Source organism: Paraburkholderia sp. RAU6.4a (assembly GCF_050435625.1).
Taxonomy (GTDB): domain Bacteria; phylum Pseudomonadota; class Gammaproteobacteria; order Burkholderiales; family Burkholderiaceae; genus Paraburkholderia; species Paraburkholderia tuberum.
The window spans coordinates 2,065,334-2,523,643 of record NZ_JBNDKQ010000002.1 but is presented as its reverse complement, the minus strand read 5'-3'; the positions used below and the strand labels follow the sequence as shown (position 1 = coordinate 2,523,643).

409 protein-coding genes, 10 tRNA genes, 6 rRNA genes, 13 pseudogenes and 4 riboswitches (2 of these 442 only partly in view) are annotated in these 458,310 nt (G+C 64.0%); of the genes and pseudogenes, 294 read left to right on the top strand and 144 right to left on the bottom strand.

Features of this window, described 5'->3' with window-relative positions; all coding sequences use genetic code 11:
• The 4 genes from ada to OKW40_RS16475 form a co-directional block, all read left to right on the top strand.
• Positions 1-729, top strand: the 3' portion of a protein-coding gene (ada, locus tag OKW40_RS16490) for a bifunctional DNA-binding transcriptional regulator/O6-methylguanine-DNA methyltransferase Ada (RefSeq protein WP_429490532.1). It extends 462 nt beyond the left edge of the window; the window shows 729 of its 1,191 coding nt (coding positions 463-1,191); the start codon falls outside the window, past its left edge; its stop codon occupies positions 727-729.
• Positions 726-1,646 carry a DNA-3-methyladenine glycosylase family protein gene (locus OKW40_RS16485; RefSeq protein WP_429490530.1) on the top strand — a complete coding sequence of 307 codons (921 nt, stop codon included), beginning with the start codon at positions 726-728 and terminating at the stop codon, positions 1,644-1,646. The genes ada and OKW40_RS16485 overlap by 4 nt, the downstream gene beginning before the upstream one ends.
• 213 nt (positions 1,647-1,859) lie before the next feature.
• Positions 1,860-3,476 carry a glutamate--cysteine ligase gene (gene gshA, locus OKW40_RS16480; RefSeq protein WP_184060972.1) on the top strand — a complete coding sequence of 539 codons (1,617 nt, stop codon included), beginning with the start codon at positions 1,860-1,862 and terminating at the stop codon, positions 3,474-3,476.
• Between the two features lie 222 nt (positions 3,477-3,698).
• On the top strand, positions 3,699-4,214 hold the full coding sequence (locus tag OKW40_RS16475) for a hypothetical protein (RefSeq protein WP_184060973.1): 516 nt from the start codon (positions 3,699-3,701) through the stop codon (positions 4,212-4,214).
• 51 nt (positions 4,215-4,265) lie between these two features.
• On the opposite strand, the gene OKW40_RS16470 is transcribed toward OKW40_RS16475, so the two are convergent.
• Together OKW40_RS16470 and OKW40_RS16465 are read right to left on the bottom strand one after the other, a co-directional pair.
• Positions 4,266-5,828 carry a DHA2 family efflux MFS transporter permease subunit gene (locus OKW40_RS16470; RefSeq protein WP_184060974.1) on the bottom strand — a complete coding sequence of 521 codons (1,563 nt, stop codon included), beginning with the start codon at positions 5,826-5,828 and terminating at the stop codon, positions 4,266-4,268.
• A gap of 211 nt (positions 5,829-6,039) precedes the next feature.
• Entirely contained in the window at positions 6,040-6,546 is a 507-nt protein-coding gene (locus OKW40_RS16465) for a MarR family winged helix-turn-helix transcriptional regulator (protein WP_429407910.1), read from the bottom strand.
• Positions 6,547-6,804: 258 nt separating this feature from the next.
• On the opposite strand from OKW40_RS16465, the gene OKW40_RS16460 reads away from it, so the two are divergent.
• Both OKW40_RS16460 and OKW40_RS16455 read left to right on the top strand, forming a co-directional pair.
• Entirely contained in the window at positions 6,805-7,203 is a 399-nt protein-coding gene (locus OKW40_RS16460; RefSeq protein WP_429407912.1) for a hypothetical protein, read from the top strand.
• Positions 7,204-7,482: 279 nt separating this feature from the next.
• Positions 7,483-9,087 carry an efflux transporter outer membrane subunit gene (locus OKW40_RS16455; protein WP_429407914.1) on the top strand — a complete coding sequence of 535 codons (1,605 nt, stop codon included), beginning with the start codon at positions 7,483-7,485 and terminating at the stop codon, positions 9,085-9,087.
• 123 nt (positions 9,088-9,210) lie between these two features.
• On the opposite strand, the gene ltrA is transcribed toward OKW40_RS16455, so the two are convergent.
• The 9 genes from ltrA to gspG all read right to left on the bottom strand — a co-directional run bounded on the left by ltrA (position 9,211) and on the right by gspG (position 17,226).
• On the bottom strand, positions 9,211-10,581 hold the full coding sequence (ltrA, locus tag OKW40_RS16450; protein WP_429490198.1) for a group II intron reverse transcriptase/maturase: 1,371 nt from the start codon (positions 10,579-10,581) through the stop codon (positions 9,211-9,213).
• Positions 10,582-11,087: 506 nt separating this feature from the next.
• On the bottom strand, positions 11,088-11,867 hold the full coding sequence (locus OKW40_RS16445; protein ID WP_429490527.1) for a type II secretion system protein N: 780 nt from the start codon (positions 11,865-11,867) through the stop codon (positions 11,088-11,090).
• Between the two features lie 28 nt (positions 11,868-11,895).
• Entirely contained in the window at positions 11,896-12,399 is a 504-nt protein-coding gene (locus OKW40_RS16440) for a type II secretion system protein M (RefSeq protein ID WP_429356364.1), read from the bottom strand.
• Entirely contained in the window at positions 12,396-13,805 is a 1,410-nt protein-coding gene (gspL, locus tag OKW40_RS16435) for a type II secretion system protein GspL (protein WP_429490525.1), read from the bottom strand. The genes OKW40_RS16440 and gspL overlap by 4 nt, the downstream gene beginning before the upstream one ends.
• A gap of 28 nt (positions 13,806-13,833) precedes the next feature.
• Positions 13,834-14,946: a type II secretion system minor pseudopilin GspK gene (gene gspK / locus OKW40_RS16430; protein WP_184060979.1), complete on the bottom strand. Its 1,113-nt coding sequence runs from the start codon at positions 14,944-14,946 to the stop codon at positions 13,834-13,836.
• A 1-nt stretch (position 14,947) separates the two neighbouring features.
• Positions 14,948-15,622, bottom strand: coding sequence for a PulJ/GspJ family protein (locus OKW40_RS16425; RefSeq protein ID WP_090802328.1), 675 nt, complete (start codon positions 15,620-15,622; stop codon positions 14,948-14,950).
• Positions 15,600-15,995, bottom strand: coding sequence for a type II secretion system minor pseudopilin GspI (gspI, locus tag OKW40_RS16420; RefSeq protein ID WP_429490523.1), 396 nt, complete (start codon positions 15,993-15,995; stop codon positions 15,600-15,602). Before gspI ends, OKW40_RS16425 begins: the two co-directional genes overlap by 23 nt.
• Positions 15,996-16,044: 49 nt before the next feature.
• Positions 16,045-16,572 (bottom strand): GspH/FimT family pseudopilin, encoded by a 528-nt coding sequence (locus OKW40_RS16415; RefSeq protein ID WP_429491985.1) that lies wholly within the window; start codon positions 16,570-16,572, stop codon positions 16,045-16,047.
• 189 nt (positions 16,573-16,761) lie between these two features.
• A complete protein-coding gene (gene gspG, locus OKW40_RS16410; protein ID WP_184060982.1) occupies positions 16,762-17,226 on the bottom strand; it encodes a type II secretion system major pseudopilin GspG in 465 nt (154 codons plus the stop codon).
• Between the two features lie 135 nt (positions 17,227-17,361).
• Between gspG and OKW40_RS16405 the strand changes: the two genes are divergently transcribed.
• Positions 17,362-17,775, top strand: a complete 414-nt coding sequence (locus OKW40_RS16405) for a type II secretion system protein N (RefSeq protein WP_184060983.1) — start codon at positions 17,362-17,364, stop codon at positions 17,773-17,775.
• Between the two features lie 76 nt (positions 17,776-17,851).
• Here the strand turns inward: OKW40_RS16405 and gspF are convergent, their stop codons facing one another.
• The 3 genes from gspF to gspD are packed head-to-tail and all read right to left on the bottom strand — an operon-like array spanning position 17,852 to position 22,969.
• Entirely contained in the window at positions 17,852-19,069 is a 1,218-nt protein-coding gene (gene gspF, locus OKW40_RS16400) for a type II secretion system inner membrane protein GspF (protein WP_090802334.1), read from the bottom strand.
• A gap of 4 nt (positions 19,070-19,073) precedes the next feature.
• The gene (gene gspE / locus OKW40_RS16395) at positions 19,074-20,594 is read right to left on the bottom strand and encodes a type II secretion system ATPase GspE (protein WP_429490521.1); all 1,521 of its coding nucleotides are present in this window, start codon (positions 20,592-20,594) and stop codon (positions 19,074-19,076) included.
• Positions 20,591-22,969, bottom strand: a complete 2,379-nt coding sequence (gene gspD, locus OKW40_RS16390) for a type II secretion system secretin GspD (protein ID WP_429407919.1) — start codon at positions 22,967-22,969, stop codon at positions 20,591-20,593. The genes gspE and gspD overlap by 4 nt, the downstream gene beginning before the upstream one ends.
• Before the next feature lie 496 nt (positions 22,970-23,465).
• Between gspD and OKW40_RS16385 the strand changes: the two genes are divergently transcribed.
• The gene (locus OKW40_RS16385) at positions 23,466-23,909 is read left to right on the top strand and encodes a lytic transglycosylase domain-containing protein (RefSeq protein WP_184060985.1); all 444 of its coding nucleotides are present in this window, start codon (positions 23,466-23,468) and stop codon (positions 23,907-23,909) included.
• A 145-nt stretch (positions 23,910-24,054) separates the two neighbouring features.
• The gene (locus OKW40_RS16380) at positions 24,055-25,359 is read left to right on the top strand and encodes a GTP-binding protein (RefSeq protein ID WP_429490519.1); all 1,305 of its coding nucleotides are present in this window, start codon (positions 24,055-24,057) and stop codon (positions 25,357-25,359) included.
• A 148-nt stretch (positions 25,360-25,507) separates the two neighbouring features.
• Here OKW40_RS16380 and OKW40_RS16375 read toward each other — a convergent pair whose 3' ends face one another.
• Together OKW40_RS16375 and OKW40_RS16370 are read right to left on the bottom strand one after the other, a co-directional pair.
• Positions 25,508-25,786, bottom strand: coding sequence for an HU family DNA-binding protein (locus OKW40_RS16375; protein WP_018418891.1), 279 nt, complete (start codon positions 25,784-25,786; stop codon positions 25,508-25,510).
• A gap of 17 nt (positions 25,787-25,803) precedes the next feature.
• The gene (locus OKW40_RS16370; protein WP_090802341.1) at positions 25,804-26,001 is read right to left on the bottom strand and encodes a hypothetical protein; all 198 of its coding nucleotides are present in this window, start codon (positions 25,999-26,001) and stop codon (positions 25,804-25,806) included.
• 230 nt (positions 26,002-26,231) lie between these two features.
• Here OKW40_RS16370 and mnmC point away from each other — a divergent pair, with 230 nt between their 5' ends.
• From mnmC to OKW40_RS16335, 7 genes are all read left to right on the top strand, one after another.
• On the top strand, positions 26,232-28,199 hold the full coding sequence (gene mnmC / locus OKW40_RS16365) for a bifunctional tRNA (5-methylaminomethyl-2-thiouridine)(34)-methyltransferase MnmD/FAD-dependent 5-carboxymethylaminomethyl-2-thiouridine(34) oxidoreductase MnmC (protein ID WP_429490517.1): 1,968 nt from the start codon (positions 26,232-26,234) through the stop codon (positions 28,197-28,199).
• Between the two features lie 895 nt (positions 28,200-29,094).
• Entirely contained in the window at positions 29,095-30,300 is a 1,206-nt protein-coding gene (locus OKW40_RS16360; protein ID WP_429490515.1) for a cation:proton antiporter, read from the top strand.
• An 87-nt stretch (positions 30,301-30,387) separates the two neighbouring features.
• Entirely contained in the window at positions 30,388-31,503 is a 1,116-nt protein-coding gene (locus OKW40_RS16355; protein WP_429490514.1) for a YbdK family carboxylate-amine ligase, read from the top strand.
• A 570-nt stretch (positions 31,504-32,073) separates the two neighbouring features.
• Positions 32,074-32,712 carry a MarR family winged helix-turn-helix transcriptional regulator gene (locus tag OKW40_RS16350; RefSeq protein WP_184060989.1) on the top strand — a complete coding sequence of 213 codons (639 nt, stop codon included), beginning with the start codon at positions 32,074-32,076 and terminating at the stop codon, positions 32,710-32,712.
• 142 nt (positions 32,713-32,854) lie between these two features.
• Positions 32,855-33,568, top strand: a complete 714-nt coding sequence (locus tag OKW40_RS16345; protein ID WP_429490512.1) for a glutamine amidotransferase — start codon at positions 32,855-32,857, stop codon at positions 33,566-33,568.
• 109 nt (positions 33,569-33,677) lie between these two features.
• Positions 33,678-34,790: an NADH:flavin oxidoreductase/NADH oxidase gene (locus OKW40_RS16340; RefSeq protein ID WP_184060991.1), complete on the top strand. Its 1,113-nt coding sequence runs from the start codon at positions 33,678-33,680 to the stop codon at positions 34,788-34,790.
• 213 nt (positions 34,791-35,003) lie between these two features.
• Positions 35,004-35,537 (top strand): SET domain-containing protein, encoded by a 534-nt coding sequence (locus OKW40_RS16335; RefSeq protein ID WP_018418882.1) that lies wholly within the window; start codon positions 35,004-35,006, stop codon positions 35,535-35,537.
• 83 nt (positions 35,538-35,620) lie between these two features.
• Here the strand turns inward: OKW40_RS16335 and OKW40_RS16330 are convergent, their stop codons facing one another.
• Together OKW40_RS16330 and OKW40_RS16325 are read right to left on the bottom strand one after the other, a co-directional pair.
• Positions 35,621-37,135, bottom strand: coding sequence for a sensor histidine kinase (locus tag OKW40_RS16330; RefSeq protein ID WP_184060993.1), 1,515 nt, complete (start codon positions 37,133-37,135; stop codon positions 35,621-35,623).
• 167 nt (positions 37,136-37,302) lie between these two features.
• The gene (locus tag OKW40_RS16325) at positions 37,303-37,989 is read right to left on the bottom strand and encodes a response regulator (protein WP_013090980.1); all 687 of its coding nucleotides are present in this window, start codon (positions 37,987-37,989) and stop codon (positions 37,303-37,305) included.
• 149 nt (positions 37,990-38,138) lie between these two features.
• On the opposite strand from OKW40_RS16325, the gene OKW40_RS16320 reads away from it, so the two are divergent.
• Positions 38,139-38,363, top strand: coding sequence for a DUF3717 domain-containing protein (locus tag OKW40_RS16320; protein WP_090802357.1), 225 nt, complete (start codon positions 38,139-38,141; stop codon positions 38,361-38,363).
• A 104-nt stretch (positions 38,364-38,467) separates the two neighbouring features.
• Here the strand turns inward: OKW40_RS16320 and OKW40_RS16315 are convergent, their stop codons facing one another.
• Both OKW40_RS16315 and OKW40_RS16310 read right to left on the bottom strand, forming a co-directional pair.
• Positions 38,468-38,758, bottom strand: coding sequence for a 4a-hydroxytetrahydrobiopterin dehydratase (locus OKW40_RS16315; RefSeq protein ID WP_187612237.1), 291 nt, complete (start codon positions 38,756-38,758; stop codon positions 38,468-38,470).
• Between the two features lie 209 nt (positions 38,759-38,967).
• Positions 38,968-39,207 (bottom strand): annotated as a pseudogene (locus OKW40_RS16310) (phenylalanine 4-monooxygenase); the annotation flags it as partial.
• A 150-nt stretch (positions 39,208-39,357) separates the two neighbouring features.
• On the opposite strand from OKW40_RS16310, the gene OKW40_RS16305 reads away from it, so the two are divergent.
• Complete coding sequence (locus tag OKW40_RS16305) at positions 39,358-39,849, top strand: Lrp/AsnC family transcriptional regulator (RefSeq protein WP_184036864.1); 492 nt, start codon at positions 39,358-39,360, stop codon at positions 39,847-39,849.
• Positions 39,850-39,935: 86 nt separating this feature from the next.
• On the opposite strand, the gene OKW40_RS16300 is transcribed toward OKW40_RS16305, so the two are convergent.
• Together OKW40_RS16300 and OKW40_RS16295 are read right to left on the bottom strand one after the other, a co-directional pair.
• Entirely contained in the window at positions 39,936-40,472 is a 537-nt protein-coding gene (locus tag OKW40_RS16300) for a class IV adenylate cyclase (RefSeq protein WP_018418876.1), read from the bottom strand.
• Positions 40,473-40,708: 236 nt separating this feature from the next.
• On the bottom strand, positions 40,709-41,608 hold the full coding sequence (locus tag OKW40_RS16295) for a LysR family transcriptional regulator (protein ID WP_184051684.1): 900 nt from the start codon (positions 41,606-41,608) through the stop codon (positions 40,709-40,711).
• A 145-nt stretch (positions 41,609-41,753) separates the two neighbouring features.
• On the opposite strand from OKW40_RS16295, the gene OKW40_RS16290 reads away from it, so the two are divergent.
• The 26 genes from OKW40_RS16290 to OKW40_RS16165 all read left to right on the top strand — a co-directional run bounded on the left by OKW40_RS16290 (position 41,754) and on the right by OKW40_RS16165 (position 72,343).
• Positions 41,754-43,307: a CoA-acylating methylmalonate-semialdehyde dehydrogenase gene (locus OKW40_RS16290; RefSeq protein WP_429490509.1), complete on the top strand. Its 1,554-nt coding sequence runs from the start codon at positions 41,754-41,756 to the stop codon at positions 43,305-43,307.
• A 139-nt stretch (positions 43,308-43,446) separates the two neighbouring features.
• Entirely contained in the window at positions 43,447-45,162 is a 1,716-nt protein-coding gene (locus tag OKW40_RS16285; protein ID WP_429490508.1) for a GMC family oxidoreductase, read from the top strand.
• Between the two features lie 289 nt (positions 45,163-45,451).
• Positions 45,452-46,231 (top strand): ABC transporter ATP-binding protein, encoded by a 780-nt coding sequence (locus OKW40_RS16280; protein WP_018418872.1) that lies wholly within the window; start codon positions 45,452-45,454, stop codon positions 46,229-46,231.
• On the top strand, positions 46,228-46,986 hold the full coding sequence (locus tag OKW40_RS16275) for an ABC transporter ATP-binding protein (protein ID WP_184036876.1): 759 nt from the start codon (positions 46,228-46,230) through the stop codon (positions 46,984-46,986). Before OKW40_RS16280 ends, OKW40_RS16275 begins: the two co-directional genes overlap by 4 nt.
• A 62-nt stretch (positions 46,987-47,048) precedes the next feature.
• Positions 47,049-48,263 carry an ABC transporter substrate-binding protein gene (locus OKW40_RS16270; protein WP_184060997.1) on the top strand — a complete coding sequence of 405 codons (1,215 nt, stop codon included), beginning with the start codon at positions 47,049-47,051 and terminating at the stop codon, positions 48,261-48,263.
• Positions 48,264-48,453: 190 nt separating this feature from the next.
• On the top strand, positions 48,454-49,338 hold the full coding sequence (locus OKW40_RS16265) for a branched-chain amino acid ABC transporter permease (protein ID WP_184036882.1): 885 nt from the start codon (positions 48,454-48,456) through the stop codon (positions 49,336-49,338).
• A complete protein-coding gene (locus OKW40_RS16260; RefSeq protein WP_429408495.1) occupies positions 49,338-50,309 on the top strand; it encodes a branched-chain amino acid ABC transporter permease in 972 nt (323 codons plus the stop codon). The genes OKW40_RS16265 and OKW40_RS16260 overlap by 1 nt, the downstream gene beginning before the upstream one ends.
• A gap of 557 nt (positions 50,310-50,866) precedes the next feature.
• Positions 50,867-52,033, top strand: coding sequence for an ABC transporter substrate-binding protein (locus OKW40_RS16255; RefSeq protein ID WP_184060998.1), 1,167 nt, complete (start codon positions 50,867-50,869; stop codon positions 52,031-52,033).
• 419 nt (positions 52,034-52,452) lie between these two features.
• Positions 52,453-53,613, top strand: a complete 1,161-nt coding sequence (locus OKW40_RS16250) for an ABC transporter substrate-binding protein (RefSeq protein WP_184060999.1) — start codon at positions 52,453-52,455, stop codon at positions 53,611-53,613.
• 220 nt (positions 53,614-53,833) lie between these two features.
• Positions 53,834-54,889: a branched-chain amino acid ABC transporter permease gene (locus tag OKW40_RS16245; RefSeq protein WP_429490507.1), complete on the top strand. Its 1,056-nt coding sequence runs from the start codon at positions 53,834-53,836 to the stop codon at positions 54,887-54,889.
• 4 nt (positions 54,890-54,893) lie between these two features.
• Entirely contained in the window at positions 54,894-56,678 is a 1,785-nt protein-coding gene (locus tag OKW40_RS16240) for an ATP-binding cassette domain-containing protein (RefSeq protein ID WP_429490505.1), read from the top strand.
• A complete protein-coding gene (locus OKW40_RS16235) occupies positions 56,678-57,454 on the top strand; it encodes an ABC transporter ATP-binding protein (RefSeq protein WP_429490503.1) in 777 nt (258 codons plus the stop codon). Before OKW40_RS16240 ends, OKW40_RS16235 begins: the two co-directional genes overlap by 1 nt.
• A 174-nt stretch (positions 57,455-57,628) precedes the next feature.
• Positions 57,629-59,587 (top strand): tRNA uridine-5-carboxymethylaminomethyl(34) synthesis enzyme MnmG, encoded by a 1,959-nt coding sequence (gene mnmG / locus OKW40_RS16230; protein WP_429490501.1) that lies wholly within the window; start codon positions 57,629-57,631, stop codon positions 59,585-59,587.
• A complete protein-coding gene (gene rsmG, locus OKW40_RS16225; RefSeq protein WP_184061003.1) occupies positions 59,584-60,267 on the top strand; it encodes a 16S rRNA (guanine(527)-N(7))-methyltransferase RsmG in 684 nt (227 codons plus the stop codon). Before mnmG ends, rsmG begins: the two co-directional genes overlap by 4 nt.
• Before the next feature lie 71 nt (positions 60,268-60,338).
• Positions 60,339-61,130 (top strand): ParA family protein, encoded by a 792-nt coding sequence (locus tag OKW40_RS16220; protein ID WP_090802387.1) that lies wholly within the window; start codon positions 60,339-60,341, stop codon positions 61,128-61,130.
• 18 nt (positions 61,131-61,148) lie between these two features.
• A complete protein-coding gene (locus tag OKW40_RS16215) occupies positions 61,149-62,036 on the top strand; it encodes a ParB/RepB/Spo0J family partition protein (RefSeq protein ID WP_090802389.1) in 888 nt (295 codons plus the stop codon).
• Between the two features lie 575 nt (positions 62,037-62,611).
• Positions 62,612-63,157: an ATP synthase subunit I gene (locus tag OKW40_RS16210; RefSeq protein ID WP_429490499.1), complete on the top strand. Its 546-nt coding sequence runs from the start codon at positions 62,612-62,614 to the stop codon at positions 63,155-63,157.
• 165 nt (positions 63,158-63,322) lie between these two features.
• Positions 63,323-64,174, top strand: a complete 852-nt coding sequence (atpB, locus tag OKW40_RS16205; RefSeq protein WP_026225522.1) for a F0F1 ATP synthase subunit A — start codon at positions 63,323-63,325, stop codon at positions 64,172-64,174.
• Positions 64,175-64,256: 82 nt separating this feature from the next.
• Complete coding sequence (gene atpE, locus OKW40_RS16200; protein WP_007180033.1) at positions 64,257-64,526, top strand: F0F1 ATP synthase subunit C; 270 nt, start codon at positions 64,257-64,259, stop codon at positions 64,524-64,526.
• A gap of 136 nt (positions 64,527-64,662) precedes the next feature.
• Complete coding sequence (locus tag OKW40_RS16195) at positions 64,663-65,133, top strand: F0F1 ATP synthase subunit B (RefSeq protein WP_090802394.1); 471 nt, start codon at positions 64,663-64,665, stop codon at positions 65,131-65,133.
• A 2-nt stretch (positions 65,134-65,135) separates the two neighbouring features.
• Positions 65,136-65,675 (top strand): F0F1 ATP synthase subunit delta, encoded by a 540-nt coding sequence (locus OKW40_RS16190; protein ID WP_184051706.1) that lies wholly within the window; start codon positions 65,136-65,138, stop codon positions 65,673-65,675.
• A 56-nt stretch (positions 65,676-65,731) separates the two neighbouring features.
• On the top strand, positions 65,732-67,273 hold the full coding sequence (atpA, locus tag OKW40_RS16185) for a F0F1 ATP synthase subunit alpha (RefSeq protein ID WP_090802398.1): 1,542 nt from the start codon (positions 65,732-65,734) through the stop codon (positions 67,271-67,273).
• 140 nt (positions 67,274-67,413) lie between these two features.
• Positions 67,414-68,298: a F0F1 ATP synthase subunit gamma gene (gene atpG, locus OKW40_RS16180; RefSeq protein WP_429490497.1), complete on the top strand. Its 885-nt coding sequence runs from the start codon at positions 67,414-67,416 to the stop codon at positions 68,296-68,298.
• 101 nt (positions 68,299-68,399) lie between these two features.
• Positions 68,400-69,794 carry a F0F1 ATP synthase subunit beta gene (gene atpD, locus OKW40_RS16175; protein ID WP_090802401.1) on the top strand — a complete coding sequence of 465 codons (1,395 nt, stop codon included), beginning with the start codon at positions 68,400-68,402 and terminating at the stop codon, positions 69,792-69,794.
• Between the two features lie 158 nt (positions 69,795-69,952).
• Positions 69,953-70,378 (top strand): F0F1 ATP synthase subunit epsilon, encoded by a 426-nt coding sequence (locus OKW40_RS16170; protein WP_090802403.1) that lies wholly within the window; start codon positions 69,953-69,955, stop codon positions 70,376-70,378.
• A 234-nt stretch (positions 70,379-70,612) separates the two neighbouring features.
• Positions 70,613-72,343 (top strand): AMP-binding protein, encoded by a 1,731-nt coding sequence (locus OKW40_RS16165; protein WP_429490495.1) that lies wholly within the window; start codon positions 70,613-70,615, stop codon positions 72,341-72,343.
• A 789-nt stretch (positions 72,344-73,132) separates the two neighbouring features.
• Here the strand turns inward: OKW40_RS16165 and OKW40_RS16160 are convergent.
• Entirely contained in the window at positions 73,133-73,924 is a 792-nt protein-coding gene (locus OKW40_RS16160; protein WP_184051712.1) for a transporter substrate-binding domain-containing protein, read from the bottom strand.
• A 294-nt stretch (positions 73,925-74,218) separates the two neighbouring features.
• On the opposite strand from OKW40_RS16160, the gene hemE reads away from it, so the two are divergent.
• From hemE to OKW40_RS16130, 6 genes are all read left to right on the top strand, one after another.
• Positions 74,219-75,319, top strand: coding sequence for a uroporphyrinogen decarboxylase (gene hemE / locus OKW40_RS16155; RefSeq protein ID WP_429490493.1), 1,101 nt, complete (start codon positions 74,219-74,221; stop codon positions 75,317-75,319).
• 474 nt (positions 75,320-75,793) lie between these two features.
• Positions 75,794-78,031 (top strand): primosomal protein N', encoded by a 2,238-nt coding sequence (locus OKW40_RS16150; protein ID WP_429490491.1) that lies wholly within the window; start codon positions 75,794-75,796, stop codon positions 78,029-78,031.
• Positions 78,032-78,200: 169 nt separating this feature from the next.
• Positions 78,201-79,631, top strand: a complete 1,431-nt coding sequence (locus OKW40_RS16145; protein ID WP_429490490.1) for a YeiH family protein — start codon at positions 78,201-78,203, stop codon at positions 79,629-79,631.
• A 109-nt stretch (positions 79,632-79,740) separates the two neighbouring features.
• Positions 79,741-79,914, top strand: a complete 174-nt coding sequence (locus OKW40_RS16140; protein WP_260321177.1) for a hypothetical protein — start codon at positions 79,741-79,743, stop codon at positions 79,912-79,914.
• Between the two features lie 597 nt (positions 79,915-80,511).
• Complete coding sequence (putA, locus tag OKW40_RS16135; RefSeq protein WP_429490488.1) at positions 80,512-84,450, top strand: trifunctional transcriptional regulator/proline dehydrogenase/L-glutamate gamma-semialdehyde dehydrogenase; 3,939 nt, start codon at positions 80,512-80,514, stop codon at positions 84,448-84,450.
• A gap of 87 nt (positions 84,451-84,537) precedes the next feature.
• Positions 84,538-85,686: a branched-chain amino acid ABC transporter substrate-binding protein gene (locus OKW40_RS16130; RefSeq protein WP_429490486.1), complete on the top strand. Its 1,149-nt coding sequence runs from the start codon at positions 84,538-84,540 to the stop codon at positions 85,684-85,686.
• A 95-nt stretch (positions 85,687-85,781) separates the two neighbouring features.
• Here OKW40_RS16130 and OKW40_RS16125 read toward each other — a convergent pair whose 3' ends face one another.
• From OKW40_RS16125 to OKW40_RS16090, 8 genes and pseudogenes are all read right to left on the bottom strand, one after another.
• Complete coding sequence (locus tag OKW40_RS16125) at positions 85,782-87,515, bottom strand: thiamine pyrophosphate-binding protein (protein ID WP_429407971.1); 1,734 nt, start codon at positions 87,513-87,515, stop codon at positions 85,782-85,784.
• 238 nt (positions 87,516-87,753) lie between these two features.
• Complete coding sequence (locus OKW40_RS16120; RefSeq protein WP_090802417.1) at positions 87,754-89,142, bottom strand: L-serine ammonia-lyase; 1,389 nt, start codon at positions 89,140-89,142, stop codon at positions 87,754-87,756.
• A gap of 29 nt (positions 89,143-89,171) precedes the next feature.
• Positions 89,172-90,302, bottom strand: a complete 1,131-nt coding sequence (locus OKW40_RS16115) for an alginate lyase family protein (RefSeq protein ID WP_018418839.1) — start codon at positions 90,300-90,302, stop codon at positions 89,172-89,174.
• Between the two features lie 139 nt (positions 90,303-90,441).
• The gene (gcvP, locus tag OKW40_RS16110; protein WP_429490484.1) at positions 90,442-93,378 is read right to left on the bottom strand and encodes an aminomethyl-transferring glycine dehydrogenase; all 2,937 of its coding nucleotides are present in this window, start codon (positions 93,376-93,378) and stop codon (positions 90,442-90,444) included.
• 68 nt (positions 93,379-93,446) lie between these two features.
• Positions 93,447-93,827, bottom strand: a complete 381-nt coding sequence (gene gcvH, locus OKW40_RS16105; RefSeq protein ID WP_184003117.1) for a glycine cleavage system protein GcvH — start codon at positions 93,825-93,827, stop codon at positions 93,447-93,449.
• Positions 93,828-93,886: 59 nt separating this feature from the next.
• Positions 93,887-95,002 carry a glycine cleavage system aminomethyltransferase GcvT gene (gcvT, locus tag OKW40_RS16100; protein ID WP_429490482.1) on the bottom strand — a complete coding sequence of 372 codons (1,116 nt, stop codon included), beginning with the start codon at positions 95,000-95,002 and terminating at the stop codon, positions 93,887-93,889.
• Between the two features lie 80 nt (positions 95,003-95,082).
• Positions 95,083-95,244, bottom strand: a riboswitch (glycine riboswitch).
• A gap of 21 nt (positions 95,245-95,265) precedes the next feature.
• A riboswitch (glycine riboswitch) is annotated at positions 95,266-95,367 on the bottom strand.
• A 219-nt stretch (positions 95,368-95,586) separates the two neighbouring features.
• Complete coding sequence (locus tag OKW40_RS16095) at positions 95,587-95,937, bottom strand: hypothetical protein (protein WP_018418835.1); 351 nt, start codon at positions 95,935-95,937, stop codon at positions 95,587-95,589.
• Between the two features lie 218 nt (positions 95,938-96,155).
• Positions 96,156-97,206 (bottom strand): annotated as a pseudogene (locus tag OKW40_RS16090) (oxidoreductase).
• 296 nt (positions 97,207-97,502) lie between these two features.
• Here OKW40_RS16090 and OKW40_RS16085 point away from each other — a divergent pair.
• Positions 97,503-99,593 (top strand): UvrD-helicase domain-containing protein, encoded by a 2,091-nt coding sequence (locus tag OKW40_RS16085; RefSeq protein ID WP_429490480.1) that lies wholly within the window; start codon positions 97,503-97,505, stop codon positions 99,591-99,593.
• A gap of 120 nt (positions 99,594-99,713) precedes the next feature.
• On the opposite strand, the gene OKW40_RS16080 is transcribed toward OKW40_RS16085, so the two are convergent.
• On the bottom strand, positions 99,714-100,613 hold the full coding sequence (locus tag OKW40_RS16080; RefSeq protein ID WP_429490479.1) for a c-type cytochrome: 900 nt from the start codon (positions 100,611-100,613) through the stop codon (positions 99,714-99,716).
• Between the two features lie 308 nt (positions 100,614-100,921).
• Between OKW40_RS16080 and OKW40_RS16075 the strand changes: the two genes are divergently transcribed.
• Positions 100,922-100,997, top strand: a tRNA-Arg gene (locus OKW40_RS16075).
• A gap of 103 nt (positions 100,998-101,100) precedes the next feature.
• On the top strand, positions 101,101-101,400 hold the full coding sequence (locus OKW40_RS16070; protein ID WP_429490477.1) for a hypothetical protein: 300 nt from the start codon (positions 101,101-101,103) through the stop codon (positions 101,398-101,400).
• A gap of 30 nt (positions 101,401-101,430) precedes the next feature.
• Here OKW40_RS16070 and OKW40_RS16065 read toward each other — a convergent pair whose 3' ends face one another.
• On the bottom strand, positions 101,431-103,563 hold the full coding sequence (locus OKW40_RS16065; RefSeq protein ID WP_429490475.1) for a tetratricopeptide repeat protein: 2,133 nt from the start codon (positions 103,561-103,563) through the stop codon (positions 101,431-101,433).
• A 413-nt stretch (positions 103,564-103,976) separates the two neighbouring features.
• Here OKW40_RS16065 and OKW40_RS16060 point away from each other — a divergent pair, with 413 nt between their 5' ends.
• From OKW40_RS16060 to rpsU, 6 genes are all read left to right on the top strand, one after another.
• A complete protein-coding gene (locus OKW40_RS16060; protein WP_429491983.1) occupies positions 103,977-105,353 on the top strand; it encodes a flagellin in 1,377 nt (458 codons plus the stop codon).
• 148 nt (positions 105,354-105,501) lie between these two features.
• The gene (gene fliD / locus OKW40_RS16055; protein ID WP_429490473.1) at positions 105,502-107,130 is read left to right on the top strand and encodes a flagellar filament capping protein FliD; all 1,629 of its coding nucleotides are present in this window, start codon (positions 105,502-105,504) and stop codon (positions 107,128-107,130) included.
• 19 nt (positions 107,131-107,149) lie between these two features.
• On the top strand, positions 107,150-107,449 hold the full coding sequence (locus tag OKW40_RS16050; RefSeq protein WP_184051749.1) for a flagellar protein FliT: 300 nt from the start codon (positions 107,150-107,152) through the stop codon (positions 107,447-107,449).
• A gap of 211 nt (positions 107,450-107,660) precedes the next feature.
• Positions 107,661-111,095 carry a tetratricopeptide repeat protein gene (locus tag OKW40_RS16045; RefSeq protein ID WP_429490471.1) on the top strand — a complete coding sequence of 1,145 codons (3,435 nt, stop codon included), beginning with the start codon at positions 107,661-107,663 and terminating at the stop codon, positions 111,093-111,095.
• A gap of 442 nt (positions 111,096-111,537) precedes the next feature.
• Complete coding sequence (locus tag OKW40_RS16040) at positions 111,538-112,479, top strand: aldo/keto reductase (protein WP_429490470.1); 942 nt, start codon at positions 111,538-111,540, stop codon at positions 112,477-112,479.
• Positions 112,480-112,897: 418 nt separating this feature from the next.
• Positions 112,898-113,110: a 30S ribosomal protein S21 gene (gene rpsU, locus OKW40_RS16035; RefSeq protein ID WP_006050883.1), complete on the top strand. Its 213-nt coding sequence runs from the start codon at positions 112,898-112,900 to the stop codon at positions 113,108-113,110.
• On the opposite strand, the pseudogene OKW40_RS16030 reads toward rpsU, so the two are convergent.
• A pseudogene (locus OKW40_RS16030) lies at positions 113,107-113,561 on the bottom strand (hypothetical protein). The gene rpsU and the pseudogene OKW40_RS16030 sit on opposite strands and share 4 nt — an antisense overlap.
• A 162-nt stretch (positions 113,562-113,723) precedes the next feature.
• Entirely contained in the window at positions 113,724-114,320 is a 597-nt protein-coding gene (locus OKW40_RS16025; RefSeq protein WP_429407999.1) for a DNA-3-methyladenine glycosylase I, read from the bottom strand.
• 140 nt (positions 114,321-114,460) lie between these two features.
• Between OKW40_RS16025 and OKW40_RS16020 the strand changes: the two genes are divergently transcribed.
• Together OKW40_RS16020 and OKW40_RS16015 are read left to right on the top strand one after the other, a co-directional pair.
• Complete coding sequence (locus OKW40_RS16020) at positions 114,461-115,351, top strand: BadF/BadG/BcrA/BcrD ATPase family protein (protein WP_429408001.1); 891 nt, start codon at positions 114,461-114,463, stop codon at positions 115,349-115,351.
• Positions 115,352-115,398: 47 nt separating this feature from the next.
• A complete protein-coding gene (locus OKW40_RS16015) occupies positions 115,399-116,220 on the top strand; it encodes a Cof-type HAD-IIB family hydrolase (protein WP_429490468.1) in 822 nt (273 codons plus the stop codon).
• 101 nt (positions 116,221-116,321) lie between these two features.
• On the opposite strand, the gene OKW40_RS16010 is transcribed toward OKW40_RS16015, so the two are convergent.
• The 3 genes from OKW40_RS16010 to aqpZ form a co-directional block, all read right to left on the bottom strand.
• Entirely contained in the window at positions 116,322-116,615 is a 294-nt protein-coding gene (locus OKW40_RS16010) for a PXPV repeat protein (RefSeq protein ID WP_018418797.1), read from the bottom strand.
• 287 nt (positions 116,616-116,902) lie between these two features.
• Complete coding sequence (locus tag OKW40_RS16005; RefSeq protein WP_429490466.1) at positions 116,903-117,670, bottom strand: histidine phosphatase family protein; 768 nt, start codon at positions 117,668-117,670, stop codon at positions 116,903-116,905.
• A 173-nt stretch (positions 117,671-117,843) separates the two neighbouring features.
• On the bottom strand, positions 117,844-118,584 hold the full coding sequence (gene aqpZ, locus OKW40_RS16000) for an aquaporin Z (RefSeq protein WP_184065992.1): 741 nt from the start codon (positions 118,582-118,584) through the stop codon (positions 117,844-117,846).
• Between the two features lie 287 nt (positions 118,585-118,871).
• Between aqpZ and OKW40_RS15995 the strand changes: the two genes are divergently transcribed.
• A complete protein-coding gene (locus tag OKW40_RS15995; RefSeq protein WP_013090908.1) occupies positions 118,872-119,174 on the top strand; it encodes an H-NS family nucleoid-associated regulatory protein in 303 nt (100 codons plus the stop codon).
• A gap of 299 nt (positions 119,175-119,473) precedes the next feature.
• Here the strand turns inward: OKW40_RS15995 and OKW40_RS15990 are convergent, their stop codons facing one another.
• Complete coding sequence (locus OKW40_RS15990; protein WP_429490464.1) at positions 119,474-120,538, bottom strand: glycosyltransferase family 4 protein; 1,065 nt, start codon at positions 120,536-120,538, stop codon at positions 119,474-119,476.
• A gap of 797 nt (positions 120,539-121,335) precedes the next feature.
• On the opposite strand from OKW40_RS15990, the gene flhD reads away from it, so the two are divergent.
• From flhD to OKW40_RS15890, 20 genes are all read left to right on the top strand, one after another.
• Positions 121,336-121,656: a flagellar transcriptional regulator FlhD gene (flhD, locus tag OKW40_RS15985; protein ID WP_090802472.1), complete on the top strand. Its 321-nt coding sequence runs from the start codon at positions 121,336-121,338 to the stop codon at positions 121,654-121,656.
• Positions 121,656-122,306, top strand: a complete 651-nt coding sequence (flhC, locus tag OKW40_RS15980; protein ID WP_429490462.1) for a flagellar transcriptional regulator FlhC — start codon at positions 121,656-121,658, stop codon at positions 122,304-122,306. The genes flhD and flhC overlap by 1 nt, the downstream gene beginning before the upstream one ends.
• Before the next feature lie 136 nt (positions 122,307-122,442).
• Positions 122,443-123,303, top strand: coding sequence for a flagellar motor stator protein MotA (gene motA, locus OKW40_RS15975; protein WP_090802475.1), 861 nt, complete (start codon positions 122,443-122,445; stop codon positions 123,301-123,303).
• A 22-nt stretch (positions 123,304-123,325) separates the two neighbouring features.
• Positions 123,326-124,336, top strand: a complete 1,011-nt coding sequence (gene motB / locus OKW40_RS15970; protein ID WP_090802477.1) for a flagellar motor protein MotB — start codon at positions 123,326-123,328, stop codon at positions 124,334-124,336.
• Positions 124,337-124,419: 83 nt separating this feature from the next.
• A complete protein-coding gene (locus tag OKW40_RS15965) occupies positions 124,420-124,797 on the top strand; it encodes a response regulator (protein WP_018418789.1) in 378 nt (125 codons plus the stop codon).
• A gap of 96 nt (positions 124,798-124,893) precedes the next feature.
• The gene (gene cheA, locus OKW40_RS15960) at positions 124,894-127,254 is read left to right on the top strand and encodes a chemotaxis protein CheA (RefSeq protein ID WP_429490460.1); all 2,361 of its coding nucleotides are present in this window, start codon (positions 124,894-124,896) and stop codon (positions 127,252-127,254) included.
• Between the two features lie 78 nt (positions 127,255-127,332).
• Entirely contained in the window at positions 127,333-127,866 is a 534-nt protein-coding gene (locus tag OKW40_RS15955; RefSeq protein WP_090802480.1) for a chemotaxis protein CheW, read from the top strand.
• A 39-nt stretch (positions 127,867-127,905) separates the two neighbouring features.
• On the top strand, positions 127,906-129,762 hold the full coding sequence (locus OKW40_RS15950) for a methyl-accepting chemotaxis protein (RefSeq protein ID WP_429490458.1): 1,857 nt from the start codon (positions 127,906-127,908) through the stop codon (positions 129,760-129,762).
• A 204-nt stretch (positions 129,763-129,966) separates the two neighbouring features.
• Positions 129,967-130,929 (top strand): CheR family methyltransferase, encoded by a 963-nt coding sequence (locus OKW40_RS15945; protein ID WP_429490456.1) that lies wholly within the window; start codon positions 129,967-129,969, stop codon positions 130,927-130,929.
• Complete coding sequence (gene cheD, locus OKW40_RS15940; protein ID WP_018418784.1) at positions 130,926-131,645, top strand: chemoreceptor glutamine deamidase CheD; 720 nt, start codon at positions 130,926-130,928, stop codon at positions 131,643-131,645. Before OKW40_RS15945 ends, cheD begins: the two co-directional genes overlap by 4 nt.
• Positions 131,646-131,650: 5 nt before the next feature.
• On the top strand, positions 131,651-132,739 hold the full coding sequence (locus OKW40_RS15935) for a protein-glutamate methylesterase/protein-glutamine glutaminase (protein WP_184066053.1): 1,089 nt from the start codon (positions 131,651-131,653) through the stop codon (positions 132,737-132,739).
• Between the two features lie 61 nt (positions 132,740-132,800).
• The gene (gene cheY / locus OKW40_RS15930) at positions 132,801-133,196 is read left to right on the top strand and encodes a chemotaxis response regulator CheY (RefSeq protein WP_018418782.1); all 396 of its coding nucleotides are present in this window, start codon (positions 132,801-132,803) and stop codon (positions 133,194-133,196) included.
• Between the two features lies 1 nt (position 133,197).
• Complete coding sequence (cheZ, locus tag OKW40_RS15925) at positions 133,198-133,908, top strand: protein phosphatase CheZ (RefSeq protein ID WP_429490454.1); 711 nt, start codon at positions 133,198-133,200, stop codon at positions 133,906-133,908.
• A gap of 337 nt (positions 133,909-134,245) precedes the next feature.
• Complete coding sequence (locus OKW40_RS15920; RefSeq protein ID WP_429490452.1) at positions 134,246-134,791, top strand: DUF2844 domain-containing protein; 546 nt, start codon at positions 134,246-134,248, stop codon at positions 134,789-134,791.
• 14 nt (positions 134,792-134,805) lie between these two features.
• Complete coding sequence (locus tag OKW40_RS15915; RefSeq protein ID WP_429490450.1) at positions 134,806-136,128, top strand: DUF3443 domain-containing protein; 1,323 nt, start codon at positions 134,806-134,808, stop codon at positions 136,126-136,128.
• 175 nt (positions 136,129-136,303) lie between these two features.
• A complete protein-coding gene (gene flhB / locus OKW40_RS15910; protein ID WP_429490448.1) occupies positions 136,304-137,539 on the top strand; it encodes a flagellar biosynthesis protein FlhB in 1,236 nt (411 codons plus the stop codon).
• Positions 137,536-139,638 (top strand): flagellar biosynthesis protein FlhA, encoded by a 2,103-nt coding sequence (gene flhA / locus OKW40_RS15905; RefSeq protein WP_187615278.1) that lies wholly within the window; start codon positions 137,536-137,538, stop codon positions 139,636-139,638. Before flhB ends, flhA begins: the two co-directional genes overlap by 4 nt.
• A 247-nt stretch (positions 139,639-139,885) precedes the next feature.
• Positions 139,886-141,835 carry a flagellar biosynthesis protein FlhF gene (gene flhF, locus OKW40_RS15900; protein WP_429490446.1) on the top strand — a complete coding sequence of 650 codons (1,950 nt, stop codon included), beginning with the start codon at positions 139,886-139,888 and terminating at the stop codon, positions 141,833-141,835.
• Positions 141,828-142,697 carry a MinD/ParA family ATP-binding protein gene (locus tag OKW40_RS15895; RefSeq protein WP_187613876.1) on the top strand — a complete coding sequence of 290 codons (870 nt, stop codon included), beginning with the start codon at positions 141,828-141,830 and terminating at the stop codon, positions 142,695-142,697. The genes flhF and OKW40_RS15895 overlap by 8 nt, the downstream gene beginning before the upstream one ends.
• Before the next feature lie 30 nt (positions 142,698-142,727).
• Positions 142,728-143,462, top strand: a complete 735-nt coding sequence (locus OKW40_RS15890) for an RNA polymerase sigma factor FliA (RefSeq protein WP_429490444.1) — start codon at positions 142,728-142,730, stop codon at positions 143,460-143,462.
• A 93-nt stretch (positions 143,463-143,555) separates the two neighbouring features.
• On the opposite strand, the gene OKW40_RS15885 is transcribed toward OKW40_RS15890, so the two are convergent.
• The 5 genes from OKW40_RS15885 to flgA all read right to left on the bottom strand — a co-directional run bounded on the left by OKW40_RS15885 (position 143,556) and on the right by flgA (position 146,989).
• Entirely contained in the window at positions 143,556-143,966 is a 411-nt protein-coding gene (locus tag OKW40_RS15885; protein WP_429490442.1) for a type II toxin-antitoxin system HicB family antitoxin, read from the bottom strand.
• Positions 143,963-144,145 (bottom strand): type II toxin-antitoxin system HicA family toxin, encoded by a 183-nt coding sequence (locus tag OKW40_RS15880; protein WP_013090886.1) that lies wholly within the window; start codon positions 144,143-144,145, stop codon positions 143,963-143,965. Before OKW40_RS15880 ends, OKW40_RS15885 begins: the two co-directional genes overlap by 4 nt.
• Positions 144,146-144,435: 290 nt before the next feature.
• Entirely contained in the window at positions 144,436-144,882 is a 447-nt protein-coding gene (locus OKW40_RS15875) for a flagella synthesis protein FlgN (protein WP_429356308.1), read from the bottom strand.
• Positions 144,883-144,976: 94 nt separating this feature from the next.
• Positions 144,977-145,336 carry a flagellar biosynthesis anti-sigma factor FlgM gene (flgM, locus tag OKW40_RS15870; protein ID WP_090802502.1) on the bottom strand — a complete coding sequence of 120 codons (360 nt, stop codon included), beginning with the start codon at positions 145,334-145,336 and terminating at the stop codon, positions 144,977-144,979.
• Positions 145,337-145,513: 177 nt separating this feature from the next.
• Positions 145,514-146,989: a flagellar basal body P-ring formation chaperone FlgA gene (gene flgA, locus OKW40_RS15865; RefSeq protein WP_429490440.1), complete on the bottom strand. Its 1,476-nt coding sequence runs from the start codon at positions 146,987-146,989 to the stop codon at positions 145,514-145,516.
• 218 nt (positions 146,990-147,207) lie between these two features.
• Between flgA and flgB the strand changes: the two genes are divergently transcribed.
• The 12 genes from flgB (at position 147,208) to flgL (ending at position 159,742) form a co-directional block, all read left to right on the top strand.
• Positions 147,208-147,708, top strand: coding sequence for a flagellar basal body rod protein FlgB (gene flgB, locus OKW40_RS15860; protein WP_090802505.1), 501 nt, complete (start codon positions 147,208-147,210; stop codon positions 147,706-147,708).
• Positions 147,709-147,836: 128 nt separating this feature from the next.
• Positions 147,837-148,262, top strand: coding sequence for a flagellar basal body rod protein FlgC (gene flgC, locus OKW40_RS15855; protein ID WP_026225509.1), 426 nt, complete (start codon positions 147,837-147,839; stop codon positions 148,260-148,262).
• Positions 148,263-148,272: 10 nt separating this feature from the next.
• A complete protein-coding gene (locus OKW40_RS15850; RefSeq protein ID WP_429490438.1) occupies positions 148,273-149,007 on the top strand; it encodes a flagellar hook assembly protein FlgD in 735 nt (244 codons plus the stop codon).
• A 43-nt stretch (positions 149,008-149,050) separates the two neighbouring features.
• Entirely contained in the window at positions 149,051-150,580 is a 1,530-nt protein-coding gene (locus tag OKW40_RS15845; RefSeq protein ID WP_429490436.1) for a flagellar hook-basal body complex protein, read from the top strand.
• A gap of 17 nt (positions 150,581-150,597) precedes the next feature.
• Positions 150,598-151,356: a flagellar basal-body rod protein FlgF gene (gene flgF / locus OKW40_RS15840; protein ID WP_184065937.1), complete on the top strand. Its 759-nt coding sequence runs from the start codon at positions 150,598-150,600 to the stop codon at positions 151,354-151,356.
• A 104-nt stretch (positions 151,357-151,460) separates the two neighbouring features.
• Positions 151,461-152,249, top strand: coding sequence for a flagellar basal-body rod protein FlgG (gene flgG / locus OKW40_RS15835; RefSeq protein WP_187612742.1), 789 nt, complete (start codon positions 151,461-151,463; stop codon positions 152,247-152,249).
• A gap of 29 nt (positions 152,250-152,278) precedes the next feature.
• Positions 152,279-152,977 (top strand): flagellar basal body L-ring protein FlgH, encoded by a 699-nt coding sequence (gene flgH / locus OKW40_RS15830; RefSeq protein ID WP_184066049.1) that lies wholly within the window; start codon positions 152,279-152,281, stop codon positions 152,975-152,977.
• A gap of 2 nt (positions 152,978-152,979) precedes the next feature.
• Positions 152,980-154,149, top strand: coding sequence for a flagellar basal body P-ring protein FlgI (locus tag OKW40_RS15825; protein WP_311548380.1), 1,170 nt, complete (start codon positions 152,980-152,982; stop codon positions 154,147-154,149).
• 12 nt (positions 154,150-154,161) lie between these two features.
• Entirely contained in the window at positions 154,162-155,166 is a 1,005-nt protein-coding gene (gene flgJ / locus OKW40_RS15820) for a flagellar assembly peptidoglycan hydrolase FlgJ (RefSeq protein WP_184065931.1), read from the top strand.
• 354 nt (positions 155,167-155,520) lie between these two features.
• Positions 155,521-156,294: a flagellar brake protein gene (locus OKW40_RS15815; RefSeq protein ID WP_184065917.1), complete on the top strand. Its 774-nt coding sequence runs from the start codon at positions 155,521-155,523 to the stop codon at positions 156,292-156,294.
• A gap of 217 nt (positions 156,295-156,511) precedes the next feature.
• Entirely contained in the window at positions 156,512-158,506 is a 1,995-nt protein-coding gene (gene flgK / locus OKW40_RS15810) for a flagellar hook-associated protein FlgK (protein WP_429356302.1), read from the top strand.
• 9 nt (positions 158,507-158,515) lie between these two features.
• Positions 158,516-159,742 carry a flagellar hook-associated protein FlgL gene (flgL, locus tag OKW40_RS15805; RefSeq protein WP_184065899.1) on the top strand — a complete coding sequence of 409 codons (1,227 nt, stop codon included), beginning with the start codon at positions 158,516-158,518 and terminating at the stop codon, positions 159,740-159,742.
• 68 nt (positions 159,743-159,810) lie between these two features.
• Here flgL and fliR read toward each other — a convergent pair whose 3' ends face one another.
• The 7 genes from fliR to fliL are packed head-to-tail and all read right to left on the bottom strand — an operon-like array spanning position 159,811 to position 164,277.
• Positions 159,811-160,593, bottom strand: coding sequence for a flagellar biosynthetic protein FliR (gene fliR / locus OKW40_RS15800; protein WP_090802523.1), 783 nt, complete (start codon positions 160,591-160,593; stop codon positions 159,811-159,813).
• A 31-nt stretch (positions 160,594-160,624) separates the two neighbouring features.
• Positions 160,625-160,894 carry a flagellar biosynthesis protein FliQ gene (gene fliQ, locus OKW40_RS15795; RefSeq protein ID WP_090802525.1) on the bottom strand — a complete coding sequence of 90 codons (270 nt, stop codon included), beginning with the start codon at positions 160,892-160,894 and terminating at the stop codon, positions 160,625-160,627.
• 35 nt (positions 160,895-160,929) lie between these two features.
• On the bottom strand, positions 160,930-161,739 hold the full coding sequence (gene fliP, locus OKW40_RS15790) for a flagellar type III secretion system pore protein FliP (RefSeq protein ID WP_184069741.1): 810 nt from the start codon (positions 161,737-161,739) through the stop codon (positions 160,930-160,932).
• Entirely contained in the window at positions 161,739-162,266 is a 528-nt protein-coding gene (gene fliO, locus OKW40_RS15785; RefSeq protein WP_429490434.1) for a flagellar biosynthetic protein FliO, read from the bottom strand. The genes fliP and fliO overlap by 1 nt, the downstream gene beginning before the upstream one ends.
• Entirely contained in the window at positions 162,263-162,727 is a 465-nt protein-coding gene (gene fliN / locus OKW40_RS15780) for a flagellar motor switch protein FliN (RefSeq protein ID WP_090802529.1), read from the bottom strand. The genes fliO and fliN overlap by 4 nt, the downstream gene beginning before the upstream one ends.
• Positions 162,720-163,718: a flagellar motor switch protein FliM gene (gene fliM / locus OKW40_RS15775; protein WP_184065889.1), complete on the bottom strand. Its 999-nt coding sequence runs from the start codon at positions 163,716-163,718 to the stop codon at positions 162,720-162,722. The genes fliN and fliM overlap by 8 nt, the downstream gene beginning before the upstream one ends.
• 58 nt (positions 163,719-163,776) lie before the next feature.
• Positions 163,777-164,277 carry a flagellar basal body-associated protein FliL gene (gene fliL / locus OKW40_RS15770; protein ID WP_429490432.1) on the bottom strand — a complete coding sequence of 167 codons (501 nt, stop codon included), beginning with the start codon at positions 164,275-164,277 and terminating at the stop codon, positions 163,777-163,779.
• A 43-nt stretch (positions 164,278-164,320) separates the two neighbouring features.
• Here fliL and OKW40_RS15765 point away from each other — a divergent pair, with 43 nt between their 5' ends.
• Positions 164,321-164,620, top strand: a complete 300-nt coding sequence (locus tag OKW40_RS15765; protein ID WP_429490430.1) for a hypothetical protein — start codon at positions 164,321-164,323, stop codon at positions 164,618-164,620.
• Positions 164,621-165,032: 412 nt separating this feature from the next.
• On the opposite strand, the gene OKW40_RS15760 is transcribed toward OKW40_RS15765, so the two are convergent.
• The 6 genes from OKW40_RS15760 to fliF all read right to left on the bottom strand — a co-directional run bounded on the left by OKW40_RS15760 (position 165,033) and on the right by fliF (position 172,197).
• Positions 165,033-166,574, bottom strand: coding sequence for a flagellar hook-length control protein FliK (locus tag OKW40_RS15760; RefSeq protein WP_429490428.1), 1,542 nt, complete (start codon positions 166,572-166,574; stop codon positions 165,033-165,035).
• A gap of 61 nt (positions 166,575-166,635) precedes the next feature.
• The gene (gene fliJ / locus OKW40_RS15755) at positions 166,636-167,085 is read right to left on the bottom strand and encodes a flagellar export protein FliJ (protein ID WP_090802535.1); all 450 of its coding nucleotides are present in this window, start codon (positions 167,083-167,085) and stop codon (positions 166,636-166,638) included.
• A 17-nt stretch (positions 167,086-167,102) separates the two neighbouring features.
• Positions 167,103-168,746: a flagellar protein export ATPase FliI gene (gene fliI, locus OKW40_RS15750; protein WP_429490427.1), complete on the bottom strand. Its 1,644-nt coding sequence runs from the start codon at positions 168,744-168,746 to the stop codon at positions 167,103-167,105.
• The gene (gene fliH, locus OKW40_RS15745; protein ID WP_176078844.1) at positions 168,740-169,429 is read right to left on the bottom strand and encodes a flagellar assembly protein FliH; all 690 of its coding nucleotides are present in this window, start codon (positions 169,427-169,429) and stop codon (positions 168,740-168,742) included. The genes fliI and fliH overlap by 7 nt, the downstream gene beginning before the upstream one ends.
• Entirely contained in the window at positions 169,416-170,411 is a 996-nt protein-coding gene (gene fliG / locus OKW40_RS15740) for a flagellar motor switch protein FliG (protein WP_018418745.1), read from the bottom strand. The genes fliH and fliG overlap by 14 nt, the downstream gene beginning before the upstream one ends.
• Entirely contained in the window at positions 170,401-172,197 is a 1,797-nt protein-coding gene (gene fliF / locus OKW40_RS15735) for a flagellar basal-body MS-ring/collar protein FliF (RefSeq protein ID WP_184065876.1), read from the bottom strand. Before fliF ends, fliG begins: the two co-directional genes overlap by 11 nt.
• Before the next feature lie 236 nt (positions 172,198-172,433).
• Here fliF and fliE point away from each other — a divergent pair, with 236 nt between their 5' ends.
• The 5 genes from fliE (at position 172,434) to OKW40_RS15710 (ending at position 175,696) form a co-directional block, all read left to right on the top strand.
• Positions 172,434-172,769, top strand: a complete 336-nt coding sequence (gene fliE / locus OKW40_RS15730; protein WP_233851693.1) for a flagellar hook-basal body complex protein FliE — start codon at positions 172,434-172,436, stop codon at positions 172,767-172,769.
• Positions 172,770-173,054: 285 nt separating this feature from the next.
• Complete coding sequence (gene fliS / locus OKW40_RS15725; RefSeq protein WP_429490424.1) at positions 173,055-173,489, top strand: flagellar export chaperone FliS; 435 nt, start codon at positions 173,055-173,057, stop codon at positions 173,487-173,489.
• Positions 173,486-173,812, top strand: a complete 327-nt coding sequence (locus OKW40_RS15720) for a flagellar protein FliT (protein ID WP_429490422.1) — start codon at positions 173,486-173,488, stop codon at positions 173,810-173,812. The genes fliS and OKW40_RS15720 overlap by 4 nt, the downstream gene beginning before the upstream one ends.
• A 106-nt stretch (positions 173,813-173,918) precedes the next feature.
• Positions 173,919-175,337 carry a flagellar hook-length control protein FliK gene (locus tag OKW40_RS15715; protein ID WP_429490421.1) on the top strand — a complete coding sequence of 473 codons (1,419 nt, stop codon included), beginning with the start codon at positions 173,919-173,921 and terminating at the stop codon, positions 175,335-175,337.
• Complete coding sequence (locus tag OKW40_RS15710; RefSeq protein ID WP_429408045.1) at positions 175,337-175,696, top strand: EscU/YscU/HrcU family type III secretion system export apparatus switch protein; 360 nt, start codon at positions 175,337-175,339, stop codon at positions 175,694-175,696. The genes OKW40_RS15715 and OKW40_RS15710 overlap by 1 nt, the downstream gene beginning before the upstream one ends.
• A 674-nt stretch (positions 175,697-176,370) precedes the next feature.
• On the opposite strand, the gene OKW40_RS15705 is transcribed toward OKW40_RS15710, so the two are convergent.
• Both OKW40_RS15705 and OKW40_RS15700 read right to left on the bottom strand, forming a co-directional pair.
• Positions 176,371-177,789 carry a coniferyl aldehyde dehydrogenase gene (locus OKW40_RS15705; RefSeq protein ID WP_429490419.1) on the bottom strand — a complete coding sequence of 473 codons (1,419 nt, stop codon included), beginning with the start codon at positions 177,787-177,789 and terminating at the stop codon, positions 176,371-176,373.
• Positions 177,790-177,898: 109 nt separating this feature from the next.
• Positions 177,899-179,587 (bottom strand): isovaleryl-CoA dehydrogenase, encoded by a 1,689-nt coding sequence (locus OKW40_RS15700; RefSeq protein ID WP_429490418.1) that lies wholly within the window; start codon positions 179,585-179,587, stop codon positions 177,899-177,901.
• A 317-nt stretch (positions 179,588-179,904) separates the two neighbouring features.
• On the opposite strand from OKW40_RS15700, the gene OKW40_RS15695 reads away from it, so the two are divergent.
• Positions 179,905-181,566 carry a GMC family oxidoreductase gene (locus tag OKW40_RS15695; protein ID WP_429490416.1) on the top strand — a complete coding sequence of 554 codons (1,662 nt, stop codon included), beginning with the start codon at positions 179,905-179,907 and terminating at the stop codon, positions 181,564-181,566.
• A gap of 66 nt (positions 181,567-181,632) precedes the next feature.
• On the opposite strand, the gene OKW40_RS15690 is transcribed toward OKW40_RS15695, so the two are convergent.
• The gene (locus OKW40_RS15690; protein WP_429356289.1) at positions 181,633-182,601 is read right to left on the bottom strand and encodes a LysR substrate-binding domain-containing protein; all 969 of its coding nucleotides are present in this window, start codon (positions 182,599-182,601) and stop codon (positions 181,633-181,635) included.
• A gap of 112 nt (positions 182,602-182,713) precedes the next feature.
• Here OKW40_RS15690 and OKW40_RS15685 point away from each other — a divergent pair, with 112 nt between their 5' ends.
• The 12 genes from OKW40_RS15685 (at position 182,714) to OKW40_RS15630 (ending at position 195,944) form a co-directional block, all read left to right on the top strand.
• A complete protein-coding gene (locus OKW40_RS15685) occupies positions 182,714-183,205 on the top strand; it encodes a CidA/LrgA family protein (RefSeq protein ID WP_429490413.1) in 492 nt (163 codons plus the stop codon).
• Positions 183,202-183,927 carry an LrgB family protein gene (locus OKW40_RS15680; protein WP_429490412.1) on the top strand — a complete coding sequence of 242 codons (726 nt, stop codon included), beginning with the start codon at positions 183,202-183,204 and terminating at the stop codon, positions 183,925-183,927. Before OKW40_RS15685 ends, OKW40_RS15680 begins: the two co-directional genes overlap by 4 nt.
• Positions 183,928-183,992: 65 nt before the next feature.
• Positions 183,993-184,127, top strand: a riboswitch (S-adenosyl-L-homocysteine riboswitch).
• Positions 184,128-184,160: 33 nt separating this feature from the next.
• Positions 184,161-185,579, top strand: a complete 1,419-nt coding sequence (gene ahcY / locus OKW40_RS15675; protein ID WP_429490410.1) for an adenosylhomocysteinase — start codon at positions 184,161-184,163, stop codon at positions 185,577-185,579.
• Between the two features lie 173 nt (positions 185,580-185,752).
• A complete protein-coding gene (locus tag OKW40_RS15670; protein ID WP_090805530.1) occupies positions 185,753-186,106 on the top strand; it encodes a phage holin family protein in 354 nt (117 codons plus the stop codon).
• Between the two features lie 11 nt (positions 186,107-186,117).
• Positions 186,118-186,948 (top strand): methylenetetrahydrofolate reductase [NAD(P)H], encoded by an 831-nt coding sequence (gene metF / locus OKW40_RS15665; protein WP_184035098.1) that lies wholly within the window; start codon positions 186,118-186,120, stop codon positions 186,946-186,948.
• Between the two features lie 158 nt (positions 186,949-187,106).
• Positions 187,107-188,765: an ABC transporter substrate-binding protein gene (locus OKW40_RS15660; RefSeq protein ID WP_429490409.1), complete on the top strand. Its 1,659-nt coding sequence runs from the start codon at positions 187,107-187,109 to the stop codon at positions 188,763-188,765.
• A 191-nt stretch (positions 188,766-188,956) separates the two neighbouring features.
• On the top strand, positions 188,957-190,588 hold the full coding sequence (locus OKW40_RS15655; protein WP_429490407.1) for an ABC transporter substrate-binding protein: 1,632 nt from the start codon (positions 188,957-188,959) through the stop codon (positions 190,586-190,588).
• A gap of 155 nt (positions 190,589-190,743) precedes the next feature.
• A complete protein-coding gene (locus OKW40_RS15650) occupies positions 190,744-191,754 on the top strand; it encodes an ABC transporter permease subunit (protein WP_090802564.1) in 1,011 nt (336 codons plus the stop codon).
• Between the two features lie 6 nt (positions 191,755-191,760).
• Positions 191,761-192,678, top strand: coding sequence for an ABC transporter permease subunit (locus OKW40_RS15645; RefSeq protein ID WP_090802566.1), 918 nt, complete (start codon positions 191,761-191,763; stop codon positions 192,676-192,678).
• Positions 192,679-192,680: 2 nt separating this feature from the next.
• Complete coding sequence (locus OKW40_RS15640; RefSeq protein WP_184034804.1) at positions 192,681-193,685, top strand: ABC transporter ATP-binding protein; 1,005 nt, start codon at positions 192,681-192,683, stop codon at positions 193,683-193,685.
• Positions 193,682-194,701 (top strand): peptide ABC transporter ATP-binding protein, encoded by a 1,020-nt coding sequence (locus OKW40_RS15635; RefSeq protein WP_090802569.1) that lies wholly within the window; start codon positions 193,682-193,684, stop codon positions 194,699-194,701. Before OKW40_RS15640 ends, OKW40_RS15635 begins: the two co-directional genes overlap by 4 nt.
• Complete coding sequence (locus OKW40_RS15630) at positions 194,694-195,944, top strand: TraB/GumN family protein (RefSeq protein ID WP_429491981.1); 1,251 nt, start codon at positions 194,694-194,696, stop codon at positions 195,942-195,944. Before OKW40_RS15635 ends, OKW40_RS15630 begins: the two co-directional genes overlap by 8 nt.
• A 65-nt stretch (positions 195,945-196,009) precedes the next feature.
• Here the strand turns inward: OKW40_RS15630 and OKW40_RS15625 are convergent, their stop codons facing one another.
• The 5 genes from OKW40_RS15625 to pxpB all read right to left on the bottom strand — a co-directional run bounded on the left by OKW40_RS15625 (position 196,010) and on the right by pxpB (position 200,484).
• The gene (locus OKW40_RS15625) at positions 196,010-196,966 is read right to left on the bottom strand and encodes a DUF979 domain-containing protein (protein WP_429408054.1); all 957 of its coding nucleotides are present in this window, start codon (positions 196,964-196,966) and stop codon (positions 196,010-196,012) included.
• Positions 196,963-197,730 (bottom strand): DUF969 domain-containing protein, encoded by a 768-nt coding sequence (locus tag OKW40_RS15620; protein WP_184065840.1) that lies wholly within the window; start codon positions 197,728-197,730, stop codon positions 196,963-196,965. Before OKW40_RS15620 ends, OKW40_RS15625 begins: the two co-directional genes overlap by 4 nt.
• 278 nt (positions 197,731-198,008) lie before the next feature.
• Positions 198,009-198,761: a 5-oxoprolinase subunit PxpA gene (pxpA, locus tag OKW40_RS15615; protein WP_184065837.1), complete on the bottom strand. Its 753-nt coding sequence runs from the start codon at positions 198,759-198,761 to the stop codon at positions 198,009-198,011.
• Positions 198,762-198,781: 20 nt separating this feature from the next.
• Positions 198,782-199,834 (bottom strand): biotin-dependent carboxyltransferase family protein, encoded by a 1,053-nt coding sequence (locus OKW40_RS15610; RefSeq protein WP_090802578.1) that lies wholly within the window; start codon positions 199,832-199,834, stop codon positions 198,782-198,784.
• Complete coding sequence (gene pxpB / locus OKW40_RS15605; RefSeq protein ID WP_184065831.1) at positions 199,831-200,484, bottom strand: 5-oxoprolinase subunit PxpB; 654 nt, start codon at positions 200,482-200,484, stop codon at positions 199,831-199,833. Before pxpB ends, OKW40_RS15610 begins: the two co-directional genes overlap by 4 nt.
• Before the next feature lie 210 nt (positions 200,485-200,694).
• Here pxpB and OKW40_RS15600 point away from each other — a divergent pair, with 210 nt between their 5' ends.
• Entirely contained in the window at positions 200,695-201,207 is a 513-nt protein-coding gene (locus tag OKW40_RS15600; RefSeq protein ID WP_018418717.1) for a winged helix DNA-binding protein, read from the top strand.
• A 51-nt stretch (positions 201,208-201,258) separates the two neighbouring features.
• Here the strand turns inward: OKW40_RS15600 and OKW40_RS15595 are convergent, their stop codons facing one another.
• Complete coding sequence (locus tag OKW40_RS15595) at positions 201,259-201,858, bottom strand: 5-formyltetrahydrofolate cyclo-ligase (protein WP_429490405.1); 600 nt, start codon at positions 201,856-201,858, stop codon at positions 201,259-201,261.
• Between the two features lie 20 nt (positions 201,859-201,878).
• On the opposite strand from OKW40_RS15595, the gene OKW40_RS15590 reads away from it, so the two are divergent.
• The 4 genes and pseudogenes from OKW40_RS15590 (at position 201,879) to OKW40_RS15575 (ending at position 206,793) form a co-directional block, all read left to right on the top strand.
• Positions 201,879-203,846 carry a lytic transglycosylase domain-containing protein gene (locus tag OKW40_RS15590; protein ID WP_187612720.1) on the top strand — a complete coding sequence of 656 codons (1,968 nt, stop codon included), beginning with the start codon at positions 201,879-201,881 and terminating at the stop codon, positions 203,844-203,846.
• Positions 203,847-203,928: 82 nt separating this feature from the next.
• Positions 203,929-204,882, top strand: a complete 954-nt coding sequence (locus OKW40_RS15585) for a complex I NDUFA9 subunit family protein (RefSeq protein ID WP_090802583.1) — start codon at positions 203,929-203,931, stop codon at positions 204,880-204,882.
• Between the two features lie 27 nt (positions 204,883-204,909).
• On the top strand, positions 204,910-205,563 hold the full coding sequence (locus tag OKW40_RS15580) for a glutathione S-transferase family protein (RefSeq protein WP_429490403.1): 654 nt from the start codon (positions 204,910-204,912) through the stop codon (positions 205,561-205,563).
• Positions 205,560-206,793 (top strand): annotated as a pseudogene (locus OKW40_RS15575) (multifunctional CCA addition/repair protein). The gene OKW40_RS15580 and the pseudogene OKW40_RS15575 overlap by 4 nt, the downstream one beginning before the upstream one ends.
• Positions 206,794-206,827: 34 nt before the next feature.
• Here the strand turns inward: OKW40_RS15575 and OKW40_RS15570 are convergent.
• Together OKW40_RS15570 and OKW40_RS15565 are read right to left on the bottom strand one after the other, a co-directional pair.
• On the bottom strand, positions 206,828-207,022 hold the full coding sequence (locus tag OKW40_RS15570; RefSeq protein WP_018418711.1) for a DUF2905 domain-containing protein: 195 nt from the start codon (positions 207,020-207,022) through the stop codon (positions 206,828-206,830).
• A gap of 31 nt (positions 207,023-207,053) precedes the next feature.
• On the bottom strand, positions 207,054-208,256 hold the full coding sequence (locus OKW40_RS15565) for a class I SAM-dependent methyltransferase (protein WP_090805533.1): 1,203 nt from the start codon (positions 208,254-208,256) through the stop codon (positions 207,054-207,056).
• Between the two features lie 13 nt (positions 208,257-208,269).
• Between OKW40_RS15565 and OKW40_RS15560 the strand changes: the two genes are divergently transcribed.
• The 6 genes from OKW40_RS15560 to OKW40_RS15535 all read left to right on the top strand — a co-directional run bounded on the left by OKW40_RS15560 (position 208,270) and on the right by OKW40_RS15535 (position 214,733).
• A complete protein-coding gene (locus OKW40_RS15560) occupies positions 208,270-209,097 on the top strand; it encodes an SDR family oxidoreductase (RefSeq protein ID WP_429335437.1) in 828 nt (275 codons plus the stop codon).
• Between the two features lie 91 nt (positions 209,098-209,188).
• The gene (locus OKW40_RS15555) at positions 209,189-209,584 is read left to right on the top strand and encodes a dihydroneopterin aldolase (RefSeq protein ID WP_090802589.1); all 396 of its coding nucleotides are present in this window, start codon (positions 209,189-209,191) and stop codon (positions 209,582-209,584) included.
• 3 nt (positions 209,585-209,587) lie between these two features.
• Positions 209,588-210,589 carry a tRNA 2-thiocytidine(32) synthetase TtcA gene (ttcA, locus tag OKW40_RS15550; protein ID WP_090802590.1) on the top strand — a complete coding sequence of 334 codons (1,002 nt, stop codon included), beginning with the start codon at positions 209,588-209,590 and terminating at the stop codon, positions 210,587-210,589.
• 141 nt (positions 210,590-210,730) lie between these two features.
• Positions 210,731-212,092 carry a bifunctional UDP-N-acetylglucosamine diphosphorylase/glucosamine-1-phosphate N-acetyltransferase GlmU gene (glmU, locus tag OKW40_RS15545; protein ID WP_429294082.1) on the top strand — a complete coding sequence of 454 codons (1,362 nt, stop codon included), beginning with the start codon at positions 210,731-210,733 and terminating at the stop codon, positions 212,090-212,092.
• A 59-nt stretch (positions 212,093-212,151) separates the two neighbouring features.
• A complete protein-coding gene (gene glmS, locus OKW40_RS15540; RefSeq protein WP_429490401.1) occupies positions 212,152-213,969 on the top strand; it encodes a glutamine--fructose-6-phosphate transaminase (isomerizing) in 1,818 nt (605 codons plus the stop codon).
• A gap of 164 nt (positions 213,970-214,133) precedes the next feature.
• Positions 214,134-214,733, top strand: a complete 600-nt coding sequence (locus OKW40_RS15535) for a rhomboid family intramembrane serine protease (RefSeq protein WP_184065789.1) — start codon at positions 214,134-214,136, stop codon at positions 214,731-214,733.
• A gap of 51 nt (positions 214,734-214,784) precedes the next feature.
• Here OKW40_RS15535 and OKW40_RS15530 read toward each other — a convergent pair whose 3' ends face one another.
• Entirely contained in the window at positions 214,785-215,045 is a 261-nt protein-coding gene (locus tag OKW40_RS15530; protein ID WP_090805534.1) for a DUF6723 family protein, read from the bottom strand.
• Positions 215,046-215,318: 273 nt separating this feature from the next.
• Here OKW40_RS15530 and OKW40_RS15525 point away from each other — a divergent pair, with 273 nt between their 5' ends.
• From OKW40_RS15525 to OKW40_RS15505, 5 genes and pseudogenes are all read left to right on the top strand, one after another.
• Positions 215,319-216,521: an alkaline phosphatase family protein gene (locus OKW40_RS15525; RefSeq protein ID WP_429491979.1), complete on the top strand. Its 1,203-nt coding sequence runs from the start codon at positions 215,319-215,321 to the stop codon at positions 216,519-216,521.
• Positions 216,522-216,529: 8 nt separating this feature from the next.
• The gene (locus tag OKW40_RS15520) at positions 216,530-217,816 is read left to right on the top strand and encodes a cytochrome-c peroxidase (protein WP_429490399.1); all 1,287 of its coding nucleotides are present in this window, start codon (positions 216,530-216,532) and stop codon (positions 217,814-217,816) included.
• Between the two features lie 125 nt (positions 217,817-217,941).
• Positions 217,942-218,619: a lytic transglycosylase domain-containing protein gene (locus OKW40_RS15515; protein WP_429490397.1), complete on the top strand. Its 678-nt coding sequence runs from the start codon at positions 217,942-217,944 to the stop codon at positions 218,617-218,619.
• A gap of 194 nt (positions 218,620-218,813) precedes the next feature.
• Positions 218,814-219,468 (top strand): annotated as a pseudogene (locus OKW40_RS15510) (DUF2242 domain-containing protein); the annotation flags it as partial.
• Positions 219,469-220,513: 1,045 nt separating this feature from the next.
• Positions 220,514-220,765: a hypothetical protein gene (locus OKW40_RS15505; RefSeq protein ID WP_184034717.1), complete on the top strand. Its 252-nt coding sequence runs from the start codon at positions 220,514-220,516 to the stop codon at positions 220,763-220,765.
• A gap of 79 nt (positions 220,766-220,844) precedes the next feature.
• Here the strand turns inward: OKW40_RS15505 and OKW40_RS15500 are convergent, their stop codons facing one another.
• Entirely contained in the window at positions 220,845-221,774 is a 930-nt protein-coding gene (locus OKW40_RS15500) for a DMT family transporter (RefSeq protein WP_429490395.1), read from the bottom strand.
• A 237-nt stretch (positions 221,775-222,011) separates the two neighbouring features.
• Here OKW40_RS15500 and OKW40_RS15495 point away from each other — a divergent pair, with 237 nt between their 5' ends.
• The gene (locus tag OKW40_RS15495; protein WP_018418696.1) at positions 222,012-222,764 is read left to right on the top strand and encodes an IclR family transcriptional regulator domain-containing protein; all 753 of its coding nucleotides are present in this window, start codon (positions 222,012-222,014) and stop codon (positions 222,762-222,764) included.
• 265 nt (positions 222,765-223,029) lie between these two features.
• Entirely contained in the window at positions 223,030-223,239 is a 210-nt protein-coding gene (locus OKW40_RS15490) for a hypothetical protein (RefSeq protein WP_184056380.1), read from the top strand.
• A 151-nt stretch (positions 223,240-223,390) separates the two neighbouring features.
• On the opposite strand, the gene OKW40_RS15485 is transcribed toward OKW40_RS15490, so the two are convergent.
• Entirely contained in the window at positions 223,391-223,666 is a 276-nt protein-coding gene (locus OKW40_RS15485) for a hypothetical protein (RefSeq protein ID WP_018418694.1), read from the bottom strand.
• 53 nt (positions 223,667-223,719) lie between these two features.
• Positions 223,720-224,478, bottom strand: coding sequence for a Mut7-C RNAse domain-containing protein (locus OKW40_RS15480; RefSeq protein ID WP_429491977.1), 759 nt, complete (start codon positions 224,476-224,478; stop codon positions 223,720-223,722).
• A gap of 93 nt (positions 224,479-224,571) precedes the next feature.
• On the opposite strand from OKW40_RS15480, the gene OKW40_RS15475 reads away from it, so the two are divergent.
• Both OKW40_RS15475 and OKW40_RS15470 read left to right on the top strand, forming a co-directional pair.
• Entirely contained in the window at positions 224,572-225,441 is an 870-nt protein-coding gene (locus tag OKW40_RS15475; protein ID WP_429490393.1) for an NAD(P)-dependent oxidoreductase, read from the top strand.
• Between the two features lie 106 nt (positions 225,442-225,547).
• Positions 225,548-226,183 (top strand): LysE family translocator, encoded by a 636-nt coding sequence (locus tag OKW40_RS15470; RefSeq protein WP_184034702.1) that lies wholly within the window; start codon positions 225,548-225,550, stop codon positions 226,181-226,183.
• A 244-nt stretch (positions 226,184-226,427) separates the two neighbouring features.
• On the opposite strand, the pseudogene OKW40_RS15465 reads toward OKW40_RS15470, so the two are convergent.
• From OKW40_RS15465 to OKW40_RS15440, 6 genes and pseudogenes are all read right to left on the bottom strand, one after another.
• Positions 226,428-226,646, bottom strand: a pseudogene (locus tag OKW40_RS15465) (OmpW family outer membrane protein); the annotation flags it as partial.
• Positions 226,564-227,031, bottom strand: a pseudogene (locus OKW40_RS15460) (DUF2957 domain-containing protein); the annotation flags it as partial. The pseudogenes OKW40_RS15465 and OKW40_RS15460, both read right to left, overlap by 83 nt.
• Positions 226,961-228,095, bottom strand: a pseudogene (locus OKW40_RS15455) (DUF2957 domain-containing protein). The pseudogenes OKW40_RS15455 and OKW40_RS15460, both read right to left, overlap by 71 nt.
• A 77-nt stretch (positions 228,096-228,172) precedes the next feature.
• Positions 228,173-229,120 (bottom strand): N-acetyl-gamma-glutamyl-phosphate reductase, encoded by a 948-nt coding sequence (argC, locus tag OKW40_RS15450; protein ID WP_429490391.1) that lies wholly within the window; start codon positions 229,118-229,120, stop codon positions 228,173-228,175.
• Between the two features lie 222 nt (positions 229,121-229,342).
• Positions 229,343-229,915: a flavodoxin family protein gene (locus OKW40_RS15445; RefSeq protein ID WP_026225500.1), complete on the bottom strand. Its 573-nt coding sequence runs from the start codon at positions 229,913-229,915 to the stop codon at positions 229,343-229,345.
• A gap of 91 nt (positions 229,916-230,006) precedes the next feature.
• Positions 230,007-230,603 (bottom strand): YbhB/YbcL family Raf kinase inhibitor-like protein, encoded by a 597-nt coding sequence (locus OKW40_RS15440; protein WP_429490389.1) that lies wholly within the window; start codon positions 230,601-230,603, stop codon positions 230,007-230,009.
• 269 nt (positions 230,604-230,872) lie between these two features.
• Here OKW40_RS15440 and OKW40_RS15435 point away from each other — a divergent pair, with 269 nt between their 5' ends.
• Positions 230,873-231,562 carry a response regulator gene (locus tag OKW40_RS15435; RefSeq protein WP_184056372.1) on the top strand — a complete coding sequence of 230 codons (690 nt, stop codon included), beginning with the start codon at positions 230,873-230,875 and terminating at the stop codon, positions 231,560-231,562.
• 143 nt (positions 231,563-231,705) lie between these two features.
• Here the strand turns inward: OKW40_RS15435 and OKW40_RS15430 are convergent, their stop codons facing one another.
• The gene (locus tag OKW40_RS15430; protein WP_018418686.1) at positions 231,706-232,392 is read right to left on the bottom strand and encodes an orotate phosphoribosyltransferase; all 687 of its coding nucleotides are present in this window, start codon (positions 232,390-232,392) and stop codon (positions 231,706-231,708) included.
• Positions 232,393-232,704: 312 nt separating this feature from the next.
• On the opposite strand from OKW40_RS15430, the gene OKW40_RS15425 reads away from it, so the two are divergent.
• Positions 232,705-233,949 (top strand): MFS transporter, encoded by a 1,245-nt coding sequence (locus OKW40_RS15425; RefSeq protein ID WP_429490388.1) that lies wholly within the window; start codon positions 232,705-232,707, stop codon positions 233,947-233,949.
• 360 nt (positions 233,950-234,309) lie between these two features.
• Positions 234,310-236,592: an NADP-dependent malic enzyme gene (locus OKW40_RS15420; protein ID WP_184065748.1), complete on the top strand. Its 2,283-nt coding sequence runs from the start codon at positions 234,310-234,312 to the stop codon at positions 236,590-236,592.
• Between the two features lie 159 nt (positions 236,593-236,751).
• Here the strand turns inward: OKW40_RS15420 and OKW40_RS15415 are convergent, their stop codons facing one another.
• Positions 236,752-240,348 carry an indolepyruvate ferredoxin oxidoreductase family protein gene (locus OKW40_RS15415; protein ID WP_429490386.1) on the bottom strand — a complete coding sequence of 1,199 codons (3,597 nt, stop codon included), beginning with the start codon at positions 240,346-240,348 and terminating at the stop codon, positions 236,752-236,754.
• 386 nt (positions 240,349-240,734) lie between these two features.
• On the opposite strand from OKW40_RS15415, the gene OKW40_RS15410 reads away from it, so the two are divergent.
• On the top strand, positions 240,735-240,920 hold the full coding sequence (locus tag OKW40_RS15410) for a hypothetical protein (RefSeq protein WP_090802620.1): 186 nt from the start codon (positions 240,735-240,737) through the stop codon (positions 240,918-240,920).
• Positions 240,921-241,058: 138 nt separating this feature from the next.
• Here OKW40_RS15410 and hppD read toward each other — a convergent pair whose 3' ends face one another.
• Positions 241,059-242,156, bottom strand: a complete 1,098-nt coding sequence (hppD, locus tag OKW40_RS15405) for a 4-hydroxyphenylpyruvate dioxygenase (protein WP_429490384.1) — start codon at positions 242,154-242,156, stop codon at positions 241,059-241,061.
• A 189-nt stretch (positions 242,157-242,345) separates the two neighbouring features.
• Here hppD and OKW40_RS15400 point away from each other — a divergent pair, with 189 nt between their 5' ends.
• Entirely contained in the window at positions 242,346-242,843 is a 498-nt protein-coding gene (locus OKW40_RS15400) for an Lrp/AsnC family transcriptional regulator (protein ID WP_184034682.1), read from the top strand.
• A 99-nt stretch (positions 242,844-242,942) separates the two neighbouring features.
• On the opposite strand, the gene OKW40_RS15395 is transcribed toward OKW40_RS15400, so the two are convergent.
• The 8 genes from OKW40_RS15395 to paaA form a co-directional block, all read right to left on the bottom strand.
• Positions 242,943-243,611: a GNAT family N-acetyltransferase gene (locus tag OKW40_RS15395; protein ID WP_429490382.1), complete on the bottom strand. Its 669-nt coding sequence runs from the start codon at positions 243,609-243,611 to the stop codon at positions 242,943-242,945.
• 278 nt (positions 243,612-243,889) lie between these two features.
• Positions 243,890-244,501 carry a TetR/AcrR family transcriptional regulator gene (locus OKW40_RS15390; protein WP_429356267.1) on the bottom strand — a complete coding sequence of 204 codons (612 nt, stop codon included), beginning with the start codon at positions 244,499-244,501 and terminating at the stop codon, positions 243,890-243,892.
• Positions 244,502-244,518: 17 nt separating this feature from the next.
• Positions 244,519-245,334 carry a DUF1835 domain-containing protein gene (locus OKW40_RS15385; RefSeq protein ID WP_429490380.1) on the bottom strand — a complete coding sequence of 272 codons (816 nt, stop codon included), beginning with the start codon at positions 245,332-245,334 and terminating at the stop codon, positions 244,519-244,521.
• Positions 245,335-245,509: 175 nt separating this feature from the next.
• Entirely contained in the window at positions 245,510-246,598 is a 1,089-nt protein-coding gene (paaE, locus tag OKW40_RS15380; protein ID WP_184034674.1) for a 1,2-phenylacetyl-CoA epoxidase subunit PaaE, read from the bottom strand.
• A 1-nt stretch (position 246,599) separates the two neighbouring features.
• Positions 246,600-247,169, bottom strand: coding sequence for a 1,2-phenylacetyl-CoA epoxidase subunit PaaD (paaD, locus tag OKW40_RS15375; RefSeq protein WP_429408089.1), 570 nt, complete (start codon positions 247,167-247,169; stop codon positions 246,600-246,602).
• A gap of 7 nt (positions 247,170-247,176) precedes the next feature.
• Positions 247,177-247,998, bottom strand: a complete 822-nt coding sequence (paaC, locus tag OKW40_RS15370) for a 1,2-phenylacetyl-CoA epoxidase subunit PaaC (protein ID WP_429490379.1) — start codon at positions 247,996-247,998, stop codon at positions 247,177-247,179.
• Positions 247,999-248,006: 8 nt separating this feature from the next.
• Positions 248,007-248,291: a 1,2-phenylacetyl-CoA epoxidase subunit PaaB gene (gene paaB, locus OKW40_RS15365; protein ID WP_018418671.1), complete on the bottom strand. Its 285-nt coding sequence runs from the start codon at positions 248,289-248,291 to the stop codon at positions 248,007-248,009.
• Positions 248,292-248,327: 36 nt separating this feature from the next.
• Positions 248,328-249,329 (bottom strand): 1,2-phenylacetyl-CoA epoxidase subunit PaaA, encoded by a 1,002-nt coding sequence (paaA, locus tag OKW40_RS15360; RefSeq protein ID WP_184056337.1) that lies wholly within the window; start codon positions 249,327-249,329, stop codon positions 248,328-248,330.
• A gap of 247 nt (positions 249,330-249,576) precedes the next feature.
• Between paaA and OKW40_RS15355 the strand changes: the two genes are divergently transcribed.
• The 56 genes and pseudogenes from OKW40_RS15355 (at position 249,577) to dsbD (ending at position 296,399) form a co-directional block, all read left to right on the top strand.
• Positions 249,577-251,199, top strand: a complete 1,623-nt coding sequence (locus tag OKW40_RS15355) for an NAD(P)/FAD-dependent oxidoreductase (RefSeq protein ID WP_429490377.1) — start codon at positions 249,577-249,579, stop codon at positions 251,197-251,199.
• A 113-nt stretch (positions 251,200-251,312) separates the two neighbouring features.
• The gene (locus tag OKW40_RS15350) at positions 251,313-252,593 is read left to right on the top strand and encodes an SGNH/GDSL hydrolase family protein (protein WP_429490375.1); all 1,281 of its coding nucleotides are present in this window, start codon (positions 251,313-251,315) and stop codon (positions 252,591-252,593) included.
• 352 nt (positions 252,594-252,945) lie between these two features.
• Positions 252,946-254,478, top strand: a 16S ribosomal RNA gene (locus OKW40_RS15345).
• Between the two features lie 74 nt (positions 254,479-254,552).
• Positions 254,553-254,629, top strand: a tRNA-Ile gene (locus OKW40_RS15340).
• A 53-nt stretch (positions 254,630-254,682) separates the two neighbouring features.
• Positions 254,683-254,758, top strand: a tRNA-Ala gene (locus OKW40_RS15335).
• A gap of 346 nt (positions 254,759-255,104) precedes the next feature.
• Positions 255,105-257,986: ribosomal RNA gene (locus OKW40_RS15330) — 23S ribosomal RNA — on the top strand.
• A gap of 188 nt (positions 257,987-258,174) precedes the next feature.
• Positions 258,175-258,288: ribosomal RNA gene (rrf, locus tag OKW40_RS15325) — 5S ribosomal RNA — on the top strand.
• Together the 16S, 23S and 5S rRNA genes with 5 tRNA genes alongside form the textbook arrangement of a ribosomal RNA operon.
• A 156-nt stretch (positions 258,289-258,444) precedes the next feature.
• Positions 258,445-258,530, top strand: a tRNA-Tyr gene (locus tag OKW40_RS15320).
• 39 nt (positions 258,531-258,569) lie between these two features.
• Positions 258,570-258,643 (top strand) — tRNA-Gly (locus OKW40_RS15315).
• A gap of 16 nt (positions 258,644-258,659) precedes the next feature.
• Positions 258,660-258,734, top strand: a tRNA-Thr gene (locus OKW40_RS15310).
• A 62-nt stretch (positions 258,735-258,796) separates the two neighbouring features.
• The gene (gene tuf, locus OKW40_RS15305) at positions 258,797-259,987 is read left to right on the top strand and encodes an elongation factor Tu (RefSeq protein ID WP_129958904.1); all 1,191 of its coding nucleotides are present in this window, start codon (positions 258,797-258,799) and stop codon (positions 259,985-259,987) included.
• A 64-nt stretch (positions 259,988-260,051) separates the two neighbouring features.
• Positions 260,052-260,127: transfer RNA gene (locus OKW40_RS15300), tRNA-Trp, on the top strand.
• Positions 260,128-260,161: 34 nt separating this feature from the next.
• Entirely contained in the window at positions 260,162-260,542 is a 381-nt protein-coding gene (secE, locus tag OKW40_RS15295) for a preprotein translocase subunit SecE (protein ID WP_184040841.1), read from the top strand.
• A gap of 1 nt (position 260,543) precedes the next feature.
• Complete coding sequence (gene nusG, locus OKW40_RS15290; RefSeq protein ID WP_075303275.1) at positions 260,544-261,101, top strand: transcription termination/antitermination protein NusG; 558 nt, start codon at positions 260,544-260,546, stop codon at positions 261,099-261,101.
• Between the two features lie 161 nt (positions 261,102-261,262).
• Positions 261,263-261,694 carry a 50S ribosomal protein L11 gene (gene rplK / locus OKW40_RS15285; RefSeq protein ID WP_008922976.1) on the top strand — a complete coding sequence of 144 codons (432 nt, stop codon included), beginning with the start codon at positions 261,263-261,265 and terminating at the stop codon, positions 261,692-261,694.
• Positions 261,695-262,394: pseudogene (rplA, locus tag OKW40_RS15280) on the top strand (50S ribosomal protein L1). It begins immediately after the preceding gene.
• A gap of 304 nt (positions 262,395-262,698) precedes the next feature.
• The gene (gene rplJ / locus OKW40_RS15275; protein ID WP_062129470.1) at positions 262,699-263,202 is read left to right on the top strand and encodes a 50S ribosomal protein L10; all 504 of its coding nucleotides are present in this window, start codon (positions 262,699-262,701) and stop codon (positions 263,200-263,202) included.
• A gap of 63 nt (positions 263,203-263,265) precedes the next feature.
• Positions 263,266-263,643 (top strand): 50S ribosomal protein L7/L12, encoded by a 378-nt coding sequence (rplL, locus tag OKW40_RS15270; protein WP_018420143.1) that lies wholly within the window; start codon positions 263,266-263,268, stop codon positions 263,641-263,643.
• Positions 263,644-264,012: 369 nt separating this feature from the next.
• Positions 264,013-268,119, top strand: coding sequence for a DNA-directed RNA polymerase subunit beta (gene rpoB / locus OKW40_RS15265; RefSeq protein WP_090802173.1), 4,107 nt, complete (start codon positions 264,013-264,015; stop codon positions 268,117-268,119).
• 21 nt (positions 268,120-268,140) lie between these two features.
• A complete protein-coding gene (gene rpoC, locus OKW40_RS15260; RefSeq protein ID WP_184070693.1) occupies positions 268,141-272,379 on the top strand; it encodes a DNA-directed RNA polymerase subunit beta' in 4,239 nt (1,412 codons plus the stop codon).
• Between the two features lie 224 nt (positions 272,380-272,603).
• The gene (gene recQ, locus OKW40_RS15255; RefSeq protein WP_184065459.1) at positions 272,604-274,451 is read left to right on the top strand and encodes a DNA helicase RecQ; all 1,848 of its coding nucleotides are present in this window, start codon (positions 272,604-272,606) and stop codon (positions 274,449-274,451) included.
• A gap of 218 nt (positions 274,452-274,669) precedes the next feature.
• Positions 274,670-275,050, top strand: coding sequence for a 30S ribosomal protein S12 (gene rpsL, locus OKW40_RS15250; RefSeq protein WP_006053290.1), 381 nt, complete (start codon positions 274,670-274,672; stop codon positions 275,048-275,050).
• A 181-nt stretch (positions 275,051-275,231) separates the two neighbouring features.
• Positions 275,232-275,702: a 30S ribosomal protein S7 gene (gene rpsG / locus OKW40_RS15245; protein ID WP_006053291.1), complete on the top strand. Its 471-nt coding sequence runs from the start codon at positions 275,232-275,234 to the stop codon at positions 275,700-275,702.
• 131 nt (positions 275,703-275,833) lie between these two features.
• A complete protein-coding gene (fusA, locus tag OKW40_RS15240; protein WP_090802169.1) occupies positions 275,834-277,936 on the top strand; it encodes an elongation factor G in 2,103 nt (700 codons plus the stop codon).
• A gap of 48 nt (positions 277,937-277,984) precedes the next feature.
• The gene (gene tuf, locus OKW40_RS15235; RefSeq protein ID WP_129958904.1) at positions 277,985-279,175 is read left to right on the top strand and encodes an elongation factor Tu; all 1,191 of its coding nucleotides are present in this window, start codon (positions 277,985-277,987) and stop codon (positions 279,173-279,175) included.
• A 127-nt stretch (positions 279,176-279,302) separates the two neighbouring features.
• Positions 279,303-279,614, top strand: coding sequence for a 30S ribosomal protein S10 (gene rpsJ / locus OKW40_RS15230; protein WP_006998489.1), 312 nt, complete (start codon positions 279,303-279,305; stop codon positions 279,612-279,614).
• A gap of 201 nt (positions 279,615-279,815) precedes the next feature.
• Positions 279,816-280,475: a 50S ribosomal protein L3 gene (gene rplC, locus OKW40_RS15225; protein ID WP_090805499.1), complete on the top strand. Its 660-nt coding sequence runs from the start codon at positions 279,816-279,818 to the stop codon at positions 280,473-280,475.
• A complete protein-coding gene (gene rplD / locus OKW40_RS15220; protein WP_090802165.1) occupies positions 280,475-281,095 on the top strand; it encodes a 50S ribosomal protein L4 in 621 nt (206 codons plus the stop codon). Before rplC ends, rplD begins: the two co-directional genes overlap by 1 nt.
• Complete coding sequence (gene rplW / locus OKW40_RS15215) at positions 281,092-281,406, top strand: 50S ribosomal protein L23 (RefSeq protein ID WP_008923345.1); 315 nt, start codon at positions 281,092-281,094, stop codon at positions 281,404-281,406. The genes rplD and rplW overlap by 4 nt, the downstream gene beginning before the upstream one ends.
• 2 nt (positions 281,407-281,408) lie before the next feature.
• Positions 281,409-282,236, top strand: a complete 828-nt coding sequence (rplB, locus tag OKW40_RS15210) for a 50S ribosomal protein L2 (RefSeq protein ID WP_184065465.1) — start codon at positions 281,409-281,411, stop codon at positions 282,234-282,236.
• A gap of 10 nt (positions 282,237-282,246) precedes the next feature.
• Complete coding sequence (rpsS, locus tag OKW40_RS15205) at positions 282,247-282,522, top strand: 30S ribosomal protein S19 (RefSeq protein ID WP_006998484.1); 276 nt, start codon at positions 282,247-282,249, stop codon at positions 282,520-282,522.
• Positions 282,523-282,534: 12 nt separating this feature from the next.
• Positions 282,535-282,864 carry a 50S ribosomal protein L22 gene (gene rplV / locus OKW40_RS15200; RefSeq protein WP_004199272.1) on the top strand — a complete coding sequence of 110 codons (330 nt, stop codon included), beginning with the start codon at positions 282,535-282,537 and terminating at the stop codon, positions 282,862-282,864.
• Positions 282,865-282,875: 11 nt separating this feature from the next.
• A complete protein-coding gene (gene rpsC / locus OKW40_RS15195) occupies positions 282,876-283,682 on the top strand; it encodes a 30S ribosomal protein S3 (protein ID WP_012434570.1) in 807 nt (268 codons plus the stop codon).
• A gap of 2 nt (positions 283,683-283,684) precedes the next feature.
• On the top strand, positions 283,685-284,101 hold the full coding sequence (gene rplP / locus OKW40_RS15190; RefSeq protein WP_008923342.1) for a 50S ribosomal protein L16: 417 nt from the start codon (positions 283,685-283,687) through the stop codon (positions 284,099-284,101).
• Between the two features lie 10 nt (positions 284,102-284,111).
• Positions 284,112-284,306 (top strand): 50S ribosomal protein L29, encoded by a 195-nt coding sequence (rpmC, locus tag OKW40_RS15185; RefSeq protein ID WP_007180130.1) that lies wholly within the window; start codon positions 284,112-284,114, stop codon positions 284,304-284,306.
• The gene (gene rpsQ / locus OKW40_RS15180) at positions 284,303-284,575 is read left to right on the top strand and encodes a 30S ribosomal protein S17 (protein ID WP_007180129.1); all 273 of its coding nucleotides are present in this window, start codon (positions 284,303-284,305) and stop codon (positions 284,573-284,575) included. The genes rpmC and rpsQ overlap by 4 nt, the downstream gene beginning before the upstream one ends.
• A gap of 290 nt (positions 284,576-284,865) precedes the next feature.
• Positions 284,866-285,234, top strand: coding sequence for a 50S ribosomal protein L14 (rplN, locus tag OKW40_RS15175; protein ID WP_006998478.1), 369 nt, complete (start codon positions 284,866-284,868; stop codon positions 285,232-285,234).
• Between the two features lie 9 nt (positions 285,235-285,243).
• A complete protein-coding gene (gene rplX, locus OKW40_RS15170) occupies positions 285,244-285,552 on the top strand; it encodes a 50S ribosomal protein L24 (protein WP_429490373.1) in 309 nt (102 codons plus the stop codon).
• A gap of 16 nt (positions 285,553-285,568) precedes the next feature.
• Complete coding sequence (gene rplE, locus OKW40_RS15165) at positions 285,569-286,108, top strand: 50S ribosomal protein L5 (protein ID WP_090802163.1); 540 nt, start codon at positions 285,569-285,571, stop codon at positions 286,106-286,108.
• A 7-nt stretch (positions 286,109-286,115) separates the two neighbouring features.
• On the top strand, positions 286,116-286,421 hold the full coding sequence (gene rpsN, locus OKW40_RS15160; RefSeq protein ID WP_090802162.1) for a 30S ribosomal protein S14: 306 nt from the start codon (positions 286,116-286,118) through the stop codon (positions 286,419-286,421).
• A gap of 14 nt (positions 286,422-286,435) precedes the next feature.
• Complete coding sequence (gene rpsH, locus OKW40_RS15155) at positions 286,436-286,831, top strand: 30S ribosomal protein S8 (protein ID WP_006052216.1); 396 nt, start codon at positions 286,436-286,438, stop codon at positions 286,829-286,831.
• Positions 286,832-286,849: 18 nt separating this feature from the next.
• Positions 286,850-287,380: a 50S ribosomal protein L6 gene (gene rplF / locus OKW40_RS15150; protein ID WP_018420154.1), complete on the top strand. Its 531-nt coding sequence runs from the start codon at positions 286,850-286,852 to the stop codon at positions 287,378-287,380.
• A 12-nt stretch (positions 287,381-287,392) separates the two neighbouring features.
• On the top strand, positions 287,393-287,758 hold the full coding sequence (gene rplR, locus OKW40_RS15145) for a 50S ribosomal protein L18 (protein ID WP_134169729.1): 366 nt from the start codon (positions 287,393-287,395) through the stop codon (positions 287,756-287,758).
• Between the two features lie 14 nt (positions 287,759-287,772).
• Positions 287,773-288,291 (top strand): 30S ribosomal protein S5, encoded by a 519-nt coding sequence (rpsE, locus tag OKW40_RS15140; RefSeq protein ID WP_184065468.1) that lies wholly within the window; start codon positions 287,773-287,775, stop codon positions 288,289-288,291.
• An 11-nt stretch (positions 288,292-288,302) separates the two neighbouring features.
• Entirely contained in the window at positions 288,303-288,485 is a 183-nt protein-coding gene (rpmD, locus tag OKW40_RS15135) for a 50S ribosomal protein L30 (RefSeq protein ID WP_008923335.1), read from the top strand.
• A 29-nt stretch (positions 288,486-288,514) separates the two neighbouring features.
• Positions 288,515-288,949 carry a 50S ribosomal protein L15 gene (gene rplO / locus OKW40_RS15130; protein WP_075303261.1) on the top strand — a complete coding sequence of 145 codons (435 nt, stop codon included), beginning with the start codon at positions 288,515-288,517 and terminating at the stop codon, positions 288,947-288,949.
• A gap of 46 nt (positions 288,950-288,995) precedes the next feature.
• Entirely contained in the window at positions 288,996-290,342 is a 1,347-nt protein-coding gene (gene secY, locus OKW40_RS15125; RefSeq protein WP_090802158.1) for a preprotein translocase subunit SecY, read from the top strand.
• Between the two features lie 8 nt (positions 290,343-290,350).
• Complete coding sequence (gene infA, locus OKW40_RS15120) at positions 290,351-290,569, top strand: translation initiation factor IF-1 (protein WP_004521905.1); 219 nt, start codon at positions 290,351-290,353, stop codon at positions 290,567-290,569.
• A gap of 20 nt (positions 290,570-290,589) precedes the next feature.
• Positions 290,590-290,706 (top strand): 50S ribosomal protein L36, encoded by a 117-nt coding sequence (gene rpmJ / locus OKW40_RS15115; RefSeq protein ID WP_004199844.1) that lies wholly within the window; start codon positions 290,590-290,592, stop codon positions 290,704-290,706.
• Between the two features lie 41 nt (positions 290,707-290,747).
• A complete protein-coding gene (gene rpsM, locus OKW40_RS15110) occupies positions 290,748-291,113 on the top strand; it encodes a 30S ribosomal protein S13 (RefSeq protein ID WP_013589830.1) in 366 nt (121 codons plus the stop codon).
• Between the two features lie 28 nt (positions 291,114-291,141).
• Positions 291,142-291,546, top strand: coding sequence for a 30S ribosomal protein S11 (gene rpsK / locus OKW40_RS15105; RefSeq protein ID WP_006052224.1), 405 nt, complete (start codon positions 291,142-291,144; stop codon positions 291,544-291,546).
• A 147-nt stretch (positions 291,547-291,693) separates the two neighbouring features.
• Entirely contained in the window at positions 291,694-292,317 is a 624-nt protein-coding gene (rpsD, locus tag OKW40_RS15100; RefSeq protein ID WP_013090752.1) for a 30S ribosomal protein S4, read from the top strand.
• Between the two features lie 124 nt (positions 292,318-292,441).
• Positions 292,442-293,419, top strand: a complete 978-nt coding sequence (locus OKW40_RS15095) for a DNA-directed RNA polymerase subunit alpha (protein WP_007730697.1) — start codon at positions 292,442-292,444, stop codon at positions 293,417-293,419.
• Between the two features lie 192 nt (positions 293,420-293,611).
• On the top strand, positions 293,612-294,004 hold the full coding sequence (rplQ, locus tag OKW40_RS15090; protein ID WP_013090750.1) for a 50S ribosomal protein L17: 393 nt from the start codon (positions 293,612-293,614) through the stop codon (positions 294,002-294,004).
• Between the two features lie 189 nt (positions 294,005-294,193).
• Positions 294,194-294,526, top strand: a complete 333-nt coding sequence (cutA, locus tag OKW40_RS15085; RefSeq protein WP_090802155.1) for a divalent-cation tolerance protein CutA — start codon at positions 294,194-294,196, stop codon at positions 294,524-294,526.
• A complete protein-coding gene (gene dsbD / locus OKW40_RS15080; RefSeq protein ID WP_429490371.1) occupies positions 294,519-296,399 on the top strand; it encodes a protein-disulfide reductase DsbD in 1,881 nt (626 codons plus the stop codon). The genes cutA and dsbD overlap by 8 nt, the downstream gene beginning before the upstream one ends.
• Positions 296,400-296,522: 123 nt before the next feature.
• Here the strand turns inward: dsbD and hemB are convergent, their stop codons facing one another.
• Together hemB and yihA are read right to left on the bottom strand one after the other, a co-directional pair.
• Positions 296,523-297,521, bottom strand: coding sequence for a porphobilinogen synthase (gene hemB, locus OKW40_RS15075; protein ID WP_429356259.1), 999 nt, complete (start codon positions 297,519-297,521; stop codon positions 296,523-296,525).
• A gap of 278 nt (positions 297,522-297,799) precedes the next feature.
• Positions 297,800-298,462 carry a ribosome biogenesis GTP-binding protein YihA/YsxC gene (yihA, locus tag OKW40_RS15070; RefSeq protein WP_018420165.1) on the bottom strand — a complete coding sequence of 221 codons (663 nt, stop codon included), beginning with the start codon at positions 298,460-298,462 and terminating at the stop codon, positions 297,800-297,802.
• A 220-nt stretch (positions 298,463-298,682) separates the two neighbouring features.
• Here yihA and OKW40_RS15065 point away from each other — a divergent pair, with 220 nt between their 5' ends.
• The 5 genes from OKW40_RS15065 to msrQ all read left to right on the top strand — a co-directional run bounded on the left by OKW40_RS15065 (position 298,683) and on the right by msrQ (position 304,792).
• Entirely contained in the window at positions 298,683-299,336 is a 654-nt protein-coding gene (locus OKW40_RS15065; protein WP_184036008.1) for a c-type cytochrome, read from the top strand.
• A 118-nt stretch (positions 299,337-299,454) separates the two neighbouring features.
• Positions 299,455-301,665 (top strand): cytochrome c biogenesis protein ResB, encoded by a 2,211-nt coding sequence (locus OKW40_RS15060; RefSeq protein ID WP_429490369.1) that lies wholly within the window; start codon positions 299,455-299,457, stop codon positions 301,663-301,665.
• Positions 301,666-301,669: 4 nt separating this feature from the next.
• Entirely contained in the window at positions 301,670-302,884 is a 1,215-nt protein-coding gene (gene ccsB, locus OKW40_RS15055; protein WP_429490367.1) for a c-type cytochrome biogenesis protein CcsB, read from the top strand.
• 206 nt (positions 302,885-303,090) lie between these two features.
• Positions 303,091-304,086 (top strand): protein-methionine-sulfoxide reductase catalytic subunit MsrP, encoded by a 996-nt coding sequence (gene msrP, locus OKW40_RS15050; protein ID WP_184065483.1) that lies wholly within the window; start codon positions 303,091-303,093, stop codon positions 304,084-304,086.
• Between the two features lie 10 nt (positions 304,087-304,096).
• Positions 304,097-304,792 carry a protein-methionine-sulfoxide reductase heme-binding subunit MsrQ gene (gene msrQ / locus OKW40_RS15045; protein WP_429408110.1) on the top strand — a complete coding sequence of 232 codons (696 nt, stop codon included), beginning with the start codon at positions 304,097-304,099 and terminating at the stop codon, positions 304,790-304,792.
• 111 nt (positions 304,793-304,903) lie between these two features.
• Here msrQ and lysA read toward each other — a convergent pair whose 3' ends face one another.
• On the bottom strand, positions 304,904-306,166 hold the full coding sequence (lysA, locus tag OKW40_RS15040) for a diaminopimelate decarboxylase (protein ID WP_429490366.1): 1,263 nt from the start codon (positions 306,164-306,166) through the stop codon (positions 304,904-304,906).
• A 9-nt stretch (positions 306,167-306,175) separates the two neighbouring features.
• Entirely contained in the window at positions 306,176-306,520 is a 345-nt protein-coding gene (gene lptM / locus OKW40_RS15035; RefSeq protein WP_090802141.1) for an LPS translocon maturation chaperone LptM, read from the bottom strand.
• A gap of 35 nt (positions 306,521-306,555) precedes the next feature.
• On the opposite strand from lptM, the gene cyaY reads away from it, so the two are divergent.
• Positions 306,556-306,876 carry an iron donor protein CyaY gene (cyaY, locus tag OKW40_RS15030; protein WP_429490364.1) on the top strand — a complete coding sequence of 107 codons (321 nt, stop codon included), beginning with the start codon at positions 306,556-306,558 and terminating at the stop codon, positions 306,874-306,876.
• A gap of 95 nt (positions 306,877-306,971) precedes the next feature.
• On the opposite strand, the gene OKW40_RS15025 is transcribed toward cyaY, so the two are convergent.
• A complete protein-coding gene (locus tag OKW40_RS15025) occupies positions 306,972-309,368 on the bottom strand; it encodes a penicillin-binding protein 1A (protein ID WP_429490362.1) in 2,397 nt (798 codons plus the stop codon).
• A gap of 271 nt (positions 309,369-309,639) precedes the next feature.
• Between OKW40_RS15025 and pilM the strand changes: the two genes are divergently transcribed.
• From pilM to OKW40_RS14990, 7 genes and pseudogenes are all read left to right on the top strand, one after another.
• Entirely contained in the window at positions 309,640-310,629 is a 990-nt protein-coding gene (gene pilM / locus OKW40_RS15020) for a pilus assembly protein PilM (RefSeq protein WP_429490360.1), read from the top strand.
• Positions 310,626-311,312: a fimbrial assembly protein gene (locus tag OKW40_RS15015; RefSeq protein WP_429490358.1), complete on the top strand. Its 687-nt coding sequence runs from the start codon at positions 310,626-310,628 to the stop codon at positions 311,310-311,312. Before pilM ends, OKW40_RS15015 begins: the two co-directional genes overlap by 4 nt.
• The gene (locus tag OKW40_RS15010) at positions 311,309-312,241 is read left to right on the top strand and encodes a hypothetical protein (RefSeq protein ID WP_429490356.1); all 933 of its coding nucleotides are present in this window, start codon (positions 311,309-311,311) and stop codon (positions 312,239-312,241) included. The genes OKW40_RS15015 and OKW40_RS15010 overlap by 4 nt, the downstream gene beginning before the upstream one ends.
• Positions 312,238-313,957: pseudogene (pilQ, locus tag OKW40_RS15005) on the top strand (type IV pilus secretin PilQ). Before OKW40_RS15010 ends, pilQ begins: the two are co-directional and overlap by 4 nt.
• 114 nt (positions 313,958-314,071) lie before the next feature.
• A complete protein-coding gene (locus OKW40_RS15000; RefSeq protein ID WP_090802131.1) occupies positions 314,072-314,623 on the top strand; it encodes a shikimate kinase in 552 nt (183 codons plus the stop codon).
• Positions 314,624-314,631: 8 nt separating this feature from the next.
• Positions 314,632-315,708: a 3-dehydroquinate synthase gene (gene aroB / locus OKW40_RS14995; RefSeq protein WP_429490355.1), complete on the top strand. Its 1,077-nt coding sequence runs from the start codon at positions 314,632-314,634 to the stop codon at positions 315,706-315,708.
• Positions 315,709-315,852: 144 nt separating this feature from the next.
• Positions 315,853-317,055 carry a deoxyguanosinetriphosphate triphosphohydrolase gene (locus tag OKW40_RS14990; protein ID WP_429408501.1) on the top strand — a complete coding sequence of 401 codons (1,203 nt, stop codon included), beginning with the start codon at positions 315,853-315,855 and terminating at the stop codon, positions 317,053-317,055.
• Between the two features lie 103 nt (positions 317,056-317,158).
• Here OKW40_RS14990 and OKW40_RS14985 read toward each other — a convergent pair whose 3' ends face one another.
• Both OKW40_RS14985 and OKW40_RS14980 read right to left on the bottom strand, forming a co-directional pair.
• Positions 317,159-317,539 (bottom strand): DUF883 family protein, encoded by a 381-nt coding sequence (locus tag OKW40_RS14985; protein WP_090802126.1) that lies wholly within the window; start codon positions 317,537-317,539, stop codon positions 317,159-317,161.
• A gap of 367 nt (positions 317,540-317,906) precedes the next feature.
• Entirely contained in the window at positions 317,907-318,632 is a 726-nt protein-coding gene (locus OKW40_RS14980) for an OmpW/AlkL family protein (protein WP_429356249.1), read from the bottom strand.
• Between the two features lie 189 nt (positions 318,633-318,821).
• Between OKW40_RS14980 and OKW40_RS14975 the strand changes: the two genes are divergently transcribed.
• The 3 genes from OKW40_RS14975 (at position 318,822) to OKW40_RS14965 (ending at position 326,160) form a co-directional block, all read left to right on the top strand.
• On the top strand, positions 318,822-319,529 hold the full coding sequence (locus OKW40_RS14975) for a transposase (protein WP_013090727.1): 708 nt from the start codon (positions 318,822-318,824) through the stop codon (positions 319,527-319,529).
• Between the two features lie 352 nt (positions 319,530-319,881).
• Positions 319,882-324,585 carry a glutamate synthase-related protein gene (locus tag OKW40_RS14970; protein ID WP_429490353.1) on the top strand — a complete coding sequence of 1,568 codons (4,704 nt, stop codon included), beginning with the start codon at positions 319,882-319,884 and terminating at the stop codon, positions 324,583-324,585.
• A 105-nt stretch (positions 324,586-324,690) separates the two neighbouring features.
• Positions 324,691-326,160: a glutamate synthase subunit beta gene (locus OKW40_RS14965; protein ID WP_090802122.1), complete on the top strand. Its 1,470-nt coding sequence runs from the start codon at positions 324,691-324,693 to the stop codon at positions 326,158-326,160.
• Positions 326,161-326,357: 197 nt separating this feature from the next.
• Here the strand turns inward: OKW40_RS14965 and OKW40_RS14960 are convergent, their stop codons facing one another.
• Positions 326,358-327,623 carry a D-amino acid dehydrogenase gene (locus OKW40_RS14960; protein WP_429490351.1) on the bottom strand — a complete coding sequence of 422 codons (1,266 nt, stop codon included), beginning with the start codon at positions 327,621-327,623 and terminating at the stop codon, positions 326,358-326,360.
• A 27-nt stretch (positions 327,624-327,650) separates the two neighbouring features.
• Positions 327,651-328,910, bottom strand: a complete 1,260-nt coding sequence (locus OKW40_RS14955) for an MFS transporter (RefSeq protein WP_429356246.1) — start codon at positions 328,908-328,910, stop codon at positions 327,651-327,653.
• Positions 328,911-329,263: 353 nt separating this feature from the next.
• Between OKW40_RS14955 and OKW40_RS14950 the strand changes: the two genes are divergently transcribed.
• Positions 329,264-330,139, top strand: a complete 876-nt coding sequence (locus OKW40_RS14950) for a tyrosine-protein phosphatase (RefSeq protein WP_429490349.1) — start codon at positions 329,264-329,266, stop codon at positions 330,137-330,139.
• A 192-nt stretch (positions 330,140-330,331) separates the two neighbouring features.
• Here the strand turns inward: OKW40_RS14950 and OKW40_RS14945 are convergent, their stop codons facing one another.
• Positions 330,332-331,639, bottom strand: a complete 1,308-nt coding sequence (locus OKW40_RS14945; RefSeq protein WP_429490347.1) for an ATP-binding protein — start codon at positions 331,637-331,639, stop codon at positions 330,332-330,334.
• Positions 331,636-332,376 (bottom strand): response regulator, encoded by a 741-nt coding sequence (locus OKW40_RS14940; RefSeq protein WP_429490345.1) that lies wholly within the window; start codon positions 332,374-332,376, stop codon positions 331,636-331,638. The genes OKW40_RS14945 and OKW40_RS14940 overlap by 4 nt, the downstream gene beginning before the upstream one ends.
• Positions 332,377-332,768: 392 nt before the next feature.
• Here OKW40_RS14940 and OKW40_RS14935 point away from each other — a divergent pair, with 392 nt between their 5' ends.
• The 4 genes from OKW40_RS14935 to OKW40_RS14920 all read left to right on the top strand — a co-directional run bounded on the left by OKW40_RS14935 (position 332,769) and on the right by OKW40_RS14920 (position 334,693).
• Positions 332,769-332,960: a hypothetical protein gene (locus OKW40_RS14935; protein WP_260331864.1), complete on the top strand. Its 192-nt coding sequence runs from the start codon at positions 332,769-332,771 to the stop codon at positions 332,958-332,960.
• Between the two features lie 15 nt (positions 332,961-332,975).
• The gene (locus OKW40_RS14930; RefSeq protein WP_184070632.1) at positions 332,976-333,173 is read left to right on the top strand and encodes a DUF6726 family protein; all 198 of its coding nucleotides are present in this window, start codon (positions 332,976-332,978) and stop codon (positions 333,171-333,173) included.
• Positions 333,174-333,176: 3 nt separating this feature from the next.
• Positions 333,177-333,890, top strand: coding sequence for a hypothetical protein (locus tag OKW40_RS14925; RefSeq protein WP_187612926.1), 714 nt, complete (start codon positions 333,177-333,179; stop codon positions 333,888-333,890).
• 131 nt (positions 333,891-334,021) lie between these two features.
• Complete coding sequence (locus OKW40_RS14920) at positions 334,022-334,693, top strand: flagellar basal body L-ring protein FlgH (RefSeq protein WP_429490343.1); 672 nt, start codon at positions 334,022-334,024, stop codon at positions 334,691-334,693.
• A gap of 94 nt (positions 334,694-334,787) precedes the next feature.
• On the opposite strand, the gene OKW40_RS14915 is transcribed toward OKW40_RS14920, so the two are convergent.
• The 5 genes from OKW40_RS14915 to OKW40_RS14895 form a co-directional block, all read right to left on the bottom strand.
• On the bottom strand, positions 334,788-335,531 hold the full coding sequence (locus OKW40_RS14915; protein WP_429490341.1) for a response regulator: 744 nt from the start codon (positions 335,529-335,531) through the stop codon (positions 334,788-334,790).
• Between the two features lie 101 nt (positions 335,532-335,632).
• Positions 335,633-336,301, bottom strand: a complete 669-nt coding sequence (locus OKW40_RS14910) for a hypothetical protein (protein WP_184065548.1) — start codon at positions 336,299-336,301, stop codon at positions 335,633-335,635.
• 64 nt (positions 336,302-336,365) lie between these two features.
• Complete coding sequence (locus tag OKW40_RS14905; protein WP_429490339.1) at positions 336,366-336,839, bottom strand: hypothetical protein; 474 nt, start codon at positions 336,837-336,839, stop codon at positions 336,366-336,368.
• 205 nt (positions 336,840-337,044) lie between these two features.
• Positions 337,045-337,848 (bottom strand): SDR family NAD(P)-dependent oxidoreductase, encoded by an 804-nt coding sequence (locus OKW40_RS14900; protein ID WP_090802109.1) that lies wholly within the window; start codon positions 337,846-337,848, stop codon positions 337,045-337,047.
• Entirely contained in the window at positions 337,845-339,596 is a 1,752-nt protein-coding gene (locus tag OKW40_RS14895; protein WP_184065552.1) for an ABC transporter ATP-binding protein/permease, read from the bottom strand. The genes OKW40_RS14900 and OKW40_RS14895 overlap by 4 nt, the downstream gene beginning before the upstream one ends.
• 431 nt (positions 339,597-340,027) lie before the next feature.
• Positions 340,028-340,151: riboswitch (TPP riboswitch) on the top strand.
• A 221-nt stretch (positions 340,152-340,372) separates the two neighbouring features.
• On the opposite strand from OKW40_RS14895, the gene OKW40_RS14890 reads away from it, so the two are divergent.
• The 28 genes from OKW40_RS14890 to tatC all read left to right on the top strand — a co-directional run bounded on the left by OKW40_RS14890 (position 340,373) and on the right by tatC (position 362,204).
• Positions 340,373-341,509 (top strand): FAD-dependent oxidoreductase, encoded by a 1,137-nt coding sequence (locus OKW40_RS14890; protein WP_090802108.1) that lies wholly within the window; start codon positions 340,373-340,375, stop codon positions 341,507-341,509.
• 57 nt (positions 341,510-341,566) lie between these two features.
• A complete protein-coding gene (thiS, locus tag OKW40_RS14885; RefSeq protein ID WP_026225709.1) occupies positions 341,567-341,764 on the top strand; it encodes a sulfur carrier protein ThiS in 198 nt (65 codons plus the stop codon).
• A gap of 107 nt (positions 341,765-341,871) precedes the next feature.
• Positions 341,872-342,687, top strand: coding sequence for a thiazole synthase (locus tag OKW40_RS14880; protein ID WP_184052290.1), 816 nt, complete (start codon positions 341,872-341,874; stop codon positions 342,685-342,687).
• A complete protein-coding gene (thiE, locus tag OKW40_RS14875) occupies positions 342,684-343,787 on the top strand; it encodes a thiamine phosphate synthase (protein ID WP_429490337.1) in 1,104 nt (367 codons plus the stop codon). Before OKW40_RS14880 ends, thiE begins: the two co-directional genes overlap by 4 nt.
• A gap of 91 nt (positions 343,788-343,878) precedes the next feature.
• Entirely contained in the window at positions 343,879-344,703 is an 825-nt protein-coding gene (locus OKW40_RS14870) for an ABC transporter ATP-binding protein (RefSeq protein WP_429490335.1), read from the top strand.
• Positions 344,700-345,467 carry a lipid asymmetry maintenance ABC transporter permease subunit MlaE gene (gene mlaE, locus OKW40_RS14865; protein WP_018420057.1) on the top strand — a complete coding sequence of 256 codons (768 nt, stop codon included), beginning with the start codon at positions 344,700-344,702 and terminating at the stop codon, positions 345,465-345,467. Before OKW40_RS14870 ends, mlaE begins: the two co-directional genes overlap by 4 nt.
• A 90-nt stretch (positions 345,468-345,557) precedes the next feature.
• Positions 345,558-346,088, top strand: coding sequence for an outer membrane lipid asymmetry maintenance protein MlaD (mlaD, locus tag OKW40_RS14860; protein WP_187612918.1), 531 nt, complete (start codon positions 345,558-345,560; stop codon positions 346,086-346,088).
• 19 nt (positions 346,089-346,107) lie between these two features.
• The gene (locus OKW40_RS14855; protein ID WP_429490333.1) at positions 346,108-347,088 is read left to right on the top strand and encodes an MlaA family lipoprotein; all 981 of its coding nucleotides are present in this window, start codon (positions 346,108-346,110) and stop codon (positions 347,086-347,088) included.
• A gap of 114 nt (positions 347,089-347,202) precedes the next feature.
• Entirely contained in the window at positions 347,203-347,835 is a 633-nt protein-coding gene (locus OKW40_RS14850) for an MlaC/ttg2D family ABC transporter substrate-binding protein (protein WP_187612916.1), read from the top strand.
• A complete protein-coding gene (locus OKW40_RS14845) occupies positions 347,832-348,152 on the top strand; it encodes an STAS domain-containing protein (RefSeq protein ID WP_184065569.1) in 321 nt (106 codons plus the stop codon). Before OKW40_RS14850 ends, OKW40_RS14845 begins: the two co-directional genes overlap by 4 nt.
• A 191-nt stretch (positions 348,153-348,343) precedes the next feature.
• Complete coding sequence (locus OKW40_RS14840; protein WP_090802100.1) at positions 348,344-349,276, top strand: ABC transporter ATP-binding protein; 933 nt, start codon at positions 348,344-348,346, stop codon at positions 349,274-349,276.
• Positions 349,273-350,037 carry an ABC transporter permease gene (locus OKW40_RS14835; protein ID WP_184052306.1) on the top strand — a complete coding sequence of 255 codons (765 nt, stop codon included), beginning with the start codon at positions 349,273-349,275 and terminating at the stop codon, positions 350,035-350,037. The genes OKW40_RS14840 and OKW40_RS14835 overlap by 4 nt, the downstream gene beginning before the upstream one ends.
• A 15-nt stretch (positions 350,038-350,052) precedes the next feature.
• Positions 350,053-350,292: a BolA family protein gene (locus OKW40_RS14830; RefSeq protein WP_008918725.1), complete on the top strand. Its 240-nt coding sequence runs from the start codon at positions 350,053-350,055 to the stop codon at positions 350,290-350,292.
• A 111-nt stretch (positions 350,293-350,403) separates the two neighbouring features.
• Positions 350,404-351,666, top strand: coding sequence for a UDP-N-acetylglucosamine 1-carboxyvinyltransferase (gene murA, locus OKW40_RS14825; protein ID WP_090802097.1), 1,263 nt, complete (start codon positions 350,404-350,406; stop codon positions 351,664-351,666).
• Positions 351,663-352,364: an ATP phosphoribosyltransferase gene (gene hisG, locus OKW40_RS14820; protein WP_429490331.1), complete on the top strand. Its 702-nt coding sequence runs from the start codon at positions 351,663-351,665 to the stop codon at positions 352,362-352,364. Before murA ends, hisG begins: the two co-directional genes overlap by 4 nt.
• 58 nt (positions 352,365-352,422) lie before the next feature.
• Positions 352,423-353,757: a histidinol dehydrogenase gene (gene hisD, locus OKW40_RS14815; protein ID WP_429490330.1), complete on the top strand. Its 1,335-nt coding sequence runs from the start codon at positions 352,423-352,425 to the stop codon at positions 353,755-353,757.
• Positions 353,758-354,000: 243 nt separating this feature from the next.
• Complete coding sequence (hisC, locus tag OKW40_RS14810; RefSeq protein ID WP_187612910.1) at positions 354,001-355,071, top strand: histidinol-phosphate transaminase; 1,071 nt, start codon at positions 354,001-354,003, stop codon at positions 355,069-355,071.
• 115 nt (positions 355,072-355,186) lie between these two features.
• Entirely contained in the window at positions 355,187-355,774 is a 588-nt protein-coding gene (hisB, locus tag OKW40_RS14805) for an imidazoleglycerol-phosphate dehydratase HisB (RefSeq protein ID WP_013090696.1), read from the top strand.
• A gap of 161 nt (positions 355,775-355,935) precedes the next feature.
• A complete protein-coding gene (gene hisH / locus OKW40_RS14800; protein ID WP_429356236.1) occupies positions 355,936-356,577 on the top strand; it encodes an imidazole glycerol phosphate synthase subunit HisH in 642 nt (213 codons plus the stop codon).
• A gap of 181 nt (positions 356,578-356,758) precedes the next feature.
• Entirely contained in the window at positions 356,759-357,511 is a 753-nt protein-coding gene (hisA, locus tag OKW40_RS14795) for a 1-(5-phosphoribosyl)-5-[(5-phosphoribosylamino)methylideneamino]imidazole-4-carboxamide isomerase (RefSeq protein ID WP_090802089.1), read from the top strand.
• A gap of 245 nt (positions 357,512-357,756) precedes the next feature.
• Positions 357,757-358,530, top strand: a complete 774-nt coding sequence (gene hisF / locus OKW40_RS14790) for an imidazole glycerol phosphate synthase subunit HisF (RefSeq protein WP_184065581.1) — start codon at positions 357,757-357,759, stop codon at positions 358,528-358,530.
• Position 358,531: 1 nt separating this feature from the next.
• Positions 358,532-358,942, top strand: coding sequence for a phosphoribosyl-AMP cyclohydrolase (hisI, locus tag OKW40_RS14785; RefSeq protein WP_090802086.1), 411 nt, complete (start codon positions 358,532-358,534; stop codon positions 358,940-358,942).
• Positions 358,939-359,334 (top strand): phosphoribosyl-ATP diphosphatase, encoded by a 396-nt coding sequence (locus OKW40_RS14780; RefSeq protein WP_184009180.1) that lies wholly within the window; start codon positions 358,939-358,941, stop codon positions 359,332-359,334. Before hisI ends, OKW40_RS14780 begins: the two co-directional genes overlap by 4 nt.
• Before the next feature lie 90 nt (positions 359,335-359,424).
• A complete protein-coding gene (locus OKW40_RS14775) occupies positions 359,425-359,820 on the top strand; it encodes a DUF4870 family protein (protein ID WP_184052320.1) in 396 nt (131 codons plus the stop codon).
• A gap of 93 nt (positions 359,821-359,913) precedes the next feature.
• Positions 359,914-360,279: a histidine triad nucleotide-binding protein gene (locus OKW40_RS14770; protein WP_184035806.1), complete on the top strand. Its 366-nt coding sequence runs from the start codon at positions 359,914-359,916 to the stop codon at positions 360,277-360,279.
• Positions 360,280-360,547: 268 nt separating this feature from the next.
• Positions 360,548-360,793 (top strand): Sec-independent protein translocase subunit TatA, encoded by a 246-nt coding sequence (tatA, locus tag OKW40_RS14765; protein ID WP_090802080.1) that lies wholly within the window; start codon positions 360,548-360,550, stop codon positions 360,791-360,793.
• A gap of 48 nt (positions 360,794-360,841) precedes the next feature.
• Positions 360,842-361,384: a Sec-independent protein translocase protein TatB gene (gene tatB, locus OKW40_RS14760; protein ID WP_090802078.1), complete on the top strand. Its 543-nt coding sequence runs from the start codon at positions 360,842-360,844 to the stop codon at positions 361,382-361,384.
• Between the two features lie 34 nt (positions 361,385-361,418).
• Positions 361,419-362,204 carry a twin-arginine translocase subunit TatC gene (tatC, locus tag OKW40_RS14755; RefSeq protein WP_187612907.1) on the top strand — a complete coding sequence of 262 codons (786 nt, stop codon included), beginning with the start codon at positions 361,419-361,421 and terminating at the stop codon, positions 362,202-362,204.
• Positions 362,205-362,294: 90 nt separating this feature from the next.
• On the opposite strand, the gene OKW40_RS14750 is transcribed toward tatC, so the two are convergent.
• Positions 362,295-363,518, bottom strand: coding sequence for a Do family serine endopeptidase (locus tag OKW40_RS14750; RefSeq protein ID WP_429408161.1), 1,224 nt, complete (start codon positions 363,516-363,518; stop codon positions 362,295-362,297).
• Between the two features lie 19 nt (positions 363,519-363,537).
• Between OKW40_RS14750 and OKW40_RS14745 the strand changes: the two genes are divergently transcribed.
• The 7 genes from OKW40_RS14745 to OKW40_RS14715 all read left to right on the top strand — a co-directional run bounded on the left by OKW40_RS14745 (position 363,538) and on the right by OKW40_RS14715 (position 368,658).
• Entirely contained in the window at positions 363,538-364,284 is a 747-nt protein-coding gene (locus tag OKW40_RS14745; RefSeq protein WP_090802074.1) for a Nif3-like dinuclear metal center hexameric protein, read from the top strand.
• Between the two features lie 220 nt (positions 364,285-364,504).
• Complete coding sequence (petA, locus tag OKW40_RS14740) at positions 364,505-365,125, top strand: ubiquinol-cytochrome c reductase iron-sulfur subunit (RefSeq protein WP_184065716.1); 621 nt, start codon at positions 364,505-364,507, stop codon at positions 365,123-365,125.
• The gene (locus OKW40_RS14735) at positions 365,125-366,504 is read left to right on the top strand and encodes a cytochrome b (RefSeq protein WP_187612904.1); all 1,380 of its coding nucleotides are present in this window, start codon (positions 365,125-365,127) and stop codon (positions 366,502-366,504) included. The genes petA and OKW40_RS14735 overlap by 1 nt, the downstream gene beginning before the upstream one ends.
• Before the next feature lie 23 nt (positions 366,505-366,527).
• On the top strand, positions 366,528-367,283 hold the full coding sequence (locus OKW40_RS14730; protein ID WP_184065606.1) for a cytochrome c1: 756 nt from the start codon (positions 366,528-366,530) through the stop codon (positions 367,281-367,283).
• A 95-nt stretch (positions 367,284-367,378) separates the two neighbouring features.
• On the top strand, positions 367,379-367,990 hold the full coding sequence (locus OKW40_RS14725; RefSeq protein ID WP_006052302.1) for a glutathione S-transferase N-terminal domain-containing protein: 612 nt from the start codon (positions 367,379-367,381) through the stop codon (positions 367,988-367,990).
• A gap of 66 nt (positions 367,991-368,056) precedes the next feature.
• Positions 368,057-368,563 carry a ClpXP protease specificity-enhancing factor gene (locus OKW40_RS14720; RefSeq protein ID WP_184065609.1) on the top strand — a complete coding sequence of 169 codons (507 nt, stop codon included), beginning with the start codon at positions 368,057-368,059 and terminating at the stop codon, positions 368,561-368,563.
• A 19-nt stretch (positions 368,564-368,582) separates the two neighbouring features.
• A tRNA-Thr gene (locus tag OKW40_RS14715) sits at positions 368,583-368,658 on the top strand.
• 10 nt (positions 368,659-368,668) lie between these two features.
• Here OKW40_RS14715 and OKW40_RS14710 read toward each other — a convergent pair.
• Entirely contained in the window at positions 368,669-368,902 is a 234-nt protein-coding gene (locus OKW40_RS14710; RefSeq protein WP_429490326.1) for a hypothetical protein, read from the bottom strand.
• 186 nt (positions 368,903-369,088) lie between these two features.
• Between OKW40_RS14710 and OKW40_RS14705 the strand changes: the two genes are divergently transcribed.
• Entirely contained in the window at positions 369,089-370,213 is a 1,125-nt protein-coding gene (locus OKW40_RS14705; protein ID WP_429490324.1) for a methyltransferase, read from the top strand.
• Between the two features lie 15 nt (positions 370,214-370,228).
• On the opposite strand, the gene OKW40_RS14700 is transcribed toward OKW40_RS14705, so the two are convergent.
• The gene (locus OKW40_RS14700; protein WP_429490323.1) at positions 370,229-371,500 is read right to left on the bottom strand and encodes a TIGR03862 family flavoprotein; all 1,272 of its coding nucleotides are present in this window, start codon (positions 371,498-371,500) and stop codon (positions 370,229-370,231) included.
• Positions 371,501-371,941: 441 nt separating this feature from the next.
• Here OKW40_RS14700 and OKW40_RS14695 point away from each other — a divergent pair, with 441 nt between their 5' ends.
• Complete coding sequence (locus OKW40_RS14695; protein WP_429491975.1) at positions 371,942-372,151, top strand: DUF1059 domain-containing protein; 210 nt, start codon at positions 371,942-371,944, stop codon at positions 372,149-372,151.
• 135 nt (positions 372,152-372,286) lie between these two features.
• Here OKW40_RS14695 and OKW40_RS14690 read toward each other — a convergent pair whose 3' ends face one another.
• Entirely contained in the window at positions 372,287-372,607 is a 321-nt protein-coding gene (locus OKW40_RS14690; protein ID WP_090802066.1) for a DNA-binding protein, read from the bottom strand.
• A gap of 388 nt (positions 372,608-372,995) precedes the next feature.
• Between OKW40_RS14690 and OKW40_RS14685 the strand changes: the two genes are divergently transcribed.
• A complete protein-coding gene (locus tag OKW40_RS14685) occupies positions 372,996-373,838 on the top strand; it encodes a class I SAM-dependent methyltransferase (protein ID WP_429408170.1) in 843 nt (280 codons plus the stop codon).
• Positions 373,839-373,858: 20 nt separating this feature from the next.
• Here OKW40_RS14685 and OKW40_RS14680 read toward each other — a convergent pair whose 3' ends face one another.
• Positions 373,859-374,413 (bottom strand): DUF1415 domain-containing protein, encoded by a 555-nt coding sequence (locus OKW40_RS14680; RefSeq protein WP_429490321.1) that lies wholly within the window; start codon positions 374,411-374,413, stop codon positions 373,859-373,861.
• A gap of 58 nt (positions 374,414-374,471) precedes the next feature.
• Positions 374,472-375,119, bottom strand: a complete 648-nt coding sequence (locus tag OKW40_RS14675) for a TetR/AcrR family transcriptional regulator (RefSeq protein WP_184065627.1) — start codon at positions 375,117-375,119, stop codon at positions 374,472-374,474.
• Between the two features lie 153 nt (positions 375,120-375,272).
• Here OKW40_RS14675 and OKW40_RS14670 point away from each other — a divergent pair, with 153 nt between their 5' ends.
• On the top strand, positions 375,273-376,556 hold the full coding sequence (locus OKW40_RS14670) for an MFS transporter (protein ID WP_184065630.1): 1,284 nt from the start codon (positions 375,273-375,275) through the stop codon (positions 376,554-376,556).
• Positions 376,557-376,725: 169 nt separating this feature from the next.
• Positions 376,726-377,343, top strand: a complete 618-nt coding sequence (locus OKW40_RS14665; RefSeq protein WP_260321396.1) for a nitroreductase family protein — start codon at positions 376,726-376,728, stop codon at positions 377,341-377,343.
• Positions 377,344-377,446: 103 nt separating this feature from the next.
• Here the strand turns inward: OKW40_RS14665 and OKW40_RS14660 are convergent, their stop codons facing one another.
• Entirely contained in the window at positions 377,447-378,940 is a 1,494-nt protein-coding gene (locus OKW40_RS14660) for an MFS transporter (RefSeq protein WP_429490320.1), read from the bottom strand.
• A gap of 188 nt (positions 378,941-379,128) precedes the next feature.
• On the opposite strand from OKW40_RS14660, the gene OKW40_RS14655 reads away from it, so the two are divergent.
• Positions 379,129-380,379 carry an Hsp70 family protein gene (locus OKW40_RS14655; RefSeq protein ID WP_429490318.1) on the top strand — a complete coding sequence of 417 codons (1,251 nt, stop codon included), beginning with the start codon at positions 379,129-379,131 and terminating at the stop codon, positions 380,377-380,379.
• 134 nt (positions 380,380-380,513) lie between these two features.
• Here OKW40_RS14655 and OKW40_RS14650 read toward each other — a convergent pair whose 3' ends face one another.
• Entirely contained in the window at positions 380,514-380,717 is a 204-nt protein-coding gene (locus OKW40_RS14650; protein ID WP_007180251.1) for a cold-shock protein, read from the bottom strand.
• A gap of 430 nt (positions 380,718-381,147) precedes the next feature.
• On the opposite strand from OKW40_RS14650, the gene OKW40_RS14645 reads away from it, so the two are divergent.
• Positions 381,148-382,743: an APC family permease gene (locus OKW40_RS14645; protein WP_429490316.1), complete on the top strand. Its 1,596-nt coding sequence runs from the start codon at positions 381,148-381,150 to the stop codon at positions 382,741-382,743.
• A 117-nt stretch (positions 382,744-382,860) separates the two neighbouring features.
• Here OKW40_RS14645 and OKW40_RS14640 read toward each other — a convergent pair whose 3' ends face one another.
• The 7 genes and pseudogenes from OKW40_RS14640 to OKW40_RS14610 form a co-directional block, all read right to left on the bottom strand.
• Positions 382,861-383,646 carry a DODA-type extradiol aromatic ring-opening family dioxygenase gene (locus OKW40_RS14640; RefSeq protein ID WP_184065641.1) on the bottom strand — a complete coding sequence of 262 codons (786 nt, stop codon included), beginning with the start codon at positions 383,644-383,646 and terminating at the stop codon, positions 382,861-382,863.
• A 134-nt stretch (positions 383,647-383,780) separates the two neighbouring features.
• Complete coding sequence (locus OKW40_RS14635) at positions 383,781-384,383, bottom strand: UbiX family flavin prenyltransferase (RefSeq protein ID WP_429490314.1); 603 nt, start codon at positions 384,381-384,383, stop codon at positions 383,781-383,783.
• Between the two features lie 40 nt (positions 384,384-384,423).
• Positions 384,424-384,735 carry a Grx4 family monothiol glutaredoxin gene (gene grxD / locus OKW40_RS14630; protein ID WP_018420101.1) on the bottom strand — a complete coding sequence of 104 codons (312 nt, stop codon included), beginning with the start codon at positions 384,733-384,735 and terminating at the stop codon, positions 384,424-384,426.
• Between the two features lie 112 nt (positions 384,736-384,847).
• Entirely contained in the window at positions 384,848-385,735 is an 888-nt protein-coding gene (gene prmC, locus OKW40_RS14625; RefSeq protein ID WP_429408185.1) for a peptide chain release factor N(5)-glutamine methyltransferase, read from the bottom strand.
• A gap of 10 nt (positions 385,736-385,745) precedes the next feature.
• Positions 385,746-386,829: pseudogene (gene prfA, locus OKW40_RS14620) on the bottom strand (peptide chain release factor 1).
• A 121-nt stretch (positions 386,830-386,950) separates the two neighbouring features.
• Positions 386,951-388,237 carry a glutamyl-tRNA reductase gene (gene hemA, locus OKW40_RS14615; protein WP_090802047.1) on the bottom strand — a complete coding sequence of 429 codons (1,287 nt, stop codon included), beginning with the start codon at positions 388,235-388,237 and terminating at the stop codon, positions 386,951-386,953.
• Between the two features lie 79 nt (positions 388,238-388,316).
• Positions 388,317-389,027 carry a response regulator transcription factor gene (locus tag OKW40_RS14610; RefSeq protein ID WP_429490312.1) on the bottom strand — a complete coding sequence of 237 codons (711 nt, stop codon included), beginning with the start codon at positions 389,025-389,027 and terminating at the stop codon, positions 388,317-388,319.
• A 229-nt stretch (positions 389,028-389,256) separates the two neighbouring features.
• On the opposite strand from OKW40_RS14610, the gene OKW40_RS14605 reads away from it, so the two are divergent.
• From OKW40_RS14605 to OKW40_RS14595, 3 genes are read left to right on the top strand one after another with little or no spacing between them, the layout of a single operon-like run.
• On the top strand, positions 389,257-389,535 hold the full coding sequence (locus OKW40_RS14605; RefSeq protein ID WP_184009140.1) for a hypothetical protein: 279 nt from the start codon (positions 389,257-389,259) through the stop codon (positions 389,533-389,535).
• A gap of 18 nt (positions 389,536-389,553) precedes the next feature.
• A complete protein-coding gene (locus OKW40_RS14600; RefSeq protein WP_429490310.1) occupies positions 389,554-391,368 on the top strand; it encodes an aminopeptidase P family protein in 1,815 nt (604 codons plus the stop codon).
• A gap of 33 nt (positions 391,369-391,401) precedes the next feature.
• Positions 391,402-392,025: an HAD family hydrolase gene (locus OKW40_RS14595; RefSeq protein WP_429490308.1), complete on the top strand. Its 624-nt coding sequence runs from the start codon at positions 391,402-391,404 to the stop codon at positions 392,023-392,025.
• A gap of 14 nt (positions 392,026-392,039) precedes the next feature.
• Here OKW40_RS14595 and OKW40_RS14590 read toward each other — a convergent pair whose 3' ends face one another.
• From OKW40_RS14590 to ychF, 7 genes are all read right to left on the bottom strand, one after another.
• Positions 392,040-393,164 (bottom strand): DUF748 domain-containing protein, encoded by a 1,125-nt coding sequence (locus OKW40_RS14590; protein ID WP_429490306.1) that lies wholly within the window; start codon positions 393,162-393,164, stop codon positions 392,040-392,042.
• A 156-nt stretch (positions 393,165-393,320) separates the two neighbouring features.
• Complete coding sequence (gene ettA / locus OKW40_RS14585; protein WP_018420110.1) at positions 393,321-394,985, bottom strand: energy-dependent translational throttle protein EttA; 1,665 nt, start codon at positions 394,983-394,985, stop codon at positions 393,321-393,323.
• Positions 394,986-395,215: 230 nt separating this feature from the next.
• On the bottom strand, positions 395,216-396,304 hold the full coding sequence (locus OKW40_RS14580) for a sn-glycerol-3-phosphate import ATP-binding protein UgpC (protein WP_184065664.1): 1,089 nt from the start codon (positions 396,302-396,304) through the stop codon (positions 395,216-395,218).
• A 50-nt stretch (positions 396,305-396,354) separates the two neighbouring features.
• Positions 396,355-397,200 (bottom strand): sn-glycerol-3-phosphate ABC transporter permease UgpE, encoded by an 846-nt coding sequence (gene ugpE / locus OKW40_RS14575; protein ID WP_429490304.1) that lies wholly within the window; start codon positions 397,198-397,200, stop codon positions 396,355-396,357.
• Positions 397,197-398,081: a sn-glycerol-3-phosphate ABC transporter permease UgpA gene (gene ugpA, locus OKW40_RS14570; RefSeq protein ID WP_429356216.1), complete on the bottom strand. Its 885-nt coding sequence runs from the start codon at positions 398,079-398,081 to the stop codon at positions 397,197-397,199. Before ugpA ends, ugpE begins: the two co-directional genes overlap by 4 nt.
• A 72-nt stretch (positions 398,082-398,153) precedes the next feature.
• The gene (gene ugpB, locus OKW40_RS14565; RefSeq protein WP_429490302.1) at positions 398,154-399,479 is read right to left on the bottom strand and encodes a sn-glycerol-3-phosphate ABC transporter substrate-binding protein UgpB; all 1,326 of its coding nucleotides are present in this window, start codon (positions 399,477-399,479) and stop codon (positions 398,154-398,156) included.
• Between the two features lie 720 nt (positions 399,480-400,199).
• Positions 400,200-401,294, bottom strand: coding sequence for a redox-regulated ATPase YchF (gene ychF / locus OKW40_RS14560; protein ID WP_429490300.1), 1,095 nt, complete (start codon positions 401,292-401,294; stop codon positions 400,200-400,202).
• A gap of 269 nt (positions 401,295-401,563) precedes the next feature.
• On the opposite strand from ychF, the gene OKW40_RS14555 reads away from it, so the two are divergent.
• The 5 genes from OKW40_RS14555 (at position 401,564) to OKW40_RS14535 (ending at position 406,995) form a co-directional block, all read left to right on the top strand.
• Positions 401,564-401,932 (top strand): hypothetical protein, encoded by a 369-nt coding sequence (locus tag OKW40_RS14555; RefSeq protein WP_429293998.1) that lies wholly within the window; start codon positions 401,564-401,566, stop codon positions 401,930-401,932.
• A gap of 236 nt (positions 401,933-402,168) precedes the next feature.
• Positions 402,169-403,341 carry a UbiH/UbiF family hydroxylase gene (locus OKW40_RS14550; protein ID WP_429490297.1) on the top strand — a complete coding sequence of 391 codons (1,173 nt, stop codon included), beginning with the start codon at positions 402,169-402,171 and terminating at the stop codon, positions 403,339-403,341.
• A 204-nt stretch (positions 403,342-403,545) separates the two neighbouring features.
• Complete coding sequence (locus OKW40_RS14545) at positions 403,546-404,271, top strand: DsbC family protein (protein WP_090802025.1); 726 nt, start codon at positions 403,546-403,548, stop codon at positions 404,269-404,271.
• Positions 404,272-404,416: 145 nt separating this feature from the next.
• Entirely contained in the window at positions 404,417-406,207 is a 1,791-nt protein-coding gene (locus OKW40_RS14540) for a M61 family metallopeptidase (RefSeq protein ID WP_429490295.1), read from the top strand.
• Positions 406,208-406,398: 191 nt separating this feature from the next.
• Positions 406,399-406,995 (top strand): FMN-dependent NADH-azoreductase, encoded by a 597-nt coding sequence (locus OKW40_RS14535; RefSeq protein ID WP_184009117.1) that lies wholly within the window; start codon positions 406,399-406,401, stop codon positions 406,993-406,995.
• 126 nt (positions 406,996-407,121) lie between these two features.
• Here OKW40_RS14535 and OKW40_RS14530 read toward each other — a convergent pair whose 3' ends face one another.
• From OKW40_RS14530 to rpe, 8 genes are all read right to left on the bottom strand, one after another.
• Positions 407,122-407,937: a uracil-DNA glycosylase gene (locus tag OKW40_RS14530; protein WP_429356210.1), complete on the bottom strand. Its 816-nt coding sequence runs from the start codon at positions 407,935-407,937 to the stop codon at positions 407,122-407,124.
• Positions 407,938-408,022: 85 nt separating this feature from the next.
• Positions 408,023-408,649: a CYTH domain-containing protein gene (locus tag OKW40_RS14525; protein WP_429490293.1), complete on the bottom strand. Its 627-nt coding sequence runs from the start codon at positions 408,647-408,649 to the stop codon at positions 408,023-408,025.
• Positions 408,650-408,711: 62 nt separating this feature from the next.
• Positions 408,712-409,497: an indole-3-glycerol phosphate synthase TrpC gene (gene trpC / locus OKW40_RS14520; protein WP_090802017.1), complete on the bottom strand. Its 786-nt coding sequence runs from the start codon at positions 409,495-409,497 to the stop codon at positions 408,712-408,714.
• An 18-nt stretch (positions 409,498-409,515) separates the two neighbouring features.
• The gene (gene trpD, locus OKW40_RS14515; protein ID WP_090805481.1) at positions 409,516-410,547 is read right to left on the bottom strand and encodes an anthranilate phosphoribosyltransferase; all 1,032 of its coding nucleotides are present in this window, start codon (positions 410,545-410,547) and stop codon (positions 409,516-409,518) included.
• Positions 410,548-410,566: 19 nt separating this feature from the next.
• Positions 410,567-411,184, bottom strand: coding sequence for an aminodeoxychorismate/anthranilate synthase component II (locus tag OKW40_RS14510; protein WP_187616877.1), 618 nt, complete (start codon positions 411,182-411,184; stop codon positions 410,567-410,569).
• A 13-nt stretch (positions 411,185-411,197) separates the two neighbouring features.
• Complete coding sequence (trpE, locus tag OKW40_RS14505; protein WP_429490290.1) at positions 411,198-412,691, bottom strand: anthranilate synthase component I; 1,494 nt, start codon at positions 412,689-412,691, stop codon at positions 411,198-411,200.
• A 376-nt stretch (positions 412,692-413,067) separates the two neighbouring features.
• Positions 413,068-413,784, bottom strand: a complete 717-nt coding sequence (locus OKW40_RS14500) for a phosphoglycolate phosphatase (protein ID WP_184065695.1) — start codon at positions 413,782-413,784, stop codon at positions 413,068-413,070.
• A 13-nt stretch (positions 413,785-413,797) separates the two neighbouring features.
• Positions 413,798-414,481 carry a ribulose-phosphate 3-epimerase gene (gene rpe / locus OKW40_RS14495; protein WP_018420129.1) on the bottom strand — a complete coding sequence of 228 codons (684 nt, stop codon included), beginning with the start codon at positions 414,479-414,481 and terminating at the stop codon, positions 413,798-413,800.
• Between the two features lie 327 nt (positions 414,482-414,808).
• On the opposite strand from rpe, the gene apaG reads away from it, so the two are divergent.
• Positions 414,809-415,183 carry a Co2+/Mg2+ efflux protein ApaG gene (gene apaG / locus OKW40_RS14490; protein WP_184009102.1) on the top strand — a complete coding sequence of 125 codons (375 nt, stop codon included), beginning with the start codon at positions 414,809-414,811 and terminating at the stop codon, positions 415,181-415,183.
• A 145-nt stretch (positions 415,184-415,328) separates the two neighbouring features.
• Here apaG and OKW40_RS14485 read toward each other — a convergent pair whose 3' ends face one another.
• Positions 415,329-415,502 (bottom strand): hypothetical protein, encoded by a 174-nt coding sequence (locus tag OKW40_RS14485; RefSeq protein WP_167368587.1) that lies wholly within the window; start codon positions 415,500-415,502, stop codon positions 415,329-415,331.
• Positions 415,503-415,518: 16 nt separating this feature from the next.
• Between OKW40_RS14485 and mltA the strand changes: the two genes are divergently transcribed.
• A complete protein-coding gene (gene mltA / locus OKW40_RS14480) occupies positions 415,519-416,637 on the top strand; it encodes a murein transglycosylase A (protein ID WP_221307826.1) in 1,119 nt (372 codons plus the stop codon).
• A 188-nt stretch (positions 416,638-416,825) separates the two neighbouring features.
• Here mltA and paaK read toward each other — a convergent pair whose 3' ends face one another.
• The 4 genes from paaK to paaN all read right to left on the bottom strand — a co-directional run bounded on the left by paaK (position 416,826) and on the right by paaN (position 421,364).
• Entirely contained in the window at positions 416,826-418,130 is a 1,305-nt protein-coding gene (gene paaK / locus OKW40_RS14475) for a phenylacetate--CoA ligase PaaK (RefSeq protein ID WP_184052426.1), read from the bottom strand.
• Positions 418,131-418,242: 112 nt separating this feature from the next.
• The gene (paaI, locus tag OKW40_RS14470; protein ID WP_429490288.1) at positions 418,243-418,704 is read right to left on the bottom strand and encodes a hydroxyphenylacetyl-CoA thioesterase PaaI; all 462 of its coding nucleotides are present in this window, start codon (positions 418,702-418,704) and stop codon (positions 418,243-418,245) included.
• 1 nt (position 418,705) lies between these two features.
• Positions 418,706-419,497: a 2-(1,2-epoxy-1,2-dihydrophenyl)acetyl-CoA isomerase PaaG gene (paaG, locus tag OKW40_RS14465; RefSeq protein WP_429490286.1), complete on the bottom strand. Its 792-nt coding sequence runs from the start codon at positions 419,495-419,497 to the stop codon at positions 418,706-418,708.
• Between the two features lie 166 nt (positions 419,498-419,663).
• Entirely contained in the window at positions 419,664-421,364 is a 1,701-nt protein-coding gene (gene paaN, locus OKW40_RS14460) for a phenylacetic acid degradation protein PaaN (protein ID WP_429490284.1), read from the bottom strand.
• 135 nt (positions 421,365-421,499) lie between these two features.
• Between paaN and OKW40_RS14455 the strand changes: the two genes are divergently transcribed.
• The 6 genes from OKW40_RS14455 (at position 421,500) to rrf (OKW40_RS14430) (ending at position 428,127) form a co-directional block, all read left to right on the top strand.
• Positions 421,500-422,276, top strand: coding sequence for an enoyl-CoA hydratase (locus OKW40_RS14455; RefSeq protein WP_184036005.1), 777 nt, complete (start codon positions 421,500-421,502; stop codon positions 422,274-422,276).
• 469 nt (positions 422,277-422,745) lie between these two features.
• A 16S ribosomal RNA gene (locus OKW40_RS14450) occupies positions 422,746-424,278 on the top strand.
• A 74-nt stretch (positions 424,279-424,352) separates the two neighbouring features.
• Positions 424,353-424,429 (top strand) — tRNA-Ile (locus OKW40_RS14445).
• 53 nt (positions 424,430-424,482) lie between these two features.
• Positions 424,483-424,558, top strand: a tRNA-Ala gene (locus OKW40_RS14440).
• A gap of 346 nt (positions 424,559-424,904) precedes the next feature.
• A 23S ribosomal RNA gene (locus OKW40_RS14435) occupies positions 424,905-427,786 on the top strand.
• A 227-nt stretch (positions 427,787-428,013) separates the two neighbouring features.
• Positions 428,014-428,127 (top strand): 5S ribosomal RNA (gene rrf / locus OKW40_RS14430).
• 120 nt (positions 428,128-428,247) lie between these two features.
• Here the strand turns inward: rrf (OKW40_RS14430) and OKW40_RS14425 are convergent.
• Together OKW40_RS14425 and OKW40_RS14420 are read right to left on the bottom strand one after the other, a co-directional pair.
• Positions 428,248-428,722 (bottom strand): annotated as a pseudogene (locus OKW40_RS14425) (transposase); the annotation flags it as partial.
• A 102-nt stretch (positions 428,723-428,824) separates the two neighbouring features.
• Positions 428,825-430,022: pseudogene (locus OKW40_RS14420) on the bottom strand (M20 aminoacylase family protein).
• Between the two features lie 187 nt (positions 430,023-430,209).
• Here OKW40_RS14420 and OKW40_RS14415 point away from each other — a divergent pair.
• On the top strand, positions 430,210-432,288 hold the full coding sequence (locus OKW40_RS14415) for a molybdopterin-containing oxidoreductase family protein (protein WP_429490282.1): 2,079 nt from the start codon (positions 430,210-430,212) through the stop codon (positions 432,286-432,288).
• A gap of 147 nt (positions 432,289-432,435) precedes the next feature.
• Entirely contained in the window at positions 432,436-434,109 is a 1,674-nt protein-coding gene (locus tag OKW40_RS14410) for a long-chain fatty acid--CoA ligase (RefSeq protein ID WP_429490281.1), read from the top strand.
• A 128-nt stretch (positions 434,110-434,237) separates the two neighbouring features.
• On the opposite strand, the gene OKW40_RS14405 is transcribed toward OKW40_RS14410, so the two are convergent.
• Positions 434,238-435,434 carry a porin gene (locus tag OKW40_RS14405; RefSeq protein ID WP_184058591.1) on the bottom strand — a complete coding sequence of 399 codons (1,197 nt, stop codon included), beginning with the start codon at positions 435,432-435,434 and terminating at the stop codon, positions 434,238-434,240.
• 304 nt (positions 435,435-435,738) lie between these two features.
• Between OKW40_RS14405 and coq7 the strand changes: the two genes are divergently transcribed.
• From coq7 to lpxC, 18 genes are all read left to right on the top strand, one after another.
• Entirely contained in the window at positions 435,739-436,377 is a 639-nt protein-coding gene (coq7, locus tag OKW40_RS14400) for a 2-polyprenyl-3-methyl-6-methoxy-1,4-benzoquinone monooxygenase (protein WP_429490280.1), read from the top strand.
• Between the two features lie 457 nt (positions 436,378-436,834).
• Complete coding sequence (gene mraZ, locus OKW40_RS14395) at positions 436,835-437,263, top strand: division/cell wall cluster transcriptional repressor MraZ (protein WP_429490279.1); 429 nt, start codon at positions 436,835-436,837, stop codon at positions 437,261-437,263.
• Between the two features lie 15 nt (positions 437,264-437,278).
• Positions 437,279-438,232 carry a 16S rRNA (cytosine(1402)-N(4))-methyltransferase RsmH gene (gene rsmH, locus OKW40_RS14390; RefSeq protein ID WP_429490278.1) on the top strand — a complete coding sequence of 318 codons (954 nt, stop codon included), beginning with the start codon at positions 437,279-437,281 and terminating at the stop codon, positions 438,230-438,232.
• Positions 438,229-438,579, top strand: coding sequence for a cell division protein FtsL (ftsL, locus tag OKW40_RS14385; protein ID WP_090801975.1), 351 nt, complete (start codon positions 438,229-438,231; stop codon positions 438,577-438,579). Before rsmH ends, ftsL begins: the two co-directional genes overlap by 4 nt.
• Positions 438,576-440,441 (top strand): peptidoglycan D,D-transpeptidase FtsI family protein, encoded by a 1,866-nt coding sequence (locus OKW40_RS14380; RefSeq protein WP_429490277.1) that lies wholly within the window; start codon positions 438,576-438,578, stop codon positions 440,439-440,441. The genes ftsL and OKW40_RS14380 overlap by 4 nt, the downstream gene beginning before the upstream one ends.
• The gene (locus tag OKW40_RS14375) at positions 440,438-442,000 is read left to right on the top strand and encodes a UDP-N-acetylmuramoyl-L-alanyl-D-glutamate--2,6-diaminopimelate ligase (RefSeq protein WP_429490276.1); all 1,563 of its coding nucleotides are present in this window, start codon (positions 440,438-440,440) and stop codon (positions 441,998-442,000) included. Before OKW40_RS14380 ends, OKW40_RS14375 begins: the two co-directional genes overlap by 4 nt.
• On the top strand, positions 441,997-443,409 hold the full coding sequence (locus OKW40_RS14370) for a UDP-N-acetylmuramoyl-tripeptide--D-alanyl-D-alanine ligase (protein WP_429490275.1): 1,413 nt from the start codon (positions 441,997-441,999) through the stop codon (positions 443,407-443,409). Before OKW40_RS14375 ends, OKW40_RS14370 begins: the two co-directional genes overlap by 4 nt.
• A gap of 17 nt (positions 443,410-443,426) precedes the next feature.
• Entirely contained in the window at positions 443,427-444,596 is a 1,170-nt protein-coding gene (gene mraY, locus OKW40_RS14365; protein ID WP_184058581.1) for a phospho-N-acetylmuramoyl-pentapeptide-transferase, read from the top strand.
• 25 nt (positions 444,597-444,621) lie between these two features.
• The gene (murD, locus tag OKW40_RS14360) at positions 444,622-446,160 is read left to right on the top strand and encodes a UDP-N-acetylmuramoyl-L-alanine--D-glutamate ligase (protein WP_429490274.1); all 1,539 of its coding nucleotides are present in this window, start codon (positions 444,622-444,624) and stop codon (positions 446,158-446,160) included.
• A complete protein-coding gene (gene ftsW / locus OKW40_RS14355) occupies positions 446,157-447,422 on the top strand; it encodes a putative lipid II flippase FtsW (protein ID WP_429490272.1) in 1,266 nt (421 codons plus the stop codon). The genes murD and ftsW overlap by 4 nt, the downstream gene beginning before the upstream one ends.
• Positions 447,419-448,543 carry an undecaprenyldiphospho-muramoylpentapeptide beta-N-acetylglucosaminyltransferase gene (gene murG / locus OKW40_RS14350; protein ID WP_429490270.1) on the top strand — a complete coding sequence of 375 codons (1,125 nt, stop codon included), beginning with the start codon at positions 447,419-447,421 and terminating at the stop codon, positions 448,541-448,543. Before ftsW ends, murG begins: the two co-directional genes overlap by 4 nt.
• Positions 448,540-449,943 (top strand): UDP-N-acetylmuramate--L-alanine ligase, encoded by a 1,404-nt coding sequence (murC, locus tag OKW40_RS14345; protein WP_187631316.1) that lies wholly within the window; start codon positions 448,540-448,542, stop codon positions 449,941-449,943. Before murG ends, murC begins: the two co-directional genes overlap by 4 nt.
• A 1-nt stretch (position 449,944) precedes the next feature.
• Entirely contained in the window at positions 449,945-450,886 is a 942-nt protein-coding gene (locus OKW40_RS14340; RefSeq protein WP_429335350.1) for a D-alanine--D-alanine ligase, read from the top strand.
• 23 nt (positions 450,887-450,909) lie between these two features.
• A complete protein-coding gene (locus OKW40_RS14335) occupies positions 450,910-451,662 on the top strand; it encodes a cell division protein FtsQ/DivIB (protein ID WP_184051056.1) in 753 nt (250 codons plus the stop codon).
• A 27-nt stretch (positions 451,663-451,689) separates the two neighbouring features.
• Complete coding sequence (gene ftsA, locus OKW40_RS14330; protein ID WP_008921172.1) at positions 451,690-452,922, top strand: cell division protein FtsA; 1,233 nt, start codon at positions 451,690-451,692, stop codon at positions 452,920-452,922.
• A gap of 116 nt (positions 452,923-453,038) precedes the next feature.
• Positions 453,039-454,241: a cell division protein FtsZ gene (gene ftsZ / locus OKW40_RS14325; RefSeq protein WP_184058571.1), complete on the top strand. Its 1,203-nt coding sequence runs from the start codon at positions 453,039-453,041 to the stop codon at positions 454,239-454,241.
• A gap of 265 nt (positions 454,242-454,506) precedes the next feature.
• Positions 454,507-455,010 (top strand): peroxiredoxin, encoded by a 504-nt coding sequence (locus OKW40_RS14320; RefSeq protein WP_429408248.1) that lies wholly within the window; start codon positions 454,507-454,509, stop codon positions 455,008-455,010.
• A 286-nt stretch (positions 455,011-455,296) separates the two neighbouring features.
• On the top strand, positions 455,297-456,214 hold the full coding sequence (gene lpxC / locus OKW40_RS14315; protein ID WP_429490267.1) for a UDP-3-O-acyl-N-acetylglucosamine deacetylase: 918 nt from the start codon (positions 455,297-455,299) through the stop codon (positions 456,212-456,214).
• A 64-nt stretch (positions 456,215-456,278) separates the two neighbouring features.
• Here lpxC and OKW40_RS14310 read toward each other — a convergent pair whose 3' ends face one another.
• Positions 456,279-456,761 (bottom strand): DciA family protein, encoded by a 483-nt coding sequence (locus OKW40_RS14310; protein WP_090801953.1) that lies wholly within the window; start codon positions 456,759-456,761, stop codon positions 456,279-456,281.
• A gap of 285 nt (positions 456,762-457,046) precedes the next feature.
• Between OKW40_RS14310 and secA the strand changes: the two genes are divergently transcribed.
• On the top strand, positions 457,047-458,310 hold the 5' end (the start) of the coding sequence (gene secA / locus OKW40_RS14305; protein WP_184058566.1) for a preprotein translocase subunit SecA. The gene runs 1,553 nt beyond the window's last position; the window shows 1,264 of its 2,817 coding nt (coding positions 1-1,264); it begins with the start codon at positions 457,047-457,049; the stop codon falls past the right edge of the window.

Below are 458,310 nucleotides of genomic sequence, written 5' to 3'. Positions count from 1 at the left end.
TTGCGCGATGCGCTGCAGGGCGGCGCCGACGTTACGCGCGCGACGCTCGACGCCGGTTTCGGCTCGCCGTCGCGAATGTACGACAGCGCGCCGGCCGAGCTCGGCATGGCGCCGTCCGCGTATCGCCGCAAGGGCGCGGGCCTGACGGTGCGCTATGCGAGCGCGCCGACCTCGCTCGGCTTCGTGCTGGTCGCCGCGACTGACAAGGGCATCTGCAAGATCGGTTTCGGCGACGACACCGCGCTGCTGATCGACGAATTGCGCGGCGAGTTCGCGAATGCCGAGCTGCGCGAAGACGCCGGCCGGCTCGCGCCGTTCATCGCACAGATCGACGCGTATCTGCGCGGCACGCGCCAGGACTTCGAGTTGCCGCTCGATATCGCGTCGACCGCATTCAAGCAGCGCGTGTGGGATGCGCTGCGGCGGATCCCGTACGGCGAGACACGCAGCTATTCGCAGATCGCCGAGGCGGTCGGCTCGCCGCGGGCGGTGCGCGCCGTCGCGAGCGCATGCGCGACCAACCCGGTCGCGCTCGCGATTCCTTGCCATCGCGTCGTGCAGAAGGGCGGGGCGCTCGCCGGCTATCGCTGGGGGCTGCCGCGCAAGGCCGCGTTGCTCGACAATGAGGCGCAGCACGCAGGCGGCGTTGCAGCCAGCGACGCGCTCCGCCGCGACGCAAGCCGCACAGATGCCGACTCCCACAACTCCCAACTGGATCACGCCGCTTGAGCACGCTTCACGAGGTTGCAATTCTCGAATTGCCGTTCAAGGCACCGTTCGACTGGCCGCGGCTGCTGCGCTTTTTCAGCGGCCGCGCGACGCCTGGCGTCGAAGCCGTCGAGGACGGCGCGTATCGTCGCGCGATCGACTGGAACGGCGACGGCGGCACACTCAGCGTGCGGCTGCATCCGCGCAAGCGCTGCATCGTCGCGAGCATCGAAGGGCCGGCGAGCCGCCACGCCGATGCACTCGCCGCGCCAATCGCAAGAATGTTCGATCTGCGCGCCGATCCAAAGAAGATCGCCGCCGGACTCGCGGCGGACCCGTGGCTCGCGCCGCTCGTCGCCGCGGTGCCCGGCCTGCGCGTGCCGGGCGCGTGGTCCGGCTTCGAACTGGTGGTGCGCGCGATCGTCGGTCAGCAGGTCAGCGTGAAGGCCGCGACGACCATCATCGGACGGCTCGTGCAGCGAGCGGGCGAACGCATCGACGGGCATCCGCACGAAAACACCGCGTGGCGTTTTCCGACGCCGGCCGCGCTCGCCGAAGTCGATCTCGCGCAGATCGGCATGCCGGGCAAACGCGTCGCCGCGTTGCAGGGCTTCGCGCGTGCGGTCGCGAGCGGCGACGTGCCGCTCGACAGCAGCGACACCGTCGATGCCGCGAGCCTGCGTGCCGCATTGCTCGCGCTCGCGGGCATCGGCCCCTGGACCGTCGAATACGTCGCGATGCGTGCATGGCGCGATCCCGATGCATGGCCCGAGGCGGATCTCGTGCTGATGCAATCGATCTGCGCGCGCGATCCTTCGCTCGTACGGCCCGCGCAGCAGCGCGGCCGCACCGACGCGTGGCGGCCGTATCGCGCGTATGCCGCGATGCATCTGTGGAACGAGGTGGCGGATCGGGCGGGCGCTGCGCGCGGGGGATGAGCTGAGCGTCGTCGCAACGTGCCGATGCCGATGGCGTAGTTCAGCGCGACCTCGACGTGCTCGCTGAAACTCCGCCGAAGTGGCCGCAAGCAGCGGTTCTGGCGAGATGTTAAAGTGCCCGCTACTGAAAATTCCGCCGAACGTTGTCAGCCGCTATACCGTCTGTGAATCGTCTGGCGATACACGGCGACCGGCAACGCCCAACTTGCATCAATGCCAAACACCACACCTTCCTGCACGACCGACGCGCTTTCGCACCGCCTGTCCGTGCTCGACTCGAGCCCGCAGCGCGATGTGCTGATACGCGGCCTGCGCGGCATCGAAAGGGAAAGCCTGCGCGTGACGCGCAACGGCCAGCTCGCGATGACGCCGCATCCGCGCGGGCTCGGCTCGGCGCTCACGCACCCGTCGCTGACGACCGACTACTCCGAGGCGCTGCTCGAGCTGATCACGCCGGCTGAGCAGGACGCCGCCGAAACCCTCGCGCAACTCGACGTGCTGCATCGCTTCGTCTACGCGGAGCTCGGCGACGAGATCCTGTGGAACAACTCGATGCCGGGACTGTTGCCCGCCACCGACGATGGCATTCCGATCGCGCACTACGGCACCTCGAACATCGGCAAGCTGAAGTACGTGTACCGCGTCGGCCTCGCGCTGCGCTATGGCCGCACGATGCAGTGCATCGCGGGCATCCACTACAACTATTCGCTGAGCGAAGACGTGTGGCGCCTGCTGCACGCCGATCAGCAATCCACCGCGAACGCCGTCGACTTCCAGTCCGACCGCTACCTCGCGCTGATCCGCAATTTCCGCCGCACGAACTGGCTGCTGATGTATCTGTTCGGCGCGTCGCCGGCGCTCGATCGGCGCTTTCTCCGCGATCGCAAACACACGCTCGAGACGTTCGACGCCGACACGCTGTACCGCCCGTACGCGACCAGCCTGCGCATGAGCGATCTCGGCTATTCGAACACGGCCGCGCAAGCCGCGCTGCACGCCGACTACGACACGCTGCCCGGCTATCTCGACGCGCTCGCGAAAGCCGTGAGCCGCCCGTATCCCGCCTACGAGCAGATCGGCACGCAACGCGACGGCGAGTGGGTGCAGATCAACACCAACGTGCTGCAGATCGAAAACGAGTTCTATTCGACGATCCGTCCGAAGCGCGTCACGTATCCGGGTGAGCGGCCGTTGCATGCGCTCGCCGCGCGCGGCGTGCAATACGTCGAAGTGCGTTGCATGGACATCGATCCGTTCGAGCCGGCCGGCATTTCGCTCGAAACGTCGCGCTTTCTCGACGCGTACCTGCTCGTGTGCGCGCTCGACGACAGCGCGCCCCTGCCTCCGCCCGCGTACACCGAAGCGAACCAGAACTTCGGCCGCGTGACGATGGAAGGTCGCAAGCCAGGCCTCGAACTGGTTCGCGACGGCAAGCCGGTCGCGATGATCGACTGGGCCGACGAACTGCTCGTGAAAATCGACGCCGCGGCGGCCGTGCTCGACAGCCTGAAGGGCGGCGACGAACACGCGCGCGCGGTCGCCGCGCAACGCGCGAAGCTCGCGGACGTGTCGCTGACGCCATCGGCGCGCGTGCTGCAAACGATGCGCGACCAGCAGCAAAGCTTCCTCGCGTTCGGCCTCGCGCAAAGCGAAGCGCACGCCGCGTACTTCCGTGCGCGTCCGCTCGATGCCGCGCAGTCCAAGGCGTTTGCCGACCTCGCGGTGCGATCGCTCGACGAACAGGCGAAGCTCGAACGCGACGAGGTTGGTTCGTTCGATGCGTTCGTCGCTGCGTATCGGGCCTATACGCTCAATCGCTTCAGCGTCTGAGCGTTCGGACCACAGCATCCCGGAAGTGCTTCAAGCGGCCCACGTGGCCGCTTTTTCTTTGCCCCGAGTAACGCGCAGGTAACCTCTACGGATTGCGCTCTTCAGGCGTCCGCGGAATCGGCAAATACTCCGCGCGACGTCGCGATTCTCTGATCTGGGTGAAACACCGCTTCGATGGGGTAGTCCAAAATCTTATGACATGCTCCACAGGGAGGTATCGACGTGAAGAACAAAGCTCTGTTGGCCGCGCTGTGTCTCTTGGCGACGACGGCATGCTCGACCCAGGGTCAGGTCGATCCCGATGTCATGCAGATCGCGACCAGGCCGTTGACGTGTTCGAACAAGGCCGAATGCGACCTCTGGTGGCAACGGGCGCAAACGTGGGTCGCGAGTCATTCGAAGTACAAGATCGAGACCGCTAACGACTCGCTGATCCAGACCGCCGGCCCGGACGGCGGCAAGCGCGCGCTCGCGTTTGAGATCACGCGCGCCGCAGGTCCCGATGGCACTACCACGATCGGCTTTTCGGCGCATTGCGACAGCTCGCTCGGCTGCAAGCCGAATCCGTGGGAAGCCGGTGCGGATTTCAAGCAGTATGTGAGAGGCACCACGGGCACAGCCGCCAGCGCGCCGCAAGGCAGCGCGACGCCATCGCAGAACGCGCCCGATGCGACGCATCCGGAGACGACGCCCCGTAACACGACCAGGCTGCCGAATGGCGAGGCGATGTCGCAATAGATCGAGCGGTGGCCGCAGCGGCGATGCGTTCGCCGCTGCCGCGCGTTTGCTTCAGTGTCCTAATGAAGGCCCGGCGCCTTTGCGCGGCTTCGTGATCCACACGAGCACCGCCAGCACGATAAACGCCGCGCCCGAGATGCGGAAGAAGTCGTTGGTGGCCATCATGTACGCCTGACTCGTCACCACCTGGTTCAGCTGCGCGGTCAGGCTGTCGCCGGAGAGCCCGACGCCCGCCAGCGCATTCGTATAGGCGTTGGTGTTCGCCGAATACGTGCTGACCGTATCTGCAAGCATCGCGTGGTGATAGATCGTGTCGTTTTCCCAGAACGTCGTGCTGATCGCGGTGCCGATCGCGCCCGACAACGTGCGGAAAAAGTTCGACAAACCCGACGCGCTTGCAAGACGCTCGTCGGACACGCTCGACAGCGTGATCGTCGTCATCGGCACGAAGAAGCAGGCGACGCCGATCCCCTGCACGAGCCGCGGCAGGATCACGTGGCCGAACGGTACGTCGAGCGTGAACGTCGAGTTCCAGATCGATACGATCGCGAACACGATGAACGCGAAGCTCGCGACCATGCGCAGATTCAGCCGATGCATGTTCTTGCCGATCATCGGCGACAGAAACAGCGCGAGCAATCCGACCGGTGCCGTGGCGAGACCCGCGAGGCCGGCCGTATAGCCCATCACCGTTTGCAGCCATAGCGGGAAGATCACCACCGAGCCGAAGAACGCCATGAAGCCGAACGAGACGATCACGACGCCGAGCGCGAAGTTGCGATCCTTGAACAGCGACAGGTCGACGATCGGCTCCTTCTCGGTCAACTCCCACACGAGCAGGAACGCGATCGACACGAGCGCGATCACGGCGAGCGCCACGATGAACGTCGAGTTGAACCAGTCGCGGTCCTTGCCGAGGTCGAGCATCATCTGCAGACACGACACGCCGGTCACGAGCAGCACGAGGCCCACCGCGTCGATGCGCTGGCGCGTCGTCTGCGTCTCGCGGCCACGCAGCAGCAGATACGCGCAGAACGCCGAGAACAGGCCGATCGGCACGTTGATGTAGAAGATCCACGGCCACGTGAAGTTATCGGTGATGTAGCCGCCCATCACCGGGCCGAAGATCGGCGCGCAGATCACGGTCATCGCCCATAAGCCGAGCGCGAGTCCACGTTTGGCGGGCGGGTAGGAGCGCATCAGGATCGTCTGCGACAGCGGCACCATCGGCCCGGACACGAGCCCTTGCACGAGCCGGAATGCGATCAGCGATTCGAAGTTGTGCGCGAAACCGCAGGCCGCCGACGCGATCGTGAACAGCAGCACGGACAGCGTGAAGAGTCGTACCTCGCCGACGCGTCGCGCGAGCCAGCCGGTCAGCGGCACAGCGATCGCCGAGGCGACCGAGTACGACGAGATCACCCAGGTGCCCTGGCTTGCGGCGACGCCGAGGCTGCCGGAAATGGTCGGCACCGCGACGTTCGCGATCGAGGTGTCGAGCACCTCCATGAAGGTGCCGAGCGCAAGGCCGACGGTCAGCAGCGCGAGCGTGCCGCCCTGGAGCGGGGCGAGTTCTGCTGCGGGCAGCGTGGCGTTGGAAGCCGTGGCATCCATAGGTTTGTTCTCCTCAGGCGGCGAAAGCTTGTCGCGGCAGCCTTATCGGGTGTTTCAGATACCATGCTTGCATGCCGCATCACCCTCTGCCCAGACAGATATCTGATGACAATGACGCCTTGGAAAAGCGCCTCGTGATTGTCCTGCTAGTACTTCGTGATGACGCGCCGCCGCCATCCGACGACGACCGTTGTTTGACGCATGCTTCGGCTCATCCCGGCGGCTCGCCCGGCGGTGGCGCCGGTCCGCAACCCACGTCGGCGTCTGCCTCGGGACCGTTTGCGATGAAACGGGCGAGCAGGTGAATCAGCGTCGCGTGCTCCTCGGCGGTAAAGCCGCGCAACTGGTCGTTCAGCACAGTTGCGCCGAGGTTCGGCAACTGGCGCGCGGCCTCGTGGCCCTGCTGCGTCAGCTCAAGTTTCACCATGCGTCGGTCGTCGCTGCTGCGGGTGCGCACGACGAAGCCCTTCTTTTCCAGCCGGTCGAGCAGACGCGTCATCGAGCCGCTGTCGTACGACATCGCGCGCGACAGCTCGAATGGCGTGCTCGCGCGCCGCGACGACAGCATCAGAATCACGCCGATCTGCTGCGCGGTGAGCCCGAGCGGCTTGACCGCACGGTCCGTGCGCTCGACCAGCACGTTGCGCGCTTTCGTCAGGTAGTAGCCGAGACTGCTCGTGAGCTCGACCTCGTCCGCTTTGTAGGGGCCATCAGTCATGGGGTATCCGCAACATCCAGGCAAGACGAAGTTTAGCTGCCTAAGCAGACAAGTCAAATCGCATTTTGCGGTGCGCAACGAGGCCAACCGAAATACAACAGTCGAATCAATTGCGCCGCACAGTATCTTGAAATTTGATTGCATAGTCAATATTATGACAAGCAATGAGTTTCGCGCGTCCTGCGCCATTCGAGACCATGTTCTGACCGATCGACCGCACGCCGCCCGCCTCGCGACGCGCGCCAAAGGATTTCCCCGATGCTGTACCTCAAAAACACGCTTGGCGGCCTCAGCCGCTCACTGACCGATTCCGCACTCCATACCTTCCAGGGCCGACACCGCTGGTGGAAGCTCGCGCTGTTTGCGGGACTGTTCGTGCTGCCGGGTGGGTCGGTGGGTGTCGCGTTGCTCGCGTGGGCCGAGCATCGAAGGGGGACGAAGCGGGCGAGCAAAGGCAGCGTTGTGGGCGAGGAATCCAGCGAGATCGTGCTGCCGAAGGAAAGCTTCGTGATAAAGGCGGGAAACGTCGTCCCCGCGACGGCCAACAGCGGTAACGCTTGCCTCGCGCCTGGCGGTGCGTCGTGCCGGGCCTCCGCTGGCAAGCTCGCGTGTCAGCGTCAACGCCAGCAGACCCAATCCACGGAATCGCGGCTCTGAAGCTGCACCGGTTCGCAGCGCGCTTTTCGGCACACAGTTTCGCTTCGTCTCGCCGTCTGAACCACCGCGAACCCGCAGCCCCTCGCGCCGCCGGTAACAACGCGTAACCAGCGCGTCACCGCAAGTAACACACCTGCGCACCGCCTCGCATTAACCTTTCGGCTTTCAGTTTCCCGCGCTCGCGCGGGCTCATACGCTAACATTCCGGCAGACCACGATCTCGCCCGGCCGGTGGCGCCATTCCCGGCCGCATTGCGGCGTCCAGAAGGAATTCATTGCATGCAGTCTGATCGAATGTCGCGGGCGCTTGCTCCGCGCGTCCTGTCCCTTGCCGTGAGCGCGGCCTGCGCGACGCTCCTGGCCGCCTGCGCGGTCGGTCCGAACTATCAGCGGCCGGCCACCGAGATCCCCGCGTCGTTCAAGGAAGCCGCGCCCGGCTGGAAAGTCGCCGAACCCGCCGATCAACACGACCGCGGCGACTGGTGGGCGATCTACGAAGACCCGAAGCTCAACGAACTCGAAGCCAAGCTCAACACCGCGAACCAGACCATCGCGCAATTCGCCGCGAGCTACCGGCAGGCGCGCGCGCTCGTCGGCGAAGCGCGGGCAGCGTACTTCCCGACGATCGGTGCGTCGGCGGGCGCGACGCGCTCGGGCAACGGCACGCAAACCAGTGGCAATGCGACTACGGCGACCAGTCGCGAGGGCATCACCAACAGCTTCAACGTGCAGATGACGGCGAGCTGGGAGCCCGACCTGTGGGGCTCGGTCACGCGCTCGGTCAACGCGCAGAAAGCCGGCCAGCAGGGCGCGGCCGCCGACCTCGCGAACGCGCGCCTGTCCGCCCAGGCCACGCTCGCGCAGACCTACTTCCTGCTGCGCGCGCTCGACTCCACGCAGAAGCTGCTCGACGACACCGTGATCGCCTATCAACGCTCGCTGCAACTCACGCAGAATCAGTACGCGGCCGGCGTCGCCGCGCGCTCGGACGTGATCCAGGCGCAAACGCAGCTGCAATCGGCGCAGGCCGCCGCGATCGACAACGGCATCCAGCGCGCGCAGGACGAGCACGCGATCGCGGTGCTGGTCGGCGTGCCCGCGTCGATGTTCTCCCTGCCGCCGATGCCGCTCACCGCGACGCCGCCCGCCGTCCCTGCGCAGATGCCCTCCGCGCTGCTCGAACGCAGGCCGGATATCGCATCGGCGGAACGCAAGGCCGCGGCGGCGAACGAGCAGATCGGCGTGGCGATCGCCGCCTTCTTCCCGTCGCTGACGCTGTCGGCGACCGGCGGCTTCGAGAACTCGGTGTTCTCGCAATTGTTGACGTTGCCGTCGCGCTTCTGGACGCTCGGCCCGCAACTGGCCGGGACGATCTTCGACGCCGGCCTGCGCAAAGCGCAAACCGAGGCCGCGCGTGCCACCTATGACGCGGATGTCGCGACCTATCGGCAGACGGTGCTCGCCGCGTTCCAGGACGTCGAGGACAACCTCGCGTCGCTGCGCATCCTCGAACAGGAAATCGTCGTGCAGCGGCAGGCGGTCGACTCGGCTCGCCAGGCGCTCGCCATCGTGACGAACGAGTACAAGGCGGGTACGGTCGGCTTCGTCAATGTGCTGACCGCGCAGACCACGGCTTTCACGGCCGAACAGAAACTCGAGAATATCGCCGGGCAGCGGATGGTGTCGTCGGTGGGGCTCGTGAAGGCGCTCGGCGGCGGCTGGGACGCGTCGCAGATGAATCGCGAGACCGGCGATGTCGCGGCGCCCGCGCCGCTGCCGGCATCGGCGCCGAGGGCTGCGGCCACGTCAGTCGGCGCGCCGTCCATCGCACAGAGCACCGCGTCGGGCACAGACGCGCTGCAAGCGCGGGTGCAGAGCAAATAATGTCCGCTGTGCTCGCCGCGCAGCAACGCCACGATCGGGATAGGGGCGGTCAGTTAGCCTGACCGATCCCCTCCCACACCACCCGGCATGCGGGTCCGCACCGGGCGGTTCGAGCAGTTGAGGTCATGAGAGGCGGGGTACGCCAAGACGGTCGAAGTAAGCAACTGGCATGGCCCGGTTCAGCAACAGGTAGCTGTTGTGCCACCAGCGACGGCTGTTCGCCGCCACCAGCCTGGCCTCTGATTCCGAAGCACCCAGCGCTCGCAACTCCCGATACATTGTCTTGCCCCGGCGCCAGTGCTTGAGCTGCAGCGCACGCAGACGGTGCCTGATCCATTCGTCGAGTTCACGGAACACCCGCGGCGTCTGGGCCAGATTAAAGTACGCCTTCCAGCCCAGCATATACGCCCGCATTCGCTCCGCCACCTCCGGCAGGCTGCGCCCGCACGAACGGCGTGTCAGTTCCCGGATGCGTTGTTTGAAGTTCGCCAAGGCCTTGCCAGCTACCGCGCATTTCACCTGCCGGCCTTTCCCGTGCCACAGCGTGTAGCCCAGGAACTTGCGCCGGGATGCTGGCGCGACCGCTGTCTTGGCCTCGTTGACCTTCAGATGGAGTCGTGCATAGAGCCTGCACAGGCCCTCCAGCACCCGTTCGCCCGACCTCCGGCTGCGCACGTACACGTTGCAGTCGTCGGCGTAGCGCACGAAGCGGTGGCCACGCTTCTCTAACGCCCGATCCACCTCGTCCAGCAACACATTGGCCAGCAGCGGCGAGAGTGGCCCGCCTTGCGGCGTACCCTCGTATCGCTCGCGGAGCACGCCGCCATCCATGATTCCGGCCGCAAGGTAATGCCGGATCAGACGCAATACCGCCTTGTCGCCGATCCGCCTCGATAGGCGTTCCATCAGGATGTCGTGATTGACCCGGTCGAAGAACTTCTCCAGATCCACATCGACCACCACCCGATAGCCGTCCTGCACATGCCGCTGTGCCATCAGCACCGCGTCACGCGCCCGACGCCCCGGCCGGAAGCCATAACTGTGTTCGGAGAACGTAGGGTCAATGATGGGTTGCAGGACTTGCAGCAGGGCTTGCTGGATCAGCCGGTCCGTCACCGTCGGTATCCCCAGTTCTCGCATCCCGCCCCCGGGCTTCGGTATCTGCACGCGCCTCACCGGCTCGGGCCGGTAGCTGCCATCCAGTAACGCTTCCCGTATCCAGGGCCAGTGCGTCTTGAGATATGCCGCCGTCTCAGCGATCGACCTCCCATCCACCCCTGCACTGCCGCGATTGGCTTTGACGCGTTTCCACGCCATCACCAGATTCGCTCTCGCGAACGCCTGCGCAAGCAGGTCGTCTCGCCCCAGGCTTCCGGCTTCATCGTGCGCCGCCCGTGCTTCATCACGCGACGCTTCCGGCGCGGCTTCACCACGCCTCCTTTCGTCGCGCTCCGCCTTCGCGGAATTCGGATGCATTGCACGTCCGAGCACCACGGCCTTCGGCCCTCCTACTCGTTCGGCCCTTCGCTGGCGGCTTTAGCCTTCCCGGCCACGCCTTCCAGCTATTACGGCCTCTGCTGACTTCTCGCTCCGGTTCAGCACCGTCGCCCTTTCAGGCATGAGGCGAGATCTCCCCAGGTAAGAACGCACTCCTTCATCGCACAACCGCCGCATCTACGCCGCATCGCCTTGGTCACAAGAGCTTCGCGGCCGTTTGCCCGCTCGCCCTGCTCAGCAGCGCCTTCTATGCAGTTCTTGTTCATCGGCTCACGATTTACGCTCCGCGCTTCCTCCCCACACCCGGTCGCCCTCGTGCAGTTGCGCTTCACTTCATTCGCTGTGACCAGCTTATGGCGGGACTTGCACCCGCAGGAGTGCGCCCATGCTGGGCGCACAAACAGAAGAGGCATGGTCGCAACTCGCGGCCATGCCTCTTTTTTCATCGCGCCACGCGCGCGAAACACGCGCCTCGGCACACATCAGCGCACGTCAGCCCCAACTCAGTGCACGAACGTCAGCGCCACCGTATCCGGCCCGCTAGGCCGGCCAAGCAGATTCAGCAGGCCGGCGAGGTTATCGTGCTGTTCCGGCGCGGCGCTCGCCGTGCCATGAAACGACGTCGATGCGGCCGACACCGTGCCGCTGCCGGTCAGCGTCAACGGACCCTTGATCGTGCTCAGATCGAGCGCCGACGACGTGCCCTGCGCCTGAAACCTGACCCGGTACGACCCGAGCGGCTTCACGAGCGACACCCGGGAGCTGACGTCGTCGAGCGTCATCGTCAGCTGGCCGAACGCTTCGCCGTTGAAACTGCGCCACTCGGACCACGACAGCTGCACGTTGCCCTGCAGATCGAGCGTGTTGAATGGCGCGCCAAGCCCCGCGAGCAGCGACGCCGGCACCGCGAGCACGCCCGGCGTGACGGTTGCGCCGCGCGGCGTCGCTTCGACCGTGACCGGGTCGGGCATCGCCTCGCTATGGCGCATGACCATGCGCACGCGTCCGGTGAAAAGCGGCCAGAACGCCGTGCGCCATTCGATCCGACCAGGCAGCAGCGTCGCCGCGCTCATATCGGCGCCGGCGGCCAGCATCAGGGTCGCCGAGCCGTGCCACAGCGAGCCCTCGGCGTCGACGAGATTGACGTGCCCGTGCGTTTGCCGCGCGAACTGCGGCGTAATCCAGGCGGCCGGCAGTAACGCGAGCGTCACGGCCGCCACCGACAAAACGGCGACCACCAGCCACGGCAGCGCCGCACGCAGGCGCCACATCCAGTAATTCATGCGAGATCCTGTAGCGAGCGGCGCGTTGTTATTTCGCGGTCGACGGTTGCAGCGCGACCGTCAGATCGACCTGGCCGTCGTCTTTCAACGCGCTAATGTGCGCCTCGGAGACCTGCACCTTGAACTGCTTGCGCACGTCATCGACCCACGCGGTCCAGGCCGGAAACGCCACGTTTTTCATTTGCACCTGCACCGCGTTGCCGACGAACTGCACCTGCGTCGCGGCCAAACCATGTTCGCCGAGCGATGCGGAAAGCGCGTCCTTCAGCGCCGCGCCGGTCGGCGCGACACCTTGCGCGGCCGCCGACAGCGAGCGCGCCTCGTTCGACTGCGCGGTCATCTGCGCAAGCTGCCGCTGCAGGCTGGGCAGCGATTCACGCAGGTGCGCGCGGCCTTCCTGCGCGGGCGCCCACAGCACCGACCACGCAATCGCCACGGCGAGCGCGGCGCCGCCCCACGTCAGCAGCGCCTTTTCACGATCGGTGCGCTGGTCCCAGAAGCCAGCCCATGTTTGAGCGAGTTCAGCTTTCATTGTCCGTTCCTGATGGTCCACTTGCCGGTACTGCTGTCGATCGCGCCGGTAAGGCCGTTGCGCGCGAGGCGCTTGGCGAAGTCGGGGTCGACCTTGACCGCGGGTTTGAAGGTCACGTCGAGGCGGTGCTCGTGATAGTCGAGCGCGGCAATGCCGTTGACCGGCAGCGGCGACAGCGAGCGCGCGAGGCCGTCGGCGAGCGACAGGAAATCCTCCGGCGACAGCTCGCCCGCCGCCACGCGCAGCTGTTGCACCTGACGCGCCATCTGATCGGGCGCGTCGAGTACGACAGTCGTCTTCGGGAACGTATTGAGCAGCAGCTCCGTCATCTGCGTGTTGATCGCGTCACGCTGACGCGCAAGCATCAGCCACTGCACGTTCGCGCCGATGATCGCGACGACGAGCGCGGCGAGCGCGAGCACGATCGGCAGACGCAGACGCCGCAGCGTCGCGCGATCGAGGCGCCACGGCTGCGACGCGAATTCGAACTGGCACAGGTCGAAGCGGCATTCGAGCGCGCGTCGCGCGAGCTGCTCGAACGGCAGCGGACTCGCGCCGTGAATATGCGAGGCGAGCCGCGCGGGACTCGTCGTGGATTGGTTCGGCTCGTTGCCGGGCACCTCGGTCAGCATGTACAGCGACACCGGCGCCGCACCCGCTAGCGCGGACAGCGTCGCGTTCACCGCATCGGCCGGCGCCGCGAAACCCTCGCCCTGGACACCGCGTGCAATCGCCAGTTCGACGCGCGGCACGCCGCTGTCGAGCGCGCCCTCGACGAGCAGCGCGGGTGCGGTCTGCACGACCGCACCGAGCACCGCGGCCACCATCGGCACGATGGACGGCGCTTCGGGCGCGACCACCGGCGCGATGCCCGGTAGCGACGTCGCGACGCTCGCCGCGCCAGCCATCGCCGGCTCGCGCACTTCGGCTGTTTCATCGTCGTTCGCGGCAACTTCGGTCACCGGCGCCAGCGGCAGGCAACGCGTGACCGGCACCGCGCGCAGACTGCGATGACCGGCCGCCGTGAACGCCTCACAGATGAAACGGAACCAGCCGCGATCAATGATCGCGAGCAGGTGCCGACCTTCACCAAGCCCCTGCGGATCGACCGCGATATGGCAGGTCTGCGGGTCCTGGATCAGTTGATCCTCGACGATATTGGGCAGCGCCTGGCGCAGCTTCGGGCCACGCAGCGGCGGCAGCGTCGCGGGCATCAGCAGCAGGTCGCGCGCGGCGAGCATCAGCACCGTCGTGCCGGCGCGCGGCAGCAGCGCGAGCGCCGAGCGGCCGGCGCGCTGCGTGCGCCCCGTCTTGTCGAGCAGCACGAACGGCAGCTCGGGCAGTTGCCATTCCTGCGAGGGCACCGCCGGATCACGCGGTGGCAATAGGACGATCAGCGTGCTCAAAGGCCACTCTCTCTATGGATTGCGTTGTTCACAGTTGGTCTTGTACCCGCACGATACGCGTGGTGTGAGTCAGTGGATCGCGATAGACGAGCGTCGTGCGATCCACTTCGGCGCGCTCGTGCTGCACACTGCCGTGGACTAAAAAGTAGCTCGAGTTGACGTCGAACTGATTCGGATCGATCGACACCGATTGCACACCGGCGGCGGTCAGCGCGAGCTGCACGTCGCCGACGTTGCGGAAAAACACGGTCTGGCGCCGCGCGACGAGTGCTTGCGCTTGCGACACGGTCATGCCCGGCACCACTGCCGCGATCACTTCGGCCGACGCAGTGTTCATGTTGATCGCGGTGGTCGTAGGCAGCACGGTGACGAACGGCCGCAGCTTCGCGACGATCTCCGGCGTGTAGCCCGGAATGTCGAGCAGCGAATCGACGCCCGTCATCAGCAGCGGCGCGACCGCCACGTTGTCGTCGCCGTCCTCGATGCCGGGCTGGTTCGTGAAGTTGCCGCCCGTCATACCGCCGCCGCCCACCTGCGGCGTGCTGCTGATGGACGTGCCGGTCTGAAAGCGCGTCGCCGACTGCGACAGCCCCGCGCGCACGTGCAGCGCGGTCACTTTGGCGAGCTGCCCGCTCAGGCCGAGCGACACCAGCAGGCGCTGATACGCGGCCATCTGCTCGGCGCTGATTTGCGTCACGCCGGGCGCCGGACTTGCGACCAGATTGCGCAGATTGAATCGGGACTGCGCGTCCTCGATCGAGCCCGACAGGTAGGTGGCCGCGCCTTGCTCAGCGCGTACCTCGCCAATCTGGCCGAGAAAATCCGACAGCCGGGTTTTCGCGATCGGCACGCCCCACAAGCCGCCCAGATACGTGATGCCAGCCGACGTATCGCCTTCGGAGCGCAGAATCAGCCGGGTCCAGTCGAGCGCGCCGCGCGCGACCCATTGCGCCTGCGACAACAGCCGCTGATTCTCGATGCGCCGGATTTGCACCTGCTGGCGCCACAACATGCCGGACACGAGGATCGCCGACAGGGCGACGACGAGCAGCGCGCTGATGATGGCCACACCGCGCTCGCGCGCACCGGCCACGCGCGAACCGGATGCCGACTTTTTCGACGACGACGAGGAGAACGTCATGTCATTCTCCGACCAGAAAAACGCGCGTGACCGGCCGCGCGAGCGATGTTGCGCCGATGCTGACCTCGAGCCCCGTCACCGAGCGCGGCATCGGCGCGTTGCCGAGCTGCGGCACCTTCAGGTTGTTGACGGCCTCGGTCATCGCGGTCTGTACGTCGTTCATCCGTATGGTCCAGCCGAGCTTCGGCACGTACATGCGCGCCGAGATCGAGCCGACGCCACCCATCAGCGGCACCGCGCTCCAGCCTTCGTCGCTGCCGTGCAACGCGCGCCGCAATTCGCCGACGTTGCCGAGCGGCGGCGACGCGTAGCGCACCACGCGGCCGTTCGAGATCTGATAGCGCACCACCTGCAGACGCGGCGCGGTGGCCGGCAGCACCATGTGCCGCACGATCTGCAGCGCGTTGCCGGACACCGAGACCGCGGCCTGGCCGGATTCGTCGTCGCTGGCGGCCTGGCGTGCGTCGATGCGCATCTGGTCGAACAGCTGCGCGAACACCCGTTCGTCTTCCATCGCGTTCGTGATCGTCGTGCGGCCGCGGATGATCTGATCGAGCCCGCGCCATGACAGCACGGCGATCACCGCGAGGATCGCGATCGCGACCAGCAGTTCGATCAGCGTGAAGCCGCGCGCGCCATAACGGCGGCGGCGCTCACAGCGAGCGGTTGTTTTCATTCGCGACCACCGTGACCATCTGCGCGAGATTGCCGGACTGCCCAGGCATCGTCACCATCACTTCGACACGGCGAAACACCGGATTCGGCGTCGCCGTCACATGCTCGGTACAGCGCAGTTGCAGATTGCCTTGCGAGCAATCGAAGCTCGTTGAGCCGATATTGGGCCATGCATGCTTCAGATGAAGGTCCGCGAGCGCGTTGTCCGCGCTCCAGCCGGCGAGCAGACGCCGGTGGAGATCGGCTTCGCCGCTCGCGAGACTGCCGACCGCGCGCAGCGACGCGGCAAGCGCGACCGCGATGATGGCGAGCGCGACCAGCACCTCGATCATCGTGAAGCCACGCTCCTCGCGGCACCCGACATCGCGCGTCATGAAGAGGGAAGGGGCACGGACCGACCTGCCATAGCGAAGCATCCGCATCTCAGCGCACCTCGTAGCGGCCATTGCCGGTGCCGACGATCGTCGCCTGGCCGGCCGCCGAAAACAGCGTGACCTGCACCGGCACGTCGATCGCCTCGGTACCGAACACGATGCGATCGGCGTGCGAATCCGAGCCCGGGTAACTGATCGCGACACCGGTCACGCCGCCTTCCCACTGACGCGGTCCGAGCAGATCGTCGCGCAGCGGACGCCAGCCGTCCTGGGTGCGCTGATCGAAACGGAAGCCGCCCTCGAACGGCTGCCACGCGATCGGCCGCGCGCGCACCTGCGCTTCATCGCCAGCCGATTCGAACAGCAGCGCGAGACGCTGCGCTTCCTCGTTCAGATCGGTGCGCGGATTGCGGGTCATCGTGACCGCGGTCAGCGACACGAGCAGGCCCGCGATCACGAGCACGACCATCATTTCGAGCAGCGTGAAGCCTGCCGCGCGGCGGCGGCGCAGGCGGGAGCGCGGCCGCGAAGCCGTACACGGAGTGTCCACACGGGACTTGCAAGCGGACGTGCGCATAGTGCCGGGCATCGACGATCAACGGAAATTCATACAGCAATGCATCGGTGAAGCACGCACGCTTGCACGCGCCGCGAACATAACGGCGTGGCGGGCAGGGCGCCTCGCGAAACAAGCGGCCGAACCGGTGGCAAGGAGGGCGCGTGCATGAACATCATCGAGTCTGCCGGGATGCCAGGTTCAGCCTGTTCATTGCCAGGACCCGACGTCGGAGTCGTTGCCCTCGCCGCCCGGCTTGCCATCGGCGCCGTAGCTGAACACATCGACCTCGCCGTGCACGCCGGGATTCAGGTACTGGTACGCATTGCCCCACGGATCGTTCGGCAGACGCTCGAGATAGCCGCCTTCCTTCCAGTTGTTCGGCACCGGGTCGGTGGACGGCTTTTCGATCAGTGCGTGCAGGCCTTGCTCCTGGGTCGGATAGCGGCCGTTGTCGAGGCGATAGAGCTTCAACGCCTGCATCACGGTGCCGATGTCCTGCTTCGCGGCAACGCGCCGCGCTTCGTCCGGACGGCTCATGATCTTCGGCACGATCAGCGCGGCGAGAATGCCGAGAATGGCGATCACGACCATGATTTCGATCAGCGTGAAACCGCGTTGACGACGGCCGCGCGAACCCGCGTTGTCAGCGCGGCGAATGGTCGACAGTTGCATAGGTTGCTACCTCTTTTCAGGTGAAATTTTCGGCCCGGCCTATCAGATTGAACACGCCGGGCCGTCATTTTAATGTCATGCAGTTGAAGGGCTTCAACCCACCGCAATTTTCACAATAGTCCGTACAATGTGCGCATGAACGCCATCCAAATTCGCCTCCTGTCGCTCGCGCTGTTCGCCGCTTTCTGCGCGACGCTGACCTACTGGGTCATCACGCTCATCACGTTGTCCGGCGCGCCGTTGCCGGCTGCGGCGGCGCATGCGCAGGTCTCGACCGATCAGGCCGCGACGCTGTTCGGCGGACAGCTCACGCGCAACGTCAATCAGGACATCCATCTCTTCGGCATCCTCGCGTTGAGCAAAGGCGCCGCGGCGATCGTCAGCGTCGGTGGCGAGCCGCCGCGCGCGGTGTCGCTCGGCAGCACGCTGATGCAAGGCACCAGGCTCTCCGAAGTCCGCGCCCGCTCGATCATCATCGACCGCAATGGCGCCCACTCGGAAATCTTCCTCCCAGCCTACTCCAGCGGTCCCACCATTTACGTGCGCTGAAACCCGAAGCGGTTGCGCGGCTGATACCGCATGCCGCGCAAATCCTTTCTCTTCCTTCCTCGCGCTACGACGACTACTACTGCACGAGGTTGTTCAGTTCGATGATCGGCAGCATCACCGCGAGCACGATCACCAGCACCACGCCCCCCATCGCCAGGATCAGCAGCGGCTCCAGCAGGCTCGTCAGGAACATCGTGCGACGCTCCAGCTCGCCCGCTTCGCCATCGGCCGCGCGATCGAGCATCGTCGTCACGTCGCCGGTCGCTTCGCCCGAGCGGATCAGGTGCACGAGCACCGGCGGAAACGTCTTCGTGTTGCCGAGCGCGCGCGACAGCGACGTACCTTCGCGCACTCGCACGATCGCGTCGTCGATGTTCTCGCGCATCGCATTGTTGCTGAGCGTTTCGGCCGCGGCTTGCAGCGCGCGCAGAATCGGCACGCCCGCCGCGGTCAGAATGCCGAGCGTGCTGGCGAAGCGGACCGTGTTATAGCCGCGCACGAGCTTGCCGATCAGCGGCGCGGTCAGCAGCCAGCGGTCGAAGGCGAGCCGTGGGCCCGGTTGCCTGAGGGTCGCGCGCACCAGATAGACGACCACGATCGCGCCGATCAGCATCGCCCACCACCAGTGCCGCACGAAGCCGGACAGCGCCATCATCACGATCGTCAGAAACGGCAGTTGCTGCTTGGTGCTCGCGAACACGTTGACGACCTGCGGCACCACATAGCTGAGCAGGAACGTGACGATGCCGAACGCGATGATCGTGACGATCGTCGGATACGTGAACGCCAGCACGATCTTCTGCTTCAGTGCATTGCGCTGCTCGATGTAGTCGGCGAGCCGCGACAGCACCAGGCCGAGCTTGCCTGTGTGTTCGCCGGCCGCGACGAGCGCCCGGTAGATCTCGGGGAAGTCCTTCGGATGCTGCTGCAGCGCATTCGCGAGCGAATGACCGCCGAGCACTTCGGCGCGAATCGCCGCCATCAGCTCGCGGATGTAGTCGCGCTCCGACTGCTCGGTGAGCACCGCGAGCGCTTCGTCGAGCGGCAGACCCGCGATCAGCAGACTCGCGAGCTGCCGCGTCAGAATGGCCTGCTCGCGCTGCGACAGACGACGCCCGAGCGCAAGCCGCTGATTGCGCTCGCCGCGGGTGCGCGACGCCGCCGGTTCGACGACGAGCGGAGTGAGTCCCTGCGAGCGCAGGTTGGTGCGCGCGCCGCGTGCACTGTCGGCGTCGAGCACGCCTTTTTGTGCCTTGCCCGCCGCGTCGATAGCTTCGAAACGGAATGCCGGCATGCGCTTATGCTCCGCCCGTCACGCGAATCACTTCTTCGAGCGACGTCAGTCCCGATGCGAGCCAGCGCTCCGAATCCTCGCGCAGCGTGCGCATGCCGTGCGCGCGGCCCGCTTCGAGAATTTCGGCGTCCGCCGCGTTGCGGTGGATCAGCGCACGGATCGTCTCATCGATCAGCAGCAGCTCGTAGACGCCGCGCCGTCCCGCGTAACCGGATTGGCCACAACGGTCGCAGCCGACCGGATGCCAGCGCTTGCTGCCGTCCTCTTCGGTGCGCTCTTCGCGGCACACCGGGCACAGCCGCCGTACGAGCCGCTGCGCGAGCACGCCGAGCAGCGACGAAGCGAGCAGATACGGCTCGACGCCCATGTCGGTCAGACGCGTGACCGCGGATGCCGCGTCGTTCGTGTGCAGCGTCGCGAGCACCAGGTGGCCGGTCAGCGACGCCTGCACCGCGATCTGCGCGGTTTCGAGGTCGCGGATTTCACCGATCATGATGATGTCCGGATCCTGACGCAGAATCGAGCGCAGCGCGCGCGCAAAGCTCATGCCGATCCGCTCGTTGACCTGGGTCTGGCCGATGCCGGACAGGTCGTATTCGATCGGGTCTTCCACCGTCATGATGTTGGTGGTCGCCGTCTCCAGTCGCGACATCGACGCATACAGCGTCGTGGTCTTGCCGGAGCCGGTCGGGCCCGTCACGAGCACGATGCCGTGCGGCTTGCCGATCAGCTTGTCGAACTTGCCGAGGGTGTCGGATGCCATGCCCAGCGCTTCGAGATTCAGTCGCGCCGCGTCTTTTTCGAGCAGCCGCAGCACCGCGCGCTCGCCGTGGCCGGTGGGCAGCGTCGATACGCGCACGTCGACCGGACGACCGCCGACGCGCAGCGTAATGCGGCCGTCCTGCGGCAGACGTTTCTCCGCGATGTCGAGCTGCGCCATGATCTTGATCCGCGAGATCAGCGCGCCGTGCAGCGCTTTTTTCGGCCGCACCACGTCGCGCAGCGTGCCGTCGACACGAAAGCGCACCACGGACGCATTCTCGAACGGCTCGATATGAATATCCGATGCTTGTTCGCGCGCCGCTTGCGTGAGCAGCGCGTTGATCATGCGGATGATCGGCGCGTCGTCTTCCGATTCGAGCAGATCCTCGACCTCGGGAATGTCCTGCATCAGACGCGACAGATCGACTTCGCCTTCCACTTCACCGACCACCTGCGCGGCGCTGCCGTCCTGGCGCGCATAGGCCTGGTTGATCGCCTGCGCGAGATCGTCGGCGGGCACGCGCACCACCGATACCGTGCCGTAGTTGCGCGCGATTTCGGCAAGCGCGGCTTCGCTCGTGCGCTCGCTGATCCAGACTTCGAGGCTATCGGCATACTGATGCGCGACCAGGATCTGGCCGCTGCGCGCGAAACCGTACGGCACGAGCCGGGCGGCGAGCGGCGAGGGCGCCGCGCGCTCGCCGGCGGCGGCGCCGTTCAACAGACCTTGCGATGGCGCGGTTTGCGCGGACGTCTGCGTCACGGACGCGCTCCCGGCGATACCGTGCTCGGCACCACTCCGCTGGCCGGATCGACGACCGCCGGTTGCGGCACGGGTTGCGGCACGGGTTGCGTCGTGGGCTGCGCGTTGGCTTGCGGCACAGCCTGCGGCGGTACCTGTTGAGGCACCTGTTGCGGTGCCTGCTGCGGCATCATCTGCTGGCGGCGCATCTGGTTCAGATCGAACAGGTTCAGCGCCGGCACACCGCCCTGGCTCGGGCCGAGCGGCATCGGCGGCACGATCGGATCGTCGCGATCCCTCATGATGTTGTTGTCCGAACGGTACGCACCCTGCACGCCCTGGATGTAGTCGTAGCGGTTCGCCGTGACGGCCTGGGTGGTGTCGCGATCGGCGAGAATGACCGGGCGCAGGAATACCATCAGGTTAGTCTTGTCGCGCGTCTTTTGCTCGGAGCGGAACAGCTGGCCCAGCCACGGAATGTCGCCGAGCAGCGGCACCTTGCTGTTGCTGACCTGGTAGTTGTCCTGCATCAGGCCGCCGAGCACGATGATCTCGCCGTTATCGCACAGCACGGTCGACTGGATCGAACGCTTCGTGAATTCCGGGCCCGCCGGGTTCGTCGCCGCGTTGTTCGTACCGTTCACGATCGCCGAATCTTCCGTGTAGAGCTGCAGCTTCAGGATGCCGCCGTCGGTAATCTGCGGCTTCACGTGCAGCGTCAGACCGACGTCGACACGGTCGAACGTGTTGAACGCCGCGCTCGTCGTGCCGCTCGTCAGGTTCGAGTACGAACCGGTCTGGATCGGCACGTTGGTACCGACGATAATCTTCGCTTCTTCGTTATCGAGCGTGATCAGGTTCGGCGTGGACAGCACGTTCGCGTCGGCAGTCTGCGACAGCGCCTGCAGCAGCGCGCCGAGACCCTGCACGCCGAAAATGTTGTGGATCCAGCCGACGTTCAGGCCCTGTTGCAAGTTCTGGGCGCCCAGCGCCGTAGCGAGACCGCCGGTCGAGCCGGCAGCGGCCGCGGCTGCCGTCAGGTTGATGATGCTGTTGCCCGAGCCAGTCGACAGGTTGGTACCGGCAAACAGGTTACCGTTCGCGACCTGCCACTGAATCCCGAGGTTGCCGCTCGTATTCGAGTTCAGCTCGACGATCAGCGCCTCGATATACACCTGCGCGCGACGTGCATCGAGCTGGTCGATCACCGCGCGCAAGTTGCGGTACGTCGCTTCGGGCGCCGTGATGATCAGCGAGTTGGTTGCGGGATCGGCCGTGATCATGCCGCCGCCCTGGTCTTCGCTCTTCTCCTTTTCTCCGCCGAGAAAGCCGCCACTATTACTATTCGAGCCCGAGGCGCCGCCGCCCATCGGCGAGTTCATCGAGCTGCCGCCGAGTCCGCCTGACGGCAACGGTGGCGTGCCCGACGTGCCCGTCGAATTGCTGGCGTTCGACAGACCGCCGCCGCCACCACCACTGCTGTTCTGGTTGAACGAGTTCGCCTCGTTCGAGCCGCCCGACGAGCCTTCGCCGCCGCCCTTGCCGAGCATGCTGCGCAGCGTGCGCGCGAGCTTCGTCGCATCCGCGTTGCGCAGCGGCACGACGTGAATGTTGCCCGGCATCGTGGTCGGCACGTCGAGCTGTTTCGCGAGCTCCTTTGCCGCCGCGAGACGTGCGGTGTTCGACGCGCGCATCAGTAGCGAGTTGGTGCGCGGATCCGACGCGATCGACACCTTCAGCGTCGCGTCCGTACTGCCTATCGCGCCCGGATCGAGCATCTTGTTCATCTGCTGCGCGATGTCGATCGCATTCGCATTCTTCAGCGGCACGACCGCCACCGACTGGCCTGCCGCGTTATCGATGCCCGCGATGATCTGCGCGATGCGCCGCACGTTGTCGGCGTAGTCGGTGACGACGATCGTATTGTTGGCGGGGTAGGCCGCGACGGTGTTGTTCGGCGAAATCAGCGGACGCAGTACCGGCAGCAGGTTGTTGGCCGATTCGTTCCTCAGCGTGAAGACCTGCGTGACGACCTGGTCGCCGCGCGCCGTCGGCGCGTTGCCGACGTAGGTCGGCACGCCTTGCAGCTTGGCGTCGGCCTCGGGCACCACTTTCAGCACGCCGTGATCCTGCACGAGCGCGAAGCCCTGCATGCGCAGCGCGGACTGCAGGGTTTTGAGCGCCTGATCCTCGGGTACCGCGTTTTCGGACACGAGGTTCAGTTGCCCCTTCACCCGCGGATCGACGATGATCGTCTTGCCGGTCGCCGCGCCGATCGCCTTGGCGACCTGGTCGATGTCGGCGTTGACGAAGTTGAGTGTCACCTCTGCCTGTGCTGTCTGCGCGGTGATCAGTCCAGCCACCAGCAGCGCCGTTGCCACGCGACGCAAAGCCATACAATTTCTTCTCATGGAATGTGATATCGATGCCGGCAGCCTCTGCCACCGGCGGTCATGCGATGCGGACCTGGCAGCAAGCTACCGCCCGGTCGGTCTGTGAGCCGGCCCCAAAAGCGAGTGTCGCTTCGAGCTCCAGCGTCCCGACGTCCGAAAAAAACGAACAGTAACAGCTTTTCATGTCGGATTTGAAACAAAACAAGGGGCCTCATGCGAATCCTTAGGGATCGCAGGGTTGTTATTAAATTGAAAGCTGACCGGCACCGTAGACAGACGCCATTACCCGGCTTTGTACGGTCTTATGTCGGTTAGCCAACTTGACGAAGGTCGGACTGCCGGTATGATACGAGCCGTTCGACTCACTGCTATGTGTTTGCCGACGCGGGTTTTCCCCGATGCTCGACAAATGCCCGGCCAGCTTGCCGTTGCGGCCGAAATGCAGCCGGCAAACTGCCTTACCGATTCTTACCTCGGGTTTATCCAGTCCTGTTGACCGATGAAAAGTCCGCTCGTCACCGTCGCCGCCACGCTCGCGCTGCTCGTCGCAGCCGGCTCCGCGCGCGCCGACTGCTTCGACGAAGCGGCGAAGTATCAGAAGGTCAACCCATTGATTTTACGGGCTATCGCGTGGCAGGAGTCGCACAACCGGCCGGATGCGCAGCACAAGAACGCGAACGGCTCGACCGACTACGGTGTGATGCAGATCAATTCGGTGCATCTGCCGGTGCTCGCCCAGTACGGGATCTCGCAGGGCACGCTGATGGAGCCGTGCAAGAATGTTTATATCGCGGCGTGGCATCTGCGCCGCCAGATGAACAAGTACGGCAATACCTGGCAGGCGGTCGGAGCATACCACTCTGAGACGCCGACGTTGCGGGACAAATACGCGCAACAGATCGCCGCGATTCTGCGCAGCTGGAAGTTGATGCCCGCGCGGTAGGCTTGTCCAGCGCTGTCGCTCGCGCAGGCCACGCCCGTTTTAATGCACAATGCGGCTTCATGCTGCTGTCGCGCCGTCGCAGCGACGCCGACCATTTGGCCCCGCCCCCGGCACGCCTTTCAATCCTCCCGTATTCCGTACCGCGATGAACCAGCCGCTATTGCCCATCACCGTGCTCTCCGGTTTTCTGGGCGCCGGCAAGACCACGCTCCTGAATCACATCCTCGCGAATCGCGCCGGTTTGCGCGTCGCCGCGATCGTCGACGATCTCGCCGCGGTCAATATCGACCCGACGCTCGTGCGCCAGGCGGCCGACCTGTCGAGCGTCGACGAGCAGGTCGTGGAACTCAAGAACGGCTGTATCTGCTGCACGCTGCGCGACGAGCTGCAAAACGAAATCCGTCGCCTCGCCGGCGAAAATCGCTTCGACGCGCTCGTGATCGAATCGAGCGGCATCGCCGAGCCAATGTCGAGTGCCGAAACCATTACATTCGAGGGCCACGAAGGCGCGTCGCTCGGCGACGTCGCGCGGCTCGATACGATGGTCACGATCGTCGATGCGTTCAACTTCCTGCGCGATTACGCGTCGGCCGATGCGCTCGCCGAACGCGGCATCACGGTCGACGAAGACGACGACCGTACGATCGTCGAATTGCTGATCGAGCAGATCGAGTTTTGTGACGTGCTCGTCGTGAACAAGATCGATCTCGTCAGCGCCGACGAGCTCGCGCGTTTGCAGCGCATCCTCGCACGCCTGAACCCGCGCGCGGTGCAGCTCGTGAGCCGCTTCGCCGAAGTGCCGTTCGAGCAGATCGTGAACACCGGACGCTTCGATTTCGACGAAGCGTCGAATGCGCCGGGCTGGCTCGCGGCGCTCGAGCACGAGCACGGCGGTCAACACGGCCATATGCATCGCAGCGAAGCCGACGAATACGGCGTCGGCCATTTCGTCTATCGCGCACGCCGGCCGTTTCATCCGCAGCGGCTGTGGGAGCTGCTGCATCGGGAGTGGAAGGGCGTACTGCGTAGCAAGGGATTCTTCTGGCTCGCGACGCGCAACGATATCGGCGGTTCGCTATCGCAGGCCGGTGGCGCTTGCCGGCACGGTCCGGCGGGCATGTGGTGGGCCGCGCAGGATCGCAGCGAATGGCCGGCAGGCGACGACGAACTGGCCGCCGAAATCGCCGCCGACTGGTACGGCGCGCCGGACGATACCAGCATCGGCGATCGTCGTCAGGAGTTCGTGCTGATCGGCGTGGATATCGACCCCGCCATCTGGCGCGCGAAGTTCGACGCCTGTCTGCTCACCGACGACGAATACGCGCTCGGGCCGCAAGCCTGGCAGCAGTTCCCTGATCCGTTCCCGGCGTGGGAGTTCGACGACCACGATCACGATCACGATCATGATGATGATCGCGGCCGTCATCATCACGGGCACGGCGACGACTGAGAACATGGCGGACATGACCACGACGAGAACGCGCATCGTCATGACTGAACGAAGCACGTCCCGCGCTTGAACCATATGCATGGACGAAAAAAAAACCCGCCACTGGCGGGTTTTTCTCGCGGGTGTCAACTGCCCGGCAGGAATCTGCCTAGCGCTTGTTGACCGAGTCCTTGAACGCCTTGCCTGCCGTGAATTTGACGGTCTTGGCAGCCGGGATCTTGATAGTTTCGCCGGTCTTCGGATTACGACCCGTACGCGCTGCGCGCTTGCCCGAACCAAAGCTACCGAAGCCAATCAACTGGACCGCCTCACCCTTCGACACAGACTTCTTGATCACTTCAAGCAACGTGTCCAGCGTTTCACCGGTTTGAGCCTTGCTGGCGCCCGTCTGTCCTGCGACAGCGTCGATCAGTTCCTGTTTGTTCATTAAGGTTCCTTTCTGAGTTAGGTTGATACGAACAGCGCGACCGCGCCGATTATACGTGCGCGCACCGCGCCGTCGAGCAGCTGCGGCCCTGATCCTGACGATCTCCCGCGCCGGACAAAACCCTGTTCGGCGGCCGTGCTGCCGCTCCCTTCGCGGCGCTTGCTATGATAGCGCAGCGCAAACCCAATCAGGATAAGGGTTTCGAGGAATTGCACGGTTTTCGGGCCGTTCTTGCAAGGAAATCGAAATTTTGCCCCTCAGCACCCCCTAAACGAGGGCTGAAACCCAGTCCTGGCGGGGGTTAGCGTTGGTTTTTGCCAACGCAGCAAAGCGTCTAAATGCGTCCTGATGGGTCTTTTACGGCGACTCGCGCGCAGCGCGCGCCGGCTCGAACCATCGAACCCGCTCTTTCGAGCGACCTTTTGAGCGTGTTTTCCCGTCGCGCATGACCGATCCGCTGATCCCCGCCGTCCTCGCTTTCCGCGACAACGGCAGCCCCTTTTCACCACGCCACGACGACATCTATCACAGCGCCGTCGGCGCGCTCGAGCAGGCTCACTACGTCTTTCTGCGCGGCAACGAATTGCCCGAAAGATGGCAGAGCCGCCGTACGTTCACCGTGCTCGAAACCGGCTTCGGCATCGGCATCAACTTTCTCGTCACGTGGGCCGCATGGCGCGCCGATCCGGCTCGCTGCGAGCGGCTGCATTTCGTGTCGACCGAAAAGCATCCGTTTAGCGCCGCCGATCTGCGCCGCGTTCACGCAACGACGATCTCCGATCCGCTGATCGCCGGGCTCGCGGACACGCTCGCGAACGCTTGGCCGATGCTCGTGCCCGGCACGCACCGGGTCGAATTCGAAGGCGGCCGCGTCGTGCTGACGTTGATCTTCGCCGATGCGCTCGACAGCCTGCCCACATTGCGGCTGCGTGCCGATGCGTTCTATCTGGATGGCTTTGCGCCCGCGAAAAATCCAGAGCTGTGGAGCCCGGCGATCTTCAAGGCGCTCGCGCGCGTCGCCGGCGATGACGCGACCTTCTCCACCTATAGCAGCGCCGGCGACGTCAAACGCGCATTGACGCAATGCGGCTTCGAGTATCGCAAGGTCGACGGCTTCGGCTGGAAACGCGCGATGCTGGTCGGTCGCTTCGCGCCGCGCTGGCGTGTGCGCCGTTATGAGCCGCCCGCGCCGTTCTGGCACGACGAACGACACGCGGTCGTGATCGGTGCGGGACTGGCCGGCTGCGCGGTGATCGAGCGGCTTGCGGCGCGCGGCTGGCGCGTGACTTCGCTCGAGCGGCATGCGTCGGTTGCACAAGATGCGTCTGGCAATCCAGCCGGCGTATTCCACCCAATGATTTCGCGCGACGACAGCGTCGCGTCGCGCGTCACGCGGGCGGGCTTTCTGTACGCGCTCAATCGTTGGGCCGCGCTCGAAAGTGCAGGGCATCGGCTCGCGCGCGGCGATCGCGGTCTGCTGCAGATCGCCGCGGACGACGACGAGGCGCGCGCAATCGGCGAGGCCATCGGCGCGTTCCGCTATCCGTCCGACTATGTGACGCCGGTGTGCGCGTCCGATGCCGAGCGACTCGCCGGCGTGCCGCTCGCGCGTGGCGGCTGGTTCTTTCCGCGCGGCGGCTGGATCGATCCGGCTTCGCTGTGCACGGCGCAATCCGCATCGGCAGGCGGCTTGCTCGAACGACGCTTCGGTGTCGACGTCGCGCGGCTCGAACGTGCCGGCAATCAGTGGACCGTCTTCGATATCGCGGGAAAGGTAGTCGCGCGAGCGCCGGTCGTGATCGTCGCTGGTGCGCATGAAGCTGCGCGCATCGCTGGCTTGCGTCATGCGCCGACCCGCAGCATTCGTGGTCAGTTGAGCTTGCTGCCGGCGGGTACCGTCGCGCCGCTTGCGCTGCCGGTGATCGGCGAGGGCTACGCCGTGCCGCTCGCGAACGATGTCACGCTGACAGGCGCGACCTATGAACTCGACGACCCCGACACGTCGCTGCGCGCGGACGGTCATCGCGAGAATATCGAGCGCGTCGCGCAGATGTTGCCGTCGTTCGCAAGCGCACTCGATGCCGCGCCGCTGACCTCGCTCGCCGGACGCGTTGCGTTTCGCTGCGTGAGCTCGGATCGCATGCCGATGATCGGCCAGTTCGCCGACGAAGCCGCTGCCGCCCGCGATGCTGCCCGCCTGCGCGGCGCATGGCCGCTCGATCTGCCGCGCCTCGACGGTCTGTACGGCGCATTCGCTTATGGTTCTCGCGGGCTGGTGTGGGCCGCGCTCGGCGCTGAACTGATCGCCTCGCAGATCGAAGGCGAGCCGTGGCCGCTCGAACGCGATCTCGCGGAAGACATCGACCCTGGGCGTTTTCTGCTGCGCTCCTTGCGACAGGGAACGATCGGTTAACCGGCTTCGACCATTGCGAAGTTATCTCTGCGCCCGGCACGTTAACTCCGCCCGCCCTGTAAACCAGGTTCCGGCTTATCCACTGCCACCTGTGGATAACCGCGCGGTTAACCGGCGCAAGTCGTGTGGAACCGTTGTGGACGTAAACGGGGTAACTGGGATATCGCGAAAAAGTGCGAAAAGTTGCTCGCGTATACCGGCAGCCGCCGCACATGCTGTGCATCCGGTTATGCGGCCGGGAACTCGATGATTTGTTTCGGTAAACATAGGTTATCCACAGAAACCGAGGCAGCTTGTTAACTGTTACTACGTATACATACGGTAAACCAGTAAACAGCAAAGACGGGGGCTAACGCCCCGCCTATCGGGCTTGCGTTAACGACCAAACCCGCGCATCGAAATCACCGAAGCAGCGGCAACGCCCCGGAGCGGATTCGCCGTTTGCGACGTGGTCGAAACTGATGCGATACCTCGAAAAAAGGTCGCTTTTTCCGTTCACTGGGAAAATAACGTTCTTTTTTACCGTTTTGCCTGCGAGTTAACGTCTTTTCGGTTAACCCGGAAAAAGCTATGGCACAATCCCCGTTTTTCCGCGTCGTGCCACAGCAACTGACGGCACGCGCAGCAATGGAACGGTGCCGGTCAAACAGAATCTGATTCAAGGTCGACGGCGTTCCTTCAGCATCCCTGTTGCTACTGCCGCATCCCGTGTATGTGCCCGACTCCGTGCGGTTCTTCGCGGCCGTGGCGCATTCCGATCATCCGATCACTGAAACCTCGCAACGCTGATTTCGCGAAGCGCTTGCGACAACGTGCGCTCCCCGTGCGCTCGTGACGGCGTGCGTGTGCGCCGGTTCGTGTCGTCTGCCGTTGCTGCCAAGGAGAACCCATTACGATGAATTCGGCGTTTTCGTTTTTGCCGGCGTGGCCGCTTTCGCCCGACGCCATTTTCTGGGCGGGTCTTGCATTGCTTGCCGCCGGTCTGTGCGGCGAGCTTTGCTATCGCGCGTGGCGTTTGCCGCGCATTTCCGGCTATGCGGTGATCGGACTCGTGGCCGGCGCGGCAGGCTTTGGCGTGATCGATGCGGATTCCGCGAGCGCCGCGCGGCCGCTGCTCGACGTCGCGCTCGGCCTGTTGCTGTTCGAACTCGGCAGCCGGCTCGATCTGCGCTGGATCCGCCGTAATCCGTGGCTGATTCTGTCGAGCGTCGCCGAAGCCACGCTGACTTTCGTGCTGGTGCTGCCCGTGTTGCTGTTTCTGCACGTGCCGCTGATGGTCGCGACCGTACTCGCCGCGATCGCGATGGCGACATCGCCCGCGATGGTGATCCAGCTCAAAACCGAACTACGCGCGGAAGGCCAGGTCACGCAGCGTCTTCTGACCTTGACCGCGCTGAACAGCATGTACGCGGTCGTGATCGAAAAGCTCGTGTCGAGCTGGCTGCATCAGGAGGTTTACGGCAACGTGTTCGCGACCATCCTGCAGCCGTTGTACCTGCTGGTCGGCTCGCTCGTGCTCGCGTATCTGCTCGCGCGCACCTGCACGTTCTTCTATCGGCGCCTGAACATGCAGGACGAGCATTCGTTCGTGGCGCTGTTCGGTCTCGTGCTGCTCGCGATCGCGATCGCGCATCTGTTCAAGCTGTCGACGATTCTCGCGCTGCTCGCCGCGGGCATCATCGTGAAGAATCACGAAGCGCGTCCGCAGTTGTGGCCAGAGCATTTCGGCACCGCGGGCTGGCTGCTGACGGTGATCCTGTTCGTGCTGACGCTGACGTCGTTCGAATGGAAGCACATCGCGTTGGGCGGAGTCGCCGCGCTGGGTCTGATCGTTGCTCGCCTCGTCGCGAAGCTGGTCGGCGTGCTGGCGTTCGCGAAGCCGAGCGGCCTGAACTTGAAGCAGGGCATCGCGCTCGGCCTGTCCTTGTCACCGATGTCGGCGCTCGCGTATCTGCTCGTCGACGACACGTACAACCTGTATCCGAACTTCGATCCGCAGCTGCGCGCAATCGCTATGTGTTCGATTTTCGTGCTGCAGATTCTCGGGCCGTGGCTCGTCTATCGCAGCCTCGCGCTCGTCGCCGAGCGGCGCGAGGGGTAAGCGTGAAACGCGCATGGGCTGCCATGCGCGTTTCACGAACCCGTCTTTCAATTCCTTCGCCTCAAACGACCTGACTCAGGGGACGCCATGTCACTCGAACCCTTCATCGACTCGAAACCGTTCACGTTCGGTATCGAGCTCGAAATGCAGATCGTCAATACGCACGATTATGATCTGACCAAAGCCGGCACGGATCTGCTGCGCCTCATCAAGGACGAAAAAATCCCCGGCAATATCACGCCGGAAATCACCGAAAGCATGATCGAGCTGTCGACCGGCATCTGCACGTCGCACGAACAGGCGGTCACCGATCTGCGCAAGATTCGCGACACGCTGGTATCCGCGGCCGATCATCTGAACGTCGGTCTGTGCGGTGGCGGCACCCATGCTTTCCAGCAATGGAGCGAGCGGCAGATCGTCGATACGCCGCGCTTTCAGTATATTTCCGAGCTATACGGCTATCTCGCGAAGCAGTTCACCGTGTTCGGCCAGCACGTGCACATCGGTTGCCCGAATCCGAACAGCGCGCTGTATCTGCTGCATTCGATGTCGCGCTTCATCCCGCATTTCATTGCGTTGTCCGCGTCGTCGCCTTTCGTACAGGGCGTCGATACCGGATTTCATTCGGCACGTCTGAATTCCGTGTTCGCGTTTCCGCTGTCGGGCCGCGCGCCGTTCGTGCTGACGTGGGACAGCTTCGAGGAGTATTTCTCGAAGATGGTCCACACGGGCGTGGTCAACAGCATGAAGGATTTCTACTGGGATATCCGTCCGAAGCCGGGCTTCGGCACGATTGAGGTCCGCGTGATGGATACACCGTTTTCGGTGGATCGCGCCGCGGCGATCGCCTGCTATATCCAGACGCTTGCGCGTCATTTGTTGCTCGATAAGCCGATCCTGCCGCAGGAAGATGACTATCTGGTCTACACGTTCAACCGTTTCGAAGCCTGCCGCTTCGGACTCGGTGGCACCTGCATCAATCCGCAAACCGGTGAACGCAAGACGATTTCCGAAGATATTCTGGAAACGCTCGAACAGATCGGACCGCATGCGGAAGCGCTCGGCTCGGTGAATGCGCTGGCCGAAGTCGGCGCGATCGCGCGCGGTCAGGTCAACGACGCGACGTGGCTGCGCAGTGTGTTTGCGCAGGAAAAGTCCTTGCACGAAGCGGTACGCCAGCAGTGTCTGCAATGGCGCGCCTAGTCGCGAAGACTTCATGAAACCGTTTGCGTGCGCCAGCTACGCGACGTTCCGACGAAACCCGCCGCGTGCGGGTTTTTTTTCGTAAGAAAATTTTTATGGTTTTTCGCGCGCGCAACCCTTCAGGTTTTTCGAAAGTTTACGTATACCAGCGTAGTAGTCGTAAGCAGGCATTGCCAAAGGCTGTGGACAACTGAATAATTTCCTGCAAAGTCAATGCGCTGGGGAAATGATAACTGGGCTCGTAAAACGGGCTCCGGCCACGCCTGGCAAGCGCAACCGAGGAAACGTTCAACACGCTGCAAGTGCTTGTTGCAAAACGGTACACAGGCTGTCCAAACGTTTTCCCCTGCTTATCCACAGCTCGCGTTGGATAAGTTAGCTGTACGATTAGCCGCTGTCGCATAGAATGTCGTTTTTCGCCGCCTTCGGCTTCCAGGACGGTGTATTTTTGAGATAGTACAAACGGTTTCATCCGCGGTTGGACGAAGCTACCCCACACACGCAGCGGGTGTACTCCGGCAGGCAGCCGCCGGCATTGCACCAAAGCGGTAAATAAACGAATCGAAGATTATGAGCGAAGGCGTATACGGAGAACAGGCAGCCGGGCGAGTGACCCACAGCCTCTTGCGATTGAGCACGGCGATGCGAAGCCAGGCTTGGGAATGGGCGGAAGGCGCGGGCCTTACGCCGACCCAGGGCGAGATCCTCGTGCTGTTGATGCAACGTAAGGGGCCGATGCGTCTCGGCGAAATCGCGCGTGAAACGGCGCTGACTGCCGCGACCACCAGCGATGCGGTCAGCACGCTCGAGACCAAGGGCCTCGTCGAAAAGCGTCGCGCACTCGACGACGGTCGCGCGCTCGCGGTACGTCTGACCTCGCGTGGCCGCACCGCTGCCAAACGCGCCGCGCAATGGCCGGACTTCCTCTCGAAGGCGGTCGGTACGCTGCGCGACGACGAGCAGTCCGTGTTCTATCGCACGCTGCTCAAGACCATCTATCAGCTCGAAGCGCAAAACACGATTCCGCCGCATCGTATGTGCCTGAGCTGCACGCATTTCCAGCCGAGCAAGAATCCGAAGAAGACGCCGCATCACTGCGCGCTGCTCGACCTGAACATGTTGGACACCGATGTGCGTCTCGACTGCTCCGTGCATGAAACGGCGGACGTCGCTACCCAGAAGAAGACCTGGAAGATCTTCGCCCAATAACCGGCGTCTTCCTGGGCAATCCGCTAACATGGCCTGGCCGGCGACGGCGGGCGGTATGCGCCGCCTGCTTGCCGGCCGGTGCCGTGCAAGGATAAAGTCGTTGGCGGCAGCTCGTTAGTCAACCTGAAGATAGGGCAGGCCGATGAATCGGGAAGTACTCGCCATCCGCCATGTGCACTTCGAGGATCTGGGCAGTCTTGAGCTCGTGCTCGGCGAGCGCGGGCGTCCGGTCCGTTATCTCGATGTGGGCGTTGCCCGTATCGAGGCGCCCAATCCGGTTGCCGCGTCGCTGATGGTCGTGCTGGGCGGCCCCATCAGCGCTACCGACGACGCGCTGTACCCCACGCTCGCGCCGCTGCTGTCGTTGATCGAAAAACGCATCGCGGCCGGTCTGCCGACACTCGGTATCTGCCTTGGCGCACAACTGATCGCGCGGGCGCTCGGTGCGCGCGTCTACCCCGCGGCTCAGGCCGAACTCGGCTGGACGCCGCTCAAGCTGACCGATGCCGGCCGCGCCTCGCCGCTGCGTCATCTCGATGGCGCTCATACCTCGATGCTGCATTGGCACGGCGACACCTTCGATCTGCCGGCCAACGCGACCCGTCTGGCATCGACTCCGGCTTGCGAGAATCAGGCCTTCGCATGGGGCGATCACGTACTGGGCTTGCAGTGTCATCCCGAGATCCGCACCGATCGGTTCGAACCTTGGCTGATAGGGAATGCGAACGAACTCTCGGGCCACGGCATCGACGCGCGTCAGTTGCGCGCCGACACCGGCCGATACGGTCCCGTGCTCGAAGCCGCCGCGTGCCGCATGTTCGGCGAATGGCTCGATCACGTCGAGACGCAAGCCTGAATGGCCAGCCGAATGGCGACGTAAGCGTCCAGCCAGGTGCCACGTTCATGCAGTAAACCGCGTGCGGTGCTATCCTCGACCGCTCTCGGGCTTTCACTGGGCGTAATCCATGAGCGCGCTTTTCTCTCCGCTCACGCTGCGTAGCGTGACGCTTCCCAATCGGATCGTCGTCTCCCCAATGTGCCAGTACTCCGCCGAACGCGGCGAAGCGACCGCCTGGCACATGATTCACCTCGGCGGTCTCGCGCTGTCCGGCGCGGGCATGCTGTGCATCGAAGCAACCGCCGTCGAGCCGGACGGGCGCATCACCCCCGGCGATCTCGGCTTGTGGGACGACGCGACCGAAGAGGCGCTCGTGCCGGTGCTGGCCGCGATCCGCAAGCATTCGCACGTCAACGTGACGATGCAACTGGCGCACGCGGGCCGCAAGGCATCGAGCCACGTGCCGTGGGAAGGCGGCCAGCTGATTGCGGTGTCGCAAGGCGGGTGGCTGCCGCATGCGCCATCGGCGCTGCCGCACAAGCCGGGCGAGGAGCCGCCGCTCGCGCTCGATGTCGTCGGCCTGAACCGGATTCGCGAGGCGTTCGCCGCGTCCGCGCGGCGTGCCGCGCGTCTTGGCATCGATGCGCTCGAAGTGCATGCCGCCCATGGCTATCTGCTGCATCAGTTCCTGTCGCCGATCGCCAATCAGCGCACCGACGACTACGGCGGCTCGGTCGAAAACCGCATGCGTTTTCCGCTCGAAATCTTCGACATCGTGCGTGCCGCATTTCCTGCCGACAAACCGGTCGGCGTGCGCGTGTCGGCGACGGACTGGGTCGAAGGCGGCTGGACGCTCGAAGACACGATCGCGTTTGCACACGAGCTGGAAAAGCGCGGCTGCGACTGGATCGACGTGTCGTCGGGCGGTGTCTCGCCGCTGCAGCAAATTCCGCTCGAGCCGGGCTATCAGATTCCGTTCGCGAAGGCGGTCAAGCACGCAACCGGTCTGACGACGATCGGCGTCGGACTCATCACTGATCCGCTGCACGCCGAGCAGCTGATCGAAACGGGCGATGCCGATCTGATCGCGCTGGCTCGCGCGCTGCTCTATAACCCGCGCTGGCCGTGGCACGCCGCCGCTAACCTCGGTGCGACCGTCGAAGCGCCGCCGCAGTACTGGCGTTCACAACCGCGTGAGCAGAAAGCGCTGTTCGGCGACATTTCGTTTGGTCAACGGTGACGCCCGTCGCACGTTGAACAAACGCATCGGCTGACGGTTGAAGGAAGCCGTGGACAACGTGTAGGATGCCGGTTGTGGCGCGGTGCGCGTCGCAAGTCGACGCGGCGCTTTCAGGGCGCCGCGTTTGCTATTCGCGTCAGAAAAAAGCCGCGCGCACGACGTGCCTGACGATTGCCAGATTTGATTCCCCAGTTCTTCACAAGGATTCATTCAATGAATTCACGCAGGATCGCCGTGCGCCGTTCGGGTGTGCACGGCAAAGGCGTGTTTGCTCTCGAACCGATCGCGGCCGGCGAGCGACTGATCGAATACAAGGGCGAGCGGATTACCTGGAAAGAAGCGTTGCGCCGCCATCCGCATAATCCGGCTGAACCGAATCACACGTTTTATTTCGCGCTGGATAACGGCAAGGTCATCGACGGCAAGGTGAACGGCAATAGCGCGCGCTGGATCAATCATTCATGCGCGCCGAACTGCGAAGCCGAGGAAATCGACGGACACGTGTACGTGCATGCGCTGCGCGATATCGCGGAGGGCGAGGAAGTCTTTTACGACTACGGCCTAGTGATCGACGCGCGTCAGACGAAAAAGCTGAAAAAGGAATACGAATGCCGCTGCGGCGCGCGTAAGTGCCGCGGCACGATGCTGGCGCCGCCGCAGAAGGGCAAGGGCGGCGGCAAGTCGGGTAAAGGCGCCGACAAGGGGGAAAAGTCGAGCAAATCGGCGAAGAAATCGAAGAAGAAATGAGCCGCGGGTCGGTGCGCGGCGGTAGCTGTCTGCGCTGATCGAAGCGCTGAGGCGAACGCCGCCGCGGCAGCCGGGCAAACCTTCTACAAATCGACCGGCGCCGAGTGCGCCGGTTTTTTCGTGGCGCGCCGTGCGTTGGCATCGTTGGCGGTGGCAGCGCCTGCGGACGCACCGGGCGGCAGCAACGGAATCCTCACGATAAAGCGTGCGCCGCCCTCCGGTGCGTCCTCGTAATGCACGCTGCCATGATGCAGCACCATGATGTCGTGGACGATCGCGAGGCCCAGACCCGCGCCGCTGTCGACGCCCGCCTCGGTCTGCCCGTCGCCGCGGAAGAATCGCTTGAACAGATCCGACTGCTGCGAACGCGGCACGCCCGGCCCGTTGTCTTCGACGACGATCTCGGCCATGCGCAGATCGTCGATCAGCGTCTGCGAAACTGTGACCGTGATACGCCCGCCGTCGACCCGCGAAGGCGGCACATACTTCAGCGCGTTATCGAGCAGATTCGCGATCACTTCATGGAGCAGCACAGGGTTGCCGCGCGCCATCAGCGGGTCATCGTTGGACGGATCGTCGAGGCGCTGGAAGCCGAGGTCCACGTGTACCGGTAGCGCGCGCGGCACCCATTCGGCGCCGGTGTCGAACGCGAGCGCGGCCATGTCGACATTGACGAAGCGGGCCGCCTGTTCGCCCGGCTCGGCGCGCGCGAGCGACAGCAATTGATTCGACAGCCGCACGGCGCGATCGGCCGCGGCGCGCAGTTCGCGCACGGCAGCGAGCGTCTGCTGTGGATCGCGTGCGACGACCGCCTGCTCCGCATGCAGCTTCACGGCGGTGAGCGGCGTGCGCAGCTGATGCGCGGCATCGGCGATGAATTTACGTTGCGCATCGAGGGCGGCTTTCAGACGATCGAGCAACGCGTTCAGCGCGCCCGTCAGCGGACGGATCTCGACCGGCACATAGGTTTCGTCGACCGGCTCGAGCGACGTGTGCGTTTGCCGGTTCAGCGAATCGGCGAGCGCCGTCAGCGGATTGAGCTGCTGATTGACGACGCGCCACACGATCACCCAGCCGGCTAGCAGCAGCAGCAATAACGGCATCATGATCGCGATGAGGAACTCGGCGGCGATGCGGAAGCGGTGATGCACGGGCTGGCCGACTTCGACGACGATCGGATTACCGCTCGGCTGATCGACGCGCACCTGAGCGACCCGCACGGTCACGCCTTCGTGCTGCGTCTCGAACACGTACGCGTAATGCATGCGGCGCACGTTGGTGCCTTGCAGCGGCAGATTGTGATCGCCGGCGATTTCGGTGTCACCGGTGCTGATCCGGTAGACCAGATGCTCGACGGGGTCGGAGAACATCGCCTGCGCGAGCGGTGGCACCGTGATCGGCGCTTCCGGTCCGGCAATCTGGATCTGTTTGGAGATCGCGGTCGCGAGGTCCGCGAGCGAACGGTCGACCACGTGCTGCGTGTACTGCCATGCGAGCCAGTAAGCGATCAGGCCGCTCATCAGCGCGAGCAGCGACAGGGGAGCAGCGAGGCGCCGCAGCAGCGTGCGGCGCAGACTATTGGCGGCCGGCTGGTGCATGATCGAACGCGCGGGAAAGTTGTGACTGCGGTGGCAACTGCGGTAGTAATGGCGCGAGGCGCCTTGAGACGGCCCGGGGCCCGGCACAAGGCGCCCCGGGCACAGCCGATGCGCGGCGCCGCTCCGGCGCCGTCAGGCCGCGACGCAATGCGCGGCCTTCACGACGATCATGCGGCCTGGCGAATTTCCTGCAACAGGTAGCCAAAGCCACGCACGGTGACGATTTCGACACGGCAGTTCTCGAGCTTCTTGCGCACGCGGTGCACGTAGACTTCGATCGCGGTATCGCCGAGGTCGCCGCCGAAGTGTGTCAGATGATCCTGTAGTTGCGCCTTGCTGACGACGCGGCCGTGACGCAGCAGCAGCATTTCGAGCACCGCGAATTCGCGCGGCGACAGTTCGAGCGGTTTGTCGTCGTTGAAGATGCGGCGGTCGACGCCCGACAGCCGCACGCCGCCCAGCGACACTTCCGGACGCGGCATGTCACCGTGCGGACCGCTGCGGCGCATCACCGCGCGAATACGCGCTTCGAGCTCGGCCGGCTCGAACGGCTTCAGCATGTAGTCGTCCGCGCCCGAGTTCAGGCCTTGCACGCGGTCGTTCAGTTCGTCGCGCGCGGTCAGGATGATCACCGGCGTGTGACGGTTGCTCTGGCGGAAACGCGACAGCAGCGTCATGCCGTCGATGCCCGGCAGACCCAGATCGAGGATCACGAGTTCGTGGCGATTTTGCGTGAGGGCCTGCTCGGCAAAGATGCCGTCATGGACCATGTCGACGGTGAAGCCGGCTTGTTCGAGACTGCTTTGGATGCCGCGTGCGATGGGGCGGTCATCTTCGATCAGAAGGAGTCGCATGGATTTCGCTCAAGTACAATGGGTTTAGGCGTTTGGGCAAGCGGTTCGCCGGGGCGCCTGCTACACAGCCAGCGTGCGAAGCGGCGGCAGACGCGCCACGAAGCAGCTGTCGAGCCGAATCGAAGCACCGTGCCAGCCATCACGAAGTCATGTCCGAGATCAGCATTCACGAACTGGAAGCCGCGATCAACTTCTGGCGCACCCGCTCACCTTCAAGCGGCGACGAACACGTTCTGTGCAAGGAGGCAAGCGCGCTCTCCAAGCCGTATGCGCTGCTGATTGTACAGCGTCAGCAGTCGCTATCACTCGATCGTTTCGACCCGATTGCAAGGCAGGCCTGGGAAGCTTACGTTCAACTTAAGAATAGCCTGTAGAACTGAAGGTTTACCTAAGGAATTGCCTGCATTGTCCTTTCATGGTCACCTGATTACGCGGCGAGTTATGCATAAACACGCATAAAGGCCCGTAATTATTTGTATTACATAGTAATCCCGTCGATGAATGCGGCAAGCGCGATGTCGCGTTCGGTCACGCCGTTCGCTTCATGGGTGGACAGCGTGATGTCGACCTTGTTGTACACGTTGAACCACTCGGGATGGTGGTCCATCTCCTGCGCCTTGATCGCGACGCGCGTCATGAAGCCGAAGGCCTCGTTGAAGTCGGCGAACTCGAACGCGCGGCGAATCGCATCGCGCTCAGCCACGCTTTGCCAGCCATTCAGTTTCGCCAGTTGCTGGGTTCGCTCGTCGGAAGTCAGTTTCTGAATCATGGTGTTACCTCGCTCGTCGAACTCGCTCGCCGGCAGGCGGACGAATCCGTCATTTTTTCATGGTTGCGCAACGCTCGCCGCACGCTGGGCCGGATCGGTTTGCGATGGCTTTTCGTTCAAACGTCGCCGCCGGTGTTCCAACCCTCGCGGGTGCCACGCGTAATCACGCAGTCGCCGTCGAACAGGTCGCCCGCCGCGTAGGCAGGTGCGTTGACGTCTTCGAAGGACGGCACGCGCTCCGACGGCAGGCCGATGCGCTCGACGCCCGCGAAGAATTCATCGCAGACACGGCCTTCGAGCAAGGCTGTTTGGCGCGCGTACAGTTGTCGCCAGCCCGCATGGTCAACCGTGCCGTAGCACTCAAGCGGCTGATCGATCGTGAAGTCGGCGCGGGTCTCGAGACCGGCGTCGAACTGTTCCTTGAGTTTGGCGGTGCTGGCGGTGGACAAGGCGAGGCTGCTGTAACAAGACGGATTGCATGAGATCGGTGTATGCGAGTGTAGAGCGGAGCACGTGCGGAAAGGGCGCAGGTTTCGCGTATAAGCGGATAGTTATGCGATAATCACGTATTAAATGGCAGATTAATGCGGGATATCACCATGCTTGAACTCGACCACTTCGATCTCGCGCTGCTCGACGTGCTGCAGCGCTTCGGCCGCGCCACGCATCAGCAGTTGGCGGAGCAGGTGCCGCTGTCGCCGTCGCAGATCGGGCGACGCCTGCAACGGCTGGAACAGGTCGGCGTGGTGGATGGCTATCGCGTCGTGCTGCGGCCCGAAAAGCTTGGGCTTGGCGTCACCGCTTTCACGAGCCTGAAGCTGAAGCATCACGGCGATTCGATCATCGAGCAGTTTCAGCACCAGATCGACTTGCTGCCCGAAGTGCTCGAATGTCACGCGGTCGTCGGCGATGCCGACTATCTGCTGCGCATCGTCGCGCCGGATCTGAATTACCTGTCGACCTTCGTGATGAAGAAGCTGATGCGCGTGCCGGGTGTCGATAGCGTGCGCTCGAATATCGTGCTGACCACGTTCAAGCGCAATGGGCCGTTGCCGCTCGGGCATCTGGCGCCGGGGGCGGCGGCGGTTTGAGCGTTCGAAGCCGTTGCCGGCAGTGCCGACTGACAGGAAGAGGGAGCCGCGCATGCGTTGCCGCGGCCCCTGCGGTGACGGGATCTCTATGCCGCCCGCTTTGGCTCGTCGTCGGCATTCAGCAGATCGACATACGCGACCGGCACCAGATCCGCTTCCGATACGCCAAGGCTCTTGAACATCGCTTGTGCTTCCGCGTGGCCGCCTTCTTCGTCGTCGTCCTGCGCGAGCACCACTTCGAGTTCGACGAAATCGCCGAGACCGTCGACGCGATCCAGATGAATCCGCGTGCGCCCGCTCAGATATACGTGCCGCTCTTTCGAGACGATGCCGCGCGTGGTCAGCGCGGTCGCGAGCAGCGCATGCATCGCTTCGGGATTCGTCACCGGACTGCGCGTGTAGTACGACGCCTTCGGGCCGTCGCGGTCGTCGCGCTGATAGAAGATTAGCTCGGCCGGCGTGCCGTCGTCGAACTGGCGCAGCTTCAGGCGGCCGCGCGGCACGTCGTAGAAAAAGTCCTGCTGGCGGAAGATCAGCGGCGCGTCCGTCGCGAGCTGTGCGGCGCGCTCGCGCAGTTGGTCGAAATGCTGGGCGCGGGCTTTGATTTCGATGTTGCGTGCCATGTCAGGCTCCTGTGGATGGGGGAAGTGACCGGCGGCGCCGGAGTTGCTGGTGTTGCCGGGCGGAGGCCGCCGGGAAGGACGAAGCCAGGCGGAACGGAAAGCTGCGAGGGCGCTGCGCGAGCGCAAACCGCTAATCTAGCAAAAACTTCGTGACGGAGCGGTTTCAGCTCGGCGGACAAGTGGGAGAGGGCGGGCATTAGCGAGACTCATATCGCAACGCGTCAGACCGTCCCCGCTCAAATCGCCCACTGCTGTTCGATCAGCTTCAACGCCGCCGCGATCGCTGGCTCGTCCTTGCGCTCGTCGAGCGTGATGAAGCTCAGCTGCGTCGGCACCGTTATGCCATCGACGATCGTCAGCGCGTGCGCATGCGCCTCCGCGATCGCGGTTGCATCGCGCGCAAGCGTGAGACCGACGCCCGATTTGACCAGATCGAGCATCGACGGCTCCTGGTCCACCTCGGCCACCTTGACCGGCTTCACACCGGCTTCGCCGAAACAGCGCGACAGCAGCCGGTTGTGCGCGGACGCCGGCGGCGTCCAGATCCACGGCAGCGCCGCGAGCGAGCGCCAGTCTCGCGCACCCTTCACGCGATCTTTCCAGCCCGCCGGCGCGAGCACGCGATACTGGAAATGCGTGAGCGTGACCGCGTGAAACGTGGCGCCGTCGTGCGTCTCGTCGTCGGCGGGCAGGCCAATGTAATAGCCGACGTCGAGCTCGCCCGCGCGAATCTGTTCGCGCACCCAGCCCGACATGCCGTGGCGCAGCGCGGTTTCGATCTGCGGCCAGGTCTCGACGAGCTGCTTCAGGAAACCGCCGAGGCGCAAAAACTCCGGGTCGAGAATGGTGCCGATGCGCAGGCGCCCGCGTACTTCCTGGCGCAGCGTCTGCGCCGCCCGCTGCACGTCGGCTGCCGCGCCGAGCGCGCGTTCGGCATGCGGCAGCAGCGCCTGGCCGTCGCGTGTCAGCGCGAGCCCGTGCGAAGTCCGCGTGAACAGCGTCACGCCGAGCGTCTCCTGCAAGTGCTTGATTTGCAGGCTGACGGCAGGTTGGGTCAGATGCAGTTGCACCGCGGCACGCGTAAGGTTGCCCTCGCGTGCGACGGTGACGAAGGCCCTAAGGAGAGTCAGATCCATATGCTGATATTAGCCCGGCTTATAGCGCAGATGAGCATTACTTATTGGATTTGTCGCTCGTAAGGGCCGTACGCTTGGTGTTCAGCACGCTTGTGCGCGCGGCATCGCGCGCGAAGCAGAAGATTTCACAGGAAAGAGGAACGAGATGAGCGAGACATATTCCGACGCAACCGCGCAGGACGAAGCCGCACGCAGCGCGGCGAGTGCACGCGCGCTGAGCCATTTCATCAACGGCAAGACGGTCGAAGGCACGAGCGGGCGCTTCGGCGACGTCTTCAATCCGGCCCTCGGCAGCGTCAGCGCGCGCGTGCCGCTCGCGAGCGTCGCCGAGGTGGACGCCGCGGTCGCTGCCGCCAAAGCCGCGTTTCCCGCCTGGAGCGAAACCGCGCCGATCAAACGCGCGCGGGTGCTGTTCAAGTTCAAGGAACTGCTCGACCGTCATCACGATGAGCTCGCGGAGCTGATCACGCGCGAGCACGGCAAGGTGTTTTCCGACGCCAAGGGCGAGGTGATGCGCGGCATCGAGATCGTCGAATTCGCGTGCGGCATCCCGAATCTGCTGAAGACCGATTTCACCGATCAGATTGGCGGCGGCATCGACAACTGGAATCTGCGGCAGCCGCTCGGCGTGGTCGCGGGCATCACGCCGTTCAATTTCCCGATGATGGTGCCGTGCTGGATGTTCCCCGTCGCGCTCGCGTGCGGCAACACCTTCGTGCTGAAGCCGTCCGAACGCGATCCGTCCGCGTCGAACCGGCTCGCCGAACTGCTGAAGGAAGCCGGCCTGCCGGACGGCGTGTTCAACGTCGTGCACGGCGACAAGGTCGCGGTCGACGCGCTGCTCGTGCATCCGGAAGTCAGCGCGCTGTCGTTCGTCGGCTCCACGCCGATCGCCGAATACATCTACACCGAAGGCACGAAGCGCGGCAAGCGCGTGCAGGCGTTGGGCGGTGCCAAGAATCACCTCGTCGTAATGCCCGACGCCGATCTCGACCAGGCCGTCGACGCCCTGATCGGCGCCGCCTACGGCTCGGCCGGCGAGCGCTGCATGGCGATTTCGGTGGCGGTCGCGGTGGGGCATATCGCCGATGAGCTGATCGAGCGTCTGACGCCGCGCGTGAATAGCCTGAAGATCCTCAACGGCATGGAAGCGGCGGCCGAGATGGGGCCGCTCGTCACCGGCGCGCATCGCGACAAGGTGCTCGGCTATATCGACGCTGGCGTCGCCGCGGGCGCGAAGCTCGTCGTCGATGGGCGCGCTCATCAGGTCGCGGGGCACGAGAAGGGTTTCTTCCTCGGCGGCACGCTGTTCGACGACGTGTTACCCGACATGAAGATCTACCGCGAGGAGATTTTCGGACCGGTGCTATGCGTCGTGCGCGTGCCCGACTTCGCCTCCGCAGTCGAACTGATCAACGCGAATCAGTTTGCGAACGGCGTGTCGCTGTTCACGTCCGACGGCGGCATTGCACGCGCGTTTTCCCGACAGATCGAGATCGGCATGGTCGGCATCAACGTGCCGATTCCGGTGCCGATGGCCTGGCATTCGTTCGGCGGCTGGAAGAAGTCGCTGTTCGGCGATCATCATGCGTACGGCGAGGAAGGCGTGCGGTTTTACACGCGCTACAAGAGCATCATGCAGCGCTGGCCTGACAGCATCGCGAAGGGCGCCGAATTCACGATGCCGGTCGCCAAATAAGCTGGCGGCTTTGCGCGACATCAAGTCGGCAAGCGCGCCAGGAAAACAATAAAAGCGCAATAAAAGCGCTTCGCGGCGCACGCGTGGAAGCGATCGAGCAGCCACGCGTGCGCCGCAAAAATGCTTAGGAGGGGAAACGATGAGTCATACCGACAGTACGCCTCGCGCCGCACGGCGACTCGAAGGCGAGTTCGACTACGTCATCGTCGGCGCGGGTACCGCCGGCTGCGTGCTGGCGAACCGGCTCACCGAAGATCCCGACATCCACGTGCTGCTGCTCGAAGCCGGGGGGAAGGACGACTATCACTGGATTCACGTGCCGGTCGGCTACCTGTATTGCATCGGCAATCCGCGCACGGACTGGCTGTACAAGACCCAGGCCGAGCCGGGTCTGAACGGCCGCACGCTGTCGTATCCGCGCGGGCGTGTGCTCGGCGGCAGTTCGTCGATCAACGGCATGATCTACATGCGCGGTCAGCGGGAAGACTACGACGAGTGGGCGCGTGTGACGAACGACAGGACGTGGTCCTGGAACGCGGTGCTGCCGGTCTTCAGGCGCAGCGAGGATCACCACGGCGGCGCCAACGAAGCGCACGGCGCGGGCGGACCGTGGCGCGTCGAGAAGCAGCGCCTCAAATGGAAGATTCTCGAAGAGTTCGCGCAAGCCGCGCAGCAAACCGGCATCCCCGCCACCGACGATTTCAATCGCGGCGATAACACCGGTGTCGGCTACTTCGACGTCAACCAGAAGCGTGGCATTCGCTGGAATGCGTCGAAGGCATTTTTGCGGCCCGCGTTGAAGCGGGAGAACCTCACTGTCATCACCGGCGCCCACACGCAGCGTGTCGTGTTCGATGGCCGCCGCTGCACCGGAGTCGAATATCGTGGCGGCGAGGTCGACTATCTCGCCAAAGCGCGTTGCGAAGTGATCCTTTCCGCCGGCGCGGTCAACTCGCCGCAACTGCTCGAATTGTCCGGTGTCGGCAATGGCGCGCGTCTGCAGAATCTCGGCATCGAGGTCGTTCAGGATCTACGCGGTGTCGGTGAAAATCTGCAGGACCATCTGCAACTGCGCATGGCGTATCAGGTGCAGGGCGTGCGCACGCTGAATACGATGTCCGCGCACTGGTGGGGCAAGCTGATGATCGGCATGCAGTACGCGTTGTTTCAGAGTGGACCGATGTCGATGTCGCCGTCGCAACTCGGCGCGTTCGCGAAGTCCGACGCCGACGATCGCTCGCTGTCGCGACCCGATCTCGAGTATCACGTGCAGCCTTTGTCGCTTGATCGCTTCGGGGAACCGCTGCATCGCTTCAATGCATTCACGGCTTCGGTGTGTCAGCTGCGCCCCACGTCGCGCGGCAGCATTCATATTGCGTCGGCCGATGCTTGCGCGCCACCGTTGATCGCGCCGAACTATCTGTCGACCGACTACGACCGCCACGTCGCCGCGAACGCGCTACGTCTGACGCGTCGCATCGTCGCGGCGCCCGCGCTCGCGCGCTATCAGCCGCGGGAGATCCTGCCGGGCCTCCAGTATCAAAGTGAAGAAGAATTGCAGCAGGCCGCGGGCGCGGTCGGCACGACGATCTTCCATCCGGTCGGCACCTGCCGCATGGGCACGACCGACGATCCCGCCGCGGTCGTCGACACCCGGCTACGAGTTATCGGAGTCGAGGGCTTGCGTGTCGTCGATGCGTCGGTGATGCCCAACATCACGTCAGGTAACACCAATTCGCCGACGCTGATGATCGCCGAGCGCGCCAGCGACATGATCCGCGAGGATCGTCGCGCGCGCGTGAGCGGCAGCATGGCCGCGCATACCGGTGTTGCCGCGTCGATGTCAGCTGTGTGACATGACTCGGTGAGCGCACCAGTCAGGTTTTCCGCCGCGTACGTGAAGCGTGTGAACCGCGCGTCACATACGCACGGCGCGGGCCTCGTTCCCTAAGTGCAAATCCCAATGATTGCGCTGCATCATTGGCGCGACAATGGCAGCCATGCTGCGTGCCGCGCCATGGCTCACCGTCCGGATTGGTGCAGCACGCCAACGAGCGGCAAGGGGTGCCGCAAAAATAACAAGTCGCGCGGAGCTTCGCGCGGAAAGATCGTAGTGCTTCGCCTTACTCCGTATGGAAGGGAACATGATTCTCGGCGATACGATTCTCGAAACGCGCGGTCTCACCCGCGAGTTCAAAGGCTTTGTCGCCGTGAACGGCGTGAACCTGCGCGTGCGCCGCGGCTCGATCCATGCGCTGATCGGCCCCAATGGAGCGGGCAAGACCACCTGCTTCAATCTGCTCACCAAATTTCTCGAACCCACCGCGGGCCAGATCGTTTTCAACGGTGTCGATATCACCGGCGAACGGCCAGCTCAGATCGCGCGGCGCGGCATCATCCGTTCGTTCCAGATTTCCGCGGTATTTCCGCATCTGACGGCATTGCAGAACGTGCGCATCGGGTTGCAGCGCTCGCTCGGCACCGCGTTTCACTTCTGGAAGAGCGAGCGTACGTTGCGCCGTCTGAACGATCGCGCGATGGATCTGCTGACCCAGGTCGGCCTGACCGATTTCGCCGATGTGTTGACGGTCGAGCTCGCCTACGGCCGCAAGCGCGCGCTCGAAATCGCGACCACGCTCGCGATGGAGCCGGAACTGATGCTTCTCGACGAGCCCACGCAAGGCATGGGTCATGAGGACGTCGATCGCGTGACCGCGCTGATCAAGAAAGTGTCGGCCGGACGCACGATCCTGATGGTCGAACACAATATGAATGTGATCGCCGGTATCTCCGACACGATCACCGTGCTGCAACGGGGTGAAGTGCTCGCCGAGGGCAGCTACGCGGAAGTGTCGAAGAATCCGCTCGTGATGCAAGCCTACATGGGCAGCGCCGACGCGGCGCTCGCCGGAGCCCACGCATGAATACGACGGTCGAGCGCGAAGGCCTCGAAGCGAACGAAACGAAAAGCGGCGCACCCGCGCTGGAAATCGCGGGACTGCAAGCCTGGTACGGGGAATCCCACATTCTGCACGGCGTCGATCTGTCGGTCGGCCGCGGCGAGGTCGTGACGCTGCTCGGGCGCAATGGCGCGGGCCGCACCACGACGCTACGCGCGATCATGGGCCTCACGGGTCGCCGTACCGGCTCGATCCGTATCGACGGACGCGAAACGGTCGGCTTGCCCACGCATCGCATCGCGCATTGCGGCATCGGCTATTGCCCGGAAGAGCGCGGCATTTTTTCGAGCCTGTCGTGTGAGGAAAATCTGCTGCTGCCGCCGCCCGTCGGCGACAAGGCGCGCATGATGTCGCTCGAGGAAATCTACGCGATGTTCCCGAATCTGCACGAGCGGCGCATGAGTCAGGGCACGCGGCTCTCGGGCGGCGAACAACAGATGCTCGCGGTCGCGCGGATTCTGCGCACCGGCGCGAATCTGCTGCTGCTCGACGAAATCTCGGAAGGGCTCGCGCCCGTGATCGTGCAGGCGCTCGCGCGCATGATCGTTACGCTGAAGGCGCGCGGCTACACGATCGTGATGGTCGAGCAGAACTTCCGCTTCGCCGCGCCGCTCGCGGATCGTTTCTATGTGATGGAGCACGGCATGATCGTCGAGCATTTCGGGGCTAGCGAGCTCGAAGGCAAGATGCCGGTGCTGCACGATTTACTGGGCGTATAGACACGGACACACGCGCGCCCGACTGCCTCTGATAACCACAAGCGAAGAACCAGGAGACATGCATGAAAAAGAACCCACTCGCGCGAATTGCCTCACTCTGTTTCGCAGTCGCCGCCGGCACCGCACTGACGCTGGGCAGCGCGCAAGCGGCCGACGATGCTGTGAAGATCGGCTTCATCACGGACATGTCGGGGCTGTACGCGGATATCGACGGGCAGGGCGGTCTTGAAGCGATCCGGATGGCGGTCGCCGACTTCGGCGGCAAGGTCAACGGCAAGCCGATCACGGTGCTGTACGCGGATCACCAGAACAAGGCGGACATCGCGGCATCCCGCGCTCGTGAGTGGTTCGACCGCGACGGCGTGGACATGGTGATCGGCGGCACGAACTCGGCGACCGCGCTGTCGACTAACACCGTCGCGGGCGAGAAGCACAAGGTCTATATCAGCGTCGGCGCCGGCGCCGATACGTTGACCAACGAGCAATGCACGCCGTACACGATCCACTACGCATACGACACGACCGCGCTCGCGAACGGCACGGGCTCGGCCGTGACGAAGCAGGGCGGCAAGACCTGGTACTTCCTGACGGCAGACTACGCATTCGGCAAGGCGCTCGAAAAAGCGACCGCGGAGGTCGTGAAGGCGAACGGCGGCCAGGTGCTCGGCGAGGTGCGTCATCCGCTGTCGGCGTCGGACTTCTCATCGTTCCTGTTGCAGGCGCAGGCGTCGAAGGCACAGGTCCTCGGCCTCGCGAACGCGGGCGGCGACACGATCAACGCGATCAAGGCCGCGAAGGAATTCGGCATCACCAAGACGATGAAGCTCGCCGCGCTGCTGATGTTCATCAACGACGTGCACAGCCTCGGTCTCGAAACGACGCAAGGTCTGGTGCTGACCGACAGCTGGTACTGGAACAAGGACGCCGACACGCGCAAGTGGTCGCAGCGGTACTTCGACAAGATGAAGAAGATGCCGTCGAGCCTGCAGGCTGCCGACTACTCGGCGGCGATGAACTATCTGAAGGCGGTGCAGGCGGTGGGCTCGACCGATCCGGACAAGGTGATGGCGCAGTTGCACAAGACGAAGATCGACGACTTCTACGCGAAGGGCTACATCCGTCAGGACGGCAGCATGATCCACGACATGTACCTGATGCAGGTGAAGACGCCGGCCGAATCGAAGGAGCCGTGGGATTACTACAAGATCACTGCGACGATTCCGGGCGATCAGGTCTTCACGACCAAGGCGCAGACCCGCTGCGCGCTGTGGAAGTAAGCGCGGGCGCAGTAAGCGGTCGAGGACCGCGCAGACCTGAGAGAACCGCCGGCGCTGCAGGGGCACGCGCTGGCGGATGACCGTTTCAGATGCCGTACGCCGATGGGCGGCGTCGCCGCTCGTCGCGTGCCGGCCGGATCGTGCGTCACCGATCTCACCTTGACGATGGCTTGAAGGGCTAAGGGCTTCAATGGACATCTTTGGCGTTCCGCTACCGGCGATGCTGAGCCAGCTTCTGCTCGGGCTCGTGAACGGCTCGTTCTACGCGATTCTGAGCCTCGGGCTGGCGATTATTTTCGGCCTGCTCAACGTGATCAACTTCGCGCATGGCGCGCTGTTCATGCTCGGGGCGATGCTCGCGTGGATGGGGCTGTCGTATTTCAATCTGCCGTACTGGGTGATGCTCGTGCTCGCGCCGCTGATCGTCGGACTGGTCGGCGTCGCGATCGAGCGCTCGATGCTGCGCTGGCTTTACAAGCTCGATCATCTGTATGGCCTGTTGCTGACGTTTGGCCTCACACTCGTGATCGAGGGCGTATTCCATTCGATCTACGGCTCGTCGGGCCAGCCGTACGATGTGCCGTCGGCGCTGTCGGGCGCGACCAATCTCGGCTTCATGTATCTGCCGAACTATCGCGCATGGGTGGTGGTCGCGTCGCTGGTCGTGTGCTTTGCGACCTGGTTCGTGATCGAGAAGACGCGGCTTGGCGCGTATCTGCGCGCGGGCACCGAAAACCCGAAGCTCGTCGAGGCGTTCGGCGTCAACGTGCCGCTGATGATCACGCTGACCTACGGCTTCGGCGTCGCGCTCGCGGCGTTTGCCGGCGTGCTCGCCGCGCCGGTGATTCAGGTCTCGCCCCTGATGGGCCAGTCGATGATCATCACCGTGTTCGCGGTGGTCGTGATCGGCGGCATGGGCTCGATCATGGGCTCGATCCTGACCGGCCTGATGCTCGGCGTAGTCGAAGGACTCACGCGTGTGTTCTACCCCGAGGCGTCGGCGACCGTCGTCTTCGTGATCATGGCGCTCGTGTTGCTCGTGCGTCCGGCGGGTCTTTTCGGCAGGGAAAAATGATGCAGAGAAAGGTGCTCTACGGTCTGCTGCTGATCGTGCTGCTCGCGGTGCCGGTGCTCGGCATCTATCCGCTCTTCGTGATGAAGGTGCTGTGCTTCGCGCTGTTCGCGGCCGCCTTCAATCTGCTGATCGGCTATACGGGCTTGCTGTCCTTTGGTCATGCGATGTTTCTCGCGTCGGCCGGTTACGTCACCGGCTATGCGATGCAGACGCTTGGCTTTTCGCCGGAGCTCGGCGTGCTGAGCGGCACCGCGGCGGCGACGCTGCTTGGGCTCGTCGTCGGCTTCTTCGCGATTCGCCGTCAGGGTATCTACTTCGCGATGGTGACGCTCGCGCTCGCGCAGATGGTCTACTTCGTGTTCCTGCAGGCGCCGTTCACGCACGGGGAAGACGGTCTGCAAGGCGTGCCGCGCGGCAAGCTGTTCGGCGTGCTCGATCTCTCTTCGGACCTCGCGCTATATTTCGTCGTACTCGCGGTGATCGTCGCGGCTTTCCTGCTGATCGTGCGGATCGTGCATTCGCCGTTCGGGCAGGTGCTCGTCGCGATCAAGGAAAACGAGCCGCGCGCGGTGTCGCTCGGCTACGACACCGACCGTTTCAAGCTGCTCGCATTCATCCTGTCGGCCGGCATTGCGGGTCTCGCGGGTTCGCTGAAGGTGCTGGTGCAGGGCTTCGAAACGCTGAGCGATGCCTATTGGACGATGTCCGGCCTCGTGATCCTGATGACGCTGGTGGGCGGCATGGGCACGCTGTTCGGGCCGTTGCTCGGCGCCGCGTTGATCGTGTCGCTCGAAGACAGGCTCGGCGATATCGGCTCGGCACTCGCGTCGATGACCGGCATCGACTGGTTCCGCTCGCTCGGCGAATCGGTGACGATCGTCACCGGGCTGATTTTCATCGCGTGTGTGCTGGCGTTCCGGCGCGGCATCGTCGGTGAGATCGTCGCGCGAGTGCGACCGTTGCGGGCTTGAGATTGGCTGGTTGATCCCGCCCGCGTGGTCGCTCGCTTGATGCAGTGCGGTACGAAATTGCTTCGACGTCCGATCTAATTGCGGCTCGTGCTGAAGGTCCGCTGGATCAGGGACTCGGGCGAACCTGTGGCAAACCGTGCGACGAAAAGCGCCCTACGCGCCCCAATCCGGTGCCGCAGTGCACCACTAGGGTAATTGCTAGTTGTGACTGTTGGGGTGGTCGTTTAATCTTCATGCAGTTCTGATGCACCACGAATTTGCAGGTGGAGAACGAGGAGACAAGTGAGGCACTCAGTGCCCAGAAGAAAGCGCTGTTGGATTGATATCCAACAGCGCTTTTTTATTTGTGTTTATCGAATCTTTGACGCGATCGCCCGGCTATTTCACGCGCCATTTTTTACTCTCCGCTAACCGCTGCAGCTAAATATCACAAGCCTGCGAAACGCTTGCAGCACGGCGCTTGCGTCCGCTACACTCGCTATTCACCGACCATTGGGTTGGCAATTAAATCCGCGGATTTAATTGCAATTGAATAACGGGGTTAATAGAGGAGCAGGATGAAGTCGGCATTGCGTTGGATCAGCGCGGCATTGGTCGCCACAGGGGTGTCGGCTGCTTGGAGCGGCCATGCATTCGCTGACGTGAAAATCGGCGTCACCGTGTCGGCAACAGGACCGGCCGCATCGCTCGGCATTCCGGAAAAGAACACGATCGCGCTGCTGCCGAAAGAAGTGGCGGGCCAGAAGATCGACTACATTGTCCTCGACGACGCAACCGATTCCACCCAGGCGGTCAAGAACGCCCGCAAGCTCACTAGCGAAGACCACGTCGATGCACTGATCGGCTCGACCGTCGTGCCGAACTCGCTCGCCATGATCGACGTCGCCGCCGAAACCTCGACGCCGATGATCTCTCTGGCCGCGGCCGCGGGCATCGTCGAGCCGATGGACGCGAAGCGTGGATGGGTCTTCAAAACGCCGCAAAACGACATTCTGATGGCCACGGCGATTGCGCAGCACATGGCCAATCACGGTGTGAAGACGGTCGCGTTCATCGGCTTTTCCGACGCGTACGGCGAGAGCTGGTTCAAGGAATTCAGCAAAGCCGCTGACCTCGCGAAGATCAAGATCGTCGCGAACGAGCGCTTCGCGCGCAACGATGCATCGGTCACGGGCCAGGTGCTGAAGATGATGTCGCAGAACCCCGACGCGGTGCTGATCGCCGGTGCGGGCACGCCGGCCGCGCTGCCGCAGAAAACGCTGAAGGAGCGCGGCTACAAGGGCAAGTACTATCAGACGCACGGCGTCGCGAACAACGACTTCCTGCGCGTGTGCGGCAAGGATTGCGAAGGCACGTGGCTGCCCGCTGGCCCACTGCTGGTCGCCGAGCAACTGCCCGAGGCGAATCCGGTGAAGAAGAGCGCACTTGCGTACAAGCATGCGTATGAAACGGCATATGGCGCGGGGTCGGTGTCGACGTTCGGCGGTCACGCATGGGACGCGGGTCTGCTGCTGCAGCATGCGATTCCGCTCGCGTTGAAGAAGGGGCAGCCAGGCACGCCGGCATTCCGCGAGGCGCTGAGTGCCGCGCTCGAAGGCACGAAAGATCTGCCCGCGTCGCACGGCATCTTCAACATGAGCAGGAACGACCATGCCGGCCTCGATCAGCGGGCGCGCGTGATGGTGCAGATCGTCGACGGCAAGTGGAAGCTCGCCGGCGACTGAGCGAAGGCTCTGCGCCACGGGACCTCATCGAAAAAGACGCGTGCAGTTGACGCGTCTTTTTTATTACCCGGGCCAGGTGTCCGCATCGCGCAAAAGTGTGGTTTCACTGCTTCAGGACAAACCCGCATTTGGCGCACGCTCTCTTGACCGTCGATAATGCAGAACGCAAACTACTAACATATTAGTGGTTTATGAGATGCCTGGTTGGAATAAAGCCGCGGCACAGAAACGCGGCGTATGACGCGAATGCGCACTCGCGCGACGCGAGAGGAGCGGTACCCAACGCAGCTGGGGAAGGTATGCGCGCCGAGCAGGGAAAACCATGCTTGGCACACCTGAACCCGCTCACTAGATTCAAACACCCGGCCCAGCAAGCCGGCTTACAGATAGGCGCTTTTCAAAGCGTTTGGAGACTCGCAATGAAAAAGACAAGGCATTGGGTACGCACCGGCATCGCGATGGCGCTGATGTGCGGCGCGGGGGCTGCATTCGCGCAGGTGAAGATCGGCGTCACGTTGTCGACGACGGGGCCGGCCGCGTCGCTCGGGATTCCTGAAAAGAACACGATCGCGTTGCTGCCGAAGGAGATCGGCGGCAAGAGCGTGCAGTACATCATCCTCGACGACGGGTCGGACACCAGCAAGGCCGTGCAGAACACGCGCAAGCTGATCGACGAAGACCACGTCGACGCGATCATCGGCTCGACCGTCACGCCGAATTCGCTCGCGATGCTCGATCCGGCCGCTGAGGGCAAGACGCCGGTGATCTCGCTCGCGGCATCGGCCGCGATCATTCAGCCGATGGATGCGAAGCGCGCATGGGCATTCAAACCGCCTCAGAACGACAGCCTGATGGCCGAAGCGATCGCCGATTACATGCAGCATCACGGCGTGAAGACGGTCGGCTTCATCGGATTCTCGGACGCATACGGCGACAGCTGGAACACGACGTTCGACGCCGCCGCCAAAGCGCACAACCTGAAGATCGTGTCGAACGAGCGCTTCAACCGCACCGATGCATCGGTGACGGGCCAAGTGCTGAAGACGATGGGCGCGAATCCCGACGCGGTGCTGATCGCGGGCTCGGGCACGCCGTCGGCGCTGCCGGCCAGGACGCTGAAGGAGCGTGGCTACAAGGGCAAGATCTATCAGACTCACGGGGTCGCGAACAACGACTTCCTGCGTGTGTGCGGCAAGGATTGCGAAGGCGAACTGCTGCCGGCCGGTCCGATTCTTGTCGTCGATCAATTGCCGGATTCGAACCCGGTGAAGAAGTCGGCGGAAGCCTATAAGAACGCCTATGAGAAGGCTTATGGCGCGGGTTCGGTCGCGACCTTCGGCGGCCACGCATGGGATGCCGGCCAGATGTTGCAGGCTGCGATTCCGGTCGCGCTGAAGACCGCCCAGCCGGGCACGCCGGAGTTCCGCATGGCGCTGCGCAACGCGCTCGAAAACATCAAGGAGCTGCCAGTGTCGCACGGCATCATGAACACCACCGCGAACGACCACAACGGCCTCGACCAGCGCGCACGCGTGATCGTGCAGATCGTCGACGGCAAGTGGAAGTTGCAGAACAACTAAGACTATTTACAAAAACCAGTAGCGGTACGCGCCTCTCGCGCAATCATGCGGTGCATGACGCCGCATTGCCATTGTGTTCGACGACAATGGCATCGACCGCCGCGCCGCGTCCCGGCGCGGCGGTTGTCTTTTCTGACATGCAGATCGATGGCCGGCTTCGCACCGCGCCGTCGCGACTGTTTCGCGGTCTTTCGATTTCGACGCTTCAGGACGAGGAAGTATGGATCTATCAATTGCGGCGATCCTCGCGCAGGACGGCATCACGACCGGCGCGATCTACGCGCTGCTCGCGCTTGCGCTGGTGCTGGTGTTCTCCGTCACGCGGGTGATCTTCATCCCGCAAGGGGAGTTCGTTTCGTACGGTGCGTTGACGCTCGCCGCACTGCAAACGCAGAAGTTTCCGGCCACCTGCTGGCTGTTGATGGCGATGGGCGCGGCATGCTTCGTCGTCGAGACGGTTGCCGTGTTGCGGCATGCTGAGCGGCGTCGTCATGCGGCGCGCACGCTGCCCGTGCTGGCGGGGAAGTACCTGCTGTTTCCGATCGCGGTCTACGCGCTCACGCGCGGCATCTTCCTGCAGCCGCTGCCGACGATCGTGCAGATCGCGCTGACGCTGCTGATCGTGATTCCGATGGGTCCGTTCGTGTATCGCCTTGCCTACGAGCCGATCGCGGAGGCGACCACGCTGCTGCTGTTGATCGTCGCGGTGGCCGTGCATTTCGTGATGGTCGGTCTCGGCCTCGTGATGTTCGGCGCCGAAGGCTCGCGCACCAACGCGTTTTCCGATGCGACGTTCAACATCGGCACGTTGTCGATCTCCGGCCAGAGCCTGTGGGTGATCGGCACCGCGGCCGTGCTGATCGGCGCGCTGTATTTGTACTTCGATCGCTCGATTTCGGGCAAGGCGTTGCGCGCGACGTCGGTGAACCGGCTCGGCGCGCGGCTCGTCGGCATCGGCACCACGCAGGCGGGACGCCTCGCATTCACGCTTGCGGCGGGGCTCGGCGCACTGTGCGGCATCCTCGTCGCGCCGCTCACGACGATCTACTACGACTCGGGCTTCCTGATCGGTTTGAAGGGCTTCGTGGGCGCGATCATCGGCGGTCTGGTCAGCTATCCGCTGGCGGCGGCCGGCTCGATTCTCGTTGGTCTGCTGGAGTCGTATTCGTCGTTCTGGGCTAGTGCTTATAAGGAAGTGATCGTGTTCACGTTAATCATCCCGGTGCTGCTGTGGCGCAGTCTTGCGAGCCCGCACGCCGAAGAGGAAGCGGAGTGACACGATGAAACGAATCATGCAAAAGAAGTTCTTCTGGTTGTTCCTCGTGGTGCTGTTCGCTTTGCCGGTTCTGCCGCATCCGATCCATGTACCCGAGTACTGGGTCACGCTGCTGAACTACATCGGTCTCTATTCGATCGTCGCGATCGGCCTCGTGCTGTTGACCGGCATCGGCGGGATGACGAGCTTCGGGCAGGCCGCGTTCGTTGGTATCGGCGCGTATGCAACCGCGTATCTGACGACGAACTTCGGCGTGTCGCCGTGGCTCGCACTGATCGCGGGCGTGATCGTCACTGCCCTGGTTGCGCTGATGCTCGGTCTCGTGACGATGCGCCTATCCGGCCACTTTCTGCCGCTCGGCACGATTGCGTGGGGGCTCGCGCTGTTCTACCTGTTCGGCAATCTCGACGTGCTCGGCAAGTACGACGGCATCAACGGCATCCCGGTGTTGAATGTTTTCGGGATCAATCTTGAGTCCGGCCGCCATATCTATTACCTGATCTGGGTGGTCGTGCTCGGTGCGGTCGTCTCTGTTCAGAATCTGCTTAATAGCCGGCCGGGTCGCGCAATCCGCGCGTTGCGCGGCGGTGGTCTGATGGCCGAGGCAATGGGCGTCAACACCGGCTGGATGCGCGTCGTGATTTTCGTCTATGCGGCGGTGCTTGCGTCGGTCTCGGGTTTTCTGTACGCGCACTTGCAGCGCGCCGTGAATCCGACGCCGTTTGGACTGAATCACGGCATCGAGTTCCTGTTCATGGCGGTGGTGGGCGGCGTCTCGCACGTCTGGGGCGCGCTGCTCGGCGCGGCGATCCTGACCGTGCTGCAGGATTATTTGCAGACGCTGCTGCCAAAACTGCTCGGCGAGAACGGCAACTTCGAAGTGATCGTGTTCGGCATCATCATGGTGCTGCTTCTGCAGTACGCGCGGCAGGGCGTCTGGCCGTTCGTCGCGCGCTTTTTCCCGCGTGGCCCGCGGGCGCATCTCGCCGATCACGCGGATCCTCTGCCGCAGCGCAACAAGCCACAGACCGGCGAAGACCTGCTGACGGTGAACAAGGCGCGCAAGCAGTTCGGCGGTCTCGTCGCGGTGAACGACGTCAGCTTCGAGGTCAAAGCAGGGCAGATCATCGGGCTGATCGGACCGAACGGCGCAGGCAAGTCGACGACCTTCAATCTCGTGACCGGTGTGCTGCAGGCGACAAGCGGCGAGATCACGTTCCGCGGCGAGCGCATCGATGCGCTGAGTTCGCGTGAAATCGTCAAGCGGGGCATCGGCCGGACGTTCCAGCACGTGAAGCTGCTGCCGGGTATGACCGTGCTCGAGAACGTCGCGATCGGTGCGCATCTACGTGGCCATGCGGGCGTGTGGCGCAGTGTCGTGCGGCTGAACAGCTCCGAAGAGCAGCGGTTGATGGCCGAAGCCGCTCGACAGATTCGCCGCGTCGGCCTCGAACAGCACATGTATGACGAAGCGGGCAGCCTGGCGCTTGGTCAACAGCGGATTCTCGAAATTGCGCGCGCCCTGTGCTGCGACCCGACTCTGCTATTGCTCGATGAACCGGCCGCTGGTCTCCGGTATCAGGAAAAGCTTCAGCTCGCCGAACTGCTGCGCAGACTGAAGACAGAAGGGATGAGCGTGCTGCTCGTCGAGCACGACATGGATTTCGTGATGAATTTGACGGACCGGCTCGTGGTGATGGAGTTCGGCACGCGGATCGCTGAGGGCCTGCCGCAGGAAGTCCAGCAGGATCCGGCGGTGCTCGAAGCGTATCTGGGTGGGGTGGAATGATGGACGACATGACAACGACCGGCGTGGCGGCGGCGGGACCGATTCTCGAAGTGAGCCAATTGTCCGTCCGCTACGGCAAGGTTGAAGCGCTGCACAATGCGGCGATCAAGGTGCGGGCGGGGCAGATCGTCTCCGTAATCGGCCCGAACGGCGCGGGAAAGTCGACGCTGCTGAATGCGATCATGGGCGCGTTGCCGACGTCCGGTCATGCGAAAGGCGCGATTTCCTATCAGGGCGACGACGTCAGCGCGATGCCGGTCGAAAAACGCGTTGCGCTTGGAATGTGCCTGGTGCCGGAAAAGCGTGAGCTTTTCGCTTCGATGACCGTCGAGGACAATCTGCTGCTTGGCGCCTACCGGCGCAAGCGAGCAGGGGAGCGCAACTTTCTCGATCAGCTGGAACCGGTGTTCGAACTGTTTCCGCGGCTGAAGGAGCGGCGCAAGCAGGCGGCCGGCACGCTTTCCGGCGGCGAGCGGCAGATGCTCGCGGTCGGCCGCGCCCTGATGGGCAAGCCCGATCTGCTGATGCTGGACGAGCCGAGCCTCGGTCTCGCGCCGCTGATCGTGAAGGAAATCTTTCACATCATCAGCGCCTTGCGGCAGACGGGCGTCGCGACGCTGCTGATCGAGCAGAACGCGCGCGCTGCATTGCAGATCTCGGACTACGGTTACGTGCTGGAAACCGGCGAGTTGGCACTGGAAGGACCGGCAACCGACCTCGCGCAAAATCCCCGGGTGATCGAAACCTATCTCGGTCTTGCCAAAAAGGTCGCATAAGCCCGCACTTTTTCGCTGATCGCTGTCTCTGGAAGCGGTGTGTTTCACGTGAAACACACCGCTTTTTTATTGCTTCACCATTCGGACGAAATTCGGGCCGAAACCGAACCCGTTATAATTCGCCCATACATTTCTTTTGAAGGCTCACGCGACGATCTGGCGTGAGATCCCGCGATGCTTTTTCCCTCAGAATTTGACGTAATCGTCGTCGGTGGCGGTCATGCCGGCACCGAAGCTGCTTTGGCGTCGGCGCGCATGGGCAACAAAACGCTGCTTTTGACCCATAACATCGAAACCCTTGGTCAGATGAGCTGCAATCCGTCGATTGGCGGCATAGGCAAAGGCCATCTGGTCAAGGAGGTCGACGCGCTGGGTGGCGCCATGGCGGCCGCTACCGACGAAAGCGGCATCCAGTTTCGGATCCTGAATTCGTCGAAAGGACCGGCGGTCCGCGCGACGCGCGCTCAGGCTGACCGCGTGCTGTACAAAGCGGCGATCCGCCATCGTCTAGAGAATCAGCCGAACCTCTGGCTATTTCAGCAGGCCGTCGACGATCTGATGGTCGAGGGCGACCGCGTGGTCGGCGCCATCACGCAAGTGGGTATTCGTTTCCGGTCGCGCGCGGTGGTGCTAACCGCGGGCACGTTCCTCGACGGCAAGATTCACGTGGGGTTGAACAACTACACCGGCGGACGCGCGGGCGACCCGGCTGCGGTTTCGCTGTCGGCGCGGTTGAAAGAGCTGAAGCTACCGCAGGGCCGGCTTAAAACCGGTACGCCACCGCGAATCGACGGTCGCACGATCGACTATTCGCAGCTCGAAGAGCAGCCCGGGGATCTGGACCCGGTGCCGGTGTTCTCGTTCCTCGGGCGTGTCGAGCAGCACCCGCGCCAGGTGCCGTGCTGGGTCACGCATACGAATCAACGGACACACGACATCATTCGCGGCGGTCTCGATCGTTCGCCAATGTACACGGGCGTGATCGAGGGGGTGGGGCCACGCTATTGCCCGTCGATCGAGGACAAGATTCACCGGTTTGCGTCGAAGGAATCGCATCAGATCTACCTCGAGCCGGAAGGTCTGACGACCAACGAGTTCTATCCGAACGGGATCTCGACGAGCCTGCCCTTCGACGTGCAGCTCGAGCTGGTGCGTTCCATGCGCGGGCTCGAGCATGCGCATATCCTGCGCCCGGGCTACGCGATCGAGTACGACTATTTCGATCCGCGTGGCCTGAAGGCATCGCTAGAAACGAAGGTGATCAGTGGCCTGTTCTTCGCCGGACAGATCAACGGTACGACCGGCTACGAAGAGGCAGCTGCACAGGGCACTCTGGCCGGCATCAACGCCGGTCTGTTTGTGCAAGGCAAGGAAGCATGGTGTCCGCGTCGCGACCAGGCTTATCTCGGCGTGCTCGTGGACGATCTAGTCACGCGCGGGGTGTCCGAGCCGTACCGGATGTTCACGAGCCGCGCGGAGTACCGTCTGAGCTTGCGCGAAGACAACGCCGATACGCGGCTGACGGAGATCGGGCGCGAACTCGGCGTGGTCGATGACGCTCGCTGGGACGCCTTCAGTCGCAAGCGTGACGCTGTTTCACGTGAAACACAGCGCTTGCGTTCAACCTGGGTCAATCCTAAGACCTTATCGGCAGAAGAGGCGACCGCCTTGCTTGGCAAGCCAATCGACCACGAATACAGTCTCGCGGACCTGCTGCGTCGTCCGGGCGTCAGCTACGACGGCGTCTGCGGGCTGCGTGACGGCACCTGTGGCGCGCCCGAAGTACTTGCGGAAGACCCCGTGCTGCTCGCGCAAATCAAGGAACAGATCGAAATTGGCGTCAAATATCAGGGCTACATCGACCGACAGGCCGGTGAGATCGAACGCAACGAGGCGCAAGAGAACACGCGTCTGCCTGAAGGGCTGGACTACACCGAGGTCCGTGGGCTGTCGTTCGAAGCTCGCCAGAAGTTGATGCAGTTCCGGCCGGAAACGATCGGACAGGCGTCGCGTATCTCCGGTATCACGCCTGCCGCCATCTCGCTGCTGATGGTCCATCTGAAGCGTGGCCTCGGGCGTCGTCCGTCGAAGTCCGCCGAGCCCGGCGCCGACAGCACGCCGGTGGTTCAATGACGGCAGCGCAGAGGGGAATCGACCAGCAGGCCTTGGCGTCATTGCTGGCGGACGGTGTCCGCGAACTTGGTCTCGAACTCAGCGACGCGCAGCAGCGCAAGCTGCTCGATTACGTCGCGCTGCTCGCGAAGTGGAACAACGTCTACAACCTGACAGCGATCCGCGATCCGAGGCAGATGCTAATCCAGCACATTCTCGATTCGCTATCGATCGTGCCGCACCTGGCGCCGCGCGGGCCGTCGTCGGTGCTCGACGTCGGTTCGGGCGGGGGGCTGCCGGGCATCGTGCTCGCGATCGTGCTGCCCGATTGGACCATCACGACGAACGACATCGTCCATAAGAAGACTGCCTTTCAGTCGCAGGCGAAGGCGGAACTGGGCCTCGCGAACCTGTCGATTGTGACCGGTCGGGTGGAGACGCTGCGGCCTGGCGCCGAAGTACCGGCAAAGTTCGACGTAATTGTCTCGCGCGCGTTCGCAGAACTCTCGGATTTCGTTACACTGGCCCGTCATCTGGTTGCGGAGCAGGGCGCAATTTGGGCGATGAAGGGTATGCGGCCGAATGCCGAAATCGCGCGTCTGCCGGCGGGCGCTCACGTGGAACAGATCATCCGGCTGAACGTGCCGTCGCTCGATGCCGAGCGGCATCTGATCGAGGTGCGAGTGGACCCCGAAAGCTGACGGCCACTTCGGCCTGTCAGCACCCTCAACGATTTTCACTTCATCCAAGCAGCAAAAGGGACACACCAACGATGGCAAAAATCTTCTGCGTTGCGAACCAGAAGGGCGGCGTCGGCAAGACGACCACCACAGTCAATCTGGCCGCGAGCCTGGCAGCGCAGGGACAGCGAGTCCTTCTCATCGATCTTGACCCGCAAGGCAACGCCACGATGGGCAGCGGTATCGACAAGGCCGAATGTACGAACACGGTCTACGAGGTGCTCGTGGACAACGTGTCGGTGGCCGATGCCCGCGTACGGCCCGAGGCGGTCGGATACGACGTGCTTCCCGCGAACCGTGAGCTCGCGGGCGCCGAGGTCGAACTCGTCAGCATGCAGAATCGCGAGCGTCAACTGAAGGCGGCGCTCGCCGGGGTCGAGGGCGAGTACGATTTCGTGCTGATCGATTGCCCGCCGGCTTTGTCACTGCTGACGCTCAACGGACTATGCGCCGCGCACGGCGTCGTCATTCCGATGCAGTGCGAATACTTCGCGCTCGAAGGGCTGTCCGACCTCGTCAACACGATCAAGCAGGTCCATGCGAATCTGAATCGCGACCTCAAGGTGATCGGTCTGCTGCGCGTCATGTTCGATCCGCGCATTACGTTGCAACAGCAAGTCTCGGATCAATTGAAAGAGCACTTCGGCGACAAGGTCTTCGACGCGGTGATTCCACGCAACGTGCGATTGGCCGAGGCGCCCAGCTATGGGCTGCCCGGTGTGGTGTTCGACAGGGCGTCGCGAGGCGCGCAGGCGTACGTGCAGTTCGGCGTCGAAATGATTGAGCGGGTGCGCGCGCTGAATGACGCGCCCCAGGCATCCTAAGCGGATCGAGGAAGCACGATGAACGCAGTAGCAAGAAAGAAGGGACTGGGCCGCGGTTTGGAGGCATTGCTCGGCGGCACCGCCGATATCACCGAGGCAGCGGTGATCGACGGCGCGCCGAACGTATTGCCGCTCGGCAAGATGCAGGCGGGCAAATACCAGCCGCGCACGCGCATGGACGAAGGCGCGCTGCAGGAGCTTGCGGCGAGCATCCGCGCGCAAGGGCTGATGCAGCCGATTCTCGTGCGTCCGATCGCGGCGGACCGCTATGAGATCATCGCGGGGGAGCGGCGTTTTCGCGCGGCGCGGCTTGCGGGCCTCGACGAGGTGCCGGTGCTTGTGAAGGACGTGCCCGACCAGGCCGCCGCGGCGATGGCGCTGATCGAAAACATCCAGCGCGAGGATCTGAATCCCCTCGAAGAGGCCCAGGGTATCCAGCGCCTGCTCGACGAATTCAATTTCACACATGAGCAGGCGGCAGAGTCGGTGGGCCGCTCGCGCAGCGCGGTGTCGAACCTGCTGCGTCTGCTGAACCTTGCGACACCGGTACAGACGATGTTGCTCGCCGGCGATCTCGACATGGGCCACGCTCGCGCGCTGCTCGCCGTCGATGCCGCGACGCAGATCACGCTGGCCAACCAGGTCGTCAACAAGCGCCTGTCTGTGCGCGAGACGGAAAAGCTGGTTGCGATGACCACGAAGGTGACGCCGGCGGCCAAGGCCCGCGCGAATCCGGACGGCGGCCGTGACACGCGACGCCTGGAAGAGGAACTGTCGGACCTGCTGTCCGCTACGGTGAAAATCAAGCTCGGCCGACGCGGTCGCGGCCAGGTGCTGGTGGACTTCGGCGATCTCGACGCGCTGGAAGGCATTCTGGTTCGTTTGCGAGGGAACGCGAACGTCTGAGCACAGATTGGCGCTCAGCAGGCAAGAGTGGTGAACGGCTGGCGGCCTGTGCATGAGCACTGCCGCGAGTTGGTCTACCTCGGTGCGAGCGACTATGCGGATTCCAAAACAACCGATGCACGAATAATCAGGAATCCTAGCTTCAGACGCTCCACATTCAGGCGATAATCATCCTGACGAGCCGCTATCAAAAGCGACCCGATCATCATCGAAATTTGCGGTGAGGCTGATTCAGCTCATTAGAAGAGCTATCCCGTTCAGCCCTTAAAAAAGACGCATTTGTTGCATTTTCGAGACGTCTGCCGCTGCGTCGGAACGCACTGCCAACGAGCTTCGATCCACGCGACCACCCGCACGGGTTTTGCCGTCCCCCGCCCGCCTTACATTTGACGTGTTTCGCGTCGTTAGCGTACGTTTTTACCGCATCGTGAAGGGAAGTTTCACGCGGTTATAGGCTGGCCTAAAGTCTTGAATTGCCTGCAACTATCGCTTACAATCGCCCGGATTTAATTGCACGGCAACCCCGTAAGCGCTGCGTAAACTCGCGGGCTGAACGAGACTTTCGGAACATTGCGATGGCGGTCAAAACGTCGAATCTGTCGCCGGAGAATGGTGACGACAGACACCGCGCTGAACGCTCCGCACCCGAGATGTCCTCCAGTCGGCAGTTCGATCCGGCCGAAGCGTGGGATGACGCGCAGGAAGACAACAATATCGTTCCGCTCACGCGGGCCGAGGCGGAAAAGCTGTTTGGTCCCGGCGTGGGTCGTCCATCGCGCGTAACGCCGTTCAGGGTCGTCGCAGCGCAAATGGTTTTGTCCCTGGTAGCAACGCTGTTGTGGTGGCTGTTCTACAAGCCGCCGGGCGCTGCTGCGCTGTCCGCGTTCCTCGGGGGGGCGATCTGCTGGGTGCCGGGCGCGTTGTTCGCGGCACGACTGAAAAAGCAGGGCAGCGCCGAGACCGTGATGAGCTGGATGATCGGCGAAGCACTCAAGATGGGGACAACGATTGCGATGTTTGTCGCAATCGCCTTCTGGTATCACGACGTACGCTGGATTCCGCTGCTCGTGACCTACCTCATCGCGCTGAAGACTTACTGGATCGCCTTGGCGTGGCGCTAAGGTAGCAGCACAAAAAACAGCAGCAAAAAGAATTTAAGGCCGGCGCGCAGCGCCGGCACGGGTGTGCGGGTGAGACAGGGCCCGCACCCGGCGCGTTCCCGCAACACAGTGTTCCGGCGGGAGCGGCCTCGAACGATTTTCGACAATTTGGGTGGCTTTAACGATATGGCAGCTAGCGAAGGCACGCGCGCAATGGATCCGTCCGAGTACATCGCGCACCACTTGCAGAACTTTTCCACCGCACACCAGACGTCGATTTTCGACATCCATGTGTGGAATCTCGACACCCTTTTCTGGTCGATCGTGTGCGGCCTCGTCACGATCTTCGTGCTGCATCTGGCAGCCCGCAAGGCAACGGCCGGCGTGCCGGGTCGCTTCCAATGCGCGATCGAAATGCTTGTCGAAATGGTCGAGGATCAATCGAAGGCCATGATCCACGGCTCGCGCACCTTCATCGCGCCGCTCGCGCTGACCGTGTTCGTCTGGGTCGCGCTAATGAACTCACTCGACTTCATACCCGTCGACCTGCCGGGCCGTGTGATCGGCTGGCTGGGTCTGTCCGAAGCCATCCCGCACCACCGCATCGTGCCGACCGCCGACCTGAACGGCACGATCGGTATCGCGCTCGGCGTGTTCGTGCTGATGATTTACTACAACTTCAAGATCAAGGGCGCTGGCGGCTTCGTGCATGAACTGCTGTCCGCTCCGTTCGGCGCGCATCCGCTGCTGTGGATCCCGAACCTCGCACTGAACATCATCGAGTTCGTCGCGAAGACGGTCTCGCTCGGCATGCGGTTGTTCGGCAACATGTACGCGGGCGAACTGTTGTTCCTGCTGATTGCCCTGCTCGGCAGCCTCTGGAGCTTCGGCGCGGACACGACGGTGCTTGGCTTCATCGGCCACGTGGTCGCCGGCACAGTGTGGTCAATCTTCCACATCCTGATCGTTCTGCTGCAGGCGTTCATTTTCATGATGCTGACGCTGGTGTACATCGGCCAGGCACACGACACGCACTAACCTGCGCCGTCGGTAAAAGAATCGTAGTTTTTTAAATCCCAGTTCCAACCAGTTCTAAAAGACTTTTCACAAAGGAGTGATCATGCAAGCTTTCATCGCCAACATCCAGGGTCTGACCGCCATCGGTATCGGCATCATCATCGGCCTGGGTGCTATCGGCGCCTGTATCGGTATCGGTCTGATGGGCGGCAAGTACATCGAAGCATGCGCCCGTCAACCGGAACTGATGAACCCGCTGCAAACCAAGATGTTCCTGCTGGCTGGTCTGATCGATGCGGCGTTCCTGATTGGCGTTGGTGTGGCAATGCTGTTTGCGTTCGCGAACCCGCTGCTCTCGAAGCTGGCAGGCTGAGGTTCCTCGGAGGTTTGCGCCTGAGCTATAACAGGTAAAGGCGCAGGGCGGAACGGGTACTGGGGCGCTGATCGAGCAGAATCGATGAGCGCCTTGCCGTTTCACTTTCCGAACTAGCAACGTTTAAGGAAACACCGTGAATCTCAACGCAACCCTGTTTGCGCAAATGGTCGTGTTCCTGATCCTCGCGTGGTTCACGATGAAATTCGTGTGGCCGCCGCTGATCAACGCCATCGACGAGCGCGCGAGGAAGATCGCCGACGGTCTGTCCGCCGCGGAAAAGGGCAAGCAGGAACTCGAAGCCGCTCACAAGCGCGTCGACCAGGAACTGGCTCAGGCTCGCAACGACGGCCAGCAACGCATTGCCGACGCTGAAAAGCGCGCTGTCGCAGTCGCCGACGAAATCAAGGCTCAGGCGCAGGCGGAAGCCGCCCGCATCATCGCGCAGGCGAAGGCCGACGCGGATCAGCAAGTCGTGAAGGCGCGCGAAGCGCTGCGTGGCGAAGTTGCTGCACTCGCTGTGAAGGGCGCTGAACAGATCCTGCAGCGCGAAGTCGACCAGGCGGCTCATGCTGACCTGCTGAATCAACTGAAAGCCGAGCTCTGATCATGGCCGAACTTGCAACCATCGCCCGTCCGTACGCGGAAGCGCTGTTTGGCGTGGCCGAAGCTGGTGACATCGCCGCCTGGTCCACGCTCGTGCAGGAGCTGGCACAGGTTGCGCGTCTGCCCGAAGTGCTGTCGATCGCCTCGAGCCCGAAAGTGAGCCGTGCCCAGGTAAGCGATCTCCTGCTGGCCGCGGTCAAGTCGCCGCTCAAGGACGACGCGCAAGCGAAGAATCTGGTGCAGATGCTGGTGGACAACCATCGCCTGCAGCTGCTGCCGGAAATCGCCTCGCAGTTCGAAGAGTTGAAGAACGCCCGCGAAGGGGCAGCAGATGTGCTGATCGTCAGCGCATTCCCGCTCGAAGGTGCGCAGTTGAACGAACTCGTCGCAAGCCTCGAACGCAAGTTCAAGCGTAAGCTGAAGCCGACAGTCGAAGTCGATCACTCGCTGATCGGCGGCGTACGCGTGACGGTCGGCGACGAAGTGCTCGATACCTCGGTCCGCGCGCGGCTCGCCAGCATGCAAACGGCCCTGACGGCCTGAAGCGCTTCGCGTTTTAGCGGCTGGCACGCAACAGAATTGACTATCAGGAGCGAATAATGCAACTCAATCCCTCTGAGATCAGCGAGCTGATCAAGAGCCGGATCCAGGGCCTTGACGCGAGCGCAGACGTTCGCAACCAGGGCACCGTGATCTCCGTGACCGACGGTATCGTGCGTATCCACGGCCTGTCGGAAGTGATGCAGGGCGAAATGCTCGAATTTCCGGGCAACACCTTCGGTCTCGCGCTGAACCTCGAGCGCGACTCGGTCGGCGCCGTGATTCTGGGTGAATACGAACACATTTCGGAAGGCGACATCGTCAAGACGACGGGCCGCATTCTGGAAGTGCCGGTGGGTCCGGAACTGCTCGGCCGCGTGGTCGACACACTCGGCAACCCGATCGACGGCAAAGGCCCGATCAACGCGAAGAAGACCGATGCAATCGAAAAGATTGCTCCGGGCGTGATCTGGCGTAAGTCGGTTTCGGAACCGGTCCAGACCGGTCTGAAGTCGATCGACGCGATGGTGCCGATCGGCCGTGGCCAGCGTGAGCTGATCATCGGCGACCGCCAGTGCGGCAAGACCGCAGTCGCAGTCGACGCGATCATCAACCAGAAGGGCAAGAACCTCTTCTGTATCTACGTCGCGATCGGCCAGAAGGCTTCGTCGATCATGAACGTGGTGCGCAAGCTGGAAGAAACCGGCGCGCTGGAATACACGATCGTCGTGTCCGCTTCGGCTTCGGAATCGGCTGCGATGCAGTACCTCGCACCGTACGCCGGCTGCACGATGGGCGAATACTTCCGCGATCGCGGCCAGGACGCGCTGATCGTTTATGACGACTTGACCAAGCAGGCTTGGGCATACCGTCAGATCTCGCTGCTGCTGCGCCGCCCGCCGGGCCGTGAAGCTTATCCGGGTGACGTGTTCTATCTGCACTCGCGTCTGCTTGAGCGTGCTGCTCGCGTGTCGGAAGAGTACGTCGAGAAGTTCACCAACGGCGAAGTGAAGGGCAAGAGCGGTTCGCTGACGGCACTGCCGGTCATCGAAACGCAGGCAGGCGACGTGACCGCATTCGTTCCGACGAACGTGATCTCGATTACCGACGGCCAGATCTTTCTTGAAACCGACCTTTTCAACGCAGGTATCCGCCCGGCGATTAACGCTGGCGTGTCGGTGTCGCGTGTGGGTGGCGCGGCTCAGACGAAGGTCGTGAAGAAGCTGTCGGGCGGTATCCGTACCGACCTCGCGCAGTACCGCGAACTCGCCGCGTTCGCGCAGTTCGCATCGGACCTCGACGAAGCGACCCGCAAGCAGCTCGAGCGCGGCCGCCGCGTGACGGAACTGCTGAAGCAGCCGCAGTATCAGCCGCTGCAGGTGTGGGAACTGGCTGTGTCGCTGTTCGCGGCGAACAACGGCTATCTCGACGACCTCGAAGTTGCTCAAGTCCTGCCGTTCGAAAAGGGCTTGCGCGACCACCTGAAGTCGAGCCATGCTGACCTGGTCAAGCGTATCGAAGACACCAAGGAACTCTCGAAGGACGACGAAGGCCTGCTGCACACGGCCGTCAAAGACTTCAAGAAGTCCGGCGCTTACTGATCCGCGAGTGATCCGCAAGGCATAAACGGACCTTGAAGCGGCGCGGGCCGCATGCGAATGCTCCCGCGCTACTTCGGCCGCATTGCATGGGACCCGAGTAAGCGCTAAAGCGCTAACTCGGGCCGACAAAGGAGCAAGCAATGGCTGGAATGAAGGAAATTCGCGGCAAGATCAAGAGCGTGCAAAACACGCGCAAGATCACGAAAGCGATGGAGATGGTGGCCGCATCGAAGATGCGCCGCGCTCAGGAGCGCATGCGCGCTGCTCGCCCGTATGCCGACAAGGTCCGCGATATCGCCGCGCACATGAGCCGTGCGAACCCGGAGTATCGTCACCCGTTCATGGTGTCGAACGAAGGCGCGAAGGCGGCCGGCATCATCCTCGTCACGACTGATAAAGGTCTGTGCGGGGGGATGAACACCAACGTGCTGCGTGCGTCGGTGCAGAAGTTCAAGGAACTGGAAGGCCAAGGCAAGACGATCGAGGCAACCGCGATCGGCAGCAGGGGTCTGGGTTTCCTGAACCGACTGCAGGCGAAAGTCGTCTCGAACGTCGTGCAACTGGGCGATACGCCGCATCTGGAAAAACTGATCGGCGCTGTGAAGGTGCAGCTCGACCTGTACTCGGAAGGGAAGATTTCGGCGGTGTACCTCGCGTACACACGCTTCGTCAACACGATGAAGCAGGAGCCGGTGATCGAGCAACTGCTGCCATTGTCGGCGGACCAGTTCGAGCGCACGGAAGAAGACGGTACGACGCCGAGCACGCAGTGGGACTACATCTACGAGCCGGATGCGCAGGCAGTGGTGGACGAACTGCTGGTGCGTTATGTCGAAGCGCTGGTCTATCAGGCCGTCGCGGAAAACATGGCATCGGAGCAGTCGGCCCGCATGGTCGCGATGAAAGCCGCTTCGGACAACGCGAAGACGGTCATCAACGATCTGCAGCTCGTCTACAACAAGAGCCGTCAGGCCGCGATCACGAAAGAACTGTCGGAAATCGTCGGTGGAGCGGCGGCCGTCTGACCCCCGTCAGGCAGGTCGTTGCGTGTGCGCCCGAGCGGCGCGCCCATCGGAGAAACTGCGCCTTTGCGCGAGTGAAGAATTGAGTATCTAAAGGAAAAGCGATGAGTACTACTGCTTTGGTAGAAGGCAAGATCGTACAGTGCATCGGCGCGGTGATCGACGTGGAATTTCCGCGTGAAACCATGCCGAAGATCTACGACGCGCTCATTCTGGAAGGTTCGGAACTGACGCTCGAAGTCCAGCAGCAGCTGGGCGACGGCGTGGTCCGTACCATCTGTCTGGGTGCTTCGGATGGTCTGCGCCGCGGCACGATCGTGAAGAACACGGGCAACCCGATCAGCGTGCCGGTCGGCAAGCCGACCCTCGGCCGTATCATGGACGTGCTTGGCCGTCCAATCGACGAAGCCGGCCCGATCTCGAGCGAAACCACGCGTGCGATCCACCAGAAGGCTCCGGCGTTCGACCAACTGTCGCCGTCGACCGAGCTGCTCGAAACCGGCATCAAGGTTATCGACCTGATCTGCCCGTTCGCGAAGGGCGGTAAGGTGGGTCTGTTCGGTGGCGCCGGCGTGGGCAAGACCGTGAACATGATGGAACTGATCAACAACATCGCGAAGGAACACGGCGGTTACTCCGTGTTCGCCGGTGTGGGCGAGCGTACCCGCGAAGGGAACGACTTCTATCATGAAATGAAGGACTCGAACGTTCTCGACAAGGTCGCGCTGGTGTACGGCCAGATGAACGAGCCGCCGGGCAACCGTCTGCGCGTCGCGCTGACCGGCCTGACGATGGCCGAGCACTTCCGTGACGAAGGCCTCGACGTGCTGTTCTTCGTCGACAACATCTACCGTTTCACGCTGGCCGGTACCGAAGTGTCGGCACTGCTCGGCCGTATGCCGTCGGCAGTGGGCTATCAGCCGACGCTGGCTGAAGAAATGGGTAAGTTGCAAGAGCGTATTACGTCGACCAAGACTGGCTCGATCACGTCGGTGCAGGCCGTGTACGTCCCTGCAGACGACTTGACCGACCCGTCGCCGGCTACGACCTTCGGCCACCTCGACGCAACCGTCGTGCTGTCGCGTGACATCGCTTCGCTCGGTATCTACCCCGCGGTGGACCCGCTCGATTCGACCTCGCGTCAGATCGACCCGCACGTGATCGGCGAAGAGCACTATTCGATCACGCGCGGCGTGCAGCAAACGCTGCAGCGCTATAAGGAGCTGCGCGACATTATCGCGATTCTGGGCATGGACGAACTCGCGCCGGAAGACAAGCTCGCCGTCGCGCGCGCTCGTAAGATTCAGCGTTTCCTGTCGCAGCCGTTCCACGTCGCTGAAGTGTTCACGGGTTCGCCGGGCAAGTACGTGCCGCTGAAGGAAACGATCCGTGGCTTCAAGATGATCGTCGAAGGCGAGTGCGACCACCTGCCGGAGCAAGCGTTCTACATGGTCGGCACGATCGACGAAGCCTTCGAAAAAGCCAAGAAGATCCAGTAAAGGTCGGGTGTAACGAAGCGGGCGCCGACCTCGCGCATCACGGCTGCCAAAACGGTAGTGTTGCGCAAAGCCAGCGTCTCTGATTACGCTCAACCCGCCTTGCATGGGACGGGAGTCAGCACTCAAGCGCTAACTCTCGTCGACAGGAGTCGACACATATGGCAACCATTAAAGTAGACGTCGTCAGCGCGGAAGAGCAAATCTTTTCGGGCCAGGCGAAGTTCGTCGCGCTGCCAGGCGAAGCGGGTGAACTCGGCATTCTGCCGGGCCACACGCCGCTCATCACGCGGATCCGTCCGGGTGCGGTGCGCATCGAAGTTGAAAACGGCGAAGAAGAGTTTGTGTTCGTCGCCGGCGGCATCCTCGAGGTCCAACCGGGTGCAGTGACGGTTCTCGCCGACACCGCGATCCGCGGCAAGGATCTCGACGAAGCCAAGGCCGAAGACGCACGCAAGCGTGCGGAAGAGGCGCTGCAGAACACGGGCTCGAACCTCGAGTACGCGACCGCACAGGCGGAACTCGCGTACGCGACGGCGCAGCTCGCGGCAATCCAGCGTTTGCGCAAGCTGCGCGGCCAGCACTAAAGCAGCACGTAGTGGAAGAAAGCAGCCTGCGCGGCTGCTTTTTTTTGATAGCTAATTGACGTTTACGTAAAGGTCGGCAAAATCCACGAGGTTGGAGAAACGGACGGTCGCCGCTCGTCGCGGTCGATGCGACGCGGTGCGGGTAAGACTTGATGCCGGCCGGATACGCGCCGGTGCACAATCGATTTCAAATTCATTTCAATCGAGCGCGCTTGCGCTCACGGAGACAACACCATGGCAACGCATAGCTCGGGAGAAGGTGCGCTCATCGAACCCGCGGATGGACTGTCGTATGTGCGCGGGGCGACTGAAAATCCGTTGAGCGAAGCGACCGTCGGCGAGCTTCTGCGCGACACCGCGGCGCGCTTTCCCGACCGGCCGGCCGTGGTGTTTCGGGAGCAGCGCATCCGCTGGACGTGGAGCGAATTCGCGCAGGAAGTGGATGTGCTTGCGTCCGGGCTGCTTGCACTCGGCATCGCGAAGGGCGATCGCGTCGGCATCTGGTCGCCGAACCGCGTCGAGTGGCTGCTGACGCAGTTCGCGACCGCGCGTATCGGCGCGATCCTCGTCAACATCAATCCTGCCTACCGGCTCGCGGAGCTCGAATACGCGCTGAACAAGGCCGGTTGCAAGGCGATCGTCACCGCCGAGCGCTTCAAGACGTCGATGTACCTCGAGATGCTGCAGGAACTCGCGCCCGAATTGGCGACGCAGCCGCCGGGCGAACTGCATGCCGCGCGGCTGCCGGAACTGCGCTACGTGATCCGCATGTGCGACACGGAGACCCCAGGCATGCTGAGCTTTTCCGACGCGATCGAGCGTGGCCGTGCGTCGTTCGACGCCACTCGGCTCGATGCGATCGGCGCGACGCTGTCGTGCCGGGAGCCGATCAACATCCAGTTCACGAGCGGCACGACGGGCAATCCGAAGGGCGCGACGCTGACGCATCGCAACGTCGTGAACAACGCGCGCTATATCGCGATGGCGATGCGGCTCAGCGAGCAGGACGGCCTGTGCATTCCAGTGCCGCTGTACCACTGCTTCGGGATGGTGCTGGCGGTGCTCGCGTGCGTGTCGGTCGGGGCGAACATGGTGTTTCCGGGCGAGGGCTTCGATCCGGCCGCGACACTCACCGCGACGGCGGAGGAAAAATGCACCGCGCTGCACGGCGTCCCGACGATGTTCATCGCAGAACTCGACCATCCGAGCTTCGCCTCGTACGACTTCTCGCGGCTGCGCACCGGCATCATGGCGGGCTCGCCGTGCCCGATCGAGACGATGAAGAAGGTCGTCTCGAAGATGCACCTGAGCGAGATCACGATCGCCTACGGCATGACGGAAACCAGCCCAGTCTCGTTCCAGAGCTCGACGACCGATCCGCTCGACAAGCGAACGACGACAGTCGGGCGCATCCAGCCGCATCTCGAAGTGAAAATCGTCGATCCGCTCGGCAATATCGTGCCGGTCGGCGAAACGGGCGAGCTATGCACGCGCGGCTACTCGGTGATGCTCGGTTACTGGGGGGACGACGCGAAGACGCACGAGAGTATCGTCGACGGCTGGATGCACACGGGCGACCTGGCGACGCTCGACGCCGAAGGCTATTGCAACATCGTTGGCCGGCTGAAGGACATGCTGATTCGCGGCGGCGAAAACATCTATCCGCGCGAGATCGAGGAGTTTCTGTTCCGTCACCCGAAGATCCAGAGCGTGCAGGTGTTCGGCGTGCCCGATACCAGGTATGGCGAAGAAGTATGCGCGTGGATCGTGCTGCGGACCGGCGAACAGGCGACGGCAGAAGAAATCCAGCAGTTCTGCCAGGGACAGATTGCGCACTACAAGGTGCCGCGATATATCCGCTTCGTCGATGAACTGCCGATGACCGTGACCGGCAAGGTGCAAAAATTCGTGATGCGCGAACGGATGATCGGCGAGTTGAAACTCAGAGAGGATAAGACGGCATGACGCCGCCGCAGCACGCTGCGCAGCCAAATATGCCAAATAGGTACGGTAGAACAGGAGTTGCGCGGCGAGGATTCGTCGCGCGCAAACGTTTGAGCAGGCGAAAAAAAAGCGGGCCTGGAGCCCGCTAAAAACCACACGCTACGGGGTTAGCGCGAGGAGACCAAAGATGGGACGGTTATCACGACGCCCCTGCGTCGATGACGGCCCCAGCAGGGATGCCCCTTTACAGAGCTTCGGCAAGCGCCGACCGGCAAGTGCATCGTATCCGCTCACACCACGCACACAGCCACATCCGTGTTGAAACCGTTGAGGGCATTGTGGGCGAATTACCCTATGAACGCGGTAACAAAGTGTTTCAGGTTGTAACGCCCGCCAGATAAGGCGCTGCGGGATTTATTGCCAAAATGAAACCTTTAAAACGTAGTTATTACCGATGACTACGCCGCAATTTGATACGCATGATTGATGCCATTTATGACGCCTGGTGCAGCAGAAATTGGGCCACTCATCAGCGTGAAATGGTTGCGTCTGCAGCGTTCGAACGACGAATTTCCTGCGGAACCAGCGCTGTGACCCTGCCCCGAAATACATCGCAATTCGAGGAAAAACCTGTGATGCAATGCAGCAAAGCGAATCCGCTTGTGCAGCGTATTGGAAAGGGGCGCATCGCTGCACCTTGGACCTGACCCGGACAGTTATACGACCCGACGACGTCGCCCTTCGTTACATCATCGCCGGCCCCCAAATCTCCAGGCGCGCGCAGGCCGCCCTCCAACGGACACGGTCGGCTTACTTCAACCACTTGTCCGAGATAGCCTGATACTCGCCGGTCGCTCGAGCGAGATGCAGCCACTGATCGACGTATTGCTGGAACGCGACATCCCCGCGCGGTAGCAACCATGCCTTCTCGCCGTACTGGAACGGCTTGTCCGGATGCACCGAGCAGAGGCCGGGATTGAGTTTCTGCTGCAGCAGCGTTTCCGACGCATCCGTCACCATCACGTCCGCCTTGCCCGCGAGGATCTGCTTGAAGATCGTCACGTTGTCCGGATAAACGGTCACGTTTGCGTGCGTGAAGTATTGCTTCGCGAACTTCTCGTTGGTGCCCCCCGGATTGACGATCACTCGTGTGGACGGTTGATCGATCTGCGCAACCGTCTGGTATTTGTTGACGTCGTCGCAACGGACGATCGGCGTTTTGCCGTCGATCATGTAAGCCTGTGTGAAGAACGCATGCTTCTGGCGCTCGAGCGTCGGCGACACACCGCCAATGCCGATGTCGCACTTTGCGACGAAGTCGTTCATCAGGTTCGACCACGACGTCTTGACGAACTCGACCTTCACGCCGAGCGACTTTGCGAGCGATTCAGCCATGTCGATATCGATGCCCTCGAACTGGCCATCGCCCCTGTAGAACGAATACGGCTTGTAGTCGCCGGTAGTGCAAGCGCGCAGCGTGCCGCGGCTGATGATGTCGTCGAGCCTGGACGGCGCGGGCGCGGCGTTTTGCGCGCTGGCCACGCCGACGTGCATCAGGACGCCGGCGAGCGCGCCGAGCATTGCGAGTGCTGCCTTCTTCATCGAGTCTCCTGGCGGTGTGTAGTGTGCAGTTCATCGGTAAAGCTGTTGGATAGTAGCTTGGCAGCGCGGGCTTGAACATCGGCCGTTCAGCCAAGGCGACCCAGGCAGCGGAAGACATCGACCCTGACCCGTGCGGGCAGTGGCGGGCGGTCGCTGATCGAGGTGCGTCCGAGCTGCTTCCCGCCCGCTTCCCACGACGCGCCGTCGCCACATTCATTACCCCGCGACGCACGATGTCCGGAGCCGCCTCCGGTAAAATGCTCCTTTGCCCTCAGCTCTTCAGTCGCACGCAACGTGGCCCATCAACTCCTGAACGACACTTTTCTGCGCGCGCTGCTGCGCCAGCCCACCGACTACACGCCGATCTGGCTGATGCGGCAGGCAGGCCGCTATCTGCCGGAATACAACGCCACGCGCGGCCGCGCGGGCAGTTTCCTCGGTCTCGCGAAGAACCCGGCTTTCGCGACGGAAGTCACCTTGCAGCCCCTCGATCGCTATCCGCTCGACGCCGCGATCCTGTTCTCCGACATCCTGACCGTGCCCGACGCGATGGGCCTCGGTCTCGAGTTCGTCAACGGCGAAGGGCCGAGATTTGCCCGTCCGGTGCGCACCGAAGACGACGTCGCGCGCCTGGCGGTGCCCGACATCGACGCGACACTGCGCTACGTGACCGACGCCGTGCGTGAAATCCGCTCGGCGCTGAAGGACGCGCAAGGCCGCCAGCGCGTGCCTCTGATCGGCTTCTCAGGCAGCCCGTGGACGCTCGCGTGCTACATGGTGGAAGGCAGCGGCTCGGCGGACTTTCGCACCGTCAAATCGATGCTGTACGCGCGTCCCGATCTGCTGCAGCGGATTCTCGAGGTCAACGCGCGCTCGGTCGCGGCATATCTGAACGCGCAGATGGAAGCCGGCGCGCAAGCGGTGATGATTTTCGACACATGGGGCGGAGCGCTCGCCGATGGCATCTATCAGCGCTTTTCGCTGCGCTACATCGAGCAGGTGGTCAGCCAGCTGAAGCGCGAACACGACGGCGAAAAAGTGCCCGTAATCGCGTTCACGAAGGGGGGCGGCTTGTGGCTCGACGACATCGCCGCGAGCGGCGTCGACGCGGTGGGCCTCGACTGGACCGTGAACCTCGGCAAGGCGCGCGAACGTGTCGGTGGAAAAGTGGCGCTTCAGGGCAACATCGATCCGTCGGTGCTGTTTGCGCCGCCTGCCGCGATCCGCATGGAAGCGCGCGCGGTGCTCGACAGTTTCGGCAACCATCCCGGCCACGTTTTCAATCTGGGTCACGGCATTTCACAGTTCACGCCGCCAGAGCATGTTGCTGAACTGGTCGACGAAGTGCATCGTCACAGCCGCGCTATTCGTAGTGGCGCACATACGCCCGCGTGAGTGTGTAATCATTACCGTTTCTTGTTGCATCGCAGCGAATTGGGCTCTCGCCCTAAGGACCGCCGCTCCGCGAATACGCCGCCAGATGGTGGTCTTACGAAAGTCAAGAGCTGACTTATGCACACTTCGCACGCTGCGGCGCGGTAGAGACTTTAATCGTGCCCCGACCCTTGCACATACTCGGCGCATTTGATCTGAGCCTTGCCGGGCAAGGGTTTGCGGGGCGCGTGATGAAATGTGCGGAATCCCACACAAGGCCGTCGCGGCGCCGTTTGCGGCCCGTCGAAGCGAAGTTCTCAACAAAGTTATCCACAGGGCCGCGAGCCGAGCGCAATTGTTCAGTCGAATCCAAAACTTAGCGGTGAAATTAAGGTTTTACTTTAACTTCTACGGCTTCGCGTTCCGTGCGACCCACCCCGCGCCGCGAGTTCGCCTCTTGCCGGCTCATCCTCAGCGCCACGCCGAGTGAACGAAATGTTCGTCCGCGTCGCGCTCGACCATCCGCTGCCGACCCTGTTCGACTACCGCTGCGACATCTCCGGGGCGGCTGTCGTAGGCACGCTCGTCAGCGTTCCGTTTGGCAAGCGGCACGTGGTGGGGCTCGTTTGCGAAGTGACCGCTCACAGCGACGTGCCGGCCGAGCGCCTGCGTGATGTGGATCAGGTCTGCACGGCGTGTCCGCCGGTGTCGACACATTGGCTCGCGCTCGCCGCATTCGCCGCGGACTACTATCAGCGCGGTCTCGGCGAAGTGGCGCTGCCGGGGCTGCCGCAGGCGCTGCGCGACGCGTCGCGCTGGTCGCGGCTGTTCGCGCCGGAAGAGCGCTATCGGTTGACGGCCGAGGGCCGCACGGTATTGCCTGACGCCTTGCCGGCCCGCGCGACCGCGCTCCGAGCGCTCGCGCAAGCGCTCGCTCGAGCCGACTTCCTCCTCGCTGCCCACGCCCGCGCGCTGCATCCGAAGGCGCTGGCGACACTCGACACATGGCAGACGGCAGGCTGGGTCACGCTCGATGTGATCGACGCCGCCACGGTGCCCGCCGCCGCGTCGCTGCCGAACATGCCCGCGCCTGCCCTGCCAACCCTCACCGACGAACAGGCGAGTGCCGTCGAAGCGATCCGCGACGCCCACGGCTTCGCGCCGTTCCTGCTGCACGGGGTGACGGGCAGCGGCAAGACCGAGGTGTATCTGCGCGCGCTCGCCGCGATTCTGGCCGGCAAGCCCGATGCGCAAGCGCTCGTGCTGGTACCGGAAATCAACCTGACGCCGCAGTTCGAGGCGGCGTTCCGCGCCCGCTTCGCCGCGCTCGACGCCAGCGCGATCGTCACGCTGCATAGCGGCCTCGCCGAAGGCGAGCGCGCCCGCAACTGGTTCGCCGCGCACACCGGCCGCGCGCGCATCGTGCTCGGCACGCGGCTCGCGGTGCTCGCGTCGCTGCCGCGGCTGGCGATCATCGTCGTCGACGAGGAGCACGATCCGGCCTACAAGCAGCAGGAAGGCTTGCGCTATTCGGCGCGCGATCTCGCGATCTATCGGGCGAAGCAACTCGGCGTGCCGGTCGTGCTTGGCTCGGCGACGCCGTCGCTCGAGAGCTGGTGGCAGGCAGATCAGGGCCGCTACGAGCGGCTCACGCTGTCGCGCCGCGCCGTCGCCGAGGCCGCACTGCCGAGCGTGCGTCTCATCGATCTCGAAGACGAGCGCCGGCGCGGGCGGGCATCGATCGAAGGTTTGTCGGGCCCGTTGATCGCCGCGATAAAGGCGCGGCTCGAACGCGGCGAGCAGAGCCTCGTGTTCCTCAACCGCCGTGGCTACGCGCCGCAACTCGCCTGCGACGCGTGCGGCTGGGTGGCCGGTTGTCCGCGCTGCAGCGCCTACGTCGTGCTGCACAAGCCCGAGCGCGCGCTGCGCTGCCATCACTGCGGCTGGGAGTCTCGTATCCCGCGTTCGTGCCCGGAGTGCGGCAACGTCGATATCGCACCGCTCGGGCGCGGCACGCAGCGCGTCGAGGAAACGCTTGCGAGCGCGGTGCCGGGCGCCCGTGTGCTGCGTATCGACGCCGACAGCACGCGCCGCAAGGGCAGCGCGCAGGCGTTGTTCTCGGACGTGCACGCGGGTGAGGTCGATATTCTGGTCGGCACGCAGATGATCGCGAAGGGACACGATTTCCAGCGCGTGTCACTGGTTGGCGTGCTGAACGCCGATACCGCGCTGTTTTCGCATGATTTCCGCGCGAGCGAGCGCTTGTTCGCGCAGCTGATGCAGGTGAGCGGCCGCGCGGGCCGCGCCGGTCTGCCGGGCGAAGTGCTGGTGCAGACGCGCTATCCGCGTCACGCGCTGTATCACGCGCTGTGCCGTCATGACTACGTCGGCTTCGCCAATGCGACGCTCGCCGAGCGACGCGACGCGCACCTGCCGCCGTTCGTCTACCAGGCGCTGTTGCGCGCCGAAGGCCGCACGCTCGAAGCGGCGCTCGCGTTTCTGCAGCAGGCCGCCGCCGAACTTGCGCGGATTCCTGCCGCCGGGCGCGTCACCGTCTACGACGCAGTGCCGCTCACGATCGTCAAGGTGATGCACGTGCATCGCGCGCAGCTGCTGATCGAAAGCGCATCGCGCGCGGCGCTGCAGGCTACGCTGCGCGCGTGGCAGCCACTGTTGCGCGCGCTCAAGGGCGTGCTGCGCTGGAACCTCGAAGTCGATCCGCTCGACATCTGACGCCACGGGCCAGATGACGCCCGCCATACTTCTTTGAGTCATATCCATAGAGCGAATGATCGTTTCGCTTTGCGATCCCGCTCGCCTATAGTCGCCAAATCGGCGCATTTTGGGGCTAAACGACAATAACTTCGCGCCGATGCCAGTCAACTTTCGCGGGGCATCTGCAATGAGCGACACCCATCACACCGTGCCGGAGGGCGCCTCGCCGGGGCAGCGGCAAGGTACACAAGACGCGCAAACCGCACGAGGCAGCGGCTTTTCGCTGACCGAAGACTGGCTCGCCGCGGGTGTCGGCCTGCTCGTGATCGTGATCGCGTGGGCGCTGTTCGCGTCGGGCAGCAGCATCAAGTGGCTCGCGGTCGCGCCGGCCAAATGGTCGAGCGTCGCGCAGGCCGCGCAGGACATCGGCAAGCATCTACCCAACTACTTCGCGCTATTCGCGACATTCGCGGTGCTGTTCGGCGCGAGCGTCGCCCTGCTCCGGCAGCGCGTCGGCGCGTTTCTCGCCGCGTTCGTCGTGGTGTTCGTCGCTTCCGCGCTGATTCTGACGCTCGGCGCATGGGTCGACGCGTCCAGGTACAACCTCGAGCCGCCGCTCGTCGCGCTCGCGCTCGGGCTGCTCGTGTCGAACCTGTTCACGCTGCCGGAGTGGCTCGCGGCCGGGCTGCGCGTCGAGTTTTACATCAAGGTCGGTATCGTGCTGCTCGGCGCGACGCTGCCGTTCACGCTGCTCGTGTGGGCCGGTCCGGTCGCGGTCGTCCAGGCGAGCATCGTGTCATTGGTGACGTTCTTCGTGATCTTTCTCGTTGCGCGAGCATTCGGACTCGATCGACGCTTTGCCGCCGTGCTCGGTGTCGGCGGCGCGGTGTGCGGCGTGTCGGCAGCGATCGCGATTGCCGGCGCGGTACGGGCGAAACGCGAGCAGGCGTCGGTCGCGATCACGCTGGTCGTGCTGTGGGCGATCGTGATGATCTTCGTGCTGCCGTTCGCGTCGCGCTCGCTCGGACTGCCGACGGCCGTCGCCGGCGCCTGGATCGGCACCTCCGAATTCGCCGACGCCGCGGGCATCGCCGCTGCCCAGGCCTACGGCGATTTCGCGCGCCACGCAGGCGGCGCGATCGCCGGCGCGCCGGAAGCGTCGTTGCAGGCCTTCACGCTGATGAAGGTGGTAGGCCGCGACATCTGGATCGGCATCTGGGCGTTCGTGCTCGCAATCGTCGCGACGACGCGCTGGGAAGCGCAGGACAGCGGCGTCGCCGCGCGCGCGAATGCCGGTGAGATCTGGGCGCGTTTCCCCAAGTTCGTGATCGGCTTCGTGATCGCGTCGGCGTTGGTCACGTGGATCGCGAGCCATTATTCACTCGCCGATTACCGTAAGGTCGTCACGCCGGAGTTCGTCGCGCCGATCACGGTGCTGCGCACGTGGGCGTTCACCTTCTGCTTCCTGAGCATCGGTCTGACGACGCGCTTGCGCTCGCTTGCCGCGACCGGTCTGAAGCCGTTCCTCGCGTTCACGGCGGGTGTGGTGGTCAATATCGCGATCGGTTACGCGCTGTCCGCACACGTGTTCGCGTCGTACTGGAACAGCCTCGGATAACGCCATGAAGATTTCGATGGATCGTGGCGCCGGCGCTGCGCCATACGTAGGCGCCGTAGAGCGCAGCTGCGCGGCGGACGCGCCCTGCTGCGCCGCATGCCGGCATCGCGTGAGCGAACGGGATGCGCTCGAGCAGCGCATCCCAGGGCTTGCCGTGTTCAGTTCAGGGTTCGGCGCGAGCGTCGCCGATAGCCGACTGTGTGGTCTGCATGACCAGTTGGTATCGCCCGGCGATGTCTGTGCGCGGTTCGAGCCGGTTGCGCCGTCGCTCGGGCCGCGCTGATCCAACAGCGATCTTCAGGCGCAACTCCCCGTGTCAATCCAGTCGCGAATCCCCACATTCGCGCGCATCCGGCTTCATGAGCCGTTGCGCGCCTCTCCTGATCTCAGTCGTTCAGCGCGTTTCGCGTATCGCCCGCCGATCCACGCGAGGCCGCGCTCGCACGCTTGCGCTCCTCTTCGCGCCGATTCGAGCCCCTTGTCGCGCCTCGAATGAAAAACACCGCACAGGCCGCGCACAGCGCCCAGATGCTCAGTATTACCAGCCACTTTTCCATTACACCAACCCTCGAGAACCCCGCTTATCTTTTCTGCGTGCCCTGAAACCGACGTTTCGGGCCGTCCGTCTTCGTGCTTCTGTATATCGGCGCGCGAAGTCGTTTGATAAGGCTTATTTCAAAAAGAATCACGCCAGGGAAAGTACCGATCGAAAACACCCCGGTCCGACTGACTGTCACCGTCCGGAAACCCATGTTCCATAAGGCTTCCGACGGGGTGCAACCAACCTGCCGATTTGGTTGCACCTTTTTATTTGGAGGCGTACGATTCGCCCAACTTTTAGTCTTTCGCCAGGCTCGCGCCCGATATCAGAGAAGGAAACATGGCTAGCACCACCCTTGGCGTCAAGGTCGACGACCTCCTGCGTTCCCGGCTCAAAGATGCCGCCACCCGCCTCGAGCGCACCCCGCACTGGTTGATCAAGCAGGCGATTTTCGCCTACCTCGAAAAGATCGAGCACGGCCAGTTGCCGCCCGAACTGTCAGGCGCGACCGGCACGGCCGATCTCGGCGACGGCGCGGCGGTCGAGAACGAGGAAGACGGCGCATCCCATCCGTTTCTCGATTTCGCGCAGAACGTGCAACCGCAGTCGGTGCTGCGCGCGGCGATCACCGCCGCATATCGCCGCCCTGAACCTGAGTGCGTGCCGTTCCTGCTCGGCCAGGCGCGTCTGCCTGCCAACCTCGCCGGCGACGTGCAGGCGATGGCCGGCAAGCTCGTCGAAACGCTGCGCTCGAAGAGCAAGGGCGGCGGCGTCGAAGGGCTGATCCACGAGTTTTCGCTGTCGAGCCAGGAAGGCGTCGCACTGATGTGCCTCGCCGAGGCGCTGCTGCGCATTCCCGACCGCGCGACCCGCGACGCGCTGATCCGCGACAAGATCAGCAAGGGCGACTGGAAATCGCACGTCGGCCAGGCGCCGTCGCTGTTCGTCAACGCGGCGACCTGGGGCCTGATGATCACCGGCAAGCTGGTGACGACCAATAGCGAGACTAGCCTGTCGTCGGCGCTCACGCGCCTGATCGGCAAGGGCGGCGAGCCGCTGATCCGCAAGGGCGTCGACATGGCGATGCGCCTGATGGGCGAGCAGTTCGTGACGGGCGAGAACATTTCCGAAGCGCTCGCGAACAGCCGCAAGTACGAGGCGCGCGGTTTCCGCTATTCATACGACATGCTCGGCGAAGCGGCCACCACCGAGGCCGACGCGCAGCGCTACTACGCGTCGTACGAGCAGGCGATCCACGCGATCGGCAAGGCCGCGGGCGGCCGCGGCATCTACGAAGGTCCCGGCATCTCGATCAAGCTGTCGGCGCTGCACCCGCGCTACTCGCGCGCGCAGCAGGAACGCACGATGAGCGAGCTGCTGCCGCGCGTGCGTTCGCTCGCGATCCTTGCGCGCCGCTACGACATCGGCCTCAATATCGACGCCGAAGAAGCCGACCGCCTCGAACTCTCGCTCGACCTGCTCGAAGCGCTGTGCTTCGATCCTGAGCTGCAAGGCTGGAACGGCATCGGCTTCGTCGTGCAGGCGTATCAGAAGCGCTGCCCGTTCGTGATCGACTACCTGATCGATCTGGCGCGCCGCAGCCGTCACCGTGTCATGGTGCGGCTCGTGAAGGGCGCGTACTGGGATACGGAAATCAAGCGCGCGCAGGTCGACGGCCTCGAAGGCTATCCGGTCTACACGCGCAAGGTCTACACCGACGTGTCGTACCTCGCCTGCGCGAAGAAACTGCTCGGCGCGCCCGATGCCGTCTATCCGCAGTTCGCGACGCACAACGCGCACACGCTGTCGGTGATCTATCAGCTCGCAGGCAACAACTACTACCCCGGCCAGTACGAGTTCCAGTGCCTGCACGGCATGGGCGAGCAGCTCTACGAAGAAGTCACCGGCCGCGACAAGCTGAACCGCCCGTGCCGCGTGTACGCACCGGTCGGTACGCATGAGACGCTGCTCGCGTACCTCGTGCGCCGGCTGCTCGAGAACGGTGCGAACACGTCGTTCGTGAACCGCATCGCCGACGAATCCGTCGCGATCAAGGAGCTGGTCGCCGATCCGGTCGAGGAAGCGTCGAGAATCGTGCCGCTCGGCGCGCCGCACGCGCGCATTCCGCTGCCGCGCAATCTGTATGGCGCGGAACGACTCAATTCGATGGGCTTCGATCTGTCGAACGAGCATCGGCTCGCGTCGCTGTCGTCGGCGCTGCTCGCGAGCGCGCATCATCCGTGGCGCGCCGCGCCGATGCTCGAAGACAACCAGATCGCGGTCGGCGCCGGGCGCGACGTGCGCAACCCCGCCGACCATCGTGATCTCGTCGGCACGGTCGTCGAAGCGACGGCGGAGCACGTGAGCGCCGCGCTCGGCCATGCGGTGGCCGCCGCGCCGATCTGGCAGGCGACGCCGGTCGAGGCGCGCGCGGATTGCCTCGCGCGTGCCGCGGATCTGCTCGAAGCGCAGATGCACACGCTGATGGGCCTCGTGGTGCGCGAAGCGGGCAAATCGCTCGCCAACGCGGTCGCGGAAATCCGCGAAGCGATCGACTTCCTGCGCTACTACTCGACGCAGATCCGCGACGAGTTTTCGAACGACACGCATCGGCCGCTCGGTCCGGTGGTCTGTATCAGCCCGTGGAATTTCCCGCTGGCGATTTTCATGGGCCAGGTGGCCGCCGCGCTCGCGGCCGGCAACACGGTGCTCGCGAAACCGGCCGAGCAGACGCCGCTGATCGCAGCTCAAGCGGTGCGAATTCTGCGCGAAGCGGGCGTGCCGGCGGGCGCGGTGCAACTGCTGCCGGGCAATGGCGAGACGGTCGGAGCCGCGTTGGTCGCCGATCCGCGCACGCGTGCGGTGATGTTCACCGGCTCGACCGAAGTCGCGCGTCTGATCAACAAGACGCTGTCCGGCCGACTCGATCCGGATGGCAAGCCGATTCCGCTGATCGCCGAAACCGGCGGCCAGAACGCGATGATCGTCGACTCGTCGGCGCTCGCCGAGCAGGTCGTCGCCGACGTGCTGCAGTCGTCTTTCGACTCCGCCGGTCAACGGTGTTCGGCGTTGCGCGTTCTTTGTCTGCAGGACGATGTCGCGGACCGCACGCTCGAAATGCTGACGGGCGCGATGCGCGAACTCGCGCTCGGCAACCCGGATCGGCTGTCGACCGACGTCGGCCCGGTGATCGACCTGGACGCGAAGCGCGGCATCGACGCCCACATCGCGGCGATGCGCGACAAGGGCCGCAAGGTCGAGCAACTGCCGCTGCCGGAGGGCGCGACGCAGGGTACTTTCGTGCCGCCGACGCTGATCGAGCTCGACAGCATCGACGAGCTGAAGCGCGAAGTGTTCGGTCCGGTGCTGCACGTGGTGCGCTATCGCCGCAGCCAGCTCGACAAGCTGCTCGAACAGATTCGCGCGACGGGTTACGGTTTGACGCTCGGCATCCACACGCGCATCGACGAAACGATCGCGCACGTGATCAGCCGCGCACACGTAGGCAACATCTACGTGAACCGCAACGTGATCGGCGCGGTGGTCGGAGTGCAACCGTTCGGTGGCGAAGGACTGTCGGGTACGGGGCCGAAGGCCGGCGGTGCGTTATACCTGCAGCGTCTGCTCGCAACGCGTCCGGCTGGTTTGCCGAAGTCGCTCGCGCAGGCGCTGGTGGTCGAAGTACCGCAGGCGGCGCAGGCTGCAGAACAGGGCGACAATCCGGTGGCCGCGCTGAGCGCGTTGCGCGACTGGCTGATCGCCGAGCGCGAGCCGCAGCTTGCCGCGCGTTGCGACGGCTATTTGTCGCATGTGCCGGCGGGCGCGACCGCGGTACTGTCGGGGCCGACCGGCGAGCGCAATACGTACACGCTGGGCCCGCGCGGCACGGTGCTGTGTATCGCGTCGACGGCGAGCGGCGCGCGCGTGCAGTTCGCGGCGGCGCTGGCTACGGGAAATCGTGCGTTGTTCGAGGGCGCGGCCGGTGAACAATTGGTTTCGCAATTGCCGGCGTCGCTGAAGGCCCACGCGAGCGTGAAGAAGAGCGCCGACGCGCCGTTCGACGCCGTGCTGTTCGAAGGCGACAGCGATGAGCTGCTCGCGCTCGTGAAGGAGGTCGCGAAGCGCGCGGGGCCGATCGTGTCGGTGCAGGGCGTCGCGGCCCGTGCGCTCGCGAGCGGCGACGAGGACTATGCGCTCGAGCGTCTGCTTACCGAGCGCTCGGTCAGCGTGAATACCGCGGCGGCAGGCGGCAATGCGAATTTGATGACGATCGGTTGAGCGAACCTCGGCGATTTATTCGATAGAAAGGAAGCGGGACGGCGACCCCGACACCGCTTCATCCACACCTGGTACCAAGGAGAAGCTATGCAACACAAAATGAAACAGCTGGCAGGCGCAGCTCTGGTTGCCGCCATGTCGCTGGCGGGGACGGCCAACGCTCAATCGACGGAAGACGTGAAGATCGGTTTTGCCGGTCCGATGACGGGCGCACAGGCGCACTATGGCAAAGACTTCCAGAACGGCATCACGCTCGCGGTCGAAGAGTTCAACGCGACGAAGCCGGTGATCGGCGGCAAGCAGGTTCGCATCGTGCTCGACTCGGCCGACGACCAGGCCGACCCGCGCACCGGCACGACGGTCGCGCAAAAGCTCGTGGATGACGGCATCAAGGGCATGCTGGGCCACTTCAACTCGGGCACGACGATTCCGGCCTCGCGCATCTACGCGAACGCGGGCATTCCGCAGATCGCGATGGCGACGGCGCCGGAATACACGCAGCAGGGCTTCAAGACCACTTTCCGCATGATGACGTCCGACACGCAGCAAGGCTCGGTCGCTGGCACGTTCGCGGTGAAGAACCTCGGCATGAAGAAGATCGCGATCGTCGACGATCGCACCGCTTACGGCCAGGGTCTTGCGGATCAGTTCGAGAAGGCTGCGAAGGCGGCAGGCGCGACGATCGTCGATCGCGAATACACGAACGACAAGGCCGTCGACTTCAAGTCGATCCTGACCAAGCTGAAGTCGTCGAACCCGGATCTGATCTATTACGGCGGCGCGGATTCGCAAGCAGCACCGATGGTCAAGCAGATGAAGCAGCTCGGCGTGAAGGCGCCGCTGATGGGCGGCGAAATGGTCCACACGCCGACCTTCATCAAGCTCGCCGGCGATGCGGCGAACGGCACGGTGGCTTCGCTCGCCGGTCTGCCGCTCGAAGAAATGCCGGGCGGCAAGGCATACGTCGAGAAGTACAAGGCGCGCTTCAACGAAGACGTGCAAACGTACTCGCCGTACGCGTTCGATGGCGCGATGGCGATGTTCACCGCGATGAAGAACGCGAACTCGACCGATCCTGCCAAGTACCTGCCGGTGCTCGCCAAGACGTCGAAGCCGGCCGTGACGTCGGCCAACCTCGCGTACGACGCGCGCGGCGATCTGAAGAACGGTGGTATCACGCTGTACAAGGTCGTCGATGGCAAGTGGACGACGCTGCAAAGCGTGGGCGGCAAGTAAGTTTTTTGCTGACTACGGTTGATAGAAAACCCCGCTCTGGCGGGGTTTTTTTATAGGCGGCGCGTTCGACACGCTGTCAGGCCACGTGGCGATTTTCACTGCCCGCGCATCTTCCTCCCCTGCTCACGAATCATCTCGAGCGTCGCCGCGGGCGTGCTCGCTTCCTGCGGCATGCGAATTTCGATCACGGCCGGCAGCTGCGATTCGATCGCGCGTTGCAACGCCGGCAGAAAATCCCCGGTACGTTCAACGGTTTCGCCATGCGCGCCGAACGATCGCGCGAATGCCGCGAAGTCCGGATTCGTGAGGCCGGTGCCATGCACGCGATGCGGATAGTGTCGCTCCTGATGCATGCGGATCGTCCCGAATTGGCTGTTGTTGACGACGATGAACAGCACGCGCAGGTCGTACTGCATCGCTGTCGCGAGCTCCTGCGCGGCCATCATGAAGCAGCCGTCGCCGGCGAGCGCGACCACCGCGCGCTGTGGATACAGCGACTTTGCCGCGAGCGCCGCCGGCACGCCGTAGCCCATCGCGCCGCTCGTCGGCGCGAGCTGAGAACGGAAGTGCCGATACGAGAAATGCCGATGCAGCCACGTCGCGTAATTGCCCGCGCCATTCGTGAGGATCGCGTCGTCGGGCAAGTGGGCGCGTAACTGCTGGATCACTTCGCCCATCTGCACGTCGCCGGGAATTGGGCGCGGCTTGCGCCAATCCAGATACGCGCGATGCGCTTCCTCAGCGGCACCCGCCCAGGCGAGCCTGCCGGACGACGACGGTTGCAGTTCCGCAAGCATCGCCGCAAGCTCAGGCATGCCCGAGACGATCGGCAGATCGGCCGCATATACGCGGCCCAGTTCTTCCGCGCCCTGATGCACGTGCACGAGCGTCTGCTTCGTCTTCGGGATGTCGAGCAGCGTGTAGCCGTTGGTCGTCGCTTCGCCGAGGCGCGGACCGAGCGCGAGCAGCAAGTCCGCGTCGCGAATGCGCTGCGCGAGCGCCGGGTTGATGCCGAGACCGACGTCGCCCGCGTAGTTCGGATGCTCGTTGTCGAAGGTGTCCTGGAAGCGGAACGCGAGGCCAATCGGCAACTGCCAGTTTTCGATGAAACGCCGCAGGTCCGCGCATGCGGCCGCTGTCCAGCCGCTGCCGCCGGCGATCACCATCGGCCGTTGCGCGCCTTCGAGCAACTCGCGCAGCTTCGCGATCTGCGCGGCCGATGGCGACGCCGCCACGCGGTGATAAGCGGGTGCGCCAGGTACCGCGTCGCAGGCATCGCTCAGCACGTCTTCGGGCAGCGCCAGCACGACCGGCCCGGGCCTCCCCGAGGTGGCCGTATGAAACGCATGGCTCAGATATTCGGGGATGCGCTTCGGGTCGTCGATCTGCGCGACCCACTTCGCCATCTGACCGAACATGCGCCGGTAGTCGATCTCCTGAAAGGCCTCGCGATCGAGATGTTCGCGCGCGCACTGACCGATCAGCAGAATCATCGGCGTGGAGTCCTGAAACGCAGTATGAACGCCGATCGACGCATGCGTCGCGCCCGGCCCGCGCGTGACGAGTGCGACACCCGGGCGGCCGGTCAGCTTGCCGAGCGCTTCGGCCATGTTCGCGGCCGCGGCTTCGTGACGGCAGACGATCGTCTGGATGCGCCCGGTTTCGTCGTGCAGCGAATCGAGCACGGCGAGAAAGCTTTCGCCGGGGACGCAGAACACGCGCTCGACGCCGTGTGTGAGCAATGCCTCGACGACGAGGCGCGCGCCGGTCGTGCGTGCGGTATGGGAAGCGATAACGGAATTGGAAGCGGGAGCATTCGGCAGCGACATTGCGAAGAAGCCTCCTGGCAGTGCGTGGGTGCGTTGGGATGTAGCCGCATAGGCGGAACGTGCAACAACGGCCGATGGGCGCTTCGACAGCTTACGCCGAGCACGTGGGCGCTGTCATGGCGCAGCGCAACTGTTCGATCGGCGTGCGTGCAACACGATCGCGCAAATGAAAACGCGAGCCGCAGGGCCCGCGCTTTTCCGATGCGATCGCACGCAATTGAATGCCGCGCTCAGCGACTCAACACTCGACGATATTTACCGCGAGGCCGCCGCGCGACGTTTCCTTGTACTTGGTCTTCATGTCCGCGCCGGTTTCGCGCATCGTCTTGATCACCGAATCGAGCGACACGTAGTGGCTGCCGTCACCGCGCAACGCCATGCGTGCGGCATTGACCGCCTTCACCGATGCCATCGCATTGCGCTCGATGCACGGAATCTGCACCATGCCGCCGACCGGATCGCAGGTGAGCCCGAGGTTGTGCTCCATGCCGATTTCCGCGGCGTTCTCGACCTGCTTCGGCGTGCCGCCCATCACGGCGGCCAGCGCGCCCGCGGCCATCGAGCATGCGACGCCGACTTCACCCTGACAGCCCACCTCCGCACCGGAGATCGACGCATTCAGCTTGTACAGGATGCCGATCGCGGCGGCCGTCATCAGGAAGTCGATCACGCCCTGCTCGTTCGCGCCCGGCATGAAGCGCGTGTAGTAATGCAGCACCGCCGGAATGATGCCGGCCGCGCCATTGGTCGGCGCGGTGACGACGCGCCCGCCCGCCGCGTTCTCTTCGTTGACGGCGATCGCGTACAGGTTGATCCAGTCGACCATGGACAGCGGATCCTGCAACGCGCGCTCAGGGTTGCCCGTCAACGCGCGATACAGCTGCGGCGCGCGCCGCTTCACCTGGAAAGGTCCGGGCAAGTGACCATCGGCATCGGGATTGTTGATGCCGCATCCGCGCGCGACGCATGATTGCATCACGTCCCAGATCTTCAGCAGACCGGCGCGCGTCTCTTCCTCGCTGTGCCAGACGCGCTCGTTTTCCCACATCAGCTGCGCGATGCTCTTGCCGCTCGCCGCACACAGCGCGAGCAATTCGTTGCCGGTACGGAACGAATGCGGAAGCTGATCGACGGCGCTCAATACCTTCGTGTTCGGCGCGCCGGCCGTCACGACGAAGCCGCCGCCGACCGACAGATAGGTCGACTCGCGCAGCGTTGCCCCTTGCGCATCGAAGGCGAACAGCTTCAGGCCGTTCGGATGCTCGGGCAGCGCCTGACGATAAAACGCGATGTGCTCTTTCTGCACGAAGGGCACCTCGTGCGTGCCGAGCAGCGCGAGTTGGCGAGACGTGCGCACTGCTTCGAGCCGTTGCGCGATCGTCTCGGGATCGACGGTGTCGGGCGCGTCGCCCATCAGGCCCAGCATGACGCCGCGATCGGTGCCGTGGCCCTTGCCGGTCGCGCCGAGCGAGCCGTACAGCTCCGCCTTCACCGATGCGGTGGAAGCGAGCAGCCCGTCGCGCTCGAGTCCCTGGACGAACATCAGCGCCGCGCGCATCGGCCCGACCGTGTGCGAGCTCGACGGACCAATGCCGATTTTGAAGAGATCGAAGACGCTGACTGCCATGTCCTGCTCCCTGCCTATAGATAAAGAGTTTAGCGCGCCGGCAGCGGCAAGCACACGGCGAGCCACGCGGGCGGCGTCGGTGCGAGCTGCAGCGCGACTGGCGTAAAGCGTCCATCGAGACGGGCCGCCAGGTGAAACAGTTCCGTCGCGTTCTTCGGATCCCACTGACCCGAATAGCCGGGCAAGCCGGCCTCGCGACGTTTTGCATCGAACGCGACGTTCGAATGCACGAATTCCTCATGCGTCTGACCGCCGGTAGCAAACGGCACGAGCCAATTCAGCGCGGCGAGCAGCGTCGCGCCGTTCGCGCCCTTTTCTTGCAGCCAGTTGCGGTTGTGGCGGCGCGCGGCGAGCGCGGCCGTCACCAGCGGTTGCAGATCGTAGGTCACGTAGTGCAGCGCATCGCGCTCGCCGAAGTCGATCGTCGAGCCGTCCGGGGCGATGTTGTCGCCGATATGCTCGACGAACAGCCGCTGCGCGGCGTTGATCATCTTGCGGTTGTCGAGCGTGAATGCCGCCATCGCGATCAGCTTGATGCGGTGGCTTTGCCAATTGTTGCGGAACGTGCCCGTGAGCGGCCGCGGCTGCGCGTCGATCTGCGCGATGTAGCCGTTCGCGAGCTTCGTCAGAAAGGCCATCGCCGCGTTGCGCGTTTTGACGGGCAACGCGCTCGCGGTCATGTCGTACGCGAGGATCAGACCTTCGAAACGCGTTTCGTCGATCGGATTGAAGCTCGGCTGATAGGTCGTGACCCACGCGTACAGCAGACGGTCGACGAGTTTCAGGAAGCGGTCGTCGCTGGTCGCGCGCCACGCGAGCGCGGCGTCGCGCAGCAGGTCGAGATCCTTCTCCGCTTCGACGCTCTGATCGTAGATGCCCTCGTGCGGCAGCGTGCCCTCGGTGTGCAATTTGGCGAGCGCATGCGGCTGCTCGTTCAGATGTGCCTGCACGTTGGCGACGAGCGCCTTGACGCCGGGGTCGGCATTGGTGCGCTCGCTCGTTTGCAGCGCCGGCGCCGCGCAGAAATTCATCGCGGCCTGCGCCGCGCGCAGCGGCAGCAACGCGGCCGCTGCGGCCAACAGTACCGCGTAAGCGGGCCGCCACGGACGGACGCCTGCCGCCTCGGCCCGGCTTTGCATCAATCGCACCTTTCGCGCCATGCGAAACTCCTCGTTAGGCTGATTCGGTGTGTGATGTTAGCCGGTTGCGGCTTTCAACGACAGGACCGCGGCTGGACCGCTCGCGGATGCCGACGGACCTTCACAGCGCCGCGCATGACGTCTCGCCGACTCGCGCTGCTTACTCGTAATCGGCGATCGGCACGCACGAGCAGAACAGGTTGCGATCGCCGTACACGTTGTCCGCGCGACCGACCGGCGGCCAGTACTTGTTCGCGATCAGCGTCTTCAGCGGGTAGGCGGCGGTCTCGCGCGCATACGCGTGCTTCCAGTCGTCCGAGATCACGACCGCCGCCGTGTGCGGCGCGTGCTTCAGCGGATTGTCCTCGCGCTCCGCGCGGCCTTCCTCGACCGCGCGGATTTCCTCGCGGATCGCGATCATCGCCTCGATGAAGCGGTCGAGCTCTTCCTTCGACTCCGACTCGGTCGGTTCGACCATCAGCGTGCCCGGTACCGGGAAGCTCATCGTCGGCGCGTGGAAGCCATAGTCGGCGAGGCGCTTCGCGACGTCGTCGACGGTGATGCCGCTCGTGTCCTTGATCGGACGCAGATCGAGAATGCACTCGTGTGCGACGAGGCCGCCGGGGCCCGAGTACAACACCGGATAGTGCGGCGCGAGCTTGTTGGCGACGTAGTTCGCGTTGAGGATCGCGGTTTCGGTCGCGGCGGTCAGGTTCTTCGCGCCCATCATCGCGATGTACATCCACGAGATCGGCAGGATCGACGCCGAGCCGTACGGCGCGGCCGACACCGCGCCGATGCCATCCTCCGAGCGCTGGTAGCCCGATGAAGTCTGGTTCGGCAGGAACTGCGCGAGATGCGCGCCGACCGCGACCGGACCGACGCCCGGTCCGCCGCCGCCGTGCGGAATGCAGAAGGTCTTGTGCAGGTTCAGGTGCGAGACGTCGCCGCCGAACTGACCCGGCGCGCACAGGCCGACCATCGCGTTCATGTTCGCGCCGTCCACGTACACCTGGCCGCCGTGCGCATGCACGATCTCGCAGATTTCGCGGACGTTCTGCTCGAACACGCCGTGCGTCGACGGGTACGTGATCATGATCGCCGCGAGCTTATCGGCGTGCTGCGCGGCCTTCTTCTTCAGGTCTTCGATATCGACGTTGCCCTGCGCGTCGCATGCCACGACCACGACCTGCATGCCGGCCATTTGCGCCGACGCCGGGTTCGTGCCGTGCGCCGAAGCGGGAATCAGACAGACATCGCGATGCGCTTCGCCGCGCGACGCGTGATAGGCGTGGATGATCAAAAGACCCGCGTACTCGCCCTGCGAGCCCGCGTTCGGCTGCAGCGACACGGCCGCATAGCCGGTCGCGGCGACCAGCATTTCTTCGAGCTGATCGATCAGCTCGCGGTAGCCGACGGTTTGTTCGGTCGGTGCGAACGGATGGATCTGGCCGAACTCGGGCCACGTGACCGGCAGCATTTCCGACGTCGCATTCAGCTTCATCGTGCAGGAGCCGAGCGGGATCATCGAGCGATCGAGCGCGAGGTCCCTGTCCGACAGACTGCGCAGATAGCGCAGCATTTCCGTTTCCGAATGATGACGGTTGAACACGTGATGCGTCAGGTACGCGCTCGTGCGTTCGAGCGCGGCCGGCACCGACGCAGAGTTCGATGCGTTGAGCGCTGCGTCGAGCGCGTCGACTTGCGGCACGTCGCTCGTGAAGGCCGCTTGAGCGAACACCGCGAGCAGGTCGGCCAGATCGTGGCGCGTGGTGGTTTCGTCGATCGACAGGCCGACTTGCGTCGCGCTCACGTGGCGCAGGTTGATGCGCCTGGCCGTAGCCGCGTCGTGCAGCGCTTGCGTGCGTGCGCCGGTGTCGAACGTGAGCGTGTCGAAGAAAGTTTCGTTGACGAGCTGATAGCCAAGCTGCTTCGCGCCTTCGGCGAGCAGCGTGGCGATGCGATTGACGCGCAGTGCGATCGTCTTCAGGCCACGCGGGCCGTGATAGACCGCGTACATGCTCGCCATGATCGCGAGCAGCGCCTGCGCGGTGCACACGTTCGAGGTCGCCTTCTCGCGGCGGATGTGTTGCTCGCGCGTTTGCAGCGCGAGACGCAGCGCGGGGTTGCCTTGCGCGTCGACGGTTACGCCGACCAGACGTCCCGGCATTTGCCGCTTGAATTCGTCGCGCACCGCGAGGTACGCGGCATGCGGGCCGCCGAAGCCGACCGGCACGCCGAAACGCTGCGTATTGCCGACCGCGACGTCCGCGCCCCATTCGCCCGGCGGCGTAAGCAGCGTCAGCGCGAGCAGGTCGGCGGCGACGACGACATGGCCGCCCGCCGCGTGGATCGCTTCGGTCAGCGCGCGGTAGTCGCGCACGTCGCCGTTCACGCCCGGGTATTGCAGCAGCACGCCGAATGCGTTGGCGTCGGCGGCTTCAGCGGCCGGGCCGACTTTCACTTCGATGCCGACCGGCGTCGCGCGCGTCTTCACGACTTCGATGGTCTGCGGCAGCACGTCGTCGGCGACGAAGAACACGTTCGACTTCGGCTTGCCGACGCGTTGCAGCAGCGTCATCGCTTCGGCGGCGGCGGTCGCTTCGTCGAGCAGCGATGCGTTCGAGATCGCGAGGCCGGTCAGGTCGGTGACCATCTGCTGGAAGTTCAGGAGCGCTTCCAGACGGCCTTGGGAAATTTCAGGCTGGTACGGCGTGTACGCGGTGTACCACGCCGGATTTTCGAGCACGTTGCGCAGGATCACCGTCGGCGTATGGGCGTTGTAATAGCCCTGGCCGATGTAGGAGCGGAACACCTGGTTCTTGTCCGCGAGCTCGCGCAAGGCGGCGAGCGCTTCGGCTTCGCTCTTCGGTTGCGCGAAGGGGCCGAGCGGCAGCGTTTCGGTGCGGCGGATCGTCTTCGGGATGACGGCGTCGATCAATGCCGCGCGCGACGCGAAGCCGAGTGCTTCGAGCATCGCTTGCTGGTCGGCCGTATCCGGGCCGATATGCCGTTCGGCGAAGGCGTCGTGCACTTCGAGCGCGGCGAGCGAGAGAGGAGTGCGGTTCATCAGACGATCCGGGTGTTCGAGCTTCATGGGTGTTCCTGGCGGCGCGGCGCGCCGTTGTGGGAGCGCCGCGCCTGACGGTTAAAACAAAAGGCGACTCAGGCGCCGATCGACTTCGCGTACGCCTCGGCGTCGAGCAGACGGTCGAGCGACGCATCGGCGGCCGGCTTGATCTTGAACAGCCAGCTGTCGTACGGCGTGCTGTTGACGGTTTCGGGCGAGTCCGCGACGGTCGTGTTCGCCTCGATGACTTCGCCCGAGACCGGCGCGTAGATATCGGAGGCGGCCTTCACCGATTCGATCACGGCGACGGTGTCGCCCGCGGTCACGGACTTGCCGAGTTCCTGGACTTCGAAGAAGACGATGTCGCCGAGCGCTTCCTGCGCATGGTCGGTGATGCCGACCGTCAGCGTGCCGTCCGCTTCGGTGCGGACCCATTCGTGCGATTCGGTGTATTTCAGTTCGGCCGGGATGCTCATTGGATGCTCCTGAACGGTATGTTCGGTAGTGTTTGAATGTAGGGGCGTGCGCCGGCCGCTCAGACCGCCAGCACCTTGCCGTTGCGCACGAACGGCAGTTTTACCACGCTTGCGGGACAGGCTTTGTCGCGAATCTGGACGTGCACGGTGTCGCCCGGCAGCACGCCCTTCGGCACGCGCGCGAAGGCGATCGATTCCTGCATGGTCGGCGAGAACGTGCCGCTGGTGATTTCGCCGTCGCCGTGCGGCGTGACGACTTTCTGATGCGCGCGCAGCACGCCCGCGGCCTTGCCGTTTTCCTTCAGCAGGATCAGGCCGACGAACGCGGCGCGCGAGCCGTCGGCTTCGAGGCTGCTCTTGCCGACGAACTCGCGCGGCGAGGCCAGGTCGACGGTCCATGCGAGGCCGGCGTCGAGCGGCGAGACATTGTCGTCCATGTCCTGGCCGTACAGGTTCATGCCGGCTTCGAGGCGCAGCGTATCGCGCGCGCCGAGACCGGCCGGGCGCACGCCGTGGGCCGCGAGCGCCTTCCACAGCGCTTCGACGTGGGTAGCCGGCACGATGATCTCGAAGCCGTCTTCACCGGTATAGCCGGTGCGCGCGACGGTCAGCTCGCCGAACGGCGTGCCGTCGACGCGCGCGGCGTTGAACGGCTTCAGCGCTTCAGTCGCGGCGCGCGCGGCCGGCACGGTTTGCCAGGCCTTTTCGCGTGCGTTCGGGCCTTGCACGGCGACGATCGCCAGATCGCGGCGCGGCGTGATGGTGAGACCGAAGCCGCCCGCGTTGAGCTGGCCGAACCAGGCGATGTCTTTGTCGGCGGTGCCGGCGTTGACGACCACGCGGAAGTGGTCTTCGGCGAAGTAATAGACGATCAGATCGTCGATCACGCCGCCGTTCGGATTCAGCATGCAGGAGTAGAGCGCGCGGCCGGGTGTTTGCAGCTTCGCGACGTTGTTCGCGAGCGCGTATTCGAAGAACGCGCGGACGCGCTCGCCGGTGAAGTCGACCACGCACATGTGGGACACGTCGAACATGCCGGCGTCGGTGCGCACCGCGCGATGTTCCTCGATCTGCGAGCCGTAGTTGACGGGCATGTCCCAGCCGCCGAAGTCGACCATGCGAGCATTGAGCGCGCGGTGAGCGGCGTGGAGCGGGGTGTGTTTGAGTTCGGTCATGGGGCCTCGGGCATCTCGCGAAACAAAAAAGGCCATGCGGCGCACTGCCTCGCGGCCGTGTGCCTGCGAGCGTGGTTCTGCATGACCCCTCTGTCCTCGATACCTGAGAGATTGCGCCGCCGCGACTGGCTCAATGAGCTCGATCCGTCACGGGTGAAACGCGCGCCCCTTCGGTGGGCAGCCTGCCTGCGGTGCACGAGGTGCGACGCGGATGGCTACTGCCGCTCTCCAGAGTGCGAAAAAGCCGCCGGAAGACGGGTTTTTCGACGCGGTCGGTCCTTTTGCCTGAGAGTTTGCGGGTGTGCCCCTTCGGCGGCGCGGCCTGCGATTTTTCGCCTGCCAGCACGCTCTCCCGACGCGTGCGGCGAATTTACGCGACGGGCCGGGGCTTGTCAAATAAAGGCCCGGGAGCGGTGTGGGGCCGGCTGTGGCTGTTCGGGGGCGTCAAAAAGAAAAGCGCGGACCGTGGTGCCCGCGCTTTTCAGTTGCTTCTCCCGGTGCCATCCGTGACCGCACGATGAGCGGTAGTGGGGGCTCACCTGGTGGCTCGTTTGCCGATTCGGTTTGACCACTTGCTCGCTGGCTCACTCGCCGATCGCATGAGCCGCATTGTCCAGTTCCTGATTCAGCACGCGCTGTTCTTCCGCGGACAAACCGCCGCCATGCTGGGCGGCCATGTCATGCGCTTCCTGGCGGATCGTCTCGAGACGGTGATGCAGCGCGGCGCCTTGCGGCGGCGGGTAATAGCCCTGATTCACGCGGTTATCGATACGGTGCGCGAGATTGTCGATGCGGCCGTCGACCTGATGCAGACGCTGGTCCGCGATCTGCTGCGGAGTCGGGCCCGGATGCGGCGCGGGCGGTGGCGTTACCACGCAGGCGGCGACGGAGCCGAGCAGCGCGCATGCAACAAGGGCACGGATGATTCGAGACATGGATTCTCCCGGAGTCGTTGTCGTGTTGGGTTGCTACCTCACTAGCAACGGCTGACGAAGAACGCCCGCTGACTCTGCAGCGGGCGAATTTGTAACGTTATGTTCCTTTCCGGAACGTCAGGAAAGCCCGCGCCGACAGCCTTCGCGGCGCTAAAGGCGGTCCCGTTTTTGGTACACAGCTCGTGGTGTCGCGGTGTCGACGCGCAGCGCGGCGGGGCTCAGCGAATCCGCTCGAACGGCAGTCGCACGCCCTGCTCGGAACTGCGCGCGGCCAGGTCGATGATCGTCATCACGTCGACCGCGTCGCGCGTGCTGATCGGAAATGCGACGCGGTTCTGGATCGCGTCGGCCAACGCAATATAGAAGCCTGCGTACTCGCCGTTGCGGGTCGGCAATTCGCACTCGACTTCCTCGTCGCCTTCGAGCACGCGCAGCATGCCGGGGCTGTTGCCGGCGCCGAAGCCTGCGTCGCCGGGGCGCAGGCCCGCTTTCAGCTGATCTTCCTGGGTGTCGAGGCCGTACTTCACGTAGCTGCCGCGCGTGCCGTGGATAGCAAAGCGCCGTCCCGGCAACGCGGTCAACGCGCTTGCGTGCAGCACGACCTCGAACTCGTCGTAGCCGAGCTGGATGTGCACGTAGTCGGGTGCACTTGCGTCGTCGCGATGGGTGCGCACCGTCGCCGATACGGTCTTCGGCGCGCCGAAGAGGGCGAGCGCCTGGTCGATCAGATGCGGACCGAGATCGAACAGCAGACCGCCGCCGCGCGTCACGTCTTCGCGCCAGCGCTGACGCGTGCCTGGCCGGAAGCGGTCGAAATGCGATTCGTACTGCGTGACGCGACCCAGTTCCACGCGTGCGAGCAGATCGCGCACGGTCAGAAAATCGCCGTCCCAGCGGCGGTTGTGAAAGGGCGCGAACAGCTTGCCGCGCGCCAGCGCGATATTGGCAAGCGTGTGGGCGTCGGCGGCGCTCAGCGTGACGGGCTTGTCGACGACCACGTGCTTGCCGGCTTCGAGGGTGCGGCGCGCGAGGTCGAAGTGGGTGTCGTTGGGGGTCGCGATCACGACGCAGTCGATGTCGTCGAGCGCGAGCAGCGCGTCGAGATCGGCGACGATTTTCGCGTGCGGATAGTCGGCGTGCGCGCGCTCGGATTGCCCGGTCGCAATCGCGGCGATCCTCGCGCGTCCGCAGTGTTCGATCACCCGGTGCGTGAAACGTCGCGCCGGCGAAGCCGTAGCCCATCAATCCAATTTTCAGCGATGCGGACATGCGAGTCTTCCTGGAGGAGCGGCGCGCCGCCTTGCCACCGCGGCGGCGGCGCGCAATCTGCTCATTGTGGCATTTGTGGGCTGGACTGGGGGCTGAACATGACGGCCGGCCTTGCGCGCAGCCCGTCGGGGCGTCCGAACCATCGAGGCATCCAACGGGGGCGTCCATCGCAGTGGCCATGTTAACATCGCACCTCTCGCGCGCATTGCGCCGCGCAGCATGCCCCGGGCCTTCGGCCGGCGCCACCCGCCGGTCCGAGCTCAGCGGCCCTCAACCGTATTACCCATCCACAAACGATGTCCGCAGGCCTGAACCCCGCTCAAAGTGAAGCGGTCCGTTATCTCGACGGTCCCTGTCTCGTGCTCGCCGGCGCCGGCAGCGGCAAGACGCGCGTGATCACGCAGAAAATCGCGCACCTGATCGAAGCGAAGGGCTTCGAGCCACGCCACATCGCCGCCGTCACGTTCACGAACAAGGCCGCGGCGGAGATGCGCGAGCGCGTCGGCAAGCTGCTCGAAGGCAAGACGCTGACCGCACCCGGCAAGGAAGGCCGCAAGGTGCCCGTGAACCAGCTGACGGTGTGTACGTTCCACTCGCTCGGCGTGCAGATTTTGCGTCAGGAGGCGGAGCATGTCGGCCTGAAGCCGCAGTTCTCGATCATGGATTCCGACGACTGCTTCGGCATGATCCAGGAGCAGGTCGGCTCGACGGACAAGGGCTTCATTCGCAAGATCCAGTCGATCATCTCGCTGTGGAAGAATGGCCTGATCATGCCCGAGCAGGCGATCGCGACCGCCTCGACCGAGGACGAGCATCAGGCAGCGATCGTCTATCGCAACTACGTGGCGACGCTGCATGCGTACCAGGCGGTCGATTTCGACGATCTGATCCGCCTGCCCGCCGAACTGTTCGCGAGCAACGAGCAGGTGCGCGACCGCTGGCAGAACAAGCTGCGCTATCTGCTGATCGACGAGTATCAGGACACCAACGCGTGCCAGTACGAACTGGTGAAGCTCCTGGCCGGCAAGCGCGCGGCGTTCACGGCGGTCGGCGACGACGATCAGGCGATCTACGGCTGGCGCGGCGCGACCCTCGAAAACCTCGGCCAGCTCGGCAAGGATTTCCCGAACCTGCACCTGATCAAGCTCGAGCAGAATTACCGCTCGACGGTGCGCATCCTGAGCGCCGCGAACAACGTGATCGCGAACAATCCGAAGCTGTTCGAGAAGAAGCTGTGGTCCGAGCACGGCATGGGCGACACGATCACGGTGACGGGCTGCAACGACGAGGAGCACGAGGCGGAGTCCGTCGTGTTTCGGCTGTCCGCGCACAAGTTCGAGCGGCGCGCGAATTTCCGCGACTACGCGATCCTCTATCGCGGCAACTTCCAGGCGCGCATCTTCGAGCAGGTGCTGCGCCGCGAACGGATTCCGTACGTGCTGTCGGGCGGCCAGTCGTTCTTCGATAAGGCCGAGATCAAGGACATCTGCGCGTACCTGCGTCTGATCGCCAACGCGAACGACGATCCCGCGTTCATCCGCGCGATCACGACGCCGCGTCGCGGCGTCGGCAATACGACGCTGGAGGCGCTCGGCGCGTTCGCGGGTCAGGCGAAGGTGTCGCTGTTCGAGGCGGTCTATATGGGCGGCATCGAGGCGCGTCTGTCGCCGCGTCAGATCGAGCCGATGCGCGCGTTCTGCGACTTCATGCAGCGCCTGACGGACCGCGCGGAGAAGGACGCGGCGGGCACGCTACTCAATGAGCTGATGGAGGCGATCCACTACGAAGCGTATCTGTACGACGCGTTCGACGAACGCCAGGCGCAGGCGAAGTGGCAGAACGTGCTGGAGTTCATCGAGTGGCTCAAGCGCAAGGGCACGAAGGAAGAGCCGGAGCACGGCAGCGGCAGCGAAGCGACCGGCTACGACACCGCCGACGGCTTCGGCGACACCGGCAAGAACCTGCTCGGGCTGATCCAGACGGTCGCGCTGATGTCGATGCTCGAAGGCCGCGAGGAAGATCCGGATGCGGTGCGGCTGTCGACCGTGCATGCGTCGAAGGGGCTCGAGTATCCGCACGTGTTCCTGGTCGGCGTCGAGGAAGGCATCATGCCGCATCGGGGCAGCGCGGACGACGAGCCGATCGACGACGCGCGCATCGAGGAGGAACGCCGGCTGATGTACGTCGCGATCACGCGCGCGCAGCGCAGCCTGCATCTGAACTGGTGCAAGAAGCGCAAGCGGGCGCGGGAGACGGTCGTCTGCGAGGCGTCGCGCTTCATCAACGAAATGCTGCTCGACGATGCGCCGCCGCCGACACCGGAAGAAGCGCCGATGTCGCCGAAGGACCGGCTCGCGAGCCTGAAGGCGTTGTTGCAGAAGTCGTGAGCGGGCGGGACTGCAAGTGCCCGCCAGGTACGTTTGCTTGCGATTGCACATAAAAAATCCCTGCATCGCGTTAGCGCATGCAGGGATTTTTCATTTCAGCGACGACCGATGCCGTGTGCTTTACTTCACCGCGCTGACCATATAGTCGACCGCGGCCTTCACGTCCGCATCCGATGCGTTCGAGCCGCCCTTCGGCGGCATCGCGCCCTTGCCGTGCAGCGCGTAGTTGTAGACGGTGTCCATCGGGTCCTTCAGGCGCGGCGCCCATGCTTCCTTGTCGCCGAACTTCGGCGCGTTCAGCACGCCGGCCGCGTGACAGGCCTGGCATACCGACTGATACAGCGCCTTGCCGGCCTGCGAGGCGTCCGCGCTTTGCGCGCCACCTGCTGCCGGGGCGGGAGTCTGCGGCACGCTGGCCATTGCGGCCAGCGCCGCGGCGGCCTGGGCCGCGCCCGCATTCGATGCACCTGCTGCACCGGATGCCGCTGCCGCACCGGATGCCGCGGCCGCGCCCGCCGCCGGCTGCGCCGGCTCGGGGAAGCTCGCGCCCGAATTGTTCGCCATATAGACGACCGCGCGCGCGATCTCGAAGTCACTGTAGTCGTCGGGGCTCGTGCCGCCGCGCGGCGGCATGGCGCCCTTGCCGGACAGGGCGGTGTGCCACAGCGTGTCGAAGCCCTGCGCGATGCGCGGCGCCCAGTCGGCGGTGTTGGTGAATTTCGGCGCGCCTGCGGCACCCGACGCGTGACACGCCGAGCAGACCGCCTTGTAGACTTCCTCGCCGCTCTTGTAGACGCGCGGTGCGTTGGCGTCGCGGATCTCGACTTGGGCGATCGGATGGATGCGGGAGGTGACTTCGGCTTCGGAGAGAGAGTCGGTGCCGGCGCCGGTGCGCGTCGAATTATCGACGTAGACGGCGAGCAGAACGATGATGACGATCGGCACAGCAAACCCGGCGATGACCGCGGCGATGAGCTGTGCTGGGGTTTTGATCGGGGCTCCGTGTGGTGCTTCGCTCATGCTTGTCTCGTCTCCGTGGGTGTGTGAGCGGTACAGCGCGACGGCAACTTCTTGTTCTTTATCAGCCACGGACGATTATAGACGCAAGCTTTCGGCGGCGGCGAGGGGGCCAGGACGGTGTTCAGCAGGCGTTTACCCGGATCGGTATGGACGATGGCAGGGGTCGGGGAAGACGCTGGGATGGGCGTCGGAGGCCGTCCTGTGGACGGTTCGGCCGAAACCGGGTATCCTTGCGGTCTCTCGCGTTGGCGTCGCGTCCGTTCTGGTTGGCGCGCTTTCGCGTAGATTCCCCGCAGTTTTGTGGTGAAGCGCCCGTAGCTCAATGGATAGAGTACTGCCCTCCGAAGGCAGGGGTTGCTGGTTCGATCCCAGCCGGGCGCACCAGGATTAGACATGATGCCGGGTTCGCACAAAACCCGATAAAACAAGGCCCTTTGGCGAAAGCCTGGGGCCTTTAGTTTTTTGTCGTGGCGTCAGAATCAACGTCTTGCGCTCCAACATGGCGTGCTTCCAGCATCGGTTGCCGGTCTCATCACGCACCAGCAACGCCGACGACCGGAAAACTTTCTGCGCGAACCCGGAAGCCGCTTCAAGCCACCCTGAAATCCGAGGCCTGCAGAACCAGTTGACCGGCATGGTCGTGCAACGAACTGGCCGCCGCCGCGTTCCGCTGCGTCATCTGGCCCATCTGCGACACCGCCTGGTTCGCCTGCTCGATGCCTTGGTGCTGCTCGTGCTCTGCGCGCCTATGATCGCTGCCGTGGTGTTTCGCGGCATGTGTGACTAGCCTCACTTCAGCGCAAGCGCGGCGTTGATGTCACGCGCCGAACCACGCAGCGCAGGCCTGTCGCACGCGCTCCGCGACTGCGGGCCACGGTTCATCCAGCCCTCGCCTGAACAGGCGAACCGTATTGGGATACCACGGCGAGTCGTCACGGCCATGCATCCACCGCCAGTCCACGTCGCGTGCCGGCAAGAGCACCCAGCATGGTTTGCCGAGCGAGGCTGCCAGATGTGCCGTCGAAGTGTCCACACAGATCAGCAGATCGAGTTGCGAGATGACCGCAGCCGTGTCGGTGAAGTCTTCGAGATCTGCGCCGAGAGGCAGGATCGGGAGGCTCGCAGGGAATGACAGCGCTTCGTCTTCCCCCGCGCCCTTTTGCAGGCTCACGAACTTCACGCCCGGCAGGCTCCAGAGCGGCGCCAGTGTGTTGAGCAACGGTAGCGAACGGTGCACGTCGTTGTGGTGTTTCGGGTTGCCCTTCCAGACGAGACCCACCCGGTGTCCCGCGCCCAGCACAGCAAGGCGCGCGCGCCAATGCTCGACGCGCGACGGGGCCAGGGTGATGCGCAGGGGAGGCGGAATCGTGTCGAGCGTCGTGCCCAGATACAGCGGTGCGCTGAGCGCGCTGATCCAGCAATCGAAATCGCCGGCGCGCGCCGAGGCTTCGTCATGACTGAGCACCGCGTCGACTCCATCGACATCGGCGAACAGGCGTTGTAGCGGTGCCATACAGGCAAACGCGACGTGCGCGGCGCCCTGAGCCTTCAAGAGGCGCAGATAACGCCCGAACTGCAGCATGTCGCCGAGTCCATCCTCCTGCCAAACGAGGAGTGATTTGCCGGCGAGCGGCTCGCCTCGCCAGCGCGGACACCTCAGCATCGACTGCGTGGCGTGATGCGCGAACCCAGCCATCTCGTAGCGGCATTCGTAGAGGAGAAAGCCTTCTTCGAAGCGGCCCATGCCGATGAGCAGCGTGGCGAGACGGAACTTCGCGTCGCGGTAGTCGGGGCGCAGCGCGAGCGCGCGGCGGTAGGCGGCTTCGGCTTGCTCCGGGTCGCCGAGCTCTCTCACGATGCTGCCGATGTTGAAGTGTGTTTCGGCGATGTCGGCGCGCAACGTGAGCGCGTGGCGAAACGCCGCGAGAGCCTCGGGCAGGCGCGCTTGCGCAAGCAGCGTGCAACCCAGGTTATTGGCCGCTTCGACGCGGTTCGGCGCGAGCCGAAGCGCCTCGCGATACGCGCATTCGGCATCGACCAGTTGGTCCAGTGCGTGCAGGACGCAGCCGAGGTTGTAGTGCGCCTCGGCGAAGGCGGGGCGCAACGCGAGCGTCTGCCGGTACGCGCTCTCCGCCTCGGGCAGGCGCTTGAGTTCGGTGAGCACACAGCCGAGATTGTTGAGCGCGTCCGCGTAGGCGGGGCGGATCTGAAGCGCGAGGCGGCAAGCCAGCTCGGCTTCCCGGAGCCGGCCGAGCGCCCTGTAAAGCGCCCCCAGGTTGTTCAGTGCCTCGGGATATTGCGGGTGCGCGAGCAGCGCCTGCCGATACGCTTCTTCAGCCTCTTCGATCCGGCCGCGATCGCGCAACAGATTGCCGAGGTTGTTGTTCGCCTTGGCGAATTGCGGATTCACGGCGAGCGCTGTGCGATAGGCCGCCTCCGCTTCGTCGAGGCGGCGCTGTTCATGAAGCACGATGCCGAGGTTGTAGTTCGCGTCGACGTGGTCCGGGCGAAGTGCGAGCGCCACGCGGTACGCGGCCTGGGCCGCGTCATGCCGTCCGAGACGGTGCAGCACGATCCCGCGATTGCTGTGGACATCGGCGTCATCGGGGCGTATCGCGGCAAGCCGCCCGTAAACCGCTTCCGCTTCGGCAAGCTGATTGAGGGTCGCGAGCATCGCTCCGAGCCCCAGATACGCGTCGGCGAAATCCGGCTTCGCTTGAATGCAGCGCAACCATAGAGCTTGCGCCTGCGCGGGCTGGCCCACACCCGTGGCGCACATGGCCGCGAGGTTGAGCGCATCGGCGTGCTCCGCGTCCTCGGGCGTGGCCTTCGCGCCGACGAGCGGTGCAAGCAGCGCCAATGCGTCGGCGAACTGCCCGGTGGCGCTGAGGGCAGTGGCTTCGCTCAGAATGTGCTGGCGCGTGGGGGCAAGTGGGCTCGTAGCGGTCACGGTCGTGGTAGAGGGGCTGTGGATTCGCAGCTTAAGGCATGCGCACACGCGGTGGCGGCCCGAATTGAGCTGGCAGCCCGGTTCAATTCGACCGATGACGTGCTGCGCGGGCTTTGTCTTTCGAAGCCGTAAGGCTGGGTGCAGATCAAGGGCGATCGGATGCTCAATCAGCATTGCGACGCGAACTGGCTTCGACGCCTGCGAGCCTTAAGCCGCCGAAGGACGAAGCCTGGCGTCCCCATCTTGAAAAGCGCCTCCCCACTGCACGCGGGCGAGGGAAGGGCGTCAACCCAGAGGGTCGCATCAACAAGGCAGCTAAAGTTTTTCCAGGTGGGGTCGTAATCACAAACAAGGCGGCAGGCCAACGAACCCGCTGCCGTTACTGGGCCGATAGCCCCATCAGGAGAATCTCAATGCTCGGAATCAACACCAACACCAACTCGCTCGTCGCGCAACAAAACCTGACCGGCTCGGGTAGCGCACTGTCGCAAGCGATCACGCGTCTGTCGTCGGGCAAGCGCATCAACAGCGCAGCAGACGACGCAGCAGGTCTTGCGATCTCGAACATCATGCAGACCCAGATCAACGGTCTGAACCAGGGTGTGTCGAACTCGAACGATGGTACTTCGATGGTGCAAACGGCATCGTCGGGTCTGTCGTCGCTGACTTCGTCGCTCCAGCGTATCCGCCAGCTTGCTACGCAAGCAGCTAACGGTTCGATGACCGACAACGACCGTGCTGCGCTTCAACAAGAAGTGAACCAGCAAGTCTCGGAAATCAACCGTATCGCGTCGCAAACGACGTACAACGGCATGAATGTCCTCGACGGCACGTTGGGTAACGTGTCGTTCCAGGTCGGCGCAAACGTCGGTCAGTCGATCTCGATGAATCTCTCGCAGTCGATGTCCGCTGCTTCGATTGGCGGCGGCGTTCCGGCAGCGGGCAACACGCTCGGCTCGTTCTCGGTCTCGCTGGATAACACGGGCACGGCGGCGGCGGCTCCGGGCATCACGTCGATCACGGCTTCGTGGGATACCTCCAAGAACGCGGTCTCGTACACGGACCAAAACGGCAACGCTATCACCGACGCATCCACGATTTCCTACTACAAGGCAACTACGGGGGGCACGACCCCGACTGCACCGGGCAATCCTTCGGATACGGTCGCGGTCGCTGCCAACGCTACTATCACGCAGATCAACGTGATTGCCGACGGTAAGGGCAGCTTCACGCTTACGGACCAGAACGGTCAGGCCTTGAATGTCACTGCTGCTGCCAACATCTTCAAGACCACAGCTACTCCTCCTGCTACGGACGCCAACGGCAATACCACGCTGACTGGCGAAACCGGTGCGCAGATGGTGACCGACATCGAAGCGGTCACGGACCTTGGCGTCACGGCTGACGCGAATGTCGTGGCTGCGGACAAGGTTACAGCCGCAGTGGGCACGACCATCGACAAGCTGAGCCAGTCGAACACGGTTTCGCAGATCGACATCTCGACCAAGGACGGCGCTTCGGCAGCAATGCTGACCATCGACAACGCGCTGAACGCTGTCAACAACCTGCAAGCAACGCTCGGCGCGGCACAAAACCGCTTCAGCGCAATCGGCACGACGCAGCAAGCTCAGTCGACCGACCTGTCGACCGCACAATCGTCGATCCAGGACGCCGACTTCGCACAAGAAACGGCTAACCTGAGCAAGGCACAGGTTCTGCAACAAGCCGGTATCTCGGTGCTGGCACAAGCGAACTCGCAGCCGCAGCAGATCCTGAAGCTCCTCCAGTAAGGCGCTTCCCGCTGCAGGCAGCCGGCGCGCGGCTCGATGCGCGCCGGACGCAAACCCGTCGGGAGGCTTGCCTCCCGATTGTCTTTTCCCGCGTTACCCCGCTTGTTAAATCGCTTTAACCGGCATTGCCGACGCACGGAGCCTCCTCATGTCCACCGTAACCGGATCCACCTCCACCGTAACCGGATCGACCACCAGCGCGATCGCGAGTGCAGTCGCCACCACGACAGCCGACGCCAACGCCACGGTGCAGGCAGCCGCCCAGTCGATCATTAGCGGCTCGACCAATTCGTCGATGGACACAAGTTCGCTCGTCACCGCGCTCGTCAACTCGAAGACTGCCGGCCAGTCCGCGACCATCGCTGCCGAGCAGACTGCGGACAACACGCTGATCTCGGCCTACGGCACGCTCTCCGCGGCACTGTCCGCGTTGCAGGCCGCCGCCGAGCCGCTCAGCGACGGTGCGACGCTCAACTCGTTCTCGTCCACCTTGAGCGGCAGCGGCGTTACCGCCACGGCCAGCACGGGCGCGGTGGCAGGTTCGTACTCGCTCAATGTGGCGCAGGTCGCCACGTCGCAAGTGCTCACCTCGGCGGGCTACAGCTCGACCAAAAACCTGGCTTCCGGCGCGGCCACGATGGCCCTGACGGTCAACGGCAAGACCAGCACGATTTCCCTGAATAGCTCGAACAGCACGATTGCCGGCATTGCATCGGCGATCAATTCGGCCAACGACAATCCGGGCGTGGTCGCGACCGTGGTGACCGGCGCGGACGGCGCGCATCTCGTGCTGCAATCGACCTCGACCGGTGCGTCGAGCGGCATCAGCATCGCGATCAACGATTCGAGCTCGACCGACGCCCTGAACAAGCTCGCGGTGACGACCACCAACGGCAAGGCGATCTCCAGCGCGAGCGACCTCACCGCTCAAGTTTTGGATAGCAGTGGCAGCCCGGTTCTCGATAGCAACGGCAACCCGGAGACCTACAACCCCAGCCAGTCGACCATTACCGGCACAGGCTGGACCCAGACGCAGGCCGCCCAGGATGCGTACTTCACGCTCGGCGGCGTGGGCGTAACCAGCTCCTCGAACTCCGTGACGACGGCCGTGTCCGGCGTGACGCTGAACCTCACGGCAGCGGCGGTCGGCACCACGCAGACGCTCACGATCGCGCAGAACACCAGCGCGGAGTCCTCGGCGATCGACAATTTCGTCAGCCTCTACAACACGCTCGTCACGACGATGGGGGCGCTGACGGCGTACAACGCGAACTCGACGTCGCAGGGCGTGCTAATCGGCGATTCCACGTTGAGCACGATCCAGAACCAGCTCGCCAAGATCGTGAGCGGCGGCGTGGGCAGCGGCACCTCGCAGACGACGCTTGCCGCGATCGGCGTTACGCTCCAGGCGGACGGCACGCTGTCGGTGGACGACACGACGCTCAGCAATGCGTTGCAGAACAACCAGTCGGTTGTAGCCTCGCTGTTCAATTCGACCAACGGCATCGCCGCGCAACTGGACGACAGCATCACAAACTACACCTCGTCCGGCGGCATCATTCAAAACCGTACGGACGCGATCAACGCCGACCTGACTAGCCTCTCGAACCAGCAGACGACGCTTACAGCGTGGCAGGCTCAGCTCACCAGTATGTATACCGCGCAGTTCACAGCGCTCAACACACTGATGGCAACGATGAACAACAACTCGCAATACCTCACGCAACTGTTCGGTGGCACCAACAGCGCAGGCGCGCTCGCCACGAACAAGAGCTGAGCGCGACGAGGAGCGAGCCATGCAGAACGTCGCCCCGATCGAGCGCATCTGGCAGATAACGAAAGACCTCGAACTGGCGGTCGCTGTTGGCGAGTGGGAGCGGGCCGCGCAGCTCGCGGACGAGCGCTCGCCCCTCCTGACGGCGCTCGGCGCGCCCCAGCCGCAGGAGGTCATCGTGCGGCTCAAGGAGATCCACGAGATCGACAGCCGCATCGTCGAGGCCGCGCAGGCCGCGCAGCAGGTGCTGGGCGCCGAGTATCAGGCGAGCATGCAGGCGAGCCGCAACGCCGGGCAGTATTTGAGCATGGCGCGGTACTGAAGCAGGAGCAACGGTTCATTGCGTCCTTCGCGGCGCAATGGCGTACCCTGGCCCGCCTTGCGCGGGCTTTTTCTTTTCCGTTTCCTTGCCCTGAGAGTTCATCGAAGGCAAATTGGCGGCCGTTTTGGCGCTAGCTCGGACGATCGGCGTAATTGGCCGCCGCCCATAATTCGAACGTTCCGAGTTCTTGACGCGTACGCGCGCCTTCGTCATGACCGCCTTCCTCTGCACCGCCACACCTGCTGCCAAATTGCAGCAGAATCACGACATCGCGCCCACCATGCAGAGCGCGATCGAACATCATCGCCAGCAGGAATATGACGAGGCGGCCGCGCGCTATGCCTCCGTCCTGGAGGCCGCGAGCGATCACCCCGACGCGCACTACCACCTCGGCGTGCTGCTCGTGCAAACGGGGCGGCCCTCCGAAGCAGTGCCGCATTTCGAGGCGGCGCTTGGGCAGATGCCGAAAAATGGGCAGATCTGGGTCTACTACATCAACGCCCTCGTCGCCAGCCAGCAGACCGAGGCGGCGCGCGTCGTGCTCGACCTCGCGCGGCATCAAGGCCTGCCCGAGGCGGCCGTCCAGATGCTGCACGCGCGCATCAATGGGGAAGAAGCGCCGCTCCCGGCCACGCCGGAGCCCGAGGCTGCGACCGCTCCCGCTCCCCAGACTGATGCGAGCGGGAGCGACTCGCGCCCCCCTGCGGCATCCGATCCGGACGAGCGCGTGAAGCTCGATACGCGCCGCGCAAGCCTCAAGGAGATGCGCCAGCTCCAGCATCTCTTCAACAGCGGGAAACTCGAGGCGGCGCTGAAGGTCTCCCGCCGCCTGACGCATCAATACCCGTCGCACGGCGAATGCTGGTACGAACTTGGGCGTGTCCTGCAACGCACGGGCCGCTACAACGAGTCCGTCGAGGCAGCCGAGCACGCCGCCCGCCTGCTGCCCAACTTCATTGCCGCCCAGACGATGCTGGCTAACGGGCTGATTACCACCCGCCAGTATCAGCAAGCCGAAGCGCATTGCCGGCAGGCGCTCGAAAAATATCCCGAAAGCGCCGTGCTACATCGCAACCTGGGTACCGCCTTAGAGGAGATGGGCCGGTACGCCGAGGGGATCGTCCATCTCCGCCGTGCCGTGGAACTGGCGCCGAACGGCGCCATCGAGTGCGACGCGTTTGCCCTCTCGCTACTCAAGCATGGTCTGTACGACGAAGCCGAAACCGCTTTCCGCCGTGCGCTAAAACTGGCACCGATGCAGGCGATAACCCACAGCAACCTGCTGTTCAACCTGATGCACAAGCCGGACCTCGATGCGCTCAGCGCATTCGCGGAGTTCCGCGAGTTTGCAGCGCGCCACGAAGCGCCGCTGCGTGCGCGTCGGCCCCGGCACACCAATGACCGCGATCCGTCGCGGCGCCTGCGAGTCGGTTTTGTTTCCGGCGATCTGCTCGGTCACCCGGTTGCGTATTTCTTCCTGTCGGTGCTAGAGCATCTGGCGCTCGATTCGAGTCTGTCACTGCACATCTATTCGAACTACGCGGTGACCGACGGCTTCACCGAGCAGATTCGTGCGCATGCGCAGACGTGGAGCGAAATCTTCGGCATGAGCGACGACGCAGTCGTGCAGAAGATCCGCGACGACGGCATCGATATCCTCATCGACCTGTCCGGCCATACCGGCCGCAACCGGCTCGTGGCCTTCGCGCACAAGCCGGCGCCGGTCCAGGCGAGCTGGATCGGCAATCCGGCCACGACGGGGCTGGACGCCGTCGACTATTACCTGTCGGACCGTTTTGTCACGCCGCTCGAACAATTCAAGCGCCAGTTCTCGGAGAAGCTCGTGTTCCTGCCGGCGCTCGCGCCGTTCAAGCCGCACCCGCAAGCGCCGGACGTCAACGAGTTACCTGCCCTGAAAAACGGCTTCATCACGTTCGGCAGCTTCAGCCGCATCGTCAAGATCGGGCCCGAAGTCGTGGCGCTCTGGGCACGCGTGCTGCGCGAGGTACCGGATTCGCGCATGGTCATCGGCGCGATTACGGCACGGGAGCAGATGGACAAGCTGACCGGGCTGTTCGCGAGCGAGGGGATCGACTTGAGCCGTATCAGTTTTCTGCAGCGCGGGAATGTCCCGACTTACCTGCAGCAGCACAATCTGATCGACGTCTGTCTCGACACGTTGCCCTTCGGCAATTCGACCACGACCATGCAAGCGTTGTGGATGGGCGTGCCCACCATGACCCTGCCGGGCGTTTCGATGGCAAGCCGCGGCAGCACGGGGTGGCTCTCGCACCTCGGGCTCGACTCAGCCTTCGTTGCGCAGGACAAGGACGACTTCGTGCGCAAGTGCGCCGCGCTGGCCGCCGACCCCGAAGCGCTCGCGGTAGTGCGCGGCGAGCTGCGCGAGTACTGCAGACAGTCGGTCCTGACCGACGCCGGCGCGATCTCCAACGCCGCCTCGCGCGCGTTTCGCACCATGTGGCAGCGGTGGTGCGATGGACTTGAGCCTGAGCATTTCGAGGTTCTGGCCCATGTCAGCAATGCGCACACCGCCGGGGACAGCCCAGCAGGCCTGTCGCCCGAGCAGCGCGCCACGCTGGCCGGTGAATTCGTCGATACGCTCACGCTCCTGCTCGACAAGCAGCAGTTTGCCGAGGCCGAAGCTGTAGCCCGCCAGTTCACCACGCTCTTGCCAGAAATCGGCAAGGCATGGCACATGCTGGCGACGTCGCTGCGGCAGCAAGGGAAACCCTTTGAGGCACTGGAGCCTTTGCGCAAGGCCGATACCCTGCTGCCGAACGACAGGAATATCCGCCAGGAACTGAGCCGAGTCTCACAATACGTGAGCGATCTTGAGCGCATCGCGCCGGTCAACCGGGCTGAGCCAGCGAGCGAACTGGCAGCGCTCAGGGCGGATAGCCGGCAATACCGGCATCCAGTCGGCGCCCTGATCGCCAACGTGCCGGTTCTGATCCCGACCTTTAACAACGTCACATATCTGCGCCGGATGGTGTCGCAGCTCCAAGGCAGAGGATTGCGCAATCTCATCGTCGTGGACAACGCATCGAGCGCCCCCGGTATGCTCGACTACCTCGCCAGCATCCAGGATACGGTGAGCGTCGCACGGCTCGACCACAATGTCGGGCCGCGCGCGTTCACGCTTTCAGACGTCATCTATCACCGGCTGCCGGACATTTTCTGCATTACCGATCCCGATCTCGAACTGAATCCCGAGTTGCCCGATACTTTCCTGTTCGACCTGATAGACGCCACGGAAGCTTTGAAAATCGGCAAGGCCGGCTTTGCTCTCGACATCTCGCAACCCGCGCTGATGGACGAGAAAGCACTCTCCATCATGCAGTCGGACGGCGTGAAGAACTATGGGCTGATCGACTGGGAAGCACGCTTCTGGCAACAGCAGATCGCGGCGAGCGCCAACGGTGACCCGATCTTTCGCGCGCCGATCGATACGACCTTTGCGGTCTACAACAAGCGGTACTTCCGCCGCGAAACTCATCTGGCTGCGGTGCGTTTCGGTGGACGGTACACGTGCAGGCATCTGCCCTGGTACAAGGACAACGGACTGGATGCTGCGGAGGATCAGTACTACCGCGAACACCAGGCATGGTCGACGTTCCTGAAGTGACCATTGCGCCTGGTCGGTCAACTAAAGCTTTGTTGCGGGCACGTGGGGTAGAGCGATAGTTCAGGCGACAGACTATCGGCGGGCGTCACGCTGAACGCCTCGCCGTCCTTCGGGCGTACTCGAGATCGGGACGCTCAAGACGGAGCCGGCCACAATTACCGAGACGTCTGTGTACGTGCCGGTCGTTTGCGTCGTCGTATTGGCCGAGTTGTCCTGACCCTATAGATCATCGCGCCGGTGGTTGTTCTGAATAAACTTGAGACGCGCGCAAACTATTGCGCCATCTTTTGCGCCACGCATCGACCGCGTTCAAGCGCGAGGCGTGCGGCGTAGCCTTCGTGCCCGGGGCTGCAACGTAGTGCAAGGCGGCGTATGCTCAACGGTCCCGGGTTTGCCCGGCCATTTCCCGCATTGCGTTCGCCCACTCATACCTGGAGCCATCATGGAACTACGCAGGATCGGCACTTCCTCGTTGCAGGTCGCCCCGCTCATGTTCGGCGGCAACGTATTCGGCTGGACGGCCGATGAAGCCACCTCTTTCTCGATCCTCGACGCGTTCGTTGAAGCCGGACTCAATTTCATCGACACCGCCGATGTCTACTCGGCCTGGGTGCCCGGCAACCAGGGCGGCGAGTCGGAGACGATCCTCGGCAAGTGGTTCCATCAGAGCGGCAAGCGCGAGCGGATTGTGCTTGCGACCAAGGTGTCGAAGCATCCGCAGCGCAAGGGGCTATCGGCCGCAAATATCCAGGCGGCGGTCGAAGACTCGCTGCGCCGCCTGCAAACCGATTACATCGACGTCTATTTCTCCCACGACGACGACACCGCGACGCCGCTCGCCGAAACGCTCGGTGCGTATCAGAAGCTGATCGAGGCGGGCAAGGTGCGCGTGATCGGCGCGTCTAACTATACTGGCGCGCGCGTCGAGGAAGCGCTCGCGGTATCGCGCGAGCACGGGCTGCCCGGGTATCAGTTGCTGCAGCCCGAATACAACCTGTACGACCGCGCGCAATACGAGAGCGACAGCGAGCCGGTGGCGCTCGCGAATCATCTCGGCGTGGTCGTCTATTACAGCCTCGCGAGCGGGTTCCTGTCAGGCAAATACCGCAGCGAGGCCGACCTGGCCGGCAAGGCGCGCGGGAGCCGGGTCGAAAAATACCTGAACGGGCGCGGCTTGCGGATTCTCGGCGCGCTCGACCGCGTCGCGCAACGGCACGGCAGCACGCCGGCCGCGATCGCGCTTGCATGGCTGATCGCGCGCCCGAGCGTTACGGCCCCTATTGCGAGCGCAACCTCGGTCCAGCAGTTGAAGAGCCTGGTCGCGGCCGTCCGGCTGTCCCTCGCCGCCGACGATATTCGTGAGCTGGACGAAGCGAGCGCCTGATAAGGCGAACACCTCGGCCGCCAACGCGGGGGCGATCCGCGCCAGGGAATAGCCTAGCGCAATCGGTAAACCCCTGGTAGGATGGAGAGTTTCCTGATATGATCGGGAGTGAATTGAGATCTTTGCCTGTTTCGTCAGTGTTCTTCGTTGATGAAAGGTTGGCGAAACGGCAACAGACGCGGCTTTTGCATTACGTCTGTCCGCGTTCCGCGGTGAACTCCCCACCTCTCTTTTCCGGCCTCCGTGGCCGCTTTGCCTCTCGCTTCATTCGTGGTTTGGCCGGGGTTGTTTATCAGCCTCGCGTTTGCCTGTTACTGGCCATGAATCGGAGCGACCGGAGGGCCGGCGCGTGAGTGGTGACCTGAGCGGTTACCGCCATGCAATTAAACCCGTATCTAGTGATTGAGTTAGGAATTACATGACGACGATTCTTCTGAAGGAAAACGAGCCGTTCGAAGTGGCAATTCGCCGCTTTCGTCGCGCAATCGAAAAGAATGGCCTGATCGCTGAACTGCGTGAACGCCAGTCGTACGAAAAGCCGACCACGGCTCGCAAGCGCAAGAAGGCAGCAGCTGTTAAGCGCCTGCACAAGCGTCTGCGCAGCCAGATGCTGCCGAAAAAGCTGCACTAAGCACGCTTTTTACATACGCCGAACGGCGGTGTGAGCTTCGAAAGAAGCCACATCGCCGTTTTGCTTTTACAGCGTCGGATTTTGCCCCTGCGTGCAGCCGTTACGCCCGCGCTCCTCAGCCGTTCGGCCGACAGCCCGAACTCGCGCGCGATCGAGCCCAGCCGGTCGTGCCACTCCCATGTGCCGAACACGTCTTGCACGTTTTGCAGGCAACTGAGCAAAGCGATGGTCACCGGGTCGTATACGTTCATGCGGGCGCGAAGCAGCGCTTTTTTCAGCGCGGCCAAGCCGACATCCATGTAAGCGGGAGGTTGCCGACCGGGCAGCCGCCGCAATAGCCGCGGTAGGCGCCGCCGCCCCTCGGTAGCAACGCAGCGCGTTTCTGTTCGAACAGATGCGTGACGGACTGATCGTAAATGTCCTGGTGGGTCAGGAAGCTAAGTGTTTTCATGGTTGGTCTCCCGCGTCCGAGGCGGTAGTTATTTGTTGTTGAGCGCGCATCGCGTGAGCGCATGGCGACGAGTATCCGCCGTGCGTCGTCCGACGAAGGGCCGACTACGAGCATGAAAGGGCGCCAATTCACGCGTTTGCGCCTCCCGCGGACGCCGTGGCCTCACCTCGCCTTCCGACCACGCCCCTTCTTGCCGAGCGACACGCATCGCTCACGACACATGCAGGTCGTCTCATGATCGTTGACCATGCCGACCGCCTGCATGAATGCGTAGCAGATCGTCGAACCGACAAATTTGCAGCCGTAGCGCTTGAGCGCCTTACTTAGCGCGTCCGATACTTCTGTCGACGCAGGTGCATGCTTATACGAAGCCCATTCGTTCTGAATCGGCGTGTCGTCGACGAATGACCACACGAAGTTCGCGAGCGAGCCATGTTCGGCCTGAATCTGCTGCACAGCGCGCGCGTTCAGGATGGCCGCCTCGATTTTGCCGCGATGTCGCACGATGCTTTCATCGGCGACGAGCGCATCCACGTGCTTCAGCGTGAAGGCCGCGACCTTGTCGATGTCGAAGTCGGCGAATGCACGGCGGTAGCCGATGCGCTTGTTGAGGATCGTCGACCATGACAAACCGGCCTGCGCGCCTTCGAGCACGAGCATCTCGAACAGGTGCTGGTCGTCGCGCGAGGGCACACCCCATTCGGTGTCGTGGTACTGTGCGAGCGCTTCGCTCGATACCCAGTTGCATCGTTGTGTCACTGTCGTGCCCCCGCGTGGTCATGTCGTTCGCCAGCATAGCGGAAGCGGTGTACGCCGCAAGCTGGCCAATCGGCTAATTGCGCGATTCAAACTGACCTGCCACGCTAAGCGTTATTCACCCACGGAACTGATTCGATTCGATGAACCACGACTTCTTTCTGATCGGCGTCGACGGCGGCGGCACCGGCACGCGCGTCGTGCTCGGCGACGCGCAGGGCCGCGAACTGGCGCAAGCGGCAAGCGGCCCATCGGGCCTTGGGCTCGGCATCCCGCGCGCATGGCAGTCCATTCAGGCCGCCTGCGGCGAAGCGTTCCAGCGAGCCGGAGTCGCGCTGGACTGGTCGCGTTGCGTGCTCGGTTGCGGACTGGCGGGCGTCAACAATCGCGACTGGCTCGCCGAGTTTCACCAGCAGGCGCCGCGGCTCGCCGGACTGGCCGTCGAAACCGACGCCTACACGACCCTGCTCGGCGCGCACGACGGCGCGCCCGGCGTGATCGTCGCACTCGGCACCGGCAGCGTCGCGGCTTCGCTCGCGAGCGACGGCGAATTCCGCATGGCCAGCGGCTACGGCTTTCCATCGGGCGACGAAGCGAGCGGCGCGTGGCTCGGCCTCCGGCTGATCGTGCACGCGCAACAGGCGCTGGATGGCCGCGTTGCCGTCGACGATCTCACGCAAGCGCTGCTCGCGCATACCGGCGCGCGGGATCGCGACAGTCTCGTCGTGTGGCTGTGCACGGCCAATCAGACTGCCTACGCGCGGCTCGCGCCGATCGCGATCGAACACCGCGCACATCCGTTCGCGGCGCGGCTGCTCGGCGAGGCCGGCGTCGAAGTCGGCAAGATGATCGCCGCGCTGGACGCGACGGACGCGCTGCCGGTCGCGTTATGCGGAGGCCTTGGTATGCCGTTGCGCGAGTACGTGCCGCAGGCGTATCAGGCGCGCCTGCGCGAGCCGCGGGCGGATTCGGCGCATGGCGGCTTGCAACTGGCGCGGCGCGAGGCGCAGCGGCTGGCTCGAGGAGACCTGTAAAATACCCGCTTTGACGCTGCCTCGACGGTTCAGCCGCCGGACTCATCATGTATAAAGTCATCGCCACGGATCTCGACGGCACACTGCTCAACGCCGATCACCAGGTAGACCCGTTCACGGTCGCCACGGTGCGCAAGCTCGAAAGCGACGGGCTGCAGTTCGTGATCGCCACCGGGCGGCATTACTGCGACGTCGCGGGCATCCGCGATCTGCTCGGCATCAATCCGTATCTGATCACGTCGAACGGCGCGCGCATTCACGCGCCTGACAACACGGTGATCCACGCCGACGATTTGCCGCCGGCGATCGTCCAGCGTCTCGTGCAGCCCGAAATTGTCGGCGCGCATGGTCGAGTGATCGTCAGTCTGTTTGCAGACGAGGCGTGGCTCATCGACCGCGACGCGCCCCATCTGCTGGAATTTCACCAGGATTCCGGCTTCACGTACGAAGTGACCGACCTGCCGAAGCACGATGGCGCCGACATTGCCAAGGCGCTGTATATCGGCGACCCCGCCGATCTCGCGCAGGTGGCCGCCAATCTGGAACGCGACTTCGGCGAGCGACTGTACGTGACGTATTCATTGCCGGATTGTCTCGAAGTGATGACCGCGAATGTGTCGAAGGGGCGCGCCCTGCAGATCGTGCTCGAGCGTCTCGGTGTCGACGCGTCGCACTGCGTCGCGTTCGGCGACAACATGAACGATATCGATCTGCTCGAGACGGCCGGCCATCCATTCATGATGAACAACGCCAATCCCGATCTGATCACCCGTCTGCCGCATGTGCCGCGCATCGGCAACAATTTCGAGGCGGGCGTTGCGCATCATCTGCGCAAACTGTTTGCGCTCAACGACGAACTGGCATCTTGAACCGTAGTCACTGCGATTGAAAGCGGCCCGCATCCACTCGCGTGGATGCGGGCCGCAACAGTTGCTCGCGAAGCGCGCAGCGTGCGCTCCGCTAGCGCTCCTCAATCCCGCCAGCCGCGGTGCTCGCCTCGATTGTCATGACCCCAGCGACGGTTGTCGTGACCCCAGCCCCGGTCATCGCGGTGATAGTCGCGGTAGTAGTCGCCGCGCGGGTAGCGATGATCCCAGCCGCCGTAGTACACCGGCTCCGGCGCCGCGTAGACGCGCGCGGGCGCGGCATAAACCGGGGCACCGAGCGATAGGCCGACGCTCAGATCCGTATGCGCCTGCGCGACACCGCATGCGCCCGCCGCGAGTCCGGCAGCAACCAGCAAGTGAGTGACGATGCGTTTCATGTTGGTCTCTCCTGTGAGGCGACGTAGGTTTGTCGCACAGGGCCAATGTACGCACTCGAGGTGGGCTGGACTGCGACCAGATGTTACGGACTGCAAGCATCGTCGAAGTCATCGAAGCTAGAAAAAACGCTCGCGCGGACGTTGCGCGCAAATACCTTACTTCGCTTGCAGCCGCGCCGCACGGGGCTTTGCGGCGGATCAATTCAAGCCGGCAGGCGGCTGGTCGCGCACGCTCGCCGCTTGCCGCGCCAGCGCACGTAAACACGGCTTACATCTGTATTGCTCAATTAATCCGCCGCGGGCGCCGAAGCGGCCGAAGTTGCGGAAGAGGCCGCCCCTGCCGAAGATGTCGACACTCCCGGCAAGGCCGCGCAAGGGCAATCGGTTGCCCGCCCGTCGAGCCCTTCGCGATCGTGTTTGAAGCTCGCGCGCGGCGTGCCGTTCTGCCAGTCGAGTCGGACGATGTAAATGCTGTCGAAGTCGTCGCTTTGCCATTTCGGCACGTCGGCCGCGCGACCGCCATGCGCGCTCAACATCTGCCGCAACAGCTTCTCGATCAGCTTGTGCTCCCAGGCAACGACGATCAGCTTGCCGCGATTGGCCGGGTCGACGAGCGCGTTGCCGAGCTGGTCGATCTGCGCAAAACCGTACGGTGTTTGGACCGGCATCTGGAATTGAATCGCGGTCGGTTCGATCGTCGCGAGCGGGCGCACGTAATAGTACGGATGACCGCCGTCGTCTTTTTGCTGGCCGGGGTCGGGCGCGTAGATCGCATCGGGTTTGCCGAATTTGGCCGCGATCACGGCCGGCAACGCGAGCGCACGGTTGAGCCCCTGGCAGTCTAGCTGGCCGTACCCCTGCGCGGGTTTCTCGCCGTGTCGAACGAATATGAGGGTTTCGATATTGCCGCCCGCCGCGGCAACAACGGGGACCGCGGTCGCAACGACGGTCGTCATGTTCGTCGCCGCGGACGCGGCCGGCAACGCCATCGTGCTGACGCACACGCCGCCGAGCGACAGTGCGACGCCATGCAGGAATCCGCGGAAACGGTTCATCGAAAGCACCTGTGCGAGGTTGGGAAGTCGCCCGATTCTAGCAGCGGTGCCCACCGGCACGCGGCCGGCGCGGCATTCATATCGCATTGGCGAGCGCAATGAATAATGGGCGCCGAGGCGCCCATTCATGCCGACTACGCGACGATCGCGAGACCGGGGCGTCGAACTGGCCGTCAGTCGAGCGCCAGCTTGCGCGCATCGCTGCTGCGATCCTCAGCGATCAGCGGATAGACGACACCCGCGATCACCGCACCGATGATCGGCGCAACCCAGAACAGCCACAGCTGATCGATCGCCACGCCGCCGACGAATAGCGCCGGGCCCGTCGAGCGCGCCGGATTGACCGACGTGTTGGTGACAGGAATCGAGACCAGATGGATCAGCGTCAGGCACAGGCCGATCGCGATGGGCGCGAAGCCGGCCGGCGCGCGGCGGTCGGTCGCGCCGAGAATCACGAACAGGAAGAAGCCAGTCATTACCACTTCGCAAATGAAGGCAGCGGCGAGCGAGTAGTGACCCGGCGATTGCTCGCCGTAACCGTTCGTCGCGAAGCCGCTCGCGACCAGGTCGAAGCCAGGCTTGCCCGACGCGATCAGCGACAGCACGAATGCGCCGAGCACCGCGCCGACCACCTGCGCGACGACATAGGGCAGAAGATCGCGCACCGGAAATCGGCCGGCGACGGCCAGTCCGACGCTCACCGCCGGATTCAGGTGGCAGCCCGAAATGTGGCCGATCGCAAAAGCCATCGTCAGCACGGTCAGGCCGAAGGCCAGCGACACGCCGACGAAGCCGATGCCCAATCCGTGAACCGGCCCGGCGAAGTTGGCGGCGAGGACCGCGCTGCCGCAGCCTCCGAGCACGAGCCAGAAGGTGCCGAGCAATTCGGCAACGAGGCGCTTTGACAACTGCATGTTTGGTGATCCTAAAAAGAATGGGTACTTCAGAAGCACGCATCGAAAAGGGCGAGTACGTACCTTGAGCGCGCAATTCTAGGCAGACAGCGCCAAATCGAGTGTCAAAGATTGTCAATCCGCACAGAATTTATAAACTATTACGAGATAAAGCGCAGGTTTTACAATTCACACTCTTTAATAATTATCAGAGGAAAATTCGCTAAACCGGTATTAGTCGCCATTGCGAATTTTTATAATTGCAGCTAGTCTGCGGTCGAATGAGTTCTAGAAAAGGGGAGAACCGAATGTCTCAATATGCAGACCTCAAGGCGCAGATTGCCAAATTGCAGGCACAGGCAGAAGAAGCGCGACGCACGGAAATCGACAATGTCGTCGCCGACATCCGCCAAAAGATCGCCGAATACGGTCTGACCGCGCAGGATCTCGGTTTCGCGGTCGCCGCCAAGCGCGGCCGCCCGCCCAAGAAGACGCCGCTGCCGGCGAAATATCAGGACCCGAAGTCAGGCAATACATGGAGCGGGCGCGGCAAGCCGCCCAAATGGATCGTCGGCAAGAATCGCGAGCGATTTCTGATTGGCTCGGCGTGACGCCCGCCCGACCTGATGTGAGACGGGGTGAAGGCGGTCTGAAGGTTTCTTTGCTGTTTGGCTTATTCGCCGCGCGCAAATCCACCGTGGAAGCGCAACCATCCCTGTATTAAAAAAGCCGCCCATACAGGGCGGCTTTTTCGCGTCCGGCAGCCAAAAGACTTCGTTTTTCGCTCGCGCAAACGATTCCGATGCCGGACTCGCCGCTATTGCGGCGTTATAAGCGAAGGTTCACAGCGCCGCTTCAATGCGGGCCGAAAACGGCCAGCCGCAAAAGCGCCGGCCGTTTTCAGGCGCGCCTAGCCGACCGCGACCTGGCGCAATATCGGGCGCCGCGACGTTTCAATCAAGGCGGAATAGCCGTCGATATAGTTCTGCGCCATCGTTTTCGAACTGAAGCGGCGTTCGAACTGGGCGCGGATTTCGATGCGCGACAGCTCGTCGAGACGCTGCAGAGCCGCTACCGCGCCTTGCACGTCCTCGACGATATAGCCGGTCACGCCGTGGTCGATCACCTCAGGCACGGAGCCGCGGTTGAACGCGATAACCGGCGTGCCGCAGGCCATCGACTCGATCATCACGAGGCCGAACGGCTCGGACCAGTCGATCGGGAACAGCAGCGCCTTCGCGCCCGACAGAAACTCGGGTTTCTGCGCCTCGTTGATCTCGCCGACGAACTCGACATGCGCCATCGACAGCAGCGGCTCGATCTCGCGCTTGAAGTACTCCATGTCGACCTTGTCCACCTTGGCGGCGATCTTCAGCGGCAGACCGCTTTGCGCGGCGATCCTGATAGCTGTATCGACGCGTTTTTCCGGGCAGATGCGGCCGAGGAACGCGAGATATTCGGGCTTCTTGTGCGGCTGCGGCGTCAGCAACTGGTCCGGCAGACCGTGATAGATCGTGTTGAGCCAGTTGGCCTGCTGCAGCGGCAGACGCTGCGAATCCGAAATCGACACGACCGGCACATGCGAGAACGCGTCGAACACCGGCTGTAATTCCGGCAAGTCGAGACGACCGTGCAGCGTGGTCACGAACGGCGTGTCCATCGTCGTGAACAGGGGGAACGGCAGGTAGTCGAGATGGAAGTGCAGCACGTCGAACTCGTGCGCGATCTTGCGGACCTTTTCCATCATCAGCACGTGCGGCGCCAATGCATCGCGAATCGTCGGATCGAGGCGCAGCGCGCGCGGCCAGCACGCCTCGAGATTGGCGGACGTGACCGAGTCGCCGCTCGCGAACAGCGTGACGTCATGGCCGAGCTCGACCAGCGCTTCGGTCAGATACGACACGACACGTTCGGTGCCGCCATAGAGTTTCGGTGGGACAGCTTCGTAGAGCGGCGCGACTTGTGCGATTCGCATGCGTTTTCTCCTGTGTCGATCAGAGTTAGCGCTGTGGCGCCGACCCGGATCCCATGCGGATTTTTGATACTTACCGGGGCTTCGCACCACGGCTGAATGGCGCGTGGTACGTCTGCCTAACCGGACGGTTGGGCGCGGTTTGCCCCGCCCGAGGGGGCTCCGAAATAGCTATCGGGTAATCCCTTAGCCTTCATTATCGGGATCGACCGCGGTAATTCGAGTTATTTTTCAAACGCTTAATGTTGTTACAGCGCGAAACATCGACCGTTACAGCTGCCGCGCAAGGTCGAGCCGCCAACAGTCCCCATCATCGGGAAGCGTAATTCCACCGACTCAATCAAGCTCGACAGGCGAAATGCACCGTAGCAAGCGGCGGACCCGAGGGTCGGATGAGCCGGGAAAGATCTCTAACCGAGCCAGATTGCAGCCGGCTGAAAACGTCTTATAATTCTTTTCCACCGATTTACGGTGCGGCGGTGAAGTTCTGAAAACTCACCATCCGGTACACGCCGCAGCCGTATAAATTCCCAGCACGCATCGTCAGTCCCGCCCCGCGCATCAATTCGGCCCAATTCGTGCCTCGCCGCAACCCGGGTTGTAGGAATAATTCCTACACAAATGACGGATTAATCCGTCACCCAGCTGGGGTGTCTCTCCGATTTTCGGCTGTGCCCCCTTTCGAGACAATGCTTGCAAGACCAGAGACGAGCGGATTCGCGCGGATTCAGCGCGCGCGTTCGAGCAAACGTTTCCGCAAAAATCGGCCTGACCAGCCGGGCATACGAACGGGGGAAATCATGAGCACGACTAGCCATATGCTCAGTGAGATCAGGGAAGTCAATCTTTCCTATCTGCTGCTCGCCCAGCGTCTGCTGCGCGAAGACAAGCCGATGGGCATGTTCCGCATGGGTATTTCGGACCAGCTGGCCGACGTGCTCGCCAATCTGTCGTTGGCGCAGACCGTCAAGCTCGCGGCGTCCAACCAGATGCTGTGCCGCTTCCGCTTCGACGATCACGCGGTGCTGTCCGCCCTTGCGGACAAGGACAAGTCCAGCGCGATGGCGCAGGCTCATTCGGCGATCCTGATGGCGAGCCAGCCGGTCGAGCAGATCGGCTAATGGCCAGTAAGAGCGTCTTACTCGAAGTCCGGGAAATCACCCTCGCGATCGAGCTGATCGAACTGGGCGCGCGTCTGCAATTGCTGGAGGCGGAAACCAGCCTGTCGCGCGACCGGCTCGTCAAGCTGTACAAGGAATTGAAAGGGGTGTCGCCGCCCAAGGGCATGCTGCCGTTTTCGACCGACTGGTTCATGACCTGGCAGCCGAACTTTCATTCGTCGCTGTTCTACAACATCTACCGTTTCATGGCCGGTCACGGCGGCTGCCGCGCGATCGAATCGATCGTGAAGAGCTACCGGCTGTATCTCGAGCACGTGCAGTTGCACGACGACGAGCCGGTGCTCAGTCTCACGCGCGCCTGGACGCTGGTGCGCTTCTTCGACTCGGGCATGCTGCAGATGAGCGCCTGCCGCCGCTGCGGCGGCCACTTCGTCGCGCACGCGCACGATCCGCAGCACGGGTTCGTTTGCGGGCTGTGTCAGCCGCCGTCGCGCGCGGGCAAGACGAAGAAGGCGGCGCAAACGCGGGCCGAGCGGCAAATCGCCGTCGCCGGAGTCCCGGCCGAGGTGCCGCAAGTGACCGACGCGCGAGCTCACGAGGCCCGCTGCCCCGCCCCCACGCTCGATACCGTCGTCACCGCCGAAGTCTGAGCAGCACGCGTTGAGGCAGCGCAAGCCTCTGGTTTACACCGGACTCGAGCGCCGTCTTTTTCCCCAAAGTTTTCCGCCCCGGTGCCGTAAACCTGACTAACGACGGTAACCGTCGCTTTTTTGTGAGGGCTCGGCAGTGCTGATTTTCGTGGGAACACTCGTGACGCTGTTGTCCGTTTTCGGCGGTTACGCGCTCGAAGGCGGCCATCTCGGCGCGCTGCTGCAACCCGTCGAGGTGCTGATGATCGTCGGCGCCGGAGTCGGCGCATTCATTCTCGGTAACGGGATGAAGACGATCCGGGCGACCCTGCGCGTCATTCCGACCCTGTTCAAGGGCGCGAAGTACAACAAGGACGTCTACATGGAGCTGATGGGGCTCCTGTACGTGCTGCTCGCGAAAGCGCGCAAGGAAGGCACGCTGACGCTCGAAGCCGACATCGACGATCCGTCGAAGAGCCCGATCTTCACGCAGTACCCGAAGATCCTCGCCGACAAGCACATCATCGAGTTCCTGACCGACTACCTGCGGCTGATGGTCGGCGGCAACATGAATGCATTCGAGATCGAAAGCCTGATGGACGAGGAGATCGAGACGCACCACCAGGAAGGCGAGGCGCCCGCGCACGCGCTGACCAAGGTCGGCGACGCGATGCCGGCGTTCGGTATCGTCGCCGCGGTGATGGGCGTCGTGCACACGATGGCCTCGGCCGACAAGCCGCCCGCGGTGCTCGGTGAAATGATCGCGCAGGCGCTCGTCGGCACGTTCCTCGGCATTCTGCTTTCGTACGGGCTGATCGGGCCGCTCGCCAGCGTCGCCGAGCAGCGCGTGACCGAGTCGACCAAGATGTTCCAGTGCATCAAGGTGACGATCCTCGCGAGCCTGAACGGCTACGCGCCGGCGATCGCGGTCGAGTTCGGCCGCAAGGTGCTGTTCTCGACCGAGCGCCCGTCGTTCGCCGAGCTCGAAGAGCACGTGCGCCGCGTCAAGGCGAAATAAGCAGGCGACGGGAACCGAACCGATGAGCAGCAAGGACAAAGACCGCGCAATCGTCGTCAAGCGCAGCGCGCCGAAAAAGTCCGGTCATCACGGCGGCGCGTGGAAGCTCGCGTACGCGGACTTCATGACCGCGATGATGGCGTTCTTCCTGCTGATGTGGCTGCTGAGTTCGGCCTCCACCGTGCAGCTGAAAGGTATCGCCGACTACTTCAACCAGCCGTTGAAGATCACGCTGTGGGGCGGCGATCGCAGCGCCGAAGACTCGAGCATCCTGAAGGGCGGCGGTCGCGACATCTCGACCGACGCGCAGGGCGTGACCCGCTCGACCGACGGCAGCAGCAGCCGCGCCGAGCGCACCGCGTCGCACAACGACGACGACTCCGTGAAGCAGCTGACGGGCGCGCTCGAACGCCAGGAACAGGTGCGCCTGCACGACCTGCAGGTCAAGCTGATGGCCGCGATCGAGGCGAACCCGGTGCTGCGCCAGTTCAAGCAGCAGATCCGCATCGACTCGACGCTGACCGGCCTGCGCATCGAGATCGTCGACTCGCAGAAGCGGCCGATGTTCGCGACCGCACGCGACGTCGTCGAGCCGTACATGCGCGACATCCTGCGCGAGATCGGCCATACGCTGAACGACGTGCCGAACCGCATCATCGTGCAGGGCCATACCGACGCCGTGCCGTACGCGGGCGGTGAGAAGGGCTATAGCAACTGGGAGCTGTCGGCCGACCGCGCCAACGCGTCGCGGCGCGAGCTGGTCGCGGGCGGCATGGACGAAGCGAAGGTGATGCGCGTGCTCGGTCTCGCGTCGACGCAGAACCTGAACAAGGCGGACCCGCTCGATCCGGAAAACCGTCGCATCAGCATCATCGTGTTGAACAGGAAGTCCGAGGAGGCGCTCGATCACGACGACTCCACGACGACGACCCTGTCGGACGACGCAGCCGGCTCGAAGCCGCTGCTGCAAAGACTTGCGCAGCCGGTGACGGCTGCACCGAAGTTGCCGGCGGCGGCGCCACCGGCCCAGTAACAGACCGCGGCCGCCGGGCCGCGGCCCGCGCCCGACCGGCGCGCACCGCCCGGCGGCCCAGTGTTAAGCGCAGCGAGGTTTTCATGATCAGGCACATCCTGGCAATCGACGATTCGGCATCGATGCGGCAGATCCTCGCCGCGACGCTGACGGGCGCCGGCTATGAAGTCACGCTCGCGGCGGACGGCAACGAAGGGCTCGAAAACGCGCTCGCGATGGCGTTCGATCTCGTGTTGACCGACCAGCACATGCCCGGCAAGACCGGTCTCGATCTGATCACCGCGCTGCGCGGAAATCCAGCCTATCAGGCGACGCCCATCCTCGTCCTCACGACGGAATCGGGCGAACCCTTCAAAGAGGCGGCGCGCGCGGCGGGCGCGACCGGCTGGATCGAAAAGCCGCTCGACCCGGACATGCTGACCGAGCTGGTGGCGGCGCTGGCCGAACCGGACCCGGCTTGATCCGCGTCATCAACACCTTTAGACACAGTACAGATAGCTCTCGACGCGCCTCTACGGCGACTCAAGCCAGACAGGCACTCTCGCGGTGAACCAGGCATGACACTCGACATCACACAGTTCTATCAGACGTTCTTCGACGAAGCGGACGAACTGCTCGCGCAGATGGAGCAATTGCTGCTCAATCTCGACGTGGCCCACCCGGACCCCGAAGACCTCGCGGCGATCTTTCGCGCCGCGCATTCGATCAAGGGCGGCGCGGCAACGTTCGGTTTCACCGCGCTCACCGAGACCACGCACATTCTCGAGTCGCTGCTCGATCGCGCGCGCAACAACGAGCTGGTGCTGCGCAAGGACATGATCGACACGTTCCTCGAAACCAAGGACGTGCTGTCCGGCCAGCTCGCCGACTATCGCGCGAGCGCCGAGCCCGATGCGGCGGTGGCGCGCGCGATCTGCGCGAAGCTGGAGCAGCTGCACGCGGAAAGCCGCATGGGCGGCGCGCCGGCAGCGGCGGCGAGCGCCGAAACCGCGCCGGCCGTGAGCGCCCCCGCGCCTGCAGCAGCGCAGGCGACGGCAACCCAAACAACAACACAAGCAACCGCGGTACAGCAGCAAGGCGGCACCCCGCCCGAGCACGTCGTCGAACAGGCGGTGCAGGCGGCGGGCGAATGGATCGACGGCGAACCGGCACAGACCGGACAAGCCGCGGGCACGGCCGACAGCGCCGGCCCACATCTGAAAATTACGCTACGGGGCGTGGGAGAGAAAGACCAGGAGCTGCTCACCGAAGAGCTGGGCAACCTGGGCAACATCGTCGGGCAGGTCAAGAGCGGCAGCGATCTGACGCTGTGGCTCTTGAGCGACGTATCCTCCGACGACATCATCGCCGTGTGCTGCTTCGTGATCGACGAAAGTCAGATCACGATCGGCCGTGGCACCGCGCCGGCGGACGACGCGCAGCAGGGCGAACCTGGAACGCCCGACGCTGCCGCTCCGACACCGGCGCAATCCGCGCAGGTCGCGCCCGCCGCTCCCGCGGCGCAAGCGCAGGCGCAGCCGGTCCTTCACACCGAGCCCGCAGCATCGTCGACCCCGGCGGCCCTCACCGCTGCGCCCGCAAGCGCACCCGGTCAGGCGGACAGCATCGAGCCGCCGCCTGCGGCACCCGCGGCGGCTCAGGCGGCGGCCAAACCGGCTTCGGCCGCGTCCGCCGATCAGGACCGCAAGGCGCCCCGTCCGGCCGCCGCGGCGGCCGGCGCCGAAGGCAGCTCGATTCGCGTCGGCGTCGAGAAGGTCGATCAGCTGATCAATCTGGTCGGCGAGCTGGTGATCACGCAGGCGATGCTCGCGGAGACCACCAGCACGTTCGATCCGGCGCTGCACGACCGGCTCTTCAACGGCATGGCGCAACTCGAGCGCAACGCGCGCGATCTGCAGGAAGCGGTGATGTCGATCCGCATGATGCCGATGGATTACGTGTTCAGCCGCTTCCCGCGTCTGGTGCGCGATCTCGCGGCGAAACTCGGCAAGGAGGTCGAACTCGTCACCTTCGGTCAGGCGACCGAACTCGACAAGAGCCTTATCGAACGGATCATCGACCCGTTGACGCACCTCGTGCGCAACAGTCTCGACCACGGCATCGAGACCGTCGAGGCGCGGCGCGCGGCGGGCAAGGATTCGACCGGTCAGCTGGTGCTGTCGGCGGCGCACCACGGCGGCAACATCGTCATCGAGGTCAGCGACGACGGCGCGGGCCTGCGCCGCGACAAGATCCTCGCGAAGGCGGCCAAGCAGGGCATGCAGGTCAGCGACACGATGAGCGACGAGGAAGTCTGGAACCTGATCTTCCTGCCGGGCTTCTCGACCGCCGAGCAGGTCACCGACGTGTCCGGCCGCGGCGTCGGCATGGACGTGGTGAAGCGCAACATCCAGTCGATGGGCGGTCACGTCGAGATCACGTCGCACGCGGGCAAGGGCAGCACCACGCGGATCGTGCTGCCGCTCACGCTCGCGATCCTCGACGGCATGTCGGTGAAGGTCGGCAACGAGATCTTCATCCTGCCGCTGAACTTCGTGATGGAGTCGCTGCAACCGCGAGCCGAAGACATTTACACGGTCGCCAACGGCGAGCGCGTGGTGCGCGTGCGCGGCGAATACCTGCCGCTCGTCGCGCTGCACGAGGTGTTCAACGTGTCGGATGCGAAGCAGGAGCCGACCCAGGGCATCGTCACGATCATGCAGACCGAGGGACGGCGCTTCGCGATGCTGATCGATGAACTCGTCGGCCAGCAGCAGGTGGTCGTGAAGAATCTGGAAACGAACTACCGCAAGGTGCACGGCATTTCCGCGGCGACCATTCTGGGCGACGGCAGCGTCGCGCTGATCGTGGACGTCGCGGCGCTGAACCGCGAATCGCGTCATGCGCATGGGCATGCGCAGGCGATGAGCCTCGCCTAACGCACGCAGCAAACGCGGCACTGACAGACATCGCAACACAACTTCAACTCAATTCATCCCAACCGTTTGGGGGCTAACGTGGCAGAAGTCCAATCCATCAATTCGAGCGTCGCAAACGCGAGCGGTACGAATGGCCGCCGCGACGCGCAGGCGGACGCCGGCGGTCAGGAATTCCTCGTCTTCACGCTCGGCGCGGAAGAGTACGGCATCGACATCCTGAAGGTGCAGGAAATCCGCGGCTACGACAACGTGACGCGCATCGCCAATGCGCCCGAGTTCATCAAGGGCGTGATCAACCTGCGCGGCATCATCGTGCCGATCGTCGACATGCGGATCAAGTTCCATCTCGGCCGCGTCGAGTACGACCATCAGACCGTCGTGATCATCCTGAACGTCGCGCATCGCGTGGTCGGCATGGTCGTGGACGGCGTGTCGGACGTGCTGACGCTCGCGGTCGATCAGATCATGCCGGCACCGGAATTCGGCGCGACGCTGACGACCGAATACCTGACCGGTCTCGGCACGGTCGACGGCCGCATGCTGATCCTGATGGACATCGAGAAGCTGATGACCAGCTCCGAGATGTCGCTGACCGAAACGCTCGGCGTCTGAGCGCAGGCAGTAACGGAACCCGGCACAAGGAGCATCAAAATGCTGAGCAGGTGGTCGATCCGCACGTCGCTGACGATGGTGGGGATTCTTCTGGCGGCGCTGACCGTAGTAGTCGGCGCGCTCGGGCTGACCGCGCTGAATCGCGCGAGCGGCTCGCTCGATCGCATCGCACGCGGCGAACTCGTCGCGATTCATGCGCTCGACGATGCGTCGGCGTATCTGTTGCGTTCGCGCATCGCGATCGAGCGCTTCAACACGCTGACGGCCGCCGGTAACGCGGACGAGGCGAAGAAGGCGCTCGATCGCGCGCAGGAGCTGCTCGGCAAGAGCAAGCAGAGCTGGCAGGCGTATCTCGACGCGCCGAAGCACCGCGTCGAGCAGGCCTTGCTCGACGATGTGCTCGCGAAGCGTACGACGGTGATGCACGACGGCGTCGACGTCGAATTCGCCGCGTTGAACGCGAACGATCTCGACGCGTATCACGCGGTCGCGGACACGAAGATCAGCCCGATGTTCATCGCCTACGACGCGGCCGCCGCCGCGGTGATCCAGGCGTTGCGGCAGAGCGTGGCCGATCAGGAAACGAGCGCGCAGTCGAGCGCGTCGCTGATGATCATGCTGATTTGCGTGACCACGGCGTTCGCGCTGCTGGTGGTGGTCGGCATCCGTTTCGCGCTGCGCGGGCTCATCGTGCAGCCGCTGAACGACGCGACCGCCTGTTTCGAGCGGATCGCTGGGGGCGACCTGTCCACCCCCGTCGAGGTGTTCAGCAACAATGAAATCGGCCGTCTGTTCGCGGGCATCAAGCGGATGCAGGAAAGCCTCGCGACGATGGTGCGCGCGGTCCGCAGCGGCACCGAATCGATCGACACCGGCGCGCGCGAAATCGCGATGGGCAACACCGATCTGTCGCAGCGCACCGAGCAGCAAGCGGCGTCGCTGCAGGAAACCGCATCGAGCATGGATCAGCTGACCGGCACCGTGCGGCAGAACACCGAGAACGCGCGCCAGGCGAGCCAGCTCGCCGTCAACGCGTCGGACATCGCGACGCGCGGCGGCGACGTGGTGAGCCAGGTCGTCACGACGATGCAGCAAATCGCGACCAGTTCGAACAAGGTCGTCGACATCATCGGCGTGATCGAGGGCATCGCGTTCCAGACCAACATCCTCGCGCTGAACGCGGCGGTCGAAGCCGCACGCGCCGGCGAACAGGGCCGCGGTTTCGCGGTCGTCGCGGGCGAAGTGCGCAGCCTCGCGCAGCGCAGCGCGAGCGCCGCGAAGGAGATCAAGGAGCTGATCGGCGATTCGGCCGACAAGGTCAAGAGCGGCTCCGAGCTGGTCGGCCGCGCGGGCACGACGATGGACGAAATCGTGCAGGCGGTGCGTCGCGTGACCGACATCATGGGCGAGATCAGCGCGGCGTCGGAGGAGCAGTCGGGCGGCATCGAGCAGGTCAACCGCGCGGTCGTGCAGATGGATTCGGTCACGCAGCAGAACGCGGCGCTGGTCGAACAGGCGGCGGCCGCGGCGGCGTCGCTCGAAGATCAGACGCGGCAGTTGCAGGCGGTGCTGGGCGGCTGGAAGGTAACCGGCACACCGGCGCGTCAGAGCGCCCCGGCGACGCGTGCGCAGACGCCCGCGCGGCCCGCCAGGGCTGCACCGCAAGCGGCGAGCGCGGCGACTCCGGTGAACCCGCTGGGCGCGAGCAAGGAATCGAAGGCAATCGCGGCGAGCGCGGCGACCCCGACGCAGCACGACGCGGCCGCACGCGTCGAACCGACATTGAAGCCCCGGCCGGCCGCAGCCGCGGCTCGCGTCGCGACCGACACGCCCACGCGCGCCGCTCCGCCGGGCACGGCGAAGGCGAGCTCGGACGCGGACTGGGAAACATTTTAGGCAACGGCAGAGTGACATGTGGTCAACCGGCATCGCGCCCGCGGATGGGCGAAGCATCGAAGCACGCGCAGCACGCGTGTCGCGAGCCGGCCATATGTCGATGCTACTCGCGGGAGGGCGCGACCCCGCGACGACAATTCCTACCTCTCAGGCAGTCCGGCTGGGCGGCGAGCGTGATGGCTCATATCGCAGACAGGAATTTTCATGATGGCAACGCGCGCAACACAACGCCCCGCGCGGGCAGCACCTGACGGCACAGAGCCGGCCAGGTCCGTCGAGACGGGCCGCGATTTCGAATTTACGGCGGCCGATTTCGCCCGCATCCGCGAGCTGATTCATCGCGGGGCGGGCATCTCGCTGTCGGACCACAAGCGCGACATGGCGTATAGCCGCCTCGCGCGCCGCTTGCGGGCGCGCGGCATCGATACGTTCCGGCAGTATCTCGATCTGCTCGAAGCGGAAAACGATCCGGCCGAGTGGGAAGCGTTCACCAATGCCCTGACCACCAACCTCACGGCGTTTTTCCGCGAAGCCCATCACTTTCCGATCCTCGCCGAGTTCGTGCCGCGCCGTGCGCAACCGGTGTCCGTGTGGTGCTCGGCGGCATCGACGGGCGAGGAGCCGTACTCGATCGCGATGACGCTGATCGAAGCGCTCGGTGACAGCGGCGCGCGCCAGGCGTCGGTGCTCGCGACCGACATCGACACCCAGGTGCTCGCGAAGGCCGAGGCCGGCGTCTACCAGTTCGACCAGGTCAAGCACCTGTCGCCCGAGCGGTTGAAGCGCTTCTTCCTGAAGGGCACGGGCGCGCATGCGGGGATGGTCAAGGTGCGTCCCGAAGTGCGCGCGCTCGTGCGCTTCGAGCAACTGAACCTGACCAATCGCGATTACCAGTTGCGCACGCAGTTCGACGCGATCTTCTGCCGCAACGTGATGATCTATTTCGACAAGCCGACGCAGGCGCAGGTGCTGTCGCGCTTCGAGCCGCTGATGAAGCCGGGCGGCCTGTTGTTCGCCGGCCATTCGGAAAACTTCACGTACGTGACGCAAGCGTTCCGGCTGCGCGGCCAGACCGTCTACGAACTGACGCGTGACGCGGGCGGCGCGCGCGCGCCGTCGCGCGCCAACGCGCATGACGCGCATCAATCGAGCGGGGTGGCCGCATGAGCAGCACGCTGCCGATCGCTTCGAACCTGTACTACGACAACCACTTCCAGCGCCCCGGCGTGAAGCTGTTGCCCAACGAGTTCTATACGACGAGCGAAGACATGGTGCTCGTGACCGTGCTCGGCTCGTGCGTCGCGGCCTGCATCCAGGACCGCACCGCGGGCATCGGCGGCATGAATCACTTCATGCTGCCCGACGACGGCGCCGACGTCGCGCAGGCCGCGTCGGACTCGATGCGCTACGGCGCGTACGCGATGGAAGTGCTGATCAACGAACTGATCAAGGCGGGCGGGCGGCGCGAGCGCTTCGAGGCCAAGGTGTTCGGCGGCGGCGCGGTGCTCGCGGGCATGACGACGATGAACATCGGCGATCGCAACTCCGAGTTCGTGCGCCGCTATCTGGCCACCGAAAAGATCCGCATCGTCGCCGAGGACCTGCAGGGCTCGCACCCGCGCAAGGTCGCGTTCATGCCGCGCACCGGTCAGGTGATGGTGAAGAAATTGCGCTTGCAACAGGAAGCGGGCGTCGCCGAGCGCGAACAGGCGCTCGTGCGGCAAAGCGCCGAAGCGCGCGCCGAGCGGCTCGCCGCCGCGCGCAAGCGGGTCGAGCTGTTCGCGAAGCCGGCCGCCGCCGCCGCGCGGCCGAGAATCGAACTGTTCGGCGCGAGCCCGCGCCCGACTCATTCCAACAACGCCAGAACCACAGAGGAGGCGTGAGCGCTGTGCAAAAGATCAAGGTATTGTGCGTCGACGATTCGGCGCTGATCCGCAGCCTGATGACCGAAATCATCAATAGCCAGCCGGACATGACGGTGGTGGCGACGGCACCCGATCCGCTCGTCGCGCGCGAGCTCATCAAGCAGCACAACCCGGACGTGTTGACGCTCGACGTCGAAATGCCGCGCATGGACGGCCTCGACTTTCTCGAGAAGCTGATGCGTCTGCGGCCGATGCCGGTCGTGATGGTGTCGTCGCTGACCGAGCGCGGCAACGAAATCACGCTGCGCGCGCTCGAACTCGGCGCGGTCGATTTCGTGACCAAGCCGAAGGTCGGCATTCGCGACGGCATGCTCGACTACGCGGAAAAGCTCGCCGACAAGGTTCGCGCGGCAGCCCGCGCGCGCGTACGCCAGGCCGCGCCAGCGCAGCATGCGGCCACCCAGACCGCGCAGGCGCCGGCCGGCGCCGCGCCGCTCTTCAACAACCCGCTGCTGAGTACCGAGAAGCTGGTTATCGTCGGCGCCTCGACGGGCGGCACCGAAGCGATCCGCGAAGTGCTGGTGCCGCTGCCGCCCGACGCGCCCGCGGTGCTGATCGCGCAGCACATGCCGCCGGGCTTTACGAAATCTTTCGCGCAACGCCTCAATGGTTTGTGCCGGATTACCGTTAAAGAAGCGGAGCACGGCGAGCGTGTGCTGCCGGGGCACGCGTACATCGCGCCCGGCCATGCGCATCTGTTGCTCGCGAGGAGCGGTGCGAACTATATTGCGCATCTGTCCGACGACCCGCCGGTGAACCGGCATCGTCCGTCGGTCGATGTGCTGTTCCGTTCGGCCGCGCAGCATGCGGGCAAGAACGCCGTTGGCGTGATCCTGACCGGCATGGGGCGCGACGGCGCGGCCGGGCTGCTGGAGATGAAAAAGGCCGGTGCCTACACGCTGGCGCAGGACGAGGCGAGTTGCATCGTGTTCGGCATGCCGCGCGAGGCGATCGCGCTCGGCGCGGCCGACGAAATCGCCGCGCTGCCGGACATGAGCCGGCGCGTGATGGCGCGTTTGTCGTCGATGGGTGACCGCGTTCAGCGGGTATGATGCGTGCCGGATGGAATGACGCGGCCGAGCGCCGCAACATGGATCAAGCAAAGGGAAAGAAATGGACAAGGGAATGAAGATTCTGGTGGTTGACGATTTTCCGACGATGCGCCGGATCGTCCGCAACCTGCTGAAGGAACTGGGCTACTCGAACGTCGACGAGGCGGAAGACGGCGCGGCCGGTCTCGCGCGTCTGCGCAGCGGCAGCTACGAGTTCGTGATCTCCGACTGGAACATGCCGAACCTCGACGGTCTCGCGATGCTGAAGGAAATCCGCGCCGACGCGAGCCTCGCGCATCTGCCGGTGTTGATGGTGACGGCCGAGTCGAAGAAGGAAAACATCATCGCGGCGGCGCAGGCCGGCGCGAGCGGTTACGTCGTCAAGCCGTTCACGGCCGCGACGCTCGACGAGAAGCTCAACAAGATCCTCGAGAAAATGGCGAAAGCCGGGAGCTGACGTGACGCCGCCGACCCAAACGCCTGGCGCCGAAGCTGGGAACGACAGCGGCGACTTCGCGTCGGACCGCATCCTCGCGCGCATCGGACAACTGACGCGCACGCTGCGCGATTCGATGCGCGAACTCGGACTCGACAAGCACGTCGAGCGCGCGGCCGAAGCCGTGCCCGACGCGCGCGATCGCCTGAAGTACATCGCCAATATGACCGAGCAGGCCGCCGAGCGCGTGCTGTCGGCGATCGACGTCGCGAAGCCGATCCAGGAGCAGTTGCAGCAGGACGCCGGCGCGCTCGACGCGCGCTGGGAGCAGTGGTACGCCGCGCCGATCGAGCGCGAGGAAGTGCGCGCGCTGATGAACGACACGCGCAGCTTTCTGCGCGGCGTGCCCGAGGCGACCGGCGCGACCAACTCGCAGCTGATGGAGATCATGCTCGCGCAGGACTTCCAGGACCTGACCGGCCAGGTGATCAAGAAGATCACCGACGTCGTCTATCTGATCGAGCAGCAATTGCTCGGCGTGCTGGTCGAGAACATCGCACTCGAGCGGCGCGAGCAGTTCGCGGCGAACGCCGCGGCTCTCAAGGCGGAGGTGTCGTCGACGGGCAGCCCGGAGCATCTGCTCAACGGTCCGCAGATCAATCCGGAAGGCAAGACGGATGTGGTGCAGGATCAATCGCAGGTCGACGACCTGCTCGCGAGCCTCGGTTTCTGAGCAAGTGACTCGGCCCGGCAAGCGCGCCGGGCTGGTGGTTTCTCCGCGATTTGCGCCAAACACGCATTCAATGAGTACCGGCTACCCATCTTCCGTACGTTTTGCTGCTAGTAATAGTCGGTAAGTCGCGCGCGTGGGCGCGCCTTGCGCCGGCTGAAAGAATCCGCAGGCATACTACGAGGTCAAAGCGGTACGGCACCCGGCCCGCGCAACGCCGGGCAGTCGCCCGGTGAGGCCATCCCTCAGCGTTGCGGCCGCGGCGGTGCCGTATCATCTGCCTATAAGCGGCCGCTTCGCGCAGTCGGCGAAGCGTGCCGCGGCTCGGGAGGAGCTTCTCATGTGGAGTCGTATTGGTCGCGCCGGAGTCACGGCGCTCGTATTGCCATGTTCGTTACTGGCCCTGACGGCCGCGCAATCCGCCCATGCGGCGTTGGGCAGCGCGCCGCTCACCGCCCCGTCCGACGCGTCGGTGTCCTCCCGCGTGGTGCAGCCCGCCAGCGGCACATCGCAAAGTGTCATGCGTTCTGAATCGAGCGCGGCGTCTTCCACATCTTCCACACCCGCTTCCTACACGGTACGCGAGACCACGTTCGGCAACGGCACCGTGGTGCGCGAATACCTGAGCACGAGTGGCGCGGTATTCGGCATTTCGTGGCATGGTCCGCAAATGCCCGATCTCAGTGACCTGCTCGGCAGTTATTTCCCGCAGTACGTGGCCGGAGTGAAGGCCGTGCGGGCCGCGCGCGGCAATGCGCGGGGGCCGGTCGCCGTCGACGAGAGCGGGCTGGTGGTGCGTTCGGGCGGCCACATGGGCGCGTTCAGCGGCGTCGCGTGGCTGCCCTCCGCGCTGCCGGCCGGCGTCAGCGGTTCCGACATCCAGTAACGGCGAGGACCACGATGCGAACCATGCTCACGACCGCGAACATCAAAGGCTGGATGCAGGCCGCGCTTGCCGTGCTGCTCACGGCGACGCTCGTCGCCTGCGGCGGAGGCGGAGGCGGCGGTAGCGACAACAACTCCAGTTCCGACAATGGCGGCAGCACCTCGAACGGACTGAACGGCGGTTCGCTGCCGGCCAGCCCGACCCAGCAGCCGATCTCCGCGAATGCGTCGAACACGGTGCCGATCACGGTCGGCCGGGGCGTGGCCGGTGTCATCAACATCCCGACCGTCAGCGTGAGGATCTGCGCGCCAGGCTCGACCAGCAACTGTCAGACCATCGACAATATCCAGGTCGACACCGGCTCGTTTGGCCTGCGCGTGGTCAGTTCAGTGCTCAATTCGACGCTGCTCGGCGCGCTGCCAGTCAGCACGATTGGCAGCAACGGCGCGCAGCTCGCCGAGTGCGCGACGTTCGCGGACGGTTACACGTGGGGCTCGGTGCGTACCGCGATCGTGACGCTCGGCGGTGAAACGACGACCGGCAGCATCCCGCTGCAGATCATCGGCGACAAGGCCGCGAGCACGGTACCAAGCGGCTGCGGCAGCGGCCCGGCCGAAAACACGGCCGCCGATCTGGGCGCGAACGGCATCCTCGGCATCGGCACCGCGCCGACCGATTGCGGCGCAACCTGCGCGAACACGACGACCGCGGCGACCTACAGCAACTACTTCGCCTGTCCGAACGGCACGTCGTGCACGCGCACCGCGGTGCCGATTCCGCAACAGATCGCCAATCCGGTCGCGAACTTCCCGCTCGACAACAACGGCGTGATCGTACAGATGGCACCGGTGTCGAACACCGGGCAGGCGTCGGCGACCGGCACGCTGGTGTTCGGCATCGGCACGCAGGGGAACAACCCGCTTGCCGCTGCGCAGGTGTTCACGACCGACCCATACGGCGACCTCAACAACAGCACCTTCAACGGCACGACCGTCCAGGCGTTCCTCGATTCCGGCTCGAACGCCTATTTCTTCGGCGATAGCACGCTCACGCTGTGCGGCAGCCAGTTCGCGGGCTTCTATTGCCCGTCGTCGGCGCAGACCCGCACGGTCACGCTGGTCGGGAAGAACAACGTGTCGGCGGCCGCGAGCATCGGCATCCTGAACGCGCAGACACTGTTCGCCAACGGCAGCAACTACGCGTTCAACACGCTCGCCGGCCAGATCGGCGGCAACGCCAGCTTCGACCTCGGTCTGCCGTTCTTCTTCGGCCGCTACGTGTACTACCACCTCGATCAGACCGCGAACGGCGGTCCCTCCCCCTTCGTCGGCTACTGAAGCCGCACGTCGATTCAATGCCGGACGGCGCGCGTGACAGACGCGCGAGCCGTCCGCTCATCCTTCGAAATACCCCCGTTTCTCCGCCCTTATCCGCCGATCGGCGCTTGCGTCGAGCAGGAATAATCGCTGTCACTGGAAAGAGGCGCCGTGCCTCGGCCGACTGGAGAGCTTTGTGGCAGAGGACAGCGACCTCGAAAAAACCGAATCCGCCACCCCTCGGCGCCTGCAGAAGGCGCGCGAGGAGGGGCAGATCGTGCGTTCGCGGGAGCTGTCGACCTTCGCGCTGCTCGCGGCCGGGTTCTACGGCGTATGGGGCATGTCGGGCAGCATCGGCGAGCATTTGCAGAACATGCTGCGTGCGTCGCTCACCTTCAACCACGCGAGCGCGTTCGACACCAGCCGCATGCTGATCGGCGCGGGCTCAGCGGGTCGCGAAGGACTCTACGCGCTCGTGCCGATACTCGGCGTCACCGGACTTGCCGCGCTGCTCGCACCGATGGCGCTGGGCGGCTGGCAACTGTCCGCGAAAGGGCTCGAGCCCAAGTTCAACCGGCTGAACCCGATCGAGGGCCTCGGCCGCATATTTTCGATCAACGGACCGATCCAGCTCGGCATGTCGCTCGCGAAGACGCTGGTGGTGGGGTTGATCGGCGGCACGGCGATCTGGAATCGCCACGAGCAATTCCTCGCGCTCGCGACGCAGCCGCTCAATCTCGCGCTCTCCAACTCCGTGCATCTGATCGCGGTGTGCTGCGGCATGACGGTGGCCGGCATGTTCGCGGTGGCCGCGCTCGACGTGCCGTACCAGCTGTGGTCGTTCCACAAGAAGCTGCGCATGACGAAGGAAGAAGTGAAGCGTGAGCATCGCGAGAGCGAAGGCGATCCGCACATCAAGGGCAAGATTCGCCAGCAGCAGCGCGCGATCGCGCGGCGCCGCATGATGGCGCAAGTGCCGAAGGCCGACGTGGTCGTGACCAACCCGACCCACTTCGCGGTCGCGCTGCAATATACGGACGGCGAGATGCGCGCGCCGAAGGTGGTCGCGAAGGGCGTGAACCTCGTGGCGGCGCGGATTCGCGAGATCGCCACCGAAAACAACGTGCCGCTGCTCGAAGCGCCGCCGCTCGCGCGTGCGCTCTATCACAACGTCGATCTGAATCGTGAGATTCCGGGGCCGCTCTATGGCGCGGTCGCGGAAGTGCTCGCGTGGGTCTATCAGTTGCGCCGCTTCAAGGCCGAAGGCGGCGACGTGCCGGTCGCGCCGACCGAACTCGACGTGCCGCCCGAACTCGACAAGGGCGGCGTAGCGGACGAGGACGCCGCCGAGGAAGCCGCCAACACGCTGAACCCGGCCGACGACAATGCCAACGACGCCACTAGCGACGACCACAACGGAGCCTCCGCATGAACGCTCGCGCCGGTTTCCTCGCCCGACGCTCGGATGCGCTGAGCAGCACCAACCTGCGCGCCCTCGCCGGGCCGGTGCTGATCTGCATGATCCTCGGCATGATGATTCTGCCGTTGCCGCCGTTCCTGCTGGATCTGCTGTTCACGTTCAACATCGCGCTGTCGGTGATGGTGCTGCTCGTCAGCATGTACACGATGAAGCCGCTCGACTTCGCCGCGTTCCCGAGCGTGCTGCTGTTCTCGACGCTGCTGCGGCTGTCGCTGAACGTCGCCTCGACGCGGGTCGTGCTGCTCGAAGGCCATACCGGTCCCGATGCGGCCGGTCAGGTGATCGAGTCGTTCGGCCACTTCCTCGTGGGCGGCAACTTCGCGGTTGGTATCGTCGTGTTCGTGATCCTGATGGTGATCAACTTCATGGTGATCACGAAGGGCGCGGGGCGGATCGCCGAAGTGTCCGCGCGCTTCACGCTCGACGCGATGCCCGGCAAGCAGATGGCGATCGACGCCGATCTGAACGCCGGCCTCATCAACGAAGAGCAGGCTCGCACGCGGCGCAAGGAGATCTCGCAGGAAGCCGAGTTCTACGGCTCGATGGACGGCGCGAGCAAGTTCGTGCGAGGCGATGCGGTCGCCGGCCTCCTGATCATGGTGATCAACATCATCGGCGGGCTGATCGTCGGGATGGTCCAGCACGACATGAGTTTTGCCGCGGCGGGCAAGAACTACACGCTGCTGACGATCGGCGACGGCCTCGTGGCGCAGATTCCGTCGCTGGTGATTTCGACGGCGGCCGGCGTGATCGTTTCGCGCGTCGCGACCAACGAGGACATCGGCACGCAGCTGACCGGCCAGCTGTTCACGAACCCGCGCGTGCTGATGATCACCGGCTGCATTCTCGTGCTGATGGGCCTGATCCCGGGCATGCCGCACTTCGCGTTCCTGATTCTCGGCGGCGGCCTGATCCAGCTCGGCCGCACGATGAAGAAGCGTACCGAGGAGCGCAAGAACGCACCGGCGCTCGTCGACGTCGCGCCGGCCGCGCTGGCGCCGGTCGAAAACGCCGAGGCGAGCTGGGACGACGTGACGATGATCGACACGCTCGGCCTCGAAGTCGGCTACCGGCTGATTCCGCTCGTCGACAAGAACTCGGACGGCGAACTGCTCAAGCGGATCAAGAGCATCCGCAAGAAGTTCGCGCAGGAAATCGGCTTTTTGCCGCCGGTCATTCATATCCGCGACAACCTCGAATTGCGGCCGAACGGCTATCGGATCGCGTTGAAGGGCGTCGAGGTCGGCTCGGGCGAGGCGTATCCGGGCCAATGGCTCGCGATCAACCCGGGCCAGGTATCGGCCGCGCTGCCGGGCACGCCGACCCAGGACCCGGCGTTCGGCCTGCCCGCCATCTGGATCGACACGAATCTGCGCGAACAGGCGCAGGTATACGGCTACACGGTCGTCGATTCGAGCACGGTGGTCGCGACGCACCTGAATCACCTCGTCGTCACGCACGCGTCGGAGCTGCTCGGCCGCCGCGAGGTGCAGTCGCTTGTCGAGCGGATGCAGAAGGACACGGCGTCGCTCGTCGACGATCTGGTGCCGAAGATGCTGCCGCTCACCACGCTGCAAAAGGTGCTGCAGAACCTGCTCGAAGAAGGCGTGCCGATTCGCGACATGCGCACGATCCTCGAAGCGCTCGCCGAACACGCGACCAAGCTCACCGACCCGCACGACCTCACCGCCGCGGTGCGGCTCGCGCTGGGCCGCGCGATCACGCAGCAGTGGTTCCCCGGGACCGCCGACATGCAGGTGATGGGCCTCGACGCGAACCTCGAACGGGTGCTATCGCAGGCGCTATCGACCGGCCCGAACCCGGGCCTCGAACCGGGTCTCGCGAACACGCTGCTCACCGAAACGCAGAAAGCGATGACGCGTCAGCAGAACCTTGGCCTCGCTCCGGTGCTGCTGGTGCAGCACGCACTGCGGCCGATGCTCGCGCGCTTCCTGCGCCGCAGCCTGCCGCAGCTGAAGGTGCTCTCGTATGCGGAAGTGCCCGATACGCGCAACGTCAAGGTGGTCAATCTGATCGGCGCGCACGGCTGACGAAGGTCGCTCGCTCGCGGCTGTCGATACAACGCAACCGGCGCTCCAATGGGGCGCCGGTTTGCGTTTGCACGGCTCTCCCAGGCTCGTCGAACGATGCTTCTGCCGTGTGTCCATCGCGCGAATTACCCACCTTTAACGGTCTTTATCCATCGATCGTCGCCCGACGCCTTTCGCAATAATTGATCGCAATGGGAAGCGGTGTATTGCCGGTCCGTCAGTCCGTATACCTCATCGGGGGTCCAGCTTGAACATTCGTAAATTTGTCGGTGCTACCAGTCGCGATGCGTTGCGTCTCGTTCGCGAAGCACTTGGCCCCGATGCGGTCGTGCTGTCGAATCGCACGATGGACGACGGCAGCGTCGAAATCGTCGCGCTCGCCGATAGCGATCTCGCCGCGATCACGCCGAAAGCGCGCGAAGGCGCGCAGGCCGCGGCGCTCGGCACGGGCTCAGGTGCGGCATCGACGCTGGCCCCGCGCGGCTTGTTCGCGGCGCCGACGAATCCATACGCGAGCGCAATGCCGGACGTGTTTTCGTCGGTGTTCGGCGCGAGCCCGGAAGCGGGTGGTGAAGCGACGCCGGCGATCGAGCCGGCGAATGCGGCTGCGGATTTCATGGCCGGCTCGGTGAACAGGACGGCGCTCAATTCGGCGCTCAGCAAGGCGCTCAGCATGTCCGCGAATCAAGCAGCGCCCGCCGCAAGCCAGTCGGCGTCCAGCGCGGCCACATCGTTCAACGCACCGGCCACGCCCGCCGCTGCCGCCGCGCCTTCCGGCGCGAGCGCCCGCGCCGCGGCCGCGCGCCTGTCGAAAGACATCCGCGCGGATTTGCTGAAAGCTGCCGGCGTGCCGGTACCGCCGGCAATCCCATCGAGCGAAGCCGCCGCGCCGCGCACGATGGCCGAGTCGAATCCGTGGCTCATCGATCACGCGCGCCGCCTCGCGGCCGAGCAGCAGCAACAGAGCGGCCAATACAGCGCGCGTCCCGCCGCGATGACGCCCGCCGTCGCGACCGCCAAAGGCCTCGGCAGCGCGGTCGACGCGCGGCCGGCCGCCGTGCCGCCGGTGATCGACACGCCCGACTGGGCGCGCGAAGCCGCCGAAGCCGCTGCGCGCCGCGCCGCTCAGAAGATCGCGCCCGTGCCGTCCGCTACTGACGAAAGCCGCACGCCGTCCGCCGTCGCCGAAGCGATCAAGGGGCGCATGGAGCAGGTCGTCAAGGACACCGTGATGAACGAGCTGTCGTCGATGCGCGACATGATGGAAGAGCACTTCGCGGGTCTGCTGTGGGGCGATCGACAGCGCCGCAGTCCCGCACGCGCCGCGCTCACCAAGCACCTGTTCGCCGCCGGCTTTTCCGCGCAGCTCGTGCAGATGCTGGTCGACAACCTGCCCGAAGATGTCGACACGATGGATGGCGGCATGGACTGGGTGCGCTCGGTGCTCGAGTCGAACCTGCCGGTGATGGAGGACGAAGACGCGCTGATGGAGCGCGGCGGCGTGTTCGCGCTGATGGGGCCGACCGGCGTCGGCAAGACGACGACCACCGCGAAGCTCGCAGCGCGCTGCGTGATGCGCTTCGGCGCGAGCAAGGTGGCGCTGCTGACGACCGACAGCTACCGCATCGGCGGTCATGAACAGCTGCGCATCTTCGGCAAGATTCTCGGCGTTTCGGTGCATGCGGTGAAGGACAGCGCCGATCTGCAGCTCGCGCTCTCGGAGTTGCGCAACAAACACATCGTGCTGATCGATACGATCGGTATGAGCCAGCGCGACCGGCTCGTGTCCGACCAGATCGCGATGCTAAGCCGCGCCGGCCAGCCGGTGCAGCGTCTGTTGCTGCTCAACGCAACGAGCCACGGCGACACGTTGAACGAAGTCGTGCAGGCGTATCAGCGCGCGCCGGACCAGCAGCCGCTCGCCGGCTGCATTCTGACCAAGCTCGACGAAGCGACCAACCTCGGCGGCGTGCTCGATACGGTGATCCGCTACAAGCTGCCGGTGCATTACGTATCGACCGGACAGAAGGTGCCGGAGAACCTTTACGTCGCGACCAAGAAATTCCTGATCAAGAGCACCTTCTGCATTCCGCGCGACAGCTCGCCGTTCGTGCCGCACGACGACGACATCCCCGCTTTGCTGTCCTCGCTGTCCGCACGTTCGACGGCCGAGCTGCACGAGGTTCGCTTTGGATAAGTTCGTTTCGGATCAAGCCGAAGGGTTGCGGCGGCTGCTCGGGCGCGGCGGCGCGCGCGTGATCGCGTTGGCGGGTGCGTCGTCGGGCGTCGGTAATACGACCGTGGCGGTCAACCTCGCCGCGGCGCTCGCACAGCAGGGCAAGGACGTGCTGGTGATCGACGAATGCGTCGGTGAGAAGTCGGTGAGCGCGATGCTTGGCGGCTTGCGCGGCGCGGGCAACTTCGCGGCGGTGATGCGCGGCGAGAGCCCGGTCGATTTCGCCGCCGCGCGTCACGCGCTCGGTTTTTCGGTGCTGTCCGCCTCGCGCAACAACCGCGAGGGGCATACGGAGGCCGAACTCGGTGTGCTGCTCGGCGGCTCGGCCGATATCGTGCTGATCGACGCGCAACTCGACGACGAAGGGCATCTGTCGCCGCTCGCCAAGCAGGCGCATGACGTGATGATCGTCGCGCGCATGTCGGGCGAGGCGATCACCGAGGCCTATGCGTGCATCAAGCGTTTGCATTACGCGCACGCGATCGCGCAGTTGCGCGTGCTCGCGAATCACGTGCAAAGCGCCGACGACGCGCAAGCCGCGTTCGCGAATCTCGCCGGCGTGGCCGGCCGTTACCTGACCGTCGCGTTGGAAAACGCCGGCTGCATTGCGGCCGACGTGCGCATCGCCCGGGCACTCGAGCTGTCGCGCTGCGTGGTCGACGCGTTTCCGTCGACACCGGCCGCGCGCGACTTCCGCCATCTCGCCGCCGAATTGCAGTACTGGCCGATGCGGCCAGCGATGTCGTCGCAAACGCCCTGGCGGGCGCCTGCGACAGTTACAGCGGCGCACCACGCCGACCAACCGTCCGCGCATCACGCTTGAAAGGCGTGCACGAAGGACAAGGGGAGCACGATGTACAACGCTCAGGGAAAGATTTCTCAGGCCGAAGTTTTGACGAAGTACGCACCGCTCGTGCGTCGACTCGGCTTGCAGCTTGTCGCGAAAATGCCGGCGAGCGTCGATCTCGACGACCTGATCCAGGCCGGCATGATCGGTTTGCTGGATGCCGCCGGCCGCTACAAGGAAGACCAGGGCGCGCAGTTCGAGACCTATGCCAGCCAGCGGATTCGCGGCGCGATGCTCGACGAGTTGCGCAGCAACGACTGGCTGCCGCGCAGCCTGCGCCGCACGTCGCGCGAAGTGGAATCCGCGGTGCACAAGGTGGAGCAGAACCTCGGCCGCTCGGCGAGCGAGGCGGAGGTCGCCGAGCACATGCAAATGCCGCTCGACGAATATCAGTCGATGCTGCAGGACCTGCATGGCAGCCAGCTGATCTACTACGAAGACTTCGACCGCTCCGCCGACGACGAACCTTTTCTGGACCGCTACTGCGTCGATCATTCCGATCCGCTCTCGGCGCTGCTCGACGACAGCCTGCGCTCGGCGCTCATCGAAGCGATCGACCGCTTGCCGGAGCGCGAGAAGCTGCTGATGTCGCTGTACTACGAGCGCGGCATGAATCTGCGCGAGATCGGCGCGGTGATGGAAGTCAGCGAATCGCGCGTGTGCCAGTTGCATAGCCAGGCCGTGGCACGCCTGCGCGCCCGACTGCGCGAAATGGCCTGGGCGAACGCCGAAGCGAACTGACGCCACCGCGGCGCCGCACGCCGTTTTTCAAACGCCGCCTGCAGATGCGGCGGTGCGCCGATGCCGATGCGCGCCTGTGCCGCCTGCCGTTGCTCAGGCGTTCGCCATCTCATGCTCGGCGGCGAGCGCGAGAAACGCCGAGCGCGACATACCGCGCGCCTGCGCATACGCGTCGATCTCCTGCACCAGCACCTCGGGCAGCGAGATGTTGATGCGAACGGCCTTCTTCAACGCCGGAATATTGCGCGTCGTCACGAATCCCCATGTGAACCCCGCGAACTCGGGATTGCGCCAATGCTCGCCTAGCGTGAGAGGCTCGGGCAGCGGCAGCCCTTCGTCGAGCAAGGTTTCGAGATGCGATTCGATTGCCTCTTTCGCGTTCACATACGCTTGTTCGAGCGTGTCGCCCGCGGAGTAGCAGCCTGGAATATCGGGCACCACGACGCCGAACGCGTGCGTGTTGTCTCCGGGTTCGATGGCGATCGGAAAGATCAGATGCTTCATTTGAGCCCCGCCTGTTTCAGAATGCTGTTCAGGGTGCCGGCCGGCAAATCTTTTTTCGGATGCGGGACGGTCACGAGCCCCCGTTTTCCCGCGTGCCTGAAATGATGGTGACTGCCCGCTATGCGGACGAGCTGCCAGCCATTCGCTTGAATCAATTTGACGACCTCGGCACTGTTCATACATCATACCCTCCATTATACACACGCCTACACAAACTAACGAGCAAACAAGCTTCCGCCCGTCGAATTGCGGCCGCGTCGAAGCCGCGGCGTTGGCGAAAGCTCGAACGGAGTCACCATTTCAACGTGACGAGGTGGACTAGCGCCAGCTAGCCGAACGGCTAACGCAGCGCGGAACGGACAGGGAAGTGGGTGGAAAAGCGGCGGCGGAAAACGAAAAAGCCCGTCAATGACGGGCTTTTTCATTCATTTCGTGTATTGCTCGATTGCAGGCCGGACAGGCGGGCCGATCAAAGTCCCGAATAAACCGGAACTCGTCCATCCGGCCCGTACAGATTCGTCTTGCGCGGCACGTTGACTTGCAGCGCCTTTAGCGCGCGCTCGTTGTAGTCCATCCGCACGCGGATCAGCTCGCCGTTGTTGGTGTTGACGCGCCGCGCGCGATCCGCGGCTTTCTGCAGCAGCTTCCATTGCGTCGCGACGCGCGCGTCGGTGCTGGCCGCGAGCTCCATGCCGGACCAGCCGGTCGGAAAGCCGAGTTCGGCCAGATGCGAGTCGCGCGCGGCTTCGAGCCTCGCGAGCACGCCGATCAGCTCGGTTTTTTTCTCGACGATCGCCGGCAACTGCTCCAGCGGCGAGACCGCCGTCAGCGCTTTGGTTTCGAGAGTGAGGATCGAGGCGAATGCCTCGACGGTCGAATATTCTTCGATCAGGGTAGCAACGAGGGCTTCTTTCATATCAACAACTCGCTACGCACACTGGCTCGCGAACGGCGCGCGAACCGGGTTGGTCGGACGCCGCCCGGCAGATGACCGCGCGGCGAAATGCCGATCAGTTGCCGGTCGACGAGGTTTTGTTCTGCAACAGGTCGCGCGCCGTCTGCAGCACGCCGTCGGCGATCTTGCCGGAGTCGATCTGCAGCTTGCCGTCCTTGATCGCCTGTTTGATCGACTCGACGTGCGCGGTGTCGATGTCGGCCGAGCCGGAGGCCGCGAGGCTGCGCAGATGCTGCGACAGACCCGACAGGCTCACGCTCGTTTCGCCCGACGCGCTGCTCGCGGCCGGCGCGGCCGTGCTCGTCGCGCCCTGGGTGGTGCTGGCTGCCGGCGTGGCTTCGTCGCTCTGCTGCGAACGGGACAAAGCGTCTTTCAACGACGGCAGATTTGAAGAGGTGGTGGGATCGACTTTCACGATTGGCTTCCCTAACGATTTGATCCTGATAACGGCAACCGCTGATCAAAACTTTAGCGCAATCGCTCGACACCCGGCTCGCCGCCAGGTGGCCATCTACCCCTTTCAATCCCCGTCCGTCTGCCCTGGCCACCGGGGCGCCGACCGTTTCGACGGTGCTCGTTGCCGCCAGCCCGCTCACATCTGGATCTCCACCGTGCCGCCGTCCCTGACGATGCCGGAGATGATCTGGCCGTTGGCGGTCTTCACGCGCACCTGCTGGCCCGGCGACGCGTTGTTCATCGCGCTGCCCTCGGACGAGATCGAGAAACCGTCGCCGGCCGCGATGACCCGCACGGTCTGGCCGAACACCACCGCCGACGCGCTCTTGAGCATGTCGCGGCGCAGCGGCATGCCGCCCGCGATCCGCACGAGCGAGACCGAGCCGACCGCCTGCGACGGGTCGGTGACGATCGCCTGCGGCAGGCCGGTCAGGTCGCCTTCGCGCGCGACGAGGTCGGCGGCCGTGAGCACTTCGCCCGGCGCCATCGCGCGGGCGGCGAGGTAGTAGGTCGCATGCAGCGAGATGCGCGCCTGCAGATAGATGGTCCACGGCCGCTCGCCCGCGCAGCGCACGCCGACCGTCAGCCGGCCCCACAGGCGCGCGCCGGTCGGCATGAACGGTTCGAGCGACGTGCACGCGGCGAGGCCGCGCGGAAACGCGGACGCGACAGTGATGTCGGCCTTGCCGGGCAGGCCGACGGCCTGCTGTTGCAGGAACGCGAGCGCGCTTGCGTGAATCGCTTCCGGGTCCTGCTGGCCAGGCAGCGGCGCGGCTTGCGCAGCCGTCGCGGCGGTAGCGGTCTGCGGCGTTCTCTGTGCAATGACGGCCGCCGCTTGGCGCGAGCCAGGCGACGTCGCGGGTGTTCTCGCGATCCCGGGATGCGCCGGCTGCGCCGCAGCGGCCGCGATCGGCTTGCCATTCGCGCCGAACTCGGGCGGCTCGCCGCGCGCGGCGAGACTGTCGAAACCGTCGCCTTGCGGCGCACTGGCCGCGACCACGCGCTGATTCGCGACGCTGGCGGCCGGGCCCGCTTCGACATTGACGCGCGCGACGCCCGACGCCCCAGTGCTGGCCGCCGGCGGAATCGTCACGACGCCGTTGGCGTCCGGTTTGAAGTTGGTGCGGATGATGGCCGGCGCGGCGGCAGCGGGCTCGCCCGCGCCCGGAATGACGATCGCGCCGCTTGCGCTCGCGGCACGCCCGAACGTATCGGTGTCGCGCGACCCGCTCGCGCGGCCGAGCGACTGTGCGGTCGCCGCCGCGAGCGGCGCCGCCGACGCGCTGCGCTGCGCCGGCGTCTGAATCCGTTGCGCGAGATCGTTCAGCGCGGCGGGATTTTTCTCGGCGGGCCCGGCAATCACGATCGGGCCGCCCGCATCCTGCGCCTGGGTCGTGGCCGGCAGCAACACGATGCCGCCCGCAACCCATACCGCGACGTTGACGGCCGCCCGCGTCAGGCAATGCGCAAGGCAACGCGAGAAAGAGCGCGGCACCGGCTGGGCGAGCGCGCCCTCCGAACCATCGCCCCGTTCATCGACCCGGCCACCCCCCACGCGACGCATCGTCGTGCCGCTCGCCGGCTGCGGCAAGGTGTTGGTGGGCTGGTCCATCGCGGGTCTCCATCGAATGCATCGGTACGCCTTGCATTCTAGTGAGCGCCGCTTTCGCGCAAACGTTGAATAGAAGCCCCCTTTCCCGGTTATTCGTCCGATTGCCGCTTGCGCGCGGCCCATAAGATGCATCACATGCAAAAAGGCCTTCGCGCCCGCCGCGTGTCTCTCACGATGCGCACACGGGACGGCCTTGGAAACGTTCTCGGGAGATTCCGATGCTGGACAAGCTCGATGCCGAATTCGCATTCGGCCGGCAGGCGATGGATGTGCGCGCATACCGGCAGGAACTGCTGTCGTCGAATATCGCGAACGCCGACACGCCCGGCTACAAGGCGCGCGATATCGACTTCGCGTCGTCGCTCGCCGGCGCGCTGAAGAAGACGGGCGGCAGCACCGCCGGCCAAGGCGCATCGAACAGCTCGACGCTCGCGATGACGCAACCCGCGGGCGTGACGAGCGGCATGTCGATGAACACGACCGAGGCCGGCCACATGAGCGGTAAGGCAACGCTGACGGCGACGGGCGGCAGCCCCGACGATTACGGCAACCTGCAATACCGGATTCCGCTGCAGCCGGCGCTCGACGGCAACACGGTCGACGTCGACACCGAGCGCGTGCAGTTCGCCGACAACACGGTGCACTTCGAGTCGGGTATGACGGTCGTGTCGAACCAGATCAAGACGATGCTGTCGGCGATCACGTCGGGCTCGTCGTAAGCCGGGCACGAGCACGACACCCAGGCAGGGCGCATAGCTGCTGAACACAGGCAGCATGCGCGCACGAACAGAAACGCTACGGGACTTAACGTAAAGCCGGTGCGAACCGGCAGGAGAGGTCAGGAAACATGCCATCCCTGATGAACATTTTTGGTGTCGCGGGTTCCGCGATGTCGGCGCAGTCGGAGCGGCTCAACGTGACGGCGTCGAACCTGGCCAACGCGGACAGCACGACGGGCCCCGACGGTCAGCCGTACAAGGCCAAGCAGGTCGTGTTCGCGGTGAGCCCGCTCGGCGGCGCGCGCACACGCTCCGGCCAGCAGGTCGGCGGCGTGCAGGTGACGGGCGTGGTCGACGATCCGTCGCCGATGAAGACCGCGTACGAGCCCGGCAATCCGGCCGCCGACGCGAACGGCTACGTGACGCTGCCCAACGTCGACCCGGTGCAGGAGATGGTCAACATGATCTCGGCCTCGCGCTCGTACCAGGCCAACGTCGAAACACTGAACACCGCCAAAACCCTGATGCTGAAAACGCTCACGATCGGAACCTGAGGAGAGAGCCTTGACCACCAACACCACGATCGGCGGCAGCGGCACGACCGTTTCGCAGACGCTGCTCGACACGATGAACGGCACGAGCAGCAGCTCGAGCGCGACCAGCTCGACGAGCAGCACGTCGAGCAGCACGTCGGGCACGTCGGCGGCGGACCTGCAGAACACCTTTCTGCAGCTGCTCGTCGCGCAAATGCAGAACCAGGACCCGACCAATCCGATGGACAGCTCGCAGATGACCTCGCAGCTCGCCGAGATCAGCACGGTGCAGGGCATCAGCCAGCTCAATACGTCGCTCTCCTCGCTGTCGACGCAGCTGTCGGCGGGCCAGCAATCGCAGGCCGCGTTGCTGATCGGTTCGACCGTGCTCGCACCGGGCAACTCGATCACCGTGGCGAGCGGCCAGACGAACGAGTTCGGCGTCACGCTCGCGAACTCCGTCAGCGACCTGCAGATCGTCGTGAAGAACTCGGCCGGCACGATCGTCAACACGCTCGATCTCGGCAAGCAGTCGGCCGGCACGATTCCGGTTGGCTGGACGCCGACCGATTCGGCGGGCAACACGCTCGCCGACGGCACCTACACGATCACCGCGACAGGCACGATCAACGGCCAGCAGGCGACGGCTACCACGCTCACCGGCGCGACGGTGGAAAGCGTCGTCCAGCAGAGCAGCGGCACGCCGGGCCTCGTGCTGTCGAACGGCTCGACGGTCGACCTGACCGGCGTCGCAGCGATCCTCTGATTCAGATCAATTCAGTTACGACTTTCCAGACACGGAGCACGTCATGGGTTACCAACAAGGTTTGAGCGGTCTGTCGGCGTCGTCGAGCGATCTCGACGTGATCGGCAACAACATCGCCAACGCCAACACGGTCGGCTTCAAGAGCGGCACCGCCGAATTCGCCGATATGTACGCGAACTCGATCGCCACCGCGACGAGCCAGCAGATCGGGATCGGCACGCAACTGTCCGAAGTGCAGCAGCAGTTCTCGCAAGGCACGCTCACCACGACGAACCAGGCACTGAACGTCGCGATCAACGGCAACGGCTTCTTCCAGATGTCGAACAACGGCACGCTGACCTATTCGCGCAACGGCGTGTTTCAGCTCGACAAGAACGGCTTCATCACGAACGCGCAGGGCCTCGATCTGATGGGCTACGCGGCCAATAGCTCGGGCATCATCAACACCGCGCAGACCGTGCCGCTGCAGGTGCCGACCGCGAACATCGCGCCGCAGGCGACCACCTCGATCACCGCGGGCCTGAACCTGAACGCGCAGGACAACATCATGCTGAGCGCGCCGACGGTGACTAACACCGGCGGCACGGCGCTGACAACGACCGGCGCGACGATCACCGACGCGACCGCGAACACTAACAACGACACCTACTCGATCACCTTCGACGGCGCCGGTGGTTACACGGTTACCGACACGACGGCTAACACCGCGCCGGTTTCCGGCACCTACACGGCCGGCACGGCGATCACGCTCGGCAATGGCCAGAGCGTGACGTTCACCGGCACACCGTCGGCTACCACCGCCTACACCGTTGCGCCAACGCCGACTGCGTTCAACCAGAACGACTCGACGACCTACAACTACTCGACCAGCACGACGGCCTACGATTCGCTCGGCGGCTCGCAGACGGTCAACATGTATTTCGCCAAGACCGGTGCCGGCACGTGGAACGTCTATGCGGGCACCTCGACCGGCACGGCGTCGCTGGTCGGCCAGGCGACCTTCAATTCGTCGGGCAAGCTGGTCAGCACGACCCAGCCTGCCGTTCCGGCCACCACGCCCGCGACGTACGTTGCCACCGCTACGCTCGGCGGCTTCACTTTCTCGATCCCGACCGCCGATGGTTCGTCGACGCCGCAGAACCTCACGCTGAACATCGGCACGACGACGCAGTACGGCGGCAAGGACGGCGTGAACAGCCTGCAGACCGACGGCTTCGCGGCCGGCCAGCTCACCGGCTTCACGGTCGGCTCCGACGGCACGCTGACCGGCAACTACTCGAACGGCCAGACCGCGGCGCTCGGCCAGATCGTGCTCGCGAACTTCTCGAACCAGAACGGCCTCGTCGACCTCGGCAACAACGAGTACGGCCAGACGGCTGCCTCGGGCGTCGCGCAGATCTCGACGCCGGGATCGACCAATCACGGCGTGCTGCAAGGCGGCGCGGTCGAGAACTCGAACGTCGATCTGACGAACGAGCTGGTCAACCTGATCACCGCGCAACGCAACTATCAGGCGAACGCGCAGACGATCAAGACTCAGCAGGCCGTCGACCAGACCCTGATCAACCTGTAAGCGAACAGGAGTTCTTCATGGATCGGCTGATCTACACCGCGATGTCGGGGAGCGCGCAGGCGCTCGAACAGCAGGCGATCGTCGCGAACAACCTCGCGAACGCGTCGACCACGGGCTTTCGCGCGCAGCTCGAAACCTACCGCGCCGTGCCGATGTCGTTCGGCGACGGCAGCGCGATCAACGACGACACGACCCGTACCTTCGTGCTGTCGTCGACACCGGGCGCCGACTACACGCCGGGGCCGATCCAGCAGACGGGCAATCCGCTCGACGTCGCGATTCAGGGGCCGGGCTGGCTGTCGGTGCAGACCGCCGACGGCAACGAGGCCTACACGCGCGCGGGCAATCTGCACATCGACGAAAACGGCCAGCTCGTGAACGCGACCAATCAGGTCGTGCTCGGCAACGGCGGGCCGGTATCGGTGCCGCCGGGCGCGCAGATCACGATCGGCAAGGACGGCACGGTGTCGGCATTGACGCCGGGCGATCCGCCCACCGCTGTGGTCACCGTCGATCAGCTGAAGCTGGTCAATCCCGATCCGCAGTCGCTCACGCGCGGCGATGACGGTCTGTTTCGCACCGCCGACGGCAATCCCGCCGACGCCGATCCGACCGTGACGGTCGCGCCGGCGTCGCTCGAAGGCAGCAACGTGAATCCGGTCAGCGCGATGGTCTCGATGATCACCAACGCGCGCCAGTTCCAGATGCAGACGCAGTTGCTGGAAAACGCCGACAAGAACGATCAGTCCGCCAACCAGCTGCTCAGCTTCAGCTAACGGATTGCCGCGGGGCGCCCTACGAGGCGCGCTCCGAGACCGCTTTGCATGGGCCCGGAGTAAGCGCTAAAGCGCCAACTCCGCCCGACATTGGAGAACCATAAGTGAACCGCTCACTGTATATCGCCGCCACCGGCATGAATGCGCAACAGGCGCAGATGGACGTGATCTCGAACAACCTCGCGAACGTCAGCACCAACGGCTTCAAGGGCTCGCGCGCGGTGTTCGAGGATCTGCTGTACCAGACCATCCGCCAGCCGGGCGCGAACTCGACGCAGCAAACCGAACTGCCGTCCGGCATCCAGCTCGGCACCGGCGTGCAACAGGTCGCGACCGAGCGTCTGTACACGCAGGGCAACCTGCAGCAGACCGGCAACTCGAAGGACGTCGCGATCAACGGCGGAGGCTTCTTTCAGGTGCAGATGCCCGACGGCACGACCGCCTACACGCGCGACGGCTCGTTCCAGACCAACGCGCAGGGTCAGCTCGTCACGTCGAGCGGCTACCAGGTGATTCCGGCGATCACGATCCCGACCAATGCCACCTCGCTGACGATCGGCAGCGACGGCGCGGTGTCGATCACCGTGGCCAACTCGAGCAATACGCAGCAGCTCGGCACGATGCAGCTCGCGACCTTCATCAACCCGGCCGGCCTCGACGCCAAGGGCGAGAACCTGTTCTCGGAGACGGCGTCGTCGGGTGCGCCGAACGTGTCGCAGCCGGGTCTGAACGGCGCGGGCACGCTCAACCAGGGTTACGTGGAAGCGTCGAACGTGAACGTCGTGCAGGAACTGGTGAACATGATCCAGACGCAGCGCGCGTACGAAATCAACAGCAAGGCCGTGACGACCTCCGACCAAATGCTGCAGACCTTGAGCCAGATGCAGGTTTGAGGACTGGAAATTTAAGGCGGTAAACGATGATGTCGCATTCCACTCGCACTCCGGTTCATTCGCGCACGGCCGAAGCGCTCGTGCAGCTCACGCTGCTCGCCGCGCTCGGCGGCTGCGCCCAACTGCCGAGGGAACCGATCACCCAGCAGCCGATGAACGCGGTGCCGCCGCTGCCGCCGCAGGCGCAGGCGCCGGGCTCGATCTACAACCCGGGCTACGCGGGTCGGCCGCTGTTCGAAGACCAGCGGCCACGCAACGTAGGCGACATCATCACGATCGTGATCGCCGAGAACATCAACGCGACGAAGAACTCGGGCGCGAATGCGAGCCGCAACGGCAGCACGAACTTCAGCGTGCCGACCGCGGGCTTTCTCGGCGGCCTGTTCGCCAAGACCAACCTGAACGCGACCGGCGCCAACGGCTTTGCCGGCACCGGCGGCGCGAACGCGTCGAATACGTTCAACGGCACGATCACCGTGACCGTGACCGGCGTGCAGGCGAACGGCAACCTGATCGTGAGCGGTGAGAAACAGATGCTGATCAATCAGGGCAATGAATTCGTGCGCTTTTCCGGTGTCGTGAATCCCAACACGATTTCGAGTCTGAACGCCGTGTACTCAACCCAGGTCGCCGACGCGAAAATCGAATACTCCGCGAAGGGTTACATCAACGAAGCGGAGACCATGGGCTGGCTGCAGCGGTTCTTCCTCAACGTGGCGCCGTGGTGATCATGGGTACCGTCTTCAACACGCTGTCGCGCGCGGGCCGCGCACTGATGTTCGTCGCGCTCGCCTGCGCGGCGCTGCCGGCCGTGACGCCGGCGCACGCGGAGCGCCTGAAGGACCTCGTGCAGATCCAGGGCGTGCGCGACAACCCGCTGATCGGCTACGGCCTCGTGGTCGGCCTCGACGGCACCGGCGACCAGACCACGCAGACACCGTTCACGACGCAGACGCTCGCGAACATGCTCGCGAACCTCGGCATCTCGATCAACAACCAGGCGGCGGGCTCCAGCAACTCGCAGTCGTCGCTGTCGAACATCCAGTTGAAGAACGTCGCCGCGGTGATGGTGACCGCGGTGCTGCCGCCGTTCGCGCGGCCGGGCGAAGCGATCGACATCACGGTGTCGTCGCTCGGCAATGCGAAAAGCCTGCGCGGCGGCACGCTGCTGCTCACGCCGCTGAAGGGCGCCGACGGCCAGGTGTATGCGCTCGGCCAGGGCAACGTCGCCGTGGGCGGCGCGGGCGCGAGCGCGAACGGCAGCAGGGTGCAGGTCAACCAGCTCGCCGCGGGACGCATCACCAGCGGCGCGATCGTCGAGCGCTCGGTGCCGACGGCGGTGTCGCAGGCGGGCACCATGCAGCTCGACCTGAACGACATGGACTACGACACCACGCAGCGCGTCGTCGCGGCGATCGACAACGCGTTCGGCAGCGGCACTGCGACCGCGCTCGACGGCCGCACGATCCAGCTGCGCGCGCCGGCCGATCCGCAGCAGCAGGTCTCGTTCATGGCGCAATTGCAGAACCTCGAAGTGCGGCCCGGGCAGGCCGCCGCGAAGGTCATCCTGAACGCCCGCACCGGCTCGATCGTGATGAACCAGATGGTCACGCTGCAGAACTGCGCGGTCGCGCACGGCAATCTGTCGGTCGTGATCAATACGCAGCCGGTGGTGAGTCAGCCGGGCGCGTTCTCGAACGGCCGCACGGTGGTCGCGCAGCAGTCGCAGATCCAGATGAAGCAGGACAACGGCTCGCTGAAACTCGTGAACGCCGGTGCGAACCTCGCCGAAGTGGTGAAGGCGCTCAACGCGCTCGGCGCGACGCCCGCGGATCTGATGTCGATTCTGCAGGCCATGAAAGCAGCCGGCGCATTGCGCGCCGACCTTGAAATCATCTAAGGAGCACGCGAGATGAATTCCGATACGACCAATAGCGTCAACTCCGCCAACGATCTGACCAGCCGGTTCGCGCTCGACGTGCAGGGCTTCGGCGCACTCAGCGCGCAGGCGAAGGCCTCGCCGCAAGCCGGCATGAAGATGGCCGCGCAGCAGTTCGACGCCGTGTTCACGCAGATGATGTTGAAGAGCATGCGCGATGCAACGCCGCAGGACGGTCCGTTCGATTCGCACGACACGGCGACGTTCACGTCGATGATGGATCAGCAGATGGCGCAGCAGCTGTCGAAGAAGGGCATCGGCGTCGCCGACGCGATGCTCAAGCAACTGATGCGCAACCAGGGCATGCAGGTGGGTGGCGCGAACGGCGCGGGCGCGGCGGGTGGTCTCGCCGGCATGGCCAACGCGCTCGGCGGCGGTAGCGGCGGCGATGAAGGCCAGAGCGCGGCGCTCAACGCGCTCGCGCGTGCCTACGGCAACGCCCAGGCCAACGGTCAGCTCGGGCTCGGCCGCGCCTACTCGGCCAATAGCGCGCTGACGCCACCGGTGCGCGGCGACGGCAGCTCGTCGAAGGTCGACGCCTTCGTCGACAAGCTCGCCACGCCGGCGCAGGCCGCGAGCGCGGCGACCGGCATTCCGGCGCGCTTCATCATCGGTCAGGCCGCGCTCGAATCGGGCTGGGGCAAGAGCGAGATCAAGAAGGCCGACGGCTCGACGAGCCACAACGTGTTCGGCATCAAGGCGGGCAACGACTGGACCGGCAAGACCGTGTCGACGGTCACGACCGAGTACGTGAACGGCAAGCCGCAGCGCACGGTCGAGAAATTCCGCGCGTACGACTCATACCAGGAAGCGATGACCGATTATGCGAGCATGTTGAAGAGCAATCCGCGTTACGCGCAGGTGATCAATTCGTCGCGCGACGTGAACGGTTTTGCGAACGGCATGCAGCGCGCCGGTTATGCAACCGATCCGCATTACGCGAAAAAGCTGCTGTCGATCATGCAGAAAATGGGCTGATTAAAAATAACGCACGCGACGGGCATTAAAGCGGTTTTAAAGGTGTCGGTAAAAGCGGCGATAAAAGCAGCAGAAAAACCGGCATCGGTAAAAAGCTCCGCAGGGTCCGGGGCGAGCAAGGTCGCGGAAAATAGGGCAGATACGCTTTTAACGTTTGCGCGAAATTTTCCGGCGAATATTTAAATTGAGCCCCTAAATTTTGGCTCGATGCTGCCGCTAACGAGTTAGACCCGATACCGGAATAGCGCTGTAAGGTCCGGTCGAACGCGTGTGTTGCGGCTTTGCATGAAGACCCTCAGAGTCCATGGCTAGGCCCTGGCACGTGCCCGCAAGAACATGCTTACCGGCAAGCCCATGGATATGAACCAGTCGAACGGCCTGACTGACACGAACGGTCAGCCGCACGTCCCGCAAAACGAGAGCGCTTCCGATTTCGGCCGCCGCAATCCGCTGGAAATCGGCGTGCAGCTGCGCAATATCGTCAATCGCGGCGATTTCCTCACCGTCGAATATGCGGGCGGGCAGATCGTCACGCGCCTGCTCGACGTCGACGTGCGCGAGCGCACCTTCACCTTCGATTGGGGCGCGCTTGCCGATCAGAACAAGGGGCTGCTCAACGCGCCGCGCTGCCAGTTCCACGCGTCGCCCGACGGCGTGCGCGTCGAGTTCACGACCCCGACGCCACGCGAGACGCGCTTCGAGGGAATGCCGGCGTTCGAGGCCGACTTCCCCGAGGTGCTGTTCTACGTGCAGCGCCGCGAGTACTTCCGCGTCGCCGCGCCGATTCTCGACCCGTTCATGTGTACGGGCCGCCTGCCCGAGGGCGACACGTTCCGCTTCGAGGTGCACGACCTGTCGCTCGGCGGCGTCGGGATGCGCACGACCGACCTGCGCGTCGCCGCGCTGCCGATGGGCGCGCGCCTGATGGACTGCGAGCTCACGCTCGGCGCGCTCGGCCGTCTGTCGCTCGATCTGCAGCTCGTGTCGCATCGCTCGCTCGCGCTGCCGAACGGCACGCAGCGCTATCAGCTCGGCTTCCGTTTCCTGTCGCTGCCGGGCAGCGCGGAAAACACGCTGCAGCGGCTGATCACGCAGCTCGAAATGAAGCGCCGCTCGCTGGCGCGCTGAGCGGCGAGCCAACGCGCGGTGCCGTGCGCGCGACGCCCGGCACCGCGCGAACGCTTTGGCCGACGAAGCAAACGTTGCACTCGCGTCGGAGGCAACAGCGCGGCAACGTCGCGCAAACGAAATGGCATGGCCCTCAATTTTTCGCACAGTGGGCCGTTAAAGAGGATGTTCCACTAACGCGGTGGCATGTCTGCGATGCCGCCCTTCAGGATGACGCATGTCCAGCAATCTGTTGAATATCGGCCTTAGCGGACTCAACGCGGCCCAGTGGGGTTTGACGACGACTGGTGAGAACATCAGCAACGCGTCGACACCCGGCTATACGATGGAAACCCCGGTGTATTCGGAGACGGGCGGCACGTATACCGGCTCCGGCTACCTGCCGATGGGCGTCTCCACCGACACCGTGACGCGCGCGTACAGCCAGTACCTGACGACCCAGCTGAACAACGCGCAGTCGTCGAGCAGCGCGCTCACCGCGTACAACACGATGATCACCCAGCTCAACAACCTCGTCGGCAGTCCGACCGCCGGGATTGCGAGCGCGATCAGCGGTTACTTCACCGGGCTGCAGAACGTCGCCAACAACGCGTCGAGCGTGTCGACGCGGCAGACCGCGGTCAGCGACGCGCAGACGCTCGCGAACCAGATCAACGCGGCGGGCCAGCAGTACGACCAGTTGCGCTCGAGCGTCAACACGCAGCTGAGCAACTCTGTTACGCAGATCAACACCTACACCGCGCAGATCGCGTCGCTGAATACGCAGATCACGCAGGCGAGCAACCAGGGCCAGCCGCCGAACCAGTTGCTCGACGAACGCGACCAGGCGGTGTCGAACCTGTCCCAGCTGATCGGCGTGTCGGTCGTGCAGGACAACGGCAGCTATAGCCTGTTCATGTCGAGCGGACAGCCGCTCGTGCTGGCCGGCAACAGCTTCAATCTCGGCACGGCGACTTCGTCGGGTGATCCGAGCGAGCTGTCGGTCCAGTATCTCGGCCAGGCCGGGGCAAAGCCGACACCGACGCCGCAGACGCTGTCCGACACGAGCGTGTCCGGCGGCACGCTGGGCGGACTGCTGCAATTCCGCTCGCAAACGCTCGATCCGGCCGAGGCGCAACTCGGCGCGATCGCGACCAGCTTCGCCGCGCAGGTCAATGCGCAGAACGAACTCGGCCTGACGCTGAACGGCACCGCGGGCGGCGCGCTGTTCACGGTCGGCTCGCCGACCGTGTACGCGAACTCGCAGAACACCGGCAACGCTACGCTCGGTGTCTCGTTCGCCGACGCGACCCAGCCGACCACGGGCGACTACACGCTGTCGTACGACGGCAGCACCTACACGCTGACCGACAACCAGACCGGCAGCATCGTCGGTTCGGCGGCGAACCTGACCAACCCGATCGGCGGCCTGCAGTTCTCGGTCGCGAGCGGCACGATGAAGGCCGGCGACTCGTTCTCGGTCGAACCGACCCGCGGCGCGCTCGACGGCTTCGCGCTGACCACCACGTCGGCGTCGGCAATCGCGGCCGCGGCGCCGGTGCTCGCGTCGGCGTCGACGTCGAACACCGGCACCGGGACGATTACGCAAGGCACGGTATCTGCCGGCTACAGCGCGCCGACCAGCACCTCGACGATCACTTACACCGCGGGCACCGGCCTGACCGGCTTCCCGGTCGGCACGGTGGTGACAGTCGCCGGCTCGCCGTCCACGCAGTACACGATCAGCTCGGCGACGACCGCGGTGCCATACTCGCCGAGCTCGGGCGCGACGCTGACGATCACCAACCCGAGCAATTCGGCGAGCGCGGGCGTGATGAACAACGTGACGGTCACGATCAGCGGCACGCCCGCCAACGGCGACTCGTTCACGATCGGACCGAACACCGGCGCGACCAACGACGGCCGCAACGCGCAACTGCTGTCGAACCTGACTTCGGCGCAGGCGCTCGACGGCGGCACCTCGACGCTGACGGGCGCGTACGCGAGCTACGTCAACAACATCGGCAACCAGACCACGCAGATCCAGACCTCGGCGACCGCGCAAAGCACGCTCGTCACGCAGATCACGTCGGCGCAGCAGTCGGTGTCGGGCGTCAATATCAATGAGGAAGCGGCCAACCTGCTTCAGTACCAGCAGCTCTATCAGGCCAACAGCAAGGTCATCCAGACGGCGCAGACGCTGTTCCAGACTTTGCTTGGCATCTTCTCGTAAGGCGGAACCATGCGAATTTCGACCCAGCAGTACTTCAGCATGAACGTCGCGAACATGAGCAATCAGCAGGCTCAGTTGTCGCAGATCTATCAGGAAATCTCGAGCGGCGAGAGCCTGACCACGCCCGCCGACAATCCGCTCGGCGCCGCGCAGGCCGTGCAGCTCAGCTCGACGGCGTCCGCGCTGTCGCAGTACACGACGAACCAGAACGCGGCGCTCACGTCGTTGCAGGCCGAGGACTCGACGCTCTCCAGCGTCATCACGACGTTGCAAAGCGCGAACACGTTAGGCCTGCGCGCCGGCGACGGCAGTTTGAACGACGCCGACCGCACGGCGATCGCCGCGCAGCTGACCGCCCTGCGCGACCAGCTCGTCACCTCCGCGAATGCGAGCGACAGCTCGGGCAATGCGCTGTTCGCCGGTTTCCAGAATTCGACCCAGGCCTTCACGACCGATGCGGCCGGCAACGTCACCTATACGGGCGACACGGGCACGCGCACCGTGCAGGTCACCGATAGCAACGCGGTCTCGACCGGTGACAATGGGCTGTCGGTGTTCATGAGCGTCGGCGCGACCAACGCGCAGCCGATCGCCTCGGGCGACCCGGCCAATACCGGCAGCGGCGTGATCGGCGCGGTGTCGGTCAAGGATCCGACCAACGCGGGGAACGCGGACTCGTACCAGATCCAGTTCAGCGGCAGCGGCAGCTCGCTCACCTACACGGTCACTGACACGACGACCAACGTCGCGGGTACGGTGCAGCCGTACACGGCGGGCTCGGACATCACGATCGCGGGCCAGACCGTCGAAATCACAGGCACGCCGGCGGCCAACGACAAATTCACGGTGCAGCCGGCCAACCAGGCGGGCACCAACGTGTTCGCGAACCTGAACGCGATGATCGCCGCGCTCCAGCAGCCGGTGAGCGGCAACCCCGCGGCCTCGGCGAACCTGCAGAACGCGTTGAATACGGGCCTGTCGCAGCTTGGCAACACGCTGAACAACGTCACCGCGGTGCAGGCATCGGTCGGCGGCCGCGAGCAGGAAGTCAAGGCGCTGCAAACGGTGACGGAGACCAACTCACTGCAAACGCAAAGCGATCTCGCGGACCTGACCCAGACCGACATGGTCTCGACGATCAGCAAGTATTCGATGGAGCAGGCGGCCTTGCAGGCTTCGCAGCAAGCGTTCGTGCAGATCCAGAACATGTCGCTGTTCCAGTACATCAACAGCTGATGCCGCTCCCGGCGGCGCAATAAAGAAACCGGCGCGAGCCGGTTTTTTTATGTCCGCGATTTTCGGCGTTATCCCAGCGCCGCCGCGACCCGTCCCATCTCATCGATGCCGTTATCGAACAAGCGCACGAAGAACGGGATCATGTTCGGCAGCATCAGCTGCACGAGCAGCAGGCCGACCAGCATCGTCAGCGGAAAGCCGATCTGGAACACGCCGATCTGCGGCGCCGCGCGATTGAGAATGCCGAGCGCGAGGTTCGCGATCAGCAGTGCGACGACGACCGGCAACGCGAGCAGCAGCCCCGCCGAGAAGATCGAGCCGCCCCAGTTCGCGAGCGTTTGCCAACCGTGCGGGGCGAGCAGGTTAGCCGACACCGGCACCGACTGGAACGTCGTCACGAGCGCGGCGATCATCTGCAGATGACCGTCGACGGCGAGAAACACCAGCGTCGCGATCGTCGTCATGTAGCGTGAGATCACGACGCCCGAGCCGGTCGCCTGCTGGTCGAAGAAGGTCGCGAAGCCAAGGCCCATGCCGAGGCCGATGAAGTAGCCGGTCGCGTCGATCGCCTGGAACACGACCTGCATCGTCACGCCGAGCGCGATGCCGATCAGGAACTGGTTGACGAGAATCCACACGCCGGCCGCGGAAAACACGGTGACCTGCGGCAGCGCGCCGATCGTCGGGGCGACGATGATCGTCGCGAACGCGGCGAGACCGATTTTCACGCGCGAGGGCAGCGACATGTTGCCGAGCACCGGCGCGGTCGCGATCAGCGCGGCGATGCGCGCGAACGGCCACAGGAACGCGGTCAGCCAGACGTTCAGTTGCGCGTAGGTGACCGTGAACATGGAGTGGGGAGGGCAGGCGTGCCAGCGGCGCTCAGTTGACGAGCGTCGGAATGCTGGTGATCGTGTGGCGCAGATAGTCGAGCATCGTGGTCAGCATCCATGGTCCGGCGATCACCAGCGTGAGCGCGATCGCGAGCAGCTTCGGGATGAACGACAGCGTGCTTTCGTTGATCTGCGTGGCCGCCTGGAACAGGCTCACGACCAGACCGACGACGAGCGCGACGAGCAGCAGCGGGGCGGCCAGCACGAGGCCGACGTACATGGCCTGGTGGGCCAGCGTCATGACTGCTTCGGGTGTCATCGTGAGTGCCTGAGGAACAAGGAGTCGAAAAAATATCAGACGAAGCTCTGCGCGAGCGAGCCGAGCAGCAACTGCCAGCCGTCGACGAGCACGAACAGCATCAGCTTGAACGGCAGCGAAATCGTCGCCGGCGACACCATCATCATGCCCATCGACATCAGCACGCTCGCGACCACCATGTCGATGATCAGGAACGGAATGAAGATCGTGAAGCCGATCGTGAAGCCGGTCTTCAACTCGCTCGTCACGAACGACGGCACCAGCAGCGACAGCGGCACGTCTTCGGGCCCCTGCATCGGCGCCGCGTGCGAGATGCGCGCGAACAGCGCAAGGTCGCTTTCGCGGGTCTGACGCAGCATGAAGGTCTTGAACGGCGCGACGCCGCGCGCCACCGCCTGATCCATCGACATCGTGCCTTCGGAGAACGGCTTGTAACCTTCGTTATAGGCTTTATCGAGCACCGGCGACATCACGAACAGCGTCAGAAACAGCGCGAGACCGACGACCACCTGGTTCGGCGGCGTCGTGGTCGTGCCGAGCGCCTGGCGCAGCAGCGACAACACGATCACGATGCGCGTGAAGCTCGTCATCATCAGCACCATCGCGGGCAGGAACGACAGCATCGTGAGCAGCAGCATCGTCTGCACGCTCAGCGAGTAGGTCGTGCCGCCGTTGGGGCCGGGGCTCGTCGTGAACGCCGGCAGGCCGGCGGTTTGCGCGAAAGACAGCGTCGGCAGCGCGAACAGCAGTGCCGGCAGCGCGAGTTGAAGCGCTGCGGGGAGCGCCCGCCCCGCACGGCGCGTAAGCGTGAAGAACCAGGCTGACTGCCTGAAACTGACCTGCATTACCGATCCCCGCCGCGGTGCGCGTTGAAACGTTTGCCCACTTCGCCTTTCAGGGCGTCGCGAAAGCGTTGACCAAAAGTGCCGGAAAGCGGTGCTGGCGAAGCGGCAACCGTATCGGCCGCGACGGAACCCGCCGGCATCGTATGCAGCAGCCGCACGTTGCCGGGCGCGGCGCCGAGCACGAGCCACGTATCGCCGACCTCGACGACCGCGACGCGTTCCTTGCCACCGAGCGAAGCGCCGCCGACCGTCTTCACAAGACCGCCGCGCTGGCCCGGTTGCAGGCCGAAGCGTCGGGCGAGCCACGCGCAGCCGAACACGAGGCCGATCACGACCGCGAGCCCGACGAAGGTTTGCAGGACCGCGCCGACGCCGAGCGCCGGCACCGCGCTACCCGCGCCGACACCGGAGGCGATCTTCGCGGCGTTGTTGACCGCGTTCATGTCGGCGGCGTGCGCGACGGTGGACGCGACGGTGGACGCGAAAAGCGACGCGAGCAGCACGCCGCGACCTGCCAAACGTTTCATCGATTGAGTTTCCGGATGCGTTCGGACGGCGTGATGATGTCGGTCAGCCGGATACCGAACTTGTCGTTGACGACCACCACCTCGCCCTGCGCGATCAGGCAGCCGTTGACGAGCACGTCCATCGGCTCGCCGGCCATGCCGTCGAGTTCGACGACCGAGCCCTGCGCGAGCTGCAGCAGATTACGGATCGCGATCTTGGTGCGGCCGAGTTCGACCGTCATCTGGACGGGAATGTCCAGGATCATGTCGATGTCGTTGTGCGTCGAGGTCGGCGCGGCCTTCGACAGCGGCTGGAACACGGCGCCCGCGGCCGGGTTGATTTCGTCGTTGCCGTTCTGCTCGGCGAGCGCGCTTGCCCAGTCGGCCATCGCCGCGTCGTCTTCCACGGCGGACAGCTCGCCGGCGGCGAGTTGCTCGGCTGCCGCGAGATCGGTCTCGGGCTTTGCGTTCAGGTCACTCATATCCACCTTCCTTCATCGTGTCGGCTGCGCTGATCATCTTCTGGACCCGCAACGCGTACTGACCATTGAAAATTCCGTAGCCGCATTCCATCACCGGCACGCCGTCCACTTTCGCGGTGATGTGCTCGGGGATGTTGATCGGCAGAACATCGCCTTTGCGCATGTTCAGGATCTGTTCGAACGTGACCGGCACCTGCGCGAGATCGGCGCTCAGCTGCACTTCGGCGGCCTGCACCTGCTGCGACAGCACGCGCACCCAGCGTCGGTCGACGTCCATCGCCTCGCCCTGGATCGGCGACGAGAGAATGTCGCGGATCGGCTCGATCATCGAGTAGGGCATGCAGATGTGCAGCGTGCCGCCCGTCGAGCCGAACTCGATCGAGAACTGCGTGACGATGACGATTTCGTTCGGCGTCGCGACGTTGGCGAACTGCGTGTGCATTTCCGAGCGCACGTATTCGAACTGCAGCGGACGCACGCTCTTCCACGACGCCGCGTAGTGCTCGAACGTCAGATTGAGCAGCTTCGTGATGATGCGCTGCTCGGTCTGCGTGAAATCGCGTCCTTCGACGCGCGTATGGAAACGGCCGTCGCCGCCGAACAGGTTGTCGACCACGAAGAACACGAGGTTCGGATCGAACACGAACAGCGACGTGCCGCGCAGCGGCTTCACGTGGACCAGGTTCAGGTTGGTCGGGATCGGCAGGTTGCGCGTGAACTCGCTGTACTTCTGCACCTTCACCGGGCCGACGGAAATTTCCGCCGAGCGCCGCATGAAGTTGAAAATGCCGACGCGCAACAGGCGCGCGAAGCGGTCGTTGATGATTTCGAGGCCCGGCATCCGGCCACGGACGATACGTTCCTGCGTGGCGATGTTGTACGGCCGCACGCCCGTGCGGTCGTTTTGCTCGGATTCCGTGTCGGATTCGCCGGTGACGCCCTTCAGAAGGGCATCGACCTCCTCCTGGGACATGAACTCTTCGTGGCCCATTGCTTATTCCTCGTGCGTCCCTTGGCGATTGATGATGGCAGCGCTTGACAACGTCACGTCACTGCACGACGAATTCGGTGAACAGCACGTCCTGCACGCGGATCGGTGCGGCGCCCTTGTCAATCGGCTCGGTGATCAGCGTCTTCAGCTCTTCGGCGAGCGCGCGCTTGCCTTCGAGCGGCGCGAGTTCTTCGGGGTGCTTGTTCGACAGCGCGAGCAGGATGCGGCTGCGCACTTCCGGCATGTGATCGGTGAGCGCCTGCTGGGTGGCGGCATCGCCGAGCTTGAGCGTGAGGCCGATGCGCAGGAAGTGTTGCTGGCCGTCGTCCGATTGCAGGTTGACGGTCATCGATTCGAGCGGGAAGAACAGCGGCACGGCGGATTGCGCCGGCGCGGCTTCGGCCGATACGGCGGCGGGTGCGCGTTTCGACATGAAGAACCACACGCCGGCACCGGCAGCGCCCGCGGCGATCAGCGCAATGAGGACGATCAGGATGATGCGCTTCATGGGGCCCGGCGAGGCGGGCGCGGCTTGTTGCGGGGCGGTCGTGGTTGCCATTTGGGTTGCCAGCTTGTTGCTGGCCTAGTAAGGGTTAGGGTGATTGTTGTTGATTTGCCTGCGGCGCTATGGGTCGAAAAGAAGGGCTATTTCTGGCTATTTCTGGCTGTTTCTGGTTTTTGGGGTTTTTTTTGTCGTTGTTCTGGCTTTTTTGGCCTTTCCTTGCTTTGTTATCGGTCTATTAGCGTTGCCCCTGTGCGGGGCGGCACCTACTTTCTTTGCTGCTGCAAAGAAAGTAGGCAAAGAAGACAGCTCAAACCGCGAACTCTTAAGCGGGTCCCTCGGTCTGCATGAGGTAGTGGTGCATCTGGAATCCGTGCTCCCGCACATTCCGCTCCAGTGACAAGGCAGTCATTCTTCCGGCGGCGCTACGCGCGCCGAAACCCCGTTCAAAACCCACTGGTGGTTTCGGCGCATCGCCGAGGCGCAGCCGACGGCCCCCGCTGCGCGGGCAAAACCATTGGTTTCCCTGGCAGACCCGTCCGCGACGCACGTAGTGCGGAGTGGGAGGGATGACGGCTTTGTCACGAACGGGGAATGTGCGGCGGCCCGGATTCCAGATGCACCACTACCCCTTCCAAGCCAGGGGACCCGCTTATGAGCTTGCGGTTTGAGCTGTCTTCTTTGCCTACTTTCTTTGCAGCAGCAAAGAAAGTAGGTGCCGCCCCGCACAGGGGCAACGCTAATAGACCGATAACAAAGCAAGGAAAGGCCAACAAAGCCAGAACAACGACAAAAAAGCGCCCCGCCTCGCTTCAGGCAAACGTATCGACCAATCCAACCTGCTGCCGCACGGCAACATTCCCGATGGCATCGCTGGAACTGTCCCCTGCAAGGGCGCCCCCTCCACCACTGCCCCTCTTCCCATTTCCCCCACCCGCGCCAGCGCTCTGCTGCTGTTGCCCGCTCTGCCGCGCAAACCCATCACTCACACTCGCGCTGCCAAGCCCAATCCCATTCGACTCCATCGCCTCGCGAAGCTTCGGCAACGCCGCCTCGACCGCTTCCCGCACCGACTGGTGCTGCGAAACGAACAGCGCATGCGCATGGTTATCCGCCACCTGCAACACGACCTGCAACGGCCCCAGATCCTTCGGATTGAGCGTCAGCTCAGCACTCTGCGAATGCGCATTCGACAAAAACAACACCTTCTGGCTCAGCGCGTCTTCCCAGTCGCTCGTGCCGACCTGCGGCGTCAACGCATTCGCGGCGGCCGCCGCGCTCGCATTGCCCGTACTCTGCGCTGCCGCCGTCGTGCTCGCGGCGTTCGCTGCCGCCTGCGTCGCGGCCAGCGCGGCGTTCGCCGCCTCGGACGCGCTGCGCACCGATGCGAGGTTGTCCGCCTGGCCGCTCGTCGCGGCCGCGGCGCTCAACGCGTCGGCGGCCGACTTCGCTGCCGACGGATCGGCCAGCGCGGTCGCGGCAGCCGTCGCCGTTGACGTGGTGTGGGTCGTCGAGGCCCCCTTGCCGTTGCCGAACAGGCCGCTCGCAAGCGTCTTGTCGTCCGACGTGCCGTTCAGGCCGTTTTTCGTGTTGCCCAAGCCGCCCGCCGCGCTCGACACGCTCGTGGCTTTTGCGGCCGCGCCGGCAGCAAGCGCGGCCGCGGGCACCGCGCCCTGGCCGCTCGACAGCGCGGACAGCGCACGCTGCAACGCATCCTGCAGCGACTTCGGATCGACCGCGCCTTTCCTGCTTGCCGCGGTCGCCGCGAGCGCGCTCGTGGCCGTGCCGGCCAGCGCGCTCACCGCATCGGCGGCGGAGCTCGCGGCATCGGTCGTGGTGGTGGTGTTCGAGTCGGCGTTGTTGGCGACGACCTGTGCCTGCGCTTGCGCCTGAGCCTGGGCGGCAGCCGCAGCGGCGGCGAGCGCGCCAGCGTCGGTTTGCGCCTTGGTGTCTTTCTGCCTGGCTTGCGTCGCGGTCGTCTGGCTGTTCGATGCCTGCTGCGTCGGTGTCGTCGACGGCGTGGACGACGGCGATGACGCGCTGCTGCTCGCCGCGTTGCTCGCTGTGCCGTTGCCGTTCTGGCTGCCGCTCGCGCTCTGCTGCGAGGAAGCGGGAGCGGACGTGGAAGCGGAAGCGGGCGGCGGCGCACTGGGCGCGCTCGGCGCCGAGGCTTGCGACGCCGTCGCTGAACTGGTCTGCTGTTGATTCGCGCTGTTCTGCTGGTCGATGCTTTGCTGCAAGGTCTGCGCGAACGGGCTCGAGACCGCGGCGTTCGCGGACGCGCTGCTCGACCCATTGCCGCTCGTGTCGAGCAGCGTGCTTAGTTGGGAGCCGATCTGTGAAAGAAGCGACATAAAGAATCCTGTGAATCGGTCGAACGGGTGTGCCGTCAGGCTTTGGCCGCGAGGCAAGGCCTCATGCGCCGTCGGCTCGCATGCGCAGACTCCGCGCCGCAAATTCGTCGGCGTCGCGCTGTTCGCGCCGCGCCGCAACCTTTGCCTCGGCCGCCTCGCCGCGCGCCTGCAGCACTTCGTACGAGCCGAGCTTCTGCTTGTGGCGCTGCCAGTCGGGCTTCGCCGCCTCGAGGCGCGCGCTCGCCGCCGCGAGCAGGCTGCGCTGCTGCTCGATCGCGGCATCGAGCGTATCGATGAACGCCTGGAAGTTGCGCATGTTGCCGGCCGGCATGCCCGACTGCGCGCTCTCCATGAAGCGTGCGTAGTATTCGTCGCGGTACTGCACGAGCGCATCGAGTTGCGCCTGAACGTCGTTGCGCTCGCGCTGCGCGCGGCCGAGCCGCTGCGCGGCGGCATCCACGTCGTCCTGCGCGAGACCGATCAGCGTCTTGATCGGGAAATGTTTCGACATCGTCAGCCTCCTCGGCCCTAAGCAAACAGCGCGCTGAGCATGTCGATGCTCGGCTGGAAGTTCGCGCACTCGCGAAAGCCTTGCTGCAGGAACGCTTCCATCCGCGGATACAGCGCGATCGCGCGATCGAGCACCGCGTCGCGCCCGCTCGAATACGCGCCGACGTTGATCAGATCGCGGTTGCGCTGATAGCGCGACAGCATCTGCTTGAACATACGCGTTTTATTCAGATGGTTATCGTCGATCAGCGCGGTCATTGCCCGGCTAATCGACGCTTCGATATCGATCGCAGGGTAGTGGCCGGCTTCGGCGAGCGAGCGCGACAGCACGATGTGGCCGTCGAGAATCGCGCGCGCCGAGTCGGCGATCGGGTCCTGCTGGTCGTCGCCTTCGGTGAGCACCGTGTAGAACGCGGTGATCGAGCCGCCGCCCGCCGGTCCGTTGCCAGTGCGCTCGACGAGCGCCGGCAGCTTCGCGAACACCGACGGCGGATACCCCTTGGTCGCGGGCGGCTCGCCGATCGCGAGCGCGATCTCGCGCTGCGCCATCGCGTAACGGGTCAGCGAATCCATTAGCAGCAGCACGTGCTTGCCCTGGTCGCGGAAGTATTCGGCGAGCGAGGTCGAGTACGCGGCGGCCTGCATCCGTAACAGCGGCGACACGTCGGCCGGCGCGGCGACCACGACCGAGCGCGCCAAGCCTTCCTCGCCGAGAATCTGTTCGATGAACTCCTTCACTTCGCGGCCACGTTCGCCGATCAGGCCGATCACGATCACCTCGGCGCTGGTGTAGCGCGCCATCGTGCCGAGCAGCACCGATTTACCGACGCCCGAACCCGCGAACAGCCCCATCCGTTGACCACGACCGATGGTCAACAGCGAGTTGATCGCGCGCACGCCGACGTCGAGCACCTTGTGAATCGGCTCGCGATTGAGCGGATTGATGACCGGCGCGGACAGCGGCGCGTCCCTTTGCGTGCCGAGCGGGCCGAGCCCGTCGAGCGGACGGCCGGATGCGTCGAGCACGCGGCCGAGCAATTCCCAGCCGACCGGTAGACGCTTCGCGCCCGCGAGCGGGTCGGCGATCGGCGCGCTTTCGAGCGGAAAGACCCGCGCGCCGGGCAACAGGCCGATCACTTCGGTGGTCGGCATCAGGAACAGCTTGTCGCCGGAGAAGCCGACCACTTCGGCTTCGGCCATCGGCAGCGAACTGCCGGGCGGCAACTCGATCATCACTTCGGCGCCGACCGACAGACGCAGGCCGACCGCTTCGAGCACGAGACCGGCCGCGCGTGTGAGACGCCCGCACGCGCGCAGCGGCTTCGCGATCGCGTTGCGCGCGCGCAGCGCGTCGAGCTGGCCGCGCCATGCCTGCATGTGGGGATTGACGTCGAGCGCGGGATCGTAGGACGGCGCGTGCGGAGCGTGAGCGGCGCAAGCACTGCGCGCGGCGTGGTCCGTCGCGGCGGACTCGCGGCTCGCCGCCGCGCCTGTCGCTGGATGTGCGCTCGCAGGAGCGTGCCATGCCGCATCCGGGGGCTGCGGAATACCGGCCGACTCGACATCGGCCAGCGCCTCGGCGCCGAACGACGCCAACGCGAGCTCGCGTTCGAGCGGCGTCAGATCGCTCGCGCGGATCTCGTCGAGCGTCGGCTTCACCACGTGCTCACCTTGCCGAGCGCGGCGGCGACGCGCTGCCAGCGCGTGTCGATGCCCGCGTCGACCTCACCGGTGCCGGCCTGCGCGCGGCAACCGCCACGCTCCACCGATGCGTCGGTGCGCACGGTCCAGCCGCGCGTTTGCAATTCATCGAGCAGATACGCCTCGACGACCGGCAGATCGGCGGGACTCACGATCAGCGCCGGCGCGCCGGCAAGCGCGGGCTCGGCCGCGAGTACCTCGCGCGCGGCCGCGATCAGTGCGGTCGGGTCGTGCTGCACGTGCTGGCGCACGACCTGCTGCGCGATGTCGAGCGCGAGTGCGATCAGCGTTTCGGAGATCGCGTGCTGCGCGCCATCGAGCGCGCTCTTGAAGGTTTCGGCGAGCGCGGCGAGCCGCATCGCTTCCTCGCGCGCCTCGGTCTGGCCTTGCGCGAAACCCTGCGCGTGCCCCTGGTCATAGCCCGCCTGATAGCCGAGCGCCTGGCCGGCCACATGACCGGACGCGACGCCCTGTGCATGCGCGGCTTCGCGGCGGTGCTCGAGTTCGGCTTCGAACGCGCGCTCGTCGAACTCGGGTTCGGCCGGCGGCGGCGCCGGCGGAGCCGGGTCGAACGACGCCATCTCCCAGCGCTGGTAGGCCGAGAGGCTTTCCTTTGCCGGGGCGTTCGGATCAGACATAGGCATCTTCCGCCTTGCCGCCTAGAACGATCTGTCCGCTCTCGGCCAGGTTGCGCACGATCTGCAGGATGCGGCGCTGCTGCGTCTCGACTTCGGACACGCGTACCGGGCCGCGCGCGTCGAGGTCTTCGGCGAGCAACTCGGCCGCGCGCTGCGACATGTTCGACAGGAACTTCTGACGCAGCGCGGGCGCCGCGCCCTTCAGCGAGATGATCAGCGCTTCGGATTCGACTTCCTTCAGCAGCAGCTGGATCGCGCGGTCTTCGAGGTCGAGCAGGTTCTCGAACACGAACATCTGGTCGATGATCTTCTGCGCGAGCTCGGCGTCGTACTGGCGCACGTTTTCGATGACGCCTTCCTCGTGGTTGCTCGACATGAAGTTCAGAATCTCGGCGGCCGTGCGGATACCGCCCATCGGGCTGCGCTTCAGGTTGTCGCTGCCGGACAAGAGGCCGGTCAGCACGTCGTCGAGCTCGCGCAGCGCGGCCGGCTGGATGCCGTCGAGCGTCGCGATCCGCAGCAGCACGTCGTTGCGCAGCCGGTCCGTGAAACAGCCGACGATCTCCGAAGCCTGATCGCGGTCCAGATGCACGAGGATCGTCGCGATGATCTGCGGATGCTCGTTCTTGATCAGTTCCGCGACCGCCGCCGAGTCCATCCACTTCAGGCCTTCGATGCCGCTCGTGTCGCTGCCCTGCAGGATCCGGTCGATGATCGCGCCGGCCTTGTCGTCGCCGAGCGCCTTGGTCAGCACTGAGCGGATGTAATCGCTCGAATCGAGCGACATGCCGGTGTGCTGCTCGGCCTCGCGCACGAACTCCTGCAGCACCTCGTCGACCTGTTCGCGGGTGACGTTCTTCAGCGCGGCCATCGCGACGCCGATTTTCTGAACCTCACGGGGGCCCAGAAACTTGAACACCTGCGCCGCCTCTTCCTCGCCGATCGACATCAGCAGCAGCGCGCTCTTCACTACGCCTTCAGCGCTCATCGGACACCCAGTTCTTGACGACGGTTGCTACGACCTTCGGATCCTGACGCGCGATGCTGCGCGCGAACTCCAGGTTCCGCTCGTATTTGTGCTTCGCGTTTTCGAGCGCGAGATGCTCGCTATCCGCTTCGATTTCCACCACCGCGCCATCGCGCTCCTCGGCCGGGATGCCGTCGAGCAGCACCGGTTCGTCGGGCGCCATCAGCGCGGCAACCGGCTCGGGCGGCGGCGGGAAGGCGCGGCGCAGCGCCGGCTTCACCATCACGAAGTAGAGGAACAGGGCCACCGCGCCGATGCCGAGGTACGTCGCGATCTGCTTGTACAGCGCGAGCATGTCGGGCGTGCGCCACCACGGCAGGTCGGCGTTCGGGTCGAGCTCGGTGGTAAACGCGCTGTTGACCACGTTGACCGAGTCGCCGCGCGACGCGTCGAAGCCCATCGCGTCCTTCACGAGCTGGGTGATCTGTGCGAGCTTGTCGGCGCTGACCGGCTGCATCGTCACGTGACCCTTCGGATCGACGACCCGCAGATAATTGACCACCACCGCGACCGACAGCCGGCGGATGCCGCCCATCGGCTGGTCGACGTGGCGCACGGTCTTGTCGAGTTCGTAGTTGGTGGTCGAATCCTTGCGGTCGCTGACCGGCGTCGTGGTGACCGAGCTCGCGCCGTTGCCCGCCACGATCGGCGCGGAGGCCGGCTGCGGCGGCTGGTTCGACAGCGCGCCCGGCACCCCCGAGGCGCCGCCTTGCGACATTTCGGTGGCGCTGCTCGACTGCTGGCTGCGGATCGCGGCCTGCTGCGGATTGCCGTTCGGGCCGTAGTTCTCGGAGGTCTGCTCGCTGTGCGAGAAGTCGATGTCGGCGCTGACCTGCGAGCGCGCGTTGCCGGCGCCGAACAGCGGCGCGAGGATCGTGTCGATGCGCTGCTGGGTGTTGCGCTCGATCTGCTGGCGGAACTTCAGCTGGGTCGCATCGAGTCCGCTGCCATTGGTGGGCTGCGTGAGCAGGTTGCCGTCCTGGTCGAGGATCGTCACGCCGCGCACCGGCATTTCCGGCACCGCCGAGGCCACCATGTGCGTAATCGCGACGACCTGCCCTTCGTCGAGCACGCGGCCCGGGTACAGGTTCACGAGCACCGCCGCCGACGGCGCTTCCTTGTCGCGCACGAACACGCTCGGCTTCGGAATCGCGAGATGCACGCGCGCCGATTTGACGCTCGAGATCGCTTCGATCGTGCGTTCGAGTTCGCCTTCGAGCGCGCGCTGATAGTTGATCTGCTCGTCGAACTGGCTGATGCCGAATTTCTGGTTGTCCATCAGCTCGAAGCCGACCGAGCCACTCTTCGGCAGCCCCTGCGATGCGAGGCGCAGGCGCATCTCGTGGACCTGCTCGGCCGGCACGAGGATCGCGCTGCCGCTTTCGGACAGCTTGTACGGAATATTGGCCTGCTGCAGCGCGGTGATGATCGAGCCGCCGTCGCGGTCGGACAGATTGCTGTAGAGCACCTTGTAGCTGGGCGCGCGCGACCACAGGAACAGGCCGGCGACGACCGCCACCAGCAGCGCGACCGCGAACACGAGCGGCGCGCGCGGGTTGCCGCGCATCTGCGCGAGTCCGGACAGACGCTGGCCGAAATTGCCGCCGATACCTCCCAGGCCGCCGAGGCCACCGAGGTCGGCCATGCCGCCGGCCTGGCCGCTACCGGCCTGACCGGCAGCGGGCTGCGCGCCGGCGAGCCCCATACGGGCGTCGGGGTTGATCAACGAGTTGGCAGACGAATCCATGCGTCGGGTTTCTCCGGGGAATGCCTTGGCGTTCTGTCGTGATGCCGCGCCGGGGCTGGGCGGACGGACAGAGACTTTCACCTTTGAAATTATCCGCAGCGCCGCTGAACCCGATTGCTTGAATAGAGCGGGGTTTTCCCTCTAGTTTCGGGACTTTCCGCGAGGAGCCGCTGCTATGCTTTCGTCCAGATCGGTACACCGTCCGGCGGTCCGATCGCACATCCAACGGAGAAAACATGACCATGCCCGTGAACGCGCTATCGTCGGCGCTGCAACAGATGCAGGCGATGGCGGCGCAGGCGGCCGGCGACGCGACCCCGGCGGCGGAGCAATCCGGCGCGGCGACGCCCACCAACTTCGCGGCGGCGCTGAAGGCTTCGCTCGACAAGATCAGCGGCGACCAGCAGAAGGCGGTCGGCGAGTCGCAGGCGTTCGAGCTCGGCGCGTCGAACGTCTCGCTGAACGACGTGATGGTCGACATGCAGAAGGCCAACGTCGGCTTCCAGTTCGGCCTGCAGGTGCGCAACAAGCTGGTCGCCGCGTACAACGACATCGCGCAGATGTCGATCTGAGCGGGATCGCGCGTGTCCGCCTGAAGGGGGCTGCCTGAAGGACCGCCTGAAGGTCCACACGAGTCCCGTCCGACGATCCGGCACGCCGCTGCCGGCGCTTGCGCCGGCGGCTTCGTGCCGTGTTTCCGGTGCCCGCCCAGCGGCGCTTTCGATCCTCCTTACACCGGACTAAAGCTTTGTCGTCGCGCATCCGATAACCAAATTACAGGTCAGCGAGCGGCGCGTCGACGCGCCGCGCGGCCACGCCACGACTTAACCGCAGCCAGTATAAGAGGAGGAGCGCCGATGTTTTCCCAAGGGCACGCTGGAGCCAACGCGTATGCGCGTGTCGGTATCGAGACATCCGTGATGGGCGCAAGTCCGCATCGTCTGATCGTGTTGCTGTACCAGGGCGCACGCCAGGCGATCGCGCAAAGCCGCATGCATTTGCAGCAGGGCAACGTGGCCGAGCGTGGCATGGCGATCAGCAAGGCGATCCGGATCATCGAAAGCGGGCTGCAGCAGTCGCTCAACCTCGAGGTGGGCGGCGAAATCGCCGAACGGCTCAACGCTTTGTACGACTATATGGCGCGTCGACTGTTCCAAGCCAATATCAATCAGAGCGAGGCGATGCTCGTGGAAGTGGACCGTCTGCTCGCGACGCTCGAAGAGGCATGGATCGGGATAGCCCCGGAGATCGCGCGGATGGCAGCACAGCCAGCCGCGGAAAGCCTGAGATGACATCGAACGCAGAATATTTTGACCGCTACGAGGCGATCGCGGCGCTGTCCTGCCGCATGCTGATGGCGGCCCGTCGTGCACTGTGGAACGACCTGGTGCACTTGCAGGAAGAGTATCGGCAGCTGGTCGAAGCGCTGCGCGAAGCCGACGTGGGCGTCAAGCTCGACGAGGCCGAACGCCTGCGCAAGTACGCGCTGATCCGCCAGATCCTCGCCGACGACGCCGCGATCCGCGACCTCGCGAATCCGCGCATGGCGCATCTGTCGGCGCTGTTCGCCGGCCGGTCGACGCGCGTGCTGAAGGAGTTGTACGGGGCGCGCTGAGCGCGAGCGGGCGCGCGCGTGAGCGGGCGCCACGCCGCACGCGTCTGAAGGATCGGAGCAATCAGAGCATCGCGCGCGTTGCCGCCGATGCGACCAAGGAACCGGCATGAACGGAATCGATTCGGCCCTCGCTTCGGTGCTGTCGAGCCGGATCGACAGCCTGCTCAGCATCGCGCCGGGAACCGCGACCACCTCGCAGACCGGCGCGGCCGGCGTCGATACCGCGGTTCCCGCGGCGCCTGCGAACGTGACGCCCGCGCCCCAGCCGTCCGCGCAAACCGCGCTGTCGGCCGTCGCGCTGACGCTGAATGCGATTGCGCACTCAGGCGGCGAGGCCACACCGGCGGTGCTCGGCCGCGCGCCGATCTGGGCGGCCGCGCCGGCGCTCGACGTCGCCATCGAAAGCTTGCCGCTGACCGATGCGGCGGGCGCCGCGACAGTCAATTTCGCTGCCGGCGATTCCGCTGCTGCCAACACCAATACCAATACCAATCCCAACGCTGCCGCCAGCGCAACCGCGGCCGCCACCGCGAGCGTGGCGGCGACCGAAGTGCCGGTCGCGGCGCTCGCGGCCGCGCTGCAACAGACGGTCGCCGACAGCGGCCTGTTCTACGAGGCGCATCTCGCGGCGTGGCTGGTCGGCCAGCGTTCGCCGGCCCAACTGGCGAACGAGGCGCAGAACCAGCTCGTCGCAGATTCTCAATTGCCTCCCGACTGGAGCGCCGACGCTGGCGACGCGAGCGCGCGGTCCGCTGCGGCGAACGGAGCCCCCGAGGCAACGCCACGCGGCACGGCGAACGTTGCCGAGAACAACCCTGCCATGCACGCGACGCCGTCGATCCTGACCGCGCAGGCCGCGCGACTCGTCGCGGGCGAGCTGCTGGCCAGCTCGGTGTCCGACCTGAATGGCCAGTCCACACACGCGGGGCTGCACAGCGCGGTGTCCCAGGCGGCCGATGCCGGCTCGTCGCAGAGCGCGCAGGCGATGGCGGCGGCGGTGCATCCGGCGACGGTGCCGCTCGTGCGCCAGCAGCTCGATCTGCTTGCGACCGGACAGTTCCGCTGGACCGGCGAGGCGTGGCCCGGCGCGCGTCTGGACTGGACGATCGAGCAGGATGGGGACGAATGGGACCGCAGCGGCGGCGGCCTCGCGAGCGAGGACGGCCAGCCGTGGCGCACGCGCCTGACGCTGTCGCTGCCGACGCTCGGCACCGTCGATGCCGAACTGACGCTGACCGGCACGCGGCTGGCCGCGCGCGTGCAGGCGAGCCCGCGGGGCGCCGCGCGGCTCGCGATGCAGGGGGACGATTTCCGTCAGCGGCTCGCGGCGGCGGGGCTCGAGTTGCAGGGATTGACGATTCGCGAGATCGGCGGCGGTGTGCCTGGTACTACCGCGGCGGGCACCTCGGCGGCGGGTGCGCAGGCCGCGGGCGCGTATGCACGGTCGGCGTCGGCGGCTGTGGCCACGTCGACGGCGTCGGCGTCGGGCGCCGCATCGCGCGACGACCTCGATTGGGATATCTGATGAGCCGCACCCAACGTCGCAGCGCGGCCGCGCTTGTTTATGACGCTCATGGCGGCGAGCCCGCCCCGCGTCTGGTCGCCAAGGGGTATGGGCTGCTCGCTGAGATGATCGTGCAGCGCGCGAAGGAGGCAGGGCTCTATGTGCATGAGGCGCCCGAGATGGTGTCGCTGCTGATGCAAGTCGATCTGGATGCGCGGATTCCACCGCAGCTTTATCAGGCTGTCGCCGAGTTGCTGGCCTGGTTGCATCGGCTCGAGAGTGGGGCCGATGCTGAGACGGGCAATGGCGCTGGCGCGCCGGATGTGGTTGATGTTGTTGCTACTGATGTGCCTGGCGGTGCTAGTACTGTGGATCACTGAAGGTGTGTGTTTGCCCTTTGGCAGGGCGGGGCGCTTTTTTGTCGTTGTTCTGGCTTTGTTGGCCTTTCCTTGCTTTGTTATCGGTCTATTAGCGTTGCCCCTGTGCGGGGCGGCACCTACTTTCTTTGCTGCTGCAAAGAAAGTAGGCAAAGAAGACAGCTCAAACCGCAAGCTTATAAGCGGGTCCCCTGGCTTGGAAGGGGTAGTGGTGCATCTGGAATCCGGGCCCCCGCACATTCCCCGTTCGTGACAAAGCCGTCATCCCTCCCACTCCGCACTACGTGCGTCGCGGACGGGTCTGCCAGGGAAACCAATGGTTTGGCCCGCGCAGCGGGGGCCGTCGGCTGCGCCTCGGCGATGCGCCGAAACAACCGATGGGTTTTGAACGGGGTTTCGGCGCGCGTAGCGCCGCCGGAAGAATGACTGCCTTGTCACTAGCGCGGAATGTGCGGGAGCACGGATTCCAGATGCACCACTACCTCACGCGGACCGAGGGACCCGCTTAAGAGTTGGCGGTTTTAGCTGTCTTCTTTGCCTACTTTCTTTGCAGCAGCAAAGAAAGTAGGTGCCGCCCCGCACAGGGGCAACGCTAATAGACCGATAAGACAACAAGGAAAGGCCAACACCGCAAAGAACAAAGACAAAAAAAGGCCTCACCCCGCCCAGGGGCTAAATCAGAATCTCATCATCAACTTCAACACCGCGTTCACGCGTCTCCCGTACGGTGGCGAAATCAACCCGCGCGCATTCAAGCGCGCCTGCACGAGCACGGGCTTCATCTTGGAAAAAGTAACGAACCCCTCGTACCCGTGGTACGCCCCCATCCCACTCGCCCCGACCCCGCCGAACGGCAAACTCTCACATGCCAGATGCATCAGCGTCTCGTTAACCGCCATGCCGCCGGCGATCGTTTCATGCGTGACACGCTCAACCGTCCGCGCATCGTCGGCATAGAGATAAAGCGCCAGCGGCCGCGGCCGCGCATTGATCCACGCGATCGCGTCGTCGAGCGTGTCGTACGGCACGAGCGGCAACAGCGGCCCAAAAATCTCCTCCTGCATCAGCGCGCATTCGTCCGGCGCGCCAGTCACGGCGATCAGCGGAAAGCGCCGGCTCCCGGCATCGGGCGTCGCGTTGGTCAGCGCATGCAATTGCGCGCCCGCAGCCCGCGCTTCGTCGGCGAGACGTTCGAGCCGCTCGAAGTGCCGCGAAGAAATGATCGACGTGTAATCCGGGTTCTGCCCGAAGTCCGGATACATCCTCGCCATCCGCACGCGCGCCCGTTCGATGAACGCCTGCTCCTTGCCGCGCGGCACCAGCACGTAGTCGGGCGCCACACAGGTCTGCCCCGCGTTCAGCGTCTTGCCGGCGATCAGATTGTCGACCGCGTTGTCGAAACGCGCATGCGCGCCGATCAGCGCCGGCGACTTGCCGCCGAGTTCGAGCGTGACCGGCGTCAGATGCTCGGCCGCCGCGCGCATTACTTCGTGACCGACCTTCGTCGAGCCGGTGAACAGCAGATGATCGAACGGCAGCGCGCTGAACGCGGCCGCGAGCGCCGCATCGCCGTTGACGACCGCGACGTGAGTGCGCGCGAACGTCTGACCGATCAGCAGCTCGAATAGCGCCGAGGTGCGCGGCGTCAGTTCGGACATCTTGATGATCGCGCGATTGCCGGCCGTCAGCGCGCTGATCAACGGGCCGACCGCGAGCAGCACCGGATAATTCCACGGCACGATGATGCCGACCACGCCGAGCGGCTGCGGCACCACCTTCGCGCGCGCCGGCAGCAGCCACTTGTTGGTGCGGCGGCGCTGCGCTTTCATCCAGCGCTTGCCGTGACGCAGCGCGGCGTCGATCTCTTCCTTCACGAGCAGGAATTCGGCGAGCAGCACTTCTTCCTTCGCACGATTGCCGAAGTCCGCGTGCATCGCGTCGGCGAGCGCGTCGCGATTGTCGAGCATCAGCTTGCGCAGCGCGCGCAGATGCGTCGCGCGCGTGTCCCACGACGGATAGGGCGCGCGCAGATACGCATGACGTTGATCGCGCAACAGTGCTTCGAGCGCGGCGACCTCCGGCACATCGTTCTTCATGTGAGTCCACTCCCAGATGGATGACCGTGCGCGTCGAGCGCGCTTATCTTGGTTTGAGGTTGAGTCGGAGTTGCGAGCGGTGCGCTCGGGGTTTGCGCGCCCGCCGCGTTTACCCGGGAAAGGCGCGCTTGACGATCGCCGCGTGATCGAACGTGGCCGGCAGCGTGCCGTACACGCGGCCGCTTTCGCCGCAGCCGTCGGCGAGGCGCGTCGCGATGAACGCGTCGGCGACCCCGGCGGGCGCGTGCTGCGCGAGCAGCGTCGCCTGCGCGATCAGCACGATCTGCTGCGCGATACGTCGCGCCGACGCCTCGCGCTGTTCGGCCGGTCCGTTCAGCGTCGCGGCGAGGCGCGCGAGTGCCGCGCCCAACGCCGGATGCGCGCGCGCGACGTCCTGCCAGGCGGCGAACAGCGCTTGCGCGGCCCGCGGCTCGCGCTCCATCGCGCGCAGCACGTCGAGGCACATCACGTTGCCCGAGCCTTCCCAGATCGAGTTGACCGGCGCCTCGCGATAGAAGCGCGCCATCGGCCCGGTTTCGACGTAGCCGTTGCCGCCCCAGACTTCCATCGCCTCGCCGGTGAATTCGAGCGCGCGCTTGCAGACCCAGTACTTCGCGGCAGGCGTAACGATGCGCCGCCAGGCGCGTTCGGCCGATGAAGCCGACGACGCGTCGGCGGATTCCTCGAACGCGCGCGCGAGACGCATGAACAGCACCGTAGCCGCTTCGGATTCGAGCGCGAGATCGGCGAGCACGTTGCGCATCAGCGGCTGCTCGGCAAGGTGCCGGCCGAACGCGCTGCGATGCCGCGCATGATGGACCGCCTGCACGAGCGCGGCACGCATCAGCGCGGCGCTGCCGATCACGCAGTCGAGCCGCGTGTAGCTCGCCATTTCGATGATGGTCGGCACGCCGCGTCCTTCGTCGCCGATCATCACGCCGTACGCGTCGAGAAATTCGACTTCGCTGCTCGCGTTGGAGCGATTGCCGAGCTTGTCCTTCAGACGCTGGATCTGCACCGCGTTCTTGCTGCCGTCCGGCGCGAAGCGCGGCACGAAAAAGCACGACAGTCCCTCGTGCGTGTCGGTGCGCGCGAGCACCAGATGGGCGTCGCACTGCGGCGCCGAGAAGAACCATTTATGACCGACGAGCCGGTAAGCGCCGCCGCGTCCGCCGGCACCGTCGAACGCATGGGCGCGCGTCCGGTTGCTGCGCACGTCGGAGCCGCCCTGTTTCTCGGTCATGCCCATGCCGATCATCGCCGAGCGCTTTTGCGTGAGCGGCACGTCGCGCGGATCGTGCTCGCGTGTGTACAACTGGTCGCGCAGCGTATCGAACAACGTGGATTCGCGCTGCAACACCGGAATGCTCGCGAATGTCATCGTCAGTGGGCACAGCGAGCCGGATTCGATCTGCGCATGCATGAAGTAGCCGGCGCAGCGCGCGGCCATCGCGCCGCTTCGCGGCTCGGCGAACGGCAGCGCGTGTAGCCCTTCGCGGCGCAGCAGCGCGAGCAGTTCATGCCACGCGGGATGGAACTCGAGCGCGTCGATGCGCTCGCCGCGCGGACTATGCGTGACGAGCTCCGGCGTATGGCGGTTGGCGAGCTCCGCGAGCGCGAGCGTGTCGGGCGTCGTCAGCGTCGCGCCGTGTCGCAGCAGCGCCTCGTGATGCCAGCTCGCGCCGTCGCGATCGACGGCCGCGCTCAAAGCGGCGTCGCTCGCGAACAGGTTGTAGTCCGCGAGCGGCGGTGCCTGATTCGTCACCTCGTGAGTCTGGCCGAAGCCGTGCCGTTCCATCTGCTGTCTCCGTGCTTTCGCTTATTGTGCGCCGCTTTGCCGACGGCATCCGCGATGCGCTTTGTCGCATCTGTTCGAGCGCCGCGCGTGATGCCGCATGCCGGAAGGAGGACGCGCGTCGCGCCATGTTTGGAAGCCGCGCGCGGGCCGTACGCGCCTTTCATCATAGGGGCGCGTTGCCGCCGGCGTTTAGAGGAATCGTTCTGTCAGGGAGCCGCCGCAGCCCCAATACGCTCCCTACAATGCGCAGAAAACACACGTAGACAAGTGTGCACGAGACAGGGTCCGCGAGCAACGCGGCCCATCAGGAGGAGCGCATGCAATACGACTACATCATCGTCGGTGCGGGCTCGGGCGGCTGCGCGCTCGCGAGCCGTCTCGCGGATAGCTGTCCCGACGCGACCATCGCGCTGATCGAGGCCGGTCCGCATACCGGGCGCAATCTGTTGGTGAACATGCCGGTCGGCGTCGCGGCCGTGGTGCCGAATAGACTGAAGACCAACTACGGCTACCTGACCCCGCCGCAGCCGGGGCTCGCCGGTCGCCAGGGCTATCAGCCGCGCGGACGCGGTTTCGGCGGATCGAGCGCGATCAACGCGATGATTTACACGCGCGGCCATCCGCTCGATTACGACGAGTGGGCGCGGCTCGGCTGCGACGGCTGGTCGTGGGCCGAGGTGCTGCCGTATTTTCGCCGCGCCGAAGACAACGAGCGCGGCGCCGATGCGTGGCATGGCGAGGCCGGTCCGCTGACCGTGTCCGATCTGCGCTTCAGGAATCCGTTTTCCAGGCGCTTCGTGCAGGCCGCGCTCGAAGCGGGCTACAAAGCGAACGACGACTTCAACGGCGCGGATCAGGAAGGCATCGGCTTCTATCAGGTCACGCAACGTGACGGGCGCCGTTGCAGCGTCGCGCGCGCGTACATCTACGACCGGCCGCGCGCGAATCTGCACACGATGGCCGACGCGACCGTGCTGCGCGTCGTGTTCGACCGCAAGCGCGCGAGCGGCGTCGAAATCGTGCGCGCCGGCCGCACCGAAACGCTCGCGGCGCGCGCCGAGGTCGTGCTCGCCGCTGGCGCGTTCAACTCGCCGCAACTGTTGATGTGCTCGGGCATCGGGCCGGCCGCGCATCTGCGCTCGCTCGGCATCGACGTGCTTCACGATGCGCCCGAGGTCGGCCAGAACCTGATCGATCACATCGATTTCACGATCAACAAGCGCGTGAGGTCGATCGAGCCCACCGGTTTCTCGGTGCGCGGCATCGCGCGGATGCTGCCGCAATTCGTGACCTTCATGTGCCACGGGCGCGGCATGCTGTCGAGCAACGTCGCCGAGGCGGGCGGTTTTCTGAAGAGCCGGCCGACGCTCGCGCGGCCCGATCTGCAACTGCATTTCTGCGCGGCGATCGTCGACGATCACAACCGCCATATGCACTGGGGCCACGGCTATTCGCTGCATGTATGCGTGCTGCGTCCGCATAGCCGCGGCACCGTGACGCTCGCAAGCGCCGATGCGCGTGTCGCGCCGCTGATCGATCCGCGCTTTCTGAGCGATGCGCGCGATCTCGATCTGCTCGTCGAGGGCGCGAAGATGGCGCGGCGCATTCTCGGCGCGCCGTCGCTCGCGCTGCACGGCGGCGAGGAGTTGTACACGCGGCCAGGGCAATCGGATGCGGAACTGCGGCAGACGATCGCCGAGCGCGCGGACACGATCTATCACCCGGTCGCGACCTGCCGGATGGGCGGCGACGCGCGCTCGGTCGTCGATCCGCAATTGCGCGTGCGCGGCGTGACGGGGTTGAGGATCGTCGATGCGTCGGTCATGCCGACCCTGATCGGCGGCAACACCAATTCGCCGACGGTGATGATCGGCGAACGGGCGGCGGAGTTGATCGCGACGAGCCGGCGAGACGGAGCGGGGAGGTCGGAGACGGTGACGCCCCCGAACCCAGGTGACACGCCCGCGCAGGCGGTTTGATCGCCGTTTGCAAGGAGGTCGGCAAACGCGAGCGGCGTAACGCGGCCGGCGGCCGGCCGCCGCCCGTCACTCGCCTGAGGGTGGCAGAGCTCCTTGCGGCGCTGTGATTCCGTTAAAGCCGATCCCCGGTCCGAGTATGAAATCGTCGCTGGCGTGTGTCGGCAGCGTTTCGCGCGCGACGTCGAGCCACGCGCGCGCCGCGTGCGACAGATAGCCGTTGCGGCGCCAGCCGATCGCCATCTCCCAAGGGATCTCCGGTTCGACGACCGGGCGGCAGGTGAACTGCGCGGGATCGAGCCGCCGGCAATAGGGCGCGGGCAGCAGCGCGATGCCGACGCCAGCCAGCACCAGCGCCGCCATGAAGTCCCAATGCGCGCTGCGTCCGACGATCGCGGGCGCAAATCCCGCCGCGCGACATGCGTTCAACACGACGTCGTTCAGCGCGAGGCTTTCGCCGTAAAACACGAACGGCTCATCGGCGAGTTGGGCGAGCGGCACCTCGTTCAACGCATCCCAGCGCGAGCCGGCGCGCGCGACGAGCCACAACAGCTCGCGCGACATCGGCAGCACGTCGATGTTGTCGGGGTCGACCGGCTGCAGCACACCGCCCAGTTCCAGTTCACCGTTGATCAGCGCGGCTTCGATCGCGCGCGAGCCCTGCTCGAACAGCTTCAGCTCGATCTTCGGATAGCGCTGGCGGAACGCGGCGATTGCGGGGGTGAAGAGCGCACCGCCCATCGGCGGAATGCCGATTGCCAGTTCACCGCGCCCGAGCGTGTCGAGATCGTTCAGCTCGGCCTGCAGTTGTGCGTGCGCGGCGAGCACGTCCTGGCCGCGCTGATAGACGATCCGGCCCACGTCGGTGAGAACCATCTGGCGGCCGTCGCGCAGCAGCAGCGGCGAGCCGATTTCGTCTTCCAGCGACTTGACCATCTTGCTGATGGTCGGCTGCGTGACGAACATCTGCTCAGCGGCGACGGTGAAGCTTTGCCGACGGACCACTTCGACGAAATAGCGCAGCGCGCGGAGTTCCATGAGCGTGGTCTCCAGAATTCCAGTTCGGAATGGTTTCGATGATTGTAAGTCATTTTATTTATGGCGCGGCGGGCCCCATACTAAATGCCTTCCACGCCAGCCAGGGGATGTCATGTCCGCGCCAGTTTTCACCCGTTCCGCCCGTCCCGCCGGTGGCGGCTCAAGTGGGGACGCGGGTGGCTTCGGCCGTGTCGCACGCATCGCCGTGCAAAGCGCCGCGATCGCGGCGCTCTGGATTGGCGCCGATTTCATCGTGCGGCGGCTGCATCTGCCGGTGCCGGGCGGCGTGGTCGGCCTCGTCGTGCTGCTCGCGCTGCTGTTCTGTGGCGGTATCGCGCCGCGCTGGGTCAAGGCCGGCGCGGACTGGCTGCTGTCCGACATGCTGCTGTTCTTCATTCCGGCGGCGGTCGCCGCCGTGCAATACGGCGGCCTGTTCCGCGCGGACGGCTGGCGCCTCGCGCTAGTGGTGATCGCCGGCACCCTGATGGTGATGGTCGCGGTGGCGTTCGCTGTCGATCAGGCCGCGCGCGTCGAACGGCGTTTCGCGCTGCGCCGCGTGCGGGTTGCGCGTAAGGCAGGCAGTCTGTCGCACGAGCGCCGATGAACCTGCTCCCGTTCGCTTCGCTGTTGGCCGACGACGCCTCGCGCCTGATCGCGGCCGGCTGCCTCGTGCTGACGATCGCGCTGTACTTCGCGTCGAAGGCGCTGTATGCGCGCGTGCGCTCGCCGTGGCTCACGCCGATGCTGACGGTGCCGGCCGCGCTCGTCGCGATCGTCGTACTCGCGCACATTCCGTATTCGCTTTACTTCGAGGACACACGCTGGCTGATGTGGCTGCTCGGCCCCGCGACGGTCGCGTTCGCCGTGCCGATCTACGAGTACCGCGCACTGTTGAAGCGCCACTGGATCTCGCTGTCCGTCGGCGTGACGGTGGGCATTCTGGTCGGCGTCGGCGGCTCGCTGATGCTCGCGAAGCTGCTGCACCTGTCGCCGGACTTGCAGCGCAGCCTGATGACGCGTTCGGTGTCGACGCCATTCGCGCTCGCCGTGTCCGACAGGATTCACGCGCCGAAGGACCTGACCGCGCTGTTCGTGATCGCGACCGGCGTCTGCGGCATGCTGTTCGGCGAAATCGTGCTCGCGTTCGTGCCGCTGCGCACGCGGCTCGCGCGCGGCGCGCTGTTCGGTGCGGCCGCGCACGGCGTCGGCACCGCGAAGGCACGCGAGCTCGGCAGCGAGGAGGGCGTGGTGTCCAGCCTGACGATGATGATCGCCGGCGTCGCCATGGTGCTGCTCGCGCCGATGCTGGGGCTGCTGCCGATCTGAACCAGCGCGCTGCCGCACCATCCGGCACGCGCCGAAGTCATCTCGATTTGCTACAATCGCCGTTCGTCTTCGAGGAGCGTTGCGACGGGTACCGCGAATCCGCATTCGCCGGCCGCCCGCCAGGCTCGAAGGCTTCAATTGGCAGCATGGAATGCGCATCGCGCGAATCCGAACGCTGCCTCAAACCGCGCTCACGTCACATTTCTAGTCAATTTCTTAGAAAGGAGGGCGTGATGAACGCCGCAGTCATCGATTCCCAGAAGCTGGATTACGTTGTCGCCGACATGTCGCTCGCCGCTTGGGGCCGCAAGGAACTCACGATCGCCGAGACCGAAATGCCCGGCCTCATGCAGACCCGTGATGAGTACAAGGCGCAGCAGCCGCTGAAGGGCGCGCGCGTCGCCGGCTCGCTGCACATGACGATCCAGACCGGCGTGCTGATCGAGACGCTGACCGCGCTCGGCGCGGACGTACGCTGGGCCTCGTGCAACATCTTCTCGACTCAGGACCATGCCGCCGCCGCGATCGCGCAGGCCGGCACGCCGGTGTTCGCGTTCAAGGGCGAATCGCTCGATGAATACTGGGAGTTCTCGCACCGCATTTTCGAATGGCCGAACGGCGAGTTCGCCAACATGATCCTCGACGACGGCGGCGACGCGACGCTGCTGCTGATCCTTGGTTCGAAGGCCGAGAAAGACCGCTCGGTGATCGCCAGGCCGACCAACGAAGAAGAAGTCGCGCTGTACAAGTCGATCGCCGCGCACCTCGAGATCGACCCGACGTGGTACTCGAAGCGCCTCGCGGCAATCAAGGGCGTCACCGAAGAAACCACCACCGGCGTGCACCGTCTGTACCAGATGGAGAAGGAAGGCCGCCTGCCGTTCCCGGCCATCAACGTCAACGACTCGGTCACGAAGTCGAAGTTCGACAACCTGTATGGCTGCCGCGAGTCGCTCGTCGACGGCATCAAGCGCGCGACCGACGTGATGATCGCGGGCAAGATCGCGGTCGTGGCCGGTTACGGCGACGTGGGCAAGGGCTGCGCGCAATCGCTGCGCGGTCTGGGCGCGACCGTGTGGGTCACCGAAATCGATCCGATCTGCGCGCTGCAAGCGGCGATGGAAGGCTACCGCGTCGTGACGATGGAACACGCGGCCGACAAGGCCGACATCTTCGTGACCGCGACCGGCAACTACCACGTGATCAACCACGATCACATGAAGGCGATGCGTCATAACGCGATCGTCTGCAACATCGGCCACTTCGACTCGGAAATCGACGTCGCGTCGACCCGTCAGTACCAGTGGGAAAACATCAAGCCGCAAGTCGACCACATCATTTTCCCGGACGGCAAGCGCGTGATCCTGCTGGCCGAAGGCCGCCTCGTGAACCTCGGCTGCGCGACGGGCCACCCGTCGTTCGTGATGTCGAACTCGTTCACGAACCAGACGCTCGCGCAGATCGAACTGTTCACGCAGGGCGCGAAGTACGAAAACAAGGTGTACGTGCTGCCGAAGCATCTCGACGAGAAGGTCGCGCGTCTGCATCTGGCGCGCATCGGCGCGAACCTGACCGTGCTGTCCGACGCGCAGGCCGGCTACATCGGCGTCGACAAGAACGGTCCGTTCAAGCCGAACCACTACCGCTATTAAGCACACGGCCGTCCGCGGCTCGATGCGCGCGTTCGCGCGCCCGGCCACGCGGGCGGCGGTAAAAGCTTGACGGTCCGATCCCGGGGCGGCGCGCAATGCGCCGCTTTGTTCGCCAGCGCGGCTTTTCGTTTGCTGGACATCTTCTCCGCACAGGTGCTTACAAGGAGTTCTACATGACCGTGCTGCTGACCTGGCTCATCAACGCGCTCGCGCTGCTGATCATCACCTACATCGTTCCGTCGATCCATATCCGCAGTTTTGGTACCGCGCTGATCGTCGCGATCGTGCTCGGCCTCATCAATACGCTGCTGCGGCCGCTGCTGATCCTGCTGACGCTGCCCGTCACGATCCTCACGCTCGGACTCTTCATTCTGGTCGTCAATGCGCTGTGCTTCTGGCTGTGCGCGTCGCTGCTGAAGGGCTTCGAGGTGTCGGGCTTCTGGTCGGCGTTCTTCGGCTCGATCCTGTACAGCATCGTGTCGTGGCTACTGTCCGCGCTCATCTTCGGCAACCGCAGTCTCGGTTGACCTTTTTGACTATGAATCCGATCGAACTCTCATTCGAATTCTTCCCGCCGAAAACGCAGGAAGGCATCGACAAACTGCGCGCGACGCGCGCGGAACTCGTGTCGCTCAAACCGAAGTTCGTGTCCGTCACGTTCGGCGCCGGCGGCTCGACCCAGCAAGGCACGCTCGATACCGTCGTCGACATGGCGAAGGAAGGGCTCGAGGCGGCGCCGCATCTGTCGTGCATCGGCTCGTCGAAGGACAGCCTGCGCGCGATCCTCAACGAGTACCGCGCGTACGGCATCCGCCATATCGTCGCGCTGCGCGGCGATCTGCCCTCGGGCATGGGCGCGGTCGGCGAGCTGCGCTATGCGTCGGAGCTCGTCAGCTTCATCCGTGCCGAGTTCGGCGACTGGTTCTGGATCGAGGTGGCGGGCTATCCGGAATACCATCCGCAGTCGCGCTCGCCGCGTCACGATCTCGAAAACTTCGCGCGCAAGGTGAAAGCCGGCGCGAACTCGGCGATCACGCAGTACTTCTTCAACGCGGACGCGTACTTCCGTTTCGTCGACGATGCGCGCCAGCTCGGCGTCGACGTGCCGATCGTGCCCGGCATCATGCCGATCACGAACTTCTCGCAGCTGATGCGCTTCTCCGAAATGTGCGGCGCCGAAGTGCCGCGCTGGATCGCGCGCCGGCTGGAGAGCTTCGGCGACGACCGCGAGTCGATCCGCGCGTTCGGGCTCGACGTGGTGACGGCTCTGTGTCAACGGCTCCTCGACGCGAAAGTGCCGGGTCTGCACTTCTATACGCTGAACGCGGCCGCGTCGACCAAGGCGATCTGCGAACGGCTCGCCGTGTAATTGCGATGCCCGCGCGGCTGCAACGGCCGCGCGGTCCCCGCCAGTCTGGCATGGGTCGCAAATTTGTCCCAAATAGCGTGGTAAGTCCCTGTTGAAGCTCATTTTTGGGCTGTCTATCATCGAAACGCAGCTAACCCGGCTGCTGTGCGGAGGACGATATGACAGTGACAAGAAAGACTGCGACACACCGGCTGTTCGCGCTTCACCAGTTCTGCCTGCCGGCGCTCGCCGCGCTCGCGGTCGCCACGAGCGGCCTCGCGCCCGCCGCGTCGCAGGCGGCCACGCTGCCCGACAAGACGCTGGTGTTCTGCTCCGAAGGCAGCCCGGCGGGTTTCGATACCGCGCAATACACGACCAGCGTCGAATTCAGCGCCGGCTCGTACACGGTGTATAACCGGCTCGTCGAATTTGCGCACGGCAGCACGGACATCGAGCCAGGACTCGCCGAAAAGTGGGACGTGTCGCCCGACGGCCTCACCTATACGTTCCATCTGCGCCACGGCGTCAAATTCCAGACCACGTCGTACTTCAAGCCGACCCGCGAATTCAACGCGGACGACGTCGTGTTCACCTACGAACGCATGCTCGATCCCGAGAACCCGTTCCGCAAGGCGTATCCGGTCAATTTCCCGTATTTCAACGACCTCGGTCTCGCGAAGAACATCGCCAAAATCGAGAAGGTCGATCCGTACACGGTGCGCTTCACGCTGAAGGAAGTCGACGCGCCGTTCCTGCAGCAGATCGCGATGCCGTTCGCGTCGATCCTGTCGGCTGAATACACCGATCAGCTGCTGAAGGCGGGCAAGGCGTCCGACATCAACCAGTACCCGGTCGGCACCGGTCCGTTCATCTTCCGCAGCTATACGAAGGACGACACGATTCGCTTCGACGGCAATCCCGACTACTGGAAGCCGGGCGTCGCGAAGCTCGGCAAGCTGATCTTCGCGATCACGGTCGATCCGGCCGTGCGCCTGCAAAAGTTGAAGCGCGGCGAATGCCAGGTGATGTCCTATCCGCGCCCCGCCGACATCCCCACCGTGAAGGCCGATGCGTCGCTCGCGATGCCAAGCGAAGTGGGCTTCAACCTCGGCTATATCGCGTACAACACGACCAAAAAGCCGCTCGACAACGTGCTCGTGCGCCGCGCGCTCGACATGTCGGTCAACAAGAAGGCGATCATCGAGGCGGTCTACCAGGGCGCGGGCCAGGCAGCGACCAATCCGATGCCGCCGACGCAATGGGGCTACGACAAGAATCTGAAGGACGCGCCCTACGACGTCGACAAAGCGAAAGCGCTGCTGAAGCAGGCGGGCTACCCCGACGGCTTCGAGCTGACGCTGTGGGCGATGCCGGTACAGCGCCCGTATAACCCGAACGCGCGCCTGATGGCCGAAATGCTGCAGGCGGACTGGGCGAAGATCGGCGTCAAGGTGAATATCGTCACGTACGAATGGGGCGAGTACATTCGCCGCGCGCACGCCGGCGAGCATCAGGCGATGCTGATCGGCTGGACGGGTGACTACGGCGACCCTGACAACTGGCTCGGCGTGTTGCTCGGCTGCGACGCGGTCAACGGCAGCAACTTCTCGAAGTGGTGCTACAAGCCTTACGACGATCTGATCAAGCAGGGCCGCAGCACCACCAACATGGCCGATCGCACCAAGGCTTATACGCAGGCGCAGGAGATCTTCAAGGACCAGGTGCCGTTCACGCCGATCGCGCATTCGACCGTCTATCAGCCGATCAGCAAGAACGTGACGGGCTTCAAGATCGATCCGTTCGGGCCGACGCAATTCCTGGAGGTCGGACTGAAATAAGCGGACGCAGCGCGATTTTTGCGCCGCTTTGGTCGCCGGGCGGCCCGAACGGGCGGCCCGGCCCGTGGCAAAACGTTTGCGCAAGTGTTTCCTGTCGTCAACAGAGGGATTTTGCTCCGCTTGGTCGCCGGCCCAAGCTCAAGTAATATCCCGCTACGCCGGCGCAAGCCGGCCCTGAACCTGGAGGAAACATGAAGCAAAACAATCTGTTGCGCGTCGCGCGTAGGTCCACGCTCGTCGCTGCCGCAGCGGCATCCCTGCTTGGCGTCACGAGCGCGCAGGCCGCTGGGATCCCGAACAAAACCCTCGTTTACTGCTCGGAAGGCAGTCCCGCGGGTTTCGATCCGGCCCAATACACGACGGGCGTCGACTTCACGGCCAACACGTTCACCGTCTATAACCGCCTCGTCGAGTTCGAACGCGGCGGCACCAAGGTCGAGCCCGGCCTCGCGGAGAAGTGGGACGTGTCGCCCGATGGCAAGACCTACACGTTTCATCTGCGTCATGGCGTGAAGTTCCAGACCACCTCGTTCTTCAAGCCGACGCGCGAATTCAACGCGGACGACGTGGTCTTCTCGTTCCAGCGCATGCTCGACCCGAACCAGCCGTTCCGCAAGGCGTATCCGGTGCAGTTCCCGTACTTCACCGACATGGGCCTCGACAAGCTGATCACGAGCGTCGAGAAAGTCGACCCGTACACGGTCAAGTTCACGCTGAAGGAAGTCAACGCGCCGTTCATCCAGAATCTGGCGATGGAATACGCGTCGATCCTGTCGGCTGAATATGCGGATCAGCTGCTCAAGGGAGGCAAGGCCGCCGACATCAATCAGTACCCGGTCGGCACCGGTCCGTTCATCTTCCGCAGCTACACGAAGGACGCGACGATCCGCTTCGACGGCAATCCCGACTACTGGAAGCCGGGCGCGGTGAAGATCTCGAAGCTGATCTTCTCGATCACGCCGGATGCCGGCGTGCGCGTGCAGAAGATCAAGCGCGACGAATGCCAGGTAATGAGCTATCCGCGCCCGGCCGACATCGCGCCGCTGAAGGCCGAGCCGAACATCGACATGCCGTCGCAACCGGGCTTCAACCTCGGCTATCTCGCGTACAACGTGACGCACAAGCCGGTCGACAAGCTCGAAGTGCGTCAGGCGCTCGACATGGCGATCAACAAGAAGGCGATCATCGAGTCGGTCTACCAGGGCGCGGGCCAGTTGGCCACGAACCCGATGCCGCCGACGCAATGGTCGTTCGTCAAGAACTTGCCGGCCGCCTCGTACGATCCGGCCAAGGCGAAGGATCTGCTCGCGAAGGCCGGCTACCCGAACGGCTTCGACATCACGCTGTGGGCGATGCCGGTGCAGCGCGCGTACAACCCGAACGCGCGTCTGATGGCGGAAATGATCCAGGCGGACTGGGCGAAGATCGGCGTGAAGGCGAAGATCGTCACGTACGAATGGGGTGAGTACATCAAGCGCGCGCACGCGGGCGAAGACGACACGATGCTGATCGGCTGGACCGGCGACAACGGCGATCCGGACAACTGGCTCGGCACGCTGCTCGGCTGCGAGGCGATCAACGGCAACAACTTCTCGAAGTGGTGCTACAAGCCGTTCGACGATCTGATCCAGAAGGGCCGCACGACTTCGGACGTGGCGACGCGCACGAAGATCTACGGCGAAGCGCAATATATTTTCGCGCAGCAACTGCCGTTCTCGCCGATCGCGCACTCGACCGTCTATCAGCCGGTCAGCAAGAAGGTGGTCGACATGCGCATCGAACCGCTCGGCTACGCGCGCTTCGACGGCGTCAGCGTCAAGTAATCGTAAAGTTCGCGCAGTAGGCCGCAATACAGTACGCCGCAACACAGTACACTTTTCGCACGGTTAGAAAACTGGTCGAAATGGTCCGGCGACCGGGGTCACGAGCCCTCGTCGCCGGTTGCGTTTTTTCATCACCAGTACCATGGGAGCGAACCATGTTCCGCTTCGTTTTGCGCCGCATCGGCATGGTGATACCGACGTTCATCGGCATCACGATCCTCGCGTTCGCGCTGATTCACCTGATCCCGGGCGACCCCATCGAAGTGATGATGGGCGAGCGCGGCGTCGATCCGGCCATGCATGCGGCCGCGATGCACCGCCTCGGGCTCGACGAGCCCTTGCCAATGCAGTACTTCCACTACATCGTGCGCGCCGTGCACGGCGACCTCGGCACTTCGATCATCACCAACACGAGCGTGATGGGCGAATTTCTCGCGCGCTTTCCCGCCACCGTCGAACTGTCGTTCTGTGCGATGCTGTTCGCGCTGATCGTCGGCCTGCCGGCGGGCGTGTTCGCGGCGCTGAGGCGCGGCACGGTGGTCGATCACGGCGTGATGGGCACCGCCCTGACCGGCTACTCGATGCCGATCTTCTGGTGGGGCTTGATCCTCATCATGGTGTTCTCGGTCAAGCTCGGCTTGACGCCGGTGTCGGGCCGCATCGCGGTCGAATACGACATTCCGCACGTGACCGGCTTCATGCTGATCGACTCGCTGATGTCCACCGACGAAGGCGCGTTCAAATCCGCGCTCAGCCACCTGATCCTGCCCGCGATCGTGCTCGGCACGATTCCGCTCGCGGTCGTCGCGCGCATGACGCGCTCGTCGATGCTCGAAGTGCTGCGCGAGGACTACATCCGCACCGCGCGCGCGAAGGGGCTGTCGCCGGGACGCGTGATCGTCGTGCATGCGCTGCGCAATGCGCTGATTCCGGTCGTCACCGTGATCGGCCTGCAGGTCGGCACACTGCTTGCGGGCGCGGTGCTGACCGAAACGCTGTTTTCATGGCCGGGCATCGGCAAGTGGCTGATCGACGCGATCGGCCGGCGCGATTATCCGGTCGTGCAGGGCGGTATCCTGTTGATCGCCACGCTGGTGATCGTCGTGAACCTCGTCGTCGATCTGCTGTACGGCGTGCTCAACCCGCGCATTCGCCATACGAGGTAAATCACGATGGCTGACATTCAAAACACCGTCCCCCAAGCGGTTACCCCGCCGAGCGGCCGCGGCATCGCGGCACGCGAATTCTGGGCGAACTTCTCGCGCAACCGCGGTGCGGTCGGCGCGGGCATCATCGTGCTGGTGCTGGTCTTCATCGCGATCTTCGCGCCGCTGATCGCGCCGCACAGCCCGATCGAGCAATACCGCGACTCCGTGAAGATCCCGCCGGCGTGGCTCGACGGCGGCAACTGGAAGTTCATTCTCGGCACCGACGAAGCGGGCCGCGACATCCTTTCGCGTCTGATGTACGGCGCGCGGCTGTCGTTCTGGATCGGCTTCGTCTCGGTGGTCCTCGCGCTGATTCCGGGCGTCGTGCTCGGCCTCGTCGCCGCGTTCTTCGAGAAATGGGCCGACACGCCGATCATGCGCATCATGGACGTGCTGCTCGCGCTGCCGTCGCTGCTGCTCGCGGTCGCGGTGGTCGCGATCATCGGTCCGGGTCTCGTCAACACGATGCTCGCGATCGCGATCGTCGCGCTGCCGGGCTATGTGCGTCTGACGCGCGCGTCCGCCCAGGGCGAGTTGCAGAAGGAGTATGTGACCGCTTCACGCGTCGCGGGTGCGAGCACGTTGCGGCTGATGTTCTCGCAGGTGCTGCCGAACTGCACCGCGCCGCTGATCGTGCAGGCAACCCTTGGCTTTTCGTCGGCGATTCTCGATGCCGCCGCGCTCGGCTTCCTCGGCCTCGGCGTGCAGCCGCCGTCGGCGGAGTGGGGCGCGATGCTCGCGTCGGCGCGCGATTACATCGACAGCGCATGGTGGATCGTCACGATGCCCGGCCTGTCCATCCTGATCTCGGTGCTTGCGATCAACCTGCTCGGCGACGGGCTGCGTGACGCTCTCGACCCCAAACTGAAACGGATGGCCTGACCATGAGCAACTTACTGACCATCCGCAATCTCGCGGTCAACTTCGGTGGCCTGCCGGCGGTCGACCGCATCAATCTCGACGTCGCGCCGGGCGAAGTGGTCGGCGTGGTCGGCGAATCGGGCTCGGGCAAGAGCGTGACGATGATGGCGCTGATGGGCCTGATCGACGCGCCCGGCAAGGTCTCCGCCGACGAAATCACGTTCGACGGCAAGAACCTGCTGAAGGCTTCCGCGAGGGAACGCCGCAAGATCATCGGCAAGGACATCGCGATGGTGTTCCAGGACGCGCTGACGAGCCTGAACCCGAGCTACACGGTCGGCTATCAGATCAAGGAAGTGCTGAAGCTGCACGAGGGCCTGCGCGGCAGCGCGCTAGACAAACGCGCGCTCGAACTGCTCGATCAGGTCGGCATTCCGGACGCGAAGAACCGTATCGGCTCGTTTCCGCATCAGATGTCGGGCGGCATGAACCAGCGCGTGATGATCGCGATGGCGATCGCCTGCAACCCGAAGCTGCTGATCGCCGATGAGCCGACCACCGCGCTCGACGTGACGATCCAGGCGCAGATCATGGAATTGCTGATGCGCCTGCAGAAGGAACGCGGCATGGCGCTCGTGCTGATTTCGCACGATCTGGCCGTGGTGTCCGAGGTCGCGCAGCGCGTCGCCGTGATGTATGCGGGCGAGGTGATCGAGACGAACAAGGTGCCGGACATCTTCGCCGCGCCTCATCATCCGTACACGGAAGCGCTGTTGGCCGCGATTCCCGAGCACAACGTGGGCGCGGTGCGGCTCGCGGCGCTGCCGGGCATGGTGCCGGGCCGCGACGACCGGCCCAAGGGGTGCCTGTTCGCGCCGCGCTGCAAGTACGTGGTCGACGACTGCATGAAGGCCCGCCCCGCGCTCGCGCCGCTGCCCGCGCACGCCGAGCTCACGCGCGTGCGCTGCATCAAGCCGCTGAACCTCGAGAAGGACGCCAACGTTCACACGCAAGGAGGCGCCCGATGAGCGCAGTACCCGAAACCCGTCGCCAGTCGGATCGTACTGGCGATCACGTGCTCGTCGCCGACCAGCTCGCGCGCTACTACACGGTCAAGCGCGGCATGTTCGCGCACGGCACGGTGAAGGCGCTGAACGGCGTGTCGTTCGCGCTCGACCGCGGCAAGACGCTGGCGGTAGTCGGCGAGTCCGGCTGCGGCAAGTCGACGCTCGCGCGTCAGCTGACGATGATCGAAACGCCGAGCGCGGGCCGCCTGCTGATCGACGGCGAGGACGTGGCCGGCGCGAATCACGAGAAGATCGCGGCGCTCAGGCGCCGCGTGCAGATGGTGTTCCAGAACCCGTTTGCGTCGCTCAATCCGCGCAAGACCGTCGAGCAGACGCTCGGCGAACCGCTCGCGATCAACACGCAGATGAGCGCGACCGAGCGCGCCGAGCGCATCGCGCAGATGATGCGCACGGTCGGCCTGCGGCCCGAGCACGCGAAGCGCTATCCGCACATGTTCTCCGGCGGCCAGCGTCAACGTGTGGCGATCGCGCGCGCGATGATCCTCGATCCGCAGATCGTGGTCGCCGACGAACCGGTCTCGGCGCTCGACGTCTCGATCCAGGCGCAGATCCTGAACCTGTTCATGGACCTGCAGGACGAGTTCAAGACGAGCTACGTGTTCATCTCGCACAACCTGTCGGTGGTCGAGCATATCGCCGACGACGTGATGGTCATGTACTTCGGCGGCGTCGCTGAACTCGGCGACAAGCAGCGCATCTTCTCGAAGCCGCGTCATCCGTACACGCGCGCGCTGATGTCGGCGACCCCGTCGATCTTCGAGGCCGACCGCACGATCAAGATCAAGCTGCAAGGCGAAATGCCGTCGCCGCTGAATCCGCCGTCGGGCTGCACGTTCCATCAGCGCTGCCCGTACGTGATCGACCGCTGCCGCAGCGAGGAGCCGAAGCTGCGAGAAGTGGATGGCCGCCTGGTCTCCTGTCACCGCGCTGAAGAGGTGGGGGACGTGGATGCCTGATGTGGTGGCGGCGCGTCGTCTTGCGCGCCGCTTGTGTGAGGGCGGCTGGATAGCCGCCTTCGCGCGGCGCCGCGGGGCGCGTGCGCTGGGAGGCGCCGCGCCCTGCGGCGCATTTGCTGGAAGGTTCGCCGGCCAGTTTTTTCGCCCGTTTCTCTGCGCGTTTGTTCATGCGCTCGCGCGCGCCTTTTTCTCCGTATTTCTTCCCGCGTCGCTGTCCGCTTTATTTCGCGTAGGCTGCGCGCTGTCGGTCGGCGCGGCCGTACCCTGCATCGCTCACGCGGCCGGCGCGGCGGCCAAGGCGCCAGCCCAGGCGGCCCGTCCTGCCGTCACGGCGCCAAGCCCGCCACCGCCGTCAATTGCGCCGCCCCCGGTTCCCGGCACCACGGCGAGCGGCCCGGTGCGCCAGCAACCGGCGCGCATGCCGTTCTATGTCGCGACGCGCGGCAGTACGACGATCTACGTGCTCGGCACGCTGCACGTCGGCGATCCCGCCGACTATCCGGCGGGGCAGCCGTTCCGCGCGCCGATCCTCGCGGCGCTCGCCGCGTCGCCGACGCTCGCGCTCGAACTGTCGCCCGACGAGCTGCTGGTGTCGCAGGACGACGTGTCGAAGTACGGCGTGTGCAAGCACGACTGCCTGCCGGGTCTGCTGCCCGAGCCGCTGTGGCACAAGCTCGCGTTGCGGCTGCGCGGCAACCCGGCCGCGCTCGATGCGATCAAAAAGATGCGGCCGTGGCTCGCGTCGCTGGTGGTCGAGACCTACGACTCGCTGTCTGCGGGTCTGCAAACGGAATACGGCACCGAAGCGCAGTTGCAGAACGTCTATCTGAAGACGCGCGGCAAGATCGTCGGACTCGAAACGCTCGCGCAACAGATGCGCGCGTTCACCGGACTGTCGGCCGCGCAGCAGCGGGAGATGCTCGCGCAGGATCTGGTGCAGACGCCCGCGCAGAACGTCGAGGACGTGCGCACGCTGCACCGGCTGTGGCGGGTCGGCGATGCCGATGCGATCGCCGCGTGGCAGGCTGCCAAATCGGAGAAGCTCGCGCGCGACCCGCGCGTCTCCAATTCGATCGACAACCGGATCGTCTACGAGCGCAATCGCCGCTTCGTCGCGAGAATGTTGCAGCTCGCCGCGCCGAACAAGCCGCTGTTCGTCGCGATCGGCGCATTGCATCTGGGCGGATCGAAGGGCGTGCTGCAGCTATTGCGGCAGCACGGCTTCGTGGTCGAGGCGAGTTGATCGGCGCAAGACCGTTTGCGTCTGCTCACATCCCGGTTGTCAAAACGACGCGCTTATCAGCAGCCCTACAAAAACATCAAGAAATTCAACAGAAAGATATTGATCACCAGCAGCATCAACGCCGTCGGAATCTGCACCTTGATCACCGCATTCTTGTCGGGTAATTCGAGCAGCGCAGCCGGCACCATGTTGAAGTTCGCGGCCATCGGCGTCATCAGTGTGCCGCAGTAGCCGGAGAACATGCCGATCGCGGCCATCACGGCCGGGTTGCCGTGGAACACGCCGACGAGGATCGGCACGCCGACGCCGCCCGTCATCACCGGAAACGCGGCGAAGCCGTTGCCCATCACCATCGTGAACAGCGCCATGCCGATGCAGTACACGGCCACCGCGACGAAGCGGTACTCGAGGCTGATATACGACGTGGTCACGTGCGCGACCGCCTTGCCGACGCCCGCGTCCGAGAACACCAGACCGAGCATGCCGAGCATCTGCGGCAGCACCGCGGCCCACGAGAGCGCATCGACGAGGCGGCGCGCTTCCTTCATCGACTGGCCGACCGTGTCGCGCGTGATCACACAGGCGATCGCGAGCGCGATCACGCAGCCCAGACCGAAGCCGATCAGCGTGACGTTGGCCTTCTCGATCAACGGCACACCGCCGAACACGAGATGGCTTGCCGCGAGCGTGATGATCACGGTGACGACCGGAATCGTCAGCGCGGGCACGAACAGTTTGTTGCGCAGTCGCGCGGCGCTCGCCTGACGTGCTTCGAGCGACAGCGTCTTCGGCTTGCCCGCGGTGACGCCGCCGAAGCCCGCGATCAGCGCCATCGCGATCACCGCGACGCCGACCACGGCCGGCGGCAGCCGGTCGCCGATCAGGAAGATCAGCGCGTAAAGAATCCAGAAGCCGCCCGCGGTGAGGCGGCGCGGATGCTCGCGGTCCGTGACGATCATGCCGCCGACGATCAGCAGCACGATGCCGAGCAACCAGAACAGATAGGTGATCGTGAAGGTCATGCTTCGTCTCCGGTAGCACGCGTGGCCGACGGCGGCGTCGATGCGGCGGTCGCGCTCGAACTGCCGCCCGGCGCCTTGCCGCGCAATTCACGCTCGAGCCGGCGGTCGAGCAGCCAGAGCCGGAAGCCATGCACGATGAACGCGCTGATCGCGGTCGGAATGCCCCACACGGCGACGTGAATCGGCTCGACGACGATGCCCGCTTCCTTCAGGAAAGTCGTCATCAGCACGATCGCGCCGAACGCGACGAAGATGTCCTCGCCGAAAAAGAGGCCGACGTTGTCGGTTGCGGCCGAGAATGCGCGCAGCCGGAAGCGCACCGCGTCGCCGATCTTGCCGAAGCGGTTCTCGGTCGCGCCCTCGGCCATCGGCGCGATCAGCGGACGCACCATCTGCGGATGGCCGCCGAGCCCGGTCAGGCCGACCGCGGCGGTCAGCTCGCGCACGAGCAGATAGACGATCAACAGACGTCCGGCGGTCGCCGCCTTGATGCTGCTGATCCACGCCTGCGCGCGCTCGCGCAGGCCGTGTCGTTCGAGCAGGCCGATCACCGCGAGCGGCAGCAGGATGATCAGCGGGATGTTGCGCGTCTTGATGAAGCCGGTGCCGATCAGCGCGAGGATTTTTTCCGGCGGGAAGTGCGCCGCGAAACCGGTGACGATCGCGGCGACGGCCACGATCAGCATCGGATTGAAGCGCAACAGAAAGCCAACGATGATGACGGCCACACCGATGAGCGGCCATAGACTGACAGTTGTCTGCATCAGGATCTCCAAGGAGGCTATTCAATTTCGCCGCGGGTGGCGGCTGACGTGAACCGGTGCATGCGGCCTCATGCGCCGGCGTGCCGCCGCGGCTCTGCGGCCGCGTCGAACTCTCTTTACCTGCCCCGTGAATGCGCGTCGGCATCCGTGGGTTTGCAGCGGGCATCGCGATTGATGCCGCGGCTGGCAATCGCCCCGCATGGGTGCGGGGCGCTGGATCGGTCACGCGCGCCGGATCGGAGCGAGGCGCGCAGTGGCTAGGACGGTGATGCGAACGCTCAGACGCGCGCGGCGGCCGCCGCATGCACTTCGATGCCGGCGTCGGCGAGCGCGCCGCGAATGCGTCGCGCGAACGCCAGCGCATGCGGGCCGTCGCCGTGCAGGCAGATGGTCTGCGCGTTCAACGGCACCCACTGTCCGTCGACGGCCTTCACGCGTTGCTCGCGGATCATCACGAGCGTGCGCGCGAGCACTTCGTCCTCGTCGTCGAGCAGCGCGCCCGGCTCCTTGCGCGGCACGAGCGAGCCGTCGGCGCGATAGCCGCGGTCGGCGAACACTTCCTCGATCGCGGTCAGGCCCGCGTTGCGCGCGGCGCTCACGAGCCCGCTGTTGGCGAGCGCGAACACCGCCACGGACGGATCGAAATCGTGCACCGCGGAGACGATCGCGTCAGCGATCTTCGCGTCGCGCGCGGCCTGGTTGTACAGTGCGCCGTGCGGCTTTACGTGCGCGATGCGCCCGCCCTCGGCCTGCGCGATCGCCGACAGCGCGCCGAGCTGATACAGCACGCCCGCGTAGATCTCGCCCGCCGGCAGATCCATTTCCTTGCGGCCGAAATTCTCGGGATCGTTGAAGCTCGGATGCGCGCCGATCGACACGCCTTTCTGCACGGCCCAGCGCACGCAGTCGCGCATCGCGTTGGGGCTGCCCGCATGCCAGCCGCATGCGATGTTGGCCGAGCTCACGAGGTCGAGCAGCGCCTCGTCGGAGCCGCAGCCTTCGCCGAGATCGGCGTTCAGATCGATTTCCATGGGGATTCCTTTACTTAGTGTCACAGCGCCGCGAGCGCCACGCGGCGCGCGCAACGCTCTTCATGCATCGCGATCGCGGCGTCGATCTGCCGCAGATACGTGCGTTCTTCCAGCAAAGCCTGGCGCGCTTCGTAGGGCGTCGTCGGGATGAAACGGACAGCACCGTTCAGGCGCACCTGCGCGAGCTTCCACAGATCGGCCTGTATTACCGCGCCGATCTTCGGATAGCCGCCGGTGGTCTGCGCGTCGCTCATCAGCACGATCGGCTGACCGTTCGGGGGCACCTGGATCGTGCCGGGCAGTACCGCGTGCGACAGCAGGTCAGTCTTGTGCGTGCGCTTCAGCTCGGTGCCGGCAAGGCGATAGCCCATGCGGTTGCTGTTCGGCGTCACGAGCCACTCGTCGGACCAGAACGACTGCTGTGCATCCGCGGTGAAGCTGTCGTATTCGGGGCCGCGCAGCACGCGGATCGGTATGGCCCACGGCACGCCCGACGGATGACGACCGCGCCGCAGCGGCTCGTTGACCAGCACGAACTTGCACCAGGCGGGCGCCTTCACGCCGAACTCGGGCGCCTCGGGCGTGAAGCCGAGGTGGCCGCGCTGCTGCGGCGCGCCGACCGGCAGACGGTCGCCGTCGTTGAGCGCGCGGCCGCCGAGTCCGCCGAAATGGCCGGCAAGGTCGGTGCTGCGCGAGCCGAGCATCGGCAGCACGTCGATGCCGCCCGCCACGCAGACATAGCCGCGCATGCCGCGCTTCGCCGCGTGCAGCACGAGCTCCTGGCCGGCCTGCACGGGCAGACTCCAAAACGAATAGACGGGTTTGCCGTCGAGCGTCGCGCCGAACTCGGTGCCGGTGATCGCGACGCGCGTCGCGCGCAAAAAGCGCAGCGCGGTCGGGCCGAAGGTGATTTCGAGGCCGGCCGCGTCGGGGCGGTTGCCGACCAGCCGGTTGCCGACTTCGAGCGACAGCCGGTCGAGCGCCCCCCCCATCGCGACGCCGAGATGCCGATAGCCGTGGCGGCCGAGGTCCTGGATCGTGGTCTGGAGACCCGCGCGGATCACGTCGATCATGCGTGCATCCCCGCGATCGTGAAGCGCACCCGGTCGCCGGGCTGCAGCAGCGTGGGCGGACGGCGCGCCGGATCGAACAGCGGCACCTCGGTGCGGCCGATCAGCTGCCAGCCGCCCGGCGACACCGCCGGATAGATGCCAGTCTGCTCGCCGCCGATGCCGACCGAGCCCGCCGGCACCTCGAGCCGCGGCGACGCGCGGCGCGGCGTGTGCAGCGCGGTGTCGAGCCCACCCATATAGGCGAAGCCGGGCTGGAAGCCGAGAAAGAACACCACGTAGACGCCGCCCGCATGACGTTCGACGACCTCGCGCGCGCTCAAGCCCGTATGTTCGGCGACCGCCTGCAGATCGGGGCCGAATGCGCCGCCGTACTGCACTGCAATCTCGACGTCGCGCCCGGGCGCCACGGCTTTGGCCGCTGCGTTCCAGGCCGTCAGCAACTGCTCGCCGAGCGCGTCGGCGTCGGTCGAGAGCGGGTCGAACACGAGCGTCAGATTGTTCATGCCGGGCACGACTTCGAGCACCTGCGGCCAGTCGCGCGCGGCTTCGGCCGCAGCCCACACGCGCTGCTGGCACTCCAGCGTGGCGGGCGGCGGCGCTTCGCAGACGAGCGCGGCATCGCCGAGGGGAAAAATTCGTGGTTGGCTCATGACTGGGCGGCCCGGATCGAGTCGGAGGATGAGGCGGACAGCGCGGTGCGTTGGCGCATGCCCGGCACGGAGTCGGCGACGTTTGGAGCGTACATTATCAATAAAATATTGACGATTTACCAATAAGCGTTTTTGCCAGGCTCGTCGGTGGCGAGCATCGTCGTACACTTGCGACACTTTTCCAGCCCATTTTCGTCACGGGAACCTCGTATGACGCGTCATCCCACCAAGATCGTTTCGTCGGAACATCTCGTCTCCGAGAGCAGCGCGGAACTCTCGGAACTCGAATACGCGCTGATCATGGCAGGCAATGCGTTCAACCGCTGGATGGTGCGCTGCATGTCGGCGGCCGGCGACAAGGACATGACCGCGATCGAAGTGTCGCTGCTGCACCACGTGAGCCATCGCGAACGCCGCAAGAAGCTCGCGGACATCTGCTTCGTGCTGAACATCGAGGACACGCACGTCGCGACGTACGCGTTGAAAAAGCTCGTAGCTAGAGGGTACGTAAAAAGCGAAAAGACCGGCAAGGAAGTGTTCTTTTCCGCAACCGACGCGGGCCGCGAACTATGCCTGAAGTATCGCGAGGTGCGCGAAAACTGCCTGATCTCGACGCTCAAGGAAAGCGGCCTGACCAACCAGCAGATCGGCGAGGCCGCGCAGTTGATGCGCAATGCGTCGGGCCTGTACGACACGGCGGCGCGCGCGGCGGCTTCACTGTAACGACGAAACACCGCGCAAGCGCCGGCGCGTCACACGCCGCGCATCGCGCGTTCAGCCCGGCAGCGCCGGATGAAACCCCGCCTCTGTGACGATCAGATCGAGCGCAATGTCATGCGCCTCGCGTTCCAGCGTGTCGGTGCGGCACGCTTCGTAGGCGATGCCGACCGTGATCGGCTTGTGCGCCGCCGGCCAGCCGGCCAGCGTGCGGTCGTAATAGCCGCCGCCGTAGCCGAGGCGGTAGCCGTCCGAGTCGAAACCCACGCAGGGCACGAACAGCAGCTCGGGCAGCACCACGCGCCCCGAGGTGGGCTCGGCAATCTTGTGATGGCCGACTTTCATCGGCGTCGCGGGCGTCCAGGCATGGAATTCGAGCGCCATGCCACGTTCTTTAATGATTGGCAGACTGGCTTCGTGGTGCGAGTCCGCGGCAAGCCAGAGCGCAATCGCGCCGCGCGCGTCGAACTCGCCGGCAAGCGGCCAGTAGAATCCCGCGCTGCGTACCGCGTAGTGCTTCAGCGCGTCGAGCATCCGACGCCCGAGCGCGGCATTCTTCGCCGGCTCGGAAGCCGCTTGCAGACGGCTTTCCAGCAACCTCCGGCGCAGCGCCTTTTTCGTTGCCGGGACAGGGTTGCATGCTATGCTTGGGTCCAATTCGCGCTCCAGAAACAACGATGTCAAAACGCCTTTTTCGAGTATATCGCGCGGCCAGTATCGCGCTTGCCGCAGCGGCACTCGTGGCCTGCAGCACTGCCTCGGCCGTCAAGCCCCTTCCGATCTCGCAACTCACGAACGACGACCAGATTTTCGTCCAGCTTCGCGAAGCCTCGCGTACTAACGACGCGGCGCGCGCAGCCCAGCTCGCGAGCATGATCCCGAATTATCCGGCGCCCTCGTATCTGGAGTACTTCCAGATCAAGCCGCAGCTGTTCGATTCGACCGGCCATGCGCGCATCGACGCGCCGGACGCGCCCGTGCTCGCGTTCCTGCAGAAGTACGACGGCCAGGCGATCGCCGATCGCATGCGCAACGACTACCTGACGGTGCTCGGCACGCGTCACGACTGGCGCAACTTCGACCAGCAGTACGCGAAGTTCGTGCTCGACGACGACACTCAGGTCAAGTGCTACGCGCTCGAATCGCGCGCGTCGCGCGGCGAGAACGTCGCGGACGCGGCGCGCGCGCTGCTCGTCGAGCCGAAGTGGTACGGCGACGGCTGCGTCGATCTGATCACGGTGCTCGGCGTGAACCACCAGTTCAGCGCCGACGACATCTGGGCGCAAATTCGTCTCGCGTACGAGCAGAACTACACGAGCACCGGCAGCAAGCTCGTCGACGCGCTCGGCGACCAGCCGCCCGACCCGGTGCTGTTCAGCCAGGCGACCAATGCGCCGCCGCTATTGCTCGCGCGCGGCGTCGGACCGGATGCGCAATCGCATCAACTGGCGCTGCTCGCCATCACGCGCATGGCGCGCAACGATCCGGCCATGGCCGCGGCCACGTTCGCGTCGGTCGCGCCGTCGCTGAATTCGCCGGAGCGCGCGATCGGCTGGGGCACGATCGGCTATCAGGGCGCGCTCAAGCAGATGCCTGGCGCGGTCGACTGGTTCCGGCTGTCGGCCAACGCGCCGCTGTCGAATCCCGCGTATGAATGGCGCACACGCAGCGCGCTACTCGCAGGCGACTGGAACATGGTGCGCTGGTCGATCGAGCAGATGCCCGAGTCGCTGCGCAAGCAACCGTCGTGGGTGTACTGGCACGCGCGCGCGCTGAAGCAGGCCGGCGACACGGCTACGGCCAGTCAGGAATTCCAGTCGATCGCGTCGAACTTCAACTTCTACGGCCAGCTCGCGCTCGAAGAGCTCGGCCAGAAGATCACCGTGCCGCCGAAAACCACCGTGACCGACGCCGAAGTGCAGCAAGCCGGCACCACGCCGGGCTTCGGTCTCGCGCAGCGCTTCTATGGGCTGAACCTGCGGCTCGAAGGCAATCGCGAGTGGAACTGGCCGTTGCGCAACATGTCCGACCGGCAACTGCTCGCCGCCGCCGAGTACGCGCGCCGCATCGAGCTGTACGACCGCACCGTCAACACCGCGGACCGCACGAAGAGCGAGCACGATTTTTCGCTGCGCTATCTATCGCCGTTTCGCAACATCGTCGAGCAGGACGCGCAGTCGAGCGGGCTCGACGTCGAGTGGGCGTACGGGCTGATTCGCCAGGAGTCGCGCTTCATCATCAACGCGCGCTCTGAGGTCGGCGCGGGCGGACTGATGCAGCTGATGCCCGCCACCGCGCAACTGGTCGCGAAGAAGATCGGTCTGGGACCGGTGTCGCGCGAGCAGATGAACGACATCAACACCAACATCCTGCTCGGCACGAACTACCTGGCGATGATCTACAATCAGTTCGACGGGTCCGCCGTGCTGGCCACCGCTGGCTACAACGCAGGTCCGGGCCGTCCGCGCAACTGGCGGCAGTCGCTGCAGCGCCCGGTCGAAGGCGCGGTCTTCGCCGAGACGATTCCGTTTCAGGAAACTCGTGACTACGTGAAAAATGTGTTGTCCAACACGGTCTACTACGCGGCATTGTTCGAAGGCCGTCCGCAATCGCTGAAGGCGCGCCTGGGTTACATCGCACCGTAAGCGCCTTGGCGCCGCAATCTCGCTTCGAGGTTGCGGCGCGCTTCGCCAGCCGTTGCCGCGGCTTCCATCAGGGAGTCGAAAAATGCGACATCAAGCCATCGCGGTCATCGGCGGTTCAGGGTTTATCGGCAGCTACCTCGTCAACGCGCTCGTCGAGACGGGCAAGGACGTGCGCGTCGCCACACGGCGACGCTACAACGCGCGCCATCTGACCATGCTGCCGATCGACGTGCTCGAAACCGACGTGTTCGATCCGGTGCAACTCGCGCGCTTCGTCGAGGGCGCCGATTGCGTAATCAATCTCGTCGGTATCCTGAACGGCAAACGCGGCAAGCCCTATGGGCGGGAGTTCGCGCATGCGCACGTCGAGCTGCCGACGCGCATCGTCGCCGCCTGCGAAGGCAAGGGCGTGCATCGGCTGATTCATCTGAGCGCGCTAGGCGCCAATCCGAACGGCCCGAGCATGTATTCGCGCTCGAAGGCCGACGGCGAGAAAGCCGTGCATGCGGCCAACGTCGCGTGGACGATCTTCCGGCCGTCGGTCGTGTTCGGACCCGAGGACGCGTTTCTGAACAAGTTCGCGTTCCTGCAGCGCGTGTTTCCGGCCATTCCGCTCGCGATGCCGGACGCGCAGTTCCAACCGGTCTATGTCGGCGACGTCGCGAAGGCGATCGTCAACGTGCTCGATCTCGATGGCGCGAGCGGCCGCACCTACGAGCTCGGCGGTCCGACCGTCTACACGCTCGAAGACCTGGTTTCGTACTGCGGCGACGTGATCGGCAAGCATGCGCGCATCATCCGTCTGCCCGAGCCGCTCGCGCGCCTGCAGGCGTTGAGCTTCGAAATGGCGCCGGGCGAACCGGTGATTTCGCGCGACAATCTCGATTCGATGAAGGTTGCCAACATTCTGAGCGGGCCGCTCGCGCCCGAGCTCGGACTCGAACCGGTCAGCATCGAAGCGATCGTGCCGACGTACCTGACCGGTGCTGCCTCGGGTTCGCGACTCGACACATTCCGCGCCAACGCCGGGCGCTGAAGCCTTTCCCTCTACCTGATAACAAATATGAAACTGCTGATTGGTGACAAGAACTATTCGTCGTGGTCGATGCGTCCGTGGCTGCTGCTCACGCACTTCGGCATTCCGTTCGACGAGGAACTGATCCTGCTGTACGAAGCGGACACGAATGCGAAGATCCGCGCTCAGGCGCCGCGCGGACCGGGCAAGGTGCCGTGCCTGATCGACGACGCCGGGCAGGCCGTGTGGGATTCGCTGGCGATCGCCGAAACGCTCGCCGAGCGCTTCCCGCAACACGCGCTGTGGCCGCGAGACGCGGCGGCGCGCGCGCATGCGCGCAGCGTCAGCGCCGAGATGCATGCGGGGTTCGGCGAGTTGCGCTCGAAGATGTGGATGAACATCCGAGCGTCGTTCCCGGGCAAGAACGCGACGCCGGGCGCGCTCGCCGATATCGCGCGGATCGAGACGATCTGGTGCGACTGCCTCGAGACCTACGGCGGTCCGTTCCTGTTCGGCGAATTCGGCATTGCCGACGCGATGTTCGCGCCGGTCGCGATGCGCTTCAACACGTGGAAGCCGGCGTTGTCGGAGACCGCAGCCGCCTATGTCGAGCGGCTCACCGAGCTGCCCGCGGTCAATGCATGGATCGACGCCTCGCGCCGCGAAACGCACGCGATCGCCTATCAAGACGAATGCCCATGAATATCTATGCAGTAGGTGGCGCGGTCCGCGACGAGCTGCTCGGCGTGCCGGTGCAGGACCGCGACTACGTGGTGGTGGGAGCAACACCCGAGCAGATGGTCGCGCAGGGCTATCGGCCGGTGGGCAAGGACTTTCCGGTATTCCTGCATCCGCAGACGCAGGAGGAGTACGCGCTCGCGCGCACCGAGCGCAAGACGGCGGCCGGCTATCACGGCTTCCAGTTTTTCTATGCGCCCGACGTGACGCTCGAAGAAGACCTCGCGCGCCGCGATCTGACGATCAACGCGATGGCGCGCGAGGTGCGCCCGGACGGCGAGCTGACCGGCCCCGTCATCGATCCGTTCAACGGCCAGGCTGACTTGCAGGCGCGGCTTTTTCGCCATGTCAGCGCCGCGTTCCTCGAAGATCCGGTGCGGATTCTGCGCATCGCGCGTTTCGCGGCGCGTTTCGTCGATTTCACGGTCGCGCCGGAAACGCTGGCGCTGATGCGCGAGATGGTCGCCGACGGCGAAGCCGATGCGCTGGTGGCCGAGCGCGTGTGGCAGGAGGTGTCGCGCGGGTTGATGGAGAAGAAAGCCGTCGCGGATGTTCGGCGTGCTGCGCGACTGCGGCGCGCTCGCGCGGATTCTGCCGGAGATCGACGCGCTGTTCGGCGTGCCGCAGCGCGCCGACTATCACCCCGAGGTCGATACCGGTGTCCACGTGATGATGGTGCTGGACCATGCCGCGCAGCAGGGCTACGCGCTGCCGGTGCGCTTCGCGGCGCTGACGCACGACCTCGGCAAGGCGACCACGCCGGAGGACCTGCTGCCGCGGCACATCGGCCACGAGGGCCGCAGCGTCGATCTGCTGAAGCCGCTGTGCGAGCGGCTGCGCGTGCCGAACGAGTGCCGCGATCTGGCGGTGCTGGTCGCGCGCGAGCACGGCAATATTCATCGCGTGATGGAGATGGGGGCGGCGGCTCTGGTGCGCCTGCTCGAGCGCAGCGACGCGATCAGGAAGCCGGCGCGCTTCGCCGAGGCGCTGCAGGCCTGCGAGTCGGATGCACGCGGGCGGCTCGGCCTCGAGATGAGCGAGTACCCGCAGGCCGAGCGGCTGAGGCTTGCACTGGTGGCCGCGCGAGGCGTGGATGCAGGGGCAGTGGCGCAGCGGCTCGCCGATGCGCCGGCCGGCATCAAGGACGCCGTGCATGAGGAGCGCGTGCGTGCGGTAGAGGCTGCGCTGGCTTGAAGTCGCGCGGGCGTAAAGTAGCGCGCGACGGCGCCTACAACACCCGCGCCAACAGCGACAACAGCATCGACAGCACCAGCGTCGACATGAACGGAAACGGATACTCGCGGCCGAACAGCCGCAAGGTCACATCGCCGGGCATCCGGCCGATGCCGAGCTTCCTCAGCCACGGCCAGCACGACGACAGCACCGCGACGGCAACGAAGGTAGTCAAAAGCCAGCGAATCATCGCGAGTCCTCGAGCCAGAGCGGATTCACGATCACAGCGTATGCGAACGATCGCCGCTCGAAAAGGCGCGCAGCGTATCGTCGAGTCCGCGCGAAAACGCGATCACCTTGAAGAGCTCGCCCATCTCCGCCTCGGACAGCAGCTTCTGTACCGCGTTGGCGGCGGGAAGAAAGCGCGCGGCGTCGGCGGGATCGATTTCGCCGAGCACCTCGGTGACGCCCGCGTTCAGCAGGAAGCGCGCTTGCGATGTGAAGCCGAGCAGGTCCGCGCCGGTCTCGACGCCCGCCTCGGCGATGCCGGTGAATTCGACGTGCGCAGTGATGTCCTGCAGACCGGGGTACAGGAACGGGTCGCCGTGCGCGCGGTGCCGGTAGTGGCACATCAGCGTGCCCTGCGCGCGCTGGTCGTGGTAGTACTCGTGGCGCGGAAAACCGTAGTCGATCAGCAAGATCGCGCCGCGCGCTAGCATCGTGCAGATGGTGCGCGTGAAGGCGCGCGCGGCTTCGTGCGTTTCTGTCACGTAGTCGTCGCCGGCCGGTTCGCGGGTCGCATCGATTTCGGTCAGCAGCGCGAGGTCCGCGGCGGCCGCGACGGGGCGGTCGTCGAACGCGAAGGCGCCGTCGCGCCACACCACGCCGCGCTCGCGCCAGACACCGCCGTTTTGCGCGAAGAGCCGCACCGGCATCGCATCGAGCACCTCGTTGCCGATCACCACGCCTTCGAAGCGCTGCGGCAACGCGTCGAGCCAGCGCACTTTCGCGAGCAGCGCGGGCGCGGCCGCCGCGATCGTTTCGCGCTGCCGCTCGCGCAGCTCACCCGATAGATCGATGATCGAATAGCTGTCGAACCCGGCGCCGAGCGTGTCGAGCGCATTGAGCAAGCCCGCGGCGAGCTTGCCGGTGCCGGCGCCGAACTCCATCACATCGCGCGTGCCACTCGCCTCCAACGCTTCGGCGAGCGGGCGCGCGAGCGTCGCCGCGAACAGCGGCGACAATTCCGGCGCGGTGACGAAGTCGCTGCCGTCGTCGGCGCGCAGGCCGAATTTACGCGCACCGCCGCTGTAGTAGCCGAGACCCGGCGCGTACAACGCGCGCTCCATGTAGCGGTCGAACGGCAGCCAGCCGCCGGCCGCGTCGAGCTGCGCGCGGATCTCGGCGACGAGCGCGTCGGACTGCGCGAGCGCGCTCGGGCCGGGAGCAGGTAAACTATCGGGTTGGTGAGCTTTGGGATTCATCCCCGCATTGTAAATGACCGTTTCTCCGGACATCGCTGCCCGCGCGGCTGAACTGCCGCCCGAAACGCCCCGCGTCGTGCTGATTACGGGCGCCGCGCGCCGCATCGGGCGCGCGCTCGCCCTCGGCTTCGCCGCGCGCGGCTGGGACGTGGCCGTGCACTACGGTGCCTCGCGTGAGGACGCCGACGACGTGGTCGCGCAGATCGTCGCGCTGGGCCGCCGCGCGGTCGCGCTGCACGCCGAGCTCGGCGACGAGGCGCAGGTCGCCCGGCTGCTGCCGGACTGTGCCGCTGCGCTCGGGCGGCCGTCGTGCATCGTCAATAACGCGTCGCGCTTCGAGGAAGACACGGCGCGCGACGTCGGCTACGAGCTGCTGCTGAAGCTGACCGCGATGAACGTCGGCGCGCCGCTCGTGCTCGCGCGCATGCTTTACGACGCGACGCCCGATGCGGCGTTGCGCGACGAAAGCCAGCGCGGCGTCGTCATCAATGTGCTGGATCAGAAGCTGTACAACATGAACCCGGACTATCTGTCGTACACGCTGTCGAAGGCGGCGCTGCAGACCGCGACGGTCGCGCTCGCTCAGGCGCTCGCGCCGAAGCTCCGGGTGGTCGGGCTCGCGCCCGGGCTGACCATGCAATCGGGCGACCAGACCCAGCACGGGTTCGAGGCCGCTCACCGTATGACGCCTCTTGGCCGTGCGTCGCGGCCCGAGGATATCGTCGCCGCCGCGCTGTATCTCGCGGATGCAGCCGGCGTTACCGGAACGACGCTGGTGGTCGACGGCGGGCAGCATCTCGTGCCGCTGCCGCGCGACGTGATGTTTTTGACGGGCGCCTGACACGCGCGCGTGGCCGGCCTTCGAGGCGGTCATCGCGCGTGGCGAAGCGCCCCTTTGCGTGCCCCGCACGCTTTTTTGGACTGGAACGAACATGTTTGCCGCTCTTTCGCACCCCCGGCTCGCCGATTGCCGCCGGCTTTTTCTGCGCAATTACGAAGTGCACATCAATATCGGCGTGCACGACTTCGAAAAGCGCGGCGAGCAGCGCGTCGTGATCAACGTCGAACTGTTCGTGCCGCTCGCGATGTCCACGCCGGTGCACGACAAGCTCACCGAAGTCGTCGACTACGACTTCATGCGCTCGACGATCGCGAGGCGCGTCTCGCAAGGCCATATTCATCTGCAGGAAACGCTGTGCGACGACCTCGTGCGCGCGATGCTCGAACATCCGCAGGTGCGCGGCGCGCGCGTGTCGACCGAAAAGCCGGACGTGTATCCGGACTGCGATGCGGTCGGCGTCGAAGTCTTCCGCATCAAGGAGGACTGAGCGATGAACGCACCGGAAATCCTGACCGCAGACAACGAAGCCGCTGACGCCACCGCGGCACCGAGCGCCGCCCGCGCCCCGAAATCGCCGCTCACGCGCCGCGAGCAGAAGGAAGCGTACGAGAACAACAAGCTCTTCAAGCGTCTCGCGCGCCAGGTCGGCCAGGCGATCGGCGACTACAACATGATCGAGGACGGCGACAAGGTGATGGTGTGCCTGTCGGGCGGCAAGGACAGTTACGCGATGCTCGAGATCCTGATGCGGCTGCGCGAGCGCGCGCCGATCAATTTCGACATCGTCGCGGTAAACCTCGACCAGAAGCAGCCGGGCTTCCCCGAGCACGTGCTGCCCGAGTATCTGACCCAGCTCGACATCCCGTTTCACATCGAGAATCAGGACACCTACAGCATCGTCAAGCGGCTCGTGCCGGAGGGCAAGACCACCTGTTCGCTGTGCTCGCGGCTGCGGCGCGGCATCCTGTATCGCGTCGCCGGCGAGCTCGGCGCGACCAAGATCGCGCTCGGCCATCATCGCGACGACATCCTGCAAACGCTGCTGCTGAACCTGTTCTACGGCGGCAAGTTGAAGGGCATGCCGCCCAAGCTGCAATCGGACGACGGCAAGAACATCGTGATCCGGCCGCTCGCCTACGTGAAGGAAACCGATCTGGAGAAGTACGCCGAGCTGCGTGAATTCCCGATCATTCCGTGCAATCTGTGCGGTAGCCAACCAAACCTTAAGCGCGCGGAAATGAAGGCGCTGGTCCGCGACTGGGAAAAGCGTTTCCCGGGCCGCATCGAGAACATGTTCAATGCGTTGTCGAACGTGGTGCCGTCGCATCTGATGGATCACCAGCTGTTTGCGTTCGCGGGGCTGCGCGCGAGCGGCGAAGCCGACCCGCAAGGTGACATCGCGTTCGACGAAGAACCATGCTCGAGCGGCGACGAAGGCGCGCCGCTCACCAGTGCGAAGACCATTTCGCTGGTCCAGTTCGACGACCTGTAACGAGCGAAAAGTGCCTGTTCCGGCGGCATTCCGGCGCTTTTCCGCTGGCTTGCAGGCCCTGCCGAGGCCGCGTCTGCGGCCTTTTTTGCAGGTGCAGCATGATAGAATCGTCCGCTCCAAACTCGTCTATTTGCCGACGCCATGAACATCGTCATTTTGGCGGCAGGTACCGGCAAGCGCATGCGGTCCGCGCTTCCCAAGGTGCTCCATCCTCTGGCCGGCCGGCCGCTCCTCGCTCATGTCATCGACACCGCCCGCGCGCTGAAGCCCGCCCGCCTGATCGTCGTGATCGGCCACGGCGCCGAAGCCGTGCGCGAAGCCGTCGCGGCGCCCGATATCCAGTTCGCGGTGCAGGAGCAACAGCTCGGCACCGGCCACGCGGTGCAGCAGGCGCTGCCGCTGCTCGATCCATCGTTGCCCACGCTGGTGCTTTATGGCGACGTGCCGCTCACGCGTGCGCAAACGCTGCGCGCACTGACCGGGCGTGCCGGCCAGGACGGTTACGGCGTGCTCACCGTCACGCTCGACGACCCGACCGGTTACGGCCGCATCGTGCGCGATCAGCACGGCAACGTGCAACGCATCGTCGAGCAGAAGGACGCGAGTCCCGAGCAGCTGAAGATCGCCGAAATCAACACCGGCATCATCGTCGCGCCGACCGCGCGCCTTGCCGGCTGGCTCGCGGCGCTCAAAAACGACAACGCGCAAGGCGAGTTCTATCTGACCGACGCGGTCGAAATGGCGATCGAAGCCGGCCTCGAAGTCGTCACCACGCAGCCCGACGACGAGTGGGAAACGCTCGGCGTCAACAGCAAGCAGCAGCTCGCCGAGCTCGAGCGGATTCATCAGCGCAATGTCGCCGACGCACTACTCGTCGCGGGCGTGACGCTCGCCGACCCGGCGCGCGTCGACGTGCGCGGCACGCTCGAATGCGGCCGCGACGTGTCGATCGACGTCAACTGCGTGTTCGAAGGCCGTGTGACGCTGGCCGACAACGTCAGCATCGGGCCGAACTGCGTGATTCGCAACGCGAGTATCGGCGCCGGTACGCGCGTCGATGCGTTCACGCACATCGAAGGCGCGGAAGTCGGCGCGAAGGCCGTTGTCGGTCCATATGCGCGCTTGCGCACAGGCGCGGCGCTGCAGGACGAGTCTCATGTAGGGAACTTCGTCGAGATCAAGAACGCGGTGCTCGGTCATGGCTCGAAGGCCAACCACCTCACCTACATCGGCGATGCGGATGTCGGCGCGCGCGTGAATATCGGCGCGGGCACGATCACCTGCAACTACGACGGCGCCAACAAATTCCGCACCGTGATCGAGGACGACGTGTTCGTCGGCTCGGACACGCAACTGGTCGCACCGGTGCGCGTGCAGCGCGGCGCGACGATCGCGGCCGGCACCACGGTGTGGAAGGACGTCGCCGCCGACGCGCTGGTGTTGAACGATAAAACCCAGACGAGCAAGACGGGCTACGTGCGCCCTGTCAAAAAGAAAAGCTGATCGATACGGCGTGCCCACGAGGCGCGCTCACTGAATCCGGCACTGAAAAGGAATACACCATGTGCGGCATTGTCGGCGCGGTTGCGCAACGTAATATCGTTCCCGTCCTGATCGAAGGACTGCGACGCCTCGAATATCGCGGCTACGATTCGTGCGGCGTCGCCGTGCTCGGCGCTCGCGGGCCGAGCCGCGCGCGCAGCGTCGCGCGCGTGGCCGACCTCGAAGGCCAGGTGCGCGACGGTCGCCTCGAAGGCGTGACGGGCATCGCGCATACACGCTGGGCCACGCATGGCGCACCGGTCACCGACAACGCGCACCCGATCTTCTCGCGGGATGCGCTGGCGTTGGTACACAACGGCATCATCGAAAACTACGAGACCTTGCGCGAAATGCTGCGCGGCAAGGGTTACGAGTTCGTCTCGCAGACCGACACCGAGGTTATCGCGCACCTGGTCCATAGCCTGTATCGCGGCGACCTGTTCGCCGCGGTGCGCGAGGCGATCGCGCAACTGCACGGCGCGTATGCGATCGCGGTGCTGCACGAGGATCAGCCGCATACGGTGGTCGGCGCGCGCCAGGGCTCGCCGCTCGTGGTCGGACTCGGGGACGGCGAAAACTTCCTCGCATCGGACGCGCTCGCGCTCGCAGGCAGCACCGAGCGCTTCATCTTCCTCGAGGAAGGCGACGTCTGCGAACTGTCGCTCGATGGCGTGCGCATCGCCGATCGCCAGGGCGAGGCCGCGCAACGCGAGGTGCGCCAGGTGGCCGCCTATGGCGGCGCGGTCGAACTCGGCCCGTATCGCCACTTCATGCAGAAGGAAATCTTCGAGCAGCCGCGCGCGATCACCGACACGATTCCGCAGCCCGACGCGTTCGATGCGTCGATCTTCGGCGAGGGCGCGCGCCAGGTGTTCGCGGACATCGACAGCCTGCTGATTCTCGCGTGCGGCACCAGCTACTACTCGGGGCTCACCGCCAAGTACTGGCTCGAATCGCTCGCGAAGATTCCGACTCAGGTCGAGATCGCGAGCGAGTATCGCTATCGCGAGTCGGTGCCGAATCCGAAGTCGCTGGTGGTGGTGATTTCGCAGTCGGGCGAAACCGCCGACACGCTCGCGGCACTCAAGCACGCGCAGGAGCTCGGCCACAAGCACACGCTCGCGATCTGCAACGTCGGCACGAGCGCGATGGTGCGGCAGACCGAGTTGTCGTTCCTCACGCACGCGGGCCGCGAGATCGGCGTCGCGTCGACCAAGGCATTCACGACGCAGCTGGTTGCGCTGTTCACGCTGGCGGCAACGCTCGCGAAGCTGCGCGGACGTTTGAACGACGAGCAGGAAGCGAGTTATCTGAAGCAGTTGCGCCACCTGCCGGCGGCGCTCAACAGCGTGCTCGCGCTGGAGCCGCAGATCATCGCGTGGTCGGAGGAGTTTTCGCGCAAGGAACATGCGTTGTTCCTCGGACGCGGCATGCACTATCCGATCGCGCTCGAAGGCGCGCTGAAGCTCAAGGAGATTTCGTATATCCACGCCGAGGCGTATCCGGCTGGCGAGCTGAAGCACGGGCCGCTGGCGCTCGTGACCGAAGCGATGCCGGTGGTGACGGTCGCGCCGAACGACGCGCTGCTCGAAAAGCTGAAGTCGAACATCCAGGAAGTGCGCGCGCGCGGCGGCGAGCTCTATGTGTTCGCCGATGCCGATACGAAGATCGTCAACGGCGAAGGGCTGCATGTGATCCGGATGCCAGAGCACTATGGCTTGCTGTCGCCGATCCTGCACGTCGTGCCGCTGCAGTTGCTCGCGTATCACACCGCTTGTGCGCGTGGCACGGATGTGGATAAGCCGCGGAACCTGGCGAAGTCGGTGACGGTGGAGTGACGAAGACGTAGCGGCAAACCGCGCGCCGCAAGCTCATGCAATCAGCCGCGCCGCCATGCGGTCCGGCGGACGAAACACCATCGGCATCTGTCTTGCCACGATGCCTCGACGTGACGACGCCACATCGACTACCCTCTGTCGACATCCCATGTGGCCTCGTCATCATGAAGACCTCACCTCCCAACACGCTAACCGAAAAGCTGAAGTCACGCGTCGTGCTAATCGCGCTGTTCGTCGGTTCGATGTGGGCGGTGTTCTTTCTGTCGGTTGCGTTGCCGTTCCTGCATCTGAACGAACACGGCGTCGTGCCGCGTTCGCTCGACGGCTTGCAGGGCATCCTGTTCGCGCCGTGGCTGCATGCGAGCGTCGGACACATCGCCGCCAACACCAGCGGGCTCGTCGTACTCGGCTGGCTGTGTACGTGGCCGAACATCGCCGGCTTCTGGCGCGCGACCATCGGCGCGATGCTCGGCGCCGGTCTTTGCGCGTGGCTATTCGGCGCGCCGTATTCGGTGCATATCGGCGCGAGCGGGCTGGTGTTCGGCTATGCGGGTCACCTGGTTGCGCGTGGTTACTACACGCGCAATCTCGTGTCGATCCTCGTGGCCCTGGTCGTCGTCAGCAGCTACGGTCTGAGCCTGCTGTTCGGCGTACTGCCGATCTATCCGGATGTGTCGTGGCAGAGCCATGTCGGCGGCGTGCTCGGAGGTGTGCTCGCCGCGCGTGCGGGGGCCGGCGCGGCAAACCGGGTACGCGTGCGCTGACCCACCCGCATTTTTTCGCCTATCGGCTTATCGCCGGGTGATCGACGAATCCTACAACTCCGGCCGCGCCAGATCGCTCGCGACGATGTGTTCGCCATACACCTGCGCGGCCGCGAGCGCTTCGAGTCGGCTCGCGTGTGGGCCCAGTTCGGGCGCGCCATCGAATGGAAACAGCACGCGGCCGTCGGTCGTGCGCACCACCTTCAATACGCCGAAGAAGCGCCGGTAGCCGGCCATTTTCGCGCTCGCCGAAATCTCGAAGTCGTCCTCCGAGGTGCCCGGGACGCTGGGAATAAACGCGGTCTTGCTCATAGCTGAAAACATCGGTTGTTCGTTGAGGCGGCGCGCAACGATGCGCGCGGCCGACGCGCATTGTCTCAAATCGTCGCGAAGCGTGAATCGAGTCGGCAACCCGCTGGTTCGCCAATGGTTTTATCGGTGAATTAACGTCAATTTTCACGGCAATGTCATAGGCGCTCCATAAAGTCTGCCCGCAAATAAAACCGCATTCCCGACAGGGCAACAAAGAGACAGCAACAGAGGGCAACGAACATGTCACACCGCATTGGGCTACGCGCACTCATCATGGCCGCTTGCGTGGCTTTAATCGCTTTGATCGTGGCCGCCTGCGGCTCGTCTTCTTCGTCCGGCGGGCTGCAACTGACCGGACAGCAGCAGATTCGCCACGTCTTCGTGATCACGCTCGAAAACGAAAACTACGCGACCACATTCGGCGCCAACACCAAAGCGCCGTATCTCGCGCAAACACTGGCATCGCAAGGCGCGCTCGTGCAGCAGTACTACGGCACGGGCCACGTGAGTCTCGACAACTACATCTCGATGATCAGCGGCCAGTCGCCGACCAACGAGACCGACAACGACTGCATGACCTATCAGGACTTCAAGCTGACCGGCATGACGTCCGATGGCCAGGCGATCGGCTCGGGCTGCGTGTATCCGGCGAGCGTGAAGACGTTGCCGGACCAGCTGAAGGCGGCGGGCTATACGTGGAAGGGCTATGAAGGCGACATGGGCAACGATCCGTCGCGCGAAGCCGCCACCTGCGGCCATCCGACGCTGAACACGACGGACCTCACGCAGTCGGCCGAAGCGCCGAGCGCGGCCGTGCCGCTCGGCGACCAGTATGCGACGCGCCACAATCCGTTCATGTACTTCCACTCGATCATCGATTCGCCGGACTGCGGACAGCACGTCGTCAATCTGAATAACCTGCAGAACGATCTGCAATCGGTCTCGACCACGGCGAACTTCAACCTGATCACGCCGAACCTGTGCGACGACGGCCACGACGCACCTTGCGTGAACGGCCAGCCGGGCGGCCTGACGAGCGCGAACACGTTCCTGCAGAAGTGGGTGCCGATCATTACCGCATCGCCGGCGTTCCAGAAGGATGGCCTGCTGATCATCAACTTCGACGAAAGCAGCTACGCGACGGTCACGCAGTCCGCGTCGGGCGAGGATCTGGTATTTGCGGGCACGACCTGCTGTAGCCAGCAACCCGGCCCGAACCTGCCGCCGTTCCCGGAGACTTCGTCGCTCGCCTATAACGGCATCACGATCAACCTGACCAAGTCGAGCTACGGCGGCGACCAGACCGGCGCTGTGATGATCTCGAAGTTCATCAAGCCGGGTACGGTGTCCACGGTGCCGTACAACCACTATTCGATGCTGAAGAGCATCGAGGACATCTTCCAGCTCGACCACCTTGGTTATGCGGGACAGGCCGGTCTGGTGGGGTTCGGCAGCGACATCTTCACGAACCTGTAAAAGACTCGATGCTGTCTTCTGTCATGCGATTCACGGCGCGCGCGAGCGCGCGTCGGATAGCGCTCGCCGCCCTGATGGGCGGCGCGTTATTGGGGGGCGCCGGTGCGGCGCCCGCTGTTGCGTCGAATGCGACACCGACATCCGCCGATGCGAAGCCCGTCTATAGCGACGCCGCCGCGCTCGGCAAACTGATCTTCTTCGATCCGGCGCTGTCGGCCTCGGGCAGGATGTCGTGCGCGAGCTGTCACAGTCCCGAGCACGCGTACGGGCCGCCCAACGGTCTCGCCGCGCAACTGGGCGGCGCGGACTTGCATCAGCAGGGCACGCGCGCGGTGCCGAGCCTGCGCTACGTGCTGAACCGTACGCCGATCTGGACGCATGCGCAGGCGGCGAGCCTGTCCGAGCGGCTCAGCGAAACGGACAACGCGCCGGTCGGCGGCTTCGGCTGGGACGGGCGCTTCAACTATCTGCACGATCAGGCGAACTTCCCGCTGTTCAATCCGAACGAGATGGCCAACAAGGATCCGGCCGCATTGCTCGCGAAGATGCAGCGCGCGCCCTACGCTGCGCGCTTCAAGGAAGTATTCGGCCAGAACATTTTTGCCGATCCGACCAAGGCGTTCACCCAGGCGATGTACGCGATCGAGCGCTTCGAGCTCGAAGACCCGAGTTTTCATCCGTACACGAGCAAGTTCGACTACTACCTGGACGGGAAAGTGCGACTAACTGCACAAGAGTTGCGCGGCAAAAAACTGTTCGACGACCCCGCCGGCGGCAATTGCGCATCCTGTCATATCGACCAGTCGGGCGTGAACGGCGCTCATCCGCTTTTCACCGACTTCAACTTTCAGGCGCTTGGCGTGCCGCGCAACGCTGAACTGAAGGTCAACGCCGATCCGAAGTATTTCGACATGGGCCTGTGCGGACCGTTGCGTACGGATCAGAGCGACAAGCTGAACTGCGGACTGTTCAAGTCGGTATCGCTGCGCAATACCGCGACGCGTCAAGTGTTTTTTCACAACGGTCGCTTCCACACGCTGAAAGAGGCGTTGCGTTTCTACGTGCAACGCGATACGAACCCGGACAAGTGGTATCCAATGGATGCGCACGGCAAAGTCGACAAATTCAACGATCTGCCGGTCGCACTGCGCGTGAACGTCGATACGACCGACGAGCCGCTGACGCGCAAAACGGGCGAGCGTCCGGTCTGGTCCGAGCGTGATATCGACGACGTCGCCGCGTTCCTCGCGACGCTGAGCGACGGCTATGACTTGAAGTCAAAAGCGCTCAAATGAACGCATCGGAAAGCGGGACGAGTTCCGCTCACCCTTGATTTAAAAGACAAAAATTGCCGAGGAAAGGCGTCGCCCGACGCCGCGGCGCTATAATGCGCGGATCTTTGCTTCCTCCGACGTCCACTATGAGCCGGTTACTTTGCCTGATCGTGCTTTCGCTCGGCCTCGCGCAAACCGCGGCGGCCGACGAAAACACCGACCGAATATCGGCGTACCTGACGCAGAAGTTCGGTGTGGGCAAAGAAAAGGCTCAAAAGATCTCCGACGCGGTGCAATCCGCCGCCAACAAATACTCCCTTCCTCCGGCGCTGCTGCTCGCCATCATCTCGATCGAATCCCGCTTCAAGGAAAAAGCCCGCGGCGCCAATGGCGCGACGGGGCTGATGCAGGTCGTGCCGCAGGCGCACCGCGGCCTGCTGCGCAACGTGAAGGATCTGACCGAGCCGGGTGCGAACATCGAAGCGGGCTCGGCGATTCTGTACGGCTACATGCGCTCGGCGAACGGCGATCTGAATACCGCGCTCAAGAGCTATGGCGGCTCGAAGGCCTATGCGCAGAAGGTGAATCTGCGCGTGGAGGATTTCGCGGCGGTTGCGACACCCGCTGACGGCGCTTCCGGGGCCGCTGGGCGGGCCGCGTCGTGCGAGGCGGATCGTTGCGGCAGCGCGAACCCGTGGGCCGACGCGTTCAGCGTGCCGGCGGCGCTCATTGCATCCGCGGCACCCGCCGCGAGCGGGGCAGCCGGGGCAGCCGGGGCATCGTCGGCCGCGACGGTGGGCTCGACGCGCACGACGTCGAACTAGGCACGTACGCGCGATTTCTTTCGCATTTTCGCCCGCATGCACTGCGAGGGCGCGGCAGCGTGCTTCAAGTTGACGTGGTGTTACCCGCTGCAATAGGGTCCGGGCTGTACCTTGCACGCTTTTTACGCACGTGACGCTGCCCGCTCTACAATGCATTTCCATTCGCGCTCACGAAGCGCTTCTCGCAACTGATCATGCAGAACCCCTTTTCCCGCACCACCGCCGCGGCCCTGTTCGGGCTGGTCGCGCTCACGGCATGCAGCAGCACGCCGCAACCCAAATTCACTCAGGAACTATTCGAAACCGGCGCAAGCCCGTACGCGCGCAATTTCAATTCGAGTACGGGCGATAGCTGCGAAGCCGCGCGCCGCGCATTGCTGAGCCAAGGCTATCTGACGACGATGTCGCGTCCCGATACCGTCGACGGCACGAAGAATTTTCAGCCGACCGGCGATTCGCACGTGGTCGTCGAATTTCACGTCGTGTGCACGCCCGGCGAAGAGGCGGCCGATACCAGACATCGTGTACGTGAACGCGGTGCAGAACGGCTTCGCGTTGAAGAAGAGCGATACGTCGGCGAGCGTCGGGCTCAGCGTGCTCGGTTCGCTGTCGCTGCCGATTCGCTCCAATAGCGACGCGATGGTGAAGATCTCGAGCGAGACGATTCCGTCGGGCAAGTTCTATGACCGCTTTTTCGGTCTCGTCGATCATTACTTGCAGACGGTCGTGCGCACGCAGCCGGTGACGAGCAGCCCGATCGAGACGCGGACGCTGCCGATGCCGGTAGCAGCGCCGCTTCAACTGACGATCCCTGAGCCTGTGCCCGAGCCGGTGGCGGCGACCACCTCCGCTGCAGTTCGAGCGACGCCGACCGTGCCGGTTCAGACGACGTCACCAGCGCTCGCCCAACCGACGACCGACAAGCCTGTCGCGGTGACGCCACCAGCTGCGGCTCAGGCGGTCGAGTCAGCGCCCGCGCCAGTGCAGTTAACCGCACCCGCACCGGTTCCGTTGACGACACCGTCGACATCCTCGCCGGTCCAGCCCGCCGACCCGATTGGCCAGGCTGCAGCGATCGAACCCGCGAGCGGCACGGCGCCTCTGGTGCCGTGACAGCGGCGCAGCGGCTTTCGCATCGAGGCTGATCAAGGTCCGATCAGCCTCTGATTCAGGCGCGCAGCGATATTCACCTTATGGTGTTTACTTGATACGTATACATACGTAGTAGTAGTTAACAAGGGTTAACCGATTCTGTGGATAAGTCGCAAATGTCGCGCCGCTTCAACATCATGCGAAACCTATAACCCTGCGGAACACGTCGGTAGAAAAACTACATAACTGGGATAAGTTCGAACACCGTTAGCCGACCCTGATCTTTATCAAGATTTCGCGCACAGGCTGTTCGTCGCGCTATCCCGAAGTTATTCAGAGGTCGCTGTGGATAACCACGCCTCCGACCGACACTTCCCGTTGCTCCCGCATCGACGCTTCGCGCGACGCGAAGGGCTCGCCAACGCACAGATTTCCGCCCACCGAACGCGCACATTGATAACTCGGTACGAAGATTGCACGCCTTCTTATTGTAAACGCAACTGTTGCTATTTAGTCAAAACCATTTGCCCAGCGAACAATCCGGCATAGAGTTAAAGTGCTTTGTGAGGTTTCTGGTGCAGTGCGGGGGATGTATGAAGCGCAGATCAGCACGACAGCTAGTCCGTCTTCTGTCGGACCTTCGACATGCGGCCCATTGCAGCTCGTTGCGCGCGGTCGCGACCAGTCGGATGATGGCGCTGGCAGCCGCCGAGGCCGCCGAGGACGGCGACGCCGCTCGCGACGACGACAGTCCCGAGTCCACGCGCGATGAGCAGCGCGACAAGCTGTTCCGGAGCAGATCATGAGAGCCGCGAGCGAACAGTCGTTGCGGTTTCTGGTCGAGAAGTGGCTTTCGCCATCGCCGGCCGAGCCGGTTCACGTGACGGAGTTCAGCCGCACACGCGCGGGCGGGCGGCGCTATGTGCGGGTGGAGACGTCGCCGGAACAGGGCGGGCGGGGTTTGTTCTTCTTTCGCCACGACGACGGCTGCTGGTGCGTGTTTCCGCCAACCGCCGATACGCCGAGCCCATTCGCTCATCCGCGCGCGGCATAGTTGGGCGAAGGGGCAAGACGCCTGTCGGCGCGCATCGCGCACCGAGCGTTGGCGTCGAATCGTTTTATAACGCTGTAAATCACATCACCTGCGGCGCACGCTGCCGGGCGCGTTTCCAGCCCGGCAGTATCTGACACACGATCAATCCCGCGAGCATCAGCGCAGAGCCGAACAACGCGCGAGTCGTCAGCGTTTCGCCGAGGACGAGCCAGCCCGCAAACGCCGCGAACACGCCTTCCATGCTGAAAATCACCGCCGCATGCGAGGGCGCCGCGTAGCGCTGCGCGACCACCTGGATCGTATACGCGACGCCCACCGATAACGCACCGCCGTACGCGATCGTCGGCGCGGCTCGCGCAATTACCGCGGCGCTAACGGGTTCAATGGCAAGGCCGATCGACAGGCACACGAGCCCACAGGTCACGAACTGCGCGAGTGCGAGCATCAGCGTGTCGTGGCGCGCCGCGAAGCGGCCGACCAGCATCATCTGCGCGGAAATCACCAGCGCCCCGGCGAGCTGATACCAGTCGCCGTACAGCATCGAAAAGTGCTCGTCGACGCTCAGGAAGTACATGCCAACGGCCGCCAGTAGCGCGCCAAGCCACGTACGGAGGCCAGTCCGGTGGCGAAACAGCACGCCGAGCAGCGGCACGATCGCCACATACAGCGAACTGATGAAGCCCGCGTTCGCGATCTTCGTGTACTGCAGGCCGATCTGCTGCAGCGAGATCGACACGGCCAGCACGACGCCGAGCAGCCCGCCCGCGCCAAGCAGTTCGCGGGCTCCGCCGGGCGCGCGCTTCGTCAGCTCGGCGAGCGCCGCGCGGCGCACGCAGACGATCATCGTCAGCACGACGAGCGCGCCGAGCAGAAAGCGCAAGCCGGTAAACAGGAACGGGCCGATCGTATCGAGGCTCAGTCGCTGTGCGACGAACGCGGAGCCCCAGATCATCGCGGCGATCAGCATCAGCACGTTCGCGCGCAGGTGTTGGCGGGTATCGGGATGCAAGATTTCTTATGGTTTGTCTTGGGATCGCGCTGGGAAGCCGCGCAGGCGCGCCACGCGGTGCTCAGCCGGTAAGGAATCGCTCACATGATACGCGGGCGTCGCGCGCCGGGCAGGCAAACCCCGCGAGTCGCGCGATAATCGCGCAACGGCCGCGCGGTCGCCGGCCTGCGGATCGCCGTGAATCAAGCGACTTGCGGATCGGACCGCGATCCCCCGCTCCTTCCACGAGCAAACGACATGGACGACAAGGACTGGATCGCGGGCGCCGCGAAGGCGCTCGCGATCATCGAAGCATTCGACGAAGAGCACGCGCGCATGACGCCAACGATGGTCGCCGCGCGCGCCGGCCTGTCGCGCACGGCTGCGCGCCGCTATTTGCTGACGCTGCGCGAGCTCGGCTACGTCGACACAGACGGCAAGCTGTTCTGGCTCGCGCCGCGCGTGCTGCGGCTCGGCCAGTCTTACCTCGATTCGGCGCGGCTGCCGCGCACGGTGCAACCGTTCCTGCAGCGGATCACCGCGACCGTGCAGGAAACCGCGCTGGTCGCGATCCTCGACGAACACGACGTCGTCTACGTCGCGCGCAACGGCGTGAATCGGGCGATGGCGGTCGGCTTCGTGACCGGCTCGCGCGCGCCGGCGCCGTTATCGTCGGCGGGGCTCGTGCTGCTCGCGTTCCAGCCGCCCGACAGCATCGACCCGTGGCTCGCGTCGTATCCGATCAAGGTTTTCACGCCGTACACCTATTCGACCGTCGAACGGCTCAGAGAAGTGCTTGGCGAAATCCGCCGCAACGGCTACGTGGTCACCGACCAGCAGCTCGAGATTGGTGTGCGCGGCGTCGCGGTCCCGCTGCGTGACCGGCACGGTACGGTGGTCGCGGCGATCAGCGTCAGCATGCCGATCGGCGAGGAGTCGGCGAACGCCGCGCTGCACCGCGTTTTGCCGGCGCTGCAGGAGACCGCGAGCCTGCTGCGGAACCTGGTTTGAGCGCCGCGAAGCGGTCGGCGAGGCGCGCGGGCGGCGGCTTCACGGGGACCTGGTAGGGTCCTTGGTGCGCCTTGCAGGTAGATGAAAGCAGGCTGAAAGCAGGCTGTCTCCCGGAAAATACATATCGAGTTTTGCGCATGACAAACCGCCTACGCCTGGGTAATACTCTCCCGCGGGGAGCACAAGGCACCTCGAAGTCCAGCCGCTCTACCGTGCAGCTGTATTCATTCACATTGACTCAGTCGTCTGGTTTGGGGATCAACACATGAAAAAAGTTATCGTCTCGCTCGCAGCCGCTTCGATCGCACTCGTTTCCGTTCAGGCTTTCGCGCAGGCATCGGATGCCGCTGCTATGGAAGCAGCAAGCGCACCGAAGAAGCACCACGTCAAGCAGTTGAAGACCCACGGCAAGAAGGCACACGTTTCCGCCGCAGCTTCGGCAGCAGGCACGAACGACAAGGGCGTGCAGAACTAAGCCAACGCGCGCTCGTCGGGCGCGACATAGCGCTGCGCCGCACCGTTTGCCGGTCGGTGCAGCCGGTGGCGGCAGATGCGTTGCCAGCAAAAAGGCCAGAGCTCGCGCTCTGGCCTTTTTGCTGTTGCGGCGGATTTTGCGCGCGGGAAGATCAGCCCGCGAGTCCGCGCCGGATCACTTCATCCAGCAGCCCGTTCAGGCCGTCCGGATGACTGGCGGCGCGCGTTTTCAGCTCCTCCACCAGCTCGCCGTTGAGCTTGCACGCAAACGGGACGAGGCCTTGCGCCTGATCGAGCTTGCGCTGCTCGCGCCGGTCGATCTTCGGCTCGGTCGCCGCGTTCTTGCCGCCGCGGTTAGCGGTTGCCTGTTTCATCGCGTTGCCCAGTTTCAGCGCCTTGTTCTTTTCAAGGTCGGTTTTTTTCATCATCGGAAAGGCCTCTGCCAAATAGATCAACCCGCATTGTACGCAAGCGCGGGGCGTCAGCCGACACGGTCCGGTGCGCCGGCGGAGACGCTGTCCATCAACGCGCGCATCCTCTGCCAATGCGTGCCTTCCCAGAATACGCGTCCGCATACATCGCAGGTCACGAAGCGGCTGTGCCGCTGCAGCACGCCGCGCGGCACGCGCAGGCCGGCTTCCTCGCGTGCGATGCGTCGCAGCGGCGCGTTGCATACGAGGCATAGCCGAAACGGTTGCGCGCTGCGCGCGAGGTCGAGCCGCTCGAACACTTCGCGCAACTGCTCGCGCGGCCGCAGCGCGCGCACGTAGCAGCCATGCGTGATGTTGCGGCGTTTGAGCAGCTCGCGGTCGCGCGTCAGCACGATGCGCTGCTGCGCGGCGGCGAGCGCCTCGATATCGGCGTCGGGAAAGTGGTTGTCGTACAGCGTATCGAAGCCCGCAAGCCGCAGAAGCGGCGCGAGGCCGCCGAGATGCGCATCGGCGATGAAGCGCATCACGCGCAACGGCCGCTCGCGCACGCGCAGCAGCGGCTGGATGTCGAGCGCCTCGAATTTCGGATAGACCGCGACGCGGTCGCCGTCGGCGAGCGGATGATCGAAACCAACCGAGTCGCCGTTCACCAGTATCAGCTCGACCTCGGTATGCGGCACACCGAGCACTTCGATCATGTGCTTGGTCGTTGCGCCGCGCGCGCAGACGCAGGTGAACGCGCGCCGGCGCAGCGGCCGGGCGATGAAGTCGTTCAGCTCCTCGTAGAAGCGGAATGTCGCGGTGACCATGCCTGCAGTATCGCACCGCTCGGGTTGCGCGTTGTCCTGCGCTTGTCGCATGAGTGTGCTCTACTTCGGGTTCTTTAGAAGACGGAGCGATAGATGGACATCGGTTTTATCGGTCTCGGCGAGATGGGCGCCGCGATGGTTGCAAACATTCTGAAAGCCGGGCACCAGGTGCGCGTGTGGAACCGCTCACCGGAAAAGGCCCAGCCGCTGGCCGGGCTGGGCGCGCAAGTCGTCGCGACGCCGGCTGAAGCGTTTGCGGGCGACGCCGTGTTCTCGATGCTCGCCGACGATGCCGCGCTGCGCGAAGTCATCACCGCGTCGTTGCTCGAACATGCGCCGCGCGGGCTGATCCACGCGAATATGGCGACGATTTCCGTGGCGCTCGCCGAGGAACTGGCGACCGCGCACGCGTCGCGCGGCGTGCATTACGTCGCCGCACCGGTGCTCGGGCGGCCCGACGTCGCGGCCGCGGGCAAGCTGACGATCGTCGCGGGCGGCCCGGCCGAATCGATCGACCGGATCCAGCCGATTTTCGACGCACTCGGCCAGAAGACCTGGCGCATCGGCTCGCTGCCGCAGCAGGCGAACGTGATGAAGCTGGCCGCGAACTTCATGCTCGGCGCGGCGATCGAGACGCTCGGCGAAGCGGCCGCGCTCGTGACGGGCCACGGCCTCGCGATGCAGGACTTCCTCGACGTGATCACGAGCGGCCTGTTTCCGGGACCGGTGTACTCGGGCTACGGCAAGCTGATCGCCGAGCAGCGCTTCGAGCCGGCGCTGTTCAAGGCGCGTCTGGGACTGAAGGACGTGCGCCTCGCGCTCTCCGCCGCCGATGCGGTGACAACGCCGATGCCGGTCGCGAGCGTGGTTCGCGACAGCCTGATCGAGGCGATCGCGCACGGCGACGGCGAGAAGGATTTCGCGGTGCTGGGTCAGGTCGCGACGCGCCGGGCCGGCCGCTGACGGCGCTGTCGATCACCGGACGCGAGCGATCGACGCAGCGTGGCCGCATGAGTCGCGCTGGGCGGCAAGGCATAATAGCCGCCCGATCCCCCTACACCCGATTTCGATGACTCTGCATACCTGGTGGCTGTTCGCCGCCACTGTTTTCGTGGTTTCCGCGATTCCCGGTCCCAACATGCTGCTCGTGATGACGCACGGCGCCCAGCACGGCCTGCGTCGCGCGAGCGCGACGATGGCCGGTTGTCTGTCGGCGCTGGTGCTGATGCTGGCGGTATCGGCGGCGGGGCTCGGCGTGTTTCTGGCGGCATGGCCGACCATGTTCAACGCACTGCGCATGATCGGCGCGGCCTACCTCGTATATCTGGGCATCAAGGCATGGCGCGCGCCGGCCGACGAAACCGCCGCGCACAACGTCGACGACCTGACAGCCCGGCCCGCGCGCTCGCGCTTCGCGCTATTTCGCAACGGCTTTCTGGTCGCGAGCAGCAATCCGAAGGCGATCCTGTTCGCGGCCGCGCTGCTGCCGCAATTCATCGATGCAACCCAGCCGAAGTTGCCGCAGTTCGGCGTGCTGCTCGCGACGTTCGCGTCGATCGAGGTCAGCTGGTATCTGGTGTATGCGGGTTTTGGCACGCGCATCGGCGCCAGGTTGAAGAGCCGCAGCGTCGCGCGGATGTTCAACCGGCTGACGGGCGGTGTGTTCGTCGGTTTCGGCGCGATGATGGCGCTGGTGAGGCACTAAGCACCGCGCGTGTCGGCAGACAAGGGAAAACTGAGCCGTACCCATGTGACCGTTGTATGTTTGCAACATTGAGGGTCAACCCTAATTTGCATGTTGCAACGCACCAAGCGGTCTGCTATAGTTCGTCTTGTCTCCTCCATGTCTCCTCTGATATGGATTCAGCCCGCCAACTTAGGTGGGCTTTTTTTTTTGCCCGGAATTCGCCGCGCGCCCAAAGCGGCGCCGCGACCGCGGAAAATCAAATTCAGAACTTATACGACACGGCCAGGAAGGAAATGATCGGGTTTGCGCCCAGATCCGCCTTCGACACGCCAAGCTCCGTCCCATCGGCCGCCTTGATGATGACCGACGACGTCGTCTTCAGCGGGATATACGTGACCGACGCAACGAGCCCCCAGTGCTCGGTGATGTTGTACGCAAGGCCCGCGTTGAACACCGGCGCCCACGACGACGACGCCTTCGCCCACGAAAATCCGCGCCGGCCGGCTCGCATCGAGGCTCGCGCCGTTCAGACGGAACGCGCACTGGTTCAGCTTGTTGGTCGGTAGCCGCTTTTCCGGGGGCAGGGAGCCGCCCGCGACCTGGCCCGCGCGCGTCGGGGCGACGGTGCCGGTGGTGGCGGGAATCGGCGACTGGATGTAGCTGATCTGCCACGTCATCTTCGTCGTATCGAGCTGCAGTTTGACGAGTTCACCGTCTCCGCCGCCACCGGTGAAGACCGTGCCGTAGTCGAGCGACGCAGGGCACGGCCGCGTTTCGGTCATCGGTCCGTCGCCGTTACTGCTGCCGCCGCACGCGCCCAGCAACGGTGCGCACAGAGCGAGCACCGAAATGATTTTCGAATTCATACCGCCCTATGGCCCACAGCACATTCACGCGTCGTCTGGCCAGAGCAATGATGATCTGATGATGTCGCTTCCCCTCTTTGCGTTTGCGCGCGTAGAACGCGGCGCTCTCGGGACAGCGCATCGATGCGAATGCGGACTGATAGAAGATCCGCTTGAGACGCTTGTCGCCCTTTTGAGGTCGTTTGAGCCAGCTGGATTTGCCCGATTGCTTCAGGACCGGAGCCAGGCCAGCGGCCGAAGCCAATGCATCAGGCGATCTGAAGCGGACCGTTGGGCCTGCCACGGCGATGAATTCTGCCGTCAACATCGCGTCGAAGGTTTTGACGGCGTTCGTGGCGACGGTTTCGTAGTTCGCGGTCGGCGACAGGTGGTACAGCAGCGTTGTAGGTGCCGGCAAGCTTCGTGATGTCGGTCGTCGTGCTCGCGAAGCCGAGGAACGGATAGAAGTCGAAGTGCCGCTTGTGGACCGCGCCGATGGCGGGAACGCCGGGCAGCAGCGTGATGCCTGCATACTGGATCGCCGCGCCCGGAATCCCGCCGCCCGCGACGCCCTTGCCGATCAGGATCATCGGCGGGTTCGGGTTGTCGACGAAGTCGGGCGTCGCGTAGGTCGTGCCGTCCGACGCGGTGCCGGTGCCCGCGCCGAGGATGAACGCGCAGCGTGTCTGCTCGGCGGTCGGCAGCATGCCGGTGGGCGGGTGAATCACCGCGCCCGTGATCTGCGTGCCCCTGCGTGTGACGGAGACGCTCGCGCTGGTGAGCGGAATCGGCGACTCGAGCCACTTCAGCGTGTAGGTCATCGCGGTCGCGTCGATATTCAACTGAACGATTTCGCCGCTGCCGGCGCCGCCGAGGTAAGTGCTTTTGACGAGGTCCGCGGTGTCGGGGCACAGCGTCGCGGTGCTAGCGCTGGGCGTCGGCGCGCCTTGCGTACCGCGACTCGCGCCCGCGCATTGCGCCGGTGTGACGGGGCCCGGATTGTCGGCTTTGCCGCCGCCGCAAGCGATAAGAAAAGGTGCTGTGGCAATAGCCATTGCCAGGCCGCGAGTTATGCCGTGCGACATGCTGCTGGCGGAAAACAATGCAGTGCAATGCAATGAGCGGGCTTTTTTCGTGGCACCGCGGATGCGGGTCGACTCGCCTAGCGTTTCAAACCGGTGCCTTCTGCCGCGCCGATCGCGAGATTCATGCACTGGATCGCCGCACCCGACGCGCCCTTACCGAGATTGTCCAGCCGCGCGACGGTCACGAAGCGCTCTTCGTTGCCGAACACGAACAGGTCGACGCGGTTGGTGTCGTTGTTCGCCTGCACGTCGAAGAAGCCGTTGTCGAGACTCGCGTCGGCGTTGAACGGCGCGACGTGCACGAACGCTTCGCCCGCGTAGTATTCGGCGAACTGAGCCTGCACGTCCTGCGGCGTCGTCTTCTTCGCGAGCTGGCCCGGCGAGAAGTACGTGGTGACCGCGAGGCCCTTGTAGAAGTCGCCGACGATCGGCGTGAAGATCGGCGCCGACTTCAGGCCCGTATGCGTGGCCATTTCCGGCAGGTGCTTGTGCGTGAGGCCGAGCGCGTACGGGCGCGGGCTCTTGAGTCTGTCGTTGCCGCCGGCTTCGTAGTCGGCGATCATCTTCTTGCCGCCGCCGCTGTAGCCAGTGATCGAATAGGCGTGCGCGGCGAACTCGGGCGCGACGACGCCGCCTTCGACGAGCGGGCGCATCGCGAGCACGAACGCCGAGGCGTGGCAGCCCGGCACGGCGATGCGTTTGGCGGTGCGCAGGCGTTCGCGCTGCGAGCGAGCCAGCTCGGGCAGACCATAGGCCCAGTCGGGCGAGGTGCGGAACGCGGTGCTCGCGTCGATCAGCACCGTGCGGTCGTTCTCGACGAGCGAGGCCGACTCGCGCGAGGCGATATCGGGCAGACACAGGAACGTGACGTCCGACGCGTTGATGAGACGACGGCGCTCGTCCAGGTCCTTGCGCTTCGCTTCTTCGATACGCAGGATTTCGACGTCGGCGCGCTGCGACAGGTATTCAAAAATTTTCAGGCCGGTCGTGCCTTCCTGTCCGTCGACAAAAACTTTCGTGCTCATCTCGATCTCACTCGCTGGAAACGGGGCGCGACGCCGCGCCGGAACGTTATTTTAAGACGTCATCGCCGCGACCGTGCGGTGCAGCGCGAAAAAACGACGATGCGCGCACAACGTGACGTCGGCGTGACCCGTTGCGCGGCGAATGCGGGCTGATGACCGAAGATGAACCGCCGATGAGCCGCGACGTCGTTTCGGCGCCGTTCAACCATTAGCCGCGCGCCGCTACCCGCGCGGCGCGATCCAGCGCGCGGTGACGCCCGCAATGCGCGCGCCGAACAGGCGCGCGGTTTCGAGATCGCCCGGCGGCGGCGCTTCGTCGGGCGACGCATCGGCCGCCGATTGCGTAAGCAGTCCGGTAAAGCCGCCGACGAAGTTCAGATCGTTGCGCGTCGCGGCCTTCGTGTTCGACGGCATCATGCCGGTGCCGGCCCAGATCATGCTGTGCTGCATCGCCAGCGTGACGAAGTACTGAATGGTCGAGAACTTGTCGCCGTTCATCGTCGCCGAGTTCGTGAAGCCGGCTGCGATCTTGTCTTTCCACGCCTGCGCGAACCACGGTTTCGAACTGGCGTCGGCGAACTTCTTGAAATCGGCCGACGGGCCGCCCATGTAGGTCGGCGCGCCGAAGATCAGTGCGTCGGCGGCGGCGAGTTCGTCCCACGAGGCGTCGTCGAGGTCGCCGACCGGCATCATCTTCGCCTGCGCACCGGCTTCCAGCGCGCCCGCGAGCACGGCTTCGGCGACCTTCTTCGTGTGGCCGTAGCCGCTGTGATAAACGATGACGATCTTCGACATGAAGTGCTCCAGCAAAGCGATCGGGAAGGCGAACGGCGCAAGCCAGACGATGCGGCGCGGCGGCGCCCCATCACGACCGCGACGGCCGCCACTAGCGCCCGTAATTGACCTCGAGCCGCGCGCTGCCGATCGCGGCCGTGCCGATCTCGTGATCGAACATCAACGCGGGACGTCCTTGCGCGAGACGCAGATCGGCCGAGTTCAGCGCGTACACGGTGATGATATAGCGATGCGGTTTGCCGGGCGGCGGGCACGGGCCGCCATAGCCGTCGGTATCGAAGTCGTTGCGCGCTTCGACCGCGCCGAGCTTGCGCAGGAAACCGGACGAGCTCGCATTCTCGGGCAGGCTGTCGACCGTGGCGGGGATGCCCGCGACCGCCCAGTGCCACCAGCCGCGCCCCGGCGCGTCCTCGTCGAACATCGTGATCGCGAAGCCGCGCGTACCGGCCGGCGCGTCGCGCCATGAGAGCTGCGGTGAACGGTTGCCGCCCTTGCAGTCGTTCCGGTCGAACACCTGCGCATTCTGCACGGTGCCGCCCGTGCGCACGCTCGCGCTCGTCAGCGTGAACGGCTCGTCGGCCCGCGCACCGGCACTATGCGCTGCGAATAGCGCAAGCATCGCGCCGACGGCGAGCGATCGATGCCGCCAAGATGAAGCCAGCGAAACAACCAGGCAACGCATGCGCATATGCCGGTTCTCCTGTAAGGGCGCGAGGCGCGGGTCCTCGCGACTGTCGTTGTGCTGAATTGTGCCCCAAGGTCGAATCAAGTCTAACATCAGCGCTGATTAGCTCTGCGACGCAATATGTTCGCGTGCCGCGGAATTCGCAGACAGGAAATCAGCTATAGTAAGGGGGTTGTCGCGCGACCCTTACTGCATTTGACTCGTTTAAATAGCGAGCGTCAAAAGCAGTGTTAGAAGTTGTGGAGACCGGTTTATCCGTCCAGAGGAGGACGATGCAAGTTTCACTCAGGGTCGTGGTGGCAGACGATCATCCGGTTATTCTGTTTGGCGCTGAAAATGCGCTGCTCAAATTTCCCGGTATGCAAGTCGTTGGGCGCGCAAGGCAGTCGACTGAACTTATCAAAATGTTGCAATCCACCGAATGCGACGTGCTCGTCACCGACCTGGCCATGCCGGGCGGTCAGTACGGCGACGGCTTGCAACTCATCGACTATTTGCGCCGCAATTTCCCGAATCTGCCGATCGTCGTGCTCACCATGCTCGAGAACGCCGCATTGCTCAAACGGCTCAAGGAACTTGGCGTGACGTCGGTCGTGAACAAATCGGACGATCTCAGCCATATTGCGCTTGCGGTACAACACGTGGGCCGTCGTATGACCTATATGAGTCCGTCGGTGAAGGCGGTGCTCGATGGGTTGCGGGTCAATTCAGCCGGCAAGCGCGACGACTCGAAGCTGTCGCGGCGCGAACTCGAAGTCGTGCGCCTGTTCGTATCGGGTATGACGATCAAGGAAATATCGGAGCGTTTGAATCGCAGCATCAAGACGATCAGCACACAAAAAAACGCGGCCATGCGCAAGCTCGGAATCGATCGCGACTCCCAACTATTCCAGTATGCGCAGAGCAATGGTTTGCTGAATCTTTCGTCGAACTCGAGTAAGGACATCGCGAACCAGTCCTGATATCGGGCCTCGTTTCGTCCGCCGGGTAATCAGCGATAAACAATCGGCGATAAAAAAGCCGCCTGCTGCGAAACAGGCGGCTTTTTCATTCAATCCGCATAAAGCGGCTACGTTTTTATTGTCACTGCCTTAGCGCGATGGCTTTATTGCGGCGTAGACGTCGCACCGCCATGTGCAGCGGACCACTCGGCCGGCGCGTGCAGGAATTTTTCCACTTCGTCGATCGTCTTCGTGTCGAAGTAGTTGTTCTGCTTCGCGACGCGCAGCACGTCCCACCATGTGGCGAGCGCGTGCAGATCGACGTCGATGTCTTTCAGCACCGACACGCTTTCCTTGAAGATGTTGTAGTGGAACAGCACGAAGCAGTGGTTCACCGTCGCGCCGGCGGTGCGCAGCGCGTTGATGAAGTTGATCTTGCTGCGGCTGTCGGTCGTCAGGTCTTCGACGAGCAACACGCGCTGGCCTTCGGTCAGCAGACCTTCGATCTGCGCGTTGCGGCCGAAACCCTTCGGCTTCTTGCGCACGTACTGCATCGGCACCATCAGGCGGTCGGACAGCCATGCCGCGAACGGGATGCCCGCGGTTTCGCCGCCGGCGACCGCGTCGATCTGCTCATAGCCGACGTCGCGCAGGATCGTCGCTTCGGCCATTTCCATCAGGCCGCGGCGCACACGCGGATACGAGATCAGCTTGCGGCAGTCGATATACACCGGGCTCGCCCAGCCGGACGTGAAAATATACGGTTTCTCCGCGTTGAAATGCACTGCTTGTACTTCGAGCAGCATTTTGGCGGTGGTGTCGGAGATCGTCTGGCGATCGAAGCCTGTCATGGGCGGATCCTTCGGAGTGAGCGGGGGAGAAGCGGGCGCTGGGCCCGGTGGCGCAGCAAGCGGGGTATGCCGCGCCATGCTGGGCGGGATACGCGGCCGGGGGAAGAGCACAGACCGGCTTTTGCTGCGCGCGTGGGCCGCTATTTTACCTGAAATGGGTCGCACCGAGGAGGCCGTCGTGCGCGGCGGCGCAGCCGGCGGGCGCTTTGGCGCGCGCATCGTCTTGTGACCGGGTGAGGCCGCCTTTACACTCACGCGACTTTCCCGGGACGCTTCCCACGCAGCCGCCTTCAGACCTACGGAATGCTTTCAATGAACGCCGCTCCACCCGCCTCCGCCTCCACCACCGAAACCCGCTCCGCCGTCCAACCGGGCTATGCGGGCCGCGCGCTGCTTGCGTCGGTGCTGGGCTATGCGATGGACGGCTTCGATCTGCTGATTCTCGGCTTCATGCTGCCGGTGATCGCCGCCGACCTGCATCTGAGTTCCTCGCAGGCCGGTGCGCTGGTCACATGGACGCTCATCGGTGCGGTGGCGGGCGGCGTGCTCTTCGGCGTGCTCAGCGATTATTTCGGCCGCGTGCGCATGCTGACGTGGACGATCCTGATCTTCGCGGTGTTCACCGGCCTGTGCGCGCTCGCGCAAGGCTACACGGACCTGCTGATCTATCGGACCGTCGCCGGGATCGGGCTGGGCGGCGAATTCGGCATCGGTATGACGCTGGTCGCCGAAGCATGGCCGGCGTCGCAGCGGGCGCGGGTGTCGTCGTATGTCGGGCTCGGCTGGCAGCTTGGCGTGCTGGCGGCCGCGTTGCTGACGCCGCTGCTGCTGCCGGTGATCGGCTGGCGCGGCATGTTCGCGCTCGGGCTGCTGCCGGCGGTCGTGTCGTTCTTCGTGCGCCGCCGCGTCGAGGAGCCGGCGCTTTTCGACCAACGCGTCGCGCGCGGCATGCGCAAGCTGCCGCTGAAACTGCTGTTCGTCGATGGACGCACGACGCGCGCGAGCCTCGGCGTCACGATCCTGTGCTCGGTGCAGAACTTCGGCTATTACGGGCTGATGATCTGGCTACCTAGCTATCTGTCGAAGACCTTCGGCTATTCGCTGACCAAATCGGGGCTGTGGACCGCCGCGACGATTCTCGGCATGGCGGCCGGCATCTGGCTATTCGGCATCGCCGCCGACCGCTTCGGCCGCAAGCCGACGTTCCTGTTCTACCAGGCGGGCGCCGTCGTCATGGTGTTCGTCTATGCGCAACTGACGACGCCGATGGCGTTGCTGATCGGCGGCGCGGCGATGGGGGTGTTCGTCAACGGCATGATCGGCGGCTACGGCGCGCTGATTTCGGAACTCTATCCAACCGATGCGCGCGCCACCGCGCAAAACGTGCTGTTCAACGCGGGTCGCGCGGTGGGCGGCTTTGGGCCGGTCGTCGTGGGCGCGCTGGCGGCGCGCTACTCGTTCGGCGCGGCGCTCGCGCTACTGGCGTCGATTTACCTGCTGGACATCCTCGCGACCCTGTTTCTGATTCCTGAGCGACGCGGCGCCGAACTCGACTGACCGCGGCGACGAAGCGCGTCCTTCAATCGCTTCGAATACTGCGAATGCGTGGACCATGCGGCCCGCATGGCGCCCCGCCGCGTGGCGGAAAAGCACGGTTGGGCCATGGCGACGCAGCGTCCTGAGCGCCTGTTTCGCTAATGGCGAGTCCTGTTAACCACGCAGTGCATCGACACGTCCGGGGTGTACACTAATCGACCCGCGAAGCACTCCACATCGTCCCGTCTTCGTCGAGGTAAGCCGTCGCGCCTGACCGGGCGCGTGCGAAAACCGCCTCGGTCGGCTATCGGTCCGACAGATGAAAGCGCTGCAACGATGTGTGTCGCCGGGCCCAATCACTTACGTCTCGCAGGCCTAGAAATGGACGAACAACTCAAGCAAAGCGCTCTCGCATATCACCAGAATCCGAAACCTGGCAAGATTTCGGTGACGCCTACCAAGGCGCTGTCGAACCAGCTGGATTTGTCGCTCGCGTATTCGCCGGGTGTGGCGGCAGCCTGTATGGCAATTTACGAGGAACCGCTCGACGCGCAGAAGTACACGTCGCGCGGCAACCTCGTCGGCGTGATCACGAACGGCACCGCGGTGCTCGGCCTCGGCAACATCGGCCCGCTTGCCGCGAAGCCGGTGATGGAAGGCAAGGGGTGTCTGTTCAAGAAGTTCGCGGACATCGACGTGTTCGACATCGAGCTGAGCGAATCCGATCCGGACAAGCTCGTCGAGGCGATCGCGATGCTCGAGCCCACGCTGGGCGGCATCAACCTCGAGGACATCAAGGCACCCGAGTGCTTCTACATCGAGAAGAAGCTGCGCGAACGTATGAAGATTCCGGTCTTCCACGACGATCAGCACGGCACCGCGATCATCGCATCGGCGGCGATCCTGAACGGCCTCAAGGTGGTCGGCAAGAGGCTCGACGAAGTGAAGCTGGTCTGTTCGGGCGCGGGCGCGGCGGCCATTGCGTGTCTGGATCTGCTCGTCAATCTCGGTCTGTCGAAGCAGAACATTCTCGTCGCCGACTCGAAGGGCGTGATCTACGAAGGGCGCGGCAACCTCGATCCGTCGAAGGAGCGCTATGCGGCGCACACCGAAGCGCGCTCGCTCGCCGATGCAATCCGCGGCGCGGACGTGTTCCTCGGCTGCTCGAGCGCCGGCGTGCTGAAGCCGGAGATGGTCGCCGAAATGGGCTCGCGGCCGCTGATTCTCGCGCTCGCGAACCCCGAGCCGGAAATCCGTCCGGAAGAAGCGCGCAAGGTGCGCCCGGACTGCATCATCGCGACCGGCCGGTCGGACTATCCGAACCAGGTCAACAACGTGCTGTGTTTCCCGTTCATCTTCCGCGGCGCGCTCGACGTCGGCGCGACGACGATCACCGAAGAAATGAAGCTCGCGTGCGTGCGCGCGATTGCCGAACTGGCCGAGGAAACGGACCAGGGCGATGAAGTCGCGAAGGCCTACGAAGGCCACTCGCTCGAATTCGGTCCCGAATACCTGATTCCGAAGCCGTTCGATCCGCGCCTGATCATCAAGATCGCGCCGGCCGTCGCGCAGGCCGCAATGGATTCGGGCGTCGCGACCCGCCCGATCCAGGACATGGATGCGTACCGCGAACAGCTCGGCGCGACCGTCTATCGCTCGGGCATGGTGATGCGGCCGGTGTTCGCGGCGGCGAAGTCGGCACCGGCGCGCATCGTGTTCGCGGAAGGCGAAGACGAGCGCGTGCTGCGCGCCGCGCAGTTCGTGCTGCTCGAAAAGATCGCCAAGCCGATCCTGGTCGGCCGTCCGTCGGTGATCGAGATGCGTCTGAAGAAGATGGGCTCGAAGCTCAAGTGCGGCGAAGACGTCGAGATCGTCGATCCGGAAGACGATCCGCGCTATCACAAGTGCTGGCAGGCGTATCACGAACTCGGCGCGCGCGAAGGCGTGACGCCGGACGTCGCGAAGGCCGCGATGCGCAAGTTCAACACGCTGATCGGCGCGATCCTCGTGCGCCTTGGCGAAGCGGACGGCATGATCTGCGGCATGATCGGCCAGTTCCACACGCATCTGAACTTCATCGAGCAGGTGCTCGGCAAGGCCGACGACGTCGAGAACTTCGCCGCGATGAATCTGCTGATGCTGCCGGGCCGCAACATGTTCATCTGCGACACGTACGTGAACGAAGTGCCGACCGCCGAGCAGCTTGCCGACATGACGATGCTCGCCACGCGCGAAATCGAGAAGTTCGGCATCACGCCGAAGGTCGCGCTGCTGTCGAACTCGAACTTCGGCAGCGCGCCGTCGTCGTCGTCGCAGCGCATGGCCGCGGCGCGCAAGCTGATCACGCAACGCGCGCCGTCGCTCGAAATCGACGGTGAAATGCACGGCGACGCGGCGCTGTCGGAGACGGTCCGCAAGGCCGCGTTCCCGGGCACGACGCTCGCCGGCGAAGCGAATCTGCTGATCATGCCGAACGTCGAAGCGGCGAACATCGCGTACAACCTGCTGAAGGTCGTGGGCGGCGAGGGTGTGACGGTCGGGCCGTTCCTGCTGGGTGCGGAAAAGCCGGTGCATATCCTGACGCCGGCCGCGACCGTGCGCCGTATCATCAACATGACGGCGGTCGCTTCGGCGAACGCGCGCAAGTCGGTGAACGCGAAGTAACGTGCATCACGTGAGGTTGGCGCGGGCGCGGCATTAACGCGCGCGCGGCGGCCTGGGCAGAAGCGCTACGGAATCTCGGTTCCGTAGCGTTTTTTTGCGCCTGAAAAAAAGCGGCGGCCCGTGCAGACCGCCGCTTTTCGGTTCAGTTGGGAGAGTCGATCAAGCCGCGTGCTGCGTCTTGCCCGCATCCGGCGAACGCCAACGCGCGAGCAGCTCGTTCCACTTGATGCGCACGCCTTTCAGGTTGTTTTCCTTCACGTGCCCATAGCCGCGGATGCCGTCGGGCAGATTCGCGAGCTCGACCGCGAGATCGCGTTTCTGAGAAGTCAGCCCGCCGATCAGCTCACGCACCAATGCCTCGTATTCGCCGATCAGCGCGCGCTCGGTGCGACGCTCCCCGGTGTTGCCGAACACGTCGAACGCGGTGCCGCGCAGGAACTTGAGCTTCGCGAGCACGTGCATCGCGCGGAACATCCACGGGCCGTACTTCTTCTTCACCAGATGGCCGTGCGCGTCCTTCTTCGATAGCGTCGGCGGCGCGAGATGCAGGTGCAGCTTCCAGTCGCCTTCGAACGTCGCGTTCAGTTTTTCGATGAACGCCGGGTCACTGTACAGACGCGCGACTTCGTATTCGTCCTTGTACGCCATCAGCTTGTGCAGGTTCTTCGCGACCGCCTCGGTCAGCGGCATTTGGCCGTCGGCGGAATCGAGCGCTTCTTCCGCGGCCCGCACCTGCGACACCAGCGCGCGATAGCGCTCCGCGTACGCACGGTTCTGCCAGGCGGTCAGATAGTCGGCGCGCTTGTCGATCAGCGTGTCGAGCGCCTTCGGCGTATGCAGCGCGATGATCTTGCCGCCCGCGCTGTCGGCCGGTTCGCCGCGTCCCTGCGTTTGCGCGAGCTTGCGTACCGCAGCCAGATCGTGCGCGGCACGCCGGCCCCATTCGAACGCCGCGCGGTTCTTGTCCACCTGCACGTTGTTCAGCTCGATCGCGCGAATCAGCGACTCGTGCGTGAGCGGCACCCAGCCGCGCTGCCACGCATAGCCGAGCACGAACGGGTTCGTGTAGATCGCGTCGCCGAGCAGCGCGACGGCGAAGTGATTCGCGTCGACGGTCGAGACGTTGTCATCGCCGGCCGCGGCGCGCACGTCGGCTTCGGTGCTGCTGCCGGGGAAGCGCCAGTTCGGGTTCTTGATCAGCTCGGCCGTCGGCGTGTGCGCGCTGTTCAGTACGACGCGCGTGCGATCCGCGTGCATCCGCGACACGCATTCGTCGCTGGCGGTGACGATCGCGTCGCAGCCGATCACGAGGCTCGCTTCGCCCATTGCGATGCGGGTCGCGTGGATGTCGGCGGGCTGCTTCGCGATCTGCACGTGGCTCATCACGGCGCCGCCTTTCTGCGCGAGGCCGGTGACGTCGAGCACCGTGACGCCCTTGTTCTCGAGATGCGCGGCCATGCCGAGCAGCGCGCCGATCGTGACGACGCCCGTGCCGCCGACGCCCGTCACCAGAACGCCGTACGGACGGTCGATGGACGGCAACTCGGGATCCGGCACCGGCGGCATTTCGGCGCCGGCGCCCGACGCCGCCTTCGGCTTGCGCAACTGGCCGCCTTCAACGGAGACGAAGCTCGGGCAGAAGCCGTTCACGCACGAGAAGTCCTTGTTGCAGGTTGACTGGTTGATCTGGCGCTTCGTGCCGTACTCAGTATCGAGCGGTTCGACCGACAGGCAGTTCGACTTCACCGAGCAGTCGCCGCAGCCCTCGCACACCGCTTCGTTGATCACGACGCGCCGTGCCGGATCGGGATACGCGCCGCGTTTCCTGCGACGGCGCTTTTCGGTCGCGCAGGTCTGGTCGTAGATCAGGATCGTGGTGCCCGGAACCTCGCGCAGCTGACGCTGCACGTCGTCGAGCTGGTCGCGGTGGTGAATGTCGACGCCGGGCGCGAGGCCGACGCTTGCCGCGTACTTCTCCGGCTCATCGGTGACGATGACGATCTTCGCCGCGCCTTCGGCGGCGAGCTGATGCGTGATCTGCGGCACGCTCAGCACGCCGTCGACCGGCTGGCCGCCCGTCATCGCGACCGCGTCGTTGTACAGCAGCTTGTAGGTGATGTTCGCCTTCGACGCGATCGCCGCGCGAATCGCGAGCAGCCCCGAGTGGAAGTAGGTGCCGTCGCCGAGATTGGCGAACACGTGCTTGTCGTTCGTGAACGGCGCCTGGCCGATCCACGCGACACCTTCGCCGCCCATCTGGCTGAACGTGCTGGTGCTGCGATCCATCCAGACCGTCATGTAATGACAGCCGATGCCGGCCATCGCGCGCGAGCCTTCCGGCACGTTGGTCGACGTGTTGTGCGGGCAGCCCGAGCAGAACCACGGCTTGCGCTCGACTTCGACGCGCGGCCGCGCGAGCGCCTTTTCCTTCGCCTCGATCACCGCGATGCGCGCGGCGATGCGGGCGCGCACATCCGATGGCAGATCGAACTTGTCGAGCCGCGTGGCGATCGCCTTCGCGATGATCGCGGGCGACAGCTCGTAGTGCGCCGGCAGCAGCCAGTTGCCCATCGGCACCGACCATTCGCCGCCCGCGCCGTCCTTCTCGTCGAACTTGCCGAATACGCGCGGGCGCTGCGCGTCGGGCCAGTTGTACAGCTCTTCCTTGATCGCGTATTCGAGGATCTGGCGCTTTTCCTCGACCACCAGAATTTCGTCGAGACCGCGTGCGAAGGCCTGCGCACCTTGCGCTTCGAGCGGCCACACGCAGCCGACCTTGTACAGCCGGATGCCGATGCGCGAGCAGGTTTCGTCGTCGAGACCGAGGTCGGTCAGCGCCTGGCGCACGTCTAGATAAGCTTTGCCGCCGGTCATGATGCCGAAGCGCGCATGCGGCGAATCGATTTCGACGCGGTCGAGTTTGTTCGCTCGCACGTAGGCGAGACCCGCGTACCACTTGTAGTCGAGCAGACGCGCTTCCTGCACGAGCGGCGGATCGGGCCAGCGGATGTTCAGCCCACCGTCGGGCATCACGAAGTCTTCCGGCAGGATGATGTTGGTGCGGTGCGGATCGATATCGACCGATGCGGACGATTCGACCACGTCGGTCACGCACTTCATCGCGACCCAGAGGCCCGAGTAGCGGCTCATCGCCCAGCCGTGCAGGCCGAAGTCCAGATATTCCTGCACGTTCGACGGAAACAGCACCGGCAGCCCGCATGCCTTGAAGATGTGTTCGGACTGGTGCGCGAGTGTCGAGGATTTGGCCGCGTGATCGTCGCCGGCGAGCACGAGAACGCCGCCGTGCCGCGACGAGCCGGCCGAGTTGCCGTGCTTGAAGACGTCACCGGACCGGTCGACGCCGGGGCCCTTGCCGTACCACATCGAAAACACGCCGTCGTATTTGGCGCTCGGGTACAGATTGACCTGCTGCGAACCCCACACGGCGGTGGCCGCGAGGTCTTCGTTGACGCCGGGCTGGAACACCACCTGATGCGCGGCCAGATGCTTTTTCGCTTTCCACAGCGACTGGTCGAGCCCGCCGAGCGGCGATCCGCGGTAGCCGGAGATGAAGCCGGCCGTGCTGAGGCCGGCGGCGCGGTCGCGTTCCTGCTGCAGCATCGGCAGACGCACCAGCGCCTGGATGCCGCTCATGTACGCGCGGCCGCGATCGAGGGTGTATTTGTCGTCGAGCGTGACGGAAGACAACGCGGCTTCGAGCGAGGCTCGTTGACCTGCGTCTAGCGGGGCATTCATTATGTGTACTCCTCCACTTCAGCTTGGGATCACCAAAACTTTTCTGGCCCCGGCATCTCGTGAATGCTGGGGCCGGGGTCGTCATATTGACGGGTTTTAAGCGATGGTAGCACTGGTGGAAACCCGCCGCAGCGGATCAAAAATCGCCCGCGCACGATCTGATTTCGGCCGGTTTCGCGACGAGTTGCCGACGTGTTGTCAGCAGTTGTCGCGGATTTCCGCCGGAATGGAGTTGTATTGCGCCTGCGCGTGTAACAAGCTGTAAAACCTACAAATTTGCGGAACCGCAGTGAAAACGACTGTCTAACCCCGACCTGCGAGCGATGCCGAACGCCGCGCATTCTGTGCAGCTTCTGGACAGCAGGGCAGTTAGAAAAGGAGTACGCATGAACACAAGAAACATCCAGACCTTCCTGATGGTTTCCGCCGCTTTCTTCGCGATGAGCGCGCCGGTGCGCTCGAATCCGGGCAGCACGGGGGCACTGTCGAACGCGATCATCCGCACGGCGCAGGTGGCGCCGGCGCGGGTCGACGGTGCGATCGGCAGCGATCGGTACAGGCAGAATTCATGACGCACCGCATCGCGCGCGTCTAATGACGACCGGCCGCCGTTCCGAAGAGAGCGGCGGCGTTGCAACGTAAAAGGGCGAGGATCCTGCGATCCTCGCCCTTTTTTCTTCTGCGCGCCGATCAGGCGCGAGTCTGCGTGGTCAGGTCTTGTCCTGCACGACGCCGCGGCGAATCTGATCGAGCTCGATCGATTCGAACAGCGCCTTGAAGTTGCCTTCGCCAAAGCCCTGATTGCCCTTGCGTTGAATGATCTCGAAGAAGATCGGGCCGATCTGGTTTTCGGTGAAGATCTGCAGCAGCAGATCGTCCGGTGCGCCGTCGATCAGGATCTTGCGCTTGCGCAGTTCCTCGAGCGGCTCGCCATGATTCGGCACGCGTCGGTCGACGAGTTCGTAGTACGTGTCGATCGTGTCGAGCAGTGAAATGTCCGATGCGCGCAGGCCGTCGACGGTGCGGTAGATGTCGCTGGTGCCGAGCGCGATGTGCTGGATGCCTTCGCCGTGGTACGCGTCCAGGTATTCCTGGATCTGACCGGCGGTGTCCGAGCCTTCCTCGTTGATCGGAATGCGAATCTTGCCGCACGGCGAGGTCATCGCTTTCGACTTGACGCCCGTCACCTTGCCCTCGATGTCGAAGTAGCGCACCTCGCGGAAGTTGAACAGGCGCTCGTAGAACTCCGCCCATTCCTGCATGCGGCCACGATGCACGTTGTGCGTCAGGTGATCGATATAGGTCAGGCCGTGACCGACCGGGTTCGGGTTCGCGCCCGGAATCGGCTCGAAGTCGACGTCGTAAATGTCGATGTCACCGATGCTGTTCGGCGTCGCGCCGTTCTTGCCGCGCCAGCGGTCGACGAAATAGATCAGCGAATCGCCAATGCCCTTGATCGCCGGGATGTTCAGCTCCATCGGGCCGGTCTTGTTGTCGAAACCCCATGCGCCTTTTTCGAGCGCTTGGGCGTAGGCCTTCGCGGCGTCCTGTGCGCGAAACGCAATCGCGCAGATCGACGGGCCATGCAAGCGCGCGAAGCGCTGCGCAAACGAATGCTTCTCCGCGTTGACGATGAAGTTGATGTCGCCCTGACGATACAGCATCACGTCCTTATGACGATGCCGCGCGACGGCCGTGAAGCCCATCTGTTCGAACAGCTTGCCGAGCGCTTTCGGGTCCGGCGCCGTGTATTCGATGAATTCGAAGCCGTCAGTGCCGACAGGATTTTCCCAAGTTGAAACCTGCATCGTCAGTCTCCAATCCCATGCAAGAGGGTTGCCGAGGCGCGCAGGCGGTGAGCGCGCGGGACGGTCGGCTGAGCGCGACCGGATGGGGCAAGTGTAGAACCGCGATGAAGACAAAAACTTGCGAACTTAATCACGCGTCGCTACGCTTGAGCCAGTTTATGGCTCTATTCGAACGACACGTGGCAGAACATGGCTATTGGCGAGATAGACGCGATCGATCGACGCATTCTGGCGATCCTTCAGGAGAATGGCCGGCTATCGAATCAGGAGATAGCGGAACGGATCAATCTGTCGCCGAGTCCGTGCCTGCGGCGGATTCGCCGGCTCGAGGAAAGCGGCGTGATTCGCGGCTATGTCGCGCTGCTCGACGCGCAACGTCTCGGGCTTGACCTGCTCGCGTATGTCAGCGTGCGGCTGGAGAAGGGTGGCGGTCGCGCGTTCAGTCCGCATGGCGAGGCCACGCATGCCGATCTGTTCGGCGCGGCCGTGCAGACGTGGCCCGAAGTTGTCGCATGTCACGCGATGACGGGTGAGATGGATTACCTGCTGCGCGTCCAGGTGGAGGACATGGCGCACTTTTCGCGCTTCGTGCAGGATCAATTGCTGCGGCATCCATCGGTGATCGATGTGAAATCGAGCTTTTCGCTAGAAAAGATCAAGGAAACGACAGCGCTGCCCATTTTGTAGGCTTCACGCGCACGGTCCTACGCGTGGCGTTGATTGGGTACAGATAGAAAAGAGGGCGACCTTGCGGCCGCCCCAATCTCATTTCCCCGTAGCGATTATTCAGGCAGCGACAGCCACCGGCATGAACGACTCGAACAGTCGCGATGCCTGGCGTGCGTGGCGCTTGAGCGCGTAATCGAACACGGCGGCCTGCTCCTGCAGCATTTCCGCGAGGATGCTCGACTGATCGGCCGGCGACAGCGTCAGATAGGCGTCGGCCTCGCCGTACGCGTACTCGATCTTCATGCCGGCCTTCCTGGCGATGTGCATCATGGTCGAATTGCGCGCCAGGCAGTGGATGTACAGCGTCGTCACATGCGTGTTGCGGCTGCGGATCGCGGCACGCTTGAATAGCCTCGAGCCGATACCGATGCCGCGTGCGCTTTCGAGCACGGAGACGCCGAATTCGGCGGTGCGCTTATTGCCTTCGGCCGGCAGGTAGGCCAGATGGCCGACGCCGCTCAGTTCCAGCTTGCTGTTGAACACGCCGAACACGGTGTCGCGCGTGAAGTCGATCGCGCGCACGTAGTTTTCGATCACATGGTTCGGCACGACCTGGCCGAAGCGCAGCAGACGGTCTTCTTCGTCGAGCGCGAGGAAGTGAGCAAGCAGGCGTTCGCGATCGGCGGCGGTGAGTTCACGGACCAGAACGTGCGCGCGTTCAGCAGGCAGCGACGCGCGATCGTTCGGCGCGATCGGCTCGGTGTTGCGATGGGTCAGCATGTTCATGGTCGGGTTCTCCTTTTAATCAGGCGGCGTTGTGCACCGCAAAACCGATTTTAACGGAAACCTAAGCCATTCACTAGGGAAAACCCGTATCAAAAGTCGAGGTGAATACCTGGAGCGCTGGAACCCTAAATTTAATTATTTGATTTTAAACAGAAGTTAAAAGTGATCGCACGTTCGTGACACGATGCCGCATGGATTCCCTGCGCTGATTTATTTGGTCTGCATGTTGTTGCTTTGCAACATCCAGTGCGCGGGTTGCGATCTGTTCAGACCATCGTCTACCTGGCCGGCGCGCTGGCGAGACCATGCTCGACCATGCCGACCACCTGCTCGGCGAACTCGCGATAGCCCATCCGGCCGTCCGGCTTGAGCCACGTGAAGGTCCAGTTGATCATGCCGAACACCATCATCGTCAGCGCGGTCTGGTTGTCGCGTGTCGCGCGTTCGGGATAGGCGCGCACGAGCTGCCGCGCGAAGGCGGCGACTACGTCGCGCTGACGGTTCAGGATGATCTCGCGCTGCGAATCGACCAGATACTTGACATCGTTCAGCAGCGCGACGTGCCGGCTGTGCGACGTCTCATACTCGGACAGGAACGCGCGGATCAGCTCCGCGAAGGTTTCTCGCTCGCTCAGTTCGCGCCGCTGGCTCGATCCTTCCACCTCGGCGATGATCAGCATCAGGCGCTTCGTGTAGCGATCGAGCAGATCGAACAGGATTGCTTCCTTGCTCTCGTAATAGTGATAGAGGCGCGCTTTCGAGGTGCCGCTCGCCGCGGCAAGATCGGCCATCGACGTGCTTGGATAGCTGGTCTGCGCGAACTTCGCGGCGGCCAGTTCGAGAATCTGCTCGCGTTGGGTCTCGTGGTCGGGGGCTCGGGTGCGGGCCATATTCGTCTGTTCTTATCTTATTGGGGTGAGCAGGGGGCGGATGCCGCGCGCAGTTCGAGCGAGCGCCATTCGTTCGCGTCGCCGCGCAGGCGGATGCGCCGCAGCGCCGCGAGTTCGCGCATGCGCCACCGCACGATGCTGTCGCTGACGAGGAACCCCAACCCGGCGGTCATCACGTAGGCGGCGACGCGCGCGGCGGGCTGCCAGTCGTCGGGTGCGCGGTCGAGGATCAGCGCGTCGATCTCGGCAACGCTGCCGCTCGTGAAGGTGTTGTCACGCCAGCGCCGCGTCTCGCCGTTCGCCTGTTTGACCTCCTGCCATTCGAGCGCGAGCCGGCTGATGCGCAGCACGGAAATCGGCGCGGCGTCCGGCAGGTGTGTCTGCAATACGTCCGGCGCAAACATGCCGACCGATGTCGCGCAATCCTTGCGGGTATGCGCCCACGCTTGCGGATCGGCGAGGTCGGCGATCGACAGACGCACTTCGTTCAAACGCTGCGGGCTGTTGCGCACCAGGTAGCAGACGCGGCGCAGCATCAGTTGATCGGACGCGCTTTCGGCGTGCCACACCACGAGATTCGCGGTGCTGCTGGCGAGGCCGTCGAGCACCGCGGCCTGTTCGCGGAACTCGCGCACGAAGTCGCGTTGCGTGTCGGCGCTGACGCGTTCCCAGAAGTCGGCGCGCACGTGCGGAGCGTCGTCGACGCCGCGTAACGGGCCGACCGCCAGATCGTCCCGCAGCGGCTGCACGCGATCGTCGCGGCCCGCCTGGTCCAGCGCGGTACGCAGCGACTCGGCGGCGACATCGCCGTTGGTGAGGTGAATCGTGCTCATGGGCAAGGGCTTGCAGTAACGCCAGCAGCTGTAACAAAAAGAGGCCGCTCGCCGACTGGAACCCGATGTCCCGATCGATGAGCGGCCTCTAGTTTAAGCGGATCGCGAAACGGCCGAAAGCGGTGGCGGACGTCACGGGCGGGCAGTCCGTACATAGGCCATGAAAGCACTCGACTCAACGTTCGTCGTAACTGACGACGACCTTGTCGCTAACCGGATGACACTGACACGTCAGCACGAACCCGTCGCGGACCTCGTGTTCTTCGAGCGTGTAGTTCTTTTCCATCTTCACTTCGCCCTCGAGCACCTTCGCGCGACAGGTGCAGCACACGCCGCCCTTGCACGCATACGGCAGCGCGAGACCGGCGCGCAGCCCGACGTCGAGCACGCTCGTGCCCTGATACGGCAGGCGCAGCTTGCGGCGCTTGCCGTCGAGCACGATTTCGAGCTCGGCCGCGGGGGTGTCCGCGGTGATCTCGACGGGCGGCACGCCCGCCTGCGGCAGCGGCGTGCCGAAGCGCTCGACGTGCACCTTCGCGGGCGGCACGCCGGCTGCCTTGAGCGCGGCCTCGGCCGCATCCATCATCGGCGCGGGGCCGCAGATGAACGCTTCGTCGATCGCGTCGGCCGGCAGCAGCTGCTCGATGAACGCCGCGCATTTTTCCTGGTCGAGCACGCCGTTAAACAGCTCGACGTCCTGCAGGTCGTCCGACAGCACGTGATACAGCACGAAGCGGTTCATGAAGCGGTTCTTCAGATCCTCGAGCTCCTCGGCGAACATGATCTGGTCGACGCTGCGGTTGCCGTAGACGAGCGTGAAGGTGCTGCGCGGCTCGACTTCGAGCGTCGTCTTGATGATCGCGAGCACCGGCGTGATGCCCGAGCCGCCCGAGAACGCGAGGTACTGCTGCCCCTGTTCCGCGTTCAGGTGCGTGAAGAAACGGCCGTCCGGCGTCATCACGTCGATCGTGTGGCCCGGCTGCAGCGTGTCGAACGCGAAGTTCGAGAAACGCCCGCCGCGCACGCGCTTGATGCCGATGCGCAACTCGCCGTCGCGATCGTAGTCGGTGACGCCCACGCAGATCGAATACGAACGGCGCGTTTCCTCACCGTCGATATGCGTCTTCAGCGTGACGAACTGCCCCTGCGTGAAGCGATAGTGGTCGCGCAGTTCGGGCGGGACTTCGAAGGCGACCGAGACCGCATCGGCGGTTTCGGGGCGCACTTCGCGGATACGCAGCGGATGGAATTGCGGGGTGGCCATATCAGTACGGTTTGAAGTAGTCGAAGGGTTCGCGGCAGTCGAGGCAGCGATACAGGGCCTTGCAGGCGGTCGAGCCGAATTGCGCGAGCCGCTCGGTGTGCGCCGAGCCGCAGCGTGGGCAGCCTGGGGCCGGCAGCGCGCGCGGCACGAAGCGCAGCACTTTCTCCTGCGGCGCTGACGTCGCGGCTGAACCGCAGTTGCCCGTCGGCGGCGCGATGCCGTAGACGCGCAGTTTTTCGCGGGCTTCAGCCGTGATCCAGTCGGTGGTCCACGCCGGCGCGAGCACGGTGGCGACGCGGTATGGCGTGAGCTGCGCGGCCTCGAGCGCACGGCCGACGTCTTCGGCAATCTGCGACATCGCCGGGCAGCCCGAGTAGGTCGGCGTGATCACGACTTCGAGCGCGCCGTCCGCGGCGCGTCGCACGTCGCGCAGGATGCCGAGCTCGCGGATCGACACCACCGGGATCTCCGGGTCGGGTACCGCTTCGAGCACGGTCCATGCGCGGGTGAGCGCGGCGTCGGTCGTGGCAGCGGCGGCGTTCGCGGGCTGCGGGGCGGTCGAGGTCGTCATCGCGTACTCACCAGCTGGCGCCCGGATGCTGGCGCGCGAGGCTCTGCATTTGCGCGAGCACGAAACCCATGTGCTCCGAATGCTCGCCGTGCTTGCCCGTGCTCACGTGCCGCGGCGCCGCGGGCAGCGTCAGCGTGGCCTGGTCGAGCGTGGCGCGCACGTCGTCGAGCCACGCGGCTTCCAGCGTCGAGGTGCGCGGGCCGATGCCGGCCGCGGCGACCGGGTCTTCCACCGCGTCCGCGCTGAAGAACTCGTACGTGTACGGCATCAGATAGTCGAGCGCGGCCTGCGCGCGACGGTGCGATTCGTCGGTGCCGTCGCCGAAACGGATCAGCCACTCGCTCGCGTGATGTACGTGGTACTGCGTTTCCTTGATCGACTTCGCGGCGATCGCGGCGAGCTGCCCGTCGGTGGAGCCCGTCAGCGCACCCCACAGATGCATCATCAGCGTCGCGTACAGGAAGTTGCGCACGATCGTGACCGCGTAATCCTTCCCGGCCTGCGCGGTGCCGGCGAGCGGCCCGTAATGCGGCAGCTCGGCGAGCGTGTAGTTCGCGAATTCGCGCTCGGCGCGGAAGTACGCGTAGTCGTCTTCGCTGCGCTGACGGCCGGTGAGCGGCGCTTCGAGCGCGGCCGCGTGCGTGTACAGCAGGCGCGCCTGGCCGATCAGGTCGAGGCTCATGTTCGACAGCGCGATGTCCTCTTCGAGGATCGGGCCGTGGCCGCACCACTCGGTGTTGCGCTGACCGAGGATCAGCGCGGTATCCGCGAGGCGCAGCACGTACTGGAGATGTTCGGGCGTAATGGGCGTAGTGGACGTAGTGGTCATGGCCGCGCTTACATGTGGTTGACTTCGTCGGGGAGCGTGTAGAACGTCGGGTGGCGATAGATCTTGTCGCCCGCCGGTTCGAACAGCTCGGCCTTCTCGTGCGGCGCCGAGGCCGTGATCGCCGAGGACGGCACCACCCAGATGCTCACGCCTTCCTGGCGGCGCGTGTAGACGTCGCGCGCCATGCGCAGCGCCATCGGCGCGTCGGCGGCATGCAGACTGCCGCAGTGTTTATGGTCGAGTCCCTGCTTGCTGCGCACGAACACTTCCCAAATCGGCCATTCCTTGTTCATTGCTGATCTCCTGATTCCTTTGATGTGCGGTGCCACTCAGGCGGCGTGCTGTTGCGCGCGCTGGCGCTGCTTTTCCGCGTGGGCGAGCGCGGCTTCGCGTACCCAGGCGCCGTCTTCATGGGCCTTCACGCGGGTCGCGAGGCGCTCGCGGTTGCACGGGCCGTCGCCATTGACGACGCGCCAGAACTCTTCCCAGTCGATGTCGCCGTAGTCGTAGTGGCCGCGCGCCTCGTTCCATTTGAGGTCCGCGTCGGGCAGCGTGACGCCGAGCACCTTCGCCTGTTCGACGGTCGCATCGACGAATTTCTGGCGCAGGTCGTCGTTGGTGATGCGCTTGATGCCCCATCTGGCCGACTGGTTGCTGTGGACCGAATCCTTGTCGCTCGGGCCGAACATCATCAGCACCGGCCACCACCAGCGGTTCACCGCCTGCTGGACCAGCTCGCGCTGCGCCTCGGTGCCCGCCATCATCGCGAGCAGCGCGTCGAAGCCCTGGCGCTGATGGAACGACTCTTCCTTGCAGATGCGGATCATCGCGCGGGCGTACGGGCCGTAGGTGCAGCGGCACAGCGGGATCTGGTTCATGATCGCCGCGCCGTCGACGAGCCAGCCGATCACGCCGACGTCGGCCCAGGTGGGTGTCGGGTAGTTGAAGATGCTCGAATACTTGGCCTTGCCCGCGTGCAGCGCGTCGATCAGCTGCTCGCGCGAGACACCGAGCGTTTCGGCGGCGCTATACAGATAGAGGCCGTGGCCGGCTTCGTCCTGCACCTTGGCGATCAGGATCGCCTTGCGCTTGAGGCTCGGCGCGCGCGTGATCCAGTTGCCCTCGGGCAGCATGCCGACGATCTCCGAGTGCGCATGCTGCGAGATCTGCCGCACCAGCGTTTTGCGGTACGCGTCGGGCATCCAGTCCTGCGGCTCGATCTTGCCGTCGGCGCTCATGACCGCGTCGAAGCGAGCCTGTTGTTCGGGCGAATTCGCGTCCGCGTCCAGCGGGGCAACGTTGCCGGGGATATCGAGGGATTGGGTGTACATGAGGGACGCTCTCTCTGGAGGAGTGGTCTGTGTCGGCGTAGTATAAACCAACCGACCGGTCGGTTAATAAATTTTTTGTGCAGAGACGTTGGGGCTGATAGCTCGTCGAGGGCGTCGAAGCATGCGTGCTGGTTTGCCCGGTTTCGACGGGCCGGCGCTTCATGACCAGCCGTCACCCCGCGCCGACACTTACCGGTAAAATTGCGAATTGGCCGCGATTTGCGGCCCACTTGCATCTCCGGTACTCATGTTACGTCTAAGCGAAATCAAACTCCCGCTCGATCATCCCGAAAGCGCCCTCGAAGCCGCCATCCGTGCGCGCCTCACGGAACTCGGCGTGGCGCGGGACGGGCTCATCCGATACACCGTGTTTCGCCGCGCGCACGACGCGCGCAAGCGCGCCGACATCAAGCTCACCTACATCGTCGATGTCGAGGTCAAGGATGAAGGGGCCGCGCTGAAACGGCTCGCCGACGTGCCGCATTGCGCCGTGACGCCCGACATGAGTTACAAGTTCGTCGCCGAAGCGCCCGCCCAACTGAGCACGCCGCGTCCGGTCGTCATCGGCATGGGGCCGTGCGGACTGTTCGCGGGCCTGATCCTCGCGCAGATGGGCTTCCGGCCGATCATCCTCGAGCGCGGCAAGGCCGTACGTGAGCGCACCAAGGACACGTTTGGCCTGTGGCGCAAATCGGTGCTGAATCCCGAGTCGAACGTGCAGTTCGGCGAAGGTGGCGCGGGCACCTTTTCGGACGGCAAGCTCTACAGCCAGATCAAGGACCCGAAACACTACGGCCGCAAGGTGCTCGACGAATTCGTGCGGGCCGGTGCGCCGGAGGACATCCTGTACCTGAGCCGGCCGCATATCGGCACGTTTCGTCTCGTCAGCATGGTCGAGAAGATGCGCGCGAGCATCCACGAGTTGGGCGGCGAAGTGCGCTTCGAAACGCGTGTCGAGGACATCGACATCGACAACGGCCAGGTGCGCGGGCTGAAGCTGTCGACCGGCGAGACGCTGCGCTGCGACCACGTTGTGCTGGCGGTCGGCCATAGCGCACGCGATACCTTCCAGATGCTGTACGACCGCGGCGTTCACGTCGAGGCGAAGCCGTTTTCGCTCGGTTTTCGGATCGAGCATCCGCAAGGGATCATCGATCGGAGCCGTTTCGGGAAATTTGCCGGTCACAAACAGCTCGGCGTAGCCGACTACAAGGTGGTGCACCACTGCAGCAACGGGCGAGCGGTTTATAGCTTCTGCATGTGTCCCGGCGGCACCGTGGTGGCGGCCACGTCCGAGCTGGGGCGCGTCGTCACGAACGGCATGAGCCAGTACTCGCGCGCGGAGCGCAACGCGAACGCGGGCATCGTGGTCGGCATTACGCCAGATGATTACCCGGGCGGGCCGCTCGCCGGCATCGCGTTCCAGCGTAAGTGGGAGGAGCGGGCGTTCGAGCTCGGTGGCGGTAACTATATGGCTCCAGGGCAGTTGGTCGGCGACTTCATCGCGGGGCGGCCGTCCACTTCACTCGGCTCGGTCGTTCCGTCGTACAAGCCGGGCGTGCGGCCAACCGATCTCAGCACCGCGCTGCCCGACTACGCGATCGAAGCGATTCGCGAAGCGCTGCCACAGATGGAGAAGAAAATCGCAGGCTTCGCGATGCATGATGCGGTGCTGACCGGCGTTGAAACGCGAACTTCGTCGCCGGTACGCGTGCGTCGCGGCGACGACTACCAGAGTGTCAACGTCAACGGGCTGTATCCGGCGGGCGAGGGTGCGGGGTATGCGGGCGGGATCTACTCGGCGGCAATCGACGGAATCGAGGTCGCCGAAGCGGTCGCGCTGAAGATCATGAGTCAGCAAACGGCGTGAGACCGAGCCGGCACAGCCGCCGGGCGCCGGGGTAAGCGGACCTGCCTGCGATTGCCGGCGCTTGCCGCGTCGTTCGGGCACAATGCGCGTTTCGCCTCGAACCGATCTTCCGAATGACCATTCGCACCCTGGCTGCCGCATGCGGCGCGGCGCTGCTTGCCCAATTTGCCCCGTTTGTCGTTTCCTCGAGTGCGTTCGCTGCCGAAGCGTCCGAGCATTGGGTCGCCGTTTGGGCGACCGCGCTGCAACCGATTCCACAGCGGGCCGAGTTGCCACCGCTGTATCGCGCGCCGGAAGTCGCCGGGCGCACCGTTCGGCAAATCATGTATCCGACGTTGTCGGGGAGGGTGGCGCGAATTCATCTGAGCAATGCGTACGGCAAGACGCCTCTCGTCATCGACGAACTGCGCATCGCGCGCTCCGCCGGTGGCGCGGCAGCCGTCGAGGGCGCCGGCAGTCGGGTGACGTTTGGCGGTAAGGGCGCGGTCAGCGTTCCGCCTGGCGGCGAGGTGGACAGCGATCCGGTCGCGATCGATGTCGTCGAGGGCGCGCCATATGCGATCAGTGCGTTCGTGGGACCGGAGCAGCGGATCGTCGCATGGCACCGAGTGTCGAATCAGGTAAATTATGTGTCCGGGCCCGGCAATCACACCACCGACGCGTCCGCCACGGCGTTTCCCGGCCGCTTCACGCAATATGTGTGGGTCACAGGTTTGTCGGTGGAGGCGGCGGCACCGTCGCTTGCCGTGGCCGCGATCGGCGACTCGATCACCGACGGCATGCGCTCCACCCTCAACCAGAACCGTCGCTGGCCGGATGCGCTGGCTCGGCGGCTGGCGGCGAGCGGCGCGCAGTCGACCGCGATCGTGAATCTCGGCATCAGCGGCAACCGGCTCCTGAGCGACTCGCCTTGTTATGGCGACGCGCTTGCGAGCCGCTTCGAGCGCGACGTTTTGCGACGTCCAGGCGTCAAAGCGGCGATCCTGCTGATTGGCATCAACGACATCAACTTTGCGGCAATGCCGCCTCATGGCGGGCTCGACTGCGATTTTCCTCATACGTCGGTCACGGCTGCCGATCTGATCGCCGGTTACCAGCGAGTGATCGCGGCCGCGCGGCGCAACGGTGTCAAGATGTTCGGCGCGACGCTGACGCCGGCGTCGCTGCCACCGGAGCGGGAAAAGATCCGACTCGCGGTTAATCAGTGGATCCGAACTAGTCGTGCTTTCGATGGCGTCGTCGACTTCGACGCGGCGTTGCGCGATCGGACGCAGCCGGAGCGTCTGCAGCGCGCTTTCGATAGCGGCGACCACATCCATCCAAGCGACGCGGGCTACGCGGCTATGGCCGCTGCAGTTCCTGTCGAGGTCGTGGTGGATGCGACCCGGAAGTGAGCGGCAACTTTTTTAAGCGAAAGCAAAAACGGGTATTGACGAGACGCGAAAGAGTCTCCATAATCTCGCTTCTCTGCTGCAGACGCAGCGACGCAAACGAAGCGGTGCCGGGTAGTGGTGGTTCAGGCGCGGCGGGTTTGGCGGACCGATCTTTAAAAACTAACAGTCGATAAGTGTGGGCGCTTGATGCGGAATGCGGCGGCGGATTCTCCGGAGTCTGCTGTCAGGCAGAAGTATCAGAAGCCTCACACAGTATTGGAGGAAGGTTTGTCTGTCGAAAGACGGATCAATCATCGTCAGTACGTTGAGTGAGCGACCGGGTTCGAGAGAGCCCGAACACAGTAACAGGTTTGAACTGAAGAGTTTGATCCTGGCTCAGATTGAACGCTGGCGGCATGCCTTACACATGCAAGTCGAACGGCAGCACGGACTCCGGTCTGGTGGCGAGTGGCGAACGGGTGAGTAATACATCGGAACGTGTCCTGGAGTGGGGGATAGCCCGGCGAAAGCCGGATTAATACCGCATACGCTCGGGAGAGGAAAGCGGGGGATCTTTCGGGACCTCGCGCTCAAGGGGCGGCCGATGGCAGATTAGGTAGTTGGTGGGGTAAAGGCCTACCAAGCCGACGATCTGTAGCTGGTCTGAGAGGACGACCAGCCACACTGGGACTGAGACACGGCCCAGACTCCTACGGGAGGCAGCAGTGGGGAATTTTGGACAATGGGCGCAAGCCTGATCCAGCAATGCCGCGTGTGTGAAGAAGGCCTTCGGGTTGTAAAGCACTTTTGTCCGGAAAGAAAACCTCGTGGCTAATATCCGTGAGGGATGACGGTACCGGAAGAATAAGCACCGGCTAACTACGTGCCAGCAGCCGCGGTAATACGTAGGGTGCGAGCGTTAATCGGAATTACTGGGCGTAAAGCGTGCGCAGGCGGTGCTGTAAGACCGATGTGAAATCCCCGGGCTTAACCTGGGAACTGCATTGGTGACTGCAGCGCTGGAGTATGGCAGAGGGGGGTGGAATTCCACGTGTAGCAGTGAAATGCGTAGAGATGTGGAGGAACACCGATGGCGAAGGCAGCCCCCTGGGCCAATACTGACGCTCATGCACGAAAGCGTGGGGAGCAAACAGGATTAGATACCCTGGTAGTCCACGCCCTAAACGATGTCAACTGGTTGTCGGGCCTTCATTGGCTTGGTAACGTAGCTAACGCGTGAAGTTGACCGCCTGGGGAGTACGGTCGCAAGATTAAAACTCAAAGGAATTGACGGGGACCCGCACAAGCGGTGGATGATGTGGATTAATTCGATGCAACGCGAAAAACCTTACCTACCCTTGACATGTATGGAATCCTGCCGAGAGGCGGGAGTGCCCGAAAGGGAGCCATAACACAGGTGCTGCATGGCTGTCGTCAGCTCGTGTCGTGAGATGTTGGGTTAAGTCCCGCAACGAGCGCAACCCTTGTCCCTAGTTGCTACGCAAGAGCACTCCAGGGAGACTGCCGGTGACAAACCGGAGGAAGGTGGGGATGACGTCAAGTCCTCATGGCCCTTATGGGTAGGGCTTCACACGTCATACAATGGTCGGAACAGAGGGTTGCCAAGCCGCGAGGTGGAGCCAATCCCAGAAAACCGATCGTAGTCCGGATCGCACTCTGCAACTCGGGTGCGTGAAGCTGGAATCGCTAGTAATCGCGGATCAGCATGCCGCGGTGAATACGTTCCCGGGTCTTGTACACACCGCCCGTCACACCATGGGAGTGGGTTTTACCAGAAGTGGCTAGTCTAACCGCAAGGAGGACGGTCACCACGGTAGGATTCATGACTGGGGTGAAGTCGTAACAAGGTAGCCGTATCGGAAGGTGCGGCTGGATCACCTCCTTTCCAGAGCTGTGCATTCATTGCACTCAAGTGCTCACGCTTATCGGCTGTGGTTAGAAGCAACGCAGACAGGCTCAGGGTCTGTAGCTCAGCCGGTTAGAGCACCGTCTTGATAAGGCGGGGGTCGATGGTTCGAATCCATCCAGACCCACCAGTGTCTTGTCTGGTGAGCTGAAGGGCTGGGGCCGCTGGACTATCTGTGGGACTGGGGGATTAGCTCAGCTGGGAGAGCACCTGCTTTGCAAGCAGGGGGTCGTCGGTTCGATCCCGTCATCCTCCACCAATCCTCAATGCGCAGGGTTCTGCATGAAGGCAGAGCGTTGCGCATTGGCGATTGAGCCAGTCAGAGCGGTATGAGGCACAGGCTTCATACCGGCTGCCGTTCTTTAACAATCAGGAAGAAGTAGTAAAGAGATTCACGAAAGCGTACCTGGAGATGGGTGTGTGAGTAGGTGAATCAGGGTTGTGATTGTATCGATGTATTTTAAAGGTGATCGAGAGATCGCTTTGGAATACGGCGCAACACGAATACTCAACCTGTAGCGAGTGCGTCTATCCCCTCCGGGGATGGGACCCACGTAAGCGCTAAAGCGCTAACGTGGGTCGACACAGAGACACACCCGTTATAGGGTCAAGCGAACAAGTGCATGTGGTGGATGCCTTGGCGATCACAGGCGATGAAGGACGCGGTAGCCTGCGAAAAGCTCCGGGGAGCTGGCAAACGAGCATTGATCCGGAGATGTCCGAATGGGGAAACCCACTCCTAATGGAGTATCCGTAGCTGAATCCATAGGCTGCGTGAGGCGAACGCGGTGAACTGAAACATCTAAGTAACCGCAGGAAAAGAAATCAACCGAGATTCCCAGAGTAGTGGCGAGCGAAATGGGATCAGCCGGTACACGTTATCCGTATTGTTAGTCGAACGCTCTGGAAAGTGCGGCCATAGCAGGTGATAGCCCTGTAGACGAAAACAGCATGGAAGAACTGGGTGTACGAGAAGTAGGGCGGGACACGTGAAATCCTGTCTGAAGATGGGGGGACCATCCTCCAAGGCTAAATACTCGTGATCGACCGATAGTGAACCAGTACCGTGAGGGAAAGGCGAAAAGAACCCCGGGAGGGGAGTGAAACAGATCCTGAAACCGCATGCATACAAACAGTCGGAGCCTCTGCGAAGGGGTGACGGCGTACCTTTTGTATAATGGGTCAGCGACTTACATTCAGTGGCGAGCTTAACCGATTAGGGCAGGCGTAGCGAAAGCGAGTCCGAACAGGGCGTCCAGTCGCTGGGTGTAGACCCGAAACCAGGTGATCTATCCATGGCCAGGTTGAAGGCACGGTAACACGTGCTGGAGGACCGAACCCACTAACGTTGAAAAGTTAGGGGATGAGCTGTGGATAGGGGTGAAAGGCTAAACAAACCTGGAAATAGCTGGTTCTCTCCGAAAACTATTTAGGTAGTGCCTCGTGTCTCACCTTCGGGGGTAGAGCACTGTCATGGTTGTGGGGTCCATTGCGGATTACTACGCCATAGCAAACTCCGAATACCGAAGAGTGCAATCACGGGAGACAGACATCGGGTGCTAACGTCCGGTGTCAAGAGGGAAACAACCCAGACCGCCAGCTAAGGTCCCCAAATATGGCTAAGTGGGAAACGAAGTGGGAAGGCTAAAACAGTCAGGAGGTTGGCTTAGAAGCAGCCACCCTTTAAAGAAAGCGTAATAGCTCACTGATCGAGTCGTCCTGCGCGGAAGATGTAACGGGGCTAAGCCATATACCGAAGCTGCGGATGCACAGTAATGTGCATGGTAGGAGAGCGTTCCGTAAGCCTGCGAAGGTGCACTGGAAAGTGTGCTGGAGGTATCGGAAGTGCGAATGCTGACATGAGTAGCGATAAAGGGGGTGAAAGGCCCCCTCGCCGTAAGCCCAAGGTTTCCTACGCAACGTTCATCGGCGTAGGGTGAGTCGGCCCCTAAGGCGAGGCAGAAATGCGTAGCTGATGGGAAGCAGATTAATATTTCTGCACCATTGTGAAATGCGATGGGGGGACGGATCGCGGAAGGTTGTCCGGGTGTTGGAAGTCCCGGTCCTTGCATTGGAGAAGGCGCTTTGGCAAATCCGGGCGCGGGATTCAAGGGTGCGAGGCGAGCCACTTCGGTGGCGAAGCAACTGGAAGGGGTTCCAGGAAAAGCCTCTAAGCTTCAGTTTCACAGTGACCGTACCGCAAACCGACACAGGTGGGCGAGATGAGTATTCTAAGGCGCTTGAGAGAACTCGGGAGAAGGAACTCGGCAAATTGGTACCGTAACTTCGGGATAAGGTACGCCCTCATAGCCTGACTGGCCTGCGCCAGAAGGGTGAAAGGGTTGCAATAAACTGGTGGCTGCGACTGTTTAATAAAAACACAGCACTCTGCAAACACGAAAGTGGACGTATAGGGTGTGACGCCTGCCCGGTGCCGGAAGATTAAATGATGGGGTGCAAGCTCCTGATTGAAGTCCCGGTAAACGGCGGCCGTAACTATAACGGTCCTAAGGTAGCGAAATTCCTTGTCGGGTAAGTTCCGACCTGCACGAATGGCGTAACGATGGCCACACTGTCTCCTCCCGAGACTCAGCGAAGTTGAAGTGTTTGTGATGATGCAATCTCCCCGCGGCTAGACGGAAAGACCCCATGAACCTTTACTGCAGCTTTGCATTGGACTTTGAACCGGTCTGTGTAGGATAGGTGGGAGGCTATGAAGTTGGGACGCCAGTCTCAATGGAGCCGTCCTTGAAATACCACCCTGATCTGTTTGAGGTTCTAACCTTGGCCCGTGATCCGGGTCGGGGACAGTGCATGGTAGGCAGTTTGACTGGGGCGGTCTCCTCCCAAAGTGTAACGGAGGAGTACGAAGGTACGCTAGGTACGGTCGGAAATCGTGCTGATAGTGCAATGGCATAAGCGTGCTTGACTGTGAGACTGACAAGTCGAACAGGTGCGAAAGCAGGTCATAGTGATCCGGTGGTTCTGTATGGAAGGGCCATCGCTCAACGGATAAAAGGTACTCTGGGGATAACAGGCTGATACCGCCCAAGAGTTCATATCGACGGCGGTGTTTGGCACCTCGATGTCGGCTCATCTCATCCTGGGGCTGTAGCCGGTCCCAAGGGTATGGCTGTTCGCCATTTAAAGAGGTACGTGAGCTGGGTTTAAAACGTCGTGAGACAGTTTGGTCCCTATCTGCCGTGGGCGCTGGATATTTGAAGGGGGCTGCTCCTAGTACGAGAGGACCGGAGTGGACGAACCTCTGGTGTACCGGTTGTCACGCCAGTGGCATCGCCGGGTAGCTATGTTCGGAAGAGATAACCGCTGAAAGCATCTAAGCGGGAAACTCGCCTTAAGATGAGATATCCCCGGGGCTTCGAGCCCCTTGAAGGGTCGTTCAAGACCAGGACGTTGATAGGTCAGGTGTGCACGTACAGTAATGTACTGAGCTAACTGATACTAATTGCCCGTAAGGCTTGATCCTATAACAGGTGTGTCTCCCCGAAGGGGATTGGTGTGAACTCCCGCGGGAGCTCACAGAAACGCACGGTTGGGATTCAGTGTTGTGCCAGAAACAACACAACCCCCCACACTCGAATCCTTTACGCTTCTTCCCGATTGGCTGTGGCGCAACCGGTTGACTCCAGCCCTGCGACGCAGCAACCCGTCATGCCTGATGACCATAGCGAGTCGGCCCCACCCCTTCCCATCCCGAACAGGACCGTGAAACGACTCCACGCCGATGATAGTGCGGATTGCCCGTGTGAAAGTAGGTAATCGTCAGGCTCCCCCCCAGTCAGAAACCCCACCCGCCGCGGTGGGGTTTTTGCGTTTACGGACGGCTAACAGTCAATCACTATATAAATGAGAGCGTTGGGATCGGAACGGTGAAGCAGCCCTTGACAAAGAGACATTGTTCCCCCATAATCGTCAGTTCTCTGCGGAGGGGTGCCCGAGTGGCTAAAGGGGGCAGACTGTAAATCTGTTGGCTTACGCCTACGTTGGTTCGAATCCAACCTCCTCCACCAGAATGCAAGATGTAGCAGTTGTTGGGAATCCATGATCCTGCGGGTGTAGCTCAATGGTAGAGCAGAAGCCTTCCAAGCTTACGACGAGGGTTCGATTCCCTTCACCCGCTCCAGCAACACAGAGGTAGCGCCCATGTGGCTCAGTGGTAGAGCACTCCCTTGGTAAGGGAGAGGTCGGCAGTTCGATCCTGCCCATGGGCACCAGAAGTAATCGGTGATTGTTTGCGCCCGGCGCAACGTACGGAAAATCCTCTTAGGAGTCGAAAATGGCCAAGGGTAAGTTTGAGCGGACCAAGCCGCACGTGAACGTGGGCACGATCGGTCACGTTGACCACGGCAAGACCACGCTGACGGCAGCGATCACGACGGTCCTGACGCAGAAGTTTGGCGGCGAAGCGAAGGCGTACGACCAGATCGACGCGGCGCCGGAAGAAAAGGCGCGTGGCATTACCATCAACACCGCGCACGTCGAGTACGAAACGGCTAACCGCCACTACGCACACGTCGACTGCCCGGGCCACGCAGACTACGTGAAGAACATGATCACGGGCGCGGCGCAGATGGACGGCGCAATCCTGGTGTGCTCGGCTGCCGACGGCCCGATGCCGCAAACGCGTGAGCACATCCTGCTGGCGCGTCAGGTTGGCGTTCCGTACATCATCGTGTTCCTGAACAAGTGCGACATGGTGGACGACGCCGAGCTGCTGGAACTCGTCGAGATGGAAGTTCGCGAACTTCTGTCGAAATACGACTTCCCGGGCGATGACACGCCGATCATCAAGGGTTCGGCCAAGCTGGCGCTGGAAGGCGACAAGGGCGAGCTGGGCGAGGTAGCGATCATGAACCTGGCCGATGCGCTGGACACGTACATCCCGACGCCGGAGCGCGCGGTTGACGGTGCGTTCCTGATGCCGGTGGAAGACGTGTTCTCGATCTCGGGTCGCGGCACGGTGGTGACGGGTCGCGTCGAGCGCGGCGTGATCAAGGTTGGCGAGGAAATCGAGATCGTTGGTATCCGCGCAACGGCCAAGACGACCTGCACGGGCGTGGAAATGTTCCGCAAGCTGCTCGACCAGGGTCAGGCAGGCGACAACGTTGGTATCCTGCTGCGCGGCACGAAGCGTGAAGACGTGGAGCGTGGCCAGGTTCTGGCCAAGCCGGGTTCGATCAACCCGCACACGCACTTCACGGCTGAAGTGTACGTGCTGAGCAAGGACGAAGGCGGCCGTCACACGCCGTTCTTCAACAACTACCGTCCGCAGTTCTACTTCCGTACGACGGACGTGACGGGCTCGATCGAGCTGCCGAAGGACAAGGAAATGGTGATGCCGGGCGACAACGTGTCGATCACGGTGAAACTGATCAACCCGATCGCGATGGAAGAAGGTCTGCGCTTCGCAATTCGCGAAGGTGGCCGTACGGTCGGCGCTGGTGTCGTCGCCAAGATCATCGAGTAACGCCAGAGAGTTCTCGATAATCGGTTGTATCGGGGTTGGCGGTGTCGTCAACCCCAAATGGTTTAGGGGTATAGCTCAACTGGCAGAGCGTCGGTCTCCAAAACCGAAGGTTGGGGGTTCGATTCCCTCTGCCCCTGCCAACTATCGCGCCGTAGTGGCGCTTGTTAAGGTGTTATGGCGAATCCTTCCGTCGAAACTGTAAATACATCCGGCGACAAGTTGATGTTGATCGCAGGTGTGTTGCTGGTCTTGGCCGGGTTCGTGGGGTTCTTCTGGCTTAATGGCCAGGAATGGTACATCCGCGGAGCCGCCTTGGCTGTTGGTGCGATCGCGGGTGTCGCAGTCGGTCTTCTCTCGGCGCCTGGCAAGGGTTTCATCGCTTTCGCCAATGACTCATACAAAGAGGTCCGCAAGGTAGTTTGGCCGAGTCGCAAAGAGGCGACCCAAACAACACTCGTGGTCTTCGGCTTCGTAGTCGTGATGGCTATCTTCCTCTGGGTTTGTGATAAATCCATTGAGTGGGCGATTTTCTCGGCGATTCTGGGTTGGAAATGATATGAGTGATACTCCTGCATCCCCGAGCGGCAAACGTTGGTACGTAGTGCACGCATATTCCGGTATGGAGAAGAGCGTGCAACGAGCGCTTCAGGAGCGCATCGAGCGGGCTGGTATGCAGGATCAGTTCGGCCAGATCCTCGTTCCAACGGAAGAGGTTGTTGAGGTAAAGGGCGGTCACAAATCAGTAACCGAACGTCGTTTCTTCCCGGGCTATGTTTTAGTCGAAATGGAAATGACAGACGAAACGTGGCATCTCGTGAAAAATACGGCGAAGGTGACCGGCTTCGTCGGCGGGGCGCGTAATCGGCCGAGCCCGATCTCCCCTAGGGAAGTTGAAAAGATCATGTCGCAGATGCAGGAGGGCGTGGAGAAGCCGCGTCCGAAGACCCTGTTTGAGGTAGGCGAGATGGTGCGCGTGAAAGAAGGCCCGTTCACAGATTTCAACGGCAGCGTCGAAGAAGTGAACTACGAAAAGTCGCGAGTCCGTGTTTCCGTTACAATCTTCGGCCGCGCAACGCCGGTCGAGTTGGAATTCGGCCAAGTCGAAAAGTTGTAGTCTAGATTTTACGGAACGCACCGCTAGGTGCGTTCCGTATTTCGCGCTTACGGTCCGCGTAATGGCCGTTGAGGAGCGTAACTAGCCAGTTTGTCGGCGAACACGCGCTACTACTCACTGAGCGTCCGCCCGTAAGGCGGCGTTCCACAGAGGTTCTCGAAATGGCAAAGAAAATTATCGGCTTTATCAAGCTGCAGATTCCTGCAGGTAAAGCCAATCCGTCGCCGCCGGTTGGTCCGGCGCTGGGTCAGCGCGGCCTGAACATCATGGAGTTCTGCAAGGCGTTCAACGCGCAGACTCAAGCGATGGAACCGGGTCTGCCGATTCCTGTCGTGATCACGGCATTCGCGGACAAGAGCTTCACGTTCGTTCTGAAGACGCCGCCGGCTACGGTTCTGATCAAGAAGGCAGCGAAGCTCGACAAGGGTTCGAGCAAGCCGCATACCGACAAGGTCGGCAAGATCACCCGCGCTCAAGCTGAAGATATCGCCAAGACCAAGATGCCCGATCTGACGGCTGCTGATCTGGACGCAGCGGTTCGTACGATCGCTGGTAGCGCCCGCTCGATGGGCATCACCGTGGAGGGCGTGTAAATGGCTAAGCTTTCGAAGCGTCTGCAAGCATTTGCAGCCAAAGTGGATCGTCAGAAGCTGTACCCGATCGAAGACGCTCTGTCGCTCGTGAAGGAATGCGCAAGCGCGAAGTTCGACGAGTCGATCGACGTCGCCGTGCAACTCGGCATTGACGCAAAGAAGTCGGATCAAGTGGTTCGCGGCTCGGTCGTGCTGCCCGCTGGTACCGGTAAGTCGGTCCGCGTCGCTGTGTTCGCGCAGGGCGAAAAGGCTGAGCAGGCTCGTGCCGCTGGTGCTGACGTCGTCGGTATGGAAGACCTGGCCGAACAGGTCAAGGCCGGGAACCTGAACTTCGACATCGTGATCGCTTCGCCGGACACGATGCGTATCGTCGGTACGCTCGGGCAGATTCTCGGCCCGCGTGGCCTGATGCCGAACCCGAAGGTTGGCACGGTCACGCCCGGACGTCGCGACCGCGGTCAAGAACGCCAAGGCTGGTCAGGTGCAATTCCGTGTCGACAAGGCCGGCATTATCCACGCAACGATCGGCCGCGCTTCGTTTGAACCGGTAGCACTGCGCAACAACCTGAATGCGCTGATCGAAGCGCTGCAGAAGGCGAAGCCGGCAACGAGCAAGGGCGTGTATCTGCGCAAGGTCGCCCTGTCGAGCACGATGGGTGTTGGTGTTCGTGTCGACCAGACGTCGATCGCTGCCCAGTAATGAATTTTCGCCGCTCCGGCGCGAGTTGGGGCGGCTTTTAAGGGCTTTGGGCGGTTGCGAGGTGGCAGTCTGCATCGCGCGACCGGTTGTCAAAGACCGTTGGTGGGCACGCAGCAAGTAGGCGGGCCCTTAATGTCAAGCCAACGCAGATGGCGAACCCGAAAAGGTTTTGTAGTGATGAAGCCGTTGGATGTCTGTAGCGATACGGATTTTTGACGGTCGAAATACTCCTGACTGGTCGGACGCCGTTATTGAATGCGGTACACAAGGCGCACGCTGCGTGTATCGAATCTGGAGGTTAACCGTGCCACTAAACAAAGAAAGCAAGCAGGCCGTCGTCGCTGAGGTTGCCGCGCAAGTCGCGAAAGCTCAGACCGTGGTTCTGGCTGAGTATCGTGGAATCGCGGTTGGCGATCTGACCAAGCTGCGCGCGAAAGCGCGTGAGCAACAGGTTTACCTTCGCGTGTTGAAGAACACGCTGGCGCGTCGCGCCGTCGAGGGTACCCCGTTTGCTCCGCTGGCAGAGCAGATGACTGGCCCCCTGATCTACGGCATCTCGGAAGATGCGATTGCTGCTGCTAAGGTCGTCAATGACTTCAGCAAGAGCAATGACAAGTTGGTCATCAAGGCTGGTTCCTACGAAGGCAAGGTGATGGACAAGGCTGGCGTGCAAGCGCTGGCAAGCATCCCGAGCCGCGAAGAACTGCTCTCCAAGCTGTTGTACGTTATGCAGGCACCTGTTTCTGGCTTCGCGCGCGCTCTGGCCGCGCTGGCAGAAAAGAAGCAAGGCGAAGAAGCCGCTGCGTAATGCACTTCAGTCGAGCGTGATTGATCGCTGGCTGTATCCGAATTCAATTTAGGAGTATTTCAAATGGCAATCGCAAAAGAAGACATCCTCGAAGCCGTAGGCTCGATGTCGGTTCTGGAACTGAACGAGCTGGTCAAGGCATTCGAAGAAAAGTTTGGCGTCTCGGCAGCTGCTGTTGCAGTGGCTGGCCCGGCAGGTGCAGCCGGCGGCGCTGCTGCTGCTGAAGAGCAGACCGAATTCACGGTCATCTTGGCTGAAACCGGTGCAAACAAGGTTTCGGTCATTAAGGCTGTTCGCGAACTGACGGGTCTCGGCCTGAAGGAAGCGAAGGATCTGGTCGACGGTGCACCGAAGCCCGTTAAGGAAGCGGTGCCCAAGGCTGCTGCTGAAGAAGCCAAGAAGAAGTTGGAAGAAGCCGGCGCGAAGGTTGAAATCAAGTAAGCTTCAACGCGCTGTGCGAAGGCTGGCGGTTTTTCACCGCCGGCCTTTTTGTGCTTTGTGGAGGACGCGTTTTTGCGGGCGTATGCCGGCAGGAATGTGATTCCCAGAAGCCAAAGAAAAACGCCCACGGTAATTTTGACCGGCATTTCTCTTTGTCTTCTGAAGCGACTGCAGAAGGCAAGTTTGGTCGGGTAGCGGGCAACACAGGCATCCGCTGCCGTCAGCCAGCGGTTGGTAGCGGCCAACCACCAAGCTTCTAGGCTCGTTCAAGCCATCGGACGGCCATCGGGTCTCAGTCGGTGAACACTCGGGTTGTCTCATCAAGGTATCCTGCCTCGACAACTATGCCCGCCGTGATTCGGAGATCGTATGCAATATTCCTTCACCGAGAAGAAGCGTATTCGCAAGAGTTTTGCGAAGCGCCCCATCGTTCACCAAGTACCTTTCCTGCTGGCAACCCAGCTTGAATCATTCAGCACGTTTCTGCAAGCAGATACGTCATCTACGCAACGCAAGCCGGAAGGCTTGCAGGCCGCGTTTACTTCCGTTTTTCCGATCGTTTCGCACAACGGCTTCGCGCGCCTTGAGTTCGTCAGCTACATGCTGTCGCCGCCGGCATTCAACATCAAGGAATGCCAGCAGCGCGGTCTGACGTACTGCTCGGCGCTGCGCGCCAAGGTGCGTCTGGTGCTGCTCGACAAAGAATCACCGAGCAAGCCGGTCGTCAAAGAAGTGAAGGAACAGGAAGTGTACATGGGCGAAATCCCGCTCATGACGCCGACCGGTTCGTTCGTCATCAACGGCACGGAACGTGTGATCGTTTCGCAGCTGCACCGTTCGCCGGGTGTTTTCTTCGAACACGACAAGGGCAAGACGCACAGCTCGGGCAAGCTGCTGTTTTCGGCACGTATCATTCCCTACCGTGGCTCGTGGCTCGACTTCGAGTTCGACCCGAAGGACGTGCTGTACTTCCGCGTCGACCGTCGTCGTAAGATGCCGGTTACGATCCTGCTAAAGGCAATCGGCCTGACGCCGGAACAGATCCTCGCAAACTTCTTCGTGTTCGACAATTTCACGCTGATGCCGGAAGGCGCGCAGATGGAATTCGTGCCGGAGCGTTTGCGCGGTGAAGTCGCGCGCTTCGATATCACGGACCGCGACGGCAACGTGATCGTCCAGAAGGACAAGCGGATCAACGCCAAGCACATTCGCGACCTCGATAACGCGAAGACCAAGTTCATCTCGGTGCCGGAAGATTATCTGCTCGGCCGCGTGCTCGCGAAGAACGTGATCGACGGCGATACGGGTGAAGTCATCGCGAACGCCAACGACGAAATTACCGAATCCGTGCTCGAGAAGCTGCGCGAAGCGAAGATCAAGGACATCCAGACGCTCTACACGAACGATCTGGACCAGGGTCCGTACATCTCGTCGACGCTGCGTATCGACGAAACGGCCGACAAGATGGCCGCACGTATCGCGATCTACCGCATGATGCGTCCGGGCGAGCCGCCAACCGAAGAAGCGGTCGAGGCACTGTTCAACCGTCTGTTCTACAGCGAAGAAGCGTACGACCTGTCGAAGGTGGGTCGTATGAAGTTCAACCGGCGCGTCGGCCGTGATGAAATCGTCGGTCCGATGACGCTGCAGGACGACGACATTCTCGCGACGATCAAGATCCTCGTCGAGCTGCGCAACGGCAAGGGCGAAGTGGACGACATCGACCACCTCGGCAACCGTCGTGTGCGCTGTGTCGGCGAACTCGCTGAGAACCAGTTCCGCGCGGGCCTCGTGCGTGTCGAACGTGCTGTGAAGGAACGCCTCGGCCAGGCCGAAAGCGAAAACTTGATGCCGCACGACCTGATCAACTCGAAGCCGATCTCGTCGGCGATTCGCGAGTTCTTCGGGTCGTCGCAGCTGTCGCAGTTCATGGACCAGACCAATCCGCTGTCGGAAATCACGCACAAGCGTCGTGTTTCTGCACTAGGCCCGGGCGGTCTGACTCGTGAGCGCGCAGGCTTCGAAGTCCGCGACGTGCACCCAACTCACTACGGCCGTGTGTGTCCGATTGAAACGCCGGAAGGTCCGAACATCGGTCTGATCAACTCGCTCGCTCTGTACGCGCACCTGAACGAATACGGCTTCCTCGAAACGCCGTATCGCAAGGTGGCGGACGGCAAGGTGACCGACCAGATTGACTATCTGTCGGCGATCGAAGAAGGCCGTTACGTGATCGCTCAGGCGAACGCGGCGGTGGCCGACGACCGCACGCTGACCGACGAACTCGTGTCGTCGCGTGAAGCGGGCGAAACGCTGATGGTCACGCCGGACCGCATTCAGTACATGGACGTGGCGCCGTCGCAGATCGTGTCGGTCGCAGCTTCGCTGATTCCGTTCCTCGAGCACGACGACGCGAACCGCGCATTGATGGGCTCGAACATGCAGCGTCAGGCCGTCCCGTGTCTGCGTCCGGAAAAGCCGGTCGTCGGTACGGGTATCGAACGCACCGTGGCGGTCGACTCGGGCACGACGGTTCAGGCACTGCGTGGCGGTGTGGTCGATTACGTCGACGCGGGCCGTATCGTGATTCGCGTGAACGACGACGAAGCGGTCGCGGGTGAAGTCGGCGTCGACATCTACAATCTGATCAAGTACACGCGTTCGAACCAGAACACGAACATCAACCAGCGTCCGATCGTGAAGATGGGCGACAAGGTTGCGCGCGGCGACGTGCTGGCTGACGGCGCATCGACCGATCTGGGCGAGCTCGCGCTCGGCCAGAACATGCTGATCGCGTTCATGCCATGGAACGGCTACAACTTCGAAGACTCCATCCTGATTTCGGAGAAGGTCGTTGCGGACGACCGTTACACGTCGATTCACATCGAAGAACTGAACGTCGTTGCACGCGACACGAAGCTCGGACCGGAAGAAATCACGCGCGACATCTCGAATCTCGCCGAAGTGCAGCTTGGCCGTCTCGACGAGTCGGGCATCGTGTACATCGGCGCGGAAGTCGAGGCGGGCGACGTGCTGGTCGGCAAGGTCACGCCGAAGGGCGAAACCCAGCTGACGCCGGAAGAAAAGCTGCTGCGCGCGATCTTCGGTGAGAAGGCGTCGGACGTGAAGGACACGTCGCTGCGCGTGCCGTCGGGCATGAGCGGCACTGTGATCGACGTGCAGGTATTCACGCGTGAAGGCATCCAGCGCGACAAGCGCGCGCAACAGATCATCGACGATGAACTGAAGCGCTATCGTCTCGACCTGAACGACCAGTTGCGTATCGTGGAAGGCGATGCGTTCCAGCGTCTCGCACGCATGCTCGAAGGCAAGGTGGTGAACGGCGGTCCGAAGAAGCTCGCGAAGGGCACGAAGATCGACCGCGCTTACCTCGAAGATCTGGACCACTATCACTGGTTCGACATCCGCCTCGCGGATGAAGAAGCAGCGGCCCAGCTCGAAGCGATCAAGAACTCGATCGAAGAGAAGCGTCACCAGTTCGACCTCGCGTTCGAAGAGAAGCGCAAGAAGCTCACGCAAGGCGACGAACTGCCGCCGGGCGTGCTGAAGATGGTCAAGGTGTATCTGGCGGTGAAGCGCCGTCTGCAGCCTGGCGACAAGATGGCAGGCCGTCACGGTAACAAGGGTGTCGTGTCGAAGATCGTGCCGATCGAAGACATGCCGTACATGGCCGACGGCCGTCCGGCTGACGTCGTTCTGAACCCGCTCGGCGTGCCGTCGCGGATGAACGTGGGTCAGGTTCTCGAAGTGCATCTGGGTTGGGCCGCGAAGGGTCTCGGCTGGCGTATCGGCGAAATGCTGCAGCGTCAGGCGAAGATCGCTGAACTGCGCGAATTCCTGATCAAGATCTACAACGAATCGGGCCGCGCCGAAGAGCTGGACAGCTTCAGCGACGACGAAATCCTCGAACTGGCGAAGAACCTGCGCGAAGGCGTGCCGTTCGCAACGCCGGTGTTCGACGGTGCGACGGAAGAAGAAATGTCCCGCGCGCTGGATCTGGCGTTCCCGGACGACATCGCTGAAAACCTCGGCATGACGCCGTCGAAGAACCAGGTGCGTCTGTTCGACGGTCGCACGGGCGAGATGTTCGAACGTACGGTGACGGTCGGCTACATGCACTACCTGAAGCTGCACCACCTGGTCGACGACAAGATGCACGCGCGTTCCACGGGCCCGTACTCGCTCGTCACGCAGCAGCCGTTGGGCGGTAAGGCGCAGTTCGGTGGCCAGCGTTTCGGTGAAATGGAAGTGTGGGCGCTCGAAGCGTACGGCGCATCGTACGTGCTGCAGGAAATGCTGACGGTGAAGTCGGACGACGTGACGGGCCGGACCAAGGTTTACGAGAACCTGGTCAAGGGCGATCACGTGATCGATGCCGGCATGCCTGAGTCGTTCAACGTGTTGGTGAAGGAAATCCGGTCGCTGGGTATCGACATCGACCTGGACCGGAACTAATCGGACTACTGGAGAGAAGCGATGAAAGCTTTGCTCGATCTATTCAAGCAAGTCCAACAACCTGAAGTTTTCGACGCGATCAAGATCGGTCTGGCCTCGCCGGACAAGATCCGTTCGTGGTCGTTCGGTGAAGTCAAGAAGCCGGAAACCATCAACTACCGCACGTTCAAGCCGGAGCGCGATGGTCTGTTCTGCGCGAAGATTTTCGGTCCGATCAAGGACTACGAATGCCTTTGCGGCAAGTACAAGCGCCTGAAGCACCGCGGCGTGATCTGCGAGAAGTGCGGCGTCGAAGTGACGCTCGCGAAGGTGCGTCGTGAGCGAATGGGCCACATTGAGCTGGCCTCGCCGGTCGCGCACATCTGGTTCCTGAAGTCGCTGCCGTCGCGTCTGGGCATGGTGCTCGACATGACGCTGCGCGACATCGAGCGCGTGCTGTACTTCGAAGCATACGTGGTGATCGATCCGGGCATGACGCCGCTCAAAGCGCGGCAGATCATGACCGAAGAGGATTACTACAACAAGGTCGAGGAATACGGCGACGAATTCCGTGCCGAAATGGGCGCGGAAGGTATTCGCGAACTGCTGCGCGCGATCAACATCGACGAGCAGGTCGAGCTGCTGCGCACGGAGCTCAAGAACACCGGCTCGGAAGCGAAGATCAAGAAGTACGCGAAGCGCCTGAAAGTGCTCGAGGCGTTCCAGCGTTCGGGCATCAAGCCGGACTGGATGGTCCTCGAAGTGCTGCCGGTGCTGCCGCCGGAACTGCGTCCGCTCGTCCCGCTCGACGGCGGCCGTTTCGCGACGTCGGATCTGAACGACCTGTATCGCCGCGTGATCAACCGTAACAACCGGTTGAAGCGTTTGCTCGAGCTGAAGGCGCCTGAAATCATCGTCCGCAACGAAAAGCGGATGCTGCAGGAAGCCGTCGACTCGCTGCTCGACAACGGCCGTCGCGGCAAGGCGATGACCGGTGCGAACAAGCGTCCGCTGAAGTCGCTCGCGGACATGATCAAGGGTAAGGGCGGTCGCTTCCGTCAGAACCTGCTCGGTAAGCGTGTCGACTACTCGGGCCGTTCGGTGATCGTGGTCGGCCCGACGCTGAAGCTGCATCAGTGCGGTCTGCCGAAGCTGATGGCGCTCGAACTGTTCAAGCCGTTCATCTTCAACAAGCTCGAAGTGATGGGTGTTGCTACCACCATCAAGGCTGCGAAGAAGGAGGTCGAGAACCAGACACCGGTGGTGTGGGACATCCTCGAAGAGGTGATCCGCGAACATCCGGTTATGCTGAACCGTGCGCCGACGCTGCACCGTCTCGGCATCCAGGCTTTCGAGCCGGTGCTGATCGAAGGTAAGGCAATCCAGCTGCACCCGCTCGTTTGCGCGGCGTTCAACGCCGACTTCGACGGTGACCAGATGGCCGTTCACGTGCCGCTGTCGCTCGAAGCGCAGATGGAAGCGCGCACGCTGATGCTCGCGTCGAACAACGTACTGTTCCCGGCTAACGGCGATCCGTCGATCGTGCCGTCGCAGGATATCGTGCTCGGCCTGTACTACGCGACGCGTGAAGCGGTGAACGGCAAGGGCGAAGGCCTGACGTTCACGGGCGTGTCGGAAGTGCTGCGCGCGTACGAGAACAAGGAAGTCGAACTGGCCTCGCGCGTCAACGTGCGGATCACCGAAATGGTCCACAACGAAGACAAGTCGGAAGGCGGGCCGGCGTTCGTGCCGAAGATCACGCTGTATGCGACCACGGTTGGCCGCTCGATCCTGTCGGAAATCCTGCCGCCGGGTCTGCCGTTCTCGGTGCTGAACAAGCCGCTAAAGAAGAAGGAAATCTCGCGTCTGATCAACACCGCGTTCCGCAAGTGCGGTCTGCGTGAGACGGTGATTTTCGCCGACCAACTGATGCAGTCGGGCTTCCGTCTGGCAACGCGCGCTGGTATTTCGATTTGCGTCGACGACATGCTCGTACCGCCGCAGAAGGAAACCATCGTTGGCGACGCCGCGAAGAAGGTGAAGGAATACGACCGTCAGTACATGTCGGGTCTCGTCACTGCGCAGGAGCGCTACAACAACGTGGTCGACATCTGGTCGGCGACGTCGGAAGCGGTCGGCAAGGCAATGATGGAGCAGCTGTCGACGGAACCGGTCACGGACCGCGACGGCAACCAGACGCGTCAGGAGTCGTTCAACTCCATCTACATGATGGCGGACTCAGGCGCTCGTGGTTCCGCGGTTCAGATCCGTCAGTTGGCCGGTATGCGCGGTCTGATGGCGAAGCCGGACGGCTCGATCATCGAGACGCCGATTACGGCGAACTTCCGCGAAGGTCTGAACGTGTTGCAGTACTTCATCTCGACCCACGGTGCACGTAAGGGTCTGGCTGATACGGCACTGAAGACCGCGAACTCGGGTTACCTGACGCGTCGTCTCGTCGACGTGACGCAGGATCTGGTCGTCGTCGAGGAAGATTGCGGTACGTCGAACGGCGTGGCGATGAAGGCGCTCGTGGAAGGCGGTGAAGTGGTCGAAGCGCTGCGTGACCGTATCCTGGGTCGCGTGGCCGTGGCTGACATCGTCAACCCGGAATCGCAGGAAACGCTGTTCGAAGCGGGCACACTGCTCGACGAAGACGCGGTCGAAGACATCGAACGCCTCGGCATCGACGAAGTGCGCGTGCGCACGCCGCTGACCTGCGAAACGCGCTACGGTCTGTGCGCGGCCTGCTACGGTCGCGACCTCGGCCGCGGCTCGCTGGTGAACGTCGGCGAAGCGGTCGGCGTGATCGCGGCGCAGTCAATCGGTGAACCGGGCACGCAGCTCACGATGCGTACGTTCCACATCGGTGGCGCGGCGTCGCGTGCGGCGGTGGCATCGTCGGTCGAAGCGAAGTCGAACGGTACGGTGCGTTTCACGTCGACGATGCGTTACGTCACGAATGCGAAGGGCGAGCAGATCGTCATCTCGCGTTCGGGTGAAGCGATGATCACCGACGATCACGGCCGCGAGCGCGAGCGTCACAAGGTGCCGTACGGCGCCACGCTGCTGCAGCTCGACGGTGCGCAGATCAAGGCTGGCACGCAACTGGCCACGTGGGATCCGATGACGCGTCCGATCATCACCGAGTACGGTGGTACGGTGAAGTTCGAGAACGTCGAGGAAGGCGTGACGGTCGCGAAACAGATCGACGACGTGACGGGTCTGTCCACGCTTGTCGTGATCGACGTGAAGCGTCGTGGTTCGCAGGCGTCGAAGACGGTGCGTCCGCAGGTCAAGCTGCTCGATGCGAACGGCGAGGAAGTGAAGATCCCGAACACCGAGCACTCGGTGCAGATCGGCTTCCAGGTCGGCGCTCTGATCACCGTGAAGGACGGTCAGCAGGTGCAGGTAGGCGAAGTGCTCGCACGTATCCCGACCGAATCGCAGAAGACGCGTGACATTACCGGTGGTCTGCCGCGTGTGGCGGAACTGTTCGAAGCACGTTCGCCGAAGGACGCGGGTATCCTGGCGGAAGTCACGGGTACGACGTCGTTCGGTAAGGACACGAAGGGCAAGCAGCGTCTCGTTATCACGGACCTCGAGGGCAACCAGCACGAGTTCCTGATCGCGAAGGAAAAGCAGGTTCTGGTGCACGATGGTCAGGTCGTCAACAAGGGCGAAATGATCGTCGACGGACCGGCGGATCCGCACGACATCCTGCGTCTGCAGGGCGTCGAGGCGCTGTCGCGCTACATCGTGGACGAAGTGCAGGACGTGTACCGTCTGCAAGGCGTGAAGATCAACGACAAGCACATCGAAGTGATCGTGCGTCAGATGCTGCGCCGCGTGCAGATTTCGGACAACGGCGATACGCGTTTCATCCCGGGCGAACAGGTCGAGCGGTCGGACATGCTCGACGAGAACGACCGTATGATCGCGGAAGACAAGCGTCCGGCAACGTACGAAAACGTGCTGCTCGGTATCACGAAGGCGTCGCTGTCGACCGATTCGTTCATCTCCGCGGCGTCGTTCCAGGAAACGACCCGCGTGCTGACCGAAGCGGCGATCATGGGCAAGCGCGACGACCTGCGTGGCCTGAAGGAAAACGTGATCGTCGGCCGCCTGATTCCGGCCGGTACGGGTCTCGCGTTCCACAAGGCGCGCAAGAGCAAGGAACTGGCCGACCGCGAGCGTTTCGATCAGATCGCAGCGGAAGAGTCGTTCGAATTCGGTACGCCGGAAACGCCGGCTGCCGAACAGCAACACTCGGGCGAGTAAGTGCTGGCGGCGCAAGCCGCCTTGCCTCACGAGCCACGAAGGCCGCTCAGTTTCGACTGAGCGGTTTTTTTTTGCTCTTTTTGCGCGTGCATGGGTGCGACGTGCCGGAGCCGTCCTAGGCCCGATGGCTAACGTTGTCGCAAAGCGCGGGCGCGGCACGAATGGGTTGGTAAAATCCGTCTCACCGCCTGCGTGCCGTTCCTTTCGCCGTCTCTCTCAAATACATGTCCCGACCGCTCGAAATCCTCAATGAAGTCTTTGGTTATCCCGCGTTCAGAGGGCAGCAGGGCGAAATTGTCGAGCACGTCGCCGACGGTGGCGATTGCCTTGTGCTGATGCCGACGGGCGGCGGCAAATCGCTGTGCTATCAGATCCCGTCGCTGGTGCGGCGCGAATGCGGCTTTGGCGCCGGCATCGTGGTGTCGCCACTGATCGCGCTGATGCAGGATCAGGTGGCCGCGCTGACCGAAGTCGGCGTGCGGGCCGCGTACCTGAACTCAACGTTGTCGAGCGCGGAGGCGGTGGCCACCGAGCGGGCGCTCCGCGACGGCGACATCGATCTGCTCTACGTCGCACCGGAGCGGCTGATGACGCCGCGCTTCCAGGAACTGCTCGAACGCACGCGCATCGGTCTTTTCGCGATCGACGAAGCGCACTGCGTGTCGCAATGGGGACACGATTTCCGGCCCGAATATATTCAGTTGTCGGTGCTGCACGAGCGCTTTCCGAATGTCCCGCGCATCGCGCTGACGGCGACCGCCGACGCGATCACACGCGACGAAATCATCCACCGTCTCGCGCTCGAAGACGCGCGCGTGTTCGTGTCGAGTTTCGATCGGCCGAACATCCGCTATCGCATCGCCGAAAAAGACAACGCGCGCACGCAACTGCTCGACTTCATCCGCGCCGAGCATACGAAAGCCGACGGTACGACCGACGCGGGCGTCGTTTATTGCCTGTCGCGCCGCAAGGTCGAGGAAACCGCGGAGTGGCTGAAGGAAAAGGGCATGCGCGCGCTGCCGTACCACGCCGGCATGGAGTTCGAGGTGCGCCAGAAACATCAGGAGATGTTCCAGCGCGAGGAAGGCATCGTGATGTGCGCGACGATTGCGTTCGGCATGGGCATCGACAAACCCGACGTGCGGTTCGTCGCGCATCTGGATTTGCCCAAGAGCGTGGAAGGGTACTACCAGGAGACCGGCCGCGCGGGCCGCGACGGACTGCCGTCGAACGCGTGGATGGCCTACGGGCTCGGCGACGTCGTGCAGCAGCGCAAGATGATCGACGAATCCGAAGCAGACGACGCGCACAAGCGCGTCCAGACAGGCAAGCTCGACGCGCTGCTCGGTTTGTGCGAAACGGCGACTTGCCGGCGGGTGCGCCTGCTCGCGTACTTCGGCGAAACGAGCCAGCCGTGCGGCAACTGCGACAACTGCCTCGAGCCGCCGCCGACCTGGGATGCAACGCGCGAGGCTCAGATGGCGCTGTCGTGCGTGTTTCGCGCGCAGCGTGCGAGCGGCTTTCATTTCGGAGCCGGACACCTGATAGATATTTTGCGTGGCAACCGCAGCGAAAAAATCCTGCAGCGCGGCCACGAGAAGCTGACCACGTTCGGTATCGGCGCGGCGCTCGGTGAGCCGGAGTGGCGTGCGATCTTTCGCCAACTCGTCGCGTTCGGTTACTTGACGGTCGACCACGAGGGCTTCGGTTCGCTCGTGCTGACGGAGGCGAGCAAGCCGGTGCTCAAGGGCGAGCAGAAGGTGACGATGCGTCGCTACGTCAAGCCGACACGCACGCGTCAATCGTCGGGTCGTACGAGCGAGCGCGCCGATCCGACCATTGGCATGGGCCCTCGCGAGCGGGCCCGCTGGGAGCGTCTACGCATGTGGCGCACAGAAACCGCGAAGAGCGACGGAGTGCCGGCTTATGTGATTTTCCATGACGCGACGCTCGCGGAAATCGCCCGTCTCGGCCCCAATTCAATCGACGATCTGCGCGGGATTCCGGGCATGGGGGCGCGTAAACTGGACCGTTTCGGCTACGAATTGCTGCACGTCGTAGCGGCAGACTGACGTCGTCTGGCTGTTTAGCCGGATTGACAGGGGCGAAACACCGCAACCTGTTGACTCCCTTAGTATTTTCGGAATATTATGCTAGGTTCCGGTTCTTGGAATGCCTACGCGCAACTTCAGTTCGTGCGTGAGCGGGCCAGCCGGAAGTTCGATGCGCGGGCGTTTCTGCTTTGCCCGGAAACCGATGCGTCGATTTTGTTCAATTTCAGGAATAATCAATGCCAACCATCAATCAACTGGTTCGCAAAGGCCGCACGTCGGAAACGACGAAGAGCAAGAGCCCGGCTTTGCAGGACTGCCCCCAGCGTCGCGGCGTGTGCACCCGTGTGTACACCACGACACCGAAGAAGCCGAACTCGGCACTCCGTAAGGTCGCCAAGGTTCGTCTGACGAACGGCTTCGAAGTCATTTCGTACATTGGTGGCGAAGGCCACAACCTGCAGGAACACTCGGTCGTGCTGATTCGCGGCGGCCGTGTGAAGGACTTGCCGGGTGTGCGTTACCACATGGTTCGCGGCTCGCTGGATACCCAGGGCGTCAAGGATCGTAAGCAGGCTCGCTCGAAGTACGGTGCGAAGCGTGCCAAGGCTGGCAAGTAATTTAGCCGGTCGATCGTAGTTTCAGGTCGCCTGCAAAGGCGGTAATAGCGATGGTGCCGGAATCGCCGGTGCTATCGAGTAAGTGGTCACCCGGCCAGGCTGGTTAGTCTTACGGATGAATCGGGTTAGTTGGTGGCCGCGGGGCTGTAAACAGCTCCAACTGAAAAGTAAAGGAAGAAACATGCCGCGTCGTCGCGAAGTCCCCAAGCGGGAAGTGTTGCCGGATCCGAAGTTTGGCAACGTTGATGTAGCAAAATTCATGAACGTGCTGATGCTCTCCGGCAAGAAGTCGGTTGCCGAGCGTATCGTGTACGGCGCTTTCGAACAGATCCAGACCAAGGGTGGCAAGGACCCGCTGGAAGTGTTCACGGTGGCGCTCAACAACGTCAAGCCGGTGGTCGAAGTGAAGAGCCGCCGCGTTGGTGGTGCGAACTATCAGGTTCCGGTCGAAGTGCGCCCGTCGCGTCGTATGGCATTGGCGATGCGTTGGCTGCGTGAAGCCGCGAAGAAGCGCAGCGAGAAGTCGATGGCCCTGCGTCTGGCAGGTGAGCTCTCCGAAGCGGCCGAAGGCCGTGGCGGCGCGATGAAGAAGCGCGACGAAGTTCACCGGATGGCAGAAGCCAACAAGGCGTTCTCGCACTTCCGTTTCTAAGCTTCCCCACCCCGGGTTTAGCGGAAAACGGAAAGAAATTCCGGGCGGGTGCGCTTCAAAGGCGCCTCGCCCGTTTGTGTTACAGCGCGATGGGCATCTCTCGCATCGCGTCATCCCAATAGAGGATCAAAGTGGCTCGCAAGACTCCTATCGAGCGCTACCGTAACATCGGTATTAGCGCTCACATCGACGCCGGCAAAACGACGACGACCGAGCGCATTCTGTTCTACACGGGCGTGAACCACAAGATTGGTGAAGTTCACGACGGCGCTGCCACCATGGACTGGATGGAGCAGGAACAGGAGCGCGGCATCACGATTACTTCCGCTGCTACCACGGCATTCTGGAAGGGCATGGCGGGCGACCGCGCCGAACACCGCATCAACATCATCGACACCCCGGGTCACGTCGACTTCACGATTGAAGTCGAGCGCTCGATGCGCGTGCTCGACGGCGCGTGCATGGTGTACTGCGCTGTGGGCGGCGTGCAGCCCCAGTCGGAAACCGTGTGGCGTCAGGCTAACAAGTACAAGGTTCCCCGTCTCGCGTTCATCAACAAGATGGACCGTACCGGCGCGAACTTCTTCAAGGTCTACGACCAGCTCAAGCTGCGTCTGAAGGCGAACCCGGTTCCGGTCGTCGTGCCTATCGGCGCGGAAGAGAACTTCACGGGCGTCGTCGATCTGATGAAGATGAAGGCGATCATTTGGGACGACGCGTCCCAAGGCACCAAGTTCTCGTACGAAGACATCCCGGCAGAGCTCGTCGACACATGCAACGAATGGCGTGAAAAGATGGTCGAAGCCGCGGCGGAAGCGAACGAAGACATGATGAACAAGTACCTCGAGTCGGGTGAGCTGACCGAAGAGGAAATCATCAAGGGTCTGCGCGACCGTACGATCGCTTGCGAAATCCAGCCGATGCTGTGCGGCACCGCGTTCAAGAACAAGGGTGTGCAGCGCATGCTGGACGCCGTGCTCGACTTCCTGCCGTCGCCGATCGACATCCCGCCGGTTACCGGCGAGCTGGAAAACGGTGAAAAGGGTGAGCGCCGCGCTGCTGACGACGAAAAGTTCTCGGCACTGGCATTCAAGATCATGACCGACCCGTTCGTCGGCCAACTGATCTTCTTCCGTGTCTACTCTGGCGTTGTGAATTCGGGCGACACCCTGCTGAACGCGACCAAGGACAAGAAGGAACGTCTGGGCCGTATTCTGCAGATGCACGCGAACCAGCGCGAAGAAATCAAGGAAGTGCGCGCAGGCGACATCGCCGCTGCGGTCGGCCTGAAGGACGCGACCACGGGCGACACGTTGTGCGATCCGACGAGCCCGATCGTGCTCGAGCGCATGGTTTTCCCGGAACCCGTGATTTCGCAGGCTGTTGAGCCGAAGACGAAGCCGGACCAGGAAAAGATGGGTCTGGCCCTGAACCGTCTGGCGCAGGAAGATCCGTCGTTCCGCGTTCAAACGGACGAAGAATCGGGTCAAACCATTATTTCGGGCATGGGCGAGCTCCACTTGGAAATTCTGGTCGACCGGATGAAGCGTGAGTTCGGCGTCGAAGCAACGGTTGGCAAGCCGCAGGTGGCTTACCGCGAAACGATTCGCGGCAAGGCGGAAGACGTTGACGGCAAGTTCGTCAAGCAGTCGGGTGGTCGCGGCCAGTACGGTCACGCGGTCATCACGCTCGAGCCGAACGAGCAAGGCAAGGGCTACGAGTTCCTGGACGAGATCAAGGGCGGAGTGATTCCGCGCGAATACATCCCGGCAGTCGACAAGGGTATCCAGGAAACGCTGAAGGCCGGCGTGCTGGCGGGCTTCCCGGTCGTGGACGTGAAGGTTCACCTGACGTTCGGTTCCTACCACGATGTCGACTCGAACGAAAACGCGTTCCGCATGGCCGGTTCGATGGCGTTCAAGGAAGCGATGCGCAAGGCACAGCCGGTCATCCTCGAACCGATGATGGCTGTCGAAGTCGAAACGCCGGAAGACTACATGGGCAACGTGATGGGCGACCTCTCTGGCCGTCGCGGTATTGTTCAGGGCATGGATGACATGGTTGGCGGCGGCAAGATCGTTCGCGCCGAAGTGCCGCTGTCGGAAATGTTCGGCTACTCGACGTCTCTGCGTTCGCTGACGCAAGGCCGTGCAACGTACACGATGGAGTTCAAGCACTACGCTGAAGCTCCGCGTAACGTGTCGGAAGCGATCATCAACGCGAAGTCGAAGTAATCGCGCGGCAAAGTCATTCAACGATTAACTTTCTGAAAGAAGAGAAACATGGCTAAAGGTAAATTCGAGCGGACCAAGCCGCACGTGAACGTGGGCACGATCGGTCACGTTGACCACGGCAAGACCACGCTGACGGCAGCGATCACGACGGTCCTGACGCAGAAGTTTGGCGGCGAAGCGAAGGCGTACGACCAGATCGACGCGGCGCCGGAAGAAAAGGCGCGTGGCATTACCATCAACACCGCGCACGTCGAGTACGAAACGGCTAACCGCCACTACGCACACGTCGACTGCCCGGGCCACGCAGACTACGTGAAGAACATGATCACGGGCGCGGCGCAGATGGACGGCGCAATCCTGGTGTGCTCGGCTGCCGACGGCCCGATGCCGCAAACGCGTGAGCACATCCTGCTGGCGCGTCAGGTTGGCGTTCCGTACATCATCGTGTTCCTGAACAAGTGCGACATGGTGGACGACGCCGAGCTGCTGGAACTCGTCGAGATGGAAGTTCGCGAACTTCTGTCGAAGTACGACTTCCCGGGCGACGACACGCCGATCATCAAGGGTTCGGCCAAGCTGGCGCTGGAAGGCGACAAGGGCGAGCTGGGCGAGGTAGCGATCATGAACCTGGCCGATGCGCTGGACACGTACATCCCGACGCCGGAGCGCGCGGTTGACGGTGCGTTCCTGATGCCGGTGGAAGACGTGTTCTCGATCTCGGGTCGCGGCACGGTGGTGACGGGTCGCGTCGAGCGCGGCGTGATCAAGGTTGGCGAGGAAATCGAGATCGTCGGTATCCGCGCAACGGCCAAGACGACCTGCACGGGCGTGGAAATGTTCCGCAAGCTGCTCGACCAGGGTCAGGCAGGCGACAACGTTGGTATCCTGCTGCGCGGCACGAAGCGTGAAGACGTGGAGCGTGGCCAGGTTCTGGCCAAGCCGGGTTCGATCAACCCGCACACGCACTTCACGGCTGAAGTGTACGTGCTGAGCAAGGACGAAGGCGGCCGTCACACGCCGTTCTTCAACAACTACCGTCCGCAGTTCTACTTCCGTACGACGGACGTGACGGGCTCGATCGAGCTGCCGAAGGACAAGGAAATGGTGATGCCGGGCGACAACGTGTCGATCACGGTGAAACTGATCAACCCGATCGCGATGGAAGAAGGTCTGCGCTTCGCAATTCGCGAAGGTGGCCGTACGGTCGGCGCCGGTGTCGTCGCCAAGATCATCGAGTAAAATCGACGATTGCTGTAGCAGTCTGTAGCGCCCGGGCTCGGGCACTCGCTCTGCGCGAGCGTCCGAGCCTACGTTCTTTTTCTAATCGGCGGTGCAATATCGCCTCGCTCTTTTCAAGGAATTTGTCATGCAGAACCAGAAAATCCGCATTCGCCTGAAGGCTTTCGACTATCGCCTGATCGACCAATCGGCAGCTGAAATCGTCGATACGGCAAAGCGGACTGGCGCGATTGTTCGTGGTCCCGTACCCCTGCCGACCCGCATTCAACGCTTCGACATCCTGCGTTCGCCGCACGTCAACAAGACCTCGCGTGACCAGCTCGAAATCCGCACTCACCAGCGTCTGATGGACATCGTTGACCCGACGGACAAGACCGTCGACGCGCTCATGAAGCTGGATCTCCCGGCTGGCGTGGACGTTGAAATCAAGCTGCAGTAAGGCTTCCAGCCCTTGCCCGGCCACCCGGGCAACGCTAAGTCATTGATTGCTTGCGGAAAACGAAAAGGCTCGCTATACTGTTGAGCTTTTCGCGCATTTGCGTAAAAAAGTCGGCGCCCTGCAGCATGGTTTCATGCCCGAAGCGGTGCCGGCATTTTGTAAATTAGCCCCGACCAATCGCAGTCGGGAATGGAGAAAACGATGAGCCTTGGACTCGTAGGTCGCAAGGTTGGTATGACCCGTATCTTCACGGCTGAAGGGGATTCAATTCCCGTCACCGTGCTGGACGTGTCCGACAACCGCGTGACGCAGATCAAGACTGTTGAAACCGACGGCTACACGGCCGTGCAGGTTGCCTTCGGTACGCGCCGTGCATCCCGCGTGACGAAGCCGTTGGCAGGTCATCTCGCCAAAGCCGGTGTTCAAGCCGGTGAAATCCTCAAAGAATTCCAGATCGATGCCGCTAAGGCTGCCGAACTGTCGAGCGGCGCCGTGGTTGGTCCCGAGCTGTTCGAAGTGGGCCAGAAGGTCGACGTGCAAGGCGTGTCGATCGGTAAAGGCTACGCCGGTACCATCAAGCGTTATAACTTCTCGTCTGGCCGTGCATCACACGGTAACTCGCGCTCGCACAATGTGCCGGGCTCGATCGGTATGGCGCAGGATCCGGGTCGTGTTTTCCCGGGTAAGCGCATGACCGGTCACATGGGTGATGAGAAGGTAACGGTGCAAAACCTCGAAATCGCTCGTATCGATGCTGACCGCAAGTTGCTGCTGGTCAAGGGCGCCGTTCCGGGTGCGAAGGGTGGCAAGGTATTCGTTACGCCGGCCGTGAAGACGCGTGCCGTGAAAGGAGCGAAATAATGGAACTTAAGCTCCTGAATGCCAATGGTCAGGAAAGTGCAGGCGTTAGCGCGTCGGACGTCGTGTTCGGCCGCGACTACAACGAAGCCCTGATTCACCAGGTGGTGGTTGCGTACCAGGCGAATGCCCGTAGCGGCAACCGCGCGCAGAAGGATCGTGAGCAGGTCAAACACACGACCAAGAAGCCGTGGCGCCAGAAGGGTACGGGCCGCGCCCGTGCCGGTATGTCGTCGAGCCCGCTGTGGCGCGGCGGTGGCCGTATTTTCCCGAATTCGCCGGAAGAAAACTTTTCGCACAAGGTCAACAAGAAGATGCATCGTGCAGGTCTCTGCTCGATCTTCTCGCAGCTGGCCCGCGAAGGCCGCATCTCGGTGGTCGATGAGTTGACGCTCGAAGCGCCGAAGACGAAGCTGCTGGCCGAAAAATTCAAGGCGATGGGTCTCGATTCCGTGCTGGTGATTACCGACACGGTTGACGAAAACCTGTACCTCGCGTCGCGCAACCTCGCCCACGTGGCGGTTGTGGAGCCGCGTTACGCCGACCCGCTGTCGCTGATCTACTTCAAGAAGATCCTGATCACGAAGGCTGCGGTCGCCCAGATCGAGGAGTTGCTGTCATGAGCGAGATTCGCAAGAACGATCATCGTTTGATGCAGGTCCTGCTCGCGCCGGTGGTCTCCGAAAAGGCGACGCTGGTGGCCGACAAGAACGAACAGGTTGTGTTCGAAGTCGCGCCGGATGCCACGAAGCAGGAAGTGAAAGCTGCAGTCGAGCTGCTGTTCAAGGTGGAAGTCGATTCCGTCAACGTGCTGGTCGCGAAGGGCAAAGCCAAGCGCTTTGGTCGCTTCATGGGCAAGCGCAAGGACGTGAAGAAGGCGTACGTCTGCCTGAAGCCCGGCCAGGAAATCAACTTTGAAGCGGAGGCCAAGTAATCATGGCAATCGTGAAAGTTAAGCCGACTTCGCCGGGTCGCCGCGCGATGGTCAAGGTGGTCAACAAGGAACTGCACAAGGGCAAGCCGTTCGCAGCGCTGCTCGACACGCAGTCGTCGACCGCCGGCCGTAACAACAACGGTCACATCACCACGCGTCACAAGGGTGGTGGTCACAAGCATCACTATCGTGTCGTCGACTTCCGTCGCACGAAGGATGGTATTCCCGCAAAGGTCGAGCGTCTCGAGTACGACCCGAACCGTAGCGCGAACATCGCGCTGGTTCTGTACGCAGACGGCGAGCGCCGCTACATCATCGCTCCGAAGGGTATTGCCGTCGGTCAACAGCTGATGTCGGGTTCGGAGGCGCCGATCCGCGCAGGTAACACGCTGCCGATCCGCAACATCCCGGTCGGTACGACGATTCACTGCATCGAAATGCTGCCGGGCAAGGGCGCGCAAATGGCGCGTTCGGCGGGTACGTCGGCGATGCTGCTGGCTCGCGAAGGCATCTACGCGCAGGTTCGTCTGCGTTCGGGCGAAATCCGCCGCGTTCACGTTGAATGCCGCGCAACGATCGGTGAAGTAGGCAACGAAGAGCATAGCCTCCGTCAAATCGGTAAGGCTGGTGCGAACCGCTGGCGCGGTATCCGCCCGACGGTGCGTGGCGTTGCAATGAACCCGGTCGACCACCCGCACGGTGGTGGCGAGGGCAAGACTGCGGCAGGCCGCGATCCGGTGAGCCCGTGGGGCACGCCGACGAAGGGCTATCGCACCCGCAGCAACAAGCGCACGACGAGCATGATCGTCCAGCGCCGTCACAAGCGTTAAGGAGTAGGCAATGGCACGTTCTATTAAGAAAGGTCCGTTCTGCGACGCCCATTTGCTGAAGAAGGTTGAGGCGGCTGCAGCATCGCGTGACAAGAAACCGATCAAGACCTGGTCGCGTCGCTCGACGATCCTGCCGGACTTCATCGGCCTGACGATCGCCGTTCACAACGGCCGTCAACACGTTCCGGTGTATGTCACGGAAAACATGGTCGGCCACAAGCTTGGCGAGTTCGCACTGACCCGTACGTTCAAGGGACACGCGGCCGACAAGAAGGCCAAGAAATAAGGGGCAATCAAGATGGAAGTGAAAGCAATTCATCGCGGTGCCCGCATCTCGGCGCAGAAAACGCGCCTTGTGGCTGACCAGATCCGCGGTTTGCCGGTCGACAAGGCGCTGAACGTTCTGACGTTCTCGCCGAAGAAGGCTGCGGGGATCGTGAAAAAGGTCGTGCTGTCGGCGATCGCGAATGCGGAGCACAATGAAGGCGCCGATATCGACGAGCTCAAGATCAAGAGCATCTACGTCGACAAGGCAGCATCGCTGAAGCGTTTCACCGCGCGCGCTAAAGGCCGCGGTAACCGCATCGAGAAGCAATCCTGTCACATCACTGTGACGGTCGGGAATTAAGGGGTCATACGATGGGACAGAAGATTCATCCGACTGGCTTCCGTTTGGCCGTCAGCCGCAATTGGGCTTCGCGTTGGTACGCGAACAACAACAATTTCGCGGCGATGTTGCAGGAAGACATCGGTGTTCGTGAATACCTGAAGAAGAAGCTGAAGAACGCGTCCGTCGGCCGCGTTGTGATCGAGCGTCCTGCAAAGAACGCGCGTATCACGATTTTCAGCTCGCGTCCGGGTGTCGTGATCGGCAAGAAGGGTGAAGACATCGAACTGCTGAAGTCCGAGCTGCAAAAGCGCATGGGCGTTCCGGTTCACGTCAACATCGAAGAAATCCGCAAGCCCGAAACGGACGCGCAACTGATCGCTGATTCGATCACGCAACAGCTCGAGCGCCGGATCATGTTCCGCCGCGCGATGAAGCGTGCGATGCAGAACGCGATGCGTCTGGGTGCTCAAGGCATCAAGATCATGAGCGCTGGCCGTCTGAACGGTATCGAAATCGCCCGTACGGAATGGTATCGCGAAGGTCGCGTGCCGCTTCATACGCTGCGTGCGGATATCGACTACGCAACGTCGGAAGCAAAGACGACGTACGGCATCATCGGCGTGAAGGTGTGGGTCTACAAGGGCGACACGCTCGGCCGCAACGACGCACCGGTGGTCGAAGAAGTCGCCGAAGAAAAGCGTCCGCGCCGCAATGCACGTCCGGGTGGCGATCGCCGTCCGCGTCGTGATGGCGAAGGTGGTGGCCCGGCAGGTGCACGCCGTGGCGCTCCCCGACGTGCTGGCGGTGCCGGCGGCGACGGGAAGACTGGAGAATAACGATGCTGCAACCGAAACGCAGAAAGTATCGCAAAGAGCAGAAAGGTCGTAACACCGGCGTTGCTACCCGCGGCAACGCGGTGTCGTTCGGTGAGTTCGGCCTGAAGGCTGTCGGTCGTGGCCGTCTGACCGCGCGCCAGATTGAAGCGGCGCGTCGTGCAATGACGCGTCACATCAAGCGCGGTGGCCGCATCTGGATCCGGATCTTCCCGGACAAGCCGATCTCGACCAAGCCGGCGGAAGTGCGTATGGGTAACGGTAAGGGTAACCCGGAGTACTACGTCGCTGAGATTCAACCGGGCAAGATGCTGTACGAAATGGACGGCGTAACCGAAGAACTGGCGCGCGAAGCGTTCCGTCTGGCTGCAGCGAAGCTGCCGCTGAAGACGACGTTTATCGTGCGTCAGCTCGGCGCCTAAGGAGCAAATGATGAAGGCTTCCGAACTTCACCAGAAAGATCAGGCCGCGCTCAACAAGGAGCTGTCGGACCTGTTGAAGGCGCAATTCGGCCTGCGCATGCAACTCGCGACTCAGCAGCTCACGAACACGAGCCAGCTGAAGAAGGTCCGTCGCGACATCGCGCGTGTGCGGACCGTCCTGACTGAGAAGGCGAACCAGAAATGAACGATAGCGTAAAAACCTCGCTCAAGCGGACGCTGGTCGGCAAGGTCGTCAGCAACAAGATGGACAAGACGGTTACCGTGCTGGTCGAGCACCGCGTGAAGCACCCGATCTACGGCAAGTACGTCGTGCGGTCGAAGAAGTACCACGCGCATGACGACGCGAACACCTACAACGAGGGTGACCTCGTTGAAATCCAGGAAACTCGTCCGATTTCGAAGACGAAGGCTTGGGTTGTGGCTCGCCTGGTCGAGGCTGCTCGCGTCATCTAATGTCGCAAAGCTGTAGAAGTAGTTGAAATCGCAGTAAGTTTCGCTTGCAAGACCGAGATTATTTGATATAATTTCGGTCTTCCCTCTTTGTGGGAGCCCCGTCGCGGGCGAAGTTGGTGGGGGAAGCGGTTCGGGCGCCAGCCCAGACCGAAGGATTCACCGGATTGCGATGGCGGGTTTCGTTTGCCGTCGCTGCTGTTCTAACCCAAGCAGCCGATCGGCTGACGGGACCAAGACTGACCGGGAAGCGCCATGGTGGCGTGACCGGATTAAGTTGGGAAAGATAAACCATGATCCAGACCGAAACTCGGCTTGAAGTGGCCGACAACACGGGTGCACGTGAAGTCATGTGCATCAAGGTGCTCGGCGGCTCGAAGCGTCGTTATGCCAGCATTGGCGACATCATCAAGGTGACTGTCAAAGAGGCAACGCCGCGCGGGCGCGTGAAGAAAGGCGAAATCTACAACGCCGTGGTGGTTCGCACCGCCAAGGGCGTGCGTCGTCAGGACGGCTCGCTGATCAAGTTCGACGGCAACGCGGCTGTGTTGCTCAACACCAAGCTCGAACCGATCGGTACCCGTATTTTTGGGCCTGTCACGCGCGAGTTGCGTAGCGAACGATTCATGAAGATCGTTTCGCTGGCGCCTGAAGTGCTGTAAGGAGTCGCGATGAACAAGATTCGCAAGAGTGACGAAGTTATCGTCATCACCGGCAAAGATAAGGGCAAGCGTGGCGTGGTGCTGGCCGTTCACGGCGAGACCGTGACTGTCGAGGGCATCAACCTCGTCAAGAAGCACGTCAAGCCGAACCCGATGAAGGGTGCGACGGGCGGCGTGGAAGCCAAGACGATGCCGCTGCAAATTTCGAACGTCGCATTGGTGGACGCGAATGGCAAGCCATCGCGTGTAGGCATCAAGGTCGAAGGGGGCAAGAAGGTCCGTTTCCTGAAGACGACCGGTGCCGTACTGAGCGCCTGACGCTGCGGAGTAAAAAATGGCTCGTTTGCAAGAGTTTTACAAAGAGAAGGTTGTACCCGGCCTCATCGAGAAGTTCGGTTACAAGTCCGTGATGGAAGTGCCGCGCATCACCAAGATCACCCTGAACATGGGCCTTGGCGAAGCCGTTGCTGACAAGAAGATCATCGAAAACGCCGTTGGCGATCTGACGAAGATCGCGGGCCAGAAGCCGGTGATCACGAAGGCACGCAAGGCAATCGCTGGCTTCAAGATCCGTCAGGGCTATCCGATCGGTGCAATGGTCACGCTGCGTGGCCAGGCAATGTACGAATTCCTGGACCGTTTCGTGACGGTTGCGCTCCCCCGTGTGCGCGACTTCCGTGGCGTGTCGGGCAAGGCGTTCGATGGTCGCGGCAACTACAACGTCGGTGTGAAAGAGCAGATCATTTTCCCCGAAATCGACTACGACAAGATCGACGCACTGCGTGGGCTGAACATCAGCATCACGACGACTGCGAAGACTGACGACGAAGCAAAGGCTCTGCTCGCCAGCTTCAAGTTCCCGTTCAGAAACTGAGGTTACCGTGGCTAAACTGGCACTGATCGAACGTGAAAAGAAGCGTGCTCGCCTCGCCGCCAAGTACGCTCCCAAGCGTGCAGCATTGAAGGCAATCATTGGCGATACGAGCAAGTCGGAAGAAGAGCATTACGCAGCACGCCTGGAACTGCAGCAACTGCCGCGAAACTCTAACCCGACCCGTAAGCGCAACCGTTGCGCAATTACCGGTCGTCCGCGCGGCACGTTCCGTAAATTCGGGCTGGCGCGTAACAAGATTCGCGAAATCGCGTTCCGCGGCGAGATCCCTGGCCTGACCAAGGCGAGCTGGTAATAGGAGAAACATAAATGAGCATGAGTGATCCTATCGCCGATATGCTGACTCGCATCCGCAATGCGCAGATGGTCGAGAAGGTTTCGGTGACTATGCCCTCGTCGAAAGTCAAGGTTGCGATTGCGCAGGTCCTGAAGGACGAAGGTTATATCGACGATTTCGCAGTGAAGTCCGAAGGTGCGAAGTCGGAATTGAACATCGTGTTGAAGTATTACGCTGGCCGTCCGGTCATCGAGCGCATTGAACGCGTCTCGAAGCCTGGTCTGCGTGTGTACCGCGGCCGTAACGACATCCCCGTGGTCATGAATGGCTTGGGCGTGGCAATCGTGTCGACGCCGAAGGGCGTGATGACGGACCGCAAGGCACGTGCAACGGGCGTTGGCGGCGAAGTCATCTGCTATGTCGCTTAAGGCCGAAAGGAGAGAAACATGTCTCGAGTAGGTAAGAGCCCAATCGCGCTGCAAGGCGCGGAAGTGGCCCTGAGCGCCGACAGCATTACTGTCAAGGGTCCGCTGGGTACGATTTCGCAGGCTGCCAACAGCCTCGTGAAGGTAGTGAACGACAGCGGCACGCTGAAGTTCGAGCCGGTCGATGAAAGTCGCGAGGCGAATGCGATGTCGGGCACGATGCGCGCGCTGGTTGCGAACATGGTGCACGGCGTGACGAAGGGTTTCGAGCGCAAGCTGACGCTGGTCGGCGTCGGTTACCGCGCACAAGCGCAAGGCGACAAGCTGAACCTGTCGCTGGGTTTCTCGCACCCGGTGGTGCACCAGATGCCGGCTGGCGTCAAGGCAGAAACCCCGTCGCAAACCGAAATCGTGATCAAGGGGATCAACAAGCAACAAGTCGGTCAAGTCGCTGCAGAAGTGCGCGGCTACCGCCCGCCGGAGCCCTACAAGGGCAAGGGCGTGCGTTACGCCGATGAGGTTGTGATCCTCAAAGAAACGAAGAAGAAGTAAGGGTGCGCAATCATGGATAAGACTCAATCTCGCCTGCGCCGCGCTCGTCAGACGCGTATCAAGATCGCTGAGCTGCAGGTCGCGCGTCTCGCCGTGCATCGCACGAACACGCACATCTATGCGCAAGTGTTCTCGCCGTGCGGCACCAAGGTGCTCGCTAGCGCGTCGACGCTCGAAGCCGAAGTGCGTGCGCAACTGGCCGATCAATCGGGAAAGGGCGGCAACGTTGCTGCTGCAACCCTGATCGGCAAGCGCATTGCAGAAAAGGCTAAGGCTGTCGGCATCGAATCCGTCGCCTTCGACCGTTCGGGTTTCCGTTACCACGGCCGCGTGAAAGCGCTGGCTGACGCGGCGCGCGAAGCCGGACTCAAGTTCTAAGGGAAGAATTCGTCATGGCAAAGATGCAAGCTAAAGTTCAGGCTGACGAACGCGACGACGGCCTTCGTGAAAAAATGATCGCGGTTAACCGCGTGACCAAAGTCGTGAAGGGTGGCCGTATTCTCGGCTTCGCTGCACTGACCGTGGTTGGCGACGGTGATGGCCGCGTCGGTATGGGCAAGGGCAAGGCGAAGGAAGTGCCGGTCGCTGTCCAGAAGGCGATGGAACAGGCTCGCCGCAACATGTTCAAGGTGCCGTTGAAGAACGGTACCTTGCAACACGAAGTGCACGGTAAGCACGGCGCATCGATGGTCCTCCTCGCTCCGGCGAAGGACGGTACCGGCGTGATCGCAGGCGGCCCGATGCGCGCCGTGTTCGACGTGATGGGCGTGCAGAACGTTGTGGCCAAGAGCCACGGCTCGACGAACCCCTACAACCTCGTTCGTGCGACGCTCGATGGTCTGCGCAAGCAGTCCACGCCGGCCGACATCGCTGCGAAGCGTGGCAAGTCCGTCGAAGAAATTCTGGGCTAAAGGTGGACACCATGTCTGATAAAACTGTCAAGGTCCAGCTCGTCAAGAGCCTGATCGGCACCCGTGAATCGCACCGTGCAACGGTGCGTGGCCTGGGCCTGCGCCGACTCAACTCGGTTAGCGAGTTGCAGGATACGCCGGCTGTGCGCGGCATGATCAACAAGGTTTCGTACCTCGTTAAGGTCATCAGCTAAGCGGCTGACCAGGACTCAAGGAGTTGATAATGGAATTGAATAACCTGAAGCCGGCCGAAGGCGCGAAGCACGCAAAGCGCCGCGTTGGTCGCGGCATCGGCTCCGGCCTCGGCAAGACCGCTGGCCGTGGTCACAAGGGTCAGAAGTCGCGTTCGGGCGGCTTTCACAAGGTTGGCTTTGAAGGCGGTCAAATGCCGCTGCAACGTCGCCTGCCGAAGCGTGGCTTCACCTCGCTGACGAAGGAATTCGTCGGTGAAGTACGTCTCTCGGATCTGGAGAAGCTGCCGGTCGACGAAATCGATCTGCTGGCTCTCAAGCAAGCCGGCCTCGTCGGCGAGCTGATCCGTAGCGCCAAGATCATTGCAACGGGCGAGCTCAAGCGCAAGGTCGTTGTGAAAGGTCTGGGTGCGACGAAGGGCGCACGTGCTGCTATCGAGGCAGCCGGTGGCTCTTTTGCCGAGTAACGCGCGAGTTAATTGCCGTCACTAGCACTTGCATCGGAGAAGGTACTTGGCTAACAGCCCGAGTCTCGCAAAACCCGGTCGCAGCGCGGCGAAGTTTGGCGATTTGCGCCGGCGAGCAGTGTTCCTGCTGCTGGCGCTAGTCGTCTACCGTATCGGCGCGCATATTCCGGTGCCGGGTATCGACCCGGACCAACTGGCGAAACTGTTCCAAAGCCAGTCGGGCGGCATCCTTGGCATGTTTAACATGTTCTCGGGTGGCGCACTTTCGCGGTTCACGATTTTCGCGCTGGGGATCATGCCGTACATTTCGGCGTCGATCATCATGCAGTTGCTGGCGATTGTTTCGCCGCAGCTCGAAGCGCTGAAAAAGGAAGGGCAGGCAGGTCAGCGAAAGATTACGCAGTACACGCGGATCTTCACGGTTGTGCTGGCGACGTTCCAGGCGTTCGGTATTGCCGTCGCTCTGGAAAATCAGCCGGGCCTCGTGATCGATCCGGGGATGGTATTCCGCTTGACGACGGTCGTGACGCTGGTGACCGGCACGATGTTCCTGATGTGGCTGGGTGAGCAGATCACGGAGCGCGGGCTTGGCAACGGTATCTCGATCATCATATTCGGCGGTATTGCGGCGGGTTTCCCGAACGCAATCGGTGGTCTCTTTGAACTGGTGCGAACCGGCTCGATGAGCATCATCTCGGCGATTATCGTCGTCGCGCTGATTGCTGCTGTGACCTATGTGGTGGTGTTCATCGAACGCGGCCAGCGCAAGATACTTGTGAATTATGCGAAGCGGCAGGTGGGCAACAAGATTTACGGCGGCCAGTCTTCGCATTTGCCGCTGAAGCTGAATATGTCGGGCGTGATTCCACCGATCTTCGCATCGTCGATCATTCTCTTCCCGGCAACTATCCTGAACTGGTTCAGTTCGGGTTCGCGTACCAGCTGGTTCGCAGACACGTTGCACAACGTTGCCGAAGCCCTGAAGCCCGGTCAACCGGTGTACGTGTTGCTGTACGCGTTGGCGATCGTCTTCTTCTGCTTCTTTTACACTGCACTGGTGTTTAACAGCAGGGAAACGGCCGACAACCTGAAAAAGAGCGGCGCTTTCGTCCCAGGTATCCGCCCGGGCGATCAGACGGCGCGATATATCGACCGCATCCTCACGCGTTTGACGCTTGCCGGTGCGATCTACATCGTGTTCGTTTGCCTGCTGCCTGAATTTCTGGTGCTACGCTGGAACGTGCCGTTTTATTTTGGTGGAACGTCGCTGCTGATCATTGTCGTCGTCACAATGGATTTCATGGCGCAGGTGCAGTCGTACGTTATGTCGCAACAGTATGAATCGCTGCTGAAGAAAGCTAATTTCAAAGGCGGCGGCGTCCCGATGCGTTGAAAGGACTTATGGCCAAAGACGATGTTATCCAGATGCAGGGCGAAGTAATCGAGAACCTGCCTAATGCTACCTTCAGGGTGAAGCTGGAAAACGGCCATGTCGTGTTGGGACACATATCCGGCAAAATGCGGATGCACTACATCCGGATCTTGCCGGGCGACAAGGTGACGGTTGAATTGACGCCTTACGATCTGTCGCGTGCGCGGATCGTGTTCCGGGCGAAGTGATTTGAAAAAAGGGTAATATCATGAAAGTGATGGCATCGGTTAAGCGCATTTGCCGCAATTGCAAGATTATCAAGCGCAAAGGCGTTGTGCGCGTGATTTGCAGTTCTGATCCGCGCCACAAACAGCGTCAAGGCTGAACGCCGCGCTTTTGCTTGCGCTTTTTGTTTGAGGAAAAACAATGGCTCGTATCGCAGGGGTTAACATCCCGAATCACCAGCATACTGAAATCGGCCTGACGGCTATTTACGGTGTCGGTCGCACGCGCTCGCGCGACATTTGCGTCGCTGCTGGTGTGGCATTTTCGAAGAAGGTCAAAGACCTGACTGACGCAGACCTCGAAAAGCTGCGTGAAGAAGTCGGCAAGTTCATCGTTGAGGGCGATCTGCGCCGTGAAACGACGATGAACATCAAGCGCCTGATGGATCTCGGCTGCTATCGTGGCGTGCGGCATCGTAAGGGTCTGCCCCTGCGCGGCCAGCGTACGCGTACGAATGCCCGTACGCGCAAGGGTCCGCGTCGTGCAGCGCAATCGCTGAAGAAGTAAGCGGAACTGACAGTTACAGGAAAACGTAATGGCTAAGGCTTCGAACAACTCCGCGGCGCAACGCGTTCGCAAGAAGGTCAAGAAGAACGTCGCCGAGGGCGTGGTTCACGTTCACGCGTCGTTCAACAACACCATCATCACGATCACCGACCGTCAAGGCAACGCGCTTGCCTGGGCAACGTCGGGCGGTCAGGGCTTCAAGGGTTCGCGTAAGTCGACTCCGTTTGCAGCTCAGGTCGCAGCTGAATCAGCTGGCCGCGTGGCGATGGAATACGGCGTGAAGAACCTCGAAGTGCGGATCAAGGGCCCCGGTCCTGGCCGGGAATCGGCGGTGCGCGCGCTGCATGGTCTTGGCATCAAGATCACCGCGATCTCCGACGTGACGCCGGTCCCGCATAACGGCTGCCGTCCGCCGAAGCGTCGTCGTATCTAAGACGCTGGTATTTCGAGCGCCTGTTCCCGCCTTGCGCGGTGGCGGGCTGCGCGTGTTATTGAATTGACTAAGCCCACCGTTCGACTCAAAGGGTTCGGACTAGCGCGAGTGGAAGCATTCGCGTGATAAATCACAGAAGGAATCAACGTGGCACGTTATATCGGCCCCAAGGCCAAGCTGTCCCGCCGGGAAGGCACTGACCTCTTCCTGAAGAGCGCGCGCCGTTCGCTCGCTGACAAGTGCAAGCTTGACAGCAAGCCCGGCCAGCACGGCCGTACCTCGGGCGCACGTACGTCCGACTATGGCACTCAGCTGCGGGAGAAGCAAAAAGTAAAGCGTATCTACGGTGTCCTCGAGCGCCAGTTCCGTCGCTACTTCGCTGAAGCAGACCGCCTGAAGGGCAACACGGGTGAGAACCTGCTGCAACTGCTCGAATCGCGTCTGGACAACGTCGTGTATCGCATGGGCTTTGGCTCGACGCGCGCTGAAGCACGTCAGCTCGTTGGCCACAAGGCAATCACGGTGAACGGCGTCGTAACGAACATCCCGTCGATGCAGGTGAAGGCTGGGGACGTCGTCGCCGTGCGCGAACAGAAGCGCAAGCAGGCTCGCATCATTGAGGCGCTGTCGCTCGCTGAGCAAGGCGGCATGCCGAGCTGGGTCGCGGTCGACGCGAAGAAGTTCGAAGGTACCTTCAAGCAGAAGCCGGAACGCAGCGACATCGCTGGCGACATCAACGAAAGCCTGATCGTCGAATTGTATTCGCGGTAATCGGATTGACGGCCGGGGCGCCCTGATTGCGTTGCGCAAGGGGGCGTCTCGGCTGTTTATTTTCAGGTTGTTACCGGTCAGCCTTATCGGTGTAACGAGCCGAGGGTATTGAAAAGGAAAACCTATGCAAACCAGTTTGTTGAAGCCCAAGATTATTGCAGTTGAATCGCTTGGCGAAAGCCACGCGAAAGTGGTCATGGAGCCGTTTGAACGCGGTTATGGCCACACCTTGGGCAACGCGCTTCGGCGCGTGCTGTTGTCGTCGATGGTGGGCTATGCCCCGACCGAGGTGACGATTGCAGGCGTCGTGCACGAGTATTCGACGCTCGACGGTGTGCAAGAGGATGTGGTCAACCTGTTGTTGAACCTGAAGGGCGTCGTCTTCAAGCTGCATAATCGTGACGAAGTGACGGTTACGCTGCGGAAGGAAGGCGAAGGCGTGGTCACGGCCGGCGATATCGAACTCGCACACGATTGCGAAGTCATCAATCCCGATCACGTGATTGCGCATCTGTCGAAGGGCGGCAAGCTCGACGTGCAGATCAAGGTCGAAAAGGGCCGCGGCTATGTGCCGGGCAATGTGCGTCGTTACGGTGAAGAGTCGGCCAAGATCATCGGCCGGATCGTGCTGGACGCCTCGTTTTCGCCGGTTCGTCGCGTGAGCTACGCGGTCGAAAGCGCTCGCGTCGAGCAGCGCACCGACCTCGACAAGCTCGTGATGAACATCGAGACCAACGGTGTGATTTCGCCGGAAGAAGCGATCCGACAATCGGCGCGCATTCTGGTCGATCAGTTGTCGGTGTTCGCGGCGCTGGAAGGTACCGAAGCAGCGGCGGAAGCGCCGTCGCGCGCACCGCAGATCGATCCGATCCTGCTGCGTCCGGTCGACGATCTCGAACTGACGGTTCGTTCCGCGAACTGCCTGAAGGCCGAGAACATCTACTACATCGGCGACCTGATCCAGCGTACCGAGAACGAACTGCTCAAGACTCCGAATCTGGGTCGCAAGTCGCTGAACGAGATCAAGGAAGTTCTGGCATCGCGTGGGCTGACGCTCGGCATGAAGCTCGAAAACTGGCCGCCGGCTGGTCTCGACAAGTAAGCGGACAACTCGGTCGGGTGTGGACCCGCGAATTGCACCGCTGTACTGTACTGGCAAAGGCGCGGATTTTCCTTTAAAATCCGCGTCTTGTCTTTTGTCACTACCGGCCCGTGCGCTCACTGTTTGTAGTCGATGCTGCAGAACGAGTGCGATAGAAGAGCTGGACCAAAACTTTGAACTGAAGGAATTAACATGCGTCACCGTCATGGTCTGCGGAAACTGAACCGCACGAGCAGCCACCGTTTGGCAATGCTCCGTAACATGTCCAACTCGCTGATCGAGCACGAAGTCATCAAGACCACGCTGCCGAAGGCCAAGGAACTTCGTAAAGTCGTCGAGCCGCTGATCACGCTCGGCAAGAAGCCGTCGCTCGCAAACCGTCGTCTGGCGTTCAACCGCCTGCGCGATCGTGACTCGGTCACGAAGCTGTTCGACGTGCTCGGCCCGCGCTACGCAAACCGTCCGGGCGGCTACCTGCGCGTGCTGAAGTTCGGCTTCCGCGTCGGTGACAATGCGCCGATGGCACTGGTCGAACTGCTCGACCGACCGGAAGTCGAAGAAACGGAAGTGCAAGAAGCTGAGTAAGCTTTCTGCTTCGACAAAAAGCCAGGCGCATCGCCTGGCTTTTTTGTTTTCTGCGGCGGATTTTTCATTGATAGCGAAAGCCGCTTCGCAGTGACCAAATGTCGCGGCCGCACCGCGTGGCGCCCTGCAGGGCGACAGGGCCAGGTGATACGATATCGGGATCGAAATCCTGCGCCGCCGGAGCTTGGTGTGAGTGTGAATGTGACCTTGGTGCTGACAACGGTGCCGGATGCGGCCGGCGCTCAAAAGCTCGCAGCCGACGCGCTCGCCGCTCGCCTTTGCGCGTGCGTCACCCAGCTAGGCAGCGTGCAGTCGAGCTATCACTGGCAGGGCGCGATCGAAACCGCGCAGGAAATCCAGCTGCTGTTCAAGACCAGCGCCGCCCGCGCGCTCGAACTGGAGCAATACATTCAGGCTCACCATCCCTACGGCACGCCGGAAATCCTCTCATGGCAAGCGACGGCCTCCGCCGCCTACGGCCAGTGGATCACTGCTGAAACCCAACGCCCTGTTCATGTTTAACGGTCTCGACCGGCGCGCGCGCGCTGCGCTGCGCACCGCATTCTTTCTGCTCGGCTGCGCGTTGCTCGCGCAAGTCGCCACGCTCGCGCGCGCCGCGGACGACTTCCTCGACCCGTCCGTCGCGTTCCGGTTCAGCGCGACCGAGGCCCCCGGCCAAGTCGTCGTCACCTACAAGATTGCGGACGGCTACTACATGTACCGCGAGCGCTTCGCGTTCGCGACCCGCAACGGCACGGCGACGCTTGGCGAGCCTGAACTGCCAGGCGGTCATGTGAAGTTCGATCAGACATTCAACAAGAATGTCGAGACGTATCGCAACGAGCTGACGATTCGCATTCCGGTCAAGCAGGCTGCCGGACCGTTCGATCTTGCGGTGACGTCGCAGGGCTGCGCCGACGCGGGCATCTGCTACCCCCCGATGGAGCGCGTGTACCACGTGAGCAGCGAGGCGCTGCAGCTGGCTGGCAGCGGGGCGGCGACCCCAACCGCGCAACAATCCGCCGCCACTGACGACGAACCTTGGTACGAACGCGCCACCAGCGCCGATTACGCGCAGTCGCTGCTGCAGCGTGGCGGTTTTTTTGCGATCGTCGGGCTTTATTTCGTTGCCGGCGCCATTCTGAGCTTGCTGCCGTGCTCGTATCCGATGATTCCGATTCTGTCGGCGATCATCATCGGTGAGGGAGCGCGCGTTACGCGCAGGCGTGGCTTCGCGCTGTCGCTCGCGTATGTAGTCGGGATGGCGCTCGTGTACACGGTGCTGGGTGTCGTGGCGGCACTCGTCGGGCAGAGTCTCGGCGCATGGCTGCAGAACCCGTGGGTGCTCGGCGCGTTCGCCGGCCTTCTGACGATTTTCGCGCTGCTGCTGATCGCCGGTGTGGATCTCGAACTGCCGCCGCGCTGGCGCGATCGCATGTCGAGCGCGTCAGCGGGACGCTCGGGTGGCAAATTTACCGCGGTCGCCGTGATGGGCGCGCTGTCGGCGCTGGTGGTCGGCGCCTGCATGACCGCGCCGCTTTTTGCGGTGCTCGCGTTCATTGCGCATACCGGCAACGCCGTGCTCGGTGGCGCGGCGCTGTTCTCGATGGGCATCGGGCTCGGGCTGCCGCTGCTGATCATTGGCCTCGGCGCGGGTACACTGCTGCCGCGCGCGGGCAAGTGGATGGACAGCGTAAAAGTGTTCTTTGGCGTCGTTCTGCTGGCCGCGGCGCTGTGGATTGTTTGGCCGGTGCTCGGCGGGGCGGCGTCGATGCTGTTGAGCGCCCTCTGGCTGCTGATCGCCGCGGTTGCGCTCGGCCTGTTTTCCAAGCCGGTTGCAGGCGCCTCGATATGGCACCGGCTTGGGCGGGCGGTCGGCGTCGTGATGGCGGTTTGGGCAGCCGCGCTTCTAGTTGGCCTCGCGGCGGGATCGTTGGATCCGCTGCGACCGCTGGCGGTGCTCGCGGCTCGCGTCGGCAATCAGGCGAGCATCGCGAAGGATGGCTCCAGCGCGGCCGCAACGGCGCCGCAAAGCGAATTGACGTTCGCGCCGGTACGTTCATCGGATCAGCTCGACCAGGCCGTCAAAACGGCGGCGCAGCCAGCCATGCTCGATTTTTACGCGGACTGGTGCGTGAGCTGCAAGGAGATGGAGAAATTCACCTTCAGCGACCCGCGCGTTCAGGCGAAGCTGAAGCAGATGAATCTGCTGCGCGCCGACGTCACTGCGAACAATACCGACGACCAGGCGCTGCTCAAGCGCTTCAATCTGTTCGGGCCGCCGGGGATTATTTTTTTCGATCAGGGTGGCAAGGAAGTGCTGCGGGAGGTCGGCTACGAATCGGCGGATAAATTCCTGCGCACACTGGATCGGGCGAGTGCATCGGGGGTGTAATCGAAGGCCGCGGGGCGTTGCAAGACCGCCGCTTCGCAAACGGCAGCACAAAAAAACGGAGGCGAAACCCTAAGGTTCGCCTCCGTTTTTTTCTCGACGGCCGCGCGCTAAACCGCGCCTGGCTTACTTCTGCGAACGCAGGATCTTCGCGGCATCCAGCGCGAAATACGTCAGCACGCCGTCCGCGCCTGCACGCTTGAACGCGAGCAGCGATTCCATCATCACCTTGTCGTGATCGAGCCAGCCATTCTGCGCGGCGGCCTTCAGCATGGCGTATTCGCCGCTTACCTGGTACACGTAGGTGGGGAACTGGAACTCGTCCTTCACGCGACGCACGATGTCCAGATACGGCATGCCCGGCTTGACCATCACCATGTCCGCGCCTTCGTTGATGTCGGCCTGCACTTCGCGCAGCGCCTCGTTGGAATTTGCCGGGTCCATCTGGTAGGTCATCTTGTTGCTCTTGCCGAGGTTCGTCGCGGAACCGACGGCATCGCGGAACGGGCCGTAGAACGCCGAAGCGTACTTCGCCGCGTACGCCATGATGCGCGTGTGGATGTGGTCCTCGCTCTCGAGCATTTCGCGGATCGCACCAATGCGTCCGTCCATCATGTCCGACGGCGCGACGATGTCGACGCCGGCTTCCGCCTGCGCACGAGCCTGCTCGACGAGGATCTCGACGGTTTCGTCGTTGATCACGTAGCCGGCTTCGTCGAGCACGCCGTCCTGACCATGGCTCGTATACGGATCGAGCGCCACGTCGGTGAGCACGCCGAGCCCCGGAAAATTCTTCTTCAACTCACGCACCGCGCGCGGGATCAGGCCCGCCGGGTTGGCCGCTTCACGGCCTTCGGGCGTCTTCAGCGAGGGCTCGATCGCGGGAAACAGAGACAACACCGGCACGCCCAGTTCGACGCACTGCCCGGCGACGCCCATCAGCAGATCGACCGACACGCGCTCGACGCCCGGCATCGACGGCACGGCTTGCCGCACGTTGGTTCCCTCGACGATGAACACGGGGTAAATCAGATCGTTGGTCGTGAGGAGGTTTTCGCGCATCATGCGACGCGAGAAGTCGTCACGGCGCATGCGGCGCGGACGGTAGTGCGGGTAGAAGCTCATATCGAATCGAAGATCGTGGATAGGTGGAGTGGACAAATAGCACCTGGCTCCGCTCCCGGAAACTTTTCGAGACAATGGTATATCATACCGATCGAGCAAGGCGCCTAGCGCTGACCTCCCCGCTTCTCCTCCCTGAGCGGGTGCCTGTCGTTTTTCGATTAGGCTGTTTGACCCGCCGTTCAAGCGGCGGGTTTTTTTATGCGCGGCCGCAAACGCGCTCTGACGTGGGTTTTACAGGCATATCACGCGTGCCGCGGGATTCCTGCACTGATATGCGTTCAGCCCGCGGCCGGCGTTTCGCCTGTTTCGCCCGCTGCCTCCGGGATCAGCCAGCTCTCGATCAGCTCATGCGCTTCATCGAGCCCCGTTCGCTTGAGCGCCGAAAACAGTTGCGCGGTGAGTTCGCCGCGATAGCCCGCAGCCCGATATTCGGCCAGTCCCTTCTGCGCGGTGCGCAACGCGTTCGTGCTTTCCTGACGCGTCAATTTGTCGCATTTGGTGAGCAGCGTGTGGATCGGCTTGCCGGTCGGCGCGAACCACTCGATCATGCGCCGATCGAGATCCGTCAGAGGGCGGCGCGAATCCATCATGAGGATCATGCCGCGCAGTTGCGAGCGCGATTGCAGATACGTGGACAGCAGCGCTTCCCAGTGCGCCTTCGCCGCACCCGGCACTTCCGCATAACCGTAGCCCGGCAGGTCGACCAGATAGGCGGTCGGCTCATCCGCCTTGCCAACCGAAAAATAATTGATGTGCTGCGTGCGGCCAGGCGTCTTACTTGCGAATGCAAGTCGCTTCTGATTGCAGAGCACGTTGATCGCGGTCGATTTGCCCGCGTTCGAGCGTCCCGCGAAAGCGATCTCGGGCTGCGCGGTGGCCGGCAGGTCGCGCAGATGATTGACGGTGGTATAGAAGCGGGATTCGTGGAGCAGGAAGGGCATGGTGGAAGCCAGATTGGAGAAGCTGCGGAGCCCGCAGCGGGGACGGGGTCAAGCCCGACTGGCGTCTAAGCGATTAGCGAGTTATTGTACAATACGATGGTTTACTGAAAACCTTAGGAGGCCGCCCCACGTGCCTTGGCGGCTCCTGGCGGTCACTCGGTCGCCGTCGTCGTACTTTGCAGAACATCTAAAATCCCACAAGACGAGACAGGGTGTGCGAATGAATCGACTGTGCAAGACTCTGATGGTGCTTCATGTAACGGCAGGTCTTTCAGGTTTGGCAATTCAGGCACGAGCAGCAGATCCGGCAAAGCCGGACATCAATCGGGGGCAGGCAATCGCGGTACAGGTATGCGCGTCGTGTCACGGCGCAGACGGCAACAGTGCCGGCGGCGCATACCCGAAACTGGCGGGCCAGCATCCTGAGTACCTCGTCAAGCAGCTCAGAGATTTCAAGGCGCAGCCGGGCGCCAAACAGGCCGCGCGCAACAATGCGATCATGGCGGGCATGGCCGCCGCGCTTTCCGATCAGGACATGATCAACGTCGCGGCTTACTTCTCGACGCAGACGCCAAAGCCAGGCTATGCGCACAACAAGAAGACCGTCGCGGTGGGGCAGCAGATCTATCGCGGTGGGATTGCCGACCGCGGGGTGCCGGCCTGCGCGGCCTGTCACGGGCCCACGGGGCAGGGCATTCCGATCCAGTATCCACGCCTGTCGGGGCAGTGGGCCGAGTACTCGGTGACGCAATTGACCGCGTTCACGCAAGGTCCGGGCGCTCGTAATAACAACGACGCGATGCATGCGATAGCATCGCGTCTGTCGGACAACGAAATCAAAGCGGTTGCCGACTACATCGCGGGCCTGCATTAAGCGCTTCGTCCGCGCAAATCCAACCGGCCCGGCGAGGCCGGTGAAAAACAAGAAAAGGGTGAGGGTGTCGTCGCTACGACAGCCCTTCACCCTTTTTTGCTGTTCAGTCGGAGATTGAATGAGCGTCACCACGTCGGGTCTGCAGTCGAAGTCGGGCAATCGCGTCATGCGCAGCGCCATCGAGCTCCTGAGCTCGATGCGTTTCGCCATTGCGCTGCTCGTCATTCTGTCGATCGCCAGCATCATCGGTACCGTCCTCACGCAGGACGATCCGTATCCCAACTACGTCAACCAGTTCGGTCCGTTCTGGGCGGACATCTTCCGCGCGCTGAGCCTCTACACGGTGTACAGCTCGTGGTGGTTCATGCTGATTCTCGGCTTCCTGATGGTGTCTGTGTCGCTCTGCGTGATCCGAAATGCGCCGAAGATGGTCGCCGACGCGAAGAGCTGGAAGGACAAGGTTCGAGAAGGCAGCCTGCGCGCGTTCCATCACAAGGGTGAGTTCGCGGTGCACGGCACGCGCGCGCAGTCGGCGGCGGTGCTCGCAAGGTTGTCGACGAAGCTCGGCTACAAGTTCGTCACGCGCGAGTCGGACGGCGCGACGTTGATCGCCGCGAAGCGTGGCGCGCTGACGAAGTTCGGCTACATCTCCGCGCACCTCGCGATCGTCGTGATCTGCCTCGGCGGCTTGCTCGACAGCAATCTGCCGATCAAGCTGCAAATGTGGCTGTTCGACAAGTCGCCGATCAACTCGAACACGGTGATCAACGAGATTTCGCCCGAGCATCGGCTGTCGCAATCGAACCCGACGTTCCGCGGCTACGCGTGGGTACCCGAAGGGCAGCACGTGTCGACCGCGATCCTGAATCAGCCCAATGGTTCGCTGATCCAGGACCTGCCGTTTTCGATCGAGCTCAACAAGTTCATCGTCGATTACTACTCGACCGGCATGCCGAAGCTGTTCGCGAGCGACATCGTCGTGATCGATCACAAGACCGGCGCGCGCGTGCCGGCGCGCGTCGAGGTCAACAAGCCGTTCGAATACGACGGCGTGTCGATTTATCAATCGAGCTTCCAGGACGGCGGCTCGCAGATGCAGATGACTGCCTTCCCGATGTCCGGCCCGAGTGCAAAGCCCGCGCCGTTTGGCGGCACGATCGGCGGCAGCGCGCCGTTGAGCTCGGCCACGCCGCTGGCCGATGGCCAGACCGTCGAATTCACCGACTTCCGCGCGATCAACGTCGAAAACATCTCGAACGGCAACGGGCAGAACGATGCGCGCGGGGTTGTCGCGCAGCACTCGCTGAAGGAGGCGTTCGACGAGCGCCTCGGCTCCGGCGCGAAAACGTCGAAGCCGCTCGATCTGCACAACGTCGGCCCGTCGGTGCAGTACAAGATTCGCGGCAAGGATGGCCAGGCGCGCGAGTACAACAACTACATGCTGCCCGTCGACGTGAACGGCGAGAAAATGTTCCTCGCCGGCATGCGCTTGAATCCCGACGACCCGTTCCGCTACCTGCGCATTCCCGCCGACAGCGGCGGCACGCTCAAGGAATGGATGAATCTGCGCGCCACGCTGGAAGACCCGAACCAACGGGCCATCGCCGCTCATCAATTCGCGCAGCGTTCGGTGCCGGGTTCAAATGCGGAGTTGCAGCAACATCTGGAGGAAAGCGCCTTGCGCGTGCTGACCCTTTTTGCGGGCGCCGACAGCAGCATGAAGATGCCGAATGGCGAAACGCTCGGCGGCTTCCAGGCGGTCGCTGGGTTTATCGACCGCTCGGTACCGAAGGGCGAGCAGGAAAAGGCGGCGGGCCTGCTGCTTCGCATGCTCGAAGGCGTGACGTGGGACTTGTGGCAACTGTCGCGCCAGCGGCTCGGCGAGCCCGCCGCGCCGGCCGATGCGGACACGAGCCGCTTCATCCAGAGTTCGCTTAATGCGATTTCCGACAGCTTTCTGTATGGATCGCCGGTCTATTTGCAGCTTGACTCATTCAAGCAGGTGCAAGCTTCGGTATTTCAGTTGACGCGCGCGCCGGGCAAAAAAGTCGTGTATCTTGGCAGCCTGCTTCTCGTATTGGGCATCTTCTCGATGTTCTACGTTCGCGAACGGCGTCTGTGGTTCTGGCTCAAGGACACGGACCACGGCACGAGCGTCGTAATGGCGATGTCGAGCGCGCGTAAGACGCTAGACTTCGAGAAAGAGTTCGTCCAGACGCGGGCCGCCGTGAGCGCCGCATTGGGCGCGAAACTCATCGAAGCAGCCGATGCCAGCCCGGCCGGTCAGGCCGCCGCTGCGTCGGCAAGCTCACAGGATTCGACCCGGTAAGATCATGGACTTGACTCAGGTTTCCTCCTCTTCCTCTTCTTCTGCTTCACGCGCCGACAAGGCGTTTGCGAGCAGCACGCCCGAACTCCCGAACTTCGACGAACGGCCGTTCCTGAAACGCCTGGGTATCGTCGACTGGCTGTTCGCGCTCGTGCTTGTCGGGGGCGCCGGGTTCGCGCTGTCGCGCTATTACCCGTTCATGAACTACTACGACAAACTGGTGCTGATGTGCTCGGTGCCGGTTTTCGTCGTGCTCGGCTGGCGCTGGAAGCCGGTGCGTCCGCTGATGGTGGGAATCGCCGCGCTGTCGCTGCTCGCAATCCAGATCTACCACGGCGATCTGAGCCGCGCCGACAACGCTTTCTTCCTCAAGTATTTCCTGTCGAGCCAGTCCGCGATCCTGTGGATGAGCGCGCTCTTCGTATTCGCGACCGGGTTCTACTGGATCGCGCTGCTGTCGCGCTCGCCGACCGGCGCCGCGATCGGCTCGACGATGACGTGGGCGGCGGTGCTGATGGGCTTCGTCGGCATGATGGTGCGCTGGTACGAGTCGTATCTGATCGGCGCGGACGTCGGCCATATTCCGATTTCGAACCTCTATGAAGTGTTCGTGCTGTTCAGCCTGATCACCGCGCTGTTCTATCTGTACTACGAGCAGCACTACAACACGCGCGCGCTCGGCGCGTTCGTGTTGCTCGTGATCAGCGCAGCCGTCGGCTTCCTGATGTGGTACTCGGTCGCGCGCGACGCGCAGCAGATCCAGCCGCTCGTGCCGGCGCTGCAAAGCTGGTGGATGAAGATTCACGTGCCGGCGAACTTCATCGGCTATGGCAGCTTCGCGCTGTCGGCGATGGTCGGCGTCGCATATCTGGCGAAGGAACGCGGCGTGCTCGCGGATCGTCTGCCGGCGCTCGACGTGCTCGACGACGTGATGTACAAGTCGATCGCGGTCGGCTTCGCGTTCTTCACGATCGCGACGATTCTCGGCGCGCTGTGGGCCGCCCAAGCCTGGGGCGGCTACTGGAGCTGGGACCCGAAGGAGACGTGGGCGCTGATCGTGTGGCTGAACTACGCGGCCTGGCTGCACATGCGTATGATGAAGGGCCTGCGCGGCGCGCTCGCCGCGTGGTGGGCGCTGACCGGGCTGCTGGTCACGAGCTTCGCGTTCCTCGGCGTGAACATGTTCCTGTCGGGCTTGCATAGCTACGGCAAGCTGTAAGATCCGCCGCGCTGAACCGACTAAGAACCGCCGCGTGCTTTCGCACCGGCGGTTTTTTTATGGCCGATGGAATATTCGTTGCTCCCCGGTGTTCGCCAGTCGAGCACCAGAGCAACTACCCATGGATGACAGACGCCCCCAAAGGGGCGATCATCAATAAGGCTCCGCAACGCGCGCGACGCGGCGGGCCGGCAAGGAGTAGCACGATGTGGATCAAGCGAAGCGACAGAATTCAACTGACCGGCGATGACATCGCGCGCAGCGAAATCGCGCCGCGGCACGTGTTCGAGAACCGGCGACGCATCCTGCAGGCGGCGGGCGCGATGGCGCTCGGCGGCCTGATCGGCGTGAGCGGCGAGGCGCTCGCGACCTACTCGTCGCCCGATCCGAAGGCGCAGAAGCTCGCGGCGAAAACCAACACCAGGTTCGTCGCGCTCGACAAGATCACGCCGTACAAGGACATCACCACCTACAACAATTTCTACGAGTTCGGCACCGATAAATCCGACCCCTCGCAGCGCGCGGGCACGTTGCGGCCGCATCCGTGGAAGGTGAGCGTCGAGGGCGAGATCAAGAATCCGAAGGTGTACGACATCGACGATCTGCTGAAGCTCGCGCCGCTCGAGGAGCGTGTGTACCGGCATCGCTGCGTCGAAGGTTGGTCGATCGTGGTGCCGTGGATCGGCGTCTCGCTGTCGGAGCTGATCAAACGCGTCGAACCGACCGGCAATGCAAAGTACGTGCAGTTCATCACGCTCGCCGATCCGTCGCAGATGCCAGGGTTGTCGGCACCCATACTCGATTGGCCGTACTCCGAAGGCCTGCGGATGGACGAGGCGATGCATCCGCTGACGCTACTGACGATGGGCCTCTACGGCCAGGTGCTGCCGAATCAGAACGGCGCGCCGGTGCGCGTCGTGGTGCCGTGGAAGTACGGCTTCAAGAGCGCGAAGTCGCTTGTGAAAATCCGCTTCGTCGAGAAGCAGCCGCCGACGAGCTGGAACACGTACGCGTCGAACGAATATGGGTTTTATTCGAACGTGAATCCGAATGTCGATCATCCGCGCTGGAGTCAAGCCACTGAACGGCGCATCGGCGAAGACGGCTTTTTCACGCCGAAACGCAAGACGCTGATGTTCAACGGTTACGGCGATCAGGTCGCGTCGCTCTATCAGGGCATGGACCTGAAGAAGAACTTCTAGGGCGAGCGCGATGGTTTCCGATACGCAAACTGTCACCCGCACCGAGCCTGCGACGCGGCGGACGTCGTCGGCGGCGAAGCCGCGTTCCACCGGCGGCGCGCGCTGGGTCGTGCCCACCAAAGTCGCAGTCTTTATCGCGGCGCTCTATCCTCTCGCGCGCCTCGTGCTGTTCGGCCTGACCGACCGGCTCGGCGCGAATCCGATTGAATTCATCACGCGCTCGACCGGCCTGTGGACGCTCGTGTTCCTGTGCATCACGCTCGCGGTGACGCCGCTACGCCGTCTGACCGGCGTCGCCGCGTTCGTGCGTTTGCGCCGCATGCTCGGGCTCTACACGTTCTTCTACGCGACGCTGCATTTCACCACGTACCTGTGGTTCGACAAGTGGTTCGATGTTGCGGAGATTCTGAAGGACATCGGCAAGCGGCCGTTCATCACGGTGGGCTTCGCGGCGTTCGTGCTGCTGATCGCGCTCGCGGTCACGTCGCCGCGCGCGATGGTGCGCAAGCTCGGACGTCGCTGGCAAACGCTGCATCGCGCGATCTATGCGATCGGCGTGCTCGCGATCCTGCATTTCTGGTGGATGAAGGCGGGCAAGCACGACCTGCTGCTGCCGAAGATCTACGGCGCGGTGATGATCGCGTTGCTGGGATGGCGGCTGGTGGTGTGGATACGTGAGCGGAGGATGGGAACGCGCCGACGATGATGGCGAGTTTATTGGCGTCACGCTGTTTCAAATAAAAATGGCGATGCCACCGTGGCATCGCCGTTTTCGTTGCTGCGCTCGACCTTCGCGCTCTGCCGCAGGGACTGACGTTTACGCCGGCAGTATTGTTTCATCCGCAAACAGCTGCTTGAGCTCTTCGCGCGCGCGAACCACATGCGCCTGTGTACCATCCACCATCACCTCGGCGGCGCGCGCACGGGTGTTGTAGTTCGAGCTCATCACGAAGCCGTACGCGCCGGCCGAGCGGATCGCGAGCAGATCGCCGGGTTCGACCGCGAGCAGCCGCTCGCGGCCGAGCCAGTCGCCGCTTTCGCAGACCGGGCCGACCACGTCGTACACATGCGCGGGGACGTCGCGCTTCACGACCGGCTCGATGGCGTGATAGGCGTCGTACATCGCGGGGCGCGCGAGATCGGTCATCGCCGCGTCGACGATCGCGAAGTTCTTGTCCTCGCCCGGCTTCAGAAACTCGAGACGTGTGAGCAGCATGCCCGCATTGCCGACCAGCGAGCGGCCCGGCTCGAAATAGACTTCGCGGTGACCGTGGCCGCGCGCTTCGATGCGATCGAGCACCGTGCGCACGAACTCACCGATTTCCGGCGGCGTTTCGTCGTCGTAGGTGATGCCCAGACCGCCGCCGACGTCGATATGGCGAATCGACACGCCGTCCTGCTCGATCTGCTCGACGAGTTCCAGCACCTTATCGATCGCGTCGAGATAGGGCGCGACTTCGGTGATCTGCGAGCCAATATGGCAGTCGATGCCGATCACCTCGAGATTCGACATCGCCGCGGCCGCCTGGTAGGTGGCACGCGCATCTTCGAACGCGACGCCGAACTTGTTGGTCTTGAGTCCGGTGGAAATGTACGGATGCGTTTTCGCATCGACATCGGGATTCACGCGCAGCGACACCGGCGCTTTCTTGCCCATCTCGCCCGCCACCGTGTTGAGGCGGTCGAGTTCGGGAATCGATTCGACGTTGAAGCATTTGACGCCCGCCGCGAGCGCGTCGCGCATTTCGCTTGCCTGCTTGCCAACGCCCGAAAACACGGTGTTTTCCGCTTTGCCGCCAGCCGCGAGCACGCGCGCGAGCTCGCCGCCCGACACGATGTCGAAGCCCGCGCCGAGGCGCGCGAACACGTTCAGCACCGCGAGATTGCTGTTGGCCTTGACGGCCACGTGCACGCTCGCGCGACGCCCCGCGCAGGCGCCCGCATAGGCGTTCCACGCAGCGGTGAGCGCGGCGCGTGAATAGACGTAGAGCGGCGTGCCGAACTGCTCGGCGAGGGAAACGGCGGACACGCCTTCGGCGTGCAATACGCCGTCGACGTAGTCAAATGCGGATCGAGTCATGCGAAAGTCTTATTGAACGGAAGGGACGGCAGAGGCGGGCAGCGGCACTGCGGGAGCCGATGCCGCCGAAGCGGGCGGCGCCGCGAGCTGGTCTTCGGGGGCGAGCGTGAGCGGCGTGCCCGAGGTGTCCGGGATCGAACCCGTGTCGGCCGCGCTGCCGCTAGCCGGTTGCGTTCGATCGGTCGATGGCGTTTGCGTGCGGTGAGCCGGCGGGGCAGGCATCGGCGGTACGGTCGGCAGATAGAGTGAGCCGCGTTGGCCGCAGCCGGTAAGCGCACAACCTGCGAGAATGACTAAAACCGCTACAATCGCGCGGCCGGGCGCTGCCGCGCGCATCCGAGTTACGACTCGCATGACTGTCCCTGAATGAATAATCGATGGAGTTTAGCATGTCCGATAGTGATTACCTGACCCGTGCGGAAGCCGTGCTGGCCGCCATCGAGAGCGCGCTCGACGACATCGACGCCGACATCGAGCTCGAGCGCAGCGGCAACGTTTTGACGCTCGAATTCGAGAACTGCACGAAGATCATCGTCAACCTTCAGCCGCCGCTGAGCGAGATCTGGATCGCGGCGAAGGCCGGCGGTTTCCACTTCCGTTTCGTCGACGGTGAATGGCGCGACACGCGCAGCGGCGCGGAGTTTTTCGCGGCGCTGTCGCAGTATGCGACGCAGCAGGCTGGCGAGCCGGTGCGGATCGCCGCGCTATGAGCGCGGTGTAATCAGCGCGAGACGCTCTCAAAACAAAACCGCCGCGTAACGAACGCGGCGGTTTTTTTCTTTTCTAGCGGGACATCGACGCAGCCTCAGTGCCCGCGGAACAGATTCATGATGTCCTGCTTTTCCTGTTCGCCGACCTGTTCCGGCGCGGCGGCTGCCGCGCTCGCCTCCGCATCGAGCGTCGCCTGACTGACGCCGACCGTCGCGATGAAGCCGTGGCCCGGTGTGAACTCGTCGAAATAAAGCTCCGAGCCGATTTCGCTGACGTCGTCGGGGCGTGGCATCTTGTACTCGGGCACCCCCTTCAGCGCGCGTCCCATGTACTCGATCCACACCGGCAGCGCCAGGCCGCCGCCGGTTTCCTTGTCGCCGAGGCTGCGCGGGTTGTCGTAGCCGATCCACGCGATCGCGGTGAGCGTGTGCTGATAGCCGGCGAACCACGCGTCGCGGGAATCGTTGGTCGTGCCGGTCTTGCCGGCAAGATCGGTGCGCTTGAGCACGTTGCTCTTCGCCCCGGTGCCGTGCTGCGCGACGCTTTGCAGCAGGCTGTTCATCACGTAGGCGTTGCGCGGTTGGATCGCGAACGGCGCGCTTTGCCCGGCCACGAGCGGCTGCGCGTGCGCGACGACGATGCCGCGCTGATCGGTGACCTCCGCGATCAGATACGGATTGATCCGGTAGCCGCCGTTGGCGAACACCGAGAACGCACCGGCCATTTGCAGCGGCGTCACGAGACCCGCGCCGAGCGCCATCGGCAGATAGGCGGGATGGCGGTCCGCGTCGAAGCCGAACCGCGTGATGTATTGCTGCGCGTACTTTGGCCCGATCTGGTTCAGGATGCGGATCGACACGAGGTTCTTCGATTTCTGCAGCGCGGTGCGCATCGTCATCGGACCGTCGAAGCCGCCCCCGTAGTTTTTTGGCTCCCACGCCTGGCCGCCGGTTTCGGCGGCGCTGAAGAAGAGCGGCGCGTCGTTGATGATCGTGGCGGGCCCGAGGCCCTTTTCGAGCGACGCCGAATAGATGAACGGCTTGAAGCTGGAGCCCGGCTGACGCCACGCCTGCGTCACGTGATTGAACTTGTTCTTGTTGAAGTCGAAGCCGCCGACCAGCGAGCGGATCGCACCGTCCTGCGGCACCACCGAGATGAACGCGCCTTCCACCTGGGGCAATTGCGTGATCGACCAGTCGCCCTCGTCGTTCTTCACGAGCCGCACGATCGCGCCGGGCCGGATGCGCTGATTCGGCTGCGCGCGAGGGCCGAGCGCGAACTGCGCATAGCGCAGGCCGTCGCCCTGAATGGTCGCGACATTGCCGTCGATGAACGCCGCCTGGACCTGCTTCGGGCTCGCCGCCGTGACGACGGCCGCGATGATTTCGCCATTGTCGGGATGTTCGAGCAGCGCGTCGTCGATGGCCTGCTCGCGCTCGTCGGCGTCGGCCGGCAGATCGATGAACGCCTCCGGGCCGCGATAGCCGTGACGGCGCTCGTAGTCCATCAGGCCTTTGCGCACCGCGTGGTAGGCGACGTCCTGATCGGCCGAGTCGATCGTGGTCACGACGTTCAGGCCGCGCGTGTAGGCTTCCTCGCGATACTGCGCGTACATCATCTGCCGCACCATTTCCGCGACGTATTCCGCGTGCACGCTGTACTCCTTGCCCATGCCCTTCACGACGAGCCGCTGCCGGCTCGCCTCGTCGTACTGTTCCTGAGTGATGTAGTGCAATTCGTACATGCGCTGCAGGATGTACTCCTGGCGCACCTTCGCACGCTTCGGATTGACGACCGGGTTATACGCGGAGGGCGCCTTCGGCAGACCGGCGAGCATCGCCGATTCGGCGAGCGTCAGGTCCTTAAGATCCTTGCCGAAGTACACGCGCGCGGCACTCGCGAAACCGTACGCGCGCTGACCGAGATAGATCTGATTCATGTACACCTCGAGAATCTGATCCTTGCTCAGCTTCGACTCGATCTTGTACGCGAGCAGCATCTCGTAGATCTTGCGCGTGTACGTCTTCTCGCTGGACAGAAAGAAATTGCGCGCGACCTGCATCGTGATCGTGCTCGCGCCTTGCGTCGCATGTCCGTTGGTCAGCGCGACGAAGCCGGCTCGCGCGATGCCGGTGAGGTCGACGCCACCGTGCTCATAGAAGCGCGCGTCCTCGATCGCGAGGATCGCTTTCTTCAGGCTGTCGGGCACATCCTGGATGTGCACGATGTCGCGCCGCTCCGCGCCGAATTCGCCGATCAGCACGTGGTCGGCCGTATAGATTCGCAGCGGCACTTTGGGCTGATAGTCGGTCAATGCATCGAGTGACGGCAGGTTCGGCGTCGCGACGACGAGCGCATAGCCGAGCACCAGCGCCACGCATACGATGCCCGCCACGATCAACCCGACAAAGCCGAGGATCAGCTTCAGCCATAACGGACGTTTGCGCTGTTTCGGCGCGGGCGGCGGGGACGCAGGAGACGTGGCTTGCATAGGAGTACCGGAAAAACAGTCCCGCGATTATAGCCGCCAGGGTTTTTCTGCTTTCGACAAGCTTACGAATAACGCGCAATCGGCACACGCCAGGCGGCGCGGGAATGACTTCGCTGTAGTCCCAACTGTAGTCGCTTTGATGTCGCGCGGGGCGGCTTCGCATCCGCGTTAGCCATTCGGCTGAATGTCGTTAGGACGTGCGTCTGCCGACAATGATCCCTCGTTACTCGCGTTCGAATGGTTCGTCGCGTGAGTCAGAGGGAGGGGCGGTATGGCCTATAAAAATTCGTGGCTTCAGGCGGTGCGGGAGGGCCGGCAGCGTTTCGCCGCCGGCATCGATGTCGGTTCGCAAAACGTGCGTCTCGTCGTGGTGAGTCAACGCGCCCGGGGCGCGCTGCATCTCGAACATATGAGCACGGTGCCGCTCGCGGCCGGCACCATGGCGGGCGCCGAGATCGTCGATCGGCAGGCCGTCGCGCGGGCGTTGCGCGATGCGTTCGCCGGTTTGCCGCGCGTATGCGCGACGCACGCGCTGCGCTGCGCGATGGCCGTGCCTTCGTCGGCCACGCTGACGACGACAGTGCCGCTCGCGCGGCTCGCCGCTCAGAGCGACTGCGAGGGGGAGGACGGCGGCGTTGCGCTCGCCGGACTTGCGCCCGCGGTGATGGGAGAGGCGGAGCGCATCGCCGGCCTCGAGCGTCATGCGCTCGCGGTCGACTGGTACGTCGACGAGACGCCGTCGCCGGTGCGCTCGGTCAAGATCGCCGCGACCGCGCGTCAGCATCTCGAAGCGCGGATCGAATGCGCCGCGACCGCAGGGATTTCGCTGTCCGCGATCGATGGCGAACCGCACGCGGCATTGCGCGCGCTGCGCCACGCGGCCAGTCGCGAGCTCGACCCGAACGAGCCGTACGCGGCGGTGTGGGTCGGTACGGACGGCGTGTACGGCTGGAGCGTCGTCGATGGCGCGAGCGTCGGCGAGATGCGCTACCCGGCGCCGGAGCATGCCGATCTCGCCGACGCGTTGCGCGATCTCATGCGCGGGCCGGAGTTCGACTGCGCGCTGATTGGCGGCGAAATCGATCTGCTCGACGGCGTCGGCTTTTCACTCGCCGATATTGGCGACGTGCTCGGCTGCTCGGCGCTGCCGTTCGAATGCGCGCTGCTCGGCAGCCACGCGCGGCCGCTCGACGACGCCTTGCTGCACGAGCCGGCTGGCGCGGTCGCGTTTGGGCTCGCGTTGCGCGGGGTGCTGGAATGAAGGCCGTTCTGTCGTTTTCGTCTGGCGTCGCCGCGAGTGCCGATCAGCGCGCCGCTGTACCGTGGCTGGGCGGCTTCAATCTGCTGCCGTATCGCCAACGCAACGCGCGACTCGCGCGGCGCCGCTGTATGCGCGACTGGGCTGTGGCTGCTTGTGTCGGTGCCGCGGGTGTGTCGCTCGTCGCCGGTTGGCAGAGCTTCGCCGCAGCGCGGCTCGATGCGCGGCGCGCGGCGGCCGGGCAGGCGCTGACTCCGCTCGCCGTGCCGCTCGCGGAGCACGCGAAGCTGTCGCGGGCCGAACAGGATGAGCGCGAAGCCGCGGCGCGCGCCGCGAGTCTCGCGAGGCCGCTCGCACATCTGCGCGATCTGCTCGACGCGCTGAGCTTCGAACCCGGCGATCGCGTCGTGTTGCGGCAGCTGCGCCAGCGCGAGTACGAGACTGAATTGCTGGCGACTTCGAGTGACCATATCGCGTCGGCTGAGTGGCTCAAGCGGCTCGGCGCGATCCACGGCGTGCAGGGCGCGGAGATGCGTGATCTGCATCGGCCGACGGGGAAGGGCGGCGCGTCGACGGAACAGGCGATAGGCGGACCCGTGGAGTTCGATGCGCGCCTGCGCTGGGGCGATCCGCCGCACAAAGCGACGCGCGCCCTGAAGGCCGCACGAACGGGAGGTGCGCGATGAGCACGACCTTTTTCGAGGCGGGTGGTGCGGCGCATGGGTCCGCGGGTTTTTCGCGCTGGGTCAAGCAGGCGCGTACGCCGCTCGAGGCGTGGAGCCGGCGCCGTCGCTGGCTCGTCGCGGCGACGCTTGCCGCGCTCGTGTTCGGCGTCGGCGCGTACGGCTGGAACGCGGCTGATCTCGCCGGACTGGAAGCGAGCCGCGCAGCGCTCGCGGTCAGCACGCAGCGTCTCGCACACGCGCGGCACACGCTCGCACAGCTGCCGTCGCTGCGCCGTGCAGCCGCGGCGATGCCGGCCACGGCGTCGAGCGCCGTGTCGTGGAACTCCGCCGACGACGTGCGCATCGTCTCCGAGCTGGCCACGCAAAGCGGCGTCGCGCTGCTTGCGGTGGAACCGGGCGCGGCGAGCGGCGAGGGCGTCGAGCGGATGCGCGTGCTGCAGCTCACCGCGCGCACCGACTTCGTTCACCTGATGGCGTTTTTCCACGGGCTCGCGCAACTGCCGGTGCTGATCGTTCCCGTCGACGTGACCGTCAAGCAGGACGGCAAAGGGCTCGCGGTGGCCGCGACGCTGCAGGTGTACGCCGCGCTGCGACCGGTGCCCGACACCCCGGCTGCGAGCGCCGAGGCGAGCCCTGACGCCGACGAGGCTGCCGACGATGACGACGAAGGCCTCGTGTTCTTCGATCCGTTTGCGAAGTCGCAGATCTCCGCGAGCGGCGAGCTGGGCGATGCTTCTGAGTTGCGCCTTGTCGGTTTGCTGCGCGATCGTACCCGCGGGCTCGCGCTGCTCGACACGCCAGACGGCACGACGACGGTCGCGGCCGGGCAACGACTGGGCGTCGAGCGGGTCACACAGCTCGACGCGCTTGGCATTACGCTCGCGAACGGCGGCGCGACGCGCACGCTGACGCTGACGGAGGCGTCATGATGCGCCCGCTCAAGCGATGGAGCGTCGCGACGCTGGGTGTCGGACGCGAGGTCCGCGTCGTCTCCGGGCGGTGTTTCGGGCTCTACGTCGCCGCGACGCTGGGTGCCGGCGTCGCACAGGCAGCGACGCCACTGCTGCTGCCGCCGTTGCCGACTTACGCGGCGCTCGACGACCCGGCCGTATCGGCCAACACCGCCTACGAGACGGCGCCGTTGCCGAGCGGCGGCATCGGCCAGGCGGCCAATCCGTTCGGCGACGTTTCCACGCCAGGCGCGGCCCAGGAGCCGGACACGCTCCAGCCGGCCGCGCGTTCCGCGATAGCGCCCGACGCTTCCCCGGACGACGTCGCCAACGGCCCAATGCCGCCGCCTTCGCCAAGACAACCCGCCACCCCCGGCTCGCGACGACAGTGCCGGCACGCCTGGTCTCGAAGGCCCGCCGGTCCCGCTGCCGCCGCGGCCGCGCCTCGCCGACGCATCGGCGAGTGCGGACTCGGGCCTTCCCGCGGGCAACGAGCCGATCTCGCTGAACTTTCAGCGTGCGCAACTTGGCGCGGTCCTGAAAGCGTTCGCCGAGTTCACCGGCCTGAACATCGTCGCCAGCGACAAAGTGCGCGGCGCCGTGTCGATACGTCTCGACAAGGTGCCGTGGCGCACCGCGTTCGACACCTTGCTCGACGTCAACAATCTGGCGATGGAGCGCCACGGCAACGTAATCTGGGTCGCGCCTGCCGCCGAGCTCGCCGCGCGCGAACGTCAGCGCTTCGAAGCCCACGCGCGCGCCGCGGACCTCGAGCCGCTCGCGAGCCGCACGTTCGAGCTGCACTACGCGCACGCCGAGGACGTGCGTCGCCTGCTGACCGGTTCCGGCACCCAGCGCGTGCTGTCCAAACGTGGCGCCGTCACCGCTGATCCGCGCACCAACCTGCTGTTCGTCACCGATCTCGCGGGGCGGCTCGAGCAGATCGCGGCGCTGATCGCTTCCGTCGACCGGCCGACTCGCCAGGTGCTGATCGAGGCTCAGATCGTCGAAGGCGACCAGGGCTTTTCGCGCAATCTCGGGGTGCGGCTGTCGCTCGCCGGCACCAGCGCGGACGGTACGTCGAGAGGGCTGACGGGTGGGACGGACGGCTCCGTGTACGATCTGTCGGCCCGACCGATCTCCGGATTCGATGCCGCGACCGCCGGCCTCACGCTGTTCGCGGCTCACGCGACCCGGCTGCTGAATATCGAACTCTCGGCGCTCGAGTCCGAAGGGCATGGGAAAATCGTGTCGAGCCCACGGGTCGTCACCGCGGACCGGATGAAGGCGATCGTCGAGCAGGGCACCGAGCTGCCGTATCAGGCGAAGGTCGGCCAGGGCGTATCGGGCGTGCAGTTTCGTCGGGCGACGCTCAAACTGGAGGTCGAGCCGCAGATCATGCCGGATGGCCGCGTGGTGCTCGATCTCGACGTCGCGAAGGACAGCGTCGGCGAGCAGACCGACGCCGGGCCCGCGATCAACACCAAGCACGTGCAAACGCGCGTCGAGGTCGAGGACGGTGGTACGGTGTCGATCGGCGGAATTTACGAGACCGACGACCGTGACGACGTCGAGCGGGTGCCCCTCCTCGGCAAAATACCGGTTCTGGGCGCATTGTTCCGCCATCGGACTCATCGCGACACGCGTAGCGAACTGGCGGTTTTCATCACACCGCGCGTGGTGCGGGAAAATTAGGGCATATAGGGCACGCATGCACCGCCGTCCGCCGGCGGCGCGCAGGCTCGACAAGGCAGCCGCTTTGCCAGTAAGCTGCGGCACGAACTACACCGGATTAGCCAGAGGACACCGTTGCAAGCGCGGGACGCACACGCCAATGTTTTTTTCGTAGGGCTCATGGGGGCAGGAAAAACCACTGTGGGTCGGGCGGTTGCGCGCCGTCTCGAGCGCCCGTTCTTCGATTCCGACCACGAAATCGAGGCGCGCACGGGCGCGCGCATTCCCGTGATCTTCGAGCTCGAGGGCGAAGCGGGCTTTCGCGATCGCGAAGCGAGCGTGATCTCCGAGCTGACCGGGCGCGACAATATCGTGCTCGCGACCGGCGGCGGTGCAGTCCTGCGGCCGGAAAACCGCGAAGCGTTGAAAAGCCGTGGCCTCGTGATCTATCTGCGCGCCAATCCGCATGACCTGTGGCTGCGCACGCGGCGCGACAAGAATCGCCCGCTGCTGCAAACGGAAGACCCCAAGGCGCGCCTCGAAGCGCTCTATGAAGTGCGCGACCCGCTGTACCGCGAATGCGCGCACTTCGTGATCGAAACCGGCCGGCCCTCGGTCAACGGACTCGTCAACATGGTTCTGATGCAGCTCGAGATGGCCGGCGTCGCCAAACATCCTGCTTCATAATGGACCGTATGATTACCGTCAACGTCGAACTGGGCGAGCGCGCCTACCCCATCCATATCGGTGCCGGCCTGATCGGCCAGACCGCGCTGTTCGCGCCGCATATCGCCGGCAACTCGGTCACGATCGTCACCAATAGCACCGTCGATCCGCTCTACGGCGACAAGCTGCGCGCAGCGCTTGCGCCGCTGAACAAGCAGGTGTCCACGGTGGTTTTGCCGGACGGCGAAGCACACAAGAATCTGCAGACGCTGAACCTGATCTTCGACGCGCTGCTCGGCTCGCGCGCCGACCGCAAGACCACGCTGATCGCGCTCGGTGGCGGTGTGATCGGCGACATGACCGGGTTTGCCGCCGCCTGCTACATGCGCGGCGTGCCGTTCATCCAGGTGCCGACCACGTTGCTGTCGCAGGTGGATTCGTCGGTCGGTGGCAAGACCGGCATCAATCATCCGCTGGGCAAGAATATGATCGGCGCGTTCTACCAGCCTCGGGCGGTGATCGCTGACATCGGCGCATTGCGTACGTTGCCCGAACGCGAACTCGCGGCGGGCATCGCCGAGGTCATCAAGACCGGCGCAATCGCCGACGCCGGATTCTTCACCTGGATCGAGGCCAATATCGAGGCTTTGAACCGCTGCGAACCGGAGGCGTTGACCGAGGCAGTCAAACGCTCGTGTGAGATCAAGGCGTCGGTGGTGGCGCAGGACGAGCGCGAAGGTGGTCTGCGCGCGATCCTCAACTTCGGTCACACGTTCGGCCACGCGATCGAAGCCGGACTCGGCTATGGCGAGTGGCTGCACGGCGAGGCGGTCGGTTGCGGAATGGTGATGGCGGCGGATCTGTCCGTGAGGCTCGGCCATCTCGATGAAGCGTCGCGCAAGCGGCTCGTCGACGTCGTGCTTGCCGCGCATCTGCCCACTCATGCTCCCGCGCTCGGCGCGGATCGTTACATCGAGCTGATGCAGATCGACAAGAAGGCGGAAGCCGGCGCGATCAAGTTCATTCTGCTGAAGCGTTTCGGTGAGACACTGATCACCCGCGCGCCCGACGCCGACGTGCATGCGACGCTGGCCGTCGCCGTCTAGATTCAACACGGCCCTGCAGCCACGCTTCACGCACCCGCGTCACGAGGCGCCGCCCATGTTTCGGAGGACCCGGTGACTGACAGGCGCAGCGACGATATCCAGCATGACACGACGAGCGCGCGCGCAGGCGCCGGGAACGGCGTCATCGCCGCCACGGTCAGCGCCGCGGATGCCGCTGCCGCGGTTGCCACACCCGCCGTCCCCGCGCCGACCCAGCAGGCGCTCGAAGCGCATCTTGCGCCGTACGCGGCGCATTCGAGCCAGTCGCGTGGGCGTCGCTATGCGGAAACCGCGCCGAGCGCGCGTACCGAGTTTCAGCGCGACCGCGACCGCATCGTCCACTCGACCGCATTCCGGCGGCTCGAATACAAGACTCAGGTATTCGTCAACCACGAGGGCGACCTGTTTCGCACGCGCCTCACCCATAGCCTCGAAGTTGCGCAGATCGCGCGCTCGGTTGCGCGCAATCTGCGCGTCAATGAAGATCTCGTCGAAGCGATTTCGCTGGCGCACGATCTCGGCCATACGCCGTTCGGCCATGCCGGCCAGGATGCGTTGAACGAATGCATGCGCGAGCATGGCGGCTTCGAGCACAACCTGCAGAGCCTCACGGTCGTCGACGAACTTGAAGAGCACTACGGAGCGTTCAATGGGTTGAACCTGTGCTTCGAGACGCGCGAGGGCATTCTCAAGCATTGCTCACGCGACAACGCGCGCCGGCTCGGGACATTGGGCGAGCGCTTTCTCGAAGGGCGGCAACCGTCGCTCGAAGCGCAGATCGCCAACGTCGCCGACGAAATCGCGTACAACAATCACGACGTCGACGACGGTCTGCGCTCCGGTCTGCTGTCGCTCGAGCAGCTCGCCGAAGTGGAACTCTGGCAGACGCACTGCGAGGCGGCGCGCGGCGACTATCCGCAGATCGAGGGGCGTCGGCTGATTCACGAGACGGTGCGGCGCGTGATCAATACGCTGATCGTCGATCTGATCGAAACGACGCGGGCCAATCTCGCGCGCTACGCGCCGGCGTCACTCGACGACGTGCGCGCGGCGCCCCCGCTCGTCGCGCACAGTGATGCGATCGCCGCGCAGGCCGCGGCGCTCAAGCGCTTCCTGTTCAGAAACATGTACCGTCACTATCGCGTGATGCGCATGGCCAACAAGGCACGCCGCGTCGTGGTCGGCCTGTTCGACGCGTTCACCGACGACCCGCGGCTGCTGCCGCCGGACTATCAGTCGGCCGATGCGACGCGTCAGCCGCGTTTGATCGCGCATTACATCGCGGGGATGACCGATCGTTACGCGCTGAAGGAGTATCGGCGGCTGTTCGTGATCGACGATAACTAGCCGCTGGCGGCTGGGCGCGGCAAGGGGTGTAACGTTCAGCGTTGCCGCATCGAAGCGGCCGTCGCGCCCCCTTGCCAGCACCGTCAAACCGGGCAAGCCAGTGTCATCGCGAACGGGACGCGAACAGCGCCCCCAGCACCAGCGCAAGCCCGCCGACGATCGCAATCGTCTGCCACGGATTTTCATGCACGTAGTGATCGGCGTCCGAGATCGCGACGCCCGCACGATCGCGCATCGCGTCGCGCGTGTCGTTCAGCCGCTCGCGCGCGGCGTCCAACTGTTTGCGCAGCCTGCCGCGCAGGGCCACGGCGTCGGCCTGCGTGCCGTCGGCCAAGGTCGATTCGAGTTCCGACAGCAGGGTGCGCAACTCGACCGCGATATCTTCGGCCGCGTGGCGGCTGTGGCGAGCGATGCGCCGCGCGCGGCGACTCGCGCTGGTCCAGGATTCGCCGAGGGCGTCTCGCGTATTTGGAAGTGCTGTCATGGTCGCTCCGTCGATGAGTTGAAAGGCCCCGCGCATCGTCGCGCGGACACGCTATGCGTAGACGCAGTATCACGTCGTCGCATAGGAAACGCCATCTAAACGCAACTTCGATGCCAAGCGCTGCATTGCCGGCACCGCTGCACGCGTGCGGCTCGCGACAGGATGGGGCGTGCCCGTATCGTCGCCGGATTTTGCACATGGACGCGCCGAATTCGCGTCAAATTTACAAACGCTGATGCCGGATGACGCTGCCATCCCGATGCAACAGAGACGCCAAATGCAAACGCCGTGATCGGTTCGATGACGGCGTTCCCCAGGTCGCGAAAATTCGACTACCCTAATTCAAGCTACCTGCTCTAGCGAAGCGTTAGAAACGGTAACCGACGTTGACGTAAGTGACGATCGGGTTCAGCTTGATCTTGGTTTGCGATTGCACGGTCAGCGTGCCGACCGGCGTGGCCGATGCCGAACTGAGCTTTGCGGTCGTGCTGAGCGGCAGGTACGAGATCGACACGCCGGCGAACCAATGCTGATTGAAGGCGTACGTGAAGCCCGCATTAAACACGGGTTCCCACGAACTATCCGTCGACACACTGGTCGGACCATGCAGAACGTTGGCTTCGAATGCGCTGTTGGAAATGTGTTCGTCGGTGAACCAGATGCGGCTCACACCGAGACCGAGATACGGGCGGAACGAAGCGGTCGGCGCGTTGAAGTAGTACTTGAACAGCAGCGTCGGGCTCCACTGTTTGGCCTGCCCGAGCTTGCCGAACTGCGCGAAGCTGCCCGTGCCGTACAGATCGAAAGTAGGGGGGACGCCAATGACGAATTCGGTTGCGATATGGTCGGTGACGAAGTAGCCGGCGGTGAAACCGATGGTATCGGCCGAACTCAGCGAGGCGCCGGTGTTGGCTTCGGTGATGTTGGTTGGGCTACCGCCAATGCTGGTCACGGTCAGTGGGTCGCTGCTCGATTGGGGCGCCAGATGGAACCAGCCCGTCGAGAAGTAAATGGTGCCGGCCGATTGTGCGTGCGCTGCCGTGCTCATGCAGGCTAGCACTGCCATCCCCGTTACGGCCTGTTTTAATTTCATATGTGTGCTCCTCCAAAAAAGGCCCGCTCATTATGACTACAACGTTTGAAACAAACCATACGCGGCGGTTAGAGTTTTCTCCCTAAGCACCGCGTGGTTTCTGGCTTGGCCGCATGGCGCCGAACCTCGCGCCCATGCGGCTCTTCGGACCTTCGGGTATATACCAACGCGACTATTGGACACTCCAGCATGGCACGGCTTGCACGTCTTTATGTCCCCGACCAGCCGCAGCACGTCATCCTCCGCGGGCTCGACCAGCAGCCCGCCTTCGTCGACGACCAGGACTACGAGCTTTTCATCGACTGTCTGAAGGCGGCCTCCCGGGACCATCACCTTTCCATCCACGCCTACGCCTTGATGCCGGGCGCCGTGCAACTGCTTGTCACGCCCACCGAGGAGTCGAGCCTGCCCAAGGCGATGCAGGCCGTCGGGCGGCGCTATGTCGCGCACTTCAACCGGCGCTATGCGCGTCGCGGCACCTTGTGGGAAGGCCGTTACCGGGCCACCGTGATCGAGGGTGAGCGCTACTTCCTGCTTGCGAGCCGGGTCGTGGAAATGTGTCCGGTGCGCTTGCAGCTGGTCAACGCGGCCGAGGATTATCGCTGGTCGAGCTACCGTCATCACATCGGCCTCACCCTTGACAGTCTGATCACGGATCACCCCCTTTACTGGTCGCTCGGCAATACGCCGTTCGAGCGACAGCGTGCTTATCGCGAACTGTGCGAGCAGCCGCTCGACGAGCGCGAGGCAAGTCAGCTTCAGCAAGCCACGTTGAAGGGCTGGGTGCTCGGCAGCGACACGTACCGCGAATGGGCGGCGCGCGCCGCCAACCGACGTGTGTCACCCCTACCGCGTGGCCGGCCACGCAAGGTGCGCGAGACGCCGCATACGCAGTGAGGCGGCGGCAGGGCGATACCCCGGCGGCGCCGATAGAGCCGCTTTAAATCCGATTAAAGTGTTTTGCATCAAGGGACTGCATGAAGACGGCACGTCGGATGCCGTTTTCTTTTGCCCCAAATTGATGTGGCACCAATAAAAAATAACCGCACTGCACCAATTTGATAATCGGGGGCTGATCATTAGGTTTTATTTGCTATTTCCTTGATTCGTCGCGTATATTCCGATTTCCGACGCTTTTCGTCCCGCGCAGTCTTGCTGCGAGAAGAGCGCCGTCGTGGTCCCGAAGCGCACTGCGGCAAAAGCACAATGGTTTAACGGCCTGTCCGGCCTCCTCACAGACGGTGTCCCCATGAACGATCATCAGCAACCGATTCACCCGGTTCCCGCCGCCCAAGGTCTGTACGACCCGCAAAACGAGCATGATGCCTGCGGCGTCGGCTTCGTCGCCCATATCAAGGGACACAAGAGTCACGAAATCATCCAGCAGGGCCTGAAGATTCTCGAGAACCTCGATCACCGGGGCGCCGTCGGCGCCGATCCGCTGATGGGCGACGGCGCGGGCATCCTGATCCAGATTCCGGACGGCTTCTATCGCGAAGAGATGGCCCGGCAGGGCGTGACGCTGCCGCCGGCTGGCGAATACGGCGTCGGCATGATTTTCCTGCCGAAGGAGCACGCGTCGCGCATTGCCTGCGAACAGGAGCTCGAGCGCACGGTGAAGGCCGAGGGTCAGGTCGTGCTCGGCTGGCGCGACGTGCCGGTCGACCACGCCATGCCGATCTCGCCGACCGTGAAGGCGAGCGAGCCGCTGATCCGCCAGATCTTTATCGGCCGCGGCAAGGACATCATGGTGACCGACGCGCTCGAGCGGAAGCTGTACATCATCCGCAAGACCGCGAGCCATCGCATCCAGGCGCTGAAGCTCAAGCACGGCAAGGAATACTTCGTGCCGTCGATGTCGGCGCGCACGGTCGTCTACAAGGGTCTGCTGCTGGCGGGCCAGGTCGGCGTGTACTACCGCGATCTGCAGGACGACCGCACCATCTCGGCGCTCGCACTCGTGCACCAGCGCTTCTCGACCAACACGTTCCCGGCGTGGGAACTGGCTCACCCGTACCGCATGATCGCCCACAACGGCGAAATCAACACGGTGAAGGGCAACGTCAACTGGCTGAACGCGCGTACCGGCGCGATCGCCTCGCACGTACTCGGCGACGATCTGCCGAAGCTGTGGCCGCTGATCTATCCGGGCCAATCGGATACGGCATCGTTCGACAACTGTCTCGAACTGCTGGTGATGGCCGGCTACCCGCTCGTCCACGCGATGATGATGATGATTCCGGAAGCCTGGGAACAGCACACGCTGATGGACGAAAATCGCCGCGCGTTCTACGAATACCACGCCGCCATGATGGAGCCGTGGGACGGCCCCGCCGCCATCGCGTTCACCGACGGCCGCCAGATCGGCGCGACGCTCGACCGTAACGGTCTGCGCCCGGCGCGCTACATCGTCACCGACGACGACCTCGTCATCATGGCGTCGGAAGCCGGCACGTTGCCTATTTCCGAGTCGAAGATCGTCAAGAAGTGGCGTCTGCAGCCGGGCAAGATGTTCCTGATCGACATGGAGCACGGCCGCATCATCGACGACAAGGAACTGAAGGACAACCTCGCGAACGCCAAGCCGTACAAGAGCTGGATCGACGCCGTGCGCATCAAGCTCGACGAGATCGAGGCGAAGGCCGAAGACGTCGTGACGGAACGCCGCGAAGCTGCTGCGCTGCTGGATCGCCAGCAGGCGTTCGGCTACACCCAGGAAGACCTGAAGTTCCTGATGGCGCCGATGGCGCAAGCGGGCGAGGAAGCCGTCGGCTCGATGGGCAACGACTCGCCGCTCGCGGTCATGTCCAACAAGAACAAGACGCTCTATCACTACTTCAAGCAGTTGTTCGCGCAGGTCACGAACCCGCCGATCGATCCGATCCGTGAAAACATGGTGATGTCGCTCGTGTCGTTCATCGGCCCGAAGCCGAACCTGCTCGACACGAACAACATCAACCCGCCGATGCGTCTCGAAGTGTCGCAGCCGGTGCTCGACTTCAAGGACATCGCGAAGATCCGCGCGATCGATCAGTACACGGGCGGCAAGTTCAGCTCGTACGAACTGAACATCTGCTATCCGGTCGCCTGGGGCAAGGAAGGCATCGAGGCACGCCTTGCGTCGCTGTGCGCGGAAGCCGTCGATGCGGTCAAGTCCGGCTACAACATGCTGATCGTGTCGGACCGCAAGACCGATCGCGACAACGTCGCGATTCCGGCGCTGCTCGCTACGGCCGCGATCCATACGCACCTCGTGCAGCAGGGTCTGCGCACGAGCACGGGTCTCGTCGTCGAAACCGGTTCGGCGCGTGAAACGCACCACTTCGCGCTGCTCGCGGGCTATGGCGCGGAAGCCGTCCACCCGTACCTCGCGATGGAAACGCTGAGCCAGCTCGCGGGCGGCCTGAAGGGCGACCTGTCGGCGGAGAAGGCGGTCTACAACTTCACGAAGGCAGTCGGCAAGGGTCTGCAGAAGGTCATGTCGAAGATGGGTATTTCGACCTACATGTCGTACACCGGCGCGCAGATTTTCGAAGCGGTCGGTCTCGCCGCGGATCTGGTGTCGAAGTACTTCCACGGCACGTCGTCGAAAGTCGGCGGCATTGGTCTGTTCGACGTCGCGGAAGAAGCGATCCGTTTGCATCGCGAAGCATTCGGCGACAACCCGGTCCTCGCGAACATGCTGGACGCGGGCGGCGAGTACGCGTACCGCGTGCGCGGCGAAGAACACATGTGGACGCCGGATGCGATCGCCAAGCTGCAGCACTCGGCGCGCAGCAACTCGTACCAGACGTACAAGGAATACGCGCATCTGATCAACGATCAGACCAAGCGCCACATGACCTTCCGCGGCCTGTTCGAGTTCAAGTTCGATCCGACCAAGGCGATCCCGCTCGACGAAGTCGAACCGGCGAAGGAAATCGTCAAGCGTTTCGCGACCGGCGCAATGTCGATGGGCTCGATCAGCACCGAAGCGCACGCCACGCTCGCCGTCGCGATGAACCGCATCGGCGGAAAGTCGAACACCGGTGAAGGCGGTGAAGACGCAAACCGTTACCGCAACGAACTGCGCGGCATTCCGATCAAGAACGGCGACACGATGAAGTCCGTGATCGGCGACGAAGTGGTCGTCGACATTGCGTTGAAGGAAGGCGATTCGCTGCGCTCGCGCATCAAGCAGGTCGCGTCGGGCCGCTTCGGCGTGACGGCGGAGTACCTCGTGTCGGCCGACCAGATCCAGATCAAGATGGCGCAGGGCGCGAAGCCGGGCGAAGGCGGTCAGCTGCCGGGTCACAAGGTGTCGGACTACATCGGCAAGCTGCGTTACTCGGTGCCGGGCGTCGGCCTGATTTCGCCGCCGCCGCACCACGACATCTACTCGATCGAAGATCTGGCGCAGCTGATTCACGATCTGAAGAACGTGAACGCGTCGTCGAGCATCTCGGTGAAGCTCGTGTCGGAGTCGGGCGTCGGTACGGTTGCCGCGGGTGTCGCGAAGGCGAAGGCCGACCACGTCGTGATCGCCGGTCATGACGGCGGCACGGGTGCATCGCCGCTGTCGTCGATCAAGCATGCGGGCACGCCGTGGGAACTGGGTCTCGCCGAAACGCAGCAGACGCTGGTGCTGAACCGGCTGCGCGGCCGTATCCGCGTGCAGGCCGACGGTCAGATGAAGACCGGCCGCGACGTCGTGATCGGCGCGCTGCTCGGCGCTGACGAGTTCGGCTTCGCGACGGCGCCGCTCGTCGTCGAAGGCTGCATCATGATGCGCAAGTGCCATCTGAACACGTGCCCGGTCGGCGTCGCGACGCAAGATCCGGTGCTGCGTGCGAAGTTCCAGGGCCAGCCGGAACACGTCGTGAACTTCTTCTTCTTCATTGCGGAAGAGGCGCGCGAAATCATGGCGCAACTCGGTATCCGCAGGTTCGACGACCTGATCGGTCGCGCGGAACTGCTCGACACGAAGAAGGGTATCGAGCACTGGAAGGCGAAGGGCCTCGACTTCTCGCGTGTGTTCTACCAGCCGCAAGTGCCGGCTGAAGTCGCGCGCAAGCACGTCGACGTGCAGGATCACGGCCTCGACCGCGCGCTCGACCACACGCTGATCGAGAAGGCGAAGGCCGCGATCGAGAAAGGCGAGCACGTGTCGTTCATCCAGCCGGTGCGCAACGTGAACCGCACGGTCGGCGCGATGCTGTCGGGCACGATCGCGAAGAAGTACGGCCACGAAGGACTCGCGGACGACGCGATCCACATCCAGTTGAAGGGCACTGCGGGTCAGAGCTTCGGCGCGTTCCTCGCGAAGGGCATCACGCTGGATCTGGTCGGCGACGGCAACGACTACGTGGGCAAGGGCCTGTCGGGCGGCCGCATCATCATCCGTCCGACCAACGATTTCCGCGGCAAGTCGGAAGAGAACATCATCTGCGGCAACACGGTGATGTACGGCGCGATCGAAGGCGAAGCCTTCTTCCGCGGCGTGGCCGGCGAGCGATTCTGCGTGCGTAACTCGGGCGCGACGGCGGTCGTCGAAGGCACGGGCGACCACGGTTGCGAATACATGACGGGCGGCACGGTCGTCGTGCTCGGAGAGACGGGCCGTAACTTCGCGGCCGGCATGTCGGGCGGCATCGCGTACGTGTTCGATCCGGACGGCATGTTCGCGAGCAAGTGCAACAAGTCGATGGTCGCGCTCGAACCGGTTCTGCAACAGGCCGAACAGGAGCGCACGGTCGATCAGGGCGTGTGGCATCGCGGCACGACCGACGAAGCGCTGCTGAAGGGGCTCATCGAGCGTCACTTCCAGTTCACGGGCTCGCCGCGCGCGAAGGCGCTGCTCGAAAACTGGGACGCGGCACGCCGTCAGTTCGTGAAGGTGTTCCCGACCGAATACAAGCGCGCGCTCGGCGAACTCGCCGCAAAGAAGGCGAACAGCGAAGTGCTCGCCGCCTGAGCTGCCTTCACGGAAGTCAACTTTAGACGTACCCGCCGCGTTCCGACCAATCGACGCGTGGCGGGTCCAGATTACCCCCTAGATACAGATAGAGAAGAGAACCACATGGGCAAGGCAACCGGTTTTCTCGAGTTCGAACGTCGCCACGAGACGTACGAGGCTCCGCTCACGCGTGTGAAGCACTACAAGGAATTCGTCGCGGCACTGACCGACGACGAAGCGAAGATTCAAGGCGCGCGTTGCATGGACTGCGGCATTCCGTTCTGCAACAGCGGCTGCCCGGTCAACAATATCATCCCGGACTTCAACGACCTGGTGTTCCGTCAGGACTGGAAGAACGCGATCGAAGTGCTGCATTCGACCAACAACTTCCCCGAGTTCACGGGCCGTATCTGCCCGGCACCGTGCGAAGCGGCGTGCACGCTCGGCATCAACGACGACCCGGTCGGCATCAAGTCGATCGAGCACGCGATCATCGACAAAGCCTGGACCGAAGGCTGGGTCGCGCCGCAAACGCCGAAGCACAAGACCGGCAAGAAGGTCGCCGTGGTCGGCTCGGGCCCCGCGGGTCTCGCGGCCGCGCAGCAGCTCGCGCGCGCCGGTCATGACGTGACCGTGTTCGAGAAGAACGACCGGATCGGCGGCCTGCTGCGTTATGGCATCCCCGACTTCAAACTGGAGAAGTGGCAGATCGACCGCCGCATGCGCCAGATGGAAGGCGAAGGCGTGACGTTCCGCACCAACGTGTTCATCGGCAAGCCGGACTCGCTGCCGGCGCACATCGGCAACACGGCGAAGGAAACCATCACGCCGGCCGAGCTGAACGAACAGTTCGACGCGGTCGTGATCGCCGGTGGTTCCGAAATGCCGCGCGATCTGCCGGTGCCGGGCCGCGAGCTCGAAGGCGTGTACTACGCGATGGAATTCCTGCCGCAGCAGAACAAGGTCAACGCCGGCGACAAAGTGCCGAACCAGCTCGTCGCGAAGGGCAAGCACGTCGTCGTGATCGGCGGCGGCGATACCGGTTCCGACTGCGTGGGCACGTCGAACCGTCATGGCGCGAAGAGCGTCACGCAGTTCGAACTGCTGCCGCAGCCGCCGGAAGAAGAGAACAAGCCGCTCGTATGGCCGTACTGGCCGATCAAGCTGCGCACGTCGTCGTCGCATGAGGAAGGCTGCGAGCGCGACTGGGCGGTCGCGACCAAGCGTCTCGAAGGCAAGAACGGCAAGGTCGAGAAGCTGATCGCCGCGCGCGTCGAATGGAAGGACGGCAAGATGGTCGAAGTGCCGAACTCCGAATTCGAAATGAAGGCCGACCTCGTGCTGCTCGCGATGGGCTTCACGCAGCCGGTGTCGCCGGTGCTCGAAGCGTTCGGCGTCGACAAGGATGCGCGCGGCAACGTGCGCGCCACGACCGAGGGCGACAAGGCGTACTACACGTCGGTGAACAAGGTGTTCACGGCAGGCGACATGCGCCGTGGCCAGTCGCTCGTGGTGTGGGCGATTCGCGAAGGCCGTCAGTGCGCACGTTCGGTCGATGCGTTCCTGATGGGGCATTCGGAACTGCCGCGTTAAGCGTCTTCAGCCGGTGTGCGTGCCTGGCGTTCCAGGCCGCGCGCGCCGGCCACGATTTGCAGGAAGACGTGGAGACGGCAAGGCGCCCCATGAAGGGCACCTGTAGCGGGAAAGCAATGCAGTAAAAAAGAAACCGGGCTCGCCTGAAAGGGGGAGCCCGGTTTTCTTTTATCTCGTCGCGGTGCGTTATGTCCGCCTCATTGGCGATAGCGCGCGAGCGTCAGACCGTCGAGATCGATCTCCGGTTTGCGCTGCGCGATCAGATCCGCGACCACGCGCGCCGAGCCCATCGACATCGCCCAGCCCGTCGAGCCGTGCCCGAGGTTCAGCCATAAGTTGTCGATGTTGCACGGGCCGAGCAGCGGCGCGCCATCGGGCGTCATCGGCCGGTGGCCGACCCAGAAGTGCGCGGAAGTCGGATTGGCCGCGTGCGGAAACCAGTCGCGCAGCACCGTGAGCAGCGTTTGCAGCGCCTGCTCGCGCAACGTCGTCTGGCGATTGCCGAGCTCCGCCGTACCCGCGATGCGCAGGTTGTTGCCGAAGCGCGTGATCGCCGTCTTCAGCGATTCGTCCATCAGTGCCGCCCGTGGCGCTTTTTCCTCGTCGGTCACAGGCAGCGTGGCCGAATAGCCCTTCACCGGATAGAGCGGCACCTTCACGCCGAGCGGCGCGAGCAGCGCCGCGCTATCGACGCCGAGCGCGACGACCACCGCGTCGGCCGGCAGCGTCTGCGCGCCCTGCTCGCTTTGAATACGCACGCCGCGCACCGTCGCTCCCTCGACATCGAGCGACGTGACGCGCGTGTCGAAGCGAAAGCTCACGCCATTGCGTTCACAGATCGCGCGCAGTTCGCGGGTGAAGCGCGCGCAGTCGCCGGCTTCGTCGTCGGGCAGATAGAGGCCCGAGAACGGCGCCTGACGCGCCCAGCGCAGACCGGGCTCGATCTCCGCGCACTGCGCGGCGCTGACTTCCCGATGCACGATGCCCGCATCGCGCAGCACCGCGAGCGCCGGCTGCGCGAGTTCGACGTCGTACTCGCTGCGAAACAGTTGCAGATAGCCCTGGCTGCGGCCGTAGTCGAACGGATGACGGCCGCGGAATTCGTGCAGGCAAGCGCGGCTGTAGTACGCGATGCGCTGCATACGCTGCTTGTTCACGCGAAAGCGGTCGAGGTCGCACTCGCGCAGCCAGCGCGCGATCCAGCGCCATTGGGCCGGATCGAGCGTCGGCCGGAAGATCAGCGGCGAGGCCGGCTTGAACAGGTACTTGAGGATTTTCGCCGGCATGCCGGGCGCGGCCCATGGCGTCACGTAGCCCGGCGCGATCACGCCGGCGTTGCCGAAACTCGTGGACAGGGCGACGTCGGGTTCGCGCTCGATCACCGTCACGTCGCAGCCTTGCTGGCACAGATAAAAAGCAGTGGCGACGCCGATGACGCCGCCGCCGAGTACGATCGTTTTCATGATTGGGAACTGCGGTGTCAGACGATCTCAAGCGGCGGAGCCGGCCGCCCCTAGCACCTTGCCCTTCGTTTCCGGCAGGCACAACGCGGCGACGATCACGAGCAGATACCCCGCGCCCGCGACGATGCCCATCGCCTTCACGAGCGTCATTGTCTGCGCGAAGGTGCCGACGAGTATCGGAAAGAACGAGCCGAGCCCGCGCCCGAGGTTGTAGCAGAAGCCTTGCCCCGAGCCGCGGATTTCGTTCGGATACAGCTCCGACAGATACGCGCCGATGCCCGCGAAAATCCCCTGCACGACGATGCCGAGCGGGAAGCCGAGCGCGAGCATCATCGTGTCGGTGATCGGCAGCATCGTGTAGACCATGCCGAGCACGAACGAGCCGACCGCGAACAGCACGAACGACGCGCGCCGGCCGATCCTGTCGCACAGAATCGCGCCGACGATATAGCCGGCGAACGAACCGACGATCAGCACGATCAGATAGCCGCTCGTATTGAACACCGACAGATGGCGCTCGGTCTTCAGATAAGTGGGCAGCCACGTCGTGATCGCGTAGTAGCCGCCGAGCATGCCGGTGCACAGCGCGCTGCCGAGCACAGTTGTCTTCAGATGCGCGGCCGAGAAGATCTGCATGAAGTGCGACGTGTTGATGCCGCTTTCGCGCGCGCGACGCGTCGCGACAAAGATCTCGGGGTCGCTGACGTTGCGGCGGATATAGATGATCCATGCGGCGGGCAGAAGGCCAACCCAGAAACACGCGCGCCACGCGTACTGCTCGGGCAGCAGCGCGAAAGCCGCCCAGTAGACGATCGCCGCGGCCGCCCAGCCGAACGACCAGCTGCTCTGCACGGTGCCGACCGCCTTTGCGCGATGCTGTGGAGAGCGGATCGTCTCGGCCATCATGATCGTCACGACCGACCACTCACCGCCGAAGCCGATGCCCTGCAGCGTACGCGTGGCGAGCAACTGCCAGAACGACTGCGTGAAGCCAGACAGGAACGTGAAGATCGCGAAGGTGGCGATCGTCCATTGCAATACACGGATGCGCCCGTGGCGATCGGCAAGAATGCCGGCGAGCCAGCCGCCGATCGCCGACGAAATCAGCGAGCTGGTGGCGATCATGCCTGCTTCGCTTTTGCTCATGCCCCACGTCGCGATCAGCGTCGGGATGAGGAACGAGTAGATCATGAAGTCGAACGCGTCGACCGCGTATCCGCCGAAACCGGCGAATAGCGTGCGACGCTCGCGCGGGGTCAGCTCGGTGAACCATTGGAGAGAAGACATGTTTTGTTGTGGTCTCCAGGTTTCTTGTGCCTGCGGGGGCCGGATGGGAGGGTGTATGTATTCTACGGGGATGCGGCGTCGTGAGGCCACTTGGGGTCAAAAAGGGCGTGCTCGCGGTAACGGCCGATAAGGCACCGCAAGGGAACGGAAATCAGTGGGCCAACCGTCCCTCTTTTTTCTTACTAACCCCTACGATGTAACGCAAAACTTATTGGTCAACGTTAAACTGCGTCTGCAGCCCCGGCTGCCCCACGCAATCCTCCTATACACCTGTCGCCCCGATGTCCGTTACCGCGAAAAACCGTTCGCCTTTCCGCGCCTTTGCGAGCACGACCGTGCCCGTGGAGCGCGGCATGCCCGGCGAAGCGTCGGCGGCGCGGCGACGCTTTCTGAGGGGCTCGGCCGGTGCGATGCTGGCCGCGGGTTTCGGCAGCACGCTGCTGTCCGCCTGCGGCGGTAGTCTCGAAGCCGATCAGCCGGCTACGCCGCGGCTCGTGTCGGTCAGCAACTTCCGCGATGTCGGCGGCGCGGGTGCCGGCTACCTGACCGTCGACGGCAAACAGATGCGGCGCGGCGTGTTCTATCGCGCGAACGCGCTGACGCTGAGCGGCACCGACACGGCGACGCTCGACAAGCTCGGTATCGTGTCGGTCTACGACCTGCGCACGCCCGCCGAAATCGCACGCACCGCCGACGTGCTGCCGATCGGCGCGACATCCTCGACGCTGAACGTGCTCGGCACGAACGACTTCGTCGCGCCCCCGGTCGATTCTCCCGTCGACGCCGTCGCGTTCATGCAGGCGCAGGCGCGCGCGTATGTGACGGGCGGCCCGCAGCGAGCCGCCTATGGCGCGCTGCTCGGCGCGCTCGCCGACGGCACGGGCGTGCAGCTATTCCACTCGAACGCGGGCAAGGATCGCGCGGGCTGGGTCGCGGCGCTGCTGCTCAGCATCGCCAACGTTCCGCTCGACGTGATCATGCAGGACTACCTGCTCAGCAACGTCTATCTCGCGCCATCGATCGCCGCGCAAACCACCACGCTGCGCGCGCAGGAAGGCGCGGCCATCGCGACGGCGAGAGCGCCGTTGCTCGACGTCGACGAGAATTATCTGCAGGCGGGCTTCGACCAGGTGCAGGCGAGCTACGGCACGATGGCGAGCTACCTGACGCAAGGCCTCGGTCTTTCCACGGCGACGGTCGACGCGCTGCGCAATCGGCTCGTGCATTGACGCGCTTCGCTGGCGCGCTTTGGTGGCCTTCCTTACAGCGCAAAAAAAAAGTCCGCCGCAGAGGTGCGGGCGGACCGGGAAGGGCTGCATCAAGGTTGCCGGGGGCGACTATAAGGCCGCAACCCGCGCGACAGTCGATGCGGTAAGGGCAGGTAAGTGTCCGGTCCGCGCCGCGTTTGCCTGCGAGCATCCTTACGACAGCGCCGGGTCCACCGGCAATTCGATCCGCACTTCGAGCCCCCCCTGCGCGTGATTGCGCACGAGGCAGCGTCCACCGCGATCGTGCGCGAGCCGCGCGACGATCGCGAGACCGAGCCCGCAATGGCCTTCGCCGCCGCGCGCGGCGTCGAGCCGCACGAACGGCTTCATCGCCGCGGCAATGCGGTCGTCGGGAATGCCGGCGCCGTGGTCGCGCACGCTGATCGTCCAATGACGGTCGTTGCACGCGGTCGAGATTTCCACCGGCGGCATGCCGTGTTCGAGCGCGTTGTCGACGAGGTTCGTCACGAGCCGGTCGAGCAGCGTGCGCGGCAGCGTGAACGAGGGGCCGGCGCGCAGATCGAGCCCGAACAGCGGGGTTTCGGCGGGGTCCGCCGCTTCGGCGGTTTCAGCGGCCTCCGCGTAATCGCCCGAGGAAAACTGCTCGCGCAAGAACTCGTCGACTTCGACGGGCGGTCCGGCGTCCGCCGATTGGCCCGCGAATTCGAGGAACTGCTGGACGATGTTGGTCAGGGAATCGACGTCGCGGATCAGGCCCGCGCGCTCGTTTTCGTCGACCAGCACGCTTGCGCGCAGCTTCAGGCGCGTGAGCGGCGCCTTCAGATCGTGCGCGACGCCGGCGAGCATCACCGCCTGGTCGTCGCCGGCTTCGTTCAGGCGCCGCATCATGTCGTTGAATGAGCCGATCAGCTCACGCAGCTCGCGCGGGCCCTGCACCGGCACGGGTTGGGGCCGGCCGCCCGAGCCGAACGCGCGCGACGCATCGGCCACGCGCGACAACGGCCGTTGCATCTGCCACACCGCGAACAACGACAGGATCAGCCCGGCGACCAGCATCGACACCGATTCGATCAGAAAGCGCGGCGGCGGCGGCAGGTCGACCGGCACGACGACCCAGTTCGACTTGCCCGGGACCAGCACCCACAGTTGCGGCGGACGCAGATCGTCAACGGCGATCTGCGTGCCGGCCGGCAGGTTCTCACGCAGGTGCCGGCTCAGTTCGACCACCATATGCTCGTGCGGCTCGCGCAGATGCACGCTGGTCGGCATGTTCCAGGTGGGCACCAGATGCACGCGCATCGCCGGCGCGAGCGCGGCGCCCTTGATCGGCTCGCCGTTGATCGCCTGCAGCACGAGCAGAATGCCGCGCGCGAAGCCGTCGATTTCATGGCGCGGCGGCTGCATCGTCACCAGCACGAACCAGCTCGCCTGAATCGCGAACAGCACCGCCGCCGACAGCAACGCCATTCTGCCGAACAGCGTGTTCAGCGGATTTCTCATGCGCTCGGGGCGGCCCCGTCCTCGAAGGGTGTGCCGTTGGCGTCGGGCACGAACACGTAGCCCTTGCCGCGCACCGTTTGCACGTGGCACGGGTTCGACGGATCGTCCTCGATCACGCGGCGCAGGCGCCAGATCGGTACGTCGAGGCTACGGTCGCGGAACGCGAGGTTGTCGCGATGCACGAGATCGTGAATCAGCACGCGCGACAGCACCTTGTACGGATTGTTGACGAAGATCTTCAGCAGCGCGAATTCGCTGTCGCGCAGCGGCAGCTTGGCGTCGTCGCGGCTCAGCGAGCGCGTGGCGAAGTCCAGTTCGAATGGACCGAAGCGGTAGCGCTTGCGTGCTTCGGGCGCGCTCGTGGTGGACGGCCCGCGCCGGCGCAACACGGTCTGGATCCGCACGAGCAGTTCGCGCGGATCGAACGGCTTGGTCAGATAGTCGTCCGCGCCGAGCGACAGGCCGACGATGCGGTCGGCCACCGTGCCGCGCGCGGTCACGAAGATCACCGGGATGTCGTCGCCGGCGGCGCGCAACGCGGTGAGCGCGCGCAGGCCGTCGGTGTTCGGCATCATGATGTCGAGCACGACGACCGACGGCCGCTCACGCTCGAGACGACGCTGCAAATGGGTGCCGTCATGCAGCACGGACGCATCGAAGCCGTTCGACTGCAGAAACTTGCAAAGCAGATCGCGTACGACCGGATCGTCGTCGACGATAAGGACCTGTGGATTCATGGCGAAATTCTAGACTGGCCCGCCCGACGCGCGACCGGGCATTTCCTTACCAACGCTTACTGTGCGCCGCTCGGTGCTGGCGGGCTCGCGCCGGGGCGGATCAGCGAAGGTGCAGCGCTTACTTTAGCACTGCCTGATCCGGCTCTGCGCGACGACAGGCACGCGATGACAACAGTTGGCAAGCACTCGAAAGCCCTCGCAAGCCCACGGAACGGATCGTAACAACCGCGCGAAAGCGTGCTTTGCTTCGCCCATCGTCGGCACCCGCGCGGCGCGATGATTGGTTCCGCAGCAAGTCGCGCCGCACGCCGAACGAGGCCCGCTGCCTCGGACGACGGCGCGCGGCGTTCAACCGACACCGGTGCGCAATGCGCACCTTCGCGAGGTCCATCATGACGATCCACAATACGCTCAGTTCCACGCCTTTCTCCTCGCTGGCGAATAAGCCGGCCACGGAGAAATCCGCCAGTTCAAACTCCACGGGCGCAGCGGCGAAATCGCAGCAGAGCGCCGGGCTCGGGAAGCCTGCACTGCCTGCGCCGGGCACGGGGCTCATCGGCCATCTGCTCAACACGACTGCGTGAATCGGCGAGGTCCGCGTGCCGTTATCCAGAACTACTGAGCAGCGGCGGCGCGCCGTGGCGTGGCTCGTTGCCGGCGCGCTGCTGTTGCCGCTCGGCGGCTGCGGCGCCGCGGCGCTGCCGTGCCGGGTCACGGCGGCGACCCTGAAAGTGCTGCCGGTCGTCGGCCATGCGGCGGCGACGCCTTTCGACATGTGCGCTTCCGCGATCGATTGAATCATGACGCTCACCCGGATGGTTGGTGCACTGATGCTGCTCGGCGGCGTGCTGTCGTGCGCCGCGCATGCACAGCTCGTCGCGCGCAGTGCGAAGGCGGCCAGCGCGGCATCGAATAGCGTCGTCACCGACACGCGGCGGCGCTCGCCGGACGCGCCGTTTTCGTTTCGCGGCGTCGCGCTCGGCATCACGATCGACGAATTCCGTGCGGGCTCGACCGTGCGCGCGACGCCGGTCGGCAGCGTGCCGATCTGCGAGACGGACGTGCAGGCCGGAGCGCTCGGCATGCGGCTGAAGTCGCACGATAGCCTGAGCGTCGCATGCCGCTGGGCGCATCGCGATGATGAACGCTGGGCGGTGTCGCAGGCCGTGGTCGATGGTGCGCCGGCGCTCGAACACGTGATGCGCTTCGCGCGCATCGACGGGCAGGGCGCGCTGCGTCTCTACGAGATGTCGTTCGTGATCGACGAGCTGACCGCGGAGGATCTGCGCGACGCGCTCGAGGATCGTTACGGGCCACCGCGTCTCGCGACCCGCAACGCGGCGGCGCCGGGCGCGATGCCGATGTACGTATGGGAGAACGCGGTGAGTTCGATCACGCTGTGCTTTCTGCCCGGCAGCCGCAACGGCACGCTCACGTATCTGCTGAAGGGCTCGGATGCGTGGATGAAAGCGGTCGTGCGGCAGTGGCAGGCGAGCGGCGCCGACGCGGGCTGACGCGGGCTGACGCGGGCTGACGTTTGCCAGGCAACCCTGATTACCGGTGCGATCCCAACGCCGAAACCGGGCGGTGTCCGGATAGGCCGCCTCACTTCGACTCCTTTCATCCTTTCCGCCACGGAGCCAGCATGACCGCGCTACGTCTCACCCTCGTGCTCGGCGCCGCGAGCTGTCTCGCGGCCTGTTCGAGCGCGCAGACCAGGTCGATCGTCGAAACGCCGATGGCGCCGCCGCTCGCGTCCGCGCCGTTGAACGTCAACACGCAAGGCGCGATCTATCAGGCCGGCGCGCCGCTGCTGCTGTATGAGACGCCGCGCGCGCAGCACGTCGGCGACGTGCTGACGATCCGGCTGTCGGAATCGTATAGCGGCAACAACAGCGCGAGCGCGTCGGCGAACCGCACGAGCAGCATCACCGCGACTGCCGCGGATCAATCGACGAATGCCGCCGCGCGACTCGCCAAACTATTCAACATCGGCTCTGCCAGCACCGACTACAAAGGGCAGGGCAATCTGAGCGACATTAGCGACATGACGGGCACGCTAGCCGTGACCGTGATCGGCACGGTGTCGGGCGGCAATCTCGTCGTATCAGGCGAGAAGGTGATCGCGATGAGCGGGACCCGCGACCGTCTTCGACTCTCGGGCATCGTCAATCCCAAGGACATCGAAGCAGGCAATTACGTCGCGTCGAGCAAGGTCGCGAACGCGCGCATCGAGCAGGCGGGCCTCGGCATGATCAACGATGCGACGACGATGGGCTGGCTGCAGAGGATGTTTCTGAGTGTGCTGACGTTTTGACCGTCAGCCGGGTCAGCGCGGTGCGCGCGACACCGCGCTGCGCGTTACGTGCGACGCGTGGGCCGCATCAACCGGCTTCGACCATCCGGCGCCGCTAACCGAGCGGCGGCGCAAGCCCGCGTTCGGCCGCGCCGATCTCGCCGTCCGGCACGAACACGTAGCCGTGTCCCCACACCGTCTGCACGTAGCGCGGTTCCGACGGGTCCACTTCGATCAATCGACGCAAGCGCCAGATCGATACGTCGAGACTGCGATTGCGATGCGCTTCGCTATTGCCGTGCAGTTTTTCGAGCAGCTGCGCACGCGTGAGCACGGTCATCGCGTGCGTGACGAACACCTTCAGCATCGCGAATTCGCTCGAACGCAGCGTGATGCGTTCGCCGTCGCGGCGCAGTTCGCGCGCGGGGAAGTTCACTTCGAAGCGGCCGAAATGATAGGGCGCGCGCTGTTCGGGCGCGCCCGGCGCGATCGAGCCGCGACGCCGCAGCACGGTGCGAATCCGCGCGACGAGTTCGCTCGGTTCGAAAGGCTTGCCGAGATAATCGTCGGCGCCGAGTTCGAGGCCGATCACGCGATCGATCGGATCGGCGCGCGCGGTCAGCAGGATCACGGGAATGTCGTCGCCGGCGACACGCAAGGCGCGCAGCGCGCTGATGCCGTCGAGCTCCGGCATCATGATGTCGAGCACGACGAGCGCGGGACGCTCCTGCTGCAATCTGCGCTGCAACGCCAAGCCATTTTCCAGCATGGCGACCTTGAAGCCGCGGCCGTGCAGATATTCGCAGACGAGCTCGCGTACGACGGGATCGTCATCGACGATCAGGATGGTCTGGTTCATTCAGGTCATCTTAGTGATGCGCACGGGCCGCGCAAAGCGTATACCGCTTTCCAATCCTTTCCCGTGTAAGGCGCTGCAAGCGAAAGCAAAGCCGCGAGCACTCAGTGGGGCGGCGGGAAGGCCTGCGAGGTTTGCAGGGTCTGCTGTTGCTGCGCTTGACGCGGGAAATCGGTCCGATCGACCACCATCCGCTCGATCAGCCCGCCGAGCTTGACCGAGGCCGACGAAAAACGGTCGGTGTTCAGGCCGCCGGTCTGATAGCGCGCGGTGACCAGAATGCGGCCGCTCTGGATCAGCGTCAGATCGATGATCGACAGGTACTGGATCGATTCGTCGCTGAACGAGCGGCGGCCATAGTCGATCGCGGCGTCGTAGACGAGCCGCGCTTCGCAGCCGGCCGGCGAGGTGCCCGGATTGTAGACGTCCGAACGAATACCGCGCCGCTCGAGCGCGAGCTGCAGCGCCGGCACGAAATCGCCGACCGACACCGTCGGGTTCACTTCGATGCAGAGGTGCCGCAAATCCGCGGGCCGCCCGTTGACGAAGGTCGGCGACGAGTAGTTCGACGCGATCGCGTAGCCGGCCTGGATGACCGAGCCGGTGGCGTCGGCGGCCTGGATCAGCGTCCAGGCGCAGCCGTCGAGCGCGAGCGTCAGCGTCGCGGCGAAGGCGGCGAGGGCGCAACGACGCCGGCATATCAGCGAGGCGACCAGACCCAGGCGCGAATGCCTGGTTGCCGCTGGCGCGCGCACGGTCGGCGACGAGGTCATGAGGCAGCGCCCGATCCCGGTCACGAAATGCGATGGAGCATCAAAAGCAGCGACGGCCGCGCGCTCAGCGCGTCACGCGCAGTCGCAGTTCGTTCTGACCTTGCACGCTCGCGGTGACGTTCACGCGACGGGCGTCGGTGGTCACGACGAAATGCTGGCGCACGGGTGTGTTGACGTCGTGCACGACGCGCGGAAAGCAGGCGGCGATGTCGGCGCCGAGTTCTTCAAGCGGATCGTTGATGACGCCGTCGGCTTGCCAGTGCGCGCGCCAGTGGCAGTCGTACGCGTGCGGGCTGGCGCGGCAATCGTCCGTATTGGAGACGCCCGGCAGTTGCGCGGCGGTCTCGTTTGGCAGTCGCCGGAAATCGCTCGCATCGACGATGTGCGTGAGCGCCGCGCAGATATCGGCGGGTTGGTTCGGCTCGGTCGTTTGCGCGGCATCGACGGCGTTCGTGAGCAGCAGCGCCGCGCCGCAGGCGAGCGCGATGCGCGGGAGCAAAGACAGGAGCAAAGGTGAAACACGGCGAGCGAATGACATGGGCGAGGAGTCCGAAGAGCGGTTGCGATGAAAGACGTGACTGACATCAACGACGGCCGGCGCATGGCGCGGCCCGTACGACTATCGTCGCTGCTCGCCGGCATTTTCAAAGCGCGGAACAGCTTGCGCGCTCCGCAAATGCTTTCGAACTCTTCTCGTGTCTTTCCGGATGTTGCGCCCGGAGGTGCCGGCGTGCAGGCGCGGCTTAACCGAGCGTCAAGCCGCCATCGATGTGAATCACCTGGCCGGTGATGTGGCGTGCCGCGTCGGACAGCAGGAATGCGATCAGCGCGGCGACGTCGTCCGGTTCGGCAACATGACCGAGCGGCGTGGCTTCGGCGGCGTGCGCCCACACGGCCGCGTTGTCGGCGCTTGGGCCGCGATCCTTGCGCGTGTAGCCCGGCGCCACGCAATTGACGGTCACGCCGAGCGGCGCGAGCTCCGCGGCCGCCGTTTTCGCAAGCGCTTCGAGTGCCGCTTTCGCGGCCGCCGTCGCGGCGAATGGCGCATCCGCGCGATAGCGATGCGCGACGAACGAACTCAAGGCGACCACGCGACCGCGCTTCGATGTTTCGAGCGCGGGCATCGCGCGCCGCACGAGCGCGGCGAAGGCGGCTGGCATCGCGGCGAAGGCGGCGCCGAAGGTGTCGGGATCGAGCGCGGCCAGCGTTTGGCGCTGCGCATGGCCGGCGTTCGCGACCAGTTGATCGAGTGCGCCGAAGCTCGCGAGCGTCTGATGGATCACGTGCTCCGCCGCGCCGCGCTCGGCGAGGTCGCCGAACACGGTCGCGCAGCGTGCGCCGCTTGCCGTGCAGTCGGCGGCAACCTGCACGAGCCGTCGACGGGAGGCGTCGTCTGCGCCGCGCGCGTGCAGCATCAACGACGTATGCGGCGCCGCGAGGCGCCGTGCGAGCGCCGCGCCGATGCCGGAACCGGCGCCGGTGATCAGCACGACGCGTGCGGCGGTGCCGTGCGCTTCGCTGACGTGAGCGCCGCTCGCGTCGCTCACGCCGCTACCGCTTCGACAGAACGCTCGACGTCGAGCGTTTCGTCATGGAACGCTGCGAGCGATTCGCGATGCGCGACGCTGACGATCGCAGCCTTCGGCAACCGCTCGGTGAACAGCCGATAGAGCCGCGCCTCGTTTTCCGCGTCGAGCGCGCTGGTCGCTTCGTCGAGGAACAGGTAGTCCGGCTTGTGCAGCAGCACGCGCGCGGCGGCGAAGCGCTGCTGCTCACCCGGCGACAGCACGCGAGTCCAGTGCGCCGTTTCCTGCAGACGGTCCGCGTATTCCGACAGATGGCAGGTGATGAGCGCGTCGCGGCATTCGTCGTCGCCATAGGTGTCCGCCGCCGACGGATACGCGAGCGCCGCCTTCAGCGTGCCGATCGGCATGTAGCTGATCTGCGGGATGAACATCATGCGCGCGTTGACCGGTGCGTCGATCGAGCCGTCGCCGAACGGCCACAGGCCCGCGAGCGCGCGCATCAGCGTGCTCTTGCCGGCGCCCGACGGACCGCGCACGAGCCAGCGCGAGCCCGGCCGGATCGCGATATCGCGGATGCGCGACAGTGGGTTGCCATTGGGCAGCGCGAGCTGGAGGCTGTCGGTGGTAAGCGTGTTGCTGTCGACGAAATGCAGATTGATGCCGCCATGTTCCGTGGCCGGCGACACCGATTCCTTCAGACGCGGCGAATGCACGACGCGCTTGAATTCGCGCAACCGGTTCACGGTCGCGCGCCATTCGACGAGGCTCGTATAACTGTTGATGAACCATGAGAACGAATCGCTGACCGTGCCGAACGCGCTCGAAATCTGCATCAGCACGCCGAACGTGAACGCGCCCGCGAAGTAGCGCGGCGAGGCGACGACGATCGGGAAAATGATCGCGATCTGGCCGTAGAAGCTCAGCACGAAGGTGAGGCGCTTCGTGTACTTCATCACCTGCCACCAGTTGTCGCGGATGCGGCCGAACAGCGTGCGCGCGTTCGTCTTCTCGGTTTCCATGCCGTTGTAGAACGCGATCTGCTCGGCGTTCTCACGCAGCCGGATCAAGCCGAAACGGAAATCGGCCTCGACTTTCTGTGCCTGGTAGTTGATCGACACGAGCGGATGGCCGACCTTCTGCGTGACGAGCGAGCCGCCCACCGCATACAGCGCCGCGGCCCACACCATATAGCCGGGGATCTGCAGCGGCATGCCGCCGAGCGAGATGCTCAACGCGCCCGCGAGCGACCACAGGATCGTGATGAACGACACGAGCGTGACGACGGTCGACAGCAGATCGAGCGTTAGCGACAGCGTGGTGGTCGCGAACGACTGCAGGTCGTCGCTGATCCGCTGGTCGGGGTTGTCGGCGAGACGGTCGCGCTCGATGCGGTAGAACGCGCTGTCGTCGAGCCACTCGTTCAGGTAGCGGGTGGTCAGCCACTGGCGCCAGCGGAAGCCGAGCATCTGGCGCAGATAGCGTCCATACACGGCGAGGATGATGAAACCGAACGCGAGTCCGGTAAAGATCATCAGCAGGTGCGGGAAGTCGTGGACGTTCTTCGCCTGCAGCGCGTTGTAGAAGTCCCTGCTCCAGCTATTCAGGCGCACGTTGATCCAGACGACGAGCAGGTTCATCACGATGATCGTGACGAGCAGCCCCCACGCGATGCCTCGTTCCTCGGAAACCCAGTAGGGCTTGATCAGGGTCCACGCGGAGACCTTTTCGTCGGGCGGCAGCGCGGGGCTGGCGGAAGTATGTGGTGTCATGAGCATCCTGATGAAGTGCTGACCCGAAGTGCCATTCCGGCGTACGGGTCCAATCTGGTTGACCCATGTCGGGCGATCCCGCGAACAGCAGGCGCCTTTGCGAGGGCGTGGCTGCCGCGGGTCTGCGATACCTGGCCGGGCATCGCGCCATCACGCTCGATGAACGCGAGTCCGGACGGGCGCCCGATTCTGGCGTGACGCCCTTAAGCGAAAATTAATTTTCGGGGCCGGCATCCGCTGCGGTGCCGCCGCCACGCATGCGGCCACGAGCGCCGCGCGCGCCGCGTTTTTGCAGCACCGGTCACGGCATTGTGCCAGAGCGCCGGGCCGCTTCGCACCGGCATCTCGATAGACGGTGCCAGATCAAAATTGGGGTGGCCACCATGGAGCGCTGGTTTGCGGGCGCCGCGCCTTTTATGGTCTAATGACCTGCGACGAAACAGGGGTGCTTCGCCCACAGGCGGCATGACTTTCATGCCGGGGCGGCGAGGCTGAGAGAGACCCTTTGCACCCGATCCGGGTAATACCGGCGCGGGAAGTTTCCGGAAGCAACCGTCTTCCATTCCCCGCCGGGCGGCGAGCGCAGCTCACATGTGCACGTCGTGACCGGCCGGCTTCACCCGCCGGTTTCGTCCTGGGTACGTGCGTTTTTGGCCGTACGGAAAGGACTCGATGACCGCCTATTCTTCAGACATGCATTTTTCCCTTCGTCACGCCGCCTCGGGCGAGCCGTGCCGTCTTGGTTTTGCCCGCCGCAGTCGAACGGAGCGCGCGCGATGAACCGTCCCGCCCGACCCGATTTCGCCGTGCTCGGCGGCGGCCTGTGCGGCCGCCTGGTCGCGTGGCGCCTCGCTGGCGACGGGCATCGCGTGGCGCTCTACGAGCGCGGCGATGCCACCGGTTCGCAGGCTGCCGCGTGGGTCGCCGCCGCGATGCTCGCGCCGCTGGCAGAGGCCGCGAGCGCCGAGCTGCTGATCACGCGGCTTGGCGCGAGTTCGCTCGAAAGCTGGCCACGCGTGCTTGCCGAACTGCCGGAGCCGGTGTTTTTCCAGCGCAACGGCACGCTCGTCGTCTGGCATCACGCGGATCGCACCGAGGCGCCGCTATTCGAGCGGCGCGTGCGTGCGAACGCGCCGGCCGAGTTGCTCGACGGCGGCTTCGTCGCGTTGGCGGGCGCGCAGCTCGGCGCCGCCGAACCCGCGTTGGCCGGCCGCTTCAGCCAAGGCTGGCTGCTGCCGCGAGAAGGCCAGCTCGACAACCGCCAGGTGCTGTCCGCGCTCGCGGCCGGGCTTGCCGAGCGCGGCGTCGACACGCACTGGAACACGCCGATCGACGACGCGTCGCTGCCCGAGGCCGGCATCACCATCGATTGCCGCGGGCTCGGCGCGAAGCCGGTGCTGCCGACGCTGCGCGGCATCCGCGGCGAAGTTGCGCGCGTGCATGCGCCTCACCTGCAGCTGACGCGCCCGGTGCGGCTACTGCATCCGCGTTACCCGCTGTATATCGCGCCGAAGCAGAACGGCCTCTACGTGATCGGCGCGACCGAGGTGGAGGGCGAGGACATGTCGCCCGTCAGCGTGCGTTCGGCGCTCGAGTTGCTGAGCGCGGCGTTTTCGGTGCACCCGGGCTTCGGCGAGGCGCGCATTCTCGAGCTGAATTCGCAGTGCCGGCCGACCTTGCCCGATCATCGCCCCGCGCTGCTGTGGGACGGCGCGCGCACGCTGCGCGTGAACGGCCTGTACCGGCACGGCTACATGATCGCGCCCGAAGTCGCCGACGAAGCCGTGCGCTTCGCGAGCGCGCTGCTCGACGGCCGCGTCGGTGATGCCGACGCATTCGCCGGCTGGCGGCGCGACTCACGCTGGAGCGAGCTGTTCCAGCAGCATTTCGCGCGCGAGCCGGCCCGAGCGTAGCGGCCAACGTGCCGCGCGATGCCGCTTGCGCCATCGATTGAACCGTATTCGAACACCATGGACATTCACATCAATCAGAAGCCGTTGTCGCTGCCCGAGGGCGCGACTGTCGCCGATGCGCTCGCCGCCTTTGGCGCGCGTCCGCCGTTCGCGGTCGCGCTCAACGGCGATTTCGTCGCGCGTGCGCAGCATGCGGCGCGCGCGTTGCAAACGGGCGACCGGCTCGACGTCGTGCAGCCGGTCGCGGGCGGCTGAGCGCGACCGCGCCAGCCTCTCGCTTACCGAACGCAACAACCGTCGCCGAAAACCCATTGCCGCAACGCGGTCGGTTCTAGCCGCGAGGGCAAACCAGGATGATGCAAATGACTTCTCACGAGACCGCCGACGCGCTGACGCTATACGGTCAAACTTTTGCAAGCCGCGTGCTGCTCGGCACATCGCGCTATCCGTCGCTGCAATCGCTGTCCGATTCGATCGATGCCGCGCGCCCCGGCATGGTGACGGTCGCGCTGCGCCGTCAGATGAACGAGGGCCACGCCGAAGCCGGCTTCTTCGATCTGCTCAAGCGCCATGGCGTGCCGCTCTTGCCGAACACGGCGGGTTGCCTGAGCGTCGGTGAAGCGGTGACGACCGCGCACATGGCGCGCGAAATCTTCGAGACCGAGTGGATCAAGCTCGAACTGATCGGCGACGACTACACACTGCAGCCCGACCCGGTCGGCCTGATCGAAGCCGCCGCGCGGCTCGTCAAGGATGGCTTCAAGGTGCTGCCGTACTGCACCGAAGATCTGGTGATCGGTCGCCGTCTGCTCGACGCCGGCTGCGAGGCGCTGATGCCGTGGGGCGCGCCGATCGGCACCGGCAAGGGCGTGATCAATCCATACGGGCTGCGCGTGTTGCGCGAGCGGCTGCCGGACGTGCCGCTGATCGTCGACGCCGGGCTCGGCGTGCCGTCGCATGCGGCCCAGGTGATGGAGTGGGGCTTCGACGGCGTGCTGCTGAACACGGCCGTGTCGCAGGCGACGCACCCCGACGCGATGGCGCGCGCGTTCGCGCTGGGCGTCGAGGCGGGTCGGCAAGCGTATCTCGCGGGCCCGATGGCCGAGCGCGAGAGCGCGCACGCGAGCACGCCGGTGATCGGCATGCCGTTCTGGCATCAGGATGGAGGTGCCGCATGACTCAGTCGTTGACGCTGAAGGACCGCGATCTGTTCTGGCCGACGGCCGACGAACTCATCGAAGCCGCCGAGCGCATCCGCGCACGTCTCGGCGACTGGCCGCCGACGCACGCGCCGTGGCGCATCTGCCTGATCGCACCCGACGAACCGAACGGTGGCGACCTGATCGTAACCGCCGACGCACAGCAGCACGGCGAGCAAATCGCGCGCTGGCTGACGCGGGGTGCGGGCGTGATCGTCGCCGCGGAAAACCGCGCGACGCTGCATCTGGGCGGCGAGAAGTACGGCCTCGAAGGCCATCTGGCGGAAGACTGGATTCCCGCGCTTGCCGCGTTCCTCGACTGCGGTTTCGATCCGCACGACGCGCTGGTGCTTGCGCTCGCGTGGCGCGATGGCGACGAGACCCGCGCCGACGATGCTTTCCCGGCCGACCTCGCTCGCTTTCCGCGCCTTACCGACCTGCCGGCGGCACCCGCCAAGGCGTTCCCGCGCTGCCCGGCAAGGCTCGGCCTGTATCCGGTGTTGCCGACCGCGGACTGGGTCGAACGGGTGGTCGGCTTCGGCGTGAAGACGGTGCAGTTGCGCCGCAAGTCGGCCCAACCCGCCGACGAGCTGAAGGGCGAAATCGCGCGCTGCGTGGCGGCCGGCCGCGCGCACGACGCGCAGGTGTTCATCAACGATCACTGGCTGGCGGCGCTCGAGGCGGGCGCATACGGCGTGCACCTCGGCCAGGAAGACGTGCATACCGCGGATCTGTCCGCGCTGGCCGACGCGGGCATCCGCCTGGGCCTGTCCACTCATGGCTTCTACGAGATGCTGAAGGCGCTGCATTTCCGGCCGAGCTACATTGCATTGGGCGCCGTGTTCCCGACCACGACCAAGGTCATGCCGACCGCGCCGCAGGGCTTGCGCCGCCTCGCACGCTATGTGCGGCTGCTCGACGGCGTGGTGCCGCTCGTCGCGATCGGCGGGATCGATCTGCAGGTGCTGCCGGACGTGCTCGCGACCGGTGTCGGCTGCGCGGCCGTGGTGCGCGCGGTGACGGAAGCGGCCGACCCGGCCGCCGCCGTTTCTGCACTGCAACACACGTTTACGCAATAATCGTCAGGCATAGTCAAGGAACGGGGCACCTCACGGCAGCTTTTGCACGATGGCCCTATAATTCGGCCTTCCCTGTAAAAGGATTGTCAGTTTGGTGCCTTCCTATCCCGAGACCTTACTCGAGCTGCGCGACGTCGACTTCGGTTACGGCGACCGGCTCGTCCTGTCGAATCTGAATCTGCGCTTTCGTCGCGGTCAGGTCGTCGCGGTCATGGGCGGCTCGGGTTGCGGCAAGACCACGGTGCTGCGGCTGATCGGCGGCCTCGTGCGCGCCCAGCGCGGCCAGGTGCTGTTCCATGGCGAGGACATCGGCGAGCAGACGCGCGAAGGCCTTTACGCGCTGCGCCGCAAGATGGGCATGCTGTTCCAGTTCGGCGCGCTGTTCACCGACATGTCGGTGTTCGAAAACGTCGCCTTCTCGCTTCGCGAGCATACCGATCTCCCCGAAGAACTGCTGCGCGACCTCGTGCTGATGAAGCTCAACGCGGTCGGTCTGCGCGGCGCGCGCGACCTGCTGCCGTCCGAGATTTCCGGCGGCATGGCGCGGCGCGTGGCGCTCGCGCGCGCAATCGCGCTCGACCCCGAACTGATGATGTACGACGAGCCGTTCGCCGGTCTCGACCCGATCTCGCTCGGCATCACCGCGAACCTGATCCGCACGCTGAACCGGGCGCTCGGCGCCACGTCGATTCTCGTCACGCATGACGTGCCGGAATCATTCGCGATCGCCGACTACGTGTACTTCCTGTCCAACGGCGGTGTGCTCGCCGAGGGCACGCCCGACGAACTGCGCGCGTCGACCGATCCGACCGTGCGGCAGTTCATCGACGGCGCGCCGGACGGCCCGTTCAGATTCCACTATCCGGCGCAGACGCCGCTCGAGGCGGACTTCGGCATCGGCGGAGGCCAGTCATGATCAGTACGATCGGGCGCTCGGTCATCACCGGGCTCGGCACCGCCGGCTACGCGACGCGCTTCTTTCTGCGGCTCGTGCTCGAATTTTTCCCGCTGCTGCGCCGCCCGCGTCTTGTCACGAAGCAGATCCACTTCGTCGGTAATTATTCGCTCGTGATCATCGCGGTGTCGGGGCTGTTCGTCGGCTTCGTGCTCGGGCTGCAGGGCTATTACACGCTGAACCGTTATGGCTCCGAGCAGGCGCTCGGGTTGCTGGTCGCGCTGTCGCTCGTGCGCGAGCTCGGGCCGGTCGTGACCGCGCTGCTGTTCGCCGGGCGCGCGGGCACGTCGCTGACCGCCGAAATCGGCCTGATGAAGGCGGGCGAGCAGCTCACCGCGATGGAAATGATGGCCGTCGATCCGGTCAAGGTCGTGATCGCGCCGCGCCTGTGGGCCGGCATCGTGTCGATGCCGATCCTCGCCGCGATCTTCAGCGCGGTCGGCGTTCTGGGCGGTTACGTGGTGGGCGTGCTGCTGATCGGCGTCGATGCCGGCGCGTTCTGGTCGCAGATGCAAAGCGGCGTCGACGTGTGGCGCGATGTCGGCGCCGGGGTCGTCAAGAGTGTGGTGTTCGGCCTCGCGGTGACCTTCGTCGCGCTGTTTCAGGGCTACGAGGCGAAGCCGACGCCGGAAGGCGTGTCGCGCGCGACGACCCGCACGGTCGTGTACGCGTCGCTCGCGGTGCTCGGGCTCGATTTCCTGCTGACCGCACTAATGTTCAGCTAAGACCGCGCAGCATGCCGGCTGCCGGCGGTGCATGTGCGCCGCGCACGGCGGGAGGTGGCGGCGGCGCGGCGGATTCACTTTGGGATGACGATGAAAAAGAATGTTCTCGACTTCTGGGTCGGCCTGTTCGTGGTGCTGGGTTTCGTGGCGTTGCTGTTTCTTGCACTGAAGGCCGGCAATATGAGCTCGTTGTCGTTCCAGGCAACCTACCCGGTCAAGCTGAAGTTCGACAACATCGGCGGGCTGAAGCCACGCGCGCCGGTGAAGAGTGCCGGCGTGACGGTCGGCCGGGTCGCGTCGATCGGCTTCGACAGCAACACCTACCAGGCGCTCGTCACGATCGATATCGACAAGCAATATCAGTTTCCGAGGGACACTTCGGCGAAGATCCTGACCTCGGGTCTGCTCGGCGAGCAGTACATCGGGCTCGAGCCGGGGGGCGACTCGGAAATGCTGAAGGCCGGCGATACGATCTCGATGACGCAATCGGCGATCGTGCTGGAAAACCTGATCGGCCAGTTCCTGTATAGCAAGGCCGCGGATTCCGGCGCGGCGAAGCCCGCCGCATCCGCCCCTGCACCGGCGCCGGGCGCGCCGGCCTCCGGCGCTGCCGGCCAGTAAGGCCAACAAGGAGAATTAGATGCAGACGACACTGCAGACCGCGCGCCGCGGCGCGCGCGTCCTACAGTTCGGCAAGGTCGCCGTGGCGGCTGCGCTGCTCGCCGGTTGCACGACCGTACAGACGCCTACCAAGGGCGACCCGTTCGAAGGGCTGAACCGTACGATCTTCACCGTCAACGACAAGATCGACCAGTACGCGCTGAAGCCGGTTGCGCAGGGCTACGTTCGGGTCACGCCGCAGCCGGTTCGCGACAGCGTGACGAACTTTTTCTCGAACATCGGCGACGTCTATATCGCGGCGAACAACCTGCTGCAGCTGCGCATCGCCGACGGCGTGTCCGACATCATGCGGATCGTGATCAACACGTTGTTCGGCGTCGGCGGCCTGTTCGACGTCGCGACGCTCGCGAAGCTCCCGAAGCACGACAACGACCTCGGTCTGACGCTCGGCCACTACGGCGTGCCGGCGGGCCCCTATCTGGTGCTGCCGCTGTTCGGGCCGAGCACGGTGCGCGATGCGGTCGGCTCGCTCGGCAACTACTACGTGAACCCGATCAGCTACGTCGACCCGCCGGGACTGAGCTGGGCGCTGTATGGCCTGAACATCGTCAACACGCGCGCGAACCTGCTCGGAGCGAGCAACCTGCTGGAAGGCGCGGCGCTCGACAAATACTCGTTCGTGCGTAACGCGTATCTGCAGCGCCGGCAGTATCTGTTGTCGGATAACCGCCGGCGGCCGCAGGAACTGCCGAGCTACGACGAGGAAGCGCCGCTGCCGAAGTACGACGAAGGCGAGACGGGCGCGGCAGGTGTGCCGGCCAAGCCGGCTCCCGCATCCGGCGCGGCCGTGGGCACGCCGCAAGGCGCGTCGGCACCGGAGGCCGCGTCGGGCGCCGAAACACCGCCTCTCGACCTGAAAGGCGGCCCGGAGACGCAAGTTCCGGCCGGTCAGTTGGTGCCGCCCACGCGCTTCAACTTCCCGTCCTTAAGATTGCATTGAACGTGCAGCCGTAACAGATCGATACGACTCTCGCAGTTTGCGCATGGATTGCCGTCGAACTCGCGTGATAAGGTCGATTCAAACTGTTGCATTATTTTTGAGGCAAAGCTCGATATGAAAAAATTCTTCCTGATTCCGTTGTTTGCCGCGTTGTTTTCGTTCATCAGCGCGGGCGCATCGGCGCAAACCGTCGACACCAGCTCGCCCGACGCGCTGATCAAGACCGTCACCCAGCAGGTGATGGACGCGATTCGGGGCGACAAGTCGATCCAGCAGGGCGACATCACGCACATCACGGCGCTCGTCAACGAAAAGATCCTGCCGTACACCGATTTCCGCCGCACCACCCAGCTCGCGATGGGCCGTAACTGGCGCACCGCGACGCCCGAACAGCAGAACCAGGTGGTCGAGCAGTTCAAGATGCTGCTGATCCGCACGTACGCGGGCGCGCTCGCGCAGGTGCGCGACCAGCAGATCCAGTACAAGCCGTTCCGCATGAATCCGGACGACACCGACACGGTGGTGCGCTCGGTCGTGATGAACAACGGCCAGCCGATCGAACTCGACTACCGCCTGTACAAGACGGCGCAGGGCTGGCGCGTGTATGACATCAACGTGCTCGGCGCGTGGCTGATCCAGGCGTATCAGCAGCAGTTCAACGAGCAGATCCAGCAGAAGGGCGTGGACGGACTGATCCAGTTCCTCACGCAGCGCAATCAGCAACTCGCCGCGGGCAAGCAGTCGTGAGCGACGTGCTGAACCCGGTGGCGAACCGCTTCGACAGCGGCACGACGCTGACCCACGAGAGCGCGAAGGCCGCGCTCGCAGCGGGTCTGCAACGCATCGCGGCGGGTGCGGGCGGCGTCGATTGCGCGCCGCTCACGCAATTCGATTCGTCGGCGCTCGCCGTCCTGCTCGCGTGGGTGCGGGCCGCGGCGGCGCGCGGCGGCAAGTTCGAAATCGTCAATCTGCCGGCTGGGCTCGCCAGTCTCGCGCAGGCCTACGGCGTCGATACACTTCTCTCTTCTGGCGCCTCCAGCATGGTTGCGTCAGCGCGACATTGACGCTCCTCTAGCGTCGTCTCCCCCTTTCCGGCCAGGCCGGGGGTGTCAGTTTTTGCCCTATAATCAAACGTTTTTTTGGGGCGTCGAACTGGCCCCCTAATCGGCCCCGGTTCCCGTTACTTCCAGCATTTGCGCGTCCCCAAGCTCCATTGGGGCTACTTCAGGCGCCGCGACGCACGCGGCCCATAGTCATGTCAGCCATAGAAATTCGTAACGTCAAGAAGCGCTACAAGGACTTGCAGGCGCTCAAGGGCGTCAGCCTCACGGTCGAAGAAGGCGAGTTCTTCGGACTGCTCGGTCCGAACGGCGCGGGCAAGACGACGCTCATCAGCATACTCGCGGGTCTCGCGCGCGCCGACGAAGGCAGCATCGCGGTGCGCGGTCACGACGTGGTCGACGATTTCCGCAACGCGCGCCGCGCGCTCGGCGTGGTGCCGCAGGAGCTCGTGTTCGATCCGTTCTTCACGGTGCGCGAAACCTTGCGCATCCAGTCCGGCTACTACGGGCTGCGCAACAACGACGCGTGGATCGACGAGATCATGGCCAATCTCGATCTCACCGAAAAGGCCGATGCCAACATGCGCGCGCTGTCGGGCGGCATGAAGCGCCGCGTGCTGGTCGCGCAGGCGCTCGTGCACCGCCCGCCGGTGATCGTGCTCGACGAGCCGACCGCGGGTGTCGACGTCGAGTTGCGCCAGACGCTGTGGAAGTTCATCTCGCGCCTGAATCGCGAAGGCCACACGATCGTGCTGACCACGCACTATCTGGAAGAAGCCGAATCGTTGTGCGACCGCATCGCGATGCTGCGCCGTGGCGAGGTCGTCGCGCTCGATCGCACCAGCACACTGCTGCAGCGTTTCGCCGGCATGCAACTGTTCGTGCGCTTCGCGCAGGGCGTGCTGCCCGCCGAGCTGCGTCCGCTCGAGGCGGAAAGCGGCGCCGGCAACGGTAATGGCCGCCAGCATCTGCTGCGCCTGACGAGCTACGACGACGTCGAGCGCATCCTCGCGCAGTGCCGCGCGGCCGGTTGTACATTCGAAGAAATCGAGGTCCGCAAGGCCGACCTCGAAGACGTATTCGTTCAGGTGATGAACGGTCCAGAAGTGATCGAGGGGCTTGCATGAGCGGGTACAGTGGATTTAGCACGCTGTTTTACAAAGAACTGCTGCGCTTCTGGAAGGTGTCTTTCCAGACCGTGCTCGCGCCGGTCATCACCGCGCTGCTTTACCTGACCATCTTCGGCCACGCGCTGCGCGGCCACGTGCAGGTCTATCCGGGCGTCGAATACACGAGCTTCCTGATTCCGGGCCTCGTGATGATGAGCGTGCTGCAGAACGCGTTCGCGAATAGTTCTTCGTCGCTGATTCAATCGAAGATCACCGGCAACCTCGTGTTCGTGCTGCTGCCGCCGCTGTCGCACCACGAGATGTTCGCGGCCTACGTGCTCGCGGCCGTGGCGCGCGGGCTGTGTGTCGGCTTCGGCGTGTTCATCGTGACGATCTGGTTCGTGCCGCTCGCCTTCACCGCGCCGCTCTATATCATCGTGTTCGCGATGTTCGGCTCGGCGATTCTCGGCACGCTGGGTCTGATCGCCGGCATTTGGGCCGAGAAGTTCGACCAGCTCGCCGCGTTCCAGAACTTTCTGATCATGCCGCTCACGTTCCTGTCGGGCGTGTTCTACTCGACGCATACGCTGCCGCCCGTATGGCGCGAAGTATCGCGGCTCAATCCGTTTTTCTACATGATCGACGGCTTTCGCTATGGTTTTTTCGGCGTGTCGGATATCGACCCGCTGGTGAGCCTCGCGATCGTCGCCGGTTTCTTCGTGGTGCTGGCCGCCGTGGCGATGCGCATGCTCGCTACGGGCTACAAGCTGCGCCACTGACGAGGAGCTTCTCTCATGTTGCCGACTCCCGAACAGGTCAAACAGTACATTGCAGCTGGACTCGCGTGCGAGCATCTCGAAGTCGAAGGCGACGGTCAGCATTTCTTTGCGACGATCGTCTCGCCGAACTTCGAAGGCAAGCGCCTGATCCAGCGTCACCAACTCGTGTATGCGGCGCTCGGCGACCGCATGCGCGAAGAAATCCACGCGCTCAGCATGAAGACGCTGACGCCCGCCGAATGGCAGAACGCGTAATCTGGAAACTTAGTGCGAATTACTCAGGAAGGGCGCGACACCGCTAGCGGCGCGCCGAACACAGACAAAGCAGGTCCGGACGCGAACCGGGCCGATCAGGAACCGACAGGCATGGATAAACTCATCATTGAAGGTGGCTACCCGCTCTCCGGTGAAGTTGTCGTCTCGGGTGCGAAAAACGCGGCATTGCCGATCCTGTGCGCGGCTCTGCTGAGCGCCGATCCGGTGCATCTGGAGAACGTGCCGGATCTGCAGGACGTGCGCACGATGCTCAAGCTGCTCGGCCAGATGGGCGTGCGTATCGAAGCCGGCGAAGGGCGCGTCGCGCTCGACGCGTCAAAGGTCGACAACCTCGTCGCGCCGTACGAAATGGTGAAGACGATGCGCGCGTCGATCCTCGTGCTCGGTCCGCTCGTCGCGCGCTTCGGTCATGCGCGCGTGTCGCTGCCGGGCGGCTGCGCGATCGGCGCGCGTCCGGTCGATCAGCACATCAAGGGTCTGCAGGCGATGGGCGCCGAGATCACGATCGAGCACGGCTTCATCGAAGCGCGCGCGAAGCGTCTGAAGGGCGCGCGCATCGTCACCGACATGATCACCGTGACCGGTACCGAGAACCTGCTGATGGCGGCGGTGCTCGCCGAAGGCGAGACGGTCATCGAGAACGCAGCGCGCGAACCCGAAGTGGTCGACCTCGCGCGTCTGCTCGTCGCGATGGGCGCGAAGATCGAAGGCATCGGCACCGACCGTCTGGTGATCCATGGCGTCGACAAGCTGCACGGTGCGAAGCACACGGTGATTCCGGACCGCATCGAAGCGGGCACTTTCCTGTGCGCGGTCGCGACGGCCGGCGGCGACGTCATGCTGCGCAAGATGCGTCCGCTGCTGCTCGAAGCCGTCACCGAAAAGCTGCGCGAAGCGGGCGTCACGGTCGAGGAAGGCGACGACTGGATGCGCGTGCGCATGGACAAGCGCCCGAGCGCGGTCACGTTCCGCACCTCCGAATACCCGGCGTTTCCGACCGACATGCAGGCGCAGTTCATGGCGCTCAACACGATCGCGGACGGTACGTCGCAAGTCGTGGAGACGATCTTCGAAAACCGTTTCATGCACGTCCAGGAGCTGAACCGTCTCGGCGCGAGCATCACGATCGACGGCAACACCGCGCTCGTAACCGGCGTCGAAAAATTGTCCGGCGCGAAGGTGATGGCCACCGATCTGCGCGCGTCCGCGAGTCTTGTGATCGCCGCGCTGCGCGCCGAGGGCGAGACGCTGATCGACCGCATCTATCACCTCGATCGCGGCTACGACCGCATGGAAGCGAAGCTCAATGCGATCGGCGCGAAGGTGCGCCGGGTTTCCGGGAGCGGGGCATGAGTTCGATGCCGCAAACGTCGTCGTCGCCGGCGGTCAGCGCGCCGCTCACGCTCGCGTTGTCGAAAGGGCGTATCTTCGAGGAAACGCTGCCGCTGCTCGCGGCGGCCGGCATCGAGGTAGCGGAAGATCCGGAGAGCTCGCGCAAGCTGATTCTGCCGACCACCGACCCGAACCTGCGCGTGATCGTCGTGCGCGCGACCGACGTGCCGACCTATGTCGAGTACGGCGCGGCCGACTTCGGCGTGGCCGGCAAGGACGTGCTGCTCGAGCATGGCGGCAGCGGCCTGTATCAGCCGGTGGATCTGGACATTGCGCGTTGCCGCATGTCGGTCGCGGTCGCGGCCGGTTTCGATTATGCGAACGCGGTGCGCCAGGGCGCGCGTCTGCGGGTCGCGACCAAGTATGTTGAAACCGCTCGTGAGCATTTTGCCGCCAAGGGCGTTCACGTCGATCTGATCAAGCTGTACGGTTCGATGGAACTCGCTCCGCTGGTTGGTCTCGCCGACGCGATCGTCGACCTGGTCAGCTCGGGCAATACGCTGCGCGCGAACAATCTGGTCGAGGTGGAGGAGATCATGCAGATTTCGTCGCGTCTCGTCGTGAACCAGGCAGCGCTGAAGCTCAAACGCGCCGCGTTGCTGCCGATTCTCGACGCGTTTGCCAATGCTTCGTCGAAAACCGCCGCCCCGGCGGCCTGACTGACGATGGCAATGTGACGTTGCACTGATAGCGCGCCTTACCGAAACGGATACCTGTATGTCTACCAAGATTCGCAAACTCGATTCCACCGCTCGCGACTTCCACAAGTCGCTGCATGCGGTGCTAGCGTTCGAGGCGAGCGAAGACGAAGCCATCGAGCGCGCGGTCGCGCAGATTCTGAACGACGTGAAGGCGCGCGGCGACGAGGCGGTGCTCGAGTACACGAATCGCTTCGATCGCGTCGATGCGAACAACGTGGCCGAGCTCGAACTGCCGATGGCCGAGCTCGAGGCGGCGCTCGAAAGTCTCGAGCCGAAGCGGCGCGCGTCGCTCGAAGCGGCGGCGGCACGCGTGCGCGGCTATCACGAGAAGCAGAAGATCGAGTGCGGCAGCCATAGCTGGCAGTACACCGAAGCGGACGGCACCGTGCTCGGCCAGAAGGTCACGCCGCTCGATCGCGCGGGGATCTACGTGCCGGGTGGCAAGGCCGCGTATCCGTCGTCGGTGCTGATGAACGCGATACCGGCGCGGGTGGCCGGCGTGCGCGAAATCGTGATGGTCGTGCCGACGCCGGAAGGCGTGAAGAATCCGCTCGTGCTCGCGGCGGCTCTGCTGGGTGGCGTCGATCGCGTGTTCACGATCGGCGGCGCGCAGGCGGTAGCTGCGCTCGCGTACGGCACGCAGACTGTGCCCGCGGTCGACAAGATCTGCGGCCCCGGCAACGCGTACGTCGCGTCGGCGAAGCGTCGCGTGTTCGGCACGGTCGGCATCGACATGATCGCCGGGCCGTCGGAAATCCTCGTGTTGTGCGACGGCACGACCGACCCGCGCTGGGTCGCGATGGACCTGTTTTCGCAAGCCGAGCACGACGAGCTCGCGCAGTCGATCCTGCTGTGCCCCAACGACGCGTTCATCGCGCGCGTGCAGGAAGCGATCGACGAACTGCTGCCCACCCTGCCGCGCCGCGAAGTGATCCGCACGTCGCTCGAAAACCGCGGCGCGCTGATCAAGGTGCGCGACATGGCCGAGGCCTGCGCGATCGCCAACGACATCGCGCCGGAGCACCTTGAAATTTCGGCGCTGGAGCCGCATCAGTGGGCGCAGCAGATCCGTCACGCAGGCGCGATCTTCCTTGGCCGTTACACGAGCGAGAGCCTCGGCGACTACTGCGCGGGCCCGAATCATGTGCTGCCGACGTCGCGTACCGCACGGTTTTCGTCGCCGCTCGGCGTCTATGATTTCTTCAAGCGTTCGAGCCTGATCGAGGTCAGTGCGGAAGGTGCGCAGACGCTCGGCGAGATTGCCGCGGAACTGGCATACGGCGAAGGTCTGCAAGCGCACGCACGCAGCGCCGAATACCGGATGCGGCAGAACAACAACGAACGCGGCTGAGGCGGAGCGCTGATCGCGCTGGCGCGCGGCGGAACTCAAGCAGGCGTAAGCGGGAGCAGGCGAAGCGGCGAGGGCGGCAACCGCCGCCGCATCGACCGGCTTCCATGTTTTCCGGCTTCCACCCGCTCGAGCGACGGCTCGAGCCCACCCGCCCCATTCAATAACGACGACAGAGACCAACCCGAGCGCCCCACGCCGACGACGCCGACCCGGCGTCTTTCGCACGGCCCGGCCCCCGAACCTATGACGACACCTCAAGACATCATCCGCAGCGACGTGCTCGCAATGACGAGCTATCCGGTTCCGGACGCCACCGGCTTCATCAAGCTCGACGCGATGGAAAACCCGTTTCCGCTGCCGCCGGAACTTGCCGCGCATCTCGGCGAGCGTCTGGCCGGCGTCGCGCTGAACCGTTATCCGGCGCCGCGCCCCGAGCAGTTGATCGAGCGCATTCGTCACGTGATGGGCGTGCCGGCGGGGTGCGACGTGCTGCTCGGCAACGGCTCGGATGAAATCATCAGCATCATGTCGGTCGCGTGCGCGAAGCCGGGCGCGAAGGTGCTCGCGCCGGTGCCGGGCTTCGTCATGTATCAGATGTCGGCGAAGCTGGCGAATCTCGAATTCGTCGGCGTGCCGCTCAAAGCCGACTTCACGCTCGATACCGACGCGATGCTCGCGGCGATCGCCGAGCATGAACCGGCGATCATCTATCTCGCGTATCCGAACAACCCGACCGGCACGCTGTTCGATGACGCCGAAATCGAGCGCGTCATCGCCGCGGCGGGCAAGAGCCTCGTCGTGATCGACGAGGCGTATCAGCCGTTCGCGCAGAAGAGCTGGCTGCCGCGCGCCGACCAGTTCGACAACGTCGTCGTGATGCGCACGGTGTCGAAGCTGGGCCTCGCCGGCATTCGCCTCGGTTACCTGGTCGGCAAGCCCGCGTGGCTGACCGAGTTCGACAAGGTCCGCCCGCCGTACAACACCAACGTGCTGACGCAGGCCGCCGCTGATTTCCTGCTCGACCACATCGGCGTGCTCGATGCGCAGGCCGCGCAATTGCGCGACGAACGCGAGAAACTCGCGCAGGCGGTGGCCGCGCTGCCGGGCGCCGAAGTGTTCACTAGCGCGGGCAACTTCCTGCTCGTGCGGGTGCCCGATGCGTCGGTATTGTTCGAAACCCTGCTAACGGCGCGGATTCTGATCAAAAACGTGAGTAAAATGCATCCATTGCTGGCCAATTGCGTGCGTTTGACCGTCGGTTCGCCGAACGAGAACGCCCAGTTGCTCGCCGGCCTGAAACTCGTGTTGCGGTAACCCGCCGCATCGAGCGGCGGCACTGAGCCGCTGCGTTGAACGGCTGCACTGAGCAGCCCGCCAGTTTGTCCATCCCACATTACTAGCGCTTTTAAGCCAGATTCGAGGAATTGCCATGCGCCTTGCGGAAGTCGTTCGCAACACCAGCGAAACGCAGATCCGTGTGAAGATCAACCTGGACGGCACCGGCCAGCAGAAGCTGGCCACCGGTGTGCCGTTCCTGGACCACATGCTCGACCAGATCGCCCGCCACGGGTTGTTCGACCTCGAGATCGAAGCGCATGGCGACCTGCATATCGACGATCATCACACGGTCGAAGACACCGGCATCACGCTCGGCCAGGCCGTCGCGAAGGCGATCGGCGATCGCAAGGGCATCCGCCGCTACGGCCATTCCTACGTGCCGCTCGACGAAGCGCTGTCGCGCGTCGTGATCGATTTTTCCGGCCGTCCGGGCCTCGAATTTCACGTGCCGTTCACGCGCGCGCGCATCGGCACGTTCGACGTCGACCTGTCGATCGAATTCTTCCGCGGCTTCGTGAACCATGCCGGCGTGACGCTGCACATCGACAACCTGCGCGGCATCAACGCGCACCATCAGCTCGAAACGGTGTTCAAGGCATTCGGGCGTGCGCTGCGCATGGCCGTCGAACTCGACGAGCGCGCGGCCGGACAGATTCCGTCGACCAAGGGCAGCCTCTAACGTAACGGCCGTAGCAGGCCTTAACACAGGTTTCACCGCCTCCAACGTCTTCAGGCCACTCACCTTCAGGCGATTCATCGGGCAGGACCGCATTTGCCGGCACGTCGTTTGACGCCGCGCGGCGGCATCGATGGATCGAGGGCAGAGCGGCCAAACTTGAAATGAAAACTTCGATAGCGATTGTGGATTACGGAATGGGCAACCTGCGCTCGGTTGCCCAGGCACTGCGTAAAGCGGCGCCGGAAGCGGAGGTGGCGATCGTCGATCGTCCGGAAGCGATCCGCTCGGCCGACCGCGTGGTGCTGCCGGGCCAGGGTGCGATGCCCGACTGCATGCGCAGTCTCGGCGCGTCCGGTTTGCAGGAAGCGGTCGTCGAGGCGTCGCGCAGCAAGCCGCTGATGGGCGTGTGCGTCGGCGAGCAGATGCTGTTCGACTGGAGCGCCGAGGGCGACACGCCGGGTCTGGGCCTGTTGCCCGGCAAGGCGGTGCGCTTCGAGCTCGAAGGCCAGGTGCAGGACGACGGCTCGCGCTTCAAGGTCCCGCAGATGGGCTGGAACCGCGTGCGTCAGGCGCAGCCGCATCCGCTGTGGGACGGTGTCGCCGACAACGCGTTCTTCTACTTCGTGCACAGCTACTACGTGGTTCCGGACAACCCGGCGCATACGTCGGGCGAAACGGTCTACGGCGTGCCCTTTACCTCGGCGGTAGCGCGGGATAACATCTTTGCCACCCAATTCCACCCTGAAAAGAGCGCCGAGGCGGGTTTGCGCGTGTATCGCAACTTCGTGCACTGGAACCCGTGAACGCCTTTTTTCATCCCGTTGCCGCGCGCGCGTCGCGCGGTGCCGCGGTCCCGCATCCGACCGGCGCCCCACTGGAGCGCCGAACGAGTTGTACTAAACTAGCGAGACGGTATTGCGGCGGGCTGACTCGCCAGCCGCTGCCGCCGACCTTCAATCCACTCCCAGATAACACCCGATTGCTATGCTGCTGATTCCCGCCATCGACCTGAAAGACGGTCAGTGTGTACGCCTCAAACAGGGCGATATGGACCAGGCGACGATTTTCTCCGAGGAACCGGCGGCAATGGCCCGACATTGGGTCGACCGCGGCGCGCGTCGTCTGCATCTCGTCGATCTGAATGGCGCGTTCGCCGGCAAGCCGAAGAACGGCGATGCAATCCGGGCGATCATCGATGAAGTGGGCGGCGCGATTCCGGTTCAGCTGGGCGGTGGCATCCGCGACCTGAACACAATCGAGCGCTATCTGGACGACGGTTTGTCGTACGTGATCATCGGCACGGCCGCGGTGAAGAACCCCGGCTTTCTGCAGGACGCGTGCACCGCGTTCGGCGGTCACATCATCGTCGGTCTCGACGCGAAAGACGGCAAGGTCGCCACCGACGGCTGGAGCAAGCTGACCGGTCACGAAGTGGCCGACCTCGCGCGCAAGTTCGAGGACTACGGCTGCGAGTCGATCATCTACACCGACATCGGCCGTGACGGCATGCTGCAAGGCATCAACATCGAAGCGACGGTGCGCCTTGCGCGCGCGGTCAAGATTCCGGTGATCGCGAGCGGCGGTCTGTCGAACCTCGCGGACATCGAATCGCTGTGCGAAGTCGAAGGCGAGGGCATCGAGGGCGTAATCTGCGGCCGCGCGATCTATTCGGGCGACCTCGACTTCGCGGCCGCGCAGACGCTCGCGGACAAGCTGCGCGAAGCGGACGACGCTTAAGCACGGCGTCGATGCGCGTGCTGGGCAGGTTGCGCGGGCGGCCGGCGTTGCGCTCGTGTCGGCTTGCGGCGCTCGTTCGAACGATGGCTTGCCTGTAACGCGCGTCGCACGATTAAGCGCCCGGAACCTCGCCAGCTTCCGGCCGGCACCTCACTCGCGGCGCGACGCAACCGCTCGCGCCGGCACCGTGCCGCTTGCCCGCAAGCGAGCGGCCCCATCAGCGGTATTGGCAGAATTGCACGATCATGGCTCTAGCTAAACGCATCATCCCCTGTCTCGACGTCACCGCGGGCCGCGTGGTCAAGGGCGTCAACTTCGTCGAACTGCGCGACGCGGGCGACCCGGTCGAAATCGCGCGCCGTTACGACGATCAGGGCGCCGACGAACTGACGTTCCTCGACATCACCGCGACCTCGGATCAGCGCGACCTGATTCTGCCGATCATCGAGGCGGTCGCTTCGCAGGTGTTCATTCCGCTGACGGTCGGCGGCGGCGTGCGCGCGGTCGAAGACGTGCGGCGCCTGCTGAACGCGGGCGCAGACAAGATCAGCATGAATTCGTCGGCGGTAGCGAATCCGCAACTCGTGAAGGACGCGACCGACAAATACGGCTCGCAGTGCATCGTCGTCGCGATCGATGCGAAGTGCGTGTCGGCCGACGGCGAAACGCCGCGCTGGGAAGTGTTCACGCACGGCGGCCGCAAGGCCACCGGTCTCGATGCGGTCGAATGGGCGCGCAAGATGGCCGAGTTGGGCGCGGGCGAAATCCTGTTGACAAGCATGGATCGCGACGGCACCAGGAGCGGCTTCGACCTTGCGCTCACGCGCGCGGTGTCGGACGCGGTGCCGGTGCCGGTGATCGCCTCGGGCGGCGTCGGCAATCTGCAGCATCTCGCCGACGGCATCAAGAGCGGTCACGCGGACGCGGTGCTCGCCGCGAGCATCTTCCACTATGGCGAACACACGGTCGGCGAGGCCAAGCGCTTCATGGCCGATCAGGGCATTTCGGTGAGGTTGTGACGTGACGAATCCTTCGGCAGTGAACTGGCTCGACAAGGTCAAGTGGGACGCGAACGGCCTCGTGCCGGTGATTGCGCAGGAAGCGTCGACGAACGACGTGCTGATGTTCGCGTGGATGAACCGAGAGGCCCTCGCGAAGACCGTCGAGACCGGCCGCGCGGTGTATTTCTCGCGCTCGCGCCAGCGCCTGTGGTTCAAGGGTGAGGAGTCGGGCCACGTGCAGCATGTGCATGAAGTGCGACTCGATTGCGACGAAGACGTCGTGCTGCTGAAAGTCGAGCAGGTATCGGGCATCGCGTGCCATACCGGCCGCCACTCGTGCTTTTTCCAGAAATTCGAAGGCTCGGTGGACGATGGCGACTGGCAGGCCGTCGATCCCGTGCTGAAAGACCCCGAACACATCTACAAATGACGCAATCCACGCAAAACCCGTCGCCCGCCACGGCTTCCACGCTCGACACGCTGCTGCGCCTCGCGGCGGTGATCGACAGCCGCAAGGGCGGCGATCCGGACATCTCGTATGTATCGCGCCTGTTCCACAAGGGCGACGACGCGGTGCTGAAAAAGATCGGCGAAGAAGCCACCGAAGTCGTGCTGGCCGCGAAGGACGTGCGCCAGGGCGGCGCACCGAAGGCGCTGGTCGGCGAGGTTGCGGACCTGTGGTTTCACTGCCTCGTGATGCTGTCGCATTTCGATCTGAGCCCCGCCGACGTGATCGCCGAACTCGAGCGTCGCGAAGGCCTGTCGGGCATCGAGGAAAAGGCGCTGCGCAAGAGCCGCGAGCGCGAGGAAAACGGCGACTGAGCAGCCGGAGCGGAAATCTGGCGTTTCCGCTTGAAGTCGCGCGCGCCGGCACCAATATAGCGGTAACCGCACCTCCGGGAGGACGCAAGCATGGAACAGTCGCAGGGAAGCTATCCGCCGCCGGTCTACCGCCACGCGATGGAGCCTGAGCGCGAGCGCAGCCTGCGCACGCTCACGCACGTGCTGTACGCGCTGTATGCGGTCCACTGGCTGACCGGCGGCCTCACCATTCTGGTCGCGATCATCATCAACTACGTCAAACGGTCGGACGTGGCCGGCACGCCGTACGAAGCGCACTTCGAATGGCAGATCCGCACGTTCTGGCTGGGCCTCGTCGGTTACGCGATCGGCGCGTTGCTGCTGCTCGTCGTGATCGGCATTCCTGTGCTGTGGGCAGTCAGCATATGGATGTTGTACCGTATTATCAAAGGCTGGCTGTATCTGTACGATAACAAGCCGTTCGCGAATCCGGCCAGTTGGGTCTGAACGCTAGCCGGTTCGTATGGGCGGGCCGGCTTTCGGATCGAACTTCGGCGCGGGCGGCTTCGCTCGCCCAAGTCATACCGCGTCAGGAATATGATGAGTCACGATCCGAACTGCCTTTTCTGCAAGATTGCCGCTGGCGAAATCCCGTCGACCAGGGTCCACGAAGACGACGAGTTCGTCGCCTTCCGCGACATCCGTCCGGCGGCCGAAACGCATGTGCTGGTGATTCCTCGCAAGCACATTGCAACGCTGTCGAACTGCACGGAAAGCGACGCGCCTCTGCTTGGTAGAATGCTTGTCCTGGCCGCGCGACTGGCCGAACAATTGGGGGTCGCCTATAACGGCGGCGAAACGGGCTTTCGCACGGTAATCAATACCGGTCCGGGCGGTGGTCAGGAGGTGTATCACCTGCACGCGCACATTCTCGCGGGACCGCGTCCCTGGCAACGCATGGGCTGAGCGCCGGTTCGCGCGTCAGGCGCGCTGCGTGGCAAGTGCGCACCGCCGCGAGTTTTGGTCGAGGACAATAGCGCCGTCGTTGTTTTTACCGCTGTGTAATAACGTCGACGCGATCGTGTGGCCACAATGACAGGCGTAGATGGCCGCATTGCGAGCGAGGCGGTGCAGCCTGATGTAACGTAGATATATATCGAGACGAAGCGCACGCGCTTCAGGTTATGCAAATTGGCCGCATCAAGATGCGGCGCCGGGGTTAAGGAGAGTAGTCATGGGTTCGTTGAGTATTTGGCATTGGTTGATCGTTCTGTTGATCGTCGCGCTCGTGTTCGGCACGAAGAAGCTGCGCAACATCGGCAGCGATCTGGGCGGCGCCGTGAAGGGCTTCAAGGAAGGCATGAAGGAAGCCGATTCGTCGTCGGCCGACGCGCAACAGCAGCAGCGCGAGCTGCCGCGCAACGGCGCGGTGGACGTCGAAGCGAAGGAAAAGACGCAGCAATCGAGCGATTACCGCTAAGCCGCGGCCTTCGCGCCGTTCCCGCGTTTCTGACGGACATTCCACTTCATGCTGGACCTCGGTCTAACCAAGATGGCGCTGATCGGCGTCGTCGCGCTGGTCGTCCTCGGGCCTGAGCGCCTGCCGCGTGTCGCTCGCACGGCCGGCGCGCTGTTCGGCCGCGCACAGCGGTACATCAACGACGTCAAGGCCGAAGTCACGCGCGAAATCGAGCTCGACGAATTGCGGCGCATGAAGACCGAGTTCGAGAAGGCCGCGAGCAATGTCGAAACGGCAGTTCAGGACAATCTGCGCAAGCACGAGAATGAACTGAACGAAGCATGGAATAGCGGTACGTCGGTATCGCCGAGCATCGCCGGCGGCGCGCTCGAAGACGCCGGCAGCGGAGCCAGCGGCAGCGCGGGTGCCACCTCGTGGCCCGTCAGTACGCCGGCCGCCGCGCCCAAACGCAAGACCTGGCGCGTCCAGCAGAGCGCCACGCCCACCTGGTACAAGCGAGCGAGCCTGCGGCGCACGCGCGTGCAGTCGGGCGCCGCGCGCGTTGCGCGGCACACACCTGCCAACCTGCGTCGTCCGACGCGGTTTTTCTGATGTTCAGATCGACAATCCCCAACCGAGGGCCGGTGTGAGCGACCCCCAGCAATCCCAGAACGAAGGCACTGAAGAGACCTTCATTTCCCACCTCGTCGAACTGCGTGACCGCATCATCCGTGCGGGGCTCGCTGTCGTCGTCGTGTTCATCGGGCTCGTGTACTGGGCGCCGGACATCTTCAAACTGCTCGCCCGTCCGCTGATGATGAATCTGCCGAAGGACGGCAAGATGATCGTCACCGACGTCACCGGCTCGTTCTTCGTGCCGATGAAGGTGACGATGCTGGTCGCCTTCGTGATCGCGCTGCCGGTCGTGCTGTACCAGATCTGGGCGTTCGTCGCGCCTGGGCTCTATCAGCACGAGAAGAAGCTCGTCGCGCCGCTCGTCGCGAGCAGCTACACGCTGTTCCTGTGCGGCATGGCGTTCGCGTACTTCGTCGTGTTTCCGACCATCTTCCGCGTGATGGCGCACTACAATGCGCCGCTTGGCGCGGAGATGACAACCGATATCAACAATTACCTGAGCTTCGTGCTGACGATGTTCATCGCGTTCGGCGTCACGTTCGAGGTACCGATCGTCGTCGTGCTGCTGGTGCGGATGAACGTGGTGAAGCTGAAGAAGCTGAAGGAGATCCGGCCGTATGTGATCGTCGGCGCGTTCGTGGTGTCGGCCGTCGTAACGCCGCCGGACGTGTTTTCGCAGCTGATCCTCGCGGTTCCGCTGATTCTGCTGTACGAAGCTGGCATCGTCGCGGCGCGGTTGATCGTCGGCAAGCAGCCGGTGGTCGTGGAGGATGCGAGTCCGCCGCCGTCTAGTTGAAGTGCCGCGAGTCAGTGCCGGGCGTCAAATGAAAAAGGGCAGTTCATTGCGGACTGCCCTTATTCATTGCGTGGAATCGCGGCATTAGCTTCAGCCGCCTTCGTCATCCGGCTGATCGCCGCCGCCGTTCTCGTCTTCCGTCTGTTTCGGCGGCGGCGGGCGTTTGCCGATCTTCACGTCGAGATCGATCTGATGACCTTTGCGCACCAGATGCACTTTCGCCGCCGTACCGGGCTTGATCTGCGCGATCACGTTCAACAGACGCGTGGTATCGGTGATCGCCTGGCCGTTTACGCTCGTCAGGATGTCGCCGGGCTTGATGCCCGCGCGGTCGGCCGGGCCGCTTTTCAGCACGCCCGCGACAATCGCGCCCGACTTCTGATCGAGCCCGAACGACTCCGCGATTTCCGGCGTGACGTCCTGCGGTTCGACGCCGATCCAGCCGCGCGTGACCGTGCCGGTCGTAATGATGCTCTCGAGCACGCTGCGCGCGGTCGACACCGGAATCGCGAAGCCGATGCCGAGCGAGCCGCCCGAGCGCGAGTAGATTGCGGTGTTGATGCCGAGCAGGTTGCCGTTCACGTCGACGAGCGCACCGCCCGAATTGCCGGGGTTGATCGGGGCGTCGGTCTGGATGAAGTTTTCGAACGTATTGATGCCGAGATGGTTGCGGCCAAGCGCGCTGACGATGCCCATCGTTACGGTCTGCCCGACGCCGAACGGATTGCCGATCGCGAGCACGACGTCGCCGACGCGGGTCTGGTCCATCCGGCCGAGCGTGATGGTGGGCAGATCGGTCATATTGACCTTGAGCACGGCCAGATCGGTTTCGGGGTCGATGCCGATGACCTTCGCGCTGGCTGTGCGGCCATCGGCGAGCGCGATTTCGATCTGATCGGCGCCGTCGACGACGTGCTGGTTCGTTAGAATGTAACCTTCCGAACTCACTATCACGCCTGAGCCGAGATTCGAGGCAGGCTGCTCCTGCTGCTTGCGATTGTTCCTGTCGCCGAAGAAGTAGCGGAACAGCGGGTCTTTGGCGCGCGGGTCGGGAGGCAGCGAGCCATCCTTGCTGGAGAACACGTTGACGACCGCGGGCATGGCCTTTTGCGCCGCCTCGGCATAGGACGTTTCGGCATGGCCAGTGCCGATGCCCGGCGCCACTTCCCGTAGCGCGACGATCGGTTCGGCGAGTTGTCTGCCGAATTGTCCTTGACGCTGCAGCCACTGCGGTTTGAGGGTCGCAATGATGAACATCAGCGCCAACAGCACCGTCACCGCTTGGGCAAATAACAGCCAGAAGCGTCTAAGCATCTGAAGACTAGAGGTCTATATGGATCGGATTGAACTTGAATTGTACTTGAACAATCTCCTTGAAACCGCGCGCTTCAAGGACTATTGCCCGAACGGATTGCAGGTCGAAGGACGCCGCCGGATCAACAAGCTCGCGACCGGCGTGACCGCGTCGGTGGCCTTCCTGGAGGCCGCGCTCGACTGGGGCGCGGACGCCGTGCTGGTTCATCACGGCTACTTCTGGCGCAACGAGGCACCGCAGATCACTGGCCGCAAACATGCTCGTTTGAAGCTGCTGCTCGCCAACGACCTGAACCTGTTCGCCTACCATCTGCCGCTCGACGATCATCCCGAGTTCGGCAACAACGCGCAGATCGGCGAGAAGATGGGCTGGATCAGCGACGCGCGTTTCGGCGACAACGATCTCGGCTGGCTCGCCACGCTGCCAATGCCGATCACGCTGTCGCACCTCACCGCGGAGATCGCGCAGACACTGGGCCGCACGCCGCTCGTGTTCGGCGATCCGGATATGGAGCTGCGCCGCGTCGGCTGGTGCACGGGCGCCGCGCAAGGCATGTTCGACGCGGCGATCAACGCGGGTGTCGACGTCTACGTGACCGGCGAGGTATCGGAGTCGGTGATGCATACGGCGGCGGAAAGCGGCGTCGCGTTTCTGGCAGCTGGCCACCACGCGACCGAGCGCTTCGGCGTGCAGGCGGTGGGCAAGCATCTGTCCGAATCGTTCGATATCGAACATCTGTTTATCGATATCCCCAATCCCGTTTGAATTGCGAATTGCATTAACGAAGAACAAAGCAGGAATACCGCAGAAGGCACTTAAAAGGAGGTGCGAAAAAGTTTGCGATCGGTACGGACAAACCCTGAGTTATCAAGGGCTTCGCACGGTTTTTGGCAATCGGCCCTTGTAAATGGCGACTCCATTCGAGCAAACTAGCGGCGGTAGAAGCGACGTGAAGGAAAAATCCAACTCAGAAGTGGGGCGTGTGATGCGAGACAAAGAAGAGGAACGCGTCGATGGCAGCCGCCGTAACTGGCTGGTAGCGACGACCGTAGCAGGCGGCATAGGAGGTGTTGCCGTTGTCGTACCCTTTGTTAGTTCCTTTGCACCATCCGAAAAGGCCAAGGCCGCAGGTGCCCCGGTCGAAGCCGATATCAGTGGTCTGAAGCCCGGCGACATGATGACGGTCGCCTGGCGTGGCAAGCCGGTGTGGATCATCAACCGCACGGACCGCATGCTCGCCGATGTTCAAAAAGCCGACAGCCAGGTAGCGGACCCCCACTCGCTGAATCCGTTTTCGATGCCGCTGCCGGACTACTGCAACAACGAATTCCGTTCACGCGCCGAGAACAAGCATCTGCTGGTTGCCGTCGCCGTTTGCACGCATCTGGGCTGCACGCCGACGCCGCGCTTCCAGGAAGGCCCGCAGCCGAATCTCCCCGACGACTGGCCCGGCGGTTTCCTGTGCCCGTGCCACGGCTCGACCTACGACATGGCCGGCCGCGTCTTCAAGAACAAACCCGCTCCGCAGAACCTCGACATCCCGCGCTTCATGTTCACGTCGGCGACGGCCCTTGTGATCGGGAAGGACGAAAAAGGAGAAGCGTAATGGCGAGCGAACACGAAGTAGAGACGACCGGGCTGGCTGGTTGGATCGACCAGCGCTTCCCGATGACTGCCACGTGGAAGAAGCACGTTTCCGAGTACTACGCGCCGAAGAACTTCAACTTCTGGTACTTCTTCGGTTCGCTTGCGTTGCTGGTGCTGGTCAACCAGATCGTCACCGGCATTTTCCTGACGATGAACTACAAGCCCGACGCGACGCTCGCGTTCTCGTCGGTCGAGTACATCATGCGCGAGGTGCCGTGGGGCTGGCTGATCCGCTACATGCACTCGACGGGTGCGTCGATGTTTTTCGTCGTCGTGTATCTGCACATGTTCCGCGGGCTCATGTACGGCTCGTACCGCAAGCCGCGCGAGCTCGTGTGGATTTTCGGCTGCCTGATCTTCCTGAGCCTGATGGCCGAGGCATTCTTCGGCTATCTGCTGCCGTGGGGGCAGATGTCGTTCTGGGGCGCGCAGGTGATCGTGAACCTGTTCTCGGCGATTCCGTTCATCGGGCCGGATCTGTCGCTGTGGATTCGCGGCGACTACGTTGTCTCTGACGTCACGCTGAACCGCTTCTTCGCGTTTCACGTGATCGCGATTCCGCTGGTGCTGATCGGCCTCGTGATCGCGCACCTCGTCGCGCTGCACGAAGTCGGCTCGAACAACCCGGACGGCATCGAGATCAAGGCCAAGAAGGGCCCGGATGGCGTGCCGCTCGACGGCATTCCGTTCCACCCGTACTACTCGGTGCACGACTTCATGGGCGTAACGATCTTCCTGCTGATCTTCGCGGCGATCATCTTCTTCGCGCCGGAAATGGGTGGGTACTTCCTTGAAGCCAACAACTTCATCCCCGCGAATCCGCTGCAGACGCCGCCGGAAATTGCGCCTGTGTGGTACTTCACCGCCTTTTATGCGATGCTGCGCGCCACTACCGATCCATTCAAGATCGTGCTGATGATCGTCATCGCGCTACTCGGGTTGCTGGCGCTCGTGCGCGCGCGCGGCAAGTGGAAGCTCGGTCTGCCGGTGCTTGCGGTGCTGGTGATCGTCGCGATGGTGTTCACCGAATCGAAGTTCTGGGGCGTCGTGGTGATGGGCAGCGCGGTGATTTCGCTGTTCTTCCTGCCGTGGCTCGACCGGTCGCCGGTCAGGTCTATTCGCTACCGGCCGTTCTTCCACAAGGTTTTCTTCGGGATCTTCGTGATCGCGTTCCTGACGCTCGGCTTCCTCGGCACGCGACCGCCATCGCCGGCCGCGACGCTGATCGCCCAGATCTGCGCGCTGATCTACTTCGCGTTTTTCCTCGGCATGCCCTTCTGGACCCGGCTTGGCAAGTTCAAGCAGCCGCCGGAACGGGTGCGGTTCAAGCCTCACTAATCGCGAGCCAGGAGAACATGAAGATGAAAAAACTGCTTTCGATGTGCGCGCTGGTCGGCGCGACCGTGCTTGCGCTGCTGGCCGCTCCGGTTCACGCGGACGAGAATTTCCCGCTCGATCGCGCGCCGGACAACACGAACAATTTCGCTTCTTTGCAGCGCGGCGCGCAATTGTTTGTAAACTACTGCCTGAATTGCCACAGCGCGAACCTGATGCGCTACAACCGCCTGACCGATCTCGGCATCACGCCGAACGAAATCCAGGCGAACCTGCTGTTCACCACCGACAAGGTCGGCAACACGATGACCGTGGCGATGCGCCCGGAGGACGCGAAAGCGTGGTTTGGGGCGACGCCGCCGGATCTGTCGGTGGAGGCGCGGGCGCGCGGCACGGACTGGCTTTACACGTATCTGCGGAGTTTTTACCGCGACGATACGCGGCCGACCGGCTGGAACAATCTGGTGTACCAAAACGTGAGCATGCCTCACGTGCTGTGGCAGCTTCAGGGGCAGCGTGCGGCGAAATTCGGCGACGAAACCGACGAAAGAACCGGCGAAAAAGTACACAAATTCCTCGGCTTCCAGCAACTGACTCCGGGGACGATGTCGCCGGTAGATTATGATTCTGCTGTGGCCGACCTCGTGTCGTACCTGTCATGGATGTCCGAACCGACGCAGCAAACCCGCAGGCAACTTGGCGTGTGGGTGCTGTTGTTCCTCGGTATCCTGAGCTTTTTCGCCTGGCGACTGAACGCCGCGTACTGGAAACATATCAAATAATCACGCCGCTACATGGCGTGGGGCCGGCGCCAGGAAAAACCTGCTGAACGGTTTTTCCGCGCGCTGGCCCTTCAGCTTTTTGAGGAAACGTAAACATGATGGTTCTGTATTCCGGCACTACTTGCCCGTTCTCCCAGCGTTGCCGGCTGGTGTTGTTCGAAAAGGGCATGGACTTCGAGATCCGCGACGTCGACCTGTTCAACAAGCCGGAAGACATCGCCGTGATGAATCCGTATGGTCAGGTGCCGATTCTCGTCGAACGGGACCTGATTCTGTACGAATCGAACATCATCAACGAGTACATCGACGAGCGCTTCCCGCACCCGCAGCTGATGCCGGCCGATCCGGTCCAGCGCGCGCGTGCCCGCCTGTTCCTGCTCAACTTCGAGAAAGAGCTGTTCGTCCACGTCGGCACGCTCGAAAACGAGAAGGGCAAGGCAGCGGAGAAGAATCACGAGAAGGCGCGCCTCGCGATCCGCGATCGCCTGACGCAGCTCGCGCCGATCTTCCTGAAGAACAAGTACATGCTCGGCGAAGAGTTCTCGATGCTCGACGTCGCGATCGCACCGCTGCTTTGGCGCCTTGACCACTACGGTATCGAGCTGTCGAAGAACGCCGCGCCGCTGATGAAGTACGCCGAGCGCATTTTCAGCCGCCCGGCTTATATCGAAGCGCTGACGCCGTCGGAAAAGGTGATGCGTCGTTGAGTTTGGCTTTGGAGCGCGGACGCCGCATCGCTTCGATGTGCGACCGCGCCCGCAAGAGGACTGTTGATGCAAGAGATTTCCACGAAGCCTTATCTGTTGCGCGCGCTCTACGAGTGGTGCACGGATAACGGCTACACGCCGCATATCGCGGTTCGCGTCGACAATCAGACGCGCGTGCCACGTCAGTTCGTGCGCGACAACGAGATCGTGTTGAACATCAGCTTCGAGGCGACCAGCCAGCTGCAGATGGGCAACGAGTGGATCGAGTTCAACGCGCGCTTCTCCGGCAAGTCCCACAAGATCGAAGTGCCGGTCGCCAATATTCTTGCGATCTACGCGCGCGAGAACGGCCAGGGTATGGCGTTCCCGGTCGAATCGGCGGGCGGCGAGGCTCAGGATTCGGGCGCGGATGCCGCGGACGAAGCTGACACGCCGGCGGCTCCGCGCGCCGTCGAAACCGCCCCCGCCGCCCCTGCCGACCCTGCCGCGGCCACCGACGCCGCCGACAAACCGCAGCCCGACGACGATGGCTCGAAAGGCGGCGGAAGGGCTCGCCTTAAGATCGTGAAATGAAGTAGAATCACGGCCTCATGCCGGCTTAGCTCATCAGGTAGAGCGCTTGACTTGTAATCATGAGGTGGCGGGTTCGAGTCCTGCAGCCGGCACCAGATTGCGTTATCAGCAGTAACTGGAAATGCTAGAAAACCCCGTCGAAGCACACGCTTTGGCGGGGTTTTTCTTTTTTCGGTGGAAATTGCCCGGATCGTTGCTGATGCCGATCACCGAAGCCTTGGCCCGGCTTGTTTGCGACGAGGGTTTCATGCGCGTCACAACGTGCAAGGGCAGCGTGAGGTGAGCCGCGCGATGGCTCAAAAACCATGATATCTCTTTCACCTTGTCGATTGTAGACATTATTGTCTACTTTCGGTGCGTCCAGACTCACCTCATCACCGTCACCAATTCATGCCGCGCCGCGAATCCGCACGGCGGCGGTACGTTACTATTCGGGCGTCGCCCGGGATGGCGGGCAGCCGCCGGACGTCCGGTCCGCTGCCGCGGTCCACGTCGCCGGCGACGTCACATCGACTCCATTGCACCATGACCAGCCCCGCAACTCTCACCTGGCCAGAAGCCGACGGCCCGCGCACCGCACGCTGGCGTTCCGAAGCGGCCGTGCCGCCGCCGAAGCGCGTCGTCGTCGCCGACGACCGCACCACCGCCGATTCGGCCTACCGCCTCGCCTGCGAAGGCACCGCGCTGCTATGGCGCGGCGACTTCCAGAACGCGCGCCAACTGCTGCAGGCCGTCACGCGCCGGCTCGAACGCAAGCCGCGCAAGCAGGGAGCCACACCGCTCGACGCGTTCAACCAGCATCGGCAGGTGCAGTCGCAGCGCGCGCGCACGCTCGGCATGATCCTGATTCCGCTCGATGCCGACTACGCCATTGCGCTGCGGCGCGCGCCCGACGTGCGGCAGGCCTGCATCGAAGCTTATGGACCGGCGAGCGGTGACGCGTCGGTCGTATCGTTGCGCGAGTTGCTCGGTTTGATCGGCGCGCACGAATGGCGCAAGAAGGGCGTCGAGATTACGGCGCTCGGCGAGCGCATCCATCCGCACTACGGTGTGTTCTCACCGGTTCGCGGCGAGTACGTCGATCTGGTCGCGCGCACGCCGCTGCCGTCGCCGGACCTCGCGTTCGATATCGGCACCGGCACTGGCGTGCTGGCCGCGCTGTTGGCCAAACGCGGCGTGCGCAAGATCGTCGCGACGGACCAGGATGCGCGCGCGCTTGCGTGTGCTCGTGAAAATCTCGCGCGTCTTGGTTTCGCCGAGCACGTCGAGATTGTGCAGGCCGATCTGTTTCCGGACGGTCGGGCACCGCTCGTCGTCTGCAATCCGCCGTGGGTGCCGGCGCGGCCCGCGTCGCCGCTCGAATACGCGGTCTACGATCCGGACAGCCGCATGCTGGTCGGCTTCCTGAACGGCCTCGCCGATCATCTGACGCCGGGCGGCGAGGGCTGGCTGATCATTTCGGATTTCGCCGAGCACCTTGGGCTGCGTACGCGCGAGTGGCTGCTCGCGGCGATCGAGCACGCGGGGCTCAGTGTCGCGGGACGCGAGGACATTCGTCCACGGCATCCGAAGGCCAGCGATCAGAACGATCCGTTGTATGTTGCGCGAGCGGCCGAGGTCACGTCGTTGTGGCGGCTCAAGGCGCGGTGACGGCGACTGCGCGCGTCACGCCGACGTGCCGTGCGCTTCCAGATACGCGCACGCGCCCCGGCCAGCGACCAGCCCGCTGGCAAAGCAGGCGGTCAACAGATAACCACCGGTCGGCGCCTCCCAATCGAGCATTTCGCCCGCGCAGAATGCGCCGGGCATCCGGTCGATCATCAGATGCGCGTCCAACGCCTCGAACGGGATTCCGCCCGCCGTACTGATCGCTTCCTCGATCGGTCGCGCGCGCAGCAGTCGCATCGGCAGCGCCTTGATCGCGTGGGCGAGGCCGCGTGCATCGGCGAAGGCTTCTTTCGACAGAATCTCATGCAACAACGCCAGCTTGACCCCGCCGATTCCGATTCGCCCGTGCAGATGACTCGCGATCGAGCGTGAGCCGCGCGGCCGCGTCACTTCCTCCACGACTCGCTCGAGCGGCAAGTCTGGCGCGAGATCCAGCGCGATCGTGACCTCGCCGCCGGCGAGAATCCGCTCGCGGATCGGCGCCGACAACGCGTAAATCAGGCTCCCTTCGAGGCCCGTTTCGGTCAAAAGTATTTCACCTTGTCGATTGTGGACTTTTCCGTCTACACCGGTGACGGAAATCGCGACCGTCTTGATCGGCTGACCCGCGAAACGCTCGCGCAGATACGGGCTCCAGTCCGCGTCGAAGCCGCAGTTCGCGGGACGCAGCGGCGTCACCGGCACGTCGCGTGACGTCATCAGCGGCACCCACGCGGCGTCGGAGCCGAGACGCGGCCAACTGGCGCCGCCGAGCGCGAACACGACCGCGTCGCAGCTGATCGTCTGCTCACCGTTGGGCGTGTCGAAGCGCAACGCGTGGGCGGCGCCGTCTTCGGATGTTGACGCCCAGCCGCTCCACTTGTGACGCATATGAAACTGCACACCCGCTTCGCGCAGCCGATGCAGCCACGCGCGCAGCATCGGCGCGGCCTTCATGTCGGACGGAAATACGCGCCCCGAACTGCCGACGAACGTCTCGACGCCCAACTCGCGCAACCATGCGCGCAGCGCGTCGGGACCGAACGCGTCGAGTAACGGCGCGATGCGCTCGCGGCGCGAGCCGTAGCGGTCGAGAAACGGCGCGAGGGCTTCCGAATGCGTGATGTTCATGCCGCCTTTGCCCGCCATCAGGAATTTGCGGCCGACCGACGGCATCGCGTCATATACGTGGACTTGCACCCCGCGCCCGGCAAGCGTCTCCGCGGCCATCAGGCCGGCGGGGCCGCCGCCGATCACGGCGACGCGGGCGGAATCGAGCGAGATTGACATGCGGTTCAGCGGATCAACGGGGAGAACAGGCGGTGCGCCGCGGTGACCGAACGGATATGCGGCGCGAAGGGCGCTATTGTCACACCGCGCGCGGCGCGCGGCAAACGCCGACACACTCTGTCGAACTGTGCTCGGTACTGGCAAATAGGCGGCTATTCGCCAGGCGACCGGGCTCGATCGCCCCAGACCGGAAAATACTGGATTCAGTCTTTCTCCCGGCCGTTGCGCATCGCGTTCAGCGCTTGGCTCGTGCCGCACGCGACCTATACTTTTCAAACATCATCCATCGGCCGCCGTTCGCGTCGTTCCTCGCGTCAATCCCCAATCACGTCGCTTGCGACGCAGCCGCTGCGGCGCGCTTCACTGCCGCGCGCCGGCAGCCGACGCGAAGCGCCTGTTGAATCGGTGGAAGAGTCGATCGTCTGGTTCAAGGAGATTGCCATGACCCGCAAATATATCGACTGTCGCGAGTTTCCGAGCGAAACGAACTGCACTGTCGCGCTATCCGCCGACAGCGACGGCGAACTGCTCGAAGCCGCGGTCCAGCATGCCGTCAGCGTTCACCAGCACGCGGATTCGCCGGAGCTGCGCGAGCAGCTGAAGACGCTATTTCATGAGGGAACGCCGCCCGTCGAGGCGCCGCACGCTTGAGACACCCGTGGAAGGGGAGTGTGGAAGCCCGCGTCGCGAGCGGCATCCAGCCGCCCGCGTGCGATCGTGTTGCAGCAGTCTTGTGGTGACACGAGAAACGCGATACCAGGCCAATCTAACCAGGATGCCGACGCGCTAACCCGGATACGCCTCATCGACCTTCAGCCCGGCGAGCTTGAAGATCACCCGCAACGTCTGCGGCTTGATGTCGCGTCGCGACGCGAGCGTCGTCATCACGAAGTCGAGCACCTTGGCGTACTTGAGCATCGTCAGGCAGGTCTCGAGGTCGACGTTGCCGTCACGCATGACCTCGGCGAGCCGCAGCATTTCCGTGGAGATGTCGCGAGCCATCTCCAGTTCGAGTTGCTGTTTCTCCGACCATGCCGGCGCGGCGGTGAGCTTTGCCATCATTTCCTGAAACTTCTGTTCGACATTTCCGTTGGGTACCGTATCCATTGCCGCCTCTTCTGTGATCATCCGAGCGCGCGACCCGTTGCAAAGCCGGCCGCTGCTGGTTACGTAACGTTCGCCCCTTGTTGCGGGACCGCTCTCCCCACATGCATCCGGTTCGCGTGTCCGGTTGCACGGCCGGACAGTCTCCTGTTTTCGGCGACGCGGCTTGCACCCGCAGGCTCAGCCGGCGCTCAAGCTGTTTTCAGCCATTCTCGAGACACTTCCGCGCAGCGCCTTTCGAGCAGGAAGTGTTCCTGGTGGACCGCCTGTCTCGCGTGACCCGGGCAGCGTACTCGCTGGAATTGCCGCACTTTGGGTAAACTGGCAGCAACTTTTCTCTTTTTCCGTCATCTGTCGCACGTTCGCACTGCAATTGATGGCGGCTCATACGATGTCCGGCAAAACCCACGAAATCCGTCCCAACCAGTCCGTCGAACTGCTCAAAGAGCTCCACATCCTCACGCGCGACGGCAAGATGAATCAGGACAGCCGTCGCAAGCTGAAGCAGGTCTACCATCTGTTCCAGTTCATCGAGCCGCTACTCAAGGACCTGAAGCACCAGCAGGGGGCGCTGACGCTCGTCGATCACGGCGCGGGCAAGTCATACCTCGGTTTTATCCTGTACGACCTGTTTTTCAAGGAGTTTCAGGATGTCGCTGGTGGGGCTTCGCACATTTACGGCATTGAAACGCGCGAAGAGCTGGTGACGAAGTCCGAAGAGCTGGCGGCGCGGCTCGGCTTCAAGGGGATGTCGTTTCTGAATCTGTCGGTGGCGGAGTCGATCACGTCGACGCGGTTGCCCGCCGAAATCGACATCGTGACCGCGCTGCACGCGTGCAATACCGCCACCGACGACGCGATCCGTTTCGCGCTCGAAAAGCACGCGAAGTACATCGTCGTCGTGCCGTGCTGCCAGGCCGAGGTGGCCGGCGTGCTGCGGCAGAACAAGGGCAAGGCTCTGAAGACCGCGCTGACGGAAATCTGGCGGCATCCGCTGCACACGCGCGAATTCGGCAGCCAGATCACGAACGTGCTGCGCTGCCTGCAGCTCGAAGCGCATGGCTATCAGGTCAGCGTGACCGAGCTGGTCGGCTGGGAACACTCGATGAAAAACGAGTTGATCATCGCGCAGTACAAGGACCTGCCGCGGCGCCGGCCCGCTGAGCGGCTCGGCGAAGTGCTGGACGCGCTCGGGCTCGATGCGCTGAAGGAGCGATTTTTCGTGCCGGCCTGAGGCGCGGCCTGGCGCTTCACTTAGCGCTTCATCAACGCATCCCAGCCCGCGAGGCCAATGCGCCGCAGCGTTTCCTGATTGCGCTCGTAGATCTCTTCCGCGTCGGGAAAGGCCTGCACGGCCCGCTCGATGCTGTCCTCGCGCAGCAGATGCAGGATCGGATAGGGCGCCCGGTTCGTGTAGTTTTCGATATCGTCGGGCTCGCTGCCTTCGAACTGGTAATGCGGATGAAAGCTCGCGATCTGGATAGTGCCTTCGAGCCGTAGCTGCTGGACCAGCCGGTCGGCGAAGAACAGGCAGTCGTTGAAGCCGAGAAAGTCCTTGAACGCGCACGGCAGGATCAGCAACGTCGTGTCGATGGCGGCGGGGTCGGCGGCGACGAGGGTCTGCAACTCGGCTTCCAGGTCGGTCAGCACCGCTTCGAGCGTGTCCGCTTCGCTGAGCGCATAGCGAATCTGCCCCTTCACATGCACGGCCTTCGCGAACGGACACAGGTTCAGGCCGATCACGGCCTCCGTCAGCCAATGACGGGTCGCGGCGATAACGGCATCGTGGGATTCGGCGGACAACGGCATGGCGGATGGATGTGACGGGAAAACGCGCAATTCTAAAGGACCCAGCTGACGGACTGGCTCAGCGAACCGGCTTCTCCGCGCAAGCGGCCGCTATCAACTGCGCGGCGACTTTCGGCGCGGCGAGGATCGGCCCGCAGCCCGGCCCGTAAGTCTGGCTCGCCGCGTACACGCCCTCGATCAGCAGACCGAGCCCATCGGCCAGCGCTTGCGGATCGCCGGCGCCGGCCGCTGTCGACAGTTCGACGAGGCGCGCCATCAAGCGCTGCTTGTTGCGGAACACGAACTGCCGCGCCGGATGCGCGGTATCCGAAAACTCCACCGACACGTTCACGAACGGGCAGCCGCGGTAATCGTCGACCGAGGCGCGCACCGCGAGGTCGTCGAAGTACTGCTGAAGCTGCTTCGCCGGCTCGCCAGGATGCTTCGCGAAGCTCTTCTCGACGTAGCGGAAGAACTGCTCGTCCTTCTGCTCCAGATACGCCATCACGAGCTCGTCCTTCGACGAAAACTGCCGGTACAGACTCATCTTGTTCACGCCCGCGCGCTCGACCACCGCATCGACGCCGACCGTGCGCACGCCCTCGCGATAGAACAACTCGCTGGCCGCGCGCAGCAGATGCAGCTGCGCCTGCGGCCCGGCGGTCTGTGCGCCGCGCGCGCGCCGCGCACGAGTAGGGGCGGGCTTGGGGGTTTCGCTGTCGGACATGGCAAGTCACTCGAATGAGATTGACGCCTTGACATGTTACCGACCAGTAACTAAGATCGCAACACAATTGTGACCGATCTGTCACAAGACATTCACCGAGGCCGTAATAATACGAACGACGCCGCCACCCGGGCCGCGTCGATGGGAGAATCGATGAACTGGGCTGCGCGACTGATAGGCGGGCGTTTCCACTACGGCTGGTTGACCGTCGCCGTGGTGTTCCTGGTGTTGCTCGCGGCTGCGGGTACGCGAGCGACACCGAGCGTGATGATGGTGCCGCTCGAGCACCAATTCGGCTGGAGCCGCGCGACGATTTCGCTCGCGATCTCGGTGAACATCGCGCTGTACGGGTTGATGGGGCCGTTCGCGGCCGCCGCGATGCAGCGCTTCGGTGTGCGCCCCACGCTGCTGAGCGCGCTCGGCGCGATGGCCGCGGGTGTCGCGCTGTCGTCGCTGATGACGCATCCGTGGCAAATGGTGCTGATCTGGGGCGTGATGGTCGGCGGCTCGACCGGCGTAGCGGCGCTGTCGCTGTCGGCGACGGTCGTGACGCGCTGGTTCACGACGCGCCGCGGTCTCGTGATGGGTATCCTGACCGCCAGCTCGGCGACCGGCCAGCTGGTGTTTCTGCCGCTGCTCGCGGCCATCGCCGAGCATTACGGCTGGCGTCAGGTCGTGTGGGTCGTCGCGCTCGCGGCGGCCGTCGTGATTCCGCTCGTCGCGTTCCTGCTGCCCGAGCATCCGGCCAGCATGCAGCTGCGCCCGTACGGCGAACCCCATGACGCGCCCATCACGACGACCGTCACCAGGCAGAATCCGCTCGCGATCGCATTCGGCACGCTCGCGTCGGCGAGCAAAACGCGCGACTTCTGGCTGCTGTTCTTCAGCTTCTTCATTTGCGGCGCGAGCACCAATGGCTATGTCGGCACCCATCTGATCGCGATGTGCGGCGACTACGGGATGACCGAAGTGCAGGGCGCGTCGTTGCTCGCGGCGATGGGCGTGTTCGACCTGTTCGGCACGACGATGTCGGGCTGGCTGTCGGACCGCTTCAATAGCCGCGTGCTGCTGTTCTGGTATTACGGGCTGCGGGGGCTGTCGCTGATGTATCTGCCGCACGCGTTCGGCATCGACTTTTTCGGACTGCCGCTGTTCGCGGTGTTCTACGGTCTCGACTGGATCGCCACCGTGCCGCCGACCGTGCGTCTTGCGACCGACGTCTACGGCAAGGAATCGGCGCCGATCGTGTTCGGCTGGGTGGTCGCGGGCCACCAGCTCGGCGCGGCGTTCGCGGCGCTCGGCGCGGGCATGCTGCGCGCGAGTCTTGGCACCTACACGGTCGCATCGATGATTTCCGGCGGCTTGTGTCTGATCGCCGCGGTGATCGTGCTGCGCATCAATCGCCCGGCCAAGGTGCCGACGCCGCAGGCAATCTGAGGCGCCCTCGCGAGCCGCGCGGATTCACCGTCAGCGAAGCAACGACGCACGGCCCCATAACGGGGCCGTGCGCGTTTTCTCAGCCAGCACGCATAGCGCCGCGCCGCAACTTGGAGCGCGCACCGAAAGCCCGTTATGCTATGTGGCCTCGGGCAGCCGCCCGGAGAACATGAATATCTACCGAGAGAAGCGCATGGCCACCAAACCCGCCTCAACCGAAGTTGCCATTCACGAGCTGATTGCAGGCCGTTGGAGCCCTCGCGCGTATTCGAGCGAGCCGGTGAGCCGCGATCAGTTGCGCGCCGTGCTCGAAGCGGCGCGCTGGGCGCCGTCTTCATATAACGTGCAGCCTTGGCGTTTTGTGGTATTCGATCGCAGCGTCGACGAAGTCGCGTTCAAGAAGGCTTTCGCCACGCTGGTGCCGTTCAACCAGGGCTGGAATGCGCTCGCGCCGGTGCTGATCGCGGTGACCGCGCACACACTGACCAACAAGGGCGACGTAAACCGCTGCGCGTTCTACGACGCCGGCGCGGCGGCGATGTCGCTGGTGCTGCAGGCGCACGCGCTCGGCCTCGCCGCGCACCAGATGAGCGGCTTCGACGTGAACGCGTTCCGTACCACCTTCGAACTACCAAAGGACGTCGAGCCGATCGCGATGATCTCGCTCGGCCATTACGGCGACGTCGACAAACTGGACCCGGTCCTGCGCGAACGCGAGAAGGCGCCGCGTCAACGCGCGGCGCTCGCGGATATCGCGTACGCCGGCGCCTGGAAGAAGGCGTTCTGAGCGATGGATTCGCCGCGCTTGCCGCGCGATTTCGCGTAAAGTGAAGAAAGCAGTCGATGAGCAACGAAGCAGTCAGGCACGCGCGGCACGGTCCGCGCGTTTTTCATGCAGCGCCGTCCATGCCGTTCTCGCCATCCGTCACGCTCGACAGCGGCGCGGCCACATGTTCGAGCGACTTGCGCTCCGCGTCGACACCCCAGATCGCCGCGACGAGCGCCGCCGCGAGCATCAACGCCGAGCCGACCAGATAGCCCGAAAACACCTCACTGCGCTGATGCGTATCGATCAGCCGACCGAAAAACGCCGGTCCGATGATGCCGCCGAGCGCGGTGCCGAACGCATAGAAAACCGCGATCGCGAGCGCGCGGATTTCGAGCGGAAACGATTCGCTCACGGTCAGATACGCGGAACTCGCGGCCGCCGACGCAAAGAAGAAAATGACCATCCAGGCGACCGTCTGCGTGACGACGCTCAGCAGTTGCTGCTCGAACAGATAGCCCGACAGTGTCAGCAGGATCGCCGACATCGCGTAGGTCGCGGCGATCATCTTGCGTCGACCGATCACGTCGAACAGCCGCCCGAGCACGAGCGGCCCCAGGAAATTGCCGAGCGCGAAAGGCAGCAGATACCAGCCGATGTCGTCGCCCGGCACGTGATAGAAGTCGGTGAGGACGAGCGCGTAGGTGAAAAAGATCGCGTTGTAGAAGAATGCCTGCGCGGTCATCAACGTGAGACCGACCAGCGCGCGGCGCCGGTGCACGTTGAACAGCGTGTGGAACACCTCGCGCAACGGCGTATGGTCGCGCGCGCGCAGGCGCAGCCGCGTGAGGGCGTCGTCGGCAAGCGTGTGGCCGTCGTCGCGAAAACGCGTCTCGATGCCCTCGACGATCGTGCGGGCGTCGCGCTCGTCGCCGTGCGTGAGTAGCCAGCGCGGGCTTTCGGGTATCCAGATGCGCATCGGCAGGATCACCAGCGCGAGCACCGCGCCGATGAAAAAACACGCGCGCCAGCCCCAGTCGGAAGGCAGCAGGTGCGGATCGAGCAGCACCAGCGAGCCCGCGGCGCCGAGCCCCGCGCCCACCCAGAACGTGCCGTTGATGCCGAGGTCGGTCCAGCCGCGCACGCGTGCCGGCGTGAATTCCTGGATCGTCGAGTTGATCGCCGTGTATTCGCCGCCGATACCCGCACCGGTCAGGAAGCGGAACAGCATGAAGCTCATCAGATTCCACGACAGCGCGGTCGCCGCGGTCGCGGCCAGATACAGCGTCAGCGTGATGAAAAACAGCTTGCGGCGGCCGAGCCGATCGGTCAGCCAGCCGAAACCGAGCGCACCGAGCACCGCGCCGGCAATGTACGCGCTGCCCGCGAGGCCGACCTCGGCATTCGAAAAGCGCAGCGCCGGGCTGGTTTTCAGCGCGCTCGCGACCGCGCCGGCGAGCGTCACCTCGAGGCCGTCGAGCAGCCACGTCACGCCGAGCGCAACCACGATCAGCGTATGAAAGCGGCCCCACGGCAGACGGTCTAGCCGCGACGGCAGATCGGTTTCGATCAGCGTGGCGTGCTGGTCATCGACGGCGGCGGCGGGCGGCACGCTCATGACGCGAAGTCTCCTCGATGGCGAAATGGGGCGGCATATCCGGTCGGACGCAGCAAGATCCATTCCGCGCCATGATTTCAATCGATCTTGCGGCCGTCCCGGCAGCTTCAGTTGATGCTGCCGGAGTTTTCGTGATACAAAGCCGCTCCCCTTTCTTTGCGCGCCAGCCGTGAGCGGCCATTCCTGCCATGAACTATTGCGCGATTGACTTCGGTACTTCCAATTCGGCCGTCGCGGTTCCGATCGGCCCGCAACTGAAGCTGGCGCCGGTCGAAGACGCGTACACGACGCTGCCCACCGCGGTCTTCTTCAATACCGACGAACACACCAGCGAATTCGGGCGCGCGGCGCTCGCTGCTTACATCGACGGTTTCGACGGCCGGCTGATGCGCTCGATGAAAAGCATTCTCGGCTCGCCGCTCGCCGAGAATACGACCGATCTCGGCGACGGCAGTGCGATCAAGTACACCGACGTGATCGCGACGTTCCTGACTCACCTGAAGCGCGCGGCCGAGGCGAGCGCCGGCGGCGCGATCGACCGCGCGGTGCTGGGCCGCCCGGTGTTCTTCGTCGACGACGACCCGCGCGCCGACCAGATGGCGCAGCAACAGCTCGAAGCCGCCGCGCGCACGGCCGGCTTGCGCGACATCCACTTTCAGTATGAACCGATCGCGGCTGCGTTCGACTACGAATCGCACCTGAGCGCCGAGGGGCTCGTGCTTGTGGCGGACATCGGCGGCGGTACGTCGGACTTTTCGCTCGTGCGAGTGGGGCCGGAACGGATGAAGCGCGTCGAGCGCAAGGACGATGTGCTCGCGCACCACGGCGTGCACGTCGCGGGTACGGACTTCGACCGCCGCGTCGAACTCGCCACGATACTGCGCGAACTCGGCTACCAGTCGCTCGATCCGCAAGGGCGCGAAATCCCGAACCGGATTTATTTCGATCTCGCGACCTGGCACCTGATCAACACCGTCTACACGCCGAAGCGCGTCAGCGAACTCGCGCTGATGCGGCACCTTTTCACGGAGACGAAGCACCACGACCGGCTGATGCGCGTGGTCGAGCAGCGTTTCGGGCACGCGCTCGCCGCCCACGCGGAAGAGGCGAAGATCGGCGTGGCGGCGGGCGGCGAGACCGTGATCGATCTCGAGCAGGTGGAAGAGGATCTGCGTCTCGCGTTCGACGAAGCGCAGCTCGTCAAAGCAGGCGAGGAAGAAACGCGACGCATCGTGCAGGCCGCGCGCGATACGGTGCAGGCGGCGGGCGTCGCGCCGCGCGATGTCGACGCGATCTATTTCACCGGCGGGTCGACCGGCCTCGCGTTTCTGTCGGGCGCGTTGGCCGCGGCGTTTCCAGACGCGCAAGCGGTATTCGGCGATCGTCTCGCGAGCGTTGCGACCGGCCTCGGTATTCATGCGCGGCGTGTATTCGGATAATCCCGAATAATCAACAAATAATCCGCCGCGGATTGCGAAGTAACGCGAAGTTAATCGGCGCATTCAGATTGGCCGCCGTAATAAAAAACCCCGCCGAGGCGGGGTTTTTTTGCGTCCAGAAGGAAGCGCGGAGCTTACACCGGCTTGATGTTAGCCGCTTGCTTGCCCTTCGGGCCCGTCTTCACTTCAAACGTGACCTTCTGGTTTTCTTGGAGCGTCTTGAAGCCTTCAGTGCGAATTTCCGAGAAATGCGCGAACAGATCTTCACCGCCGCCGTCCGGAGTGATGAAGCCAAAGCCCTTAGCGTCGTTGAACCACTTGACGGTACCGGTTTCCATATTACTTTTTCCTAAAAATGGTGAATAAGGCCGAAGCCCGGGGTGCATGAAAATCAAGGAAGGGGGTAATGGGACCAACCGGAGTACCGTTGATGGGCGAACTACGAAAGAACCACTTCACTCGCCACTTGAAATCCTGCCCGAACGTTATACGGCGAATTCGGACGAAGGTCAACAGTCTAGACGAAACTTTGCCGGACTGATCCGAAATTTTCTTACAAAGCTTGCGCAGGGGGACAACTTTTTGCTAGGGAGAACCCTTAGTTCGGCTGCGGTTTCGCTGCAGTAACACGGTGCAACCGTTAAACTACGCGCCGCGCGTCGGTTGCACCTATTCCGCATCTGGACGCGCTTACATGCGCGTCACCCCGTCCCCACCGCCACAAGCGATGTCACGCGGTGCCGACATGGTTCTGATTTAGGAGAAGACTTGAAAAGTTCTATACAACGGAACATCGGGCCATTCGCGCTGATGCTGACCGGTCTGGGCTCGATCATCGGTTCGGGTTGGCTGTTCGGCGCGTGGAAGGCTGCAAAAATTGCCGGTCCGGCTGCGATTTGCGCATGGATCATCGGTGCGGTCGTGATTCTCGCGATTGCGCTGACCTACGCGGAACTTGGCGCGATGTTTCCGGAATCTGGCGGGATGGTGCGCTATGCGCGCTACTCGCACGGCGCGCTGGTCGGTTTCATCAGCGCGTGGGCCAACTGGATCGCGATCGTGTCGGTGATCCCGATCGAGGCCGAAGCATCGATCCAATATATGAGTACATGGCCCTATCCCTGGGCGCATGCGCTGTTCGTCGACGGGTCGTTGACGACCAACGGCCTGCTGTTGTCCGCCGGGCTCGTCATCATCTATTTCCTGCTCAACTACTGGGGCGTCAAGCTGTTCGCGCGCGCCAACTCGGCGATCACGATCTTCAAGTTCCTGATCCCGGGCGCAACGATCGTCGGCCTGATGATGACAGGCGTCCACACCGAGAACTTTGGTCAGACGACCAAGTTCGCGCCGTACGGCTGGTCGGCGGTGCTGACCGCGGTCGCGACGAGCGGCATCGTGTTCGCATTCAACGGTTTCCAGAGCCCGATTAACCTGGCCGGTGAAGCGCGAAATCCGGCCAGGAGCGTGCCGTTCGCGGTGATCGGCTCGATCCTGCTCGCGCTCGTGATCTACGTGTTGCTGCAGATCGCATACATCGGTGCCGTGAATCCGGCCGACGTGATGAAGGGCTGGAGCCACTTCAGCTTTGCTTCGCCGTTCGCGGAACTGGCGATTGCGCTGAACCTGAACTGGCTGGCGATCCTGCTGTACGTCGACGCGTTCGTGAGCCCGAGCGGCACCGGTACGACCTACATGGCAACCACCTCGCGCATGATCTACGCGATGGAGCGCAACAACACGATGCCGAAGATGTTCGGTAACGTGCACCCGTTCTATGGCGTTCCGCGCAACGCGATGTGGTTCAACCTGCTCGTCTCGTTCATCTTCCTGTTCTTCTTCCGCGGCTGGAGTTCGCTCGCGGCGGTGATTTCGGTCGCGACCGTGATCTCGTACCTGACCGGCCCGATCAGCCTGATGGCACTGCGCCGCGCGGCAACCGATCTCGAGCGCCCGCTGCACATCGCCGGCATGAAGGTGATCGCGCCGTTCGCGTTCGTCTGCGCGTCGCTGATCCTGTACTGGGCGAGGTGGCCGCTGACCGGCGAAATCATTCTGCTGATGGTCGTCGCGCTGCCGGTGTATTTCTACTTCCAGGCGAAGTCGGGCTTCGAGGGCTGGGGCCGTGACCTGAAGGCCGCCTGGTGGCTGGTCGCGTATCTGCCGATCATGGCGATCCTGTCGCTGATCGGCAGCAAGGAGTTTGGCGGCTTCGGCATTCTGCCTTACGGCTGGGACATGCTCGTCGTGATCGCCTTCGCGTTGGTGTTCTACTTCTGGGGCGTGAACAGCGGCTATCGTTCGGAGTATCTGGACGAGCAGCTCGAGCACGACGAAGTGCTCGAAGTTATCGGCGCGCATTGAGCGCCGGTCGAAACCGAAGATCCGCTCGACGCGGGTCTTTCGGGGCCGATAAAAAGCCCGCCCGATCGATGATCAGGCGGGCTTTTTGTTGAGCTTTGTGCGCGACCCCGCGCCGGATCATGCGGTCCCGAACACGTAGTTCGTCATCGCGAGCGAGCGTTGGTAGGTGCCGAGCGACTGGATCGCGAGCGAATAGTCGTCGTCGGCGGCACCGAGCGCGGCGAATACCGGCAACAGATGCTCGTCGGTCGGATGCATCAACACCGCGTGCGGCGCCTGGCGGCGATAGTCGAGCAGCGCGTCGATATCGCGCGCGACGAGCTTGTCCTCGAACCAGTCGGTGAATTCGGCCACACGCGGATCGGCGTCTTCCGGGCGCGCGGAGAAATCGGCGGCGCGCAGGTTATGGGTGATCTGGCCGGAGCCGATCACCATCACGCCTTCGTCTTTTAGCGCGCGCAGCGCGCGGCCGACGCGGAAATGATGCGCGGCGTCCTTGTGCGGTTGGATCGACAGTTGCGCGATTGGCACGTCCGCTCGCGGAAACATCAGCAGCATCGGCACCCATGCGCCGTGGTCGAGTCCGTGCGGCTGCACGTCCGCGACGATGCCGCTCGCGCCGAGCAGCGCGGCGGCGCTACGTGCGATGTCGGGCGCGCCCGGCGCCGGATATTGGATTTCATAGAGCTGGCGCGGAAAACCATAAAAATCGTGGATGGTTTCAGGCGCCGTCGCGATGCTCGCGAGTGGCTGCGCGGTACCCCAGTGCGCCGACAACATCAGGATTGCCTCGGGACGCGGCAATTGCGTGGCGAGCGCGCCGAACTCGGCGGACGGCATTGACGGATCGATCGGCAACGTGGGTGCGCCGTGAGACAGGAAAAGCGAAGGTAAGCGGTTCATGACAGCAACGCGGCCGTGTAAGCACGGCACGGAGAAATTGGGTTGCTACCAATATAGGTCCGCACGCCAGCTTGATAAATGGGCTCGGCGGGAATTGATTGCGTCGCAGCCGTTGTTAATCCGCGTTGTCGCGGTTACTCCTGCGCGCCCCGCAATCCTTCCCACGCTGGCGACAACGCCGGCCCCAGCGCAAACAGATCGAGCACGCGTGCGACAGTGTGGTCGACCATCTCGTCGATCGAAGCAGGCCGGTTATAGAACGCGGGCAGCGGCGGGAAGATCACTCCGCCCATTTCGGTGACGGCCGTCATATTGCGCAGATGCGCGAGATTGAACGGCGTTTCGCGCACCAGCAGCACGAGACGGCGACGCTCCTTCAGTGTGACGTCGGCGGCGCGGGTGATCAGGTTGTCGGCGAAACCGTGCGCGATGCTCGCGAGTGTTTTCATCGAGCAGGGTGCGACGATCATGCCGTCGGTCGCGAACGAGCCGGACGCGATGCTCGCGCCGACATCGCGCACCGAATGGACGACATCCGCGAGCGGATGCACGTCTTCCTTGCCCAACTCGAGTTCATGCTGGATGTTGAGCCAACCCGCGCTCGAAATCAGCAGGTGGCTCTCGACGCCGCCGAGCCGCCGCAGCGTCTCAAGCAGCCGGATGCCGTAGATGGCGCCGGTGGCGCCGGTGATCGCGACGATCAGCCGGCGAGGCACCGCAGTGCGTGCTTGCTGCATGGCTTGCGGCGTCTGATGGAACGAACGAAGCGTAGAACGCTCAGGCCGCGGCGAACAGCTGCTGCAGTTCGCCCGATTCGTACATCTCCATCATGATGTCCGAGCCGCCGATGAATTCGCCCTTCACGTACAGCTGCGGAATGGTCGGCCAGTTCGAGAACACCTTGATGCCCTGACGGATTTCGTCGTCTTCGAGCACGTTGACGGTCTTGATCTCACCGGCACCGCACGCCTTCAGGATCTGGATGGCGCGGCCGGAAAAACCGCACATCGGGAACTGGGCCGTGCCCTTCATGAAGAGAACGACGTTGTTGCCGTCGACGATTTGCTTGATGCGTTGTTGCGTATCCATGACTGACCTTGCGGTTCCGATAAAGGATGGGAATAGGCTGAAATGATAGCGGATTTCGCTACGGGCGGCCGCAGCCACGTCGCGCCTGGGGTTTTAGCCTCGGCGACCGCGCTCAGGCCGCAGCGGCGCGCAGCACGCCGCCGCTGATCCGCTCGATGCCGGCGAGATCGCGCGCCGAGCGGACCTCGGCAAAACCGCGTTCGCTCAACAATGCGCGCACGGCTTCGGCCTGGTCGTAGCCATGTTCGATCCAAACCGTGCCGTCGGCGGCGAGACGCTCGGGGGCGCCGGCGACGATCGCGCGGATCGCGCTGAGGCCGTCGGCCTCGTCGGTGAGCGCGCCGCGCGGCTCGAAGCGCAGATCGCCCTCACGCAGATGCGGGTCGCCGCTCGCGATATACGGTGGATTGCTGACGATCGCATCGAAGCGCAACGCGGCGTCGAGCGAGCCGTACCAGTCGCTGGGCAGGAAAACGACGGCGCCCCCCGGGCGTTTCACGTCGAGCAGGCGCGCGCCGTTGCGCGCGGCGACGGCGAGCGCGTCGGCCGAGCGGTCGAGCGCCCAGACCTGCGCGTCGGGCCGCATCGACGCGATCGCCACCGCGATTGCGCCGGTCCCGGTGCCGAGATCGAGCACACGTGGGCGCGGCCGAGGTTCGATCGCCGCGAGCGCGGTCTCCACCAGCAGCTCGGTCTCAGGACGCGGAATCAGCACGTGCGGCGTCACTTCGAATTCGAGCCCGAAGAACTCGCGCGCACCGACGAGCTGCGCGACCGGCTCGCCGGCCATGCGCCGCGCCTCGAGCGTGCGATAACGCTCGACGCTTGCGCGTTCGAGCGGCTCCTCGCCGCGCGTGATCAGCTGCGTGCGCCGCCAACCGAGCACATGCGTGAGCAGAATCCGCGCTTCGAGCGGCGGCAGCGGCGATGCGCGCATTAGCGCCTCGGCCGTGGGGGGCAGAGCGGTGGGGTCGAGCGGAGCCGGGGAGGCGTCGGTCATTGTCGGGGCGTTAGTCCGCGTCGCCGAGCGAAGCCAGCAGTTCGGCCTGATGCTCGCTGACGAGCGCCGCGATCAGTTCTTCGAGATCGCCGTCCATGATCGCGTCGAGGCGATACAGCGTCAGGTTGATGCGGTGATCGGTGAGGCGCCCCTGCGGGAAGTTGTACGTGCGGATGCGCTCCGAACGGTCGCCCGAGCCGATCAGGTTCTTGCGCGTCGCCGCTTCCTTCGCCTGCTGCTCGTGCGCCTGCTTGTCCTTGATGCGCGCGGCGAGCACCTTCAGCGCGCGATCCTTGTTCTTGTGCTGCGAGCGGTCGTCCTGACATTCGACGACGATGCCCGTCGGCAAGTGCGTGACGCGCACCGCCGAGTCGGTCTTGTTGATGTGCTGGCCGCCCGCGGCCCGACGCGCGGAACGTGTCGATACGCAGATCGGCCGGATTGATCTCGACTTCGCCGATCTCGTCCGCTTCCGGCATCACCGCGACCGTGCACGCCGAGGTATGGATGCGGCCCTGCGTTTCGGTGGCCGGCACGCGCTGCACGCGATGCCCGCCCGACTCGAACTTCAGCTTCGAATACGCGGCATCGCCGGCAATTCGCACGATCACTTCGCGATAGCCCCCGAGGTCCGATTCGCTCGCCGACATCATCTCGACCTGCCAGCGGTTGCGCTCGGCATAGCGCAGATACATGCGCAGCAGATCGCCCGCGAACAGCGCGGATTCGTCGCCGCCGGTGCCCGCGCGGATTTCGAGGAAAATGTTGCGCTCGTCGTTCGGGTCTTTCGGCAGCAGCATTTTCTGCAGTTCGACGCCGAGCGTCTCCATACGATCGCGTGCTGCGCGGATTTCCTCTTCGGCGAAATCGCGCATCGACACGTCGGCGAGCAGTTCCTGCGCGGTGGCGGCGTCGTTTTGCGCCCGGCGCCACAGCCCGTAATGCTCGACGACCGGGTCGAGCTCCGCGTGTTCGCGCGTCAGCTTGCGGTACTGGTCGAGGTTGGCGGTGATGTCCTCGCGGCTCAACAGGTCGTTCAGTTCGGCCAGCCGGGTGGTCAGCTGGTCGAGCTTGCGTTGCATGCTCGTTTTCATCGGGCGGGTAGCGGAGCGGACTCCGGAATGGATGCGGCCAGGGGAACGGGCGAATGCCCGGGGCGGAAGCACTTTGCGAGCCACGGCGGTGGCGCGCGGGGGTGCGGCGAGCACTGCGCCGCTAACGCTCGGTAGAGCCGGGGTGTTTGTAGAAGCCGCTCATCAGCTCGATCAGCTTGTCGCGGTTGTCGGTGCTCGCGCGATTCAGCGCGTGCGTAGGACCATGGATCAGCTTGTTGGTGAGCGATTGCGACAGTGCCTCGAGGACTGCGGCCGGATCGTCGCCGCGCGCGAGCATTTTCTGCGCGCGTTCGACCTCTGCGCGGCGCAGCGTGTCGGCCTGCGTGTGCATGTGGCGGATCACCGGCACGATGCTGCGCGCATCAAGCCACTGCATGAAGTTCTGCACGCGCGTTTCGATGATCGCTTCGGCCTGCGCGACCGCGGCCTGGCGCGACGCATTGCCTTCGCGAACGATCGCACCGAGGTCGTCGACGGTGTACAGGAACACGTCTTCGAGCTGGCCGGCTTCGGGTTCGATGTCACGCGGCACCGCGAGGTCGACCATGAAAATCGGCCGGTGACGGCGCGCCTTGACCGCGCGCTCGACCGCGCCAAGACCGATGATCGGCAACGTGGACGCCGTGCACGACACGATGATGTCGAATTCGTGCATCCGCGCGGGGAGCTCGGAGAGCGGAATGGCGCGGCCGTTGAAGCGCTCGGCGAGCCGCATGCCGCGCTCGGCGGTTCGGTTCGCGACGACGAGTTCCCGCGGATGCTGCGCCGCGAAGTGCGTCGCGCAAAGCTCGATCATTTCGCCAGCACCGATGAACAGCACGCGCTGGTTCGCGATCTTGTCGAAAATGCGTTGGGCGAGGCGTACCGCGGCGGCGGCCATCGACACCGACTGCGCGCCGATCTCGGTGGTGCTGCGCACTTCCTTCGCGACGGCGAAGGTGCGCTGGAATAGCTGATTCAGGTAGGTGCCGAGGGCGCCGGCTTCGGAGGCGGTGCGCACCGCGTCCTTCATTTGTCCGACGATCTGCGTTTCGCCGAGCACCATCGAATCGAGCCCCGACGCGACGCGGAACGCATGGCGCACGGCTTCGGACTGCGGCAGCGCATAGACGTGCGGCGCGAGTTCATCGATCGGGAGGTTGTGGTACTTCGACAGCCACTGCACCGAGGCTTCGCGCGCGGCGAGGTCGTCGGTCGCGCAGTAGAGTTCGGTGCGGTTGCAGGTGGACAGAATTGCCGCCTCGGGCGCGTTGGGGGCCATGTGGCCCAGCCAGATGCCTTTGAACGTATCCAGAGCGGGCTTTATCTGTTCGAGCGGAAACGCCACGCGTTCGCGCAAGGCGACAGGCGCAGTGTGATGGTTGATTCCGATCGTTAGAAGCTGCATTTGGGGGAGCTATCGTTCAGCCATATATTATAGCGTTTCCACGATACTCACATTCTGCCCGCCATATATCCCGCATGCGTCAGTTCGCGCCTGTCGGGCTCTCCGGCGGGATCGCGTCGAGCTGGTAACCGTAACCATAGACCGGCGTCAGCGTGTAGCCAAGCTCCGGGCGCAGTTGCAACTTGCTGCGCACGCGCGACGCGTGGGTGTCGATGGTGCGCGAATTTACGTCACGGCGGCGGGCCCACACGGTTTCGAGAATATGCGCGCGCGACACCGGCCGCGCGAGATTGTTGAACAGCACCAGCGCGAGGCGGAATTCCTTCGGCGTCAGGATCACGGTCAGGTCGCGGAATGTCACGGCCAAATTCGCCGCGTCGAACGTATAGCCGCCGATCACGTCGCGTCGACGGTTGGGCGGCCGCCGCAGGCCCGCACGGCGCTGCAGCGCCTCGACACGCGCGAGCATTTCGGGGCCGCGCACTGGCTTGCTGAGACAGTCGTCGGCGCCGGCATGCAGCGCGGCGACGATCTGGCATTCGCGCGGTGCGCTCAGCAGCATCATGATGGGCAGGCCCGGCAGAATGGAGCGCGCGCGCGGGATCACGTCTTCGGCGCAATGGTCGCCGGCCCAACTTTCGGTGATCAACAGGTCGAAAAATTCGTCGGTAGCGCGCTGCAGGAAGGTGGCGCTAGTGGTGAAGTGCTGGCACGCGTGGCCGCCGGCGAAAATGAGCCGGTCAACCAGTTTGGCGTGTTGCACGTCGGGTTCGATAAGGGCGATGCGCATGGCGCTGCGTCAGCCTGGCAACGGGCGAAGCATGAGGCGTTTTCGTCAGACTTACAACTTGCCTAAGCACACCCCGATCCCTAAACTCAACCGCTATGCGGAAAGCGCCGTGCTGAACTTGTATAGTTGAGGAGGCAAAAATGCTAGCGTTGGCGGCTCCTTTCGCCTATGAGACGAATCCGAAATTGATCTTGCCGTGTTTGAGCGCCCAGTCTGGAGTCGACGCCTGATGGGTTGGCCAGGCATTCTCGTACTCGGCGCGGTGATCGGCCTCGCGGGCTGGTGGTTGCATCCGCAGCGCCGCGCGAGCCGCGCCCGCTGGTGGGCCGCGCTGTTGGCCGGTGTGCTCGGCACGAGCGTCGCGCGGATGGCCGGCAATGTGACAAGTCTCTTCCATGACGGCGACATGCTCGAATGGCCGGTATGCACCGCCGTCGCGCTCATCGCCGTCGCCGTGACGGTCGGCCTCTTGTCGCGTCAATCAACGCGCCGGTCAATCCGTCGATGAATCCTTGCAGGTAACTCCATGAACGCCCGACTTCCCGAAACCTCCTCCATTCCCGAGCGCCTCGCGAGCCTGCGCGCCGCGATGGCGCGCGAGGGCATTGCCGCTTACCTCGTGCCGTCGGCGGATCCGCATCTGTCCGAGTATCTGCCAGGGCGCTGGCAAGGCCGCCAGTGGCTGTCGGGCTTCACCGGCTCGGCCGGCACGCTGATCGTCACCGCCGATTTCGCCGGCGTCTGGACCGACAGCCGCTACTGGGAGCAGGCAAGTGCGCAGCTCGCCGGCAGCGGTGTCGAGCTGATGAAGATGACTGGCGGCCAGCTCACGACGCCGCATTTCGAATGGCTCGCGCAGAACGTCGCGAGCGGCGGCACGGTCGGTGTGGACGGCGCGGTGCTGGGCGTCGCGGCCGCGCGCGCGTTGAGCGCCGCACTGAACGCGCGCGGCGTGCAATTGCGCACCGACCTCGACCTGTTCGACGCGATCTGGGCGCAGCGCCCGGCGCTGCCCGCCGACGCCGTCTTCGAGCACGCCGCGCCGCAAGCGGGCGTCACACGTGCGGACAAGCTTGCGCAGGTGCGTCGCGCGATGGTCGAGAAAGGCGCGCAGTGGCACTTCATCTCGACGCTCGACGACCTCGCCTGGCTGCTGAATCTGCGCGGCGCCGACGTCAGCTACAACCCGGTGTTCGTCGCGCACACGCTGATCGGCGTGGATCGGGCGTCGCTATTTATCGCCGACGGCAAGGTGTCGCCGGCGCTCGCCGAAGTGCTCGCGCGCGACGGCATCAGCGTCGAGCCGTACGCGAAAACCGCCGACGCGCTTGCCGCGCTGCCAGCCGGCAGCACGCTGCTGATCGATCCGCGCCGCATCACGTACGGCTCGCTGCAGGTGGTGCCGTCGTCGGTCAAGGTGGTCGAGGCGGTCAATCCGTCCACTTTCCTGAAGTCGTGCAAGACCGCCGCCGATGCCGCGCACGTGCGTGAGACGATGGAGCAGGACGGCGCCGCGCTCGCCGAATTCTTCGCGTGGTTCGAAAGCGCGCTCGGCCGCGAGCGCATCACCGAGCTGACGATCGACGAGCATCTGACGGCAGCTCGCGCGCGCCGTCCCGGCTTCGTGTCGCTGAGCTTCGCGACGATCGCGGGCTTCAATGCGAACGGCGCGATGCCGCACTATCGCGCGACCGAGGAGTCGCATGCGGTGATCGAAGGCAATGGCCTGCTGCTGATCGATTCGGGCGGCCAGTATCTGGGCGGCACGACCGACATCACACGCGTCGTCCCGGTCGGCACGCCGAGCAGCGAACAGCGCCGCGATTTCACCGTCGTGCTGAAGGGCATGATCGCGCTGTCACGCGCGCAATTCCCGCGCGGCATCCGCTCGCCGATGCTCGACGCGATCGCGCGCGCGCCGATCTGGCAGGCCGGCGCCGACTATGGCCACGGCACCGGTCACGGGGTCGGCTACTTCCTGAACGTGCACGAAGGCCCGCAGGTGATCTCGCACTACGCGCCGGCCGAACCGTGGACCGCGATGGAGGAGGGCATGATCACGTCGAACGAGCCGGGTCTGTATCGGCCGGGCAAGTGGGGCGTGCGAATCGAAAACCTCGTGCTGAACGTGGCCGCGGTAAAAACCGAATTCGGCGACTTCCTGAAGTTCGAAACGCTGACGCTGTGCCCGATCGACGCGCGCTGCATCGAGCTGTCGCTGCTGCGCGACGACGAGCGCGCATGGCTCAACGCGTATCACGAGACGGTGCGCGCGCGCCTCGTGCCGCATGTATCGGGCGACGCGAAAGCGTGGCTGGAGTTGCGCACGCAACCCATCTGAGCATAGCGACGACCTTCCAAAGGAGCGTGGTGCATGGCGATCAAGGCAGTGGTGTTCGATTTCGGCGGTGTGCTGATCGACTGGAGTCCCGAGTACCTGTACCGCGAGCTGATTCCCGACGAAGTCGAGCGCCGCTGGTTCCTCGCGCACGTCTGCTCGATGGACTGGGTGATCCGCCAGGATGGCGGCCAGCCGATCGTCGAAGCCACCGACGAGCTGATCGCGCGGTTTCCCGATCACGAACCGCTGATCCGCGCGTTCTATGAGCGCTGGCACCAGATGGTGGCGGGTGTGCTCGACGACGGCATCGCGCTGATGGAAAAGCTCGAAGCGGCCGAGGTGCCGCTCTTCGGGCTGACCAACTGGTCGGCCGAGACGTTTCCGTACGCGTGGGAGCACTATCCGGTGCTGCGGCGGTTTCGCGACGTCGTCGTGTCGGGGCGCGTGAAACTCGTGAAGCCCGACCCGGTGATCTTCGCGGAGATGCGCCGGCGCATCGAACTGCAAATGCCCGGTGTCGAGCCGGCCGAACTCGTCTTCATCGACGACAACGCGAAGAACGCCGAAGCCGCGAAGGCGCTCGGCTGGCACGGCGTGCATCACACGAGCGCCGCGCAAACGGAAGCCAAGCTGCGCGAGTTGGGCTTGCCGGTTTGAGCTGACCGCCGCCGCTACTGCCCCAGCAGATTCTTCAGCGCATTGCCGAGACCCTTGACGGTCTCGCCCGCACCCTTCGCGACACCTTCGACGCTGACCCCGAGCGCCTGCGCAAACCCCGCGCCGATGCGCGTGAGGATCCCTTCGCGCACCGAGAACTTCGGATCGCGCAGATCGCCGTCGAGCACGAAATGCAGCGTGATATTGCCGTTATGCGTCTTCAGCGCCGCGACGGCGGCGTGGGTCGGAATCGACATGAACGTCTCGAGCGGATTGTCGGATTCGGCGAGCTGCAGGTTGTGGACTGTCACCGTGCCGGGCGCATGGAGATGATAGTTCCGCACCGTCGATTCGATCGTCAGGTCGACGGTGCCGCCCGTCACCTGTGCGCGCGTGCCGGCCTTCTTCAGCAGATACGGCTCGAGCATCGCAATATCGACACCGTGCAGCGTGCTCGTCGTCTGCGAATCGCGGCTGGCGATTTTGATCCAGCCGTCGAACGTCACGGTGCCCGTATGCGCCGGCCCCTTCATCGAGCCGCGAACGCTGACATGGGTCGGTTCGGTAAGCGCCGGCAGATGCAGATGGTCGACGCTCGCGTTGGCGTTGCTGACCGTGACCTTGAACGGCGGCGGCCCGACAGTCATGTCGTAGAAATGGAAGTTGCCGTGTTCGAAGCGGATATGGTCGACCAGCTTTTCGCGCGGGATCGGCGGCGCCGTGCCGGCGTTGCCCGGCTGATCGCCGCGGTTCAGCGATTCGCGCAGGTTCGGCAGCAGATTCAGCGAGCCGTCCTTCGTGCGTAACACGGCCATGTCGAAGCCGCGCACGACGACCTCGCGGATATGCATGCGCCGCGCGATCAGATCGCGCACGTCCGGGGTGATCGTGATTTCGTCGGCGCGTAGCGGTTCACCCGCTGGCCAGTCAGGCGGCGCTTTTAGCACGACGTGGGTGAGGTGTACCGAGGTGAGGCCGACGTCGATACTGTCGGCGCTGCCGAGCGGCCCGAGCGCCGCGCTGACGCGATTCTTGACTTCCTGTTGCGCGAATTGCATCGCGCCGATCGCGATCAGAACCAACGCCAAAAGCGTTCCGCCCACGATGACGATCCAGCGCCTGCCCTTCGACATCGCCATGCCTGTCTCCTCGTTGCCGCGTCGCGCGGCGCTGTGTTGACCGTCTGTCGCGTGCGCGAGACTTTCTCGCGCGCCTCCATCTAGCGACGGTTAGCAACGCGCATGCCCCGCGGCCCCTCCGGCATCGCGCCAGACGGGCCGTCGTCCGCCCGCTTCTTAACGCGAGATCGGCTTGTAGCGCAGGCGCTTCGGCCGCGCGCCTTCCTCGCCGAGACGCGCGCGCTTGTCCGCTTCGTATTCCTGGTAGTTGCCGTCGAAGAACGTGACTTGCGAGTCGCCTTCGAACGCGAGGATATGCGTCGCGATGCGATCGAGGAACCAGCGATCGTGCGAAATCACGAGCACCGAGCCCGCGAATTCGAGCAGCGCGTCTTCGAGCGCGCGCAGCGTTTCGACGTCGAGGTCGTTCGACGGTTCGTCGAGCAGCAGAACGTTGCCGCCCGCGATCAGCGTCTTCGCCAGATGCAGACGACCGCGCTCGCCGCCGGACAGATTGCCGACGATCTTCTGCTGGTCGCCGCCCTTGAAATTGAAGCGGCCGATATACGCGCGCGACGGTGTTTCGTACTTGCCGACCGTCAGCACGTCCGCGCCGCCCGAGATTTCCTCGAACACGGTCTTGGTGCCTGCGAGCGCTTCGCGGCTCTGGTCCACGTACGCGAGCTTGACGGTCGGACCCTGCACGATTTCGCCCGAATCGGGTTGCTCGCGGCCGGTCAGCATACGGAACAGCGTCGATTTGCCGGCGCCGTTCGGACCGATGATGCCGACGATCGCGCCGGCCGGGATCTTGAAGCTGACGTTATCGAGCAGCAGCCGGTCGCCGTACGACTTGCTGACGTTCTTGAACTCGATCACTTCATTGCCGAGGCGGTCGCCGACCGGAATGAAGATTTCCTGCGTTTCGTTGCGCTTCTGGTAGTCCTGGCTGTTCAGTTCCTCGAAGCGCGCGATACGCGCCTTCGACTTCGCCTGGCGGCCCTTCGGGTTCTGGCGCACCCACTCGAGTTCCTTCTTGATCGCCTTCTGGCGCGCGGACTCCGACGCTTCTTCCTGCTTCAGACGCTCTTCCTTCTGATCGAGCCAACTGCTGTAGTTGCCCTTCCACGGAATGCCGTGACCGCGGTCGAGTTCGAGAATCCACTCGGCGGCGTTGTCGAGGAAGTAGCGATCGTGCGTGACGGCGACCACGGTGCCCGGGAAGCGCGTCAGGAACTGCTCGAGCCATTCGACCGATTCCGCGTCGAGGTGGTTGGTCGGCTCGTCGAGCAGCAGCATGTCGGGCTTTTGCAGCAGCAGCTTGCACAGCGCGACGCGGCGCTTTTCGCCGCCCGACAGATGCTCGATCTTGGCGTCCCATGCCGGCAGGCGCAGTGCGTCGGCGGCGATTTCGATCTGCTGCTCGGCGCTGCCGTCGGTCGTTGCGAGGATCGCTTCGTACTTCGCCTGCTCGGCGGCCAGCGCGTCGAAGTCGGCATCCGGCTCCGCGTAGGCCGCGTAGATTTCGTCGAGCTTCTTCTGCGCGTTGAACACGTCGCCGAGGCCTTCCTCGACCGCTTCACGCACGGTTTTCTGCGGATCGAGTTGCGGCTCCTGCGGCAGATAGCCGATGTTCAGGTTCGGCATCGGTGTCGCTTCGCCTTCGATCTCCGTGTCCACACCGGCCATGATGCGGATCAGGGTCGACTTGCCCGAGCCGTTCAGGCCAAGCAGGCCGATCTTCGCGCCGGGGAAGAACGAAAGCGAAATGTCTTTCAGGATCTGGCGCTTGGGCGGCACGATTTTGCCGACCCGGTTCATGGTGAAAACGTATTGGGCCATTAGCTTGCAGTAGACGTTGACGACGCCGGCCGCGTGCGGGCGGGCAGTCGGGGGTGAATGGGTAATCGGTGTGAGGGCCGGGCGGAACACCCGGCGCCGGCCGGCGCGGCGTCGGATTCGACGACGCTGCCGCGCGCGGCATGTGGTTCAGGTGGCATTGTACTTCGCGGCGAGGGCCGGGCGGCAGGGGGGCCGGCGGCGGGCCGCCGTCGCGGCGCGCCGCGGGCGTCTCAGTTCGCGCGCCGTCCAGTCGCCGGATCGAAGAAGTGCAGATGCTGCGCGGGCAGCACGACCTGCAGCGCCTCGCCGGCCGCGGGACGATGCGCGTGAGGCAGCCGCGCGGTCACATCGTGCTTGCCCCAGCGGCCGTGCGCTAGATTGTCCGCGCCGAGAATTTCGCAAGAATCGACGCTCAGTGTCGCGAACGGTGCGTTGGCCGTGCCCGGGCTCAGATGCTCGGGGCGAATGCCGAGCGTCCACTCGCGGCCTGTCGCGACTTCGCGGCCGATCGACGGCACGCCCGCGAGCGGCAGCTTCGGGCCGTTGCCGGCGACGTCGAAGGTCGAGCCGTCGTCCGCGACACGGCCTTCGAGCAGGTTCATCCCCGGCGAGCCGATGAAGCTCGCGACGAACACCGTGGCCGGCCGCTCGTAGACTTCGGTCGGCGCGCCGATCTGCTCGGCGTGGCCCTGGTTCATCACGATCACGCGCTGCGCCAGCGTCATCGCTTCGATCTGATCGTGCGTGACGTACAGACTCGTGGTCTTGAGGCGCGCATGCAGGCGCTGGATTTCGAGGCGCATCTGCACGCGCAGACGCGCGTCGAGATTCGACAGCGGCTCGTCGAACAGAAACACCGCCGGCTCGCGCACGATCGCGCGGCCCATCGCGACGCGCTGCCGCTGCCCGCCCGACAGCTCACGCGGCTTGCGCTGCAGCAGCGCGCCGAGCTCGAGAATCTGCGCGGCGGCTTCGACGCGTTTCGCGATCTGCGCACGATCGACGCCCGCGATCTTCAGCGCGTAACCCATGTTCTCGGCCACGCTCATATGCGGATACAGCGCGTAGTTCTGGAACACCATCGCGATGTTGCGATCCTTCGGCTCAAGCTCGTTGACGACCTTGCCGGCGATCGAAATGCTGCCGTCGGAGATGCGCTCGAGCCCGGCGACCATTCGCAGCAAGGTCGATTTGCCGCAGCCGGACGGCCCGACCATGACGACGAATTCGCCGTCGGCGACGTCGACGTCGATGCCGTGCAACACGAACTGTTTGCCGTCGTAGGTTTTCTTAACGCTTTGCAGAGTCAGTGCAGCCATGCCGTTCTAGCCTTTGATTTTGAGTGCTTGTCGCAGTCCGCCATACCGGATCATTTTTCCGAATCCACGAGGCCGCGCACGAACCAGCGCTGCATCGTCAGCACGACGGCGAGCGGGGGCAGCATCGCGAGCAGCGTGGCCGTCATCACCAGATGCCATTCGGTCGCGGTATCGCCCGAGGCGATCATTCCCTTGATGCCGATCACCGCGGTGATCAGCGACTGCTGGCTGGTGATCAGGATCGGCCACAGATACTGGTTCCAGCCGTAGATGAACGTGATCACGAAGAGCGCCGCCATCGTGGTCCGCGACAGCGGCAGCACGATGTCCCAGAAGAAGCGCAGCGCGCCCGCGCCGTCGATGCGCGCGGCTTCCATCAGCTCGTCCGGCAGTGTCTTGAAGAACTGGCGGAACAGGAACGTCGCGGTCGCCGACGCGATCAGCGGCAGCGTCAGACCGGTGTACGTATTGCTCAGATGCATCGACGACACCACCTGCACGGTCGGGAAAATCCGCACTTCGACCGGCAGCATCAGCGTGATGAAGATCAGCCAGAACGCGAGCGTGCGAAACGGAAAGCGGAAGTAGACGATCGCGTACGCGGAGATCATCGACACGGCGATCTTGCCGATCGCGATGACGAGCGCCATCACGAGGCTGTTGACCAGCATGCGATTGAACGGCGCCGCGGCGTTGCCGGTGCCCTGCGTCCAGATCGTGACGATGTTCTCGAACAGATGCGTGCTCGGCACGAGCGACAGCGGCACCGTGAACACCTCGTGCTCGCTCATCGTCGCCGCGCAGAACGCGACGTACACCGGAAACACCACCAGCACGACGCCGATGATCAGCACCGCGTGACAGAACAGGTCGAAACCGCGTCGGTTCTCGATCATGAGTATTGAACCCTGCGTTCGATGAAGCGGAATTGCACGACGGTCAGTGCCACGACGATGATCATCAGCACGACCGACTGCGCGCCCGAACTGCCGATGTCGAGCCCCTGGAAGCCTTCGGCGAAAATCTTGTAGATCAGCGTGCGGGTGGCCTGGCCTGGGCCGCCTCCGGTCGCCGCGTCGATCACGGGAAAGGTGTCGAAGAACGCGTAGGTGATGTTGATCACCAGCAGAAAGAACGTGGTCGGCGACAGCAGCGGCAGGGCGATGCCGAAGAAGCGGCGCACCGGACCGGCGCCGTCGATCGCGGCCGCTTCGATCAGCGAGCGCGGAATCGCCTGCAGGCCCGCATAGAAGAACAGGAAGTTATAGCTGATCTGCTGCCAGACCGACGCGAGCACGACGAGGAACATCGCCTGACCGGGGTTCAGCGCGTGATTCCATACGATGCCGTGTTTCGCGAGCGCATACGTGACGAGGCCGATGCTCGGGTTGAACAGGAACGACCACAGCACCGCGGCGATCGCGGGCGCGACCGCGTACGGCCAGATCAGCAGCGTTTGATAGGCCTTCGCGCCGCGCGTCACGCGATCCGCGCAGACCGCGAGCAACAGCGAGATCACGAGGCCCGACACGGTGACGAGCGTGCAGAACACGATCGTCGTGTTGAACGACGCCAGATACAGCGGGTCGGCGAACAGCTGTTTGAAGTTCGCGAGTCCGACGAACGCGCTCGACGTACCGAACGCGTCCTGGGTTTGCGTCGATTGCCAGAGCGCGACGCCCGCCGGCCACAGGAAGAACACGAGCGTGATGAGCAGCTGCGGCGCGACGAGCAGGTAGGGCAGCACGCTGGTGCCGAAGTAGGAGCGCTTTTCCATCGGAATGTCCAGAGTGTGCTGCAACGACGGGTTCCCGCGCGGGAGCGCCGGAACCCTGCCTGCAGGCGATGCTTAGTTGCTGGCCTTTTCGAAGCGGCGCAGCAGGTCGTCGCCGCGCGCGACGGACGAGTCGAGCGCCTGTTGCGGCGTCTTCTTGTCCGCCCACACCTGTTCGAGTTCTTCGTCGATCACGGTGCGGATCTGCGGCATGTTGCCCAGACGCAGACCCTTCGTGAACGGTAGCGGCGGCTTGTTCAGCATCTGGCGGATCGCGGTGTCGCTGCCGGGGTTCTTGTCGTAGAAGCCCTGCTGGCGCGTCAGGTCATACGCGGCGGTCGTGATCGGCAGATAGCCGGTGTCCTGATGCCACTTCGCGGCGACTGGCGCCGTGGCCAGATAGGCGAGGAACTTCGCGACGCCCTTGTAGACGGCCGGGTCCTTGCCCGACAGCACCCACAGGCTCGCCCCGCCGATGATCGCGTTCTGCGGCGCGCCCTTCACGCTGTCGTCGTACGGCATCATGCCGGTGCCGAAGTTGAACTTCGCGTATTTCTTGATCGTCGCGAGCGAGCCTGACGAGTTCGTGATGATGCCGCAGTCGCCGCTATAGAACTTCGACACCGGTTCGTCCTTGCGGCCGACATAGGTGAACGTGCCGTCCTTCGCCATGTTCTGCAGGAACTGGATGTGCGCGACCTGCAGCGGCTTGTTGAATTCGAGCTGCGCGTCCATGCCGTCGAAGCCGTTGTTACGCGACGCGAACGGCGCCGCATGCCACGCGCTGTAGTTCTCGAGCTGAATCCAGCTTTGCCAGCCCGACGAGTAGCCGCACGACATGCCCGAGGCCTTCAGCTTCTGCGCATCGGCGTGCAACTCGACCCAGGTCTTCGGCGGCTGGTTGGGATCGAGGCCAGCCTTCTTGAACGCATCCTTGTTGTAGTACAGCACCGGCGTCGAGCTGTTGAACGGCATCGAGATCAGTTCGCCGGTTTTCGAGTCGCTGTAATAGCTCGCGATGGTCGGCACGAAGGCTTTCTGATCGAGCGGCAGGCCCGCATCCTTGAATACCTGCGTGACCGGGACGATGGCTTTCTTCGCCTGCATCATCGTCGCGGTGCCGACCTCGTAGACCTGCAGGATGGCGGGCGCATTGCCGCTGCGATAGGCGGCGATGCCGGCGGCGAGGGTCTGGTCGTAGGTGCCCTTGAACACGGGCACGATCTTGTAGTCGTTTTGCGATTTGTTGAAGTCGTTCGCGATGTCGTTCAGACGTTCACCCAGTGCGGCTTCCATGGCGTGCCAGAACTGGATTTCGGTCGCGGCGTGAGCCGCCTGGCTGACGCCGATGCTCAATACAGCGGCGACGGAAAGTGAACGGAACAGCGGCTTGTAATTCATCGATTTGTCTCCGGTTCGGAAGGGGCGCGGACGCGAATCGCGCGATTCTAGTTGTGTTCGATGACATTCCGGCGGCGGCGCGCCGGAAGCCGAAATTTAGCATTGGCTGTCACGGAAAGGAAATAAACGGGAATCTATTCGGGAAGATCACGGGTGATGCAACTCGGGCCACGGCGCGGGCAAAAGCAATCGCCTCATGCAACACGTCCGATCGGTCGGGCCGATACCTGAAGGTTCGTACACGATTGGGTCGCCAAGGCATTCCCATCATGTCGGAGCTTTCGGCATGCCATTGACGCCTAATCCGGGAACGCACACTTTCGGCAGGGACGCCTTCTTCATGCATGGCGACAGCTAGAGTCATCCGGGTAGCCTGGCCATAGGGGCCGACGGCGCGAACGCGGAAGGTTTGGGAATCGCTCTTGCCTATGCGTTGCCGAGAAATCCCGCAACTGTGCTGAAGGTCGTAGACCCTGTCGAAGGCGACAGTCACATTCTCGCGGTATCGCGTGTGTGCGGCATTCCGTTTATTGACGATGCGCCGAAAAACTACAAGGCCAAAGCGTTGCACGCTGTTTCGGCGGTCACGACTGCAAATCCGCACATCAAGGCCCGTTGTCTCGACGCGTTGCGGAGGTCGTAGCGCGCAAACAAAAAAGCCCGCAACCCCTGAGGGTTCGCGGGCCTTAATCGCGCAGCGCAGTTTGCGCTGCTTCGCGCTTACACGTTGAACAGGAAGTTCATCACGTCGCCATCATGCACGACGTACTCCTTGCCTTCCGCGCGCATCTTGCCGGCTTCCTTCGCGCCTTGTTCACCTTTGTAGGTGATGTAGTCGTCGAAGCTGATCGTCTGCGCGCGAATGAAGCCGCGCTCGAAGTCGGTGTGGATCGCGCCGGCTGCCTTCGGCGCCGTATCGCCGACGTGGATCGTCCACGCGCGCACTTCCTTCACGCCGGCCGTGAAGTAGGTCTGCAGGCCGAGCAGCTTGAAGCCTGCGCGGATCACGCGGCTCAAGCCCGGCTCATGCATGCCCATGTCGGCGAGGAAGACTTCCATGTCGGCTTCGTCGAGGTCGGCGATTTCCGCTTCGACCGCCGCGCACACGGCCACGACCGGCGCGCCTTCAGCAGCCGCGAACTTCGTGATCGCGTCGAGGTGCGGGTTGTTCTCGAAGCCGTTTTCCTTCACGTTGGCGACGTACATCGTGGGCTTGGCGGTGATCAGGCAGAACGGCTTGAGGGTAGCCTTTTCTTCATCGGTCAGATCGAGCGCGCGGACCGGCTTCGCCTGGTCGAGCTGCGCGCGGACCTTCTCCAGCACCGCCGCGTTCTTCGCGGCTTCCTTGTCGTTACCCGACTTGGCCGCCTTGGAATAGCGCGCGAGCGCCTTCTCGACGGTGGCGAGGTCGGCAAGCGCGAGCTCGGTGTTGATCACCTCGATGTCCGACAGCGGATCGATCTTGTTCGCGACGTGAATCACGTTGTCGTCTTCGAAGCAGCGTACGACGTGCGTGATCGCGTCGGTTTCGCGGATGTTCGCGAGGAACTGGTTGCCGAGGCCCTCGCCCTTGCTCGCGCCGGCCACCAGACCGGCGATGTCGACGAACTCGACCACGGCCGGCAGGATGCGCTCTGGCTTGACGATTTCGGCGAGCGCCTTCAGCCGCGCGTCCGGCACCTCGACGATGCCGACGTTCGGCTCGATCGTGCAGAACGGATAGTTTTCGGCGGCGATTCCCGCCTTGGTCAGCGCGTTGAACAGGGTGGACTTGCCGACGTTGGGCAGGCCGACGATGCCGCATTTGAGGCTCATGGAAATCCTTCAGTGAATCAGTAGGTTGCGTGATGCGCTCGACGCTGCGCGCGGATTCGGAAAGCCTTCGCGTAAGGTGGGGCGCGGCGGGCTCAGCGGAGCGGACAAGACACCGAATCGGGGCGTTGGCTCGACGATTGAGTGCGAGTTTTCACGGAAAGCGCAATTGTAACCCGTTCGCCCGCGCGGACCCGCCGGCGCATTGGCGCGAAGCCACTGTAGAATCGTCAGGTCAGAGCCGGCGGAGCTCCAATTTCCGGGGGAGCAGCGTGGGAATCATCAGATGGGTTGGGATCGGCGTCGTCGCCGCGGTCGTGGTGGGCTCGGTCGCGACATGGGTCGCGCCGAATTTCGACGAAGCGCAGGCCACCACGGACCGGCAGACCATCGATTGTTTGACGACCCACCTGTCGCACGAAGATCACGCCGACATCGCGCGGTTCGCCGATAAGAACGACTACGACTCGCTATGGCGCGTGTTCGACCGCGTGTTCCCCGACTGCGCGGTACGCAGCGATCAGCGCGATCGCAAGGCGGAGCTCGAGGCGGCCGCGTGGCGCAACCTCTCGTCCAATCGCGACTTCATGCGCATGCGCGAGGCGAACGCGGCGCTCGCGGCAAGCGCCGCGACGCATTAGCACGACGCATCGAGGCCGCGCGGCCAGCGGCCCGGGACTCAAATGCGCGTGGCCGCCAACGCATGAAGTGCGGGTTACGCGAGCGGTCGGCGTCAGACTCGCACAGTCCCGCCGACAACCTCAGGCTCTGCCCCCAGACACCATGTCCGGCACGAGCCCGCGAGGCCCCGCGCACAGCGCCCAACGGCCGCGCCCGTCGATCCGTCCCCCGCACCCCCCGCGGCTATAATGCGCGCATGAACGCACACCACCAGACCTTTGATGCCGCCGTGATCGGCGGCGGGCTCGTCGGCAAGACCGCGGCGCTCGCGCTCACGCAAGCCGGACTGCGCGTCGCACTGCTCGCGCAGCCTTGCGCGGCGCTGCCCGCCGGTGCTGTCTTCGACTCGCGCGTCTATGCGTTGTCGTCGAGTTCGCAGGCCTTGTTCGAACGACTGCGGGTCTGGCAGGCGCTCGATCACACACGGCTCGGTCCCGTCTACGACATGCGCGTCTATGGCGACGCGCACGCCGAGCTGCATTTCTCGGCGTTTCAGGCATCGGTACCGCAGCTTGCGTGGATCGTCGAGTCGTCGGTGATCGAGCGCGCGCTCGATGCCGCGCTGCGCTTCCAGCCGAACCTCACGTGGTTCGACGCGCGCGCGCAGGCGCTCGATTTCTCCGTCGACAACGCGAGCGTCGGCCTCGCGAACGGCAGCGTGCTCGAAGCGGATCTGGTAGTCGGCGCGGACGGCGCGCACTCGTGGGTGCGCGCGCAGATCGGCTCGAAGATGGTGCGCCGCGACTACAGACAGATCGGTGTGGTCGCCAATTTCAAGGCTGCGAAGCCGCACGGCGAAACCGCGTATCAGTGGTTCCGCGACGGCGAGATCATCGCGTTGCTGCCGATGCCGGACGGCCACGTGTCGCTGGTCTGGTCGGCGCGCACCGAACACGCCGAGCAGTTGCTCGCGCTCGATCCCGAGCGGCTCGCCGCCGAAGTCGAGCACGTGAGCGGTGAACAGTTCGGTGCGCTCGACTGCGTGACGCCCGCGCAGGGCTTCCCGCTCGCGTTGCAGACCGTGGACCGGCTCGTCGCCCCGCGGGTCGCGCTGGTCGGCGATGCCGCACATCTGATCCATCCGTTGGCAGGACAGGGCATGAACCTCGGCTTGCGCGACGTCGCCGCGCTCGCGAGCACGATCGGCGGCAAGGAGTCGTTCCGCGATCTCGGCGACATGGTGCTGCTGCGTCGCTACGAACGCGCGCGCCGCGAAGACATTCACGCGCTGATGATCGCCACCGACGGCCTGCAGAAACTGTTCTCGGTGCCCGGTCCGCTCGCGCGCGCCGTGCGCAATACCGGCATGGCGTTCGTCGGCGCGCAGCCATTCATCAAGCGCTGGCTCGTGTCGGCCGCGCTGGGGTAAACCGCGACGAGGCGTCGGGCGGATAGCCGATGGCCGGTCACCGGCGCCCGGGACAGGTATCATGACCGGATCGAAGCGCTGCGATCCGCCCTTATCCGACCCCCGATCGAACCTGATCGAGCCTGATTGAACAGATAGGCGGCCGAAACTCGCGGCCGGAACGTAAAAAACGCGCAGGTGCGCGACTGACTCCAGGACTCCAGCATGAAAAAGACCTTCCGCATCGCCGCCGCCGCGCTCGCGATCGGTGCCGCTATGCTCGGCTGCTCGGCGCAGGCCGACCAGACCACCGACAAGCTCAAGGCCACCTTGCAAACCCGTCTTTCCGACGTGACGATCAAAAGCGTGTCGAAGACGCCGATCGCGGGCCTGTACGAAGTGAATCTCGGCACGCAGATCGTCTACAGCGATGCGAGCGGCGACTACCTGATGCTCGGCGACATGGTGGACTCGAAGACGCGCAAGAATCTGACCGAGGCACGCCTGTCGGAAACCAACCGCATCGACTTTGCGAGCCTGCCGTTCGGCAACGCGGTGAAGGTCGTGCGCGGCAATGGCGCGCGCAAGATCGCGGTGTTCTCCGATCCGAACTGCCCGTACTGCAAGCAGCTCGAAAAAACGCTGCTGTCGATCGACAACGTGACGGTCTACACGTTCCTGTACCCGGTGCTGTCGCCCGATTCGACGGCCAAGTCGAAGTCGATCTGGTGCTCGGCCGATCGCGCGAAGGCGTGGGAATCGTGGATGCAGGACCGTCAGGCGCCGACCGCCGCCGCCACCTGCGACACCGCCGCGATCGACAAGAACCTCGCGCTCGGCCGTTCGATGAACGTCGAAGGCACGCCGACGGTGTTTCTCGCCGACGGTCGCCGCCTGCCCGGCGCGGTGCCGGCAGATCGGCTCGACAAGGAACTGTCGGCCGTGCACTGAACAGCGCGCTGGCCACAGCGCCACGCCCGCCCCGGGCGCGCAACAGATGCAACGTTCAAACTGAAGGAGGCGCACGCAGCGCCTCCTTTCGCATCGAGCCCCGAACTTCTCCGCCTCACTCTCCTGACACTCCCAAGCGCCGCCGATGAAGCCGATCCGCTACACCATCGTTCCGGGTAACCCCGCCGCCCACCTGTTCGAAGTCACCGTGACCGTCGCCGATCCCGATCCGGCCGGCCAGCGTTTCATGCTGCCGGTGTGGATTCCGGGCAGCTACATGGTGCGCGAGTTCGCGCGCAACATCGTCACGCTGCGCGCGGTGAACGACGCGGGCCGCAAGGTGCGCGTCGAGAAGATCGACAAGCACATGTGGCAGGCCGCGCCGGTCAAGGGAGCCTTGACGCTGCGCTACGAGGTGTACGCATGGGACCTGTCGGTGCGCGCCGCGCATCTGGACGACACGATCGGCTTTTTCAATGGCACCAGCGTGTTCCTGTCGCCGCTCGGCCATGAGGACGCGCAGTGCGTGGTCGATATCCAGAAGCCGCAGGGCGCGGCGTATCGCGGCTGGCGCGTCGCGACCGCGCTGCCGGAAGCGCGCGGCACGAAGCGCTATGGCTTCGGCGAATACCGCGCGCAGAACTACGACGAACTGATCGACCATCCTGTGACGCTCGGGGAATTCGCGCTCGCGACGTTCAAGGCGCACGGCGTGCCGCACGACGTCGTGATCGGCGGTCGCGTGATCGGGCTCGACATGGAGCGTCTGTGCAAGGATCTGAAGCGCATCTGCGAAGCGCAGATCGCGTTGTTCGAACCGAAGTCGAAGAAGGCGCCGGTCGAGCGCTACGTGTTCATGACGCAGGCTGTCACCGACGGTTACGGCGGGCTCGAGCATCGCGCGTCGACCGCGCTGATCTGCAATCGCACCGATCTGCCGGTGCAGGGCCGCGAGCCGATGAGCGAGGGCTACCGGACCTATCTCGGTCTGTGCAGCCACGAGTATTTCCACACGTGGAATGTGAAGCGGATCAAGCCGGCCGAGTTCGCGCCGTATGACCTCGGCGTCGAAAACTACACGTCGATGCTGTGGCTGTTCGAGGGCTTCACATCGTATTACGACGACCTGATTCTCGTACGCAGCGGCGTGATCTCGCAGGACGACTATTTCGGCCTGGTCGGCAAGGTGATCGGCGGGGTGCAGCGCGGCAGCGGGCGCCTCAAGCAGAGCGTCGCCGAAAGCTCGTTCGATGCGTGGGTCAAGTACTACCGGCAGGACGAGAACGCGCCGAACGCGATCGTCAGCTATTACACGAAGGGCTCGCTGATCGCGCTCGCCTTCGACCTGACGATCCGCGCGCAGACCGGCAACCAGAAATCGCTCGACGACGTGATGCGTCTGCTGTGGAAGCGCTTTGGCCGTGACTTTTATCGAGGCAAGCCGGTCGGCGTCGACGAAAGCGAGATCGAGGCGATTTTCGCGGAAGCGAGCGGCGCGCAACTGGCCGAACTGTTCGCCGAGGGCGTGCGCGGCACGCGCGATCTGCCGCTCGACGCGCTGCTCGCGCCGTTCGGCGTGGCGCTCGCGCCGGACGTCGACAAAAACGGCAAGCCGTCGCTCGGCGTGCGGCTACGCGGCGGCGCGGATTGCGCGCTCGCGACCGTGCACGAGGGCAGCGCCGCGCAGAAGGCCGGCCTCTCCGCTGGCGACGTGCTGATCGCGATCGATGGTCTGCGCGTGACCGGCGGGAATATCGATGCTCTGCTGATGCGCTATCAGCCGGGCGCGAAAGTCGACGTGCACGCGTTCCGCCGCGACGAGCTGCGGGTCACGCAGGTGAAGCTCGACGGCCCCGAAGTGGCCCGCTACAAGCTCACGGTCAGCGATCACCGTCCCGCCGCGCGCAAAGCCCTTGAGCGCTGGCTGACGAAGTGATCGGCGTGGTGGTGGGCCGCACCGGGCGGTCCACCGATCGTCGCCTGTCCCGTCGTCAATCGGCGGAGGAGGGCGGTTGATTGTTCTACCCATGCAACAATCCTTCGCCGCCGGACGGCTTTTTCGCCGGCCGGTAAAAAAACACAATGACTTCACTCGCGCAACACTGCGCGCCCCTACTGGAGTCAACCATGACCACGATCCTGCAAATCAACTCGGCAGCCCGTTCGCAAGGCGCGAACTCGACGCTTCTCGTCAACGAGCTGACGGAAAAGCTGCAACAGTCGAATCCGGGCGCGCAAGTCGTCGTCCGTAATCTGCAAGCCGAACCGCTGCCGCACCTCGACGACGCCGTGCTCGGCGCGTTCTTCACGCCGGCCGACCAGCGCACCCCGGAACAGGCCGCCATCGCCGCACGCAGCGAAGCGCTGATCGCCGAACTGCAAGCCGCCGACGTCATCGTGATCGGTGCGCCGATGTACAACTTCGGCATCTCGTCGCAACTGAAGACGTACTTCGACTTCATCGCACGTGCGGGCATCACGTTCCGTTACACCGCGAACGGCCCGGAAGGCCTCGTGACGGGCAAGAAGGTCCACGTCGTGTCGGCGCGCGGCGGCAAGTATCTCGGCACGCCGAACGATAGCCAGACGCCGTACCTGAAGAGCTTCCTCGGCTTCCTCGGCATGACCGACGTGAACTTCATCTACGCCGAAGGCCTGAACATGGGCCCGGACGCCGCGAACGCCGCGCTGAGCTCGGCACGCGAAGCGATCGCCGCGGTTTAAGCGGGTTTGTCCTGCCGCATTGCGCAGCTTCGATGCGGCGCGAGCGGTGAAAAGAATAACGCCACGGATGGGTCCACCCTCCGTGGCGTTTTCGTTGTGTATCGCAATCTTCTGACGACGACGCTCTCACGCAAGCATTTGCGCGTCGTCCGGTAGACGCCAGTCGATCGGCTCCCGGCCGTGCTGCAACAGATATTCGTTCGCCTTCGCGAAATGCCCGCAACCGAGAAAGCCGCGATGCGCGGACAGCGGCGACGGATGCGGCGCCTCCAGCACATAGTGCGACTTGCCCCCGAGTAGCGCGCGCTTTGCCTGCGCATGCGCGCCCCACAGCATGAAGACGAGGTTCTGATGCCGCGTCGCGAGTTCGTGGATCAGCGTGTCGGTACATTTCTCCCAGCCGCGTTTCGCGTGGCTCGCGGCGCTGTCGCGCTCGACGGTCAGCACCGTGTTCAGCAGCAGCACGCCCTGTTTGGCCCAGCTGTCGAGGCAGCCGTGCTGCGGCGTCCGGTGACCGAGACTCGCGGCGATTTCCTTGAAGATGTTGCGCAGCGACGGTGGCGGCCGCACGTGCGGCGCGACCGAAAACGCGAGACCGTGCGCCTGCGGCGTGCCGCGGTCTTCGCCGTGGTACGGGTCCTGGCCGAGGATTACGACTTTCACTTCGTCGGGGCTCGTCAGGCGGAGCGCGCGGAACACGTCGGCCGGATAGATCGTTTTGCCGGCGGCACGCTCACCGTCGACGAAGCGGCACAGCGGCGCGTAGGTGTCGCTGTCGATGAAGGGTTTCAGATGCGCGCGCCAGGCCGCTGGTAGCGCGGCGAACTGTGCTTCGAGCGTGGGCGGGGCGGCGGTGGGGGCGGCAGAGGCCGGGGCGGGCGCGACATCGTCGAACAGCGATGCCTGCGGCAAACTGGCGCGGGTGCGGGAAGCGGAGGTCATGGCGGGGAAGTGTCGCAGCAAACGCGGACTAGCTCAAGTTGCGGCAAGCGAGCGCATGAGGTGCCGCGGGTTTCGGGCAACGCGCTCACCTGGCGCGCAACCGATACCCGCGCTGCGCCTTGCTGATGTCATCCGGCGCGAGGCCGGCAATCCGTTTGCCGAGTTCGGCGGCGAGCGTGTGAAGCGCCGCTTCGTCGCCCGATTTCAGTTCGAGCTCGATCTCCGAGATCGGCGCGCGGCGCGCTTCATCGTCGACTTCGGCAAGCACGTCGCCCTGATCGATCGCCGCCTCGATCTGAGCGCCGTCGGAGTCGAGCAGCCATAGCGTGCGCGTGAAATTGGTGTGGAACAGCTCGATCAGCGCAGGCGCGGCCTGTTTCAGTGCATCCGCGGCGGCGGGTTCGTCGCAAGCGCTCAGCAACGATCCGATTTCGAGCTTCGCGCCCGCGACCGGCAATTCCCATTCGTGCCGGCTATGCAAGCCGTTCGTCGCCGTGCCGACCGTCTTGAAGGTCTGCAGCCAGCCGTCCGGGGTCTGCCGTAGACGCAGCGCGCTCTTTGACGACGCCAGCGTCAACTGCGGCGTATCGAAGTAAATGTTCACGAGCTTGATCGCGCGTCCGTTCTTGCCGGCGCGCGCGGCGAACCACTGCGTCGCCGCCTGCACCTGCGAAGCCGGCAGCGCCAGCTTGATTTCGCGTTCCATGCCCATGCTGGGTGTCCTCGTTGCGTGGATTTCTCTGCGCCCGATACGCGGATACATCGATACGACGCTCAGAAAAACATCCGCGCGAGTTCCACGCCCGGCTCGTCCGCGCGCATGAACGCTTCGCCGACGAGGAAGGTATGCACATTCCGCGCGCGCATGCGCTCGACGTCGTCGCGCGACAGGATGCCCGATTCGGTCACGACGATGCGATCGTCGGGAATCGCGTCGAGCATGCCGAGCGTCGTGTCGAGCGAGGTTTCGAAGGTGCGCAGATTGCGGTTGTTGATGCCGATCAGTGGCGTCTTCAGCGTCAGCGCTTCCTTGAGTTCATCGCTGTCGTGCACTTCGACGAGCACTGCGAGCCCCAGCGAGTGCGCGAGCGCTTCGAGGTCCTGCATCTCGGCGGTTTCGAGCGCGGCGGCGATCAGCAGGATCGCGTCGGCCCCCATCGCGCGCGCTTCGACCACCTGATACGGATCGACGATGAAGTCCTTGCGTATCACCGGCAACTGGCACGCGGCGCGCGCTTGCTGCAGATAGGCGACGCTGCCCTGGAAGAACTGCACGTCGGTCAGCACGGACAGACACGCCGCGCCGTGCTTCTCGTACGAACGCGCGATGTCGGCCGGCACGAAGTGCTCGCGCAGCACGCCCTTCGACGGGCTCGCCTTCTTCACTTCGGAGATCACCGCGGCGAGACCCGCCGTGTGCTTGGCGCGCAATGCGCCGACGAAGTCGCGGAGATCGCGCGACGACGCTTCGAGCCGCAGTTCTTCGAGCGGCACGCTTTGCTCGGCCGCCCGGACTTCTTCGCGTTTGACCGCGATGATGCGGTCGAGGATGTCGCTCATAAATGTCTCGCTACGTGATTACTGCTTGAATTGCTGGGTGAAGCGCACCAGTTCGTCGACCTTCGCGCGTGCCTTGCCGCTCGCGATCGCTTCGCGCGCGAGCTCGATGCCGTCCGCGATCGTGGCCGCGACGTTCGCCGAATAGAGTGCCGTGCCGGCGTTCAGCGTGACGATTTCCCGCGCGACACCCGGCTTGTTGCTGAGCGCGTCGAGCAGCATGACCTTCGACTCGCCCGCGTCGGCGACTTTGAGCGTGCGGTTCGACACCATCTGCATGCCGAAGTCTTCCGGATGGATCTCGTACTCGCGGATCTCGCCGTCGCGCAACTCGCCGACCAGCGTGGCGCCGCCGAGCGACACTTCGTCCATGCCGTCCATCCCGTACACGACGAGCACGTGTTTGGCGCCGAGGCGCTGCATCACGCGCACCTGAATGCCGACGAGGTCGGGGTGAAACACGCCCATCAGCTGATTCGGCGCGCCGGCCGGATTGGTGAGCGGCCCGAGGATATTGAAGATCGTGCGGATGCCGAGTTCCCGGCGTACCGGCGCGACGTTTTTCATCGCCGGATGATGGTTCGGCGCGAACATGAAGCCCATGCCCGTTTCCGCAATCGATGCCGCGACCTGCTCCGGCTGCAGATCGATGTTGACGCCGAGCGCTTCGAGCACGTCCGCGCTGCCCGACTTGCTCGATACGCCGCGATTGCCGTGCTTTGCGACCTTCGCGCCCGCCGCGGCCGACACGAACATCGTCGCGGTGGAAATGTTGAAGGTGTGCGCGCCGTCGCCGCCGGTGCCGACGATATCGACGAAGTTCGAGTTGTCCTGCACGTCGACGTGCCGGGCAAATTCACGCATCACCGTGGCGGCCGCGGTGATTTCGCCGATGGTCTCTTTTTTGACGCGCAGGCCGGTGATGATCGCCGCCGACATCACGGGCGACAGTTCGCCGCGCATGATGAGGCGCATCAGGTGCAGCATTTCGTCGTGAAAAATCTCGCGGTGCTCGATGGTCCGCTGCAAGGCTTCCTGGGGCGTAATGGACATGATCTCGTCTCCCTTTGTGTCAGGCATTGCGGGGCGCCGCGTGACTCGAGGCCTTGCCGGCGACGGCGAGCTTCGACTGCTTGACGAAGTTTTCGAGCAGCGCGTGGCCGTGTTCGGACAGGATCGATTCCGGGTGGAACTGCACGCCTTCCACGGCCAGTTCCTTGTGGCGCACGCCCATGATTTCGCCGTCTTCAGTCCATGCCGATACTTCGAGGCAGTCTGGCAGCGATTCGCGTTCGATCGCGAGCGAGTGGTAGCGCGTCACCGTAAAGTGCTTCGGCAGGTCTTCGAATACGCCCTTGCAGTCGGTTTCGATCGTGCTGACCTTGCCGTGCATGATGGTCTGCGCGCGCACGACGCGGCCGCCGAACGCCTCGCCGATCGCCTGATGGCCGAGGCACACGCCGAGAATCGGCGTCTTGCCGGCGAATTCGCGCAGCACGTCGAGCGTGATGCCCGCGTGTTGCGGATTGCTCGGGCCCGGCGACAGGCAGATGCGCTCGGGGTTCAGCCTGGCGATTTCATCGAGCGTGATTTCGTCGTTGCGGTAGGTGCGCACGTCTTCGCCGAGTTCGCCGAAGTACTGCACCAGGTTGTAGGTGAACGAGTCGTAGTTGTCGATCATGAGCAGCATGGTGTGTCTCCGGTCAGAAGTCGCTATCGAGGCCGTCCTGGACCTGCTCGGCGGCGCGCATTACCGCGCGTGCCTTGTTCTCGGTCTCCTGCCATTCGGATTCGGGCACCGAATCGGCGACCACGCCCGCGGCCGCCTGCACATACAGATTGCCGTTCGCGATCACGCCGGTGCGGATCGTGATGGCCAGATCCATCTCGCCGGTGAACGACAGATAGCCGACCGCCCCGCCGTACAGGCCACGCTTGACGGGTTCGAGCTCGTCGATCAGCTCCATCGCGCGGACCTTCGGCGCGCCCGACAGCGTGCCGGCCGGGAAGGTGGCGCGCAGCACGTCGAAATTGGTCATGTCGTTCTTGAGCTTGCCTTCGACCGAGCTGACGATGTGCTGCACGTGCGAGTACTTCTCGATCACCATCTTGTCGGTCACGACCACCGAGCCGATCTGCGCGATGCGGCCGACGTCGTTGCGCGCGAGGTCGATCAGCATCACATGCTCGGCGATTTCCTTCGGATCGTTCAGCAGCTCGGTAGCGAGCGCGGCATCGCGCTCGGGCGTGTTGCCGCGCGGACGGGTGCCGGCCAGCGGGCGGATCGTGACGATACGGTCCTCGCCGCGCTTTTCCTGGCGCACCAGAATCTCCGGCGACGCGCCGACCACGTGGAAGTCGCCGAAGTTGTAGTAGTACATGTACGGCGACGGATTCAGCGAGCGCAGCGCGCGATACAGCGACAGCGGATTGTCGCGGTACGGCTTGATCAGGCGCTGACCGACCTGCACCTGCATCAGTTCGCCGGCGGCGACGTATTCCTTCGCCTTGCGCACGGCCGCCAGGTAATCGTCTTTCGCGAATTCGCGGTAGATCTCGGTGCGTACGCTGGCCGACACGACGGGCGGCTCGACGGTGACGCGCAGCCGCTGGCGCAGTTCGCGCAGACGGTGCTTCGCTTTCGTGTAGGCCTCAGCCTGGGTCGGGTCGGCGTAGACCACCAGATAGAGCTTGCCGGCGAGGTTGTCGATGACCGCGACTTCCTCGGTCAGCAGCAGCTGGATGTCGGGCAGATTGAGGTCGTCTTTCGGCGCGCTGTGCGCGAGCTTCTTCTCGATGTAGCGCACCGCGTCATAGCCGAAGTAGCCGGCGAGACCGCCCGTGAAGCGCGGCAGCCCCGGGCGTTGCGCGACCTTGAAGCGCGCCTGGAATTGCTGGATGAACGCGAGCGGATCGCCGTCGTGCGTCTCGACGACCTTGCCGTCGCGGACCACTTCCGACACGCCGTTGCGCGTGCGCATGAGAGTCCGCGCCGGCAGGCCGATGAACGAATAACGCCCGAAGCGTTCGCCGCCGACCACCGACTCCAGCAGGAACGAGTTCGCGCCGTTGCGCTCGGTCTGCGCGAGCTTCAGGTACAGCGACAGCGGCGTCTCGAGGTCGGCGAGCGCTTCGGCGATCAGCGGGATGCGGTTGAAACCCTCGTTGGCGAGGGACTGGAATTCGAGTTCGGTCATGTTCCGATCCTGTACGGTGGTCCGGCGGCAGCAAGCGTCGGGCAAAGCGGGGCTAAGCGCCTCCGGTCAGGGCGTGGGTCGACGTTCTCGACACAATGATACCGACCGGCGCGGGTCTTCCATCGGCGCGTGCGAGCGGTGCGGGTGAGCAACGGTACCTTGCGGGTACGCGCAGGCTCAATCAGCCGATGCAGGTGCGCAAAAACAGATCGATGGAAAAAGCGCGTGAGCGCAGCGAAGTAAAAAACGGTTGCCGAAGACGAGCTTCAGCGTACCTCAGGCGAGGTTAGCGCGACCAGCGACGCCAGGGCCAGGCTCCCCGGTCGATGCTAATCAGACTCCGTTTTTTATTCAGAAACATGAGGATGAAGGACTGTTAAGTCGTGGATTGATGCGCTGCGATCGCCCTGGCGGCGTCGAGCAGCGAGGCAACTATACCATCGGATTTTATCGTTTGTATAGCTTGGCCGTGGTTGTACCCGTAGGGCACGGTCAGCGTCGCCATGCCGGCCGCGCGGCCCGCCAGCGCGTCGTTTTCCGAGTCGCCGATCGCCACCGTGGCGCTCGGCTCGACGCCGAGTTGCGCGGCGGCGGTCAGCATCGGAAGCGGGTCCGGTTTCTTTTTCGCGAGACTGTCGCCGCCGAGCACGACGCTGAAATACGGTGCAAGCCGGTACTGCTGCAGCAGTTCGAGCGCGAAGCGGTGCGGCTTGTTGGTCACGCAGGCGAGCTTCAGGCCCGCGTCGCGCAGCGCGCGCAGACCGGCCTCGACGTCTGGATAAAGCCGCGTGTGCACGCCGTTGATCTTCGCGTACTCGGCCTGATAGATCGCGAGCGCTTCGTCGAAGCGCTCTTGCGCGTGCTCGGCTTCGAAGCGCGGCGCAAGCACGCTGCGGATCAGATGCTCCGAACCCTTGCCGACGTAGCCGACCACTTCCTCGCGCGTCGTTTCCTCCGCGTCGAGCTGAGCGAGCATACCGTTCAGGCCGGCGGTGAAGTCGTCGGCCGTGTCGATCATCGTGCCGTCGAGGTCGATGATCGCGGCTTCGAGGCGCGCGCCAGTAAACGTCGGGGCGGGATACGAAGTGGTCATGAGGCGCTGGTTTTTAACGCTGGACGGTCGCGAGGGCGGCGCGCATCTTGTCGATCACGACCTTGTGATCGGGCTGGCCAAAGATCGCCGAGCCGGCCACGAACGTGTCCGCGCCGGCCGCCGCGATTTCCGCGATGTTGTCGACCTTCACGCCGCCGTCCACTTCGAGGTGGATGTCGCGGCCGGTGCGCTCGGTGTACGCGTCGATGCGTTTGCGCGCTTCACGCAGCTTGTTGAGCGCCTCGGGGATGAACGACTGGCCGCCGAAGCCCGGGTTCACCGACATGATCAGCACGAGGTCGACCTTGTCCATCACATGATCGAGATAGTTCAGCGACGTCGCCGGATTGAACACGAGGCCGGCCTTGCAGCCGTGGTCGCGGATCAGCGACAGCGTGCGGTCGATGTGATCCGACGCTTCCGGGTGAAAGCTGATCAGGTTCGCGCCGGCTTTCGCGAAGTCCGGCACGATGCGGTCGACGGGACGCACCATCAGGTGCACGTCGATCGGCACGTCCACGTGCGGGCGGATCGCTTCGCATACGAGCGGGCCGATGGTCAGGTTCGGCACGTAGTGGTTGTCCATCACGTCGAAGTGGATCCAGTCGGCGCCGGCGGCGACGACGTTGCGGACTTCTTCGCCCAGGCGGGCGAAGTCGGCGGAGAGAATGCTGGGGGCGATGCGAAATTGCGTCATGACAGGGGCCGATGCAAGCGGGAAAGCGCCATTTTACCGGTTTTGCGCGTGCAGACCGGGGTGCTGGCCGCGGTTGGCGTGGCGGAATCGCGCGATGAAACTTCGCAAAGTACCGGCGCAAAAACGACATGGAGACTGGGCGCGGCAAAGCAGCCGTGTCCCAACGTCTTAGACACTGCTGGCCGAAAGGCGTATCCGGTTGCGGCCATGCCCCGCATCAAGCAGAATGCCATTCCATGAGCGCCGCATCGCCGCTGCACCCGCAGACCATTGGCGTTCGGGCCTTCCACGATTTTTCACAGCCCGTTTGATCAGATCGGAATCAGGATGAGCCAGTACGAATTCAGCGTCTCGGCGCAGGTGCACTACCTGCCCGAAGAATCGGACCCGGAGCGTCGCCAGTACGCCTTTGCCTACACGCTGACCATCCGTAACACCGGCCAGGTGCCCGCACAGTTGATCGCGCGTCACTGGATCATCACCGACAGCGAGAACACCGTCCAGGAAGTCAAAGGCCTGGGCGTGGTCGGTCATCAGCCGCTGCTCAAGCCGGGCGAGCATTTCGAATACACGAGTTGGGCAGTGATCGCGACGCCGGTCGGCACGATGCGCGGCGATTACTTCTGCGTGGCGGAGGATGGTGAGCGCTTCGAGGCGCCGGTGCCGGAGTTCGTGTTGCGCATGCCGCGGACGTTGCATTGAACCGGCGCGGTGTTGCGCGGTCTTTAATGAGTTCGTATCGGCGCGCGGCGCAGCGGGCAGTTGAGTGGGTGGTTGGATGAGCGCTCAGACGAGCGCTTGAGGCGCGAGGGGTTGCGCGGTTCTGTATGCAACCCGCCGGCCAGGCTCACTGCGGCTTTTGCTGTTGGGACCGTTCCGCCGGCTTGGCACGTCGCGCTTTTTTCTTGCCAGACGACGTCCACACAACGATAAAGACGAGCAGGAACAGCGCGAGCAGCGATTCCAGCGCGAAGATGAGCATCGGGTATTCGTCGAACAAATCAGACATGGCGGTTTCCATCAAGAACGAACATTGTATGCGTTTTGTCCGCCGAGCCGGCGCGTGGGTCGGTGCATTGTCGGTTGCGGTGTTGCTTGCCTCCTGCGGTGGCGGCGGCGCGCTCCGGCCTTCGCCGCCGAGCGGCGCGGCGATCATCCCCGGCCAGATCGCGTCGTCGCGCTTGACCGCGGTTGCGTGGCAGCAGGTGCCGGGCTGGCAGGACGACTCGCTGATCGGCGCGACGGCTGCGTTGCGGCAAAACTGCACGAGGCTCGCGCGTCAGCCGAACTGGTCGCGTGCATGCGCGGCCGCCGCGCAAATCGACGATCTCGACGTCACCGGCGCGCGCGCCTTCTTCGAAGCCTACTTCACGCCGTTCCAGCTCGCGAATAGCGACGGCACGCTCGACGGTCTGGTCACCGGTTACTACGAGCCACTGCTGCGGGGCTCGCGCACGCGGCATGGGGTATATCAGACCGCGCTGTACCGCTGGCCCGCCGGCTATCGCGCGGGGGCGCCGTTGCCGGCGCGCGCCCAACTCGAACGCTCGGGCGCGCTCAGCGGCAACGAACTCGTGTGGGTCGACGATCCGATCGAAGCATTCTTTTTGCAGGTGCAGGGCTCCGGGCGCATCGTGATGGAAGACGGCAGTGTGATGCGCGTCGGCTTTGGCGGTACCAACGATCAGCCGTACAAGTCGATCGGGCGCTGGCTGCTCGATCATGGCGAGATCACACCCGCGCAGGCAACGATGCAGGGCATCAAGGCATGGGCACGCGCGAATCCGACGCGCGTCGATGGATTGCTCGACACCAATCCGCGCTTCGTGTTTTTTCGCGAGATGCCGTCGGCCGAAAGTATGCCGAGCGGCGGCGCGGACGGTCCGATCGGCGCGCTCGGCGTGCCGCTGACACCGGAGCGCTCGATTGCGGTCGACCCGAGCGCGATTCCGCTCGGCACGCCGGTGTTCCTGCAGACCACACGGCCGCTGACGAACTCGCCGATGAACCGCCTCGTGTTCGCGCAGGACACGGGCACCGCGATCAAAGGCGGCGTGCGCGCCGACTACTTCTGGGGCCTCGGCGACGATGCCGGTGATCTGGCTGGCAAGATGAAGCAGGGTGGCCGGATGTGGTTGCTGCTGCCGAATTCGTGAGGCGGTGGGGCGCAGGCGGAAGCGTGACTGCCGTTTGAGTTACAGCGGTTTTCGGGAGGCGGGTTGGAGGCTGCCGCGAAGCCGTCAATAGAAGTCGTGGAAATCGGCGTCACGTTCGGATCAGGATCCGTTCGTGACGCCGTTTTTTGTTGGGCTCTTACGCTGCGCGTCGTTGCCGGTTGCCTGACTTAGAGCCCCGATCTGCGCTTGTCGACCACCCGCCGCGCCTTGCCCACCGAGCGCTCGATCCCATTCACGGCCAGCACGTTCACCACCGCGCTTACGCCAATCAGCGCCTTGATGTCGTACGCCAGCGCGTTTTTCGCGGTGGTTAGCGCGGAAGTATCCGGCGCGCTTTCGGGGCACGGTTCGACGTTCAGCGTCAACACGTCGAGCGGCCCTTCCTTCGTCAGTACGATCTGATAGTGCGGCGCGAGCGCGTGCTGCTTGAGCAGCAACTCTTCGATCTGCGTCGGGAACACATTGACGCCACGGACGATCATCATGTCGTCCGAGCGGCCCGTGATTTTTTCCATACGCCGCATCGTGCGGGCGCTGCCCGGCAGCAGGCGCGTGAGATCGCGCGTGCGGTAGCGGATGATCGGCAGCGCTTCTTTCGTCAGCGACGTGAACACGAGTTCGCCGAGTTCGCCATCGGGCAGCACCTCGCCCGTTTCGGGGTCGATGATCTCGGGATAGAAATGGTCTTCCCAGATCGTCGGGCCGTCTTTGGTCTCGATGCACTCCGAGGCGACGCCCGGGCCCATCACTTCGGAGAGACCGTAGATGTCGACCGCGTCGATGCCCATGCGTTTTTCGATCGCCTCGCGCATTTCGTTGGTCCACGGCTCAGCGCCGAAGATGCCGATGCGCAATGAGCAGCTAGCCGGGTCGATACCCTGGCGCTCGAGTTCGTCGGCGATCGACAGCATGTAGCTCGGTGTCACCATGATGATGTCCGGCCGGAAGTCCTGGATCAGCTGCACCTGCTTTTCGGTCTGACCACCGCCGAACGGAATCACGGTGAGCCCCGCGCGCTCGGCGCCGTAATGCGCGCCGAGGCCGCCCGTGAAGAGGCCGTAGCCGTAGCTCACGTGCACCTTGTCGCCGCGCTTCGCGCCGGCGGCGCGTATCGAACGGGCGACGAGATTCGCCCACGTGTCGATGTCGCGCGCCGTATAGCCGACGACGGTCGGCTTGCCGGTCGTCCCAGACGATGCATGGATTCGCGAAATCTGCTCCTGCGGCACCGCGAACATGCCGAACGGATAGTTGTCGCGCAAATCCTTCTTCGTCGTGAACGGAAAGCGCGCGAGGTCCGCGAGCGACTTGACATCGCCCGGATGAACACCGGCTTCGTCGAACTTGCGCCGGTACACCGGCGAATTTTCATACGCATGGGTGAGTGACCATTTGAGCCGTTCAAGTTGGAGCGCGGCGAGCTCGTCGCGGCTGGCGGTCTCGATCGGATCGAGCGGAAGAGCGGTGCTCATCGAATGTCTCCTTGCTGCCTCAGTATCTGAGTTTGATATGTAACGCGTTGGCGTCAGAGAGCCACGCAGACAGTCGTCCGCGAGGGCGGCTCTGGCTTGCCGCCGCTCAATGTCAGTCGCCGGTGGGAATCAGGTTGCCCCTGATTTGCGCCGACTTGCCGCGAAACATCGCGACGGTCTCGCCGGCGCGATTCGTGACGCGAATATCGTAGATGCCAGTGCGCCCGCTCGATGTCTGCTCGACCGCTTCGGCGCTCAGCACGTCGCCGCCGTAGACCGGCCGGAGGTATTCGATCGAGCAGCCGGCGGCAACCGTATTGATGTTGTAGGTGTTGCAGGCGAACGCGAAGGTCGAATCGGCGAGCGTGAAGATCAGGCCACCGTGGCAGATCTGATGGCCGTTCAGGAAGTCGTCGCGCACCGCCATGCGCAGCCGCGCATAGCCGGGGCGCACTTCGAGAATCTCGAGCCCGAGCGCGCGACTGAAGGCGTCGTTTTCGTACATCGCGGCGGCTGTCGCGCGGGCGAGTTCGTCGGCAGTCATCTGGTCGGGGCGGGTGGTTTGCGTGGACATCTCAACGCCCCTCGAAGCGCGGCGCGCGCTTTTCGATAAATGCCTGCACGCCTTCCGCGTAATCGTGCGAGGCGCCTAGTTGGCGCTGCAGATCACGCTCGAGATCGAGCTGCTGGTCGAGCGATTGCGTCGTGCCGGCACGCATCGCCTGCTTGATCGCGGCGATCGCGCGCGTCGGTTGCTGGGCAAGCTGGGCCGCGAGTTTTGCCGCGGCCGGAGCCAGTTCGGCGTCGTCGAGCGCTTGCCAGATCAAGCCCCAGCTTTCGGCTGTGTCGGCGCTGAGCTTGTCGCCGATGATCGCGAGGCCGAGCGCGCGTGCCATGCCAACGCGTTGCGGCAGGAACCACGTCCCGCCCGAATCCGGCACGAGGCCGATCTTCACGAACGCCTGGATGAAACTCGCGGAGCGAGCTGCGAGCACCAGGTCGCAGGCCAACGCGAGATTGGCGCCCGCGCCGGCCGCCGTGCCGTTGACCGCGGCGATCACCGGAAACGGTAGCGCTTGCAGACGGCGGATCAACGGATTGAAGTATTCATCGATCACGGCGCCGAGGTCGGTCATCGCGCCGGGCGTGAAATCGAGGTCGGCGAGATCCTGGCCGGCGCAGAAGCCGCGTCCCGCGCCGGTGAGCACGAGCGCACGGGCGCCGGACTTTTCGACCTGGTCGAGTGCCGCGCCGAGTTCCTGATGCATCGCGCGCGTGAAGCTGTTGAGCTTGTCCGGGCGGTTCAGCGTGAGGGTGGCGACGTGGCTCGATGAGTCGATGTCCAGCCGGATCGCTTCATATGACATGGGGTGTCTCCTCAAACTCTCTTTGGCCGATGGGCACGGTCGCTCGACTAGCGTCGGCGCGTGATGCCGATCCGATGTCTGATGTTAGTCAGAGCGCACGACTCGGTCCATCCGCCGAACGGCATAGGACGAAGTCGTGCGTTGCGCTGAAGCCTTCTTATGCCGTTCAGCCAGCTACCGCGGGCGCCGCTTTCGGTTCAACATGAACGCGGCTTTGAACGACACGGAAGCGGTTGGCGACGAAAGCGGCATCGGCAAGCGCGGCATTCGCGGCCGGGTTGGCGCCGGTGCCGTGAAAATCCGAAAAAGCCGCGGACTGGTTGACGAACACGCCACCGGTCAGGTTGATCGACAGTGCGACGCCGCCGCGAATCGACGCTTCGTGCGCGGCGTCGAGCACGGCGTCGTCCCTGCTGTAGACCGCCAGCGTTAGCGCGCCGTGCTCGGCAGCAATGTCGCCAGCGAGGTCGAGTGACTGCGCGGTCGAATCCGTCGCGATGACGAACGAGATCGGCCCGAACCATTCTCTCGTGAACTGGGCGCGGTCGGTCGAGGCGTCGAGTTGCAATACGAGCGGTGTGCGCACGCGAGCGCCCGGAAAGGACGGATGGTCGAGCGTCTGGCTCGCGACGAGAACGCGGCCGAGCCCGGCGGCTTCGTCGAGGCGCTGCACGACGCCTTCGTTCTGGATCGCGCCGAGCACTTCGACGGCGCGGGCCGGATCGGCGACGAGCTTTTGCACCGCGCCGGCAAGCGCCTGGGAGACATCGTCAAAGCTGAGCGTGCCTTCCGCGGTGCGAATGCCGTCTCGCGGTACGTAGATATTTTGCGGCGCGGTGCACATCTGGCCTGAGTACAGCGCCAGCGAGAACGCGATGTTGCGCGCGGCCGCCTTGATGTCGTCGACCGAGTCGATGACGATCTGATTGACGCCAGCTTTTTCGGTGTAGACCTGCGCCTGGTGCGCGTTGCGCTCGAGCCAGGTGCCGTTCTGGGTGCTGCCCGTGAAGTCGATCAGTTTGATCTCGGGGCGCTGGGCCAGTTGCTGGACGAGGGCGCCGTCGTTCGGGGCGGTGGCCAGCAGCGTGACGACGTTCGGATCGAAGCCTGCTTCGCGCAACACGTCACGCGCGATGCGCACGGTCAGCGCGAGCGGCAGGATCGCGCCCGGATGCGGCTTGACGATCACCGTGTTGCCGGTGGCCAGATCGGCGAACAGGCCCGGATAGCCGTTCCACGTCGGGAATGTGCAGCAGCCGAGCACGAGGCCGATGCCGCGCGGCACGACGGTGTAGCGCTTGTGCATCGCGAGCGGCGGGTTTTTGCCTTGCGGCTTTTCCCAGTACGCGTCGGCGGGGATACGGCGCAGCTGATCCCAGGCATACGCGACCGCTTCGAGCGCGCGATCCTGCGCGTGTGGGCCCCCTGCCTGGAAGGCCATCATGAACGCCTGACCGGTCGTGTGCATCACGCTGTAGCCGAGCTCGAAGCTGGCGCGATTCAGGCGCGCGAGGATTTCGAGGCTCACGCCGATCCATGCCTGCGGGCCGACGGCGCGCCAATCGCGTTGCGCCGCGGCAGATGCGGCGATGAGCGCGCTCGGGTCGGCTTTCGGGTAACGCACGCCGAGCTGGAAGCCGAACGGCGAAACCTCTGCGCCGACGGTCTCTCCCGTCGACGGTTGGTCCAGGTCGAACGTTTTGTCTAGAAGCGCCTTGAACGCGGCTTCGCCGTCCGCGTTAGCTGTTTCCCCGTACACTTTCGGACTGGGCATCTCGACGAACGGGCTCCAGTAGCCGCGCGTTTCGAGCGCGGCGAGCGCTTTGTGCAGCGTGTCTTCGTGCTTGGTGAATAGCGGATGTGTCATGGCAAAGAGGCTCGGCTGTACGTTGGGGAAATACCTGTCGAATAATTGACCGACCGGTTGGTTGGGGAATGGTAGCATCACCACAGACGATGCGCGAAGCGTTTTTCGCGTGCGATTAACCCTTATGGAGGCGGCATGGCTTACGAAAACATTCTGGTTGAGACGCGGGGACGGGTCGGACTGATTACGCTCAACCGTCCGAAGGCTCTGAATGCACTGAACGACGCGCTGATGGACGAACTAGGCGCAGCGTTGCGCGAGTTCGACGGCGACGAGTCGATTGGCGCAATCGTCGTGACGGGCAGCGAGAAAGCATTCGCGGCGGGTGCGGACATCGGGATGATGGCGTCGTACTCCTATATGGATGTCTACAAGGGCGACTACATCACGCGCAATTGGGAAACGGTTCGCTCGATCCGTAAGCCGATCATTGCCGCGGTGGCGGGCTTCGCGCTCGGCGGCGGCTGCGAACTGGCGATGATGTGCGACATCATTTTCGCCGCCGACACGGCGAAGTTCGGTCAACCGGAAATCAAGCTCGGGATCATGCCGGGCGCGGGCGGCACGCAGCGCTTGCCGCGGGCGGTGTCAAAAGCGAAGGCGATGGACCTCTGTTTAACCGCCCGTTTCATGGATGCCGCCGAAGCGGAGCGCGCCGGACTGGTTTCGCGCGTGATCCCGGCGGCATCGCTGCTTGACGAAGCGGTCGGCGCGGCCGCCACCATTGCGGAATTCCCGCTGCCGGCGGTGCTGATGGTCAAGGAGTCGGTCAACCGAGCCTTTGAAACGACGCTCGCGGAGGGCGTGCATTTCGAGCGCCGCCTGTTCCATTCGCTCTTCGCCACCGAAGACCAGAAAGAGGGCATGGCCGCGTTCGTGGAGAAGCGCAAACCGGTTTTCAAGCACCGTTAATACGCTTGTCAAAATATCGCTTGCAAGTCCCGATGTCGGCGACTAGAATTCCGCACTTTCGTGCTCCGGACGCCGGGGTGCGGAGAAGCGGGAAGCCTTTGATGGCGTGGGCTTCAGCGGCGTGGGCAGCTTAGGCGAGTGATAAAAACCTGTTGACGATCCGACGGAAGTTCTCCATAATCTCGCTTCTCTGCTGCAGACGCAGCGACGCAAACGAAGCGGTGCCGGGTAGTGGTGGTTCAGGCGCGGCGGGTTTGGCGGACCGATCTTTAAAAACTAACAGTCGATAAGTGTGGGCGCTTGATGCGGAATGCGGCGGCGGATTCTCCGGAATCTGCTGTCAGGCAGAAGTATCAGAAGCCTCACACAGTATTGGAGGAAGGTTTGTCTGTCGAAAGACGGATCAATCATCGTCAGTACGTTGAGTGAGCGACCGGGTTCGAGAGAGCCCGAACACAGTAACAGGTTTGAACTGAAGAGTTTGATCCTGGCTCAGATTGAACGCTGGCGGCATGCCTTACACATGCAAGTCGAACGGCAGCACGGACTCCGGTCTGGTGGCGAGTGGCGAACGGGTGAGTAATACATCGGAACGTGTCCTGGAGTGGGGGATAGCCCGGCGAAAGCCGGATTAATACCGCATACGCTCGGGAGAGGAAAGCGGGGGATCTTTCGGGACCTCGCGCTCAAGGGGCGGCCGATGGCAGATTAGGTAGTTGGTGGGGTAAAGGCCTACCAAGCCGACGATCTGTAGCTGGTCTGAGAGGACGACCAGCCACACTGGGACTGAGACACGGCCCAGACTCCTACGGGAGGCAGCAGTGGGGAATTTTGGACAATGGGCGCAAGCCTGATCCAGCAATGCCGCGTGTGTGAAGAAGGCCTTCGGGTTGTAAAGCACTTTTGTCCGGAAAGAAAACCTCGTGGCTAATATCCGTGAGGGATGACGGTACCGGAAGAATAAGCACCGGCTAACTACGTGCCAGCAGCCGCGGTAATACGTAGGGTGCGAGCGTTAATCGGAATTACTGGGCGTAAAGCGTGCGCAGGCGGTGCTGTAAGACCGATGTGAAATCCCCGGGCTTAACCTGGGAACTGCATTGGTGACTGCAGCGCTGGAGTATGGCAGAGGGGGGTGGAATTCCACGTGTAGCAGTGAAATGCGTAGAGATGTGGAGGAACACCGATGGCGAAGGCAGCCCCCTGGGCCAATACTGACGCTCATGCACGAAAGCGTGGGGAGCAAACAGGATTAGATACCCTGGTAGTCCACGCCCTAAACGATGTCAACTGGTTGTCGGGCCTTCATTGGCTTGGTAACGTAGCTAACGCGTGAAGTTGACCGCCTGGGGAGTACGGTCGCAAGATTAAAACTCAAAGGAATTGACGGGGACCCGCACAAGCGGTGGATGATGTGGATTAATTCGATGCAACGCGAAAAACCTTACCTACCCTTGACATGTATGGAATCCTGCCGAGAGGCGGGAGTGCCCGAAAGGGAGCCATAACACAGGTGCTGCATGGCTGTCGTCAGCTCGTGTCGTGAGATGTTGGGTTAAGTCCCGCAACGAGCGCAACCCTTGTCCCTAGTTGCTACGCAAGAGCACTCCAGGGAGACTGCCGGTGACAAACCGGAGGAAGGTGGGGATGACGTCAAGTCCTCATGGCCCTTATGGGTAGGGCTTCACACGTCATACAATGGTCGGAACAGAGGGTTGCCAAGCCGCGAGGTGGAGCCAATCCCAGAAAACCGATCGTAGTCCGGATCGCACTCTGCAACTCGGGTGCGTGAAGCTGGAATCGCTAGTAATCGCGGATCAGCATGCCGCGGTGAATACGTTCCCGGGTCTTGTACACACCGCCCGTCACACCATGGGAGTGGGTTTTACCAGAAGTGGCTAGTCTAACCGCAAGGAGGACGGTCACCACGGTAGGATTCATGACTGGGGTGAAGTCGTAACAAGGTAGCCGTATCGGAAGGTGCGGCTGGATCACCTCCTTTCCAGAGCTGTGCATTCATTGCACTCAAGTGCTCACGCTTATCGGCTGTGGTTAGAAGCAACGCAGGCAGGCTCAGGGTCTGTAGCTCAGCCGGTTAGAGCACCGTCTTGATAAGGCGGGGGTCGATGGTTCGAATCCATCCAGACCCACCAGTGTCTTGTCTGGTGAGCTGAAGGGCTGGGGCCGCTGGACTATCTGTGGGACTGGGGGATTAGCTCAGCTGGGAGAGCACCTGCTTTGCAAGCAGGGGGTCGTCGGTTCGATCCCGTCATCCTCCACCAATCCTCAATGCGCAGGGTTCTGCATGAAGGCAGAGCGTTGCGCATTGGCGATTGAGCCAGTCAGAGCGGTATGAGGCACAGGCTTCATACCGGCTGCCGTTCTTTAACAATCAGGAAGAAGTAGTAAAGAGATTCACGAAAGCGTACCTGGAGATGGGTGTGTGAGTAGGTGAATCAGGGTTGTGATTGTATCGATGTATTTTAAAGGTGATCGAGAGATCGCTTTGGAATACGGCGCAACACGAATACTCAACCTGTAGCGAGTGCGTCTATCCCCTCCGGGGATGGGACCCACGTAAGCGCTAAAGCGCTAACGTGGGTCGACACAGAGACACACCCGTTATAGGGTCAAGCGAACAAGTGCATGTGGTGGATGCCTTGGCGATCACAGGCGATGAAGGACGCGGTAGCCTGCGAAAAGCTCCGGGGAGCTGGCAAACGAGCATTGATCCGGAGATGTCCGAATGGGGAAACCCACTCCTAATGGAGTATCCGTAGCTGAATCCATAGGCTGCGTGAGGCGAACGCGGTGAACTGAAACATCTAAGTAACCGCAGGAAAAGAAATCAACCGAGATTCCCAGAGTAGTGGCGAGCGAAATGGGATCAGCCGGTACACGTTATCCGTATTGTTAGTCGAACGCTCTGGAAAGTGCGGCCATAGCAGGTGATAGCCCTGTAGACGAAAACAGCATGGAAGAACTGGGTGTACGAGAAGTAGGGCGGGACACGTGAAATCCTGTCTGAAGATGGGGGGACCATCCTCCAAGGCTAAATACTCGTGATCGACCGATAGTGAACCAGTACCGTGAGGGAAAGGCGAAAAGAACCCCGGGAGGGGAGTGAAACAGATCCTGAAACCGCATGCATACAAACAGTCGGAGCCTCTGCGAAGGGGTGACGGCGTACCTTTTGTATAATGGGTCAGCGACTTACATTCAGTGGCGAGCTTAACCGATTAGGGCAGGCGTAGCGAAAGCGAGTCCGAACAGGGCGTCCAGTCGCTGGGTGTAGACCCGAAACCAGGTGATCTATCCATGGCCAGGTTGAAGGCACGGTAACACGTGCTGGAGGACCGAACCCACTAACGTTGAAAAGTTAGGGGATGAGCTGTGGATAGGGGTGAAAGGCTAAACAAACCTGGAAATAGCTGGTTCTCTCCGAAAACTATTTAGGTAGTGCCTCGTGTCTCACCTTCGGGGGTAGAGCACTGTCATGGTTGTGGGGTCCATTGCGGATTACTACGCCATAGCAAACTCCGAATACCGAAGAGTGCAATCACGGGAGACAGACATCGGGTGCTAACGTCCGGTGTCAAGAGGGAAACAACCCAGACCGCCAGCTAAGGTCCCCAAATATGGCTAAGTGGGAAACGAAGTGGGAAGGCTAAAACAGTCAGGAGGTTGGCTTAGAAGCAGCCACCCTTTAAAGAAAGCGTAATAGCTCACTGATCGAGTCGTCCTGCGCGGAAGATGTAACGGGGCTAAGCCATATACCGAAGCTGCGGATGCACAGTAATGTGCATGGTAGGAGAGCGTTCCGTAAGCCTGCGAAGGTGCACTGGAAAGTGTGCTGGAGGTATCGGAAGTGCGAATGCTGACATGAGTAGCGATAAAGGGGGTGAAAGGCCCCCTCGCCGTAAGCCCAAGGTTTCCTACGCAACGTTCATCGGCGTAGGGTGAGTCGGCCCCTAAGGCGAGGCAGAAATGCGTAGCTGATGGGAAGCAGATTAATATTTCTGCACCATTGTGAAATGCGATGGGGGGACGGATCGCGGAAGGTTGTCCGGGTGTTGGAAGTCCCGGTCCTTGCATTGGAGAAGGCGCTTTGGCAAATCCGGGCGCGGGATTCAAGGGTGCGAGGCGAGCCACTTCGGTGGCGAAGCAACTGGAAGGGGTTCCAGGAAAAGCCTCTAAGCTTCAGTTTCACAGTGACCGTACCGCAAACCGACACAGGTGGGCGAGATGAGTATTCTAAGGCGCTTGAGAGAACTCGGGAGAAGGAACTCGGCAAATTGGTACCGTAACTTCGGGATAAGGTACGCCCTCATAGCCTGACTGGCCTGCGCCAGAAGGGTGAAAGGGTTGCAATAAACTGGTGGCTGCGACTGTTTAATAAAAACACAGCACTCTGCAAACACGAAAGTGGACGTATAGGGTGTGACGCCTGCCCGGTGCCGGAAGATTAAATGATGGGGTGCAAGCTCCTGATTGAAGTCCCGGTAAACGGCGGCCGTAACTATAACGGTCCTAAGGTAGCGAAATTCCTTGTCGGGTAAGTTCCGACCTGCACGAATGGCGTAACGATGGCCACACTGTCTCCTCCCGAGACTCAGCGAAGTTGAAGTGTTTGTGATGATGCAATCTCCCCGCGGCTAGACGGAAAGACCCCATGAACCTTTACTGCAGCTTTGCATTGGACTTTGAACCGGTCTGTGTAGGATAGGTGGGAGGCTATGAAGTTGGGACGCCAGTCTCAATGGAGCCGTCCTTGAAATACCACCCTGATCTGTTTGAGGTTCTAACCTTGGCCCGTGATCCGGGTCGGGGACAGTGCATGGTAGGCAGTTTGACTGGGGCGGTCTCCTCCCAAAGTGTAACGGAGGAGTACGAAGGTACGCTAGGTACGGTCGGAAATCGTGCTGATAGTGCAATGGCATAAGCGTGCTTGACTGTGAGACTGACAAGTCGAACAGGTGCGAAAGCAGGTCATAGTGATCCGGTGGTTCTGTATGGAAGGGCCATCGCTCAACGGATAAAAGGTACTCTGGGGATAACAGGCTGATACCGCCCAAGAGTTCATATCGACGGCGGTGTTTGGCACCTCGATGTCGGCTCATCTCATCCTGGGGCTGTAGCCGGTCCCAAGGGTATGGCTGTTCGCCATTTAAAGAGGTACGTGAGCTGGGTTTAAAACGTCGTGAGACAGTTTGGTCCCTATCTGCCGTGGGCGCTGGATATTTGAAGGGGGCTGCTCCTAGTACGAGAGGACCGGAGTGGACGAACCTCTGGTGTACCGGTTGTCACGCCAGTGGCATCGCCGGGTAGCTATGTTCGGAAGAGATAACCGCTGAAAGCATCTAAGCGGGAAACTCGCCTTAAGATGAGATATCCCCGGGGCTTCGAGCCCCTTGAAGGGTCGTTCAAGACCAGGACGTTGATAGGTCAGGTGTGCACGTACAGTAATGTACTGAGCTAACTGATACTAATTGCCCGTAAGGCTTGATCCTATAACAGGTGTGTCTCGACCCGCGGTAGTGCTTCAGCACTTACGCGGGTCCGATCCCCGAAGGGGATTGGTGTGAACTCCCGCGGGAGCTCACAGAAACGCACGGTTGGGATTCAGTGTTGTGCCAGAAACAACACAACCCCCCACACTCGAATCCTTTACGCTTCTTCCCGATTGGCTGTGGCGCAACCGGTTGACTCCAGCCCTGCGACGCAGCAACCCGTCATGCCTGATGACCATAGCGAGTCGGCCCCACCCCTTCCCATCCCGAACAGGACCGTGAAACGACTCCACGCCGATGATAGTGCGGATTGCCCGTGTGAAAGTAGGTAATCGTCAGGCTCCCCCCCAGTCAGAAACCCCACCCGCCGCGGTGGGGTTTTTGCGTTTACGCGGCCAAAATTAACAAACAGCATTGAAGCAAGCGACACCTCCGCCCGCCTCAACGCTCTTCAACTGGTTCTCCCGCTGCCGACGCAATATACCCCAGACCCGGCGATAACCATAGCTCGGCAGGTCAGTGACGGTCAGCCGTATTTCTTCGACCAGCCCGGCATCGTCCGTCTTCCTGGCGTGGGCCGGCCCCCGGCAATGAGGGGGAGCGCGCAATCCATTTTCGCGACTTCGCCACCTCCACCGCCTCACGGAGAATCTCGTTCTCCATTGTCTTTTTGCTGAGCAGTCGCTGGAGTTTCCTGATTTGCTTCAGCGCATCGCTCAGCTCCGACGATGGTACGACTTCCTCGCCGGCACTGACAGCCGACGGGCTGCCATCCTGATACAGCTTGCGCCAGTGAAACAGCTGGTTCGGATTCACGCCGTGCTGGCGTGCAACCATCGAGACCGACTTGCCCGGCTCGAAACTCTCTCTCACCATCGCCAACTTCTCTTCCGCTGACCACCGCCGCCGGCGTTCCGGTCCCATCAACACTTCCATCACTTCTTGTTTGTTGTTAGTCAAAAACACAGTCATATGCCTTCCCGCTATTTTAAGTGGGAAACTGTGTCCGGCGATTCAGGGGGCCGCTCCATCAACTCTCTACTTCCCTTGCGCCAGAAACTTCTGCGCCAGTCGGACCCAATACGTCGATCCCACCGGCAACAACTCGTCGTTAAAGTCATAACTCGCGTTGTGCAGCATACAAGGGCCCGCGCCGTGGCCCGCCTCGCGGTGGCCGCCATCGCCGTTGCCCAAAAACGCATAGCAACCCGGTTTCGCCAGCAGCATGAACGAAAAATCTTCGGCACCCATGGTCGGTTCAACCGCGTCATCGACATTTTCCGCGCCAACGATCTCTTTCATGACCGACGCCGCAAAACGCGCTTCCTCGCTGCTGTTGATCGTCGGGGGATAGTTCCGGTGGAATTGGATCTGAACGGAGCAATCGTATGCTTCGGCTGTACTGTGCGCGATCTTGCGCATGCGTGACTCGATCAGGTCGAGCGTTTCTGTAGTGAAGGTCCGAACGGTCCCCGCGATCCATGCGTCGTCCGGTACTACATTGACCGCATCGCCCGCATGTATCTGCGTTATCGACAATACCGCAGTATCCAGCGGCTTTTTGTTTCGCGTGATGATGCTTTGCAGCCCGTTGGCAATTTGCACCGCCGCAAAGACCGGATCACGGCCATTGTGCGGTAGCGCTGCATGCGAGCCGACGCCCTTGATTTCGATGCGAAATTCATTGCTCGACGCCATGATCGGGCCTTCGGTCACGCCGAAGTGGCCCGCCGGCATGCCCGGCCAGTTGTGAATGCCAAACACGGCGTCCACGGGGAATTTGTTGAACAAGCCGTCGTCCATCATAGCCTTCGCGCCGGCGCCGCCTTCTTCAGCCGGCTGGAAAATTGAACACGATCGTGCCGTCGAAAGCACCATGTTTGGCTAGGTAGTGCGCGGCACCGAGCAGCATCGCCGTATGTCCGTCGTGCCCGCACGCATGCATCTTGCCGTCGTTCGTCGACCGATGATCGAAGCTGTTGAGCTCCTGGATCGGCAGCGCGTCCATGTCGGCTCGCAGACCAATCGCGCGCGAGCCGTTACCTCGTTTCAATACGCCGACCACGCCCGTCTTGCCGAAACCACGGTGGGTCTCGATGCCCCAGGACTCGAGCGAACGCGCGACGAGATCAGCAGTCGCCGTCTCTTCGTAGCGCAGCTCCGGGTGGGCATGGATGGTTCGTCGAAGGGTCTGGATTTCGCCGCGAGCGGCCTGAATTTCGGGGATGAGTTTCATGATGGAGTGATTATGCGTTTGTGCTTGACGAGCATGAGATCGCCGCGGACCACGTCGGCCCGGGCACTGCGGATGATTCATTCTACGCCGAAGGCATTTTTGGTGGCGCCACCGAGGTCGGCGGCCTATAGACGTAATAAAATTCCACTTTGCGCGACCGCTTACTGCTCGCCAGGACACATTGCCGATGAACGCCCCGACCGAATTCGCGCGCGCCGTGTGCCCGCACGATTGCCCCGACACCTGCGCGATGCGCGTGACCATCGACAATGGACGGGCGATCAAGGTCGCCGGCGATCCCGACCATCCGCCGACTCAGGGCGTGCTGTGCACGAAGGTCAGTCGTTACGCGGAGCGTGTATACCATCCGAACCGATTGACGACGCCCATGAAGCGTGTCGGCCGCAAGGGCGAGGGCCGTTTCGAGCCAATCAACTGGGACGAAGCGTTCGACCTTGCCGCAAGCCGCCTCGGCGAGATTGTCCGTCGCGCGCCGGAAGCGATTCTGCCTTACAGCTACGCGGGCACGATGGGCTTGGTGCAGGGCGATAGCATCGCGCAACGCTTTTTCCACAAGCTCGGCGCATCGCAGCTGGATCGCGCGATTTGCGCGGCGGCCGGCGCTGCCGGCCTCAAATACACGTACGGCGCCGGCATCGGTATGCACACCGAGTTTTTCGCCGAGAGCGAGGTGATCCTGATCTGGGGAGCGAATCCGATCGCATCGAATCTGCATTTCTGGACGCGCGCGCAGGAAGCCAAGCGTCGCGGCGCCCAGCTGATCGCAATCGATCCGTATCGCTCGCTGACCGCGGAGAAATGCCATCAACACATCGCGCTAAAGCCAGGCACAGACGGCGCTCTCGCGCTCGGCATCATGAACGTCCTGATTACCGAGAATCTGCTCGACTACGAGTACATCGCGGCGCACACGCTGGGCTTCGCCGACTTGAAGGTGCGTGCGCTCAGCTATCCATTGTCTCGGGTTAGTGAAATTTGTGGCGTCGAGGAAGAGGAAATCGCCGATCTTGCGCGACTTTACGCCAGCACGCGGAAAGCCGCGATCCGCTTGAACTACGGTCTGCAGCGGGTGCGTGGCGGCGGCAATGCGGTGCGCGCAATCGCGTGTCTGCCGTCGCTGACCGGCGCATGGCGTGAGCGCGCGGGCGGGGCGCTGCTGTCGTCGAGCGGTTGGGCACCGGTCGACTCGCACGCGTTGCAGCGTCCCGACCTGATGCCGGGTTGGCCGTCGAAGCCGAGCCGCGTGATCAATATGAATGCGATCGGCGACGCGTTGCTGCATCCGGGCGACGCGACGTTCGGCCCCAAGCTCGAGGCGATCGTGGTCTACAACTCGAATCCGGTCGCGGTCGCACCGGACTCCGAACGCGTCGCGGCGGGTTTTGCGCGCGAGGATCTGTTCACGATCGTGCTCGAGCATTTCCAGACCGACACCGCGGATTACGCCGACCTGCTGTTGCCTGCCACGACGCAGCTCGAGCATCTCGACGTGCACAAGTCGTACGGTCACACGCACGTGATGGTCAACCTGCCCGCCATCGCGCCGTTCGGCGACGCACGGCCGAATACCGAGATCTTCCGCAGCCTCGCGCGCCGCATGGGCATGACGGAACCGGCGCTCTTCGACAGCGACGAAGCCGTCGCGCAAGCCGCATTTCGCTGGGACGACAAGACGCTGGACGGTGTCGACTGGCCGATGCTGAAGCAAGCCGGCTGGGCCCGTCTCAATCTGCCTGACGCGCCATTTGCCGACGGTGGTTTTCGCACGCCATCCGGCAAGTGCGAGTTCTACAGCGAGCGCCTTGCGCAACAGGGCCTCGACCCGCTGCCGGACTACCTGCCACCCTACGAATCGGCCGACGGCGCGCCCGAACTGGCGGCCCGCTATCCGCTCGCGATGATTTCACCGCCCGCGCGCAACTTCCTGAACAGCACCTTCGTGAACATCGAGAGTCTGCGCGCGACGGAAGGCGAGCCGCACCTGGACATCCACCCTGCCGACGCGCACGCGCGCGGCATCGGCGACGGCGATCAGGTGCGCATCTTCAACGACCGCGGCTCGATGCGAGCGCGTGCCCGCGTGACCGACCGGGCGCGCGAAGGCCTGGTCGTCGGGTTGTCGATCTGGTGGAAGAAGCTCGCGCCGGACGGCCGCAACGCGAACCAGTTGACGAGCCAGGCACTCACCGATCTCGGCGGTTCGGCGACGTTTTACGACTGTCTCGTCGAAGTCGAGCGGGCCTGAAAGCCGCGCCGCACATTGAAGCTGGCGCCCAGCCTCGCAAGTTCGAGGCTGCCGTCTAACCTCATCGCTTTGCCCATTGGCCGCAACATGCCCATGCTACGATGCGTTTTTAGCACGACCATTCGAAAATAATTCAGGAGACGCTGCATGGAGAAAATCTGGCTGAAATCTTATCCGCCCGGCGTTCCAGCAGAGATCGACCCGACGCGCTATTCGTCGGTGGCCGAGTTGCTCGAGGAAGCCTTTCGCGAACACCGCGCAAAGCCGGCGTTCGTGTGCATGGGCAAGCAGATCAGCTACGGTGAACTCGACGAGCTTTCGCGCAATCTTGCAGCGTGGCTGCAGTCGAAAGGGCTCACGCGCGGCTCGCGTGTCGCGATCATGATGCCGAACGTGCTGCAGTATCCAGTCGCGCTCGCCGCGATTCTGCGCGCGGGCTATGTGGTCGTGAATGTGAATCCGCTGTACACGCCGCGCGAACTCGAGCACCAACTGAAGGACAGCGGCACTGAGGCGATCATCCTGCTCGAGAATTTCGCGGGGACCTTGCAGGCAATCGTGCGCAATACGCCGGTCAAGCATGTGGTCGTCGCGGCGATGGGCGACCTGATGGGCATCAAAGGCCCGCTCGTGAACTTCGTCGTGCGCAAGGTCAAGAAGATGGTGCCGGCGTGGAGCCTGGCTGGGCACGTCAAGTTCAACGACACGGTCTCGGAGGGCGCACGTCTGACGTTCAAGCCGGTCCGGCAGGGGCCCGACGATATCGCGTTCCTGCAATACACTGGCGGCACCACCGGCGTGGCCAAGGGCGCGACGCTGCTGCACCGGAACCTGATCGCGAACGTGCTGCAGTCGGAGGTCTGGCTCAATCCGGTGCGCGCGAACCGCACGGATATCGATCAGTTCATTACGGTCGTCGCGTTGCCGCTGTATCACGTGTTCGCGCTGACCGTGTGCGGGCTGCTGACGATCCGCACCGGCGGTCTCGGCGTGCTGATTCCGAATCCGCGCGATATCCCCGGCATGATCAAGTCGCTCGAGGGGTATGCGATCACGACGATTCCCGCGGTCAACACGCTCTACAACGCGATGTTGAACAGCCCCGACTTCCACAAGCTCGACTTCTCGAAGCTGCTGACCGCGAACGGCGGCGGCATGGCGGTGCAGGAGGCGGTCGCGAAGCGCTGGTTCGAGCTGACGCGCACGCCGATCGTCGAGGGCTACGGGCTGTCGGAAACGTCGCCGTGCGTGACCTGCAATCCCGTCACCGCCACCGAATACAACGGCACGATCGGCCTGCCACTGCCGTCGACCGAAGTCTCGATCCGCGACGATGAAGGCAACGAAGTGCCGCCCGGCCAGTCCGGCGAGATCTGGATCCGCGGCCCGCAGGTGATGGCGGGCTACTGGAACAGGCCCGACGAAACCGCCAAGGTGATGACGGCGGACGGCTTCTTTAAATCAGGCGACGTCGGCATCATGGGCGCGGACGGCTTTGTGAAGATCGTCGATCGCAAGAAGGACATGATTCTGGTGTCCGGCTTCAACGTGTATCCGAATGAAGTCGAGGACGTCGTCGCAAAGCTGCCGGGTGTGTTCGAAGTCGCGGCGGTGGGTGTACCGGATCAGCATTCCGGCGAGGCAGTGAAGCTGTTCGTCGTGAAAAAGGATCCGTCGCTGACCGACGAACAGATCTTCGCGTACTGCAAAACGCAACTGACCGGCTACAAGCGGCCGAAGGTCGTCGAATTCCGCACCGAGTTGCCGAAGAGCAATGTCGGCAAGATCCTGCGCCGCGAGTTGCGCGACGGCAGGGCTTAAGCGAGCGAAGAACAAAAGCCCGGCGCACACGAAAGTGCGCCGGGCTTTTTGTTGCCCGTACAAAATCCGCGCATAAAAAAAGGCGCCCGAAGGCGCCTTTGAGACAAACTGCGTTTTTTTACGACTTATTAGAACTTGTGACGGATACCGATGCGAGCCGTGAACTGGTTGCTGCTCGTCGAACCGGTCAGGCCGTTGATGCCTGCCGTTGCTGCGACCACCTGACCCGTTGCGTTGACCGTGTCGCCCAAAGCGTGCTGGTACACGCCGACCAGGTACACGTCGGTACGCTTGGACAGGAAGTAGTCCACGCCCAGCGCGCCTTGGTGGTACTGAGCACGCGAGTTGCCTTCGATCTGCGTGCCGCGCGTGTAGTCATACGCTGCGCCGACCAGCAGTGCCGGGGTCAACTGATACTTGAAGTTGATTTCGCCGTTGTTGAACGTTGCCTTCTGGCCAGTGAACGGCGACGCGAACGTCTTGCCGAGGTTGCCGAACTGGATGTTCGAATACGTCAGGCCGATGGTTGCCGCGCCGAACGTGTATGCACCGCCCGCGCCGACGACCTGGTACGTGTTGGCCGATGCGAAGCCTGCGTAGATCGGGGTCGTGACTGCGAAGTTAGCTGCAGTAGTACCCACGGCCGGCGTATTCGTTGCGATCGTGCCGCCGTTGTTGAACAGACCGCCCGAAGCTGCCGGCGTACGCGCGTTCAAATAACCCAAGCCCAATTGCAGCGGACCGTTGTTATAGCCAGCACCCAACGACCAGATCTGGTTGTGCGTGAAGTCACCGGCGACGCCGCCGAAGCTATACGTGCCGCCGAACGTCAGGCCGTTGTAGTTGTTGCTGGTGAACTTGACCGTGTTGTTGGTGCGATACGCGTTGTTGAAGTTGTCGATATCGCCCGGGTGAGCGGCGATGTAGCCGCCCCACTGATCACCCGATTCGAACGGACCCACGTAGTCGACGACGGAGTCGTACTGACGACCCAGCGTGACCGTGCCGAACTGGCTCGACAGACCGACATATGCCTGACGACCGAACATCAGGCCGCCTTGACCGAGCTTGCCGTTGGTCACGTCAAAGCCGTTTTCCAACACGAACAGGGCCTTCAGACCGCCGCCCAGATCTTCAGTGCCACGCAGGCCGAAACGCGAGCCTTGCAGGACGCCGCTGGACATGTTGTACAGATGCTTACCGCCCGAGTTGGTGTTCATGTTGATACCAACGTCAACGATGCCGTACAGGGTCACGCTGCTCTGCGCATGAGCGACGCCTGCGAATGCGCCCAGTGCTGCGAGAGCGAGAAGCGACTTTTTCATCGAATGATCTCCAAGGAATACGAATCTTTTGTACAAGGCGAAATATTTAGTTGGTGCTGAAGGCCTTGCTGTCCAACTTCGCGAGAAGTTGCCACGTAATGTAACAAAAGGCATACATGGAACAAAGAAAAAGGAGTCGCTCCGGAAGGCCGCTGTTTCGTTTACGCAACATGGTCTAGAATCGCAAATTAACCGCCCATTTCATGCGGATTGGTGCCTGTCGGGCCACCGGTTTCGCGTCGCGAGGCCTTGTCGCACGGACCTTCCGGAACGATGCGGCGGTTATCGAATCAGGGAGCGCTTTATGTTGCTGGACGAGTTGATTGGCGAGTTTGATCGGGGTTTACGCTCACTGACGGGGGTCTCGCGGATGAGCCGTCCGCTGCCGCTTCCGCAGGCTTGCGCGGCGACGGCCGAAGCTCCCGAACTCTCGCCCGCGGAGCGCGCGCATGCGGCGGGTTTGATGCGTGTGAACCACGTCGGCGAAGTGTGCGCGCAGGCGCTTTACCAAGCGCAGAAACTCGCCACCGACTCACCTTCATTGCGCGCCATGTTCGATCACGCCGCGTCGGAAGAAGAGGATCATCTGGCGTGGACCGCCAAACGCCTCCAGGCGCTCGACTCGCGTCCGAGTCTGCTCAATCCGCTGTGGTACACCGGCGCGCTCGCGATCGGTCTCGCCGCGGGGCGTCTCGGCGATCGCGTGAGTCTTGGCTTCATGGCCGAAACGGAGCGCCAGGTCGAGCAGCATCTCGACAGTCATCTCGATCAGCTCCCCGCCGCGGACCATGAATCGCGCGCGATCGTCGAGCAGATGCGCGTCGATGAAGCGCAGCACGGCAAGGCCGCGATGGACGCGGGCGGCATCGAGTTGCCGTTTCCTGCACGCGCGTTGATGCGTGCGATGTCGAAGGTGATGACGCGCACCGCCTATTACATATGAGCGTTTCACCCGCTTCGCTTCGCTAACCGGAGCACCGCACGTATCGCCTCAGCCATCGCTGAACGCATTTTCGCAAGCGAGACGGCGCCGCGCGCCCCGTTCGTCGTCGGTCCGGGCGACGCCGCTTTTTTCCCTTTCAGAATCCCTTGACGATCTCTTTCAATTCGCGCTGTTTCCTCGCACTTTTCACGTATCACCTTCACAAGTTGCACTAGCCCTTTCATTTATAACGGTTTTCTGTTTTATGCTGGACGTGAAGGAGTCGCGCTAAGTCCTTGTTCTAGCAAACAAAATCCGCTCGAAAAGCGCGCCGCTCCCTTGACCCGTGTTTAGCGTTCCTCTAAAGTGGGAGACAGTGTGAGAAAGTGTATTTTTGTGTGTTCTCGGCACCACTTTCGGGTAGATTTTCACGGACCGGGCGGGCGGCGCAAACAGCGCCGCAATAGGGGAGAGCGAAGTGTTCCAAGGGGCGTCGGCGCTGACGCTCGATGCGAAAGGGCGGATGTCGATTCCCTCTCGTTATCGGGATGCGCTGCAAACACAGGCAGAGGGCCGGGTGACGATCACCAAGCACCCGGACGGCTGCCTGTTGCTCTTTCCGCGTCCCGAATGGGAAATCTTCCGTGACAAGGTCGACAAGCTGCCCATGAACGCCGCCTGGTGGAAACGCATTTTTCTCGGCAATGCAATGGATGTGGATATGGACGGCGCAGGCCGTGTGCTCGTGTCGCCGGAGTTGCGAGCGGCTGGCTCGCTGGAGAAAGAAGTGACCTTGCTCGGCATGGGCCGCCATTTCGAGCTGTGGGATGCACAGATCTACGCCGCGAAGGAACAGGCGGCGATCGCCGACGGCATGCCCGACGCGTTGAAAGATTTCACGTTCTGATCGCGGCTTATTTATATGGCTTCTGCGATGGGAAACGAATTGCAGCATCGCACGGTGCTGTTGAACGAAGCGGTCGATGCGCTGGTCACGCGCGCCGACGGCACGTATGTGGACGGCACGTTCGGCCGTGGCGGCCATAGCCGCCTCGTGCTGGAACGGCTCGGTGAAGCAGGGCGGCTGATCGCGTTCGATAAAGATCCGCTCGCGATCGCGACGGCGCAGAAGATCGCCGATCCGCGCTTTGCCATCGTCCACGAGAGTTTTGCTTCACTGCGCGCCGCGATGGCGGAGCGCGGGGTAGGGCGTGTGTCGGGGGTGTTGCTGGATCTGGGCGTGTCGTCGCCGCAAGTCGACGATCCGGAGCGGGGCTTCAGCTTCCGCGCCGACGGCCCGCTCGACATGCGGATGGACCCGACGCGCGGCGAGTCCGCCGCTGACTGGCTCGCGCGGGCCACGGTGCAGGAATTGACGGAGGTGATACGAGATTATGGGGAAGAACGGTTTGCTTTTCAGATTGCAAAGGCGCTTGTTGCTCGCCGGGCAGAGTCCGACCGTCTTGGGCCTCTCGTCAGCACGGGCGAGCTTGCCCAAATCGTGGCTAACGTCGTCAAAACCCGTGAGAAGGGCAAGGACCCGGCAACCCGCACCTTTCAGGCTATACGGATTCACGTCAATCAAGAGCTTGCGGAGCTGCAAGTCGTTCTAGAAGCAGCGTTGTCGTTGTTGGAGCAAGGGGGGCGGCTGGTGGTCATCAGCTTTCATTCGCTCGAGGACCGGATCGTCAAGCGATTCATGCAGGCGCACGCGAGCGCGCCGGCGGTGGATCGCCGTCTGCCGATCCGCGCGGTCGACCTGCCGAGCCCTCCGCTCAAGATCATCGGCCGCGTCTTCGCGAGCGACGCTGAGGTCGCCGGCAACCCGCGCGCCCGTTCTGCCGTGATGCGCGTGGCGGAGCGGATCGCGCCATGAACCGCCTCAATATTTTCCTGCTGATCATCGTGATGGGCTGTGCCTTGTCGGTCGTCAACGCGACCAATCAGCAGCGTCAGATCTTTATTCAGCTGCAGCGCGCGCAGTCGCAGGAGCGTCAGCTGCAGCAGGACTATTCGCAGCTTCAATATCAGCAGAGCGCGCTGTCCAAAACGTCGCGCATCGAGCAGCTCGCCACCGCCTCGCTGAAGATGCAATCGGTCACCACCGGCCGCACCCAGTACCTGACGCTCGCCCCGGGCGCCGCGACGGCGATCGACGCACCCATTCCGACTTCCGCGCCGGCCTCGGCGCCGGTCGCGACCCGTCGCGGAGCCACGCGATGAAAAAATCGTCGGCCCACAAGAGCGTTGCGTTTTCGGCCAATCCGATTCTGTCGGTGCGCCTGCCGATGTGGCGCTCGAAGCTCGTCGTGTTCCTGCTGTTCATGGCGTTCGTCGCGCTCGCCGCGCGCGCGTTCTGGATTCAGGGCCCGGGCAACGCGTTCTATCTGAAGCAGGGCGAGATCCGCTATCAGCGCCGCATCGACATGCCGGCCACGCGCGGCAAGATTCTCGACCGCAACGGTCTCGTGCTCGCCACGAGTCTGCCGGTGCGCGCAATCTGGGCGATTCCCGAATCGGTGCCCGACGACCTCGGCGCCGACAAGCTCGACGCGCTCGGCAAACTGCTCGGCATGACCACTAGGGAATTGCGCTCCAAGCTGTCGGAAGACAAGACCTTCGTCTACGTGAAGCGCCAGGTGCCGGTCGACGTCGCAGAAAAAGTCGCGGCGCTCGACATCCCCGGCATTTACTCGCGCGACGAGTACAAGCGTTTCTATCCGGAAGGCGAGATCACCGCTCACCTGATCGGCTTCACGAACGTCGAGGACGAGGGCCAGGAAGGCGTCGAGCTCGGCGACCAGAAGCTGCTCGCGGGCATGTCGGGCAGCCGTCGCGTGATCAAGGACCGGATGGGCCACATCATCGAGGACGTCGACGAACAGGTCGTGCCGCACAACGGCAAGGACGTCGATCTGTCGATCGACAGCAAGATCCAGTACATCGCCTATACGAACCTGAAAGCGGCCGTCGAGAAATTCAAGGCGAAGGCCGGCGCGGCGATGGTGATCGACGTGCGCACCGGCGAAGTGCTCGCGCTCGTCAATTACCCGACCTACAACCCGAACGACCGCTCGCACCTGACCGGCGACCAGTTGCGCAACCGCATCCTGACCGACACGTTCGAGCCGGGTTCGATCATGAAGCCGTTCACGGTGTCGCTCGCGCTCGATCTGCACCGGGTGACGCCGACTACACTGGTAGATACGGGCAACGGCCACTTCGTACTCGACGGCGCGCCGATTACCGACGACAGCGGCTTCGGCGTGCTGACGGTCGGCGGCGTGATCCAGAAGTCGAGCAACATCGGCGCGACCAAAATCGCGATGCAGTTGCGGCCCGAAGAGATGTGGAACATGTACACCAGCATCGGTCTCGGCCAGGCACCGAAGGTCGGCTTTCCGGGCGCGGCGGCGGGCCGTCTGCGTCCGTGGAAGAGCTGGCGCCGCATCGAGCAGGCGACGATGTCGTACGGCTATGGCCTGTCGGTGTCGCTGTTCCAGCTCGGCCGCGCGTACACCGCGATCGCGCACGACGGCGAAATCATGCCGGTGACGATTTTCCACACGCCGGGCGACCCGCCGGCCACCGGTCCGCAGATCTTCTCGCCGACCACCGCGCGTGAAGTGCGCGCGATGCTCGAAACCGTGGTGTCGCCGCAAGGCACGTCGCCGGATGCGGCGGTGCCCGGCTATCGCGTCGGCGGCAAGAGCGGTACCGCGTACAAGCACGGTCCGCACGGCTACGACCACTCCAAATATCGCGCCTCGTTCGTCGGCATGGCGCCGATGCCGAATCCGCGCATCGTCGTTGCGGTGTCGGTCGACGAGCCGACGGCCGGTAGCCACTTCGGCGGCCAGGTGTCGGGCCCGGTGTTTTCGGGCATCGCCGGGGATACGCTGCGCGCGCTGAACGTGCCGCCCGACATGCCCGTCAAGCAGATGGTCGTGTCCGACGATTCGGCGCCGCCCGCGCCCGGCGCGCCGGCCACGCCGCCCGTGGTGAAGAAGCTGTCGACGAGCCCCGGCGTGAAGAAGATGACCATTTCCGCCACCCCGAAAAATCATCCAGGAGTCGAGCGATGAGCGCGCTGCGCGAGCAACATCCAGCGCACCGGCAGATCGCCGACGCCCTCGCCTGGCTGCACGCGCACGTGCAGCCAGGCGCGCATCTGCACGCCGACACGCGCTCGCTCGCGGCCGGCGACGCGTTCTTCGCGTACGCGGTCGATGGCGCGGACAACCGCGCATTCATCGACGCGGCCATCAAGCGCGGTGCGGCCGCCGTGCTCGTGCAACCCGAAGGTTTCAGCGGCACGCTCGACGCGGCCGCCGCACATGCGGTGCCGGCGTTGAACGAACTCGCCGGCACGATCGCGAGCGCGTGGTATCGCGATCCGAGCGACGCGATGCTCGCGGTCGGCATCACCGGCACGAACGGCAAGACCTCGTGCAGCCAGTGGGTCGCCGCGGCGCTGTCCGCGCGCGGCATGCGCTGCGCGATCGTCGGCACGCTCGGCACAGGGCTCGTCGGCCAACTCGTGCACACCGGCTTCACGACGCCCGACGCACCGCAATTGCAACGCAGCCTCGCGCAATTGCGCGACGCGGGCGCGCAGGCGGTGGCGATGGAAGTGTCGTCGCATGCGCTGCACCAGGGGCGCGTGAACGGCACCGCTTTCGACATCGCGGTGTTCACGAACCTGACGCAGGACCATCTCGACTATCACGGCACGTTCGAGGCCTATGAAGCCGCCAAGGCGCGTCTGTTCGCCTGGCCCGAGCTGCGCGCGGCCGTGATCAATCGCGACGATGCCGCCGGCCGGCGTTTGCTCGCGAGCACGCGTAGTCACGCGCGCACGATCGCGTATGGCATCGAGGGCGAGCATGGCGACGCCAACGCTGACGGCACACCGCAAGCCGACGCGTGGCTCACTGCATCGAACGTGCGTGCCACCGCTACCGGCACCGCGTTTCATCTGAGCACCTCGGACTGGGGCAACGCCGAAGTCGAAGTGCAAACGCTCGGCCTCTTCAATGTCGGCAATCTGCTCGCGGTGCTCGGCGTGCTGCTCGCCGCCGACGTGCCGTTCGACGCTGCGCTCGCCGAACTCGCGAAGCTCGAACCGGTGAACGGCCGCATGCAGCGTCTGGGCGGCCGTCTGCAGAACGACGAACCACTCGTCGTGATCGACTACGCGCACACACCCGATGCGCTCGAAAAGACGCTCGAAGCACTGCGGCCGATCGCGACCGCGCGCGGCGGCGAACTCGTCTGCATGTTCGGCTGCGGCGGCGACCGCGATGCGACCAAGCGTCCGCTGATGGGCGCGATCGCCGAGCGGCTGGCGGACGACGTCGTCGTGACGAGCGACAACCCGCGCAGCGAAGATCCGCTCGCGATCATCGAGCAAATTGCCGCGGGCATGCAGGATGCGTCGAAGGCGCGCCGCATCGAGGACCGCGCGAGCGCGATCCTGCAGGCGATCCGCGGCGCCGCGCGCGAAGACGTGATCGTGCTGGCCGGCAAGGGGCACGAAGCCACACAGGAAATCATGGGCAAGAAACGCGCTTTCTCCGATCAGGACCACGCCCGCCTCGCACTCGCCGCGCGCGCCACACAAACACGCGGAGGTGGCGAATGAACATGTTCTCGCTACGTGCAGCCGCCGCGCAGATCCCCGGCGCGAGCGTCACCGGCGACGACAGCGTGCGCTTCGAGCGCGTGTCGACCGACAGCCGCAGCGCCGGCCCCGGCGATCTGTTCATCGCGATCAAGGGCGACCGTTTCGACGCGCACGACTTCCTACCGCAAGTGGCCGAGCGCAACGTCGCGGCGGTGCTCGTCGCGCGCACGCCGGATAGCTGGAGCGTGCCCGCGATCCGCGTCGCCGATACGCGCGAAGCGCTCGGCGCGCTCGCGCGCGGCTGGCGTCGTCAGTTCGACCTGCCGCTCGTCGCGGTCACGGGCAGCAACGGCAAGACCACGGTCAAGGAAATGATCGCCTCGATCTTCGCGGCCGCGGTCGGCGCGGATGCGCGTCTTGCGACCGCGGGCAATTTCAACAACGACATCGGCCTTCCGCTCACGCTGTTCCGTCTGCATGCCGCGCATCGGCTCGCGGTGGTCGAGCTCGGCATGAACCATCCTGGCGAAACCGAACTGCTCGCGAAATTCGCCGAGCCGACGGTTGCCGTCGTCAACAACGCGCAGCGCGAGCACCAGGAATTCATGGCGACCGTCGAGGCGGTCGCGCTCGAACACGCGAGCGTGATTCACGCGCTGTCGCCGGAAGGCACGGCGGTATTCCCCGCCGACGACGCATACGCGAGCATCTGGCGCGTCGCCGCGACCGGCAGTCGCATCATCGATTTCGCGTTGAACAGCGCGGAGCGCACGACCGAAGCCGCGGTGAAGGGGAGGTTCGACGGCAAGCGTCTGTCTATCGACACGCCGCAAGGCCATCTCGACGTCACGCTGCAGGTGCTCGGCAATCACAACGCACACAACGCGCTCGCGGCGACCTCGGCGGCGTTGGCAGCGGGCGTGTCGCTCGACGCGATCCAGCGCGGCCTCGAATCGTTCGGCGCGGTGAAGGGCCGTCTGCAGGTCAAGCAGGCCGTGCTCGGCACGCTCGCGGGCGCAACCGTGATCGACGACACCTACAACGCGAATCCCGATTCGATGCGCGCCGCGATCGACGTGCTCGCGTCACGTGAATCTCCGCGTGTGCTCGTGATGGGCGACATGGGCGAAGTCGGCGACAACGGCCCGGCGTTTCACCGCGAAATCGGCGCGTATGCGAAAGAGCGCGGTATCGACGCGCTGTATGCGATGGGCGACGCCTCGCGCGACGCCTGCACCGCATACGGCGCGGGTGCGCACCACGTCGCCGATGTCGGCGCACTGGTCGCGCAACTGCAGCAGGCCGGCTTCGGCGCTGCCGCAACGCTTCTCGTGAAAGGCTCGCGCTTCATGCAGTTGGAGCGCGTGGTGGACGCCGTTACGAGTCCACAACCCAACGCCGCGGGCACGACGCCCGCTGCACATTGAAATAGAAGGATCCAGGCATGCTACTGGCGCTGGCGCAATGGCTGCAGAATGACGCAAGCTTCTTGCGCGTGTTCAGTTATCTGACGTTTCGCGCGGTGATGGCGACCATCACCGCGTTGTTGATCGGGCTCGTCTGCGGCCCGGCGGTCATTCGCAAGCTGACCGCGATGAAGGTCGGCCAGGCCGTTCGCAAGGACGGACCGCAAACTCACCTCGTCAAATCGGGCACGCCGACGATGGGCGGCGTGCTGATCCTGCTCGGCATCGCCGTGGCCACGCTGCTGTGGGCCGATCTGACCAACCGCTTCATCTGGATCGTGATGCTCGTCACGTTCGGCTTCGGCGTGATCGGCTGGGTCGACGATTACCGCAAGGTCGTCTACAAGGACCCACGCGGCATGTCGTCGCGCGAGAAGTATTTCTGGCAATCGGTGATCGGCCTGTTCGCGGCGGTTTATCTCGCGTTCAGCGTGTCCGAGGCGAGCAACGTGCGCGTGTTCGACCTGTTCATGGCGTGGGTGCGCAGCGGTCTGTCGATGGGCCTGCCCGCGCGCGCCGACCTGCTGTTGCCGTTCTTCAAGTCGATGACCTATCCGCTCGGCGTGTGGGGCTTCATCGTGCTCACGTATCTGGTGATCGTCGGCGCGAGCAACGCGGTGAACCTGACCGACGGCCTCGATGGCCTCGTGATCATGCCGGTCGTGCTGGTCGGCGCGTCGCTCGGTGTGTTCGCGTACGTGATGGGCAGCTCGGTCTACTCGAAATACCTGCTGTTCCCGCATATTCCCGGCGCCGGCGAATTGCTGATCTTCTGTTCGGCGATGGGCGGCGCGGGTCTCGCGTTTTTGTGGTTCAACACGCACCCGGCGCAGATGTTCATGGGCGACGTCGGCGCGCTCGCGCTCGGCGGCGCGCTCGGCACGGTCGCGGTGATCGTGCGTCAGGAAATCGTGCTGTTCATCATGGGCGGCATTTTCGTCGCGGAAACGCTGTCGGTGATGTTGCAGGTCACGTGGTTCAAATACACGAAGCGCCGTTACGGCGAAGGGCGGCGGCTCTTCAAGATGGCACCGCTGCATCACCATTTCGAATTGTCGGGCTGGAAGGAAACGCAGGTGGTCGTGCGTTTCTGGATCATCACGTTGATGTTGTGCCTGTTCGGTTTGTCCACGCTCAAATTGCGTTAAGCAGCAGTATTTAAGGAAGCAGGCGATGTTCGGCGAGAAGTTTCGGGATCGGCAAAAGCCGATGGTGCTCGTGCTGGGACTGGGTGAATCCGGTCTCGCGATGGCGCGCTGGTGCGCCAGGCACGGCTGTCGGCTGCGCGTGGCCGATACGCGCGAAGTGCCGCCGAATCTGTCCGCGCTTGAAGCGCATAGCGTCGATGCCGATTTCGTCGGCGGTCCGTTTTCGCCGGTGCTGCTCGAAGGCGTCGAGCTGGTCGCGATCAGCCCGGGACTGTCGCCGCTGGCCGCCGATCTGCTGCCGCTGGTCACGGCGGCGCGCGAGCAGGGCATCCCGGTGTGGGGCGAACTCGAACTGTTCTCGCAGGCGCTGCGCACACTCGGCGAGTCCGGCTACGCGCCGAAGGTGATCGCGATCACCGGCACGAACGGCAAGACCACGACGACGAGCCTCGCCGGCTTGCTGTGCGAACGCGCGGGCAAGAAGGTCGCGGTGGCGGGCAACATCAGCCCGTCGCTGCTCGACAAGCTCTCCGAAGCGATCGACCAGACCGCGCTGCCCGACGTGTGGGTGCTCGAACTGTCGAGCTTCCAGCTGGAGACCTCGCATACGTTTACGCCGGACGCGGCCGCCGTGCTTAACATCACGCAGGATCATCTGGACTGGCACGGCGGACTCGATGCGTACGCAGCCGCGAAGGGCCGCATCTTCGGTACACGGACGGTGCGCGTGCTGAACCGCGACGACGCGCGCGTGATGGCGCTCGCGCCCGCCAGCGGCGACGCAGAGGTCGTCACGTTCGGCGTGACCGAGCCGAAGAACGACGGTGACTATGGCCTCCTGCGCGACAACGGCATGGTGTGGCTCGTCCAAGCGCAAGATCGCGACGCGAGCGACGAGTCCCCCAAGGGGACTTCCTTCGGGGCGCCGACGCCGAAGCGCCGTCGCAAGAACGAAGCAGCCGCAACGCCCGACATCGCGTTGAAGCGTCTGATGCCCGCCGACGCACTGCGCATCCGTGGCCTGCACAACGCCGCCAACGCGTTGGCCGCGTACGCGCTCGCACGCGCGATCGGCCTGCCCGGCGCGCCGCTTTTGCACGGCCTGCGCGAATATCGCGGCGAGCCGCATCGCGTGGAACTGATCGCGTCGATCGACGGCATCGACTATGTGGACGACAGCAAGGGCACCAACGTCGGCGCGACGGTCGCCGCGCTCGACGGTCTCGCGCAGCGCGTCGTGCTGATCGCCGGCGGCGACGGCAAGGGTCAGGAGTTCGAGCCGCTCGCCGCACCGGTGATGCGCTGGTGCCGCGCGGTGATGCTGATCGGCCGCGACGCGCCGCAGATTCGCGCGGCGCTCGAACATTGCGGCGTCGCGATGACCGATCACGCGACTCTTGAAGACGCGACGCGCGCGGCCACCGCGCTCGCGCAGCCCGGCGACGCGGTGCTGCTGTCGCCCGCGTGCGCGAGCTTCGACATGTTCAAGGGTTACGCACACCGCGCGGCGGTATTCCGCAGCACGGTCGAAGATATCGCGGCCGAACGGGGGACGATGATATGAGCTGGTCGGAACGTTTCGGCTCGCGCGAACCCTCCGGCGGCAACGGCGCCGCGGCGCGCACGTCCACCCGCACGGGCGGCAGCGGTCTCGCGAGCGCGGTCAACGGCGTGCGGCCGTTGCGCTCGCGCATGCTCGACTACGACCACTCGCTGCTGTGGGTCGTCGTCGCGCTGCTCGGGCTCGGCGTCGTGATGGTGTACTCGGCGTCGATCGCGATGCCCGATTCGCCGAAGTACGCGTCGTATCGCGATTGGGCGTTCCTCGTGCGCCAGATCATCTTCGTGCTGATCGGCGCGGCGGTCGGCGTCGCGTCGTTCCGCATTCCGATTTCGACGTGGGACAAGTACGCACCGAAGTTCTTCCTGATCTCGCTCGTCGCGCTCGTGATCGTGCTGGTCCCGCACGTCGGCAAGGGCGTGAACGGCGCGCGCCGCTGGATTCCGCTCGGCATCACGAACATGCAGCCGTCGGAAATCATGAAGCTCGCGGTGACGATCTACGCGGCGAACTACACGGTGCGCAAGCAGGAATACATGCACAGCTTCGCCAAGGGCTTTCTGCCGATGGCCGTCGCGGTCGGTCTCGTCGGCATGCTGCTGCTGCTCGAGCCGGACATGGGCGCGTTCATGGTGATCGCGGCGATCGCGATGGGCGTGCTGTTCCTCGGCGGTGTGAACGGCAAGCTGTTCGGCGGCCTCGTCGCGACCGCGGTGGGCACGTTCACGTTGCTGGTGTGGGCGTCGCCATGGCGTCGTGAGCGGATCTTCGCCTACCTCGATCCGTGGGACGATCGCTACGCGCAGGGCAAGGCGTATCAGCTGACGCACTCGCTGATCGCGTTCGGGCGCGGCGAGTGGTTCGGCGTCGGTCTCGGCGGCAGCGTCGAGAAGCTCAACTATCTGCCGGAAGCGCATACCGACTTCATTCTCGCGGTGATCGGCGAGGAGCTGGGTTTCGTCGGCGTGCTCGTCGTGATCCTGATGTTCTACTGGATCGTGCGCCGTTCGTTCGAGATCGGCCGCCAGGCGCTCGCGCTCGATCGCACGTTCGCGGGTCTGGTCGCGAAGGGCGTCGGCATATGGTTCGGCGCGCAGACCTTCATCAACATGGGCGTGAACCTCGGCCTACTGCCGACCAAGGGCCTGACGTTGCCGCTTGTCAGTTACGGCGGCTCGGGCATTTTGTTGAACTGCGTGGCGATCGCGGTGCTGATGCGGGTCGACTATGAAAATCGTGTGTTGATGCGCGGGGGCAAGGTATGACGGCTCTGCCACAACGCACGCTGATGGTGATGGCCGGCGGCACCGGGGGACACGTGTTCCCGGGGCTCGCGGTTGCCCATCTGATGCAGGCGTGGGGCTGGAAAGTCGTATGGCTCGGCAACCCCGCGGGCATGGAAGCGACGCTGGTACCGAAGCACGGCATTCCGATGGAGTACCTGCGCTTCGGCGGCGTGCGCGGCAAGGGCCTGAAGACCAAGCTGATGCTGCCGGTGAATCTGCTGCGCGCGTGCACGCAGAGTTTGAGCGTGCTGCGTCGCGTGAAGCCCGACGTCGTGCTCGGCATGGGCGGCTACATCACGTTCCCGGCCGGTCTGATGACCGCGCTGAGCGGCCGGCCGCTCGTGCTGCACGAACAGAATTCGATCGCGGGTCTCGCCAACAAGGTGCTCGCGAAGCTCGCGAAGCGCGTGCTGGTCGCATTTCCGAATGCGCTGCCGCACAGCGAATGGACCGGTAATCCGATTCGCGAGGAACTTGCGCGGGCGAATCCACCCAAAGCACGCTACGCGCTGCGTAATGGTCCGCTGAACATGCTCGTCGTGGGCGGCAGTCTCGGCGCCGCCGCGTTGAACGAAGTCGTGCCGCGCGCGCTCGCGCTGCTTGGCTCCAACGAGAGACCGCGCATCGTGCATCAGGCGGGCGCGAAGCATATCGACGCGCTGCGCGAGAACTACGCGGCGGCTGGTTTGCAGGCTGGTGCGGATGTCTCGCTCGTGCCGTTCATCGACGACATGACGAGCGCCTACGAAGCAGCCGATCTGGTGATCTGCCGCTCGGGCGCGATGACCGTGTCGGAGATCTCGGCGGTCGGCGTCGCGGCGCTGTTCGTGCCGTTCCCGTACGCGGTCGACGATCACCAGACCACTAATGCAGCGTTCCTCGCCGACAACGGCGCGGCGCTGGTCGTACAACAACGCGATCTGTCGGCGGAAAAGCTCGCCGACTGGTTGCGCAGCCAGACGCGGGAAAGTCTCGCGGAAATGGCGGAGCGTTCGCGCTCGCTCGCGAAACCGGATGCCACCGAACAGGTCGCGCAGATCTGCGCGACGGTGGCGGCTGCGGGTTCGATGGCGGGCGTGAGCCCAGAAGGAAAGCAATGAAACACATCGTCAAACACATTCATTTCGTCGGCATCGGCGGCGTGGGCATGAGCGGCATCGCCGAAGTGCTCGTCAATCTCGGCTATCAGGTGAGCGGCTCGGACCTGTCGGGCAATGCGGTCACCGAGCGCCTCGCCGGGCTCGGCGCGCGCATTTCGATCGGGCACGCGGCGGAGAACATCGAAGGCGCGAACGCGGTGGTGGTGTCGACCGCGGTGCGCAGCGACAACCCGGAAGTGCTGGCCGCGCGTCATCGCCGCATTCCGATCGTGCCGCGCGCGGTGATGCTCGCGGAGTTGATGCGTCTGAAGCAGGGCATCGCGATTGCCGGCACGCACGGCAAGACCACGACCACGTCGCTGGTCGCGAGCGTGCTCGCCGCGGGCGGGCTCGATCCGACCTTCGTGATCGGCGGCCGGCTGATCAGCGCGGGCGCGAATGCGCGCCTCGGCACCGGCGACTTCATCGTCGCCGAGGCGGACGAATCGGACGCGTCGTTCCTGAACCTGTTCCCGGTGATCGAGGTCATCACGAACATCGACGCCGATCATATGGACACCTATGGTCACGACTTCGCGCGTCTGAAGCAGGCCTTCATCGAATTCACGCACCGTTTGCCGTTCTACGGCATCGCGGTGCTGTGCGTCGACGATCCGAACGTGAAGGAGATCCTGCCGTTCGTGTCGAAGCCGATCATCCGCTACGGTTTCGCGGCCGATGCGCAGGTGCGCGCGGTCAACGTCGAAGCTCGCGAAGGCCGCATGCATTTCACCGTGATGCGCGAAGACGCGGCGCCGCTCGACGTCACGTTGAACCTGCCGGGCGAGCACAACGTGCAGAACGCGTTGGCCGCAATTGCAATTGCGACTGAACTTGAAGTGAAAGATGCCGATATCCAGCGAGCGCTCGCGGATTTCAACGGCGTCGGCCGACGCTTCCAACGCTATGGCGAAGTGCCGGTTCTCAGCGACGGCCAGGCCGCGGGCTCCTACACGCTGGTGGACGACTACGGTCACCACCCGGTCGAAATGGCCGCCACGTTGGCGGCGGCGCGCGGCGCATTTCCGGGCCGGCGTCTGGTGCTGGCGTTCCAGCCGCACCGCTTCACGCGCACGCGTGATTGCTTCGAGGATTTCGTGAAAGTGCTGTCGACCGTCGACGCGCTCGTGCTGACCGAAGTCTATGCGGCCGGCGAAGCGCCGATCGTCGCCGCCGACGGCCGCGCATTGGCGCGCGCGCTGCGCGTCGCGGGCAAGGTCGAGCCGGTGTTTGTCGATACGGTGGATGAAGTGCCGGACGCGCTGTCCGCGGTGGTGCGCGACGGCGATGTGGTGATTACGATGGGCGCGGGTTCGATCGGCGGTGTGCCGGTTCGACTCGCTCAGGAACAGAAGGTGTGAGATGAGCAGTATCGACCCTAAACAATTCGGCAAGGTGGCAGTGCTGCTCGGCGGCAATTCCGCCGAGCGCGAGGTGTCGCTCAATTCCGGGCGCCTGGTGTTGCAAGGCCTGCGTGACGCGGGCGTCGACGCGCATCCGTTCGATCCGGCCGAGCGTCCGCTGTCCGCGTTGAAGGATGAAGGCTTCGTGCGCGCGTTCAACGCGCTGCATGGCGGCTACGGCGAGAACGGCCAGATCCAGGGCGCGCTGGATTTCTATGGCATCCGTTACACCGGTAGCGGCGTGCTCGGCTCGGCGCTCGGTCTCGACAAGTTCCGCACCAAGCTCGTGTGGCAGCAGCTCGGCATTCCGACTCCGCCGTTCGAAGCGGTGCTGCGCGGTGACGACTACGAAGCGCGCGCCAAGGAGATCGTCGCGAAGCTCGGTCTGCCGCTGTTCGTGAAGCCGGCGAGCGAAGGTTCGAGTGTCGCCGTGATCAAGGTGAAGCGCGCGGACGCGCTGCCGGCCGCGTTGATCGAAGCCGTGAAGCACGACCGTATCGTCGTGGTCGAGAAGAGCATCGAAGGCGGCGGCGAATACACCGCGTGCATCGCCGGCAATCTGGACCTGCCGGTGATCCGCATCGTGCCGGCCGGCGAGTTCTACGACTACCACGCGAAGTACGTCGCCAACGACACGCAGTATCTGATTCCGTGCGGTCTCGGCGCCGAAGAGGAAGCGCGCCTGAAGGTGCTCGCGCGCCGCGCGTTCGATGTGCTCGGCTGCACCGACTGGGGCCGCGCGGACTTCATGCTCGACGGCGAAGGCAAGCCGTACTTCCTCGAAGTGAATACGGCGCCCGGCATGACCGATCACTCGCTGCCGCCGAAAGCGGCGCGCGCGGTCGGCATCAGCTATCAGGAACTGGTGGTCGGCGTGTTGGCGCTGACGCTGCAGGATTAACCAAGGCAACCGCAAGCGACACCATGTGGAACAACGTTCGCCAGCTCAATCTCGCCAGCAACGCGTTGCACGCGTTGCTGGTGCTCGTGCTGCTGGCGGCGGGCGGTTACTGGCTGATCCAGCGCCCGAATTTCGCGCTGCGCGAGATCCAGATCGACGGCGATACCGAGCACATCAATTCGCCGACGGTACGCGCCGGCGTGGTGGGGCGACTGAAGGGCAACTACTTCACGGTCGATCTCGACGCCGCACGGCAGGCGTTCGAGCAGATGCCGTGGGTGCGTCACGCGAGCGTACGGCGCGTGTGGCCGAATGCACTGGCTGTCACGCTCGAGGAGTACAAGCCGCTTGGGACGTGGGGCAGCGATCAGCTGGTGAGCGTCGACGGCGAGCTGTTCACCGCGAACCAGGGCGAGCTCGACGGAGACCTGCCGGCGTTCGACGGCCCGGACGGTACGGCGAAGGAAGTCGTCGCGCGTTATCACGACTTCCAGAAGTGGTTCGCGGCGATCCACGAGACGCCCGAGGAAGTGACGCTGTCGCCGCGCTACGCGTGGACGGTGAAGCTGTCGAACGGCACGCAGGTGGAGTTGGGCCGCGAACGCAATCAGGACACGCTGGCCGATCGCAGCAAGCGCCTGACCGCGGCATGGAGCGCGGTGACGCAACGTTGGGGAAAGGATATCGAGAATGCGGACTTGCGCTATCCGAACGGTTTCGCGATTCGTGCCACTGGCATGCGCTTCATCAGCGAACCCGACAAGGGCAAGAAGTAAACGGACATCACACGCACTGAGCACGCTATGAGTAAAGACTATAAAGATCTGCTGGTCGCCCTCGACATCGGAACGTCGAAGGTAGTGGCCATCGTCGCCGAGTTGAAGGGCGAGGGTCACTACGAGGTGATCGGTCTCGGCCAGAGCGAATCGAAGGGGCTCAAGAAGGGCGTGGTGGTGAATATCGAAGCCACCGTGCAGTCGATTCAGCGCGCGCTCGAGGAAGCCGAGCTGATGGCCGACTGCAAGATCACGAACGTGTTCACCGGGATCGCCGGCAGCCATATCCGCAGCTTCAATTCGAGCGGCATGGTCGCGATCAAGGAGAAGGAAGTCACGCAGGCCGACGTCGCGCGCGTGATCGAAACCGCGAAGGCGATCAACATTCCGACCGACCAGCAGGTGCTGCATATCCTCACGCAGGAATTCATCATCGACGGTCAGGAAGACGTGCGCGAGCCGATCGGCATGAGCGGCATCCGCCTCGAAGTGAAGGTGCATATCGTGACCGGTGCCGTGAGCGCGGCGCAGAACATCGTCAAGTGCGTGCGTCGCTGCGGCCTCGAAGTGAACGACCTGATTCTGCAGCCGCTCGCGTCGTCGCTCGCGGTGCTGACGGAAGACGAAAAGGAACTGGGCGTGGTGCTGGTCGACATCGGCGGCGGCACGACGGACATCGCGATCTTCAGCGAAGGCGCGATTCGCCACACGGCCGTGATTCCGATCGCCGGCGACCAGATCACGAGCGACATCGCGATGGCGCTGCGCACGCCGACGCCGGATGCCGAGGACATCAAGGTCGACTACGGCATCGCCAAGCAGGCGCTCGCCGATCCGGACGAGATGATCGAAGTGCCGGGTCTCGGCGAGCGCGGGCCGCGCACGCTGTCGCGCCAGGCATTGGCGGCCGTGATCGAGCCGCGCGTCGAAGAGCTGTTTTCGCTCGTGCAGCAGGTGGTGCGCGAGTCGGGTTATGAGGAACTGCTGAGTTCGGGCGTCGTGCTGACGGGCGGCGCGTCGATGATGATCGGCATGGTCGAGCTCGGTGAGGACATTTTCCTGAAGCCGGTGCGCATCGGCGTGCCGGAGTATGCGGGCGGGCTCGCCGACGTCGTGCGCAATCCGCGCTATTCGACGGCGATGGGTCTGCTCGTCGAAGGACGCTCGCAGCGTATGCGCGGGCGCAAGGTTGCGGTGCAGTCGGGGTCGATGGGACAGGTGTTCTCGCGCATGAAGGACTGGTTCCTCGGCAACTTCTGACTACGGGTTTCGAGAAATTCGCGCTGGTGCCGGCGGCCGGCGCGCGACAGGGGGTTGCCCGATCTCCTGCCGGATAACGCCGAGTGGCGGTAACTTTTTATCTTGACGGAGGCAACATGGAATTCCAGATGCTGGAAACCGAAACGAGCGGCACGATCATCAAGGTCGTCGGAGTCGGTGGCGCTGGCGGCAATGCCGTTCAGCACATGATCAACAAAGGCGTGCAAGGCGTCGACTTCATCGTGATGAACACGGACGCGCAGGCGCTGTCGCGTTCGCGTGCCACCGCGGTGATCCAGCTCGGCAACACGGGTCTGGGCGCGGGCGCCAAGCCGGAAATGGGGCACGCCGCTGCTGAGGAAGCACGCGAGCGTATCGCCGACGCACTGCGCGGCGCGCACATGGTGTTCATCACCGCCGGCATGGGTGGCGGTACCGGCACGGGGGCGGCACCGGTCGTCGCGCAGATCGCGAAGGAAATGGGTATTTTGACCGTTGGCGTCGTCAGCAAGCCGTTCGAATTCGAAGGCGGCAAGCGTATGCGCGTGGCGGAAGCCGGTTCGCAGCAACTGGAGGATCACGTCGACTCGCTGATCGTCGTGCTGAACGACAAGCTGTTCGAGGTGATGGGCGACGACGCCGAGATGGACAAGTGCTTCCAGTGCGCTGACGACGTTCTGAACAACGCGGTCGCGGGCATTGCGGAAATCATCAACGTCGACGGTCTCGTCAACGTCGACTTCGAAGACGTGAAGACCGTGATGGGCGAGCAGGGCAAGGCGATGATGGGCACGGCGACGGTTGCCGGCGTCGATCGCGCGCGTCTCGCGGCCGAACAGGCCGTCGCGAGCCCGCTGCTGGAAGGCGTCGATCTGTCGGGCGCGCGTGGCGTGCTGGTCAACATCACGTCGAGCCGTTCGCTGCGTCTGTCGGAAACGCGCGAAGTGATGAACACGATCAAGAGCTATGCCGCGGAAGATGCCACGGTGATCTTCGGCGCCGTGTACGACGACGCGATGGGCGACGCGCTGCGCGTGACGGTCGTTGCGACGGGCCTCGGCCGCGCGGCGAAGAAGCAGCAATCTGCACCGATGACGCTGCTGCGCACCGGCACCGACAACCAGCCGATCGGCGCGATGGCGCATGCGGCGTACGCACCGGCGGCAGGCCACGCCAGCACGGCCGACTACGGCGCGCTCGATACACCGGCAGTGTGGCGCACCTCGCGCGACACGGCGGCCTCGCACGTGCAGGCGCTGCAGGAAAAGGGCGTCGATACGTACGACATTCCGGCATTCCTGCGCAAGCAGGCGGACTGAGCGCACGGGCAGGCTTCGTTGCCGCGTTGCGAGTAAGGTCGCAGATGCAGCGCTGGCGGACGAACGCACGAGCGTGGCGGGTGAACGGCAAGCAGGTCGCTTATCGTCTGATTCGCGGCAGGGGCAACTGCCCTCTGCGGATTCGCGAAGCGGACGAAGTGGCTGCCGCCGAACGGCGTTGGCTTATAGTTGAATGGGCCGAACCGAAATTCACTGCGACACGAGGACGTGCGAGCGTGCTTCGCATCGATGCAAAGGACTGAGCATGATCAAGGAAGGTGAAAAGCTGCCCGACGCGACGCTCTTCGAGTACGTCGAAGACGAGCGGGCGGGCTGCACGATCGGACCGAACAGTTTCGACGTGCACGAGCAGACGGCGGGCAAGCGCGTGGTGATCTTCGGATTGCCCGGCGCGTTCACGCCGACCTGTTCGGCCAAACATGTACCGGGCTATGTCGAGCATGCCGAGCAGTTGCGCGCTGCCGGCATCGACGAAATCTGGTGCGTGTCCGTCAACGACGCGTTCGTCATGGGCGCGTGGGGACGCGATCAGCACACCTCGGGCAAGGTGCGCATGATGGCGGACGGTAGTGCGGCTTTCACACGGGCGCTTGGTCTGGAGCAGGATCTGTCGGCGCGCGGCATGGGGATCCGTTCCCTGCGCTACGCGATGGTGATCGACGACGGCGTGGTCAAGACGCTGAACGTCGAGGCTTCCGGCAAATTCGAAGTCAGCGATGCAGCGAGTATTCTCGCCACGTTGAGCTAGTTGCTGACGTCGCACCTTCGTCGCGACCCTGCGCTTATGCCGCGTGGCGTTACGGCAACGGTGATTACGACGCTTTTGTGACAGGCCGTTACGCGGGCCGATGACCGGAAACGCCTCCGTTCCGGGGCATCGGCCCGTCACGCTTTCCGTCGGGGAGCCCAGTGGGTAATGCAGCGAAACAGATTGTCACGTTCCCCGCAAAGACGCTGGTCTGGGGATTGGAGTATAATTCGCGCTATGGAATAAAAAATCCTGATTAGGATTTTCAATCGAACAGAATGCCACCATGTTGAAGCAGCGCACAATTAAATCGATCGTCAAGACTGTCGGCATCGGGCTGCACTCCGGCCGTAAAGTCAATCTGACGCTCCGCCCGGCGGCGCCGGGCGCTGGCATCGTGTTTTCGCGCGTGGATTTGCCCACGCCGGTGGACATTCCTGCGTCCGCGCTGGCGATTGGCGATACGCGTCTGGCTTCCGTGTTGCAGAAAGACGGCGCGCGCGTGTCGACCATCGAGCATCTGATGTCCGCCTGCGCCGGTCTTGGCATCGACAATCTTTACGTCGACGTTACCGCCGAGGAAATCCCGATCATGGACGGCAGCGCGGGTTCGTTCGTGTTCCTGATCCAGTCGGCGGGTATCGAAGAGCAAAACGCGCCGAAGAAATTCATCAAGGTCACGAAGCCGGTCGAAATCCGTGACGGCGACAAGTTCGCGCGCCTCGATCCGTACTTCGGTTTCAAGCTCAAATTCACGATCGACTTCCGTCACCCGGCCGTGGACAAAACCGGTCAGGCGTTGGAAGTGGATTTCGCCAACACGTCGTACGTGCGCGAAATCGCGCGTGCCCGCACGTTCGGCTTCGCGCATGAAGTGGAAATGATGCGTGAGCTCGGCCTCGCGCGCGGCGGCAGCATGGACAACGCGATCGTGCTCGACGAGTATCGCATCCTGAACAACGACGGCTTGCGTTACGACGACGAGTTCGTCAAGCACAAAATGCTCGACGCCATCGGCGACCTGTACGTGGTCGGCCACCCGCTGCTCGCGTCGTACACCGCGTACAAGTCGGGCCACGGTCTGAACAACGCGTTGCTGCGTGAGCTGCTCGCGCACGAAGACTCGTACGAAATCGTCACTTTCGACGACACGCAGAAGGCCCCGCGCGGCTTCGCATACGAGACGCAGACTGCGTTCGCATAAAGCCAGCGTAACAGGCAAGCAAATGAAAAACGGCCCCTCGGGGCCGTTTTTTTTCGTCGAGCGTTCAGCGATTGCGCCGATGCCGCGCGGCCATGCGCGCGAGCGCCTCCTGCAACGGCGAAGGCTCGAGCGATTCGCTCAACGCCTGCAGCGCGGCGGCGCCCGCCGGCGTCATGCGCGCCTGTTTTACGGGCGGCGGTTCTTTCAGCGGCTGCGGCCGCACGCGAATCTTCAGCGCCTGCACGGGCCAGCCGCGCTGCTGCAAATCCGCCAGCAGCCGCGGCTCCAGATGCCGCAGACGCGCCGCGAGCGCGTTGTGCGCGGCGAACAGGGCCAGCACGCCCTCCTTGATGAAGCCAGGCTCGACGCTCGTCGCCAGATAATCGGGCAGCAGCTCGCGCAGATCCTTCTCGAGCGCGGCGATCTGCTCGACGCCTGCGCGCAGCGCAGCGAACGCGTCCGTGCGGCCGAGTACCTCGGCAAGCGGTTGCGGACGGCGCCGATCGAACTGCTTCGGCGGCCTTGAAAAGGACGAAAAACGGCTCATGTTTGGGATTGACGACGTGAGCTCGCCCCATGCGCGCTCACGCCGCGATTGTACCGCGCGGGCAGCTTGCGGAGTCGGTCCGCGCCGCGCCGGAGGTTGCCGGGCGGGGCCGGCGGAGGCCGGCGCCGTCACGCCTGCGACACGAGCGCGGCCGGAGGCGCGTGCTAAAATGCCCGATTCGAATTCACTCTTGGACTAAGCCGCCGAGGACTTTCCGACCCAGGCGCGGTATGCGCATAGTGCATACCGCGAGCCAGCCGAAGCCGCGACGCAGACACCGATCCGATGACCACCGGTTTTCTACAGAAGATTTTTGGCAGCCGTAATCAGCGGCTAGTCAAGCAATATCAAAAGACCGTCGCGGCGATCAATGCGCTCGAGCCGCAGATCGAGCAATTGACGGATGACCAACTGCGCGCCAAAACGGGTGAATTCCGCCAGCGCGTCGCGAGCGGCGAATCGCTCGACAAGATCCTGCCGGAAGCGTTCGCGGTCTGCCGCGAGGCCAGCAAGCGGGTGCTGAAGATGCGCCACTTCGACGTGCAGCTGATCGGCGGTATGGCGCTGCACTACGGCAAGATCAGCGAAATGCGCACCGGCGAGGGCAAGACGCTCGTCGCGACGCTGCCGGTCTACCTGAACGCGCTGTCGGGCCGCGGCGTCCACGTGGTCACGGTCAACGACTACCTCGCGCAGCGCGACGCCGAATGGATGGCGCGTCTCTACAACTTCCTCGGTCTGTCGGTCGGTATCAACCTGTCGCAGATGGAGCACACGGCGAAGCAGCAAGCCTACGCCGCCGACATCACCTACGGCACCAACAACGAATTCGGCTTCGACTACCTGCGCGACAACATGGTCTACGAGACCGACGCGCGCGTGCAGCGTAGCCTGAACTTCGCGGTCGTCGACGAGGTGGACTCGATCCTGATCGACGAAGCGCGTACGCCGCTGATCATCTCCGGCCAGGCCGAAGATCACACCGAACTCTACGTGCGCATGAACGCGTTGCCGCCGCTGCTCGAGCGCCAGATCGGCGAAGAGAAGGCGGACGGCACCGGCGTCGAGAAGCCGGGCGACTACACGCTGGACGAAAAAGGCCGTCAGGTCTTCCTGACAGAGTCGGGCCACGAAAAGGCCGAGCGCCTGCTCTCCGAGTGGGGCCTGATCGGCGACGGCGAAAGCCTGTACGCGCCGCAGAACATCACGCTGATGCACCACGTGTACGCGGCGTTGCGCGCGCACACGCTGTTCTTCAAGGATCAGCACTACGTCGTGCAGAACGGCGAAGTGATCATCGTCGACGAATTTACCGGCCGTCTGATGGCCGGCCGCCGTTGGTCTGACGGTCTGCACCAGGCGGTCGAGGCGAAGGAACACGTGAAGATCCAGAGCGAGAACCAGACGCTCGCATCGATCACGTTCCAGAACTACTTCCGCATGTACGCGAAGCTGGCCGGCATGACCGGCACGGCCGACACCGAAGCGTACGAATTCAACGAGATCTACGGTCTCGAAACGGTCGTGATCCCGACCAACCGTCCGCCGA

What these genes read in the sequence shown, in the direction of transcription:
- coq7 (WP_429490280.1), top strand. Translation starts at nt 435,739, where the DNA reads ATGTTGCTGGACGAGTTGATTGGCGAGTTTGATCGGGGTTTACGCTCA.
- ftsA (WP_008921172.1), top strand. Translation starts at nt 451,690, where the DNA reads ATGAGTAAAGACTATAAAGATCTGCTGGTCGCCCTCGACATCGGAACG.
- trpC (WP_090802017.1), bottom strand. Translation starts at nt 409,497, where the DNA reads ATGAGCGACATCCTCGACCGCATCATCGCGGTCAAACGCGAAGAAGTC.
- OKW40_RS15095 (WP_007730697.1), top strand. Translation starts at nt 292,442, where the DNA reads ATGCAAACCAGTTTGTTGAAGCCCAAGATTATTGCAGTTGAATCGCTT.
- fliG (WP_018418745.1), bottom strand. Translation starts at nt 170,411, where the DNA reads ATGAGCGCTGAAGGCGTAGTGAAGAGCGCGCTGCTGCTGATGTCGATC.
- OKW40_RS15700 (WP_429490418.1), bottom strand. Translation starts at nt 179,587, where the DNA reads ATGGAACGGCACGGCTTCGGCCAGACTCACGAGGTGACGAATCAGGCA.
- rpsC (WP_012434570.1), top strand. Translation starts at nt 282,876, where the DNA reads ATGGGACAGAAGATTCATCCGACTGGCTTCCGTTTGGCCGTCAGCCGC.
- OKW40_RS15390 (WP_429356267.1), bottom strand. Translation starts at nt 244,501, where the DNA reads ATGGCCCGCACCCGAGCCCCCGACCACGAGACCCAACGCGAGCAGATT.
- OKW40_RS15395 (WP_429490382.1), bottom strand. Translation starts at nt 243,611, where the DNA reads ATGAACATGCTGACCCATCGCAACACCGAGCCGATCGCGCCGAACGAT.
- paaB (WP_018418671.1), bottom strand. Translation starts at nt 248,291, where the DNA reads ATGAACAAGGAATGGCCGATTTGGGAAGTGTTCGTGCGCAGCAAGCAG.
- OKW40_RS14835 (WP_184052306.1), top strand. Translation starts at nt 349,273, where the DNA reads ATGAGCGGGTACAGTGGATTTAGCACGCTGTTTTACAAAGAACTGCTG.
- argC (WP_429490391.1), bottom strand. Translation starts at nt 229,120, where the DNA reads ATGAGCACGAAAGTTTTTGTCGACGGACAGGAAGGCACGACCGGCCTG.
- OKW40_RS15530 (WP_090805534.1), bottom strand. Translation starts at nt 215,045, where the DNA reads ATGAGCAAGACCGCGTTTATTCCCAGCGTCCCGGGCACCTCGGAGGAC.
- OKW40_RS16220 (WP_090802387.1), top strand. Translation starts at nt 60,339, where the DNA reads ATGGCAAAAATCTTCTGCGTTGCGAACCAGAAGGGCGGCGTCGGCAAG.
- OKW40_RS15670 (WP_090805530.1), top strand. Translation starts at nt 185,753, where the DNA reads ATGACCGTGCTGCTGACCTGGCTCATCAACGCGCTCGCGCTGCTGATC.
- OKW40_RS14530 (WP_429356210.1), bottom strand. Translation starts at nt 407,937, where the DNA reads ATGACCTCCGCTTCCCGCACCCGCGCCAGTTTGCCGCAGGCATCGCTG.
- petA (WP_184065716.1), top strand. Translation starts at nt 364,505, where the DNA reads ATGCGAGACAAAGAAGAGGAACGCGTCGATGGCAGCCGCCGTAACTGG.
- OKW40_RS16335 (WP_018418882.1), top strand. Translation starts at nt 35,004, where the DNA reads ATGAATTCACGCAGGATCGCCGTGCGCCGTTCGGGTGTGCACGGCAAA.
- OKW40_RS16255 (WP_184060998.1), top strand. Translation starts at nt 50,867, where the DNA reads ATGAAGTCGGCATTGCGTTGGATCAGCGCGGCATTGGTCGCCACAGGG.
- paaC (WP_429490379.1), bottom strand. Translation starts at nt 247,998, where the DNA reads ATGACCACTACGTCCACTACGCCCATTACGCCCGAACATCTCCAGTAC.
- OKW40_RS15825 (WP_311548380.1), top strand. Translation starts at nt 152,980, where the DNA reads ATGGGTACCGTCTTCAACACGCTGTCGCGCGCGGGCCGCGCACTGATG.
- mltA (WP_221307826.1), top strand. Translation starts at nt 415,519, where the DNA reads ATGCGTTTTGTCCGCCGAGCCGGCGCGTGGGTCGGTGCATTGTCGGTT.
- fliP (WP_184069741.1), bottom strand. Translation starts at nt 161,739, where the DNA reads ATGCAGGTCAGTTTCAGGCAGTCAGCCTGGTTCTTCACGCTTACGCGC.
- OKW40_RS14455 (WP_184036005.1), top strand. Translation starts at nt 421,500, where the DNA reads ATGGCTTACGAAAACATTCTGGTTGAGACGCGGGGACGGGTCGGACTG.
- OKW40_RS15965 (WP_018418789.1), top strand. Translation starts at nt 124,420, where the DNA reads ATGATCAGGCACATCCTGGCAATCGACGATTCGGCATCGATGCGGCAG.
- OKW40_RS15655 (WP_429490407.1), top strand. Translation starts at nt 188,957, where the DNA reads ATGAAGCAAAACAATCTGTTGCGCGTCGCGCGTAGGTCCACGCTCGTC.
- OKW40_RS14975 (WP_013090727.1), top strand. Translation starts at nt 318,822, where the DNA reads ATGGCACGGCTTGCACGTCTTTATGTCCCCGACCAGCCGCAGCACGTC.
- OKW40_RS16145 (WP_429490490.1), top strand. Translation starts at nt 78,201, where the DNA reads ATGAGCGACACCCATCACACCGTGCCGGAGGGCGCCTCGCCGGGGCAG.
- OKW40_RS16470 (WP_184060974.1), bottom strand. Translation starts at nt 5,828, where the DNA reads ATGGATGCCACGGCTTCCAACGCCACGCTGCCCGCAGCAGAACTCGCC.
- OKW40_RS15620 (WP_184065840.1), bottom strand. Translation starts at nt 197,730, where the DNA reads ATGCAGACAACTGTCAGTCTATGGCCGCTCATCGGTGTGGCCGTCATC.
- murD (WP_429490274.1), top strand. Translation starts at nt 444,622, where the DNA reads ATGTTCGGCGAGAAGTTTCGGGATCGGCAAAAGCCGATGGTGCTCGTG.
- ftsL (WP_090801975.1), top strand. Translation starts at nt 438,229, where the DNA reads ATGAACCGCCTCAATATTTTCCTGCTGATCATCGTGATGGGCTGTGCC.
- rpsL (WP_006053290.1), top strand. Translation starts at nt 274,670, where the DNA reads ATGCCAACCATCAATCAACTGGTTCGCAAAGGCCGCACGTCGGAAACG.
- OKW40_RS14970 (WP_429490353.1), top strand. Translation starts at nt 319,882, where the DNA reads ATGAACGATCATCAGCAACCGATTCACCCGGTTCCCGCCGCCCAAGGT.
- mnmG (WP_429490501.1), top strand. Translation starts at nt 57,629, where the DNA reads ATGCTTTTTCCCTCAGAATTTGACGTAATCGTCGTCGGTGGCGGTCAT.
- rpsG (WP_006053291.1), top strand. Translation starts at nt 275,232, where the DNA reads ATGCCGCGTCGTCGCGAAGTCCCCAAGCGGGAAGTGTTGCCGGATCCG.
- OKW40_RS14735 (WP_187612904.1), top strand. Translation starts at nt 365,125, where the DNA reads ATGGCGAGCGAACACGAAGTAGAGACGACCGGGCTGGCTGGTTGGATC.
- hisG (WP_429490331.1), top strand. Translation starts at nt 351,663, where the DNA reads ATGAGTTCGATGCCGCAAACGTCGTCGTCGCCGGCGGTCAGCGCGCCG.
- paaI (WP_429490288.1), bottom strand. Translation starts at nt 418,704, where the DNA reads ATGTCCACGCAAACCACCCGCCCCGACCAGATGACTGCCGACGAACTC.
- OKW40_RS14635 (WP_429490314.1), bottom strand. Translation starts at nt 384,383, where the DNA reads ATGCAGCAAGCACGCACTGCGGTGCCTCGCCGGCTGATCGTCGCGATC.
- tatB (WP_090802078.1), top strand. Translation starts at nt 360,842, where the DNA reads ATGCTGGACCTCGGTCTAACCAAGATGGCGCTGATCGGCGTCGTCGCG.
- OKW40_RS14500 (WP_184065695.1), bottom strand. Translation starts at nt 413,784, where the DNA reads ATGACCACTTCGTATCCCGCCCCGACGTTTACTGGCGCGCGCCTCGAA.
- OKW40_RS15945 (WP_429490456.1), top strand. Translation starts at nt 129,967, where the DNA reads ATGATGGCAACGCGCGCAACACAACGCCCCGCGCGGGCAGCACCTGAC.
- OKW40_RS16210 (WP_429490499.1), top strand. Translation starts at nt 62,612, where the DNA reads ATGGCGGTCAAAACGTCGAATCTGTCGCCGGAGAATGGTGACGACAGA.
- rpoB (WP_090802173.1), top strand. Translation starts at nt 264,013, where the DNA reads ATGCAATATTCCTTCACCGAGAAGAAGCGTATTCGCAAGAGTTTTGCG.
- OKW40_RS16250 (WP_184060999.1), top strand. Translation starts at nt 52,453, where the DNA reads ATGAAAAAGACAAGGCATTGGGTACGCACCGGCATCGCGATGGCGCTG.
- rsmG (WP_184061003.1), top strand. Translation starts at nt 59,584, where the DNA reads ATGACGGCAGCGCAGAGGGGAATCGACCAGCAGGCCTTGGCGTCATTG.
- OKW40_RS14980 (WP_429356249.1), bottom strand. Translation starts at nt 318,632, where the DNA reads ATGAAATTAAAACAGGCCGTAACGGGGATGGCAGTGCTAGCCTGCATG.
- OKW40_RS16360 (WP_429490515.1), top strand. Translation starts at nt 29,095, where the DNA reads ATGAATTCGGCGTTTTCGTTTTTGCCGGCGTGGCCGCTTTCGCCCGAC.
- OKW40_RS15630 (WP_429491981.1), top strand. Translation starts at nt 194,694, where the DNA reads ATGCCTGATGTGGTGGCGGCGCGTCGTCTTGCGCGCCGCTTGTGTGAG.
- OKW40_RS14855 (WP_429490333.1), top strand. Translation starts at nt 346,108, where the DNA reads ATGCAGACGACACTGCAGACCGCGCGCCGCGGCGCGCGCGTCCTACAG.
- OKW40_RS14880 (WP_184052290.1), top strand. Translation starts at nt 341,872, where the DNA reads ATGACTTCTCACGAGACCGCCGACGCGCTGACGCTATACGGTCAAACT.
- thiE (WP_429490337.1), top strand. Translation starts at nt 342,684, where the DNA reads ATGACTCAGTCGTTGACGCTGAAGGACCGCGATCTGTTCTGGCCGACG.
- OKW40_RS15875 (WP_429356308.1), bottom strand. Translation starts at nt 144,882, where the DNA reads ATGAAAGAAGCCCTCGTTGCTACCCTGATCGAAGAATATTCGACCGTC.
- OKW40_RS15535 (WP_184065789.1), top strand. Translation starts at nt 214,134, where the DNA reads ATGAAGACCTCACCTCCCAACACGCTAACCGAAAAGCTGAAGTCACGC.
- OKW40_RS14985 (WP_090802126.1), bottom strand. Translation starts at nt 317,539, where the DNA reads ATGACAGCACTTCCAAATACGCGAGACGCCCTCGGCGAATCCTGGACC.
- OKW40_RS16405 (WP_184060983.1), top strand. Translation starts at nt 17,362, where the DNA reads ATGAACGCCATCCAAATTCGCCTCCTGTCGCTCGCGCTGTTCGCCGCT.
- OKW40_RS15720 (WP_429490422.1), top strand. Translation starts at nt 173,486, where the DNA reads ATGACATCGAACGCAGAATATTTTGACCGCTACGAGGCGATCGCGGCG.
- mlaE (WP_018420057.1), top strand. Translation starts at nt 344,700, where the DNA reads ATGATCAGTACGATCGGGCGCTCGGTCATCACCGGGCTCGGCACCGCC.
- OKW40_RS16190 (WP_184051706.1), top strand. Translation starts at nt 65,136, where the DNA reads ATGGCCGAACTTGCAACCATCGCCCGTCCGTACGCGGAAGCGCTGTTT.
- OKW40_RS14895 (WP_184065552.1), bottom strand. Translation starts at nt 339,596, where the DNA reads ATGACACCACATACTTCCGCCAGCCCCGCGCTGCCGCCCGACGAAAAG.
- ahcY (WP_429490410.1), top strand. Translation starts at nt 184,161, where the DNA reads ATGAACGCCGCAGTCATCGATTCCCAGAAGCTGGATTACGTTGTCGCC.
- hisF (WP_184065581.1), top strand. Translation starts at nt 357,757, where the DNA reads ATGGCTCTAGCTAAACGCATCATCCCCTGTCTCGACGTCACCGCGGGC.
- OKW40_RS14890 (WP_090802108.1), top strand. Translation starts at nt 340,373, where the DNA reads ATGAACCGTCCCGCCCGACCCGATTTCGCCGTGCTCGGCGGCGGCCTG.
- pxpA (WP_184065837.1), bottom strand. Translation starts at nt 198,761, where the DNA reads ATGGAAATCGATCTGAACGCCGATCTCGGCGAAGGCTGCGGCTCCGAC.
- OKW40_RS14915 (WP_429490341.1), bottom strand. Translation starts at nt 335,531, where the DNA reads ATGAACCAGACCATCCTGATCGTCGATGACGATCCCGTCGTACGCGAG.
- OKW40_RS15815 (WP_184065917.1), top strand. Translation starts at nt 155,521, where the DNA reads ATGGATATGAACCAGTCGAACGGCCTGACTGACACGAACGGTCAGCCG.
- paaA (WP_184056337.1), bottom strand. Translation starts at nt 249,329, where the DNA reads ATGTACACCCAATCCCTCGATATCCCCGGCAACGTTGCCCCGCTGGAC.
- gspF (WP_090802334.1), bottom strand. Translation starts at nt 19,069, where the DNA reads ATGCCGGCATTCCGTTTCGAAGCTATCGACGCGGCGGGCAAGGCACAA.
- fliR (WP_090802523.1), bottom strand. Translation starts at nt 160,593, where the DNA reads ATGTTCACGGTCACCTACGCGCAACTGAACGTCTGGCTGACCGCGTTC.
- fliO (WP_429490434.1), bottom strand. Translation starts at nt 162,266, where the DNA reads ATGAAACGTTTGGCAGGTCGCGGCGTGCTGCTCGCGTCGCTTTTCGCG.
- OKW40_RS16045 (WP_429490471.1), top strand. Translation starts at nt 107,661, where the DNA reads ATGACCGCCTTCCTCTGCACCGCCACACCTGCTGCCAAATTGCAGCAG.
- rpmD (WP_008923335.1), top strand. Translation starts at nt 288,303, where the DNA reads ATGTCTGATAAAACTGTCAAGGTCCAGCTCGTCAAGAGCCTGATCGGC.
- OKW40_RS14540 (WP_429490295.1), top strand. Translation starts at nt 404,417, where the DNA reads ATGAAGCCGATCCGCTACACCATCGTTCCGGGTAACCCCGCCGCCCAC.
- OKW40_RS15440 (WP_429490389.1), bottom strand. Translation starts at nt 230,603, where the DNA reads ATGCGCATGCGTTGCCTGGTTGTTTCGCTGGCTTCATCTTGGCGGCAT.
- fliE (WP_233851693.1), top strand. Translation starts at nt 172,434, where the DNA reads ATGACCATGCCCGTGAACGCGCTATCGTCGGCGCTGCAACAGATGCAG.
- OKW40_RS14705 (WP_429490324.1), top strand. Translation starts at nt 369,089, where the DNA reads ATGACCAGCCCCGCAACTCTCACCTGGCCAGAAGCCGACGGCCCGCGC.
- OKW40_RS16050 (WP_184051749.1), top strand. Translation starts at nt 107,150, where the DNA reads ATGCAGAACGTCGCCCCGATCGAGCGCATCTGGCAGATAACGAAAGAC.
- OKW40_RS16465 (WP_429407910.1), bottom strand. Translation starts at nt 6,546, where the DNA reads ATGACTGATGGCCCCTACAAAGCGGACGAGGTCGAGCTCACGAGCAGT.
- OKW40_RS16170 (WP_090802403.1), top strand. Translation starts at nt 69,953, where the DNA reads ATGGCAACCATTAAAGTAGACGTCGTCAGCGCGGAAGAGCAAATCTTT.
- OKW40_RS16015 (WP_429490468.1), top strand. Translation starts at nt 115,399, where the DNA reads ATGTATAAAGTCATCGCCACGGATCTCGACGGCACACTGCTCAACGCC.
- fliQ (WP_090802525.1), bottom strand. Translation starts at nt 160,894, where the DNA reads ATGACACCCGAAGCAGTCATGACGCTGGCCCACCAGGCCATGTACGTC.
- OKW40_RS14940 (WP_429490345.1), bottom strand. Translation starts at nt 332,376, where the DNA reads ATGAATCCACAGGTCCTTATCGTCGACGACGATCCGGTCGTACGCGAT.
- OKW40_RS14640 (WP_184065641.1), bottom strand. Translation starts at nt 383,646, where the DNA reads ATGAACCGCTTACCTTCGCTTTTCCTGTCTCACGGCGCACCCACGTTG.
- cheD (WP_018418784.1), top strand. Translation starts at nt 130,926, where the DNA reads ATGAGCAGCACGCTGCCGATCGCTTCGAACCTGTACTACGACAACCAC.
- OKW40_RS15470 (WP_184034702.1), top strand. Translation starts at nt 225,548, where the DNA reads ATGACTCTGCATACCTGGTGGCTGTTCGCCGCCACTGTTTTCGTGGTT.
- OKW40_RS14730 (WP_184065606.1), top strand. Translation starts at nt 366,528, where the DNA reads ATGAAAAAACTGCTTTCGATGTGCGCGCTGGTCGGCGCGACCGTGCTT.
- paaK (WP_184052426.1), bottom strand. Translation starts at nt 418,130, where the DNA reads ATGAGCACCGCTCTTCCGCTCGATCCGATCGAGACCGCCAGCCGCGAC.
- OKW40_RS16355 (WP_429490514.1), top strand. Translation starts at nt 30,388, where the DNA reads ATGTCACTCGAACCCTTCATCGACTCGAAACCGTTCACGTTCGGTATC.
- OKW40_RS16240 (WP_429490505.1), top strand. Translation starts at nt 54,894, where the DNA reads ATGAAACGAATCATGCAAAAGAAGTTCTTCTGGTTGTTCCTCGTGGTG.
- nusG (WP_075303275.1), top strand. Translation starts at nt 260,544, where the DNA reads ATGAGTGATACTCCTGCATCCCCGAGCGGCAAACGTTGGTACGTAGTG.
- OKW40_RS15920 (WP_429490452.1), top strand. Translation starts at nt 134,246, where the DNA reads ATGTGGAGTCGTATTGGTCGCGCCGGAGTCACGGCGCTCGTATTGCCA.
- motB (WP_090802477.1), top strand. Translation starts at nt 123,326, where the DNA reads ATGAGCAGCAAGGACAAAGACCGCGCAATCGTCGTCAAGCGCAGCGCG.
- fliF (WP_184065876.1), bottom strand. Translation starts at nt 172,197, where the DNA reads ATGGATTCGTCTGCCAACTCGTTGATCAACCCCGACGCCCGTATGGGG.
- OKW40_RS16160 (WP_184051712.1), bottom strand. Translation starts at nt 73,924, where the DNA reads ATGAAGAAGGCAGCACTCGCAATGCTCGGCGCGCTCGCCGGCGTCCTG.
- OKW40_RS16165 (WP_429490495.1), top strand. Translation starts at nt 70,613, where the DNA reads ATGGCAACGCATAGCTCGGGAGAAGGTGCGCTCATCGAACCCGCGGAT.
- rplF (WP_018420154.1), top strand. Translation starts at nt 286,850, where the DNA reads ATGTCTCGAGTAGGTAAGAGCCCAATCGCGCTGCAAGGCGCGGAAGTG.
- atpA (WP_090802398.1), top strand. Translation starts at nt 65,732, where the DNA reads ATGCAACTCAATCCCTCTGAGATCAGCGAGCTGATCAAGAGCCGGATC.
- OKW40_RS14965 (WP_090802122.1), top strand. Translation starts at nt 324,691, where the DNA reads ATGGGCAAGGCAACCGGTTTTCTCGAGTTCGAACGTCGCCACGAGACG.
- OKW40_RS14545 (WP_090802025.1), top strand. Translation starts at nt 403,546, where the DNA reads ATGAAAAAGACCTTCCGCATCGCCGCCGCCGCGCTCGCGATCGGTGCC.
- paaD (WP_429408089.1), bottom strand. Translation starts at nt 247,169, where the DNA reads ATGACGACCTCGACCGCCCCGCAGCCCGCGAACGCCGCCGCTGCCACG.
- OKW40_RS15625 (WP_429408054.1), bottom strand. Translation starts at nt 196,966, where the DNA reads ATGACCTTCACGATCACCTATCTGTTCTGGTTGCTCGGCATCGTGCTG.
- OKW40_RS16080 (WP_429490479.1), bottom strand. Translation starts at nt 100,613, where the DNA reads ATGAGCGAAGCACCACACGGAGCCCCGATCAAAACCCCAGCACAGCTC.
- OKW40_RS14770 (WP_184035806.1), top strand. Translation starts at nt 359,914, where the DNA reads ATGAGTCACGATCCGAACTGCCTTTTCTGCAAGATTGCCGCTGGCGAA.
- yihA (WP_018420165.1), bottom strand. Translation starts at nt 298,462, where the DNA reads ATGCCCTTCCTGCTCCACGAATCCCGCTTCTATACCACCGTCAATCAT.
- rpmJ (WP_004199844.1), top strand. Translation starts at nt 290,590, where the DNA reads ATGAAAGTGATGGCATCGGTTAAGCGCATTTGCCGCAATTGCAAGATT.
- rpsJ (WP_006998489.1), top strand. Translation starts at nt 279,303, where the DNA reads ATGCAGAACCAGAAAATCCGCATTCGCCTGAAGGCTTTCGACTATCGC.
- apaG (WP_184009102.1), top strand. Translation starts at nt 414,809, where the DNA reads ATGAGCCAGTACGAATTCAGCGTCTCGGCGCAGGTGCACTACCTGCCC.
- fliL (WP_429490432.1), bottom strand. Translation starts at nt 164,277, where the DNA reads ATGGCAACCACGACCGCCCCGCAACAAGCCGCGCCCGCCTCGCCGGGC.
- secE (WP_184040841.1), top strand. Translation starts at nt 260,162, where the DNA reads ATGGCGAATCCTTCCGTCGAAACTGTAAATACATCCGGCGACAAGTTG.
- fliD (WP_429490473.1), top strand. Translation starts at nt 105,502, where the DNA reads ATGTCCACCGTAACCGGATCCACCTCCACCGTAACCGGATCGACCACC.
- OKW40_RS14675 (WP_184065627.1), bottom strand. Translation starts at nt 375,119, where the DNA reads ATGTCCGACAGCGAAACCCCCAAGCCCGCCCCTACTCGTGCGCGGCGC.
- hisH (WP_429356236.1), top strand. Translation starts at nt 355,936, where the DNA reads ATGAAAACTTCGATAGCGATTGTGGATTACGGAATGGGCAACCTGCGC.
- OKW40_RS16455 (WP_429407914.1), top strand. Translation starts at nt 7,483, where the DNA reads ATGCAGTCTGATCGAATGTCGCGGGCGCTTGCTCCGCGCGTCCTGTCC.
- OKW40_RS16120 (WP_090802417.1), bottom strand. Translation starts at nt 89,142, where the DNA reads ATGGCAGTCAGCGTCTTCGATCTCTTCAAAATCGGCATTGGTCCGTCG.
- flhC (WP_429490462.1), top strand. Translation starts at nt 121,656, where the DNA reads ATGGCCAGTAAGAGCGTCTTACTCGAAGTCCGGGAAATCACCCTCGCG.
- fliN (WP_090802529.1), bottom strand. Translation starts at nt 162,727, where the DNA reads ATGAGTGACCTGAACGCAAAGCCCGAGACCGATCTCGCGGCAGCCGAG.
- cheY (WP_018418782.1), top strand. Translation starts at nt 132,801, where the DNA reads ATGGACAAGGGAATGAAGATTCTGGTGGTTGACGATTTTCCGACGATG.
- ccsB (WP_429490367.1), top strand. Translation starts at nt 301,670, where the DNA reads ATGGACTTGACTCAGGTTTCCTCCTCTTCCTCTTCTTCTGCTTCACGC.
- OKW40_RS15570 (WP_018418711.1), bottom strand. Translation starts at nt 207,022, where the DNA reads ATGATTCGCTGGCTTTTGACTACCTTCGTTGCCGTCGCGGTGCTGTCG.
- rpoC (WP_184070693.1), top strand. Translation starts at nt 268,141, where the DNA reads ATGAAAGCTTTGCTCGATCTATTCAAGCAAGTCCAACAACCTGAAGTT.
- rpsH (WP_006052216.1), top strand. Translation starts at nt 286,436, where the DNA reads ATGAGCATGAGTGATCCTATCGCCGATATGCTGACTCGCATCCGCAAT.
- ugpB (WP_429490302.1), bottom strand. Translation starts at nt 399,479, where the DNA reads ATGAATTACAAGCCGCTGTTCCGTTCACTTTCCGTCGCCGCTGTATTG.
- aqpZ (WP_184065992.1), bottom strand. Translation starts at nt 118,584, where the DNA reads ATGCAGTTGTCAAAGCGCCTCGTTGCCGAATTGCTCGGCACCTTCTGG.
- mnmC (WP_429490517.1), top strand. Translation starts at nt 26,232, where the DNA reads ATGACCGATCCGCTGATCCCCGCCGTCCTCGCTTTCCGCGACAACGGC.
- OKW40_RS14510 (WP_187616877.1), bottom strand. Translation starts at nt 411,184, where the DNA reads ATGCTGCTCATGATCGACAACTACGACTCGTTCACCTACAACCTGGTG.
- aroB (WP_429490355.1), top strand. Translation starts at nt 314,632, where the DNA reads ATGATTACCGTCAACGTCGAACTGGGCGAGCGCGCCTACCCCATCCAT.
- OKW40_RS15480 (WP_429491977.1), bottom strand. Translation starts at nt 224,478, where the DNA reads ATGGTCACCGCGACATTCCGCTTCTACGAGGAGCTGAACGACTTCATC.
- OKW40_RS15525 (WP_429491979.1), top strand. Translation starts at nt 215,319, where the DNA reads ATGGCCGCTTGCGTGGCTTTAATCGCTTTGATCGTGGCCGCCTGCGGC.
- OKW40_RS16290 (WP_429490509.1), top strand. Translation starts at nt 41,754, where the DNA reads ATGAGCGAGACATATTCCGACGCAACCGCGCAGGACGAAGCCGCACGC.
- gspD (WP_429407919.1), bottom strand. Translation starts at nt 22,969, where the DNA reads ATGGCTTTGCGTCGCGTGGCAACGGCGCTGCTGGTGGCTGGACTGATC.
- OKW40_RS14410 (WP_429490281.1), top strand. Translation starts at nt 432,436, where the DNA reads ATGGAGAAAATCTGGCTGAAATCTTATCCGCCCGGCGTTCCAGCAGAG.
- ftsZ (WP_184058571.1), top strand. Translation starts at nt 453,039, where the DNA reads ATGGAATTCCAGATGCTGGAAACCGAAACGAGCGGCACGATCATCAAG.
- lptM (WP_090802141.1), bottom strand. Translation starts at nt 306,520, where the DNA reads ATGCGAGTCGTAACTCGGATGCGCGCGGCAGCGCCCGGCCGCGCGATT.
- OKW40_RS16125 (WP_429407971.1), bottom strand. Translation starts at nt 87,515, where the DNA reads ATGTCGCTGCCGAATGCTCCCGCTTCCAATTCCGTTATCGCTTCCCAT.
- OKW40_RS15950 (WP_429490458.1), top strand. Translation starts at nt 127,906, where the DNA reads ATGCTGAGCAGGTGGTCGATCCGCACGTCGCTGACGATGGTGGGGATT.
- OKW40_RS16460 (WP_429407912.1), top strand. Translation starts at nt 6,805, where the DNA reads ATGCTGTACCTCAAAAACACGCTTGGCGGCCTCAGCCGCTCACTGACC.
- rpsK (WP_006052224.1), top strand. Translation starts at nt 291,142, where the DNA reads ATGGCTAAGGCTTCGAACAACTCCGCGGCGCAACGCGTTCGCAAGAAG.
- fliM (WP_184065889.1), bottom strand. Translation starts at nt 163,718, where the DNA reads ATGGGCCACGAAGAGTTCATGTCCCAGGAGGAGGTCGATGCCCTTCTG.
- hppD (WP_429490384.1), bottom strand. Translation starts at nt 242,156, where the DNA reads ATGCAGGTTTCAACTTGGGAAAATCCTGTCGGCACTGACGGCTTCGAA.
- tuf (WP_129958904.1), top strand. Translation starts at nt 277,985, where the DNA reads ATGGCTAAAGGTAAATTCGAGCGGACCAAGCCGCACGTGAACGTGGGC.
- tatA (WP_090802080.1), top strand. Translation starts at nt 360,548, where the DNA reads ATGGGTTCGTTGAGTATTTGGCATTGGTTGATCGTTCTGTTGATCGTC.
- OKW40_RS15505 (WP_184034717.1), top strand. Translation starts at nt 220,514, where the DNA reads ATGAGAGCCGCGAGCGAACAGTCGTTGCGGTTTCTGGTCGAGAAGTGG.
- OKW40_RS14595 (WP_429490308.1), top strand. Translation starts at nt 391,402, where the DNA reads ATGGCGATCAAGGCAGTGGTGTTCGATTTCGGCGGTGTGCTGATCGAC.
- OKW40_RS14750 (WP_429408161.1), bottom strand. Translation starts at nt 363,518, where the DNA reads ATGCTTAGACGCTTCTGGCTGTTATTTGCCCAAGCGGTGACGGTGCTG.
- OKW40_RS16040 (WP_429490470.1), top strand. Translation starts at nt 111,538, where the DNA reads ATGGAACTACGCAGGATCGGCACTTCCTCGTTGCAGGTCGCCCCGCTC.
- rpe (WP_018420129.1), bottom strand. Translation starts at nt 414,481, where the DNA reads ATGACGCAATTTCGCATCGCCCCCAGCATTCTCTCCGCCGACTTCGCC.
- rplB (WP_184065465.1), top strand. Translation starts at nt 281,409, where the DNA reads ATGGCAATCGTGAAAGTTAAGCCGACTTCGCCGGGTCGCCGCGCGATG.
- ugpA (WP_429356216.1), bottom strand. Translation starts at nt 398,081, where the DNA reads ATGGAAAAGCGCTCCTACTTCGGCACCAGCGTGCTGCCCTACCTGCTC.
- OKW40_RS15610 (WP_090802578.1), bottom strand. Translation starts at nt 199,834, where the DNA reads ATGATCGACGTGATCCGCGCGGGTCTCCAGACCACGATCCAGGACCTC.
- ttcA (WP_090802590.1), top strand. Translation starts at nt 209,588, where the DNA reads ATGAACGCACCGGAAATCCTGACCGCAGACAACGAAGCCGCTGACGCC.
- OKW40_RS14680 (WP_429490321.1), bottom strand. Translation starts at nt 374,413, where the DNA reads ATGCCGTTGTCCGCCGAATCCCACGATGCCGTTATCGCCGCGACCCGT.
- hisC (WP_187612910.1), top strand. Translation starts at nt 354,001, where the DNA reads ATGACGACACCTCAAGACATCATCCGCAGCGACGTGCTCGCAATGACG.
- msrQ (WP_429408110.1), top strand. Translation starts at nt 304,097, where the DNA reads ATGGTTTCCGATACGCAAACTGTCACCCGCACCGAGCCTGCGACGCGG.
- OKW40_RS15590 (WP_187612720.1), top strand. Translation starts at nt 201,879, where the DNA reads ATGTCAAAACGCCTTTTTCGAGTATATCGCGCGGCCAGTATCGCGCTT.
- rpsE (WP_184065468.1), top strand. Translation starts at nt 287,773, where the DNA reads ATGGCAAAGATGCAAGCTAAAGTTCAGGCTGACGAACGCGACGACGGC.
- mlaD (WP_187612918.1), top strand. Translation starts at nt 345,558, where the DNA reads ATGAAAAAGAATGTTCTCGACTTCTGGGTCGGCCTGTTCGTGGTGCTG.
- OKW40_RS16275 (WP_184036876.1), top strand. Translation starts at nt 46,228, where the DNA reads ATGAATACGACGGTCGAGCGCGAAGGCCTCGAAGCGAACGAAACGAAA.
- OKW40_RS14685 (WP_429408170.1), top strand. Translation starts at nt 372,996, where the DNA reads ATGTCCGGCAAAACCCACGAAATCCGTCCCAACCAGTCCGTCGAACTG.
- flgB (WP_090802505.1), top strand. Translation starts at nt 147,208, where the DNA reads ATGCTGGACAAGCTCGATGCCGAATTCGCATTCGGCCGGCAGGCGATG.
- gcvT (WP_429490482.1), bottom strand. Translation starts at nt 95,002, where the DNA reads ATGACCGAACTCAAACACACCCCGCTCCACGCCGCTCACCGCGCGCTC.
- OKW40_RS16095 (WP_018418835.1), bottom strand. Translation starts at nt 95,937, where the DNA reads ATGTCTCGAATCATCCGTGCCCTTGTTGCATGCGCGCTGCTCGGCTCC.
- rplK (WP_008922976.1), top strand. Translation starts at nt 261,263, where the DNA reads ATGGCAAAGAAAATTATCGGCTTTATCAAGCTGCAGATTCCTGCAGGT.
- OKW40_RS15420 (WP_184065748.1), top strand. Translation starts at nt 234,310, where the DNA reads ATGGACGAACAACTCAAGCAAAGCGCTCTCGCATATCACCAGAATCCG.
- OKW40_RS14710 (WP_429490326.1), bottom strand. Translation starts at nt 368,902, where the DNA reads ATGTCTACAATCGACAAGGTGAAAGAGATATCATGGTTTTTGAGCCAT.
- OKW40_RS16325 (WP_013090980.1), bottom strand. Translation starts at nt 37,989, where the DNA reads ATGCGACTCCTTCTGATCGAAGATGACCGCCCCATCGCACGCGGCATC.
- gshA (WP_184060972.1), top strand. Translation starts at nt 1,860, where the DNA reads ATGCCAAACACCACACCTTCCTGCACGACCGACGCGCTTTCGCACCGC.
- OKW40_RS15475 (WP_429490393.1), top strand. Translation starts at nt 224,572, where the DNA reads ATGGACATCGGTTTTATCGGTCTCGGCGAGATGGGCGCCGCGATGGTT.
- rplW (WP_008923345.1), top strand. Translation starts at nt 281,092, where the DNA reads ATGAGCGAGATTCGCAAGAACGATCATCGTTTGATGCAGGTCCTGCTC.
- OKW40_RS14920 (WP_429490343.1), top strand. Translation starts at nt 334,022, where the DNA reads ATGACCGCGCTACGTCTCACCCTCGTGCTCGGCGCCGCGAGCTGTCTC.
- flgL (WP_184065899.1), top strand. Translation starts at nt 158,516, where the DNA reads ATGCGAATTTCGACCCAGCAGTACTTCAGCATGAACGTCGCGAACATG.
- OKW40_RS15415 (WP_429490386.1), bottom strand. Translation starts at nt 240,348, where the DNA reads ATGAATGCCCCGCTAGACGCAGGTCAACGAGCCTCGCTCGAAGCCGCG.
- ftsW (WP_429490272.1), top strand. Translation starts at nt 446,157, where the DNA reads ATGAGCTGGTCGGAACGTTTCGGCTCGCGCGAACCCTCCGGCGGCAAC.
- OKW40_RS16115 (WP_018418839.1), bottom strand. Translation starts at nt 90,302, where the DNA reads ATGGCGCGAAAGGTGCGATTGATGCAAAGCCGGGCCGAGGCGGCAGGC.
- OKW40_RS14720 (WP_184065609.1), top strand. Translation starts at nt 368,057, where the DNA reads ATGCAAGAGATTTCCACGAAGCCTTATCTGTTGCGCGCGCTCTACGAG.
- rplD (WP_090802165.1), top strand. Translation starts at nt 280,475, where the DNA reads ATGGAACTTAAGCTCCTGAATGCCAATGGTCAGGAAAGTGCAGGCGTT.
- OKW40_RS16285 (WP_429490508.1), top strand. Translation starts at nt 43,447, where the DNA reads ATGAGTCATACCGACAGTACGCCTCGCGCCGCACGGCGACTCGAAGGC.
- rplN (WP_006998478.1), top strand. Translation starts at nt 284,866, where the DNA reads ATGATCCAGACCGAAACTCGGCTTGAAGTGGCCGACAACACGGGTGCA.
- OKW40_RS15890 (WP_429490444.1), top strand. Translation starts at nt 142,728, where the DNA reads ATGTACAACGCTCAGGGAAAGATTTCTCAGGCCGAAGTTTTGACGAAG.
- OKW40_RS15685 (WP_429490413.1), top strand. Translation starts at nt 182,714, where the DNA reads ATGTCCGCGCCAGTTTTCACCCGTTCCGCCCGTCCCGCCGGTGGCGGC.
- OKW40_RS14550 (WP_429490297.1), top strand. Translation starts at nt 402,169, where the DNA reads ATGAACGCACACCACCAGACCTTTGATGCCGCCGTGATCGGCGGCGGG.
- OKW40_RS15350 (WP_429490375.1), top strand. Translation starts at nt 251,313, where the DNA reads ATGACCATTCGCACCCTGGCTGCCGCATGCGGCGCGGCGCTGCTTGCC.
- glmU (WP_429294082.1), top strand. Translation starts at nt 210,731, where the DNA reads ATGAACATCGTCATTTTGGCGGCAGGTACCGGCAAGCGCATGCGGTCC.
- paaN (WP_429490284.1), bottom strand. Translation starts at nt 421,364, where the DNA reads ATGACACATCCGCTATTCACCAAGCACGAAGACACGCTGCACAAAGCG.
- recQ (WP_184065459.1), top strand. Translation starts at nt 272,604, where the DNA reads ATGTCCCGACCGCTCGAAATCCTCAATGAAGTCTTTGGTTATCCCGCG.
- OKW40_RS15555 (WP_090802589.1), top strand. Translation starts at nt 209,189, where the DNA reads ATGTTTGCCGCTCTTTCGCACCCCCGGCTCGCCGATTGCCGCCGGCTT.
- OKW40_RS14950 (WP_429490349.1), top strand. Translation starts at nt 329,264, where the DNA reads ATGCCCGGCGAAGCGTCGGCGGCGCGGCGACGCTTTCTGAGGGGCTCG.
- grxD (WP_018420101.1), bottom strand. Translation starts at nt 384,735, where the DNA reads ATGGATACGCAACAACGCATCAAGCAAATCGTCGACGGCAACAACGTC.
- OKW40_RS15600 (WP_018418717.1), top strand. Translation starts at nt 200,695, where the DNA reads ATGACGCGTCATCCCACCAAGATCGTTTCGTCGGAACATCTCGTCTCC.
- msrP (WP_184065483.1), top strand. Translation starts at nt 303,091, where the DNA reads ATGTGGATCAAGCGAAGCGACAGAATTCAACTGACCGGCGATGACATC.
- metF (WP_184035098.1), top strand. Translation starts at nt 186,118, where the DNA reads ATGAATCCGATCGAACTCTCATTCGAATTCTTCCCGCCGAAAACGCAG.
- OKW40_RS14745 (WP_090802074.1), top strand. Translation starts at nt 363,538, where the DNA reads ATGGATCGGATTGAACTTGAATTGTACTTGAACAATCTCCTTGAAACC.
- gspI (WP_429490523.1), bottom strand. Translation starts at nt 15,995, where the DNA reads ATGACGCGCGATGTCGGGTGCCGCGAGGAGCGTGGCTTCACGATGATC.
- OKW40_RS14945 (WP_429490347.1), bottom strand. Translation starts at nt 331,639, where the DNA reads ATGAGAAATCCGCTGAACACGCTGTTCGGCAGAATGGCGTTGCTGTCG.
- flgA (WP_429490440.1), bottom strand. Translation starts at nt 146,989, where the DNA reads ATGGACCAGCCCACCAACACCTTGCCGCAGCCGGCGAGCGGCACGACG.
- OKW40_RS15060 (WP_429490369.1), top strand. Translation starts at nt 299,455, where the DNA reads ATGAGCGTCACCACGTCGGGTCTGCAGTCGAAGTCGGGCAATCGCGTC.
- flhA (WP_187615278.1), top strand. Translation starts at nt 137,536, where the DNA reads ATGAACGCTCGCGCCGGTTTCCTCGCCCGACGCTCGGATGCGCTGAGC.
- OKW40_RS15490 (WP_184056380.1), top strand. Translation starts at nt 223,030, where the DNA reads ATGAAAAAAGTTATCGTCTCGCTCGCAGCCGCTTCGATCGCACTCGTT.
- OKW40_RS14310 (WP_090801953.1), bottom strand. Translation starts at nt 456,761, where the DNA reads ATGAGCCGTTTTTCGTCCTTTTCAAGGCCGCCGAAGCAGTTCGATCGG.
- OKW40_RS15990 (WP_429490464.1), bottom strand. Translation starts at nt 120,538, where the DNA reads ATGCGAATCGCACAAGTCGCGCCGCTCTACGAAGCTGTCCCACCGAAA.
- OKW40_RS14830 (WP_008918725.1), top strand. Translation starts at nt 350,053, where the DNA reads ATGTTGCCGACTCCCGAACAGGTCAAACAGTACATTGCAGCTGGACTC.
- OKW40_RS14335 (WP_184051056.1), top strand. Translation starts at nt 450,910, where the DNA reads ATGTGGAACAACGTTCGCCAGCTCAATCTCGCCAGCAACGCGTTGCAC.
- murA (WP_090802097.1), top strand. Translation starts at nt 350,404, where the DNA reads ATGGATAAACTCATCATTGAAGGTGGCTACCCGCTCTCCGGTGAAGTT.
- gspK (WP_184060979.1), bottom strand. Translation starts at nt 14,946, where the DNA reads ATGACGTTCTCCTCGTCGTCGTCGAAAAAGTCGGCATCCGGTTCGCGC.
- OKW40_RS14955 (WP_429356246.1), bottom strand. Translation starts at nt 328,910, where the DNA reads ATGTCTTCTCTCCAATGGTTCACCGAGCTGACCCCGCGCGAGCGTCGC.
- rpsM (WP_013589830.1), top strand. Translation starts at nt 290,748, where the DNA reads ATGGCTCGTATCGCAGGGGTTAACATCCCGAATCACCAGCATACTGAA.
- OKW40_RS16260 (WP_429408495.1), top strand. Translation starts at nt 49,338, where the DNA reads ATGCAGAGAAAGGTGCTCTACGGTCTGCTGCTGATCGTGCTGCTCGCG.
- OKW40_RS15010 (WP_429490356.1), top strand. Translation starts at nt 311,309, where the DNA reads ATGAGCACGACCTTTTTCGAGGCGGGTGGTGCGGCGCATGGGTCCGCG.
- OKW40_RS16005 (WP_429490466.1), bottom strand. Translation starts at nt 117,670, where the DNA reads ATGAACCGTTTCCGCGGATTCCTGCATGGCGTCGCACTGTCGCTCGGC.
- OKW40_RS14660 (WP_429490320.1), bottom strand. Translation starts at nt 378,940, where the DNA reads ATGAGCGTGCCGCCCGCCGCCGCCGTCGATGACCAGCACGCCACGCTG.
- OKW40_RS16295 (WP_184051684.1), bottom strand. Translation starts at nt 41,608, where the DNA reads ATGGATCTGACTCTCCTTAGGGCCTTCGTCACCGTCGCACGCGAGGGC.
- OKW40_RS15495 (WP_018418696.1), top strand. Translation starts at nt 222,012, where the DNA reads ATGGACGACAAGGACTGGATCGCGGGCGCCGCGAAGGCGCTCGCGATC.
- rplL (WP_018420143.1), top strand. Translation starts at nt 263,266, where the DNA reads ATGGCAATCGCAAAAGAAGACATCCTCGAAGCCGTAGGCTCGATGTCG.
- OKW40_RS14960 (WP_429490351.1), bottom strand. Translation starts at nt 327,623, where the DNA reads ATGAAAACGATCGTACTCGGCGGCGGCGTCATCGGCGTCGCCACTGCT.
- OKW40_RS14775 (WP_184052320.1), top strand. Translation starts at nt 359,425, where the DNA reads ATGGAACAGTCGCAGGGAAGCTATCCGCCGCCGGTCTACCGCCACGCG.
- rplR (WP_134169729.1), top strand. Translation starts at nt 287,393, where the DNA reads ATGGATAAGACTCAATCTCGCCTGCGCCGCGCTCGTCAGACGCGTATC.
- OKW40_RS16445 (WP_429490527.1), bottom strand. Translation starts at nt 11,867, where the DNA reads ATGAATTACTGGATGTGGCGCCTGCGTGCGGCGCTGCCGTGGCTGGTG.
- hisD (WP_429490330.1), top strand. Translation starts at nt 352,423, where the DNA reads ATGTCTACCAAGATTCGCAAACTCGATTCCACCGCTCGCGACTTCCAC.
- OKW40_RS14905 (WP_429490339.1), bottom strand. Translation starts at nt 336,839, where the DNA reads ATGTCATTCGCTCGCCGTGTTTCACCTTTGCTCCTGTCTTTGCTCCCG.
- OKW40_RS15660 (WP_429490409.1), top strand. Translation starts at nt 187,107, where the DNA reads ATGACAGTGACAAGAAAGACTGCGACACACCGGCTGTTCGCGCTTCAC.
- OKW40_RS14380 (WP_429490277.1), top strand. Translation starts at nt 438,576, where the DNA reads ATGAAAAAATCGTCGGCCCACAAGAGCGTTGCGTTTTCGGCCAATCCG.
- OKW40_RS15520 (WP_429490399.1), top strand. Translation starts at nt 216,530, where the DNA reads ATGCTGTCTTCTGTCATGCGATTCACGGCGCGCGCGAGCGCGCGTCGG.
- OKW40_RS16425 (WP_090802328.1), bottom strand. Translation starts at nt 15,622, where the DNA reads ATGAAAACAACCGCTCGCTGTGAGCGCCGCCGCCGTTATGGCGCGCGC.
- OKW40_RS16150 (WP_429490491.1), top strand. Translation starts at nt 75,794, where the DNA reads ATGTTCGTCCGCGTCGCGCTCGACCATCCGCTGCCGACCCTGTTCGAC.
- flgC (WP_026225509.1), top strand. Translation starts at nt 147,837, where the DNA reads ATGCCATCCCTGATGAACATTTTTGGTGTCGCGGGTTCCGCGATGTCG.
- gspG (WP_184060982.1), bottom strand. Translation starts at nt 17,226, where the DNA reads ATGCAACTGTCGACCATTCGCCGCGCTGACAACGCGGGTTCGCGCGGC.
- OKW40_RS14580 (WP_184065664.1), bottom strand. Translation starts at nt 396,304, where the DNA reads ATGGCTGCACTGACTCTGCAAAGCGTTAAGAAAACCTACGACGGCAAA.
- OKW40_RS15435 (WP_184056372.1), top strand. Translation starts at nt 230,873, where the DNA reads ATGCAAGTTTCACTCAGGGTCGTGGTGGCAGACGATCATCCGGTTATT.
- rpsQ (WP_007180129.1), top strand. Translation starts at nt 284,303, where the DNA reads ATGAACGATAGCGTAAAAACCTCGCTCAAGCGGACGCTGGTCGGCAAG.
- OKW40_RS15355 (WP_429490377.1), top strand. Translation starts at nt 249,577, where the DNA reads ATGTTACGTCTAAGCGAAATCAAACTCCCGCTCGATCATCCCGAAAGC.
- hemA (WP_090802047.1), bottom strand. Translation starts at nt 388,237, where the DNA reads ATGCAGCTTCTAACGATCGGAATCAACCATCACACTGCGCCTGTCGCC.
- cyaY (WP_429490364.1), top strand. Translation starts at nt 306,556, where the DNA reads ATGTCCGATAGTGATTACCTGACCCGTGCGGAAGCCGTGCTGGCCGCC.
- flgJ (WP_184065931.1), top strand. Translation starts at nt 154,162, where the DNA reads ATGAATTCCGATACGACCAATAGCGTCAACTCCGCCAACGATCTGACC.
- OKW40_RS15585 (WP_090802583.1), top strand. Translation starts at nt 203,929, where the DNA reads ATGCGACATCAAGCCATCGCGGTCATCGGCGGTTCAGGGTTTATCGGC.
- ugpE (WP_429490304.1), bottom strand. Translation starts at nt 397,200, where the DNA reads ATGATCGAGAACCGACGCGGTTTCGACCTGTTCTGTCACGCGGTGCTG.
- OKW40_RS16215 (WP_090802389.1), top strand. Translation starts at nt 61,149, where the DNA reads ATGAACGCAGTAGCAAGAAAGAAGGGACTGGGCCGCGGTTTGGAGGCA.
- atpD (WP_090802401.1), top strand. Translation starts at nt 68,400, where the DNA reads ATGAGTACTACTGCTTTGGTAGAAGGCAAGATCGTACAGTGCATCGGC.
- OKW40_RS14935 (WP_260331864.1), top strand. Translation starts at nt 332,769, where the DNA reads ATGACGATCCACAATACGCTCAGTTCCACGCCTTTCTCCTCGCTGGCG.
- OKW40_RS16020 (WP_429408001.1), top strand. Translation starts at nt 114,461, where the DNA reads ATGAACCACGACTTCTTTCTGATCGGCGTCGACGGCGGCGGCACCGGC.
- tuf (WP_129958904.1), top strand. Translation starts at nt 258,797, where the DNA reads ATGGCCAAGGGTAAGTTTGAGCGGACCAAGCCGCACGTGAACGTGGGC.
- OKW40_RS14655 (WP_429490318.1), top strand. Translation starts at nt 379,129, where the DNA reads ATGAACTATTGCGCGATTGACTTCGGTACTTCCAATTCGGCCGTCGCG.
- OKW40_RS15580 (WP_429490403.1), top strand. Translation starts at nt 204,910, where the DNA reads ATGAAACTGCTGATTGGTGACAAGAACTATTCGTCGTGGTCGATGCGT.
- OKW40_RS16130 (WP_429490486.1), top strand. Translation starts at nt 84,538, where the DNA reads ATGCAACACAAAATGAAACAGCTGGCAGGCGCAGCTCTGGTTGCCGCC.
- infA (WP_004521905.1), top strand. Translation starts at nt 290,351, where the DNA reads ATGGCCAAAGACGATGTTATCCAGATGCAGGGCGAAGTAATCGAGAAC.
- OKW40_RS14670 (WP_184065630.1), top strand. Translation starts at nt 375,273, where the DNA reads ATGAACTGGGCTGCGCGACTGATAGGCGGGCGTTTCCACTACGGCTGG.
- OKW40_RS14600 (WP_429490310.1), top strand. Translation starts at nt 389,554, where the DNA reads ATGAACGCCCGACTTCCCGAAACCTCCTCCATTCCCGAGCGCCTCGCG.
- OKW40_RS14780 (WP_184009180.1), top strand. Translation starts at nt 358,939, where the DNA reads ATGACGCAATCCACGCAAAACCCGTCGCCCGCCACGGCTTCCACGCTC.
- OKW40_RS16380 (WP_429490519.1), top strand. Translation starts at nt 24,055, where the DNA reads ATGAACCAGCCGCTATTGCCCATCACCGTGCTCTCCGGTTTTCTGGGC.
- flgH (WP_184066049.1), top strand. Translation starts at nt 152,279, where the DNA reads ATGTCGCATTCCACTCGCACTCCGGTTCATTCGCGCACGGCCGAAGCG.
- hisA (WP_090802089.1), top strand. Translation starts at nt 356,759, where the DNA reads ATGCTGCTGATTCCCGCCATCGACCTGAAAGACGGTCAGTGTGTACGC.
- flgF (WP_184065937.1), top strand. Translation starts at nt 150,598, where the DNA reads ATGGATCGGCTGATCTACACCGCGATGTCGGGGAGCGCGCAGGCGCTC.
- thiS (WP_026225709.1), top strand. Translation starts at nt 341,567, where the DNA reads ATGGACATTCACATCAATCAGAAGCCGTTGTCGCTGCCCGAGGGCGCG.
- OKW40_RS14525 (WP_429490293.1), bottom strand. Translation starts at nt 408,649, where the DNA reads ATGGGCATGGAACGCGAAATCAAGCTGGCGCTGCCGGCTTCGCAGGTG.
- lysA (WP_429490366.1), bottom strand. Translation starts at nt 306,166, where the DNA reads ATGACTCGATCCGCATTTGACTACGTCGACGGCGTATTGCACGCCGAA.
- fliS (WP_429490424.1), top strand. Translation starts at nt 173,055, where the DNA reads ATGTTTTCCCAAGGGCACGCTGGAGCCAACGCGTATGCGCGTGTCGGT.
- gcvH (WP_184003117.1), bottom strand. Translation starts at nt 93,827, where the DNA reads ATGAGCATCCCGGCCGAACTGAAATACACCGAATCGCACGAATGGGTC.
- OKW40_RS14535 (WP_184009117.1), top strand. Translation starts at nt 406,399, where the DNA reads ATGACCACGATCCTGCAAATCAACTCGGCAGCCCGTTCGCAAGGCGCG.
- OKW40_RS15705 (WP_429490419.1), bottom strand. Translation starts at nt 177,789, where the DNA reads ATGAAGAACGATGTGCCGGAGGTCGCCGCGCTCGAAGCACTGTTGCGC.
- OKW40_RS16245 (WP_429490507.1), top strand. Translation starts at nt 53,834, where the DNA reads ATGGATCTATCAATTGCGGCGATCCTCGCGCAGGACGGCATCACGACC.
- gcvP (WP_429490484.1), bottom strand. Translation starts at nt 93,378, where the DNA reads ATGAAGCTCGAACACCCGGATCGTCTGATGAACCGCACTCCTCTCTCG.
- OKW40_RS15425 (WP_429490388.1), top strand. Translation starts at nt 232,705, where the DNA reads ATGAACGCCGCTCCACCCGCCTCCGCCTCCACCACCGAAACCCGCTCC.
- OKW40_RS16265 (WP_184036882.1), top strand. Translation starts at nt 48,454, where the DNA reads ATGGACATCTTTGGCGTTCCGCTACCGGCGATGCTGAGCCAGCTTCTG.
- OKW40_RS16280 (WP_018418872.1), top strand. Translation starts at nt 45,452, where the DNA reads ATGATTCTCGGCGATACGATTCTCGAAACGCGCGGTCTCACCCGCGAG.
- OKW40_RS14405 (WP_184058591.1), bottom strand. Translation starts at nt 435,434, where the DNA reads ATGAAAAAGTCGCTTCTCGCTCTCGCAGCACTGGGCGCATTCGCAGGC.
- OKW40_RS15690 (WP_429356289.1), bottom strand. Translation starts at nt 182,601, where the DNA reads ATGGAACTCCGCGCGCTGCGCTATTTCGTCGAAGTGGTCCGTCGGCAA.
- cheA (WP_429490460.1), top strand. Translation starts at nt 124,894, where the DNA reads ATGACACTCGACATCACACAGTTCTATCAGACGTTCTTCGACGAAGCG.
- OKW40_RS16375 (WP_018418891.1), bottom strand. Translation starts at nt 25,786, where the DNA reads ATGAACAAACAGGAACTGATCGACGCTGTCGCAGGACAGACGGGCGCC.
- OKW40_RS16085 (WP_429490480.1), top strand. Translation starts at nt 97,503, where the DNA reads ATGTCCGCAGGCCTGAACCCCGCTCAAAGTGAAGCGGTCCGTTATCTC.
- OKW40_RS15880 (WP_013090886.1), bottom strand. Translation starts at nt 144,145, where the DNA reads ATGAACAGTGCCGAGGTCGTCAAATTGATTCAAGCGAATGGCTGGCAG.
- OKW40_RS14925 (WP_187612926.1), top strand. Translation starts at nt 333,177, where the DNA reads ATGACGCTCACCCGGATGGTTGGTGCACTGATGCTGCTCGGCGGCGTG.
- OKW40_RS14840 (WP_090802100.1), top strand. Translation starts at nt 348,344, where the DNA reads ATGTCAGCCATAGAAATTCGTAACGTCAAGAAGCGCTACAAGGACTTG.
- rpsU (WP_006050883.1), top strand. Translation starts at nt 112,898, where the DNA reads ATGACGACGATTCTTCTGAAGGAAAACGAGCCGTTCGAAGTGGCAATT.
- OKW40_RS16305 (WP_184036864.1), top strand. Translation starts at nt 39,358, where the DNA reads ATGCTTGAACTCGACCACTTCGATCTCGCGCTGCTCGACGTGCTGCAG.
- dsbD (WP_429490371.1), top strand. Translation starts at nt 294,519, where the DNA reads ATGTTTAACGGTCTCGACCGGCGCGCGCGCGCTGCGCTGCGCACCGCA.
- OKW40_RS15065 (WP_184036008.1), top strand. Translation starts at nt 298,683, where the DNA reads ATGAATCGACTGTGCAAGACTCTGATGGTGCTTCATGTAACGGCAGGT.
- mraY (WP_184058581.1), top strand. Translation starts at nt 443,427, where the DNA reads ATGCTACTGGCGCTGGCGCAATGGCTGCAGAATGACGCAAGCTTCTTG.
- flgK (WP_429356302.1), top strand. Translation starts at nt 156,512, where the DNA reads ATGTCCAGCAATCTGTTGAATATCGGCCTTAGCGGACTCAACGCGGCC.
- OKW40_RS15400 (WP_184034682.1), top strand. Translation starts at nt 242,346, where the DNA reads ATGGCTATTGGCGAGATAGACGCGATCGATCGACGCATTCTGGCGATC.
- fliJ (WP_090802535.1), bottom strand. Translation starts at nt 167,085, where the DNA reads ATGTCGAAACATTTCCCGATCAAGACGCTGATCGGTCTCGCGCAGGAC.
- OKW40_RS15885 (WP_429490442.1), bottom strand. Translation starts at nt 143,966, where the DNA reads ATGAAGCATCTGATCTTTCCGATCGCCATCGAACCCGGAGACAACACG.
- OKW40_RS14320 (WP_429408248.1), top strand. Translation starts at nt 454,507, where the DNA reads ATGATCAAGGAAGGTGAAAAGCTGCCCGACGCGACGCTCTTCGAGTAC.
- murC (WP_187631316.1), top strand. Translation starts at nt 448,540, where the DNA reads ATGAAACACATCGTCAAACACATTCATTTCGTCGGCATCGGCGGCGTG.
- atpE (WP_007180033.1), top strand. Translation starts at nt 64,257, where the DNA reads ATGCAAGCTTTCATCGCCAACATCCAGGGTCTGACCGCCATCGGTATC.
- OKW40_RS15445 (WP_026225500.1), bottom strand. Translation starts at nt 229,915, where the DNA reads ATGTCGAAGATCGTCATCGTTTATCACAGCGGCTACGGCCACACGAAG.
- trpE (WP_429490290.1), bottom strand. Translation starts at nt 412,691, where the DNA reads ATGACCGAACTCGAATTCCAGTCCCTCGCCAACGAGGGTTTCAACCGC.
- hisB (WP_013090696.1), top strand. Translation starts at nt 355,187, where the DNA reads ATGCGCCTTGCGGAAGTCGTTCGCAACACCAGCGAAACGCAGATCCGT.
- OKW40_RS15715 (WP_429490421.1), top strand. Translation starts at nt 173,919, where the DNA reads ATGAACGGAATCGATTCGGCCCTCGCTTCGGTGCTGTCGAGCCGGATC.
- rpsS (WP_006998484.1), top strand. Translation starts at nt 282,247, where the DNA reads ATGGCACGTTCTATTAAGAAAGGTCCGTTCTGCGACGCCCATTTGCTG.
- OKW40_RS15385 (WP_429490380.1), bottom strand. Translation starts at nt 245,334, where the DNA reads ATGAGCACGATTCACCTCACCAACGGCGATGTCGCCGCCGAGTCGCTG.
- OKW40_RS14850 (WP_187612916.1), top strand. Translation starts at nt 347,203, where the DNA reads ATGAAAAAATTCTTCCTGATTCCGTTGTTTGCCGCGTTGTTTTCGTTC.
- rplV (WP_004199272.1), top strand. Translation starts at nt 282,535, where the DNA reads ATGGAAGTGAAAGCAATTCATCGCGGTGCCCGCATCTCGGCGCAGAAA.
- OKW40_RS15760 (WP_429490428.1), bottom strand. Translation starts at nt 166,574, where the DNA reads ATGTCGCTTCTTTCACAGATCGGCTCCCAACTAAGCACGCTGCTCGAC.
- OKW40_RS15015 (WP_429490358.1), top strand. Translation starts at nt 310,626, where the DNA reads ATGAAGGCCGTTCTGTCGTTTTCGTCTGGCGTCGCCGCGAGTGCCGAT.
- OKW40_RS16330 (WP_184060993.1), bottom strand. Translation starts at nt 37,135, where the DNA reads ATGCACCAGCCGGCCGCCAATAGTCTGCGCCGCACGCTGCTGCGGCGC.
- OKW40_RS16315 (WP_187612237.1), bottom strand. Translation starts at nt 38,758, where the DNA reads ATGATTCAGAAACTGACTTCCGACGAGCGAACCCAGCAACTGGCGAAA.
- OKW40_RS15410 (WP_090802620.1), top strand. Translation starts at nt 240,735, where the DNA reads ATGAACACAAGAAACATCCAGACCTTCCTGATGGTTTCCGCCGCTTTC.
- OKW40_RS16440 (WP_429356364.1), bottom strand. Translation starts at nt 12,399, where the DNA reads ATGAAAGCTGAACTCGCTCAAACATGGGCTGGCTTCTGGGACCAGCGC.
- flhD (WP_090802472.1), top strand. Translation starts at nt 121,336, where the DNA reads ATGAGCACGACTAGCCATATGCTCAGTGAGATCAGGGAAGTCAATCTT.
- OKW40_RS14910 (WP_184065548.1), bottom strand. Translation starts at nt 336,301, where the DNA reads ATGACCTCGTCGCCGACCGTGCGCGCGCCAGCGGCAACCAGGCATTCG.
- OKW40_RS15560 (WP_429335437.1), top strand. Translation starts at nt 208,270, where the DNA reads ATGACCGTTTCTCCGGACATCGCTGCCCGCGCGGCTGAACTGCCGCCC.
- OKW40_RS14485 (WP_167368587.1), bottom strand. Translation starts at nt 415,502, where the DNA reads ATGGAAACCGCCATGTCTGATTTGTTCGACGAATACCCGATGCTCATC.
- OKW40_RS16385 (WP_184060985.1), top strand. Translation starts at nt 23,466, where the DNA reads ATGAAAAGTCCGCTCGTCACCGTCGCCGCCACGCTCGCGCTGCTCGTC.
- OKW40_RS14665 (WP_260321396.1), top strand. Translation starts at nt 376,726, where the DNA reads ATGAATATCTACCGAGAGAAGCGCATGGCCACCAAACCCGCCTCAACC.
- OKW40_RS16340 (WP_184060991.1), top strand. Translation starts at nt 33,678, where the DNA reads ATGAGCGCGCTTTTCTCTCCGCTCACGCTGCGTAGCGTGACGCTTCCC.
- trpD (WP_090805481.1), bottom strand. Translation starts at nt 410,547, where the DNA reads ATGTCCATTACGCCCCAGGAAGCCTTGCAGCGGACCATCGAGCACCGC.
- OKW40_RS15680 (WP_429490412.1), top strand. Translation starts at nt 183,202, where the DNA reads ATGAACCTGCTCCCGTTCGCTTCGCTGTTGGCCGACGACGCCTCGCGC.
- paaG (WP_429490286.1), bottom strand. Translation starts at nt 419,497, where the DNA reads ATGTCATATGAAGCGATCCGGCTGGACATCGACTCATCGAGCCACGTC.
- OKW40_RS14650 (WP_007180251.1), bottom strand. Translation starts at nt 380,717, where the DNA reads ATGGAAACCGGTACCGTCAAGTGGTTCAACGACGCTAAGGGCTTTGGC.
- OKW40_RS16270 (WP_184060997.1), top strand. Translation starts at nt 47,049, where the DNA reads ATGAAAAAGAACCCACTCGCGCGAATTGCCTCACTCTGTTTCGCAGTC.
- OKW40_RS16300 (WP_018418876.1), bottom strand. Translation starts at nt 40,472, where the DNA reads ATGGCACGCAACATCGAAATCAAAGCCCGCGCCCAGCATTTCGACCAA.
- OKW40_RS16320 (WP_090802357.1), top strand. Translation starts at nt 38,139, where the DNA reads ATGTCCGAGATCAGCATTCACGAACTGGAAGCCGCGATCAACTTCTGG.
- murG (WP_429490270.1), top strand. Translation starts at nt 447,419, where the DNA reads ATGACGGCTCTGCCACAACGCACGCTGATGGTGATGGCCGGCGGCACC.
- pxpB (WP_184065831.1), bottom strand. Translation starts at nt 200,484, where the DNA reads ATGAGCCAACCACGAATTTTTCCCCTCGGCGATGCCGCGCTCGTCTGC.
- rplP (WP_008923342.1), top strand. Translation starts at nt 283,685, where the DNA reads ATGCTGCAACCGAAACGCAGAAAGTATCGCAAAGAGCAGAAAGGTCGT.
- OKW40_RS14725 (WP_006052302.1), top strand. Translation starts at nt 367,379, where the DNA reads ATGATGGTTCTGTATTCCGGCACTACTTGCCCGTTCTCCCAGCGTTGC.
- OKW40_RS15995 (WP_013090908.1), top strand. Translation starts at nt 118,872, where the DNA reads ATGTCTCAATATGCAGACCTCAAGGCGCAGATTGCCAAATTGCAGGCA.
- rsmH (WP_429490278.1), top strand. Translation starts at nt 437,279, where the DNA reads ATGGCTTCTGCGATGGGAAACGAATTGCAGCATCGCACGGTGCTGTTG.
- OKW40_RS15645 (WP_090802566.1), top strand. Translation starts at nt 191,761, where the DNA reads ATGGCTGACATTCAAAACACCGTCCCCCAAGCGGTTACCCCGCCGAGC.
- OKW40_RS15635 (WP_090802569.1), top strand. Translation starts at nt 193,682, where the DNA reads ATGAGCGCAGTACCCGAAACCCGTCGCCAGTCGGATCGTACTGGCGAT.
- OKW40_RS14590 (WP_429490306.1), bottom strand. Translation starts at nt 393,164, where the DNA reads ATGGCGATGTCGAAGGGCAGGCGCTGGATCGTCATCGTGGGCGGAACG.
- OKW40_RS14690 (WP_090802066.1), bottom strand. Translation starts at nt 372,607, where the DNA reads ATGGATACGGTACCCAACGGAAATGTCGAACAGAAGTTTCAGGAAATG.
- rpmC (WP_007180130.1), top strand. Translation starts at nt 284,112, where the DNA reads ATGAAGGCTTCCGAACTTCACCAGAAAGATCAGGCCGCGCTCAACAAG.
- paaE (WP_184034674.1), bottom strand. Translation starts at nt 246,598, where the DNA reads ATGGCCACCCCGCAATTCCATCCGCTGCGTATCCGCGAAGTGCGCCCC.
- OKW40_RS16415 (WP_429491985.1), bottom strand. Translation starts at nt 16,572, where the DNA reads ATGCGCACGTCCGCTTGCAAGTCCCGTGTGGACACTCCGTGTACGGCT.
- OKW40_RS14700 (WP_429490323.1), bottom strand. Translation starts at nt 371,500, where the DNA reads ATGTCAATCTCGCTCGATTCCGCCCGCGTCGCCGTGATCGGCGGCGGC.
- OKW40_RS15650 (WP_090802564.1), top strand. Translation starts at nt 190,744, where the DNA reads ATGTTCCGCTTCGTTTTGCGCCGCATCGGCATGGTGATACCGACGTTC.
- OKW40_RS15565 (WP_090805533.1), bottom strand. Translation starts at nt 208,256, where the DNA reads ATGAATCCCAAAGCTCACCAACCCGATAGTTTACCTGCTCCCGGCCCG.
- OKW40_RS16235 (WP_429490503.1), top strand. Translation starts at nt 56,678, where the DNA reads ATGGACGACATGACAACGACCGGCGTGGCGGCGGCGGGACCGATTCTC.
- OKW40_RS16345 (WP_429490512.1), top strand. Translation starts at nt 32,855, where the DNA reads ATGAATCGGGAAGTACTCGCCATCCGCCATGTGCACTTCGAGGATCTG.
- putA (WP_429490488.1), top strand. Translation starts at nt 80,512, where the DNA reads ATGGCTAGCACCACCCTTGGCGTCAAGGTCGACGACCTCCTGCGTTCC.
- OKW40_RS15485 (WP_018418694.1), bottom strand. Translation starts at nt 223,666, where the DNA reads ATGATGAAAAAAACCGACCTTGAAAAGAACAAGGCGCTGAAACTGGGC.
- OKW40_RS16350 (WP_184060989.1), top strand. Translation starts at nt 32,074, where the DNA reads ATGAGCGAAGGCGTATACGGAGAACAGGCAGCCGGGCGAGTGACCCAC.
- hemB (WP_429356259.1), bottom strand. Translation starts at nt 297,521, where the DNA reads ATGAGCTTCTACCCGCACTACCGTCCGCGCCGCATGCGCCGTGACGAC.
- glmS (WP_429490401.1), top strand. Translation starts at nt 212,152, where the DNA reads ATGTGCGGCATTGTCGGCGCGGTTGCGCAACGTAATATCGTTCCCGTC.
- rplO (WP_075303261.1), top strand. Translation starts at nt 288,515, where the DNA reads ATGGAATTGAATAACCTGAAGCCGGCCGAAGGCGCGAAGCACGCAAAG.
- OKW40_RS14415 (WP_429490282.1), top strand. Translation starts at nt 430,210, where the DNA reads ATGAACGCCCCGACCGAATTCGCGCGCGCCGTGTGCCCGCACGATTGC.
- OKW40_RS15915 (WP_429490450.1), top strand. Translation starts at nt 134,806, where the DNA reads ATGCGAACCATGCTCACGACCGCGAACATCAAAGGCTGGATGCAGGCC.
- OKW40_RS15710 (WP_429408045.1), top strand. Translation starts at nt 175,337, where the DNA reads ATGAGCCGCACCCAACGTCGCAGCGCGGCCGCGCTTGTTTATGACGCT.
- OKW40_RS15845 (WP_429490436.1), top strand. Translation starts at nt 149,051, where the DNA reads ATGGGTTACCAACAAGGTTTGAGCGGTCTGTCGGCGTCGTCGAGCGAT.
- rplX (WP_429490373.1), top strand. Translation starts at nt 285,244, where the DNA reads ATGAACAAGATTCGCAAGAGTGACGAAGTTATCGTCATCACCGGCAAA.
- ettA (WP_018420110.1), bottom strand. Translation starts at nt 394,985, where the DNA reads ATGGCCCAATACGTTTTCACCATGAACCGGGTCGGCAAAATCGTGCCG.
- lpxC (WP_429490267.1), top strand. Translation starts at nt 455,297, where the DNA reads ATGTTGAAGCAGCGCACAATTAAATCGATCGTCAAGACTGTCGGCATC.
- ychF (WP_429490300.1), bottom strand. Translation starts at nt 401,294, where the DNA reads ATGAGCCTCAAATGCGGCATCGTCGGCCTGCCCAACGTCGGCAAGTCC.
- OKW40_RS15515 (WP_429490397.1), top strand. Translation starts at nt 217,942, where the DNA reads ATGAGCCGGTTACTTTGCCTGATCGTGCTTTCGCTCGGCCTCGCGCAA.
- pilM (WP_429490360.1), top strand. Translation starts at nt 309,640, where the DNA reads ATGGCCTATAAAAATTCGTGGCTTCAGGCGGTGCGGGAGGGCCGGCAG.
- fliH (WP_176078844.1), bottom strand. Translation starts at nt 169,429, where the DNA reads ATGCCTATGTCTGATCCGAACGCCCCGGCAAAGGAAAGCCTCTCGGCC.
- OKW40_RS14610 (WP_429490312.1), bottom strand. Translation starts at nt 389,027, where the DNA reads ATGCGCATCGCCCTTATCGAACCCGACGTGCAACACGCCAAACTGGTT.
- OKW40_RS15025 (WP_429490362.1), bottom strand. Translation starts at nt 309,368, where the DNA reads ATGCAAGCCACGTCTCCTGCGTCCCCGCCGCCCGCGCCGAAACAGCGC.
- OKW40_RS15695 (WP_429490416.1), top strand. Translation starts at nt 179,905, where the DNA reads ATGCAATACGACTACATCATCGTCGGTGCGGGCTCGGGCGGCTGCGCG.
- OKW40_RS15640 (WP_184034804.1), top strand. Translation starts at nt 192,681, where the DNA reads ATGAGCAACTTACTGACCATCCGCAATCTCGCGGTCAACTTCGGTGGC.
- OKW40_RS16060 (WP_429491983.1), top strand. Translation starts at nt 103,977, where the DNA reads ATGCTCGGAATCAACACCAACACCAACTCGCTCGTCGCGCAACAAAAC.
- prmC (WP_429408185.1), bottom strand. Translation starts at nt 385,735, where the DNA reads ATGACCGACGCCTCCCCGGCTCCGCTCGACCCCACCGCTCTGCCCCCC.
- rplC (WP_090805499.1), top strand. Translation starts at nt 279,816, where the DNA reads ATGAGCCTTGGACTCGTAGGTCGCAAGGTTGGTATGACCCGTATCTTC.
- rplQ (WP_013090750.1), top strand. Translation starts at nt 293,612, where the DNA reads ATGCGTCACCGTCATGGTCTGCGGAAACTGAACCGCACGAGCAGCCAC.
- OKW40_RS14370 (WP_429490275.1), top strand. Translation starts at nt 441,997, where the DNA reads ATGAACATGTTCTCGCTACGTGCAGCCGCCGCGCAGATCCCCGGCGCG.
- OKW40_RS16010 (WP_018418797.1), bottom strand. Translation starts at nt 116,615, where the DNA reads ATGAAACGCATCGTCACTCACTTGCTGGTTGCTGCCGGACTCGCGGCG.
- atpB (WP_026225522.1), top strand. Translation starts at nt 63,323, where the DNA reads ATGGCAGCTAGCGAAGGCACGCGCGCAATGGATCCGTCCGAGTACATC.
- OKW40_RS14375 (WP_429490276.1), top strand. Translation starts at nt 440,438, where the DNA reads ATGAGCGCGCTGCGCGAGCAACATCCAGCGCACCGGCAGATCGCCGAC.
- atpG (WP_429490497.1), top strand. Translation starts at nt 67,414, where the DNA reads ATGGCTGGAATGAAGGAAATTCGCGGCAAGATCAAGAGCGTGCAAAAC.
- OKW40_RS14695 (WP_429491975.1), top strand. Translation starts at nt 371,942, where the DNA reads ATGACCCGCAAATATATCGACTGTCGCGAGTTTCCGAGCGAAACGAAC.
- OKW40_RS15430 (WP_018418686.1), bottom strand. Translation starts at nt 232,392, where the DNA reads ATGACAGGCTTCGATCGCCAGACGATCTCCGACACCACCGCCAAAATG.
- rplE (WP_090802163.1), top strand. Translation starts at nt 285,569, where the DNA reads ATGGCTCGTTTGCAAGAGTTTTACAAAGAGAAGGTTGTACCCGGCCTC.
- OKW40_RS14605 (WP_184009140.1), top strand. Translation starts at nt 389,257, where the DNA reads ATGGGTTGGCCAGGCATTCTCGTACTCGGCGCGGTGATCGGCCTCGCG.
- OKW40_RS14340 (WP_429335350.1), top strand. Translation starts at nt 449,945, where the DNA reads ATGAGCAGTATCGACCCTAAACAATTCGGCAAGGTGGCAGTGCTGCTC.